The sequence below is a fragment of the Erysipelothrix larvae genome (assembly GCF_001545095.1).
Lineage (GTDB): Bacteria > Bacillota_I > Bacilli_A > Erysipelotrichales > Erysipelotrichaceae > Erysipelothrix > Erysipelothrix larvae.
Genome location: NZ_CP013213.1, coordinates 403,701 through 865,073, shown reverse-complemented (window position 1 = coordinate 865,073; position 461,373 = coordinate 403,701). Strand labels below are relative to the sequence as shown.

At 37.8% G+C, this 461,373-nt stretch carries 398 protein-coding genes, 9 tRNA genes, 3 rRNA genes, 4 pseudogenes, 1 riboswitch and 4 other annotated features (1 of these 419 cut by a window edge); of the genes and pseudogenes, 106 read left to right on the top strand and 308 right to left on the bottom strand.

All coding sequences use genetic code 11. The features are described 5' to 3' along the window. Positions 1 to 179 precede the first annotated feature (179 nt). From AOC36_RS03935 to AOC36_RS03885, 11 genes are all read right to left on the bottom strand, one after another. Positions 180 to 365: a hypothetical protein gene (locus AOC36_RS03935; RefSeq protein WP_067631643.1), complete on the bottom strand. Its 186-nt coding sequence runs from the start codon at positions 363 to 365 to the stop codon at positions 180 to 182. Position 366: 1 nt separating this feature from the next. Continuing rightward, the gene (locus tag AOC36_RS03930) at positions 367 to 1,311 is read right to left on the bottom strand and encodes an ABC transporter ATP-binding protein (protein ID WP_067631641.1); all 945 of its coding nucleotides are present in this window, start codon (positions 1,309 to 1,311) and stop codon (positions 367 to 369) included. 12 nt (positions 1,312 to 1,323) lie between these two features. Further along, positions 1,324 to 2,787, bottom strand: coding sequence for an ATP-binding cassette domain-containing protein (locus tag AOC36_RS03925; protein WP_067631639.1), 1,464 nt, complete (start codon positions 2,785 to 2,787; stop codon positions 1,324 to 1,326). A gap of 37 nt (positions 2,788 to 2,824) precedes the next feature. Then, complete coding sequence (locus tag AOC36_RS03920) at positions 2,825 to 4,663, bottom strand: ABC transporter permease subunit (RefSeq protein ID WP_067631637.1); 1,839 nt, start codon at positions 4,661 to 4,663, stop codon at positions 2,825 to 2,827. 19 nt (positions 4,664 to 4,682) lie between these two features. Further along, a complete protein-coding gene (locus AOC36_RS03915; RefSeq protein WP_067631635.1) occupies positions 4,683 to 5,657 on the bottom strand; it encodes an ABC transporter permease in 975 nt (324 codons plus the stop codon). 90 nt (positions 5,658 to 5,747) lie between these two features. Continuing rightward, complete coding sequence (locus AOC36_RS03910; protein ID WP_067631633.1) at positions 5,748 to 7,547, bottom strand: ABC transporter substrate-binding protein; 1,800 nt, start codon at positions 7,545 to 7,547, stop codon at positions 5,748 to 5,750. A 640-nt stretch (positions 7,548 to 8,187) separates the two neighbouring features. Next, positions 8,188 to 9,594 (bottom strand): dihydrolipoyl dehydrogenase, encoded by a 1,407-nt coding sequence (lpdA, locus tag AOC36_RS03905; protein ID WP_067631631.1) that lies wholly within the window; start codon positions 9,592 to 9,594, stop codon positions 8,188 to 8,190. Between the two features lie 4 nt (positions 9,595 to 9,598). Further along, positions 9,599 to 11,206, bottom strand: coding sequence for a dihydrolipoyllysine-residue acetyltransferase (locus tag AOC36_RS03900; RefSeq protein WP_067631629.1), 1,608 nt, complete (start codon positions 11,204 to 11,206; stop codon positions 9,599 to 9,601). 11 nt (positions 11,207 to 11,217) lie between these two features. Continuing rightward, positions 11,218 to 12,198 carry an alpha-ketoacid dehydrogenase subunit beta gene (locus AOC36_RS03895; RefSeq protein ID WP_067631627.1) on the bottom strand — a complete coding sequence of 327 codons (981 nt, stop codon included), beginning with the start codon at positions 12,196 to 12,198 and terminating at the stop codon, positions 11,218 to 11,220. Beyond that, on the bottom strand, positions 12,198 to 13,313 hold the full coding sequence (gene pdhA, locus AOC36_RS03890) for a pyruvate dehydrogenase (acetyl-transferring) E1 component subunit alpha (RefSeq protein WP_067631625.1): 1,116 nt from the start codon (positions 13,311 to 13,313) through the stop codon (positions 12,198 to 12,200). Before pdhA (AOC36_RS03890) ends, AOC36_RS03895 begins: the two co-directional genes overlap by 1 nt. Positions 13,314 to 13,409: 96 nt before the next feature. Next, positions 13,410 to 14,420, bottom strand: coding sequence for a lipoate--protein ligase (locus AOC36_RS03885; protein ID WP_067631624.1), 1,011 nt, complete (start codon positions 14,418 to 14,420; stop codon positions 13,410 to 13,412). 79 nt (positions 14,421 to 14,499) lie between these two features. Here AOC36_RS03885 and AOC36_RS03880 point away from each other — a divergent pair, with 79 nt between their 5' ends. Further along, positions 14,500 to 14,910 (top strand): DUF2721 domain-containing protein, encoded by a 411-nt coding sequence (locus AOC36_RS03880; protein WP_067631622.1) that lies wholly within the window; start codon positions 14,500 to 14,502, stop codon positions 14,908 to 14,910. Here the strand turns inward: AOC36_RS03880 and AOC36_RS03875 are convergent. Beyond that, positions 14,907 to 15,263, bottom strand: a complete 357-nt coding sequence (locus AOC36_RS03875; RefSeq protein WP_067631620.1) for a hypothetical protein — start codon at positions 15,261 to 15,263, stop codon at positions 14,907 to 14,909. The genes AOC36_RS03880 and AOC36_RS03875 overlap by 4 nt on opposite strands. 49 nt (positions 15,264 to 15,312) lie before the next feature. Here AOC36_RS03875 and AOC36_RS03870 point away from each other — a divergent pair, with 49 nt between their 5' ends. Next, entirely contained in the window at positions 15,313 to 16,362 is a 1,050-nt protein-coding gene (locus tag AOC36_RS03870; protein WP_067631618.1) for a M24 family metallopeptidase, read from the top strand. A 133-nt stretch (positions 16,363 to 16,495) separates the two neighbouring features. Here AOC36_RS03870 and AOC36_RS03865 read toward each other — a convergent pair whose 3' ends face one another. From AOC36_RS03865 to AOC36_RS03850, 5 genes are all read right to left on the bottom strand, one after another. Then, complete coding sequence (locus AOC36_RS03865; protein ID WP_067631616.1) at positions 16,496 to 16,723, bottom strand: hypothetical protein; 228 nt, start codon at positions 16,721 to 16,723, stop codon at positions 16,496 to 16,498. A 52-nt stretch (positions 16,724 to 16,775) separates the two neighbouring features. Further along, entirely contained in the window at positions 16,776 to 16,997 is a 222-nt protein-coding gene (locus AOC36_RS12170; protein WP_157777144.1) for a hypothetical protein, read from the bottom strand. A 145-nt stretch (positions 16,998 to 17,142) separates the two neighbouring features. Next, positions 17,143 to 17,541, bottom strand: coding sequence for a hypothetical protein (locus tag AOC36_RS03860; RefSeq protein WP_067631614.1), 399 nt, complete (start codon positions 17,539 to 17,541; stop codon positions 17,143 to 17,145). Between the two features lie 43 nt (positions 17,542 to 17,584). Further along, positions 17,585 to 17,887 carry a RepB family plasmid replication initiator protein gene (locus AOC36_RS03855; RefSeq protein ID WP_067631612.1) on the bottom strand — a complete coding sequence of 101 codons (303 nt, stop codon included), beginning with the start codon at positions 17,885 to 17,887 and terminating at the stop codon, positions 17,585 to 17,587. Positions 17,888 to 18,114: 227 nt separating this feature from the next. Beyond that, on the bottom strand, positions 18,115 to 18,594 hold the full coding sequence (locus AOC36_RS03850; protein WP_067631610.1) for a peptidylprolyl isomerase: 480 nt from the start codon (positions 18,592 to 18,594) through the stop codon (positions 18,115 to 18,117). 260 nt (positions 18,595 to 18,854) lie between these two features. Between AOC36_RS03850 and AOC36_RS03845 the strand changes: the two genes are divergently transcribed. Further along, positions 18,855 to 19,607: a tyrosine-protein phosphatase gene (locus tag AOC36_RS03845; protein WP_067631608.1), complete on the top strand. Its 753-nt coding sequence runs from the start codon at positions 18,855 to 18,857 to the stop codon at positions 19,605 to 19,607. Positions 19,608 to 19,738: 131 nt separating this feature from the next. Here AOC36_RS03845 and AOC36_RS12630 read toward each other — a convergent pair. From AOC36_RS12630 to AOC36_RS03835, 3 genes and pseudogenes are all read right to left on the bottom strand, one after another. Continuing rightward, positions 19,739 to 20,242: pseudogene (locus AOC36_RS12630) on the bottom strand (LysR family transcriptional regulator substrate-binding protein). Between the two features lie 168 nt (positions 20,243 to 20,410). Then, complete coding sequence (locus AOC36_RS11845; protein ID WP_078055074.1) at positions 20,411 to 20,560, bottom strand: LysR family transcriptional regulator; 150 nt, start codon at positions 20,558 to 20,560, stop codon at positions 20,411 to 20,413. 141 nt (positions 20,561 to 20,701) lie between these two features. Next, the gene (locus AOC36_RS03835) at positions 20,702 to 21,685 is read right to left on the bottom strand and encodes an aldo/keto reductase (protein WP_067631606.1); all 984 of its coding nucleotides are present in this window, start codon (positions 21,683 to 21,685) and stop codon (positions 20,702 to 20,704) included. 210 nt (positions 21,686 to 21,895) lie between these two features. On the opposite strand from AOC36_RS03835, the gene AOC36_RS03830 reads away from it, so the two are divergent. The 5 genes from AOC36_RS03830 to AOC36_RS03805 all read left to right on the top strand — a co-directional run bounded on the left by AOC36_RS03830 (position 21,896) and on the right by AOC36_RS03805 (position 26,161). Then, complete coding sequence (locus AOC36_RS03830; protein WP_067631604.1) at positions 21,896 to 22,318, top strand: MarR family winged helix-turn-helix transcriptional regulator; 423 nt, start codon at positions 21,896 to 21,898, stop codon at positions 22,316 to 22,318. Then, entirely contained in the window at positions 22,318 to 23,178 is an 861-nt protein-coding gene (locus AOC36_RS03825) for an NmrA family NAD(P)-binding protein (RefSeq protein WP_067631602.1), read from the top strand. The genes AOC36_RS03830 and AOC36_RS03825 overlap by 1 nt, the downstream gene beginning before the upstream one ends. 383 nt (positions 23,179 to 23,561) lie before the next feature. Beyond that, the gene (locus tag AOC36_RS03815; RefSeq protein WP_067631598.1) at positions 23,562 to 24,182 is read left to right on the top strand and encodes a Crp/Fnr family transcriptional regulator; all 621 of its coding nucleotides are present in this window, start codon (positions 23,562 to 23,564) and stop codon (positions 24,180 to 24,182) included. A 154-nt stretch (positions 24,183 to 24,336) separates the two neighbouring features. Beyond that, positions 24,337 to 25,119, top strand: coding sequence for an aminoglycoside 6-adenylyltransferase (locus AOC36_RS03810; protein WP_067631596.1), 783 nt, complete (start codon positions 24,337 to 24,339; stop codon positions 25,117 to 25,119). Positions 25,120 to 25,246: 127 nt separating this feature from the next. Further along, on the top strand, positions 25,247 to 26,161 hold the full coding sequence (locus AOC36_RS03805; protein ID WP_067631595.1) for a hypothetical protein: 915 nt from the start codon (positions 25,247 to 25,249) through the stop codon (positions 26,159 to 26,161). Between the two features lie 658 nt (positions 26,162 to 26,819). On the opposite strand, the gene AOC36_RS12660 is transcribed toward AOC36_RS03805, so the two are convergent. Together AOC36_RS12660 and AOC36_RS12575 are read right to left on the bottom strand one after the other, a co-directional pair. Next, positions 26,820 to 27,134 carry a transposase gene (locus AOC36_RS12660; RefSeq protein WP_417935079.1) on the bottom strand — a complete coding sequence of 105 codons (315 nt, stop codon included), beginning with the start codon at positions 27,132 to 27,134 and terminating at the stop codon, positions 26,820 to 26,822. A gap of 41 nt (positions 27,135 to 27,175) precedes the next feature. Further along, positions 27,176 to 27,298 carry a hypothetical protein gene (locus AOC36_RS12575; RefSeq protein WP_257721654.1) on the bottom strand — a complete coding sequence of 41 codons (123 nt, stop codon included), beginning with the start codon at positions 27,296 to 27,298 and terminating at the stop codon, positions 27,176 to 27,178. Between the two features lie 314 nt (positions 27,299 to 27,612). On the opposite strand from AOC36_RS12575, the gene AOC36_RS03800 reads away from it, so the two are divergent. From AOC36_RS03800 to AOC36_RS03790, 3 genes are all read left to right on the top strand, one after another. Beyond that, positions 27,613 to 28,212: a TetR/AcrR family transcriptional regulator gene (locus AOC36_RS03800; RefSeq protein WP_067631593.1), complete on the top strand. Its 600-nt coding sequence runs from the start codon at positions 27,613 to 27,615 to the stop codon at positions 28,210 to 28,212. 99 nt (positions 28,213 to 28,311) lie between these two features. Continuing rightward, complete coding sequence (locus tag AOC36_RS03795; protein WP_157777142.1) at positions 28,312 to 28,611, top strand: FMN-binding protein; 300 nt, start codon at positions 28,312 to 28,314, stop codon at positions 28,609 to 28,611. 3 nt (positions 28,612 to 28,614) lie between these two features. Next, positions 28,615 to 29,103 carry a flavodoxin domain-containing protein gene (locus AOC36_RS03790; protein ID WP_067631589.1) on the top strand — a complete coding sequence of 163 codons (489 nt, stop codon included), beginning with the start codon at positions 28,615 to 28,617 and terminating at the stop codon, positions 29,101 to 29,103. Between the two features lie 1,152 nt (positions 29,104 to 30,255). On the opposite strand, the gene AOC36_RS03785 is transcribed toward AOC36_RS03790, so the two are convergent. Then, a tRNA-Arg gene (locus AOC36_RS03785) sits at positions 30,256 to 30,330 on the bottom strand. A 280-nt stretch (positions 30,331 to 30,610) separates the two neighbouring features. Here AOC36_RS03785 and glmS point away from each other — a divergent pair. Beyond that, complete coding sequence (gene glmS / locus AOC36_RS03780; RefSeq protein ID WP_067631587.1) at positions 30,611 to 32,368, top strand: glutamine--fructose-6-phosphate transaminase (isomerizing); 1,758 nt, start codon at positions 30,611 to 30,613, stop codon at positions 32,366 to 32,368. Between the two features lie 43 nt (positions 32,369 to 32,411). Here the strand turns inward: glmS and coaD are convergent, their stop codons facing one another. From coaD to AOC36_RS03750, 6 genes are all read right to left on the bottom strand, one after another. After that, the gene (gene coaD, locus AOC36_RS03775; protein WP_067631586.1) at positions 32,412 to 32,915 is read right to left on the bottom strand and encodes a pantetheine-phosphate adenylyltransferase; all 504 of its coding nucleotides are present in this window, start codon (positions 32,913 to 32,915) and stop codon (positions 32,412 to 32,414) included. A gap of 257 nt (positions 32,916 to 33,172) precedes the next feature. After that, entirely contained in the window at positions 33,173 to 33,604 is a 432-nt protein-coding gene (locus tag AOC36_RS03770) for a flavodoxin domain-containing protein (protein WP_067631584.1), read from the bottom strand. Positions 33,605 to 33,647: 43 nt separating this feature from the next. Continuing rightward, positions 33,648 to 33,956 (bottom strand): PTS sugar transporter subunit IIB, encoded by a 309-nt coding sequence (locus AOC36_RS03765; RefSeq protein ID WP_067631582.1) that lies wholly within the window; start codon positions 33,954 to 33,956, stop codon positions 33,648 to 33,650. Positions 33,957 to 34,053: 97 nt separating this feature from the next. Continuing rightward, complete coding sequence (locus AOC36_RS03760) at positions 34,054 to 34,512, bottom strand: hypothetical protein (RefSeq protein WP_067631580.1); 459 nt, start codon at positions 34,510 to 34,512, stop codon at positions 34,054 to 34,056. Positions 34,513 to 34,572: 60 nt separating this feature from the next. Continuing rightward, complete coding sequence (locus tag AOC36_RS03755; protein WP_067631578.1) at positions 34,573 to 34,881, bottom strand: PTS sugar transporter subunit IIA; 309 nt, start codon at positions 34,879 to 34,881, stop codon at positions 34,573 to 34,575. A 118-nt stretch (positions 34,882 to 34,999) separates the two neighbouring features. Further along, positions 35,000 to 35,938, bottom strand: coding sequence for a ketopantoate reductase family protein (locus AOC36_RS03750; RefSeq protein WP_067631576.1), 939 nt, complete (start codon positions 35,936 to 35,938; stop codon positions 35,000 to 35,002). Between the two features lie 653 nt (positions 35,939 to 36,591). Between AOC36_RS03750 and AOC36_RS03745 the strand changes: the two genes are divergently transcribed. Then, positions 36,592 to 37,497, top strand: a complete 906-nt coding sequence (locus AOC36_RS03745) for a LysR family transcriptional regulator (protein ID WP_067631574.1) — start codon at positions 36,592 to 36,594, stop codon at positions 37,495 to 37,497. 44 nt (positions 37,498 to 37,541) lie between these two features. Here AOC36_RS03745 and AOC36_RS03740 read toward each other — a convergent pair whose 3' ends face one another. The 9 genes from AOC36_RS03740 to AOC36_RS12440 all read right to left on the bottom strand — a co-directional run bounded on the left by AOC36_RS03740 (position 37,542) and on the right by AOC36_RS12440 (position 50,006). Continuing rightward, entirely contained in the window at positions 37,542 to 38,924 is a 1,383-nt protein-coding gene (locus AOC36_RS03740; RefSeq protein WP_067631572.1) for a glycoside hydrolase family 1 protein, read from the bottom strand. Further along, complete coding sequence (locus AOC36_RS03735) at positions 38,921 to 40,765, bottom strand: beta-glucoside-specific PTS transporter subunit IIABC (RefSeq protein WP_067631570.1); 1,845 nt, start codon at positions 40,763 to 40,765, stop codon at positions 38,921 to 38,923. The genes AOC36_RS03740 and AOC36_RS03735 overlap by 4 nt, the downstream gene beginning before the upstream one ends. Continuing rightward, positions 40,755 to 41,624 carry a BglG family transcription antiterminator LicT gene (gene licT / locus AOC36_RS03730; RefSeq protein ID WP_067631568.1) on the bottom strand — a complete coding sequence of 290 codons (870 nt, stop codon included), beginning with the start codon at positions 41,622 to 41,624 and terminating at the stop codon, positions 40,755 to 40,757. Before licT ends, AOC36_RS03735 begins: the two co-directional genes overlap by 11 nt. Before the next feature lie 293 nt (positions 41,625 to 41,917). Then, a tRNA-Thr gene (locus AOC36_RS03725) sits at positions 41,918 to 41,993 on the bottom strand. 37 nt (positions 41,994 to 42,030) lie between these two features. Then, positions 42,031 to 42,432, bottom strand: coding sequence for a PPC domain-containing DNA-binding protein (locus AOC36_RS03720; RefSeq protein WP_067631566.1), 402 nt, complete (start codon positions 42,430 to 42,432; stop codon positions 42,031 to 42,033). A 243-nt stretch (positions 42,433 to 42,675) separates the two neighbouring features. Then, on the bottom strand, positions 42,676 to 44,010 hold the full coding sequence (locus tag AOC36_RS03715) for an esterase/lipase family protein (protein WP_067631564.1): 1,335 nt from the start codon (positions 44,008 to 44,010) through the stop codon (positions 42,676 to 42,678). A 671-nt stretch (positions 44,011 to 44,681) separates the two neighbouring features. Beyond that, positions 44,682 to 47,873 (bottom strand): fibro-slime domain-containing protein, encoded by a 3,192-nt coding sequence (locus AOC36_RS03710; RefSeq protein ID WP_067631562.1) that lies wholly within the window; start codon positions 47,871 to 47,873, stop codon positions 44,682 to 44,684. A gap of 456 nt (positions 47,874 to 48,329) precedes the next feature. Continuing rightward, a complete protein-coding gene (locus AOC36_RS12445) occupies positions 48,330 to 48,992 on the bottom strand; it encodes a PhoU domain-containing protein (protein ID WP_232505392.1) in 663 nt (220 codons plus the stop codon). 171 nt (positions 48,993 to 49,163) lie between these two features. After that, complete coding sequence (locus tag AOC36_RS12440; RefSeq protein ID WP_232505391.1) at positions 49,164 to 50,006, bottom strand: Na/Pi cotransporter family protein; 843 nt, start codon at positions 50,004 to 50,006, stop codon at positions 49,164 to 49,166. Positions 50,007 to 50,938: 932 nt separating this feature from the next. On the opposite strand from AOC36_RS12440, the gene AOC36_RS03700 reads away from it, so the two are divergent. The 4 genes from AOC36_RS03700 to AOC36_RS03685 all read left to right on the top strand — a co-directional run bounded on the left by AOC36_RS03700 (position 50,939) and on the right by AOC36_RS03685 (position 53,631). Further along, positions 50,939 to 51,015, top strand: a tRNA-Ile gene (locus AOC36_RS03700). A gap of 27 nt (positions 51,016 to 51,042) precedes the next feature. Further along, a tRNA-Ala gene (locus tag AOC36_RS03695) sits at positions 51,043 to 51,118 on the top strand. Positions 51,119 to 51,318: 200 nt separating this feature from the next. After that, positions 51,319 to 52,722: an ISL3 family transposase gene (locus AOC36_RS03690; protein WP_078055020.1), complete on the top strand. Its 1,404-nt coding sequence runs from the start codon at positions 51,319 to 51,321 to the stop codon at positions 52,720 to 52,722. Positions 52,723 to 53,010: 288 nt separating this feature from the next. Then, complete coding sequence (locus AOC36_RS03685; protein ID WP_067631560.1) at positions 53,011 to 53,631, top strand: hypothetical protein; 621 nt, start codon at positions 53,011 to 53,013, stop codon at positions 53,629 to 53,631. Positions 53,632 to 53,880: 249 nt separating this feature from the next. On the opposite strand, the gene AOC36_RS03680 is transcribed toward AOC36_RS03685, so the two are convergent. From AOC36_RS03680 to AOC36_RS03625, 12 genes are all read right to left on the bottom strand, one after another. Then, positions 53,881 to 54,516 (bottom strand): HD domain-containing protein, encoded by a 636-nt coding sequence (locus AOC36_RS03680; RefSeq protein WP_067631558.1) that lies wholly within the window; start codon positions 54,514 to 54,516, stop codon positions 53,881 to 53,883. Between the two features lie 102 nt (positions 54,517 to 54,618). Further along, positions 54,619 to 55,536 carry a LysR family transcriptional regulator gene (locus tag AOC36_RS03675; protein ID WP_067631556.1) on the bottom strand — a complete coding sequence of 306 codons (918 nt, stop codon included), beginning with the start codon at positions 55,534 to 55,536 and terminating at the stop codon, positions 54,619 to 54,621. A 17-nt stretch (positions 55,537 to 55,553) separates the two neighbouring features. Continuing rightward, entirely contained in the window at positions 55,554 to 56,612 is a 1,059-nt protein-coding gene (gene buk / locus AOC36_RS03670; RefSeq protein WP_067631554.1) for a butyrate kinase, read from the bottom strand. After that, positions 56,609 to 57,511: a phosphate acyltransferase gene (locus AOC36_RS03665; protein ID WP_067631552.1), complete on the bottom strand. Its 903-nt coding sequence runs from the start codon at positions 57,509 to 57,511 to the stop codon at positions 56,609 to 56,611. Before AOC36_RS03665 ends, buk begins: the two co-directional genes overlap by 4 nt. A gap of 8 nt (positions 57,512 to 57,519) precedes the next feature. Beyond that, positions 57,520 to 58,569 (bottom strand): PTS sugar transporter subunit IIC, encoded by a 1,050-nt coding sequence (locus tag AOC36_RS03660; RefSeq protein ID WP_067631550.1) that lies wholly within the window; start codon positions 58,567 to 58,569, stop codon positions 57,520 to 57,522. 1 nt (position 58,570) lies between these two features. Then, on the bottom strand, positions 58,571 to 59,989 hold the full coding sequence (gene lpdA, locus AOC36_RS03655) for a dihydrolipoyl dehydrogenase (RefSeq protein ID WP_067631548.1): 1,419 nt from the start codon (positions 59,987 to 59,989) through the stop codon (positions 58,571 to 58,573). A gap of 3 nt (positions 59,990 to 59,992) precedes the next feature. Further along, on the bottom strand, positions 59,993 to 61,216 hold the full coding sequence (locus AOC36_RS03650; protein WP_067631546.1) for a dihydrolipoamide acetyltransferase family protein: 1,224 nt from the start codon (positions 61,214 to 61,216) through the stop codon (positions 59,993 to 59,995). Between the two features lie 10 nt (positions 61,217 to 61,226). Continuing rightward, positions 61,227 to 62,207, bottom strand: a complete 981-nt coding sequence (locus tag AOC36_RS03645; RefSeq protein ID WP_067631544.1) for an alpha-ketoacid dehydrogenase subunit beta — start codon at positions 62,205 to 62,207, stop codon at positions 61,227 to 61,229. Positions 62,208 to 62,209: 2 nt separating this feature from the next. Next, a complete protein-coding gene (pdhA, locus tag AOC36_RS03640) occupies positions 62,210 to 63,307 on the bottom strand; it encodes a pyruvate dehydrogenase (acetyl-transferring) E1 component subunit alpha (protein ID WP_067631542.1) in 1,098 nt (365 codons plus the stop codon). Between the two features lie 486 nt (positions 63,308 to 63,793). After that, on the bottom strand, positions 63,794 to 64,603 hold the full coding sequence (locus AOC36_RS03635; protein WP_067631540.1) for a hypothetical protein: 810 nt from the start codon (positions 64,601 to 64,603) through the stop codon (positions 63,794 to 63,796). Next, complete coding sequence (locus AOC36_RS03630; RefSeq protein ID WP_067631538.1) at positions 64,590 to 64,919, bottom strand: PadR family transcriptional regulator; 330 nt, start codon at positions 64,917 to 64,919, stop codon at positions 64,590 to 64,592. The genes AOC36_RS03635 and AOC36_RS03630 overlap by 14 nt, the downstream gene beginning before the upstream one ends. Positions 64,920 to 65,025: 106 nt before the next feature. Further along, positions 65,026 to 65,451, bottom strand: coding sequence for a hypothetical protein (locus AOC36_RS03625; RefSeq protein WP_067631536.1), 426 nt, complete (start codon positions 65,449 to 65,451; stop codon positions 65,026 to 65,028). Positions 65,452 to 66,445: 994 nt separating this feature from the next. Between AOC36_RS03625 and AOC36_RS03620 the strand changes: the two genes are divergently transcribed. Continuing rightward, positions 66,446 to 67,732 carry a PTS sugar transporter subunit IIC gene (locus tag AOC36_RS03620; protein WP_067631534.1) on the top strand — a complete coding sequence of 429 codons (1,287 nt, stop codon included), beginning with the start codon at positions 66,446 to 66,448 and terminating at the stop codon, positions 67,730 to 67,732. Between the two features lie 719 nt (positions 67,733 to 68,451). Here AOC36_RS03620 and AOC36_RS12655 read toward each other — a convergent pair. The 7 genes from AOC36_RS12655 to AOC36_RS03585 all read right to left on the bottom strand — a co-directional run bounded on the left by AOC36_RS12655 (position 68,452) and on the right by AOC36_RS03585 (position 74,534). Beyond that, positions 68,452 to 69,000, bottom strand: coding sequence for an accessory gene regulator B family protein (locus AOC36_RS12655; protein ID WP_067631532.1), 549 nt, complete (start codon positions 68,998 to 69,000; stop codon positions 68,452 to 68,454). Positions 69,001 to 69,068: 68 nt separating this feature from the next. Next, positions 69,069 to 70,274: a GHKL domain-containing protein gene (locus AOC36_RS03610; protein ID WP_157777141.1), complete on the bottom strand. Its 1,206-nt coding sequence runs from the start codon at positions 70,272 to 70,274 to the stop codon at positions 69,069 to 69,071. A gap of 86 nt (positions 70,275 to 70,360) precedes the next feature. Further along, a complete protein-coding gene (locus AOC36_RS03605) occupies positions 70,361 to 71,083 on the bottom strand; it encodes a LytR/AlgR family response regulator transcription factor (RefSeq protein WP_067631528.1) in 723 nt (240 codons plus the stop codon). Positions 71,084 to 71,250: 167 nt separating this feature from the next. Next, positions 71,251 to 71,922, bottom strand: coding sequence for an ABC transporter ATP-binding protein (locus tag AOC36_RS03600; RefSeq protein WP_078055069.1), 672 nt, complete (start codon positions 71,920 to 71,922; stop codon positions 71,251 to 71,253). Continuing rightward, positions 71,919 to 73,004 (bottom strand): hypothetical protein, encoded by a 1,086-nt coding sequence (locus AOC36_RS03595; protein WP_067631526.1) that lies wholly within the window; start codon positions 73,002 to 73,004, stop codon positions 71,919 to 71,921. The genes AOC36_RS03600 and AOC36_RS03595 overlap by 4 nt, the downstream gene beginning before the upstream one ends. Then, on the bottom strand, positions 72,994 to 74,013 hold the full coding sequence (locus AOC36_RS03590; protein ID WP_067631524.1) for a hypothetical protein: 1,020 nt from the start codon (positions 74,011 to 74,013) through the stop codon (positions 72,994 to 72,996). The genes AOC36_RS03595 and AOC36_RS03590 overlap by 11 nt, the downstream gene beginning before the upstream one ends. Before the next feature lie 59 nt (positions 74,014 to 74,072). After that, positions 74,073 to 74,534, bottom strand: a complete 462-nt coding sequence (locus AOC36_RS03585; protein ID WP_067631522.1) for a hypothetical protein — start codon at positions 74,532 to 74,534, stop codon at positions 74,073 to 74,075. Positions 74,535 to 75,175: 641 nt separating this feature from the next. Between AOC36_RS03585 and AOC36_RS03580 the strand changes: the two genes are divergently transcribed. Continuing rightward, a complete protein-coding gene (locus tag AOC36_RS03580) occupies positions 75,176 to 75,568 on the top strand; it encodes a sigma-70 RNA polymerase sigma factor region 4 domain-containing protein (protein ID WP_067631520.1) in 393 nt (130 codons plus the stop codon). Positions 75,569 to 76,273: 705 nt separating this feature from the next. Here the strand turns inward: AOC36_RS03580 and istB (AOC36_RS03570) are convergent. Both istB (AOC36_RS03570) and istA (AOC36_RS03565) read right to left on the bottom strand, forming a co-directional pair. Then, complete coding sequence (istB, locus tag AOC36_RS03570) at positions 76,274 to 77,020, bottom strand: IS21-like element helper ATPase IstB (RefSeq protein ID WP_067630339.1); 747 nt, start codon at positions 77,018 to 77,020, stop codon at positions 76,274 to 76,276. Positions 77,021 to 77,031: 11 nt separating this feature from the next. Beyond that, positions 77,032 to 78,480, bottom strand: coding sequence for an IS21 family transposase (gene istA / locus AOC36_RS03565; protein WP_157777120.1), 1,449 nt, complete (start codon positions 78,478 to 78,480; stop codon positions 77,032 to 77,034). Between the two features lie 252 nt (positions 78,481 to 78,732). On the opposite strand from istA (AOC36_RS03565), the gene AOC36_RS03560 reads away from it, so the two are divergent. Then, positions 78,733 to 78,984, top strand: a complete 252-nt coding sequence (locus AOC36_RS03560) for a hypothetical protein (protein WP_067631516.1) — start codon at positions 78,733 to 78,735, stop codon at positions 78,982 to 78,984. A gap of 322 nt (positions 78,985 to 79,306) precedes the next feature. Here AOC36_RS03560 and rpsI read toward each other — a convergent pair whose 3' ends face one another. Both rpsI and rplM read right to left on the bottom strand, forming a co-directional pair. Next, positions 79,307 to 79,711, bottom strand: coding sequence for a 30S ribosomal protein S9 (gene rpsI, locus AOC36_RS03555; protein ID WP_067631514.1), 405 nt, complete (start codon positions 79,709 to 79,711; stop codon positions 79,307 to 79,309). A gap of 8 nt (positions 79,712 to 79,719) precedes the next feature. Next, positions 79,720 to 80,157: a 50S ribosomal protein L13 gene (rplM, locus tag AOC36_RS03550; RefSeq protein WP_067631512.1), complete on the bottom strand. Its 438-nt coding sequence runs from the start codon at positions 80,155 to 80,157 to the stop codon at positions 79,720 to 79,722. A gap of 306 nt (positions 80,158 to 80,463) precedes the next feature. Between rplM and AOC36_RS03545 the strand changes: the two genes are divergently transcribed. The 4 genes from AOC36_RS03545 to AOC36_RS12650 all read left to right on the top strand — a co-directional run bounded on the left by AOC36_RS03545 (position 80,464) and on the right by AOC36_RS12650 (position 86,802). Continuing rightward, a complete protein-coding gene (locus AOC36_RS03545; RefSeq protein ID WP_067631510.1) occupies positions 80,464 to 83,667 on the top strand; it encodes a DEAD/DEAH box helicase in 3,204 nt (1,067 codons plus the stop codon). Positions 83,668 to 83,905: 238 nt separating this feature from the next. Continuing rightward, the gene (locus tag AOC36_RS03540; protein WP_067631509.1) at positions 83,906 to 84,799 is read left to right on the top strand and encodes an ABC transporter ATP-binding protein; all 894 of its coding nucleotides are present in this window, start codon (positions 83,906 to 83,908) and stop codon (positions 84,797 to 84,799) included. Then, a complete protein-coding gene (locus AOC36_RS03535) occupies positions 84,799 to 86,382 on the top strand; it encodes an ABC transporter permease (protein ID WP_067631507.1) in 1,584 nt (527 codons plus the stop codon). Before AOC36_RS03540 ends, AOC36_RS03535 begins: the two co-directional genes overlap by 1 nt. A gap of 291 nt (positions 86,383 to 86,673) precedes the next feature. After that, positions 86,674 to 86,802 (top strand): IS3 family transposase, encoded by a 129-nt coding sequence (locus AOC36_RS12650; RefSeq protein WP_157777140.1) that lies wholly within the window; start codon positions 86,674 to 86,676, stop codon positions 86,800 to 86,802. A 304-nt stretch (positions 86,803 to 87,106) separates the two neighbouring features. Here the strand turns inward: AOC36_RS12650 and AOC36_RS12160 are convergent, their stop codons facing one another. Further along, positions 87,107 to 87,259 carry a hypothetical protein gene (locus tag AOC36_RS12160; RefSeq protein WP_198401205.1) on the bottom strand — a complete coding sequence of 51 codons (153 nt, stop codon included), beginning with the start codon at positions 87,257 to 87,259 and terminating at the stop codon, positions 87,107 to 87,109. Positions 87,260 to 87,272: 13 nt separating this feature from the next. Continuing rightward, the gene (locus AOC36_RS03530) at positions 87,273 to 87,803 is read right to left on the bottom strand and encodes a helix-turn-helix domain-containing protein (RefSeq protein WP_067631505.1); all 531 of its coding nucleotides are present in this window, start codon (positions 87,801 to 87,803) and stop codon (positions 87,273 to 87,275) included. Between the two features lie 41 nt (positions 87,804 to 87,844). Here AOC36_RS03530 and AOC36_RS12325 point away from each other — a divergent pair, with 41 nt between their 5' ends. Continuing rightward, a complete protein-coding gene (locus AOC36_RS12325) occupies positions 87,845 to 88,189 on the top strand; it encodes a hypothetical protein (RefSeq protein WP_198401204.1) in 345 nt (114 codons plus the stop codon). Positions 88,190 to 88,329: 140 nt separating this feature from the next. Here AOC36_RS12325 and AOC36_RS03525 read toward each other — a convergent pair whose 3' ends face one another. From AOC36_RS03525 to AOC36_RS03455, 15 genes are all read right to left on the bottom strand, one after another. Next, the gene (locus tag AOC36_RS03525; RefSeq protein ID WP_067631503.1) at positions 88,330 to 90,060 is read right to left on the bottom strand and encodes a glycoside hydrolase family 2 protein; all 1,731 of its coding nucleotides are present in this window, start codon (positions 90,058 to 90,060) and stop codon (positions 88,330 to 88,332) included. A gap of 21 nt (positions 90,061 to 90,081) precedes the next feature. Beyond that, positions 90,082 to 93,132, bottom strand: a complete 3,051-nt coding sequence (locus AOC36_RS03520) for an AAA family ATPase (RefSeq protein WP_067631501.1) — start codon at positions 93,130 to 93,132, stop codon at positions 90,082 to 90,084. Then, on the bottom strand, positions 93,119 to 94,243 hold the full coding sequence (locus AOC36_RS03515) for an exonuclease SbcCD subunit D (protein WP_067631499.1): 1,125 nt from the start codon (positions 94,241 to 94,243) through the stop codon (positions 93,119 to 93,121). Before AOC36_RS03515 ends, AOC36_RS03520 begins: the two co-directional genes overlap by 14 nt. A gap of 54 nt (positions 94,244 to 94,297) precedes the next feature. After that, positions 94,298 to 95,038, bottom strand: coding sequence for a tRNA pseudouridine(38-40) synthase TruA (gene truA, locus AOC36_RS03510; protein ID WP_067631497.1), 741 nt, complete (start codon positions 95,036 to 95,038; stop codon positions 94,298 to 94,300). After that, the gene (locus tag AOC36_RS03505; protein WP_067631495.1) at positions 95,035 to 95,850 is read right to left on the bottom strand and encodes an energy-coupling factor transporter transmembrane component T family protein; all 816 of its coding nucleotides are present in this window, start codon (positions 95,848 to 95,850) and stop codon (positions 95,035 to 95,037) included. Before AOC36_RS03505 ends, truA begins: the two co-directional genes overlap by 4 nt. Continuing rightward, entirely contained in the window at positions 95,847 to 96,698 is an 852-nt protein-coding gene (locus AOC36_RS03500; protein ID WP_067631493.1) for an energy-coupling factor transporter ATPase, read from the bottom strand. Before AOC36_RS03500 ends, AOC36_RS03505 begins: the two co-directional genes overlap by 4 nt. Further along, positions 96,674 to 97,501 (bottom strand): energy-coupling factor transporter ATPase, encoded by an 828-nt coding sequence (locus AOC36_RS03495; protein ID WP_067631491.1) that lies wholly within the window; start codon positions 97,499 to 97,501, stop codon positions 96,674 to 96,676. The genes AOC36_RS03500 and AOC36_RS03495 overlap by 25 nt, the downstream gene beginning before the upstream one ends. Before the next feature lie 4 nt (positions 97,502 to 97,505). Beyond that, positions 97,506 to 98,741 (bottom strand): peptidase T, encoded by a 1,236-nt coding sequence (gene pepT / locus AOC36_RS03490; protein WP_067631489.1) that lies wholly within the window; start codon positions 98,739 to 98,741, stop codon positions 97,506 to 97,508. A gap of 105 nt (positions 98,742 to 98,846) precedes the next feature. After that, positions 98,847 to 99,569 (bottom strand): metallophosphoesterase, encoded by a 723-nt coding sequence (locus AOC36_RS03485; protein WP_067631487.1) that lies wholly within the window; start codon positions 99,567 to 99,569, stop codon positions 98,847 to 98,849. 83 nt (positions 99,570 to 99,652) lie between these two features. Further along, a complete protein-coding gene (locus AOC36_RS03480) occupies positions 99,653 to 100,189 on the bottom strand; it encodes a LemA family protein (RefSeq protein WP_067631485.1) in 537 nt (178 codons plus the stop codon). Beyond that, positions 100,189 to 101,040 (bottom strand): DUF3137 domain-containing protein, encoded by an 852-nt coding sequence (locus tag AOC36_RS03475; protein WP_067631483.1) that lies wholly within the window; start codon positions 101,038 to 101,040, stop codon positions 100,189 to 100,191. Before AOC36_RS03475 ends, AOC36_RS03480 begins: the two co-directional genes overlap by 1 nt. 16 nt (positions 101,041 to 101,056) lie before the next feature. Further along, positions 101,057 to 103,915: an ABC transporter permease gene (locus tag AOC36_RS03470; RefSeq protein WP_067631481.1), complete on the bottom strand. Its 2,859-nt coding sequence runs from the start codon at positions 103,913 to 103,915 to the stop codon at positions 101,057 to 101,059. Then, a complete protein-coding gene (locus AOC36_RS03465) occupies positions 103,909 to 104,610 on the bottom strand; it encodes an ABC transporter ATP-binding protein (protein ID WP_067631479.1) in 702 nt (233 codons plus the stop codon). The genes AOC36_RS03470 and AOC36_RS03465 overlap by 7 nt, the downstream gene beginning before the upstream one ends. Continuing rightward, the gene (locus AOC36_RS03460; RefSeq protein WP_067631477.1) at positions 104,597 to 105,919 is read right to left on the bottom strand and encodes a CCA tRNA nucleotidyltransferase; all 1,323 of its coding nucleotides are present in this window, start codon (positions 105,917 to 105,919) and stop codon (positions 104,597 to 104,599) included. The genes AOC36_RS03465 and AOC36_RS03460 overlap by 14 nt, the downstream gene beginning before the upstream one ends. A gap of 125 nt (positions 105,920 to 106,044) precedes the next feature. Then, on the bottom strand, positions 106,045 to 106,449 hold the full coding sequence (locus tag AOC36_RS03455; RefSeq protein WP_067631476.1) for an Hsp20/alpha crystallin family protein: 405 nt from the start codon (positions 106,447 to 106,449) through the stop codon (positions 106,045 to 106,047). A 232-nt stretch (positions 106,450 to 106,681) separates the two neighbouring features. On the opposite strand from AOC36_RS03455, the gene gpmA reads away from it, so the two are divergent. From gpmA to zwf, 3 genes are read left to right on the top strand one after another with little or no spacing between them, the layout of a single operon-like run. Continuing rightward, positions 106,682 to 107,437: a 2,3-diphosphoglycerate-dependent phosphoglycerate mutase gene (gpmA, locus tag AOC36_RS03450; protein WP_067631474.1), complete on the top strand. Its 756-nt coding sequence runs from the start codon at positions 106,682 to 106,684 to the stop codon at positions 107,435 to 107,437. 42 nt (positions 107,438 to 107,479) lie between these two features. Then, positions 107,480 to 108,898, top strand: a complete 1,419-nt coding sequence (gene gndA, locus AOC36_RS03445) for an NADP-dependent phosphogluconate dehydrogenase (RefSeq protein ID WP_067631472.1) — start codon at positions 107,480 to 107,482, stop codon at positions 108,896 to 108,898. Then, positions 108,891 to 110,348 (top strand): glucose-6-phosphate dehydrogenase, encoded by a 1,458-nt coding sequence (zwf, locus tag AOC36_RS03440; RefSeq protein ID WP_067631470.1) that lies wholly within the window; start codon positions 108,891 to 108,893, stop codon positions 110,346 to 110,348. Before gndA ends, zwf begins: the two co-directional genes overlap by 8 nt. Before the next feature lie 277 nt (positions 110,349 to 110,625). Here the strand turns inward: zwf and AOC36_RS03435 are convergent, their stop codons facing one another. The 18 genes from AOC36_RS03435 to AOC36_RS03350 form a co-directional block, all read right to left on the bottom strand. After that, positions 110,626 to 112,479, bottom strand: coding sequence for an ABC-F family ATP-binding cassette domain-containing protein (locus tag AOC36_RS03435; RefSeq protein ID WP_067631469.1), 1,854 nt, complete (start codon positions 112,477 to 112,479; stop codon positions 110,626 to 110,628). Continuing rightward, positions 112,479 to 113,801 (bottom strand): N-acetylmuramoyl-L-alanine amidase CwlD, encoded by a 1,323-nt coding sequence (locus AOC36_RS03430; RefSeq protein ID WP_067631468.1) that lies wholly within the window; start codon positions 113,799 to 113,801, stop codon positions 112,479 to 112,481. Before AOC36_RS03430 ends, AOC36_RS03435 begins: the two co-directional genes overlap by 1 nt. Positions 113,802 to 113,817: 16 nt before the next feature. Next, positions 113,818 to 115,200 (bottom strand): asparagine--tRNA ligase, encoded by a 1,383-nt coding sequence (gene asnS / locus AOC36_RS03425; protein ID WP_067631466.1) that lies wholly within the window; start codon positions 115,198 to 115,200, stop codon positions 113,818 to 113,820. A 20-nt stretch (positions 115,201 to 115,220) separates the two neighbouring features. Continuing rightward, positions 115,221 to 115,850, bottom strand: coding sequence for a redox-sensing transcriptional repressor Rex (locus tag AOC36_RS03420; protein WP_067631465.1), 630 nt, complete (start codon positions 115,848 to 115,850; stop codon positions 115,221 to 115,223). A 69-nt stretch (positions 115,851 to 115,919) separates the two neighbouring features. Then, positions 115,920 to 116,912, bottom strand: coding sequence for a tRNA (adenosine(37)-N6)-threonylcarbamoyltransferase complex transferase subunit TsaD (gene tsaD / locus AOC36_RS03415; protein WP_067631464.1), 993 nt, complete (start codon positions 116,910 to 116,912; stop codon positions 115,920 to 115,922). Next, positions 116,906 to 117,331, bottom strand: a complete 426-nt coding sequence (locus AOC36_RS03410; protein WP_198401203.1) for a GNAT family N-acetyltransferase — start codon at positions 117,329 to 117,331, stop codon at positions 116,906 to 116,908. Before AOC36_RS03410 ends, tsaD begins: the two co-directional genes overlap by 7 nt. Before the next feature lie 8 nt (positions 117,332 to 117,339). After that, on the bottom strand, positions 117,340 to 117,900 hold the full coding sequence (gene tsaB / locus AOC36_RS03405) for a tRNA (adenosine(37)-N6)-threonylcarbamoyltransferase complex dimerization subunit type 1 TsaB (protein WP_067631462.1): 561 nt from the start codon (positions 117,898 to 117,900) through the stop codon (positions 117,340 to 117,342). Continuing rightward, the gene (gene tsaE / locus AOC36_RS03400) at positions 117,897 to 118,313 is read right to left on the bottom strand and encodes a tRNA (adenosine(37)-N6)-threonylcarbamoyltransferase complex ATPase subunit type 1 TsaE (RefSeq protein WP_067631461.1); all 417 of its coding nucleotides are present in this window, start codon (positions 118,311 to 118,313) and stop codon (positions 117,897 to 117,899) included. The genes tsaB and tsaE overlap by 4 nt, the downstream gene beginning before the upstream one ends. 96 nt (positions 118,314 to 118,409) lie before the next feature. Continuing rightward, a 5S ribosomal RNA gene (gene rrf, locus AOC36_RS03395) occupies positions 118,410 to 118,523 on the bottom strand. A 96-nt stretch (positions 118,524 to 118,619) separates the two neighbouring features. Next, positions 118,620 to 121,526 (bottom strand): 23S ribosomal RNA (locus AOC36_RS03390). Between the two features lie 273 nt (positions 121,527 to 121,799). After that, a 16S ribosomal RNA gene (locus tag AOC36_RS03385) occupies positions 121,800 to 123,342 on the bottom strand. Together the 16S, 23S and 5S rRNA genes form the textbook arrangement of a ribosomal RNA operon. 412 nt (positions 123,343 to 123,754) lie before the next feature. Then, positions 123,755 to 124,984, bottom strand: a complete 1,230-nt coding sequence (locus AOC36_RS03380) for an immunoglobulin-like domain-containing protein (RefSeq protein ID WP_067631460.1) — start codon at positions 124,982 to 124,984, stop codon at positions 123,755 to 123,757. A 139-nt stretch (positions 124,985 to 125,123) separates the two neighbouring features. Further along, positions 125,124 to 126,308 (bottom strand): elongation factor Tu, encoded by a 1,185-nt coding sequence (tuf, locus tag AOC36_RS03375; RefSeq protein WP_067631459.1) that lies wholly within the window; start codon positions 126,306 to 126,308, stop codon positions 125,124 to 125,126. 89 nt (positions 126,309 to 126,397) lie between these two features. After that, positions 126,398 to 128,470, bottom strand: a complete 2,073-nt coding sequence (fusA, locus tag AOC36_RS03370) for an elongation factor G (protein WP_067631458.1) — start codon at positions 128,468 to 128,470, stop codon at positions 126,398 to 126,400. 30 nt (positions 128,471 to 128,500) lie between these two features. Further along, positions 128,501 to 128,971: a 30S ribosomal protein S7 gene (gene rpsG, locus AOC36_RS03365; RefSeq protein WP_067631457.1), complete on the bottom strand. Its 471-nt coding sequence runs from the start codon at positions 128,969 to 128,971 to the stop codon at positions 128,501 to 128,503. A 27-nt stretch (positions 128,972 to 128,998) separates the two neighbouring features. Beyond that, a complete protein-coding gene (gene rpsL, locus AOC36_RS03360; RefSeq protein ID WP_067631455.1) occupies positions 128,999 to 129,412 on the bottom strand; it encodes a 30S ribosomal protein S12 in 414 nt (137 codons plus the stop codon). A 287-nt stretch (positions 129,413 to 129,699) separates the two neighbouring features. Beyond that, the gene (gene ytvI, locus AOC36_RS03355; protein WP_067631454.1) at positions 129,700 to 130,830 is read right to left on the bottom strand and encodes a sporulation integral membrane protein YtvI; all 1,131 of its coding nucleotides are present in this window, start codon (positions 130,828 to 130,830) and stop codon (positions 129,700 to 129,702) included. Between the two features lie 117 nt (positions 130,831 to 130,947). Next, positions 130,948 to 132,351 carry an ISL3 family transposase gene (locus AOC36_RS03350; protein WP_078055020.1) on the bottom strand — a complete coding sequence of 468 codons (1,404 nt, stop codon included), beginning with the start codon at positions 132,349 to 132,351 and terminating at the stop codon, positions 130,948 to 130,950. A 500-nt stretch (positions 132,352 to 132,851) separates the two neighbouring features. Between AOC36_RS03350 and AOC36_RS03345 the strand changes: the two genes are divergently transcribed. The 3 genes from AOC36_RS03345 (at position 132,852) to AOC36_RS03335 (ending at position 133,123) form a co-directional block, all read left to right on the top strand. Beyond that, positions 132,852 to 132,942: transfer RNA gene (locus AOC36_RS03345), tRNA-Ser, on the top strand. Positions 132,943 to 132,968: 26 nt separating this feature from the next. Then, positions 132,969 to 133,044: transfer RNA gene (locus tag AOC36_RS03340), tRNA-Asp, on the top strand. 5 nt (positions 133,045 to 133,049) lie between these two features. After that, positions 133,050 to 133,123, top strand: a tRNA-Gly gene (locus tag AOC36_RS03335). A gap of 111 nt (positions 133,124 to 133,234) precedes the next feature. On the opposite strand, the gene AOC36_RS03330 is transcribed toward AOC36_RS03335, so the two are convergent. Further along, the gene (locus tag AOC36_RS03330; RefSeq protein WP_067631453.1) at positions 133,235 to 133,564 is read right to left on the bottom strand and encodes a winged helix-turn-helix transcriptional regulator; all 330 of its coding nucleotides are present in this window, start codon (positions 133,562 to 133,564) and stop codon (positions 133,235 to 133,237) included. Positions 133,565 to 133,709: 145 nt separating this feature from the next. On the opposite strand from AOC36_RS03330, the gene AOC36_RS12320 reads away from it, so the two are divergent. From AOC36_RS12320 to AOC36_RS03320, 3 genes are all read left to right on the top strand, one after another. Next, positions 133,710 to 133,868 (top strand): NAD(P)-dependent oxidoreductase, encoded by a 159-nt coding sequence (locus AOC36_RS12320; RefSeq protein WP_198401202.1) that lies wholly within the window; start codon positions 133,710 to 133,712, stop codon positions 133,866 to 133,868. A 70-nt stretch (positions 133,869 to 133,938) separates the two neighbouring features. Beyond that, entirely contained in the window at positions 133,939 to 134,175 is a 237-nt protein-coding gene (locus AOC36_RS12315; protein ID WP_198401201.1) for an NAD(P)-dependent oxidoreductase, read from the top strand. A 409-nt stretch (positions 134,176 to 134,584) separates the two neighbouring features. Beyond that, the gene (locus tag AOC36_RS03320) at positions 134,585 to 135,190 is read left to right on the top strand and encodes a non-canonical purine NTP pyrophosphatase (RefSeq protein ID WP_067631451.1); all 606 of its coding nucleotides are present in this window, start codon (positions 134,585 to 134,587) and stop codon (positions 135,188 to 135,190) included. 75 nt (positions 135,191 to 135,265) lie between these two features. Here the strand turns inward: AOC36_RS03320 and AOC36_RS03315 are convergent, their stop codons facing one another. Continuing rightward, positions 135,266 to 136,693: a 6-phospho-beta-glucosidase gene (locus AOC36_RS03315; RefSeq protein ID WP_067631450.1), complete on the bottom strand. Its 1,428-nt coding sequence runs from the start codon at positions 136,691 to 136,693 to the stop codon at positions 135,266 to 135,268. A gap of 163 nt (positions 136,694 to 136,856) precedes the next feature. Between AOC36_RS03315 and mnmL the strand changes: the two genes are divergently transcribed. Then, a complete protein-coding gene (mnmL, locus tag AOC36_RS03310; RefSeq protein ID WP_067631449.1) occupies positions 136,857 to 137,804 on the top strand; it encodes a tRNA modification radical SAM protein MnmL/YtqA in 948 nt (315 codons plus the stop codon). A gap of 44 nt (positions 137,805 to 137,848) precedes the next feature. Here mnmL and AOC36_RS03305 read toward each other — a convergent pair whose 3' ends face one another. The 18 genes from AOC36_RS03305 to AOC36_RS03220 form a co-directional block, all read right to left on the bottom strand. Then, the gene (locus AOC36_RS03305; protein ID WP_067631448.1) at positions 137,849 to 138,229 is read right to left on the bottom strand and encodes an OsmC family protein; all 381 of its coding nucleotides are present in this window, start codon (positions 138,227 to 138,229) and stop codon (positions 137,849 to 137,851) included. A gap of 104 nt (positions 138,230 to 138,333) precedes the next feature. Then, on the bottom strand, positions 138,334 to 139,188 hold the full coding sequence (locus AOC36_RS03300; protein ID WP_067631447.1) for an N-acetylglucosamine kinase: 855 nt from the start codon (positions 139,186 to 139,188) through the stop codon (positions 138,334 to 138,336). After that, a complete protein-coding gene (locus AOC36_RS03295) occupies positions 139,185 to 140,273 on the bottom strand; it encodes a DUF871 domain-containing protein (protein WP_067631446.1) in 1,089 nt (362 codons plus the stop codon). The genes AOC36_RS03300 and AOC36_RS03295 overlap by 4 nt, the downstream gene beginning before the upstream one ends. After that, positions 140,270 to 141,424, bottom strand: coding sequence for an anhydro-N-acetylmuramic acid kinase AnmK (anmK, locus tag AOC36_RS03290; RefSeq protein ID WP_067631444.1), 1,155 nt, complete (start codon positions 141,422 to 141,424; stop codon positions 140,270 to 140,272). The genes AOC36_RS03295 and anmK overlap by 4 nt, the downstream gene beginning before the upstream one ends. Next, positions 141,408 to 142,304: an N-acetylmuramic acid 6-phosphate etherase gene (gene murQ, locus AOC36_RS03285; protein ID WP_198401200.1), complete on the bottom strand. Its 897-nt coding sequence runs from the start codon at positions 142,302 to 142,304 to the stop codon at positions 141,408 to 141,410. Before murQ ends, anmK begins: the two co-directional genes overlap by 17 nt. Positions 142,305 to 142,392: 88 nt before the next feature. Beyond that, entirely contained in the window at positions 142,393 to 143,235 is an 843-nt protein-coding gene (locus AOC36_RS03280; RefSeq protein WP_067631440.1) for a MurR/RpiR family transcriptional regulator, read from the bottom strand. 8 nt (positions 143,236 to 143,243) lie between these two features. Continuing rightward, positions 143,244 to 144,035, bottom strand: a complete 792-nt coding sequence (proC, locus tag AOC36_RS03275; RefSeq protein WP_067631438.1) for a pyrroline-5-carboxylate reductase — start codon at positions 144,033 to 144,035, stop codon at positions 143,244 to 143,246. An 82-nt stretch (positions 144,036 to 144,117) separates the two neighbouring features. Continuing rightward, positions 144,118 to 144,597 (bottom strand): hypothetical protein, encoded by a 480-nt coding sequence (locus AOC36_RS03270; RefSeq protein WP_157777137.1) that lies wholly within the window; start codon positions 144,595 to 144,597, stop codon positions 144,118 to 144,120. 72 nt (positions 144,598 to 144,669) lie between these two features. Then, the gene (locus tag AOC36_RS03265; RefSeq protein WP_067631434.1) at positions 144,670 to 146,277 is read right to left on the bottom strand and encodes an amino acid ABC transporter ATP-binding/permease protein; all 1,608 of its coding nucleotides are present in this window, start codon (positions 146,275 to 146,277) and stop codon (positions 144,670 to 144,672) included. Next, positions 146,274 to 147,998, bottom strand: a complete 1,725-nt coding sequence (locus AOC36_RS03260; RefSeq protein WP_067631432.1) for an ABC transporter ATP-binding protein/permease — start codon at positions 147,996 to 147,998, stop codon at positions 146,274 to 146,276. The genes AOC36_RS03265 and AOC36_RS03260 overlap by 4 nt, the downstream gene beginning before the upstream one ends. Beyond that, positions 147,995 to 148,393, bottom strand: a complete 399-nt coding sequence (locus AOC36_RS03255; protein WP_067631429.1) for a YbaN family protein — start codon at positions 148,391 to 148,393, stop codon at positions 147,995 to 147,997. Before AOC36_RS03255 ends, AOC36_RS03260 begins: the two co-directional genes overlap by 4 nt. Before the next feature lie 8 nt (positions 148,394 to 148,401). Further along, positions 148,402 to 149,136, bottom strand: coding sequence for a ChbG/HpnK family deacetylase (locus AOC36_RS03250; protein ID WP_198401199.1), 735 nt, complete (start codon positions 149,134 to 149,136; stop codon positions 148,402 to 148,404). Between the two features lie 272 nt (positions 149,137 to 149,408). Continuing rightward, complete coding sequence (locus AOC36_RS03245; protein ID WP_067631425.1) at positions 149,409 to 151,142, bottom strand: carbohydrate-binding domain-containing protein; 1,734 nt, start codon at positions 151,140 to 151,142, stop codon at positions 149,409 to 149,411. Between the two features lie 16 nt (positions 151,143 to 151,158). Further along, positions 151,159 to 151,848 carry a DUF4956 domain-containing protein gene (locus tag AOC36_RS03240; RefSeq protein ID WP_067631424.1) on the bottom strand — a complete coding sequence of 230 codons (690 nt, stop codon included), beginning with the start codon at positions 151,846 to 151,848 and terminating at the stop codon, positions 151,159 to 151,161. Further along, on the bottom strand, positions 151,841 to 152,548 hold the full coding sequence (locus tag AOC36_RS03235; protein WP_067631422.1) for a polyphosphate polymerase domain-containing protein: 708 nt from the start codon (positions 152,546 to 152,548) through the stop codon (positions 151,841 to 151,843). Before AOC36_RS03235 ends, AOC36_RS03240 begins: the two co-directional genes overlap by 8 nt. A gap of 185 nt (positions 152,549 to 152,733) precedes the next feature. Continuing rightward, positions 152,734 to 153,933 carry a sensor histidine kinase gene (locus AOC36_RS03230; protein ID WP_067631420.1) on the bottom strand — a complete coding sequence of 400 codons (1,200 nt, stop codon included), beginning with the start codon at positions 153,931 to 153,933 and terminating at the stop codon, positions 152,734 to 152,736. Beyond that, positions 153,930 to 154,607, bottom strand: coding sequence for a response regulator transcription factor (locus tag AOC36_RS03225; RefSeq protein ID WP_067631418.1), 678 nt, complete (start codon positions 154,605 to 154,607; stop codon positions 153,930 to 153,932). The genes AOC36_RS03230 and AOC36_RS03225 overlap by 4 nt, the downstream gene beginning before the upstream one ends. A 59-nt stretch (positions 154,608 to 154,666) precedes the next feature. After that, positions 154,667 to 154,930 (bottom strand): YerC/YecD family TrpR-related protein, encoded by a 264-nt coding sequence (locus AOC36_RS03220; protein WP_198401198.1) that lies wholly within the window; start codon positions 154,928 to 154,930, stop codon positions 154,667 to 154,669. Between the two features lie 134 nt (positions 154,931 to 155,064). Here AOC36_RS03220 and AOC36_RS03215 point away from each other — a divergent pair, with 134 nt between their 5' ends. Genes AOC36_RS03215 through AOC36_RS03205 form a run of 3 tightly spaced genes read left to right on the top strand, consistent with a single transcriptional unit; the run spans position 155,065 to position 157,050 of the window. Beyond that, positions 155,065 to 155,814: an amino acid ABC transporter substrate-binding protein gene (locus tag AOC36_RS03215; protein ID WP_067631414.1), complete on the top strand. Its 750-nt coding sequence runs from the start codon at positions 155,065 to 155,067 to the stop codon at positions 155,812 to 155,814. Then, entirely contained in the window at positions 155,811 to 156,476 is a 666-nt protein-coding gene (locus tag AOC36_RS03210; RefSeq protein WP_067631411.1) for an amino acid ABC transporter permease, read from the top strand. The genes AOC36_RS03215 and AOC36_RS03210 overlap by 4 nt, the downstream gene beginning before the upstream one ends. Further along, the gene (locus AOC36_RS03205; RefSeq protein ID WP_067631409.1) at positions 156,463 to 157,050 is read left to right on the top strand and encodes an ATP-binding cassette domain-containing protein; all 588 of its coding nucleotides are present in this window, start codon (positions 156,463 to 156,465) and stop codon (positions 157,048 to 157,050) included. The genes AOC36_RS03210 and AOC36_RS03205 overlap by 14 nt, the downstream gene beginning before the upstream one ends. 42 nt (positions 157,051 to 157,092) lie before the next feature. On the opposite strand, the gene AOC36_RS12310 is transcribed toward AOC36_RS03205, so the two are convergent. From AOC36_RS12310 to AOC36_RS03180, 5 genes are all read right to left on the bottom strand, one after another. Beyond that, complete coding sequence (locus AOC36_RS12310) at positions 157,093 to 159,615, bottom strand: pectate lyase-like adhesive domain-containing protein (RefSeq protein WP_067631407.1); 2,523 nt, start codon at positions 159,613 to 159,615, stop codon at positions 157,093 to 157,095. A 212-nt stretch (positions 159,616 to 159,827) separates the two neighbouring features. Then, entirely contained in the window at positions 159,828 to 161,528 is a 1,701-nt protein-coding gene (locus AOC36_RS03195; RefSeq protein ID WP_067631405.1) for an ABC transporter ATP-binding protein, read from the bottom strand. 2 nt (positions 161,529 to 161,530) lie between these two features. Further along, a complete protein-coding gene (locus AOC36_RS03190; RefSeq protein ID WP_067631403.1) occupies positions 161,531 to 163,213 on the bottom strand; it encodes an ABC transporter ATP-binding protein in 1,683 nt (560 codons plus the stop codon). Positions 163,214 to 163,243: 30 nt separating this feature from the next. Continuing rightward, a complete protein-coding gene (locus AOC36_RS03185; RefSeq protein ID WP_067631401.1) occupies positions 163,244 to 163,933 on the bottom strand; it encodes an AAC(3) family N-acetyltransferase in 690 nt (229 codons plus the stop codon). A 3-nt stretch (positions 163,934 to 163,936) separates the two neighbouring features. After that, a complete protein-coding gene (locus tag AOC36_RS03180; RefSeq protein ID WP_067631399.1) occupies positions 163,937 to 164,413 on the bottom strand; it encodes a phosphatidylglycerophosphatase A family protein in 477 nt (158 codons plus the stop codon). Between the two features lie 142 nt (positions 164,414 to 164,555). On the opposite strand from AOC36_RS03180, the gene AOC36_RS03175 reads away from it, so the two are divergent. From AOC36_RS03175 to AOC36_RS03165, 3 genes are all read left to right on the top strand, one after another. After that, on the top strand, positions 164,556 to 165,170 hold the full coding sequence (locus tag AOC36_RS03175; protein ID WP_157777135.1) for a superoxide dismutase: 615 nt from the start codon (positions 164,556 to 164,558) through the stop codon (positions 165,168 to 165,170). 383 nt (positions 165,171 to 165,553) lie between these two features. Then, positions 165,554 to 165,898, top strand: coding sequence for a PadR family transcriptional regulator (locus AOC36_RS03170; protein ID WP_067631397.1), 345 nt, complete (start codon positions 165,554 to 165,556; stop codon positions 165,896 to 165,898). Then, a complete protein-coding gene (locus tag AOC36_RS03165; RefSeq protein ID WP_067631395.1) occupies positions 165,882 to 166,751 on the top strand; it encodes a permease prefix domain 1-containing protein in 870 nt (289 codons plus the stop codon). Before AOC36_RS03170 ends, AOC36_RS03165 begins: the two co-directional genes overlap by 17 nt. 139 nt (positions 166,752 to 166,890) lie before the next feature. Here AOC36_RS03165 and AOC36_RS03160 read toward each other — a convergent pair whose 3' ends face one another. The 5 genes from AOC36_RS03160 to AOC36_RS03140 form a co-directional block, all read right to left on the bottom strand. Continuing rightward, positions 166,891 to 168,963, bottom strand: a complete 2,073-nt coding sequence (locus AOC36_RS03160; protein WP_470295752.1) for an elongation factor G — start codon at positions 168,961 to 168,963, stop codon at positions 166,891 to 166,893. 25 nt (positions 168,964 to 168,988) lie between these two features. Continuing rightward, entirely contained in the window at positions 168,989 to 169,657 is a 669-nt protein-coding gene (locus AOC36_RS03155; protein ID WP_067631392.1) for an ankyrin repeat domain-containing protein, read from the bottom strand. Between the two features lie 286 nt (positions 169,658 to 169,943). Beyond that, the gene (locus tag AOC36_RS03150; RefSeq protein ID WP_067631390.1) at positions 169,944 to 170,969 is read right to left on the bottom strand and encodes a bifunctional glycosyltransferase family 2/GtrA family protein; all 1,026 of its coding nucleotides are present in this window, start codon (positions 170,967 to 170,969) and stop codon (positions 169,944 to 169,946) included. A 1-nt stretch (position 170,970) separates the two neighbouring features. Further along, positions 170,971 to 172,053: a hypothetical protein gene (locus AOC36_RS03145; protein ID WP_067631387.1), complete on the bottom strand. Its 1,083-nt coding sequence runs from the start codon at positions 172,051 to 172,053 to the stop codon at positions 170,971 to 170,973. Continuing rightward, a complete protein-coding gene (locus AOC36_RS03140) occupies positions 172,050 to 173,087 on the bottom strand; it encodes a phosphodiester glycosidase family protein (protein ID WP_067631385.1) in 1,038 nt (345 codons plus the stop codon). Before AOC36_RS03140 ends, AOC36_RS03145 begins: the two co-directional genes overlap by 4 nt. Positions 173,088 to 173,411: 324 nt before the next feature. On the opposite strand from AOC36_RS03140, the gene AOC36_RS03135 reads away from it, so the two are divergent. After that, positions 173,412 to 174,680: a polysaccharide deacetylase family protein gene (locus AOC36_RS03135; RefSeq protein ID WP_157777134.1), complete on the top strand. Its 1,269-nt coding sequence runs from the start codon at positions 173,412 to 173,414 to the stop codon at positions 174,678 to 174,680. Positions 174,681 to 174,735: 55 nt separating this feature from the next. On the opposite strand, the gene AOC36_RS03130 is transcribed toward AOC36_RS03135, so the two are convergent. The 8 genes from AOC36_RS03130 to AOC36_RS03095 form a co-directional block, all read right to left on the bottom strand. Next, on the bottom strand, positions 174,736 to 175,449 hold the full coding sequence (locus tag AOC36_RS03130) for a TrmH family RNA methyltransferase (RefSeq protein ID WP_067631381.1): 714 nt from the start codon (positions 175,447 to 175,449) through the stop codon (positions 174,736 to 174,738). Continuing rightward, positions 175,436 to 178,177, bottom strand: a complete 2,742-nt coding sequence (gene ileS, locus AOC36_RS03125; protein ID WP_067634561.1) for an isoleucine--tRNA ligase — start codon at positions 178,175 to 178,177, stop codon at positions 175,436 to 175,438. The genes AOC36_RS03130 and ileS overlap by 14 nt, the downstream gene beginning before the upstream one ends. 42 nt (positions 178,178 to 178,219) lie before the next feature. Beyond that, positions 178,220 to 178,434, bottom strand: a binding site (T-box leader). Next, positions 178,400 to 178,876: a DivIVA domain-containing protein gene (locus AOC36_RS03120; RefSeq protein ID WP_232505390.1), complete on the bottom strand. Its 477-nt coding sequence runs from the start codon at positions 178,874 to 178,876 to the stop codon at positions 178,400 to 178,402. (Overlaps the previous feature by 35 nt.) A gap of 4 nt (positions 178,877 to 178,880) precedes the next feature. Continuing rightward, positions 178,881 to 179,285 carry a cell division protein SepF gene (locus tag AOC36_RS03115; protein WP_067631378.1) on the bottom strand — a complete coding sequence of 135 codons (405 nt, stop codon included), beginning with the start codon at positions 179,283 to 179,285 and terminating at the stop codon, positions 178,881 to 178,883. A gap of 63 nt (positions 179,286 to 179,348) precedes the next feature. Beyond that, positions 179,349 to 179,885, bottom strand: a complete 537-nt coding sequence (gene hpf / locus AOC36_RS03110; RefSeq protein WP_067631376.1) for a ribosome hibernation-promoting factor, HPF/YfiA family — start codon at positions 179,883 to 179,885, stop codon at positions 179,349 to 179,351. A gap of 17 nt (positions 179,886 to 179,902) precedes the next feature. Beyond that, the gene (locus AOC36_RS03105) at positions 179,903 to 180,877 is read right to left on the bottom strand and encodes a zinc dependent phospholipase C family protein (RefSeq protein WP_232505389.1); all 975 of its coding nucleotides are present in this window, start codon (positions 180,875 to 180,877) and stop codon (positions 179,903 to 179,905) included. Positions 180,878 to 180,966: 89 nt separating this feature from the next. Next, on the bottom strand, positions 180,967 to 181,665 hold the full coding sequence (locus AOC36_RS03100; protein ID WP_067631372.1) for an HAD family hydrolase: 699 nt from the start codon (positions 181,663 to 181,665) through the stop codon (positions 180,967 to 180,969). Between the two features lie 184 nt (positions 181,666 to 181,849). Next, the gene (locus AOC36_RS03095; protein WP_067631369.1) at positions 181,850 to 183,595 is read right to left on the bottom strand and encodes an immunoglobulin-like domain-containing protein; all 1,746 of its coding nucleotides are present in this window, start codon (positions 183,593 to 183,595) and stop codon (positions 181,850 to 181,852) included. A 427-nt stretch (positions 183,596 to 184,022) separates the two neighbouring features. Between AOC36_RS03095 and AOC36_RS03090 the strand changes: the two genes are divergently transcribed. The 3 genes from AOC36_RS03090 to AOC36_RS03080 all read left to right on the top strand — a co-directional run bounded on the left by AOC36_RS03090 (position 184,023) and on the right by AOC36_RS03080 (position 187,973). Further along, positions 184,023 to 184,538 (top strand): GNAT family N-acetyltransferase, encoded by a 516-nt coding sequence (locus tag AOC36_RS03090; protein ID WP_067631367.1) that lies wholly within the window; start codon positions 184,023 to 184,025, stop codon positions 184,536 to 184,538. A 261-nt stretch (positions 184,539 to 184,799) separates the two neighbouring features. Further along, positions 184,800 to 187,388 carry a magnesium-translocating P-type ATPase gene (gene mgtA / locus AOC36_RS03085; RefSeq protein ID WP_067631365.1) on the top strand — a complete coding sequence of 863 codons (2,589 nt, stop codon included), beginning with the start codon at positions 184,800 to 184,802 and terminating at the stop codon, positions 187,386 to 187,388. A gap of 3 nt (positions 187,389 to 187,391) precedes the next feature. Continuing rightward, a complete protein-coding gene (locus tag AOC36_RS03080; RefSeq protein WP_067631363.1) occupies positions 187,392 to 187,973 on the top strand; it encodes a GNAT family N-acetyltransferase in 582 nt (193 codons plus the stop codon). 37 nt (positions 187,974 to 188,010) lie between these two features. Here the strand turns inward: AOC36_RS03080 and AOC36_RS03075 are convergent, their stop codons facing one another. Next, positions 188,011 to 188,382 (bottom strand): YccF domain-containing protein, encoded by a 372-nt coding sequence (locus AOC36_RS03075; RefSeq protein WP_067631360.1) that lies wholly within the window; start codon positions 188,380 to 188,382, stop codon positions 188,011 to 188,013. 473 nt (positions 188,383 to 188,855) lie between these two features. On the opposite strand from AOC36_RS03075, the gene AOC36_RS03070 reads away from it, so the two are divergent. The 6 genes from AOC36_RS03070 to AOC36_RS03045 all read left to right on the top strand — a co-directional run bounded on the left by AOC36_RS03070 (position 188,856) and on the right by AOC36_RS03045 (position 194,970). Continuing rightward, entirely contained in the window at positions 188,856 to 189,641 is a 786-nt protein-coding gene (locus AOC36_RS03070) for a MurR/RpiR family transcriptional regulator (RefSeq protein ID WP_067631357.1), read from the top strand. A 247-nt stretch (positions 189,642 to 189,888) separates the two neighbouring features. Continuing rightward, on the top strand, positions 189,889 to 191,481 hold the full coding sequence (locus tag AOC36_RS03065) for an alpha-glucoside-specific PTS transporter subunit IIBC (RefSeq protein WP_067631354.1): 1,593 nt from the start codon (positions 189,889 to 189,891) through the stop codon (positions 191,479 to 191,481). Between the two features lie 3 nt (positions 191,482 to 191,484). Continuing rightward, the gene (locus tag AOC36_RS03060) at positions 191,485 to 192,819 is read left to right on the top strand and encodes a 6-phospho-alpha-glucosidase (protein ID WP_067631351.1); all 1,335 of its coding nucleotides are present in this window, start codon (positions 191,485 to 191,487) and stop codon (positions 192,817 to 192,819) included. Between the two features lie 18 nt (positions 192,820 to 192,837). Further along, complete coding sequence (locus AOC36_RS03055; protein ID WP_067631348.1) at positions 192,838 to 193,326, top strand: hypothetical protein; 489 nt, start codon at positions 192,838 to 192,840, stop codon at positions 193,324 to 193,326. Between the two features lie 8 nt (positions 193,327 to 193,334). Continuing rightward, complete coding sequence (locus AOC36_RS03050) at positions 193,335 to 193,808, top strand: PTS sugar transporter subunit IIA (protein ID WP_067631345.1); 474 nt, start codon at positions 193,335 to 193,337, stop codon at positions 193,806 to 193,808. Between the two features lie 76 nt (positions 193,809 to 193,884). Continuing rightward, positions 193,885 to 194,970 carry an MFS transporter gene (locus tag AOC36_RS03045; RefSeq protein ID WP_232505388.1) on the top strand — a complete coding sequence of 362 codons (1,086 nt, stop codon included), beginning with the start codon at positions 193,885 to 193,887 and terminating at the stop codon, positions 194,968 to 194,970. A gap of 479 nt (positions 194,971 to 195,449) precedes the next feature. Here the strand turns inward: AOC36_RS03045 and ppdK are convergent, their stop codons facing one another. The 11 genes from ppdK to AOC36_RS02995 form a co-directional block, all read right to left on the bottom strand. Next, positions 195,450 to 198,044: a pyruvate, phosphate dikinase gene (gene ppdK / locus AOC36_RS03040; protein ID WP_067631339.1), complete on the bottom strand. Its 2,595-nt coding sequence runs from the start codon at positions 198,042 to 198,044 to the stop codon at positions 195,450 to 195,452. A gap of 229 nt (positions 198,045 to 198,273) precedes the next feature. Next, on the bottom strand, positions 198,274 to 199,473 hold the full coding sequence (locus tag AOC36_RS03035) for an amidohydrolase (RefSeq protein ID WP_067631336.1): 1,200 nt from the start codon (positions 199,471 to 199,473) through the stop codon (positions 198,274 to 198,276). A gap of 5 nt (positions 199,474 to 199,478) precedes the next feature. Beyond that, a complete protein-coding gene (locus AOC36_RS03030; protein WP_067631332.1) occupies positions 199,479 to 200,651 on the bottom strand; it encodes a MalY/PatB family protein in 1,173 nt (390 codons plus the stop codon). Positions 200,652 to 200,807: 156 nt separating this feature from the next. Further along, the gene (locus AOC36_RS12305; protein WP_198401197.1) at positions 200,808 to 200,954 is read right to left on the bottom strand and encodes a hypothetical protein; all 147 of its coding nucleotides are present in this window, start codon (positions 200,952 to 200,954) and stop codon (positions 200,808 to 200,810) included. A gap of 115 nt (positions 200,955 to 201,069) precedes the next feature. Further along, positions 201,070 to 203,661, bottom strand: coding sequence for a valine--tRNA ligase (locus AOC36_RS03025; RefSeq protein WP_067631329.1), 2,592 nt, complete (start codon positions 203,659 to 203,661; stop codon positions 201,070 to 201,072). Further along, positions 203,658 to 204,200: a GNAT family N-acetyltransferase gene (locus AOC36_RS03020; RefSeq protein WP_067631326.1), complete on the bottom strand. Its 543-nt coding sequence runs from the start codon at positions 204,198 to 204,200 to the stop codon at positions 203,658 to 203,660. Before AOC36_RS03020 ends, AOC36_RS03025 begins: the two co-directional genes overlap by 4 nt. Positions 204,201 to 204,235: 35 nt before the next feature. Then, positions 204,236 to 204,453: a binding site (T-box leader), on the bottom strand. Between the two features lie 75 nt (positions 204,454 to 204,528). Then, positions 204,529 to 205,101: a ribosome biogenesis GTP-binding protein YihA/YsxC gene (gene yihA / locus AOC36_RS03015; protein WP_067631323.1), complete on the bottom strand. Its 573-nt coding sequence runs from the start codon at positions 205,099 to 205,101 to the stop codon at positions 204,529 to 204,531. A gap of 1 nt (position 205,102) precedes the next feature. After that, positions 205,103 to 207,418: an endopeptidase La gene (gene lon / locus AOC36_RS03010; RefSeq protein WP_067631320.1), complete on the bottom strand. Its 2,316-nt coding sequence runs from the start codon at positions 207,416 to 207,418 to the stop codon at positions 205,103 to 205,105. Positions 207,419 to 207,465: 47 nt separating this feature from the next. Beyond that, entirely contained in the window at positions 207,466 to 208,740 is a 1,275-nt protein-coding gene (tig, locus tag AOC36_RS03005) for a trigger factor (RefSeq protein WP_067631317.1), read from the bottom strand. A 113-nt stretch (positions 208,741 to 208,853) separates the two neighbouring features. Next, positions 208,854 to 209,489: a hypothetical protein gene (locus AOC36_RS03000; RefSeq protein ID WP_157777133.1), complete on the bottom strand. Its 636-nt coding sequence runs from the start codon at positions 209,487 to 209,489 to the stop codon at positions 208,854 to 208,856. A gap of 180 nt (positions 209,490 to 209,669) precedes the next feature. Beyond that, positions 209,670 to 209,969 carry an RNA polymerase sigma factor gene (locus AOC36_RS02995; RefSeq protein WP_067631311.1) on the bottom strand — a complete coding sequence of 100 codons (300 nt, stop codon included), beginning with the start codon at positions 209,967 to 209,969 and terminating at the stop codon, positions 209,670 to 209,672. Positions 209,970 to 210,226: 257 nt separating this feature from the next. On the opposite strand from AOC36_RS02995, the gene AOC36_RS02990 reads away from it, so the two are divergent. Next, positions 210,227 to 211,186 carry a LacI family DNA-binding transcriptional regulator gene (locus AOC36_RS02990; RefSeq protein ID WP_067631308.1) on the top strand — a complete coding sequence of 320 codons (960 nt, stop codon included), beginning with the start codon at positions 210,227 to 210,229 and terminating at the stop codon, positions 211,184 to 211,186. 48 nt (positions 211,187 to 211,234) lie between these two features. On the opposite strand, the gene AOC36_RS02985 is transcribed toward AOC36_RS02990, so the two are convergent. Then, on the bottom strand, positions 211,235 to 212,608 hold the full coding sequence (locus AOC36_RS02985) for a PTS transporter subunit EIIC (protein WP_067631305.1): 1,374 nt from the start codon (positions 212,606 to 212,608) through the stop codon (positions 211,235 to 211,237). A 184-nt stretch (positions 212,609 to 212,792) separates the two neighbouring features. On the opposite strand from AOC36_RS02985, the gene AOC36_RS02980 reads away from it, so the two are divergent. Both AOC36_RS02980 and AOC36_RS02975 read left to right on the top strand, forming a co-directional pair. Next, the gene (locus AOC36_RS02980) at positions 212,793 to 214,193 is read left to right on the top strand and encodes a glycoside hydrolase family 32 protein (protein ID WP_067631302.1); all 1,401 of its coding nucleotides are present in this window, start codon (positions 212,793 to 212,795) and stop codon (positions 214,191 to 214,193) included. After that, entirely contained in the window at positions 214,183 to 215,094 is a 912-nt protein-coding gene (locus AOC36_RS02975; RefSeq protein ID WP_067631299.1) for a carbohydrate kinase family protein, read from the top strand. The genes AOC36_RS02980 and AOC36_RS02975 overlap by 11 nt, the downstream gene beginning before the upstream one ends. Before the next feature lie 26 nt (positions 215,095 to 215,120). Here AOC36_RS02975 and AOC36_RS02970 read toward each other — a convergent pair whose 3' ends face one another. From AOC36_RS02970 to AOC36_RS02955, 4 genes are all read right to left on the bottom strand, one after another. After that, entirely contained in the window at positions 215,121 to 216,038 is a 918-nt protein-coding gene (locus tag AOC36_RS02970; RefSeq protein WP_067631296.1) for a DUF7916 family protein, read from the bottom strand. A 135-nt stretch (positions 216,039 to 216,173) separates the two neighbouring features. After that, positions 216,174 to 216,812 (bottom strand): HAD family hydrolase, encoded by a 639-nt coding sequence (locus AOC36_RS02965; RefSeq protein ID WP_067631293.1) that lies wholly within the window; start codon positions 216,810 to 216,812, stop codon positions 216,174 to 216,176. A gap of 107 nt (positions 216,813 to 216,919) precedes the next feature. Continuing rightward, entirely contained in the window at positions 216,920 to 217,396 is a 477-nt protein-coding gene (locus AOC36_RS02960) for a pyridoxamine 5'-phosphate oxidase family protein (protein WP_067631290.1), read from the bottom strand. 172 nt (positions 217,397 to 217,568) lie between these two features. Next, the gene (locus AOC36_RS02955) at positions 217,569 to 218,384 is read right to left on the bottom strand and encodes a MerR family transcriptional regulator (RefSeq protein ID WP_067631287.1); all 816 of its coding nucleotides are present in this window, start codon (positions 218,382 to 218,384) and stop codon (positions 217,569 to 217,571) included. 86 nt (positions 218,385 to 218,470) lie between these two features. Between AOC36_RS02955 and AOC36_RS02950 the strand changes: the two genes are divergently transcribed. Further along, the gene (locus AOC36_RS02950; RefSeq protein WP_067631284.1) at positions 218,471 to 219,487 is read left to right on the top strand and encodes an NAD(P)H-dependent amine dehydrogenase family protein; all 1,017 of its coding nucleotides are present in this window, start codon (positions 218,471 to 218,473) and stop codon (positions 219,485 to 219,487) included. 286 nt (positions 219,488 to 219,773) lie between these two features. Then, the gene (locus tag AOC36_RS02945) at positions 219,774 to 220,853 is read left to right on the top strand and encodes a PTS sugar transporter subunit IIC (protein WP_198401196.1); all 1,080 of its coding nucleotides are present in this window, start codon (positions 219,774 to 219,776) and stop codon (positions 220,851 to 220,853) included. Positions 220,854 to 220,946: 93 nt separating this feature from the next. On the opposite strand, the gene AOC36_RS02940 is transcribed toward AOC36_RS02945, so the two are convergent. Genes AOC36_RS02940 through AOC36_RS02925 form a run of 4 tightly spaced genes read right to left on the bottom strand, consistent with a single transcriptional unit; the run spans position 220,947 to position 227,292 of the window. Beyond that, positions 220,947 to 222,158, bottom strand: coding sequence for a Wadjet anti-phage system protein JetD domain-containing protein (locus AOC36_RS02940; protein WP_067631278.1), 1,212 nt, complete (start codon positions 222,156 to 222,158; stop codon positions 220,947 to 220,949). Further along, on the bottom strand, positions 222,136 to 225,348 hold the full coding sequence (locus AOC36_RS02935) for an ATP-binding protein (RefSeq protein ID WP_067631274.1): 3,213 nt from the start codon (positions 225,346 to 225,348) through the stop codon (positions 222,136 to 222,138). The genes AOC36_RS02940 and AOC36_RS02935 overlap by 23 nt, the downstream gene beginning before the upstream one ends. Beyond that, the gene (locus AOC36_RS02930) at positions 225,317 to 225,955 is read right to left on the bottom strand and encodes a DUF4194 domain-containing protein (protein WP_067631270.1); all 639 of its coding nucleotides are present in this window, start codon (positions 225,953 to 225,955) and stop codon (positions 225,317 to 225,319) included. The genes AOC36_RS02935 and AOC36_RS02930 overlap by 32 nt, the downstream gene beginning before the upstream one ends. Further along, complete coding sequence (locus AOC36_RS02925) at positions 225,952 to 227,292, bottom strand: Wadjet anti-phage system protein JetA family protein (protein ID WP_067631266.1); 1,341 nt, start codon at positions 227,290 to 227,292, stop codon at positions 225,952 to 225,954. Before AOC36_RS02925 ends, AOC36_RS02930 begins: the two co-directional genes overlap by 4 nt. Before the next feature lie 427 nt (positions 227,293 to 227,719). Between AOC36_RS02925 and AOC36_RS02920 the strand changes: the two genes are divergently transcribed. The 13 genes and pseudogenes from AOC36_RS02920 to AOC36_RS02860 all read left to right on the top strand — a co-directional run bounded on the left by AOC36_RS02920 (position 227,720) and on the right by AOC36_RS02860 (position 241,530). Further along, positions 227,720 to 228,034 carry a PadR family transcriptional regulator gene (locus tag AOC36_RS02920; RefSeq protein WP_078055062.1) on the top strand — a complete coding sequence of 105 codons (315 nt, stop codon included), beginning with the start codon at positions 227,720 to 227,722 and terminating at the stop codon, positions 228,032 to 228,034. A gap of 12 nt (positions 228,035 to 228,046) precedes the next feature. Then, positions 228,047 to 228,664 carry a hypothetical protein gene (locus AOC36_RS02915; protein ID WP_067631261.1) on the top strand — a complete coding sequence of 206 codons (618 nt, stop codon included), beginning with the start codon at positions 228,047 to 228,049 and terminating at the stop codon, positions 228,662 to 228,664. A 116-nt stretch (positions 228,665 to 228,780) separates the two neighbouring features. Continuing rightward, complete coding sequence (locus AOC36_RS02910; RefSeq protein WP_232505387.1) at positions 228,781 to 229,590, top strand: DUF368 domain-containing protein; 810 nt, start codon at positions 228,781 to 228,783, stop codon at positions 229,588 to 229,590. 1,006 nt (positions 229,591 to 230,596) lie between these two features. Beyond that, positions 230,597 to 232,045, top strand: a complete 1,449-nt coding sequence (istA, locus tag AOC36_RS02905; protein ID WP_157777120.1) for an IS21 family transposase — start codon at positions 230,597 to 230,599, stop codon at positions 232,043 to 232,045. 11 nt (positions 232,046 to 232,056) lie between these two features. Then, positions 232,057 to 232,803 (top strand): IS21-like element helper ATPase IstB, encoded by a 747-nt coding sequence (istB, locus tag AOC36_RS02900; RefSeq protein WP_067630339.1) that lies wholly within the window; start codon positions 232,057 to 232,059, stop codon positions 232,801 to 232,803. 456 nt (positions 232,804 to 233,259) lie between these two features. Next, positions 233,260 to 234,078: pseudogene (locus AOC36_RS12435) on the top strand (tyrosine-type recombinase/integrase). A 239-nt stretch (positions 234,079 to 234,317) separates the two neighbouring features. Then, positions 234,318 to 236,186 (top strand): BglG family transcription antiterminator, encoded by a 1,869-nt coding sequence (locus AOC36_RS02890; RefSeq protein WP_067631255.1) that lies wholly within the window; start codon positions 234,318 to 234,320, stop codon positions 236,184 to 236,186. Positions 236,187 to 236,189: 3 nt separating this feature from the next. After that, the gene (gene ypdE / locus AOC36_RS02885; RefSeq protein WP_067631250.1) at positions 236,190 to 237,245 is read left to right on the top strand and encodes an aminopeptidase; all 1,056 of its coding nucleotides are present in this window, start codon (positions 236,190 to 236,192) and stop codon (positions 237,243 to 237,245) included. Next, the gene (locus tag AOC36_RS02880) at positions 237,238 to 237,552 is read left to right on the top strand and encodes a PTS sugar transporter subunit IIA (protein ID WP_067631247.1); all 315 of its coding nucleotides are present in this window, start codon (positions 237,238 to 237,240) and stop codon (positions 237,550 to 237,552) included. Before ypdE ends, AOC36_RS02880 begins: the two co-directional genes overlap by 8 nt. 2 nt (positions 237,553 to 237,554) lie before the next feature. After that, positions 237,555 to 237,896: a PTS sugar transporter subunit IIB gene (locus AOC36_RS02875; RefSeq protein WP_067631244.1), complete on the top strand. Its 342-nt coding sequence runs from the start codon at positions 237,555 to 237,557 to the stop codon at positions 237,894 to 237,896. A gap of 2 nt (positions 237,897 to 237,898) precedes the next feature. Then, positions 237,899 to 239,221, top strand: a complete 1,323-nt coding sequence (locus AOC36_RS02870; protein WP_067631240.1) for a PTS sugar transporter subunit IIC — start codon at positions 237,899 to 237,901, stop codon at positions 239,219 to 239,221. Between the two features lie 45 nt (positions 239,222 to 239,266). Continuing rightward, entirely contained in the window at positions 239,267 to 240,343 is a 1,077-nt protein-coding gene (locus tag AOC36_RS02865) for a M24 family metallopeptidase (RefSeq protein ID WP_232505386.1), read from the top strand. After that, positions 240,340 to 241,530, top strand: coding sequence for a MalY/PatB family protein (locus tag AOC36_RS02860; protein ID WP_067631237.1), 1,191 nt, complete (start codon positions 240,340 to 240,342; stop codon positions 241,528 to 241,530). Before AOC36_RS02865 ends, AOC36_RS02860 begins: the two co-directional genes overlap by 4 nt. A 115-nt stretch (positions 241,531 to 241,645) precedes the next feature. Here AOC36_RS02860 and AOC36_RS02855 read toward each other — a convergent pair whose 3' ends face one another. Then, positions 241,646 to 243,208, bottom strand: a complete 1,563-nt coding sequence (locus tag AOC36_RS02855) for a bifunctional metallophosphatase/5'-nucleotidase (RefSeq protein WP_067631234.1) — start codon at positions 243,206 to 243,208, stop codon at positions 241,646 to 241,648. 823 nt (positions 243,209 to 244,031) lie between these two features. After that, entirely contained in the window at positions 244,032 to 244,757 is a 726-nt protein-coding gene (locus tag AOC36_RS02850; RefSeq protein ID WP_067631230.1) for a nitroreductase family protein, read from the bottom strand. A 62-nt stretch (positions 244,758 to 244,819) separates the two neighbouring features. Here AOC36_RS02850 and AOC36_RS02845 point away from each other — a divergent pair, with 62 nt between their 5' ends. Both AOC36_RS02845 and AOC36_RS02840 read left to right on the top strand, forming a co-directional pair. Next, positions 244,820 to 245,224 (top strand): MerR family transcriptional regulator, encoded by a 405-nt coding sequence (locus AOC36_RS02845; RefSeq protein WP_232505385.1) that lies wholly within the window; start codon positions 244,820 to 244,822, stop codon positions 245,222 to 245,224. 82 nt (positions 245,225 to 245,306) lie between these two features. Next, the gene (locus tag AOC36_RS02840) at positions 245,307 to 246,155 is read left to right on the top strand and encodes an SDR family NAD(P)-dependent oxidoreductase (protein ID WP_067631226.1); all 849 of its coding nucleotides are present in this window, start codon (positions 245,307 to 245,309) and stop codon (positions 246,153 to 246,155) included. Between the two features lie 402 nt (positions 246,156 to 246,557). Here AOC36_RS02840 and AOC36_RS02835 read toward each other — a convergent pair whose 3' ends face one another. Next, positions 246,558 to 247,406, bottom strand: a complete 849-nt coding sequence (locus tag AOC36_RS02835) for a nucleotidyl transferase AbiEii/AbiGii toxin family protein (protein WP_067631222.1) — start codon at positions 247,404 to 247,406, stop codon at positions 246,558 to 246,560. Beyond that, positions 247,403 to 247,990, bottom strand: a complete 588-nt coding sequence (locus AOC36_RS02830) for a type IV toxin-antitoxin system AbiEi family antitoxin domain-containing protein (protein ID WP_067631219.1) — start codon at positions 247,988 to 247,990, stop codon at positions 247,403 to 247,405. Before AOC36_RS02830 ends, AOC36_RS02835 begins: the two co-directional genes overlap by 4 nt. 172 nt (positions 247,991 to 248,162) lie before the next feature. Between AOC36_RS02830 and AOC36_RS11825 the strand changes: the two genes are divergently transcribed. Then, on the top strand, positions 248,163 to 248,333 hold the full coding sequence (locus AOC36_RS11825; protein WP_078055059.1) for an Arm DNA-binding domain-containing protein: 171 nt from the start codon (positions 248,163 to 248,165) through the stop codon (positions 248,331 to 248,333). 85 nt (positions 248,334 to 248,418) lie between these two features. On the opposite strand, the gene guaA is transcribed toward AOC36_RS11825, so the two are convergent. The 3 genes from guaA to AOC36_RS02815 all read right to left on the bottom strand — a co-directional run bounded on the left by guaA (position 248,419) and on the right by AOC36_RS02815 (position 251,815). Then, positions 248,419 to 249,951, bottom strand: a complete 1,533-nt coding sequence (gene guaA / locus AOC36_RS02825; protein WP_067631216.1) for a glutamine-hydrolyzing GMP synthase — start codon at positions 249,949 to 249,951, stop codon at positions 248,419 to 248,421. After that, positions 249,944 to 251,074: an IMP dehydrogenase gene (guaB, locus tag AOC36_RS02820; RefSeq protein ID WP_067631213.1), complete on the bottom strand. Its 1,131-nt coding sequence runs from the start codon at positions 251,072 to 251,074 to the stop codon at positions 249,944 to 249,946. Before guaB ends, guaA begins: the two co-directional genes overlap by 8 nt. Positions 251,075 to 251,281: 207 nt before the next feature. Beyond that, positions 251,282 to 251,815, bottom strand: coding sequence for a thermonuclease family protein (locus AOC36_RS02815; RefSeq protein ID WP_067631208.1), 534 nt, complete (start codon positions 251,813 to 251,815; stop codon positions 251,282 to 251,284). A 138-nt stretch (positions 251,816 to 251,953) separates the two neighbouring features. Here AOC36_RS02815 and AOC36_RS02810 point away from each other — a divergent pair, with 138 nt between their 5' ends. Beyond that, positions 251,954 to 252,751 (top strand): Cof-type HAD-IIB family hydrolase, encoded by a 798-nt coding sequence (locus AOC36_RS02810; RefSeq protein ID WP_067631205.1) that lies wholly within the window; start codon positions 251,954 to 251,956, stop codon positions 252,749 to 252,751. 79 nt (positions 252,752 to 252,830) lie between these two features. Here AOC36_RS02810 and AOC36_RS02805 read toward each other — a convergent pair whose 3' ends face one another. From AOC36_RS02805 to AOC36_RS02780, 6 genes are all read right to left on the bottom strand, one after another. Beyond that, entirely contained in the window at positions 252,831 to 254,399 is a 1,569-nt protein-coding gene (locus tag AOC36_RS02805; protein ID WP_067631202.1) for an SWIM zinc finger family protein, read from the bottom strand. Between the two features lie 255 nt (positions 254,400 to 254,654). Next, complete coding sequence (locus AOC36_RS02800) at positions 254,655 to 255,566, bottom strand: cation efflux transmembrane domain-containing protein (protein WP_067631199.1); 912 nt, start codon at positions 255,564 to 255,566, stop codon at positions 254,655 to 254,657. 150 nt (positions 255,567 to 255,716) lie between these two features. Further along, positions 255,717 to 256,619, bottom strand: coding sequence for an ROK family protein (locus AOC36_RS02795; RefSeq protein ID WP_067631196.1), 903 nt, complete (start codon positions 256,617 to 256,619; stop codon positions 255,717 to 255,719). Between the two features lie 194 nt (positions 256,620 to 256,813). After that, entirely contained in the window at positions 256,814 to 257,191 is a 378-nt protein-coding gene (locus tag AOC36_RS02790) for an Inorganic pyrophosphatase (RefSeq protein ID WP_067631192.1), read from the bottom strand. A 123-nt stretch (positions 257,192 to 257,314) separates the two neighbouring features. Further along, a complete protein-coding gene (locus tag AOC36_RS02785) occupies positions 257,315 to 257,632 on the bottom strand; it encodes an ArsR/SmtB family transcription factor (RefSeq protein ID WP_067631189.1) in 318 nt (105 codons plus the stop codon). After that, positions 257,633 to 258,514: an NAD(P)/FAD-dependent oxidoreductase gene (locus tag AOC36_RS02780; protein WP_067631185.1), complete on the bottom strand. Its 882-nt coding sequence runs from the start codon at positions 258,512 to 258,514 to the stop codon at positions 257,633 to 257,635. It lies immediately after the preceding gene. A 160-nt stretch (positions 258,515 to 258,674) separates the two neighbouring features. Between AOC36_RS02780 and AOC36_RS02775 the strand changes: the two genes are divergently transcribed. After that, positions 258,675 to 258,750: transfer RNA gene (locus tag AOC36_RS02775), tRNA-Lys, on the top strand. Positions 258,751 to 258,830: 80 nt separating this feature from the next. On the opposite strand, the gene AOC36_RS02770 is transcribed toward AOC36_RS02775, so the two are convergent. Beyond that, the gene (locus tag AOC36_RS02770; protein WP_067631181.1) at positions 258,831 to 259,853 is read right to left on the bottom strand and encodes a DUF6709 family protein; all 1,023 of its coding nucleotides are present in this window, start codon (positions 259,851 to 259,853) and stop codon (positions 258,831 to 258,833) included. A 394-nt stretch (positions 259,854 to 260,247) separates the two neighbouring features. On the opposite strand from AOC36_RS02770, the gene AOC36_RS02760 reads away from it, so the two are divergent. After that, positions 260,248 to 260,997 carry a tyrosine-protein phosphatase gene (locus tag AOC36_RS02760; RefSeq protein WP_067631173.1) on the top strand — a complete coding sequence of 250 codons (750 nt, stop codon included), beginning with the start codon at positions 260,248 to 260,250 and terminating at the stop codon, positions 260,995 to 260,997. A gap of 24 nt (positions 260,998 to 261,021) precedes the next feature. Further along, the gene (locus tag AOC36_RS02755; protein WP_067631169.1) at positions 261,022 to 261,465 is read left to right on the top strand and encodes a hypothetical protein; all 444 of its coding nucleotides are present in this window, start codon (positions 261,022 to 261,024) and stop codon (positions 261,463 to 261,465) included. A 546-nt stretch (positions 261,466 to 262,011) separates the two neighbouring features. Here AOC36_RS02755 and AOC36_RS02750 read toward each other — a convergent pair. The 8 genes from AOC36_RS02750 to AOC36_RS02715 form a co-directional block, all read right to left on the bottom strand. Then, positions 262,012 to 262,908, bottom strand: a complete 897-nt coding sequence (locus tag AOC36_RS02750) for a UbiA family prenyltransferase (protein ID WP_067631166.1) — start codon at positions 262,906 to 262,908, stop codon at positions 262,012 to 262,014. Positions 262,909 to 262,955: 47 nt separating this feature from the next. Continuing rightward, complete coding sequence (locus AOC36_RS02745) at positions 262,956 to 263,852, bottom strand: UbiA family prenyltransferase (RefSeq protein ID WP_067631162.1); 897 nt, start codon at positions 263,850 to 263,852, stop codon at positions 262,956 to 262,958. Continuing rightward, entirely contained in the window at positions 263,849 to 264,781 is a 933-nt protein-coding gene (locus AOC36_RS02740) for a polyprenyl synthetase family protein (protein WP_067631157.1), read from the bottom strand. Before AOC36_RS02740 ends, AOC36_RS02745 begins: the two co-directional genes overlap by 4 nt. A gap of 13 nt (positions 264,782 to 264,794) precedes the next feature. Beyond that, positions 264,795 to 266,840 (bottom strand): FAD-dependent oxidoreductase, encoded by a 2,046-nt coding sequence (locus AOC36_RS02735; RefSeq protein WP_067631154.1) that lies wholly within the window; start codon positions 266,838 to 266,840, stop codon positions 264,795 to 264,797. A 173-nt stretch (positions 266,841 to 267,013) separates the two neighbouring features. Next, the gene (gene leuS / locus AOC36_RS02730) at positions 267,014 to 269,419 is read right to left on the bottom strand and encodes a leucine--tRNA ligase (RefSeq protein ID WP_067631151.1); all 2,406 of its coding nucleotides are present in this window, start codon (positions 269,417 to 269,419) and stop codon (positions 267,014 to 267,016) included. Positions 269,420 to 269,455: 36 nt separating this feature from the next. Next, positions 269,456 to 269,669, bottom strand: a binding site (T-box leader). A gap of 68 nt (positions 269,670 to 269,737) precedes the next feature. Next, positions 269,738 to 270,046, bottom strand: a complete 309-nt coding sequence (locus tag AOC36_RS02725) for an HAD family hydrolase (protein ID WP_067631113.1) — start codon at positions 270,044 to 270,046, stop codon at positions 269,738 to 269,740. Continuing rightward, positions 270,036 to 270,302, bottom strand: a complete 267-nt coding sequence (locus AOC36_RS02720) for a hypothetical protein (RefSeq protein ID WP_157777131.1) — start codon at positions 270,300 to 270,302, stop codon at positions 270,036 to 270,038. Before AOC36_RS02720 ends, AOC36_RS02725 begins: the two co-directional genes overlap by 11 nt. 35 nt (positions 270,303 to 270,337) lie before the next feature. Continuing rightward, positions 270,338 to 271,486 carry an aminoacetone oxidase family FAD-binding enzyme gene (locus AOC36_RS02715; RefSeq protein ID WP_067631108.1) on the bottom strand — a complete coding sequence of 383 codons (1,149 nt, stop codon included), beginning with the start codon at positions 271,484 to 271,486 and terminating at the stop codon, positions 270,338 to 270,340. 80 nt (positions 271,487 to 271,566) lie between these two features. On the opposite strand from AOC36_RS02715, the gene AOC36_RS02710 reads away from it, so the two are divergent. Beyond that, positions 271,567 to 272,421 (top strand): alpha/beta fold hydrolase, encoded by an 855-nt coding sequence (locus AOC36_RS02710; protein WP_067631106.1) that lies wholly within the window; start codon positions 271,567 to 271,569, stop codon positions 272,419 to 272,421. Positions 272,422 to 272,503: 82 nt separating this feature from the next. Here AOC36_RS02710 and AOC36_RS02705 read toward each other — a convergent pair whose 3' ends face one another. The 7 genes from AOC36_RS02705 to AOC36_RS02675 all read right to left on the bottom strand — a co-directional run bounded on the left by AOC36_RS02705 (position 272,504) and on the right by AOC36_RS02675 (position 279,620). Next, a complete protein-coding gene (locus tag AOC36_RS02705) occupies positions 272,504 to 273,469 on the bottom strand; it encodes an ABC transporter permease (RefSeq protein ID WP_470295751.1) in 966 nt (321 codons plus the stop codon). Position 273,470: 1 nt separating this feature from the next. After that, positions 273,471 to 274,559, bottom strand: a complete 1,089-nt coding sequence (locus tag AOC36_RS02700; protein WP_067631104.1) for an ABC transporter permease — start codon at positions 274,557 to 274,559, stop codon at positions 273,471 to 273,473. Continuing rightward, entirely contained in the window at positions 274,549 to 276,084 is a 1,536-nt protein-coding gene (locus tag AOC36_RS02695) for an ABC transporter ATP-binding protein (RefSeq protein ID WP_067631102.1), read from the bottom strand. Before AOC36_RS02695 ends, AOC36_RS02700 begins: the two co-directional genes overlap by 11 nt. Positions 276,085 to 276,188: 104 nt before the next feature. Continuing rightward, positions 276,189 to 277,298 (bottom strand): BMP family ABC transporter substrate-binding protein, encoded by a 1,110-nt coding sequence (locus AOC36_RS02690; RefSeq protein ID WP_067631099.1) that lies wholly within the window; start codon positions 277,296 to 277,298, stop codon positions 276,189 to 276,191. A gap of 158 nt (positions 277,299 to 277,456) precedes the next feature. Then, the gene (locus AOC36_RS02685; RefSeq protein ID WP_067631097.1) at positions 277,457 to 278,104 is read right to left on the bottom strand and encodes a YczE/YyaS/YitT family protein; all 648 of its coding nucleotides are present in this window, start codon (positions 278,102 to 278,104) and stop codon (positions 277,457 to 277,459) included. A gap of 166 nt (positions 278,105 to 278,270) precedes the next feature. Further along, complete coding sequence (locus AOC36_RS02680) at positions 278,271 to 278,888, bottom strand: ECF transporter S component (protein ID WP_067631095.1); 618 nt, start codon at positions 278,886 to 278,888, stop codon at positions 278,271 to 278,273. 195 nt (positions 278,889 to 279,083) lie between these two features. Further along, positions 279,084 to 279,620: an isochorismatase family protein gene (locus tag AOC36_RS02675; RefSeq protein ID WP_067631093.1), complete on the bottom strand. Its 537-nt coding sequence runs from the start codon at positions 279,618 to 279,620 to the stop codon at positions 279,084 to 279,086. A 90-nt stretch (positions 279,621 to 279,710) separates the two neighbouring features. On the opposite strand from AOC36_RS02675, the gene AOC36_RS02670 reads away from it, so the two are divergent. Then, a complete protein-coding gene (locus AOC36_RS02670; protein ID WP_067631088.1) occupies positions 279,711 to 280,700 on the top strand; it encodes a YhdH/YhfP family quinone oxidoreductase in 990 nt (329 codons plus the stop codon). A 123-nt stretch (positions 280,701 to 280,823) separates the two neighbouring features. Here the strand turns inward: AOC36_RS02670 and AOC36_RS02665 are convergent, their stop codons facing one another. The 6 genes from AOC36_RS02665 to trhO all read right to left on the bottom strand — a co-directional run bounded on the left by AOC36_RS02665 (position 280,824) and on the right by trhO (position 286,041). Next, positions 280,824 to 281,270, bottom strand: a complete 447-nt coding sequence (locus AOC36_RS02665; RefSeq protein ID WP_067631085.1) for a Dps family protein — start codon at positions 281,268 to 281,270, stop codon at positions 280,824 to 280,826. Positions 281,271 to 281,422: 152 nt separating this feature from the next. Next, a complete protein-coding gene (pcp, locus tag AOC36_RS02660; RefSeq protein WP_067631082.1) occupies positions 281,423 to 282,070 on the bottom strand; it encodes a pyroglutamyl-peptidase I in 648 nt (215 codons plus the stop codon). Between the two features lie 25 nt (positions 282,071 to 282,095). Further along, positions 282,096 to 283,094, bottom strand: coding sequence for a DUF979 domain-containing protein (locus AOC36_RS02655; protein ID WP_067631076.1), 999 nt, complete (start codon positions 283,092 to 283,094; stop codon positions 282,096 to 282,098). Continuing rightward, positions 283,091 to 283,765 carry a DUF969 domain-containing protein gene (locus AOC36_RS02650; protein ID WP_067631070.1) on the bottom strand — a complete coding sequence of 225 codons (675 nt, stop codon included), beginning with the start codon at positions 283,763 to 283,765 and terminating at the stop codon, positions 283,091 to 283,093. The genes AOC36_RS02655 and AOC36_RS02650 overlap by 4 nt, the downstream gene beginning before the upstream one ends. 221 nt (positions 283,766 to 283,986) lie before the next feature. Continuing rightward, entirely contained in the window at positions 283,987 to 285,006 is a 1,020-nt protein-coding gene (gene galE, locus AOC36_RS02645; RefSeq protein ID WP_067631067.1) for a UDP-glucose 4-epimerase GalE, read from the bottom strand. Between the two features lie 96 nt (positions 285,007 to 285,102). After that, positions 285,103 to 286,041, bottom strand: a complete 939-nt coding sequence (gene trhO / locus AOC36_RS02640; protein ID WP_232505384.1) for an oxygen-dependent tRNA uridine(34) hydroxylase TrhO — start codon at positions 286,039 to 286,041, stop codon at positions 285,103 to 285,105. A gap of 112 nt (positions 286,042 to 286,153) precedes the next feature. Between trhO and alr the strand changes: the two genes are divergently transcribed. Further along, positions 286,154 to 287,269 (top strand): alanine racemase, encoded by a 1,116-nt coding sequence (gene alr, locus AOC36_RS02635; protein WP_067631062.1) that lies wholly within the window; start codon positions 286,154 to 286,156, stop codon positions 287,267 to 287,269. Positions 287,270 to 287,341: 72 nt separating this feature from the next. On the opposite strand, the gene AOC36_RS02630 is transcribed toward alr, so the two are convergent. Further along, positions 287,342 to 288,292, bottom strand: coding sequence for an aldose epimerase family protein (locus tag AOC36_RS02630; RefSeq protein WP_067631059.1), 951 nt, complete (start codon positions 288,290 to 288,292; stop codon positions 287,342 to 287,344). Positions 288,293 to 288,455: 163 nt separating this feature from the next. Here AOC36_RS02630 and AOC36_RS02625 point away from each other — a divergent pair, with 163 nt between their 5' ends. Continuing rightward, on the top strand, positions 288,456 to 289,190 hold the full coding sequence (locus tag AOC36_RS02625) for an ABC transporter ATP-binding protein (RefSeq protein WP_067631058.1): 735 nt from the start codon (positions 288,456 to 288,458) through the stop codon (positions 289,188 to 289,190). Continuing rightward, positions 289,183 to 290,769, top strand: coding sequence for a putative ABC exporter domain-containing protein (locus AOC36_RS02620; protein ID WP_067631054.1), 1,587 nt, complete (start codon positions 289,183 to 289,185; stop codon positions 290,767 to 290,769). The genes AOC36_RS02625 and AOC36_RS02620 overlap by 8 nt, the downstream gene beginning before the upstream one ends. Before the next feature lie 34 nt (positions 290,770 to 290,803). Here the strand turns inward: AOC36_RS02620 and AOC36_RS02615 are convergent, their stop codons facing one another. The 6 genes from AOC36_RS02615 to AOC36_RS02590 form a co-directional block, all read right to left on the bottom strand. Further along, positions 290,804 to 291,583 (bottom strand): amino acid ABC transporter ATP-binding protein, encoded by a 780-nt coding sequence (locus AOC36_RS02615; protein ID WP_067631047.1) that lies wholly within the window; start codon positions 291,581 to 291,583, stop codon positions 290,804 to 290,806. Beyond that, on the bottom strand, positions 291,570 to 292,271 hold the full coding sequence (locus AOC36_RS02610; RefSeq protein WP_067631045.1) for an amino acid ABC transporter permease: 702 nt from the start codon (positions 292,269 to 292,271) through the stop codon (positions 291,570 to 291,572). The genes AOC36_RS02615 and AOC36_RS02610 overlap by 14 nt, the downstream gene beginning before the upstream one ends. Position 292,272: 1 nt before the next feature. Beyond that, positions 292,273 to 293,064 (bottom strand): transporter substrate-binding domain-containing protein, encoded by a 792-nt coding sequence (locus tag AOC36_RS02605; protein ID WP_067631043.1) that lies wholly within the window; start codon positions 293,062 to 293,064, stop codon positions 292,273 to 292,275. Positions 293,065 to 293,138: 74 nt separating this feature from the next. Continuing rightward, positions 293,139 to 293,355: a binding site (T-box leader), on the bottom strand. A gap of 203 nt (positions 293,356 to 293,558) precedes the next feature. Further along, a complete protein-coding gene (locus AOC36_RS02600) occupies positions 293,559 to 294,392 on the bottom strand; it encodes an HAD family hydrolase (protein WP_067631041.1) in 834 nt (277 codons plus the stop codon). 41 nt (positions 294,393 to 294,433) lie between these two features. After that, positions 294,434 to 295,468 (bottom strand): lysylphosphatidylglycerol synthase transmembrane domain-containing protein, encoded by a 1,035-nt coding sequence (locus AOC36_RS02595; RefSeq protein ID WP_067631037.1) that lies wholly within the window; start codon positions 295,466 to 295,468, stop codon positions 294,434 to 294,436. A gap of 48 nt (positions 295,469 to 295,516) precedes the next feature. Continuing rightward, positions 295,517 to 296,410 carry an LCP family protein gene (locus AOC36_RS02590; protein ID WP_067631036.1) on the bottom strand — a complete coding sequence of 298 codons (894 nt, stop codon included), beginning with the start codon at positions 296,408 to 296,410 and terminating at the stop codon, positions 295,517 to 295,519. A 310-nt stretch (positions 296,411 to 296,720) separates the two neighbouring features. Between AOC36_RS02590 and AOC36_RS02585 the strand changes: the two genes are divergently transcribed. Next, the gene (locus AOC36_RS02585; protein WP_067629969.1) at positions 296,721 to 297,191 is read left to right on the top strand and encodes a DUF6431 domain-containing protein; all 471 of its coding nucleotides are present in this window, start codon (positions 296,721 to 296,723) and stop codon (positions 297,189 to 297,191) included. 133 nt (positions 297,192 to 297,324) lie between these two features. Further along, entirely contained in the window at positions 297,325 to 298,800 is a 1,476-nt protein-coding gene (locus AOC36_RS02580) for an ISL3 family transposase (RefSeq protein WP_067629964.1), read from the top strand. Between the two features lie 134 nt (positions 298,801 to 298,934). Here AOC36_RS02580 and AOC36_RS02575 read toward each other — a convergent pair whose 3' ends face one another. The 32 genes from AOC36_RS02575 to AOC36_RS02420 form a co-directional block, all read right to left on the bottom strand. After that, entirely contained in the window at positions 298,935 to 299,507 is a 573-nt protein-coding gene (locus tag AOC36_RS02575) for a hypothetical protein (protein WP_067631034.1), read from the bottom strand. 193 nt (positions 299,508 to 299,700) lie between these two features. Further along, positions 299,701 to 301,035, bottom strand: a complete 1,335-nt coding sequence (locus AOC36_RS02570; RefSeq protein WP_067631033.1) for an O-antigen ligase family protein — start codon at positions 301,033 to 301,035, stop codon at positions 299,701 to 299,703. A 1-nt stretch (position 301,036) separates the two neighbouring features. Further along, positions 301,037 to 302,029 carry a Stealth CR1 domain-containing protein gene (locus AOC36_RS02565; RefSeq protein ID WP_067631030.1) on the bottom strand — a complete coding sequence of 331 codons (993 nt, stop codon included), beginning with the start codon at positions 302,027 to 302,029 and terminating at the stop codon, positions 301,037 to 301,039. Between the two features lie 13 nt (positions 302,030 to 302,042). Then, positions 302,043 to 303,230 carry a glycosyltransferase gene (locus AOC36_RS02560; protein ID WP_067631011.1) on the bottom strand — a complete coding sequence of 396 codons (1,188 nt, stop codon included), beginning with the start codon at positions 303,228 to 303,230 and terminating at the stop codon, positions 302,043 to 302,045. Between the two features lie 276 nt (positions 303,231 to 303,506). Beyond that, positions 303,507 to 304,604, bottom strand: coding sequence for an EpsG family protein (locus tag AOC36_RS02555; protein ID WP_067631009.1), 1,098 nt, complete (start codon positions 304,602 to 304,604; stop codon positions 303,507 to 303,509). Further along, the gene (locus AOC36_RS02550) at positions 304,601 to 305,704 is read right to left on the bottom strand and encodes a glycosyltransferase family 1 protein (protein ID WP_067631007.1); all 1,104 of its coding nucleotides are present in this window, start codon (positions 305,702 to 305,704) and stop codon (positions 304,601 to 304,603) included. The genes AOC36_RS02555 and AOC36_RS02550 overlap by 4 nt, the downstream gene beginning before the upstream one ends. Continuing rightward, on the bottom strand, positions 305,691 to 306,884 hold the full coding sequence (locus tag AOC36_RS02545) for a glycosyltransferase (RefSeq protein WP_067631004.1): 1,194 nt from the start codon (positions 306,882 to 306,884) through the stop codon (positions 305,691 to 305,693). The genes AOC36_RS02550 and AOC36_RS02545 overlap by 14 nt, the downstream gene beginning before the upstream one ends. Positions 306,885 to 306,904: 20 nt before the next feature. Continuing rightward, on the bottom strand, positions 306,905 to 307,498 hold the full coding sequence (locus tag AOC36_RS02540; protein ID WP_067631001.1) for a YveK family protein: 594 nt from the start codon (positions 307,496 to 307,498) through the stop codon (positions 306,905 to 306,907). A 178-nt stretch (positions 307,499 to 307,676) separates the two neighbouring features. Next, positions 307,677 to 308,813 (bottom strand): non-hydrolyzing UDP-N-acetylglucosamine 2-epimerase, encoded by a 1,137-nt coding sequence (gene wecB, locus AOC36_RS02535; protein WP_067630999.1) that lies wholly within the window; start codon positions 308,811 to 308,813, stop codon positions 307,677 to 307,679. A 19-nt stretch (positions 308,814 to 308,832) separates the two neighbouring features. Further along, positions 308,833 to 309,945: a polysaccharide biosynthesis C-terminal domain-containing protein gene (locus AOC36_RS02530; RefSeq protein WP_067630995.1), complete on the bottom strand. Its 1,113-nt coding sequence runs from the start codon at positions 309,943 to 309,945 to the stop codon at positions 308,833 to 308,835. A 13-nt stretch (positions 309,946 to 309,958) separates the two neighbouring features. After that, on the bottom strand, positions 309,959 to 310,975 hold the full coding sequence (locus tag AOC36_RS02525) for an SDR family NAD(P)-dependent oxidoreductase (protein WP_067630994.1): 1,017 nt from the start codon (positions 310,973 to 310,975) through the stop codon (positions 309,959 to 309,961). 6 nt (positions 310,976 to 310,981) lie between these two features. Continuing rightward, positions 310,982 to 312,181 carry a glycosyltransferase family 4 protein gene (locus tag AOC36_RS02520; protein WP_067630993.1) on the bottom strand — a complete coding sequence of 400 codons (1,200 nt, stop codon included), beginning with the start codon at positions 312,179 to 312,181 and terminating at the stop codon, positions 310,982 to 310,984. Positions 312,182 to 312,197: 16 nt separating this feature from the next. Continuing rightward, positions 312,198 to 313,535, bottom strand: coding sequence for an exopolysaccharide biosynthesis polyprenyl glycosylphosphotransferase (locus AOC36_RS02515; protein WP_067630991.1), 1,338 nt, complete (start codon positions 313,533 to 313,535; stop codon positions 312,198 to 312,200). Between the two features lie 303 nt (positions 313,536 to 313,838). Beyond that, positions 313,839 to 314,519 carry a hypothetical protein gene (locus tag AOC36_RS02510; protein WP_067630988.1) on the bottom strand — a complete coding sequence of 227 codons (681 nt, stop codon included), beginning with the start codon at positions 314,517 to 314,519 and terminating at the stop codon, positions 313,839 to 313,841. A 58-nt stretch (positions 314,520 to 314,577) separates the two neighbouring features. Further along, on the bottom strand, positions 314,578 to 315,708 hold the full coding sequence (locus AOC36_RS02505) for a pyridoxal phosphate-dependent aminotransferase (protein ID WP_067630984.1): 1,131 nt from the start codon (positions 315,706 to 315,708) through the stop codon (positions 314,578 to 314,580). A gap of 5 nt (positions 315,709 to 315,713) precedes the next feature. After that, on the bottom strand, positions 315,714 to 317,414 hold the full coding sequence (locus AOC36_RS02500) for a hypothetical protein (RefSeq protein WP_067630981.1): 1,701 nt from the start codon (positions 317,412 to 317,414) through the stop codon (positions 315,714 to 315,716). Between the two features lie 39 nt (positions 317,415 to 317,453). After that, entirely contained in the window at positions 317,454 to 317,978 is a 525-nt protein-coding gene (locus AOC36_RS02495; protein ID WP_067630978.1) for a type 1 glutamine amidotransferase domain-containing protein, read from the bottom strand. Between the two features lie 77 nt (positions 317,979 to 318,055). Further along, positions 318,056 to 318,793, bottom strand: a complete 738-nt coding sequence (locus AOC36_RS02490) for an epoxyqueuosine reductase QueH (RefSeq protein ID WP_067630976.1) — start codon at positions 318,791 to 318,793, stop codon at positions 318,056 to 318,058. Between the two features lie 27 nt (positions 318,794 to 318,820). Then, positions 318,821 to 319,576, bottom strand: coding sequence for an ABC transporter permease (locus AOC36_RS02485; protein ID WP_067630973.1), 756 nt, complete (start codon positions 319,574 to 319,576; stop codon positions 318,821 to 318,823). Continuing rightward, entirely contained in the window at positions 319,577 to 320,293 is a 717-nt protein-coding gene (locus AOC36_RS02480; RefSeq protein ID WP_067630969.1) for an ABC transporter ATP-binding protein, read from the bottom strand. Then, entirely contained in the window at positions 320,293 to 321,177 is an 885-nt protein-coding gene (locus AOC36_RS02475; RefSeq protein ID WP_067630966.1) for an ABC transporter substrate-binding protein, read from the bottom strand. The genes AOC36_RS02480 and AOC36_RS02475 overlap by 1 nt, the downstream gene beginning before the upstream one ends. Before the next feature lie 227 nt (positions 321,178 to 321,404). Beyond that, the gene (locus AOC36_RS02470; protein WP_067630963.1) at positions 321,405 to 322,223 is read right to left on the bottom strand and encodes a DUF368 domain-containing protein; all 819 of its coding nucleotides are present in this window, start codon (positions 322,221 to 322,223) and stop codon (positions 321,405 to 321,407) included. Beyond that, positions 322,216 to 324,405, bottom strand: coding sequence for a hypothetical protein (locus AOC36_RS02465; protein WP_067630960.1), 2,190 nt, complete (start codon positions 324,403 to 324,405; stop codon positions 322,216 to 322,218). Before AOC36_RS02465 ends, AOC36_RS02470 begins: the two co-directional genes overlap by 8 nt. 15 nt (positions 324,406 to 324,420) lie before the next feature. Further along, positions 324,421 to 324,831, bottom strand: coding sequence for a GtrA family protein (locus AOC36_RS02460; protein ID WP_067630956.1), 411 nt, complete (start codon positions 324,829 to 324,831; stop codon positions 324,421 to 324,423). After that, complete coding sequence (locus AOC36_RS02455) at positions 324,824 to 325,774, bottom strand: glycosyltransferase family 2 protein (protein ID WP_067630950.1); 951 nt, start codon at positions 325,772 to 325,774, stop codon at positions 324,824 to 324,826. The genes AOC36_RS02460 and AOC36_RS02455 overlap by 8 nt, the downstream gene beginning before the upstream one ends. 92 nt (positions 325,775 to 325,866) lie before the next feature. Next, positions 325,867 to 327,750, bottom strand: a complete 1,884-nt coding sequence (locus tag AOC36_RS02450; RefSeq protein WP_067630947.1) for a hypothetical protein — start codon at positions 327,748 to 327,750, stop codon at positions 325,867 to 325,869. 107 nt (positions 327,751 to 327,857) lie between these two features. Further along, positions 327,858 to 329,036, bottom strand: coding sequence for a M15 family metallopeptidase (locus AOC36_RS02445; RefSeq protein ID WP_067630944.1), 1,179 nt, complete (start codon positions 329,034 to 329,036; stop codon positions 327,858 to 327,860). A gap of 214 nt (positions 329,037 to 329,250) precedes the next feature. Continuing rightward, the gene (locus AOC36_RS02440; RefSeq protein ID WP_067630941.1) at positions 329,251 to 330,438 is read right to left on the bottom strand and encodes an acetate kinase; all 1,188 of its coding nucleotides are present in this window, start codon (positions 330,436 to 330,438) and stop codon (positions 329,251 to 329,253) included. 175 nt (positions 330,439 to 330,613) lie between these two features. Next, positions 330,614 to 331,822: an acetyl-CoA C-acetyltransferase gene (locus AOC36_RS02435; RefSeq protein ID WP_067630938.1), complete on the bottom strand. Its 1,209-nt coding sequence runs from the start codon at positions 331,820 to 331,822 to the stop codon at positions 330,614 to 330,616. 18 nt (positions 331,823 to 331,840) lie between these two features. Beyond that, complete coding sequence (locus AOC36_RS02430; RefSeq protein WP_067630935.1) at positions 331,841 to 332,701, bottom strand: aminoglycoside 6-adenylyltransferase; 861 nt, start codon at positions 332,699 to 332,701, stop codon at positions 331,841 to 331,843. Continuing rightward, positions 332,702 to 333,154, bottom strand: coding sequence for a GNAT family N-acetyltransferase (locus AOC36_RS02425; protein WP_067630933.1), 453 nt, complete (start codon positions 333,152 to 333,154; stop codon positions 332,702 to 332,704). A gap of 32 nt (positions 333,155 to 333,186) precedes the next feature. After that, positions 333,187 to 333,813 (bottom strand): tRNA1(Val) (adenine(37)-N6)-methyltransferase, encoded by a 627-nt coding sequence (locus AOC36_RS02420; RefSeq protein WP_067630930.1) that lies wholly within the window; start codon positions 333,811 to 333,813, stop codon positions 333,187 to 333,189. A 145-nt stretch (positions 333,814 to 333,958) separates the two neighbouring features. Here AOC36_RS02420 and AOC36_RS02415 point away from each other — a divergent pair, with 145 nt between their 5' ends. Next, entirely contained in the window at positions 333,959 to 334,237 is a 279-nt protein-coding gene (locus AOC36_RS02415) for a CsbD family protein (protein ID WP_078055053.1), read from the top strand. Beyond that, the gene (locus AOC36_RS02410) at positions 334,234 to 334,476 is read left to right on the top strand and encodes a GlsB/YeaQ/YmgE family stress response membrane protein (RefSeq protein WP_067630927.1); all 243 of its coding nucleotides are present in this window, start codon (positions 334,234 to 334,236) and stop codon (positions 334,474 to 334,476) included. Before AOC36_RS02415 ends, AOC36_RS02410 begins: the two co-directional genes overlap by 4 nt. Before the next feature lie 12 nt (positions 334,477 to 334,488). Here the strand turns inward: AOC36_RS02410 and AOC36_RS02405 are convergent, their stop codons facing one another. The 7 genes from AOC36_RS02405 to AOC36_RS02375 all read right to left on the bottom strand — a co-directional run bounded on the left by AOC36_RS02405 (position 334,489) and on the right by AOC36_RS02375 (position 342,162). Next, complete coding sequence (locus tag AOC36_RS02405) at positions 334,489 to 335,850, bottom strand: FGGY family carbohydrate kinase (RefSeq protein WP_067630925.1); 1,362 nt, start codon at positions 335,848 to 335,850, stop codon at positions 334,489 to 334,491. A gap of 97 nt (positions 335,851 to 335,947) precedes the next feature. Then, positions 335,948 to 336,250 carry a PTS sugar transporter subunit IIB gene (locus tag AOC36_RS02400; protein ID WP_067630923.1) on the bottom strand — a complete coding sequence of 101 codons (303 nt, stop codon included), beginning with the start codon at positions 336,248 to 336,250 and terminating at the stop codon, positions 335,948 to 335,950. A 215-nt stretch (positions 336,251 to 336,465) separates the two neighbouring features. Beyond that, a complete protein-coding gene (gene ald / locus AOC36_RS02395) occupies positions 336,466 to 337,569 on the bottom strand; it encodes an alanine dehydrogenase (protein ID WP_067630921.1) in 1,104 nt (367 codons plus the stop codon). 101 nt (positions 337,570 to 337,670) lie between these two features. Further along, entirely contained in the window at positions 337,671 to 338,147 is a 477-nt protein-coding gene (locus AOC36_RS02390) for a DUF1697 domain-containing protein (protein ID WP_232505383.1), read from the bottom strand. Between the two features lie 53 nt (positions 338,148 to 338,200). Beyond that, on the bottom strand, positions 338,201 to 338,545 hold the full coding sequence (locus tag AOC36_RS02385) for a hypothetical protein (protein ID WP_067630911.1): 345 nt from the start codon (positions 338,543 to 338,545) through the stop codon (positions 338,201 to 338,203). Between the two features lie 90 nt (positions 338,546 to 338,635). Continuing rightward, on the bottom strand, positions 338,636 to 339,127 hold the full coding sequence (locus AOC36_RS02380) for a hypothetical protein (RefSeq protein ID WP_157777130.1): 492 nt from the start codon (positions 339,125 to 339,127) through the stop codon (positions 338,636 to 338,638). A gap of 323 nt (positions 339,128 to 339,450) precedes the next feature. After that, the gene (locus AOC36_RS02375; RefSeq protein ID WP_067630909.1) at positions 339,451 to 342,162 is read right to left on the bottom strand and encodes an ABC transporter ATP-binding protein/permease; all 2,712 of its coding nucleotides are present in this window, start codon (positions 342,160 to 342,162) and stop codon (positions 339,451 to 339,453) included. A 148-nt stretch (positions 342,163 to 342,310) separates the two neighbouring features. Here AOC36_RS02375 and AOC36_RS02370 point away from each other — a divergent pair, with 148 nt between their 5' ends. Next, on the top strand, positions 342,311 to 342,988 hold the full coding sequence (locus AOC36_RS02370; protein ID WP_067630908.1) for a response regulator transcription factor: 678 nt from the start codon (positions 342,311 to 342,313) through the stop codon (positions 342,986 to 342,988). A 163-nt stretch (positions 342,989 to 343,151) separates the two neighbouring features. Continuing rightward, positions 343,152 to 344,036 carry a HAMP domain-containing sensor histidine kinase gene (locus AOC36_RS02365; protein WP_198401194.1) on the top strand — a complete coding sequence of 295 codons (885 nt, stop codon included), beginning with the start codon at positions 343,152 to 343,154 and terminating at the stop codon, positions 344,034 to 344,036. An 8-nt stretch (positions 344,037 to 344,044) separates the two neighbouring features. On the opposite strand, the gene AOC36_RS02360 is transcribed toward AOC36_RS02365, so the two are convergent. Beyond that, positions 344,045 to 344,635 carry a hypothetical protein gene (locus AOC36_RS02360; RefSeq protein WP_067630906.1) on the bottom strand — a complete coding sequence of 197 codons (591 nt, stop codon included), beginning with the start codon at positions 344,633 to 344,635 and terminating at the stop codon, positions 344,045 to 344,047. A gap of 205 nt (positions 344,636 to 344,840) precedes the next feature. Then, complete coding sequence (locus AOC36_RS02355; RefSeq protein ID WP_067630905.1) at positions 344,841 to 345,989, bottom strand: AI-2E family transporter; 1,149 nt, start codon at positions 345,987 to 345,989, stop codon at positions 344,841 to 344,843. 234 nt (positions 345,990 to 346,223) lie between these two features. Here AOC36_RS02355 and AOC36_RS02350 point away from each other — a divergent pair, with 234 nt between their 5' ends. The 3 genes from AOC36_RS02350 (at position 346,224) to AOC36_RS02340 (ending at position 348,871) form a co-directional block, all read left to right on the top strand. Then, positions 346,224 to 347,015, top strand: a complete 792-nt coding sequence (locus AOC36_RS02350) for an N-acetylmuramoyl-L-alanine amidase (protein WP_067630890.1) — start codon at positions 346,224 to 346,226, stop codon at positions 347,013 to 347,015. Positions 347,016 to 347,192: 177 nt separating this feature from the next. Then, positions 347,193 to 347,663 (top strand): RNA polymerase sigma factor, encoded by a 471-nt coding sequence (locus AOC36_RS02345; RefSeq protein WP_067630887.1) that lies wholly within the window; start codon positions 347,193 to 347,195, stop codon positions 347,661 to 347,663. Then, complete coding sequence (locus AOC36_RS02340; RefSeq protein WP_067630882.1) at positions 347,660 to 348,871, top strand: hypothetical protein; 1,212 nt, start codon at positions 347,660 to 347,662, stop codon at positions 348,869 to 348,871. The genes AOC36_RS02345 and AOC36_RS02340 overlap by 4 nt, the downstream gene beginning before the upstream one ends. Positions 348,872 to 348,894: 23 nt before the next feature. On the opposite strand, the gene AOC36_RS02335 is transcribed toward AOC36_RS02340, so the two are convergent. From AOC36_RS02335 to AOC36_RS02320, 4 genes are all read right to left on the bottom strand, one after another. Further along, positions 348,895 to 349,950 carry an alpha/beta fold hydrolase gene (locus AOC36_RS02335; RefSeq protein WP_067630877.1) on the bottom strand — a complete coding sequence of 352 codons (1,056 nt, stop codon included), beginning with the start codon at positions 349,948 to 349,950 and terminating at the stop codon, positions 348,895 to 348,897. A 145-nt stretch (positions 349,951 to 350,095) separates the two neighbouring features. Next, on the bottom strand, positions 350,096 to 350,953 hold the full coding sequence (locus tag AOC36_RS02330) for a DegV family protein (protein WP_067630874.1): 858 nt from the start codon (positions 350,951 to 350,953) through the stop codon (positions 350,096 to 350,098). Continuing rightward, a complete protein-coding gene (locus AOC36_RS02325; protein ID WP_067630871.1) occupies positions 350,943 to 351,479 on the bottom strand; it encodes a DUF1836 domain-containing protein in 537 nt (178 codons plus the stop codon). Before AOC36_RS02325 ends, AOC36_RS02330 begins: the two co-directional genes overlap by 11 nt. Positions 351,480 to 351,586: 107 nt before the next feature. After that, positions 351,587 to 353,344 carry a 1-deoxy-D-xylulose-5-phosphate synthase gene (locus AOC36_RS02320; RefSeq protein WP_067630866.1) on the bottom strand — a complete coding sequence of 586 codons (1,758 nt, stop codon included), beginning with the start codon at positions 353,342 to 353,344 and terminating at the stop codon, positions 351,587 to 351,589. Positions 353,345 to 353,648: 304 nt separating this feature from the next. On the opposite strand from AOC36_RS02320, the gene AOC36_RS02315 reads away from it, so the two are divergent. The 3 genes from AOC36_RS02315 (at position 353,649) to AOC36_RS02305 (ending at position 362,313) form a co-directional block, all read left to right on the top strand. Continuing rightward, positions 353,649 to 360,428 carry a Cna B-type domain-containing protein gene (locus AOC36_RS02315; RefSeq protein ID WP_198401193.1) on the top strand — a complete coding sequence of 2,260 codons (6,780 nt, stop codon included), beginning with the start codon at positions 353,649 to 353,651 and terminating at the stop codon, positions 360,426 to 360,428. Between the two features lie 3 nt (positions 360,429 to 360,431). Further along, positions 360,432 to 360,851: a Cna B-type domain-containing protein gene (locus AOC36_RS02310; protein ID WP_078055049.1), complete on the top strand. Its 420-nt coding sequence runs from the start codon at positions 360,432 to 360,434 to the stop codon at positions 360,849 to 360,851. 178 nt (positions 360,852 to 361,029) lie between these two features. Next, positions 361,030 to 362,313: an AAA family ATPase gene (locus AOC36_RS02305; RefSeq protein ID WP_067630855.1), complete on the top strand. Its 1,284-nt coding sequence runs from the start codon at positions 361,030 to 361,032 to the stop codon at positions 362,311 to 362,313. A gap of 215 nt (positions 362,314 to 362,528) precedes the next feature. On the opposite strand, the gene AOC36_RS02300 is transcribed toward AOC36_RS02305, so the two are convergent. The 16 genes and pseudogenes from AOC36_RS02300 to AOC36_RS02220 all read right to left on the bottom strand — a co-directional run. Continuing rightward, positions 362,529 to 362,990, bottom strand: coding sequence for a hypothetical protein (locus AOC36_RS02300; protein ID WP_067630851.1), 462 nt, complete (start codon positions 362,988 to 362,990; stop codon positions 362,529 to 362,531). A gap of 343 nt (positions 362,991 to 363,333) precedes the next feature. Next, positions 363,334 to 363,807, bottom strand: a complete 474-nt coding sequence (locus AOC36_RS02295) for a pyridoxamine 5'-phosphate oxidase family protein (RefSeq protein ID WP_198401192.1) — start codon at positions 363,805 to 363,807, stop codon at positions 363,334 to 363,336. An 11-nt stretch (positions 363,808 to 363,818) separates the two neighbouring features. After that, on the bottom strand, positions 363,819 to 364,286 hold the full coding sequence (locus tag AOC36_RS02290; RefSeq protein WP_067630846.1) for a VOC family protein: 468 nt from the start codon (positions 364,284 to 364,286) through the stop codon (positions 363,819 to 363,821). Positions 364,287 to 364,641: 355 nt separating this feature from the next. Then, complete coding sequence (locus tag AOC36_RS02285; RefSeq protein WP_067630841.1) at positions 364,642 to 365,517, bottom strand: DUF5011/hyalin repeat domain-containing protein; 876 nt, start codon at positions 365,515 to 365,517, stop codon at positions 364,642 to 364,644. 310 nt (positions 365,518 to 365,827) lie between these two features. Further along, entirely contained in the window at positions 365,828 to 366,385 is a 558-nt protein-coding gene (locus tag AOC36_RS02280) for a hypothetical protein (RefSeq protein ID WP_067630836.1), read from the bottom strand. Between the two features lie 783 nt (positions 366,386 to 367,168). Further along, positions 367,169 to 367,245 (bottom strand) — tRNA-Arg (locus tag AOC36_RS02270). A 51-nt stretch (positions 367,246 to 367,296) separates the two neighbouring features. Then, complete coding sequence (gene sdaAA / locus AOC36_RS02265; protein ID WP_067630827.1) at positions 367,297 to 368,175, bottom strand: L-serine ammonia-lyase, iron-sulfur-dependent, subunit alpha; 879 nt, start codon at positions 368,173 to 368,175, stop codon at positions 367,297 to 367,299. Then, a complete protein-coding gene (gene sdaAB / locus AOC36_RS02260) occupies positions 368,162 to 368,851 on the bottom strand; it encodes an L-serine ammonia-lyase, iron-sulfur-dependent subunit beta (RefSeq protein WP_067630823.1) in 690 nt (229 codons plus the stop codon). The genes sdaAA and sdaAB overlap by 14 nt, the downstream gene beginning before the upstream one ends. Next, positions 368,852 to 369,703 (bottom strand): hypothetical protein, encoded by an 852-nt coding sequence (locus AOC36_RS02255; RefSeq protein WP_067630820.1) that lies wholly within the window; start codon positions 369,701 to 369,703, stop codon positions 368,852 to 368,854. Between the two features lie 13 nt (positions 369,704 to 369,716). Further along, positions 369,717 to 371,126, bottom strand: coding sequence for an SLC13 family permease (locus tag AOC36_RS02250; RefSeq protein WP_067630816.1), 1,410 nt, complete (start codon positions 371,124 to 371,126; stop codon positions 369,717 to 369,719). An 84-nt stretch (positions 371,127 to 371,210) separates the two neighbouring features. Further along, positions 371,211 to 372,701 carry a D-alanyl-D-alanine carboxypeptidase family protein gene (locus AOC36_RS02245; protein ID WP_067630812.1) on the bottom strand — a complete coding sequence of 497 codons (1,491 nt, stop codon included), beginning with the start codon at positions 372,699 to 372,701 and terminating at the stop codon, positions 371,211 to 371,213. A gap of 52 nt (positions 372,702 to 372,753) precedes the next feature. Continuing rightward, complete coding sequence (locus AOC36_RS02240; RefSeq protein ID WP_067630809.1) at positions 372,754 to 373,695, bottom strand: metal ABC transporter substrate-binding protein; 942 nt, start codon at positions 373,693 to 373,695, stop codon at positions 372,754 to 372,756. 80 nt (positions 373,696 to 373,775) lie between these two features. Continuing rightward, positions 373,776 to 374,027, bottom strand: a complete 252-nt coding sequence (locus AOC36_RS02235) for a metal-sensing transcriptional repressor (RefSeq protein ID WP_067630806.1) — start codon at positions 374,025 to 374,027, stop codon at positions 373,776 to 373,778. Beyond that, positions 374,024 to 375,685, bottom strand: coding sequence for an FAD-dependent oxidoreductase (locus AOC36_RS02230; RefSeq protein ID WP_067630803.1), 1,662 nt, complete (start codon positions 375,683 to 375,685; stop codon positions 374,024 to 374,026). The genes AOC36_RS02235 and AOC36_RS02230 overlap by 4 nt, the downstream gene beginning before the upstream one ends. A 103-nt stretch (positions 375,686 to 375,788) precedes the next feature. After that, on the bottom strand, positions 375,789 to 377,570 hold the full coding sequence (locus AOC36_RS02225; RefSeq protein ID WP_067630799.1) for an ABC transporter ATP-binding protein: 1,782 nt from the start codon (positions 377,568 to 377,570) through the stop codon (positions 375,789 to 375,791). After that, a pseudogene (locus tag AOC36_RS02220) lies at positions 377,563 to 378,237 on the bottom strand (ABC transporter ATP-binding protein); the annotation flags it as partial. The gene AOC36_RS02225 and the pseudogene AOC36_RS02220, both read right to left, overlap by 8 nt. A gap of 594 nt (positions 378,238 to 378,831) precedes the next feature. Here AOC36_RS02220 and AOC36_RS02215 point away from each other — a divergent pair. Then, entirely contained in the window at positions 378,832 to 379,302 is a 471-nt protein-coding gene (locus tag AOC36_RS02215) for a DUF6431 domain-containing protein (protein ID WP_067629969.1), read from the top strand. A 133-nt stretch (positions 379,303 to 379,435) separates the two neighbouring features. Beyond that, positions 379,436 to 380,911 carry an ISL3 family transposase gene (locus AOC36_RS02210; RefSeq protein ID WP_067629964.1) on the top strand — a complete coding sequence of 492 codons (1,476 nt, stop codon included), beginning with the start codon at positions 379,436 to 379,438 and terminating at the stop codon, positions 380,909 to 380,911. Between the two features lie 150 nt (positions 380,912 to 381,061). Here AOC36_RS02210 and AOC36_RS02205 read toward each other — a convergent pair whose 3' ends face one another. The 4 genes from AOC36_RS02205 to AOC36_RS02190 all read right to left on the bottom strand — a co-directional run bounded on the left by AOC36_RS02205 (position 381,062) and on the right by AOC36_RS02190 (position 383,784). Then, positions 381,062 to 381,802 carry an ABC transporter permease gene (locus AOC36_RS02205; protein ID WP_067630793.1) on the bottom strand — a complete coding sequence of 247 codons (741 nt, stop codon included), beginning with the start codon at positions 381,800 to 381,802 and terminating at the stop codon, positions 381,062 to 381,064. A 326-nt stretch (positions 381,803 to 382,128) separates the two neighbouring features. Continuing rightward, entirely contained in the window at positions 382,129 to 382,581 is a 453-nt protein-coding gene (locus AOC36_RS02200; RefSeq protein WP_067630789.1) for an 8-oxo-dGTP diphosphatase, read from the bottom strand. Between the two features lie 68 nt (positions 382,582 to 382,649). Continuing rightward, positions 382,650 to 383,330, bottom strand: a complete 681-nt coding sequence (locus tag AOC36_RS02195) for an HAD family hydrolase (RefSeq protein ID WP_067630786.1) — start codon at positions 383,328 to 383,330, stop codon at positions 382,650 to 382,652. Positions 383,331 to 383,385: 55 nt separating this feature from the next. Next, on the bottom strand, positions 383,386 to 383,784 hold the full coding sequence (locus AOC36_RS02190) for a MerR family transcriptional regulator (protein WP_067630783.1): 399 nt from the start codon (positions 383,782 to 383,784) through the stop codon (positions 383,386 to 383,388). A 92-nt stretch (positions 383,785 to 383,876) separates the two neighbouring features. Between AOC36_RS02190 and AOC36_RS02185 the strand changes: the two genes are divergently transcribed. Beyond that, on the top strand, positions 383,877 to 384,455 hold the full coding sequence (locus tag AOC36_RS02185; protein ID WP_232505382.1) for a histidine phosphatase family protein: 579 nt from the start codon (positions 383,877 to 383,879) through the stop codon (positions 384,453 to 384,455). A gap of 258 nt (positions 384,456 to 384,713) precedes the next feature. Here the strand turns inward: AOC36_RS02185 and AOC36_RS02180 are convergent, their stop codons facing one another. The 9 genes from AOC36_RS02180 to AOC36_RS02140 all read right to left on the bottom strand — a co-directional run bounded on the left by AOC36_RS02180 (position 384,714) and on the right by AOC36_RS02140 (position 397,375). Beyond that, complete coding sequence (locus tag AOC36_RS02180; protein ID WP_067629964.1) at positions 384,714 to 386,189, bottom strand: ISL3 family transposase; 1,476 nt, start codon at positions 386,187 to 386,189, stop codon at positions 384,714 to 384,716. A 133-nt stretch (positions 386,190 to 386,322) separates the two neighbouring features. Next, positions 386,323 to 386,793, bottom strand: coding sequence for a DUF6431 domain-containing protein (locus AOC36_RS02175; RefSeq protein ID WP_067629969.1), 471 nt, complete (start codon positions 386,791 to 386,793; stop codon positions 386,323 to 386,325). A 468-nt stretch (positions 386,794 to 387,261) separates the two neighbouring features. Next, complete coding sequence (locus AOC36_RS02170) at positions 387,262 to 388,395, bottom strand: Mbeg1-like protein (protein ID WP_067630776.1); 1,134 nt, start codon at positions 388,393 to 388,395, stop codon at positions 387,262 to 387,264. 76 nt (positions 388,396 to 388,471) lie between these two features. Next, positions 388,472 to 388,750 carry a hypothetical protein gene (locus AOC36_RS02165; protein ID WP_067630773.1) on the bottom strand — a complete coding sequence of 93 codons (279 nt, stop codon included), beginning with the start codon at positions 388,748 to 388,750 and terminating at the stop codon, positions 388,472 to 388,474. A gap of 83 nt (positions 388,751 to 388,833) precedes the next feature. Continuing rightward, positions 388,834 to 389,691 (bottom strand): phosphatase PAP2 family protein, encoded by an 858-nt coding sequence (locus AOC36_RS02160; RefSeq protein ID WP_067630770.1) that lies wholly within the window; start codon positions 389,689 to 389,691, stop codon positions 388,834 to 388,836. Between the two features lie 24 nt (positions 389,692 to 389,715). Further along, positions 389,716 to 392,478, bottom strand: coding sequence for a glycoside hydrolase family 3 C-terminal domain-containing protein (locus AOC36_RS02155; RefSeq protein WP_067630765.1), 2,763 nt, complete (start codon positions 392,476 to 392,478; stop codon positions 389,716 to 389,718). Positions 392,479 to 392,490: 12 nt separating this feature from the next. Beyond that, entirely contained in the window at positions 392,491 to 394,881 is a 2,391-nt protein-coding gene (locus tag AOC36_RS02150; protein ID WP_198401191.1) for a beta-glucosidase, read from the bottom strand. 115 nt (positions 394,882 to 394,996) lie between these two features. Beyond that, on the bottom strand, positions 394,997 to 396,055 hold the full coding sequence (locus AOC36_RS02145) for an AraC family transcriptional regulator (RefSeq protein WP_067630762.1): 1,059 nt from the start codon (positions 396,053 to 396,055) through the stop codon (positions 394,997 to 394,999). A 117-nt stretch (positions 396,056 to 396,172) separates the two neighbouring features. Continuing rightward, entirely contained in the window at positions 396,173 to 397,375 is a 1,203-nt protein-coding gene (locus AOC36_RS02140; protein WP_067630760.1) for a cation:proton antiporter, read from the bottom strand. A 47-nt stretch (positions 397,376 to 397,422) separates the two neighbouring features. Continuing rightward, positions 397,423 to 397,495: riboswitch (Fluoride riboswitch) on the bottom strand. 458 nt (positions 397,496 to 397,953) lie between these two features. Here AOC36_RS02140 and mltG point away from each other — a divergent pair. Next, positions 397,954 to 399,006, top strand: a complete 1,053-nt coding sequence (mltG, locus tag AOC36_RS02135; RefSeq protein WP_067630758.1) for an endolytic transglycosylase MltG — start codon at positions 397,954 to 397,956, stop codon at positions 399,004 to 399,006. A 98-nt stretch (positions 399,007 to 399,104) separates the two neighbouring features. On the opposite strand, the gene AOC36_RS02130 is transcribed toward mltG, so the two are convergent. The 5 genes from AOC36_RS02130 to AOC36_RS12055 all read right to left on the bottom strand — a co-directional run bounded on the left by AOC36_RS02130 (position 399,105) and on the right by AOC36_RS12055 (position 415,304). After that, positions 399,105 to 399,677, bottom strand: coding sequence for a bactofilin family protein (locus AOC36_RS02130; RefSeq protein WP_067630756.1), 573 nt, complete (start codon positions 399,675 to 399,677; stop codon positions 399,105 to 399,107). An 18-nt stretch (positions 399,678 to 399,695) separates the two neighbouring features. Next, on the bottom strand, positions 399,696 to 400,118 hold the full coding sequence (locus AOC36_RS02125) for a hypothetical protein (RefSeq protein WP_067630754.1): 423 nt from the start codon (positions 400,116 to 400,118) through the stop codon (positions 399,696 to 399,698). Positions 400,119 to 400,609: 491 nt separating this feature from the next. Beyond that, a complete protein-coding gene (locus AOC36_RS02120) occupies positions 400,610 to 401,251 on the bottom strand; it encodes a bactofilin family protein (protein WP_067630752.1) in 642 nt (213 codons plus the stop codon). A 23-nt stretch (positions 401,252 to 401,274) separates the two neighbouring features. Continuing rightward, positions 401,275 to 401,694, bottom strand: coding sequence for a hypothetical protein (locus AOC36_RS02115; RefSeq protein WP_067630750.1), 420 nt, complete (start codon positions 401,692 to 401,694; stop codon positions 401,275 to 401,277). A gap of 62 nt (positions 401,695 to 401,756) precedes the next feature. Next, on the bottom strand, positions 401,757 to 415,304 hold the full coding sequence (locus AOC36_RS12055) for a DUF7927 domain-containing protein (RefSeq protein ID WP_067630748.1): 13,548 nt from the start codon (positions 415,302 to 415,304) through the stop codon (positions 401,757 to 401,759). 396 nt (positions 415,305 to 415,700) lie between these two features. On the opposite strand from AOC36_RS12055, the gene AOC36_RS02105 reads away from it, so the two are divergent. Both AOC36_RS02105 and AOC36_RS02100 read left to right on the top strand, forming a co-directional pair. Next, positions 415,701 to 417,962, top strand: a complete 2,262-nt coding sequence (locus AOC36_RS02105) for a lectin-like domain-containing protein (RefSeq protein ID WP_067630746.1) — start codon at positions 415,701 to 415,703, stop codon at positions 417,960 to 417,962. Positions 417,963 to 417,965: 3 nt separating this feature from the next. After that, positions 417,966 to 419,297, top strand: a complete 1,332-nt coding sequence (locus tag AOC36_RS02100; protein ID WP_067630743.1) for an RNA polymerase sigma factor — start codon at positions 417,966 to 417,968, stop codon at positions 419,295 to 419,297. Here the strand turns inward: AOC36_RS02100 and AOC36_RS02095 are convergent. After that, positions 419,294 to 420,082, bottom strand: coding sequence for a bactofilin family protein (locus AOC36_RS02095; protein WP_067630741.1), 789 nt, complete (start codon positions 420,080 to 420,082; stop codon positions 419,294 to 419,296). The genes AOC36_RS02100 and AOC36_RS02095 overlap by 4 nt on opposite strands. A 233-nt stretch (positions 420,083 to 420,315) precedes the next feature. On the opposite strand from AOC36_RS02095, the gene AOC36_RS02090 reads away from it, so the two are divergent. Further along, positions 420,316 to 421,140 carry a purine-nucleoside phosphorylase gene (locus tag AOC36_RS02090; RefSeq protein ID WP_067630739.1) on the top strand — a complete coding sequence of 275 codons (825 nt, stop codon included), beginning with the start codon at positions 420,316 to 420,318 and terminating at the stop codon, positions 421,138 to 421,140. A 58-nt stretch (positions 421,141 to 421,198) separates the two neighbouring features. Here AOC36_RS02090 and AOC36_RS02085 read toward each other — a convergent pair whose 3' ends face one another. The 12 genes from AOC36_RS02085 to AOC36_RS02035 all read right to left on the bottom strand — a co-directional run bounded on the left by AOC36_RS02085 (position 421,199) and on the right by AOC36_RS02035 (position 430,923). Next, positions 421,199 to 422,020 carry a hypothetical protein gene (locus AOC36_RS02085; RefSeq protein ID WP_067630737.1) on the bottom strand — a complete coding sequence of 274 codons (822 nt, stop codon included), beginning with the start codon at positions 422,018 to 422,020 and terminating at the stop codon, positions 421,199 to 421,201. 84 nt (positions 422,021 to 422,104) lie between these two features. Beyond that, positions 422,105 to 423,145, bottom strand: coding sequence for a dual-specificity RNA methyltransferase RlmN (gene rlmN, locus AOC36_RS02080; RefSeq protein ID WP_067630735.1), 1,041 nt, complete (start codon positions 423,143 to 423,145; stop codon positions 422,105 to 422,107). 81 nt (positions 423,146 to 423,226) lie between these two features. Continuing rightward, entirely contained in the window at positions 423,227 to 423,820 is a 594-nt protein-coding gene (locus AOC36_RS02075; protein WP_157777129.1) for a pentapeptide repeat-containing protein, read from the bottom strand. An 87-nt stretch (positions 423,821 to 423,907) separates the two neighbouring features. Continuing rightward, positions 423,908 to 424,504, bottom strand: a complete 597-nt coding sequence (locus tag AOC36_RS02070) for a hypothetical protein (protein WP_198401190.1) — start codon at positions 424,502 to 424,504, stop codon at positions 423,908 to 423,910. Then, positions 424,455 to 424,670 (bottom strand): hypothetical protein, encoded by a 216-nt coding sequence (locus AOC36_RS02065; RefSeq protein ID WP_067630729.1) that lies wholly within the window; start codon positions 424,668 to 424,670, stop codon positions 424,455 to 424,457. The genes AOC36_RS02070 and AOC36_RS02065 overlap by 50 nt, the downstream gene beginning before the upstream one ends. Before the next feature lie 26 nt (positions 424,671 to 424,696). Next, entirely contained in the window at positions 424,697 to 424,837 is a 141-nt protein-coding gene (locus tag AOC36_RS12140; RefSeq protein ID WP_157777127.1) for a hypothetical protein, read from the bottom strand. Further along, positions 424,837 to 425,202, bottom strand: a complete 366-nt coding sequence (locus tag AOC36_RS02060) for a hypothetical protein (protein WP_067630727.1) — start codon at positions 425,200 to 425,202, stop codon at positions 424,837 to 424,839. The genes AOC36_RS12140 and AOC36_RS02060 overlap by 1 nt, the downstream gene beginning before the upstream one ends. A 10-nt stretch (positions 425,203 to 425,212) precedes the next feature. Next, positions 425,213 to 425,950, bottom strand: coding sequence for a hypothetical protein (locus AOC36_RS02055; protein WP_067630725.1), 738 nt, complete (start codon positions 425,948 to 425,950; stop codon positions 425,213 to 425,215). Continuing rightward, a complete protein-coding gene (locus AOC36_RS02050) occupies positions 425,947 to 426,750 on the bottom strand; it encodes a hypothetical protein (RefSeq protein ID WP_067630723.1) in 804 nt (267 codons plus the stop codon). The genes AOC36_RS02055 and AOC36_RS02050 overlap by 4 nt, the downstream gene beginning before the upstream one ends. Positions 426,751 to 426,756: 6 nt before the next feature. Continuing rightward, positions 426,757 to 428,010: an ATPase, T2SS/T4P/T4SS family gene (locus AOC36_RS02045; protein WP_078055047.1), complete on the bottom strand. Its 1,254-nt coding sequence runs from the start codon at positions 428,008 to 428,010 to the stop codon at positions 426,757 to 426,759. Positions 428,011 to 428,013: 3 nt separating this feature from the next. Next, positions 428,014 to 428,460: a hypothetical protein gene (locus AOC36_RS02040; RefSeq protein WP_067630719.1), complete on the bottom strand. Its 447-nt coding sequence runs from the start codon at positions 428,458 to 428,460 to the stop codon at positions 428,014 to 428,016. Between the two features lie 27 nt (positions 428,461 to 428,487). Next, on the bottom strand, positions 428,488 to 430,923 hold the full coding sequence (locus tag AOC36_RS02035) for an MSCRAMM family protein (RefSeq protein ID WP_067630717.1): 2,436 nt from the start codon (positions 430,921 to 430,923) through the stop codon (positions 428,488 to 428,490). A gap of 310 nt (positions 430,924 to 431,233) precedes the next feature. On the opposite strand from AOC36_RS02035, the gene AOC36_RS02030 reads away from it, so the two are divergent. Beyond that, positions 431,234 to 432,721 carry a helix-turn-helix domain-containing protein gene (locus AOC36_RS02030; RefSeq protein ID WP_067630715.1) on the top strand — a complete coding sequence of 496 codons (1,488 nt, stop codon included), beginning with the start codon at positions 431,234 to 431,236 and terminating at the stop codon, positions 432,719 to 432,721. 48 nt (positions 432,722 to 432,769) lie between these two features. Here the strand turns inward: AOC36_RS02030 and AOC36_RS02025 are convergent, their stop codons facing one another. Then, positions 432,770 to 437,830 carry an MBG domain-containing protein gene (locus AOC36_RS02025; RefSeq protein ID WP_067630713.1) on the bottom strand — a complete coding sequence of 1,687 codons (5,061 nt, stop codon included), beginning with the start codon at positions 437,828 to 437,830 and terminating at the stop codon, positions 432,770 to 432,772. 312 nt (positions 437,831 to 438,142) lie between these two features. Between AOC36_RS02025 and AOC36_RS02020 the strand changes: the two genes are divergently transcribed. Further along, positions 438,143 to 439,333 (top strand): EAL domain-containing protein, encoded by a 1,191-nt coding sequence (locus AOC36_RS02020; protein WP_067630711.1) that lies wholly within the window; start codon positions 438,143 to 438,145, stop codon positions 439,331 to 439,333. An 83-nt stretch (positions 439,334 to 439,416) separates the two neighbouring features. On the opposite strand, the gene AOC36_RS02015 is transcribed toward AOC36_RS02020, so the two are convergent. Beyond that, the gene (locus tag AOC36_RS02015; protein ID WP_067630709.1) at positions 439,417 to 439,620 is read right to left on the bottom strand and encodes a DUF4177 domain-containing protein; all 204 of its coding nucleotides are present in this window, start codon (positions 439,618 to 439,620) and stop codon (positions 439,417 to 439,419) included. Between the two features lie 581 nt (positions 439,621 to 440,201). Between AOC36_RS02015 and AOC36_RS02005 the strand changes: the two genes are divergently transcribed. Together AOC36_RS02005 and AOC36_RS02000 are read left to right on the top strand one after the other, a co-directional pair. Continuing rightward, positions 440,202 to 441,713: a helix-turn-helix domain-containing protein gene (locus AOC36_RS02005; protein ID WP_078055046.1), complete on the top strand. Its 1,512-nt coding sequence runs from the start codon at positions 440,202 to 440,204 to the stop codon at positions 441,711 to 441,713. Positions 441,714 to 441,891: 178 nt separating this feature from the next. Beyond that, complete coding sequence (locus AOC36_RS02000; protein ID WP_067630703.1) at positions 441,892 to 442,413, top strand: hypothetical protein; 522 nt, start codon at positions 441,892 to 441,894, stop codon at positions 442,411 to 442,413. 49 nt (positions 442,414 to 442,462) lie between these two features. Here the strand turns inward: AOC36_RS02000 and AOC36_RS01995 are convergent, their stop codons facing one another. From AOC36_RS01995 to AOC36_RS12135, 10 genes and pseudogenes are all read right to left on the bottom strand, one after another. Beyond that, positions 442,463 to 443,968, bottom strand: a complete 1,506-nt coding sequence (locus AOC36_RS01995) for a helix-turn-helix domain-containing protein (RefSeq protein ID WP_067630701.1) — start codon at positions 443,966 to 443,968, stop codon at positions 442,463 to 442,465. 113 nt (positions 443,969 to 444,081) lie between these two features. Next, positions 444,082 to 445,362: a BspA family leucine-rich repeat surface protein gene (locus AOC36_RS01990; RefSeq protein ID WP_067630699.1), complete on the bottom strand. Its 1,281-nt coding sequence runs from the start codon at positions 445,360 to 445,362 to the stop codon at positions 444,082 to 444,084. A 172-nt stretch (positions 445,363 to 445,534) separates the two neighbouring features. Next, positions 445,535 to 446,644 (bottom strand): glycerate kinase family protein, encoded by a 1,110-nt coding sequence (locus AOC36_RS01985; RefSeq protein ID WP_157777126.1) that lies wholly within the window; start codon positions 446,642 to 446,644, stop codon positions 445,535 to 445,537. Between the two features lie 128 nt (positions 446,645 to 446,772). After that, positions 446,773 to 448,167, bottom strand: coding sequence for a 6-phospho-beta-glucosidase (locus AOC36_RS01980; RefSeq protein ID WP_067630693.1), 1,395 nt, complete (start codon positions 448,165 to 448,167; stop codon positions 446,773 to 446,775). An 87-nt stretch (positions 448,168 to 448,254) separates the two neighbouring features. Further along, positions 448,255 to 449,418: an MFS transporter gene (locus AOC36_RS01975; RefSeq protein WP_067630690.1), complete on the bottom strand. Its 1,164-nt coding sequence runs from the start codon at positions 449,416 to 449,418 to the stop codon at positions 448,255 to 448,257. Between the two features lie 176 nt (positions 449,419 to 449,594). Further along, positions 449,595 to 450,758 carry an MFS transporter gene (locus AOC36_RS01970; RefSeq protein WP_067630687.1) on the bottom strand — a complete coding sequence of 388 codons (1,164 nt, stop codon included), beginning with the start codon at positions 450,756 to 450,758 and terminating at the stop codon, positions 449,595 to 449,597. Positions 450,759 to 450,775: 17 nt separating this feature from the next. Beyond that, a pseudogene (locus AOC36_RS01965) lies at positions 450,776 to 451,347 on the bottom strand (histidine phosphatase family protein). A gap of 26 nt (positions 451,348 to 451,373) precedes the next feature. Beyond that, on the bottom strand, positions 451,374 to 451,757 hold the full coding sequence (locus tag AOC36_RS01960) for a MerR family transcriptional regulator (protein WP_067630684.1): 384 nt from the start codon (positions 451,755 to 451,757) through the stop codon (positions 451,374 to 451,376). Positions 451,758 to 451,759: 2 nt separating this feature from the next. Then, positions 451,760 to 452,737 (bottom strand): aldo/keto reductase, encoded by a 978-nt coding sequence (locus AOC36_RS01955; protein WP_067630681.1) that lies wholly within the window; start codon positions 452,735 to 452,737, stop codon positions 451,760 to 451,762. A gap of 186 nt (positions 452,738 to 452,923) precedes the next feature. Beyond that, positions 452,924 to 453,121 (bottom strand): hypothetical protein, encoded by a 198-nt coding sequence (locus AOC36_RS12135; RefSeq protein ID WP_157777125.1) that lies wholly within the window; start codon positions 453,119 to 453,121, stop codon positions 452,924 to 452,926. A gap of 199 nt (positions 453,122 to 453,320) precedes the next feature. Here AOC36_RS12135 and AOC36_RS01945 point away from each other — a divergent pair, with 199 nt between their 5' ends. Next, positions 453,321 to 453,644, top strand: a complete 324-nt coding sequence (locus AOC36_RS01945) for a hypothetical protein (protein WP_067630675.1) — start codon at positions 453,321 to 453,323, stop codon at positions 453,642 to 453,644. A gap of 103 nt (positions 453,645 to 453,747) precedes the next feature. Here AOC36_RS01945 and AOC36_RS01940 read toward each other — a convergent pair whose 3' ends face one another. After that, on the bottom strand, positions 453,748 to 454,317 hold the full coding sequence (locus tag AOC36_RS01940) for a TetR/AcrR family transcriptional regulator (protein WP_067630672.1): 570 nt from the start codon (positions 454,315 to 454,317) through the stop codon (positions 453,748 to 453,750). A 133-nt stretch (positions 454,318 to 454,450) separates the two neighbouring features. Here AOC36_RS01940 and AOC36_RS01935 point away from each other — a divergent pair, with 133 nt between their 5' ends. Next, on the top strand, positions 454,451 to 455,362 hold the full coding sequence (locus AOC36_RS01935; protein WP_067630668.1) for a cation transporter: 912 nt from the start codon (positions 454,451 to 454,453) through the stop codon (positions 455,360 to 455,362). A 174-nt stretch (positions 455,363 to 455,536) separates the two neighbouring features. On the opposite strand, the gene AOC36_RS01930 is transcribed toward AOC36_RS01935, so the two are convergent. The 6 genes in view from AOC36_RS01930 to AOC36_RS01905 are tightly spaced (at most 24 nt apart) and all read right to left on the bottom strand, a layout consistent with a single transcriptional unit that may run on beyond the window. Continuing rightward, the gene (locus AOC36_RS01930; protein ID WP_067630666.1) at positions 455,537 to 456,100 is read right to left on the bottom strand and encodes a Maf family protein; all 564 of its coding nucleotides are present in this window, start codon (positions 456,098 to 456,100) and stop codon (positions 455,537 to 455,539) included. A gap of 16 nt (positions 456,101 to 456,116) precedes the next feature. Continuing rightward, positions 456,117 to 456,839 (bottom strand): NYN domain-containing protein, encoded by a 723-nt coding sequence (locus AOC36_RS01925; RefSeq protein WP_067630663.1) that lies wholly within the window; start codon positions 456,837 to 456,839, stop codon positions 456,117 to 456,119. Continuing rightward, entirely contained in the window at positions 456,836 to 458,179 is a 1,344-nt protein-coding gene (locus tag AOC36_RS01920; RefSeq protein WP_067630660.1) for a sensor histidine kinase, read from the bottom strand. Before AOC36_RS01920 ends, AOC36_RS01925 begins: the two co-directional genes overlap by 4 nt. Continuing rightward, positions 458,176 to 458,832 carry a response regulator transcription factor gene (locus AOC36_RS01915; protein ID WP_067630657.1) on the bottom strand — a complete coding sequence of 219 codons (657 nt, stop codon included), beginning with the start codon at positions 458,830 to 458,832 and terminating at the stop codon, positions 458,176 to 458,178. Before AOC36_RS01915 ends, AOC36_RS01920 begins: the two co-directional genes overlap by 4 nt. Before the next feature lie 8 nt (positions 458,833 to 458,840). Continuing rightward, positions 458,841 to 460,166: a phosphoglucosamine mutase gene (gene glmM, locus AOC36_RS01910; protein WP_067630654.1), complete on the bottom strand. Its 1,326-nt coding sequence runs from the start codon at positions 460,164 to 460,166 to the stop codon at positions 458,841 to 458,843. 24 nt (positions 460,167 to 460,190) lie between these two features. Further along, positions 460,191 to 461,373, bottom strand: partial view of a CdaR family protein gene (locus AOC36_RS01905; RefSeq protein ID WP_067630651.1) — the 3' portion only. Its footprint extends 173 nt past the window's final position; only the last 1,183 of its 1,356 coding nucleotides appear in the window; the start codon falls outside the window, past its right edge; the stop codon is at positions 460,191 to 460,193.

Here is a 461,373-nt window from a genome sequence, read left to right as displayed (position 1 = left end):
TGACTATTAATAATAGTCTAGTCTTAGATCAGGTGATTAAGGGTATTATCTCAGCCTTTTACAGCACCCCTGTTCACAAAAATATCATACCACACAATTTAAGTTCATTAAAGTGAAAGGCTTTATCAAAAAGGAAAACAGACACCGGAGCGTCTGTTTTGAGAATTAAAATGTTTACTTTATGTAAAGATAATCCATAAGATGAGGCTGAATAGACCAAGAAGTAATAATACAGCGGGTAAAAAGGTAATCATTGCAGCAATAAACATTGCAAACATATCGCCCTTTTCAAACTCCATATCGTTTAGCTTCTTTTCGATTTCTTCTTCATCATACATGTCTTTTCTTTTTTTGAACAAAGCCATGTTATTTTCCTAGTAAATTACATGCAACGAAGTGATCGTCTGATACTTCATACCAATCTGTATCTGCAACTGCATTTTCACGGAAGTTATGGAAATCATATACTTCGTTTTCAGCAGAGTATAAGTCTGCTTCTGTTTCTTTTTCACCCTTACGACGGCTAATGTCTGTCTTTAAGAAAGCAGCCATCAAGCGTTTTGTATATGGGTGTTTTGCTTCTTCGAATATTTTAAGGATTGGTCCTGCCTCAACAATCTTCCCACCGTACATAACGATAACATCATCTGCCATTTGACTGATAACGCCAAGGTCATGGGTAATAAAGAGGATTGAGGTACGGTACTTGTCCTTCAAATCATTCATAAGACGTAATATTTCAGCTTGGATGATAACGTCAAGCGCAGTCGTTGGCTCATCCGCAATCAAAAGCTTAGGATTACAAGCAAGGGCCATCGCGATCATAACACGTTGACTCATCCCACCAGATAATTGGTGAGGGTATTGTTTTAATACTGCTTCAGCATTAGGAATTTTTACAGACTTCAGCATTTCTAAAGAACGTTCTGAAGCTTCTTTTTTACTCATATTTTGGTGAAGCATCAGTACTTCGTTGATTTGCTTTTCAACCGTAAAAACAGGATTTAAGCTTGTCATCGGTTCTTGGAAAATCATTGAAATATCATTTCCACGAATTTCTTGAAGTTGAGATGCATTGAAATCTGAGAGCACTTTACCATCAAATATAATTTCACCATCATAAATCTTTTGGTTTGATTCGAACAGTTGTAGAATCGACATCGCAGTTTGGCTCTTTCCAGAACCAGACTCACCAACAATCCCTAATGTACGACCCTCTTCTACTTTAAATGAAACACCGTTTACAGCTTTAACAAGTCCACGACGTGTATCAAAATAAGTATGTAGATTCTTAATTTCTAATAAACTCATATTTTGACCCTCCTAGACACTTTCTTTATTCTTTAAACGGCACGCTACAAAGTGACCTGGGGACACTTCATGCCAATCATTGTCCGCTTCGCCTGTTTCTTTGAAACCAAAATCAAAGACATCGTTTTCGGTATAGAGCGGTAGCGGTTCAATAATTTCACCTGGTTTTGTCATTTTAGGAATTGCATTCAACAATTGCCGTGTATAAGGGTGTTGAGGATTATCAAAGATTTCTTCAGCAGGTGCTAATTCAACTAAGTTACCAAAGTACATAACACCAATACGATCACTAATAAAACGAACAACACCCAAGTCATGGGTAATAAACAAGTACGTTAAATTATTTTCATCCTTTAAATCTTGAAGCAAGTTGATAACTTGAGACTGAATGGATACGTCAAGTGCACTAACCGCTTCATCGCATACGATAAATCGTGGATTAAGTGCTAAAGCACGTGCAATCCCAATTCTTTGACGTTGACCCCCAGAGAATTGGTGTGGATAACGGTGAATATATTCTGGTGCTAATCCACACTTTTGCATAATATCTTCAATATACTCTTGGTATCCTTCGCTCTTATTACTGTCGAAGATACCATGTGCAACAAGACCTTCACCAATGATGTTCCCTACAGTAAACCGTGGGTCTAATGATGAATATGGATCTTGGAAGATGATTTGTAAATCCTTACGTAAATCACGCATTTCTGTTTTCGTTAATGAAGATAAATCAATTCCGTTATCAAGCATTGACTCGAAGGTATCAAATTCAGGATTTGAACGCAATGAATCTTTGAGTTTTTCAACTTTTTCATCAACACTAACAAGTTCTTTTTCAGCTTGATCAAGTTTACTCTTAAATCCAGAAATCTTCGTAGATTTCGAAGGATCTTCACCACGTGCTTCTAAACGTGTTGTTTCAAACTCAATCCCTTTAATATATTTTGATACAGCAGAACCTTTGTGATACTTTTCAAGTAACACTGATTTCACTTCATCTAAGTTGCTGTGAACAAGTAGTCCACCTGCTAAACGCAGAATATTCCCGTATTTCTTTTCAAAATCAATTTTCGCATGGCGCAATTCTTCGACATGAACTGCTGAAGTTCCTGTTTCTTGAGCTGCCAACTTTTCGATTTCTTTAAGTTTCTCAAGATCATGTTTGTAACCTTTGAATACTTTAGGAATAGATTTATAACATGCTTCAACATAACTTGGCATCATAGACTCTATCGTGTCACCATAGTACAGTGATACTCCACCAGTTTGGTCATACAATTGAATCAATGTACGACCAAATGTAGATTTACCACATCCGGATTCACCAACAAGACCTAATGTTTCACCTTCGTGAATGTTGATTGAGATATCTTTATTTGCACGTACATATTGAACTTCTTTTTGAAAGACACTCTTCTTTTTCAATGGGAAGAACTTTTGTAAGTGGTCTACCTTTAATAGAATTTTTTCAGACATATTTTCGACTCCAATCTAATCGTTTCATACAAACCAATTACTTTTGATTTGCACGTGGATCAATAGCATCACGAAGTGCGTCACCAATTAAGTTTACAGTTAATGCAGCAAGAAGAACACATCCTGCTGGAAGAACCCATTGCCACCAGTAACGTTCGATAACAACAGAACTAATAACACCACTAAGCATATTCCCCCATGAAGGTGATGGAGGTTTAACTCCAAACCCTAAGTATGAAAGACCTGCTTCAGTAAGTAAGCTTGAAGCATACCCAAGTGTCATATTTACAATTATCATACTAAATACACTTGGAAGAATGTGTTTAATGATAATCACGTTTTCTTTTAATCCAAGCGCACGTGCAGCAAGTACGAAGTCTTTCTCACGTTCTGCAAGAATTTGACCACGAACAAGACGCGCCATACCTGGCCACGATAGAATCCCTAAGATAACCATAATTAACGTTAGACGTTGGTTCTCCGAGATAGATGGCGGTAAGAATGCGGATAAGGTAATCGCAAGTGGGAGGAATGGAAACGAGTTAATAACTTCTGCAATACGCATCAATAGATTATCAAGCCATCCACCGTAGAATCCTGAAATAAGACCTACAATCACTCCGATAATAAGAGAAATTAACACAGAAACCGCACCAACAGTTAAGGAAATTCGTCCACCATGAAGTAAACGTTCACCCATATCACGACCAAGGCTATCAGAACCAAAACGGAACCCGCCATGTCCCCAAGCAGTAATGCTATCATCATCATTTACAGCGTAAACTGAGAAGAAATTTGCGAATACAGTTTCAACGTTCTTAGCAGATACATTTGAAGGAATATTTAGAAGTCCAAAACGATCAGCACCCCATGTATAGAGTGTTCCGTTTTCATCAAGTGCCAAGAATGTTGAACGTGTTGAATAGATTTCAACAATTTTAGCGTCAAACTCAGGTATAACATTACGGCCTTCACCATAAGCTCCCCATGAATGAACTACACCCTGATCATCAAGAGCAATTACTGTATTTTCTGAAACTACAGTTTGAACAATGTTATACTCACCCGCTGCGAGCTCAGGAGATACAGCAGCAACTTCGTTACTACGAACTCCCAATGTTGTGATTGTTCCATCTTTCATTGTTAATACTAAGTTAAATGGTGCAACAGTAACATCTGCGATTTCACCTTGGACACTGTTTGGAATTGTGTCAAGATTATTCGCTAAAGTACTACCCCATACAATAACACGCCCTTTACCTGTTAAGATTACAGATACAGAAACTCCGGCGTCGATTTTCTTAATGGTATCCCCCATTAAGGATTGCTTAACTTCTGATGGAAAACTTGCTTCGTTAAAGTTATTCTCACCAGCACCGATGATATCACCAGTGTTAGTCAATGCGATAATGTGTCGTGAACCTGCTGCAATATCTACAATCGTTTTATCTTTTGTAAGTTCAACGATTTGTTCAACATTAACGTTTGATGCTGGGTTATTCCCCCAGAAATGAAGTTTACCATCCGTATCAAGTGCAACACTGAATGATACACCTGAAACGATCTTGTCAACATTTGAACCATTTAAGCTCTTATCAATTTTTAAATAGCTCGTACTTGGTCCTAAGTTTGCAAGTGTTGTTTCATGATTATATGGATTATATCCTGTATCAAGTGATGTTGAAATAAACACCAACGAGAATAACAAAATAAATCCCACAAGACCAATAACACCCAGTTTGTTTTCAAAGAAATTACGTGCAATTTGTTGAGTTGGGCTTACGATAACATCATCGAAGTTATCTTTTCTCCCACCTGGTAAAAATAGACTAGTAATTGTCTTTAAAAATGAAGTTTTCTTTTTCTTTTCACTCATAATTTTAAAAGGCTCCTAACTAATCAATTTTGACACGTGGATCAACAAGTGCATATCCAACGTCCATAATAATATTTGAAACAAGTGATAAAATTGCATAGAACATATTCATTGCAAGAATCAAGTTATAGTCAAGATTATTTACCCCTGCAATAAGAACACGTCCAATCCCATTCCATGCGAAGATTTGCTCAGTAATCGCCGCACCACCAAAGATACCCGGTATTGATCCCGCAACAATCGTTACAACTGGAATCAAAGCATTTCTAAATGCATGTGAGTAAATAACAACTTTTCCCGATACACCTTTTGCTCGTGCAGTTCGTATATAATCACTGCTTAATACATCCAGCATAGCATTTCGAATGTATCGAATTGTAGACGCAAAAGACCCAAGCGTAAGTGTCAATAATGGTAAAAACATAAATGGAAGAAGTTCCAAATAGTATCTAAGGCTACCATCATCAATCATACTTGGCATACCACTCATTGGAACTAAGTTCAATCTCAATGAGAAAACATATATTAGTAAAACAGCAATTAACAGTGTCGGCATTGACACGCCTACAATAGATGTTACTTGCCAGAATTTATCGAAAAACGATCCCTTTTTAACAGCGGAGCGAATCCCAACAAAAACAGAGATAACAAACGACAACACTAAAGAGGTAACATTTAAGATTATTGTGTTCTTAAGTGGACGAGCAACAACTTCAGTAACAGGTTTATTCATTGCGATTGAGTATCCAAGTTGACCTTTTAATGAATTCACAATCCAACGGATGTATTGTTCGAAGTAACTTGCATCCAATCCCATTCTTGCTCTCATTGCTTCATATGCAGCTTTATATTCTTCAGGATCTGTAATACTGTTTCCAAGCATCACTGCCACAGGATCGCCTGGCATCATTTGCACAAACGTAAATAAAAGAACCGAAATTATGATAACAACAGGAATAAGAGAAATTAATCTTTTTATTAGGTATTTAAACATTTTAATTCTCCTTTATAACAAAATGATAGGAAGTAACTGTAACAATCACTTCCTAATCACCACTTATTTAATTGCCTCTAAGAAAGAGGATTAATCTACATTTTGAATACGTAGGTACTCGAAGTTTTCTGAGAAGTCACTTAGTGAAGTGATCTTACCATCATAACCAGTTACACGTTTTGTGAAGAAGTCATGGTATTCATTTGAGTACAATGGAAGTTCTGGTAAGATATCATTCCATAGATCAACATACTCAACAAATGCATCAGCGAAAGCATCACGTTCTGCAGAATCTAAGAATCTCATCTTGTTGATTGTTGCATCAAGTTCTGGGCTGTTGATTTGGCTTGTGTTGATTGACTCAACATCTGCATACATTGACAATTCTGATTCACGGTCATAAATTGCAGTAAATCCTGAAGCCAAGTTGAATGCGCCATATTTGTTTTCTTCTAATCCATAGTAGTAGTTCAATAGAGTACTAAATGGTAGGTAGTCGATAACATAGTTAATACCAACTTCTTTAGCATTTGGTACTAAAGTACTATTAATCAAGTCTGTAACTTGGTTGTTTTCTGAACCAGCATGGTAGATTACTAATTGCTCACCAGCTTTATTGTAGCGGTATGTGCTCTTAGCTGAATCCCATGGAGTTGATCCATCTTCATTGTAAATATAGTCAGTGCTATCAAGTAATTCAGTAGCTTTAGAAACGTTTAATGCATATTGATTAATAACATTTGTAATTTCTTCTGAACGTTCTTGGTAGAACCATGATGATAATCCGTAAGGACCGTCAACAACTTTACCATATCCACCAGCGATTGATTCAACAAATGCGTTACGGTTTAGTAAGTAACCAACAGCTTGACGTACTTCTTTAACAGCAGTTGTAGTTTTTTGTGTTTTGAATGAAATCATTCCGTAACCGTTACGTGGGTAGCTTGTGAATGCAAGGCCGCTATCTTCAGCTCTTACTTCATTGATGTAATCTCCCTCAACGTTACCAGCAGAAATATCAATTTCGCCACGTTTTAGTGCATCAACAGCTTGTGATGAATCTACTTCACGGAATACTAATTTACCGATTTCTGCTTTAGCACCTTCATAGTTTCCAGCGTATTCAGCATTTAGGTCTAATGTTACAACACTGTCTTGGTTACTTACAAATTTGTAAGGTCCCCATGAGATTGTTGGAGCAAAACGTTCTTTTGTAGCAACTTGATCTACAGCAGCAACAATTTCTGCATCTGTATTTTCAAACTTGTTACCATCAGCATTTAACTTCATACCTGGGAAGTAAACATGTGATGGATAAGGTGAAGCAGCTACATAAGCTTTTTCATAGAAGTAAGGTAGGTATTCACCATCGATTGTTAATGAGAATGTTTTGTCATCAACTAATTTAACACCAGTGAATTCTCCACCAGCTTGATAGTCTGCATAACCAACGATTTCTTTCCAAACTGAAGCATCAAGAGTTGCTTGTGAGTTCCATGCTTTTGAAGCACGCCATAATACTTGGAATACATAATCCTTAGCAGTTACAGCTTCACCATCAGAATATTTAAGACCATCTTTGATTGTGAATGTGTATGTCTTGCTACCATCAGCATTTTCAGTAACTTCTTCAGTTGCTACTGTTGGGTTTACTTTATATTCACCTGTGTCGCGGTCGTTATAGTAAACACCATATCCATACAATGCATTCATGATCCAAAGATCATATGAGCTATTTGTGAAACCTGGAACAAAACTTCCGTTTATTGCCGCAGGAACACCGATCGTAAATGTTTCAGCGCTTTGATCTTCAACAAGTGCAGTACCTGAGCCACCGCATCCTGTTAAGACAAGAAGTGCTGATAGAAATACGGCTAGTAATTTCTTCATAATTCTCCTCCTTAGAAATCAATACAGTTGTCGTTCTGTATGAAATTTATTATATACTATTGAAATCAAAAGTCAACGCTTTTTCATAGACAATTCAAAAGAATGTAATTTTTTTACAAAAATATTCTGAAAATTGTTTCATAATTTGTCCTTATAAATCAACAGTTTCATTATCGATGATTTCACAGAAAGTTCACAAAACACACTATTTAGTGCCTTTATCAATATTTTTTATACAGTGTCTTTCGCATCAATACCAAAATGATCCCCTTACAACACTTTCTTTATGTGAAAAAATTATTTTATTAAATTCAAGTATTTTTATGTCAATAACCTTGATTTATTGCTGATATTGAAATCATTTATACTGATTTATGCTCAATTTTTGTCCTTTCACCACATATTGTTATTAATTTATCGAAGTACTATGATATCAATCACCCTCATTTGTCTGATGTATAGATCGGGAGGGTTCAACAATTTTGACCATCGAAGTCAAAAATTGGATTTTTTCCTACAAGAATCGGGACTTTTTTAACGCAAGATGTGAGTTCCCTATATATATAGAAAAAGGAGCCTTGGAAATGAGGGTTAATTCCCATTTACAAAAAGCTCCTTTTGTCAATGTTTTAAATCAATATTAGACGTGAATTGGTAATCCAAGTGCAATTTCAGTTGCGTCCATGATGGTTTCACCCAATGTTGGGTGTGCATGGATTGTTAATGCGATGTCTTCGACATTCAAACGTGATTCAACTGCAACAGCAAGTTCACCAATTAGATCTGATGCACCGACACCTGCAACTTGACCACCTAATAACAAGCCTGTATCTGCTTCAGAAACTAGACGAACAAATCCTTCAGTTGCATTGAGAGACAATGCACGACCGTTTGCTCCAAATGGGAACTTCGATACTTTAACATTTAGTCCTTGTTCTTTTGCTTCTTTTTCAGTAAGTCCCACAGTTGCAAGTTCTGGATCTGTAAAACATACAGCAGGCATTGCAACATAGTCAATTTCTACAGGTTTACCAGAAATAGCTTCTGCAGCAATTTTCGCTTCATAGGAAGCTTTGTGTGCTAAAGCAAGCCCTGGTGTAATGTCTCCGATTGCAAAAATATGATGTTGACTCGTACGCCCTTGTTTATCGACTTTAATGAGTCCACGATCTGTAGTTTCAATACGGGCTACTTCAAGTCCTAAATCATCGGTATTTGGACGACGACCTACTGTAACCATAACATAGTCTGCTTCAATGGTATGTTCTTTCCCTTCAGCTTCATAGGTTACTGAAACACCCTTATCATTTTCAACGGCATTTTTTGCCATAGCATTGGTTACAATCGTAACGCCTTTTTTCTTGAAGTTATCAACAGCAAGTTTTGTCATGTCTGCATCAAATTGTGCAAGAATTGATGGAAGTCCTTCAAGAATCGTCACTTCTGCACCTAAGTTTGCATAAGCACCCGCGAGTTCACTCCCAATATATCCGCCACCAATAACAACCAATTTCTTAGGCACTTCTTTAAGGTTTAAGCCACCGGTTGAATCTAAAATGCGTTTTCCAAATTTGAAGCCTTTAATTTCAATTGGACGGCTTCCTGTTGCGATAATTGCATGTTTAAAGGTATACGATTGCGCTGTTTCATCCGTTACAACACGCAGTTGATTGGTATCATTAAAGAATGCTGTTCCACGAATAATTTCAACTTTGTTTTTCTTTAAAAGCATTTCAACACCTTTAGTCAGTGTTTTAACAACTTTTTCATCTTTCCATTTTTGAGTTTGGGTAAAATCAAGTTTTACACCTTCAGCACTGACACCAAATGTTTCTGAGTGTTGCGCTTCTTGGAATCGATGTCCTGCATTAATCAGTGCTTTTGATGGAATACACCCAACATTAAGACATACACCACCAATTGCATCTTTTTCAATTATTGCGACTTTTTGTCCCATTTGTGCTGCACGAATTGCCGCAACATAACCACCAGGACCTGATCCAATCACAACTGTTTCAAGCTCTAAAGCTAAATCTCCAACTACCATACAATTACACCTCCATTAAGAGAAGTTCGGGTTCACTCAATAAGCGCTTAAGTTCGTTCATTGCATTTTGAGCAGTCATACCATCAATAATGCGGTGATCAAAACTTAACGACAATGCGAGCATTTGTCCAACTCCTACAGTACCATCTTCAAGAATTACAGGTTTCTTTTCTATACGTCCTACACCAAGAATTGCGACTTCTGGGAAGTTAATGATCGGTGTAAACCATAAGCCACGTGCTGAACCAATATTACTAATTGTAATGGTACCATCACGCATATCTGGACCCGCTAACTTACCATCATTGGCAGCTTTAGCAAGTGTATTAATTTCATTAGCAACGGTAAAGATTCCTTTCTTATCAGCATCTTTAACATTTGGCACATAAAGTCCATGAGGTGTATCAGCAGCAATTCCAATATTGTAGAAGTTTTTGTATACTATTTCTTCATTTACTTCATCAACACTTGCATTGAGCACTGGATATTTACGAACTACAGCTACGAGTGCTTTCACAATGTATGGAAGGAATGTTAATTTGACATCTTGTTGCGCTGCAACGTCTTTGAAACGTTTGCGATGAGCAACAAGTTTTGATACTTCAACTTCATCAAAGAGTGTAACATGTGGTGCTTTTGACTTAGAGTTAAGCATTGCTTTCGCAATTGCTTTACGTGTTGGTGTCATTTTTTCACGGGTTACATTTCCTGTTGTGACTACAGCAACAGCAGGTGCCTCAACTTTAACAGGTGCAGCAGCCACTGTTGTGGTTGGAGCTGAAGCAGTTTGAGTAGGTGCTGTCTGAGTTTCAGGACGTGCACCACCTAAGAATGCATCAACATCTTTCTTTGTAACATGACCATGTTTACCTGTTGAAGCGACTTGTGTTAAGTCTACGCCTTTTTCACGTGCGTATTGACGGACTGAAGGAAGTGCCAAAACACGTCCTGCAACTGTATTACTTGCATGTGAAACTGAGTTTTCTGTAGGTTGAACTGCAGGTGCTTGTGGTGTTGGTACGTGTGCACCAGCATCTTGAAGACCGTGTCCACTTGCACCTGAAATTTCAACAAGTGCATCGCCGACAGTTGCAACCGTTCCAGGTTGAACTAAGATTTTTGCGACAACCCCATTCACTGGTGATGGGATTTCTTGAACTAATTTATCATTTTGTACTTCAAGGAGTGGTGCATCTTCAGATACACGCTCACCCTCTTTAACAAACCATTGTACAATTTCACCTTCCGCAATCCCTTCACCAACATCTGGTAAATGGAATGTGAATGATGCCCCACTTGATGCAGGTGCACTTGGTGCAGGAACACTTGGCGCAGGGTCTGCTTGTTTTGGTGCTTCAGGAGCACTTGCATGTCCTTGAGCTTCAATTTCGATCAATGGATCACCAACGGTTGCGATTGTTCCTGCTGGAACTAAAATTTTCGTGATGGTTCCACTAACAGGAGAAGGAACTTCTTGTAGTAATTTATCATTTTGCACTTCTAATAAGGGTGCATCTTCTGTAATTGTATCGCCTTCTTTAACGAACCATTGTACGATTTCGCCTTCAGCGATGCCTTCGCCAACATCTGGCATTTTAAATACGAATGACATATTTCTCCTCCTTAATCAAAAGCTACGATTTCTTTAACTTTTGCAATGATATCTTCTTCATTTGGTAGCCAATCATGTTCAGCTAAACCAAATGGGAATATTGTATCCGGAGCTGCAACACGACCAATTGGTGCTTTTAGGTTTAAAATCGCACGTTCAGCGATTTCAGCCATCACTGCAGCACCTACACCTGCTTGACGTTGTGCTTCTTGAACAACCACTAAGCGTCCAGTTTTTTCAACTGATTTCACAATTGTATTGATATCAAGTGGTTGCACAGTACGTAAGTCAATTACTTCAACAGAAATTCCTTCTGCTTTTAGTTTTTCACTTGCTTTTAGTGCTTCACGTACCATATATCCATACGTTACGATGGTTATATCGTTTCCTTCTAGGGAAACGTTTGCTTTGTCTAAAGGTACTGTGTAGTATCCCTCAGGCACTTCTTCACGGAATGAACGGTATAGCTTCATGTGTTCTAAATAGACAACCGGGTCATTATTTTCAATGGATGCAAGTAAAAGTCCTTTTGCATCGTATGGGTTACTTGGGATTACAACACGAAGTCCTGGTGAATGAGCCATTAACCCTTCAAGGTTATCAGAGTGTAATTCCGGTGTATGAACACCACCACCAAATGGTGAACGAATGGTAATTGGCATATGACGTGTACCGCCTAAACGATAACGAGTACGTGCCATTTGTGCGACGATTGAGTCCATCACTTCGAAAACAAATCCAAAGAATTGAATTTCAGGAATTGGACGGTATTTTTCAAGCGCTAAACCAATTGCAAGTCCACCGATTCCAGATTCCGCAAGCGGAGTATTGAATACGCGGTCTTCGCCATGTTTTGCTTGTAGACCTTCTGTTGCCCGGAAAACGCCTCCGTTTAGTCCTACGTCTTCACCAAAGATTAATGTGTTTTCATCACGTTCTAAGGCAATATCAAGCGCTTGTGTAATGGCTTGAATCATTGTTAGCTGTGCCATTATTTGCCCTCCTTCGCTTCAAAAGTAGCGATTTGTTCTTCAATAGTGTTGGTTGGTACTTCAAACATATTCTTCAAGAAGTCTGATACTTTTTGTTTTGGTGCTTGGTCTGCCAACTTCACTGCATCTTTAATTTCTTGATCTACTTTTTCAATAAGTGCTGTTTCTTTTGCTTCATCCCATAGTCCTTTTTCAGTGAGGTAAATACGGAAACGAATCAATGGGTCTTTGTTATCCCATTCATCAAAGCTTGCTTGATCTCGATAACGTTTAGGGTCATCACCGGATAATGAGTGCGGACCAAAACGAGATGTCAGTGTTTCAATTAAGACTGGACCATTGCCTGCGATTGCCCAATCACGTGCTGCTTTGGATACTGCATACATTGCAAGTGGGTCCATACCATCCACAATAACACCTGGGATCCCTGCAGCAACTGCTTTTTGTCCCAATGTTTTCGCAGCAGTTTGTAAGCTACGTGGTGTTGAGATTGCATAACCATTATTTTGAATATAGAATACTACCGGTGCTTTAAATGCCCCTGCATAGTTGATACCTTCATAGAAATCACCTTGTGAAGAACCACCATCACCTGTATACGTAAATGCAACCTGTTTTTTTCCACGTTTTTTAAGTCCAAGACCTGCCCCTGCAGCTTGAACAATTTGAGCCCCAATAATAATTTGTGGTGGCATTGCATTTAAATCTTCTGGATAAATGTTTCCTTCAACATGGCCACGACTCCATAAGAATGCTTTGTGTAGTGGAAGTCCATGTTGTACAAGTTGCGGAATATCACGATAACCTGGGAATAAGATATCCCCTTTATCAAATGCAAAATGACTTGCTAACTGACTTGCTTCTTGACCTGCAGTTGGTGCAAAAAATCCAAGACGTCCTTGACGTGCTAAGGTTGTTGAACGATCATTGAGTGCACGTGACCATAACATACGAGAAAAGAGTTCAACTAATTCCTCGTCCTTTAGATCAGGAACAAGATCTTCATTAACAATTTTTCCAGTTTCATCTAAAATCTGGACAGTTGGAAAAATCGCATCAACACTTTCAACTTGTTTTGCGAAGTCCAACGGGTTAAAACTTTTTACTTTTGCCATTGTATTTCCATTCCCTTCATTTCATAGGTCGTTTTTTAGACCATATATTCATATTTAATCATTTAAACAGCAGGGTTTCAACGATAGTGCCTTGAATTAAACTGACTCGTGTGTTAACGAATTCTCAAACATCAAATTTAGGATTTCGTCAAGGGTAATTAATCCAAAATATGTCTTCATATCAAACTGTTCTAAACATGCTTTTACATCGGTTTCTTTATAGCGAACGCCGACCAAACGCGCTTCAACATCCGCAACATCATGAAGTCCAAGATAATCACCGATAAACCGACAGTGTTTGATTCTACCTTCTTCTACTTCAAGATTTGTTTCAAGTTTGCCGCCTGTAAATCGTCGGGAGTTGACATAATTAAACTCAGGAGATTGCCCATAAATCCAATCCCACGTTGAAAAACGATTTAACGCTTCAAACTCAATTGCCGCAATGTCTTTTTCTGAAAGTATTATTTCTTCATCTTGTCCATGATTTGATAGATAATAATGCAGTTCATCCCAAAAACTCTGAAGTGTTGTATCCTTTGGTAAATGTTCTTTAATAGTCGTGACACGTGAGCGTACTGATTTAACGCCTTTTGATACAAATTTATCCGGTGCAACATTAAGCGCTTTTACCATATCTTCGATATTGACATCATAAATCAATGTTCCATGATGCATGAGTCGACCATTTGCCATCCGTTGTGCATTTCCCGAGATCTTTAAACCATCAATAAGAATGTCATTTCTTCCTGATGCTTGTGCTTCAACACCCATTGCCTTTAAGGCATCAATCACAGGTTGTACATACTTTTTATAGTTCACTTTCCCTGGATCATCGACTTTAGTGATGATGGTAAAGTTAAGATTTCCAAAATCATGATAAACCGCACCGCCCCCTGATACGCGACGCGCAACATGAATTCCACGTTCATCAATAAAACGCTGATTGATTTCCTCCGATGCATTTTGATTTTTACCGATGATGACTGAGGGTTCATTTTGCCATAAGAAGAAAAAGTCCTCATCTTCATCAATATATTTCATTGCATACTCATCCAACGCTAAGTTGAAATATGGATTTGTTGATTCATTTCTTAAAAACTTCATCGCAAGCCTCCTTTATCTCACCTCCTATTTTAGGTATAATAATGTTATTATGCAAGCAAACATTGTAAAGGAGTATGTTATGGAATTCACATTACAAACGCCAGCATTAATTTTCCCTGCGATTTCGCTGTTAATGCTCGCTTACACAAATCGATTTTTAACGTTGGCAGGACTCGTTAGAGATCTGGCGAAAGAACAGGAACGAAAAAATGATCCTAATGTTTTAGAACAGATTAAAAATCTTCAACACCGCATGAAGTTAATACGCGCTATGCAAATATGGGGTGCACTTGCCTTCACGTTTGCTGTCATGAGTATGCTTATGATTATGATAAAAGGCGCACTTCCTTATGCCCCTTATGTATTTGGAATCAGCTTATTGTTTTTATTGGTTTCGCTTGGATATCTTGTAAAAGAACTCCACATTTCAATTCATGCACTCACCCTTCAGTTGGACAAAATAAAAGAAGAGAACACAGTCTCTCCCTAATTCATCCTACGATTGGAATCCGTAACAGTATCAATGAGCTCACTGAGCGCATCAAATGCTGGTTTGATTTGTTCCATATTAACACGGCCACCATGATTCATCACAAAGTAGTCAACAAGTGGCAATACATTTTTAAGTCTCAATGCTTCTTTAAACGCACTGAGAAATTCAATCATTTCATTTCGAATCATCTCATCACTCACACCGACTTCTACCTCTTGTGTTAGCTGATCGAAATCATCTTCAATCTCATAAAGACTAATTGGTCTAAACGATGGCAACACGAGTTGAGGACCGGTCGATAAGTTACCGTTACTAATAACAATCGTAAAACGTTCTTGATCTTTTACCATCGATATCACCTCTAAGTACATTATACCATAAAATAAAAAGGAGACTTATATGACACGCATTGATCATCTCAAAAATACTTTATCTCAAGACGCAATGATTATATCAAACCCAATTTCTATCTACTATTACATTGGTCAAGAATTTGATGTGGGCGAACGTCTTTTAGCACTTATTATTAATAAAGACAAAGCACCCGTTCTGTTTCTCAATGAAATGTTTGAGAATAAAACATCAATTCAAACAGTGGCATTCAAAGACAGTGACGATATTAAAACGCTCTTAAGTGATGCCCTCCCTCAAACCGGAGCGATTGCGGTAGATGGCGGATTTAGTGCAAAGTTTTTACTTCCGCTCTTTAGACAAGGCAGAACCTTTGTTGATGGTTCTTATTTAATTGAATCACAACGTGCCATCAAAACAAAAGAAGAACAAGACGCTTTGCGCCATGCATCAAAACTTAACGATGACATCATGGCATCCCTCGTTCCCCTTTTTAAAGAAGGCGTCAGTGAGCGTGAACTTGCAGACATAATTCTTAAACAACAAAGTACACATCCACTCAGTGGTCCAAGTTTCACACCGATTGTCCTTTTCTCAGAAAACATTGCAAATCCCCATGGACTCCCAAGTAACCGCACGTTAAAAAAAGGCGATGCAATCTTAGTCGACATGGGTGGTATTTATAACCATTATTGTTCAGATATGACCCGCACCTTTTTCTATGGTTCAAACCCTGAACTTGAAACACTTTATCACATTGTGCTTAAGGCAAATCTTGCTGCAATAGATACAGTTAAACCAGGGGTTAAGTTGTCAGATATTGATAAGGCAGCTCGGGATGTAATCACTCAGGCAGGATATGGTGCACAGTTTATTCATCGAACAGGCCATGGCATTGGGATTGAATGTCATGAAACCTTGGATGTATCTTCATCCAATGATACGATTGTTCAAGATGGCATGTGTTTTTCAATCGAACCTGGAATTTACGTGAAAGGATTGGGCGGAATTCGAATCGAAGACTTGGTAATCGTCACATCGGATGGATGTGATGTAATCAACACCTTTCCAAAAGGACTTGAAGAAAACAGACTTTAGTACTATAAGACGATGCTTCAAGACACACTCTGTTTTGAGGTGACTTAATCAAACAAAGACAAACACCACCATTCATTTTAATACGATCAATGAAGGCGGTGTTTTTTTGTGCGTTTATTAGGGGAATAAAGATTTAATCCAAGATTCCCTTTAGGGTCATCGTTGAGTCCAGTTTGGTATATTCAACACTTTTTCTAAAAAGTGCTTGGGCGTTCTCTTTATTGTAAGACAAGGGAGACGATAAGGATGGTTGGAGTCCACGATCAAAGTATTGACCCGAAATATGATTTAAGGCTTCATCATAGATGATACTTGCCAATGTGCTTGATGATGTTTCAAGTGATCCAACACGGTCTGCCACCCGATCTAAAAAGTCTTGTGTAAACCGTGATTTATCAGGTGCAAAGTTTGTTTTAAAATTGTTCTTCTACTGCAATACTCCAACTTTCAATAGAATAATATTGTTCTTTAACTTGATATATTTTTGGTATCAAAAATATTGTTACTTTGTATTGTTCGCCATAATCATAGTATTGATGTATAACGATATCGTTTGTAACATACATTTCATCAACAATGTGTGTATCTCCTAGTACTGTAGCAGGAGTATCATCATTTAAAGTGTCAGCTTGCACGTTTACAACAAACGACGATACAAAGCATACTAAAATAGAATCATCAAGATAGTTCGTGACAATTGGTTCGCTAATTTTTTCATATTCTCTCCTTTATGAAAATAATCTCAGAAAAAATATTACCATTTCCAAAAGTAAAGCGCTATCATATAATAGAAAAAGCTGTTAAAAAACTGCTGTATACGAGGATTAAGACTGTTAATATACTTATTGACCATTCTATGGTAAGTGGCTGCCGACTGCTAATCACAGCTAATATAATGACACTAGAAAAAATACAAATAAGCAAAATTATCCATTTATTCATTTTTGTTTCTTGGAGCTTAATTAACATGAGCTTACTAAACAATAGAACTCCCCAAAAAAAAGATAGGGGCGATATCAGAAGTATCAACACTTCTGTAAATCCAAAATTGAACGTACCTGTTTGTTGTGATTGATTTACAATTTCATAATATACATTTATCTGCAGACAAAAACTTATGTAAAGAATTCCTAAAGAAACAGCTATGTTGTTAGTTGCTTTTTCTAAATATAGTTTCATATTATTCCTCCACGTTGAATGATAATGGGTATTGTTTCATGTGCTATTCTCCTTGATTGAAGTCGTCTAATATCATTTGGTCTGGGTCAACTTTTTCAGAGTAAGCCTTTTTGAATTCCTTTATATGCTCCTGAAATACAGTATATGTATAGCTTGAATTGTATTTAAACAATTCAAATATTTCTTGCTTGCTTATTGTCACTTTACGACTTGGCAATGGTAACTTAGTATCAATACAAAACACAGTCATTTCAAAAAGCTTTAACATGGTGTTGTTCATTCCCCATCGCCCTACAATTAATTCGTTGCTTTGAGCCACTTTATTGGGTACGTCAAAATCACTCATGGTCTATAATCCATTAAGTATTATCAACATCGTAAGCTGTGTGTACCATTTTGTCAACGTGTAACCAAACATAATTCAAAAAGGTACACATGCGATATTGATTCGACCAGTGTTTAAAGCGCTTTTTGAATTTCCCAAAAGTATTAAAAGGTAAAGGTTTTAAAAAATAAAAAAAGAACCCAGAAGACTTTATAACGTCCTTGGGTTCAATTGATTCTTTAACAAGACTAAACTCGTGTTACTGACTCGATTACTACATCCTCAAGTGGTTTATCCATTCTGTTTGTTTGAACGGATACGATACGATCTACAACATCCATACCTTTAGTAACAGCACCAAAGCTTGCGTACTGACCATCTAAATGTGGTGCATCCGCAACCATAATAAAGAATTGGCTTCCTGCAGAGTCTGGATTCATAGCACGTGCCATTGAGATCACACCACGGTGATGAACCATCGGGTTTTCAACACCATTGGATGAGAATTCACCTTTGATTTCATATCCAGGTCCTCCCATACCAGTTCCTTGTGGGCAGCCACCTTGAACCATAAAGCCTGGAATCACACGATGGAATGTTAATCCATCATAGAACTTATCATCCACTAACTTCAAAAAGTTTTCTACGGTAAGTGGTGCATAGGTATCATCAAGTTCAATGAAGATTGAACCATCATTTTTAATTTTCATTTCTACTGTTGTTTTCATTGTTTTCCTCAAACTTTCCTTAATAATTATATAAGGTCAGTCATGAAATGAAAAGCCCTAATATCTACGGCATTAATAAATCCACCTAACCTTTATGTATAGTGCCTTGAAATTAGATGTGTGATGTGTGAATTTATATCACCCTTATTACAGATTAGAGATTACCGATGCTCACACCTACAACATAATTTATAGCTACAGATGAGCTTAAATACGGTATAATGATGATAAGTTATAAAAAAGAAAGCAAAGGTGATACTATGGATACCGTGGTAAATTTCAGAGATTTAGGTGGTTTAAAAACCAGATCGGGTTCTTATATAAAAAAACACAGACTGTTACGGTCTGGTGAACTTGTGAATATATCAGAAGAAGATAAGGTGTTGCTTGTTGAAGGATACAATTTAAGAAATATTGTTGATTTCCGCTCAAATAATGAAGTCAAACGATCACCCGATGATACATTAGATGGCGTTTTTTATCATAATATTGATATCATGAAAAATATCGAGAATAAAGCAAGCAAAAAGTCGTTCTTTAAGAATCGAAATAGCGAATCGATTGATCCGATGGTGGACATCTATCGGTCAATCATAACCAACGAAACTGCATGTAAAGGTTATCGTGAATTTATCGATGTACTTTTGAATAATAGCGAAGGTTCTACAATCTTCCATTGTTTTGCAGGGAAAGATCGTACAGGCATTGCTGCTGCAATTATTTTAACACTACTCGATGTTGACGAAGCTTCAATTATGGATGATTACTTGCTCACAAATGAAATGAGAAAAGAAGCAAACGAAGAGATCTTAAGAACGATGTTAAAGGAAGGATACAGTCCTTTTGAAGTCAATAAAATGGCAACATTCTTGGGAGTTACATCGGAATATCTTGAAACAGCATATCAAGAAGCAACTGATAAATTTGGTTCCTTTAGTTGCTTTATCATGGATGGTATTGGTGTTAGCCATGAAGAGATCGAACGTCTTCGCTTAATGTATACAGAAAAGTGAATCATAAACATGTTTACGTCTCATCAAAGAGACGTTTTTCATATCGTGAAAATACACACCTAATCTGATGATTTACTCTGAATCATTTGTTTTACATGATCTAAAAACTTGGTGATTGTCGGACTAAATACTTAGTATTTTTTCCATGCCAAAATGGATTCACGGGCTACTTTTGGATAAAACGGTCTAAAGCATACATTGTTGTTTTCATCCCCCAAGAAAGATCCTCCAATTACAGTTGCTAGCCCCATCTTGTTTTCAACCATAATAACAGCGTTGGTCGTCAAATTAATGGTTGCGACCACGTTCAAAGTTGCGATATCACATTGAAACCACTGAGCCAAATCTTTGCTTAATTTGTAACGTTTTGGGATCAATAGCGGTTGATCAAGTATATCATTTCGCGTAATCGTTTCTTTATGTGCAAGGGTTGAATCACTGGGTAGCAAGATTCCCCAGGTTTCTTTTTGTTACATCGATATATAATGATATTTTTCAACATCAGTTGGTACCATCAGCAATCCAATGTCAATCAGTCCTTTATCCATGCGTTCTTTGACCATATCAGCCGTTCCGGTATAGATATCATACGTGACTTTAGGATATTGGTCTTGAAAAGATTTTAAAAAGCTGATAATTTGTTGGCCTGCATCGGACTCAGGAATTCCAACTGTAATCAGTCCGTTAACTTCTGTTGCCTGTTCTTGAAGCTCGCTTTTTGTATGTTCAACTAAACTAATGATTTCTTCTGCACGGTTTTGAAGATAAACACCTGCTGGGGTAAAAGTAACTTTTCGAGTACCTCAAATTATTAATTGTGTTCCAATCTCTTCTTCTAACTGTTGAATTTGATTGCTGAGTGTTGGTTGTGTGATATAAAGCAATTCAGCAAAACGGGTAATGTTTTCTTCTTGGGCTACGGTAAGAAAATAGCGAAGCACTCTTAATTCCATAACATTCCTCCAAATCCTTTTATCCTATTATACCACGCTTCATCCTGAGTCATGAGCGATTACGCGACGTATCTAAAATATTAAGATAAAGATGAACATTGAAAAAGACTACCTTTTTAAGATAGTCTTTTAACATAGTGTTTAACGACCTGTCTTCTTTTTTTCTGATTCAGGATAACGATCACCTACGATTTCAAGTCGATCTAAAGCATCGTTAATTTCCTTCATCTCTTCTTGAGTGAATGAAATATTAGCAGCAGCATTATTCTCATGAATTCGTTCAATCTTGGTTGTACCTGGAATTGGTACAATCCAAGGTTTTTGAGCATTTACCCAAGCAATTGCGATTTGTGCCGGTGTGGCATTCTTTTCTTGTGCACATCGGGTAATAAAATCAATGACAACTTGATTTGCTTCCATCGCTTCTTTTGTAAAGCGCGGAAGATCGGCACGGTTATCATTTTCACTAAAGTCTTTACTCGCGTCAACCTTTCCAGTTAAAAAACCTCTTCCAAGTGGGCTATACGCAACAAGTCCAACACCTAACTCTTCAAGTGTTGGAAGAATTGAAGTTTCAATTTCGCGCCACCACATTGAATATTCATACTCAACAGCAGTGAGCGGTTCTACAGCATGTGCTCTACGAATCGTTTCTTCGCTTGCTTCTGATAAGCCCCAATGAAGGATTTTCCCCTCTTTTTTGAATTGCTTCATCGCAAGTGCAACATCTTCAATTGGTACATTTGGATCCACACGGTGAATGTAATAAAGATCAATATAATCTGTTTTTAGCCGTTTTAAAGATCCTTCAAGTTGTGCTCTTAATGATTCAGGATTGCTATCCAATTCACCTGGAGCACCATCAATTTTAAACCCGCCTTTGGTCGCAATTTGGACTTTATCCCTCAAACCAACCAATGCATCTCCAACAAGTTCTTCATTTGTATACGGTCCATATACAGCCGCTGTATCAAACATTGTAATACCTGAAGCAACGGCTTCCTTCACAACGTTAATCATTCCATCACGATCCTTAGCAGGTCCACGATGATAATTCAAACCCATGCACCCAAACCCAATCTCTGAAGTAACGAGTCCATTCTTACCCAATACGCGTGTCTTCATATACGTCCTCCTTATCCAACGTGTTGTGCGTTGTTTATAGGTTCACTCTATCATTTGAAGGTTTACATGTCTAATACCTCAAACCTATACATGTCATGCCTTTTATGAATGATATGATTGTTGCACTTTATCCACAACTATCCATTGACTTAGTACACCTAGTGTACTATTATTTAATGAGATTCTATCTTTATGCTAAAAGGAGTTATTATGGATAAATACCACTACACCTCTGAGCAAATATCATTATTTTGTAGAATGAATATCAGGTTGAATAAAAACTTGCCAATTCGCTCCAGCGAGACGGGCTTGTTGATATACTTAGTGAAAACAGATTTCGAAAAAACACCCAAAGGAGTTGCTCAATTTTTTATGTTCTCAAAATCCATGGCTACTAACATGGTTACTTCACTTGTTTCTAAAGGATATCTTGAGAAAATAAAGTCAGATATTGATAAACGAAGCATTCAGCTTACACCCACTGATAAAGCAATTCATTTAGTGAATGAAACATACGAATCGATTTTTGATTCAATCGTATCGCTTCGCAAAAAAATGGGTGATGTGCAATTTGATACAATGATTGACCTTATTGCGACAGCAAATTCAATCTTGACACAAGGTGATAACTAATGGGACGAATTCTTGTTACAGGTGCTTCTGGAAATGTTGGAAAATATGTAGTGAAGTACGCCCTTCAAAACAATCAAGAAGTCACAGCATGTGGAATTGATCCAAACACCTTGAAAACGATGTTTGGGGACACAGTTAAAATTGCAGCTTTTGATTTTCTAAATCCTTCAACGTTCAACAACGCTTTAGAAGACGTCGATCGTGTTTTTATTATGAGACCACCACATCTTGGTAACCCTAATGACTTGAAACCATTCATCGATGCGCTTAAAAAACAAGGGAACATAAAACTTGTTAGCTTTTTATCGCTGATCGGAGTTGAAAATAATCCTGTACCCCCTCACCATAAGATTGAGAAATACATTGAGAAAGTTGGACTCCCCTATTGTCATATTAGACCAAGTTTTTTTATGCAAAATATCAGCGGTATTCACGCCTTTGAAATTAAGCACTTTAATCGCATAGTAGTTCCTGTCAAAAATGCTCTCACGAGCTTTATTGATGCACAAGACATTGGAGAGATTACAGCGAAAGTACTCAGCGAACCCAATCAACATCAAAACACAGGATATTCAATTACTGGACCTGAGGCCATTGATTACTGGGAGGTTGCAAGAATTCTATCACACGAACTTCAAAGAGAGATCCTTTATGCAAATCCAAAACCATCCTTTGCGAAGAAATATTGGATTCAAATACGAGGCTTAGACAAAGAATACTGTACTGTCATGGGAATGCTCTACATGATGACACGATTTGGCACCGCTAAAAAGGTTACTTCTATATTCGAAGAAGTTATGCACAAAAAACCACAAACATTTCAACAATTCGCACATAAGAATAGAGACACTTGGATTTAAGTGTCTTTTTTCTGATCAGTATCCATATCACAAATCAACCTCCACTAAATGTGATATATCTTCCTGAAATAAACTCAAATTACCACTTCAAAAGTGGTCATGTATGTTATTTGACGTTCCAAATAAAAAAACGATTTATCTAGCATTCTATATAAAAGGGCAACGAGCACTATTACAATCAAGTGACCGATACTGTAACAATAAAACACCTGGTAAGGAAATCAAAGTTACACAGCTTCCCGAGTTTGAGCTTACTTTCCAGAAAAATACCAACTCGATAAATTATGATGAAAAAGGTTCTATGCGAATATATTTTACCTATCTTACCTAACTAATTGAAAGATGTTATAATTCAATCAAAGATTTGGTAAGGAGAGATGAATATGCATTTAATTGATTTAATGAATGAAGACATTAAAAAGAAGCTTGTAAAAAAGACGTATAAAAAGAATGAAACTATTCTTTTTGCTGAGCAAGACAATGAATATGTAATTTTTATGATTGATGGTATTGCAGAAGCATTCATTCTAAATGTGAAAGGAAACATCTCAACTATTCACCTTTATAGAAGCGGTAGTTTTTTTGGAGAAACGGAACAATTCAATGATGGAAAAAAACCCGTTGAAATTGTCGCTTTTACAGATTGTAATGTATATAAACTTCATAGAGATGATTTTCTAAACTGGTTAAGAGGAGATTTTGAAGCTACAAAATTTCTGATTCGAGATATAACCAATAAATTAGTTATAAATGCTGAACTAATTGAAGAATTATCATCATTAAGTGTTAAGGAACGAGTTCTGAGGTGTATATCCTTACACTATCATAGAAGTGAATTAAACCTACTTACCAAAAAACAGCTTGCTAGCGAAGTAAATGCTCCAATTAGAAGCATTAATCGTGCTATAAATGAATGTGTAAAAGAACAGCTAATTGCGTATGAAAATAAAAGATTTAGTGTAATTAACCAGCGGGAGGTATTAAAGAATCTTCCAACAACATAAGTAGGATTTTAATAAAGTATCGAATAATAACTATTCAATACTTTTTTATTTCGGGTCAAGTGACCTATTCCTTGTATTTCTTCGTTATATACTATTCTTATGCATTATTAAATTAGATTGATTGTTAATACAAGAAAGTGAACGGTGTTATATTATGACAAAAACACAACAAGATATGATCCAAAAGGTATTAGAATTTTCAATAAGAGATAGTAGGCTAATAGGACTAGCAATTAGCGGTTCTTATATCACAAAATCGTTAGATGAATATTCTGATTTGGATTTTGTGATTGTAGTAGAAGATAAATCCTATGAAGAAGTTAACGAACAACGATTACTTATCGTGGAACAGTTTGGTACATTAGTTTCTGCTTTTACTGGCGAACATGTGGGAGAACCTCGATTGATCATCTCCCTCTATGATTCCCCTGTTCTTCATGTTGATTTTAAGTTCACAACCTTAAACGGTTTACTGGATAGAGTTGAAGATTCAGTTATTCTCTATGAAGAAAACAATTGCATAACAGAAATGTATTCTAAAAAGGAACCACACTTCCCAACTCCAGACTTACAGTGGATTGAAGATAGATTTTGGATTTGGGTTCATTACGCTTGTACTAAGATTGGACGTAGAGAACTATTTGAAACAATTGATTTCTTATCTTTCTTAAGGCAATCAGTACTTGCCCCATTGATACAGCTTCACTTAGGTAAATTACCTCGTGGAGTTAGAAAAATTGAATTGGACGCACCCCAATATATTGAAGCATTAGAAAAAACGGTCGCTACTCATGATTACGAAAGCTGTGTTAATGCATTGAAGGCTACTATCAACCTATATCTTGAGTTAAGAGAGAAATTATCACAAAGTTCATTTTTCCGAAAGGTTGAAGCTGAAAGGGTTGCATTACGGTATTTTCATGATTTAATCAAATAAACCCAAAGTAAAAAATACATTAAATAGTATGTATTCAATATTTACTTAATTGTTGGTCAAACGACCTAGATTAGTAGTTGCTGGCACTCTATAATCATTTTAAAAAGTAACAGTACGGAGGATAACTATGAGTGATATTTTAACTAGAATTACAAATAAAATTGGGGATAAAGATATAGTTGGCAAGTTATCATCTCTATCAAAATCAGATTTGAATTCACTTCTATTAGAAGTGTTTGATAGACAAGCAAATACGTTAGCTGCATCTGATATTCTAAAGTCATACCAAGCTAATAGATTTACGATCCCTAGCAGTATAGACCCAGAAAAAATTCATACTTTGGAATCAAAATTATTGAGTAAAGCACGCAAAATGGATATCAAGCCGATTATGCTTTCTCCCTCCGCTCCATTAGGTAGCTGTAGTGCTTTTGGCTCAGTAGATCAATATAACGTTGTAAGTGCTCTTCGAGGGATAGAAATACTTTCCGATCCTTCTAATATGTTGGCTATAATTATCGCTGATAAATTAAAAAGAAAAGAAGAAAGTAACACAGTACCGATTCACATGGCTACTACTGCTAGGGCAATAAGAGCGCAAAATTTTGTAGGAGAAGGTTTATATTCACATTTTTGCTTATTTTGCATGGTTTCATCCGGTATCGATACAGGGTCTTACACTTGTGAAAAAATGTTGTTAGAAAAGCATTTAAATTATTATAAGGATGTACTCAGTGAAATAGAAAATGGTCGTTTCTCTATTACTCTACGCAAACGTAACGGATACAAAGATAATGACGGATTTTTCGACAGAATGGTTGAAACTATCAAACTTATTTTTCCTAATATAGAGTTGTCAATTCACGATGATGATGTTGATAATAATTATTATAAAGGTATCAATTTCAAATTATCGGTCAAACAAGGAAATGAAACCGTTGAAATGGTTGATGGTGGTTTTGTCGACTGGACTTATCAAATGCTTGGAAATAAAAAAGAACGCTGTTTAATAAGCGGTATTGGATTAGAAAGATTACTTTAGGTCAATCACTTATTGTGTGTGATTTCCTGATAATGACGTTACTAAGTCAATTAAATATTAAAAAATTGTTGATTACATTACCTCAGAAATATACTGTTTGCATTCGATTCGTGAAATCCGTGATTGTTCATAGTATTCCAATCTATAGACATAATAGTCAATAGGTGAAATTGTGTCAGAACTCATAGTATAAAACTTTAGTTCTTGCTATACTCACTAAGGTATAAAGCTATCGTTTATCCTTTGTTTTTAATCGTCGTCCTTTGCAATAAAAAAAAAAAACGATTTCTGAGCACTATTCAATGTATTATTATTTTATTTTTAGACAACTATCACGATAAGATGCTCTTGGTACAAATTTTTTTAATAGTGATATTGCTAGTATTTTTTTTGCATCAGTCATTTTGGGTCCAAAAACAACTTCCACGTATTGAATTGCATTTCTGTCCAAATCGAGGAATATTTTATGATAAGGAGGAATAAAACTTTCATCTTCTGTCCTCCTAACTAATTCTTGTTGCTTTTCAAATGAAGGAGCTAACTGTATATTTGTCCAAACTAAAAGTTAGAATTATTGAAAGGTCTTTGAAAAGTGAATATGTATACACTGAAAACAACGAATGAATCGTCTCAATAAAGTAATATTGCAAAACAATTACTATTTGCTGAGATCTGGATTAAATTCTAGGTTTTCAGTCAGCAGCTTAAAAATAACTCTAAGTAGTTTACGAACAACATGACCTTGTGCACAACGATGACTTTTACCTTGAGAACGTTTTAATGAACAATAAGATTTGAAAGTTGGGTTGAAATCACTAACGGTCAATGCAACTTGATACAGTGCACGACGAAGATGAAATGATTCTAGTTTAGATATCGCTGTAGTAGGTGCGTTGTAATCCCGGATTGATACACAAAAAGAATTACACCCGGAGAATGCAACCAGCTTCCTTGCAGAGTCGAAGAGGTTGATGTCTTGAATCTCGCAAAGGATAGTAAAACCTGTATTAATTCCTATTCCAGGAGTTGTAAAATCGGATAGTGAAGCTTAAGCGCTAATTCTTCGTATTTGTTATACAGTTCTTTGAGTTGCTTCTCTTTGAGTTCGATGGATTCAATGAGCATCTTGGTCTTCATTTCAAAACGTTATTATTCTCACCAAGAAAAGTCTTTGCCAATGCTTCGAGCTTTGTAGAATACAATCTCTGAACCTATGAGTTTACCTTTACTAATATGCACGTCTTCATTTAAATCTTATACCACCGTGTTGTGCGTTGTTCATAGGTTCACTCTACTATTGAAGTCTTATTTGCCTAATATTTCAATTCTATACGCGCAAGTCTTTTTAAGTAAGGTCTCATTTCATATTAGATTATAAACTAAATTGACACGTATAAAATATTGTGATATATTAACACCGTTAACTTAATTAACACTGTTAAGGAGGGATTATGAGTCAAAGACGATTACAAGAGAAAGAGAACATGAAAACTAATATCATTGATGCCAGTATAAAGATTATAAATCAAGAGGGCTACGAGAAGCTTTCAATGCGCAAAATTGCACAAATAATCGATTATTCTCCCACTACCTTATATCTATATTATAACAATAAAGCAGAAATTGCTGCTGACATAGGAATGATAATATACGATAGAATTCTTTCAGATACTTTAGATGTATACAAAGCGAATCTGAAACAACCTTTACTTGTTCAACTCAAGCAAGTCTTTAGGCAGTTTGTTTTGAGTATGACATACAGCCCAGAAATGGGGATAGCATTTATTCGAAGTGGATCTGAGACACTTTTCAAAGCTTCAGAAGGAGGAAATGAAGGTGAAAATTTACTGCAACAACTTTTATACGACGGCTATAAACGAGAATTGCTTAGCTCTGTAAACTCGCATTCGTCTTGGATGATCGTAACTTCTCTATTAGGATTTGGTATGAATGCAATCGAAAATAAACTCTATCTTGAAGAGAATTGGGAAGAATTAATAGAATCCTATATTGACATGATTATTTACGGAATCAAAGGAGAAAGCGTATAAATTATGAAGTCAACTAGAAGAAAGAAGCGTTTCTATATAACACTAATCATATGTGTAGCATTCCTGTCTGTGTTCAGCATATTTTTCGTTAATAAATTAATGGCAACAAATATCTTACCCGTTGATAGTGTTGCAATGAGTTTGGTTAATGATGGTACATATCATGGGAATAGTAATAATGGACTTATTGAAGTCGAAGTTGAAGTAACTGTATCAAATCATGAAATCACTAAAATTGATATAATCAAGCATAATAATGGGCTCGGATCAAAAGCGGAAAAAATCACTCAGAATATTATATCTGAACAAAGTTTAGAAGTTGACACCATAGCTTCTGCTACATATAGTAGCAATACCATTTTAAAAGCCGTAGAAAATGCTCTACTTAAGGGGAAATAAAAAATGAAAATTCTTATAGCATATACCAGCAGACATGGTTTCACTCATAATTCAGTTCTTTATCTCAAGTCAAAATTACTTGGTAATATTGAATTAGCAAATATCTGTGACAACCCAAAGATTGATGTGAATAATTTTGATTGGATTGTTCTTGGTGGTCCGGTTTATATGGGGAAAATGGATAACAAACTTAAATTATTTTCACAACAAAATCAAGATATATTATTAACAAAAAAGTTAGCATTATTTGTCAGCTGTACTACTCCTGACTCAGCTGAACAATACATTAAAGATTGTTTTCCTGAAGATATATATTCGACTTCTCTATATAGGTATAATTTTGGTGGTGATCTAAACCCTTCAGAATTAGGTTTATTTGAAAGAATAATTACGAATCTTGTGTCAAGACTAGAACCAAAAACAATAGGAATGTTAAATAATAATATTGATAGTTTAGCTCAGAAGATTTCTACCTATAACATCCATGATTGATAATATATACCCAAATATTTAACTATTGCGTCAAAACTAGAAAAACTAACGGACCACTTCAAAAGTGGTCAGTGGGGTCAACTTAGCATAAGCTTAGTAGACTCCTTTTCTTTTGATCTTAATTTTGGAAGTTTGAATTCTTCTGATAATTGCGTAATGCTTAGCAATATATAAATCAAGCGTCATTAATTCAACTTTCGCTATATGATTGCACAAATTTTGTGTTGCAATTTAATTGTCTTAACTACACTATTATCGTACCGTTCTCAGGCCGAATTGAGTTCTTCGCACCTTCGAATGATCCCTTCTATCTATTATAAATCGATAGAATGGCGAGGATTTCATAAAGCAACCATAGCGTTCATAGTGTCTATCTCTCTTGATAGGCACTATATTTTTTATAGCGATTTCGGTAATTAAGAACACTGTCTCAAAAATGACTTCAACATTGTCGAATATCACCCCCTTTGCCAGGTTCCCTTTATACATAAGATCTTTTAGAGTTACACATTTTGTTGTAAATCCATCAACGTGAGTAAGCGTTCTTTAATTCTGTAAAACCTCGTTCAATTCTTCTTCAATGATACCTAAAACTTTCAAAGCAATAATTCGTGTAAGAATTTTACATTTGAAAACATCATGACAAGTCGTATTTAATCGCTCAGTTTCTAAATCAGTGTTATAAAATTTATAATGTGTTTCAATCTTCCAACGATCCGAATTAAGTTCATCTACTTCCTTACACGTGAACTCGTCTTAATGCAAATTTGTGAAATAGACATGATGTATTTAGCCCATTTTACAGGGGTTCTTCAGTTCATGTTTCACCACACATATTTTAATGTGAGGATTCGATTCAAATGATTCACGAACTTCTTTGTGTTTAATCCTTCTTCGCCACAGTTTATTGACTGTAATATCAATCCATCCATCTCTTTCATTTTTAGCTACTTCCTCTTTGAAAAAGTTTATTTTCCCTCAAATAAATACTTGCATCCATTCAGTTCAACAAGCCTGAACAATTCAACACTACAATTCACTTTCTCATTATTATATATATCGAAAGTGTTCTAGAAAACATAAGAAAAGGAGTCAACCACGCTTGTGTTAAGTTGACCCCATTGCCTACTGATTAGTGGCCTTATACGATTTTGGCGTTCCCGACAGGAATCGAACCTGTATCTAGAGCTTAGGAGGCCCTTGTTCTATCCGTTGAACTACGGGAACATACTCAATTATTATATATCAAAAAGTGTGATAATGAAAAGGTTTCTTTTTTTTCATGACTTATGATAAAATGTACCAAGGGAGGAGGGATTAAGATTAAACAGAATGAATGATATTCAAAGCGCCAGACTCTTGAATGAGTGACGAGGTGAGAGGTTATCGAAGTTTTCGGCGGGTGCCTCTTCGGTCATACTGAGATCGAAACACAAGGACAAATAAACAAATCCCTTGTGAATCAGTAACTACATATAATCATAAAATAATATAAAGGAGAAACACTATGTGTGGAATCATCGGTTACGTCGGCTCGCGAAACGCAGTTGATGTTTTAATTGACGGTCTAACGCATTTGGCTTATCGCGGCTACGATTCATGTGGAATCGCAGTTTTTAGTGACGGCAATTTGCAGACCCAAAAAGCAACAGGGAAAATTAACAATCTTATACCATTAACAAAATCAATAAAAAATGCATCAATCGGTATTGGTCATACACGTTGGGCTACTCATGGGAAACCCACTCAAGAAAATGCCCATCCGCATGGTAAATCAAAAATTACACTCGTTCATAATGGTATTATCGAAAACTATAGTGAACTCAAAGAAGATCTACTAAACAAAGGCTATTCATTCAAATCTGAAACAGATACAGAAGTATGTGCAGTCTTGCTTGAATCCTTATTAGAAACACATGTAATGCTCGATGCAATAAAAGAACTTCACAAAAAAATAGAAGGATCTTATGCAATAGCGATTCTAGATAAATCGGATCAAGATACAATATATTGCATCCGTAAAGGAAGTCCGTTGATTATCGGTGTTGGGCAAAATGAAACGTTCATTGCATCGGATATGTCTGCACTTCTGGATTATACGAAATCTTATTACATCCTAGAAGACGATGAAATGGCAATTATTCAATCAAATACACAAGTATTCTATGACCTCGCATCATTCATCCCGATTTATAAGGAAGTTCAAGAGGCAGATTGGAGCCTAACAGCCGTAAATAAAGGTGAATTCGAAACATATATGCTAAAAGAAATTCACGATCAACCAGAAGTCTTAAAAACGACTTTTAGCCAAGAATTGAAGTTGGATGATGCATTCCTTCAAGATATCAATGACATCCATATCGTCGCATGTGGAACTGCAATGCATGCTGGGTTGGTTGCGAAACAATGGATTGAAAAATATGCACGTAAACGTGTCTATGTTGAAGTCGCAAGTGAATTCCGTTATATGGACCCTATTTTAGACAAAGACGATCTTGTAATCGTCGTATCACAATCGGGGGAAACAGCGGATTCATTAGCATCCTTAAGACTTGCTAACAATCACGATATCAAAACCCTCGCAGTTGTGAATGTCTATGGATCATCCATTCAACGTGAAGCATCACGGTATATCATGACCTATGCGGGAACTGAAATAGCAGTTGCAAGCACCAAAGCATACATAGCTCAACTTGCAACACTCTATCAATTAACTCAAAAACTAACAAACAACGCGATGAAAGATGCAAATACAGTCATTCCTTTTGTTGAATCATTGATCCATAACAGTCAAGAAATTCATCAAATTGCGAAAGAATATCTTGCTGTAACAGATGCATTCTTTATTGGACGTGGTCTTGATTATGCAATCGCCCTTGAAGGGTCATTGAAATTAAAAGAGATCTCTTACATCCATGCAGAAAGTTACCCAGCAGGAGAACTAAAACATGGAACCATCTCACTTATTACTGACGACGTTCTAACCGTCGCCCTTGTGACACAATCACAAGTATTCGATAAAATGCTCAGCAATGTGCAGGAAGTACGTGCAAGAAATTCTAAAATGATTCTTATTGCACCCGAACATTTAGCTGCGGATGAATCGTTATATGATCATCGAATCAACATCCCTCATGTTGACGATGATTTGATGCCTTTTGTGGCAGCGATACCGCTTCAACTCCTCGCTTATAGTTCAAGTTCCCTCAGAGGTTGTGATGTTGATCAACCTAGAAATCTTGCGAAATCTGTAACTGTTGAGTAATAAAAAGTGTGGCGCATGTGATAAATTCACATACGTCACACTTTTATATTTTTGTTCCCTTAATTTGCACTGGATACTTTAAACGCAGAGCATGTTCGACATGTTTTGGTACAAACTGCGACAAATCTCCTCCAAAACTAGCAACTGCCTTAACCATTGATGAAGAAATATGTGCCAAATCAGGAGCAGCAACGAGAAAGAGTGTCTCAATCTTTTCATTCAACATCTTATTAATCGATGCTTGTCCTACTTCATATTCATAATCAGCACTGCTTCTTACACCACGAACAAAGGCACTGCATCCAAGCTTTTGTGCAAAATCTACAGCAAGTCCACGATCACTCACTACCTTACAGTTATCTAATTTTAAGTCATTTATGACTTTTTGAACAAATTCAACACGTTCTTCTAATGAAAATAATGAAACTTTATTTTCATTAATTAATAGAGCAACATAGACTTCATCAAATAATTTAGATGCACGTTTAATTATATCAATGTGACCCAATGTGATTGGATCATAACTTCCTGTTATCATTACTTTCATCATTATCACCTGTAACTAGTATACCAAAGGATACACAAAATAAAAACACTTCCGGGCTGAAGTGTTTTTATTATTTTTAGAAAACCTAAATTCAATTTGATAATTGGAGGAAATACACATTGATAGTAAGGAAATGGTGAATTTAAGTATTTTCTAATGGACAAGAATTTATAGATTATTTAATCTATAAAACTATTATACATGCTGAAAATGAAAAGTCAACACCATTTACAAATATTTTTCAATTTTATTACATTTTATTGAAAAGTTTTCATTAAGTCGGTTACAGATGTTTTCACTTCCTCCAAGAAATCATCTTCTGGAGTCAACATCACCGTGAATTTCCCAGATACAATGCCCCCTGCTTCTGTTACTTCTTGAGCCCAGGTTTCCATCCATTCCCCATCACCCCAGTCAAACGACCCAAACAACACAACCGGTTTGTTTTCAAGGGATGGTTTGAGTTCATCAAAAAATGGTCGATACTCATATTCTTCAATTTCTTCGACACCCATAGCAGGACACCCTAAAAAGAAGATATCAGAATCTTTAACCTCATCCACACTTGTTTCACTGATAAAATACATTGAATGCGCTTGGTTAACATCATTCAACGCCTCATCGATTGTATCTGCAATCATCTGAGTATTGCCTGTTGCACTATAATATATAATTACTGCTTTTTCCATATTGCCTCCTAAGTTAAAAAAAATGCTAGATATCTAGCATTTATTATTTGTCATCACCTAATACTTTACGTACATGATCGATAACAGCAGCACCGTTCATTGTACCGTACATACGCATGTCGATAACTTCAACTGGTTTGCCAGGTAATGTCTTTTGAACACCTGCAAGATTGAAACGAACTTGTGGGCCCAATAATACGATATCAGCGTCAGCACCCAAACGAGCAACTTCACTTACTGAGTGAGCTTCAACTGTGCAATCATAATCGATAGCCTTTGCAGCTTCAATCATTTTATTTACAAGGATACTTGTAGACATCCCTGCCGAACAGAATAATACAATTTTTCTCATAAAGCCTCCTAATGGTAACACTTACATTACTGTTTTATTATATCACAAAAACCTTTCGAGTCTAGTCTAAAGGGAGCAACTCGCCATTTTATTTATGTTATTTCTTATTTTTTCGTGGTTTTCTGCCCGATAAACGCTCCATAACGAGGTTTATGTCTGCAATTGGGTACCGAACAGACACAGGTGTATCACGAATTACGAACACAAATTTCCCTTTTTCATATGATTTCTTTGTGATTTGACGAATGTCAAATGCATGTTGTTGTGCGAAGATAAGTTTTTTTCCAATCCCCACATAACGATACGTATGAAAAAAGGTATAAAGCATCATCACAATTCCTACAAATAACAAAATTCCTTCAACTGATTCTGAAACAGGATAAACAATAAATGCGATATTTATAAGGGCTACAACAACGACTTCAATCAAAGATCGTTTGTTAAGCGTTAATTTCAACGTTTCGTCATAACGTTTTGCTTGATTAAACTTAAAATATTGGAAAACATAAAATCCAACAATTAAGCATTTTTGAAATATGAGTGTATAGTTATTCATAGTGTCGTTCTCCTTTTCTCTAATCACTAACCTAAAAAAAGAGCCATATGGCTCTAGTTATTACTTAAGCTTTTTGTGAATATCGATCAATTCAGCAGCAACTATTTTCATTAATTCAGCACTCATCATTTGATCTTCAGCGTGAATTAAGAGTAAGTTAATATCTGTTTTACCTTCAGATGCTTCTTGTTGAATTAATTGAGCATGTACGCGGTGTCCTTCAACAAATTGCTCTTCACCTTCATTCATCAATTGCTCAGCACGTTCAAAATCTCCTTCTTTAGCAGCAGCAATTGCTTCAACGAAACATGAGCGTGCTGATCCATTAAATGAGATCATTTGAAAACTTAGTAGTTCAATTCCTTCCATGATTATTCTCCTTTGTATCTATACTCGTTTATTATATCAAAGACTTTTTTAAAATGATACACTTTTCAAGCAATGAGAAGGCACTGTTATCAAATCTTTTTTGTTTAGTACGCAAAAACTAGTTGTTTCGCAGATCATTTACATTTTCTTTAGAGTGAATCATTAATGTAATCGCTTTACATACCGGTGTTTCTACACCATGTTTTTCGCCTAATTTAACAATAGCACCATTAAGTGCATCAATTTCAGTCCTTCTTCCACTAGCAATATCTTGATACAGCGATGGATAATGTCCCCCTGCTTTTTCTGGAGAGAACACACCTTTAATATTATTTGCGACGATGTCATAGATAACTTCGATACCCTCTTTTTTACCCACTGCAATAATTTCATTCAGGATAAGGTCTGTAAGTTCTTGATGTTTCTCATACGCACCATACTCGCCAATATTACAATCAATCAATGTACAATAGGTATTCAACACACAATTTAAACTCACTTTATGCCAAATAGACTGGATGACATCTTTACTATAGGCTGCGTTTAGTCCTGCATCATTGAGGGTTGTTAGAAGTTTTGCATCAAAATCACTTTCAAGATTATTCACTTGTTGCATTTCGATTGAACCACTACCCACGGCATTTAAAACTCCCGGCCCTTTTAATCCTGATGACCATAATGTCATACCTAGATAAATACGGTCTCTTGAGACATATTTTTCAACAATTTCGATATTCCCCAAACCATTGAGTAAACAAAGCACCCGCGAGTCTTCAGATAAAGAAGGGGTAATTCGTTGCATCATGTCATCAAGTTGAAGTGATTTCACAAACAACAACACTAAGTCATAGTGCCCAACGACATCTTCAGGCTTTACTGCTGGAATATGGATTGGACCAATATCTACACCATCAATAATACGTTGTAGTCCATTTTTGTTAATTGCATCAATATGATCTTGCCATGTATCAACAAATAAAACATCATTTCCAGATTCTTTAAGTAAGTAGCCAAATCGAGCACCCATAGCTCCAGACCCAGCGATTAAAATTTTCATATTTTATATCCTCCATCTATCCATTATCTTACCATCATTTTGAAACCTCGTTGATATGGAATTTATCTATACCATAGATGTTATAGATTATGAATCAATGTTTCGTCTATTTATTCACCAAACACGAAAAAGGAATCAAAAAAAGCATAAATTAATTTTCGTTTAAACATTATAACTTTTGTGATGCATTGAACAAATAGACAATTTTTTGAGGCCATTTCACTGCCATTAACCAAAGCTTCAGATATAAAATTATTCTATTTTGTCGGTTCTTTCATCCATTTTAATGATGGTCCTTTTATCAAGTTATAAATGAAATTATTTATCTTTCTTACTCTTTTTGTGTATAAAAGGCTATAAAAATAGATTGTATATGCCGTTTTTTGTAAATAACCATATATGTAAATATGTAAAAAATGATGTTATTTACCCTACAATTTCCGCTTTTGATTAAGTGCTTTCATTATAAGAAAACAAACTTATGACTACTCATAATTTAATTTATATCCAAACTATATATTAGATTTTAATTTAATTTTAGGGTTGAGACTTTATTAAAAACATACTTGAAAGTATGTTAAACTATACATATCTTAAAGAAACATTTAGGGGAAAGGAGTGTATATGAGTAACATTCATATACAAAAGTCCATATGGAATTACGTGAATTACACTACTTTGTGACTGTTGTGGAATGTCAAAGTATGTCAAAGGCTGCCAGGAAGTTATTTGTTACTCAGCCGACACTAAGCTGGAACATAAGGAATTTAGAAGAACATTTCAAAACTGAACTGGTAATTCGAACAAACAAAGGAATTATTGTTTCAAAAGCTGGTAAGTTATTATACACAAGCGCTAAAAAAATCCTAAACTCTATCAAAACTCTTGATGAGAAAATGCTTGATTTTACATCCAATAATCCGCGTACAATCAACCTTGGCATTGCTCCATTTAGTTCAGCGTTGTTTGTGAATGCTGTTCAACACTTTAATGAACACAATCCACAATTTAACATTGATACATATAAACGGGGATCTTGTGAACTGCAAGATATGATATTGGATAACGATACATTAGATTTAGCGATTGTTTCTGGACCAGTAGACACAAGTAAGTTTAGAGCAAAACTATTAGAATTTGAACACTCTTATTTTGATATAGGAATTGCCTTAAGAAATGATCATCCATTAGCGTCAAAAAGATTCTTAACACTTGAAAATTTGAAAGATGAAGAATTAGTGACATTGTCAAAAGATTGTTCACTCTATATGATGTTAGAATCCCGATTGGAAGCCTTAAAGCTTGAGTGCCCAATTGTGTTTAAGGGCGAAGAGTGGACGCCACTGTTCGAACACATTAGTGAACATAACACAGTTGGTATCTTACCGTATACAACAAGCGAAATTGTAAATGAGCTGGGTATCAAATGGGTTAAGCTTGAAGATGAGAAAATTAAACGATTGGAAAACTACTTAATTGCAAACAAAGATAAAAATAGGTTGTCGTTCTTTGATGTCTTTGATGCATTATTAAATAGTTTAGTTGAAGGAAACTCATAATTGTATGACTTCAATAAAAATGTTGAGAATATCTCAACATTTTTTTATTTAGTAAAGTTTCTTCTTTCTATTTCCTTTTGATACCAATAAAATGATTTCTTAGGAATCCTTCGTTTGCTACCATTTCCATAATCATCTTGGTCAACATACACCAATCCATATCTTTTTTTCATTTCACCACCGCCAGCACTAATCACATCAATAATTCCCCACGTCAGGTAACCCATAACATCCACGCCTTCTGATATTGCTTGTGTCATTTGCGAAATATGTTGTTGTATAAAATCAATGCGATCATCATCGTTTATACAATCATGATCAAGTGTATCTTCTACACCCAACCCATTCTCAACGATGAAAATCGGTGTTTGATATCGATCGTACATATCGATAAGTGTTGTCTTAAGTCCCAATGGATCAATCTGTCTTCCCCACGGTGTGATGTCTAGGTACTTGTTGCGCAAAGTCTTTGCTGAGTTTCCATCTACCCCTTCAATATCGACTCTGTTCTCATCTGCAAATAGACGCGATGTATAATAACTCACTGCGATAAAGTCCGCTGTGTAGTCTCTAAGAAGATTGCGCTCATTTTCTGTAATTTGCAATCCAGATTGCATAGTAAACCACTTTGGATAACTGCCACGAATTTGCACATCTGTAAAAAGATACATCTTTCGATTCTCTTTTTGCGCACAATATACATCTTGTGGATGTGATGTATAAGGGTAATAAAGACCCGCTGCAAGCATGCATCCTACTTTGTTATCATGGTTGATTTCATGCGCTAGTTTCACAACGCCAGCACTTCCAAGCAACATGTTGTGCGCTGCTTTCATCTTGTTACTCGATTCAACCACCCCACCACCTAAATATGGGATATGTAAAATCATGTTTATTTCATTAATCGGAATCCATAAAGTAACCAAATCTTTCAATTCAGTCATTACAATTTCTGCGTACCTCAAGAAATGGTTCAATGTTTCTTTATGGCTCCAACCGTCATAGGTTTCCGTAAGATAAAGGGGGGTATCAAAGTGGGATAATGTCACTAAAGGTTTCATCCCATACTTTTTGCATTCAGTAAAAAGATCTACATAAAACTGAAGTCCTTTTTCATTCACTTGCCCATCAAGTGATGGGATAACCCTACTCCAACTAATGGAGGTTCTAAAACAGTTTATCCCTAATTTCGACAACAGTTTCAAGTCTTCTTTATATGTGTCATAAAAATTAATTGCATGATGACTTGGGTACGTATCAAAGTCGCCACAAAGTGCTTTTGATGGGTTATCATATAATGCCCATCTTCCTTCATTTGGCAAAGGCAAGGTATCAAAGATGGAAGGTGTTCTTCCATCTTTATTATATGCCCCCTCACTTTGACATGCTGAGATAGCACCTCCCCATAAAAAGTTTTCGTTTTTCATAATAAAACGATGAGTGTTTCATCACGTGTAATCGTTTCTTGATTTGTGGTAATGAGTTCCACATCTTCATGTAAGTTCGTCACAATAACAGGCGAGGTTAAATCAAACCCTTTTGATTTAATGGCATCTATATCAAACTCCACAAGCTTTTGCCCTTTATTTACAGTATCACCTTGTTTTACAAGGAGCTTGAATCCGTTTCCTTCAAGCTTAACTGTATCAATCCCAATATGAATAAGTAATTCTATACCATCTTGGTTCACCAATCCAATCGCATGACCTGTGGAAAATGCCATCTGTACAACCCCATCAAAAGGTGCATATGCAATCCCTTGAGTTGGCATTACAGCAATACCACGCCCGATTATTTCATTGGAAAATGTTGGATCATTTACGTCTTTAATATTTATAACATTACCTTCCAATGGAGAGAGAATTTCTTTTTTCTCAATCGCCTTAAAGGTTGGCTTGTCCTGTGTTTCTATCTTCATATCACTGTCTGGATCGGTGAAGAACCAAGTCAACACAAAAGTTACCACAAAACCAATTCCTACTGAGATGAGTGCATGAACAACGTTCATTGGATTTTCTCCAATAAAGATAGCGAAACTCGCAAGTCCAGGTGTTCCAGAGGTGTAACGTACTACACCTTGAATCCCTGCATACAAGCCACCAACTGCACCCCCTACCATAACAGCAATTAGGGCTTTTTTAACTTTAAGCGTTACCCCAAATAATGCTGGTTCTGTGATTCCTAATAGTGCTGTTACCCCAGCAGAAATCGAAGTTTGTTTCAGCTCTTTGTTCTTGGTTTTTAGACCAACCGCTAAAGAAGCAGCTCCTTGACAGATATTTGATACAAAACTACCCGGCCCCATTATTCCTTCATAATTATATGTTGCATAAGATTGAACAATAATTGGAACAAAACTCCAGTGCATCCCCGTTAATACAAGCAAAGGGAATAGTCCACCCATTAATGCAGATACAAGCCAAGGAATGTTTTCATTTAAAAAGTTTGCGCCACTCGCAAGTACATTTCCTACATAAGAGCCTAATGGACCAAATACAACCAGGGTAAATGGTAATACAATAATTAATGTGAGTAAGGGTCTTAGTAAGAATTTAATTACTTTTGGTGACACTTTATCTGCAAATCGTTCAACATAGCTCATAAACAATACAGACAAAATCGAAGGAATTACACTTGATGCATATGATACAAGTGGTACATTAATTCCAAATAAACTAACGGGTGTACCTTCTGCAACCATTGCTAAAAACTTAGGGTGAATTAAGGATGCACCAATAAGCCCTGCAATATACGGATTACATTTTAGTTTGAATGCTGTTGATATAGCAACAAATACAGGCAAGAAATAAAATGCCGCATCCGCAACAAAGCTTAAGATTAGATACGAAGATGAATCTGATGCAACAATTTTAAATGTACTCAGTAACACTAATACCGCCTTCAACATCCCTGCAGCAGTAAGTGCAGGAATCAGGGGTGTGAAGATTCCAGAAATCGTATCAAACAAACGATCAATCGGTTTCATCGTTGTTTTTGAATCGTTTTCACCAGCTCCATCCCCTTCAAGCCCTAATAAGTGTAATTCCTTGGCAACACTGGTTACATCAGTCCCAATGATAAATTGAAATTGAGCACCACTTTTAACAACATCAATGACACCATCAATTTTTTTCAGTTCGTTTAAGTCGAGATTTTCCTTATTTTTCAAGGTGAAACGGAGTCGAGTTGCACAGTTTGTAAATCCAGCAACATTTCCCTTCCCACCTACTTGTTCAAGGATTGTTTTCGCAGTTTCCTTATAATTCATAGATTTTCTCCTTTTTTTCTATGCTTTGTTCCACAACTCGATTAATATGAATCATGAAATATACAATTTCTTCTTTTGTCAAACGCACACCAGCTTTAACATTTAAATATGTTTCAATTTGAAGCGCACATCGAAATGTATCTGGATACTTTTGAACCATCTGTTCGAAAATGAAACTATCATCACTTTCAGATAATTCCCCTTGCATAAGCCGTCTTACAAAATAGCTAATATGTGTTGCAAAACGGGTGTAACTAAGGGATGATTGATCGATCTCTATTTTGAATTGTAACTGAACTATTTTCATGATATCCATAATGATTGTCGTCAACTCAATGGTAAGACTCATTTTTGGCGAATCAATTTGAGCATTCACGAAATGTAGCGCAATATATCCTGCTTCGTTATCACTCAACCAAACGTTTTCATAATAATAAATTTGTTCAATTGCTTTGAGTGCAGCTGCGTATTCTTTGGGGTAAAACCGTCGGATTTCCCATAACATAACATTTGGCATATCTAGACGTTCTTTAGCACGCTCAATCGCATAACGTAAATGATCACTGAGTCCAATATAGATCATTTCATTAAATTCAACATTCAACGCTTTCTCAGCGTTCTCAATTACATGCATTGCTAGTTCAATATAGACAATTGGGATTTCGCTGAATAATTGGCTAAACTTCTGAGTGAATGCTTCAGCATCGAGCGAAAATTTTTTGTCAATCTTTGACGCATCAATCACATCTCCCCCTTTCTTTTGAAACGCCAATCCATTGCCAAGTAGAATAAATTCATCATGAAAATCGTCTTCCACCAAAGCGATGTTATTATTAAAAACCTTTTTGACCGTATACATCACGCCACCTCCCCTCTTATAAAAAAATACCTAAAGGAACATTATAAAAATGTTGCTCTAGGTATTGCCTGACATCTCAGTTACAATCCAACTACAAATATTATATCATTCAGTTTTTTGCCATTCAATTACTATCAAAAAGCATGATGTAAGCAGATTGCGTCAAACCCTTTTATAACACAGTGATTGGAGTGTAAATCATTGATTATTTCGATATTAACTTTGAAAATCATTCGATCTCACAAGCAATAAAAAACACTTAGAAGATGATCCAAGTGTTGTGTATGTTTTACTGGTGCCGACGGCCAGATTCGAACTGGCAACCTATCCATTACGAGTGGATTGCTCTACCGTTGGAGCTACGTCGGCATAAATTACAGCCAATAAATTGACTGTAATGATTTCATTAAGATTTTTGTAACTCGTTGATAATGAGTGTTTTATAACCTGATACGTCTTTTGAACGACTAAGTTCATAATTTTCAAGTTGAACAAGGACGATTTCTGCTGTAGATTGAACAATACAACCTTGAACAAGATGTCCGCCTCGTACATAAAAGTCTTCATCACTGACCGAAGCATGAATGTGATTGCCACCTTTTGATAGTGTTCCAACACACGATACAATTTCCAGTGGACCAATAATTGTATTAACAGTTTTAGAGTGTCCTTTTCTAAAACGTACTTGTGATAAACTACCAACACATGTTCCAATATATGCGGCTTCTATTTCATACTTTTGGCAGTAATTCTCTAGTGCCCCGATCAAATCATCTCCAGGCATCAAACGAATAACATGCTCTTTCATTGAACCACTCCATTTCTTATGTACTAATTGTATCAAAAATCATGAAAAATACCATACAAAATTTAAAAACAGAATTTCCATCAGTTAAGTTAACTTATTTTTAAGTATCATTCTCCCATTTATGTTTTATGGTTGTTTCTTGGTGTTCCCTTCAGTTCTTTAGTCCCCCTTATTTGTAAGTATTCAAGGGATTGTTGGTTTTTTCATATGTTTTTAATAATTCAAATTACAATTGGAAACACTTTAATAACCCTTTTGCTTTAGCGAAACAATAAGTCCTTCATAAAAGCGTCTGACATCAAACCCCTTTATGTTTTCTCGGTGTAGATCAATCATATCAGCGTGAGATATCCCACGTCGAGTTGTGGGTCTGATTAACGTAGGGTTTTGAAATGCTAAACCTGATTCAATTGATACGAGTCCATCATTCTCACGATCATAATGCTTCGCAAGATCATAGACAAAGGAAAGTGGGAATCGTGCAGAGTATCTATTTGTTAAACATGACATCACTGTTTGATAATATACATCATCTGAATCTACCATAATCTTACGTAAACTAAGGCACCGTGATTCTGTGAGATCAATGACTGACGATACAAAATCTGGGTTTTTATCCCCTAAACGTTTAAATATCATGTCATAGATATGTGCAACACCACTAACGAATTTATTTGGCGCATGATCAAGGATTACTTCTGCATACCTGCACCCATTATGTGGGGTATTTATCGTAGTCAGGGAAGCAACATAGGGACTCATTTCTAAGCACGATATTGCATACCGTGCATCTAGTCCTCCTTTTGAATGCGCAATAATATTCACTTTGTCACATTCGCTTTCTTCCAGTACTTCATGTATCCGTTTTTTTAAGGAAAGTGCACTTTCTTCAACACTTTGTGCTGATTCTTGATTTCCATAATAGATACGTGCCCCTTTTTGAATTAAGTGGTGTGGGATTCGTCCCCAATAATTCATGAGTTTTGTGTCCCTGAAGAATACGCCATGAACCAGTAAAATTGGGTACTGTGTTTCACATTCATTGCGAGAACACACCTCATATTCCCTTTCAATATCCCCTTCAAATATTAATTCATCATGTACAAGATGTAACCACCAAAACATCATAATAAGATTCAGAATGGGTATCATACCTAGGATCGTTCCAACAGTTCGTGATCGAATCCCTAATTGTACTGAAGTCGTGAATATACGAATCATGCCATTCCAAAAAAGAACCGCACCCCATCCAAGTGACCAGATTATAAAAGCTGCGATAGACCACCTATTCATACTAAGAAGATGGGTGACATTAAGCCATACTACCCCTATATAAACGACAAGAAACGACGAGAACGCACGCAGTAGATAATAACCCTTTGATAACTGAATGTGTTTTAAACGGTTCAGAGCAGCCTTTGAAGCTGTAAGGTTAAAAACTATTAGGAAGATTGCTGAGAAGACTTTAAACAGAAAAGACACACCGGATTGAATGATCCAAGGACATATTACACACAGTGCATAAAGAACCCCCACAATCCACCCTTTGATTCGTAATTGATTCACCTGTTTATTCATTCATGCTTTCCCCCTTTTTCTGATTGATTCACTTAATTCTTGCTTCACCATACATACATCTTCACCCTTTTATAAAAACGGTTATAGTATGATTATACCACCTTAAATTTTTGATCCTGATGAAGGATTGGAAATAACTGTGACCTGTTTGTGCAGTTATATCCATGACTGAGAAGGGAATGGTGGTGAGCTTTATGCATTCAATGTCCATCGTAATCGTATAATCTTTGTACAAGCGATTTCTCATCAACTGATTATCTATGGTTTCACCAGCAAAGTCTTATCTTTATTTAGGATTCTCTATTTGAATTTCATTCATGGTGTTCCCTTGTGTTGAGTCAAATCTTTATCTTAGATTCTTGCCAGAGTTATTGTTGCACCAAAAGCATTCGAAAGTAATGAGCATACATTTATTGCATCAAAACGTACATATCTTAATACAAGAAATCTAATTCGATTTATTTATCCAAGACCCTTACAAGATTGCTTTGATAGATAATGTCGATCAAAAAAGAGACACTTCATCAAAGACTCGGTACGAAGTAAATACCATAGGTTTGACAAAGTGTTTTTTTTATTTAGCCGCACAACATACATCATATAGGTTTTATACAAGCTACTCGGTGTTGTTTTTTTCTGATGTACAAAGATAGGGCAGGTTTGTAGCTTATTTAGGTTCTTTTGTTTCGTTTGTTTTCTGACTCAGTAAAAAGCAACATACTAAATCCACCAACTAACATGAGTGTGTAAACAGTCTGGTGAATAGCATGAACACCAGTACTTGGCAAGTCAGCTTCGACACTTGGCTTCTTCACTTCAATAACTTTGTTTACAAAGTCAACACGCGTACCCTCTTCATGTAGTAATTGTACATCTGTATCAGTTCCTTCTTGTGATGTTCCAACTACATCACCGTTTGTGATTGTATAAGATACATTATAGTTAGCATGATCTTTCTCCTGAATCTTATACGTCGCGTTAAGCAACAAATCATCGAATTTAGCATGTTCACCATGTGCTAAGGAAATCGTAAAGTTTGCATTATATAACCCTGTTTGTTTTGCTCCAACATTTCCATTTGCATCAACAATCACGTAGGTGAATGTTGTTAAGGTTGTTTCAGTTGGGGCATTAATTAAGATATTAAAATCAAATTTTTGATTGGAAATTTCTTCACTGCCTTCTATCGTTTTACTGATAATTAAGGAAGATGTTTCATTAACAACATCAGGAATTTTAGTATAGCTATTCATAAATACCATAGTTTCTACTTTATCTAAACCATCTAAATCGTTTGAATACTCAAAGCCTTTCAAACCATATTGATTATTTCCATCATCAACCACTATCATCGTGAGGTAATAAACATTGGTCGCATAGGTTAACCTTTCGTCATCATCCAATTCATACGTATCCAACACTTCCGAAACACGATAAATATAGGTTCCTTCTTGACTAAAATCAGGAAGTTTAATCATGATGCGTCGCCTTAATAGATCCTGTGATTGGCTATCATAGGTTGTAGACGCATCGGATATATCCGGCATATTGGTTCCATCATAATCAATACCATCTTTAGAAATTGGGGTTGTGTTAAATTTAAATGTCGCGTTTGGAATGGCTACACCATCATCTACATTAAACACCTTAATAATCGATGGTCTAGAAGTATCCAAATCAACGCCACCCTTACCGACATCAACTACAGCATCATCATCTTTTGGATTCTTTGTGGTAACAGAGAATACATTGTAGATTTCTTTGTGTTCATAATCTTCTTCTGTCAAAGTATATGTATATCTGAAATAAACTTTTGCTCCAGCTTCAAGATCAATTCCTTCTTGAGTGTTATGTTCAGAGAAATGGGATAATACCTTAAAACCTGCTTCATCTGATGAAGGGGTTCCTAAATCTAATGGAAGCCAGGTTTTTTTATCCCTAGAGATTTCAATCGTTGGGGCTCCTTCTGTGTTGAACTTAACAAATTCTCCGTCTTTATTAAATGAATTACCCCGATTCATCCAATCTGCAACTTTCACAATCGTAAGTAAAACATCTTCCATTTCATTTGTTACTTCTACTAAGTAAGACACTTCAGTTCCTTCATTATTGAGCGTTGCTGTTTTATTAACTGAGAACTTATCATGTGTCAGGTTTGTCGACAGCATTAAATTAGACTCATGTGTATGTCTTTCAGCATAGAAGAAGTCTAGAGAATAAGTACGTCCTTTTACAAGGCCCAGTGACAGTGTTTGCTCAGGAGCTAACTCATTGCCTTCAGTATCCGTTACTGCTGATATATGAACCATTCCATCTGGTAAGAATGTTGCAGTGCATGATAATTCACCATGTGTGCCGCCTAAGTCAATCACAAGCTGTTGATTAATATATAACCAGAAGTCGTCATCACCCGAAAATGTAAATGATTCACCCTCTCCATAGTAAGTGAATTCTGAAGATCCTTTTACTGAAAAGTGGAAGTTTAGTGTATCTCCCAAGTCATCAGTAGCCAGCTCATTGCTCCACAGTTCATCAGCCCATGGGAATTCTGATACACCGTCTGTTGTTTTAACACCTAAAGTCATATCATTATGGCTAAATGATCCTGCGATAGCACGATAAGTATCATCATATAGCGTTACACCATCAACACCTACATTAAGTGGGTAAAATCCAGATGTACCATTATAATCATTTAAGTCGCTGTCATAAACATAAGATTTTGTGTGTTCATCATATTTCAGTGTCAAATGTCCCTTAACAGGGTCTAAAACAAGACTCTCATCCGCTGTTTGCTTCTTAGCACTGTAGAACGAATACGTTTCTGTATTATAGTTTGGGAACGTTCCACTATCAAATCCAGATTCTCCAGGGTTACCTGATTCAACATAATTTCCTGGAAATGCTTGGTCAAAGGCACCCGGTGCACCTAACCCACCGTTTACATCATCAAGAGGTTGCTCACTTCTATGTTTTACGTTATAAAGGAAATACTGACCAAAACCCACACCTACTGCACTTCGATCATCACTTCGGGTATCGTTCATATTATCCACTTCAAAATACCAACGTGGGTATTTGAGATTTGTCATCGTAGTAACAAATCCCTCATCTTGAGAGGTGTATTTCGTTGGATCTGCTAAGTATTTATACACTGAGACATTATAAGCGAAATACTCAAGTGGGAACCCATTGATATCCGTTCCTCCATTTTCATCTTGGTTCATCGGTGCATAGAAACCATCTTTAAAATTATACCAACCTACATAGTTACCTGTCTTCATCCACGTAATATCCCAATAGGATGACCAATCGCTCATCCAGATTACTGAATCATAGAAATCTTGCATGTCTTTATAATGGTAGAAGTTTTCAGGAGTTCCGTTACCAAAAGCATTTGGTAAACTTTGTTGTTCCCATCCATTATGATTACTAAAGTCATCATTCACTCTAGAATCACCCGTCCACCAACTTGCAAAGTCTCTTGAACTTGAAGACGTAAAATCATTTGCAGGATAAGTTGGTGTTTTTCCACTTGCTACTGGGAAGCCATCACTGCCCAATGTCTTTTGAAGAAGTCCTTGTTCAAATCCATTGTTTAAAGTACCTGCTTGAAAATGAACAGCATCTTGTCGGTGATCCCATATTGAGATATCTATATCTAAAGAGTCTGCAATATCCTTATCATCTTTATAGAAAGATGCAGGTACACCATCATAATGGCTGATGCCATTGGATGATACATTTTTCCCCGTAGCACTTATAGTACTAATTCCAAATCCCGATAATGCGAGTGCTAACGATAAAGGAACAACGATAAAACGTGTCCTAAAATGTTTCACTAATCTTTTCTTTAACTCCATTTTTTCCCTCACTTCTCTAGTAGCCCACATCGTCTACATGATTCATCCTAAAATTGATTTATGGCTTCTTTATGTAAATTAATAACATCAACAACTATTTAATTCAAAAAGAATATGACAGTTTATGCTTTTGTCAAAGAAACTGGAATAAATCATTATATGATCTCAAATCAATTTCTTTATGCAGTTTCAAGTATTACACTCTGAAGCATTATTAAATCTATTTATAATTCTACCATCGAATAAGTGTATTAAAAGTTCGATCAATGATTATAAATATTTTATATGAGATGTTTACACAAATTGAGTATTTTAGACTGATAGAAAGAAAACATTCAGTAGATTAATTCTAGACACTTCATAATTCATTGGGTAAATTATGGATACAATACATCGTATTGGCCGATTAGACATCAAAAAAAAAAACACTCGAAAGTGTTTTTTTGTCATTGATGATTAATGCCCAGATGAATGCATTTTGACTGCTGAGTTAACATTTCTTGCAACGTTAACACCATGGTCTGCAATACGTTCAAGTGTACTTAGTACATCAACAAATACTGAAGATGCAAACTTCGTATCACAGATTCCATCTGCAAGTCTTCTGAAGTGTTTTTCACGATACTTATCTTCAATAAGGTCCATGTATTCTTCATCTTGAAGCAAGAGTTCATACCCTGCAGAATCTTCATTTTGGTAAATCTTCATTGAACGATGAAGCATATCAAGCAGGAGTTTATACATTGTGTCAATATCTTCCATCGCTTCTTCTGAGAAGGTTTCTCTTCCTTCAACAGTCATGTTATAAAGCTCAACTAAGTTTGTTGATAAGTCACTCATCCGCTCATAGTTCTTAACGATTTCAAGTGTTTTTGTATAGGTTTCCGCAACATCAGCTGAATTGCCACTTTGCTTCATAATCTTTAATAAGTATGATGTGATTTCCGTATCCAATTTATTTACCATTTCTTCAAGTTGCATCACAACATCATAATCTTCGCTGTCTCGAGAATGAAGGTAGCTTTGTGATGTTTGAATGGATTCAGTTACGATATCTGCCATCTTTAAGGTTGTTTTCTTCGCAAGTTGCATTGCACCTTCAGGGAATACTGTAATCAATGATTCATCAAGAGGTTCAATTTTTTCACGGCTACGGATTCCATCATCTCCAGGAATAATAATTTCGAGAAGTCGTTCAAATGCTGGAACAAATGGAATAACTAATATTGTAGATGCAATATTAAAAATAAAGTGATTGAGTGCTACTGAAAATTGTGGTGATCCATTCAGTTAGGTATTTGCCCATGTCACAAATGCTGAATATGGAACAATCACAAGCATTCCAAGTAAGGCACCAATGACGTTATACAAAGCATGGAACCATCCTGCACGTCGTGTCGAAACTGAACCACCCATCGATGCAACAACTGCAGTCAGTGTCGTACCAACATTTGATCCAAATACAAAAGCAGATACAACGACCATTTCCATTTGACCCGTTGAGAAAAGCGTTTGTGTGATCCCGATGATTGCAGACGATGAATTGATTATGACAGTTGCAAGGGTACTTCCTCCCAATGCAAGCCAAGAGTTATCTTTTAATGAGAACATGAAGTCTTGGAACCATGGGTAATATTGAATGACTAACAGCTTCTCACTCATAATGTCGAGTCCGACAAAGAGCAATCCAAAGCCAAAGAATATATACCCTGCATTTGACCATACTTTTCGTTTTGTAAATACAATTAAGAGTACACCAATAAATACAAAGTAATAACCATAATCTTCAATGTTCATACTCATGAAGAACGTAGTCATTGTTGTCCCAATGTTTGCTCCGACGGAAATACCAATCGCTTGTTTAAGCGTCATCATTCCTGCGCGAACCAAACTGATGGAAATTACGGTAACAGCAGTACTTGAGTTCATGATTGCAGTAATAACTGTCCCCATGAGTATTGCCATCATGAGATTACTTGTATATTTCTCAATATAATCTGATATACGAGACCCAGCTAATTCAGTAAGCCCTTCACCTAAATAGTGAATCCCAACCAAGAAGAGCGCAAACCCTCCTAGGATAATGTTCAATTGAATTGGTTGAAGTTCTGCAACGGCAGTTAAACCTAACATTTATAATCCTCCAATCGCGTGCTAAACGCAATATAATAAAGAATAACATAATATTGCGGATTTTTTAACACAAAACTAACCAATTACTATCATAATATTCACATTTATTCCTTATTCAGTCCAAGAATAAGGATAACATGTGCTTTTTAGGATAGTAATAACGTAATAGCCTTCAAAAAAAATCGCACAAAATTGATGCAATAAAAAGATGTGAATCACTTTGCTTTTAGCAATCAGATCATCATGACATCCTAAATCAATTGCTGATATCAAACACCCTGGATAAACGACTCAGTTTACATACAATCCATATTCCTTAACTATTCTGCTCAAAACATTAAGAAACAGCATCAACTTTTATCTTGATGACGCTATGATATATAAAATGAATCAATCCTACCTCGTAAATAGTTGATCCATGTATAGTTTGATATTCTTTAAATCATTTACAACAACACAGCTATTCATAACCCCATAAATAAAAGGCTTAGGATGCTCAAAGAGTTCATAAGAAACCTGTGTATTTGTTATATGATGTACATACATCATAACACCATTCTTTTATAATGGCGTCGACGAACTCATCAATTCATGATTTAATCATTGATTTATTTCAACACACTTACTTCACACTAAATTTATTCAATAAAACCACTGCACTTTTTTTCTCTCATTGTTGCAATTATATCACAAGAAAGGAAAATCAACCGTCTTGGTGTCATTGAATATTTCTTCATCCAACACAATGCTACTCCACGTCAAAAACTGTGTTTATAGTGATAAATTGCGTGATAGTTTCCATCACTCATCAACCTAAAATACACGCTAATTTTATCTCAATCAGTCTTCGTTTTATTTTTTAAATTTTTTTCTATTTTGTTGTTGACATAAAGATTGCATGATGGTATATTTAATAGGCAGTCAGCAAAGATGGGCCTGTAGCTCAGTTGGTTAGAGCGCACCCCTGATAAGGGTGAGGTCGCTGGTTCGAATCCATTCAGGCCCACCATTAAAGCTTACTGCAAAAATTGAATATGGGGTTTTAGCTCAGCTGGGAGAGCGCCTGCCTTGCACGCAGGAGGTCATCGGTTCGATCCCGATAAGCTCCACCATACTTCAATCAGCCCACTGTTTAGTGGGTTTTTTCATGCTTTTTTGTCTAGTGAGAAGATTTTTGAGAAGATTTATGGGTCAATCACTTTTTATGTGGGATTGCCTGTGAATGACATTTGTAAAATAATAACAACTTGAATGAAAAAAGACCTTACTGTAGAATTTATTTTGCAGAATAAACAAACAGGAAGGTCCATACATGAATTATACACAGACACTAACCCAATCACAAGAACTATGTTTAAATCATTTCTTAATCCCTAATACACTCCGTGGATTTCATAACACCAACACCACAATCGAAACAACAAGATCCCAAAGAGATGCTTATTGCATGCATGGTATTTTAGAAGTTCAAGAAACAGATAAAGTATGCAGCGGTTGTGGTAAGGTGATGCATATAAACAATCGTAAACCGTGCACACTAAGGCATTTAAGTATTGGTGCAACACTGATGCATGTTCGTTTTGATAGACCCCAATTCTATTGTGTTTCTTGTAGGAATTCAAAGATGCAGAGTGTACCGTTTAAGGCTGAAAACCACTTTATTACTATTGAACTTGAAAACTATACAAGAGACCTACTCAGTATTGGAACATATACCCTCAAGCAAGTCGCTGAGATTACAGGATTAGGGAAAAACACTGTTAAAGCCATCGACCTCAAACGCTTGAAAGAACTCTATACAATTGATGGCGAGGTACTAAAGAAACCAGAGGACTACACACGATACCTAGGCATTGATGAGTTTAAACTCCATGATGGACATAAGTATGCAACCCATATTATCGATATGGAAACGGGTCACATTTTATGGATTGCACACGGAAAGAAGAAGCAAGTCGTCTATGATTTTATAGAGCATGTTGGCCTAAAGTGGATGGATCACGTTGAAGCTGTTGCATGCGATATGAACTCAAATTACCAAGAAGCGTTTGAAGAAAAATGCGAACACATCCAAGTTGTATTTGATCATTTTCATATCATCAAAAACTTTAATGATAAGGTCATCAACGAGGTTCGCAAGGATGAGCAAAATCGTTTGAAGAATGAAGGGAATATAGAGGCTGCTGCGGCACTTAAGAAGACAAGATACATCTTAATGTCATCACGAGAAACGCTCATTAGAAAAGACAATGAAGCCAGAAATGGAAAGATTATCAAGGAAGGCAGTTCTTTATTTAATATACCCAACATTACGCGTAAAGAAGGTCATGAAGTACGTTACGATGAACTATTGAAAGAGAATGCATTAATCTTCACACTGGATGTGGTAAAAGAGAAATTGCGCTACGCATACACCCTTAATGATGAGAGTAAAATGGCAGATGAAATCAGTTCAATTGTCGAAATCTGTCAAGCTACAAAAAACAAACACTTTCAATGGTTTGGACGACTCTTAGACAATCACTTTGAAGGAATCATCGCTCATGCAACTATTAAGATTTCTGCGGGTAAAATAGAAGGTATCAATAATAAAATCAAGACTCTACGAAGACAAGGTTATGGTTACCCTGATGATGAATACTTCTTCTTAAAGTTAATTGATGCAAGTAGGAAAACCTATGTTAGGAATGTGCCATCCCACAAGATTTGTGATTGAACCAGATTTATCCCAGTATTCCTTTATTAGATTGATTCAATTTAAGATATCAATCATCATTCCTTTCTTTTCGTGGTAAATATCATAAATTGACGGAATTGAATGAAAAAATGGTATAAAACTATCAACAATCTCCTTGTTTTAGTGTATTATAAAATTAACTGATGGGACCTCGTTAAATAAGCTAAACGTTCAGTGAATGAATTAAGCTTTATTTCGGCATCGAACATAATGTTTTCAAAGGACATTTGAGTGATTGACTCACTTGTGTATTTGTAGGAGGATCGCATGAAACGACTCAATAAGATTTGGGTTCCACGAAGTAAGGGAGAAAGAACGATCGCAATAATCGCCATTTGGATTGGGTGGTCAGTTCTTACGGATTCAACCGAAAACGATGTGATGGTTCTTTTATTGTTGGGTTTAGCCATCTTTCTAACCTATTACTCAGCAACCCAAGGATCCGTGGAATTACAAGCAAAGGATCTGGCTAAAAAGGAAAAAGATGCAAAAATAAGAAAGATTGTCGAAGCAGCAAATGCTAAAGCAAAGGCAGCAACAATCGCAAAGGCACGTTTAAAATACTATGGTGGTGGTGAAATTGCCGGTGAACAAACCGTTTTAGTGACAGTAACTAAAGATAGACTGGATTATGGTTCATACCACATTGATATGAATGCGATTATTTCCGCGAGCATCGAAACACAATCACAAATTTTATCCAGAGTTACCCTAACTCGTTTGGCAGCTTTTGGGTTTTGGGCTCTAGCTATACCAAAGAAGAAAAAATCTGTCGAGAAGTTTTTAAGCATAGACTACAATGCTGGATTTCAAAGTACGTTGATATTTGGTGGTGACAATATAGCAAAAATCCATGCTGGACTCATTAAGGCAAAGAAAGCACGATAAATCTCACATGACAATTCAGTGTGTTTACTTATCTAAAATGGTATCATCACACGATACGCCTTGATATATAAAAGCATTAATCTCAAAGGATCAACAAATAAGGCGGACACTCCATACGTTTGAAATTGATTGTCGCAAATTGAAGTCAATCAGTTCATAAACATGGCCTCTAGTTTCCATCGATAAACATCAAATCCCTTAAGTTTTCAAGATCAGTACATCCTGTGAAACCTAAGGGATTTTTTATAACTATCTGCTTTCTTTTAATTGAATTAGCATCTTTTCAAAGAATGTTTGCATATAACTCAGTTCTTCTCTAAATATGGATGTTGCATAGTGTGTCGCTAACTCATGTGCCATATTGTTCTGAGTGGCTTCAATGCGTTTTGTGCAATACGTTAGCTTGTCTTCAAGACTTAGGTTTGAAAAATCCGCAAAGATTAACGTTTCATAAATTCTATAGACATCAAATCGATCAAGATTATCAGCGTCACTGATGCTTTCTGAAAGTATGGTACTTTCACCTTCAAAGTCTGCCTTTCCATCTACATGGGTTGCAATGCCATAGAGAATTGATTGCGTGGTGTCTGGATCAAACCCTAATCCGTGCACAAAGTCCCTCACAATGGACGCAGAACGCCTACCATGACCAATCTGTTTCTCTTTTGTATCCAGTTTCTCAATATAGGCAACATCATGCAGTAAACAACCGATAACAAGCGCTTCTTCATTAATGTTTTCATGTTGCGCAATTCGTTTACCCCATGAAGCGACTCTTAGCGTATGTTCATAGCGATATGACTTATCATACAAAGATGTTTTAAGATGCTCGCTGTTGTTAAATAATGCATCCAGATACGCTCTTGTTTTTTCTATTCTATTCATTGATGACCTCCCTTACGATACCCTTATTGAATCACTATTTTATGTGATATACAAGGAGCACATAAAAAGCATCAACTAAAAATCACGTTGATGCTTTGTTGTTTATGAATCAGGATTCCGCTTATTTCTTTCCAATAACTCATTATAGACTCTCCAATACAAGACATGATCATCTCGGATTGATAAATCTAAACTTGTCACAAGTTGAAGGTTAAACCGTGATACTTCAGGATCATCCAGTTTAATCCATTTAATATCTTCTCGATTTAAGAATTGTTCAAATTCAGAAGGTAGAATCGAAATTGATCCATAGGATTCAACATGCTTCACAATTACTTCCCAATTTTCATTTTCATAGACAATTTTAGGTTGAAACCCTAAATCGCTGCAACGTTTTGGAATTTCATTACTGATTGCATAATCAGTTGTGAGCATTGAGAACTCCATATCCTTCAAATCAAGAAGTGTCAAACTTGTTTTGTCAAAGAGTGGATTGTCTTTCCCTACTAATACACCAAGGTCAATATAATACCCTTCAAGACGGTTTGCATTCACCGACAGTTTGGAATAGTAGGTCGGCTCTGATGTGAGCCCAATATCAATCTCTCCGCGAATCAACATGTTCTGGATCTCTTTTGATCCCCGTTGCGTAAAGGTTAGATTGTATTGATCATACTTTTTCTTAAAGCTTTCGAATACATCCATATATTCGATTGCGAAAAGTGTTGTCAGGCCAAACTTAACTTCTCTAAGATAGGAACTGTTATCAGATCTCAGTAGACGTTCGAGCCGTTCAAACCCTTCAACAACATCTTTACCACCTTCATACAAGAGTTGACCACTCATTGTCATTTTAATACCATGATTGTAACGCTTTAGTAGTTGTAAACCAAGCTCTTCTTCCAGTTGTTTAATATTCCAACTTAAAGCTGGTTGCGTTACATGTAACACCTTTGAAGCAGCTGAAAAGCTTCCTGCTTCAACGACCGTTATAAAATATTTCAGATCTTTAACATCCATACAAAACCCCCACCACTTTATCTCTTAATTGTATGTATCTCTTCTTCGCCTAAATAAGCACGGTATCCACCAAAAGCTAATGCTTCTATTTCAAATTCACCTGGATATATTATCACCTCCCCCAAAAAAGCGACACGCTCTTTTATCCAATCAATAATGCGTTTTGATCGTGCAAAACCGCCTGTAATGATAATTCCGTCTATGTTTCCATATAACACAGCCCCCAGACTTGCAATACTTTTTGATATTTGATAAGCCATTGCTTCCAACACCAAATGTGCGTATTGATCACCATTGTCGATAAATGCTTCAACCTTTCGAACATCATTTGTTCCAAGATAAGAAACAAGTCCAGCGCTGTGACGTGTCATTTCAATCATGTCTTTTTCACTATTATTATAACACATTGCCATAAATTTCCTTAATGGCAAACCACCACTTCGCTCTGGAGAAAAGGGGCCTTCATCATCCGATATCAAATCAATCATACGTCCTTCTGAATGTGCAGTAAGTGTAATTCCTGTTCCCGCATGCACTACAATGACCTTAACATCATGATAAGATTTCCCTAAAGTTTGCGCATAATGCATCGCAGCTTGTCGAGAATTAAGAATATGTCCGATGCTCTTTCGTTCAATTTCTTTTACCCCTGAAAATCGAGCCAGAGGGATCATTTGATCTACAGAGATTGGATCATAAATATATGCGACACATTGATGTGCTTGATCAACAAACTTCTGTGCAATTGAAGCACCAAGATTTGCAGGGTGCACGACTTCAGCATGACTCAATAAATAATCAATCAAGTGTTGGTCCACCAAAAGTGCTCCTGCCTCAACGGGTGGTAATATACCACCTCTTCCCACTGCAACTTCAATATCTTGTGGATCATAGCCTTGATCTTTGATGGCTGTGTATATGGCATCATATCGAGGAACAAGTTGATCAATGAGCGTAGTGTGCCTTTGCGCATCTTTTATGAACGGTACTTCTCCTTTGAACAGTTCGTGATAGCCATCAAATAGTCCAAACTTAGTAGAGGTCGCACCAGGATTAATACTCAGAATAAGAGTCATGATAATCGCTCCTTTTGTGCAACAAGACATGCCACAATAATTGAATACTCGTTCTCAATTTCGTTTGAACCACGTGAACCAAGAATAATGGGAACCTTCGCTCCATAGATGATGCCAGCCATAATGCCATTGGTAAAGTGTGTTGCGGCTTTCCCCAAAATATTTCCGCTGATGATGTCAGGGACAATTAGAATATCCGCATCACCACAGATCTTCCCTTGATAATTCTTGATGCGTGCATTTGTTTTTGACACTGCAATATCAAGGGAAATGGGGCCTTCAACAATCGCGTTATTCCATTTCAAATTACTTAAGTCACGTGATTCATAGGAAGCACTGATGCGCGCATTTGTATGTTCTGCAGCATCGAGCAAGGCAACTTTTGGACGATCAACGCCCAGATAATGGGCAACTTCGATTGCGTTTTCGATAATTGCTTTCTTTTGATTGAATGATGGGTATGTATTCATGCCCCCATCACTCACGAAGTACATTTCGTTTTGATAAGGCACTTCGATTAAAGCAACATGCGAGAGAATCGGCTTATCTCGGATGCCCTGGTCCCGATTCACAACAGCTTTCAACAGATCACTGGTTTGAATATATCCTTTCATAATCAAGTCAACATAGCCTTCATGTACCAGCGAAACAGCCTTTTTAGCTGCGTCTTCATCGCTATCCACATCAATAATTTCATAATCAGAGCTGATTTGATGGTCCTCCAATGCTTTTTTAACCCGTGCTTTCTCACCGATCAAAATCGGTTTTATGTACCCTTTTCGAGCTGTAGCATCGATTGCGATGAGTGTTTGCCTTTCATAAGCACACACACATGCTACTTTTTTTGCTTCATGTTTGCTCATGACAAGGCGTGTTTCTAACTCAATAAAGTCTCTCATTGTTTCACCTACTTTACATCGATTCGATAATCTTCAGCATTCACAAGCTTTCGAGTATGCATGAAGACATATCTCATGATAAATGCGAGCACCACTGGAACCCCTACAAAGACAAAGACTGCTTTGAAGATGTTTATCGGTGTAAATCCACCCGCCATGCGAATTGCATTCAACGGTCCAATCAGGCCACTAAATCCAAATCCTGCGGAATAGGAGGTTCCTTGTTGTTGGAATAGAGCACAGATGATGCCACTGATTGCGGCGTTTATGATTATTGGGAGCATTATTTTTGGATTCTTAATCACATTGGGCATGGCCATTTTGGGCGAACCCATAATAAGTGCAATTGACGTTCCCAGTTCATTGGTTTTCCACCCAGAAATAGCAAGTCCAAATGCTGCTGCGCAAACACCCACATTGGCAGCCCCTGACCCTACACCGCTCAGATTGATTGCTAAAGCAATACCCACTGTTGATATCGGTGAAACAATCATGATTGAAAATACAATTGCCATCAGAAACGACATAAGAATGGGTTGTAAATCTAGAAATGTTCTCACGATTTCAGCAATACCGCTTGTGATGCTTTTTACATAGGGTAGTATAGCAACACCTAAACCTCCGGCAACAACTAAAGTTAGTGCTGGTACAACCAGCATGGTATATGCTCTGAAGCGATTTCCGCAAGCAAGGATAATGATTACAGCAATGGTCGCGGTCAATGACATATTTATAATGTCACCACTTCCTTGAACGATAAATTGTCCGGATTCATTCACCGACCATGCTCCTGATCCCAAACCGGATGCAATCGCAACTGCAGCAGTGTGTATTGGTGTGAACTTAAACATAATGGACACCATAACACCCACGACTACACCCATCAGTGTTGTTGCTAAAGCAGTTGCAGTGAGAATAAATTGCCCTTGTGGAAACACAGGCAATAATGCTGTAAAGAGTTCATTGAGGAGTGCCCCAGGAATCAGCACTGCGACTGTCCCAATGGCAACACCATTTAGAACTTTCATTGAAAATCCTTTTTCAAATATTTTTTCCATATTAAACTCCTTTCACACTGTGTATTGGGTGTCCTAAGCCGATTTGTGCGGCATCGTCAATCATCTCACTTAAGGTTGGATGTGCGTGAATAATGAGCGCAACATCTTCAAGTGTAAGATGTGTTTCAAGTGCCATTGTTAATTCAGCGATTAATTCACTTGCATGAGCTCCGACAATCTCTGCACCCAGTAGTGCTAAAGTTTCTTGATTATATATAATACGAATGAACCCCTCAGTTTGATTCATTGTGAGCGAACGTCCATTAGCATGATATGGAAATTGTGCTGTTTTAGCATGAATTCCATTCTGAGTTGCTTCCTCAAGTGTATAACCAACACCCGCGATTTCAGGCGTTGTATAACATACTTTTGGAATCACTAAATTATCAAAGCCCCCAGGATGTCCATTGATCACACTTGCAACAACCTTTGCTTCATAAGTAGCTTTGTGTGCAAGTTGTGGGCCAAAAGTAACATCACCAATTGCGAATATATGATGCACCGACGTTCTTCCTTGATCATCGACTTCAATCAGTCCTTTTGCATCAACTTTAACATCCGTATACTCAAGTCCTATGGTATCGGTATTGGGTTGCCTTCCGATGGTTACTAGCACTTTTTCAGCAGTGATTTTTTTTAGATGTCCATCTTTCTCAAAACTCACAATACACCCTTCCTGCGTCGACTCAACCCCTTTAGCAAAGACATGAGTAACGATGTTGGCACCTTTATGTTCGAGTGCTGTTTCAACATATTTCACGAGGTCTTTGGAAAAGTTTGGTAGGATGTGAGCCGTTCCTTCAAGAATTGTGATGTGTGTTCCCAATTTCGAATAAATACATGCGAGTTCGCATCCGATATAACCGCCACCAATAATGATGAGCGATTTAGGAATTGAAGTCAGATTTAAGGCCCTTGTTGAATCAAGAACTGATTCATTATATTTAAATGATGGAAGTTCTAAAGGCCGTGAACCACTTGCAATAATACAGGATTCGAATTGATAGGTTTGATTGATTTCATCCCCCATAACACGCACCCTATGATTATCAATAAAGTGTGCACTCCCATAAACAATCTCAACATTGTTTTTTTTCAATAACATCTTAATCCCTTGCGTTAAAGTTCTTACTACCTCATTCTTTTTCCAATTTTGAGCAACTTTAAAATCCAAGGATACCCCATCAATCTTTAAACCATATGGATTTGAATGTGTCGCTTTTTCATAATCTGTTGCGACTTGAATCAGCGCTTTTGATGGAATGCATCCGACATTAAGACATGTGCCACCAATTGCATCCTTCTCTACAATCGTGACCTGTTGTCCAAGTTGTGATGCCCGTATTGCCGCAACATAGCCACCTGGACCACTGCCAATAATTAAGCATCCCGTTTGCTTTGCAAAATCTCCAACTACCATAATTTACCCTTTCAGTCCAAGCATGTTTGGATCGCTTAAGATTTGTTTAAATGTTTCCAATGCTTTTTGTGCATCGACACCATCCACAATTCGATGATCAAATGTGAATGAAAGTTTCATAATCGGTGCCACTTGAACACTCATATCTTCACAAACGATCGTTTTCATTTCAAAGCGGGAGGTGCTTATGATACCTACTTCATCCGTGTTTAGAATTGGTGTTGCATACACACTATCTTGAGCAAATGCCCCAACATTCGTAATGGTAAATGAACCATTATTCATGTGTTCTTGACTGAGTTTTCCTTCGTGAGCTAAACGTGTATTTTTCACGATTTCATCGGATATTTCGAGTAGATTTTTTCGATCTGCCTGTTTGATATTTGGGACATACAGCCCTCTTGGTGTATTCGTTGCGACACCGATATTAATGGCATCTTTATAAACAATTTCTTCCTTCTCTACGTCAATCTTTGCATTGAAAATTGGATGTGCTTTAAGCATTGTGACCGCCGCTTTGACAAAGTATGCTGTATAAGAAAGATTTGATTCCATATCGAGTGCATATTCTTTATACGCATTCCGATGCTTAATCAATTTATCAACATTTACTTCCGCGAAGATTGTGACTGTTGGAATTCGTGTTGACTCAATTAATGCATGCATCGTTGCTTTTCGCATTGCACTCATTGGCTCTATATTTCTTGTGTGATGTTCATCTGGAATTGTGACGATAGGTTTTGGTGTAATCACACTAGGGACCCTTTGGTTTTCGTTTTTTATATGACGATCAATATCCGCCATCGTCACCCGATTGTTTTTCCCAGTTGGTGTGACATCACTAAGCACAACCCCTTTTTCTCGAGCATATTTTCTTACTGATGGGATCGCTTTTGCTTTGACAGATGATGTGTAACTGTTGTTACTTGTTTTTTGAATTGTTTCATTCGATTCGTTGTCATCCACTGCTTGTGTTTCACTTTCAAGATGTTCACCTTCTATTTCTACAAGTACCTGCCCAACTTTTGCGATATCATGGGCATTTACATGAATGTGTTTAATTGTACCGCTAAGTGGTGATGGAACTTCAATCGAGGTTTTGTCATTTTGAACTTCTAAAAGCCGATCATCCGCCTTAATAACATCCCCTTCTTTTACAAACCACTCTAAGATTTCACTTTCTGTTATCCCTTCTCCTAAATCTGGGAGTTCAAATTTATAGACCATCGTGTTTCTCCTAATAGTTTTCCATTATGTTTTGTACTTTACGCACGATATCATGGGCATTGGGTAACCACATACTTTCCCCTAAAGGGAATGGGTATGTTGTATCTGGACCAGTTACTCTTGATAGGGGGGCTTCTAAATCTAAGAACAGTCTTTCCGCAAGCTCTGACATTACATGACTTGCAACACCTGCTTGACGTTGTGCTTCTTGAACCACTATACATCGGCCTGTTTTTGAGACAGACTGTTGGAGCGTTTCAATATCCAAAGGAGCGATGGTTCTTAAATCTACAACCTCTGCACTCACGCCAATTTCTTCTAGAATTGTCGCAGCATTGATTGCTTCTTTAACCATTGCACCATATGCAACAATTGAGATATCATGCCCTTCTTTGACGATGTTTGCTTTATCAAGTGGTACTTCATAGATGTCATCTGGAACTTCCATTTTCTCTGCGCGATAAAGCTTTAAATGCTCAAGAAATACAACGGGATCATTGCTCCGTATTGATGCAATCAACAGGCCTTTTGCATCGTAAGGATTTGAAGGAACAACAACTCGGATTCCAGGCATTTGCGCGATAAATCCTTCATAACTATCGGAGTGGATTTCTGGTGTTCCGACACCGCCTCCAAATGGGCTACGCAAGGTGATTGGGCAGGTTAAGGTTCCGTTTGTTCGAAATCTCATCCGCGCCATTTGATTGGTAAGCGAATCAATCGCTTCACTCACAAATCCAAAGAATTGGATTTCTGGTACTGGCCTATATCCAACAGCACCCAATCCAATGGATAATCCTAAGATTCCAGATTCAGCTAAAGGTGTATCGAATACGCGACGTTCACCATGTTTTTCTTGAAGACCATCCGTAGCACGAAAAACTCCGCCATTTTTCCCAACATCTTCACCAAACACAAGAATCTTTTCATCGTCTTCTAACATAACGTCCAATGCACTAGTAATTGCTTCGACCATATTTCTTGTAGCCATGCTTATTGCCCCTCCTTTGCTTTATAAAATTCAAATTGTTCTTTGATTGTCTGAGGCATCACTTCAAACATAGATTCTAGATAACCGGACACCGTTTGTTTTTCCACATTTCTGGATGCATCCAATGCTTCTTTAACTTCATGTTGTGTCTTTTCTTTGATCACATCTTCGTGTTCTTGGGTCCACAATCCTTTGCGTTCTAAAAATTTTCGCATGCGAACTAGTTGATCTTTTGACCGCCATTGTTCCACTTCTTCATGTTCACGATATCGACGTGGGTCATCACTGAGTGTATGAGGTCCAAACCGAAACGTTAAAAACTCAAGAAGTACTGGACCCTGTCCTGATACTGCATACTCACGCGCGGATTTCGTCGCAACATAAACCGCAAAAGGATCCATTCCATCAACAAATAAATGCGCAATCCCCACACCGATTCCTTTTTGAGACAATGTTTTAGATCGTGTTTGGAAAGATCGTGGAACAGAGATACCATACCCATTGTTTTGAGCGACGAAGATAACGGGTGCATCATAGACTCCTGCGAAATTAAGACCTTCGTAGAAATCGCCCTGTGATGTTCCGCCATCTCCGATGTAGGTCAATGCAACGTGTTTCTGTCCATCGAGTTTTAACCCTAATCCAACGCCCGCTGCTTGGATTATTTGTGCACCGATAATGACTTGTGGTGGAAATGATTTCACCGATTTGTCATAACTAAACCCATCAGTATGTCCGTTATACCAATTGATTGCTTGACGTGTTTTCACGCCATGGCGAATCATTGGGGGGACATCGCGATAGGATGGTAACAGCCAATCTCCTTTTTCTAATGCATACTGCGAGATGAGTTGGCTTGCTTCTTGCCCTTCTGTTGGTGGCAGATTTCCAAGCACACCTTGCCGACTTAATATACTGACGCGATTATTATATTCGCGTCCCCAAACCATCACTTCCATCATCTGAATTAACTGATCATCACTAAGATCTGGCATGAAGGCGTCATTCACAATGTCACCCTTCTCATCCATGATTTGAAAGGGTTTTACATCAGGATTTGTTTGCTTCAGTATTTTCTTAAAATCGATTAATTTTGACATACTGCTTCCTTTCTCCTTTGAAAAGTGCGCACTAAAAAGTGCTGCAAATAAATTGTGCATTTTGGTGAATAAAGTCCATTAAATGCGATGATCATCTCATTACATCTTCATTATAAGCACCGCTTATAGCTTAGTAAAATAGAGAAGGTTATATCATATAAGGGGATTTTATAAAGGATGTTATTTCAATTTCAGCGATAAAAAGTCATAGTTCAAGGTATGGATTTGTAATTCAAAACACTATTAAATCGTCTATTAAGTGCTTAAACACTTGGTAGAATAGATGCTTATCAGAAAATCTCAGAATTATAGAAGTCGCTTATATATATTGTTATAATGATAGGGTTTCACTCATTTATTAAGTCCGCTATTATCTTAACTTATAGACATTGATTTTCACTCTACAGCAAAAAAACTACGACATTTTTAAATCGTAGTTTCAGTATGGGTATATTTTTTTAGTTTTCAGTGAAAAAGAAACCCTTATTACGTGCGTGCTTTGATAAGGGTTGTAAGATGGTGTACAGATTTTATAAAATACATCACACAGTACACCCCTAAAAATGCGAACACGAGCCAAGGCATGCGGTTATTGAGCGCTTGTGTTATCACACCTATGATTCCCAAAACCCCTACACATACACATAAGATTGAACAAAGATTTGCAATTAGATCCACATGTTTATCCTGGTTTATTGTAAATGCAATCAATACACAATTCATGACAGCAATCACCCAACCATAGGTCTTATGGTCTAAGAGCATGTAATCCTGTTTATTTTGTGATAACAGGATAAACCCACAAAGAAAAACAACACAGAGTAAACAAACAATACCGATGGTGGCTTTTACGTAGCTTTTTCGACTCATTTTAACAACACTATAGAGTAGTAAAGACAAACCGATTCCAACAGAAATGAGTTCAAAAGGGAGTTGGACTCGTCCAATCTGAATATTTTCATGGAAGATTCGAGTTGTAATTGCAAGTTGGATATAGACTAGAAAACCCGGCATCACAATCTTTATGAGTTCCCTTCGTTTCATCTTCTCACTGTTTTCAATGATTGCTTGGGCAAGCGTTTCAGGCGCCATTTCAAAGAACGTTTGACCATCAATGCCTTGTTCTTGAGCCATCACGAGATCTGTGAGCACTTCATACAATGTTTCCTCCGATTGTTTTTCATCTCGAAATGAAAACCTTACCTTAGTTAATACTACATCATAATAACCACGATTGGTTTCATTAAGTTTCTCTTGCATTATATGATTAAGTCTTATCAATTTATTGGGTTCCATGATTTCCCTCCATTAATTGGTCAACACCCGTTCTTATCGTATTCCATTTCAATTTGAATTCACGAAGTGATTGATTTCCTTTGTCCGTAAGATGATAATACTTTCGCATCGGACCTTCTTTTGAAGGCTTCATCTCACCTTCAATTAATTTTTCTTTTTGAAGTTTCAAAAGGAGTGGATAGATGCTTCCATCACTAACCGTAAGTCCTGCTTCTTTTAGATGCGTGGTCATTTCATAGCCATAGGTTTCTTTTTTTGAGATTATTTCCAAGATACAGCCTTCTAGAATTCCTTTGAGCATTTGTGATACATCCATCAAAACCACCTCTCTTGTATTGCAATATAGTGGTAGTATAAACGATTCTTACTATATTGTCAAACAAGATAGTGTTTGTAAAAAATAAAGCACCGATTTGGGTGCTTTATTTTAAGAATCCAATTGCCTTTAAGTAATCAAGACGGTCGTCATTATCCAGTTCCAGATTATCCACAATTCCTGTTAATGGGTTAATTTCATTGAAAATATTCAGGTTTTTAAATCGAACTGGCAGTGTTAAGGGGTTTAAATCAACCAACTGGCCATTTTCATCAAGAATCTTATCGTCAAACAGATTAAAGGTAACAGTCCATACGTCGAAGCCTTCAAATTCATGAGCATCATGGTTTGGAAGATCTTCTTCGAGAATGTACCGATTTTCTTTAGGATCCAAAGAATCTGCATAAGGTTTTACGGGGATTTCTACAGCTCCCATAAGGGGTTTAAACCCTCGTAAAATATAGTAGTACTTGCTGGTATGTTCACAAGATAATTGATGATTGTTGATAACGCGTCGTATTCTATCTTTCATATATACTCACTCCTTAAATTTATTATAGCACCCCTTTTTAGTTCATCAATGGTTATGACCCTTGTGCTTTTTTGAGCGCGTATCAATCAGTTGAAGAGTTGTGCTGGGTTTAAGTCGCATTTAACAGCTTACAAACGGTCCCAGTATCGTTGACAACACGGCCAATACGTACCCCTTTTGCTTCCGTTATTTCATTGTCTTGATAACATCATCCACTGCATCTTCATCGTCGAGACGCAATTATGCGATTTTTATGAGTTCTTGTCAGATTAACTTTATGTATCTGCCCAAAGCATCATCATTTATTTAATACGATTCGATTCATGATCTGTACGCTTTTCACTTATTCAACATCAAGAAGCATCAAAAAGTTTGATTCTAAGATCATATTTGCGTCATAATATCACTTCACACCCCCATCTATCCACTTATTTGATCCAAATGAATCACAGCTTATAACAATAAATAAATGTGATATAGAGAGCATCAATAGGCTTTTCTGATACAAAGCAAAGGTGAAGTACAATAAAGTGTTATGATATGAGTGTAAGGTGATTATCACCTCCAGCTCGTCTCTTCATTGTAAAGAAAACCAGAGTTCTTGACACTAATGCAGCTTTTATTGATGAATTAACCATTGTTTTCATCACCATTACAAAGAGAACTTTACGATGCAGTATATGTAGAGACAATCAAACGAATAATGGATAGTTTAAAAAATTGCTGATATGGCGAATGAAAGCCTTTGTTTGTTTTTTGCTATTTAATGGATACATCTTAATGTATTCATTAACGGGATACGATAAAAAACACATTTCATTCGTTTTTTATCGTGACATCATGTGTAACACTGCAAATTATGTTTTTGCTTACACCGACTCATTCATGAATTTTTATATACTTTAAGGGGTATAAAGATAACTATTCATAGGAATTATAAGAATTGTGATGATGCGTCAAACAATTGATTTTCATCATCATAATAGGAGGAAATATGGAAAGAATTAATACGTTTTTAGAAGAAAAAATATTGCCTTATGCAGGTAAACTGCAAGGGCAAAAACATTTCCACGCTGTTTTCTTGGGGATGTCGATGGCAATGCCATTGATAATCATTGGATCATTATCAATGGTAATTGGAAATTTACCCATCCCAAATTGGACTGAAACATTGACTAAATTTGGCAATGTTGGGGGTGTATTAAGTAAAATTACAAATGGTAGTTTTGGGGTAATGGCACTTGTTGTTGCATTTGGTGTAGCCTATAATCTTGCAAAAGAATATGGTCTTCCCGACGTTTCCGTAGGAATCATCTCATTATCTGCATTTATCATCATTACGCCATCTGTACTTGATGGTGAGGGTTTGAGTGGTATTGACTATTCAAAACTTGGCAGTGGTGGATTATTTAGCGCAATCGTGCTTGCACTTGTGAGTGTAGAAATTTATCGCTTCATCGTGAAAATGGACTGGACAATTAAAATGCCAGAAACAGTACCTTCGGGGGTTAGTGCTGCTTTTTCATCCATTATCCCTGGATTCGCAATTCTCTTTATTTGGGCATTTCTTGATTACTTTGCACGTCAAACAGGATCACAAGGACTTCATGATGTTGTAACAACATTAATCGGAATCCCACTCACTCGAATTGGTAGTGGCCTTGGTGGTACTTTAGTTGCGATTATTCTCTCATCTGTCTTCTGGTTCTTAGGCATACACGGAACTGATTTGATTGGTGCCGTGATGTATCCAATTTGGTTTTCTCTCATGGACGCAAACAGACTCGCGTTTGAAGCAGGAAAACAGATTCCTAATATTATAAGTTATCCATTTATGATGAATTTTGTATGGCTCGGTGGTGGCGGTGCTACACTAGCACTCGCAATCTTGCTTGCATTTTTCTCAAAGAGTAAACAAATGAAAACAATGGGTAAACTTAGTATCGTACCATCGGTATTCAATATCAACGAGCCTCTTATGTTTGGTGTTCCAATTGTCTTGAATCCTGTCATGTTGATTCCATATATCTTTGTTCCAGTGATTAATCTTCTTGTAGTGTATACATTGATGAATTTTAACCTTGTCGCAAGACCTGTGGGAATTAACCCATCTTGGACCATGCCTATTGGATTAAGTGGTGCCATCGCAACGAATTGGAATATTGGTGCAATTCTTCTTCAATTTATGATTCTAGCACTTGATTTATGTCTCTATTATCCATTCTTCAAAACAATGGACAAGAAGCAACTCGCCGATGAACAAAAACTTATCGCGAAATAATATAAAACGTGTAACCATTAAGACAACAAGCTCAAAATCAAAACGTGCTTGTTGTCTTTTTTTATACATATTCTACACCCTAAAGCATTTGTTTGGATTGTTACACGTGTTTATCTTTAGCCAGTTTTTATTTGACAATATGTGTAAAGCGACATTTTATAGCCGATCAAATGCATGAATATACAATTAATATAAAAACTTTCGATAAAATGATGAAGTTGAATTGTCTTAGGTTCACTGAGTGTTCATGTTCATTCAACTGGGCACATTGTGATGGTTAATTCCACTGCTTTGGTGCTTCTTAAAGGGGACTTTATGCTGTTTTTCTACGATATCTAAACATCAAAAAACCCACTAGATAGTGGGCCTTGAGTACAAAACATGTAATAAAAAATTAACGTTTTGATAATTCCTAATGTACTAGATATAAGGGTTTGTGAGTGGTTTGCTACTCCATGCTACATTTGTCAAACATCGTAAACTATATACAAACTTTGGAATTCTAAACAACTACTAGACAGCTACACTTTAAATCCCTCCGTTTAGAAGACTATATAACAGTCCTTTTCTCTCATACAAAATTGAGTCAACGACTTACATGTATAATCTTCATCAAGTCCAGTTTTCCTTTATCTATTTAGAGTTTCCAAAATTACTTTTATGTAAAATGATTTTGAATAAACTGTTTCAATATTGAATAAGTTGTATTTTTATATTTGCTAATTTGATTTTTCTTTGGCAATTGACGTTGAAACAATAATTAGTCCAAGAACTGATAAAAAAACAGTGTACTCATGTAAAACAAATTTACTCAATATTAAACATAGAGAATTGTACGTTATTAATATAAAATTATAGATAAAATTAGATTTTTGATTTTGACCTTCATCGATTTTTGTTTTGAAGACTACGAATAGTAGAATATTTAGAATTACCATGTAGAATGTAAATAGGAGTTGAACCTCAAGATTAATGATAAGTGACATTACTAAACAACTTATGAACGAACCAACTGTGAGTATATAACATTTTAAAAAAGTTGGCGCATGATATCTATCTCTTAATATTCGAAAACCAACAAAAACTAGAAAAAATAATACAGTCTTGGTCAATTGTTGAAATACAACTCCCAAAATCAAAATGGTGGTAAACGGAAGAATATTGGAAATAACTATTTCTAAAGCATATATGATATCGTCAGCTTGATCATCAGTAATGTAATTTTCTTTTAAAAGCCAATTGCTTATTTTTTTTGTAATATAATCCATATTAATCACCGCTTTTATCATAGCCATATAAAGCATACTTTAAAATATATTTTGTTTATTTTGCATTTTTATTGATTGAAATGTTTATCCACAAGTACAACAAGTTTGAATACGTTAGATTCAACTTTAAAAACCGCTTCACCACCTACTGATTTTGAAGCCTGTAATATATTATTTATACCGATACCAGAAAATCTCGAATCCTTCTGTGTTATGAATTTTCCACGTCTAATTATTGGTTGTATACTAAATGGATTTTCTATATACAACTTAATATAGTTTTCGTTCTCACTAAAAACTACTTTTACTTCTGGACTATTCATAAATTTAACTGCCTCAATTGCGTTATCAAGAGCATTACCCAAAATAATCGTTAATGCAGTATCACTTATATTATAGAAATTATCGTCGTGTCTTACCTTGAACCTAATATTTGGATATTCAGCAATTTTTTGATTCATTACTGCATTTATAATCATATTTTTAGTATTTACATATGATTTTAACCCTGGATGAACAAAAAGTTTGTCTAAATATTTTTTTGCATCTTCAATGCCGTTTTGCTGAATGAAGCTATCTAAAACAACAAGATGATTTTTTAAATCATGTTTTACCCTCATAATTTCAACTTGGTCACTCGCAATTTTTATGTATTCTTCATTTTTCCGGTTTGCTTCTTCAAGTTTAATTTCAAGATTAATAGTTTTCTCTTTTTCATCTATATACTTCATCATTAATATCGTAATTAATACAATAAAGATTATAAAAGTGAAGATCATAGTTAAAACTAGGTTTTCCAACGGAATTTCTTCACTTAAATACACAAATTCAAAAACAAAAGTCAAATTGACAAATACGATGACAAAGAATATCAGGACGCCACGCAAGTTTACTGTATTGTCTGAATATAGACTAAACTTATTACGGCAGAAAAACCCTATTAAAAGTATCAATAGTTTCGTAAATAGGACAATTAATGATCGAAATAACGGATTTGACATTATACTAGAAATAGATGTATCAAAAACCATCGGTACTACTGAAGCAGTAAGAAGTGTTACAATTCCTGAGCAGATATAATAAAAACTTACCGTAATAAATGCACCACTCGATGCTTTTTCAAATATTATATATGCATATAGCAGCATAATAAGAAACGATAATAAATTGCCACTTTTCGAAAAAAGTGTACCATATGTTAACAAAAATACTCCTATAACAGCGATGCAATAGATAGAAATTTCAACAAACATATTTTTCTTTTTCTTTGTCATCAATATTGAACAAAAATAATGCAAGAGCATTACATCAATTGAACAATAAAATAACTCGATGATAACGAGTATTATATTTTGCAAAATCAAAGTGAATCTCCTCTGGCCAAGAATTCTGTATATTTACTCTTTATGACTCTAATTTTACTTCTTGAAATAGTTATCGGAAAAGGAAAAAAATTTAAATATATAATCATATCTTGAATCGTCTTTATATACTTAAGATTTACTATAATTCCACTATTTGGTTGTAAAAACATATCACTCGAAAGTTTTTCATACACAGAGTACAAAGCCTCTCCATAAACCCTTACCTTTATTTTTTTTGTATAAATTGTTGGTCGCCTATCCTCAAAATAAACACATACAATATCTTCCTCGTAAAGCTTAATATTTCCCATATCTGTATTAAACGATACTTGTATGCGATTTTCAATTACTTCAAGAGTAACTAAAAGTTTTCTTATAACACTGGGTAGCTCTTCTATCATATTATCTTTCAAAATGTAACTATAGACATTTAATCCAAAGGCATCTTTCATATAGTGTTCATACGACGTCAAAAAGATTATGGGGATTTTGTGATTCAGAAATTGCAGTTTCTCCGACAGCTCTATTCCGTTTGTTTCAGGCATTTCTATATCTAATAAAAGAAAAGAAAAATGACTATTAGAATAATCCTCTAAAAGATCTTCGGCAGAATAGTACGACTTCAATTCAAATTTATGAACCGCAAATGAATCATTCAATAGTTTTCTAATAATACTATGAATGCTTGGATTATCATCAACGAGTGCTACTTTAAACACAGATTACCCCTCCCATCACTATTTCATATTACCATAGAATAGTATTTTTTAGATATTTAATAGTTAATTTTAAAATTGCTAATATGCTTAAACATGGCTCTTGATTTCAAAAAAAAAGAAAGCAAATTGCTTTCTCACTTTGCAAATTTATATCAACACCATTCGACTTAGTCAAAAAATAACTCACCGTTTTTTATATCAATTATTTTTTGTTCACCTCTTCGATTATTCTCTAAATCATGGGTAACAAAAAGCAATATCTTATCCTCATCGAGGTAATTGTATATGATATCTAATACTTGTTCACGTGTAATTTGATCTAACGATCCTGTAGGCTCATCCGCAATCACAATCTTCGGTTGATTTACTAACGCACGTGCAATCGCAACACGTTGCCGTTCACCACCTGACAGATACTTCACACGTTTACGACTCATCCCCGCTAAACCTACGCCTTCTAGAGCCGTTTCAATCATCGCTTTGTGCTTACTTTTCTCAATGGTTGAATAAATTAATGGAATTCTGACATTCTCAAAAATTGTTTCATTTTCGACTAAAACAAAATCTTGAAATACATATCCGAATAAACGACTTCTCAATGTTGCTTGCTCTTTTTCTGTTAACGTCTTTCTCTCGATACCATCAATCAGGTACTGCCCCTCATACCCTTTGTCAAGTAACCCAATGATATTCAATAACGTTGATTTTCCAGATCCTGAAGCACCCAAAATCATAATCTGATCTCCAGAACTTATCTTAATCGTAATATCTTTCAATGCTTGTTTTCGTAAACCATCGGTCTCATAGATCCGGTTAACATTTCGCAACTCTAAAATCATACATGATCTCCTCTCAAGTTCTCAAATAAATTTGTTCTTTTCAATGCAATATAGATATAAATGATACTCATCAGCAGAATCAATCCACTTGTAATCAATACAGAGAGAACAATCAATGGTTCTTGTCTTCCAATTGGAAACACAAAGATTCCAGCCAAAACTACCGCAGTTATCATCATCGACAAATAGAACACCAGTTGCCGTATCAAGATATCGCGAAACTTTGCACCATGAAGGACATGAATCGTGAATTCTCTTTGCATCTTATTCAAAAGCCCTTTAAAAATTACTTGGAATGAAAAGACACCCATGAAAAACATAATAATATACAAGGGTATGAGATAATGACGAATAAAGACATGATTTGATGAAACATAGTCATCCATCGCGATGATATACGGACTTATAAATTTAAACTCTTTAATATTTGTATTCACAAAGTCCATGAATGCATCAATACGCTGTCTATCATCCTGGCGTACAATTGTTTGCGATAATAATTCATAAAAGGTACCTGAATCGGATTGTAAAAGAAGATTTATAACTTCATATGCATTGTGTCCCTGATAGACAACTAATATAGAATCTCGTCCTATATCATTAAAAATACTCAAATTATGATTATCATAATTGATTAAATGTACCGGATAGGTCTCGTCGAGAACTTTAATTTCTTTATCAACTGCTTCGTCATATGTGTAAACTTTTACTTCATCAGTATTCAAACTACTTTCAATTTCATCATTAATTAGAGATGGATCCCCAAAAACAAGAAAAACCAATGCATCATTTTCTTCAGAAAGTGTATATGAAATTCGATATGTCATTGCATTTTGATTAAGTATTTCCATATACTTATCAAGATTTTTTTTATCATACTTGAAATCATAGCCTACAGGAACAGCTTTAAATCTAACGGCTTCTTGAGTTTCAATTTGTTCTCTTTCATAATAGTCATAGCGAATTGAATATGCGGTTATTACCGCAACCACATTAAGTGTAACTAAGAAAAAGACGGTTATTATGAAGAAAATTTTATTTTTGTAGACATCCCTAAGTCCATATCGAATATTATCTAACATAATCAGTATCACCTCGCTTATTCTTAATGCTTGTATAAACTCTTTGGTAAGCAATGACATGAATGGAAAGTGTTAGCACGATGTGGAAAATAGAAATAATCAGTAATGATCCATTACTCATAATTAAGTAGCCAAAACTTCGTTGATAATTCGCAAAGAGATATGCAACGGTTAGCTGTAATATTGAAATATAAAACAGTGGCTTTACAAAGCGATGAGCCATACTTTTAAACTGTCCCCCATGTAAATAGTGAATTGAAACTTCCCTTCGCATATTGAAGAAATACCAGTATGACACAATGTAATATAGTATATAAAAAACAAAACTTCCAGTCATAATGACACTAATCAAGCCTTTATTTGGCTGAATTAGTGCTTCAATAACATTAGGAATGTCGCTTGAATCAACGTGGTATCCATTTTGTTTAAGATCACTAACGATTTGACTTACAACACCTTTACCAGATTCTGAATAATAATCTAGATACACGGATTCACCGAGATTATCAAATGAAAATAAATTAACAATTTGTCGTGTCTTGCCATCATTTGAAAGCATACTCTCTGAATCTGTACAATACATAACATCTTCAATGTGATCATTATTAGATAATTTACAATGTTCCATATCGTAAGCTAGATTATCAGATACTATAATTCCAGATTTCGTCGCATTCAAATAGTCACTTGATGAAAAATAACGTGTTTGGCCAAAGAAAATCACTGTATTCCCCATAGCATAGTTCATATTTGGATCATAAATACCAATTGTGGCTTCCTCGTCATAAGCACTGATGATTGTGATATCTTCTTCTGAGTTATATTTTTCAAGAAGTCTAACTGGCACATTGTTAGCACTATTATTGGTTACTTTAATAAAATTAGGTGTCATAAAAAATGGAAGTTTCTCTCTTTTTGCACTTAAATGCACATAACTTAGCATCATTAAAAGTGTTAGAAGAATTAATAAATTTGTAGTACTCATTGCGTATAATCTAATTTTTTTCATAGTATCACCTCTATAAATGGAAGACATGTGTAATCACTTTTAAAATACTTTTTTTAGGTCTATTCTAATCCAGTTAATTTGGTTTCAACGCTCCAAGGTTTGGGATCACCCGGCTGCACTCCACGGTTAATAAGATTAATATTCCAAAGTGCTTTAGTTTTACCATTTATCGGATTAAGAGAATCCTTTACGGTTATACTTGCCTTACGTTGTGTACCATCGTTTTTCCCTGTTGAATATACTGTTTTAGGGTGATTTGAATACCCTGATAATGTCCCTCCTAAAAAATTCGGAGCTTGATAGGTAATCCGACTAAAACTTGGATATGCCCAGTTGTTTTCATCGATACGAATCCAATCTGCACCCTTAACGGAAACATTTCCTACATATTCCCATATATTCGGATGAGTGCTTTCCACGTATGTGGTGCTTGTATATTGTTTTAGCATTACGGCACTTACATTTAAAGTAAACGTTGCTAGCAATACGCTTGTTACCACAATTTTGTATAATTTTTTCATTACTCATCCTATTTTTATTACACATGTCAACCTTGATTCTATTATAAGTTTCAAGCATCTAATCTCAACAAATTACGAATAAGTTGATTTTTAATTGATTAAATTGTAAATTCTACAGCAAGAATTCTTTGTGATATAAGATAGCATTTAAATTTATGCTGCTTAATTTGACCATTAATACATTGTTTAAAGCACAAAGGAGTAATAACGAACATTTTTATTAAATTAGTATTCGTTTGACAAAATGGTGTCTAAGAAATTCGTTGTACAATTACTAAACCTTTTAATAGGCTTTGCTTGTATACGGAGTCTTTCATAAAAATATTGCTACCTAATTCTATATATATAGCTTATAGTAACTGTTTAATCAAGCTAGAAGCAACTTTAACATTTATCAGTTACTTGAAATCATTCGTGGATTATAATCAGATTTATGATAAACGGTACGGAGTTTCCATTTAAGCAAAGTTCATTTGAATATATGACACTTTGGGCTATTATACTTGAAGGCCACTCATAACAATTAAATGTTCTTTATAGTTGCCTCCAGGGTTTAAAGGAGTTTTTTTTGCATTCTAAATGTTAGAGCACCACCCTGTTTCAAATCAAATACAGATTACAGAAACAGGAGGAATATCAATATGAATGATACATATGTGATCTACATTATAAACCAAGCAGTTAACGTTAGCGAAGAAGTTTATAGAGAATATTGGAAAAGCATTGAACATGAACGCTATCTTACCAAACAAATCCGCAACACCTGGGTTTACCTAGACCATCTTTTTGATGAGTACGAAAGTAACACACTTGAAATAAAACTATTAGAAGATTTAGACCCCACAAGAAACGAGGCACTTAAAATGGAACGATACGAAGCACTTTATAAAGCAATTAACACCCTTACCGATGATGAAAAAGATTTACTCATTGCGATATACTACCACGATTTAAGTGATCGCGAGTATGCAAAAACAAAGAATATGAGTCAGACCACTATAAGCAAAAGACATCGCTCAATGTTGCTCAAATAAAAAAAAGTTTTTAGAAATTTAGCAAAAAAGGTGCTCAAAACGCTCTGAGATTCCTTATCACTATAGAGGGGTTGATTTTAATCCTCCTCTTCTCACATAAAAATGTGGGATGTTCTTTGAAAATTGTATAGCCATTATTAGTGACTTTATCTATCACACAAGCAACCTTCATTAGTGCGCCATGACCTTAAGAAAACTAGAGAGCGATGAAACTGGATGATGAAATAGGTTTGATACCCTATCTTGCGGTGACTGTGATAGTGATAATTATACGCCACTTATGGACGTTCGAGCGTGATAAGACCGTCGCAAGCCAAGTAAGTGTTTCCTTGATTGGGAATGGTGAGACTCTAGCGAAGCAGCGAATCCAAACTGTGCCTAATAGTGCTACGAAGATGATTCCTTCGTAGATTCGAATTAACCAAAATTAAAATTTTAATAATCAAATGTTTTCTAATATTTGATTTGATAACAGATTGAGTGATTCAGTACTTTTTTCATGCTGAATCATTCTCTTGTGTTATTAAGTCATGTTCTGATAGATATGTTAAGAGAACTGTGGTAGTGTCTGTGTTACAAAAGAAAGTTAAGGTGAGAACATGCAGACACACAAATTACAGCACAATGAAAATGTAGCCTGTCTATTGTATTTGTCAACTGAATAATGGTCCAAATCTCAATTGAAAACTGGTCCACTACCGTTTGTCATTCTTTGCTCTTTAGCCAAGCAATTGTTTCTTCAACACGATAACTCTCTCCACTCATATTTAATAGATGTGATTTATAGGTTAAGCGGTCGACTAGAGCAGTTGTTAGAATGGGGTCTTTGAATATTTCTTCCCATCTATCGAACATTAAATTTGTTGTAATAATCATAGAGCCCACTGTTATTCTATTTGAGATTAGATTGAATAGAATTTCACTTCCTTCTTTATCAAATGATACATAGCCGAGTTCATCAAGAATTACTAGATCAAATTTTTCAAACTTCTTTTTGTATTGCGTAATTTGATTTTTTGACATAGCTTCTTTTAACTCTATAATTAGATTAGGAACGCTGATAAATAGCACTTTTTTATTTTCTAGACAAGCTTTGATTCCAAGTGCGGTCGCATAATGTGTTTTTCCCATTCCAGGATTACTCATTAAGATAATGTTTTCTTTATTTTCTATAAAGTTCAATGTTTCCAGTTCTTTAAACTTTCGTTTTAATTCTGAATTAAATTTTACAGTCGTAAAATCCTCCAATGTCTTGTTTTGAGGAAATCGAGCAGCACGAATGCGTTGTTTTATTCCGTTGTCACGACGATTGTTTCGTTCGCAATAAAGCAGTTCGTTAAGAAATTCTTGAAAATCCAATCCTTTGTGTTTCGCTTCCTGTATTGCTGCTTCATAGTGTGTTTTTATGAATGAAAGTTTTAATTCTTTTGACAATTGTTCAATTGTTTCCATTAATTTATCTCCTAGTGCATTAATTGGCTTATTTTCTTAAGTTGTTTACGTGATTGTTCTTGTATGCTGTCATCATACTCAACGGTGTCAATTGTATTTGAAACCAACCGATACTTTAAAGCATCTTTGAGCGTTTTATACGTTTCATTCCTGTTTTCTTGAAGAATTTCTATGAACTCTTTAGTTCTTGTTTTATAATGATTATGGTAGATGTTATAAAGCTCAGGATGTTGTTTTAGGACAAGTGAATTCTTTACAGATCCCGGCTTAGTCATCATTGTATTCAGATAGTGGTCCAACACAAGCTGATATTGATGATGACCATCTATCTTTTTATGTTCGTACACAAATGTGTGATTTGAATAGATGCGTATCGAATTTACGGTGTTTTTGACCGTAACTCTTTTGTGTTGGAGATAGTCTGGGACTGAATAAAAATTATTTTCAACGTGTATACAACCATACTTGTCAACACTATATACTTCGATATCAGCGAATTCATAAGGAATTCTGTAAGGTTGAAGTTCTTTCTTTTCATCTTCGATTGAACTCTTTATATTGATTTCATCAAGAGTCTGTTCAAGATGAACACATGCCTCTTCAAATGTTTCAAACTTATAGTCCTTTGCGAATACACGATTTCGAATTACCTTAACACTGTTTTCTACACTTCCTTTTTCATGACCACTTCGTATATTAGTCAGGTTAATTTCAAAATTATAATAGAGTGCCAGTTTGAGGCAATCATCATTAATTTCTTTTTCATAAGGCGTTATAAAGCGCTTCACGACGTTTCTCATATTGTCATATACAACTTCACCCCAAGAGCCTTTAGAATGCTCAAAGAAGCGAACATGTGCATCTATGAATACTTGTTTGCGTTGGTTTGGATATAAATATGCATACCGATATCCGCTTGCTGGTGATGAGAAAACAGCGAGATAATATGTTCTTGGTTCACCATTAATTAAAAGCTTTACTTCTCCAAAGTCAAACTCTAACCGCTCACCATATCGATAATCTTGTCGAATAAATGTTTCTCGTGAAGCTTGAATTTCATGCACAAAATTTCGTATGGTTGTCTGACCAATATCATGTCCCTCGCTTTTGATAATTTCAAAAATTTGAGTGACTGTTAACTTTTGCTTATGATGTCTTCCTAGTAACATATCTTTATCTTTTTCTGAATCCATAATTTCAATGATGCGTGCTTGAATTTCTTGCGTTAACTTGCGCTTACCTCGTTTGCTTGCATCATAGTGACGGTCCCCAACAATTTGATCAATGACTTCTACTTTTCTTTCGTCTGATAAATCATGATTATCAATCAATTGTATTTGACATTTATTATATTCCTGAAGATACCGTGCGACCGTCTTTCGGTCTATACCCAATTCAAGGGCAATCTTTCTGTTGGACCATCCTTTCTTTTTTAATGTGATAATTGAATATTTGCTCATTTGTGATATCACCTCTTTCACCTCCAAAAGCATTATCACACACTTCTGAAGTTATAAAAATAGTGGACCAGTTTTCAATTGAGAATTGGCCCACTTTTAGATTAACAAATACATCTATTCAAGATTCATTGTAAATATTTAAAATAAAGCCAATTGATGTTTTACTCAGTTGGCTTTTTATATACATAATTCTTAAGTAATTCAGAACAAAATAACTCAACACAGTCAAAAATTATAAAGGAGAGTAAGAAAATGTCAAATAAGATTATGTACGCCAACACACCAAGCTTTACAGGAAGACATGTTCCTATTGAAGAGATCGCAAAAGCAACTAGTAGATCCAGAGCATTCTTAAGAGAAGGATTAAAACAAGGTTTCTTAAAATTTGGATATGCCTGTAAAAAAAATGATTCTCAGGTGTTCAGTTTCTACTGTCCCGATAAACTTGTCTGGGAAGAACTTGGATACTTCAACGATAAACCAGAAGGAGGAAATAAATTATGACACGTGTGTTACCTAAAGGATTTGGTGGTGTTGCTAAACAACCAGGCAATCGTACCAATCCTTATATATGGTTCGTATAAAAGTTGGTACTACAGTAAATAAAGAAAAAGGTACAGCTTATCCCAAATACAAGATTATTGGCTGTACTAAGACAAAAAAAGATGGAATATCAGTTGTGAGAGAAGTGTCATTATTTCACGAATGAGAACTTTGCTACCTTTTTGCTACCATTTTGCTACTTTATAGACCTTTCCCAACCTATCTCAAACATCAAAAAACCCACTGAATAGTGGGTTTTGAGTACAAAACATGTAATAAAAAATTAACGTTTTGAGTATTGTGGAGCACGACGCGCACCACGAAGTCCGTATTTTTTACGTTCTTTCGCACGTGGATCACGTGTCAAGAAGCCTGCAGCTTTTAAAGCTGGGCGATAGTCTACTGATACTTCAAGTAATGCACGAGAAATACCGTGACGGATTGCACCAGCTTGGCCAGTTAATCCACCACCATAGACATTTACATTTACATCAAATTGATCTGCTGTTGAGGTTACTTCAAATGGTGAACGTACATCCATACGTAACAATTCATTTGGAAGATGCTCATCAATCGGTTTGTGATTGATTGTGATTACACCTGAGCCAGGAGTTAAGTAAACACGAGCAACAGATGTCTTACGACGTCCTGTACCGTAGTACGATAAAGTTTTTTTCTTGCTTGCCATAGTTCCTCCTAACCTTTAACAACCAATTCTTTTGGTTGTTGCGCAGCATGTGGATGCTCAGCGCCTGTGTATACAAATAAGTGCTTACGTTGTTTGTCACCCAATTTTGTGTGTGGGATCATACCGTGGATTGCACGTTCAACCCATTCAACAGTGTAGCTTTCACGCATAACACGTGTTGAACGCTTACGTACACCACCTGCATAACCAGAGTAGTTGTAATAGAATTTTTTGAATTCTTGATCACCTGTTACTTTGATCTTATCAGCGTTAATTACGATTACATAATCACCAGCATCAACGTTTGGTGTAAATGTAGGTTTGTGCTTACCGCGTAGTACAGTTGCAACTTCAGTAGCAAGACGTCCTAAAGTCTTGTCAGTTCCATCGACAACATACCACTCGCGCACTACCTCGCTTGGCTTCGTCATAGTTGTTTGACGCATATCTTTTCCTCCTAAACCAATGTAGTTTCCGGGGCTACAATTGGCATAAAGTGCCGTCTATAATTCTATGCTGTTTACGTCTAGATGTCAAGTAAAATCACTTGAAAGCGAAAATTAACCCTCGCTTGATTTCATGATGAACTTCATAGGAAGAATTACGTCCCTAATTCACACGTTCACTCACCGTTTACTTCAATTTCATTGTTTGTTTTATACCTTCCCGGATTGGCTGCTTTTCCTTATTTTTATTTTAATGGGACGAGTACATTAAAAAACGGTATAATAAGGGGAGCGAAGGAGTAATTTATGGTGTTTAAAGAACAAGAAATAAAACATGTAGTATCAAAAAGTAGGAATTATATAAAAATTGGACAGTATATGAACACAGTAGATTCTTTTCATATCGATCACAATCCAATTCGTAACAGTTACTCACTGAATGCCGCAATTGATTATCACGGATATCCCTATGAAGTTGAGTTGCAGTGGAATAATTTTGGTAAAGTCACTTATTATGATTGTGACTGTTATTATTGCACCTCAGATAGTGCGTGTGCTCATGTAGGTGCTGTCATGCGCCTTGTTAATGCAGCAAACCCACACACCTTCCCGTTTCATTGGGAAAGCAATCGTCGTGAGATGTTTGAAGCACACATAAAACAACTGCGCATGCAAAGCATGGTGAATGCTTCGGACGTTTTTCTAAACCAACAAAAAAATGTGCTCAAAGATATACGTCGTGTTGAAGCCAAGTCCATTAAACTTGAACCTATTGTCGAACAAGTCTACGCTGATGCAATTTATCTTCGAATCAAGATTGGTGAAAATCGCATGTATTTCATCAAGAATATCTCAGAATTTATTAAGGATGTCGCGTCAAACTCATTTCATAAATATGGTAAAGATTTCTCAACTTCTCATCATGAGTCAGCCTTTGATGTAGATTCACTTAAAATCTTGAACTTGATGCAGGTCTGTACCCTCACAAATGATGAGCACTCAAGAAGAGTAAATGAAATTGAAATCAATGCGAAAACCATTGATTTATTCTTTGATACATTGTGTGACATGAATGCTCTGGATGGATTGGCGTTTGAAACGGTTGATTTATTCGATAATCCCCTTCAACTTCAATTAAGTGTAGATGGTGAGTATATTCAAGTTGAACTTGCGAATGAGTCATATTTTATGGTCGGACAAAAAAATCTATACGCGATGGTACATGGGGATGATACTAAGTACCGCTGCATACGCATGGACACCCACAATAACCCAAATGTTGGCGTGCTCTATTCTAGACTTGCTTCCAATCCACTGGTTTTCAGAAAAGAGGACTTCTCTGATTTTGACCGATATATATTAAACAATGTAAGTCAGTACTTTAAGGTGAATACCTCAGGGGTGATTCAACGGGTTGAATTGGATAATCGCATTGATATATTTGGGGATATCAATGAAGAAGGGGTCGCAGTTTTTAATGTGAAAGCCTATCATAATGACACATTGCTTAATGAAACGTTCACTTCTAAGAAATCATCCAGTGTTGCCTTTGAATACGTTCTTGATATCTTTAATGAATATGATGGAATCCTTGATTCAACAAAGAAAATCACATCCTTTGATCTTGAAAAAAAGAAGACCAATGGATTTCTTCAAGATGGCCTTGAACAACTCAAGCAGTTTTCAAATGTATATGTGTCTGAAAGCTTAAAACGCTTGAGCCTTCGTAAAGCAAATCCAATCCGTTTGGGGATTACTTTTTCAAACGATTTGTTGGGTATTGATTTAGAGCACGACATAATTCCTAAAGATGAAATTAAAGATGTTCTTAACGCCTATAAGCGTAAGAAGAAGTTTTATCGCCTTAAAAATGGTGAGCTGGTTGCCTTGTTGGATGAAGACTTACACGATGCACAAGAACTATTAGAAAAGACTGGGAATTCTGCCAATGATTTAGAAGAAGGGAATGTTCATGTCAATCCGTATCGTGTGTTTATGCTTGATGCACTTGCATCGCAGTATGGTATTGAGACCTCAACACCTTTCAAAAAACATTTGGATGCACTTCAAATTGTGAATCAGACGCAATTCAATGTCCCAGATACCATTAACGCAAGTTTACGTCCATACCAAGTCGAAGGCTATCGTTGGCTAAAGATGTTGGAACATTATGGATTTGGTGGGATTCTCGCAGATGATATGGGCTTAGGAAAAACCCTTCAAATGATCTGCTATTTCGCTAGTAATACCGGTGATAAACCACATTTTGTAATTTGCCCTTCTTCAGTATTACTGAATTGGGAACAGGAAATTTTGAAGTTTTCGCCACATCTAAAACCTTGTATCATTCATGGTTCTAAGAAACAACGTGATGTGTTGATTGATTCGATTGGAGATTATGATGTTGTTGTGACATCCTATGATTACTTAAAACGTGATATTGAACGCTTAAAAGAACTTGAGTTTCAAACCGTCGTATTGGACGAAGCACAATACATTAAAAATGCAAATTCAAAAAATTCTAAGTGTGTCAAACTGTTGAATGCAAAACAGCGATTTGCACTCACAGGTACCCCTATTGAAAACAGCCTTGCTGAGCTATGGTCAATCTTTGATTTTCTCATGCCTGAATACCTTTACAAGTATAAATATTTCAAGGATCACTTCGAATCACCAATTGTCAGAGAACAAAACAAAGAAGTCAGTGTTCAACTCAAGCAAATGGTCAAACCGTTTATCCTTCGGCGTCTTAAAACAGAAGTATTGTCGGATCTACCGGATAAAACAGAGATTGATATGCTCATTGAGTTTAGTGATGAAGAGCGTAAATTGTACTATGCGAACTTGGCACAGGTTAATGAAGAACTTCAAATATTGGGTAAGGTTGAGAAAACCAGTGATATAGAAGTGTTAGCACTGTTAACACGGTTAAGACGGATTTGTTGTGAACCACGAACCATATACGAAAACATCACGCATCGTTCCAGTAAACTTGAAGCGGTTGTTTCCTTTATTCAAGATTTAAAAGAAGATGGAAAACAAGTTTTACTCTTTTCAAGTTTCACGTCCGTGCTTGATTTTATTGCGGAAGCATTAAATCATCACCATATTAGTTACCATACCTTGGATGGTCGTGTGAATAAAGTAGACCGTCAAACAAGGGTGCAATCCTTCCAAAATGGAGAAGTGGATGTTTTCTTGATTTCCTTACGCGCTGGCGGTACTGGGATTAACCTAACCAACGCAGAAGTGGTCATTCATTTTGACCCATGGTGGAATATCTCAGCACAAAATCAAGCAACAGATCGTGCGTATCGTTTTGGACAAACAAAGAATGTCCTTGTTTATCGATTTATTATGAAAGATAGCATTGAAGAAAAAATTCAGTTGCTTCAATCGCGTAAGAAACAACTCTCGGATACCTTTGTGGAAGATTCGGATGGTTCAGTGGTTACAATGACAAAATCAGAAATCCTCTCCTTATTCGCATCGGACCAGATACCTATTTAGAAAAGACCCAAAATATCTCATCAAAAACCAACCGATTTTATAGTACCTAGGTTGGTTTTTAAGTATATTGGCAAAAACAATATTACCAAATTTAATAAACTATAATTTACTGATTTTATTTTTAATCTTTTTGCTCAATTATTTGCTTTTTCTTTATATTCTATTTTATTTAATTAGATTGTAATAGGCATAAAAAAACTCTATAATTATTCTGTCATATTTATATGGAGGTGCTTGTATGGCTTTAGTTCAAATCAAAAGTTTAAATAAAAAGTACGGTGATTTCACGGCATTGCATGATGTGAGTTTTAATGTAGAAAAGGGTGAAGTGCTTGGGTTTATTGGACCAAATGGTGCGGGTAAATCTACAACAATCCGTATTCTATTAGGAATTCTAAAAGCAAATGAAGGAAGTGCTCGAATCTTTGATAAAGATGTTTGGGATGATTCTCTTGAAATACACAAACATGTTGCATATGTTCCAGGTGATGTGAATTTATGGCCTAACCTTACGGGTGGAGAAGTCATTGATTTATTGATGTCATTACAAGGAAGCTCAGATTTCAGTAAAAGGGATGATTTAATTCTCAGGTTTGAATTGGATCCTACAAAGAAAACGCGAACCTATTCCAAAGGAAACCGGCAAAAAGTTGCCATTGTCGCAGCACTTGCCTCAAATGCAGACTTGTACATCTTCGATGAACCGACTTCCGGCTTGGATCCTTTAATGGCTCAGGTCTTTGAAAACGAAGTTCTATCGCTTAAACAACAAGGAAAATCCGTAATCCTCTCAAGTCATATCTTATCCGAAGTTGAAAAGTTATGTGATCGCGTCGCAATTATACGAGAAGGTAGAATAGTTGATATTGGGTCATTAAGTGAACTTCGACACTTAGCTCGTGTTCAAATGAACATTAAGACAAGTGTACCCTTCAAGACTCTATTTGACTTAAGCTATTTAAGTGATGTTAAGGGAACACCTACTGACTTCTCATTTTCAATTGACCCCCATCAAATTAGTGTACTCATAGAAGAACTTGCACCCTATGGTATTACATATATTGATAATCAACTCCCTTCACTTGAAGATTTATTCATGAAACACTACGATCAGAGCGAAGGTACAAAATAATGCTTACTAATAACCTGCATCAAAGTCTGAAACTTCTTCGTTTTTACTTAAAAAAAGATCGAAATTCAATCCTAATTTGGTTACTTGGCTTCATTATTTCTGTTTCAGGCATCGCTTTTTACTATAGTAGTATGGAAATGTCTGAAGTAGAAAAACAAATTCTTTATGAAACACTAAATAGTCCCGCAATGATATTACTACTTGGGTTAGCACCGGATGTTCAACCTACAACAGGGATGCTCTTTTCTCTTGAAATGTCTTTATTCACTGGCATTCTTGTTGTGATTATGAATATACTAATCATGAGTTCAAATACCCGCAAAGCAGAAGAAGGTGGTGTTCTTGAACTGATACGAGCACTTCCAACAGGAAGATTTGCTCCCTTAATTGCTTCACTTATACAAGCATTAATTGTTAATCTCATTTTGTCTCTTTGTATTGGTATTAGTTTTATATTCATTGATACAACGGTCTTTAGTACGCAAGGAGGTTTCCTATTTGCCTTCTCTTTGGGTGGTACTGGCTTTCTATTTGCTTGTTTTAGCGCAATTTGGTCACAAATATTTCAATCCAATCGTAGTGCGATGGTTGCAAGCTTTGCCTTTTTAGGATTCAACTTCATCTTACGGGGGATAACCGATATTCAAGCACCGCATCTTTCCTGGTTATTCCCTTTATCATGGCTGTATTTGGCACAACCCTTTACCAATAATCGTTGGTTTATCCTTATTTTGATGTATTCAACCGCTTTGATTGCGGCAACAATTGCTTTACTCCTCAATTATCATCGGGATTACGATGGTGCTTATATAAGGCAAAAGCCAGGACGTGAATACGCTAAGAAAAGCTTGTTAGGACGCTTTGGATTACTCCATTCTATGAATAAAACGACCCTGATTTCTTGGGTAGTTGGAGTAATAGCACTTGGTTTTACTTTTGGTTATACTTTTACTGACATACAAGAATTCTTTAAAGGGAATGACCTCATTCAGGTTATGTTTCCTAATACAACTGGTGCTGATTTCTCAAAACAATATCTAGGAATGCTCGCTACAATATTTAGTATATTAATTGCAATTGCACCCCTTACCTTTATGGGGCGACTTCTTACTGAAGAGAAAAACGGACGTTTAGAAAACCTCATATCAAAACCAATATCCCGCTTGTATATTCTTATGACGCATCTTATCTATGCTCTTGGGGCACTAATTCTACTAAGTAGTGTATCCATACTATCGACCTATGGCACAAGCGGCGGTTCGATGGCCTTGGGTGAGGTTTCAGAGGCTATTCTTATTTTAACGCCTGCAATCTTATTTATTCTTGGCTTTGGCATTCTTTTATGTGGAATACTACCAAAACTCTATGTACTTGTTTGGATTATGTTAGGATATGGATTCTTTGTTGTGTATTTTGGAAATATGTTGAAAATGCCTGAGTGGCTTAAAGGGTTCTCACCATTCTACCACATAACTCCCCTTGAAACGCTTGACTTATTCCCGCTTATCACGCTCACATCACTGGGTATCTTATTTACCATAATCGGTTTTGTTGCTTATCAAAAACGTGATCTATCACTTTAAGTTCTTCACAGGATTTTTTAAGGCGCTTTAAAATACCGTGTGGGTACTATTTGAGAAAAATAAAATAACCCTTCGTGATATCTTTGAGTTGCGATCAAAATGACACGAAGGGAGGAATTATTATTCCTATTATAGATTTTATCACAACTACTCTAAATCTAGGTAAGGATGAGATTAAAAAGTGGGACACTTTCAAGTCCAAAGGCCAAATGAACTACTCAATCACGCTCAAAATTCAAAAAGCTTGAATGTCCATACTGTGGTGGTCCTACAATTTCTCATGGCAAGAAAATGAAGACAATACACCATCCTAATTTAAGAGAGCTATTTAGTGCATATGTATGGTGGTTCAATAACAAGAGACTTCACTCGAGCTTGGGGTATGTACCACCAATTAAGTATAGGAAAATGCACTCATAAAAATCGTCTATAAAAGTGTTGACATTCCAATCCATCCGTTCCATCCGTTTCATCTTGAAGTTTTTTCTGGATTTTATGTATTGGGTTTTTTATGATTTCTTTAAATGAGTTATAATTCATGTGGGCTTGTTCTCTCTATGTGTTCGGCAAAAATATCATAGACTGAAACGAGCCTTTTGAATCGTTTTCTGTTGAAATAAAGTGAATCTAAAAACTGCAAAAAGCATCAATCGTGATGCTTTTTTAGTGGGTAAAACTGCGTATTACCGACCACCCTATTGGACATGTATTGATTCTTTATCGTTTAATGTTTTTCCCTTGATAGGTTTTTATAAAACCCCAGAAACATACACGCAATTCCAACTCCCATAATGGGTATCGCAACCCCATCGCTAACCTCTTTAATAAACCGGTTGGTGATCAGTAATGCACCATTAATTAAGAAACCTATTCTCATGAATATATCACAGTTATTTTTCATAGTTGTCCGTCCTTCTATGCTGGAGAATTCTCATTTTATAGTTTCGAATTTGTGATGAAAATTTACTGGTCATCATCACACCGATGATCATTACACCTAGGGACACCCCAAGTAAAAACCCAGAAACATGCTCATAGGTCCTAGTCTTGCTATCAATCTTCCCAAAATACATGGCACAAAAGATGAGAAATGTCATGAGTCCCATCATAAAAAGTAGGTGCATTCGTTTATTCAGCTTCTCTTGCTGCGTCTTGCTGTAATCGACCACCTTGTGAACAGTTTCTTCTAATTCTTTGTTCATTCTCTCGCTTTTCCTTTCTCCGTCAAGTATTTCTCGGAGATCTACTTCAAAGAAATCAGCAAGTTCAATTAGAATACTTATATCAGGCAAATTGCTTCCAGTTTCCCAACGGGAGACGGTTCTGCGGGAAACATTCAGCAGTTCTGAAAATTGTTCTTGGGTAAGCGCCTTTTCCTGGCGAAGTCTCTTTAGAAATTCTCCAATTTTTTGTTGATTCATAATCGGTAGACCTCCTTGTATCTAAAGAATAAACGATGCAGGTGAACAAGAACAGGACACAAAGCAAGCATTGTCTTGTTTTCAATCATGAGACACGCGATGTCTCTTCAAAATCAGCTCAAATTGATTCCCGTATATCCACTAAAACTGTCCTGGTGAAGCATCTTAAGAAACACAGTGCTTATCATCTTGCACATGATTCACCACAGATTTCGTTTCATACATTTTTAAAATCCATTCATGGGGTGTTGTATTTAGTCAAAGATGGTTTTAATTGCTTCTACAGGGTTTTTAATGGTTCAAATAGAATGCAGACGTCATGGGTTTATCCGTTTGTATCATACACTCCCCTTGTTTCATTTTTGGAATCATTGGATGAAATGTGAGTGTAACTCAAAAACGCTAAGAGCTTTGGTGGACAAAATCATTTTTCCTAGATATCTTTCTTGAATTCAATGCACAAATTGTCCTTATTTTCATCGTATGGTAATTATCGAAAATAGAACTGTTGATATCACCTGGAAAGTTATGGGTTCATGAGTAAGTCAAACGTATCATAAATGATTTGATTGATGGCTTGTATGCGTTTGAGGTCGAATTTAAAGACCGTTCGATCATAGGTCATCAGTCCATTGACTTCAGCTTCGACATCACTGAGTTGCGTATAGATTGATGCAGATAAGCCGTGTTTAATGTTACGAATGACTTTTGAATGATAAAGTTTTTCAAGGGATTCATGAGCCGTTTCTTGATTCAACATTTTATAGCCAAACTTCTTATCAGAAACCGTGTGATTTGGGATGACGAGTGCTTGCCCACCAAATTCACTCAAACAGACCACACGATCTTTGGGTTTGGCATGATAGGGTTTGAAATAGGAATGAATGGTGTAAATATCCCCACCCCCTTGATCAAACCATCCACAGGCTTCATTCACAAGGCGTGTTGAGTCTAAAGATTTAATGAGGTGTGTAGCCTGGGTTGCATCAAATTGACCCCACCCTTCATTAAAAGGCACCCATACAACAATCGATGGATAATGTTTCAGTTTTAAAACCATATCCGTAAGTTCTTGATAATACATCTGTCTTCCCATTTCATCACTGCGTTTAAAGCGTGAATAGTGGTGGTCTTTAATATGTCGTGAGAGTGTATCGGATAGATTTGGAAGATAGGATACAAGACCAAAGTTGTAATCATCTCCCCCATTGGGCATGTCTTGCCATACAAGCATTCCCATGGTGTCACACAAAGCATAGAATTGTTCGCATTCGACTTTAACGTGTTTGCGAATGGTATTAAATCCAGCTGCTTTCATTTGCTTGATATCGTGTAACAATGCCTCATCATGAGGTGGTGTCAACAGTGATGTTGGCCAATATCCCTGATCAAGAACACCACTCATAAAGATGGGGGTATTATTGAGTGCAAAACGCTTCGTACCCTTTGCATCATGGACGATGGATATTTTGCGAAATGCGAAATAGGTTTGAACACAGTCCCCTTTGTAATCTAGATGTACTTTATAAAGATTTGGGGTATCGGGGGTCCATGGGTGGATGTCTTTAAATGTGATGGAATGGGGTGTATTTGAAACAATCGTATCGGTATGAATGAGGGTGTCATCAACATGAATTGACATCCTGATTTCCGCATCCCTTTGCGTATTGATACACATTGATACTGTCTTGGTATCAAAGTCTGGATCGAAAACAATATCCTTGATGTGATCAATAGGAACAATCTCAAGCCATACAGTTTGCCAGATCCCACTACACGGCGTATAAAAAATATGACGCATTGATCCAGTATTGTTGAGTCGTTGTTTACCTCTACTTAAGGGTGATGCTTCTGTTTTGTCATTAACGACACAATAGAGCTCATTGTTGCCATGAATCACGTAAGGTGTAATATCTACATCAAAGGATGCATATCCCCCACTGTGGCGCTTAATATGCTGTTTGTTTATAAAGATATCAACCGTTTGATCGACTGCACCAAAATGAAGGATCACACAAGCATCATCATCAATATTCAGATTCACGAATTTTCGATAATGCATAAAGTGCTGGGGTTCAACGCGCTTTTGTACAAGGGATTGTTGGGATTCAACACAAAAGGGCACACAGATGCATGTATCAAATGTGGCTTGATATGTGGGGGTTTCATTCAGTTTGAAATCCCAGAGTCCATTTAAGTTTATCCAATGATCACGGACCATTTTGGGACGCGGGTAAGCATTTAGGATTGGTTTCATAACAATGACTCCTACGTGATGTTATACACGTTGTTGTAGTTTGCTTCCAGTCGGGGATTTTTGAATGATAATTTGTTGATCGATTTGTTGTTTCAGTTCTTGAAGGTGTGAAATTATACCCACAAGGCGATGGTTTTCAGAGAGTTCGATAAGGGTGTTGATGGCTTGATTTAATGATTCTTGGTCCAGTGAGCCAAAGCCTTCATCGACAAAAAGCATGTCAATTTCAATACCACCTGACATACTTTGGATGACATCGGATAACCCTAATGCCATCGCTAAAGAAGCTTTAAACATTTCACCTCCTGATAAAGTCGAAACATCACGTCTCATACCCGTATAGGCATCAAAGACTTCTAAATCCAAGCCAACAGTTGGACGTTTATCGTCATAGTCTTCTTTTCTAAACAGTTGATACCGTCCATCACTCATTGCCGCAAGTCTTTGATTTGCATAGATGAGAATCTTGTTAAAGTAAGCGGATTGAACATACAGTTCAAAGGATACTCTAAGCGCACCTTTAAGACGACCGTTTGCGGTTTTAGAAAGATTTGATATCATGTCAAAATGATGCGCTTGCGTGTCGTATTGGCGTTGTTTTTTTAGGATATCATCATACAGACGTTTTAATTGATCATAGGTTGAATGATTCGTTCGTAATTCATTGTTCAATTGAGTCAATTGATTTTTAGTATTCTCAATCAGTGTTTTAAGATCTTCTAGATTCTCATGTTTCGCATCTTTTAGGTCTTGTTCAAGACTCTGTATGGCTTGAGTTACTTTGAGTCGTGTTGTTTCGAACTCATGGATTCTTTGTTTATTTGCATCATATTCAGGCGCTTTTGTCATGGTATTCTCATAATCCGAAAGATCTTCAAATCCAGCGTGTATGACACTGTGTACAAACTGTGCTTCAAGGGTATCAAGGGTCTGTGTATCTTTTTTGATTGTATCATTAAGTTGACGACTTAATGTATCAATGCGTTCAAGATTTGACTTCGATTGATCGTAGGTAGTTTGTGTTTGGTTGAGATCTTTTTGATAGGTTTCATGCTTAAGTTCAAGCATCTTGATTTCTTGATTTACTGCCTTGATATCATAATCCCCTACCCGCTGATTGAGTGTTTTAAGATCTGTTTCATAGGTAGCATTTTCAATGCGTTGTGCTTGAAGTGCGTGTTCGGTTTGGGAAATTGATTGGGATAAGACTTCCAATTCCTGATTAATGCTTGGTAGTGACGCAATGATTTCAGAAGACTGATTGATTGCTTGTGTTAGGGTTTGTTGTTGAAGGGTTAACGCTTCAAGTTTTTGAGTTAATACTTCTTTGGGTTCAGCTATCGTTTTTGACACTGCGTTAAGTGTATTAATCAGGGTTTGTGTGTCCTTTTGAATATTATTCATACTTTGAGCGGTTTGATTTCTCAATTCAGACACGGCATTTGAAAACTGCATCATGGTATCGATGGTTTGCTGATCTACACTCTCATCATCAGGTTTGTGTGCAGGATGGGGGTGGTGTGTTGAACCACAGACAGGACAGGGTTCATTGTCTTTGAGTGTTCTCGCAATGTAACCTGCTTGTTGATCGAGAAATTGATCCAATCGGTTGCGATATGCTTGATTCATGGTTGTGTCTAGCCGTCGTATGGATTCATAAACATGTGTGATTAGGGGCTGTTTTGATTGAAGGGTTATAAGCGACTGTTGCATCCGTTCTAAGTGCTCATGACGGGTAAATGCATGCTTCATTTCTTGAAGTGATCGTTCATTTTCTTGATGCAAGGCTACAAGTTTTGGATGCGTTTCTTTCTTTTCCCGTACGGTTTCAATTGCTTCTTTTTTTGTTTTTTCTTGCAACAGCATTTGATTCAACACTGATTCAAAATCTTTCTGTTTCTTTTCCCCTTGAGCCATCAAAGACGTAAGTGTTTGAATTGTTTCAAGATCAGGAACCATGGTCTTGAGACGATCTACCTTCAATATTTCTTCTTGAATTTGTGGTGCTTGTTGTGTGAATGATTCCAGCGCTTCTTTGTTTTTTTGCGTAATTGCTTGTGTACCAAGCATTTCTTTTTGGTACTGTTGAATCGTATTAGTATTTTGAGACAGCGTCTGTTTTAAGGTACGAATGATTAATGCATCTTCACCCAATGTTTTCTGTGCAATATCAATCTTCTCATTCAACACCTTCCATGCATTAATTGTGTTTTCCTGTGCTTCAAGTTGTTTGGCTTCAAGCAGTTTTTGGTTAAGTTGCGTGCGTTTATCTGCTTCAATCTCAGCCAGTGTTAAGGCTGTTTTTGCTTTTTCTTCCACTGATTTCACGTCATTTATGCACTTATCGAGACCCTCAATGTGCTTGTGCGTTGCTTCAATTTGCGTATTGAGTGCTTCTACAAGTGTTTTTGGGGTTCGATCTTGAGTCTCAACACTCACTTGATGATACAGTGATTCAAGGCTTTTCTCGATAATCGATAGCTCAAATTTAGTTTCTTGTTCTAAGGTGCTGAGGTCTTGTTGGAGTGTGTTGTATTTCGATGTTGAAAAGATCTTGCGAAATAATTCAGAGCGCTCTTGTGATTTCGCCAATAAAACATCTTTAAACTCACCTTGTGGTAACAAGGCAACGTGTTTAAATTGTGTATAGGTTAACCCTAATAAATCCAAAATCGCCTCGTCGACTTCATTGCGCTTGGAAAGTGTGTGGCCATTTGGCATTTCTAAAAGAACCGAAGCTGCTTCTTGGGTTAACCCCTCTCCTGATTTTTTTAAGCGCATATAGCTGGGTGAGCGTGTAATGATATACACCTTCCCTTGGTGCTCGAATTTTAGGGTTACTTCTGTTTTATCATCAGAGGTCGCATAATGACTTCGAAATGATTTTACACTGCGATCTTTACCACTGGCTTCTCCATATAAAGCAAAGGTCATGGCATCAAAAAGGGATGTTTTCCCTGAACCCGTATCACCCGATATCAGAAAGAGTCCTTGACGAAAGCAATCAAAATCGACGCTCACTGTGTCTTTGTAGGGACCAAATGCAGAAATTGTAAGATTAATTGGTCGCATGTGCATCTCCTTGTTCAATCAATGAATCGATGAGTTTCTTTTGTTCACCACTCATTTCATGATTGTTTTGTGTTTGGTAAAAGGCGTCAAATAGTGAAGCCATGGATAAGTCTTCCACTCGGCTAATTTCCAGGGTTTCACTGGAGCTTGTGAGTGATTGTGTGTAAAGGTATCGGATGGATAAAACATTTGGAAACACTTGCCTAAGTCGCATGGATGCATCGGTGATTTCTTGGGTATCTTCTAGTTCCAAATAAACATAGTCGAGGGTGTACTCAGATTGAACGATGTCACTAAAGTGACCTTTTATCACCTTAACTGGACGAATCGGAACAAGGGGTATTGTTTCTTGTGTGAGGGTTTTATCCATGATTTCTAACAGTGTGATGGACTTTTCTTGATTTACTTCCGATTGTGAATAGACAAGGGGTGATCCGGCATATCGAATGGTTTTTCGTTGAATCGACTGGGGGCGATGAATGTGCCCTAAAGCGACATAGTCAAAGGCATCAAATACACTGGCATCCACAGAGTCTACACCGCCAACACTGATGGTTTCTGAGTCCGATCGCAGGGGTTCTTGAGTCCCACTTACGATAAATTGGTGGGCGACAAGGATATTAAAGCGGGATGAATCCAGGATTTCTTGATTTAAGATTGCATCCACTGCTTGATGATAATTACTAATTTCTTGTGTAAAATATTGGCGCACCATATGGGGTCTAATAAATGGTAACAAATAGATTGTTACATCATCTTTCGCATCGACTTTAACCAGCGATCCTTCATAAAGCCCACTGATGTAGATGTTTTCTTTTTTAAAGAATGTTGACCCAAAAGATAGGCGTTCTTGGGAATCATGATTTCCTGCAATAATATAGATTGCATCAACAACACCTTTTAAACTTTCTAAAAAGTGTTCAAACAGTTTTACAGATTCCACCGGTGGAATACTGCGATCATAGATATCACCTGCGATAATCACACCATCCACTTGATGTGTTTTTGCTTGTGTAACGATTTGATTAAGAATCCATTCTTGATCATCATGCATTGAGCGTTCATTGATCTTTTTACCTAAGTGTAAATCCGCAATGTGGAAGTACTTCATACCCATCACTCCTTTTCTTCTTATTATAACCGTTTCTTGTAAAAAAAGAACTCATCATAAGAGTTCGTAGTGTACAGAAATTAAGGTAAGTCCGCAAGCAGGCACGTTACTATTTAATGCCCGTTTATCGGGATGCTTGAGTGCATAACTCAAAGCGTTTATTGGTAAACGATGCCGCCCAACTTCAAGAAGTGACGCAACAATCATACGCACCATATAGCGTAAAAACCCACTGCCTTTTAGGGTAAAGGTAATGATATCCCCCTCTTGATTGATATCAATGGCATGGATTGTGCGCACTTGATCTTCAATTTCTTCGTGTGATGTTGCATTAAAACTTGTGAAGTCATGAGTTCCAATTAATAAGCTAGCTGCTTCCTGTATCAGGTCAAGATCAACTGAGGCATTTAATTGATAGACCATTTTTCGTTGAAAAAGATTGTAAGCTCCAACATTGACCTGATACTGATACGTCTTTTGAACCGCACTGTATCGAGCATGAAAGGTTTCATCAACGGATTGGACTTTGATAATGCGAAGATCATCTGGACACAGTGCATTGATGGCAAGAGGCCATTTATCATTAGGAATCATAAGATCTGTATCAAAATGGAAGACTTGTCCTAAAGCATGGACGCCAGCATCGGTTCTCCCTGATCCAACCACTTTGACATCATGTTTATGGATTTTCTTCAAAATCTTTTCAAGTTCGCCTTGAATGGTTCTGCCATGGTGTTGCTTTTGCCATCCATCAAAGTCTGATCCATCATATGCAAGGGTCACTTTGACTCTCATAGAACGGGAATCCTACGAATCATAAAGACGCCCACACACAGTGCGATACACAATACAAAGACAAAGAGATCCATAAACTTAATCGAGAGTTGTTTATACCGTGTGCGGTTTAGTCCTGGATAATAGCCTCGTGCTTCCATTGAATCCGCAAGATCTTCAGCACGGTGTAGTACAGATACAAACAGTGGAATAATCAATGAGACAACACCCAGTATTTTTTCTTTGAAGCTGCCTTCTTTGAAATCCACACCTCGGCTTGATTGTGCGTTCATGATGCGTTGTGTGTCTTCAATTAGGATTGGAATAAAGCGCAGTGCAATTGAAATCATCATGGCGATTTCATGAGCTGGCACCCCCATTTTCTTAAAGGGTGACAGTAAATCTTCAATTCCCAAGGTTAAGTCCAAAGGAGTTGTGGTTGCGGTAAGAAGGGTTGTGATCATAATCATGAAAACCAGTCTAACAACAATAAATAATGTTTGCGTCAAAGCGTCACTGTAAATCTTAAAATCCCCAATCGAAACAAGCACGCGTCCTGTACGCATTTGGAATATATTGATTATGGTTAAAAACACTAACATAAACATCATGGGTTTTAATGATTTAAGAATAAACCCAAAGGTAAGTTTCGCCGATAAAATTGCGACGATAAGAAAGAGTCCAATTAAACCATACGCATACAAAGCATTGGCTTTTCCTACTAAGAAAATTGAAGTCATTAATACAATCATGGAACAGATTTTCATACGAGGGTCAAGTTTATGAACGATTGAATTTAGAGGAATATAGCGTCCTAATGCGATATTTTTCATTGAGACACCTCCTGTGCAAGTTGGGCAACGAGGTTTTTAAGATCCCATGTTTTGTGTATCTTGAAGCCTTTATCCAACACCATTTCGTTCAGAGTAATAATTTGAGGCATCACAAAGCCTAAATCGCCTAAGAGTTTTGGATTTTCAAACAATGACTGTGTTGTACCTGTAAAATAAACCTGTCCTTCGCGCATCACAACAACATTGTCGCAATACTTTAAGACATGGTTCATATCATGGGTTACCATGATTACGGTCTTTGATAAATCTTCATTGAGTGATTTAAACAGGTTCATCATACTGTGTGTCCCTTGTGGATCCAATCCAGCAGTCGGTTCGTCCAATACGATCAGGCGTGGGTTTGTTGCAAGTACCCCTGCAATTGCGACCCGTCGCTTTTGCCCACCTGATAAATCAAGGGGAGAGCGTTGCCAAAGGCTGTTTTCAATCCCTACTAAGGTCAATGCGCGTTCAACATTATCTTTAATTTCTTGTTCACTCATCCCAAAGTTCTTGGGTCCAAAGCATACATCTTTATAGATTGTTTCTTCAAATAGTTGCAGTTCAGGGAATTGAAAGACTAGCCCTACATCTTTGCGCAGTGCTTTAAGTCCTTTATTTTTTCGTTTCGCAACCAGCTCATGATCAAAAATCTTCACTGAACCACTTGTGGGTTCAAGAAGACCATTGAGATGCTGAATCAAGGTTGATTTACCACTCCCTGTTGCCCCAATAATAGCGGTCATTTTCCCTTCTTCAATTTCAACACTGACATCTTTAAGCGCAGTATATGAAAAAGGTGAGTTTGGTGAATACTCATAGCTTACTTGTTCGAATTTAATTGCCATAATGCATCAACCATCCCTTCTAAATCATAGGGTGAATCAACGTCGATTCCCTGTTCTTTAAGACTCATATAAAATTGCACGCTAAAAGGTACATCCAGTCCAATTTCTTGAAGCGCATCAAAATGCAAGAGCACTTCTTGAGGGGTTCCTTGAAGTACGACTTCCCCTTCGTTCATAACGAAAACATAGTCGCTCATCGCTACTTCTTCAATATCATGGGATATGGATAAAATGGTCATGTCATTCACATCATGCAGTTCATGAACCAGTTCATTGACCTCTTTACGTCCTTTAGGATCAAGCATGCTGGTTGCTTCATCTAAGATGAGCACTTCGGGGTTCATTGAGAGCACTCCCGCAATCGCAACACGTTGCTTTTGACCCCCACTAAGTTTAGTGGGTTCATGATCAAGATACTCAGTCATGTTTACCTCATGGGCATAGTGTTGGATGATCGCATCCATTTCCTTAGGGTCAACGCGACGGTTTTCAAGTCCAAAAGCGATGTCATCGCGTACTGTAGAACCAATAAACTGATTGTCAGGGTTTTGGAACACAATCGCAATTTTTTGTCGAATATCATAAACATTTTCAGTTGATAGTAGTTCACCATCAATATGAATGGAACCGTGTTGCGGTTCCATTAAGCCAATTAATAATTTCGCAATGGTACTTTTACCACTTCCGTTATGGCCAATAATGGATACATATTGACCTTTTTCGATTGACATTGAGACATGCTTCAAAACAGGAACATCTTCTTCATATCCAAATACAAGATTTTTAATCTCAATCTGTTTCAAAATATCACTCACCTTGCTTACACGCGTTTAATCTAATAATTTCTAAAATTGTTTGAGTACTTTGTTCCATCGATTCAACAACCGCAAGCTCATGTTTCCCATGGAAGTTTTCCCCACCTGTGAACAAGTTAGGTGTTGGAAGTCCCATATATGAAAGCCGTGATCCATCGGTTCCACCACGAACTGGTTCAACAATTGGTGTCAAGCCAATGTTTTCAATTGCTGTGCGCGCTAAATCAACAACGTGCATGTTTTCTTCAAGCACATCACGCATATTGTAGTATTGATCTTTTAAGTCTACAGAAACACGGGTTGCACCGTATTTCGCGTTCATTGCATCCTGAATATCGATGAGCCGTTTTTTACGCGCTTCAAAGCTAGCTTTATCATGATCACGAATAATCATGTCAACGCGTCCATTTTCAATCGTGGATGCCATATCTGTAATCATAAAGAAGCCTTCATAGCGTTCTGTATGTTCCGGACGATCTTTCTCAGGAAGTTGGTTTATAAATTCATTAATTAAGATTGCGGCATGGACCATAGTATCCTTTGCAGTCCCTGGATGAACACTTACCCCTGTAAAGGTAATGCGTGCACCCGCAGCATTAAAGGTTTCATATTCCATTTCACCCGCACGACTGCCATCCACTGTATAAGCAAACTGAGCTCCAAATCCTTCAACATCAAAGGAATCCGCTCCAGTCCCAATTTCTTCATCAATTGTGAATGCGACACGTACTTTACCATGTTTAATTTCTGGGTGTTGAATTAGGAATTCCATCGCTGTCATGATGTTCGCAATCCCTGCTTTATCATCAGCACCTAAAAGTGTTGTGCCATCGGTAACGATGAGCGTTTTCCCAACATAATCTTTAAGATTTGGAAAAACATCCACAGCAGTTACAATGCCTAATGCTTCATTTAGGACAATGTCTTTGCCGTCATAGTTTTCAATGATGCGTGGTTTCACATCATCTCCTTTAAAATCAGCTGTATCCATATGGGCAATAAAGCCAATTGTTGGTACGTCTTCTTCAATATTTGAAGGAAGGGTTGCATACACAATGCCAGTTTTATCCATGGTTACATCTTCAAGTCCAATCGCCTTGCACTCATCTACTAGGATATGTGCTAAATCAAATTGGATCTTTGTTGAAGGAACCGTTGTGGATTCACTATCTGAACGTGTGTGTACTTTGCAATATCGAATCAATCTTTCAATTAAAACATTTTTCATAATCTGTCACCTCATTATCTAGTTAATTCTACCATAAAACACATTTTCTACCAACGAATGAGAATAAAATATCTGACGAAAAGTGAATATAAAGTGCATTTCTTCTCAATCTTCCACCAAGACTGCAAGATTGTTGCCTTGACCGTTGTCAATATTCCATACATTGCACAAAGTTTTTGATTTTGATTGAGCATAACTATACGTAAAAGGGGTGCCCTTCAAAACATTACACGTCACAAAGTCACAGACCCCTTCAAGGTATATATGAGGTGTATGACCAATGAGTACGGTCTTGTTTGTGTTTATACCATGATGGATAAAATCACGATCCCAGGTATCCACTTCACGCTGTTCATTGATGCTTGCATGGGTAAAAATATAAGCATCTGTTTCATAATACGGTTGGAGCAGTGTCCCAAATTCTTTAAGTTTTTGAAGATTTTTTTGTTTGGTAAGGGTATATTTCCCATTCATCGAACCAAAGAGTTCTTTTAGGGTTGATGCGCCACCATTAAACATCCACCGTTCAAATTGGGGCCATTGAATATCTATGGGTTGTCCAATCACACAGCTTCCTTCAATCACACTGACAAAATCCATGAAGTATTGATCATGATTGCCATAAATTAGCATGCATCGGTCCCCCAACTTTCGTTTAAGTTGACTAAAAAAACGCAACACGCTTCGGTTTTGAATGCCACGATCAAAATAATCACCCAAACATACAATAAAATGGTGTGGATTTGTGATGTCAAATCCCCGTTCTTCATACATGTTTAAAGTGGGGAGTCGACCGTGAACATCCGTTAATACAAAATACTGTTTCATCACAGACCTCCTTTGATTCATTTTAAATATAAACAAACAGTCTACACTTCTTATTAACAAGCGATGCACACTGTTTAAATGAGCTAGAGATTTAAATTGACATTATGGGTCTCAAATTCTGGTGCTTTATATAAATCATAATGCGTTGTTTTCATGTTGCTTGCTATTAAGAGTCCAGGAAAAGTTTTAATGCGTTGGTTATACAATGTGACATTTGAATTATAGAGCCTTCGTGCTGCTTGAAGGTGTTCTTCAGCATCCTTTGCAGCATCTTGAAGATTTTTAAACAATCGGTCAGCTTTTAAATCAGGATAGGTTTCAGCAAGTGCAACGATTCTTTCAAACCCATGATTAAGCTGTCCTTCAGCCTGTGCTTTTTCTTCAAGGTTTGATCCCTTGCGAAGGGATATAATGTCCAGTATCGTTTCGCGTTCATACTTCGCATACCCTTTCGCAACATCGAAGAGTTGGGTTAATACATGATATCGTTTTGATAATGCCACATCAATGTTTGAAAATGACTCAAGGATTTTCGCATCATAGCGTACAATTTGATTGAAAACACTGATGATATAGATTGATAGGATTCCCAGTGGAATCACAATGTAAAGCCATCCCATTATGACTCACCTTCGCTTTCTATTCCATAAAACTTAATAAATTCTAAAATCGTTTCAAACTGTTGCTTCACCCGATTTCGTTCATTGATTTCATCGAGATTTGAGAAAATGGTAACATTCACAAACGGTTTGGATCCACTGGCTGCTACATGTGTTTTATCTTTATCTTGATACACAGATAAATTATGGTCATCCAGATTAATCACCCCTTGAATTACTTGTGGTGTTAAGACATAAAATGCATCATGGGGGTTTGAAGCATAGACTGTAAATTGCTTATTAAAGGCAATACTTTCCATCGAAACTTTCTCAAGCTCTTTGCCTTTAAACAGCCATCCCTTCGGCCTTGAATTTCGGTTATCACGATCAATAATATACAATTTTGATTCAATGGGTTTTTTGGACTTCATCATCATCCATTTACCCGTAAAATACGTTGAGACATGGGTTCCATTATCATCTGTAGTAACATCTTCAATCTTGACATCCGCAATTTCAATGGTGTTTCCATTTAATTGAAGGCGGACTAAATCACTGCTGGTGTAGGTGTTGCCTTTTGGAAAGAGGTTGGTATCATAGATGGTCTGTTTTGAAAATCCTTGCTCGGGTTCATAGACAAAGTGATCAAAGGTTTCTTCAAGGGCCACACGGATGATCCGTTCACGATACAATCGTGTTAATTGTTTGGACATCATCGTCCATAGGATCGCAAAGCCAATGAAAAGTATGAATGTCATGACAAAGCTTGACACAATACTATCAAAATTTCGAAACATTGAACCCATCAAAAAAATTACAATACAAACAAATACCGCAAACAGAATACGCATTCTCTTCTGAATTTCAACCATACAGATCCTCCCTTTTCTACGAATCAAATGTTTTGAGTGCCTCACTCATATTAACATGGTTTGCTTTTCGTGCCATGAATAAATTCAGCAATATGGATAATCCAAAAGTTATGGCAATGGCCAAAGCATAGCTGGACCATAGAATTTCTCGATTAAATAAAACCTTATCAATTTCTGCACCTTCTACCACAAATAGGTGTAAGAAGCGTCCAAATATCACGCCAAAAACCAATGAAATCAGCGTGAGAATGATGTTTTCTCGCAAGACATAAGACGCCAGTTCTTTTGGATAAAAGCCCAGTACTTTTAAGGTTGCCAGTTCTTTTTGACGCTCACTCATATTCATCGAAATTAAATTCATCAACACAATAACTTCTAAAGCCAAGGCACAGGCAACAATCACGACAATGACAATATCAAAACTTCCCATCATTTCTCGATAGGTTTCTGAAATATCTTCTAAGAATTGTACGGTGAGCACATGACTGCTTTCAAGAAGTTTTGAACCAACATCCTTCGAATCCAAATCTGTTTTAAAGGTCACAAAGTTTGAGGGTTCAGTCCCATTCATGACAGACTCATACATATTATAATTCAAATAGATGTAATGATTGGCATAGTTTTCAACAATATTGGTGATTTTAAGTGAAATTGATTGCCCTTCATACGTAAAATCAACCGCATCGCCTCGTTTTACGCCCAATAAACTTGCCAGTTTTTGAGAAACAAGCACTGAATTTTCATCGATTTCAACAGGGGTTTTGGTTTCAATATCGTTAAATACAATAAAATCGCCCAAATGTTCTAAATCATCCGAGGCATATAAAGATACATCACTGTTATCAACCTTGATACTTGTAACATATGAGGTTACATAATCTGTAAATAAGGCAGGATCAATATCAAATGCATCATAGGCTGCGATGCCATCGTAATTGATGATTTTATCAAATTGTAAATCAACAATTGAGTAGATTGAGTGTTTGAGTCCAAACCCTGTAATTAACAGTCCACAGCATCCCCCAATACCAATGATTGTCATTAAGAATCGGGTTTTGTTTCTAAATAAGTTTCGAATGCTGACTTTCACAAGAAATGACATACGATTCCAAAGTGATGGGATCCGTTCTAAGAAAACGCGTTGTCCTTGTTTTGGTGCCAAGGGGCGTAGAAGGTTTGCGGATTTTTCAGTGGTGGTTCGCATGCTTTTATAAAAAGCAACACCCACTGAACTTAAAAAACTCAAAAAGAGCGGAAGGGATGCATACTGCCACACAAACCCTGCCACTAAATCGGGGGTCTGATACATAATCCGATACGCATTATAGATGATGCTTGGAATAAACATGAAGCCAAAAAACATGCCACCAATGCTTCCAATAATCCATGCAAAGCCTGAAAACAACACATATTTCATGGCAATTTTGAGGGACGAATAACCCAGTGCTTTGTACACCCCAATCTGCATTCTTGATTCATCAATCATCCGGCTGATGGTGCTTAAGGTTACTAAGATGGCGACACCAAAGAAAATCACAGGGAACACTTTTCCAATATTTTCAATACGATAACTGTCATCATAAAATTCACGATAGCCTATGATGGATTCTTGTCGGGTTCTAACAATAAAACTTCCATGTGCTGTCTTTTCAATTTGCTTATAACCCTCATCAATCTTGGCCTGCCCATTTTCCAATTGTTTTTGAGTGTTTAGTTTTTCGGTTTCAAACTGTGTGCGGTTGGTTTCAAGTTGAGCCTCACCGGTATGATACGCACTAATCCCAGCTTCAACTTCTTTCAATCCCACACCGTATTGCGCATTAATTGTGTTTAGTTCTTGTTTTGCTTGTTTAAGTTCAACACTCAAAAACTCTTTGACTTCATTACTTTCTACGGTTTCGATTTGCGTTTCAATGCGGACAATGCTTTCTTCAATGAGCGTTTTAGCGCGTTGATAGTTCCCTTTCACAATCATGAGTCTTTCATCCAGTGAGCCAATAAGGGTCATTCCTGCAAGATCATCCAAACCTTTTTCTAGCTCACCTTTTGCGCTGTCTAGTTGTGCTTGAGCACTGTCTAGTTGTGCTTGTGCCTTTGCGAATTCGCGATTTGCTTTTTCTTGATTCTCGTTTAGGGTTTGTTGGGCATCCACCAATTCATCAATTTTTGGTTGAATTAAGCGATTAAACCGCCCATCAGAGAGTACATCCCCTTCTTTATTCAGTGTATTTTCAACACTTTTTACCGTAGCATTTTGGATGCGAACGCTGGTATATAGAAGGGTTTCACTGGCTTTACCGAGTTGGCTTCCATACAAAAAGCCACGGACTGTTCCACTGCCTAAGCTGGAATTACCGCGTTCCATGTTCATATAAAGACTCGATTCCACAAAGCCTACGATGGTGACATCTTGTGATTCGAAAATAGATTCTTTGTGTAAGGTTAAGGTGTCCCCTAGTTTAAATCCCGAAAACTCCGCCATTAATGAATCCACAACTACTTCTTTGGGTTGGGTTGGAAGTTTCCCTTCAATGAGTGTGAGATCATCTGCGGTGTTATTTGAGTATTCAATGACATGCATGACATCATCAAATGCATTGCCTTTCACAAACATGTCTTCCTCAACAACCCCAACCACTTCACCCCCAAGTACTTTTTGAAGGTCCTCAATCATGGTTTCATCAATACCCAGTGTATGGATTAAGGTAGTATCGAACATGTTTTTGTCTTCCATATACGTGTCACCAGTAAGGCGCATGTTATACCCTGTGACCTGTATCCCTATATAAAATCCAACACCTAAAAAGATAATGATCGCGATCGCAAAGAATTGAAAGAGTTTGCGTTTTATTTCCCGTAGTGTATCTTTTACCATGAGATTTCATCCACATGCTTAATGTGTTGGTTATGATAGGTGTTTTCGACTTGACCATTTTTTATTTCAAAGACACAATCTGCCATTTGTGTGATGATTGAATTATGGGTGATAATCACGACGGTCATGCCATAGACTTGTGCACATTCTTGAAGTACTTTTAAAACTTGTTTTCCCGTTTCAGTATCCAATGCGCCTGTTGGCTCATCACACAACAACAGTTTTGGATTTTTCGCAATCGCACGCGCAATCGCAACCCGTTGTTGTTCGCCCCCAGACATTTGTGATGGGAAGTTATTGAGACGATCACCTAACCCAACTTGTTCTAAAGTTTCGATTGGGTCTTTGGCATCTTTACATATCTGCGTTGCCAGTTCAACATTCTCAAGCGCTGTAAGGTTGGGTATTAAATTATAACTTTGAAACACAAACCCGACATCGTCGCGTCGATATTTGGTGAGTTCCCGATCACTTTGGCGCGTAATCCCTTTTCCATCCACAACAACCGTTCCTGAAGTGGGTGTATCCATACCGCCTAAAATATTCATGACGGTTGTTTTCCCAGCTCCAGAAGGTCCAACGATGACATTAAATGAGCCGCGTTGAATTTGAATGTTAATGCCTGAAACTGCATGAATTTGCACGCCACCTATTTCATAAGTTTTACGAATGTTCTTAATATCAATATATGCCACTTTGAACCCTCCTTACTGTTTCGATGAGTGCGTCATAGGTATTCGCTATTTCTTGACTCAATACCTTTTCAAGACAATAATTTAAGATTGTTTTTCGTTGGTGTGATGCGATTTGTAGATTCACAAGATCAGTCCCTGTGATTGCGAGATCTTTAACGGAGAAAACACCCTGTTGTTTGATTTCTTCTAATAACGTTGTATACGTTTCACAGCGTTCCAATTGATAATTTGCTTTTTCTGATTTCGCACCATTATCACTTTTCTTAAATGCCACAAGATCCACGATAAATTCATAGCCATGTGTGACAATAAAAGATGCCAGTTGTTGGCGTGAATCCCCCAAATCAACATCATGCATTGCAATCATGTTTAAAATATATTTGCGTAGTTTTGATTCGAGATGCCATCCTTCAAGATAATCTTTCGCAATTTCACAGCTCGCTTGAGCGTGCCCTGGAAAACGGGAACGATTATCAACAAAAATTCGCGTATTCAATTTCCCTAAATCATGGAATAATGCCACAATCTTTAAGTCAATGGATTCAACACCTTGAATCACATGCAAGGTATGATCATACAAATTATAGATGTGATAGGGATTATCCTGACTAAACGTTTGAGCACGATTGAGTTCTGGGATTAAGGTACAAAGACACTGCGGGTATGCGGTATTTACATCTAAGAAATATTGTCCCATTAGCATCTTAAACAATTCATTTTTTGTCCAATGTTTCTTATAATCTCCCAGTAGATGCATGTGTGACAAAGCGGCTTCTAGGGTGTTTGGTTCAACAGAGAAATTTGATTGGCTCATAAACCGGAACAATCGCACGATTCGCAGTGGATCTTCAGAAAACTTAAAGTATGGATCGCAGACTGTTTTCAATTGATTTTTTTGTAAATCATTGAGTCCGCCTACTAAATCAATCACCCCTTTGTCGGGATGATATAATAAGGCATTGATGGTGAAATCACGACGAAAGACATCTTCAATCATGGAATCAACCAATTTCACATGTGAAGGATGGCGTTTGTCTCGATAATCGGATTCCTTTCGAAAATGTGTGATGTCGAAGGATTCTTCACCTTGCTTAAAAGCAATGGACCCGTATGCTTCATTGGTTATACAATTCATTTCTTGAAATAAATCTACAAGACTTTGATACGGCGCATTGGTACAGATGTCAATATCATACGATCGATGTTGCATCAACATATCGCGAACAAATCCACCAACGATATACGCCTCAAATCCAGCTTCATTTATTTTATTTAAGATACTTTGTGTTTCAAAAGAAACAGTACTCATCGTGTGATCACCTACTTAAGGATATTATATCATTCTCAGTCTCAATACCTGTAAAAAAAGAAGGCACTTTTTAAGAATGTCATCAAATAATCAAAAAAAGAGGGAAAATCCCTCTTCAATTTGTGCTATTTTACTTCAATCTTACGAGTATCAGCGGTTTCTTGATGAATAATTGGTAAAGTGATCTTAAGTACCCCATTATCATACGATGCATTAATTTCATGTGCATTGACATCACTGAATCGAATTTGACGATTGAATCGCTTTACCTGACGTGAACGATAGTAATAATTTTTCTTCGAGGTATCTTCTACTTCTTCATTGCGTTCAGCACTGATTGTAAGGATGTCTCCTTTAAAATCAAGGCTAATGTCTTCTTTGTCAAATCCAGGGATATCTGCTTCTACAACAAAGGCATTGTCTTTTCTATAAATATCAATGTCTTTTCCATACGTGAAGTTTGAAAATACATCATCATTGAAAAATGATTCGATTAAGTTTTGTGGTCTGCGTGTTACTTGGTTTCTCATAATTTGCCTCCTTTTAGCACTCTAAGTACCTGTGTGCTAACTTACAGTATTAATATATCACTCTGTTTTAGCACTGTCAAGTGTTAAGTGCTAAAATGATGAATATTTGATAGTTTTTTCCGTTAAATCAGCGAATTTTTACAGTTTACTCATTATTCATAGAATTTAAAGGTGATGAACTTTCAAAATAAGTTCATATGAGTTAAAATGAACGTAAACGGAGGGATAAAATATGACAAAATTAGTACTTATTCGTCATGGCGAAAGCGCATGGAATAAAGAAAATCGTTTTACCGGCTGGACTGATGTTGATCTAACAGAAAAAGGAATTGAAGAAGCAATTCAAGGGGGGAAACTTCTAAAAGAAGCTGATTTTGACTTTGACATTGCATACACGTCGTATTTAAAACGTGCAATTCATACTTTAGACCGCGTCTTAAATGAACTTGACCGTGTATGGCTTCCAGTTCATAAACACTGGAGATTGAACGAACGTCACTATGGTGCGTTACAAGGATTAAATAAGCAAGAAACTGCTGAGAAATATGGGGATGAACAAGTACTCCTTTGGAGGCGCTCCTTTAATGTATTACCACCAGAATTAAATCTTGATGATCCACGTGCACCACGTAACGATGAAACCTATCGTGATGTTGAAGATAAATCAACCTTGCCTTTAAATGAATCTCTTGAAACAACCATTCAACGGGTGCTTCCTTATTGGAACAATGAGATCAAACCGAAGATGGTTGAAGGGAAACGTGTCTTGATTGTTGCCCATGGCAATTCAATTCGAGCACTTGTGAAACACTTAGAAAAACTTTCTGAAGAAGAAATTATGGGTGTTAACATTCCTACAGGAATTCCACTTATCTATCAATTTGATGATTATTTCAACATTATCGATAAGTATTACCTCGGCGATCAACAAGCCATTGAGGCGAAAATGAAAGCTGTGGCAGCTCAAGGTTCATCAAGAAAAGATTGATTTGTTGAACTTTTACTATAAAATATATTCAGGAGGATTTTTATGAATAAAAATGATATTGGCGTTATTGGTATGGCCGTAATGGGTTCAAACCTAGCATTAAACATCCGTGATCACGGATATGAGGTTGCAATCTATAATCGGACGACTTCGGTAGCAGAGAAAGTAATTGAAGAGAATCCCGATGCAGGATTACACATGTACAAAGACATTCAGGATTTTGTTGACTCGCTATCATCACCACGTAAAATTATATTAATGGTCCAAGCTGGACGTGCTGTTGATCTTGTAATTGATCAACTGCTCCCACTTCTTGATGAAAATGATATCATCATGGATGGTGGTAATTCATTTTTCAAGGATACGATTCGACGTTACCACGCTGTAACTGAAAAGAAACTTCGCTATCTCGGAGTTGGTATTTCCGGTGGTGAAGAAGGTGCACGTTTTGGTCCGTCAATTATGCCAGGTGGAAGTCTTGACGCGTATCAAGAAGTTGCATCAATCCTCACTGATATTTCTGCGAAAAAAGATGGTGAACCATGCTGTGTCTACCTTGGAGACAATGGTGCAGGGCATTATGTAAAAATGGTTCACAATGGTATTGAATATGCAGATATGCAATTAATTGCGGAAAGCTATGCCTTATTAAAACATGTGGGTGGTCTTACCAATGAAGAACTTCACTATGTGTTTGAAACCTGGAATAATGGTGAACTGGATAGCTTCTTGATTGAAATCACCGCTCAAATCTTTAAAACAATTGATCCAGAGACTGGAAAACATCTTGTGGATGTGATTCTTGATCGAGCGGGTCAAAAAGGAACGGGTAAATGGACTGCAGAAGAAGCCTTAAATACAGGCACTGATGCATCCCTACTGGCTTCATCGGTATTCTCACGCTTCATGTCATCACAAAAAGACATTCGTACTAAGGCGAGTGACATGTTGAAATTCAACGGCAAAAACGTGCATCCTGAAGATAAGAATGCATTTGTAGAGTCTGTTCGTAAAGCCCTCTATGCAAGTAAGATTATTGCATATGCACAAGGGTTTGACTTGATGCGTCATGCATCAAAAGAATATGGTTGGACGCTTCATTATGGTGAAATTGCGAAGATATTCCGCGAAGGATGCATTATCCGTGCGAAGTTCCTTAATAAAATTACCGATGCTTATACTACAAATCCAGAGCTTGAAAACTTATTGTTCGATGCTTCATTTAATCAATCAGTGTATAACTATCAACCAGAGTTAAGAAATGTCTTATCGCTTGCGATTCAAAACGGTATTAGTGTCCCTGCATTTACCAATGCATTGAGCTACTACGATGCAATTCGTACAAAAGATTCAAGTGCAAACCTAATTCAGGCACAACGTGACCTCTTTGGAGCACATACCTTTGAACGTACGGACAAGGAAGGGACATTCCATTTTGAATGGAGTGACTCAAATGAATAATCCTAACACAATTATTACCATTTTTGGGGGAACTGGAGATTTAACCTACCGAAAACTGTTACCTGCTTTTTACAATTTGGTACATGGTAATAAGTTTAGCGCATCTTCACATATTGTCATTGTAGGTCGGCGTGATTTCACAACCGAATCCTATCGTGAACAACTGAGACCTTGGATTGAATCCAACAGTCGCTATTCAGTGAATGATGCCGTATTTGATCAGTTTTTAAATCACATACACTATATCAAAATAACATTCACAGAGTTTGAAGGGTATCCACATTTAAGGGACTTTTACAGTTCATTGGATAAAAGTGATGGCATCGTCCATCAACACTTATTCTATTTCGCAGTATCCCCTTCTTACTTTGTGACAATTGCAAATCATCTCAATAAAGCTGGTTTAGCTGATGAAGCACGTTTAATCATTGAAAAACCTTTTGGGAATGATTTAAAGTCTTCAATAGCCATTAATGAAGCTTTAGAACAGCTGTTTAATCCAGAGAACATCTTTCGCATTGATCATTATTTAGCCAAAGAAATGGTTCAAAATATCTTAACCTTACGGTTTGAGAATGCACTGTTTGAAAGTGTATGGAATGCAGATATGATTGATAACATTCAAATATCCGCAACTGAGACTGTTGGTGTTGAGAGCCGTGGAAATTTCTATGATACAGTCGGGGCATTAAAAGATATGATTCAATCACATCTGCTTCAAGTCTTATCCATTGTGACCATGGAAAAACCGCTATCTTTAGATGCAACTGATCTTCATACAATGCAAGAAAATGCATTAGATGCATTTACGATTCGAAATCCTCAAACTGATATTGTCTATGGTCAATATACTGAACACAAGGACTCGAAGTCTTACATTAATGAAGACAACGTTAATTCGCAATCAAAGACAGAAACCTTTGTCGCTTTTAAAGGATATGTTGAAACACCGCGCCTTCACAATGTACCGATTTTTGTTAGAACGGGTAAACGGATGCACCGGCGTTCAACGGAAGTGGTTGTGGAATTGAAGTCACAAGAACACGCACCACGCAATCTGATTGTAATAAAGATTCAACCAGATGAAGGGGTCTATGTTCGCTTCAACATGAATAAACCGGGTACCGATGGTGAGAAACAAACTGTGTATCTTGATTTTTGTAAGTCATGTAACTATGTTTTCAGACAAGAAACACCTGAAGCTTATGAGCGCTTATTGAATGCGGCACTCAACAATGACCACACACTGTTTGCTTCATTCAAACAAGTCGTTCAATGTTGGACCCTTGTGGAATCCTGGATTGAAGCATCACAAAACAACCCAATCCATGATTATAAGGCTTATACGGATGGTCCACAAGCCTCACACGACTTACTAAAACAACACCATACAACGTGGTTTAGTGAACAAGTCTTAGGGGATGTATATGAAATTGAACATAACGAATGAACCTTATATGATTAAATTAAACGTGAATGCAATGGTTTGAAATTAAAGAAAAGAGAGATGGTTATCAGAAGATCTAAAGATAGATGCTCAACTGAAACCATCTCATTTTTTATGCAATCGTTTAATATATCGTGCTCCATCATTGAATCACGCTTGCTTACTTTTTGCTTTATTCTGTCACATTTTAGATTATAGAGATATTATTGTGATGATAAAAAGCCTCTTTGAAAAAAACGGTGCTTTGAAACCATAAAAAATAGGACTGCTTCAAGCAATCCTATTTTTGCGTTTCTTCCATTGTTTCCACCAGTTCAGTCCACTCATGCTCTCTTTGTTTAATATCATTATGGATCTCATCAATGGTCGCATCGAGTTCTTGCATTTTATTATGATCATGATAATAATCTGGATCAAATCGCAATTCACGGTGGAGTTCTAAAGACTCTGAAAGTTCCAATAACTCCTCTTCAAGTTTCTTAATACGCCTTTGAAGTTGTTTGAAATCGATGTATTGTTGTTTCTTTTCTTCCTTTTTCTCAGGGTATTCATTGGGTGTAGAGACCTCAAAGGTCTTGTCACTTTTTTGTGTATGCTCTATTTTGTGATCACTAATACGTAAAATGTCGGTCGCGATTGTTTCGATAAAGTAACGATCATGAGATACAAAGAGGATCGTTCCCGCATAATTCTTCAGTGATTTTTCTAAAGCTTCTTTTCCAGGTATGTCCAAGTGGTTGGTTGGCTCATCAAGAATCAACAGGTTATCATGGGCTAACATGAGTTTAACCAAACTGAGACGAACTCTTTCACCCCCCGATAAAACCGCGACACTTTTGAACACATCTTCCCCTTTGAATAAGAAGCGTCCCAAACTTTGACGCACTTCTGTTTGCGTGAGTTGTGGGTATGTGTCCCAAACTTCTTCAAGTACGGTATTTGTCATTGAGAAATCAAGGAGTTGTTGGTCAAAGTATCCAATGGATATTTGATGTCCCAATAGGAGCTCTCCACCTAAAGGTTCTAATTTGCCAGAAATTGATTTTAGAAGTGTTGATTTTCCTGTTCCATTATCCCCGACAATTGCATACCGTTTACCACGCTTGAATTCAAAGGATAAGGTCACCAGTGGTTTATCATACCCCACTGAGAAGTTATCAACGGTCATGACATCATTCCCACCGCGTACATTGGGTGAAAACTCTGCTTTGAATTCCTTATTTTTAACTTCTTTTTTCTCCATCACATCCATGCGATCAAGGTATTTCATTTTTGATTGCGCAAATGCTGCCTTATTCTTTTTATAGCGAAATTTCTCAATAAGGGCTTCTAAGCGTTGTATTTCTTTTTGTTGTTGTTGGAACTTAACATTATGTGTTGCGATGGCTTTTTCTTTTAATTCAATGTAATTTGAATAATTGCTTTCATAGCGTGTCGCAACCATGTCTTCAATCTCAATAACTACTTTACACACGCGATCTAAGAATAAACGGTCGTGTGATATTAATACAACAGCCCCTTCATAATTTGAAAGGTAGCCTTCAAGCCATTGGATTGTTGAAATATCAAGATGGTTTGTAGGTTCATCCAAAAACAGAATATCAGGCTTGCTTAATAAGAGTCGAATGAATGCAAGGCGTGTAATTTGTCCACCACTAAAGGTATGAATATCGCGCTTTAAGTCTTCATCATCAAAGCCAAACTTTGTGAAAAATGAGCGAATTTCATAGTGATAGGTATAACCCCCTCGCATTGAAAACTCGGTTTGGAGTTTTGAGTAGGTTTCCATCATGGATTCATCCGAATCTTGGGTCATATTTTGTTCGAGTGTTTGAAGTCGTGCTTCCATTTCAATTAAATCTTTGAACACTTCAAGGATATAGTCTTCAACAGTTAATGGATCTGGATCAAGGTGAATTTGGTCTAAAAAGCCCACCTTTGATTTTGAATTCCAGTAAACATTTCCTTTGTCAAGTGTTTCTTGACCATTTAAGACTTTAAAAAGTGTAGTTTTACCTACACCGTTTGCACCAATGATTGCGACTTTTTCCCGCTCATTGATGCTTAGATTTAAATTCTTAAAGACGTCCTGACCTCCAAAAGCTTTGTCAGCGTCTTTGACTTGTACAATCATTAATTTTCTCCACCAATATTCAACTGATCAAGGATTCCTTGTGCAGTTGCTTCTATTATTTTATCTTTTTCAGTTGACCACACATGATAATCATCACCATCGGTGAGATACCCATATAAAAGTGTGATGCCATACATTCCATTACGAAAATCTTTCGCAAACCCCTGTAGTTCACTAAAGTCTTCATCCAATAAACCAGATCCTGTAAACTTACCGCCAGTTTCTCTCACTACATCGTTGTAATCAAACCCAGACAAGCTGCTCGTACGGAAAACACCATTGATATTGTCTCCATCATCGTAAGGTGTTGTTTGAAGGCTTGTTGAGCGTAGTAAGCTGTTTACAATAGAGGTTGATAAGCGATTGGATGCATGATTTGAGAATAGACTCATCATTCCCCGATCCATCGAAGAACCACTGGTTCCCAGTTGAAGTTGAATGTAGTATTTTGCCTTGAAATTATAGGCATCGTAAATCCGCCCACCTGCACCAAAAACATTGACCGGTGTGATATTATCCCGTGCAATTAATACACGCAATCCATGGGATTCTAAGATACTTTTGATTTCAACTGCTGCTGTATACATTTCATCACGTTCAATAAACTCGCCATAGGTATTTCCAGGGTCAGATGTCCCGTTGTATTGAATTGAACCGCCTGCAGGATCCAGAACGATATCGTATTCTTCTTCAGCAGGTTGTGCTGATTTTACTTCCAAAAACACATAGTTTTTATTCAGAACTTTTTCTTCACCAATATCAAAGAGATCTTGGGTAGCGTGAATTGTCGCATTATTAACAAGACCATCACGAACAACGGTTGAAAATGTATCAGTCAGTGTTGCATCCGACACTAAAGCATAGTGTTTTAAATCCGCTAAAACATCGACATCATAGAATCCTTCTGGCAATGTATCCAGTGGAATACGCATATCAAGATTGCTACCAAATAAGAACGTAAATTGCTCTTGTGGCTTACAGAGATTTGTTAAGGTTACAGTTCTTCCAATCATTGGGTCTGCAGTATTAAATGAGAACGCGTTTTGATAGAGAGTTAACGACTCTCCGTAGACACCATAATCATTCATTGGAAGGGTCTCCATATTTTTTAAGACTTCTTCTTGACGTTTTTCAAGGAGTTTTCTAGAATCATAGTCATTGAGTCCACAAATTGCATACCCCGTTTCTTGGGGTGTTTCATTTTTGATTAAAGTCGCAACAATGATATACATGCCTAAAGCAAAAAGAACTACAAGTGGTACAACCACTTTGTAGTTTAACTTTTTCTTTTGCTTTGGTACATAGTTGGGGCGATACATCATTCCTCAACTCCTTATGTTAATAGTCTAAGTTTTTAGGTGTACGTGCAAATGGCACAACATCACGAATATTTGCCATTGCAGTAATGTACATTAAGAAACGCTCAAACCCAATCCCGAATCCTGCATGCTTTACACCGCCGTAGCGACGTAAATCTAAATACCATTCAAGAGATTCCTTGTGTACGCCCATCGACTCCATACGAGCCTCTAAAACGTCCAAGCGTTCTTCACGTTGTGACCCACCAACAAGTTCGCCAACTTCTGGGACTAAAAGGTCACATGCAGCAACTGTTTTGCCGCCTTCATTTACTCGCATATAAAATGCTTTGATATTTTCTGGATAATCTGTTAAGAATACTGGACCCTTAACAACGGTTTCACATAAATAACGTTCATGTTCAGTTTGTAAATCAGAACCCCATGAAACTTGAGTTTCAAAGCGATCATTGACTGCTTCAAGAATTTCAATGGCTTCTGTATACGTCATCCGTTTGAAGTCTGACACTAAAAGTGATTGAAGCCGTTCCATGAGTGATGTATCAATACGCTCATTGAAGAATTTCATTTCTTCTGGTGCGTTTTCTAATACATATTCAATGCAATATTTAACCATGTCTTCAATTAAGACCATCGTATCTTCAAGATCTGCAAACGCGATTTCTGGTTCAATCATCCAGAATTCACTGGCATGTGTCCGAGTATTTGAGTTTTCAGCTCTGAAGGTTGGTCCAAATGTATATATATCTCTAAATGCAAGTGCAAACGCCTCACCATGAAGTTGTCCTGATACGGTTAAATTCGCATGTTTTCCAAAGAAGTCTTTGTCATACTTATCATCGCTACGCGTTGTAACTGTAAATGATTCCCCAGCACCTTCTGCATCATTACCTGTAATGATTGGTGTGTGTACATAGACAAATCCTTGGTTTTGGAAGAACTCGTGGATTGCCATAGACAATACTGAACGAACTCTAAACACCGCTAAAAATGAGTTAGTACGTGGACGCAAATGTGCAATCTCGCGTAAATACTCATATGAGTGACGTTTCTTCTGAAGTGGGTATTCAGGACTGCATGATCCTTCCAATACGACTTCAGTCAGTACAACCTCAAAAGGTTGTTTTCCTTCTGGTGTCAATACGAACTTCCCAGTAATGGTCACAGCTGTTCCTGTGTTATACTTCGCTATTGTATCAGCATCTTCAAGTGATGATTCATATACGCACTGAGCATTTCTGAAGTATGTTCCATCATTCAACTCGATGAACCCAACATTCTTACCTTTACGATTGGTACGGATCCATCCTTGTAATTGAACATATTCTATTGAATCTATTTCAACGTCTGTGCCATATGAAATTAAGTCATAGCACTCACGTACAGTCATATACGAAATCATAGCTCTCTCCTTTTTTACGATTACCTAAAACTATTGGTTTGGAAAATTAATTCCTGAATAGTAGACACCACATCTACTGTTTTTACGATTACATGTTTTGGTACTTGAATGTGTTCACTTGAAAAGTCAACAATCCCCACAACACCATGTTCAACCAGTTTATCAACGGTTTCTTGAACATTTTTTGAAACAGTAAGAATGGCAATACGACAGCCCTCTGGCATGCGTAATGCTAACTCACTCATGTGATAAATTGGAATGTCTGATACTTCCCCAAGCTTATTTGGATCAACATCAAATGCACACACTATTTCTCCCACAACATGATTCCAACGGTTATAATTCAAAATTGCACGGCCAAGGTTACCGGCTCCTACTAGGACAATTTTTTCATCAAAACTGACACCCAGTAACTCATCGAATGTATTAATAAGGGTTTCTACATCGTACCCATATCCTTGTTTTCCAAGTGATCCAATAAATGAAAAATCACGTCGGATTGTTGTAGATTCGATGTCCACAAATAAAGATAGTTCTCTTGAAAGAATTCTTTCAACGCCCATACTTTGTAATTTTCGTAATGCTTTGAGATATACTGGATATCGTTGCATTGTTGCTTTTGGAACATCATATCTATTATTACTATTCATTGTCATCACCACCATATGGTAATCATATCACAAACTTATAGTGGTTTAAATGTGATAAATAGAAAAAAATCACAAAGTCATGTTAGAAAATGACGAAATATCACAACTTCCTGCGGGTCTTAATCGCGCTGCATCAAAGGCTGCAATGCCAATCATAGCCGCTTGATCCATGCACGCCCAAAGAGGGGGAACTAAGATATTAATATCCCCAACCTGTTGTTTAAGTGCTTCTACATTCTCACGAAGATGGGCATTGGCTGCAACACCCCCAGCCAAGACAAACGTCTTCACATCATAAGTGCTCAGTGCATGCTTAACTCGTTTCATGAGTGTTTCTACAGCCTTGTGTTGAAAAGCATAGGCAACATCATTTACGTTAAGCTCACGTCCTTCACGGGCTTCTCTTAACATAAGCTGACGAACCGCAGACTTTAATCCTGAAAATGAGAAATCTATAGGATTCTCTGTCTTTACATTGGGTAACGTATAGTGTGGTTGGCCTTGTTTTGCAAGCTTATCAATAATTGGGCCCCCTGGATAACCCAGTCCTAATTGACGCGCAACTTTATCATATGCCTCACCCACTGCATCATCTTGAGTTTTACCAATCACTTCAAACTCATAATCATTATACATCATGACAAGTTCAGTATGGCCTCCCGATACAACCAGCGCCATCAAAGGGTACTCAAAAGAACCCACTAATTTGTTGGCATAGATATGCCCTGCGATATGATGCACAGGAATCAGTGGTAAATCAAGGGACCACGCAAGTGTTTTTGCTGCCATCATCCCCACATGAAGAGACCCAATTAATCCAGGGCCTTGAGTGACAGCAATTGCATCTAAATCAGCAAAGGTCTTCTCTGATTTAACAAGTGCTTCCTTAATGACAAAATTAATGTTTTCGATGTGTAAGCGTGATGCGACTTCTGGAAATACACCACCAAACTCTTTGTGAACATCGATTTGCGTTGCGACAATATTGCTGAGTACATTTTCATCTTCAACAATCGCAACGGATGTCTCATCACAACTTGATTCTATAGCTAAAATTAACATACGTCACCTTCTTTTTTCATAATGATTGCATCCCTATTACGCCCGTAATAGTGTCTACGAATATAGAGTTGTTTAAACCCAAACTTCGTATAAAATGCGATTACTTCTTTGTGCTTTGAATTGACTTCAAGAATTGATGCATTCCCACCACGCTTGATAACCTCATCCCAATAGGCTTGTAAAAGCAGAGTACCTAATCCTTTTCCTTGAGCATTTTTAGATATCACAATTTGATAAAGATCAGAACTGTCTACAAGCATCTTTCCTAAAACAAAACCGACAAGTTGATCATCAAGAATTAACACAAATGCGATGGTATTAAAATCCAACAATTCTTGTTTGTAAAGTGTCTCACTCCAATTTGATTTAAGTTCTTCATCCTGAAGGATTTGAATCCCTTCCAAATCAGAAATAGTCATTTCTCGAATCATGATAAATACCGTGGGACTAATACATCGGGATTGGATATCAACGCCCAAGTATCCCTTAACTCAAGCATATTCTCACAAATATTGAGATACTGTGTTTCTTGTTCAAGTAAATGTGTGTCGCCATAAAATGGACCTGCAATGGTTTGAAGCTCATCCACCATATAGATTCGTTCTTGATCAACAACACCCGCATGAATATACGCACCAAATACGCGTTTAGATCGTGCATCAATAAAAGCAAAGCCATCCTTTTTTCCTACCAGTGATGCCAATGTATCGACTGTATACAGATTAACATTGAGTGTTAATGCAAGAACCTTCGCAAATGTTAACCCAATACGCATCCCGGTATAACTACCCGGTCCATCCGTGACACACACTTCAGAAATTGATGCTTTATCAACATTATTACGCTTCAACAGCTCATCAATTGCACACACAAGACGCTCAGAATGTTTCTTTTTAAGTACCTCTTGAATTGAATCAATCAACACACCCTCTTTTGCAATACCAACCGCACAGATAGAATGTGATGTATCAATCATTAATGTAATCATAATTTCCGCCCTTCTAATGTAATCTTTCGCGTTATTTCATCGACTTCTTCAATCGATACGAAAAAATCATAGTCAATATCATCCGATATAAAATTGCTCCATTCAATCACAACAACAGCATTGTCATCCATGAGATCATAAAGGGCTAAACTGTCTGCATTAACATTCTCAAGTCGATAAGCATCGATATGCTTGAGGTCTAATCGTCCTTCATATTCTTTTAAAAGTGTAAATGTCGGACTTGAAATTGTATCTTCAATATCCAATCCTAAAGCAATACCTTTGGTAAAGGCCGTTTTCCCAACACCCAACTCACCCGTTAAGGCTATGACACATCCTGTATGTAATCTTGAAGAAAATGCCTTTCCTAATTCAATTGTCTCTTGTAAATTATGTGTTATATATTCTTTCATATTCAATCTCCATGTACCAAATTATATCATAGCTTCACAGACTAAACAAACGGATAACTATAAAAAAAAGAACCCTCAAAGTGAAGGTCCTTGATTAACTGGCAATGAGCTATCTTAACTATGGCAGGCATAGCTATTGTCGCCGCTAAAGTGCTTAACTACTGTGTTCGGGATGGGAACAGGTGTGACCACTTCGCTAGAATCACCAGATCAAATTGAGAGAATCTCTCAAAACTAAATAATAGAAAGTCGATTGATAAGTTGACGTTGTATCCTTTCGGATGTGTTGTTGTTTATAAGACGTTTGTGATTAAAACCTCGATCTATTAGTATCAGTCAGCTCCATGTATCGCTACACTTCCACCTCTGACCTATCAACCTGATAGTCTTTCAGGGATCTTACTTCTTACGAATGGGAAATCTCATCTTGGAGTTGGTTTCATGCTTAGATGCTTTCAGCGCTTATCCATTCCATACTTAGCTACCCAGCGGTGCTCTTGGCAGAACAACTGGTACACCAGCGGTATGTCCATCCCGGTCCTCTCGTACTAGGGACAGCGCTCCTCAAATTTCCTACGCCCACAACAGATAGGGACCGAACTGTCTCACGACGTTCTGAACCCAGCTCGCGTACCGCTTTAATGGGCGGACAGCCCAACCCTTGGAACCGGCTTCAGTTCCAGGATGCGATGAGCCGACATCGAGGTGCCAAACCTCGCCGTCGATATGAACTCTTGGGCGAGATTAGCCTGTTATCCCCAGGGTAGCTTTTATCCGTTAAGCGACGGCCCTTCCACGCGGAACCGCCGGATCACTAAGCCCGACTTTCGTCCCTGCTCGACTTGTAAGTCTCGCAGTCAAGCACACTTCTGCCTTTGCGCTCGTCGATTGATTTCTGACCAATCTGAGTGTACCTTTGGGCGCCTCCGTTACTCTTTAGGAGGCGACCGCCCCAGTCAAACTGCCTACCTGACACGTTCCCGGATCCGGATTACGGACCGCGGTTAGAACTTCAAACATACAAGAGTGGTATCCCAGTTGTGACTCCACGTATACTAGCGTACACGCTTCACAGTCTCCCACCTATCCTGTACATGTAGGCTCAAAGTTCAATATCAAGCTACAGTAAAGCTCCATGGGGTCTTTCCTTCTAGTTGCGGGTAACCGGCATTATCACCGGTACTAAGATTTCACCGAGTCTGCTGCCGAGACAGCGCCCAAATCGTTACGCCTTTCGTGCGGGTCGGAACTTACCCGACAAGGAATTTCGCTACCTTAGGACCGTTATAGTTACGGCCGCCGTTCACTGGGGCTTCAGTTCAATGCTTCGGATTGCTCCTAACACATCCCCTTAACCTTCCAGCACCGGGCAGGCGTCACCCCCTATACTTCGCCTTGCGGCTTTGCAGAGAGCTATGTTTTAGTTAAACAGTCGCTTGGGCCTCTTCACTGCGGCTCTACTCTTCATAGAGCACCCCTTCTCCCTAAGTTACGGGGTCATTTTGCCGAGTTCCTTGGCAACAGTTCTCTCGCTCACCTCAGGATTCTCTCCTTGCCCACCTGTGTCGGTTTTGGTACGGGCCACCATACAATTATCGCTAGAAACTTTTCTTGAAAGCTGGCATCAACACCTTCGCTACTTCCTCACGGGTTCACTCCCCATCACGCCTTTGCATTGATGTGCGGATTTGCCTACACATCTGCTCCTTCGCTTGGACGCACTCTTCCAGTCGTGCGCTGTATCTAGCCTTCTCTGTCATTCCTTCACTTGTATTGTGGGTACGGGAATATCAACCCGTTGTCCATCGACTACGCTTTTCAGCCTCATCTTAGGTCCCGACTTACCCAGGGAGGACGAGCCTTCCCCTGGAAACCTTAGGCAATCGGTGTGTCAGATTCTCACTGACATTTCGCTACTCACACCGGCATTCTCACTTCTATACGCTCCAGCGCTCCTTACGGTACACCTTCAACGCTGTATAGAACGCTCCCCTACCATTCATATTACTATAAATTCGCAGCTTCGGTAACATGCTTAGCCCCGGTACATTTTCGGCGCAGGGTCACTCGACTAGTGAGCTGTTACGCACTCTTTCAAGGGTGGCTGCTTCTAAGCCAACCTCCTAGTTGTCTGTGCATCCCCACATCCTTTTCCACTTAGCATGTATTTTGGGACCTTAGCTGGCGATCTGGGCTGTTTCCCTCTCGTCTATGGACATTATCACCCACAGACTGACTGCCAAGCATTAACCATTGGCATTCGGAGTTTGATAATGATCAGTACCCCTAGATGGGGCCATCACACTTTCAGTGCTCTACCTCCAATGGCATTCACTTGACGCTAGCCCTAAAGCTATTTCGGGGAGAACCAGCTATCTCGAAGTTCGATTGGCTTTTCACCCCTAGCCACAACTCATCCGCCAGCTTTTCAACGATGGTCGGTTCGGTCCTCCATTTGGTTTCACCCAAACTTCAACCTGGTCATGGCTAGATCACTTCGTTTCGGGTCTACGACATTGTACTATTTCGCCCTATTCAGACTCGCTTTCGCTTCGGCTCCGCCTCTTCAGCTTAACCTCGCACACTATCGTAACTCGCCGGTTCATTATGCAATAGGCACGCCATCACCCTTTAACGGGCTCTGACTTCTTGTAAGCATACGGTTTCAGGTTCTATTTCACTCCGCGCCAGCGGTTCTTTTCACCTTTCCCTCACGGTACTGGTTCACTATCGGTCACTAAGGAGTATTTAGCCTTACCGGGTGGTCCCGGCAGATTCCGACAAGGTTTCACGTGCCTCGCCGTACTCAGGATCCCACTAGAGTGATTCTCAATTTCAAATACAGGGCTTGCACCTTCTTCGGCTGGCCTTTCAATGCCATTCTTCTATCTCAAATCAATCCCATATCGTGGTCCTACAACCCCGACCCTAAAGTCGGTTTGGGCTCTTCCCGTTTCGCTCGCCACTACTCAGGGAATCATTCTTTATTTTCTTTTCCTCTTGCTACTAAGATGTTTCAATTCGCAAGGTTGCCTCATATCAAACTATGTGTTCATTTGACTGTAATACTGCTCTACCAGTATTGGGTTCCCCCATTCGGATACCTCCGGATCATTGTGTACGTACCACTCCCCGAAGCATTTCGCTGTTAGTCGCGTCCTTCATCAGCTCTTAGTGCCTAGGCATCCACCGTACGCCCTTCCATATTTAATCACGTCATTACAACCTCAGCCTGCATAAGACTGGATTGCGCTTTGTTTTTTTTATGTGTTCGCTTTGTTTGTTTGCTTAAGTTACTGTTAAATTGCTTTTTAACTTTGACTTTGTGTTCTTAGTTTTTCAACTATCCAAAAAGATCCATTTTTTTACCTATCTGAATCTCTTCTATTATTCAGTTTTCAAAGATCCTGAGATGATCGCTTCGATCTCTCAAAACTAAACAAGAAACGTGTGTACCAATTTCGACGTCTTTCTAATACTCCTTAGAAAGGAGGTGATCCATCCCCACCTTCCGGTAGGGATACCTTGTTACGACTTAACCCCAGTCATCGATCCTACCTTCGACAGCTCCCTCCCTTGCGGGTTAGGCCACTGGCTTCGGGTATTACCAACTCCCATGGTTTGACGGGCGGTGTGTACAAGGCCCGAGAACGTATTCACCGCGGCATGCTGATCCGCGATTACTAGCGATTCCGACTTCATGGAGTCGAGTTGCAGACTCCAATCCGAACTGAGACGTACTTTATGAGATTCGCTCCACATCACTGCTTCGCTTCCCTTTGTATACGCCATTGTAGTACGTGTGTAGCCCAGATCATAAGGGGCATGATGATTTGACGTCATCCCCACCTTCCTCCGGTTTATCACCGGCAGTCTCTCTAGAGTCCCCATCTTTACATGCTGGTAACTAGAGACAAGGGTTGCGCTCGTTGCGGGACTTAACCCAACATCTCACGACACGAGCTGACGACAACCATGCACCACCTGTATCCGCCATAACTATTACACATCTCTGTGCTTTTGCGCGGTATGTCAAGACCTGGTAAGGTTCTTCGCGTTGCGTCGAATTAAACCACATACTCCACCGCTTGTGCGGGCCCCCGTCAATTCCTTTGAGTTTTACGCTTGCGCGCATACTCCCCAGGCGGGATACTTATTGCGTTAACTGCAGCACTGAGATTCTTCCCAACACTTAGTATCCATCGTTTACGGCGTGGACTACTAGGGTATCTAATCCTATTTGCTCCCCACGCTTTCGAGCCTCAGCGTCAGTATCAGGCCAGTGAGCCGCCTTCGCCACTGGTGTTCCTCCATATATCTACGCATTTTACCGCTACACATGGAATTCCACTCACCTCTCCTGTACTCAAGTCTACCAGTTTCTAAGGCGTCACGGGGTTGAGCCCCGAACTTTCACCTTAAACTTAATAAACCGCCTACGCTCCCTTTACGCCCAATAATTCCGGATAACGCTCGCCACCTACGTATTACCGCGGCTGCTGGCACGTAGTTAGCCGTGGCTTTCTGGTAAGGTACCGTCAAGCACAGATCATTCCCTATCCGTACATTTCTTCCCTTACAACAGAGCTTTACAACCCGAAGGCCTTCTTCACTCACGCGGCGTCGCTCGGTCAGGGTTTCCCCCATTGCCGAAAATTCCCTACTGCTGCCTCCCGTAGGAGTCTGGGCCGTGTCTCAGTCCCAGTGTGGCCGGTCACCCTCTCAGGCCGGCTACGCATCATCGTCTTGGTGAGCCGTTACCTCACCAACTAACTAATGCGCCATAAATCCATCCCATTGTGATGTATCCCATCTTTACTTTAAATATGATGCCATATCTAAACCTATCCGGTATTAGCAGTCGTTTCCAACTGTTATCCCAGGCATTGGGGCAGGTTGTTTATGTATTACTCACCCGTTCGCCACTAACTTCTCTAAAAAACAAGTTTTCTAGGTCCGTTCGTTCGACTTGCATGTATTAGGCACGCCGCCAGCGTTCATCCTGAGCCAGGATCAAACTCTCCATTTGATTCTTTCTCTTTTTTTGTTTATCTTTTATAAACACAAACTCTGACAGTTTGTTTTTTACTTTATTTCTAATTTCGAAATTGACGTTTCTTGTTCAGTTTTCAAAGACCAAATTCTTCTGCATCCGATTTGTTCGGTGCTTATATATATTAACCCTAAACACTACAAAAGTCAACCAATTAAATACCATTTTTTCCTAAAATGCATAAAATTATTTTTTATTCAAGTAAGGTATGGAGTAAAAGCTACTCAATAGTCTGTTATTGATTGATTTTATTGCATTTGCATAACAATTTTTTCAATAGATTCTTAAATATTTTATAGCTGAACAGGTTGTCCTAGAGTGTTATTATCTTAAAAAAATGACACGAGGTCATTTTTAGTGATTCAAGTGAGTAGTTCTCATGAGTCACTCACTCAAACTTTGCGTCATAATCATCGATAAGGTAAACTTTACCATTTTTTTCAGTTAAGACGACACCTATTTGAGGTTCAAAAATATAGGTAACGCCTCCATATACATATTGGACAGCCATATGATCTGATGCACGAGCCATCATTCCAACGACTTCATCCGACTTAGGACCATATAAATCAAAGGTTCCACCTTCAAGCGTATCAAATCGGACCGCTACTGTTTTAGTGTCTATTCCCATCTCTTGGGTCAAAAACAATAATGCATGAGCGTATGCCCAGCAAGAACCACCGCGATCAACTAATCCGGTATAGGCAGTCCAATATCTTTCAGGATATCCATTGATAATGTAAGTATAGACAAAACCATTGATTGTTTTAGCCATTTCAAATTTATCAGTATTCGTAGACCACCCTTGTTGCCCAATAATTTCCAATGCTTTTTCTAAAGCAGCGACGTTCTCTTCATACCGTCCACTCTTTTCACTAAAGTAAGAACGGGTTATGCGTTGTGATGAAGATGGTGTTGTATTTTGATTTGTACGGTTTGTACCTGCTGAATTGGATCCAGTCGAAGGCACTTTATTTGCTACCTCAACAACTTCCTTTTCCTTTACGACTACAGTAAACTGATCTTTCGCTTCGTTTCCGTTTTTATCAACTGCACTCACATCAACGACATAAGAGCCTGGTTTGTTTAAATCAACATCTCCAGTGAAGACTACTTCTAAATCACCATCAACACGATCGTTTGCATGGACGTCTTGTTTATAGTCAATTGTCTCACCTTGAGTTACTTCAAGATCTTTTACACCACTAATTACGGGATGTACTGTATCCATAACATTAAAGATTACTTCTTTTTCTGCATTGGATTCATTTAACGATAATCGCACACTTAAGTTCTGTTCACCTATTTTTGAAAAGGAAACTTCTGATTCAGGTTTGATTAACTCTTTATTCAGGATGTACAACACCTTAATATCATCTTCAACATCAACATCAATCAAGTCTTTCAATTGATAAGACACCCCATATTCTAAAGTATCATTCACCACATTTAGCGAAACATTTGATAGACGATGTTGTTCTTGTTCTAAAGTTTCTTGGATTCTTTGTAGCTTTTGATTTTCAATTTGATTCATGACCAAGTAGCTAGTACCCACAACCACAAGACACACGGTCACGATAATCCCGATTATTTTTGTTCTGCTCATTCGTGTTAGCATATGATGCCCTCCCCTTTTTCTCATATAATAAGCATATCTAATTTAAGTTGATTTATCACTTAATTTATCATGCGTACTAAGGGAGTGTGATTAGAATCAAAAAAACTGCCAATCAATCGATCAGCAGTCTTAATTTAAATTACTTAATAATTTCTGTTACGTTACCAGCACCAACAGTACGTCCACCTTCACGGATAGAGAATGTTGTACCTTGTTCAACAGCAATTGGAGCTCCTAATTCAACAACCATTTCAACGTTGTCACCAGGCATAACCATTTCAACACCTTCAGGTAGTTTAATAGTTCCTGTAACGTCAGTTGTACGGAAGTAGAATTGAGGACGGTAGTTCTCAACGAAAGGAGTATGACGTCCACCTTCTTCTTTAGTCAAGATATACACTTGAGCACGGAAGTTAGTATGAGGTGTCACTGATCCTGGTTTAGCAAGAACTTGTCCACGTTCGATTTCTTCACGGTTTACACCACGTAGAAGCGCACCAACGTTATCACCAGCCATAGCTGAGTCTAACATCTTGTGGAACATTTCGATTCCTGTAACAACAGTTTTACGAGTTGGGCGGATACCGATAACTTCAACTTCTTCGTTAAGTTTCAATTCTCCACGTTCAACACGTCCAGTAGCAACTGTACCACGACCTGAGATTGTGAATACGTCTTCTACTGACATTAAGAATGGTTTGTCAGTTTCACGAGCTGGTTCAGGAACAAACTCATCAACAGCAGCCATTAATTCAGTAATTTTTTCTTCCCATGCAGCATCGCCTTCAAGAGCTTTAAGCGCTGAACCGCGGATTACTGGAGCTGAATCTCCGTCATAACCATTGTCAGTCAATAGTTCGCGGATTTCCATTTCTACTAAGTCGATTAATTCTTCATCATCAACCATATCGCATTTGTTCAAGAATACTACGAAGTATGGAACACCTAATTGACGCGCAAGCAAGATGTGCTCACGTGTTTGAGGCATAGGACCATCTGTAGCAGCAACTACTAAGATAGCACCGTCCATTTGTGCAGCACCTGTGATCATGTTTTTAACGTAGTCAGCGTGCCCTGGGCAGTCAACGTGTGCGTAGTGACGTTTTTCTGTTTCGTACTCAACGTGTGAAGTACTGATTGTGATTCCACGTTCTTTTTCTTCTGGAGCTTTATCGATTTGATCATATGCAAATTTTTCAGCACCACCTGCTTTAGCTAATACAGAAGTAATTGCAGCAGTTAGAGTTGTTTTCCCGTGGTCAACGTGTCCCAATGTACCAATGTTAACGTGTGGTTTGGAACGGTCAAATTTTACTTTAGCCATAAAATGTATGTCCTCCTAAATTGAATTTTATTCAATATCTATTTTAGATTAAACTACAATTAAAATCAACAGTCAATTTAAAGACTTAATTAATTGCGTTTACGTTTTTGAATTGTTTCAGCAATGCTCTTAGGCACTTCATCGTAGTGATCAAATTGCATTGATGATTGTCCACGACCTTGTGTGAATGAACGAAGGTCTGTAGTGTACCCTGACATTTCTGAAAGTGGTACGAATGCTTTAACAGAAATTGCATTTCCACGCTCTTCTTGATCACGGATTTGTCCACGACGTGAAGAGATATCTCCCATAACAGCACCTAAGTACTCTTCTGGAGCAGTAACTTCAACAAGCATGATTGGTTCAAGGATTACTGGATCACATTTCTTCGCAGCTTCTTTAAACGCAATACTTGCAGCAACCTTATATGCCATTTCACTTGAATCGACATCGTGAGATGATCCATCAAATAATGTAGCTTTAATATCGATTGCTGGATATCCAGCCAATAGACCGTTATCTAATGCGGCTTTAACACCTTCACCTGTTGGTTTAACATATTCACGAGGAACGGTTCCCCCAACAACTGCATCGATAAATTCGAATCCTTTACCTGGATTTGGTTCAAACTTGATCCAAACGTGACCATATTGTCCACGTCCACCAGATTGGCGGATAAACTTACCTTCACAATCAGCTGCTTTGCGGATTGTTTCACGGTATGCTACTTGTGGAGCACCAACGTTTGCTTCAACCTTGAATTCACGCTTCATACGGTCAACAAGGATGTCTAAGTGCAACTCACCCATACCTGCAATGATAGTTTGTCCTGTTTCTTCGTCTGTATAAGTCTTGAACGTAGGATCTTCTTCAGCAAGTTTAGAAAGCGCAATTGCCATCTTATCTTGGTCACCTTTTGATTTAGGTTCGATTGCAACGTTGATAACTGGTTCAGGGAATACCATTGATTCAAGGATAATTGCGTTCTTTTCTTCACACAATGTATCACCTGTTGATGTTTCCTTAAGACCAACTGCAGCTGCAATTTCACCAGCGTAAACTGTGTCGATTTCTTGACGGTGGTTCGCATGCATTTGCATGATACGTCCCATACGTTCGCGTTTTTGTTTCACTGAGTTATACACAGCGGAACCTGAACCGATAAATCCTGAATATACACGGAAGTAAGTTAGACGTCCCACAAATGGGTCAGTCATTACCTTAAATGCTAGTGCTGAGAATGGCTCATCATCATTTGCATGACGTTCTGCCGGTGTTTCACCATCGAGTAGTGTTCCTTGGATTGCAGGAATATCAAGAGGTGAAGGAAGGTAATCAACAACTGCATCAAGCATTGCGATAACTCCTTTATTCTTGTAAGCTGCTCCACAAAGCACTGGGAAGAAATCACCGCTAATTACGGCTTTACGTAATGTCGCTTTAACTTCTTCAATAGAAGGTGTTTCTCCTTCAAGGATTTTCATCATGAAATCTTCATCATATTCTGCGATGAAGTCGAAGAGTAATTCACGTGCTTCAGCTACTTGATCCAAGTATTCAGCAGGAATATCTACGATATCATCTGATTTTTGTGTCACATCAGTAAATAGATGTGCTTTTTCCTCAATGATGTCAATAAGACCATCGAAGTGATCTTCAACACCAATTGGAAGTTGAATTGGTGCGGATTTAGCACCAAGACGTGTACGGATTGATTCAGCTGACATAAAGAAGTCAGCTCCTGTAGCATCCATTTTATTAACGAATACGATACGAGGAACTCCGTATTTTGTAGCTTGTCTCCAAACTGTTTCTGTTTGTGGTTCAACACCTGATTTCGCATCTAGAACAGCAACTGCGCCATCTAGTACACGAAGTGAGCGTTCAACCTCAACTGTAAAGTCAACGTGACCCGGAGTATCAATGATATTAATTCGGTGGTCATTCCATGCAGCTGTTGTAGCAGCTGAAGTGATTGTAATCCCACGTTCTTGCTCTTGTGCCATCCAGTCCATGGTAGCAGCACCGTCGTGAGTTTCTCCAATCTTATGTGTACGTCCCGTATAATACAAGATACGCTCTGTCGTTGTTGTTTTTCCAGCATCAATGTGCGCCATGATACCAATATTACGCATCATATTCAAAGAAAATTCACGTGACATAGTTCATACACCCCTTTCGTCTTGTTAATATTACCAGCGATAGTGAGCAAACGCACGGTTCGCTTCAGCCATCTTATGTACATCGTCGCGTTTCTTAACAGAAGCACCTGTTCCGTTAGATGCGTCGATAATTTCGTTCGCTAAACGTTGTTCCATAGTCTTTTCACTACGTGAACGTGAGTATTGAACGATCCAGCGAAGTCCAAGTGTCAAACGACGTTCTTGTGTTACTTCTACTGGGATTTGTAAGTTTGACCCACCTACACGGCGTGCTTTAAGTTCTAGTAATGGTAAAACATTTTCTAAAGCTTGTTCAAACACTTCCATAGGTTGGCGTCCAGTTTTTTCTTCAATGATTTCAAAAGCGTTGTATAAAATTGCTTGCGCTACACCTTTTTTCCCGTCAATCATGACTTTGTTTATTAAACGTGTAACCAATTTAGAGTTGTAAATTGGATCCGCAACAACATCGCGTTTTGGAACCGCTCCTTTTCTTGGCATAATTAGTCTCCTTTCACTCTTGTTAAATTAGTCGCGTGGTTTCTTAGTTCCGTATAAAGAACGACTTTGACGGCGGTTGTTTACACCAGCGCAGTCTAAAGTACCACGAATAATATGGTAACGTACCCCAGGTAAGTCCTTAACACGTCCACCACGAATCATAACAACACTGTGCTCTTGTAAGTTGTGCCCAATCCCAGGGATATAAGCAGTAACTTCCATACCGTTGCTCAAACGAACACGCGCATATTTACGTAACGCAGAGTTAGGTTTCTTAGGTGTCATTGTTCCAACACGAGTACAAACACCACGTTTTTGTGGGCTATTTGTTTCTGTGTATTCACGTTTGATAGTGTTCAATGAACGACCAAGAGCTGGAGATTTCGATTTGTATACTCGTTTTGATCTTCCTTTTTGCACCAATTGATTAATTGTTGGCATTAAATTTCTCCTTCCATTTTGTATATTTATGCACACAGTTCCATGTGTGCCGAACCACTCACAATATATAGGCTTCTTACGCATAAGAAACCCTTTGATATTCATAAGCTATTTAATACTACCACAACGACCCCAAAAGTCAAGTGTTTTCATAATTATTTCATTCAAGCACGACCCGATAATAGTGCAAGCGAAAAAGCGCAGATCATTGATTTTTGCTGTGATACAATAAAGGCTCGATTTATTCGAGCCATTCTATGTTAATCCTTAATCAAATACAATCAAAATTATTCGCTGGCAATCTCTTGTTCTTGATATTCTTCGCTACCCGCACCTCTAAATCCAAAGAATTTGAAGAAGTCAATTTTACCTTCTTTATGAAGTGTCACAACTATGGTTACAAAGATTGGAACACCAAATAGTCCCCAAAAGCCAAAGAGCTTCAACCCAACAAAAATCGAAATCAAGGTAGCAATCGGATGAAGTCCAATTTGGTCTCCAATTACTTTTGGTTCAAGGATATTTCTTATAATCGTAATCACAGCGTAGATTACAACTAATCCAACCCCTAAAGATACGTTCCCTGTAATCAGCGAATAAATACCCCACGGAATAAGAATTGTACCCGTACCAAGCACCGGTAATATATCTACAATTGCGATAATACCCGCAAGCATAATTGCATTTGGAATTCTTAGAATTGAAAATCCGATTGCGAGTTCAGTAAACGTAATAAAAATAATAATTGTATATGACTTAATATACTTCCCAATAAGTACTGAGAACAATTGTCCCACATCGAGTACCAATTGTTTCGTTTTTGGAGAGAGTACATTCAAACACGTATCTACAATGTTTGAGTAATCCAGTGTAAAGAAGAATGATGAGATAATTGTGATTAATAATCCAATAAATAAGTTTGGAATTGATGTCACAAGTCCCGTAATCCATGTAACGATAACACCTGACAATGACTTCGCCACTGAGATTACAGCTTGATTCATTTCTGTTAATGCAGTATCAACGATATTTGCCATTGTTGGATCAAGTTGTGTAATCCATTGTTCTGCACTTTGCGCAAGTGATGTAAACACAGGCGAAAGCGTTTTTTCATAAAAACTCTCAATTACTGGAACCATAACTTGAACATAAGCGATAAACCGTAGGGCTAACCAAAATAACACTAGCGCGATTAAGATATAGAATACAACAACAACACCGATGGCCAATAACTTCCGATTACCAAATGCACGTTTTGTATATGAAACGAGTGGTTTTACCAATGATGCAATCAAAAACCCAAATATAAATGGTAACAAGTATCCAGTCGCAAATCTAAATAAACCATACGTAATAGACAGCATTACAGCTGCATAGGCAATATTAATAAGAAACTCTTTTTTGTTTCGAACGGTCACGAATGACGCCCCCTATCTAATTAAAATACTGTATTATACAACCAATACACTACATGATTAATGGGTCAATGTAAATAGTTTTAAATCAAAGATATTGATTCCCATAATTATATGGGTTCAATCACAAATCTTGTGGGATGGCACATTCCTAACATAGGTTTTCCTACTTGCATCAATTAACTTTAAGAAGAAGTATTCATCATCAGGGTAACCATAACCTTGTCTTCGTAGAGTCTTGATTTTATTATTGATACCTTCTATTTTACCCGCAGAAATCTTAATAGTTGCATGAGCGATGATTCCTTCAAAGTGATTGTCTAAGAGTCGTCCAAACCATTGAAAGTGTTTGTTTTTTGTAGCTTGACAGATTTCGACAATTGAACTGATTTCATCTGCCATTTTACTCTCATCATTAAGGGTGTATGCGTAGCGCAATTTCTCTTTTACCACATCCAGTGTGAAGATTAATGCATTCTCTTTCAATAGTTCATCGTAACGTACTTCATGACCTTCTTTACGCGTAATGTTGGGTATATTAAATAAAGAACTGCCTTCCTTGATAATCTTTCCATTTCTGGCTTCATTGTCTTTTCTAATGAGCGTTTCTCGTGATGACATTAAGATGTATCTTGTCTTCTTAAGTGCCGCAGCAGCCTCTATATTCCCTTCATTCTTCAAACGATTTTGCTCATCCTTGCGAACCTCGTTGATGACCTTATCATTAAAGTTTTTGATGATATGAAAATGATCAAATACAACTTGGATGTGTTCGCATTTTTCTTCAAACGCTTCTTGGTAATTTGAGTTCATATCGCATGCAACAGCTTCAACGTGATCCATCCACTTTAGGCCAACATGCTCTATAAAATCATAGACGACTTGCTTCTTCTTTCCGTGTGCAATCCATAAAATGTGACCCGTTTCCATATCGATAATATGGGTTGCATACTTATGTCCATCATGGAGTTTAAACTCATCAATGCCTAGGTATCGTGTGTAGTCCTCTGGTTTCTTTAGTACCTCGCCATCAATTGTATAGAGTTCTTTCAAGCGTTTGAGGTCGATGGCTTTAACAGTGTTTTTCCCTAATCCTGTAATCTCAGCGACTTGCTTGAGGGTATATGTTCCAATACTGAGTAGGTCTCTTGTATAGTTTTCAAGTTCAATAGTAATAAAGTGGTTTTCAGCCTTAAACGGTACACTCTGCATCTTTGAATTCCTACAAGAAACACAATAGAATTGGGGTCTATCAAAACGAACATGCATCAGTGTTGCACCAATACTTAAATGCCTTAGTGTGCACGGTTTACGATTGTTTATATGCATCACCTTACCACAACCGCTGCATACTTTATCTGTTTCTTGAACTTCTAAAATACCATGCATGCAATAAGCATCTCTTTGGGATCTTGTTGTTTCGATTGTGGTGTTGGTGTTATGAAATCCACGGAGTGTATTAGGGATTAAGAAATGATTTAAACATAGTTCTTGTGATTGGGTTAGTGTCTGTGTATAATTCATGTATGGACCTTCCTGTTTGTTTATTCTGCAAAATAAATTCTACAGTAAGGTCTTTTTTCATTCAAGTTGTTATTATTTTACAAATGTCATTCACAGGCAATCCCACATAAAAAGTGATTGACCCATTATATGAGATACTTTCACACATAAACTCGATACATTTTGAGTTGATCGCATCAATAAATTTAAATCAATCTCCTAGTATTATTAGTGTTTCAAAAGTGGAACTTAACTTTTCACATTACAAAATTATTTTTTTTGAGATTTCATCTTGCTTTATATCTCTGACTATGTTTAAATAGATAAGCAAAGCAACGGAAGAACCTTCTCCTAAAGCTTGATGCACTTCATTTTTTGAAAAAAAGCTGCTTGCTTTTTACCCCCATAAGTATGAACCTTCAGTCCTAAACATTATTTAAAAAATGTGTAAAAAAGTATTGATTCAAGTCAGTTCTTATGGTAGTATGTAATAGCGCTAAAAAAAGTGGCGAAACAACGTTGGAGATGTACTCAAGTGGCTGAAGAGGTGCCCCTGCTAAGGGTATAGGCCGGGTGACTGGCGCGGGAGTTCAAATCTCCCCATCTCCGCCATTCTAATTTGCTTCGTATTAAAACATGGTCTAGTGGTGTAGTGGTTAACATGCCTGCCTGTCACGCAGGAGATCGCGGGTTCGAGTCCCGTCTAGACCGCCATTTATGCGAGTGTGGTACAATGGTAGCACACGACCTTGCCATGGTTGAGACGGGGGTTCGATTCCCCTCACTCGCTCCAAGAAATTCACTTACTTCAATGGAAACATTAAGTACATTTATAAATACGATAAGAGCTCAGGCTCTTTTTTTTATATAGGTAAAGGTGTGGGATTTGCACACCTTTAAGTTATTAATCGTTTAACGTTGTTTTATAATGAAGTCCCCATTCCCAAAGTACATCATGGACTGATTTCAAACTATACCCCGTTTCTGTAAGAGAATACTCCACACGTGGGGGTACTTCAGCATAAACTTTTCGATTTACAAGTCCACTTTCTTCCATGGCTCGAAGATGTTGCGTCAAGACTTTTTGAGAAATACCATTGAGTGACTTTTTCAGTTCACCAAATCGTTTTGTTCCCAAGAGTAATTCTCTTACTATCAACAGTTTCCATCGATCGCCCATTAAAAGTAGCGATGTTTCTACTGGACAATCTGGAAGGTCTTTTAGGTCAATCATATTTTAATCTCCTTTAATAAACCAATGGTTTCAATATAGCGCCTATAGCACTTTAGAGTGCCTACTATACAAATGATACTAATGAGTATGTTATAAGTTTAGAGAACAAAATATAGAAGTCTCTCACAAAAGGAGTGAATTAAAAATGAGAATTGGAGTTATTGGAGCAAATGGGAAAGCGGGATCGTTAATTGTTCAAGAAGCGGTATCTCGAGGACATGATGTCACATCAATTATTAGACAGGGACAAGCAGCCAAAGGTACTGTCTTACTCAAGAAAGACTTATTTGATTTAACCCTATGAAGATATCAAATCATTTGATGTCATTGTCGATGCATTTGGAGCATGGACTCAAGAAACAATTCCACTGCATGTGAGTTCAGTGGACCACCTTTGCAATATATTAAGCAGCCATGACAATCGTTTACTTATAGTAGGCGGGGCTGGCAGTCTTTTTGTAGATCCAGATCATACGATATTACTAAAGGATACACCGGATTTCCCAGAAGCATTTATGCCATTTGCAAATGCACAGGGTGAAGCATTGGAACATCTTAAAACCAGAACTGATGTACAGTGGACCTTCTTAAGCCCAGCCGCCGATTTTTAAACCTGACGGACTTAGAACTGGTTCTTATAAACTCGGGCAAGATCAACTTACTTTAAGTAAAAGTGGTGACTCTCACATTAGTTATGCAGACTATGCAATTGCGATGGTTGATGATGCAGAAAATGGGCACTATATTGGAAAACGATTTAGTGTAGTGAGTGTTTAGGCATTACCCATCTTTAAAGACGAGAACCTGAATTCTCCTTTTTTCATGGGAACATCCCTTGATTACCTAACTGATATGCACAGTTTTTTAATATAGAGATTACTTATCTTGCTTCTATATTATTAAGAAGGCTTCCATTATCTGACTCACAATCACATGTACAGTATTTTTAACTGGTTTCATTTATTTAAAGCCTTTTATGTCTATGTTATAATACGTTTTGTAAGGAAGAGGATGTAAGGGATGAAAATATTATTTGCAACAACGAATAAGGCGAAAATACGCTATTATGCTCATAAACTCAAAGAATATGGTGTTGATATTCTGACCTTATCGGATATAGGATTAAGTATTGATGTTGAAGAAACAGGGAAAACTCCCCTGGAAAATGCAATCATAAAAGCTAAGACTTATGCTAAAGCAAGTCAGTATCCTACAATTTCTTTAGATGATGGCTTATTCTTTGATACCCTTCCGGATATGCTTCAACCCAATACGCATGTAAGAAGAGTCCATGGTCGCTATCTGAATGACGAAGAAATGATTGAACACTATATTGGTCTTGTAAATCAATACGGATCCGATGGAAAACTATTCGGATATTTTTTAAAGGGAGTTGCCTTGTCGTATGGTGAGACACTGCTTACATTTGAGAAAAAAACACCGCGTTGTTTCACGAATCAAAGAAGTCCGATTATTGATGAGGGGTATCCCCTTGCCTCCATTCAAATGATCCCTGAATTCAATAAGTTTAAATCAGAGCTTTCTGATGAAGAAGAGATGCTTTCGATGGATGTCGAACAAAAAGAATTGTTTGATTTTATGATTCAATCAATTCAACGCTTATAAATACGTGCTTATCAAGCACTTTTTATTTACCCAACAAGTATCAAAAAGACAACCGTCAAGGTTGTCTTTGATGTATTAATCTAAGTCTTCTCCGTTAGAAGCAATTACTTTCTTATACCAATTAAATGATTTCTTTGGCGTACGTTTGTATGTTCCGTTTCCTTGATCATCGCGGTCTACATACACAAATCCATAACGCTTGCTCATTTCACCTGTTGAAGCAGATACAAGGTCAATTGGACCCCACATTGTGTATCCAAGAAGATCAACACCATCAATGCTCACTGCATCGCGCATTGCGGCAATGTGATCACGCATATAGCTGATACGGTAATCATCTTCAACATAACCATTTGCATCTGGTTTATCTACTGCACCCAATCCGTTTTCAACAACAAACAATGGTTTTTGATAGCGATCATACAATGCATTCATCGTAATTCTGAATCCAAGAGGGTCAATTTGCCATCCCCATTCGCTTGCACCAAGGTATGGATTTTTTAGTGATTCAAACATATTGCCTTTTGCTTTTGCAGTATGCTCAGGATCCACTGAAGTTACCTTTGATGAGTAGTATGAGAATGAAATAAAGTCTACTGTATTATTTGCAAGAAGTTCTTTATCTTCTTCAGTAATATCAATGTGAATGCCTTTTAATTCAAAGTCACGAAGTGCATAGTTTGGATACACGCCACGTGCTTGTACATCAACAAAGAAATAGTTTGAACGATCTTTCTTATAAGCATCCCATACGTCATTAGGGTTTGGTGTAAATGCATAGGTTGATCCAGCAGCTAACATACATCCTACCATGATTTCAGGATCAATTTCGTGTGCAATCTTTGTTGCAAGTGCACTCGCAACAAGTTCATGGTGAATTGATTGATACAATTGTTGTTGCTTGTCTTCACCTTCAGTGATTTCAAGACCTGCTCCCATAAACGGAGCATGTAAGATAATGTTAATTTCATTGAATGTCAACCAGTATTTTACCAAGCCTTTGTAGCGTGTGAACAATACTCGCACAAGTCTTTCATAGAATGTAATTAACTGACGATTTTTCCATCCACCATATTCTTTTGTAAGGTGAAGTGGGCAGTCAAAGTGAGTAATCGTTACAAGTGGTTCAATCCCATATTTTTTACACTCTTTGAACACATCTTCATAGAATTTTAACCCTGCTTCATTGGGTTGTGTTTCATCACCATTTGGGAAAATACGTGACCAAGCAATTGAGAGTCTGAATACACCAAATCCCATCTCAGCATATAATTTAATATCTTCTTTATAATTTTCGTAGAAACGAACGCCTTCTTGAGCTGGATAGTAATAACCATCCATAAATCCGTCTACATGTTTAACACCCATTGCGATTGGCCAACGATCTTGACCATGAGGAATGACATCAACGTTTGCAAGTCCACGACCATCAACGTTATATGCACCTTCATATTGGTTAGCGGCAGTCGCGCCACCCCATAAAAAACCTTTAGGAAATCCCATAGTAATTACCTCCATATTAACGTGTTCATTATACCGCATAATTTGACCTTTATTGAGAATATGGTATTTATTTTCACTGAATGCACTGATGCTTTCCCCAAAATCATGATAAAATACAGTATATAGAAATTTATACTGTTACTTATTTTCATTGGAGGCATTTATGAATTCACCCTTTATCTACTCAAACGACAACAAACGCTATCATACTTACAATTACTATACCCGACAAAAGTATGGTTCAAAAGTATATAAAGTTTGCATTGATGCTGGATTTTCATGTCCCAACCGCGATGGAACCGTTGGTTATGGAGGGTGTAACTTTTGCTCAGAACGCGGGTCTGGAGATATGATTCCAGATACCGAGAATATCGAACTTCAAATACAGGGTGGATTTGAAATTATGAACCGAAAATGGAACGGTGCACAAGCGATTGCTTACTTTCAATCCTATTCCAACACCCACGCACCCCTTCATGCACTAAAAAAACTCTACACCCCCTACTTCTTTGATGATCGCTTTATTTCCATCGATATCGCGACACGCTCAGATTGTCTTGACCAAGAAAAGATTGCGTTCTTTAAATCAATGAGCGTTCATAAGGAAGTAACCTTTGAGATTGGTCTTCAATCAATCCATCATCAAACGGGGCTTTGGATGAATCGAGGGCATGATTTAAACAGTGTTGTTGAGTGTGTTAACGCACTCAAAGAAGCAAATATTCCAGTATGTCTGCACATAATCAATGGATTCCCCAATGAAAGTGTTGAGATGATGCTCGAAACGGCGCGCTTTTGTGCTTCATTGAAGCCTGAAATGATAAAAATACATATGTTACATGTCATTAAAGACACCCCTTTAGGTCAAAGTTATCTCCAAGAACCATTTGATATCATCGACCAAGAAACTTATGTTGATCTTGTGATTGCGCAATTGGAATTGTTACCTCCCGAAACTGTGATTGCTCGCTTAACGGGTGATGGTGTTTTGGACGATGTTTTAGCACCCTTATGGACTTTAAAGAAAGTCTCTGTATTAAATGATATTGATAAAGAAATGGCAAGAAGAAATACCGTGCAAGGAAGGCTTTACAAACCCACATCTATATAAAAAGGCATCGGATTAAGCAAACACTTTTATCCGATACCTTTTTTTCATGATTCAAAGACTACGCCTTCTGTTATATCGATGGCAGGGTCTAAACTTCGCACCACGGTACAAAACCTAGGAATTTGATGTGAAAGTTTTTCAACTTTTGCCTTATTTTCTTCAGAAACACTGAGATATATTGCGACATCAATTTTACTCGTTTTATTCGTGTCAGGATCTGTTTCCCCTGAACATTCTATGCGATTCAGTTTATAGTCAATGCGATTGGCTTCCAATAAGTTTTTAATTACTAATCCATTGCATCCTGCAACTGCATAAAGCAATAAATCAAGGGGTGTTGTATCTCCACCTTTAATGATTGTATCAGCAATCGAATGATTAAGACCTGTTTCTGTTTCATCCATCACAATTTTATATTTTCCCATACTATCATTGGTTCTATCGTATTCTCGATAAAACACTCCTTTCTAACATCATAATAACACATTCACCTAAAAAAAGCAGACTCTTTAACACGTCTGCTTATTGATTAAATATAGAGCACTGCATCGCATGCATTATAGGGTTCAAAACTAAAGTTGATTTGATGGGTTAAGTGATGGACAAAGCTTTCACGCACATGCGTATTGTGTATAAGCACACTACCACCACATGAACACTTCACCTGGTCATCTTCTTCAGTAACTAAGGCATTAGCACAACATGCTAAGTGATAGCCTGCTTCTTTAAAGATATCAAGGACAACGGGTTCAGTCGATGTTTTAAACAAACCACTGACCGATGCGATTGTCTGACGGGTGTTTTGTGCATTTGATATGGATTGAATTATGTCATACCCAGACTTCAAATCAAATGCTTCCATGATGGTAGCATAAACCGACGTCCGTTTTTCTCTGCCATCCACTTCGTGCGTAAACCGTCTTAACAGTGCTTGACCAATCCAAAAGCCACTTCCACTATCATCCAGCAAATAACCAAAACCACCAGTACGGGTTGTTTGGTTGAGATGTTTGCGCAGTGCAATTGATCCAGTTCCGGAAATCACAAAGATGCCATCGTGATTTTTTAGTGCAGCAATGTGAGCGAGTTGAGCATCATTGATACAGATTGCGTCACAAAACACAGAATGAACCTGCGTACTTATTTTATTCCGTAATGTCTGATCTTCACCATAGCCTGCTAATCCAAATAATACTTTCTCAAAAGGATACGCTTGGGATAATTGACTCAATCCGCTTTTAATGGCTTCACCAATGCCTTTAAATCCAACGCTCATAAAATGAATGGAAGGTCCTGTGACTGCTTCAACTAAATCACCATCGAGATATACAGCATAGCGGGTATAGGTCCCCCCTGCATCTACACCCAATCGATAGTGTTTCATCGTGTGAACTCAAACTTTTGCCATGGTTTAATATAATCTAAAAGGAACACCTCATCCTCATTTATACGTCCCACAACATTACTTTTCCCAGAGTTTTTCATGTCTGTCTTCGCGATCATCAATTCACCTGCATAATGACCATAGTCTTTACTTTCAATAATAATATCACCACGACGAATGATATCTGGAACATTCACTAATTCAAAAGCATGCCCTTTGTATTTCACACGGCTTTGTGTTGAACGAATCAAGTTCTCATTTACATCACCACGGTTAAAATGCGGCTCTTCCAATACGATTTTTGTTTCAATTTCTGGTAAGTTATCAATGAGTGTGCAACTAAAATTAACCTTTGTGAGGTTTATTTTTGAGACTGCTTTTAGCTCCTGTGGTGATGGATAACAGTTTGATATCAAGATATCATCGACACTGTCCATTGCGATAAAATGTTTGATTTGAACATCTAGAGGCAAGTTACGGTGCAGTTCTAGGGTGCATAAGCCATCGGATACTGGCCATGGACCAAATGAAGCAGGTGCTTGTGAAGTCACAAATGCCGCAGTTCTTAAACCATAACGAGTAAAATGAGCATTGGCTTTGTTGAAGAAATCTAAGGATAATCCAGTATATGGATGTGGATAAAAGTTATGACATGAAATTAAGTTAAAACGATTGGGTTGATAATCCATAATCGTATCAATTGTATGGGTATCCATACTTGCGTTAATTTCAATGAGTAAATCATATGGATTATACGTCATCATTGCTTCTTCTAATCCTGTAAATCCTTGATCAAGACGCAACCCGTCTGCACCAATTTCTTTAAAAAACGATAAATCATTGTATGAAATTCCCAGCTCATTAAAGACACGAGGACTGACATCCACGATGACCTCAAACCCGAGTTCATGGGCAAAGTCGTTAATATCCTTGAACTCTTCAACAATCACTGCTTTTGACTTATCAACAGACAGTAGGCACGAAAAGATGCGTGAAAACCCTGCATGTGCAGCATTTTCAATATATGTCTTCATGTCACTTACTGAGGATTTGTCTGGATAGATTGATATTCCTAATTTTCTCATGTGTTTCTCCTGTGTGGTGGGGTAATCATCCCACATATTACCTGTTCTTTAGCACCTGTAGCACTTGGACAGTTATTGACGTTTCCAAGCAGTGTATTATAGCCCAACAATGCAAAAGCAAGTGCTTCTTTTGCATCACTAGAATACCCTAAATCTTCCATTGTCACAACGCTAAGTGCATTGTTTTTAAAATACGCTTGAATCATTGAGACAAGAGTCTTGTTATAGGCACCGCCCCCACATAAAACAATACGATCAATGGTTTCGTGTGGCAAGATGTAATCTTGATACGAGCGATAAATTGAATAGGCGGTGAATTTAGTAAGCGTATGGATTAGGTCTTCTTGGCGATCACAATACCTTTTACAAAAGGCATGAACCTTCGCTTCGCTAAAATATTCGCGACCGGTGCTTTTTGGTGGCGTGATGTTAAAATAGGGATCACAGATTAAGTCCTGCATGAGTTCGGGTATTTCACTCCCCATCTGAGCAATTGCACCATCCTTATCATAAGGTTTTTTGTAAAAGGCTTGCATGGCAGCATTCATCCACATATTCCCAGGACCTGTATCAAAGGCAATCACTTCTTTTTGCTTATCTTTTGAGATGACCGACACATTCCCAATCCCACCAATATTTTGAATACAGGTTGTAACCTGTTCATCATAAAATAGAATCTTTTCGGTAAATGGTACAAGAGGCGCTCCCTCACCACCAGCAACCATATCCATCACTCTGAAGTTTGATACGACTGGCACACCAAATTGATACGCCAGATAGGAAGGTTCACCAATTTGTAGGGTTGAACGTACGAGATGGTCTGTACTTGAAGGAATATGATACAACGTCTGACCATGGGTTGCGATAAAATCAAGGGGTTCATGGTAAGTATGTTGAAATGTTTCCACACACTGCGCGATGGTCTTTCCCAGTTCAAAGTTTAAAGAACAGATTGTATCGACACCCGAGGTTTCAGGGTTACATGCATCCAGTATTTTTTGCTTCAGGTCATCATCGATTGGATAGCTTTCAAAATGTCGTAATGTACACCTTCCTTTATCAAAAAGAACCGATGCAACATCAATGCCATCTAAAGAAGTCCCAGACATGATGCCAAGACCAATAACTGTGTCCTTATCGTGAAACAACATGTGTAATCCGTCCCTCATTGTCCGATAACATTTGACACGCATGCTCATAATCGGCATTCATTAGTTCCATAACAATCGCAACTTTCACATTGTCATGACTTTGTGTCAGTAAATCGGATGCACGCTTTTGTGTACAGCCCGTTGCTTCTTGGATAATATTCTTAGCTCTTTGAATCAGTTTCACATTCGTAGGTTTTACATCTACCATGAGGTTTCCATAAACCTTCCCATACTTAATCATACAGGATGTTGAAATGATGTTTAGGATCATTTTTTGTGCCGATCCCGCTTTCATACGGGTTGATCCAGTCACAACCTCAGGTCCTGTGATGGCTTCGATGGCGATATCTGCAATCTGACCAATTTCACTTTTTGAAACACACGCCAATGAAACAGTTTTTGCACCCAATGATTTAGCATATTCTAACGCACCAATGCAATAGGGTGTACGACCTGATGAAGCAATTGCAAGCAAGACATCGTTTTGATTAAAGTGAATTGATTGCATGTCTTTAACAGCCTGGTCACGATCATCTTCAGCACCTTCGATTGGAACTCTTAATGCTACATCGCCTCCTGCAATCATACCGATAACAGATTCTTCACCTACACCATAGGTTGGAAACCATTCTGAAGCATCCAATACACCCAATCTTCCGGAAGTTCCAGCACCCATATACACAAGTCTCCCTTTGTTTTCAATGCACGGATAAATGGCATCAATCGCCGTTGCGATACTGGGTGCACATTCACTGATTGCATTGAGAACCTGTGTATCTTCTTGATTGATAAGGTGTACCATTTCAAGTGTTGATAATGTGTCAATGCTCAATGTATTCTGATTTCTTTGTTCTGTTTGTAACGTTGATAGGTTTAACATAATATTTCTCCCTTATTTCATAGATATTATATGGTAAACGAAATAATATTTCAATCAAGAATTAAAAAAAGACCGTAAATACGGCCTTTTAATTTTTATGAAGCCCTTTTGTGAGCTCTCTTGTCTTAACAATTGTTTCAATTCGTCGGTCTAAGGATTCTTGAACAACGCCATAATATAATAAATCCGTTACCGCTAAAAATGAAAACCGAGATAGAATTGATCCCAGACGGTATTCTTTTTCTGTATGCGGTATTTGTAATGCAATATTCAAGTATTTTTGAATGGGTGTTTTCCCAAATCGTGTAATCCCAATGGTCTTTGCCCCTTGCTCTTTCGCATATTTCAAAGCATAGACGATTTCTTCAGTATCCCCACTGTATGATATCGCAATACAGACGTCGTCTTTTGTTATGTGATTAAGTGCAGCGAGTTGCACATGATAATCCATTTCAAAACGAGAATCAACATTTACACGCAAGAGTTTTTGATGTAAATCATAGCATACAATTGCGGAGCCACCAATTCCCAATAAGAAAATACGTTTTGCATGACGCATCGTTAAAATGGCGTGTAAGAGCAGATCTTCATCCAACAACTGATAGGTTTTATCCAACGTGTCCAACGAAGAATTCTTCGCCTTTTGAATTAATACTGAGATTTCATCATCCTCACGTACAATATTATCTGTTTTCACACGATCGTTTTTGATATCTTGTGCTAAATCAACCTTAAGGTTCATATATCCTTTATAACCAATCTTCTTTGAAAACCGAACAACTGCCGCTGGAGAAGTATTTGTCTTTTTCGCAAGTTCTTGCACCGAATAATTGATCACATGTGATTTTTCTACAACAATGTAATCCGCAATCTTTTTTTCTGTATCTGTAAAATCATGACTTGATTCTTGTATTCGTAATAAACAACTCATAAATCCCCCTATAGTTCGCCTTTATCTTTTTTCATAACCGCGACCACTGCCTTTTCAATCGTTTCATCAAATCCATACTTATCCAACATTTTTAACCCTTCAACCGTCGTGCCATTGGGTGAGCTTACATTTTTGATCAGTTGTGTTGCGCTCTCTTCACTCACATCAAGATAATGTGCACTGCCACTGACTGCCACAGATGCAATATGCAAGGCGTGCTTTGGATCCATTCCATCTGCAATTGCGGGTTTAATCAGTTCATCGATAAAGCGAAATACAAAAGCTGGAGAACTTCCTGCAATACCAATAAATGCACTCATCAATGATTCTTCGATCTCCACGACCTCACCTAAGGTTTGAAGGATTGTTTGAATTGCCTCATAATGTTCATCACTCACATACTGATTGCGACAAATAGCAGTAATTCCTTCTTGGATTGTGACATTCAAATTCGGCATAATTCTAACAATAGCCACTCGACCATAAATCCGTTCTAACTCTTGAAGCGATACCTTGGCAGCCATTGATACTAAAACACTGGATTTCACTTCGTCTTTAAATTCATGCGCGATTACGGCATGAATATCGGGTTTAACCCCTAAAAATACAATATCACTTGATGTAACACACTCAAGATTGGATGTTGAAACCACGACATCATACTTCAGTTTTAGTTCTTTTAATCGATTAGGGTTTGACCCACTAATGGATACTTCTTTTGGTTGATAAGCCCCTGAACTCATCAGCCCATCGAGTATTGCACCACCCATATTACCAACGCCAACAAATCCTATACGCATTATATATCACGCTCCTTGTGGGTATTATACCATAGAAGAAATAATATTTTACATCCAACCGTGTATCCATTGAAATAAAAAACTACCCAAGGGTAGCTGTTGTAGTTTTGCATTGATAACCGTTTGATTCTAGGTTATCGATATATTGTTCAACGATAATGCGATTTTGAGTATTTTCAATGGGTAACCCCAGCCAAACAAGCGTACTATCTGAAATTTGAACCATATCAAAGGTCATGATTACTTCAATAATATTCTCAATGATTTGGCTTGAATAATTGATTCCATCATCTTGAGATACAAGGCTTTCATAGAGTTGGGCCAAGAACATCTGATAATCCTCGATTGTAACATCTGCAGATTGGCTGGCATCAAATTCAATGCGTGATGTAGAAATCAGTTTCTTTATTGTTCCATCACTATCCAGGATTAACTCACGGACTTCAACCAAACCATAATCCTGTTTTTCACATAAAAAGCCAGTAGCATCAGTCGAAGGATTCGATTGTGCACACCCAGTTATAATCAGTAATAAGAGTAACATTGATATACTTTGTCTCAAAACCATCACCTTCACAATTATAGCAAGTTATAAACTAAAATTATAGGGAAATCCGGTTTTATCACAAAGCTTTCACATGGTACCAGAAATATGATCTAAATCTACTTTAGAATCAACAATCGATAGGGTCGATTTACGATGTGAACTTATCACAATTGCTTTTTCGTCTTTGAGTGTTTCGATGGTTTGCATGATTTCTGCTTCATTCAAGCTGTCCAAATTACTGGTAGGTTCATCAAGAAGCCACAGTGATGCATCGTGTAAGAACAGGCGTGCTAATCCAATACGCTGTTTTTCACCCGATGAGACTGAATTATTAATGAGTGTATCATATCCCTGGGGTAAGGTCATGATAAAATCATGGATGTTTGCCTTCTTCGCTGCTTCACTGATTTCATCATGGGTTGCGTCCCATTTCCCAATTCGGATATTATTAGCGATTGTATCTTTGAAAAGAGTCGTCTCTTGTTCCATATACCCAATCTCTTTTCGAAGCGTTTTAGTATTGATACGACGGATGTCATGGGATGACCATAATATATTCCCTTTTAGAGGTGGGATCAATTGCATCATCGTTTTAAATAACGTCGTTTTCCCTTTGCCACTTGCACCCTTAATACCAACAATCCCCCTTTGATCCAAGTGAAGGCTAAATGCTTCAAGCACGGGGGTTTCATGATATCCAAGATCACACGCTATCATGTCAAATGAAAGATAGTCACAGGCATCACCTTGTGTGACTGGCACCATTGATGGCGGTGTATCTAAAAGTTTCAAGACACGCGTTGCGCTGGCAAACGTATGCTGTAAATTAGACGAGAGATTTGAGAGTGCGATGACTGGCCCAAATGAGCTGACTACAATCGTAGCGCCAAGAAGGGTTGATGTCATATCAAGATGTAGAATACTTCCAATCATCAAGATACACACAAAGGATAAGAGAACTGTTGAATCAGTGATGAATCGATTCTTTTCGTTAATGCGATTGAGTGAGTCGTTGAGTGAGTTAAGGGTGTGTTGTTGTTTTTTGAGCCCATCCATCTTCACATTCCACATTTTGTATTGTGTAATATCTGTAAATCCAAAGACACTCTCTAAGGTGAGCGTGTTAATTAGTGAGGATTTATTGCGACTTTTTACACCATTTGAATACCCTTTATTCGAAAAATAGAGCGGAAAGATTATACCAATCAAAACATAGGCACACAGTGCAACAAGCGCAAACAAAATGTGCAGGGATTGTAAATAGATGATAAGGGCTCCATTAAAGATAAGTGCAATGAGAATCGGAGATATTGTATGTGCAAAGAAAACTTCCAACAGTTCAATGTCGCTGGTAATGAGTGTCATTAAATTCCCATAGCCATAGCGTTCAAAATGTCCAGGAACCAGTTTGCGCAATGCAACAAAGACAGTGTGGCGAATTTCCGCAAGGACTCTAAAGGCGACTTCATGATTAAGTGCTTGTTCAATATATCGAAACAAGCCTCTTAAAATCGCACAGGCGATCATTGATTTAAGATAAACGTTTTGAGTGAGTGCAGAATACACACCCAAAACAGGAATCAAGAATGCCGCAACATGCCCTAAGATTCCAAAAAAAGCGGCGAGAAATAGTTTAAATCGTGACGCACCAAGAAAACCAAAAAGACGCGTCATATTGATGATATTCTTTTTCATGCGTCATTTCCTTTCTCAAAGAACAACTCTTGTTTTCTTTGTGTTGATACAAGATTCTTATAGGTTGGACACGATTTCATAAGGTACTCATGAATTCCATATCCAACACACTGTCCTTGATCCATGACCACAATCCCATCGCACGCTTCAATGCTTTTGAGTCGATGCGACACAATGATAATCAGGGTGTTGGGTGCTTTTAAGGTATGAATTGCATCTAAAATAATCATTTCAGATTCTAAATCAACACCCGATGCGACTTCATCAAAAATATAAACTGCTTTTTTACGAAGTAAACACCGTGCGAGACACAACCGTTGCTTTTGGCCAACAGATAATTCGTCCCCGCCTGTTTCAAGAACAAAATCCAGACCGCCTTTGCTTAATACAAAATGATCCAGTCCAACCTCTTGTAAACTTTTCATCATCAGTTCATCCGAAAAGGAATCATTCATCTGTAGATTTGATCGAAATGACCCTTGAAATACAGTGCTATCTGAACCAACATAGCCCACATGATTGTATAAATCCGTAAGATTAATTGAGCGAATGTCCATATCATCAATAAGGATTGTTCCGTCATAGTCTGACTTAAATCCTGACAATAAGGAAACTAGGGTACTTTTTCCACTCCCACTTTCACCTACAAGTCCGATGGTTTGATTTAGTGTGAAATCCAGTGAAACATGATTCAATGCGTTCTTTGAACCATAGTGTACAGTGACATCATCAAGATGATACCCTTTTGATAGTTGTGTTAGGGCGACATCGCGTTTCATGTCTTCAAGATCAAGAATTGAGAAGATGCGCCGTGCTGCTTGAGCTCCGTTCATCGCAACATGGAAAAATGATCCTAATTGTCGCATTGGGATAAAAAACTCCGCTGACACTAAAGCAATGAAAATGAGTGCAGAAAGCGTTAAATCCCCACGGTTATATTGAGTGAGCGCGATGATTATCGCACCACATGCACCACCATACGCAACCCAGTCCATAATACTGATTGAATTTAACTGCATGATAAGTACACGCATGGTTGCTTTTCTAAAGTGCTCTGCATCAGCATCGATTTGATCTTGCATCCGATCATCAACATCAAATATTTTCAGCGTCTTTAATCCTTTTAAGCGATCCAAAAAGTTATCACTCATCGTGGTATATGAACCCCAGTATTTCTCTAGAAGACGTTTCGCAATCTTTTGAACAGCCATGATTGCAATGGGAATCAAAGGAACACAAACACACAACCAGATTGCGACGTTTACACTAAAAAAACTCACCATTATGCTGAGTAAAACGGGGGCAATAAATGCATAGAAAAATTGTGGCACATAGGACCCAAAGTACAATTCACAATGATCAATTCCCTCACTCATCAGTTGACCCAATTCAGCATGATTCATTGTTTTCATCTGACTGGGTTCAATGCGTGATATCTTTTCAAACAAAAGCCCTCTTAGGGTTGATTTTGCTTCACTACTTAAAGCAGTAGATTGTCTAAAACGAAATAGGTTAAAGCCATTTTTTAGGATTATTAAGAGTAATGCACCTGCGCATAAAAACATAAAGTCTTGATTGATGGCCAAGCCTTGGTCAATCCAGGTTTTAATTATAAGTAGAAAAAGACCTTGCATCAGTAAAGCCCCACTGCTTAATAACACAATCCGTTTGATTCTACGTTTGGATGTGTTTACTAAACCGACAAGTTTCCAGTTAATCATTCAAGTTTTCCCTCTTTTTGAACTGTAGGTTCAATCGTTTCAATATACTTCAAGAAATAGACATATTTTAATACAACAAGGATCATCAACATCACTTTAATCTGCCAATATCCTACAAAAATCATAGCAACACCAATCATTGTGGATGCTGTTGCGAGGATAATTGCTTTTGATTTGCGCGTCATTGCACGGGATTCAACATAGGATTCTACATGATTTTTGTACCATGTTTGGCGAATCATCCATTGATGAAAGCGAGTCGAACCATGCGCAGCACAAAATACAGAGACGAGCAATAAAGGGGTGGTTGGTAGGCCTGGTACGACAATACCAATTAATCCAAAAACCAAAAAAAGTGCAGACACAACAACATAAAATATTTTCTTTAATTTCATAGGGTCTCCTAGGGTGTTTTCTTTACAAACCGATAGTTCACGAGTTCAATATTATGTTCCACAAGAAAATCTTTAAGCGCCTGAGATGTTAGTACCTTGTACTCTTCATAGCGCGTTGAAGTGTATGCAGAGATTTCATCTAAGAAAGGATCATCTTCATAACCCGGGTGGACCATCACATCAACAAGACCGTGGTGCTTGCGTAGGATTTCTTGAAGTCCTTGAAGGGTCGCAGTTTCGTCATAGAAGCCATGCGAACAATAGACATATTGGAATTTTTTTGCTTTATTCCAACGCATCGGTATTTTGAATTCTTTGCACAAACGTTTTGAAACTGATTGAAATAATGGATCCAGATGAACATGATGGTGCGAATCAAAATGAGTAATCTCAATCACTTGCGCAATTCGTTCAATCTGCGCTTTGAATTCTTCATATACTTCGTTAACATCCACAGACTCATCAAACTGGTCTGCTTTATATTTAAACTTTCCAAGTCCATCTACAATCGTCTTATGTGTTTTTAAAATAGGTTGTCCTTTAGTTAAAACTAGGTGAACACCAATCCCTAAATCGGGATATTTGCGCGAAGCCTCTTGCGCATCGACTAATACATTTTTTTCACAATTTCCCATTAATGTTGTTGATGTAACCACGCCATTCACGTGTGCATCAATGATTGCATGGGAAACCTCTCGCGTAAGTCCAAAATCATCCGCATTTATAATTAATTTAGAAATCAACACAATCACCTCGTCATTCACTAAACTATTATACTTCAAACACAGCCTAATTTCATATTTTTTTGGGTAAGTGGTCCAAAGAATTTAATATTTTTGAATAAACACATTGTAAATTAATCATGATAAATGGTGACTTTCTTTCATTGTATCGTATTTTATCACTTTAAAATCAGCTTTCTTTCGCAACCACCACCAAGAAAAAAAGATGATTTACATTTGGCGTAAATCATCTTAATACCTAACTTACATCACACTTAATTAATCACACATAACTATCGTCTTCCCCCAGGTCTACCACCTTGGTTCCCATTACCTGAGGAAGTAATAAGAGTGGTGAGTGTAATTGTTGTTTCATTGGAACCCAAGCTTAATGTTAAGGTATCGTTTTGTGCAAAATCAGGTGATGATATTAAGATTGAATTAAAGTCACCTGCTGCGACCGTGTCAATCAATCCATTGCCTTCTTGGTCACTGACCTTTATCTGAGATCCTTGTGCGATGGTACTAGAAGCGCCATATAAAATGCTTCCTTGTGTTGCGGTTGTGAAGTTTTGAGCCATACCTTGTGAGCCAGTGGAAACAATGATACCACCTGTGATTGAAGCCGTTCCATCATAGTCAACGCCCACATCGCCACCACTTCCATCGGTACTGATATACACTTCACCACCTGTGACTTCGATATTGCCATTGGAGTCAATGCCATCACCCCCTGCATTAACAGATACAAGTCCGCCATTGATTTGAATCAATAGGTCAGAATTCGCGTTTCCCATTTGACCCGGTGCGCCAGAAGTTGTAGTGCCATCGGATGCATTGATGCCATCATCGGATGCACTGATTGATATCGTACCTCCATCAATTTCAACAACTTTTGCTTCAAGTCCTTCATAACTTTCTAAAATGGTGATAACGGGACGATTTAACTGGATTGTTTCATCCGCATGGATGCCGTCATCCAAGGTTTTAATTGAATAAGTTCCTGCATCAATGATGACATCCATACCTGAGTGGATTGCATCATCTGCTGTATTAATGTCATACGTTCCGTTTCCTAAAAATACAATGCCATCAGCTTTCAGCCCCTTATAACTTTCATCCAATGACTCATCCACTGACGAATCAACACCATTAAAGGTTACAATTTTGAAATCTCCAGATTGAATCTGTAGGACTGAACTGGCTTGAATGCCATCATTTCCTGCGTTTAGGCTTAGATTTGATGTTTCAACATAAACATATCCTTTCGTCACATCTTCAGTGTTATCCGCTTGGATTGCATCACGCCCTGCATTTACAACAACAGTGCTTGAACCAATGCGAACACTGTCATTTGCTTCGATTCCATGATTTGTTGCGGTAACATTCACTAACGTGCCATACAGTTTCAAATCATCTTTACCCGTAATTCCATTTCCATCGGTTGCGTTAACACTCAATGATCCATCACCATTAAGGATTAGATCTTGACGTGAGAAGATGACTGCATCCACGTTAACATCACCATCTTCGCTAAACCCACCCGTGTTTGTAAGTGTGTTGACACTGTTTGAGGCGATGGTCAATTTCACTTCATCGGCTTCGTAGATATAGAGTGCCGCAAAGTTATTTGCATTAATTGTGACGCCATTGAACACAAGATGGACTTTCTCGCTCTCACTGACATCCACTTTAACACTTCGTGTTGTTGTTCCTGATAAAACATAAGTTCCTGCTTGTTGAATGGTAATAAAATCGTCACTGATTGTAACACCGTTTACTGAAGAAGCATTCGTTAATGACCCTACATCAAGGGACAAAGCGGTTGTTGCATCAAATGATGTATCCTTATCATCATCACTGAACATTGTTGATGCATCCAAGATATTTAGATTCGATGTATCCAATGCATCACTGTCTACTGTCTCAGTCTCTTGATTTGGTGTTTCTTGCGCTTGAGGTTCACTCACTTGTGAACACCCCACAAACAACAATAACATGCCTAATATGAGTCCAATTTTTCGCATAAGTTGTTTCCTTCTTTCAAAGTTCATGCGCTACAAATTCGCGCTGTGAACTGCTTATTTCTAAATTTCCATTTCTGACACGCAGTGCATCCACAAGATTCTTTTCATCTTGACTCTGTTTTAAAAGCACTGAATAGGTCAAACGGTACATACTCCCCATATTACTTGTTTTGACTGCCAATAATTGATGTGAAGTGGTAAATTCATCGAATGCTTCATCAAATGCATCGGTATAATTTAAACTTTCGGGTACGGTGATTCGTACAGTACGTTGTAATGAATCCATGTCTTTTTCACCAAATGTTGATTTAGAATAGATAATTTGTACCGGTGCAATCACAATCACAAATAGCACGGCATATCCAATATACCCCATCCCAGTCGCAAGTCCGATGGCCATCGTTAAGAAGATGGAACTAATTTCACGTGCAGTACCTGGTAGTGATCGAAAGCGGACCAGACTAAAGGCCCCTGCTACCGCAACCCCTGTTCCTACATTTCCATTGACCATCATAATCACAACACATACCGCTGCTGGTAGCAATGCGAGGGATACCACAAATCCTTTAGAATACGTATTTCCAACCGTATGGATTGATGCAGAAATATAACCCAATAACAAGGCAGCACCGATACAGATTAAAAAGGATACAAGATTAATCGATCCTGTGATTTCAAAGATGCTTGTAAATAGTTGATTAACCATAGATAATTTCTCCTTGGGCAACTTTTTGCTTGAATGCATTGCCATATTTTGAGAAAGACTGTTTAATAACACCATTCTCATTTAAAAAATCTAAAAACCATCGCGGATACCCCAGCCGCGTTTTTACTTCCATCAGTGACATACCTTCTTCAAGAAGATGATCACCGTCCGTATCCTCTAAATCCATGACATCAATAAATCGTGCTTTAATGGCTGTATCAATTGTGAGTCGAAATGTATCATCATCACAGGCTTTATATGCATCGCGATCATATCCAATCAAAATGCTGGGTTTTAGATCTGGATTTCTTTGAAATACATACTGTATTTCGTGTTCAATTTGATCAAGTTCTTTCGGGTTTGAATCATGAATGCGATGAATCTCTTGAAGACTCGTAATTCCTTTTCTTCGTTTGTAAACAATCCCATCTACTTTACGCTTGATTTCAAAAAACAAGGTGCCACTTTGATTGTCAGAAACATATTTACGCAACCTTAATTTCTCTTTATAATCTTTGGCTTCAATTGATTCACGAATGACGCGATAATCACAGGTATCAAAATATACTGAGACAATATGCGTGTGCGGAAATGCATCCTCAACAAGATGGTCGTTGTATAACGCCATCAGCGCATCTTTTTGATTGCTTGTTAAGAGATACTTCGATTCAAATCGTTCAAATGTATGTGTCTTTTTCATAAGTTGCCTCCACGTATAGGTTTACTATACCTGCCTAACCTAAAATAGACCTTAAAATCACGGCTTGATTCAAAAAATAAAAAAAGATTACAGTAAATTGATCTGTAATCTAGGATTCATGTATACGCATAAACATGATTATGGTAGGCTAAAAGTCTTAAAATTGGTGCACCGATTACACAGTCTTAAATCTTAATTGTGATCATAAATTCATGGTTTTTATTTACAGTAGCATGGATCGTTCCTTGGTGAAGTGTCACAATTGATTTCGCAATGGACAAACCAATACCACTGCCGCCTGTTTTTTGATTTCGAGAGTCATCCATACGCGTAAAGCGATCAAACACTGACTCAACATTCCCAACGTTTGATATTTCAGAAGCATTTAAAATCTTAAATTCAAAATGATGAGGGCGTGTTTTTTTCAGTGAAAGATCAATGACCTGATTTTTGATTCCATATCTCAAGGCATTTTCAACGACAACATTAATCAATCGTTTGAGTAAGGCTGGATCGCCCTTACAGAATGCTTCTTCACACTGTACACTCAGCTTGTAGTCACTTGAAATGATGGGTTGATAATCGTGAACAACTTCTTCCACAAGTTGTTTCATATTCACGTCCTCATTAATTCCCAATGTTTGAGTCTCATCCATCTTCGAGAGAAACAACAAATCATTGACCATGATGCTCATACGATCTGTTTGACGTTTTGTACTGTCAATCCATTTATTATCATTGTTTGATAAGGACAATACGTCCATGTTTGTTTTGATAATGGTAATGGGCGTTTTTAGCTCATGACTTGCATCTGTAATAAACTGTTTCTGTTTGACGTAGGCTTCTTCAACGGGCTTTAAAAGTATTTTTGAGAAGAATAGTGATAATCCAATTACAGCACCAAAACCAATAAATGAAATTAGAAAGCTATTAAATAAGAGTGATTGAAAGGATTCTAAATCCCGTTGTATATCCATAAATACAATTCGGGTATTATTTCCTTCAGTCACAACAAGGTATCGATAATTATTCTCAAAACCTTTTGTGCTTCCAGATTCTAATACACTCCCTGCAAAATTAACAGCTTGGGCGCTGGATACCGCGAAAATCGAGGATACATCAATTTCCCTTACAGCGTAATTTGCATCGAAAAGAACGCTAAAATATCGCGTTTCAAAGCGTTCTTCAGGCCGTCGATCGCGATTGGGTAAGGATTGGTTGGGAAAGGTCCCCCTATTTTCTGCGAGCATTTCCAGGGTACTGTCAGCTTTATTGATTATCTGCAGATAGTTCGCAATATTTACTCCACCAACCATGACCGTTAAAACAAGACCGACCGAAAGCAGGGTGATTAAAACAATGCGTCTTCGTAATGAGCGTATCATTGGGTAACCTCAAGGGTGTAACCAACATTCCGTACACTTTTTATCGATAGGGTCGCATCAACCACATTGAGCTTACGTCTAAGATTGGACAATGTAACCCATACTGTATTTTGATCAGCATCAGAGTCTAAACCCCATACTCTACTGAAGATTGCATCGCTGGATATAACATTTTGCGGATTTACCATAAGCAACTCCAAAATCTGAAACTCCTTATTTGGAAGCACCAACTGACCTTTTTCAGTTTGAATTGAATAGTTCGCACGATCCAACGTAACATTCCCAATCGTAAGGGTTGATGTTTGTTCATTAATGGGACGTCGTGTTAACACACGAATTCGTGCAAGTAGTTCTTGAACATCAAACGGTTTAACTAAATAATCATCGGCACCCGTATCAAGTCCCAACACGCGATCATCAATCTCACTTTTAGCACTTAACACTAATATTGGAATCATTCTTTTTTGTTCGCGAAGTGCTTTGATAACACTAATGCCATCCATCACAGGCATCATAATATCCAGAATGAGGCAATCATAATTATCGCCAAACTCAATATACTCCAAAGCTTCTTCTCCATTTTCAACTGCATCCACGCTAAAATGATGTTGTTTCAAAATCTCAACCATGGCTTCTCTTAAGTCTTGTTCATCTTCAGCTAATAATAAACGCATCCTAAACCCCTCGTTTCTTTACTCAAAGTATAGTTTATAAACCTTAAATACACCTAAAATTATGAATCGTTTTGTATTACAGATTTATAGCCACCTTTACCATACATAATCGCCCGATTTACCCGAGCAATGGTTGCGCTGCTTGCTGAGGTTTCCTTTGATATTTGATCGTAGGTTTTTCCTTCAAGAAGTTTCTCAGCTACTTCCAACCGATCTGAAAAATCCTTCAATTCCTTTTCTGTACATAAGTCTTTGAAAAACGCTTCAGCTTGTTGAAGATCCTTTAGTTTTAAGATTGTATCATACAAACGTTTATGCTCCACATGCATCACCTCTTTGTACCATTGTACCAATCTTTTATGAGAAAATAAAACACTTTTTCACTTTATCGCTTTACTTTAGTGAAGTATGGTGTTATACTACAACCATTGATAACAAAAAAAGAGAGGGACTTTTTATGAAACGATGCTTTGCACTGATACTTTGTATCTTACTTCTTGTAGGATGTGGTTCATCAAAAAATGAAACATTTACGGTAGGATTTACCGATTATCCACCAATGGGATTTAAAGATGAGAATGGAGAGATTGTCGGCTTCGACGTTGATCTTGCTACTGAAGTGTTTAAACGACTCAATATGGACGTATCCTTCCAATACATTAATTGGGATTCAAAAATCCTTGAATTAAACTCAGGTGGTATTGATGCAATTTGGAATGGTTTCACCATTACTCAAGAGCGTCAAAAAGAAGTCTTATTCACAAACAGCTATCTTAAAAACTCGATTGTTGTAATTGTACGTGCAGACAATGATTCAATTCAAACTTTGGATGATTTAACAGACAAACACATCGCCGTTGAATCCGAATCAAGTGGGCAACGTATCTTGGTAGAAACCCTTGAAGACGGATCCTTTACACTGAATCGATTCACAACCATTAATGAAGCGTTGTTAGATTTAAAAGCTGGAAACAGTGATGCTGTGGTTGCTGACGAAATCTATGCACGTTACCTTATTGGAAAGAGTGATGAATATATCGTGGTTCCAAATATATCACTGCAAAGTGAAGAGTATGCAATTGGACTTCGAAAAGATGACACGGAAATGCAAGTGAAAATAAATGATACACTTGATGCGATTATTGCAGATGGAACACTCTCAGAAATCAGCATCAAATGGTTCGGCGAGGATTTGATTAAACGATGAGTTACTGGATTTCTTTACTTCCAAATCTTGCGAAAGGATTTGGAATCAGCTTGAATGTATATGTGGTAACCCTCATTGTCTCCATGCCAATTGGACTCATATTAGGTTACATCAGTAATACACGACCTTTTATTCAAAAAATATTGAGTGCTTACTCATGGCTCTTTAGAGGTTCGCCACTTTTACTTCAACTCTACTTTGTTTTCTATGCACTCCCCCTCATCCTTCCAATTCCACTTAGAGACAATCGTCTCTTCTTTGCGATTATTACCTTTATTCTAAATTACAGTGCATATTTCCAAGAAATCTTTAAAGGGGGCTTTAAGACAATTGGAAAAGGACAATGGGATGCAGCGAAAATGTTGAATATTTCTAAAATTAACGCGTTCCGTTATATCATCATTCCTCAAGTCATGCGAAACACACTGTACTCAATCAGTAACGAATGCATTACGCTTGTGAAAGACACATCACTGCTTGCAGCGGTTGCACTTCCAGAGATGCTTATGGTTGCGAAAGAAGCCGTATCAAGGGATTTACGTGTCGATGCTTTAGTGCTTGTAGGCGTTGGTTACCTACTTTTCACCGCCTTGGTTGTGTTTGTGATTAATATCATCAGTAAAAAGTTAAACATGAAAGGAACATCTCATGATTCAATTTAACAATGTTTCCCTCTCTTTTGGGTCACAAAAAATTCTAGATAATTCATCACTCACAATCAAAGATGGATCAATGACTGCGCTTTATGGGAAAAGTGGTTCTGGAAAAACGACTACGCTTCGAATCATTGCTGGTCTTGAAACCAATTTTAGTGGCAGTGTCACAAACACTTATTCAAAATGTGCTTATATCTTTCAAGATTTTAATTTATTCCCTCACTTAAGTGCCATGGATAATTGCTTGATTTCATTTAAAGCCAATAAAACCTTAAATCAGGATATCATTAAGCGACTTGATATACTCTTTGATGAATATCAGATCAGTAATATTAAAGAGAAGTTTCCCCACCAGTTGAGCGGTGGTGAAAAACAACGCGTTGCGATCATCCGAAGTCTTATTCAAAACCCTGACTTATTGCTTGTGGATGAGGCAACCAGTGCTCTTGACTTTGCGAATGCGACAATCTTTATGGACATGCTTTCTCAACTGAATCAACAAGGCATTACGATAGTATTTATTGCCCACGATAACCGACTGGTAGAACAATACGCAACCGACGTCATTTATTATGAATAGCAAATGAAAACAGCCACTTCTAAAGTTGGCTGTTTTAGTTTATTATTTACGTTTTTTTCGATGCGCTTCAAACAATGTCAAGAGTCCACATCCAGTCATCGAGAACCCAATCATGCTTAGATTCAACAAGCCTGCTCCTGGAAGATTCTTTGAATCATCCGGTTTTGATGTTTCAGGTTGTGTTGGTGTCTCAGGTTGTGTTGGTGTTTCAGGTACAACAGGTGTTGTTGGTACTTCTGGTTCAACAGGTGTTTCTTCAACAACTGATTCAACATTCGCTACAACGAAATTGCTGAATGACGTAGCTTTAAATGTAATAAAACCATTGTTAACGGTATGCTCTAGGAGTTCCAGTGTTCCATCTTCACTTACGTGGAATACTGCAAATGATCCTTTAGGGTCTAAGCTTGTTGGTACAGGAATCGTAATTTCCACAGTTCCATTTACCACTTGTAGTTTCTGACCGTTTTCTCCAATTGGACGAATACTTAACACAATGAGTTGTTGTGCTTGATATTTACCATCCAGTAAAGCAAGCATTTGTGTTTCAATATTTTCCTGTTGAGAATTTGTAATTGTTGGAAGTCCAAATTCAAAGCGTTTCACTGCTGAAGTAAATTGACTTTCGTCAAATTGCACTTCAATTTTATCAACATTTACTTCTTCAGAAATATTTTCATCACCAACAATTTCAGTGTCTATTGTTGGAACTTCAGGTTCTTGAGGTGATTTCACGATCAATGTGAATGTAAAAGTTTGAACTGTATGGAACGCACCGTTAACTTCAAATCCATAATCAACACTGATTTTAATGTTCCCAGCTTTTGTTGTAACAAGATATCCATTATCAACATCGTTTGATTCTACCTTAACATTTGACCATTGTGTTGTATTATTTGGTCCATCTACAAGTCCAAATAGTGTGTGGATGGATTGAAGCGATATACGATCTCCTACATTTACCTGTACTGTATCTTTCTCAAAGTTGGCAAGACCATTCAGTGAAATCTCAAGATCAATTCCGGTTTCTTTAAGAAAATCCATGAGGAAGTTCACAAGATACGTTTGGGTGTTCACATTTCGAACGTTCACAACAAATCTTGATTTTACTCCATGTATTTTAAACGTTTCAGAGTTTAAGGTTAAGATTTCATCACTGAGATTGTCATCGTGGGTCATGACATTTTCTTGAGAGATGATTGAGTTCGTCATTTCAAGACTACCAGCAGCACTTTGTGCTACATACAGTCTTCCACTTGGAATACTTACGCCATCAAAGGTGAATTTTGAGTTACCTTTTGCATAAATATACACTGCAATTTGAGGGTTTAGGGACCCATTCGCAACATTTAAGGTGACGTTTTCCAAATTTACACTGACATCATTTCCCTTGAATGAGAACAATGTTGGTGTAAATTCTTTTCGATCCGTCGCTTTATCCATCTTATTTGGTGCAAAAAGAATCAAATTTTTGATTGTTGTATTCGAAGAGAAATCAAATACCGGTACCCCTTTAGCAGGCATGACACACGCTTTCCCAAAAGCAAGCGTGTTCTCATTCCCATCAATTGTGACGTCATGATTTACGGAAAACAATGTTCCTTCAGAATCATAGGAAAGATCTGTGATATCATTGCCTAATACAATGTTGTTTACGGTTGAACTTTTTAGTGATTGCGTAAATCCTTGACCACTTTTTACAAGCACACTATTTTTAGATGTCGGAGTGGCATCCTTTATGTCTTGTAAAGCATTTGGGTCTAATTGATTCAAAAAGTTAACCAATTTCTCAGGTAGTTTACCTTTTGCTTCATTCACATAAAGCCGTGTATTTGATAGCGTAAGGTCAACTTCGTTCATGTACGCAAAGTAGTCTCGATTTTCCCCAAGATTTGGAAATGTCAAGATTTCATCTGAACCACTTTTTTCTTTAAAAGATACATTAGCTTGTGAAATCACACTATTTTTGAGTGTCACTTTCCCAGTGTTTGGTGTGTTAAAGAACAGACGACCCCCGTCAATAAACAAACCATCAAATGTAACGTTACCATTGGTTGTTGATACAGCAACTGCCACTTGAAGATTATTTGAGTCTTGTGCGGTTCTCACGGTAACATTATTAACGACTACCGTTTTATCCTTACCACCAAATGATAAAACCGTTGGCGTGTATTGATCTTTATTTTCATCTTCAGGATCAGCTTTATGGGGTGCACGGATTGTGAGATCGGATATTTCTGTATCCCCTCGAAAATCAAAGACACCAAAATGTCTGTTAGGCATCAATCCTTCAAAAGATATCGTCTTATTATTTCCTACAATTTTTTTGTCAGCATTAACTACGATAAATGACTTGCTAATATTGTTTGTATCATCGTAGGAAATCACAATATCATTAACAAGTCTAATCTCATAAACTGATTGTGAATTCAATGCGTCAAGGAATTGTGATGCATTGTTTACCTCCCTTACATCACCTGTGGTTGACCCTTCAGCGAAAACGGGCGTAATGTTCTGCACAAACACGAAACTGAGTGCTATGAGAACACGAAAAAACTTCTTCATTCTTCTTCCTCCTCTTAAAATGACAATATATTTTGTATTCCCACATATAAAATATATTTATATCAATAGTCTATCATAGTTATCGCGCTTTAAGTGTATTATCTTGAATAAAAGTGAAAAATATTTCACAAAACTCCTTGTTTTTCCAGATTTTGTGCATATTCGTGCATAAATTGCACAAAAAAAGTTGCATTTGCAACTTTTAATCCTGCTTATACTGAATCAAACTGACTCATAAATAATGTGTGATAAAACCCTTTGTGTGCCATCAGCTCTTTATGCGTTCCTTGTTCAACCAGTTTACCCTCACGCATTACAAGGATAACATCTGAATCCACAACCGTCGCTAATCGATGGGCCACAAAGAAACTGGTTCGCTGAGCCATAATCTTTCGAAACACTTCTTGAATTTTGTATTCAGTCAATACATCGACATTTGACGTCGCTTCATCCAGAATTAAGATGGGTGCATCAACCATTAAAGCGCGTGCGATTGTTATCATTTGTTTTTGACCCAATGAGATATTTTGCGATCCTAAATCAATCTTTGTATCATAACCTTTATCAAGCGATTGAATATAATCATGACACCCGGCCTGAATTGAAACTTCGATCATTTCCGCATCGGTTGCATGTGGTTTGCCATATTTTATATTTTGACGAATGGTCCCTTCAAACAACCAAGGATCTTGGAGTACGATACTCATGACATTTCCTAAGGATTCTTTGGTTAATGTTGATGTATCCACACCGTCAATTTTAATAATGCCCGAATCAACATCATAAAATCGCATTAAGATATTAATCAACGTTGATTTCCCAGCACCTGTTGGTCCTACAATCGCAACTTTTGACAGAGGTGGTATTTCAAGAGATAAATCTTGGATAATTGGATGCCCTTTTACATACGAGAAGTCTACATGTTCAAAGGATACGACTTCACCTTTTAACGTCATCTTTTCGCCACGATCTTCTTCAATTGGATACGCTAAAGTTTCCAAAATCCGATCATAACTTGCTTTTGCAGACATAACCTGAGCCACAATTGCACTAAATTCATTAAATGGTTTTGAGAAGATAATGGAATAACTAATAAAACTGGTGAGTGTCCCAACTGTAAGCCCATAGTTCTTTGATACATAAGCACCCATAAGACCAATCAAGACATAACTGATGTTATTGATCACACGAACGGTTGGGTTTACAAGAGCCCCAAGAAATTGTGCTTTTTCCCCTACCTCATTATACTCTGCATGAATTGCTTCGAAGTCCTTCACAGATTCTTTTTGATAGTTTGAACTTAGGATGAGCTGGTGATTATTCATGGCCTCTTGAACATGGCCTCCCAACTGACCTGCTAGGGATTGTTGGCGTCGATACAGTACTAACGATCGCTTAGCGATTGCACTGGATGTCAAATACATCACAGGCACCATAGCGATAACCATCAAGGTCATTCGAACATTTACCTGCAACATAAAATATAAAGAGATTAAGACAACAAAGACACCACTGAATAATTGAGAGATTAGTTGGAAGAGCCCATCGATTAAGAGCTCTCCATCAATTGAGAAATGACTCAAAAGATTCCCATGGGGGTGTGTATCAAGAAATGAGAGCGGATTGCGGTTGAGACGATATTCGAGTTGTGAACGAATATTTTTCACAAAACGAACTGCAATTTGATTCGCAAACCACGAAACAAACCATGTTAACAAAAAATACGCACTGTATAGACCTAATGAGAATAAGAGAATCTTTCTGACACCACTCAGATCCACATTTCCTTTTCCAACCATTAAGTCTACAGCACTTCCTAAATATTTTGGCGTTAATACAAGAATATAGGCAGCAATAAATGAGAGCACGATACATAGCGTGATTCCAACAAGTTGTCGACGTGTAAATTTCATGGTCAATCGCTCCCTTCTTGTTGTAGTGAATAAATACGTTGGTAAATTTCATTTGTTTTTAAAAGAGACTCATGGGTTCCTTCATCAAGAATGTGTCCTTGATCTAAAACAAGAATCCAATCTGCATGAGACACTGAACTTGTTCTTTGACTTGCAATAATTTGCGCTGTATCACGATATTTTGTGCGCAAGGTTTTTTGAAGACGTGCAGTTGTAATCGCATCTAGCGCAGAAAAACTATCATCAAAAAGTAAGAGTTTAGGTTTTTTTGCTAAAGCGCGTGCAATATTAACCCGTTGTTTTTGTCCACCCGATAAGTTTTTCCCTGACTCCTCAATCAACACATCCAAGCCCTTACTCAAAATGTCTTGACCCTGTGCATCGGTGAGCGCTTCTTCTGGATTTTCAAAGCGTCTCATCGTGATGTTATCATTGAGAGATCCCCGAATAAACTGCGCGTTTTGCGGTACATAACCAATTCCATCGCGCAAGGAATGAATGTTAAAGTCACTCAAATCAGAATCATCGATGCATATCGAGCCATCACTAATTTCCATGAAGCGTGGAATTAACTTCAGTAAGGTACTTTTCCCACTGCCGGTTAATCCAATAATACCCAATGTTTTACCTGGTTCAAGTGTAAATGATATCCCGTTAAGGACGCGACGTTTTTCATCTGGAAAGCTAAATGATACACGATCAAAAACAAGTTTAAAGGGTTTCTCAATACGTTCATCACCATCACTGCTCAAGCGTGGTTGTGTATTTAAAACTTGCTTCACCCGTTTTAATGAGTTTGTCCCTCTGGAAATAATCATGATTAAGTTCATTGCAACAATCAATGTAATCAATAATTGGTTACAATAGTTTATGATCGCGAGTGTTTGACCTTGAGTCATTGACCCCAGGTTAATTTGAATCCCAGAAATGTAAATCAATAAGACCATGAGTCCATTCATCATTAAGGTTGTAAAAGGACTCGAGAGTGTCGCAAAGATCCCTACAGTCGATTGACGTTTAAACAAGGTATCATTATCGTTGTTGAAGACACGATCACTGTGCGCTTGTTTTGAGAATGCACGAATAATGCGAGACCCAGACAATAGTTCACTTACACGCGCCGTAACACGATCCAGTTGTGTGGTTGCTTTGGCATGTCCTCTCATTGTGAGCATCATAAATCCCCAGATAACTCCAACAAAAAGCGGTAATGCAATCAATAATGCCAAGGATAGTTTTTGATTAATGGTAAACAGTGCTACAATCGTCCCTACAATCAAAAAAGGTGCACGAACGCCTAAACGGATAACCCGTGCAATCATGTCCTGAATAAACAAGACATCTGAGGTAATACGGTTTGTTAAGACGGAGCTTGAAAATGCATCCACTTGATCGGTTGATAATTCTAAATCATGTTTCATCAAATCCGATCGAATGCGCCCTCCGACAATTTGTGAAATATGAGATGCGTAGTATTGACAGACAAGGGCAGATAAATACCCCAATAATGTCAAAATAAGCATCCATACCACACTTGAATAAACAACCGAATCATTTCCAGCAACAATCCCTGAATCAATCAAACGCGCCATTAAAAGCGGTATAATGATTTCAAATACCGCTTCTATGAACTTTGATAAAATTGCGATTGCTGTTTTTAGTTTGTATCCTTCAAAATATTTCATACCAATATTATACACCAAATAAAAAGGAAATCACCGAGAGGATTTCCTTAATTCTATAATTATATTTGAATACCATCCACTATATATATCAAGATACCCTTCAGCATCATATGAAACTTCATCAAGATGGTAAAAATTATCATCAATCGCTTTGAAATCACATTCAAAATCGAGATACGACAACAACTCATTATTGTAGACACAGCTTTCTTTTTTTATGACGCGTTGTGGGTTTGTGCTGTCAGCATATTTTAGTGCAAACTTAGGGTACACATTTCCAACACAGAGAAAAAAAGCATTCAGGTCTTCTAAATCAGAAAACGCAGAAGGTTTATCGTAAGGGAAATCAAGGTGTGAATGTCTAAAAATAAACTTAGCCATCTTACCTACTCCACCCATTGATAACGAAGGATGCCGTGCAAGAATGCTATCTTGACGCAATGAAAGCAGTTGTAGCGGGTAATCCGCTGCAAGTACAAGTCGTTCTTGATTGGTTAAAGAGCGCAGACTTTTGACATCCTGCTCATTTGTATTAAAGGAACAATCCCCTACAATACAAACACACCCTTCCCCAACCATGCTAATCACACTTTCTAAAAGTGGTTTGACATAACGCTTATCCAAGGTTGGATCAACACACAACAAAACAACTGCATCCCTACGGACTGCATAAGCATCAAAAACCCTTTGTACTTGTTGTTTAATTGCCTGTGAAATCATAGATTAGTCCTTTTTACCGTTTGTATGTGCAAGCTTCGATGCTGCAGCAGCTGCAATCGCGCCTACGATATCATCCATAAATGTATTACAAACACCATCATGGTCTTCATTAAGTTTACCTATAATTCCAGGTTTCACTTTATCAATATACCCATAATTAGTCAGCGCAATTGATCCATATAGATTACAAATGCCATACGCCAAGACTTCATCCACACCATAAAGCCCTTCATCATTCGCAATAATGTTTTCAATTTCTTTTGAGCCAAAGGTGCCATTTTCCACAGCAATATCAATAAAAGCACCCGTTAAAACCGCGTGTTGAACTTCTCTTTTTTGTAATATTTCAATAATATCTACGCGAACTTCTTCACGGTCAATATTATCAAGATAACGTTGTTGTAGGTATACAACACAATCAATCAAATCATCCATGGTTACACCACGGTTTTCTAAAACCTCTATACAATGTTGAAACATAAAAATATCCTCCAAAACCTCTTAAACTATAGCTATAGTTTACCACATTTTAGACTGATGTTGTTAATTTTAGTTCATTGGGCAGTTTGTTAGACTTCATGGTAAAAGAGTGATAGCATTGAAGTATATTAGGAGGAAAACGATGATGAACTATACATTACCTAAACTAAATTATGCATACGATGCACTTGAACCACAAATTGATGCGAAAACCATGGAAATACACCATACAAAGCACCATCAAGCATACATTACCAATGCACTTACTGCTTTGGATGCACACCCAGAACTAAAGGAAAAAGACCCAGTTGAACTTTTAAAAAATCTTAACAAAGTACCGGATGATATCAGAGCTGCAGTACAAAATAATGTTGGTGGACACGTTAACCATACATTATTCTGGGAAATCTTAGCACCTGCAAAAGGACAACTTCCAAGCACTGAATTATTAGAAGCCATTGCACGTGACTTTGGATCTTTGGATTCATTAAAAGCTAAAATCGACACTGCTGCGAAAACACGCTTTGGTAGTGGTTGGGCTTGGCTTGTTGTTACACCAGAAAAAACATTAGATGTGATTTCAACTGCAAACCAAGACAGTCCATATTCCCTTGGTCTTACCCCAATCTTAGGAATCGACGTTTGGGAACATGCATACTATCTAAACTATCAAAACCGTCGTCCAGATTACATTCAAAACTGGTTTGAAGTTATCAATTGGGACAAAGTATCTGAACTTTACAATCATGCAATCTAAAAAAATGGAGCTTTACGCTCTTTTTTTTTCGCACGATCACTATTTCATTGATTACAAAAAAATTGATAATCACGACACAACGATATAATTTGGACCCATAATCCTGAACCCATTCATACTCAGTAACACCCATATGTCACGCTTATCTTCATCGATTGAACACTACACTCACACCCTTATAATAAGCGTGTTCATACTCTGATTTGTTATTTTTACGATCAAGTGCCACGCATGAATTACCCTCTCAGCTTTGGTTTATTATTATCTGAGATCTTCCTCATTGATTTAACGTTAAGCTAACACTTAAAATAAAAAGCATATTACTTCATCTGTCGTAGTACTTGTGTTATTATTACCACGACAGATGAAGTAAAGGAGATCTTATGATAAGTAGCGATAGTATGCGCGGTTATAACGATACCCTTGTTCTATCCTTGTTGGTCAACCAAGATTCATATGGCTATGAGATTAGTCAGCGAATTACCGAAATGACTGGTGGTACTTACAGTATAAAAGAAACAACTTTATACTCAACATTTACTCGACTTGAAAAACAAGGATATATTTCCTCATATGAAGGAACTGTAACGCAAGGACGAAGACGCATGTATTATACAATCACTCAAGAAGGTAGAGTGTATTATAAAGAAAAGTGCGAAGAGTGGGGACAAATAAAAGATGTAATAGACATCTTTACTAAGGAGACAACTCATGCAACAGATTATTGATTATGTAGAAGTTATGTTTAGATCTCTTCCAAATTCTAAGAGTGTAAACATTGCGAAAGATCAAATACTGGATTCGATGTTAATGAAATACGACGAATATATTAAGAACCAAATGAGCGAAGCGGATGCAATTGGTCATGTTATTGGAGAGTTTGGAAATATTGATGAACTCATTGAAGGGTTGGGTCTTGACCTCCCACTTGATGGTTCAATCATTGAGTCACAAAGACTCGACGACTACTTACGTTTTATTCCACGCTTCGCAAATGCAATTGCGATTGGTGTTGGAGCCATTGGGTTTGTGATTGCAATGCTCCCAATTATGCGTAACTTTCTGCTAATTCCATTGTTCATAAGCGTAATCCTAGCCCTCAGTGTATTTATTCTTTATGGATTTAGGATGCATACATTTGAAGATGTACAAGACTCACATAACATGCTGTCACGCGATGATACACTCAGAGTAAAAGATATTTCTGATCGTTATGCTTCTCGGTTTATCCTTGTTTTGATTGGTTCCATTGCAATCATGCTATTGGCCTTTATCGTGAGCATTATGATTGGTTCACAGGCCTACTCCTTTAGTGTAGGCGCAGTCATCTTCACATGTGGATTATTCTTAATGCTACGTGTTAGTATTCCATATGGCCTTTATGATTCGCTGATTAATCGCAAGAAAAATATCCAATACAATCCTGGTAAATTCTCTGGTCTCATTATGTCATTGGCTGTCTTTGCCTATTTATTTATAGGATTTTCATATAATGGATGGCATCCATGGTGGATCATCATTTTAGTTGCCGGTGTAATTTCTGGATATCTCGATTCTTTACCAAATAAAGAGCACAATTAACCATCGATATTTATCAAAAAAATCTGATAATTTACTAACTCTATATTTCAAATAGTACATAGCACAACGCGTAAAGCCAAGAATCTTTGACTTAAGATTCTTGGCTTTTTCAACTATTTATTTGATGGGTGTTTACCCCTTATTCATCATCCTTTTTACGTCTTTGAATGACTGCTTGAGCGATATGTTCAGGTGCAGCATCATAACGAAGGAATTTTTGTTCATAGGTACCACGGCCTTGAGAAATTGAGCGGAGTTCTGATAAATAACGGCTCACTTCAACAAGCGGTACTTCTGCAGTAATACATTGATCTGTTTCGTTTTCAGCATCCATACCCATGATGATACCACGGCGTTTATTCAAATCACCAATAACTGCGCCGGTATAACTATCGGGTACATGCACTTTAAGTTCAACAATCGGTTCAAGGAGTATAGGGTTTGCTTTTGGCATACCATCCAGATACGCAAGACGCGCTGCTTGTTTAAAGGCGATTTCTTTTGAATCGACTTCATGGTATTTACCATCCGTTAAGGTTGCTTTTACACCGACAACTTTATAGCCTGCTAAGATTCCCTTAACCATTGCTTCACGAAGACCCTGTTCAACAGCTGGGAAGTATTGACGTGGAACTGCACCACCAAATACTTTCTCTTCAAAGACCATTTCATCGGTATCAAACGGTTCAAAATCTACGAACACATGACCAAATTGTCCTGCTCCACCAGATTGTTTCTTGTGGCGTCCTTCACCGGTTGATTTTTTACGAATGGTTTCACGATACGCAATCTCTGGTACTGTGATTGTGACATCAACACCATATTTATCTTTTAGTTTACGAACCATTATATCTAAGTGTTGATCACCAAGCCCATAGAGAATCAATTCATTCGTTTCAGGGTTTGTTTCTGAGCGTGCACCTATTTCTTCTTCAATAACTTTCGCAAGTGATTGACTGAGTTTGTCTTCATCTTTTTTAGCGGATGGCCATATCGCAACCCCTAAAAGTGCTTGTGGTAAAGTTGGTGTATCATAAATGATATCGAGATCTTTAGCTGCTAATGTTTCAAAGGTATGTGTTACGGATAGTTTCGCAACTGCACCAATATCCCCTGTAAAGAGCTTTCCAACACCCAATTGGTGTTTCCCTTGAATACTATACAAAGAACCCACGCGTTCTTGTTCGTCTTGATTAACATTTGTCACTACAGAATCACTGGACAACACACCACTCATAACTTTCAAGTAGCTGATGCGTCCAACAAATGGATCGACGATTGTTTTGAATACTTGCGCACTCATTTTTTCATCTTCAGTTGTTTTTAAAGTAACAGGTTCACCTTTATGTGTATGACCGCTTACGGTTTCCTTTTCACCATAACTTGGTAAATATTCTGTAATCAAATCTAAAAGTCTTCGAATACCAACGCTGTTCATGGCACTTCCGCAATATACCGGACGAATGTCACCGCTCCGAACACCTAAGGACACGCCTTTTAGGATATCTGCTTCACTCATATCTCCATTTTCAAAATAGGATTCCATGAGTCCGTCATCTGTCATTGCTACTGCTTCACAGATTTCTTCCCAGTGTTGACTTACAAGCGCCTGATATTCTTCTGGAACGTCAAATGGTGTTTCGGGTTTACCATAATACCATACTTTTTTACTTAGTAAGTTAATACTACCGATTGCAGTTCCATTTTCACGAATTGGAATTTCAAACGCAATCACTGAATTACCAAATGCTTCACGAAGTTCATTATAGGTTTCATGGAATGATACTTCGGGATCATCCATCTTATTTACGAAAAAGATTGTCGGTTTTAAATCTCTTTGAATCCAATTGAATGCAGTTCGTGTGCCGATATCGACGCCTTCTTTTGCATCCACAACAATTAATGCATTATCTCCAACACTATAACCTGAAATCATTTCAGCCATAAAATCTAAGTAACCCGGTGTGTCTATAAAATTGATTTTTTTACCTTCCCATTCAATTGGGACAAGCGCAGTATAAATTGATTGATTTCGTTTAACTTCTTGAGGTTCAAAGTCTACCATTGATTGGCCACTCTCAGCACTTACAATTCGGTCTACTTTTCCAATTTTCTTAAGCATTGCCTGTACAACAGAAGATTTCCCTGATCCGGCATGCCCCAATACTACAACATTTCTTACATTATTTGAATGATAATCACGCATTGTCATAAGTTATTTTCCTCCAGATATTATATTATTTTAATAGGTGTTTTAAATCTTCAAAACTATGTTGACGAACATAATGGATTGCGAGGTTTCCATCTTTATCTTCGATCGTCTTATCGGCATTATGTTGTAGAAGATACTCTATTAAATCTGCATATCCGGAGTAGCATGCTCTCATAAGAGCAGTACATCCATTGACATCTTGTGCATTAACATCTGCACCTTCTTCGATTAAAAATTTGATAATATCAAATCTGAACGCTAACGCAGCTTCCATAAGTGCGGTGCGGCCCATATCATCGGTGTTATTCACATTTGCTCCACATTCCACAAGATACTTCACTAAATCCAAATGGCCTAAGAATGAAGCACGCATTAACGCGGTTCTTCCCTTATGATCACGTGTATTTACATCGGCTCCTGCATCAATGAGTAATTTAGACGTTTTGGTATAGCCTTTCTTTGATGCTGCCATCAATGCGTCTTTACCTTTAAGATCTTGAGCATCTGCTTTAGCACCACGTTCGAGCAGTAAGGTTACAACGTCAACATGACCCCGTTTCGCACTGCGCATAAGGGCTGTACGTCCTTCACCATTTACACCATTAACATCTGCACCATTATCAAGTGCATTGACGACTGCTTCAAGATCTCCTTGAGCACAAGCATCAAAGAAAGTTTTGTTTGTCTGATCCATAATAGTCTCCTCCTTCACAAACAAAAAAGATAGACACACCGTATCTATCCCATATCAAAATATCGTAATGAACCCACTAAAAGTACCCCTGTTATCTTTTTAGGTACAATCGCTACCATGGTTCATCACTCCTTTGCTTACTTATATTGTAACCGATTACACATATTTATCAAGTCAAAAACAAGAAAACATTTATAAAATTATTCTAATGTTTATATATCTGTCATACTTGCTTATTTCCCTTACGATAAAACTAAAATGTGTCCTTAGTTTTTGTTCGGTTTGGTCATCGTTTAAATACCCATTCGCGTTGGACAACAAAGCTCAAAACAAAGAGCAATCCATCAACAACAAGCTTAACCAAGACGGGTTTTATCGTGAGTATCTCACAAATAAACGTTACCATAAACCCTGATATCAACATGATCCCAAGTACCAAAAGATAGTATTTGATCATTGATTTTATGGAGCTGTGTTTGAAGATAAGTTTTCCATTCAATTTATAGTTAAACATTGAAGAGAACACGCGTGCAAAGATTGTAGCATAGAAAATCTTTCGATCCATGCTCAGCATCCACATAAACAATTGGAATAATGAAATATCAAGAATAAAGGAACTCAGTGCGACTAAAATATACTTAAAAAAGAGTTTATAAATAATGAAAGAATCCTTGATTGGATTAAAATGTGAGGTTTGATTCTTATTAATATAGATTGTGTCGATGCGTGTTTCTGATATCTTAATGTCTTTTTCTTTACATGAGATCAACATATTGGTCTCATAATCATAGCGTTCTCCAGCAACACCTAAAAATTCTTTCGCAACCTTTTGACTAAACGCTCGCAGCCCTGTTTGTGTATCGGTGATATTCAACCCAATGAATATCTTAAAAACTTGGATGGTGATTCGATTTCCAAACCGACTCTTTTTTGGAACATCATCTTGACTAAAGTCTCGAACACCCAATACTAGATCATGGGGATGTTGTTGTGCAAGGCGGCCACATGTTTGGATGTCTTTTACAGCATGTTGTCCATCACAATCTGCCGTTACCACTGCATCAAAATCATGATGATTCAACACATAATTGAACCCTGACTTAATCGCCCGTCCCTTCCCTTGATTTACGACATGTTTGAGTACGGGTATACCCATGTGTTCAAACGACTTGAAAAATAGATCATGGGATGCATCCGAACCATCATTAACAATCACAATGTTCTGACATGCTTGATATAAATCAGTGATAAACTCACGCATAATTGATTCATCTGGATTGAATGATGGAATGATGATGTAAATGTTGTCCATATTAATTCCCCTTACCAATATGCTTCATATCTACCAGTTTCCACCCATTGTCATACACAAAGTACCACTTTGAATTCATGGTATCAATCCGTTCTTTCCCTGTAATAATCATGTTTTTATCTAAATGAACTAAGACAGAAAATGATGTTTTATCATAAATTTCAAACTGTGATAACCGTTCATTTGAGAACATCGGATTTTTGAATGTATGATCACTCACAAAGCTAATGTCGACACCACTTGCCCATTGATAGGCTTGTTTATAGACTTCTGTGCCTTCAATAAAATAAGGTTCAAGGGTTCCAAAACCATGTTTGGCACCGGTTAAGTCATTGGTCATGAATAGACTATAGTTCTTTGCGAGCTTCATCACATCAATGGATTCAACCAGTTTACTCATTGCTTCCACTTCATCATCTGTTTTATAAAAAGTACTCACGGTGATTTTATTTTTGTCAATTGTTGGTTCAACGATTGCTTGCGACTCATCTTTAATGACAATTGTTGGTTTATTGATAAATCCATTCAATGCATAAACAGAATTTGTAGGTGCATTTTGAGACTGTGCATCCGTGTACCCATCCAAGACTTCACGGCCCGTACTTTCACTTGGATCAACTGTGATGCCATTGACTTCGAGTGTATAAGTTGAAGGAATTTGTACATTGTAAGCATATAATGCCCCACCATTTGAGAAAGTCAGTGACTTGGTGGATAGTTTTGAATAGTTCAAGATACCCAATTTGGTCATTGCTTTTCCTTCTTCAACTTCAAGCTGCGCAATTTCGACACCATCAGATGTGATGATGTAATGATTCTTTTGTGTTTCTTTAATCTTAATTTCAGTATGATCTACAAGGTTTTGAAGTGCTTTAGTCACATCTTTCTGTGTTTCATAATTACTTAATTCGATCTCATCACTTAAAGCGCCTTTTGTCAGTGCTTTTTTAACATACGTATCGATTTGATTTGCTTCATAGTCTTTCAAACTTAAGACAACATATCCAACAAACAGACCTCCAAGAAGGACAAGAACTCCGGTATATATTAACAACCCTTTTTTAAATTTATTTAACTTCATCATTCACCCCTCTTTTCTACTACAAACGCGTTAGGTAGTCTCCAAGAAGAGTTACTATAGTAAAGTGTTACACTGGTCATTTCATAGTGTCCATTTAAAAACATAGAAGATGAACTGCCACCATCTAAGTTTGCGGCATTCACAGCACCATATTCCATCATAATTTCAATGAGATCTGAGGCGGTTGCGCCTAAGTGTCCACCTGAACCACGACCATCGGTCACAAGAAGTAAAATTGAACCATCTTTTCTCTGACCAATCGCAGTCCGTGGGTTTGCACCACTCCCTTTACCTTCAAGTGCTCTGGCTTCGCCATTGACCACAAGTTTAACAAAGTGATTATTCGCATCAGTATTTTCTTCTTGAAAGGTCACCGCATCACGAATCCCTTCGGTCTCTACAAGCTTTTTAACATCACTTGCATTCATGCCCTCTAAACTGATAACCCGTAAAAGGTTTTTTGTATCCATTCCAATTAGATACAACCCATTCATTGTGGGTTGGTTAAACTGGATTTCCCCTTTTGACACCACAACACCTAAGGGAAAGCCCCCTTTATTATGCGCTGATTGATACAAACCGCCATTGACAGCAGCGAGTGAATTTTCTTTTTCCACAAGCTCATGGAGTTCTTTTCCAAATTCAGACCAAGGATAAGTTGTGGCCAATGTAACCCGTGATGGGTCTTTGATGATTAACATTTTTGCCATGAAGGATCTTCCTTCAATTTGAACCAATTCAATATCATTGATGTTTTCTTTATCCACATCAATTAAGGACAAATCTTCATCTGTATCCATATCTTTCATGGAGTTTCGATCCACAATCTCTTGAATTTGTGCATCCGACAAAAAAAGCCCGGGAACAAATTTGAAATTTCCGGTTTCAAGCATTGTGGTCACAAACATATTTTTGGCATTGATGGATATGTCAGAAAACAAGAGTCTAATCGATATTACCAACGTAAAAGCAACAATTAATAATGTCACTCCCAGTGCCACACACACCTTTAATAGTGATTTTATGAGTTTTTTCATCGGTCTCCCCCGCTAGAAATGTATATATCAAGTCTAGCATAGATTAAGAATCCACTCAATATATTATATGTAATATTATCGATTTATAATGTTATTTTATTTTCTTGTATCAATTTATCTTCTATATCAATAATTAAGCATGAAATTTAAGCGTAGTTTCAATAAAATATAAACATTAATATGTGTTAAGCAAATGACTCATCCTCCAAGCGTTCTTATCACCCTTTGTAAAATTTATATTTGTTAGGAGATCTTTCTTTATCATTTTAGATGATTGATAATTATGACGCTTTACGTTATGATTTAATCAAAAGGGGCGGGCTTATGAAGAAAAAAATTGCGATTGGAATGTGTGTTGTGATTCTGTGTGTTGCAGGAGTTTTTGTTGTGAATTCATTAAGTTCAAAAGCAAAAGAGGACCAAGAACGGGCTGAACAAGAAAAAACACTTCAAGAAATAATCAGTCGATTCAGTTACAATGTCATCACGAATAAAGAAACATTTCTTTATACATTTGAGAATGGTGCCTATCAAAAATGTGGAACCATTCAAGAAGGATACCCACTTGAACTTGTAAATGAACCCATCGACGTTGACACGCAATATTTTAAAGTGAAGAATTTTGATGCATATATCAACATCTATGATGTTGATGGTGTTTCAAAAAAATTTGAAAAGGATCAGCGTTATACACGATATGTGATGTTTAATGAGAATGTGAAGACACCGACACCCACACAATTTTACAATGAAGATGATGAACTTGTTTTAACACTCGATACCTCTTTTGATCTTCCAATCATCATAAAAGAAGATGGGAAGTATGGTGTTGCTTATGATGATACATTATTTTACGTGAAAGAAGTTGAGTCTGTGTATCCTTCTGATAATACAACCATTGAGACGCGAAAAACCATTCGAACATTCACCTATCACACGGTTTATGACCCTGAAACACAAACCTGTGCTTCTGTAGAAATTTGTCATCCCATAGAACAGTTCGAATCGCACCTACAATATCTGAGAGATGAAGATTTCTTAACGCTGACCATGGAAGAGTTGGAACTGTTTTTGGATAGCAAAATCCAGATTCCAAGAAAAACAGTCGCCCTCACTTTGGATGATGGCATTTACTTGGAAAACTCAGTACCCCTTGTTGAGAAGTATGGGATGAATGCAACCTTCTTTATAATCACAAGTAAGGTTGATGTAAGTGAGTATATGGATTCAAAATATGCACGATTCGAATCCCATTCTGATGACATGCACAATAATTATAAATGTCCTAAAAATACGACTTACTCCCAAGGGGGTCAGATGTTATGTGAACCCTATGATTCAATGATTGCGGATTTGAAATTGAGCCAAGAGAAACTTCAAGGATCTAATTACTATGCGTATCCATTCTTCGATTTTAATGATCGTGCAAAGGCTGCGCTAAAGGATGCAGGATTCCACCTAGCATTTATTGGACAATATACCTCCAATGGGTACAGTGACAAAAACACGGATAAAATGTTGATTCGCCGGACTACCATCTTTGGAAACTATCCAATCGAGATGTTTATGGATTTCTGTACGGATAACGACTGATAACAATGAAGAAAACGGGGTCTCCTTAAGTCAAGGAAACCCCGTTTTAATGTTGTTATTTTCGAAGTGTGTAGGCAATAATACCTGCAGCAACTGCGGCATTCAAGGATTCAAACCGAGAGGTCTCAATCTTAATGGCACAATGCGCATTTTGCTTGAAGGGTTCCGATACACCCTTCCCTTCAGAACCAATGACCACAGCAATTTTATCAACGTCTTTAACAGCAGATAAAGGCTGTGCTTTTACAACATCTGTAACTGCAAGGGTCATTTGATGTGAAGACAGATACTCAAAGATTTCTTTGGATGTGAGGCGATGTATGGGAAGATGAAACACCGCGCCTTGACTGGATCGAATGGTTTTATCATTCAACTCATCGGCACAATCTGGTGTTAACAAACACCCATCAAACCCAAAACTATAAGCGGAACGAATGATGGTTCCGACATTGCCTGGATCTTGAACACCATCTAAAATCATGATGCGCGTTGCATCTTTTGACAGATCATTCGAGGGTTTTCGAACAATTCCAAATTGAGTTGACCCAGAATGAGTAAGTGAGAGTTTCTCACTCACGCGATCGCTAATTAACACATCACAGGGTTCGTGTGTGCTTAACACCTGCTCTAATATTTTGGCATTGCGTGCCTCTTCAATCAGATGTGCGCCTTCTACAAGGATGAAATCAGATGCATCACGGTGCTTTTTTTGATTGAGCTGTGCTAAGTGTTTAATCCATTCATTTTTTGGAGAATCAATGATTTTCATGAAGTTCACCAACTACATGATGACACCGTCCACATAATCCTGTCTCTTCATGTGCATCCGTCACAATATTCCAACAACGTGGACATACTGATCCTTCTGCTTTCACAACGTCTACTTCAAAGCCAAAGACTTCAGGGAGTGTTTCATCAACAAATTCTAAACGTGAAACGATAAACCATTGTGCTGCATTATTTCCAAGGATCTGTTCAACCAATGCTTGGTCTTTCTCACTTAAATGGAGTTTTACCAAGCCTTCAAGGGACTTACCGATAACTTTATCCGCGCGTTTTTCTTCAAGTGCTTTAAATACCGCTTCTCGCAGTTCAAATAAACGTTTAAAGTCTTCAAGTTCTTGAACGCTTAAAACATCTTCACGAACCTTCACAAACTCAGTCAAGTGAATGCTTTCATCTTGAGGTCTAAAAATCTTGTTCAGTTCTTCTGTTGTATGCACTAAGATTGGAGCCATAAGGCGTGAATACACCATCAGTGATTCATACAAGACGGATTGAATTTCACGGCGTTGACGTGAATTTTGACCTTCAATGTATAAAATATCTTTGGTATAGTCAAGATAGTATGCTGACATTAGGTTTGTTAATGCGTTACCAACTAGTGTCGTGACTTTTTGGAAGTCATAGTTCATATATGCTTCTTGGCTGAGTTCATTCACTTTATGCACTTCACTGAGTACATAGCGATTTAAAACACTTAAGTCTTCAAATGCTACCATATCGGTATCTGGATTGAAGTCTGTGAGGTTACCGTGCATGAATCTAAAGGTATTTCGGATTTTACGATATAATTCACTGACTTGTTTTAAGACATTTTGGGAGATTGGGGCATCGTTTTGGTAATCAACACTTGCAACCCATAAACGGAGAATATCTGCGCCTAAGTCACCAATGATTTTCGCTGGTTTAAGCGCATCCCCAGAAGATTTACTCATTTTTTGCCCATCATCTTTCATGACAAATCCATGTGATACAACATTTTTATACGGTGCGTGACCATAGACTGCCGCTGAAATAATCAAGGATGAATTAAACCAACCTCGGTATTGATCTGAACCTTCAAAATAAAGGTCTACAGGAAGTGGCACTTCATCGTGATTTAAGGCTGATGTATGCGATGAACCTGAGTCAAACCATACGTCCATAATATCTTTTTCTTTACGGAAGGTACCATTTGGTGAACCTGGATGGGTATAGCCTTCAGGAAGTAGATCTATTGCATCGCGTTCAAACCAAACATTGCTTCCGTGTTCATTAAACAATTCAACAATGTGATCAAATACTTTTTCTTCCATGATGGGTGTATCGTCTTCTGCATATAAAATTGGCAGTGGGACACCCCATGCACGTTGTCGTGAAATCGTCCAGTCACCACGATCTTTGATCATGTTGTACATCCGTTTACGACCCCAAGTTGGGTTCCATTCTACTTCTTCATCAATCATGCGAAGTACGTCATCACGTACCATGTCAATGGATGCAAACCATTGGGTAGTCGCACGATACATTACAGGTTTTTTTGTACGCCAGTCATGTGCGTAGGAGTGCGTAATAAAGGATAATTTTAAGAGTGCACCACATTCATCAAGCGCTTTTGTGACAGCCTTGTTGGCATCTTCAAAATACAGCCCTGCAAATGGACCGGTATTTTCACGTAATACCCCTTGATTATCAATCGGGTCAATTGGGTGAATGCCATATTTTTTCCCAACTTCAAAGTCTTCAACACCATGGTCTGGAGCAGTATGGACACACCCAGTCCCTGCATCATCCGTTACGTGATCCCCTAAAAGAACCGGTGATAACCGATCATAAAGTGGGTGTTGTGTTGTGACACCTTCAAGTTCTTTCCCTTTGAAAGTTTTGAGTACTTCTGCATACTCAAAGTTCAATTCTTTTTGGAGTTGTTCAACCATCTTCTCAAGGACGACAAATTGACCTTTATCCGTTTTAATTAGGGCATAGTCAAAGGTTTCATTCACTGAAATTGCAAGGTTTGCAGGAATGGTCCATGGTGTTGTGGTCCAGATGATCAATGCATCGTCGGATGTTAAGAGTCCTTTTCCATCGACAACCTTAAAAGAAACATAGATCTGTGGATCTTTGCGATCACGGTACTCGATTTCAGCTTCTGCTAGAGCAGATTCACTCGATGGTGACCAATATACCGGGCGAAGTCCTTTATAAATCATGCCTTTAAGGGCCATCTTCGCAAAGACTTTAATTTGTTTTGCTTCAAAATCTTTGTTTAAGGTAATGTATGGATTGTCATAATCTGCAACAGTTCCTAATTGTTTGAAGTCTGCGATTTGAATTTTAATTTGTCCCAGTGCAAAAGCCTCACATAACTTACGGAAATCAGCAATGGACATTTCCTTACGATTAACACCAGTTTTTTGAATTGCAACCTCAATTGGGAGTCCATGCGTATCCCATCCTGGTCTAAATGGCGTCTTATACCCTGCCATAAAGTGTGAACGGATGATAAAGTCTTTCAATGACTTGTTGAGTGCGTGTCCAATATGGATGTTCCCATTGGCAAAAGGAGGCCCATCGTGAAGTGTAAATAACGGTGCTCCCTCTCGTTGTTCTAGCATTCGATTGTAAAGCTTCATCTCATCCCATGCCTGTTGTAGCCCGGGTTCTTTTTTGTTGAGATTCCCACGCATCTCAAAATCTGTCTTTGGTAATAACAATGTGTCTTTATAGTTCACACTCATCAAAAATTTCCTCCTTCAATAAAAAAACGCCCTTAAAACAAGGACGTTTATAACGCGGTACCACCTTAATTCATTACATCTTGTAATGCACTTAAGCCTGATAACGGTAGGCATCCGATTTATCTTACTTTGTGGTTTCAGATAAATAGCTCACACGGGATATCTCACACAAGCAGTTCTTCGCTTTCACCAACCGCGAAGTCTCTAAATTAACTGTTATTGTGAAGACCTGTCGTGATCATCGCTAAATAATTTAACATTTGGGGCTTCAGGGAGTTCTAACCCTTCGACCACTGTTTCTAACTTCTTAAGTTTAACACCCAATTCTTCGCGTAACAAGTGGGATTCACTGGAAATTCGCGAAATTTCAACCAAAATTTGTCGTGCAGCGGATAATGCTTCTCGTACAATGAGATCTGCGTTTTGATTTGCAGTCCCAACAATCTTGTTGGCTTCTTTCAAAGCATCTCGAGAGAGTTGGTCTAATGCACGCTCACGCGCTGCGATTTCTTTGACCAATTGCTGATAACGAACCTTTTGCAACTCCAATTGTTTTTGGGTCGCATGGCTTTGAGATAAATAAGCTTCTGAACGTAACTTAAGCTCCTCTAATTGACCTTCAAGTGAAGAAAGATACTGATCAACTTCAAAGCGATCGTACCCACTTCGCATGATTCTAAAGCGGTCCTTCATAGATTTAGTTATCGAAATCGTCCATGCTCATGCTAATTTCGCCTTCAACACCGATTGATTTTGGTGTACACAAAATTACATTGTGACCAATTTTTTGGATTGATCCATCTAAAGCAAAGACAACGCCAGTCAGAAAATCGATGGTTCTTTGTGCAAAATCTCTTTGCAAACGGTGAAGATTCACAACAGCTGCTCTATTTCCTTTAAGGTATTTCGCAACTTCTTCTGCTTCTTCAAAAGAACGTGGTTCGAATAAAACCATTTGTGCATTGGATGGTAATTTAAATCCATCATTTGCACGTGGTTTCTCGTAATCACTCAAGCTTTCTGCTTCTTCAGTGCTTAATTCAATATATTCGTCATCTTCAATTGGTGTTAAGATATTTTTTAGTTTCGATTTGATACTCATAATCGCCCTCCGAACGTTTCCACTATTATACCACGATTCATGAATAAGTTAAATTCCTATTTTTTATTCACGTTCAACTTCTAATAATCCATAATCGCCGTCTTTACGTTTGTAAACAACTGCGATGTCTTCGGTTTCTTCATCGGTATATATGAAGAATGAGTGTCCTAAGAGTTCCATATTTAAGATTGCGTCATTCAATTCCATGGATTCCGCAACGATTGTCTTCGTACGTACTAATTTAGGTTCGTCTTCATTCTCAGACTCTTCAATCAAATTCAAGAATGATTGCGCTAAACTTTCTTTGTTTTTACGTGATAATTTAGTTTTGTGTCTGCGAATTTGATCTTCCAGTTTGTCTACAGATAAATCAAGTGCAGCATAGAAATCATCATGTTTCACTTCTGCTCGTAATAAACCAATTTTTGTAGTAATTGTAACCTCAACTTTTTGGCCATCAGGATATACACTTACAACAACGTTTGCACGATATGAATCATCAAGATCGAAATATTTCTCCATGAATTTCAACTTATCTTCCACGCGTTGATGCATTGCATCTGTGATATCTACATTTTTACCATGAATATAAACTAGCATAATTGGTTCCTCGCCTTCTACTTATCATAAATACTATCATAAAACTTCATTGGAACACCTTCTAAACGCCCAGTATCGTAACACTTTCCTTGGGTGAATGAATCAATCGTGTGACGTGATCCATCAAAGAGTTCCTGCAATACTGAAAGACCATCAATTCCTAAATCAATGGATTCGTTGTAGAGGTCTACAAAACTCTGTGTTGAAATGTCTTCAGCATTGGTTGGATTACACCATGTTTCGTGTTTCAAATTCAAGACATCATACTTCGCGTCAATATCTGAACTCACGAGGTGGCTTGAAAAAGCCCAGGGTTCTCCAAATCTTTTTTCATATTCCTTTATTAAAGGTAACTTAATGTTCCGTGGATCATATAAGTATACCAAAATTTTCTTCATTGACTCTATTGCGGAATCAATCACTTCTGAATCCTCGCGTATATCAAAAACACGCTCAAGCATTACAGAATAGAATGATGCAATGATTCGACGTTCATCATCCGAAACATCAACAAACCGAGTCGCATGCAAGCTGGTCATTTTACGACGTTTCACATAAAGCACCATCAGTGAATCAAGCATTGATTCATAACGATAGTGCCAAAATCTCGTATCGCCTGCGATTTCACCTGATCGATAGAATACAAACGGATGTGCCGTTGAATCTAATGACCAGTGCATTAAATGACCTGCAAGATAAGCTGTAAGAATCGTTTTTCGTTTCCCATCAGGCAAGCGATTAATAAAACTAACAGCTTCGTTGTAGAAAGCATCAACTTTATATGAATGAACATGGTTGCCATAATCTGCAACTTTCTTGTTTAACGTTTGGTCCTGCCATGGAAAAACGTTATAGTAAAACAAGATATCGGGTCCGTTGCTCCCTAAAAGATACGCCTTTGGGTGCGCCTTGATTGCTGTTTTAATCGTAGAAGGTGGCAATTGATTATATACATCAAGCGCCATCAATCCATGCGTTACAACATTCGGCATGATGGTCACCTCCTTTATTAACCTTATTGTATCAACTTATAACAAATTTTTCACTACATAAACTAAAGATTTCATAAAATGAACACAAATCACAAGCCTTTCACAAATTCTAAGAAGTCTTTACGGCTTCCTTGATAATCTGTATCGATATCCCCACCGCGATGAATCAAGTCATCGTCCACAAGATAGGTTTTAAACCCTAATGTCTTCGCAACTAAATCCTCTTGGGCATCGTTACCAACCATCATTGAAAAACTTGGATCTAAATCACAGACCTGTTTGATTTCTTCATAATACTTCGGATTGGGTTTGCAGTAGTGACAAATCTCAAAATGTGTAATGTGATCAAAATCTTCCCAATTCAATTTTGCCCACTCGACGCGCTTTTCAACCGCAATCTTTGGAAACATCGGATTGGTTGCTATAACCAAGCGAATGCCCTTGTCTTTAAGTATCTCAACTGCGTCAATCATTTCTTGACTTGACTCAATGGTTGATCGTGCTGCCTCAAATCCATTGTGATAATAATCATCAATCACTGGGATTAAGGGTTCATATGCATCACCAACAAGTCCTCTAAAGGTATCATAGAATACATCTTCATTTGTTTTTGATCCATCATTCGCAACCATTTTATGAGTTGCTTGCCACAAGGACTTAATAAAATGTTGGGGATCAATTAAATGGGATACTGTTTTTGCCAGCGAACCAAGATATGCATGTTCAAAAGCATCGTTATTCATTTTTAATAATGTTCCGTCTAAATCAAATAATACTGTATTAATCACGTTCACACCTCCTTGTATTCTAACTATTATACACAAACCGGCTCAAAAAATAAAGAAAGAATGGTTGGTTCTTTATAATCATAAACAACACTTTTATACTGACCCAAGTACATAAGTGATACGAAAAAAGAAATCGCATTTTGTCTCGATTTCTTTTGATTGGTTGATTCAATTAGATTTTGAATTATTCAGCATCATCAGGTTGAGGTGTTTCAGAATTTGAAGTATCTGATTGTGGTTCTTCTTGAGGAAGCTCCGCACTCTCTTCACTTGGTGTTTGTGTTGATGCAGGTGCAATATAGTTGAGTCCCAGTGATTCAACATAATGCTTAATCTTCACTTCACTGACTGTCTTCCAATTTCCTTCTTGATAATACCACCGGAAATCCTCCATATCACTGATATAGATTGGTTCAAATAACACAGAACGTGCATTATAGTTTTCTAAAGGAATTCTAATAATCGCATAGTAGGTTGTAAAGTTATACACTTCGCCATTCATTTTAGAGAAGTTTCGCTCTGAGTCATAGTCACGTGTATAGAGTCGATTTCGTTTTGCCATGTTTGGAATGAGTGTGTCAAATTCGGCACCAATTGCATGTTCAACCGCGTTTTGTTCTCGTGTTGAAGGTGCTGATACAATAATTTCCCACCCATCAAGACTTGATGCAGAGCTGTTATGGTGATTACTGTAGGCAATTCGTGAAACTGCAGCATAGTGTCCAAAACTAAACGCAGAGCGCGTTAGGGACTTCCATTCGCTCTCTCCAATCACTTCACCAAAGGTATCACTGGTTCGATTGATGTAAACTTTAAGTCCATGTTCTTCATAGCGTTGCTTTTCATATAAGGATACTTCTAAATTCATTACTTTTTCATAGATGTATTTGTTAATGGCACCCGAATCATGACCACCATGACCCACATTAAGGGCGATGTCATATTGATAAGCGAAATCTTCAACTTTAATTTCAAGAGTATTATTTGGATAAGTAAAGGTAACCAGTTTATTGCCGACACGACCCCGTCCCAGTTTCAAAAGCGGATCCAAATTGAATGTTAGGGGTGCATTATCAATTTCTCTTCCTCGAACACTATAGCTTCCATTTTCTAGATTCGTAACATTGATATTCACACTATACTTATGATCACTGAGTTGGGTATCATATGTCACTGTATTTTGGGTATCCTTATTGACAAGGTTCACTGCTTGAATCAGCGTTTCATGGCTTCCTTCAAGTTTAAAGCCATCCCCTGAGAATTTGAGCGCAGTAATCTCTTTAAGAACTTCCCCTGTTTTTGGAACAACTACCTTCACTTCTTCACCCTTTTCTTCTACTGGTTTTACGTGAACGACTGGTTTTGGTTTGGTTACAATAACTTCACGTTTAACACTGTGGGAGTTATCAGACTGATCACTTACAGAATAGGTCAAGGTATACGTTCCGGCATTTTTTGTATTTACTTCACCCTCAACAACCACTTTATCCTCAATTTCTGTGTCGTAATTATCACTCACATCATAGCCTGGTTCTTTATATTCTTCTCCAACTAAAAGGTTCACAGTGCCCCCCTTTAGTTTAATTTCTGGACTTTGGGTATCCACGATTGTTACTGTGCGCGTTTTTGATAGCTGCTCACGACCTTCAACCCAATACAAAAGCTCATACACACCCAAGCCATCTGTTTTTAAACTGCTTTTGATGTTCACTACAATTGAATCATCACGCAATCCATCCACACTGACGTAAGCACCTTTTTCTTCATAATCATCAAATACTTCAAGTACTGGAGAGCGTTCACCTTCAACAATCAGAGCATATTCACGACGATCTATTGAAAGGTAGTGGTGTAAGTATGCTCCACCAATCACTGCACAAACAGTTAAAAAACAAACACTTGCGATTAATATCTTTTTTCGTTTCGTCATATTTCCCCCTTATTGGCAAATACCTTTAGTGTAATTATACTTTGTTTTTTTTATTGGTATCAACTTTATTTTTACATAAGTTTTTATGCTTTTTTTTCTCATCAAGAAAATATCATATGGATCATTGAAAAGCGGTCGTTCAAAACGCTTTCAATCATTAGAAAACAAATCGAGACAAAATAGTTTCAAAAAGAATCAAGTTACCCTATTGTGGATAGAAAATTCCCTTAAAATTATCCAAATCACTTGTTTTACTTATTCAAGAATTCTATATCAAGCCCTTTATAACTTCTATTTGGATACGCTTAAACTGATACGCTTTAAATCGCTGTTTTATTCTTATCAAAACAGCGGTCTTGTGATATCTTTGAAGCGTAAAATTTGGTAGAATGGTGATAAGAAGTATAAGACTTCACGGAGGTGTAGTATGGTCAAACTCATAAAACTATCGTCTGATTACACAAAGCAAATTCAAGACTATAAGGATGCCTTTAATAAGCGCAATGAATCCATTCATGGATGTGCCGGTATCAATCATTTTCCCCATGTTACAGATTGGATTGCACAATCACTGCGTGATGAACATCAGGACACTGTGCAACCTGGCTTTGTCCCTGCATTTACCTATTGTTTAGTTGATATGAAGGATCAATCACTTGTTGGGATCGTGAACATTCGAACACAATTGAATGAATCTTTACGAAACTTTGGGGGTCACATTGGTTATTCGATTCATCCAGATAAAAGAGGCCAGGGTTATGGTAAGTTAATGTTGCATCTTGCACTTGAAAAATGCAAAACGTATGGCATTTGTGATGTGTTAGTAACTGCTAACGATACGAATATCGCCTCAATTAAAGTTATTGAAGGCTGTGGTGGACAATTTGAAAACATTCTATTTGAAGAAGATACACCCATAAGACGCTATTGGTTTCATCTGTAATTTTGGTCATTGTTGATTTTAAAAGTATCGCAAATTCTTTAAGCGCGCCTAAAAATTTGTTTATTTATATCGCGCTTTGATTGAAACATCGTTTAAATACTGTTAGAATAACAAAGGAAAGGTTGGTGATACTTGTATGAACCCGCGAAGTCAGATAACACATTTTATTACTGAAGCAAGCTTTGACGATGACCCATTGAGTATCGCCAATGGACGCGTCACGCTTTAGTTTCAGTTCTTTTTAAGAAAGGGGCTAAGAGCATGAAGAATAACAATAATACATTATTGGAGCTGCTCAAAATGTCACACGATGACTTTTTTAGTGCGCTCCCAGCAGACAAAAACGGCTTTAGTGAAGAACAAGCTGAAGCATATATCGAAGAATTTGGGCCAAACGAAATCGTAGGTCAAAAAAAGAAACATCCATTGATTGGATTTGTAAACGTATTGATCAATCCTTTTAACCTTGTGTTGATTGTTGTCATAATTATTACATTAATCACCGATGTTATTATTCCAAGTACCGGAAAAGACTATGTTACTGTAGGGATTTTGACAGCACTGGTTATCTTATCAACACTTGTATCTTACATTCAAGACGAGCGGTCAAATAAAGCAAGTGAAAAACTATTGGACATGGTATCCAATACCACCGCTGTTTTAAGAGATGGAAAATTCATTGAAAAACCAATTGATGAACTCGCACTTGGAGACATCATTCGACTTTCTGCAGGAGATATCATCCCTGCTGATTTGCGAATTATCTCTGCAAAAGACTTATTCTTGTCACAAGCAACACTCACAGGAGAATCACAACCTGTTGAAAAGTATGTGCTTTTTGATGAAGAACTTGTTGAACAGGAATCCGATTACACAAACCTTGCACTCATGGGAACAAACGTAGTGAGTGGAACAGCACGGGGTGTAGTCATCCGAAGAGGAAATGAGACCTATCTTGGTTCCATGTCAAAATCACTTGAAAATATTAAAGTAATCAATAGCTTTGAAAACAGTATTTCCACAATATCAAAATTACTCTTACGATTAATGATGATTATGGTACCGGTAATCTTTGTACTCAATGGAATCTTAAAAGGCGACTTCGTGGATGCTTTTGTCTTTGCACTCACCGTTGCTGTTGGACTTACACCTGAAATGTTACCCGTTGTATTAACCAGTGGCCTTTCACGTGGTGCAATTAATATGGCAAAACACCAAACAATTGTGAAGTCTCAATCATCCATCTCTACCTTTGGAGAAATGGACATCCTTTGTACTGATAAAACAGGAACCATTACGCAAGATGAAATCATCCTTGAACGGTATATGGACGTAACAGGTGAAGATGATATGCGCGTATTACGCCATGCTTATCTCAACAGTACTTTCCAAAGTGGTCTCAAAAACTTAATTGACCTTGCAATCATTGAACGTGCTGAAAGCTACAACATGGACGACCTTGTGAATTACTATGACATTGTGGATGAAATCCCATTTGATTTCAGCCGTCGTCGTATGAGTGTTATCTTAGAAGATAGTAAAGGTAAACGCCAACTAATCACAAAAGGAGCTGTAGAAGAAATCTTAAACTTATCCAAATATATTGACCGCGATGGTGTTGTTTCTGAATTCGATGAAGAAACACGTAAAGAAGCGTATGAGGTGTATTCACAACACAATCATGATGGACTTCGTATGATTGCAGTCGCACAAAAAAACAACATTCCCCTTGACCATGAGTTTGGGGTTGAAGATGAGAGCGAACTTGTTCTTATTGGCTTTATTGGGTTCTTGGATCCTCCTAAAGAAAGTGCAAAACCAACGATCGAAAGCCTTCATAATCACGGCGTTGATGTTGTGGTTATTACCGGAGATAGTTTAGGTGTTGCGAAGAAAGTCTGTTCAAAGGTTGGCATTGATACTGAATATACTGTTGTCGGAAATGAAGTTGAAGCAATGAGTGATGAAGCGCTTCGCGAAGCGGTCAGTCATTGTAAACTCTTTGCGAAGATTTCACCGATTCAAAAACAACGCATTGTTGGTGCATTCCAAGATAACGGTCATATTGTTGGTTACTTGGGTGATGGGATTAATGATGCCCTTGCACTTCGTAAAGCAGACGTTGGAATCTCTGTAGATACTGCTGTGGATATTGCGAAAGAAAGTGCAAACATTATTCTTCTTAAAAAAGACCTTACCGTTCTTGAAGCAGGAATTCTTGAAGGGCGTAAGACCATTGTGAATATGATTAAATACTTAGAAATGGCAGTCAGCGGAAACTTTGGGAATATGATTTCAGTTATCGTCGCAAGTTTGTTCCTTCCATTTTTACCATTGCTTCCAATTCACATCCTTGTACAAAACTTACTCAACGATGTAGCACAACTTGGTATTCCATTTGACCATTGTGCTGAAGAAGATCTTTACTTACCACGACGTCTTCAAAGTAAAACGCTTCAAAAGTTTATGATTCTCTTTGGACCCTTAAGTTCAATCTTTGATATCACATGCTTTGTGGTATTCTACTTTGTACTTAACATTCACGATGCAACAACCTTCCAAACACTTTGGTTTACATTTGGGGTTATCTCACAAGCAACCATTATCTTTGTGATTCGCAAGAAGAATCCATTGAACATGTTTACAGAACATCCATCTCTTGCACTTGTTGTCGCATCCTTTGTGGCATGTGCATTGACCGTATTGATTGTGACAACACCGATTGCATTTACTTTTGATTTAGTACCAGTTGGCGCTTATAACTTCCAAACAGTCATCCTTATTGTCTTTGGATACTTACTCACAACCGCACTTGTGAAACGATTCTTCTGGGACAATGATGTTCATTAATCGATGAATACACCTACACTTCATACAGATCGCTTGATCCTAAGACAATTTACGATTCATGACTTGGACGCATTTCATGAAATCTTTACAGATGAAACGGTAAACACCTTTTTACCTTGGTTTATTCCCAAAACACGTGAAGCTTCTTTAGCAGAGTTGACCCAGCGGTTTCTATCCTACTACGATGCTGACACCAGTTATCGTTATGCAGTGTGTTTAAAGGAAGAAAATAAACCCATTGGATATATAACCTTAGGTGAACCAGATAGCTATGATTTTGGCTATGCCATCTTATCTCAATATCAAAAAAAGGGTTATATCACAGAAGGTGCACACTGTATCTTGAATACACTCTCACAAACACAGATTCCATACATCACCGCGACCCACGACATCAACAATCCTGCAAGTGGTGAAGTCATGAAAAAGTTAGGCATGAAGTATCAATATTCTTATACTGAATTTTGGGAACCCAAAGGATATGATGTAACCTTTCGTTTATATCAATTGAATTTTGATCCCAATGCACACCCCTATATGAAATATTGGAATCTGTACAAACGACATGAAATTGAATCCTTATAAGGCGAGAAATCGCCTTTTTCTAAATTAAAAACACGCCTTAGCGTGTCTTTTTTTGAACCGTTGTGCCAAAAGGCATTAAAGCAAGGGATGCGAACTTGAAGCATTGGAGTCCAAAGGGAATTCCAATGATTGTGAGACAAAGAACTAAACCATTCACCAGTGCCCATAGTGCTAAGGGAATCCCGCTAAAGATGATCCAAAAGATGTTCGCAATTAAAGACATGGTACCACCGCCATAAATGACTTCTTTTCCAAAGGGAAAAAACATCAACCCAGCTAATTTAAAACATTGTAGACCAAACGGTATTCCGATAATTGTGACACACCAAAAAAGTCCTGCTAATAACCATGATAATCCTTGCCAGAACCCACAAAATATAAACCAAATTAAATTCCCTAACACACTCATCGTATCTTCCTCACTTAAAAAATTATTATACCAATCCCCCCTTTAGAAAGCAACGTAATATGTACTATCTTCATTGAAGATCTATTAAAAACAAAGCTATCGTCTTTTCTTACTCTACTCCTGAAATAACAATCATTCAATGACTTTTAAAAGACAAGATTTCAAATCTCACGACTTTTTCATCTAGTTCATCTTTTTTAATCTTGCTTTCTTTCTTTCTATAAAGCACTTATAAATGATTTGCTCATATTCAAAAAGATTTATTTATTTATTTATTTATCCCATCTTAATATTTACTTGTTTCACAACTAGATAATGGTATTGCATAAATAAGCTAAACATTAACAAGGAATTGATTTAGACAGGAATATTTATCACAATCAGAACCACTTTTTGATTCTTGAAGTTACTTTGTTTTTATAATTAATTTAAAAGTATGCGATTTCAAGGTATAATAAATGGGGAGATAAACTATGCTAATCGATGAATATGTACTAAAAGAGTATGCGAATTTAAATGGGACTGATATTGTAATTTGGACATATATTGTTGCAAATAAAAAGCAATGTTCTAGAATGAGTATTGATGAACTTGCGAAGCGTTGCAATGTTTCACGAACAACAATAACTAGATTTGTTAAAAAAATAGGGCTAAGAGGATATAGTGAATTTAAGGTTCTTTTAGATTGGGAGAATCAAGGAACCAAAACAGACAAAATAAATGATAACATGTTTGACACTATGTGTGATTCAGTAATTAAATACGTTGAGGGTCAAAGAAATAAAAATTATGATAGTATATGCAAGCTAATTTATGAATCTAATCAAACATATGTGTATGGATCAGGTGATATTCAAAATGCAGTCTCAGAGCAAATTCGACGCATGTTTTTGTCAGGACAGAAAATTGTTCATAACATTAGTGGAGTAACTTTTGATAATGCCTTTTATAGTTTAGTGAATAGAGAAGATGTTGTGATTCTAATATCTTTAAGTGGAGATAATAAGGAAATTGTAAATATCGCGCAAAGGCTTAAATTGAACGGAAACAAAATCATTTCGATTACTGACTTTAAAGATAGCAAACTTTCACAACTTAGTGATGACTCACTGTATATTTCGACAACTGATTTCACAATTTTAGAACGTCATGCAACTTTTAAGACAACTATGTTATATTTTTTGCTTATCGAGTTTTTATTCATTAAGTATAGTATCTACAAGAGAGAACGTCAGTTATTAGAAGTTGTCGAAATATAAAGAGATTCAATAACAATTTAAGGTGTAGTAATATAAATCAAAATAATCAGTTTAAAATGTCCTATCTTATTTAGGGCATTTTTTGTTGATTTCAATAAATGCGATGTGAAAATTACACAATATATGTGCATTTTTTCAAGAGTTAGTAAACATTACTTAATGACAGAATTAGCGTTGTGGTTTAAAAACGCGCATGCTAATATGGGTAAGTCAAAACGTTTAAGACATTATAAAAGGAGAAAATTATATGATGAAGAAAATTCAACGCTTTGGTGGTGCCATGTTCACACCAACGTTGCTATTTGCATTTTCTGGATTGATGGTAGGATTTTCTATTGTATTTAAGAATAGTAGCATCATGGGATCGCTTGCTGACCCATCGCATATTTGGTATCAATTTTGGGATGTTGTATCTGCAGGTGCTTGGATGGTATTTAATCAATTACCATTATTGTTTGCTTTATCATTACCAATTGCACTAGCAAAAAAACAACAAGCTAGAGCTTGTCTCGAAGCAGTTGCTACCTATTTAACTTTCAATTACTTTGTAGGAAGAATGTTAACGCATTGGGGACCAGCATTTGGTGTCGATTTCACAAGGGAAATCACTACAGGAAGTGGATTGACAACAATTGCAGGGATTAAAACACTTGATACGGGTATGATTGGAGCATTACTCATCTCTGGAATTGTAATCTGGGTGCATAATCGATATTTTGATAATGAGTTACCAGATTGGATTGGAATTTTCAAAGGATCATCATTGGTTGTTGCGATTTGCTTCTTCCTGATGTTACCTGTTGCACTGCTAACATGTCTAATCTGGCCACATTTCCAAGCTTTAATGTCTGGATTACAAGGGTTCTTTATGAATAGTGGTAGTTTAGGAATCTGGGTGTATGCCTTCTTGCAAAAAATTCTAATTCCTACTGGATTACATCATTTCATTTATGCCCCATTTACTTACGATAATGTAATTGTCCAAGGTGGTACATCCGCTTACTGGGCTACTAATTTGCACAATTTCCAAACAACTGCTTATACCCTAAAAGAAATGTATCCGATTGGCTTTTCATTATCTGGCATGGGTAAAGTATTTGGATCTCTCGGTGTAGCTGGAGCTTTCTATGTTACTGCAAAACCTGAAAAGAAAAAAGCAGTTCTTGGATTAATGATACCTGCAACATTAACCTCTGTTCTTACTGGGATTACAGAACCATTAGAATTTACGTTTTTATTCTCAGCACCTATCTTATTCGTGGTACACGCACTTCTTGATGCCACATTACAAGCACTAGCGTTTACTTTTGGAGTGGTTGGAGATTTTGGTGGGGGATTAATAAATTGGACCGTTCTAAACTGGTTGCCGTTGGGAATGTATCACTGGCGAACATATCTGATTCAAGTATCATTAGGTTTAGTTTTTACGGTAATTTGGTTTGTAGTTTTTGTTTACTTAATAAAAAAATTCAATTTATTAACCCCTGGTAGAGAACTAGAGGATGAAACAAAACTGTATAGTAAAGCCGAGTACTTGGAAAAACAAGAAAACAGTAAAGTTGATCAAAAAAATAGTGATAAAAAATTAACTAAAGCTGAAAGACAAGCTGCAATATACTTGGAATTGGTTGGTGGTAAAAATAATGTTGTCGATGTAACAAATTGTGCAACAAGACTTAGAATTACATTAGTAAATGATAAGGATTTAGCACCTGAAAAGAACTTTAAAGAAGCAGGGGCTCATGGGTTAGTACATAATGGCAATGCGATACAAATCATTGTAGGGATGTCTGTACCAAGTGTAAGAGAAGAGTTTGAAATATTGTTAGAGGAGAATTAAAAAATGAATCGAAAAAAACAAAGAGTATTATTAGCTGGAGGAGGAAGTACTTACACTGCTGGAATTGTTACAATGTTGCTTGAGAATACCGAAAAATTTCCAATTGAATCTATCGTTCTATACGACAATAACAAGCAAAGACAGCATCCTGTAGCGGAAGCATGTAAAATAATTGTCTCAGAAAAAAATCCAAGTGTTAAGTTCTCATATACAACTGATCCGGTAGAGGCATTTACTGATGTTGATTTCGTTATGGCTCAAATCCGTGTTGGTTTATACGCTTTACGTGAACAAGATGAAAAGATTCCAATGAAATATGGTGTTATAGGACAAGAAACTTGTGGCCCTGGTGGTATAGCATATGGTTTAAGAACAATTGGACCAGTAATTGAAATGATCGACTACATGGAAAAATATTCTCCAAATGCTTGGATGTTGAATTATTCAAATCCAGCTGCAATCGTTGCAGAAGCTTGTAGAGTATTGAGACCTAATTCAAGAGTAATCAACATTTGTGATATGCCAGTGTGTTTAGAAGAAATATTTGCACGGATCCTTGGATTAAATTCACGCAAGAAGTTCGATGTTAGTTACTATGGATTAAATCACTTTGGGTGGTGGACAAGTATTCAAGAAAAGACAACAGGTAAAGATTTGATGCCTGAACTTAAAGAGTATGTTGCGAAAAAAGGATATGAAGAATTTACACCACAAGGGCAACATAAAGAGTCAAGTTGGCTAGACACTATGAGAGCTGCGAAAGATATTTGGGAATTAGAACCTGAAACATTACCTAATACATATCTAAAGTATTACTTAATGGGCGATGAAACAAATGAACATACTGACCCAAATTATACTAGAGCAAATGAAATAATGGATAGACGCGAAAAAAATACATTTGATGAATGTAATAGGATTATTGAAAATGGTACAGCTAAAGACACATGGTTTGCCGCTAGTGAACATTCACAGTTCATTGTTGAATTGGCATGCGCACTTGCATTTAACACAAAAGAACGATTTATCCTAATTGTTGAGAATAATGGTGCAATCGAAAATTTCGCAAAAGATGCGATGGTTGAAATTCCATGTATAGTTGGTAAAGATGGTTTTGAAAGAATTTCTATTGGAACTATACCAACTTTCCAAAAAGGGTTAATGGAACAACAAGTTGCTTCAGAAAAGCTAGCTGTTGATGCATGGGTTGAAGGTAGTTATCTAAAATTATGGCAATCTTTGGCAATTAATAAGACTGTTCCGAGTCAAAGAGTCGCTAAACAGATCCTTGATGATTTAATTGAGGTAAATAAAGAATTCTGGCCAGAACTTAATTAGTACTTTTGGAGGTAAATTATGGCGAAGCTAACTTCAAAGATTCTAAAAATTGTAAATGATGAGAATATCTATTTAATGCTAGTATGTAGCCTATTTATATTTGTCCCAGCAGCTTACTTACTTTATTTAAGTATGAGTGTGTATGCACTCAACACTAATCTTTCAACACTACTAAATAATAGTAGTGTTGAAAGTATTAATTTAATTGTAAACATCTCATCCATCTACAGTGCATTTGTAATTTTCAAAATCAGAGAAAAGAAAGAATACAAGAATGAAATGATTGCATTCGCAATTGTATTTGTTTCTCAGATAATTCTAATGAACCAATTAGCAATAATGGTATTATTCTTTTATATATATAATTTTATCGGTATAAAGAATATTAAGAAGCATTACATCAAAGCAAATAAATCAAAAGATAAAAAAATTATTCTGTTAGCTTTGTTTGTTTTACTAATAGCAATGACAACATTAATTATAAAAATAAAAATAGGAATGATTTAGGTAAAAATATGTTTAAAAAAAGAAAACAAAAGAAATGTGAGTTAATGGCTCATATTACTGGGGAGTTAATTCCAATAGAAAATGTAAAAGATCAAGTTTTTTCAACAAAAATGATGGGTGAAGGCATTGCAATTATTGCCAAAGAAATAAATTTGTGCGCTCCATGTAACGGAGAGATTAGTCTGATAGCACCAACTAAACATGCAATTATTATACAAAATGATGATGGGTTGCAAATTCTTCTGCATATTGGACTTGATAGTGCTAACTATTTAGATTCTTTATTTACCGTTCATGTTTGTCAGGGTGACAAGGTTTCCGTTGGTGATTTGCTAATTACGATTAATCAGGAGTATCTGAACTCACTTGATGAATTGGTAGTACCGATGGTTTTGCTGGAAAATCCTAGTGAGTGTAAGATTGTCATAAAAAAAATACTAAATAAAGTTGAAAGTGGTAAAGATGCAGTTATCAACTACTAAAAGCCTAAATCGGGAAAAAAGTATAAGGATATTCTGTGTTTTATACCTTTTTTCTTATGTTAGTTTCAGCATGGCTATGACAAGTATTACTCCATTCTTGACGAGTCTTGGGTACGATATAGTACAAAGAGGAACAATTTTGTCAGGATATGCACTAACAACTATTTTATTTCAAATGTTCTTTGGAATATTAGCTGATCGATTTCAGACGATTCGAAAAGTTCTAATTGCGTCACTCATCATATTTGGAATAACTTCTGCAATTCTATTTGTACAAAGTGAGATGAACTATATTTTTCATTTTATAATCAATGCCCTTTCAATTGGACTATTAAATACGTGCTGTGGTTTAATGGATACGTGGGTTCTGAGCAGTGGTGAAGAGCCAAAAGCAAAACTATCCTTTATAAAGGCGTTTGGGTCAATAGGATGGGCAATTTCTAGTATAATAGCATCAATTTTAGTGTTACATTTCTCATATGCGTATCTTTCGGCTACTATTGTAATTATAACAATATTTGTATTGATTAATGTAATTAGGATTTCAGACATAAAAAAAATTAACCATACAAAGAAAATTCAAATGAGTGACTTAGCTGGATTGTTTAAAGACAGAAAATATGCATTACTCGTTTTCATTTTATTTTTGTTATACTCAATAATAGTGGCAAACAATGGTATTGTGATTGATAAAATGCTGGAACTTGGTGCAACTAATACTCAAATATCATATAAATGGACATTACAGTCTTTATTAGAAATCCCAACTTATTTATTTGGGTATAGGATTTTGCGTAGGTATAATCATTTTAATTTATTGCAACTAAGTGCCTTTGTTATTACTATTCAGTTTGTATTGTATAGTTTTACTAGCAACGTTATAATCATGATTCTTCTTAATTTATTGCAAATGTTCACCACACCCCTTGTCTTAATTACATCTAAAATACTCATATTTAATCTCAGTGATACACGATTGAAAAGTAGCAGTCAACTGGTTGCTTTAAGTATTTTCACAGGCGTTTCTTCACTTCTTATGCCGACAGTTGCGAGTGCATTGAGCACAATTGTTGGGATAAATAAAACATTGTTCTGTGTAGCATTACTTGGTGTATTTGCATCTATATTGATTCCAAAATTAAAACAAATCTGTGAAATCTAGGAGGTTATTAAATATTCATTTATCAGAACAAAGGGATGGACACGATAATTCTTTTAAAAATATTAATGTAATAATATGCTTAGCTAGGTTAGACCTTTGAAAAAAAAGAAGAATAATAGCAAACTATAGTTCCTTCGATTTCTATTAGTTGCTTACGAACCACCTAAACACGATACAATCCTTATTGACACTCTATGTGCCGCGGTAATTTGATCCTTTACCTGCAGTGTTATAACGACCATCCAATGTATAAAGTTCACCACTTCTGATGAACTTTTTTTTACCATTATTCACGCTCTCGTATCCTTGCCTTGAACTCCGCTAACTCTCATTCAACATGGTTCAAAAACAGGTATTAACACCTTCTCACTTACTTACAGCTTCCCTTCCAATTTAGTGAGAGTGGTAGGACATTTCTTTTATCATTAGCTTCATCGCTTGCTCATCAAGTTAAAAAAGACCCCTAAGGGTCTTTGGATTTATTCGTCTCTAGCAGCTGCAATGCGCGCTACTGGTACGCGATATGGTGAGCATGACACATAGTCAACACCCACTGATTTAAAGAATGCAATGGACGCTGGATCGCCGCCGTGTTCTCCACAGACACCAATCTTCAAGTTTGGATTGGTTGCGCGTCCTTTTTCTACTGCCATCTTGATCAATGAACCAACACCCAATTGATCAACAGTTGCGAATGGGTCTTTGTCATAGATGCCTAAGCTGTAGTAGTCTTTCAAGAACGTACCTGCGTCATCACGAGAGAATCCATAGGTCATTTGTGTTAAGTCATTGGTTCCAAATGAGAAGAAATCTGCTTGTTGTGCGATTTCATCTGCGAGAACACAGGCTCTTGGTAACTCAATCATCGTTCCTACAGTGTATTTAAGGTCCAATCCACTGTCTTTGATGAGTGCATCTGCAGTTTCTCTGACTTTACTTGCAAGGAAGGTAAACTCTTTCACATCACCTACAAGTGGAATCATGATTTCTGGTTTAACATTTTTACCTGTTTCTTTTGAAACATTGATTGCAGCTTCAATGACTGCACGTGTTTGCATCATTGAGATTTCTGGGTAAGTAATCGCAAGACGGCATCCACGGTGTCCCATCATTGGGTTGTATTCATGGAGACGACGAATCACTTCGCGAAGTTCTGTTGTACTGCGATTCATTACAACCGCTAATTCTTCGATATCTTGTGTTGTTGTTGGCATAAACTCATGAAGTGGTGGATCTAAGAAACGAATGGTCGCACTGCGTCCTTCCAACACTCTAAAGATGCCTTCGAAGTCTTCGCGTTGCATTGGTAAGATCTTATCCAGTGCTACTTCGCGTTGACCTTGTGTTGTTGAGAGAATCATCTCACGCACTGCACGAATTCGTGAAGCTTCAAAGAACATATGCTCAGTACGTACTAATCCTACGCCCTTAGCACCAAATTCAATCGCACGTGCAACGTCTTGTGGTGAGTCTGCATTTGCATAAACTTGAATTGGTGCAAGCTCATCCGACAGTTCAAGGATTTCTTTAAAGTCTTCTTTAATCGATGCTTGTTCTGTTTTTAGAAGTCCTGGATATACATGTCCTGTAGATCCATCAATTGAGATATATTCCCCTTCATTGTAGTGTTTTCCTTGAATTGTAACGCCTGTATCATCAACTTGGATTTCACTGCATCCTACAATTGCTGCTTTACCCATTCCACGTCCAACTACAGCCGCATGAGACGTCATTCCCCCACGTGCTGTAAGGATTCCTTTGGATACGTTCATCCCTTCAATATCTTCTGGTGATGTTTCCAGTCTTACCAAAATAACATCACGTCCTTTATCACAGTATTCAACTGCAGACGCTGCATCTAGTGCAATAACACCACTTGCAGCACCTGGTGATGCTGGAAGTCCGGTTGCGATTGGCTCTGTCTTCTTAAGACGATCGGCATCAAATTGAGGATGGAGTAAGCCATCGATGATTTTTAGGTCTAAACTATCAACTGCTTCTTGTTTTGTAATGAGTCCTTCATGAAGCATGTCAACAGCAATCCGAACAGCAGCTTGTGCAGTTCGTTTTCCATTCCGTGTTTGGAGCATAAACAACTTACCACGTTCAATGGTAAATTCCATATCTTGCATGTCATGATAATGTGCTTCAAGCTTCTGCGCAGTTTCTTCAAACTGTGCATATGCATCTGGCATTTCTTCTTTCAATTTCACAATTTGAAGTGGTGTATGGGTTCCCGCAACAACATCTTCACCTTGTGCATTATAAAGGAATTCTCCATATAATTTCTTTTCACCGGTTGCTGGGTTTCGTGAGAAGGCAACTCCGGTTGCACACCCTTCACCCATATTCCCAAATACCATCTCTTGAATGTTAACTGCTGTACCCCATGACATTGGGATATCGTTCATTTTACGGTAATAAATAGCACGTGGATTGTTCCATGATCTAAAGACCGCTTCAACTGCTAAGAGAAGTTGTTCATTTGGATCTGTTGGGAAATGCTTCCCTGTGTGTTCCTTGTAAACAGATTTAAATGAATTCACAACTTCCTTCAATGCATCAACCGTTAAGTCATGGTCAGACTCATAATTATGAGCTTTCATAATGTGATTTAACGCATTATCAAAGTAAGTTTTTTCAACACCCATTACCACTTCACCAAACATGGTGATAAAACGACGGTATGAGTCGTATGCAAGTTTTGGATCCACTTTTTCGATTGCATGAAGTACTTCTTCATTGATCCCTAAGTTTAAAACGGTATCCATCATCCCTGGCATGGATGCACGAGATCCGCTTCGAACAGATACTAAGAGTGGATTATCATTCCCACCGAATTTCTTCCCTGTAATTTCTTCAAGCTTTTTAAGCTTATCAAAGATTTCAGATTTTACGTCTTCTGAAAGAACTTCACCGTGTTCATAGTACAGATTACAAGCATCAGTACTTACTGTAAACCCTTGAGGAACTGGAAGTCCTAGGTTTGTCATTTCGGCTAGGTTTGCACCTTTCCCACCCAATGTTTCGCGCATGGATGCATTACCTTCAGAAAACAAATAAACATACTGCATAAAAACTGCCTCCTTTATCATAACTAGATTATAATATATAAGCGCTTTCATTACCACCTTTATAAAAGAAACCGACTTAAAATTTATTTAAATCACCCCACAAAAGGTTTCGCGACTAAATCGTTGAATCATTCCCTTTAAAAATATATGAAATTCTCGAAGAATTCTGTTTAATATTTGGGATATCGTTTGATTTAAGCGAAGTTTTAAAAAAAGCCAAATAATTGGCTTAATCTTGTTTTGTTAATAGATTGATAGCAAACATGAGAGTTGATCCTAAACTATAGGATAAACTTGCTTCATCAATGTCAAAATATTCATTATGATGGTCAGCACCACTGCCTACATCTTCATTTTTACACCCCACAAATGCAAAGGTGGTTGGGCATAGTTTCGAATACAGTGAGAATGATTCGGAGGCATACCATGGTGCACCATGAATCACTTTATCACCATACAGTTCCCTTGCACCATCACGCGCAATTTTGGAGAGTGCTTCATCATTAATGACTGGAATGGTAGCAATGGCAGTGGACTCTCTAAATACGGCTTTACATAGGTGTGCTTCTGCGATTTTGGTTGTGACATTTTTAAAGATTTCTAATGCTTTTTTTCCTTCGTCATAATCAAAATATCGTAAACTTCCCCCTACAAATGCACAATCTGGGAACACGTTGTATGCAGTACCAGCTTGAAATTGAGTCAACCCCAGCGTTACAGTTTTACTCACATCAATTTGATTAACCCATGCTGATGCAAGACCCGTTAAGACATTTGCCATAGCAAACACGGGGTTAATGGAAAGGTCTGGACGCGATCCATGTCCGCCACGCCCTACTAAATCAAACTCTACCATGATGGCACCGGTCATTTGTGGTCCTTCTTCAATACTGATGGTCCCTGTATCCATAAATGCTGCAAGGTGTGTACCATAGATGGCATCCATATTAAGTGGTTTCAGTGCCGCAACCATTTGATGAATCCCCGATCCAATCTCTTCACCTTCCTCAAATATAAATACAACCTTCCCATTGAGTTGATCTTTTATTTTGATAAGAAACTGAATTGATGCAAGTACAACGGCCATATGACCATCATGACCACAGGCATGCATAACGCCCTCTACGTGTGAAAGACAGGTGCGTTCACCCTTCAGATTTACTTTTTTTTCTGTAACAGGTAAGGCATCTATATCCGTGCGCAGACCAATTGTTTTACCGGGTCTTTGGGTATCTAAGACAGCATAAAATCCTGTACTGTTTTCAACATCATAAACAGGTAACCCAAACTTACGTACTTCCCGTTTTAAAAAAGCCGATGTTTCATATTCCTTTGACGACACTTCTGGATGTTGATGCAAATAGCGTCGTGTTTTTATCATGTAATCTTCTAATTCATTAACTCCATTTAGTACAAACTCTTTATTCATATACGTTATCTAATTCCTTCTTCAAGTCTTATTAATGCATCCTGTAGTACGTGTGTTGGACATGCGATGTTGATCCGTTGGAATTGTTTTCCAGATGCTCCAAAAAGATTTCCAGCATCAAGATAAAGATCACATGTGTCTATTAGTATTTTATTCAGGGTTTCATCATCATAACCCAACTCTGTGCAATCAAACCACTGCAGATAAGTGCCTTGGAGTTCAATGACTTTAATGGCTGGGATTTTTGATTCAATAAATTCTTTAAACATACGTCTGTTTGTTTCGATTAATGCAAGAAATTCTTCAAGCCATGCATCACATTGCGTATAGGCAATTTCACATGCTTTTGGTCCAATTGCATTTAACGCATGAAACGGTGTTTTATCCATATACTGTTTAAATGTTGCTTTTAATTCTGGATTTGCAATCACCAAATTTGATGTTTGAAGTCCAGCAAGATTAAAGGTCTTACTTGGTGCAGTTGCGATAATGCTGTTTTTATATGCTTTATCGCTTACTTGAGAAAACACAGTATGTTTAAACCCAGGTAAAATTAAATCAAAATGGATTTCATCTGAGATGACTAAGACGTTATTGTCATAACATATTTCCGCAATTTTCGTGAGTTCCTCTTTTGTCCATACACGACCAACTGGATTATGTGGGGAACACAGAATCAATAAGGTATTGTTTGGGTCTTGAGCTTTTTCAAGCAAGTCCTCAAAATTAATGGAATACCCATGATCTTTATAAATCAATTCATTTTCAACGACCACACGGTCTTGTTTTTCAATACTTGATCGAAATGGATAATAAACTGGGGGCATGATAATGACTCCCTCATTCACTTTTGTAAAGGCAGCAACGAGATTAAAGAGTGCATTCACAACACCAGGCGACTCTACAATCCACGATGCTTCAACATCCCAATTATGACGTTTTTTAAACCATCCAATGACTGCATCATAGTAAGATTGTGTTAACCCCGTATACCCCAACACCATCACTTCTAGATAGTCTTTAAGTCCTTGCACTATTTCTGGTGCCATTACCATATCGGTATCCGCAACAGATAATGGGACAATTGATGGATCCAAATGATTGTTGTGTTGTGTCATCAACTTCCATTTTGATGATCCTTGCGCATCACGTCGAACTACTGTTTTAAAATCATACATACACACACCTCCAGTTTCGTATCACTCATCACGCATTGATTTTAAAAAGGTTTTGAAACCTTGTGTCCATTATACCACTTGTCATTGGTTTTCTTGACATCCATTTTGTAAATGAGCGAAAACAACCCCTTCGTATACTTCGATGCCATCACATGACTAAAGCGTACAAAACACACACATCAATAATAGTGATAAGGATGCATTGATATCAAACACCTTTTTACCACGTGTCGTTTGATTCACACGTTCCTTATTATTCATCCGTTTTAAGTTGAATGATTGAATGAGTTCACAAAAGGTCATAAACCCTTAACGTTAAGGATCTATGACCATCTCTACTAGATATTAATGATGCACTATGTCACTTTTTTCATCAATGCATCCTGAAGGGTATCCAACACAATAAAAACTAGTTTGACTATACCAGTTCGTTGAGTTGTGCTAAGACAAGTTCAAGCTGACGTTTGTATTCATCCCGTTTCGCAACTTCTTGGTCAACCTTGGCTTGTGGTGCCCGTTTGGTGAAGTTTTCATTTGATAACATAGACTCTGAACGTTTCAATTCATTTTCTAAACGCACCACTTCTGTATTTAATTTCTCTTTAAGCGCTTCTACATCCACTAATTGTGATTTATCTAAGACAACTGCGCCACCCTTAATCGGGAGCACCAGTTTATCTTGTGTTATGGTGGATAGGCTCACTTTTGCCATATTCTGAGTCATCACACATAAGGTTTCACTGAGAGGATAAGGGGTGTTGTTTGAATCAAGAATCATTGCATCCAATGGTTTCGACGGTTTCACATCATAATTTACGCGTGCTTCACGAACCGCTTTAATCGATTCAATCATCATCGCTACGGCATCCAATCCGTCATCACTGATGTCAATTGCTTGCGGCCATGTTTCAAGATTGATACTTTCCAAATGGTGTGGAAGAGCAAGGTAAAGTTCTTCGGTAACAAAAGGCATAAACGGTTGAAGCATTACCACAATATGATGAAGCATGGTTTCTAGGGTTGCTTTTGTTGCATATACCACGGATTCATCACTGCTTTGAAGCCCACTTTTTGAAAGCTCAATATACCAACTGCAGAAATCATCCCATACAAATCGAGTCATGGCATTGCCTGCAAGTGCAAACTCATATTTATCCATATTCATGCGCACTTCTTTTAGTGTAGTGTTGAATTGGTTAATGATAAAACGGTCTACTTCAGAAAGCAGTGACGCATTGATATCATAGTGTTTTCCATCAAGGTGCATCATCACAAAGCGTGCCGCATTCCAAATCTTATTGATGAAGTTCCATGAACTTTCAACTTTTTCTGGCATATAACGTGCATCTTGTCCAGGTGTTGAATTGGTTGTAAGGAAATAGCGCAGTGAATCGACGCCATACTGTTCGATTACATCCATTGGATCAACCCCATTGCCTAATGATTTACTCATTTTACGCCCATGTTCATCACGAATCAGTCCATGCATAAGCACATCCTTAAACGGACGTGATTGGGTAAAATAGCGTGCTTGAAATGCCATACGAGCTACCCAGAAGAAAATAATGTCATAACCAGTTACCAAAACATCCGTTGGATAATAACGGGCAAGATCAGAGGTTTCTTCAGGCCACCCTAAGGTTGAAAATGGCCAAAGGGCTGATGAGAACCATGTATCCAATACATCTTCATCTTGATGCCAGTTTTCGATATCTTCAGGTGCTTCTAAGCCGACATAGATTTCCTCAGTTTCATTATGGAACCATGCTGGTATACGGTGTCCCCACCATAATTGGCGTGAAATGCACCAGTCTTCAATGCCTTCGAGCCATTGGTTGAAGGTGTGGTTAAACCGTTCAGGATAAAAATGAATTCCTTCTTCTGTATCTTGGAATTTTAAAACTTCCTCAGCCAATGGTTTCATTTTTACAAACCATTGTTTTGAAAGGTATGGTTCAACAATCACATCCGTACGTTCAGAGTGTCCTACTTGGTGAATGTGTTTTTCAACGGAAACTAAATTCCCCGCTGATTCAATGTCTTTCACTAATTCTTTTCGGCAATCAAAGCGTTTCATGCCTTCATATTTTCCTGCAAGTTCATTCATCGATCCATCAGGATTCATACAAATTGGCATCTCAAGCCCATATTTCTTCCCAATTTCAAAGTCATTTGGATCGTGTGCAGGCGTACATTTCATGACCCCTGTTCCAAATTCAATGTCAATATATTCATCGGTAATGATTGGGAGTGCTTCACCGTTGGCTGGATTGATTGCATGTTTGCCTACAAGGTGTGTATAGCGTGGATCATCAGGGTGAACTACAATGCAAACATCTCCAAACATGGTTTCAGGACGTGTTGTTGCAACGCTTAATTTTTCACCCGTTTCCACAACTTCATAGGTAAAGGTGTAAAAGGCGCCTTCGACTTCTTTATGGATAACCTCAATATTGGAAAGGGCGGTTTGTGCTTCTACATCCCAGTTAATGATTCGGTATCCTTGAAATATTAACCCGTCATTGTATAAATCAACAAACACTTTCTTAACAGCTTCACTTAGCCCATCGTCAAGTGTGAAACGTTCACGTGTGTAGTCTAAAGAGAGCCCCATTTTCGCCCATTGTTCACGAATATGACTTGCATACTCTTCTTTCCAATCCCAGGATACTTCTAAGAATTTTTCACGACCTAAGTCATAGCGTGAAATGCCTTGGCCGCGAAGTTTTTCTTCAACCTTTGCTTGCGTTGCGATGCCTGCATGATCCATACCTGGAAGATACAAGACATCTTTACCTAACAAGCGTTGATAACGCATGATGATGTCTTGTAGGGTTGTATCCCACGCATGCCCTAAGTGTAATTTACCCGTTACATTTGGAGGTGGTATTACTAATGAATATGGTTTTTTTGATGAATCACCTGCAGTGAAATATCCCTTTTCAACCCAGGTTTGATACTTCCCTTCTTCTACTTGTTTATGTTCATATTTTTTTGATAAGTCGCTCATTTTAATTCCTCCTTAAACATGCTGTAAATGGCAATATCAGCATAGCCATCTTCAAATTTCACCAGTTGTCTTTCGACGCCTTCTTTAATAAACCCACATTTCTCAATAACACGTCGTGACCCAATGTTATCTACATGGTGTCGTATTTTGATGCGACGGACACCCTCTTCATTAAAGAGATAGGCACATAAAGCTTTACAGCTTTCCGTCGCATAGCCATGATTCCAATATGTTCTGTTTAGCGAATAGCCAATTTCTACGTTACCATCGATCGTTATTGGTGCCACAGTATCACAGGTTCCAATCATTTTATGGGTGTCTTTAAGGACTACCGCAAAAGTGGGAATCCATGCTTCATTGGATTCTTTTGGTAAAAAGAAATCACGAATAATGGCTTGAGTTTGTTCCACCGATTGATGCGCATCCCAGGTTACATAGCGACACACTTCGTGATCGTGTGCATACTCAAACATATCACGCGCATCCTCAAGGGTAATTGGTCTTAGGATTATACGTTCAGTTTCAATCCAATGTTTCATACTAAGTCTCCTTTTTAAACATAAAAAAACACCCTCCAAAGGACGATGTTATCGCGGTACCACCTTAATTTGCATCCTGTGATGCCTTTCGTTCTTTTAACGCAAGATTACGGATATACATACTTGTATGTTTCGTTTTTTCTGTATATCGTCTCCCAAGCTACATTTCATACCCTCACATAGGCTGTCTTTCACCTGTGCCAGCTCGCTTTGTCTATGGTTTGTTACGAAACCTCTTGTTCATCGACGTTGAAGTTATAATACCACATTTGGATGGACTCTTCAATACTCAGTGATAAACAGATGTTTCAGCAATAAAAAAGGGCTGTCAGCGACAGACCTTTTGGATTCGGTTTGTTATTTTATCAACTTGATTGGGACCAATTGCACTGAATAAAAACACTTCAAGATCCGTATCCCGTTCGATGTTGCGTTGCAGTGAAACCACTTTTGAACGTGATAATTTGTCTGTTTTTGTGAGTACAATTGCGGTATCAATGTCATGGTGAAAGGCAAACTCAAGCATTAAATAATCTTCATCTGCCATCCCTCGTCTACAATCTACCAGTAAAAGCATTAAGGCTGGATGTCTGAGTTGATAGTAGGAGTCCATGAGTTTTCCATAGTCGATTTGTTCTTGTTTCGAACGGTTGGCAAAGCCATATCCTGGAACGTCCACAAGCAATAAATCTTCATTAATATCAAAGAAATTAATGAGTCGTGTTTTCCCAGGTCTTTGACCCACATAAGCTAAACGTTTTCGGTTAGTCAGTGCATTGATCAAGGATGATTTCCCAACATTTGATTTCCCTACCATTACAACTTCCGGTTTTGTAGTTTCGGGGAATTGAGAAGAATGCGCAGCAGAAAGAATCAGCTGCGCATTTTGTGCTTGGAGCATCTTATTGAACGAGTGCTTCCTTGAGCACTTGTTCCATGGATTCAACCGGAATAAATTTGACACTATCCTTCACAACTTGAGGAATGTCATCCATATCTTTCATGTTCATCTTTGGAATCACAATGCGGTTAATCCCCACACGATGTGCTGCAAGAGATTTCTCTTTGAGACCACCAATAGGAAGAACATTACCACGAAGGGTAACTTCACCCGTCATTGCGATATCTGAATAAACTTCACGATTTGTAATGGCACTAATCAATGCGGTTGTAAGGGTAATTCCTGCAGATGGACCATCTTTAGGTACCGCTCCTTCAGGAACGTGAATGTGGATGTCATGTTTTTCAAAGAAATCGGATTCGATTTCAAGTTGTTTCGCATGGCTCTTCACAAATCCAAAGGCAATCTCTGCAGATTCCTTCATCACATCACCCAATTGTCCTGTAACAATAAGGCGACCTTTACCGTCAAAGTAGGTTACTTCAACTGGAAGTACATCACCACCAAATGAGGTATACGCAAGTCCAGTCACAACACCGACTTGATTCTTTTGTTCTTTTTGACCATACTCAAAGATTGTCTTACCAAGCCATTCAGTAATCATGGCTTCGGTTACATCGATGGATGCTTTTGAATCTTTAAGAATCGCAAGTACCGTCTTACGGCATAGTGATGCGATGACACGTTCTAATTGACGTACCCCTGCTTCACGTGTGTAGTGACGGATTAGGTAACGAAGCATGTCATCACTGAGTGTGAATTGTGTTTCATTTAATCCATTAACACGAAGTTGTTTTGGTACTAAGTGCTTACGGGCAATATTTACTTTCTCATCTTCAGTATATGAGCTGAGTTGAATGATTTCCAATCGGTCACGAAGGGCCTCAGGAATATCACCTAAGTAGTTTGCGGTTGCGACAAACATTACTTTCGAAAGATCATAAGGTTCTTCTAAGTAGTGATCGCTAAAGAGTTTGTTTTGTTCTGGATCCAAGACTTCAAGCATTGCACTTGATGGATCGCCTTTGTAGTCGGATGCCATTTTGTCAATTTCATCAAGAAGGAATACAGGGTTAACAACACCTGCTTTTTTCATCCCTTGAATAATACGACCTGGCATTGATCCTAAGTAAGTACGACGGTGTCCACGGATTTCTGCTTCATCACGAACTCCACCTAAAGATGCTTTCACAAACTTACGGTTGAGTGCATGTGAGATTGAGGTTGCAAGGGATGTTTTCCCTACCCCTGGAGGCCCTACAAGACATAGAATTGGTGCATCAAGGGTACCCGTCATTTGCTTCACAGCAAGGTATTCCATAATACGATCTTTGACTTTTTCAAGTCCATAATGATCAGAATCTAAGACATTACGCACTTTGTTGAGATCTTCATCATCGTTGGTTTCTTGCCACCATGGTGTTTTTAAGAGCCATTCTAAGTAAGAACGCACCACACCCGATTCACCGGATGCCTGCGGTAACATTTCATAACGTTGAAGTTCTTCAAGTGCTTTTTGTTTAATGTTTTCAGGATATGGGTTGTTTTCGATTAACTGACGGAATTCATCGGTATCTTCACCCACATCAGCCACATCACCCAATTCTTCACGAATCGCACGCATCTTTTCACGCAAATAGTATTCACGTTGATTTTCTTCAATGCGTCCTTTAACACGTTCGTTAATATCCGATTCAATGGTTGTGAGTGTTTTCTCACGTTGAATTTCTTGAATAATCATCATTAAACGTTCATTCACATTTAAAGTTTCAAGCAATTGTTGTTTACGATCCAATTGTAATGGGAAGTATTGTGAGAATTGATCTGCAAGCTGTGTTGAAGAAATTCCCATCGTAAATTGATTGACAATCTCACGTGGAATGCTGACATTTTGTGGTGACATTTTTTGAATTTCATTGGTAATCGTACGAATTAATGCAACTTCTTCATCGTGGTCACCCATCTCATCTTCAAGAAGTGTAACACTCGCAAAGAACATTTGACTGTCTTCATTTAATGAATCAATGCGTGCGCGTTGTAATCCGCCAAAGGTTACACGTAAGAATCCTGTTTTGCGTTTTACATTTTTAATTTGAACCAATGTACCATATTTGAACAAATCTTGTTCATGGGGTTCATCGACCATAATATCCGTTTGGCTGACTAAAAGTACATGACCATTGAAGAATTTTTCGGCTTCTTCAACTGCATTCATGCTCTTATCGCGTCCTACTTCAATTAATATTTCTTGGTTTGGGAATAGAATAATCCCTCTTGTTGCGACAACAGGAACATTCATTGTATTCATTTCGCTCATTGCGGTCCCTCCTTTTTAGGTTAAAAAAGACGCAACGCGTCCTTTTTTTAAACTCGCGTACTTTGTACGAGCTCAATCGCTTTACGCAATAACAATTCATAAGTTACTGCTTCAACTGAGACAATTTGTTTTACTTGATCAAGTTCAATGCCATACATTTGTGAAATTGACTCATATTCTTTTTCAACATCTTCTTCTTCAGCTTTTAAGCCTTCTACATCTGCGATCTTTTCAAGAACTAAACGTGTACGAACACGCTTGTCAGCATCTTCCTTCATTTGTTCTTTAACATCTTCTTCAGTTTGATTTAAGATTTGTGAATAAAGTTCAAAGTTCATACCTTGTTGGGCAAGACGTTGATTGAATTCGTTAAACATTTGGTCAAGTTCTTCAGTAATCATTACTTCAGGGACATCAACCTTCGCATTTTCAATGATTGTGTTAACCAATACATCGTTCACGCGATCTTCTTCTTGGTGTTCACGTTGGTGTTCAAGATCATGTTTGATCTTCGCTTTCAACTCATCAAGTGTTGAAATGCTTTCGTCTTCTAATAATGCTACTAAGTCATCATTGATTTCAGGTAACTCACGCACTTTTACTTCATGCAGTACCACATGGAATACAACAGGTTGTCCAGCAAGTTCTTCAACATGATAGCCTTCTGGGAATGATAATTCAATATCTTTTTCCTCACCAGATTTTAATCCAATTAATGCTTCTTCAAATCCAGGAATGAATGAGTTTGAACCGATTTCTAATGAATAGTTCTCACCTTTACCACCCTCGAATGCTTCACCGTCTTTGAATCCTTCAAAGTCGATAACAACTGTGTTACCATCTTCAACAACGCCTTCTTCAACGACAACAAATTCTGCGTTTTCTTCTTGGATGTGTGTTAATTCGTGTTCAACTTCTTCATCAGTTACTACGATTTCTTCAGCTTTAACTTTAATCCCTTTGTATTCACCCAATTCAACTTCTGGTTTAATGGTGATATCAAATGTAAGTGTTAATGCTTCTTGTGTCATTGCTTGAATGTCTAAAGCAGGTTGTGATACAGGTTCTAATTTGTGTTCAACAATCCCTGCAACAAATGCATCATTTGCGACAACGTTTACCGCATCAAGCATTACACTTTGTGGATTTACTTGTTTTGCAGCCAATTTCTTAGGTGCATGGCCCTTACGGAATCCTTCAATTTCAACATTCTTAATTAAAGCATCCATCGCTTTTTCTTGCGCTTCTTGCCACGCTTTTGGTTCAACCTCAACGATCAATTTCCCTGTTGAGTTTTCATTTAAAGTCCATGTAGATTTCATATATTCCTCCTGGTACGAAACTATTATAACATAATAATTAGCACTGTCAACAAATGAGTGCTAAAACATTGATTCATCTATATTTTATCAAAAATAAAATAACTGCGCATTAACTATACATCAATTCCAAAAAACGTATTTACTTGCTTTTCAATCGACGTAGCATCCAGTGAATCATCCCAAAATGGGTATGCTTCAAAGACACGTCCATTGAGCACTTCAAGACTAATTGCGAACATTGATGGGTTATTTACTTCAAATGTTTCACTGAGTGCTTGATAGATTTCAAGATACTTTGGATTGGTGAATGGATCTTGAAGCTGTGCTATATCAACACTCACTTCGCTTCCATTCATTTGAATTTTCACAGTCATATCCAAATTCTGTTCTTTACAACAAATCAGGATATGTTTTTTCACAACATCATCGAGCGTGTTTAATTCAAGAAGTTCTTTGATATCCCCTTGATACCGGTGCAAATTCATCGATTCCAGTGAACTCAAGGCGACCATTTGCGACGTTGTGTCTTTTTGTAGTAGGTCAATGATTTCATCAAAACACAATGATTTACGTGAACCTCCCCTTGACTCATGAACACGTGATTTAAGCTCGTTAAATTTCGTTAAGTATGGTTCTGGCACATAGGGCATGTTTAATTCTTGAATTAAAATTCGATTTACTTCTTCCAATTTCCCCGCTTCCATTAGGGTCTCTAATGTCTCAAGGCATTCTATATAATAGTTAGTCATACGATTCCTTTCATAGTCTATTTTACCATATAAACCTTTTTCTTAATATGATTATCCTTGAATTTTACGTGATATTCTTTGTGTTTTTGATGATAATTTTATGTGAAAAAGGGTGTTCACCAAAAGTTCACACACAAAAAGACCCGAAGGTCTTTTGTTTTGACGTAAAATCCCATGATTTTAAAGCGCAGGAACAAAGAGCTCAACCAGGAGTTCCTCCCCATCAATCGCAACACCTTCAACATAAACATGGAAGCGATACATAGGGACTGCGTATTCAAGTACCCCTGCATTATGGCAGACTTTATACAGCCAATTTTTGGCATGCGTTTCATCGTCAATTTCTAATTCATATAATTTTATAAATGCTTCTTGAACCAAATCCTCTGCATCATGAAAATTATGTGTGATTGAAACACAATAGCGAAACATCGGATCTTTGTTTTGATTCAAAACCTTTAAAAATAAATCGTCTCTCATCATCTACCCTCCTACACTTATTACAAATAAAACCTTGCAAAAGTGACACCACTCTTAATTTATCTTTTTTATAGAGCATAACTAAACCACAATACACATCACTTATCGTGAATCTTTAGGTTGATAGAATAATGATTCACAAAATAAGGATCACATGTACAGCCATTTCACACCGCTCACTTTCCACAAAAAACCTCAAGTATTTTTTGTGAACCTGAGGTTTCGATGTTGTGATACAATAGAGCTGAGGTGATGGTATGACAATCAAAGATGTTGCAGAAGCTGCAGGTGTTTCAATAAGTACCGTGTCACGGTATTTTAATAATGGGTATGTCAGCGACGAAAATAAAGCGAAGATAAAAAACGCCATTGAGTCCACAGGGTATCAAGTGAATGTTTTCGCACGTGGTTTGAAGACCAATAAAAGTAAACTCATCGCAATCATTATTCCTCGGCTTGATTCATTTACCGCAATACAATCACTAAAAGGGATGAACTCAGTTTTATCAAAATTAGGGTATCAAATGGTTGTGGTCCCCAAGAATACGATTGAAGAAGATGAAATTGGTTCAATCCGACGAATCGCTGGTCAAGGATTTGATGGAATCATCGTAATGGCCCACGCCATTACAGATGAGCATGTACTCTTAGCAAAATCTTCAAGAACACCAATATTATTTACCGGACAATCCCACCCTCAAATAGACAGTATTACTTTGGACGACTATAAAATCGGATTTCTAGCCGGACAATATGTAAATGAACTAGATGTTGATAACATTTTATACTTATCTGTCTCTGAAAGTGATTGCGCAGTGGGAGTTAACAGAAAAAAAGGATTCCTTGATTCTATAAACAAATCGGTCAGAACCCTTATTTCTGGATTTAGCCAAGAAGAAGCTTACCATATAATGGATCGGGAATCGTCGACGATTAAGTTCGACATCATTGTTGGGGCTACTGATAATATATCAATTGGTGCGTTAAAATACTTACAAGAAAACAATATCTTAGTCCCAGACGATGTAAAAATTATGGGGATTGGAAACTATGATCTAAGTCAATTTATCCACCCAACACTAACAACACTAAATATTGACTATCAAGCTTTTGGACAAAATGCAGCTCACAAAATGATGAGCTATTTAGTTCCTGATTATACATTTGAATCACAGGATATCGAACTATCAATTATTCAACGCAGTTCAACACAATAAAACCTCCGTTTTAAGATCAATCAATATGATCTGAGACGGAGGTTTTATTTATGCTTCTACTTTAACAAAAAGCCGTGTTAAGACAAATGCTGCGGTAAATGCACTCAGAATTACCAAAACATATCCAATAAGCGATCCAAACGAATCAGTATAGAGTAATAATCCCGGTATAAAGGTGATTCCCATCCCTGCTGGAGCAACATTTAGCAAGAATGTCACAACCCCTCCAACTGCTCCACCAATCATACCCATTACGAATGCTTTTGGATTAGGTAAAGTAACACCAAAGAGTAATGGCTCTGTAATTCCGAATAATGTAGATATAGATGCAGATACTGCATTCGATCTTTGTTTATTGTTGCGAATTAAAGTTGCGACAGCAATCGCAGCTCCAAACTGCCCCGCCATCGAAGCTGTACCTAGTGGTTGAAGAATGTTAACACCTGTTTCTGTAATCAATTGGATTTCAATCATACTTAATGCATGATGCAATCCTGTAATCACGATGATCTGTTGGAATGCTGCATAAATGATGTGGCCAATTCCAAACGGCATTTGCGTAAGAGCCAAAACACCTTGTGTTGAGAAATTCTCTACTCCATGGAGAATCGGTCCGACTACAAATAAAATAACGGTAATTGATACAAGGATTGATGTAAATGGTGTGATGATCAAATCCATCATTGAAGGCACTACTTTACGTACATTTCGCTCCACATATGCAATTAACCATCCAGCAAAAATACCAGGAAGTACTGAACCTTGATACCCAACAATGTTTATGGATAGTCCAAAAATACTTATTACTAGAGGATTGGCATCACCCGATGCAACCGCCCAAGCGTTTGGAAGTTGTGGAGCAACCATCATAAGACCCACAACAATCCCTAATATTGGATTTCCACCGAATCGTTTGGTTGCAGAATATGTAATCAACACAGGTAGAAACGCGAACGCAACATCAGTCACCATTTCAAACAGTGTTAGGAACTCTGGTGTCATTTCAACCCCTAGATTTGTGATGAGCCCTCGAATCCCCATAAGAAGCCCCGTAGTAACAAGCGCGGGGATTAGTGGAACAAGTACATCCGCAAATATTCGCATTAATTTTTGCATTGGTTTTAGATTCGAATATGCATCTTTCTTAAAATCTGACATTTCATTTTGGGAATCCCCACTTAACTCCTTAAACGCTTCATAAACATAATTTACTTTCCCAGTTCCAATAATAAATTGGTGTTGACCTGTTTGATAAAAGTATCCTCCAATTTCTTCTTTGAGCGCCTCAATCTGCATTGAGTCTACACGAGAGTCATCCACTACTATGATTCTTAATCGTGTCGCGCAATGCTCAAAGTTTTGAAGATTATCTTTCCCACCAACGGCAGAAAGAATTCGATGTGCAATAACCTTGTAATCCATAACTGTTTCCTCCTCTATTTTTTGATGAAATGTGGTATCGTTACCACGTCATGCATCTAGATTATCACTACATTTCCTAAAAAGCAACCCCTTTCACAAAATTTATTTCAATTATTGCGTGTTTTACTTGATTGTGTTATGCTTTTTATGTGGTATCGTTGCCACTTAATTGGAGGTGCCTTAAATGAACAAAAAAAATAATAAAATCAATAACAATAAAGATTACGTCAAGCGTGATATTTGGCGAAATCTATTTCATATACAACCACCAACTGGATTATTAAACGATCCAAATGGCCTTATCTATCACAACGGTGTGTACCATGTCTTTTATCAATGGCATCCACACGAACCCAAACATGGCCTAAAATATTGGAATCACGTTACCTCCACAGACTTAATTCACTGGATTCCTGATAACCGAATTTTGTCCCCTGACACCCAGTACGATAAAAATGGTGCGTACTCTGGTTCTGCAATAGAAATCGATGACCAAATTCATTTATTTTACACAGGAAATCAGCGTGATGATGACAATCATCGAAACTCATATCAAATGCATGCTATAGTAGGTGAACATAGAATCACTGAGAAGAAAGTTTTGATTGACTCAGTCCCAACTGGATATACGGACCACTTCAGAGATCCAAAAGTATTCAAAAAAGGGTCTCAATATTATATGATCATCGGGGCACAACGAGAAAACTTAAGTGGAACTGCGCTTATGTATACTTCAAACAACCCTATGTCTTGGTCCTTCGTGGGTGAGATAAAAACGCGATACAATGATTTCGGATATATGTGGGAGTGTCCAGATCTATTTTCTATAGACGGGAGCGATGTCCTTCTATTCTGCCCGCAAGGTGCTTTTAATTCACCAAAAAATATGTTTAATATTTATCCGAATGTATATTGTATTGGGCAATACAACTTCAAAACGAATGAATTTGTCGATGATATCGAACCCCATTTAATTGATCATGGGTTTGATTTTTATGCAGCTCAAACATTCCTTGATGAAGAAGAAGAACGCGTACTATTTGCATGGGTTGGCTCAGCAGTAGATAATTATCCCAGCGACAAACATGGTTGGGCACACGTTCTTTCATTACCACGACGCCTTCATGTTCAAGAAGGGTTTTTATATCAAACCCCCCACCCCAACCTACATAAATTAAGAAAGTGCCCTTCCGAATTATCAAAACTTCTTAAGATATATGAACTTTACATAGATAAAATTAATGGTGACTTTAAGATTGAATTGTATCATAATGATAATGGAGAATCGTTAGTCCTACACTATAACGAAACATCAAAGATGCTAACTTTAGACCGGAGCAACTTTAACAATCGTTTCGCAATCGAGTTTGGGGAAATACGAACGTTAAACATAGAAGAAGGACTCAAAAATATACACGTTTTCAGAGATACATCTACAATTGAAATTTTCATTAATTCAGGAAAATTCACAATGACTTCCCGGTTCTTCCCTCAGGAAACTGAAGGGAGTGTTGTGATTCACACACCCACCAAAGATCTCGAAATCACCTATTATGAACTGGAGGACATAAACCATGATCTATAGTATTGGAGAAATGCTTATTGATTTAATGCAAGAAGGCGATGCATATGTTCCTTATATTGGAGGCGCACCCGCCAATGTCGCGTGTCATATACGACGCAGTAACACCCCTGCACTGTTTGTAGGGAAAATAAGCGAAGATGCCTTTGGATCATCCATGCATCAATTTCTCATAGATAATGATATCTACTTTCCCTTAACAAAGAGCCCTCATAAAACAGCACTCGCACTGGTGTCACACACTGAAGGTGATCGCAGTTTCCAGTTTTATCGTGATCGAAGTTCAGATTTATTTTTAAGCATTGAAGATATTGACCGCATCCCTTTTAAACCCCGTGACATTCTTCATTTTTGTTCCTTGGGACTGGTGCCTTATGAAACAACACTGAGCGCACATCTCCATGCAATCAACAAATGCAAAGCACTTGGGGGGATTATCAGTTTTGATGTCAATCTTCGTGAAAAACTTTGGGAAAACGTAGACCTTGCCTATGAAACGGTTATGAAATGTATTCCCTTGTGTGACATCATCAAAGTTAATGAAGAAGAGCTTAAGTGGTTATGTGGCACACAGGATATCAAAGCGGGACTTAAACAGCTTCAAACACATCAACAACTTGTGATTTGTACGATGGGAAAGGACGGTTCCATTACACTCACACAAGACGGTACCTATATTCATACCGACTCACTCAATGTACCTCAAGTCGATACAACCGGTGCAGGCGATAGTTTTATCGCAATGGTGCTCGCATCGCTTTCAAACTCACATGAATCCTTTGAAAGATGGCAACACAGCACACTCCCTTTTGCACTGGACTATGCACGTCAGATTAGTGCCCGTGTTGTCAGTCAACATGGCGCAATTCCTGATATTGATTATGAAGTAAAAAACTTCGACTAATCCGCAATGGATCACGTCGAAGTTTTTTAACGCATGGGTGAGGTTGCCATCCGATTATAGGTATGACGTTTGCCTCGAATCACCTTACTGTAGGTCATAATGGTTTCTGGAACTGTTGATGCATACCCCGCATCCCCAATATGGTGAATATCCGTGCCTGCCATTTTGCACATTAAGGCAATACGCTCAATCGTACCGGTTGTGGATTCCTCTTGAGAGGTTCCAATCGCAGTCAGTGTTAAAGCACCTAACGTGTGCGCAACGTGAACCATGGCCTTCACAAACTCAAAGCCAATTCCAGGTACGGTCCCGGGTGCTGGAAGCAAGATAATATCCGCCCCCGCTTGTACAAAGTGTTGAATGGTTTCTTGATTGATGATGTTTTCACCCGCTTCATTAAGACTGCCTGCACCATGCATTTTCCCCGCAACAAGAATGATATCGTCTCCCACTGTTTCCTTGAGCACTTTGATACTGGAAAGAATGGAATCATTACTCACGCCTGTTCCTGGATTCCCCGTCAACACAATCAAATCAACCCCTAATTCTTTGGCCTTTAGAGCACACGCTTTCGTTCCTTGTCGTCCTTGTGGTACCTCAAAGGTTTTACCAATTACAGGTTTGGTTTCATCAACCGGTTCTAAATTTATCCCCACCAATTTCCCCGTCAATCGTTTGAGTTCACGGATGACATCGTTTGGATTCTTAACAGACACTCCATTAATTTCAGGATTGAATACATCAAACATATTCAACAACAATATATCTGTTCCAAATGCCGCATACAACTCACCCATGGATGCACATGACAGCGATAAAGGATGATTGAGTAAGGTCATTTCCGACACAATTACCCGTCCTTCACTCAAGGCAATGGATTGGATTCTTTCTTCTTTATTCATCTTTCTAAAATCTGAAGCCGTACAATCTAAGAGTCGTTTCATAATTATCTCCTTCACGTTTTTATAGCTTATTTCTATTATAGAAGCTAAACGTAAGAATCATGAAGACACCTGTTTCCGGACTAATAAACCACTTAGGAAACAAAAAAACTAAAAAATTGTTGACGAAACGTTATTTTAATCGGGAGTGAGTTCATCAACGCTGTGAAATACATAGGTTGGATTATCAATACCAACACTTGAAACACTTCCCCACACAGCATATCCAAAGTCAACGTGAGCGGCTTGTGCTGCTTGATAATCGGATAGGGTATCACCGATATATAGGGCATCTTTATGCGAAATACCCAACCGCTTTAAACACTCCAAAATGGGTTGTGGATGGGGTTTGTGTTGGTCTGTATCTTCCGCAAGGACAGCTGTTTCAAAATAATGACCCAACCCTTTTTGAACCACATCAATGTCATATTGTGCTTTGGTTTTTGACGATACAACCGCTTGTATGACCCCTTTGTTCTGATATGCATCAAGAACATCACGGATGCCATCATACACAGTTGCACCCCCTTCATATGCATTCACAGCTTCAACCCATCTTTGGTACACTGTGTCTTTATGTTTAAAGTCAAAAATCTCCATCACCTTCATACCTGGTAGCGATGCAAACTGAAGCACTTTTTCATAGGGCCAAGCTTCACCGGTTTCTTCTTCAATGATTTTTTGTAACGGTCGCATATTCATATCAAGGGTATTGATTAAGGTTCCATCGATATCATAAATCATCGTTTTATACTGTTTTCTTTTATGTTGTGTCATCAATACGTTACCTTTCCGTTTATCGTTGTTGGGTGTATCAGTTAAAGGTAAAAAAAGTGCCACCACTTGAATGCATACGCATCATGTGATCAGCACTTGACTTAACGTTACACTGCTTCTTTCTTTATGAAATCTACATGATACATCAAGTCATCATAGGTGCGTTCATTATCCGTCAAGACACCATCTGTCAAGGTTACCTTTAATACGATTGAATCCGGGTTATTTTCATCTGCATGAATGGTAAACCAATCAAAATACTTCGTCATTTTAGCTCTGATTTCAGCATTCTTTTCATCCTTAACCCACCCCAGGTTTTCCGCAAAACCGTGAACTGAAAATAAATCCAATCCACTCACACATACCTCTGGGTTCGCTTCAATTTCTTTCATTTTCTTTTTGGATGCACTGGTTGAGATGTAAAACACGCCTTCTTCATAATAGGCATCAACCATTCTTACAGAAGGACGAAGTTTCCCATCACTGTTTTCATCACATGCAATGGTCGCAAGGGCAATTACATTGTCTTTCCCTTTACCACAATAATCATTCATTAACTTAATTGCTTTTTCATACTTTGTCATTAGGTTCCTCCATGGTCTTTTGAATCCTTACTTTATATTCATCATATATCATGATACTCATAAAGTATACTTATTTTCTAAAGATCTTACAGAAAAAAATACGTTCATTAAACCCTTTCAGTAGCGTGGAACCTGTGTGAAAGACTGCTTTAAAAAAGAGCATGGGTATTGTTTAAATAAGCCCAACGGGCACCTGCATTCGAATAAACATCGAGCGTTGTTCGAGGTTTAGGTATGGTTTTTCCATCACGACCTCACAATAATAATCCCCACTTGGTTTATAGCCATGATCTTTGATGCTTTTATAAAACGAAGACAGGGTGTTTTTTTCACTTTCAAACTCATAGACATAAGTGACTGCATAGTCCCCTTTTGGGAAGACGACATTGGCGAGGTGCTTGGGTACAAATACAAACATTTGATTTGAAAAAAACTGTTGGTTTTTAAAATCATCATATTGGATTATTGTACCTATCCGGTTGAAATACATACGATTGAGATTAGAGTTTTTCATTTGTTTTTTAAATTGTCGAAGACAAAGCTCATAGGCATCATCATCCATTGCATAGATCGAACCTTCAATGGTTTCTTGATATGCATAGCGTTTGGGGAATGTTTCAATTGCGAATTGATACAGTTCCTGGTTGGTTTCAAAACACTGATACGCTTGTGTGTAATGTCGCATCAAAAAGATTTGCTCATCAATCCGTTGTCGCTCCTCAATTAAGGCTTCTTGTTTATCTAAGAGGATTTGTTCAACCTTGCTGCCTGATTGCGTTAAGAATTGTCGAATATCTTTCAGTGAGAAATCAAGCGATCTCAAATAGAGAATGGTATCCACTAGGCTGCATTGGCCAACATTATAATAACGATACCCCGTCTCAGAATCAATAGTTGCTGGTTTCAAAAGTCCAATCTTATCGTAATAGCGTAAGGTCTGTATAGAAATGTCATTCATCTTCGAAAAATCACCAATTTTGATGTTCATAATTTCGCCCCCTTGACTCTATACTTACTATAGACATTATACTATTAGTGAAAAGATTAGCAAATAAGAAAAGGAGGAAAATTGCTATGAAAATTAAAGTTATACAGTATGGTTGTGGTAAGATGTCTCAGGTTGCACTTCGATATCTTAAGGATCATGGTGCAGAGATTGTCGGTGCCATTGATAATAATCCTGAACTCCAAGGCATGGATATTGGTGATTATGCCAACTTTGGGTATAAAACAGGGATAACCATTACAGCTGATGCACAAGCTGTGTTTGATAACTGTGATGCAGATGTGGCACTTGTCACAATCTTTAGTTACATGCCAGAAATGTACGAATTCTTTGAAATGTGTGCAAAGAATGGGGTGAATGTTGTAACAACATGCGAAGAAGCAATCTATCCATGGAACACATCCCCTGCACAAACCAATAAATTGGATCGTCTTGCGAAAGAACACGGCATCACGATTACAGGTTCTGGTATGCAAGATATCTATTGGATCAACATGCCATGTCTTGTAGCGGGTGGTGTTAATCGCATTGATCGTATGGAAGGCATTGTGAGCTATAATGTTGAAGACTATGGATTAGCACTTGCGAAAGCACATGGTGTTGGACTCACACCTGAAGCATTTGATCAAGAAATTGCTTCACAAGAATCCTTCCCATCCTATATGTGGAATGCAGGTGAAGGCATTTGTGCTAAAATGGGTTGGGTGATTAAAGATATCTCACAAAAGAGTGTTCCGATCATCCTTGATGAAGACATTTATTCAGAAACATTGGGTGAAACCATTCCTAAAGGCAATGCTGTAGGTATGTCTGCAGTCACAACCATCAAGACCTATCAAGGGGTTGAACTCGTTGTGCAATGTGTGGGTAAAGTTTACCTACCTGACCAAGGTGACCAATGTGATTGGAAGTTCTTTGGTGAACCTGATATGGTATTCTCAGTTGAGAAACCAGATACAGTAGCACATACCTGTGCAACAATTGTGAATCGGATTCCTTCAGTATTAAAAGCTCCTGCAGGATTCATCACAGCAGAAAAACTATTACCGATTGAATACTTAACCTATCCAATGGAATGGTATTAAATCAACCATCGATTCAAAACCAAAGTGCTTCACGTGATTGAGTACTTTGGTTTTTTTTGTGTTTTTTTTGTGCTTCACTCATACATCTTATTTTTCGCGTTATCAAATTTATCAATACTCATCAATAACGTTATCATTCACATTCAATACATTATATGCTCATTTTATTCAGTTATACTGATTTATCCTTTCTAATATTGCGTTTATCACACATTGACACATAATTCTGTGCATGTTAGTGTTTTTTAAGTGTTTTTTAGATATATAAATGGGGAGGAAATTAATAATGTCAATCTTTAGACATAAACCGAATGAGTATCTGAATAAAATATTAGGGGGTGTTGCGACAGGGATTGTTGTCGCACTGATTCCAAATGCAATACTTGGCCAAGTCTTTTCAGTCTTATACAAGTCAACAAATATGGATATTTTCCAAACATTATGGGAAGTCGTATATGCAATTCAATTTACAGTCCCACTTGTTATTGGAGCGTTGATTGGGCTTCAGTTTGGCTATAATGGCATCCAAAGCGCATGCCTATCTGCGGCGACATTTATTGGGTCAGGGGTTGTTACCTATCAAGTAGCAGATAACTATTGGAAAATTGCGGGAACCGGAGATCTGTTCAATGTTATGTTTACTGCGTTTTTTGCAGTCATCCTCATTGATCTCTTCAAGGATAAACTTGGATCACTTACGGTAGTATTGCTTCCAATTCTAGGTGGTGCATTACCAGGATTTATCGGGGTATTAATCCTACCTTATGTAAGTAGTATTACCAGTCAAATTGGTACACTCATTAACACCTTTACAAATATGCAAGTCATCTTAATGTGTGTGTTAATTGCAATATCGTTTTCAATTATTATCATCACACCAATATCAACCGTTGCGATTGGGCTTGCAGTTGGGCTAAACGGTCTATCAGCTGGAGCTGCAGCAATTGGTGTGGGTGCTTGTGCAATCATGCTTGTTGTTGGATCAATCCGTGCGAACAATGAAAAAGGTGTGACACTTGCTGTTTTCTTAGGTGCAATGAAAATGATGATTCCAAATCTTGTGAAACATCCAATCATTTGCCTTCCGATTATCACCACTTCAGCAATCAGTGGTCTTGTTGCATCACTCTTTAACATCGCGGGAACGGCGCAATCTTCAGGATTTGGTATTGTAGGTTTAGTAGGTCCACTTGCTGCCTTTGAAGCAGGTGTTTCAAATGGTACTTCTAGCTTACTTCAACTGGGAATTGTCTGCTTATGTTTCTTTATCGTCCCCGTAGTCAGTGCCCTTTTTAGCGATATGCTCTATCGCAAGGTGTTTAAGCTCTATGATGCAAGTGTCTTTGAAAATAAGGGTGGTATGTAAATATCCATTATTATTCACGTTGTAACATAAAGGTCCAGAAGACTTAAATCCTCTGGACCTTTTTTTAATTATTTCAAATTAGAGCCCGTTATTTTATTGATGATTATCAAGATTTGAGATAAACACACTAGCATCCACGATTTCTTGTTCAAGTTTAACGTTTTCACGTAACATATAATCAATGACTGCGCAAAATGACGTATTTCGCATTGCTTCAAGTGCAGTCTTGTCATTTTGTGTTAAGGGGCGTGTGAAGTTATGATAGGTGTGTAAGCATTCTACATCCATCAACATGGGTTCAAATGGGATGGTTGTCTTTTTGATAAGGTCTTGAAAAATCGAGAATCCGCCTGCATCAATATCCCCAAAGTGATAATAGTGAATGTTTGGGGAGTGTGTATAAATTCGTTGTAGAAAACTTCGTTTTGCTGCATTGTGAAACCCGCCTAAGTATACAATCACACCCTGTGTTGGCTGGATTTTGTGAAAGGTGTCAAGGTTCTCCACCGTGATCAAATACCGTGGTCCTTCACCACTGATGGATAAATCTTGAAGAAGATCGGATGAAAATCCCAGACTTCCTCCCAATGTACCTAATTGAATGACTTGGTTTTTAATGGTTAAGTTCATAGACCCTTTTAGATAGATATATGTTGGATTTCTTACAATGCCATACAACTCAAATATGGATTGATCGGTTTGCCCTTCAAGTGTTGGTTCCACTGCACGCAACAGTTTACTGACTTTTCCTTGAAGTGCTTCCAGTCGTTTGGTATTGCCATAGATAATCTGTGATGCTTGGCGAAGCGTACATTCAAAATCTCTTTGTGTTTCTAAGTAAGCGATAGCTTTTAAGATTTCTTTGAGCTCATGAGCATCTTTAAAGTATTGCTTGTTGGATTTAAAGCTCATTTCACGCTCGATGAGAAAGGTACAGACGGGTGCTAGTTCACGGTGTGTGTTGTGGTTTCTGAGGATTTCTAAGCGTTCCTGTCGGAATACTTTGATGTTCGTACGTCCTAACCATTCATAAATCGCGTCAATTTTGTTGAGATTGAGCATGATTGAAAGGACGTATTCCCCTTCAGATTCAACACTCACAAAATCAAGGCTCGTGAGTAAGTTGAAGGTATCTTGATATGCTTGGTACCGTTTAAACGCGCGTGAATCATAGTATTCTTCGTCGTAGTTTACCATCTTTATCTTGATGGCGATGTTACGGTTGGATTTCTTTTTTGAGATTTCAGAGCTTTCGTACTTATCCACAAGCACGTTAAGTATGCTATTGGGTGTCGTTTTTTCCATATTGAATCCTTTGCGTGAATCCGCTGTTTCCACTGCGTCCTACTGCAAGGACCGTATCCACATGTTCACTGATTGATGCGATGCGATCGGGTGGTACTGCAATCACAATTTGAATATTGAGGTTATTGTAGAACTCTAACATGGCACGAATGCGTTGAGAGTCCATATTGTTGAAGGCTTCATCAAAAAGCACGACACACCCTGAATCAACCATTGATATCTTTGAGATAAGTTGTTCAAAGGATGCAGCAATCGTCACATAAAATGGCGTTTGGGTTTCACCCCCTGATTTCTCTTTAATCACTGTGGATAAGCGGGTAATATCACCATTCTCCTTGGTTGTGATAATATCGTAACTCATGTAGTTTCGATAATCCGTATAGCGTCTGAGTTCTTGTTCATTTTTACCATCATCATCAAAGGCAGTAATGCGTCTGAATAGTTCCTTCATGACTTCACTTTCTTGTTGCGACAGCATTTGCATAAACAGATTACTTGGGAATGCTTCTTTATCAGAGGTTATGATCTTATAGTATTGTGCAAAGTGCGGTGATTTGCTGGCTGAGATGTCAAAGCGATATTGCTCATCCCTAAAGGTATGCTTACGCAATTGGCGATTTAGAAGATCAATATTTCTGCGTGCTTGTTTGATATTTTGTGAGAGCTGGTGAATGAAGCTGTCATGGAATTGTTGTTCACTTTTTTCTCGTGCTTGCCGACAACTGTTGCGTGATGCAATCAAATCAACATCACGAAGTTTATAATATCGTGTAAGGTATTGATCAATGCATTCAAGACCCACACCATAGCCACTGTTACTCATGTGGTTATACTCACTCATATCTTGTTGTAAAGACAATTTTTGATCTACAAAGTTCGCACTCAAGGCTTTGTTTTGTGTCTGAAGCGTATCCATGGCACGTTGGTGATTGTGACTTGACGCATCTAAACTGGATTTCATGGTGGCTTCTGCATCAAATAGAAGGCTTGGATTGTCATCTTTGGTACGCTCATACGCATCATAAAGGATTTCATAGGTTGCCTTAACATCTTCATTCTTTTCAGTTGTGGCAGCAATATTCCTGTTCAGTCCCCCGATTGCTTGATCACTTCTTGATATCTCTTGTTGTAAGGTCTTGATGTTGACTTCAAGCTCTTGTGCTTTTTGAAGTTGAAGTGTGAGATTCGGATTACTTTGGATTTGATTCACGGCATCTTCATTCAGTTTATAAGTTTCAAAGAGTGTTTTTCGATCCTTTAAACCTGAGATGCTGACTTCAAGATTTAAGATATTAATGGACTCTAGCGTGTTTTCAACAACTTCAAGAGCATCTTTGTGTTGCCGTTTTTCAATCAAGGTTTGCATAAGCGCTTTGTGTTCTTCTTGACGTTGAGTCAGTTGTATCTGGATCGCAGCTTGACCTATGTAAGGGCGTTTATAAATCTCAGGTCGAATGGCAAACACGGCATAGCCTTTGTAAACCATGGCTTCTTGAGTTATGGAAATGGGATGTTCTTTCAAGTTTGATACTGAATCAACACAGATTACTGACCCTAATAAATAGTTCATATAACCCAACACATATTCGTCCATGACTGTAAGGTGTTGTGCTAAGGAACCTTCCAGAGCTTTTTTGCCATGTGTTTTTAAAACGTCCACAACTCGTACACCATAAATATTCATGTCGTGTTTGATTTGGTCATATATTTTGACTGCCATATCAAAATAGCGAGGCTCCACAATGATATTAAAGCGTTGTGTATTCAAATACCCTTCAATGGCGTTACGCCATGATTCATCCTTGATTTCAAGGTATTCAAAAAGTGGACGGACTTCAACACTTTCATGGTAAAACTCACTCAAGCGTTCTTTTAAGACGACAATGAGTTTTTTGACGTTCTCTGGATAAACTTGTTGTTGGCGTTTGAGCCGTTCAATGTCATGTTCGAGTTCCAAGCGTGTGCGATGCGTCGCTTCGATCTCTTCCTCATATTTAATTTTTTGAAGATAGGTCGTCTTTAGTTTTTGATCCACTGCTTTCTTAATGGATGCAAGTTGGTTTTGGATTGCTTGAACATCATTACCATCATGAATGGTTTCTTTAAAATCCACGGACTTCAGTGTTTTTATTAACCGATGATATTCAGTTTCGACATGTTTTAAGATTGCTTCATTTGATTCATATTCTTTTTTAGCGTGAGCCAGTGCGAGTTTAAGTTTTTCTAAGCGCTCTAGAGTTGGATTCTTTCGCATATCCGCCAGGGCTTCTTGATAGATTCCCAAACGCTCATTGGCTTGCTCTTTTGACTTGGCAAGTTGTTTTAAGCGTTGTTGGTCCCCATAGATCTGTTTCTCATTTACTTCAATGGTGTTCTTATATAGATTCAACCTTAACAATTGAATCGCACTTTCATTGACCGAAACTTCATATTCCTGTTTTTTTAATTGTGTGTATTTCGCATCAATAATTTCAAGTTTTTGGAAGTAACGTTGTTCATGTTCCAATTGTTTCTCTAAGCGGCGGTACTCGCGAATGCTATCTCGTAAAGCATCAATGTCGATGTTTTGTTCATTCAGAAGATAGCGGTAGATAAAGTCTTGGATATCATTGACGGGGCGAAAGGCTAAGGCTCTGGGTATGAGTTCACGGTATTTTAGATCTAAACCCATTGTGTTCATAAATAGAGTGCGTCTTTGGGTAGCGGTAGTGGGTGTATCCAACTCGATTTGAAGGCCTTTTAGGGTTTGTTTGAACTCCGCATAATTCCGGACTTTTCGATCTTCTAGGAACCATGCATCTTCAAAAGGTTGATCAACTTTATAGAAGTGGGGTTTTGCCATTGATTGTGCACCAACTTCAAGGACCACACCCAACACTTGAATTACATCGGATTCTTCGTTATAGAATTCCAAGGCAATGTGACTGACTACATCACCACTTCGAATGAATTCCTTGCCTTCTACCCCGAGTTTTCCACGGACATAAGAGACTAAAGTTCGAGTGCTGCTTTCATTGGCTGCCATATTGAATTTCGTTGAGCCTGCCGTAAGGATGTATTGCATGGCATCCAGGATGGTTGACTTCCCACTGCCATTTTCACCCGTGATTAACGTATTCCCCGATAATTCAATGGTTTCATTGGAAAAAATATGCCAATTAATCAGCTTTATCTTCTTCAGTATTTTCATCGTCTACCTCCATATTGTCTTTGTATACATCGAGTTTCTTTTGGATTTCTTCTAAGGTATTGGCATTTACTGCATGCAGCAAGGATGGCCATAGGATAATGACATCGGGTGATTGGGTGAATGAGTAGTCGATGAGATGATAGGATTTAAGTTTTCTAAGGGTGGTTTCAAATTCTGTTTTCCCAACCCCTTTTTCAAAGTATCCCGTATTGAGGAGTTCTTGCATGATTTCTTCAAGGGTTACCGCGATCGTATCAATCATCGACACGGATTGTTTCTTAATGAAGAAAAGTTTACGCAAGCACAGAAGAATAATCGTTTCACGCAGTCTTAATCGGTGGTGACTGGATTCACCGTTGACTTTAAGTCCGATTACACCATTGAGTTCATCGATGATGATATCGGTATCTATGATGGATAAATAAGCACGCATGTCTTCACGGATAATCAGAGCGTCAAAATAGTGGGAGCGATCGGACGGATTATCGCGACATAGATAATTACAGCGTAACAGTTTGTTGACGATTTCAGAAAACTGTTCTTGTTCCTTTTCGGTTTGTCGTGAGAACTTCATTGAAAAGTTCTTGAGTTCTTCTGCTTTGTTCATACAGGTCTCCTTCTGATAATATAATTCCCCAGTACTTTGCCTTCTTGGTTGATGTAGGTGTCGGGTGTTTGTTCAATCGTGTAGGACGCATCATATGCGTACCCATATAAGAAGATGAGCGTAACCATGGTGACGTCAAGGGTGTCATACTCCTTAACATGGATCCACTGCTTCCCTTTTAGGAGTTCAAGCACAATCCGATCGACTTGTTGTTTCGAGTATTTGCTTAATTCAACCAGTTTATCTTGGATTCCACTGATATCCCGTTGTGTTTCATCCATTTCTTCAATATAGGACGATTCTTTCAGGGTGCGTTTACGCGGTGAAGCCAAGGAGGCATCATCGAGAATACTGACATCACTTAATAAGCCTTCCACTTCAAAGTCTGGATATAGTGCCATGTTTTTAATCAGTTCATTGATACTCCCCGTGATATCGGTTGATTCGTTCATTAAAAAATAGATACGGCCAATTGCCGAGGTCACAAAGGCTTGATTCTTCTTGTTGATTTCATGGATCAATGTTTGGATGTTTAAGAATTTCTCCAACATATAGGTCAGTTTTAGTTGAAGGTCTTGGTAATTCCGTTCATAACTTTCATTATCTACTGCATTTCTGAGGCTCATTTCATGCATTGCATCATAATCTGAAAGAATGCGTTCAATGCTATCGGTTATTGTAAAGGTATATTGACTTGGATTATCCTTCGTTAATAAATGGTAATAGGCTGCATCCACAATTTTCAATTGATACTCTCCCGTCAGCAGTTGAAACAGTTCTGATAAGTCATTGGTGATGGATTCATCAAAGATTTTTTGAATGTATTTCTTGATACTTGTATTGAGTCGTCTTAAACTATCAAAAAAAGAGACGGTATTTTTGTAGGCTTCTTCAAGTACAAGCTCCCCTTTCTCAAGATCAAATGGTTTAAAACTGCGGTAAATGGCATAAATTTGACTGGAGTATTTGAGCTCTGTATCATACTTCAAGGTATCGATAAAAATCAGAAACTGGACTGCGGTTTCTGATAGGGAGAGCATTTGTTGATAGTTTGCGCCGATATCTTCTTCAACCCATCCGGTTTCCTTCATTTCACGCAAATAATTATTCGCACGATCTCGACTTGTTTGAACCAAAGTCTCATCTGATTTAAGGCGAATCTGTTCGAAGTAGTTTTGTAAGATTAAAACAGCATCGTGTCTGAGCATGGTATACTCATTAGATTCTGAGAGGGATTCATACAACAGTGCTAAGCACTCTGCGTACTCAAACTTTGAAGCATTGGAAAGAATACGAAAGAAATTCGGTTGGATTGATTCAAAGATTCTGTTAACCATGGGCACCTCCTTGTGAATACATTAATTTAATCACAATAAAACACCGTTGAACCCCCTGATTTCGAAAGTACTCTCACTTATAGTAATCCATATATTCTTTGCACAAAACCTCTGATAGGATTTACCTGCTCGTTTCTCTATTTTATTGATCAACTAATGTGATTCTCGATCAATCGCAAACAAAGGTGTTTGACCCGTTTTTTTTAAAGCACAGTCAGCATATCAAAATCAAATCCATATATATCAATGTTACGGTAACAAAAAGGATATCACTACCTTTCTACAGAATCGGCGTATCATCTTATCTATAGTGCAATAAAAGCAAAATATAAAAAGTTTATTAAGTACTTGACATTTTTAAGTACTCACATTATACTAAGTTCATATTCAATACATAATAGTTTTGAGTAGTTGAGGAGGTGCGTCTTTGAATAAAGAAATGCTAAAAGGTACAATTGATATTCTCATATTGAGCGTGTTGTTGAGTGGGGATAATTATGGTTATGAAATCTCAAAAAGGATCAAAGCAAGATCCGATGACCTGTTTGAAATCTTAGAAGCTACCATGTATATTGCATTGAAGCGTCTTGAAAAAAATCAGTTTATTGAAGCTTATTGGGGAAATGAGACGGGTGGAGGTCGGCGTAGGTATTTCAAAATAACCGATCTTGGAAAAGAGCAACTAAAAATTCTGAGCGCTGATTGGGAGCAAACTGTCCAATTAGTGAACAAATTCATTTAAGGAGGTTTCGTAGTGAACATTATCAAAAAAGTTTTTAATCTATCTAAGATGCAATACCCATGGGTTCTTTGTCTCTCCATCGCAGCATTTATTGCATCATTTTACATCGGACGATATTTTGGCAATCTTGCCCCAACAACCGAAACAGTGATGTATGGTGTAGGATTTGCAGTTGCTTTGATATGGAGTATACTGAATTATATGAGTCATTTAAAGATTAAGACGATGTATAAAAAGTTCGACGACATTCATCATTTCGTTGATCATATGACTGTAAGTAACGATGAAAAGGAAGAGCTTGAACAGTATTTGAATGATATTGTTTTGGACTTAATAAGTCAAGGCGAAACACACGAACTTGCGGTAAAAAAGGCAATCAGTCATTTCCAAGTTGCGGAGTTTACAGAAGCAAACGGCGTTGATTTACTCGAGAAAACAACACACTATTATTTATTAGGATATGCTTCCATTTTCGCTTTCGTATTCCTTATCATTCATTTCTTGGATTCACTGCTACACATTACATTTATACTCTCTGCACTCAGTTTAACACTTGCGCTGTATAGCATCGGTTTATTCTGCTTGTTCTTTCTTTATCAACTCATTGACAATTTGATTACAAAGAAATGACATCAAATAGGCAATCTATCTTCTGATAAGTTGCCTTTCTTTATTGGCTTGTACTTAATTATATTTAGTATACAGAATCAGTTAGTAGTATGATCTTAAAAAGGAGTAAATTACCCATGATTGATTGGATTTTGAGATTTATAAAAGGCGTTTTGATCGGATCTGGTTTTATCTTACCTGGAGTCAGCGGAGGCGCTTTAGCTGCCGTTTTTGGCGTATACCAACAAATCATTACTTTTTTAGCACATATAACCCATAATTTCAAAAGTAATATCATTTACTTTATTCCACTTGGACTTGGTGGTATTTCAGGTGTGATCTTTTTTTCGTACCTCATGAGCTTTTTCTTAAGCAGGTATGAAACTCAAATTTTATGGTTATTTGTAGGCTGTATTCTCGGTACTGTACCTTCCCTTTGGAAGCAAGCAGGCGCAAAGGGACGAGAGAAAAAGCACATTATCATACTCATTTTAGTGTTTTTGATAAGTTTGATGCTTATGGTGTTTGGGGAAACTCTACTTTATCTAAATCCACACCCAAAATTCAGTACATGGATAATTGTGGGTGTTTTGATTGGGCTTGGGTTAATTATACCAGGACTTAGCCCAACAAATTTAATTGTGTATCTGGGATTGTATAAGCATATGACTGATGGATTAATCAACTTTGATTTAATGATTATCATTCCTATTTTAATTGGAACCATATGCACGGTGTTATTGCTGTCGAAAATGATGAATTTTGCTTTCAATAACGCGCATACTGTGTTATTTCATTGTATATTGGGTATCATTTTGGCTTCTACCCTAATGATTATGCCCCAGGGCTTTAGCACGCTTTGCTTAGAAAGTCTTGTGCTATTGTTTGCAGGCTCAGGATTTGGATACTGGATGTGTACCCTTCAAAAAGAGCACGATATTACTTAATACGAACAATTACACTTAGTTTACTTTAGATATTGGTTTATTCTTATTGGGGGTCTTTTACCCTTTTGACACATGCAGCTTACTTGGATATACCAACCAAGCAAATATTATGATACTGGAGTTTCCAAATTTTTTTGTCCCCTTTGAAAAAGCATCGATTTATCAGTCTAAAATTTCACAGTACTAGAGAAACATTCTATCACTGTACTATCATACTGACATCCATCTTTGTTCATGCTTTTCGTTTTCAAGACAATATTCTGTGAGATCATACGAGGTAAATTGGTTACCTTGCCCGTTATTATGCCGATATCGAAATACAGCGATTGTGGCTCGCTGTATTACTCATTCAAAGTGAGAGCAGTAATCGTTGAATAGCATATTGTACAATTCTTTTAGCAAAAACCATACTCATAGGATAACGCAGTTATTGAATCGTTTTAAAGCATTTAAAACATGATGAAACACACATCGAAATTCATTGTTGTAGTAATAGGAATTTATCTCTTAATACTAATTTTATTTCCGGGCGTGTTACCTTATTCTATTGGATCCGAAAAAAGATCATAGATTTTACGCAAAATATTTTTCTTAACATCACTATCTTAACGCAGTGACTTATATGTAACATGGCTTGCTAATATCTTGAAATATTAATGTCAAGATTTCCTTAAAAATATACTTCTTTCAGCGAGCGTTGCTCGCTGATGTGCCCCCTTTACTTTAACCTGCTATCGTTCAGGTCTTACTTCATAAATAACCCATAAAATCATAATTTTTGATTGTTTGAAGGTATGTTCTCTTGATTTATGGACTTTCTGCCCTTACACAGGCTTCAAGTGGCGTAAACATATGAAGTCTGCCCCTTTATCCCAGAAAATGACAAAAATCGCTGTATTTGTTAATCTAAAAGTGGGCCAATTCTCAATTGAAAACTGGTCCACTATTTTTATAACTTCAGAAGTGTGTGATAATGCTTTTGGAGGTGAAAGAGGTGATATCACAAATGAGCAAATATTCAATTATCACATTAAAAAAGAAAGGATGGTCCAACAGAAAGATTGCCCTTGAATTGGGTATAGACCGAAAGACGGTCGCACGGTATCTTCAGGAATATAATAAATGTCAAATACAATTGATTGATAATCATGATTTATCAGACGAAAGAAAAGTAGAAGTCATTGATCAAATTGTTGGGGACCGTCACTATGATGCAAGCAAACGAGGTAAGCGCAAGTTAACGCAAGAAATTCAAGCACGCATCATTGAAATTATGGATTCAGAAAAAGATAAAGATATGTTACTAGGAAGACATCATAAGCAAAAGTTAACAGTCACTCAAATTTTTGAAATTATCAAAAGCGAGGGACATGATATTGGTCAGACAACCATACGAAATTTTGTGCATGAAATTCAAGCTTCACGAGAAACATTTATTCGACAAGATTATCGATATGGTGAGCGGTTAGAGTTTGACTTTGGAGAAGTAAAGCTTTTAATTAATGGTGAACCAAGAACATATTATCTCGCTGTTTTCTCATCACCAGCAAGCGGATATCGGTATGCATATTTATATCCAAACCAACGCAAACAAGTATTCATAGATGCACATGTTCGCTTCTTTGAGCATTCTAAAGGCTCTTGGGGTGAAGTTGTATATGACAATATGAGAAACGTCGTGAAGCGCTTTATAACGCCTTATGAAAAAGAAATTAATGATGATTGCCTCAAACTGGCACTCTATTATAATTTTGAAATTAACCTGACTAATATACGAAGTGGTCATGAAAAAGGAAGTGTAGAAAACAGTGTTAAGGTAATTCGAAATCGTGTATTCGCAAAGGACTATAAGTTTGAAACATTTGAAGAGGCATGTGTTCATCTTGAACAGACTCTTGATGAAATCAATATAAAGAGTTCAATCGAAGATGAAAAGAAAGAACTTCAACCTTACAGAATTCCTTATGAATTCGCTGATATCGAAGTATATAGTGTTGACAAGTATGGTTGTATACACGTTGAAAATAATTTTTATTCAGTCCCAGACTATCTCCAACACAAAAGAGTTACGGTCAAAAACACCGTAAATTCGATACGCATCTATTCAAATCACACATTTGTGTACGAACATAAAAAGATAGATGGTCATCATCAATATCAGCTTGTGTTGGACCACTATCTGAATACAATGATGACTAAGCCGGGATCTGTAAAGAATTCACTTGTCCTAAAACAACATCCTGAGCTTTATAACATCTACCATAATCATTATAAAACAAGAACTAAAGAGTTCATAGAAATTCTTCAAGAAAACAGGAATGAAACGTATAAAACGCTCAAAGATGCTTTAAAGTATCGGTTGGTTTCAAATACAATTGACACCGTTGAGTATGATGACAGCATACAAGAACAATCACGTAAACAACTTAAGAAAATAAGCCAATTAATGCACTAGGAGATAAATTAATGGAAACAATTGAACAATTGTCAAAAGAATTAAAACTTTCATTCATAAAAACACACTATGAAGCAGCAATACAGGAAGCGAAACACAAAGGATTGGATTTTCAAGAATTTCTTAACGAACTGCTTTATTGCGAACGAAACAATCGTCGTGACAACGGAATAAAACAACGCATTCGTGCTGCTCGATTTCCTCAAAACAAGACATTGGAGGATTTTACGACTGTAAAATTTAATTCAGAATTAAAACGAAAGTTTAAAGAACTGGAAACATTGAACTTTATAGAAAATAAAGAAAACATTATCTTAATGAGTAATCCTGGAATGGGAAAAACACATTATGCGACCGCACTTGGAATCAAAGCTTGTCTAGAAAATAAAAAAGTGCTATTTATCAGCGTTCCTAATCTAATTATAGAGTTAAAAGAAGCTATGTCAAAAAATCAAATTACGCAATACAAAAAGAAGTTTGAAAAATTTGATCTAGTAATTCTTGATGAACTCGGCTATGTATCATTTGATAAAGAAGGAAGTGAAATTCTATTCAATCTAATCTCAAATAGAATAACAGTGGGCTCTATGATTATTACAACAAATTTAATGTTCGATAGATGGGAAGAAATATTCAAAGACCCCATTCTAACAACTGCTCTAGTCGACCGCTTAACCTATAAATCACATCTATTAAATATGAGTGGAGAGAGTTATCGTGTTGAAGAAACAATTGCTTGGCTAAAGAGCAAAGAATGACAAACGGTAGTGGACCAGTTTTCAATTGAGATTTGGACCATTATTCAGTTGACAAATACAATCGCACACGAGCCACACAAAGCGCTAATTCCTTAAACTTGCCAGACTACAACTATTATTCTCTATCCGGATAAATGTGACCTCTCTTTTCATCGTCGCTTCTTCATATTTTTAGCGTCGCTTTCTGACCATAAACGCCCAGCATCATCGCTGCTTTTTAGAAATAACAACAGAGATGATTTAATATCATGACATGCATAGTATCCAGTATTTAAAGGACTTCATGAACAGCATGAAATTATTTGTGTACATAATTTCAGGCAAATAAAATTGAAAAGCGACGTTTGGACGATGTTTTTATCCCAGTGAAAATTACATCGTCGCTTTTACTCATGTTCCTCTGTAACAGATAAACAGATAATCCGTTTTGATTGTGATTGGATTCGTTTAAGCACATTGGAAAGTAAGAAACATATTTTCAAATCGAAAATCCTGCCACACTTCGCTTCTAAGCCGATCAATCAAATCAAGCCACACGACATTCGAAGATGGCAGAACAAGCTCTTACAATCGGGTTACAAGCCCACGTATTTGAAATGTATCAATAATCAGCTCGTCGCACTCTTCAACTATGCCGTTCGTTTCTACAATCTCTCTGATAACCCTTGTCATAAAGCAGGTTCCATGGGCAAAAAGCATGCAACGGAGATGTCATTCTTTACCAAAGATGAATTCAATCAGTTCATGAATGTCATTGATGATCCAACTGATTGTATCGGTTACATGCTTTTGTATTGGACAGGCATCCGCATTGGTGAGCTCTTAGCTTTAACTCCAAATGATATTGACTTTGAAAATAATGTCATTTCAATCAATCATTCTTATCAGAGAATCAATGGAGAGGATATCATTACAGAACCCAAGACTGAAAAAGGAAAGCGCAAAATCAAAGTCCATTCCTCATTAATCATACACATTCAGGAATACCTGAAACTTCATTATAAAATCAAACCGTCACAGAGAATCTTTCCATTTACCAAACACAAGTTCGAACATTCAATGCCTACCTATTGTGAGAAGGCGAAACTGTAACGGATTCGTGTTCATGATCTACGACACTCTCACGCATCTCTACTCATTGAACAAGGGATTCAACCCATTGTGATAGCAAAACGTTTGGGTCATGAGAAGATCCAAACCACGCTTGATACCTATGGACATATGTATCCTCATAAAGACGATGAGGTAGCAGAATTACTTCAAGAATTGGCTTGATATTTGTATTTCTTTATCCCTTCTAACAATATAATTGCACTTTTCAACGATTTTTTTAATATATTTAGGATTTTAAACACGAATATGATTATTTATTATTATAGGAACAATTAATTAGCCAAGTTTTTGCCAAAAAGGATTGAAAAACCAAATCTTTTATAAGTGTTAGTCTCCATTTTATAATTAACATGTAGTTGTTAACGCTTTTGAAAATCAATGAAAGAAAGGACGATGAGTAAATGAGAAAAAGCGTAATCTTAGAAGCATTAGCAACAGCACACGGATTTCTAGATATTTCTTATTTTGAATCGTTGTTGACTGTCAGCAATCGAACAGTAAGAAATGAGATCAAAGAATTGAGTGAAGATGGTCTGCAACATGGATTTGACCTTAAACTCCAAAGGGGTAAAGGGTATTACTTACAAATCAATGATAAAGGTAAGTACCATGTATATCTTAAACAAATTGCAATCGCTCCTGTATACGCTCCAAAGCAAAGGGAAGCTTTGATTCTTCAAATACTTTTGTCAAATGAATCTTTTGTTACCATCGAATCAATCGCAAATCAATTTAATATGAGTCGCTTTGGTATAAAAAACGATATTGATAATGTAGAAGCGTATTTAAGACAAAGAGATATTCAATTGTTAAGACGTGCACATTATGGATTAAAACTCATCGTATCAACAAAAGCTCGGATAGAAACATATAACGAACTAAGGAGTCAATACCTTGATCTGTATGAAAAACATGAGCCATCCGTTGATAAATCAATCTTCAAGGATTTAGAACAAGCATTAATTCATGTCTTACGTCGAAATAACTTAACCATGAATTACGCTGAACTCAATGATACACGCGATATGATGCAAACCATAATCCATCTATCAACACCATGGAACCATAACCCTGAAGACGAGCCGTTACAAGTCGTCAACTATGGTGTAGCAAGGGATTTGTCAGAGTACGTATTCAACCTCATAAAAGTAAGGATACCCCTTGATTTTCAAACTTTTTTCAATCAATTCGTAGCAGAAAAATCAAAACTGATCTTAGCATCATCTCATGATGTTGATGATAAACTCGTTCGGATTATTCTATCATTTCTTGCCCAATGTGACCAAATGTATGGAACCCAATTCATGAATGACTATGAGTTTCAACAAAGCTTTTATTCCCATGTTTCACTCTTAGTGCAACGACTGAATGATGCAGTAGCGTTTCACAATCCTTTGGTCATGGATGTCAGTGCTCGCTACCCAACAATCTTCAATATGGCAATTCTATTTGCTGAGGTAATTGAAAAAGAATATAACATTCAAGTGTCCCATGATGAAATTGGCTTTATGGCAACTCATCTTGCCGTTCACATTGAGAAGGAATCTAGAAAAAAAATTAGCAAGTATCAACGTGTTGCAATTGTGTGTTCGCCAGGAGGAGGTAGTGATTTTCTCTTAAAACTAAAGTTTGAATCCATTCTTCCAACCAGTCAAATTGAGACATTCTCATTTATGAACGAATCCGAACTTGAACTCTACAATCCAGACATCATCTTTACAATTCGACCACTCAACCGTTCCTATACGGTTCCAGTCATTACGATTAATGAGTTTATAGATGACCAAGATTTGATAAAAATCAAAAACATGTTCTTACTGGATCAATTCAATCCAACATCACAAACAATCAGAGGGTTATTTAAGGAAGCACTGTTTACTGTGTATCACAATCTGTCTTATTGCGACATCATCAAAAATATGGCTCAAAAGATTGTAGATATAGGGTATGCAGAACCCTCCCTTGTTGACAGCGTGATGAGACGTGAAGAAGTGATGTCCACAATATTCTTAAATCGTGTTGCGACACCACACCCCCTTGAAATGTCTGGAGTGACAGATTGTATTCATATTGGAATCGTTTCAGAAGACCTTGAAGAAATGCCAAAAGTAATCTTTTTGATTTCACTGAAAAAGGGCCAGCTTACCCTTCATCAACGCATATCCAAATTTGTATTTGAGGTAATGTCAGATGCCGATTTGGTCAATAACTTACACAAAGCAAACAATTATCTTGAGTTTATGCTACTACTCAATGAAAAGATGAGGTAAAACATGGAATTATTAAAAGCTTTAAGTAATGCAGATGCCATTGCTGCACAGGAACAAGAAGTACGCGATATCCTATATGATGCGCTAAATGATAAAGTAGATTCAGTAGACACAGATGGGATGGGAAGTATTATCTTCGAAAAAATCGGTAATAAAAACGGACCGAAAATCATGATCTGTGGACACATGGATGAAGTGGGTTTCTGTGTTCGCCACATTACCCCAATGGGACAGATCATACTTATGACAGTAGGTGGTGTTAAACCAACAGCTCAGTTTATGCAAAAAGTACGTATCACAACACAAAGCGGGAAAAAGATCGAAGGAATCATTCAATCCACGCTCAGTGGAACAAGCGCTACCGATACATATTTAGATATTGGTGCAACCACTGCAGAAGAAGTGTTCCACCTAGGAATTGATGTTGGTGATATGGTTACCTATACAACAGAATTTCAAACACTCGATTTAGAAAACATCCTTATTGGAAAAGCATTTGATGATCGCCTAGGATGCTATGTTTTTGCGAAAGTAATTGAACGTTTTCAAGGTAAAGACCATCCAAACATTCTTTATGGCGTTGGTACTAGCAGTGAAGAAGTTGGAATACGCGGTGCAAAAACCGCAACTTACAAAGTAAGTCCCGATATTGTCTTTCCAGTTGATGTAGCGTGTTACTCCAATGAATTTGACCGTTCCTATAAAAACAAGCGACAAATTGGAGAAGGAATGATTGTAACAAACTTTGATCGAACCTTAGCTCCTAACAAAGCACTCATCGAAATTATTAAAAAAAGCGCAAAAAAACTCAACAAAAACATACAACTTGATATGTTTAACAGTGGTGGAACCGATGGTGGAGAAGCACATAAAGTAAACCAAGGAATTCCCACAGCAGTTACATGTTTGCCAGTTCGGTATGGACATTGCGCATTTTCAATCGTAAACGCCCAAGATATTGAAGATATTATTGACATCTATGTTGACATAATTGAGACCTTCGACTGGGATACCTACCATTCAGTAACAAAATTTATTAAGGAGACTAACGATGAATGAGCAAGAACAAAGCATATTTCAAATGATATCTTCAGCAGGAGATAGTAAAGGTAAAGCCTTTGAAGCTTTAAAGTGTGTGAAACAAGGGGATTACGAACAAGCAAGACTGCTTCTTAAAGAATCAAGAAAACTTGATATAGAAGCACATAAAGTACAAACAGAATTAATCACAAAAGAATTAAGTGGTGAAAGTAAGACCGCAATATCATTATTGATGGTGCACGCACAAGACCACTATATGACAAGTCAATTAGCGCACGATTTGATTGATGTTCTGGTTGATATCTTTGAAGGGAAGGAATCATAAAAATGAAAATACTCTTATGCTGTGCCGGTGGTTTTTCCACAAACATGCTCATGCAAAATATGAAAAAAGTAATACAAAATAGCGAAAAACTCAATATAGAAGACTTTGACTTTACTGCAATCCCTGCAGATTCACTCGAAGAAGTCATTGATCAATGGGATATCGTCCTAATTGGTCCCCAAGTTTCACATAAAACAGATTTTATTGGTACCCTGTGTGAACCTCGAAACATTCCATATACCGTCATTGACAAAGATGTCTATGGAAGTATGGATGGTGCAACAGTATTAAAACTTGCACTAGTAACCTATCGTAAACATCAACTTGAACAAGGAGAGAATTAAACATGTTCGAAAAATTCGAAAATTTCATGAACAAATACCTCATGCCCATTGCCCACAAAGTTGACCGTCAACGTCACCTTGCAGCAATTAAATCATCCATGGTTGCGACAACACCATTCATGATTATCGGTAGCTTCTTCGCAATCATCCCAGCCCTCCCAAATATGATTGGTGAAGGAAACCCTGTGAGCCAGTTTATCATTAGTAATGCAGACCTACTCGATCTACCTGTTACCCTTTCGATTGGTTTCTTATCAATCTATGTAACCATGATGATCGCATATTACTTGGGAAATCATTACAAACTCTTTATTCCTGGATGTATCACACTTGCTACATTTGCATTCCTCTTTGTATCAGTAAACACAGTTGAAGGTGGAATTTCCATTTCAAACTTTGGATCGAAAGGACTCTTTGCTGCAATGCTTGTCGGAATGGTAGCTGTTGAACTTTATCGAATATGTAAAGAACACAACCTCACAATCCGAATGCCAGAAGGTGTTCCTGATTTCGTAAGTAGATCATTCGAACTCATCCCAACAACAATTATCGTCGGTGGCACGTTCATTCTCATTCGTTACTTCTCAATTCAATTATTCGGTGAATTACCACCACAGATTCTTACTAAGGTCCTTGCACCACTCGTTGGATCGATGGACAACCCCTGGGCACTCCTTTTCTTAAACTTCTGGATCTGCCTAATCTTCTTCTTTGGAATTCACTCCTCGGTTTTTGGACCAATTACACGTCCAATTATGGCAACATTCATCGCAGAAAATATCGCTGCAATGCAAGCAGGAGAAGCAATCCCACACTTCTATACAGCCGGATCTTCAAGCGCATTCTTTGGATTTACCGGAGCTGGTATTACGATTGGAATGGTTATTGCCTGCCTATTATCTAAATCAGAACGCTACCGAAAGATTGGACAAGTTTCGCTCTTCCCATCACTCTTTGGGATCAATGAACCAATCCTATTTGGGGGACCAATTATCCTGAACCCAATTATGTTCATTCCATTTGTGTTTGGTGGTGCTATCATCGGAACACTTCCAATGTTTATGATGGATTGGGGTCTTGTCGCAAAACCAATCTTTGATCCACCTTATGTTGGTGTCTTCCTTGAAGGATTCTTAACAAACGGTGACTTCATGTCAATTGTCGCAAATCTCATTCAACTTATCTTAACAGTCGCTTTATATTGGCCATTCTTTAAGATTATGGAACGCCAAGAATTAGGACAAGAAGAAGAGAAGATAAATCAAAAGAAAATCTTCAGTAAAGATGAACAAGACATACTCGGAGAGCTTGATCTGGACTTTTAGTAAAAGACGCTACGTGTTAGCGTCTTTCAATATTTAGGAGGACCTATGATAAACAGACGAAAGAAAATTGAAACCATCATCAAACAAAGTGGAGCGCAAGCACTCCTCATTACCGGCAAAGTCAACAAACTCTACGTCGGTGCATTGGGAGGAAGTGGTGTCAAAGTCCTTTACCACAAAGATAAATGGACCCTCATTATGGATGGACGATATATCAATGAAGCCAAACATTTAAAAGAAACCTTTGACATCATTGTCCACCAACAAGGAGAGGCCTATGTTGACGTGTTAAAACGAATCCTAAGCACAAACGAGACACTTGCTGTAGAAGGAAAAAACCTAAGTGCAACTGACTTAAACAAAATGTTGACAGCAGGATTAAATGTAATCCCACTTGATGATGAACTCGAAATAATTCGGAGAATCAAAGATGACTCAGAGATTGCAAGTGTAAAACGCGCCTGCGAAATGACCGATAAAATCTTTAATGATGTTCTAAACAAAATCCGCGTTGGAATGAGCGAACTGGAAATTTCAGCCTTGATTCACTACTATAGCCTAAAACATGGAGCACAAAGCATGGCCTTTGACCCAATCGTTGTATCTGGAGAACGCGGTGCATTCCCTCATGGACGCCCAACTCAAAAGACAATCCAAAAAGGCGAAATGGTAACCCTCGACTTTGGAATTACCCTTAACAATTACCAATCTGACATGACCCGTACCATCAGCATTCAAACCCCTTCTCAAGAAATGCTTAAAATTTACGAAACAGTACAAAAAGCCCAACAACTTGGTATTGATACGATACAAGCTGGTATAACCGGACAAAGCGTTGATGCAACGGTGCGTGCATTCATAGAAAAAGAAGGATATGGTCTTTATTTTACACATGGACTTGGACACGGACTTGGCATGGGTTCAGGAGATTTCCCGCTCCTAAACCAATCCTCGCAAATGATTCTAGAGGATAACATGATCATGTCATGTGAACCAGGCATTTACATCGAAGGATTGGGTGGGGTACGCATTGAAGATGATGTCCTCATTTCAAACGGGAAAGCAGTCGTCCTAAATAAAACCCCCAAAACACTGATCATAATTGAAGGAGACAACCAATGACCGATTTTAATAAAAAAATAGACCGAAGACAATCAAAAGTAAGAAAATGGGACAAACACCTCATTCAAAATAAGTACCACCTTGGTGATGATGCAATTCCAATGGATATTGCAGATTTAGATTTCGAATGTGCACCTGCAATAAAACAAGCACTCATTGAGCGCAGCATGCTTGGAGACTTTGGATATTCCTATACCTATGATGAATACTATGATGCTATCATTCACTGGAATAAACGGCGTTTCAATATTGAACTCAAGAAAGAGTGGATTCAACTCACCTTTGGAACATGCGGCACTTTACATTACATCATACAAACATTTTGTAGTCCACACAATGCAGTCATGATCAATACACCAGCCTATGCACCATTTGCCGATGCCGTTTTTCACGGAGACTGTAGACTCATTAAAAATCCACTCAAGCTTGTAAACATGCGCTACTACTTTGACTTTGAACTCATGGAACAACAGTTTATCGAACATCAAGTCAAAGCATTCATCCTTTGCTCCCCACAAAATCCAAGTGGACGCGTTTGGACAAAGGAAGAATTATATCAATTGAGTGAACTTTGCCTCAAATACAATGTCCTACTCATATCCGATGAAATCCACCGTGACATTATCCACAAAGGAACAACCTTTGTCTCCCTATGGAATGCACATCCTAACATTAAAGATTTATCCATTGTTTGTGTTTCCCCAAATAAGGGTTTCAATCTGGGCGGTCTAAAATCATCCTATGTTACAATCGCAAACCCACAGATTCGCATACAATTCCAAGATTACTTAAAGCGCGTCTATGTAACAAGCCCTCATGTCTTTGTTATTCCTGCACTGATTGCGGCATATAATGAAAGCGAAGACTGGCTTGATGAACTCGGAGATTATATTGAAGAAAACTTCAATCTTGCCTATTCCTGGTTTGAAACACACATGCCAAAAGCAAAGGTCATGAAAGCAGATTCCAGTTTTCTCATTTGGGCTAATATCGAAGATGTATTTGAAGATGAGATAGCACTCACTAACTTCTTTCAAAAAGCAGCCGTTACCATGGTCCCTGGGAGTTACTTTGTCGATCATGGACAAGGCTGGGTACGTTTAAATCTTGGGACACAAAAAGAAGTCCTTAAAACCGTCTTCAACCGATTTGAAGCACTTCTACAAATGCAATATAAACACCCATAATATGTTAATTTTAATATCAGCATTTCATGCGCAAATCTCCTATGCTTATACAGTATGCAATCTACGATAATTTCCGTCAAAAAGAAGGTCCTTCGACCTTCTTTTCATACAATTCTTACTCAATTATAATTCTTCCTTCAACGTTTGAAGTTACCCCTTCTTTTTGATTCAGATACCACAAAAAGACATCCGTTATGTACACAGATTCCTGCGGTTTATCATAATCATACGGTGTTTTAAAAGGCTCAATAAAGAGATCATAGCCATCTCCACCTGTTGCCCAGTAATCATTGGTTGCAAGTACATATTCCTTGGTAGTATCGAGCACTTCGCCATTCACAGTGACTGATGTCACTCTATTTCCAATATCTTGTGATGGATTAAAACTAAAGACCAACCCCGCTACTTGCGCAAAAGTTCCTTCCGCTTCCGGATAATTTGACACAGCGATTTCCAAAGCATCTAGGATGACACTTCCAAGCACTTTTGACACATACACACTATCGCCATAAGGAAAGGTTGTATAGATTTCCAGTTCTGTAACATCCCCTACATCAATTGAAGCACGGATTCCCCCACTGTTTAACATCGCAATATCAGCATCCGTAAATGCTAATACAGCATCCGCAAGGGTGTTCCCAAGATTTGTTTCTTGTGTTCGAATCATTTCACGTTCACCATCAAGATGTGTATCAACATGCGTCACAACCTTTGTCGCCATTGCTTCAACTGGACCATTCAATTCATCGATGAGTGATGTTATGCTTGACACTGGTGTATACATTTCACGGGCAGTATTATAATCAATAAAACCAACCTCAACATCATAGTCATCATTGCTGTTTTCAGTGAATGTAATCCACCCTACATTGGAATCAGTTTCCCCACCAGCACTCACAATTGGAACACCATTCACTTCTTTGTTTTCAAGGGGTGATGTATGTGTATGTGCATCAATAATGACATCCACTTTATCCCCCAATGCCTTTGCGATATCAAGGCTTGTTGCACCACCCTCTACTTCATTCACCCCTAAATGTGATAAAACAATAATGATATCGCACCCTTGAGCGCTTAATGCATCGGCTTGAGCTTGCGCATCTTCGATGATAGATTCTTGATTTCCAAAATCAAGATCACGGGTTGATACAGGGTTCAATGCTGACTCTGTTGTCGTTAAGCCAAACACCCCAACGTTAACTCCATTGATCGTATAAATCTGATGGGCATGTGTTAGGAGGCTTCCATCTTCTTTATATCGTGTATTTGCGGACATAAATGGAAAATCAGCTGCTTCAAGAATCGCATCAACATTGCCATCAACATCAAATTCATGATTTCCCAATGTCGCCCCATCATAACCCACTGCATTCATCACTTCAATGGGGGATTGTCCCTTTGATTTAGAAGCAAATGGGATTCCATTTGACATATCCCCTGCATCCAGTAATAACCCTTTGTCCCCAACACGCTCTTTTATTGCAGCAATCGTATCAAACCCAATCACACCATTCTCATCATCTGCCTTCACATATCCATGTGTATCATTGGTATGAAGTACAATTGCATCAGCCAATAAATCAATCGGCGAATTTTCAACTGTTTGCTTGCTTGTACAGCCACTCATCATCAAGAGTATACTGATAATCAGTCCAAAGCGTTTAAATTTCTTCAGCATCTATATTTCCAACTTTCTTTTCATGAATCCTGCTCATTAGTCCTAAATAGTGTACAACATAAGCTTTTTACCTATGAAAAATTATAGCACAACCAATGACTTCAATTTTTAGGATGTTTTACCCTTTGAAGAATAAGTTTTTATATTAAACCAAATGGCTGCTTTTTAAGATTGTTTTTTCATTATTTTCCGTTTTTTTCTTTATTAGAACGCTAAAGAGCATAGTCGAAATCCACTTGGTACCAACCATCCCAAAAGGTGAGTTTAAAGCAAGACCATTATTTTGAGAATTCAGGATCTTATTTATGCGCATTGTCTGATTTTCTTTGTTGCCATTGTAGTCTACAATATACTAGAACACAAATTAGATAACCTATACTCACCTGAGAACAATAAGGGAATCACTCATAGGGTACAGTTGCTCTTAAGCACATGAAAACTATTATTGATTTAATTATCGCGATCATGTTATAAAAAACTCTAGAGAACGTATTCAAGGTAGCCTTTAACAAAAAATACCGAAGTAAATCAAAAATTAATATTTTTTGAAAAACAATTCACTAACGTCCATTATACAATTGTTGCTTACAAAAAGAAAACCTCGAAATGTGAGCTTTAAATGCCCATATTTAGAGGGTTGTTTTATTTTAAGATGCAAAACTTAAGAGCGCATATTGGGTACACTTCAAAGGCTAATTGCACCTTATTTACACCTGCCTTACCAACACTTACTGATGAAAAGTTGGATCCTAATATAGATACTTATACGAATTTTGGTGACAAAACTATAAACAATGTTGTGAGTAAATCAGTCCTAAGTTATTTATTTTATCAAACGTTGTTTTCTTAAAACGGTTGTCGTTACTTGCAGTTTATTCTTTTTGAAGTAATGTACAAATTTAGAAATCCATGGCTTATCAATTCCTGTATCACGATATTTTTTCATTGTATCGTCATATTGACACATTGAATTATAATCAATTCTTTTGTATTCATTTTCAAAAAGGGTAATATTTTTTGGCAGGCGAGGTTTGATTTTCGTTGAATCTGTTGCTTTACCGATGCAAAGAATGAATAATGGAACGGTATATTGAGGGAGTTTGCACAGTTCAATAATATCCAAACCATTTCGGCGGATCCCGCCAACAATTACAGTTCCATAGCCAAGACTTTCTGCTGCAACTAGAGCATTTTCACACGCCAATGTAGCATCTGAGACAGCAGTCAATAAGGCATCATGATTATCAGTAACATCATAAACTGAACCATTTTCAGCACTTACGATACTCGTTCGATATAAGTCAGCAATAAATAGAATTGCCTCTGAACATTCCTTTATTTGAGGGTTATTTGGATTTAATTCAACAAGCTTTTGTTTAAGTTTTGAATCGGTTAAGCGAATCATACTATAAAATTGTCCATTTTCGAAACTCGGTGCTTGTTTCGCTGAGGCTATGATTGCTTCGACTTCATGCGTAGGAATAACAAAGTGTCTTAAGAATTTTCGGTGGGAATGATGTCCTGTCATTAATTTTATTGTTTCATTCATTTTTTTCTCCTTTTTATAGTATAATTTAAAGGATATATTATGGAGTTAACTCCATGTCAATCATGAAAATTAAAAATGAAATGGAGAACCTTATGAATTATAGTATTGGAGCATTTTCTAAAAAAGTAAACCTTTCGATTGATACCCTACGTTATTATGAAAAGGAAAAGTTGATTTTACCCAAACGAAATGAGAGTAATCGTAGAGTTTACAGCGAATCGGATGTTGCTTGGATCGAATTTATCATGAGATTAAAGCAGATTGGTATGCCAATCAAAGACATCCAGCACTATGCAAACTTACGTGATCAAGGGGATGAAACGATTGAAGACAGAATGCAATTGCTGTATAAGCAATCTGATATTCTTGAAGTCAAAAAAAGAGAAATTGATGCTAATATTCAGTTCCTAAACCAAAAAATTGATACCTATAAACGGATGTTGGCAGACAAAAAGGAAGCTTTATGATTAATTATTTTAACAAAGCTTGACATGGAGTAAACTCCAGATTGTAAGATGAAATAAGAAACAATCTAAGGAGGCAATTTCTATGAAAAAATTTGTTGTTATTACAGGCGCAAGCTCTGGCATTGGTTACGCAACTGCTAAGGCTTTTGCTAAACGAGGAAAAAATTTAATTTTAGTTGCTCGGAGGAAAAATCGGCTAGAAGAAGTGAAGAAAGAAATTGAAGATTCCTTTTCGGGAATCGAAGTTATCACAAAAAGCTGTGATTTGTCTGATATTCCAACTGCCTATTCTCTATATGAGGAATTAAGAAGCTATTCGATTGAAACATGGATTAATAATGCGGGGTTTGGTGATTATGCTAGTGTTTCACAACAGAATTTGGAAAAAATTGAGAATATGTTGAAACTAAATATTGAGACATTAACTATTCTTTCCACATTATATGTCAATGAATATAGGGATGTTTCAGGAACTCAGTTAATCAACCTATCTTCTCGTGGTGGCTATGTTCTTGTTCCAAATGCAGCGACTTATTGTGCAACAAAATTCTATGTGAGTGCATTTACAGAAGGACTGGCACATGAATTAAAAGCCAGCGGCGCAAAACTGAAAGCAAAAATATTAGCACCTGCCGCAACCAAAACAGAATTTGGCAAGTTAGCAAACAACACGCAAGACTATGATTATGATAAAAAATTTGGGCAGTATCATACAAGTGAACAAATGGCGGATTTCTTATTGCACCTATATGATAGTGAGAAAACATTAGGAATTGTGGATTGGGAGACTTTTGAATTTAAGCTTGAAGAACCACAAATGAACTATGCCGGAAATTCTATTCATAATCAGAAACACGATGTATCTATACACGATGATCTATATGAGCGTGTAGTGAGTCATGACGACCACCACAATAAGGACAGCAAATAGATCCCTTCTTAGCATAGAACTTATCTCTTTCATTTGTGAAGATAGTTACGAGATTTTCTCTCTTTTAATTCTAAATTTAATGATTTGTCTTCGATAATTTTCTTTATTAGGTCTTAATTCATATGGCTTGTTCTTCTATATATACTCACAAAATAATCATAGTAGGAATTAAGCATTTTGTATTCTCTATTGGAATAATTTGCATACATAAAAAGCGAATTGACCCAACACCTTAACTAAGTGTATTGGATTAATTCGCTTTTTTAGTGCTGATTAATGTTGTTATTAACTGACGGTCTACAGTTAATCGGAAAAGTCAATGAAGAAACTAAGGGAAAAATTCCGGATATCTTTAAACATAAACAGTCGTACTTTACAATTACATGTAAAGAATTATTAAAATCATTTATCATCTAAGTTAAGTAATTCTAAGATATTACTAATAACTATGAGTATATTTTTAAGTTCTATTTCTCGTGCATATGCATTTTCACTCTGATATCTTTCCCATGATGTAATGATAGTTCTTGAAGTTGATATATCTTCTATTATTTCCGAATAAGCATCAATCTCATCCAAGGAATCTCTATTTGTTCCAGTCGCAATCAAAGCCTCTTTAAGATCACTAATATCTACCTTTTCCCATTGTGTATTATAAAGAAGATAGATGTCATAAAAATCTCGTGCTCTGGTATTGGTAACATTTCTACTCAAAATTGTTTCTAGTTTTTCTGCCAACACAGTTTCAATTGGATAGGAATATATAGAAACTGTTCTTCCTTCAAATGAAAGATAATAATCATATGCTATTTCTCTTGGCGTAATTGCATCGCCTGTTGTAACATCAATCTTTAAAGGTACACGTATTTCTTCATATGTTGCTTCAAGTTTGATTGTATAGTTGCTGTAATCGTCATTCTTTCTTATTGGGTTCAAACCAAGAAATTCAAACTGAATTCCATCGTCTAGTTCGACTTTAATAATATCTTCAATCAATGTTTCCATTGACTCCTCAGTTACTGGATATCCAACAATTGTTGTATCCATATCCATTGTTGTTCGCTCATCAATACCAATCAGTGATGCAACGAGTAGTCCGCCCTTTAGCACAATATGGTTACGATATTCAGACAATGATAATCTTTCAATTAGTCTTTCAAACATGAATATCTGTAGTAATTCCTGAGCAGAGATATTCTTCTCCTTTGCTAAATTTCTTAAATAACCTTTTAGTTGTTTTGATGTTCTCATCGTAATACCTCAATGTATTTCATAATTTCACCCTCAATTTTCATAGCCTTTGCGTACTTCATCAATAGTCTAGAATTGATTTTTTTATTACTAAAATATTGGTTTATTGCATCTGAAAATATTTGCGGATCCATTTTATTACGTTCTTTGACAATATCACAAATTGTTCTTTCTAAATCATAACAGCGAACTTCCATGCCTTGAGGTGATTTAATTGCTGTAAGGCCAAGTTCAAATAGTTCATCACTACTATATCTAACATTTATTTTTTGCGTGTCAATTCTATGCACATTGTAACCTTGCTTTACTGTAATTGAGAGCACATTTGGAACTCGATTGGAATAACCGTGAAAAAACAAAGCTGTTCCTAATGAATAGATAAGTTGTGGTGCTTTTAATTGAAATAAATAATATTCATCGATGATTTCATCTTTGAAACAATATACCCCTCTTTTTAATCTAACAAGATCACCTGACTTTACAAGATCACTTAAAACTTCTTTTCTAATATTGTATTGAGTTACATCTTTAGTATAAATCAAACCATTATTATTTTTTGATATCCATTTAAGTTTATCTATCATTTTATCCCTCACTCCTGTACTAATGTGCTTTAATTATATACTTTTAACGCACGTTAGTACAGATAATGATATTAATAATACTGAATATCTTACTTTAAAATGGAACTTCAGCTTTAAATAATTAATATATACTTATAAAGTTGCTTTATTATCAACACGTAGAGGATTAATTATGACAGTATATTTAAATGAAGTAAACCAAACATATTTCTGCAACTTTCGTTATAAAAACTATCTTGGTGAACGAAAAGGGAAAACAAAACGAGGTTTCAAAACTTATGATGAAGCACTGAGTTGGGAAATCCTTTTTTTGTATTTGTTAAACACACTTCTGAAGTTATAAAAATAGTGGACCAGTTTTCAATTGAGAACCCAAATTAAAAGTGCGAAATACCCTTTAAATAGTGGATATTTCGCACTTTTAGTTATTATTCCCACTCAATCGTTGCAGGTGGTTTAGATGTAATATCATACACAATACGATTAACACCCTTAACCTCATTTACGATACGAACAGAGATCTTTTGTAATACATCATAAGGAATACGAGCCCAATCAGCACTCATTCCATCGATCGAAGTTACTGCGCGTAATGCCAGTGTGTAATCATAAGTTCTTTGATCACCCATGACACCAACTGAACGCAAGTTCGTTAATACAGTAAAGTATTGCCAAATGTCACGATCAAGTCCTGCGTTTGCGATTTCTTCTCTTAAGATATAATCACTGTCTTGAACAATCTTAATTTTCTCCTCATCCACTGCACCAAGAATACGAATTGCGATACCTGGACCAGGGAATGGTTGACGGTGTACGATGTTCTCAGGAAGACCTAATACAAGTCCGAGCTGACGTACTTCGTCTTTAAAGAGTGTGTTAAGCGGTTCAATGAGTTTGAATTCCATATCTTCTGGAAGTCCACCTACATTGTGATGTGACTTAATTGTTTGTGCAGTCTTTGTTCCTGACTCAATAACATCTGTATACAAAGTACCTTGCGCAAGCCATTTCGCATCTTTTAGTTTCTTTGTTTCATCCTCAAATACATAGATGAACTCATTTCCAATAATCTTACGTTTTTGTTCTGGATCATCAACACCTGCAAGTTTATCCAAGAAACGACGTTGCGCATCGACCTTAATCAGATTCATATGGAATGCGTCTCTAAATACTTCCACGACAGAGTCAGCCTCACCTTTACGCAACAGACCGTGATCAACAAACACACAGGTCAATTGATCGCCAATTGCGTGATGAAGAAGGGCTGCTACAACGGCACTATCAACACCACCAGATAAAGCACAGATTACATGTTCATCTTTTACTTGTTCACGGATTTTATCTGTTTGTTCTTGGACAAAGTGTTCCATTGACCACCCTTTTTCAGCATGGCAAATATTGAATACAAAGTTTGAGATAATATCCAGACCAAATTCACTATTTCTTACTTCAGGATGGAACTGAATCCCGTATTGTTTCTTTGATTCATTTGCCATCATTGTGATCTCAGTGTTTTCACTGCGTGCAGTTACTTCAAAACCTTCTGGAGCAGCCTTTACTTGGTCACCATGGCTCATCCATGCATTAAAGCACTCAGGAATACCATCAGTCAGTAAACTCACCTTATTCACTTCTACAGGAGCGAGCCCGTATTCTTTTTTATCATGACCTTCAACCTTACCACCTTGTAAATGTGACATCAGTTGCATTCCATAACAAATCCCTAATACCGGAATATCTAAATTGAAGATTTCAGGATCAAGTGTAAATGCACCTTCTTCATAGACTGAATTTGGGCCACCTGATAAGACAATCCCTGCAACATCTTTATCATTTTTTATTGTTTCTGCTGTAATTTCATGATCAAGTAGTTCACTATATACCCCTAAATCACGAATACGACGGACGATTAACTGGTTGTATTGCGAACCAAAATCTAAGACTAATATTTTATTACCCATTGTAGTTTGGTGACTCCTTTACATTTTCGACATCATGAGGATGACTTTCACGTAACCCTGCACCGGTAATCTTCACAAATTGCGCATTTGTTTTCATTGCTTCAATCGTTGCACATCCACAATATCCCATACCTGAACGCACACCTCCAAGCATTTGATAGATTACATCACGAATGCTGCCTTTATAAGGAACGGTTGCTTCAATACCTTCTGGTACCAGTTTTGATAATTCCGCAACACCACCTTGGAAATAACGATCACTTGATCCGCGTTGCATCGCGCTCAGTGATCCCATTCCTACGTAGTTCTTAACCTTTTTTCCAAATACTTCAAGTACAATTCCTGGTGATTCTTCACATCCTGCAAGCAGTCCTCCCAGCATGACACAATCCGCGCCTGCTGCAAGTGCTTTAGAAATATCACCCGATAGCTTTATACCACCATCAGCAATAACACCCACACCATATTGACGTGCAACTTCATATACATCCATAACAGCTGTAAGTTGAGGAACCCCAACACCAGCAACTACACGTGTTGTACAAATTGATCCAGGACCAACACCCACTTTAATGACGGTTGCTCCTGCATAGATAAGATCAGTCGCTGCTTGTGCTGTCACGACATTACCTCCAATAATGTCAAGATCAGGATATTGTGAACGAATTTTCTTCACGGTTTCTAATACACCGTCAGAGTGACCGTGTGCGCTGTCTACTGCAACAATATCAACGCCTGCTTCAACAAGTGCACTTACACGCTCTAAAGTTGTTTCACCAACACCCACTGCTGCACCGACACGAAGTTTGCCCGCTTCGTCAACATTCGCAATTGTAAACTCATCTTCAATCACGCTGTCCTTAACAGCCTTTACCATTTCTGCTTGTGCTTGTACCGTCATATTCTTATGAACAATACCCATTCCACCAAGTTTTGCCATGGTACTTGCCATATCTACTTCTGTAACAGTGTCCATAGCTGCAGAAAGTAGGGGTACATTTAATGAGAGTTTTTTAGACAGGCGTGTTTTTAGACACACATTTGCTGGTACCACGCTTGATTTCGCAGGTACTAGCAACAAATCATCAAATGTATACGCTTCTTTGATTACCTTACCATTCATTCCATTTCCTCCTTAATATTAGTTAGCATTATACTCTATTCCCCCCTATAAAATCAACAAGTTTCGGATGATTTCCATTTAAACTGTAAATATGTTCAATTCTTTGGGGATTCCACCACCAAGAACTCAATCACTGTGCGACACTTCACAAAAAAATCGTAGGTTCGCTACGACTTTTCTTTCTATATATAAAGTTTTTATAATGAATTATGAATCCAAAGACCAAATCCCTTGAGCTTTTTCCTTCGCATGTGTTTGAGCATTCTCAAGTTGTTTTAGGCGCGATTGATCGACAGTTGATTTATCAACATATTTAACCTCTGCTAAGCCTTCAGATACAAGGAGTTCTTGTAAGAACACACCATCAATGTATACCCAATAAAGATGGCGATCATATTTGTCGATTTCATTGCCTTCATCATAATAAAATTCAAGATTACTTCCACCATTTAATAAATCACAGGTTCTTTCACTGGCTTCTTTTCCAAAGACCTCAATTTGGTTGGTTGACTCGGGTGTATCAATCGCCAGTAATCGAATCTTTTCATCCCCATACCAAAATGTATCCCCATCCACACATCGAACGGTTGATGTTTGATGCTGTGCGGGTTGTGCTGTTTCTTGTGGATTGAGTTGTTGGTATAACACATACACTGTTGCGATAAGCGCAAGAATTGATGTGATCGTTTTCTTTATTTTATTGATTTTTCGTTTAGTAAGTTTTATTTGTTTTTGTTTCATACGAATCCCTCGAAGCTTATTATATCATTATTGATTGAGAAAATGGGGGTGAATTTCTTGAATGTTAACTTCTTAAATATGGGCCAGTATTCTTTTCTTCGTATTTAAAAATACGAACATTTATGGTATTATCTACTCATGGATATTAAAAATATAAAGCTTGCGATCTTCGACATCGATGATACACTCATTGAACGCGGAGAGATATTAATCAAACCCAGTGCCTACCAAGCAATTAAAACTCTTGAAGAGAAAGGTGTTCAAGTAATGATTGCAACGGGACGTGCTTACTATTTTATTCAAGATGATGTGTTCCAACGTGTTAAGCCAGACTATGTGGTTACCATTAATGGTTCCTGTGTCTTTAATAAGGAACGTGACCATATTGTGTACATAACACCAACACGCCAAGATGTTGAGGCCATCATTCAAATCTGCCGTCAACATAACATTGGGGTTGCTGGAAAAATGTTGGATGAAATGCATGTCTATCATGGTCTTGAAACATTTTTAACGTCTTATTTAAAAGGCAGTCCAAAAGAACACATTCTGTTGGATTATCAAGACGCTGAATTAGGGGATGAAATACCGATGGGACTGTTTTTAATGGGGGATGAAACCTTCATTGAAACACTGCGTCCTGTGTATCCTGAACTGAAGTTTGCGAAAGCCTACAGAGATGCTTATGATATTTATTCTGTGAATGCTGGTAAGATCAAAGGCATTGAAACTGTGCTAGGTAAGCTCTCATTAACATGGGATGAAGTGATTGCATTTGGTGATGCAGAAAATGATCAAGACATGTTGCGTCATGCTGCCATTGGTGTTGCGATGGGAAATGCAACCGATACCCTGAAAGAAATTGCGGATTATGTCACAACCGATATCGATGATCATGGCATCTACAATGCACTGAAGCATTTAAATCTAATCTAATCCTAAAGAACCAAGAATCACCTGTGTGATTCTTTTTGTTTGAAAAAAAACGCTGATTCTATCAACGTTTCTTTTAGGCTTATAAGTTTTGTTCGAAAGTTTCAATGATCTCAAGCATTGCTTTTCGATTTGAATACTTTGTTTTCCATGTCTCAAGTAATCCTACCACGTGGGTTTTTGCATTTGGATGCTTCAAAGATTCCCCTAGGATTTCCGTCGCTTTTTGATACGCCGATCGTCCTGTTTGTGTCGCATAAGCATCCGCAATTCTAAGATAACAATCAATGACACGTTGTGGATGTGCAGCACTTAGAATATCTTCATGAAGTAATAACAGTGAAACATCACCCTGATCAATAATATGTTCTAAAAGCGCATTGTATTCCTGTAAATCAATTAAGATATCAGCATAGTCTTGTTGCATCTTCATGACATCAGAAATCTCCCTAAAGGCTTGAGGCCATTGTGCCGGATTAAATGAGTTTTTATATTCAATAAATAATTGTGAATCAACCCAATCATCATGATGAATTAAATGTTCAAAGTAATATCGAAAGGCATCTAGATCGCCAATTTCATACGCAAGTCCTGTAATCACACCACAGGTTTCATAGTCCCGACGACTTAAACGTCTTAAAAAGGAACAATCTTCTTCTAACGCTTGAAGCGCTTCATTATTTTTGTTTGTTTTTAGTAAATGTTGGATATACTGTGCAAACACATACCGATGGTGTTTATTTTTGGCATATATTTCTTCAATTACATTCTCACGGTCTAGTACCTTTGCGACAGCAAACAAAGCACTCATGGCACTTTCTGATCCATTATTTTCTTCAAAGGGTAAGATATCCCTGAGCACTAAATCATATAAATACGTAAACTTTGTTTGATTTAGAAAATCATCCACAAAGAGATTCTCAAAACATGAAAAATAAAGGTCTGCCTCATCGATTGTTTCAAATGCATCGTAGTTTTCAGTCATCCATGTGAAAATCGCACGTTTTTCATCGTCACCACTGTTAATATACACCGCTTCAAGTGAGGTTAAGAAAAGATAAATCCCTTCATTTTCTGGATCATCCTCATCATAATCTTCCATTACCATAACATCGAAATACATATCCAGTGTTAAGCAAATCTCTGAGATCTCGCAGTCCGTTAAGTCAATTTCGTCCATCTCTAGTTCATCATCATCATATTCATCTTCATCAAACGCATCAAAAAATTCTTCAAAATAATTATGCACGAATAAATTTGCTAATACTTTGGCTTCTTCACTGCGTTGATAAATAAACGATAAGCATTCAATGAGTGAATCTTTATCAAGCGTATCCAATACATCTTCGATTTCAAGTGCACTCTCATCAAATAAATCTCGCATATTTTCAAAAAAATCCTTTGATTCTTCTTCGAAGGCAAACATGAGCGCAGCCATGTGCTGACAGCGCAGTTTTTGTGAATCAGGACAATCACAAGCCATTGATTGAACCCCTTGGTCATCAACTTCAATGTTAACATTGTAATCGGCTGTATCGTGAACAACACCCCATATCATATCTTCATCAATTTCAAAATCAACACGTTCCTCTAAATGAAGTTCATGTCCTCTTTGTAATACATCAAATGTAAAATCGTCTTTCCAATCCATAATTCACCACCTCTATCTAAACTATAAAGCATTATCAATTGAAGTGCTAGTTTTCTAACGAAAACAGTGAATAAAAAACACCATAACATGCGTAATATACACTGCGAAAAACGCTAGTACACCTTTTGTCATGTTCTCTAAGATAAAAAGGACTTCATGGTTGCGTTAAAACTGGGGGTTCACTTTATCCCAATACAATCTATACATCAGGATATGAAGTGTGTTTACAAAAAAAACCAGGCGTTTAAACCTGGGTTATTCGATCCATCGGGGGTCTGTTGTAAAAGAAATGCTTAACCATAGATTTAAGTTATTTTTATGGATCGTGCGATACACTTCATCTCGAATACGGTCTTGATCCTTCACTGTTTCACATTCAAATTGATGATCTACAAGAAAATCAATCTCCATAACCAACATTCCACCCAAATGCTTTACTCGTAAATAGTAATCTTTGATTCTAAATTCATCCGATATCTTATCGATTTTATCTTCCATGACTTCATACGTTTTATCGCCAATCGTAGACATACCAATCAATTCTTTAAACGCTTTAATCATTTCATTAAACGTTTGAGAAATCGTTAAGATGGTAAAGATTATTAAGATAATTGGATCAATATAGGGGGTAATTCCTTGGGTTGATGTCTGCGATAAGACAAAGCCTAAAATATAGCCTCCCAAAACAAAATATCCTTGTTTCTGTGTGACGTGCCACTGTTTAACTTCAGATAAAATGATTGGAGATTGACTGGTCTTTGAAGCTTTTTTTAGACGTTTACAATAGATACTAACCAGTGTTGTTGTGAATAAGAGATACACAATGACTGATCCAAGATTTGTGACAGAACCACCACTTAGTATGATCAATATTGCATCAACAAACATATATATGAGCATCGCATTTAGAATTAAAAATTGCAATAAAACAACAAGTGGTATAATTCCCTCTTTTCCAAAAGGGAAGTTATCGTCATCTTTTTTGCGAATATATCGCGTCACTCTTAAGGTAAGATAACTGGTCACAATGCTTAGGGTACTGTAAATCCCCTCAAACAAGATGACCTCAGAGTTTAAGAGATTTCCAAATACTACACCGGATACTGCAAAGATTAATAACACAAACATCGAAGATTTTAATATTTTCTCCTCAGTTGATTGATTCATTTTAACACCTCATGTTTCTTGCTCAATCTATAGTCATTCTATCATGAGGACTGGCTTTGAATATGGTCGTGACACGAAAGTTATGTGAATGTTTTGTGAAAAAACCAACAAAAAATAATAAACACAACCCTTTTGGATTGTGTTTGTAACCTATTGCTTGATTGCATTATATGCAGCACCAATAATGCCTGAGTCATTGAGATACTGACTAGCAACTATCTCAGGGAATACAATATTCCCCATGTCTTGATGTGTATTTTTCATATCGTTTACCTTTTGATTGACCTTTTGAATAAACTCTTTATTCCCACTAATTGCACCACTAATCACAACCAGTTCTGGATCAAAGGATACGATAAGGTTATATATTTGTTGCGCGCAGGTTGTGTACAAATCATCCATTACCTGTTTTGCAATGGAATCACCTTGTAAAGCGCGGTTGTACACCTCAAGTCCTGACACAACTTCACCATCATTTTTAAGGGTTTTGTAAGCATCTACAATTCCTGATTGAACAGACCCTACTAAACTCCATGATGAACGTCGCGCATCTGTATCTTTTGGGTTTTTTGCAAACATAAACCCAAATTCACCCGAACTAAAATGAGCCCCGCGATACAACTTATCATGGATCATAATTGCACCACCCACACCGGTTCCAATCACAACTAGAATAAAGTTTGAACACTTCTTAGCAATCCCAATCCATTTTTCCGCATAAAGGGCACAATTAGCGTCGTTTTCTACAAACACCTCAACGCCAACACGACGCATCATTTCAGCGCGTAAATCAAAATCATAGAAGTCATAAATTGCACCGCCTGTAATGAGATATCCTTCATTATTTATAATACCAGGTGCACTAATCCCAACTGCTTTAACATCATGATCTTGATTATACCCCTCAAAGATTGTAACAAGGGCATCCAGAATCTCTTCACCTTTTTTAGGTGTGTCGATTACGCCTTTACTAAAGATGGTTCCTGTTTCATCCAAGCATCCATACTTTATCTGTGTCCCACCAATATCAATCCCAACAATCTTCTGTGACATAGTTCCTCCATTTGTGTTTATAAACACATTATAGAATAACTATACCACACCCATCATCTGTCACTCACACGAACGTGTGAAATATTTCGAAATTTTCATACTTTCATGCGTGTTTTCCGTATAAATAAAGGGTGAAGCAACGCTGCGACATGCATAAAAAAACATGCATCCGCATGTTCTTTTGATCTAAATTGTTAATCGGTAAGTGCCCATTCAGGTAAATCATTACCTCTACGAACTAAAAATCCTTTTTGATAGTCTGTTTGATTGATAAAGCGAAGTATCTTCACTTCTTCATCCTCAGTACATCCCATAATCAATTTAACTTCTAAGTCTCTCTTTAAAATATCAACAACGATCATAATCGCGTCAACTGTTGATTTCTTAAGGCTCCCTTTAAATACTTTCATAGAAGCACTGTCACTTAAGTACCCATAGTCTACGGGGTAGACCATATTAAGATACTGCGGGTGACGTGAACCTTTCGGTTGTGAAATCACTAAGTTTGTAGAGAGTACTAGTGAATCTAGCTTTTGCCAGAAATACCCATTATTCAACAATTCTTGTTGCATCGAAACCATCCTTTGCCTTCAAACATACACCCATTATACATTTTTCATATAGAAATGTAAACAGTTAAAATTCTTTCATGAAACGTCATACATCTCATGCGGAAAATCAATCAAATTGTGAGGTTATTCTTTCACGTGTTCCAGTGCTTGTTTAAAGATCATCATGACGTGATTATCTTGGAGTGAATAATAGACCGTTTGTTTATCTTTTCGATATTTCACGAGGTTTGCAGCACGCAACGTAGACAGTTGATGTGATACTGCGGATTGGGTAACGCCTAAAACTTCCGTCAACTCATTCACGCTGCATTCTTTATATGCAAGCACAGTGAAGATTTTCAACCGTGTTGAATCAGCAAACATTTTAAAAAGATACGTCAGGTCTTCATACGACTTTTGATCTAACAAGACGCAATTCTCAATTAATTCTTTATTTGACATTTAACTACCTCTAATCTTATGTTTACGATTACGGATATATACCGCACTGTTCATTCCAGCGGTACATCCATCACCTACAGCTTTCGCAACTTGTTGAATTCCAGGGGTACAATCACCCGCAGCAAAAAGCCCAGGTACTGTGGTCTCTTGGTTCGCATTCACACATATTTTGTTGTGTTCGATGAGTGCTCCAAGTTTTGAAGCAAGATCAATGGATGATGCACTGTCCAGCGCAATAAACACACCATCAAGTTCACCATAACCACTCTCTAGCTCTAATCCTTTGACCTTATGATCTCCAATAACCGCTTTTATACTTTCTTTATTTATTATAACACGTTCGTCAAATTCACACTCTGGATCTTTCCCATTTGTATATAAAGTTACATTTGGAGTAATCTTAAGAAGTGTGTTTGTTTCATGGGCTGCATAATGACGATGTCCTATCACACCTACTTTTTTGTCTTTAAAGAAGAAACCATCACATTCTGCGCAGGTTGATACCCCCTTACCCATGAATGCATTGAGATTGTGAATCTTAGAAACAGAGCGTTTTGCACCGGTCGCAATCAGCACTGATAAGCATTCGTAGGTTTCATGGATTGCTTCAACTCTAAAATAGGAACCATCATGTGAAATAGATACGACTTCATCACTGATAACTGGCACACCCATTTTCTGAGTTTGTTCAATCCCTTTGGAAATGAGCTCAGACCCACTGATCAATTCGTATCCCAAAAATGTTTGAATCATTGTAGCATTTTCAATCATTCCGATATCTTTACCGACTACAATTGTATCAACCCCTGCACGTGCCGCATAGATTGATGCTTGAATCCCCGCTGGGCCTTTCCCAATCACTACGAGCTCTGTTTGTATCATGATTATGCCCCTTTCATACCCCTTTACAGTCATTATACTTCAACCACAGATGCGCTTCAATTTATAGGCATAAAATTCCGATTGATCGCCCCTCTTTTTAATGATTTTTATCAAAAAGACTTGAACAATCCGCTCAAAATAGTATAATAATAAAGCACATGCTCCGTTAGCTCAGTCGGCAGAGCAACTGACTCTTAATCAGTGGGTCCACGGTTCGAGCCCGTGACGGAGTACCATGATGACAATTAACCACTTCAAAAGTGGTTTTTTTATATGCTATCCTTTATCTTTCTTGATAAAAAAAGCGCACATGCGCTTAGTTACTTTCTTGGGTTTCAAGAATCAATTGTCTAAAATCAGCTTTATTTAATGTTTTCTTCCAAAGCTTAATCCATGACTGAGTATACCCAACTACAACACCCTGATTCATTTCATGAAGCATTGAGAGCAAGGTTTGGACTTGGTGTTCAGTCATTGAAATCTGAATTGGTTTTTTTGTCCCATTAACATAGATCATCACTGAATACGATTTATGGATTGGTATCCCATAAAATGAGTTTCTCATTGTATGCATGTAAGCCCAAGCAATGGTATCTTTCATAATAAACTGTTGTTTTGCATTCCACGCATTTTTATTGATTAGATACTTATCAACAAGAATTGCATGCTTCGTTTGAAATTCAGGGAGTTCGAGTTGTGATGCAATGTGTAGTGCTTCATCATATTCCAACACTTCTTTAATTTTTTTCTGGTGGCTTTTCTTCACATAAGCAGCAAGACCAATCACAATCAGTGCAGTCCCAGCGATCACAACGATTGGCCATAAAGGTACATCACCAACCACTCCAACAAATTCAATAATTTCAGGTGCAAAGTATGTTTCTGCCTCTTCTTCAGTTATCTCATAATAATCCGCAAAATCACTCACAATTGAGGCGCGTGCTTTCACAGAATCATGATCATTTACGCGTTTACCTACAAACTGTACTTGTCGATCAACAAGGACTGTTTTAGTAATTCCCTTCCCTAAAGGCTGTACTACCAAAATATATTCATCTTCAAATGCACCCAAAGTATAATCAATTACGAGTTTATCATTGCTATAATAACCAAATCCGGATGCATCGATAAATTCACTATCCAATACAACAATATCATTCACAGAAACATCATTGAGTTTCTCTGATGTTGATATTGGTTGATGACTTTGATTCATAATCATACGCATTGAGTTCATAACTGGACGTGACAAAAATATCATTTCCATGCCAAGTAAAGTTAATCCTACAACGATCACAGTTGTGAATTTTCGATTTCTTAGCTTTAATAATTTTTCCATAAGCTTCTCCCCATTTATTCTTCGTCATTATGCTTAATAATGTCACGTAATTGCAGAAATAAAAACATAAACAAAACAGCATAAATAGCTGTATCCATCCCCAGAGATCGACCCAAAAAATCCTGTGCAAGGAAACTGAATGCAACAATTAATAAAAATGCAAACCAGATAATTTTCAATCGCCTTGTATATTTCATTTGAGTTCACCTCTTTCACAAAACTGATACTACTAAATAGTATACTATAAAATAATATTAATTTCATTTCAGGAATTTTCATTAATATGAAACAGTGATAAAATCTGTTTAATATTTTGGTGATTTTCACAGCTTTTGTTAAGAAAAAACACAATCATACCGGTGTTTCATGATATGATATTTTTTGGAGGACACATATGCAATCGATACGGAATTTTAGATCATTGGGGGGAATTAAGACAGCCTATGGCACGACTAAGTCCAAGCTGTTTCGTGGGGGACCTTTGGATTCAATATCCTTAGAAGACCAAAACACGTTTCACAATCAACTTGATATTAATACCGTCCTAGACCTACGCAGTCAAGACGAACGTCATGATCACCCGAATATCATCATTCCAGGGGTTATGGATGTATCCTTGCAACTGATGCCAGAATTATCAAGCACCAGTGCTGATCCAAAGGATATCATGAACAAACTAAAGAATCATGATTTCAAGGGATTTATGATTCCCATGTACCAATCATTTGTTACGAATCCCTTTACGCTTACACAGCACAAACGCTTCATTGAATGTGTTGTGAACAATCACAACAGTACGTATTTCCACTGTTCTGCTGGTAAAGATCGCACCGGATACACTGCAGCACTCATTTTAAAGCTGTTAGGTGCAGATTTTGATACATTAATGAACGAGTATCTGCTTACAAATAATCAACCAAAGAAGGACGTCGAAGCCCTAATTGAAGCAACACGCAAACGAAACGGGCCGATGAGCCTTAGTGACGAGGATTACCATGCGCTCACGTTTGTATCACCCGATTATTTACAAGCAACCTTTGATGAAATAGATCATGTTTATGGCAGCTTTGAGTCCTATGTAGAAAACGGCTTAAAACTCGATAACATAATGATTGAATCTCTTAGGGGTAGTTTGTTAGAATAGATTTAAGGAGAAGGAGGCTATCTTATGTTAAACCGATTAACACTTAAGAATAAATTAATTATTAGCCTAAGTTTTACTGCATTAACGGTTCTACTATTTTCGATTGCGGTCTTTGGATTGTTGAAATCCCCATTTGACTGGCATGTATTACTCAATTATGTATTTGTAGGAGTTGGTGTAGGAATCTATTTCTTCATCTTAACTTCATTTAAATACAGCTTAGCATTTATGATCTTTATTGTCGGATACATCATCGCCTTTGTTTCACTGTTCTATATGTTTGCACACTCTGGTGAAGGATTTGCAGATTTAGCCGGAATTATCCTTTGGATGATAACAATCGGACTGGTTGTTGCTTTAGGGATAGCGGTTGAAATCATCTTCCACTCTAAACGTCAAACACGTCTGGCAAGTGCACATCAAAACGGTGAAGTCGTTGATGTGGATGTCATTGAACACGATGAATAATATTTTATGAGGGTTTATCCCTCTTTTTTAATATCCATTAACATGATAATGTTGGTCACTACACAATATCAGTAGTATTTATAGAAAACAAGCCAGGGGCTTTTAAGCAAAGCCAGGACATGTAGATCACCTGGTTTATATATACCACAAAGCTAAAGAACTTGAAAAGGGGATAAACCACGATAAGAAAATGGTGATACGGGATGGTGCTGGACGAAAAGTTAAGCTCGGAGGACATGCTAAAATAGAGAATCATGTTTATTTTGTATAAAAAAGGGGTGAAATGGCTGTAACACATTGTGGGATGATCACAGAATCAATGGGAAACATACGACTTTAACACACCTATCTTTTGTCATTCAAAACCTCTTGATTTACAGTCTAGTAGTTTTTAAATTTGCCTTTTGTACATTGGATTTATAGCATCATCACTGATTTTTAGCTTATTGCACTAATGCAACATGGTGGTAAATACCTGGGGCTAAACTTGCACCACCTCGATAGATGCCTTGCCTGACATATAAAAAAGAGTGCACAATGTACACTCTACAGTAAGATACTAAGATAAACCATTACATTAAGCACACCCATTACAAGCATGAAATTCTTGATGACATTCACAAATGAGATGTGTTTGATCATCTTTTCTTTAAAGACACTCACATGCTTCATAACAATCGGTGCTGTAAAAAGCGTTATCAGTACAATGGGATGATACACACCCCATACGACACCACTAATGATACCCACATAGACACCGGCATAGAGGATGCGCATTAAAACGATGGACAGGGGTTTACCCAGATAAAAGGGTAACGTGAATCGATTCACCTTCACATCCGCTTCCACATCACAGGTATTATTACCCAACATAATGTTCGCAATCAGAAGCGTTGGTACCATCCCAACAATCATCAAATCCACAAACATTTGGGTATGGATTTGTATAGAAATAGCGTCACCAAATTCAATTGATAAAAGCGCTGCGCCAACATTAATATAAAGCAAGATAAATGGGGCGAAATATCCATGTAAAATCCCAGAGAAAAACTCCCCCATTGGCGTGCGTGATATCGGAATAGGACCAAACGTATAGAGAATCCCTACCGCAAAACAGAACATGCCTAATATAAGTACAATCCAATCCGTCAACACAACAAGAATGATGCCCATTAACGTGCTGATTGCAAGTAAGCTAAAACACATTATCTTTGCTTGATTGTTGGTAAACCCTAAGTCTTGATCATTTGTTTTTGAATCAATAGTGTTATTAATCGCGGTTGTGGTGAGGTCAAAGAAAATCATCCCCCAGAAGAAGATGCTTGTTCTTACAATGTCAATATCAATGCTATGACTGATCATAAACCCAATCATGAGTAAAAATGGGAAGAGGCTAGTAATCTTGGTTTGTATCTCAATAAATTTTAAAAGTCTTTTAATCATTGTTACCCCTTCGATTTTTGTGGCTGGTCTTATATTTTTGTAAATCCCTAAAGTAAGATGCTCAGATAAACCAAGGCGTTAAGCACAACCATGACAAGAATGAAATTCTTAATGACATTCACAAATGAAATACGCTTAATCATTTTTTCTTTGAACACATTAACATGCTTCATGACAACAGGTGCTGTTGCGAGTGTCAGAAGCACAATGGGATGATACACCCCACATACTACCCCAACAATCACACCAACATACACAAGTGCATATAAGATTCGCATTAAGATTACTGCGTTTGGTTTACCAATATAAAATGGCAGTGTGAATCGATTGACCTTCACATCCGCTTCAACATCACAGGTATTATTGCCCAGCATAATATTTGCGGTTAGCAGTGTGGGAATAAATCCCGCAATCACAAATCCGATAAACATTTTCGTATGAACGTTAAGCGTGATGATTTCACCGACACTCACGGACAGTAAATCGTGTCCGATATTGATATACAATAAGATAAAGGGAATAAAGTATCCGTATAAGATTCCGGATAAAAACTCACCCAAGGGTGTTCGTGATATCGGGACAGGTCCATAGGTGTAAAGAACCCCGACTGCAAAACAGAACATGCCTAATAAAAGGACAATCCAATCGGTGAGTATTACAAGTGCAATCCCGAGAATGGTACTAATTGCGAAGAGTCCAAAACACATCATCTTGCCTTGAGTATAGGTAAACCCTAAGTCTTGACCATTTGTTTTAGAATCAATTGTGTTATTTATTGCGGTTGTAGTGAGATCAAAGATAAACATCCCTAAGAAAAAGACACAAGTCTTTATCAGGTCAATGTTAATGTTATGATAAATCATAACACCAATCATGAGCATAAACGTAAAGAAACTTGTGATCTTTGTCTGTATCTCAACAAATTTAAAAAGTCGTTTAATCATATTTTCCCCATTGACTTATCAAGAATGAATTGAAGTTGATCCTTCTTCATTGAACTCACATTCAATGTTTCCAAAATCGCAATCGCTTCATCATAATATTTTTGAGCTTTCATTTTTGTAAAAGGTACGCCTGAATACTTCTTAACACGATCAATAACAATTTCACGTGTCAATGATGTTGTTCTTAACTCTGGTTCTTCATCAAATGCATGAATGAGTGGCAATGTGATAACCCCTTGTGAAAAATCAGAGGCTACGGGTTTTAATGCCACAGCTTCAGATGATTCATAATCAAGACAATCATCCATCAATTGAAAAATCATACCCACATTGTTTCCAAAGGGTTTATACTTTTCAACTTCTTCATTATCGACACCACTTGTAATTGCGCCTGCATAGAATGAAGCTTCAAATAAAGCAGCTGTTTTTCCTTTAATAATTGCAAGGTATTCAGGTATTGATATGTATAGATTGCCATTGTTGATGTGTTGATTCAACTCACCCAATGCCAAGTCTTCCATTGTTGTTGATAAACTGAATCCGGAATATTTCGCCCCATCTTCAATTTTTGCGAAGGATTTCAGTGCTAAAGCAAGCACATAATCTCCGCAAATGACTGCGGTTTTCCGTCCGTATTTTTCATTAAGAGTTGTGATTCCACGTCTAACTTTTGCATCATCCATCACATCATCATGAACCAGTGATGCAAGATGTAGCAGTTCAATCGCACTTGCAAAGTGAATTGCGTCCAAAGGAATGTCATTTTCATTTGTGATTGAGCTTGCAAGAACTGCGCTCGCACGAATGCCTTTTCCTTTAGCTTTCCCCAAATGCGTCATATACTGCCGAATGAGTAAAGGAGAGGTTGACAATAAATTATCAACCTCCGCATTTACCATCTCTAAGTTTTTTTTGATTAGTTCATTCACTGAGACTCACCAATTACTCGTGATAGAGGTACCACTTCTTAAAGAACGGAATTTTTGTCCATTGCTTCTTAAGCCATGGCATTACCCAATAATCAAGACCCAGTGTACGTCCACCACCGATTAATACTGCAAAGCTTGCAAAGAACATCCAAGCACCTGATAGATACCAACCAGTAGTCATGAGGAACATCAATTGTAATACAATTGATACACCTGCAGATAATGTTGTGAATAGACCTGCAATTAATGCAAGACCTACTAAGATTTCCATAATAACGATTGATACTTGCATAATCATACCAAAATCAGGATTTGCAAGAATTACATTTTCAACAAACCAGTTCATAAGTGGAACGTTTAGTTTGAATGCATAGTTTTCAAGTTTTGCTGATTCAAGTGCAGTTGAAGAAACAAAGATTAAGTGGAACACATTGAAGAAACGAACATTAAATAATAATTCACCTGCTGATGCAGTTCCGCCTCCAGCTCCAGTCGCACCCGATGCAGCATCGCCTGTAGCGCCTGATCCAGCATCACCGGTTGCTGCAGAAATCATATCTGAGCCCTTAAGTGCTACTTCAGTTCCTACATGATAATAAGCAGCAGTTGCACTGTCAATAATATTGTCATAGAACATGTTTGCATATTTAAAGAAGTCAGGAAGTTTGAATTCTTCAAGCCATCCTTCTGCGAGCCATTTGTAAAGTCCTTCAAACAACCATACAGCACCCAACCATACACGTACAGGCATCAATAAGAAGCTTGGTGTACGATTTGATAGGTGACCACCTACAAAGCTACGTTGGTTACGGATTGTAAAGAATTCATGTTTAAGGTAACTGAAAATCTTTGTCCAACCCATGACTTGAATGAAATATACAATGTTAATAAAGTGTTTCGCAAACATTGCGAAGAATGAAGGAAGTGAGAACATGAAGTTTGGAAGTCCAACATGAGCTACCCCATATTTACCACCGATACACACCATAACACCATGGAATGCAGGTTTATATGTTTTTAGATTGTTGCCACCACGAATTGATTCCGCGATATTGTTTGCAGCAGTTCCAGCACTGTGTTCAGCATTTTCAACCATTTGTGGTACGGGACGGTCTTCACCTTCAACGATATAGTACATGTTATCACCGACAACATATACATCCTCACGACCCTTAGCACGTAAGAATCCATCGGTTTCAATACGTCCACCACGTTGTGCTGCTTCAAGAGATTTGCCCGAATCGCTTGCGACGTCATTTTGTTCAATACCTGCGGTCCAAATTGTTGTTGTTGTTTCTTCACGGACTTGTTTACCATCACGTTCGTAAACTACAAAATCTGCACCGACTTCTTTTACCATTGCATTTAATTCTACACGAACACCCATCTTCGCAAGACGACGTTCAACTTTTGCAGAAAGTTTTTCAGGTAAGATCGGTACTACGCGATTCATACCATCAAGGTTAACCATGGTTACATCGCTTGGATCAAGGCTTAGTTTGTGACAAAGAACTGGCACATACTCAGCCAACTCACCCATCATTTCAACACCTGTAAATCCAGCACCAACAACATGGAATGTCAACATCTTACGACGTTTCGCAAGATCTGGTTCACATGAAGCTGCATGGAATGTATTGTGAATGTGGTCACGTAAAATAACCGCATCATCATATGACCATAGTGTGAATGAGTTTTCTTTCGCACCTGGCACCCCAAAGTAAGTTGGTTTTGAACCTGAAGCAATTACAACATAGTCGTAATCATAAGTTTCATGTTTCCCAACTACCTTTTTAGCATCAAAATCAACAGTCTCAACTGTATCTAATTTAACATCAACACGACGTCCAGCAAAAATCTTTTTAAGGTCCATGCGAATGCTTTCTTCATCAACGCGGCAAGCTGCCACTTCGTGAAGTTCTGTTAACATTGTATGGAACGGATTTTTATCAATAATCGTTACTTGTACGTCGGAATTTTTCTTGAATTTCTTAGCAAGCTTTTTAGCTGTAAGAACACCCGCATAACCGGCACCGACAACAACAATTTTTGTTCCCATTAATATTCCTCCTATAATTGTCCATATTATTATACCCCACCCCATAATCTCACACAATTAAGGAACACCCAGTTTGTCAAACTGAGCCCCTTTTTACCCCCAATTGTGCTTTTTTTTACACTAAATTTCAAAACTTTGTGAAAAATCTTGATTTTTTTAACATTTTCACATCATTATGCTTTCGGTTTGACCACAATGTTCACGATCTTATTTTTCACAACAATCACCTTCACTACATCAAAGGTTTCAAGATATTTCTTGATGTTATCTTGGTCAAATGCAAGGTCTTGTAAAGCTTCATCGGATTGACCATTTGCTGTATCAAATTTCGCACGCACTTTACCATTTATTTGAACCACAATTTGGACTTCATCCTTAATTAATTTTTGAGGATCATAGGTTGGCCATGCTTCATAAGCAATCCCTGTTTGTCCACTTAAGGCTTCATACATTTCTTCACCCATATGTGGTGCAAAGACACTCAACAATTTCACAAAACCAAGAGCATAGTCTTTGTAAAGTGTTTCTTGTTTATACGCTTCATTAACAAAAATCATTAATTGTGAGATGGCTGTATTGAATCCGAAGTTTTCAATATCACGATCCACTTTCTCAACGGTTGCATGGTATACATAATCCAGTGATCCATCATTGTGATCGCTGAGCTTGTTTTCATCCATAACAAGACGCCATACTCGGTCTAACCATTTACGAATTCCATCAAGACCGCGTGTACTCCAAGGAATAGCCCCATCAAATGGTCCCATAAACATTTCATAGACGCGCAGTGCATCAGCACCGTGTGTCTTCACAATATCATCGGGATTCACAACGTTTCCACGTGACTTACTCATTTTTTCATTGTTGGATCCTAAAATCATCCCTTGGTGATACAGTTTCGCAAACGGTTCTTTCGTTGCAACAACACCAATATCGTATAAGACTTTATGCCAGAACCGTGCATACAATAAGTGAAGAACCGCATGTTCTGCACCACCCACATATAAATCAACCGGTAACCAGTGATTGAGGAGTGTTGGATCGCCAATTGCTTCAGTGTTGGTTGGGTCAATATAACGCATATAATACCAACATGAGCCTGCCCATTGTGGCATGGTATTGGTTTCACGACGTCCTTTTGAACCATCTGGGAAGGTAACTTCCAACCAATCTTCTGCTTTCGCAAGCGGTGATTGACCATCAGGTGCCGGTTTGTAATCTCCAACTTCCGGTAATTCAAGGGGTAATTCATCAAGCGCTACTGTACGCATGGACCCATCGCTCATATGCACAATTGGAATGGGTTCACCCCAATAACGTTGACGTGAGAATAACCAATCACGCAGTTTATACGAAATCTTATATTCCCCAACGCCTTGTTTCACAAGCCATGCATTCATTACTTCAATGGCTTCTTCTTTACCCATACCATCTAAGAAATCAGAGTTGATATGCTTACCATCACCCACAAAGGCTTCAACACTTAAGTCCCCACCTTCAAGCACTGGAATAATGTCAATGTTATATTTCGTTGCGAACTCATAGTCACGTTCATCGTGTGCAGGCACCGCCATAATGGCACCCGTTCCATAAGAAGCCAGTACATAATCGGCAATATAAATTGGAACTTTCTTACCATTCACAGGGTTAATCGCATACGCCCCTGTAAATACACCGGTTTTTTCCTTATTCAGTTCTGTACGTTCAAGATCACTTTTATGCGACACTTTATCAACATACTGTTCAACTTCTTCTTTTTTATCCACAGTCGTAATTTGGTTAATGAATGGATGTTCTGGTGCTAAGACACAATACGTCGCACCAAACAAGGTATCTGCACGGGTTGTGAACACTGTAAACTCTAAGTCATGATTGTCTACTTTAAAGACGACATTTGAACCCACTGATTTCCCAATCCAGTTAATTTGCATTTCTTTGGTTGAGGTTGGCCAATCAACAAGCTCTAAATCTTCAAGTAACCGTTCTGCATAGGCAGTAATCTTCAAGACCCACTGACGCATTGGTAAACGAATGACATCAAAGCCACCCACTTCACTTTTACCATCAATGACTTCTTCATTTGCAAGCACGGTTCCCAGTTCTGGACAGAAGTTCACCGGTTTTTCATCAACATAAGCAAGCCCTTGTTCATAAAGCTTCGTAAAGATCCACTGCGTCCACTTATAATAGTCTTTATCTGTTGTGGATAATTCACGCGACCAATCATACGAAAGTCCCAACATCTGCATTTGTTTTTTGAACGTTAAGATATTCTTTTGGGTAAAGCCATCCGGATGGTTTCCTGTTTTCAAGGCAAACTGTTCTGCAGGAAGTCCAAACGCATCCCACCCCATTGGATGAAGCACATTAAATCCTTGCATCCGTTTACGACGTGCAATGATGTCAGTCCCTGTATAGCCACGTGGGTGTCCCACATGGAGGCCATCGCCTGATGGATAGGGAAACATATCCAAGACGTAATATTTTGGAACACTGAGATTATGCGTATCCGTCTTAAACGTCTCGTTTTCTTCCCAATACGCTTGCCATTTCTTTTCAATATCAAGATGATTGTACATATCTTTTCTCCTTTAAACTATAAAAAAAAGCACCACGCAAAGGACGATAATCAATTACCGCGGTACCACCTTAGTTCCCATAAACAATTATGGGCGCTTTAATCTTTAACGCAGATTTTACGCTTTACAGTACATATCCCATAAAGTGCTCCAAGACGAGTTCAACCGTGTATACTTCTGATTTTCACCAACCATCAGATCTCTTTACCAAATACACCACCGATTTACTACTTCTTTTCATCGCTCTACACTTATAATATAGACTTTGGGCTGTAAAGTCAAACACGAAAACACCAAAATTCGCAAAGCTATCAGTTTTTAAAAAAGATCCAGAAGTTGTGTGAGGGACTCTATTGTATCGTCACTTTGCATCTTTGTGATCGGTTGATGTTTTCCTAAACCATTTAAAAAATGAACGGTTGTAAATCCCAGTTGTTTCGAAAGAAGACTATCATTGTCATAACGATCCCCCACATAGACCGCATCTTGAGGATCACAGCCACTTATTTTTAAAGCATATTCAAAGATTTCACGTTGTGGTTTATTAAACCCAACATCACTGGAGGATATAACACACTCAAAATAGGTTCTGATCTTAAATGCATGAAGACGCGCTTCAAGACCCAACCCTTGATTTTACAATAATGCCTAAGTGATATTTCTTTGATAAGGTTTGAAGGACATACAAGGCGTCTTGGATTAAGGTTTCGTGTTGGGTGTTCCACAACGGTCGCTTTGACGAAGATAAAGCATTCCAAACAGTCCGTATGGGTGGCAGTCCGTTTGTGGACGCTTCAATCATTTTTGATTCAAACGCTTCAAACGACACATAAATCCCTTCTTTACGCGAACGATTCAACACAGGCGTGTATAAAGGCATCATAGGTCTTTGTTTCATCGACCAGTGTTGATCCAACATCAAAGAATATCCACTGTTTCATATTTCCCCTCCATGCAGTATTTTCCTGCAGTATATCCACTTGATAGTGCTGCGGTGATATTATAACCCCCGGTAAATGCACTCACATCCATTACTTCCCCACAAAAGGAAATCGTTTCAAAGCGTTTAGATTTCATGGTCTTTGGATCAATCTCTTTCACCATGACACCCCCATTGGTGACAAAAGCATAACTAAAACCGCGGGTTGCATAGATTGATGTTTTAAAGTGTTTCAACGCATCAATAAGCGATGAATCTTGCTTTGATAGGACATCCAAGAGTCTTTTTTGAAGGTTTGGGTGTGTGTCATCAATCGCTTGAAACCCAGGCATAAAGTCAATTTCAAGGGTGACCGGTCCCTTTTGATTTTCAATCAGACGTTGAACATAAAAGCTGGCTCTTAAGGCGACGGGTCCTGAATAACCAAAATGCGTGATAATGAGATCATGGGTGAGGGTTGCGAGTGTTTTCTTACCATCCTTTACCTTCACTTGAACATCCTTAAACGATAAGCCTTGAAGTGCTTTTGATTGAATCAGGGCATCATTTGAGACCAATGGTACTTCTTGTGGTAATAGGTTTGTGACCGTATGACCCAATGCGCTGGCAAACTCATACCCACTGCCATCAGACCCTGTTTGAGGCAAGGTACGACCACCAGTTGCGATGATGATATGTTCACATTGAATGGATGTACCATCAACACTGATTGAAGTTGGTGTCAGTGTTTCGACATTCACCCCTAAACGAAGTTCAACGCCCACATCAACCAACGCCCGCTCACAGGCGTCCACAATATCATGGGAACGATGTGACTTTGGAAACATGCGGTGATGATCTTCTTCAATCAGTTCTACACCATAGTGCTTAAAAAACGCTTGAATTTCTTGGGGACCTAAATTATTGAAACTGCTGTAAAGAAACCGTCCATTTTTCACCACGGATTTCACCAAATCTTCCAGGGATACATTGGCGGTAACATTACAGCGGCCACCTCCTGTCAATCGCATTTTCTTGCCTAAATTCGGATTTCTATCAAACAACACAACACGCGTTTTCGGATTGTGAAGCTTTGCACTGTATGCTGCCATCATTCCACTGGGACCGCCTCCAATAACACTGATCATAAAAACCTCTTTTCTGTATATGACTTCATAAGTGTGCGAATCCTTGATATAATCATGTATATCAAGGAGATGTGATATTAATGGATCTTAAACACACCTATATCGAAACACCTCAAGCACTCGGTACTGTACTTATTATACACGGAATGGCCGAACATCGTAAACGATATCAACACTTTGCATCTCAACTATCACAAAAGGGCTATGCTGTATTGAGTGTTGATTTACCCGGACATGGCGAATCCATCACAAACAATCAAAAAGGTCATTTGGAATCCGTTGAAGCCATGACAGACGCACTCTACACACTTTTAGAACCCTTACCTGAACCCCATATCGTCTTTGGACACTCCATGGGATCCTTAGTAGCCCGTGCCTTCTTCTACCATCATCCACAAACCGTTGATGCCCTTATTTTATCTGGGTCTCCTTATAAACCAGCAGGGTTTAAACTTCTTAAACGGGGTATTTCCCTTTTGGGACTGGGAAGGAAAACCAAGCCCGCTCTCTTTATTGATTCAATGTTGAATAACACCCTTGCGAAATCATTGCCTAAAGGAAGTTCAAAGATTGATTGGCTCTCAAATAATAAAGAGAATGTCCAAGCATACCTCAATGATCCTTTGTGTGGATTTCCGTTAACCTATCAAGGGTATGATGTCCTCATGGATTTGTTTTATGAAGTGTATGATAAAGATCAACTTCCCTTTACCTCGGACATCCCTTGTCTTTTTGTAATCGGTCAAGAAGATCCGTGTCCAGACTTTAAACGAGACGGGTTTAATCAAGCCATCTATCATCTACAAAAACACATATCCATTCCAATTCGTGCAAACATCTATGAACACTCCCGCCATGAGGTGCTCAATGATGACGAAAAAGAACGGGTCACAAAGGATATCCTCTTGTTTATCAACGAAGCCTTTAATGCCTAAACATAAGAAGCGGTGCACTCAAATGAATGCACCGCTTTATTTTGGTGAGTCCATCAATGATTGAACTCATACATATATTTAATTAACGTTTTCCTTTATCAAAAGGTTCCCCAAGTGCTTTGGGTCCTTGTGATTTCTTCGATGAAATAACAAGCACAATCAAGGTCGCAACATAAGGGATGACTTGATAGATTACTTGTGGAATATTTAGGTTGAAGAAGAATTGAATGCCTGAATAAGAAGCAGAAATAGTCTTCAACAATCCAAAGAACAACGCAGACGTTAAGATACGACTTGGCTTCCATTGTCCAAAAATTAATACCGCAATTGCCAAGAACCCATACCCTGCAACATCAGCGTTGAAGGTAACGGTAACAGGGATAATATAGATGAGTCCACCCAATCCTGCAAGTGCGCCTGAAATAAGGACACCGGCATACCGAATCTTGCGCACACTGATACCAGCAGCATCGGTTGCTTGTGGATTTTCACCTGCGGATCGAAGTCGTAAGCCAAATGGAGTTTTATATAATACGAAACTTGCGATAATCAGGATTAAAAATCCAAGATAGGTTGATAGGTATGCATTTTGGAAGAACATTCTTCCAATGATTGGAATATCTCCCAAAAGTGGAACACTTTGAATTAAGAATGTATTTTGAAAATTGACTTGTTGGATACCAATCACTGAACGTGCTGAGAAAATCACAAATGCAGGGGCAAATAAGTTCAAGGCTGTCCCTGAGATGGTTTGATCTGCAGACATTTCAATGGATGCAAAAGCATGAAACAGTGCATATACCATTCCTGTCACCGTTGCGATCGCCATGGATGCAAAGAGCAATGGATAGCCCGAAAGGCCACCATTTGTTTGGTTCAAGTGCATAAACAAGGTTCCTGAAAATGCACCCATAATCATAATCCCTTCAAGGGCAATATTTACCACACCACTGCGTTCAGAAAACATACCCGCGATTGCGACTACAAGAAGTGGCACGGAGAACAACATCATTTGTTGAATTAGGAAATACAAATCATTCATATTCATATTATGATTCCTCCCCTACTTTTTTTAAGCGTCTCTCTTTAAACTTCGTAATGATTCGTCTGAATAGAAGGGATAATGCGGATACATACAAGATGATACCAATCATCATTTCAACGATTTCAGGAACATAACCAATGACTTGCATTGCTTGTCCACCCAGTTTTAAATAAGAAATAAAGAACGCAGAGAATACGACGCCAAATGGATGACTCATTCCCAATAATGCAACCGCAATTCCGTCAAATCCTTCGGATGCAATCACAGCTGCAACGTTAATGCTCTTAGAGGTTCCTGCAAGATAGGTTAATCCACCACCCAATCCAGCAAGTGCTCCAGCAATAATCATTGATGTCACAATCGCCCGTTTTTCATTTACTCCGGCATACTTTGCAGCATCTCGGTTTAACCCAACTGCTTTAAGTTCATAACCAAAGGTTGTTTTTTCTAATACAACATAGATAATAACCGCACAAATCAGCGCGATGAGAATACCGCCGTCGATAAAGGAGCGCACAAATATTTTATCCAAACCAAAGGTTGGTATTTGAGAAGCAACTTTCATGGTTTCATTGCGTGCTTGATTATAGATGCCACCAAAACGAATCACATGCATCACAAGATACATTGCGATATAGTTCATCATGATGGAGGTAATGACTTCGTTGACATTGCGCCAAGCCTTTAAAATCCCCACAACTGCGGCCCATAAAGCACCGGCAAGTGCACCCAATAACAAGGCAACCAGCCATAATACAGAGGTCGGTATAAAGGTCCATTTAATCGCAATATACACCGATACCAAGGAACCAATCATAAATTGACCTGAAGCACCAATGTTGAATAGTCCTGTCTTAAATGCAAAGGCTACAGATAACCCGGTCATAAGAATGGGTGTTGCATAAAACAACATATTTCCCAGCCCGCGTGCTGCACCGTAATTAAAGGGACCTTTAATCATTCTAAAGAACCCATCCAGTGCGTTGGCTGGATTTGTTGCAATCAGAATTACCACCGCAATCACAAGACCGACAAGAATCGAGATGAGTGAAGGAAGTGCTGCTTGATACCCTGATTTAAGTTTATTTTTCATAATCAACCGCCTCTTTCTTCACACCTGCCATATAAAGACCTAAGTCTTGTTCTGTAATTTCTTTTGGATTCAATGCACCTACAAATTCTCCCTTATACATAACAAGGATGCGATCGGATAATCCTAAAACCTCATTCATTTCTAAGGAAACCATTAAGATGGCTTTCCCTGCGTCGCGTTCATTCACGATTTGACGGTGAATGTACTCAATCGCTCCCACATCAAGACCCCGTGTTGGTTGGACTGCAATCAATACATTGTGATCCCGTTCCATTTCACGGGCAACGATTGCTTTTTGTTGGTTCCCCCCTGACATGCTCCGTACTTTTGTTTTTGCACCTTCCCCACTTCTAACATCAAATTGTTCAATGAGTTGTTTCGCGTGTTGTTCACGCTTATCAAAGTCAATCATGCCGTTTTTTTGATATGCATCTTCGAAATAGGTTTGAAGTGCAAAGTTTTCAGATAATGAGAAGTCAAGTACAAGACCATGCTTTTGACGGTCTTCAGGAATATGTGCCAAACCATGCGTGTTTCGGTGACGAATGGATGCCTTTGATACATCTTCCCCATTCAATTCAATCGTTCCTTCAGTGTGATCAATGAGTCCCGTTAAGGCATAGATTAACTCGGTTTGACCATTCCCTTCAATTCCCGCAATTCCTAAAATCTCACCTTCTTTTAAATCAAAGTTTAAATTTGCTAAAGACTTCGCAGCTGGATTGAGTGGATTATAGGAAAGATTGCGAACCTTAAGGACCGTCTTCCCGGTTTCTTTGGGTTCAAGTTCTAAACTCAGGTTAACCTTACGGCCAACCATTAATTCAGACATCATTTCCACCGTTGTATTTTCAACATCAACCGTAGAGATATATTTCCCTTTTCTTAAAATTGTGACACGATCTGCCACATGTTTAATTTCATTCAATTTATGGGTAATGAAGATAATTGATTTTCCTTCAGATACAAGTTGATGCATGATCTTCATCAATTCATCAATCTCTTGTGGTGTTAAGACCGCAGTTGGCTCATCAAAAATTAAGATGTCATTGTTGCGATACAACATCTTGATGATTTCAACACGCTGTTGCATCCCTACGGAAATATCTTCAATTTTCGCGTCAGGATCGATGTTGAAGTTGTACTGTTTTGACAATTCCTCAACACGCTTTCGTGCAAGATTTGGTTTAAAAATTCCTTTTTCTGTTGGTTCAATCCCCAGTAAAATATTTTCAAGTACGGTAAAATTATCAACAAGTTTAAAGTGTTGATGCACCATCCCAATCCCATAGCGATTCGCATCGTTTGGATCTTTTATGTTGACTGGCTGTCCATTTACTTCAATTGTTCCTTCATCGGGTTCGTACAAACCAAATAGAATAGACATTAAGGTTGACTTACCCGCACCATTTTCACCTAATAATGCATGAATTTCGCCTTTTTCCAATGATAACGTAACATTATCATTGGCAACTATCCCTGGGAACCGTTTAGTAATGTTTTTCATTTCTATAACCGGTTTCATAGAAAATTCCCCTTTCAATATAATTATATTATAAACTAATAAAAAGAGCTTTCAAAATAGATTATTTCTAAATTGAAAGCTCTAAATTGACTTAATGGTTTATGTTATTCAATAACAGTAACAGTTGTATTTGTCAATTCAAGTTTGTCTGCAGAATCTGCTGATTCAGTATTAGGAATGCTTGTGCGGATTCCGTCTTTATCAGCTTTAAGAGCCTCAACGATTTCTTTGTAATCATCTTCTGTGAATGTTGTGAAACGTGAGAAGTCATCTGAGATTTGAACCATATCTTCTTCAATTGTGAGTAAGTGTGTCTTACCACCTTCAAACTTGTCTTCATATACTGATTTAACTTGAGTATATACAGAAAGTTGTAGGTTTTTCATTGCTGAAGTTAATACAGATGTTGATTCGCTCATTTGGTCAACGTCAACACCAATTACCCATTTGCCATCACCTGCAGAACCAGCAGCAGCCATCACTGAGTTACCAGCACCACCAGCAGCAGCAAAGATTACTTCAACACCATCATTATACCAAGCAGCAGCTTGTGTTTGGTGAGCAGGATCTGCTCCAAATGAGTTTAAGTATGTGTAACGAACTGTAATTTGGATTCCAAGTTCACGTGCAGCAGCATCAGCTCCCGCAACATAACCGTAACCAAAACGAACAACCGCAGGCACTGCGTATCCACCCATGAATCCTAGGCTTGTAAGTCCATCTTTTACAGCAGCATATCCAGCTAGGAATCCTGATTGTTCTTCAGCAAATAAAATTCCAACTGTATTATCTTTGTATGAAGCAGGTTCGCCATCGCCTGAACGTGGTTCACCATCAACTAAGATAAAGTTAACTTCTGGGTATAATTCTTGTGCTTGATAAATTGCTGTTTCAAACATATATCCTGGTGTAACAACAACTTTAGCACCTGCATTTACAGCATCGCTAATTGCTGATAAGTAAGCTTGTTCTGTTTCATCAGCAGGTTTGATATAATTTGCTTTAACACCAATTTCATCCGCAAATTTTTCCATACCTTCAAATGACCCTTGGTTAAATGATTTGTCATCAATTGTTCCAACGTCAGTAATCAAATAAAGTGAGTTATTATCCCACTTACCATCTTCACCATCAGAAGGTGTTCCACTTGAACCACAAGCAGTAAGTGCAAACACTGCAAATAGAACTACTAATTTACCTAATAGTTTTTTCATTTCTTTCCTCCGCAATCTCCATTTGTTGCATCTATAGTTTATCAAAAAAGTTATCTACAATGCAACCCTTCTTACTTAACATGCGAGGATTGAAGACGTTTTCACATATTCTCTTCATAGAAATGAAAAAATAGTTAAAATCCCTAAAATATTTATATTTAATTTGATGATTGTTGCGAAAATTTCATGGATGTTTTAGAAATCTCTTTATTTGTTTGACTTAAAAGATCTAATACCGTTGATACGAGAATCCCTGTGGTCAACACCGCAATCAGTGATCCAACTCCAATAACCCCGCCCATAAGATAACCTGATGTGATCAAAAACACATCAATTCCAGTGCGCGCCACTTTAAAAGAACATTTAAATGTAGCTGCAAGTTTGTATGCAATTGAGTCTATGGGATTCATACCGGATTTAAAATGAATTAAAAACGCATATGCAAGTGCAAATGATAGTTGTGCTACGCATACAAGTAGAATTCGAACCATATAGTTTAATGTATCCAGGTTGAAACGTCCAAGTTGAACAATAAAGAAATCTAGAAAGAACCCAACACCTAATGAAAAAGCAACACTCATCCATCCCATATCTTTTTTCGCCAAGAGAAACCCTAAGGTTACAATGGTGATGTTAAATAATAAGGATGCATAGCCTACACTGATGTTCAGTGCACGAGATAGCCCGTCCAAAAACACAGTTACAGTGTCTGAACCAATTCCCACATTAATTAATAAGCCCCCTGCAAATCCTGCTAACGTTAAGGTGCATAGCAGCACACCCATTTCATTGAGTCGTTTTTTCATTGTTATTCCTCCCACAAGCACGGAGTACGATTATATCACATCTATCCAAAGAATTCATATCCTTAACATTTTTCACAAAATAACCCACGATTAAACAAAGACTAAAATCAACGCTTCCAATAAAAAAGTTAGTAAACTTGAGATTCACTAACTGGTTCGATTTGAATTAATCTTGATGATTTACTTTGATGCGTGTGAACAGTGCCGTCACAATGACGGATGAACAGATTGCTTCCACCACACCATTGACAGAGATTGTGGTGAGAAGAATGCCTGCTAAGGATTCAACTGCAACACTGCGCGCTTGGGCATATGCAGTCCCAAACAATACATAAATCAATCCTAACACCAACAAAGTATTGGTTAAAGATCCCATAAGTGCAGATATCGCAATACGCGGAATTTTAGGGAGGCGTTCAATTTTCTTTAGCCCTTGATACACAAACCACGGTACAATTCCGACAAGAATACGGGGTACAAAGGCAATGATAAGGGCAAGGGGTGATCCTTGATCAGTTCCGATTACTGGATAAAACGGGGAGAATACAAAGGATGTCACCACAGGATTTATCGTATTATAAATCAAACTGGACATTCCAAATGCAAATCCCAATAAAGCACCCGTGCGCCATCCAAACCATAATGACCCGATGATTACAGGTATTTGAATCAGCGTAACGCGGATAAACGGGGTTAGATTAAAGTAACCATACGATGTAAACGTCATAAACAAAATCAATGTCATTAAAAACGTAACATATACATAGCGACGTGTTTTTGTCATATTCTTTCAACTCCTTCATTGAAATAACCGGTCAAGTAAGCATCTGATGATTCTTTCTTCCCCTAGAATGTATATAAATTTTACACTGTAACCACTTATTTGTCATTTCAAACACATGCATTGTATCATACAAACGAAAATGAGGTAAAGTTAATACCATGACATGTCATATTCTATTTTTGTTCATTATTATACTTATTTCACAATCTTTAAAATGTCTTTAAACTTAGGGTGTGTTGCATCACCCATCAATTCATAAATGATCATCTCGCTGGTCACAACGCGAGCTCCCAACGCTTTAATTGCCTCAAATCCACAGGCACGATCCATTTCAAAACGCGATGAAACTGCATCATAAACCACACTTACTTGATACCCTTCTTTGATCAAGTCTTGGACTGTTTGATACACACAAACGTGGGTTTCAACTCCAATGAGAACAACATGATTACGACTCAAAAATGCATCATCCACCATCAGTTCATCACACAATGCACTAAAGCGTGTCTTTTCAATAATTTTAGTGTCTTTTGTGAAGTGATCGCTGAGTTCTTGAACCGTCGACCCCAAGCCTTTTGGATATTGTTCAGTTACTAAAACCGGTGCTTCAAAGATGTTAAAAGCATCCACCATGCGAATGGCACGGTTTAGTACCTGCGCGTGATCGTGAATCACAGGCATTAAGCGTTCTTGATAATCAACCACTAATAATAAGCTATCATTAAGTTCCATAAGCAAATCCTCCTTCCTTTATTATGCCATAACTTCACCCTAATTTCATGAAATTATGATACGATTAACAAGACCTATAAGGAGGCACTTATGAAACCATTTAAAGCATATGTCGTCAACAAACACGACGACTCCTTCACACGATCAATACAAACCGTTTCTTTGGAGGATCTCAGTCCAGGCAATGTGATCATCAAAACTGCCTATTCTTCCATTAATTATAAAGATACGTTGGCAGTCAATCCAAAGGGTGGGGTGATTCGAAACTACCCGATGATTCCAGGCATTGATGCCAGTGGGATTGTGGTAGAAAGTACCTCTGACATGTTTAACCCCGGTGATCCAGTCTTTGTGATTGGTTATGAATTTGGTGTGTCCCACACTGGTGCATTCAGCGAATATATACGCATCCCAAGCACTTGGGTTAAACACATCCCCGCACCCCTTTCGCTCAAAGATATCATGAAGTATGGTACTGCAGGACTCACTGCAGGTTTATCCGTTCAAGCCCTTTTAGATCATGGCATTACCCCAGATCACTCAAATCCGATTTTAGTCACGGGCGCTACTGGTGGAGTTGGCTCGATTGCACTATCGATTCTATCCAAGCTTGGATTTAATGTTCATGCCCTCACACGAAAGAAAGACACTGAAGCATCGCGTCTTTTAAGCTTGGGTGCCTCACAAGTTTATACGCTTGAAGAAATAACTCACAATAATACAAAACCCCTCGCGAAACAAACCTACCATGGGATTGTGGATACAGTAGGGGGTGACATTGCGTCTGCATTAATTCCCTTTCTACATTATAAAGGGGTCATGACCTTGTGCGGTCAGGTAGGAGGTGTGCAATTAAACACCACAGTCTTCCCGCTCATTCTACGTGGCATTACTTTAGCCGGCATCGATGCAGTATACTGTGATGACACAATGCGTGATCTCATATGGCATAAATTAGCACATGAATGGCGTGTAGTGGATACACTTATATCCCAAGAAGAGTCATTTGAAGACATTGACACACCCATCAGTAAACTCGTAGAAGGCACCCACACAGGTCGCACGATTGTTCACTTTTAATAAACATAAGTTGATGGGGTTTCTTTTCAGATCATTGGACGTTTTCTTCTTCATGACAGCAATCATTTCGTCAAGCAAAAAAAAATACCGCTTAATCGTGCTAAGCGGTATTTTTATGTTTCATTATTTTGCGTTATGTGTGTAAGCTTTTAACATCCACAAAGTCTTACCAAGGTCTTGAGAAATCGCTGTGAAGTGATCCGCAGTACCTGGATCTTCAACATTTTCAGCTTCTTTCACAATATGAAGTGCCAAGTTATAGAGGCGATCAAAATCAGCAATGAGTGATTGAACCCCTTCAACAACATTTACATGTGTGTCTGATAATTCTTCAACAGATGTACGTGCAAGCATTTCTTTTAAACTACCTAAAGGTTTTGCACCTAACACCAACAAACGTTCAGCAACAAGATCAATATTTTCTTGTGCTTGGTCATACAATTTATCCATTTCTTTGTGCATAGGGAAGAATCCTTCACCTACCATGTACCAGTGTACATTGTGTATTTTCATACTCAATACGGTTTGATCTGCAAGAAATGTATTCAATGCTTCATATAGATTATTCATACTTATTTCCTCCTACCTTCATTATATCACTTTGGCTAATTTAGTGTTAAATATGCCCTAAAAAATTTGATATTTTGATGACTTCAAACCCCTACGCAAAATGCGTAACATCCACTCAATATAATGGAATGGATCGGCGAAGATTACTTCTGTTAGTGCGTTGCGCCGCCACCCTTAACAATATCACCCGCTTGATAGTCAATGATTGCTTCAAGTGCTGCTTCAATGCCTTTTGCCATCGTTTCAATATCAAGAGATGGCATGTTTGGCTTATCCACAACTTGTTGGGTCATAAATGGAATGTGCATAAACCCCGATTTCTTCCCTGGATATTTCGTATCAATAAGATATTGAACTCCATACAGAACATGGTTACATGCAAAGGTCCCTGCTGTGTTTGATACGGATGCTGGAATGTTAGCCTTTTTCATATACTCAACCATCGCTTTTATCGGTAGATTTGAGAAATATGCTGCTTGGCCATCTTTATAAACAGGCTCATCAATGGGTTGATTGCCACCATTATCCGGAATTCTAAAATCGTCTTGGTTTATCCCAACACGTTCAACCGTCATATCAAAGCGTCCACCTGCTTGACCAATTGAAAGAATTGCATCCGGGTCAACTGCTTGAATTGTCTGATCAATGAGTTCGAGTGATTGATAGCGTATCGTTGGAATTTCAAGTTTCACAATTTCGACACCTTTAATTTCATTGGGTAATAGTTTTACTGCTTCAATTGCTGGGTTAATTGGCTCATTGCCAAATGGATCAAATCCAGTTACAAGTATTTTTTTCATAAGTTCCTCCAATTTATCGTTAAGATTAAAATGCTAACAACAACATTAATACAATGTGTATCACAATCATCACAAGTGCAAATGGTACTTGTGCTTTAATGACTCCGTATTTATCTTTCATATCCAACACGGAGACGGGTAAGGCATTGAAATTTGCGGCCATTGGCGTTAGGAGTGTTCCACAATATCCACCTGTCAGTGCAAGTGCACCGACAACTGCTGGATTTCCACCTGCTGCAATAACAAAGGGAATCCCCACACCAATGGTGATGACTTGGAAAGCAGCAAACGCATTTCCCATAATCATGGTAAAGATTACCATCCCTAAGACATACATAATGACACCCATCACGACATTGCCCTCTGGAATAATCCCAGAAAACATCGCAGAAATCACATCACCCACTCCAGCTGCTGTAAAAACTGCACCCAGTGCGGATAAAAGCTGAGGTAAGATGCTTGCTGATCCTACTTGCATAACGAGTCGGTCTGTATCGGTTTGCGTTTCTTTTACCTTAGCACGTGAAATTATAAATGCCGCAAGGAGTGCAAGCAGTGATGCAACCCCTACGGATAATCCACCGGGTATGGTCGCGACTTTATCGCCATAATTGAATTGCAACATCGAAAGACCTGCTGCGAAAAATGCGAGAACAAGCGCTGGTACAAAGACCCACAAACCCACACGGTTTGCATTGGATGCAATTTCTGCATCTTGTGCAGTTTCAACCGTACCAACTTTAACTTGACCTGTTGCAGATAAAACACCCAAAATCAAAATTAAGAATCCTACAAATGAAGCTGGAATTGGTTTACCCACCACTGCTTCAGTCATACTTGTGGTATTCACAAACCCTCCAAACATAAAGATGAGTGCAATGATAAACCAAAATGAAAAGGTACCATACGGTTTGGGACTTGTTTTTAGTGCACGCACTGCAGCGCTAATACATACAAGCCCAGTTAATGCAAAGATAATCTCTTGCCAATTATTAAACAAGGCAACAATTGCTTCATAGGTCATGACTTCGTACCTCGTTTCATTTTCTTATCCGCGATCATAAATTGAATGACGGACACAACCACAGCACAAATTGCAATTGGAATTGAAGCAATCGCTACTTGAGCTGGCGTAATTGCGTAACCTTGTGTTGATAAGGTTCCTACAATTAAGAGTACACCTGTACTTCCCGCAAAGACATTTTGACCAAAGAAGTTCCCGTAGTTTTCAACAGATGCTGCGTAAGCTTTTACTTTTTCTGTTTGGGCCTCATCAAGATCTTGACCTAAATCGTTTTTAGCGGCTGCTTCAGTCATCGGTAAGATGAGTGGACGAATAAACTGAACATGTCCCCCAATACGAATTGATAGTGCTGAAGCGATTGTACGAATCCCCATATACAAGGATAAGACTTTCCCTGCTGTTGCATGTCCAATTTTCGCAATCAGATTTGATGCTTGAACTTTCAGTCCATAGCGTTCCAATATCGCAATCACGGGTAAACTGATGATAAAAATCGACGCAAATCGATTGGTGATAAAAGCACTTCCTAATACGTGCAAAATTTCAATTATCCCCATCCCCGATACAAGCCCTGTAATTAACCCCGCTAAGATAACTACAGCCAATGTATCTAGTTTCATTAAGAATCCGACAACAATAATCACAACTCCGATTAATCGAATCCATTCCATTAGATCACTTCCTCTCATCTATGTCACATCTTCTGTGATTCACACTATTTTAGCAAACAATCGTGACAAAATTGTGAAAAATCAAAAAAAAATATTGAAAACCTTTCTATAGCAATGCAAATAATACTCAAGCAATGCAAATAATACTCATCTATTGGCCCGTAGTTGGTACATAAAAAGGAAAACACTGCATTGTGTTTTCCCTCTACATCACTTCTTAATTACTCTGATTGTTCATAACCAAATGGATTGTTTTTTTGCCAGTTCCATGAATCTTGACACATTGTATCAATATCATATTGTGCAACCCATCCTAAAGCTTCTTTCGCACGCGTTGCATCGGCATAACATTCATCAATGTCACCTGGGCGTCTTGGTTGTACTTTATAAGGGATGGTTTTTCCAGTTGCTTTTTCAAATGCTTTCACAACATCAAGCACAGAATATCCGATACCTGTTCCTAAGTTAAAGGTAAAGTAGCCTTCATGGTCGGTAGTATACTTGAGTGCATCAATATGACCTTGTGCTAAATCAAGTACATGGATATAATCACGCACACCCGTACCATCATGGGTATCATAATCATCGCCATACACACTCAAGAATTCACGACGTCCAATCGCAACTTGTGTAATATAAGGCACAAGATTGTTTGGAATACCTTTTGGATCTTCACCCATTGTTCCACTCTTATGTGCACCAATTGGATTGAAGTAACGCAAGATAATAACAGACCAATCTGGGTTCGCTTTTTGGATGTCTTGTAAGATGACTTCATTATACAGTTTTGTTGTCCCATATGGGTTGGTTGTTGAGGTTTTTGCGGTCTCAGGAATTGGAACGCTTTCTGGTTTACCATACACGGTTGCGGAAGAACTGAAGATAATCTTCTTCACACCATAATCACGCATTAATTCGCATACATTTAAAGTTCCAGCAATGTTGTTTTGGTAATACTCAATCGGTTTAACACTGGATTCACCCACTGCTTTGAGTCCTGCAAAATGAATCACTGCATCAAATGACTCTTGTTCAAACACACCGCGAAGTGCTTCTTTATCTAAGATATCACATTTAATGAAACGTGGTTTTTTGCCTGTTATGGCTTCAATACGATCCAACACAACTTCACTTGCATTATAGAGATTATCTACAATCACAGCTTCATAGCCTTGTTGCATCATTAATACTACGGTATGACTTCCAATAAAGCCTGCACCACCTGTAACTAATACTTTCATTGTTATCTCCTCTTTATAATCTAATCTTTATTATACATCAACCGATATATTTTTACACCCCTTCGATGTCAATGACGTTTTAAAAAAAAGATGAAGCTAGTCCATCTTTAGATGTCGATTAATATTCTCTATGTCTTCTTGTGTATAGCCATGTGCTTTAACATATTCGTTGTTTGGATGAAGTCGACATGCGTCACAACAACTGCCCAGGTACTTCACTTCATTGTCTTGACTGACAATCATCTGACGATGACACTCTGGATTGGCACAATTAATATACCGTTCACATGGTTCACCACTAAAATAATCACGACCGACAACACTTGGATTTACGCGATTGACACCAACACTGATACGCTTGTCGAATACATAACATGCCCCTTCCCAGTCTTTTCCTTGGACCATGTCATCTTTACCATAAGTCACAATTCCACCCTGTAATTGACCTACATCCTCGTATCCTTTTTTCACAAGCCACCCTGAAAATTTCTCACATCGTACGCCTCCGGTGCAATACGTAAGAATACGCTTTCCTTGTAGGAGTGTTTCATGATCTTCTATCCACTGTGGTAAGTCTCTAAAGACTTCAATATCAGGACGAATTGCCCCTTTAAAATGACCCAAATCATATTCATAATCATTACGAGCATCAATGACAATGGTATCCGCTTGTTGCATTTGTGTATAAAAATCTTTTGGATTCACATAGCGTCCTGTAACACGTCGTGGATCAATATCTTCATCCAAACTCAAGTTCACAAGCTCGGGCCTTACCTTGATTTTCAGCTTCCCAAAAACATGGTCATCACTTAAGTCCACTTTAAACTCAATGCCTTGAAACAAGGGATCACGTCTCATGATATCCATATAGCGGTTTGTATGTTCAACACTTCCCGAAACCGTACCATTAATCCCTTCTTTCGACACTAAAATACGCCCTTTGAGCTCAAGTGAGTGACACAGTGTAAGATGTGCTTCCTTAAACGCTTGGGGGTCTTCAATATCTGTATAAAAATAATACAATAATACCTGCATATTCATACCTTCACCTCATGTCTTATCATACTAAAACTCATTCATCGTTCTCAATTAGTATGACTTCATCTTACATTCGTGTATAATAAGTAAGAACAAATGGGGTAATCGTATGGACAATTCTACACTAACAATCAAAAAACACATTCTCAATGAAAACATTCATAAAATTAAAGCGCATCTCAATCCAACTACATCGATTCTTGCAGTGGTTAAATCCAATGCCTATGGGTTTGGGTTGGTGGAAGTAGCTCAAGTACTTCAAGATGAAGTCGATGTAACAGGATTTGGTGTCGCGCATATTTCAGAAGCGATTGAACTAAGAGAACATGGTATCACAAAACCAATTATGCTTTTAGCAGGAATGAGTGAAGAAGGCGTTGAACTGTGTGTTGAACATGATATTCAAATACTGCTTCACAACCTTGAAACCTTAACATGGCTTGATTCATTCCATGGTAAACATCCACAGTCGACCTTCAGGGTAAACTTAAAAATAAACACACACTTTAACCGCTTTGGGTTCAAATTGGGTTCAGAATTAGATACGTTAATACCGCTGCTTAAAGCACGACCATGGCTCACCATAAACAGTACCTATTCACATCCAATTGAAGGTGAAATTGCACACAGTGACCTCACCATTAAACAACACACTTTATACATGGACGCCATTCAAACCCTCAAAAATGCAGGCATTAACCCTGGTAAATTGCATTTTTGTAACAGTGGTGCATCGGAATGGTTTGGTGAAGCCCACCATGACATGGTACGCTTAGGAAGACGCCTCTACATGGATTCAATCTTTGAAGATTACCGCATTGGCATCACTGAACCCATGACATGGACTGCCACAATTTTAGAACGCAAGCACCTTAATCCACATGATACATCCGGATACAATCGTGCCTTCACTGCAATCACCCCCACAGACATCGCGATCATTAATGTAGGCTATGGGGATGGCTTGATGTTGTATAAACAATCACCACTCATGCCGGTCATGATTCATGGTCAAAAGGCCCATGTCGTGGCTGTTTGCATGGATACTGCAATTGTGGACGTTACAGGGATTGATTGCAACATTGGTGATCGTGTTGTTTTATTTGGAACACAAGATGGACACACGCTAACCTCTCAAGAAGTCGCAGCAGTTATCAGTGATGAAGGGGTATCGATTACCACAATGTTATCAAATCGTGTTATTAGAGAATACATCGATGAGTAACATCCCATTACTTTTAGGTTATGTTTTCTTTTTAAGATAAAAAGTCCAATTTGATGGACTTTTTTTTGATGTTTATAGACTGTAGAAATGATACGTTGTCGTTTGAGTATACGGACGCGCTTGATTGTAAATTTGATCCTTGGTGCCTTCAATGTTCACACCGTTTGGACAATCTTGACTTTCAATGGCGATGGCTTCGGCGCGCTGGGATGGACCACGATTCACAAAGGATGTTTCACCTTCAAAGAAGTTTGCGGTATAAAGCACGGTATAATCAGCGGTTGATCGGATTTCTACACCCAAGTGAGCGCGTGGAGATTCTAAGACTAAGGGTAGATTCTTTGTATAAAATGCATGATCAATATTGCGTGTGAATTCAAATTGGGGGTGTGTCATCTCAAGGCGATCTTTAAGATACGGTTTGTTTGAGAAATCAAAAGGCGTATTGTGTACCTCAATAATTTCTGAGGTGGATGCACCGGTTTCATCAACTGCATGCACAAATGGTGCATCAACTTTAAGGGTATGGTACTTAATGGTTTTCTCATCGGATAGATTAAAATATAAATGATGGGTCATGTTGATGACCTGAGGGGTTTTAGGGATTGCTTTATAAGCGATGGTGAGATCTGAATCCGAGACACGTACCCAAATGCTCACATCAATACCATGCACTTCATCATAAGTAGTAAAGGTTAAGGTTTGATCTTCGACCTGAACATCAAACAAGATGTCTTTAAAGCTATCCTTACCCCCATGATGATGATTTCCATTGACATTGCGGTCCAATTGGATTGTTTGATCTCCAATCTGATACACACCATCCTTAATCCGTCCTGCATGTGGACCTACCACACAATTTAAATAGTAAGGGTCCGTGTTAAGATACGTGTTTTCATCTGCATAATCTAAGATTGTATCCATCCACACACCCTGATTTAAGACTTGGATTTGAGTGATTGTTGCGCCTTTAGAAATCGCAAACACCCGAAGATTTTGAGAACTGATGACATATTTGTGCATTACTGTGCCTCCTCGTTATATATATTCTATTATAGAAAACATCAATCACTAAAGCAATTGCTTAAGTAAAATAATCGGTTCACATATCAGGCGTTAATCTTGGGTTCATTTACTTATGTATCACTACTGTGATACAATAAATGACATAAAAGGGAGACTGAGTATGTTAAATGTTAGAAACTTAAGCAAATTCTACCGTGATGTTAAAGCGGTGGATCATATAAACTTTTTTGTAAATAAAGGGGAAGTTGCGGTACTTGTTGGACCCAATGGTGCGGGTAAATCCACCACCATCCAAAGTATTATGGGAATTCTTCGGTTTGATGGGGATGTGACGATTGGTGAATATGACAATAAGACCTTTGAAGCCAAGCGCATGATTTCATATGTCCCTGAAATTCCAAGTATGTTCCCTTTACTCACTGTTCGTGAACATATCGAATACATTGCACGCGCTTATCGTACACCTATTGATAACAACAAAATCGATCAACTTCTAAAACGATTTGACCTATACGACAAACAAGACAAACTGGGAGATGCTTTATCAAAAGGGATGATGCAAAAGGTGAGTATTTGTTGTGCACTGATTGTTGATCCACAGGTCTTGGTGTTGGATGAGCCGATGGTGGGTCTTGACCCAAAAGCAATTAAAGAACTCAAGATGGTCATTAAGGAATGCAGAGCTGAAGGAAAAACAGTCCTTGTCAGTACGCATATGATGGAAATGGTGGATGAATTATGGGACCGTGTTATCTTAATGAAATTGGGTAAAGTCGTTGCGGATATAACACGTGAAGAAGCGGGTGAATCGGAACTTGAAGATCTCTTCTTTGAAATAACTGGGGATAAAGATGCGTCCATTGACCTTCATGAAGTCGGTGACACACATGAATAATGCACTGATTTATCAATATAAAATGACCGCAAAAAATGCATTCAGACAATTTTTAAAGAAGCCTTTAAAATTAATTGGGACTGCGTTAGCTGTTGGATATTTTGTATTCTTGCCCTTTATGTTTAAGTCTATGATTGTAAATGAAAACTTTGATTCACCGGCTTGGTTTGTCGTTGTGATAAGTGCACTCACGATTTACATCTCCATGCCTTCGACCCTTTCCTATTTTAGCCGAAAAGGGGTTGTTTTTAGAAAACAAGATATTCATTTCACACTCGCAACGCCCATTTCACCCAAGCAAGCCCTCTTGTTTGCGCTTCTTAAAACTGCTTATCTTACATTTGCCATGCAGATTGCACTGATCATTGCTGCGATTTTTGTGTTCAACGTTCCAGTTCTAAATGCACTCATTATGGGGGTGGGGGATTTAGTTTTCTCTAACTCACTCTCTTACAGTCTCGCACTGATTATGTATGCATCTGAAACCCTGTCCTTATCGCAAAAGAAATGGATCAAGTGGGGGGTCTATGGCATACTTGCAGGTGTTTCGCTATTTATTGGGTTTTATATCCTTCAAAACGGGGCATCAACCCAAACAATTCATAACCTTGTCTCGCATCCCGTTATCCTGTTGATTCCCATCTTTGGATGGCAATTAGGATGGATTAACTTGGTAATCCTTGGTCCTACGATGGTTTCAATCCTTTCTTCCATCCTGTATCTTATCAGTGCAGTTGGCTTAACATGGATCGCCTATACGATGCCCTGTAAAGGGGATTATTATGAAGATGCTTTGTCCTTTTCACAGAAACAAGCACTGCTTGAAGATAAACAAAAGAAAGGCGATGTTTCATTAAGCGAAGCCTTGGGGAAATCTAAAAAAGTCCATGCTGGAAAAGGGCATTTATCCGGTCAAGGTGCTCAAGTCATCTTTTATAAACAAATTATAGAACGACAACGTTCAAGCCGTTTATTCTTTAGATTTGGAGATTATATGTATCTGATTGCAGGGATTGGGGTCGCGGTTGCACAGCTATTTTTCAACCTTGAACTTCCCCCTGAAATGTTCTTTGCTACAATCTGCGGGATTACCATGTATTTAGTTGCCTTTTTCTCACCCGCTCCAACATGGAAAGATGAATTTGGACAAGCTGCCTTGTATATCATGCCAGATTCTATCAGCAAGAAACTTTTCTATGCAACACTTTTGGATCATTTGATTTCGTGTGCACGGGCCATCATGTTAACCCTGCCTGCAGGCATTGCGATTGGCGCAACCTTTATGGATATGGTGCTCACAATTATTGCTCAAGTATTAGTGCGTGCCATGATTGTCTATCTCTCAGTCATCGCGCGTGAATACTTGGGTTCCAAACTGGGGGCCACTATTTCCCAATTTGTGAACATGGTTGTGGTATTTATCGCCCTGATTGTGCCAACCATTGGTATCACCATGAGCATCTTCACTTCATCCCTCATTGGGTTTTTGATTCTTTCAGGTTACAGTGCAGTCCTTTCGTTTGTGTTTATTAAGCTTGCGGAAAGAATACTGACAAATATTGAAAGTTTGCGATCATAATAGACAAAGGACACGCTTGGCGTGTCCTTTTTACTTACAGTATCTTGGATAAGAAATTCTTTAAACGTTCATCTTTGGGTTGATCAAATAGGTCTTGAGCTAAACCAGTTTCTTTTAAGTACCCTTCATCCATAAACCATACTTCAGAAGCGACCTCACGGGCAAAATTCATTTCATGGGTCACAATGACCATGGTCATGCCTTCATCAGCAAGGTCCTTAATCAGATCCAGCACCTCTTTAACCATTTCTGGGTCAAGGGCGGACGTTGGTTCATCAAACAACATAACCTTTGGATTCATACACAAGGCACGCACAATCGCGATCCGTTGTTTTTGTCCCCCTGATAAAGTAGATGGATACACATCTTTTTTATCAAGAAGCCCAATACGATTGAGAAGTTCTTCAGCTTTTTTATTTGCTTCAGTTTCACTCAATAATCCCAACTTAATCGGTGCCATGGTGATGTTTTCTAGGATTGTTTTATGATTAAATAAGTTGAAATGTTGAAACACCATTCCCACTTGTGCTCTAAAATCATCAATATTTTCATCCTTAGGTTTCTTGCTTATCTTCCCCATTAAGGTTTTAAAGAAGGGTTGTGCGTGAGACAACTTGGTCACATCTTTTCCATTAAATAGGATGGCACCTTGTTGCGGAAATTCAAGAAGGTTCAAACACCGAAGTAAGGTGCTTTTACCCGATCCAGATGGACCAATGATTGCGATCTTATCGCCTTGATTGATGGTAGCACTGACGCCTTTTAAGACTTCAAGTTCACCAAATGATTTATGTAAATCTTTAATTTCGATCACTACGTGCTAACCTCCTTTCAAGGACTTTCTGTATTTGTGTTAAGGTAAATACCAAAATGAGATAAATGATTGCGACAATGTACAACGGTTCAATTAAGTAAAGCCGTGATTGAATGCCTTGTGATGCTTTGGTAAGGTCTGTTACTGCAATGGATCCTGCAACGGATGTTTCCTTAACCATTGCGATTAACTCATTGAAAAGTGAAGGAACGATATTTTTAAATGCTTGTGGTATCACAATCATGGTCATGGTTTGCATGGAGCTTAACCCTAAGCTACGCCCTGCTTCACTTTGACCCGAGTCAACAGATTGAAGGCCACCACGGATGATTTCGGATACATACGCGCCTGAGTTAATGCCAAACCCAATAAAGGCTGCATTGAGCCCTTGGAATGCCACGGTAAATAAAATTAAGAGTTGAAGTAAGACTGGTGTACCGCGTATGACGGTTGTATAGATGTTTGCTGCTGAATTAAAAACTTTGAGGACAATGCCAACACGACCATTTGCTTGTGCTTGTTGGTAACTATATTTAATTACCGCGATAATTAAACCGATGAGAATCCCTAATAGACAGGCTACTAGGGATATCAGCAAGGTCGTTTTGAGTCCATCAAGATAGAGTTTCCAACGTTCTTCAGCGATAAACGCGCGGTAGAAATTGTCTAATGATAGAAATCCAAACATATTATTCTTCGATTACAACTGCATCATAGTGTTGATCAAACCACGCTTGAAGTTGTCCACTTTCTTTCACTTCTTTAATTGTTTCGTTCACTAACTCAATGAAGTCACTTCCCTTAGGAACTGCTAAAGCTGTAGACTCTGAAGTCAAAGGTTCTGATAATACTTTAAGGGATGGTTCATTTTTAGTGATAACTGTTGCAGGAAGTAAATCCGCAATACTTGCATCAGAACGGCCACTTGCAACTGAAAGACCTGCTTCAACCATGCCTTTAAATTCCATAACATTTGAGTTTTCGATACCTAAAGCAATATCATTAGCGGTTGTTCCTTGTTGAACAGCAATTGATTTACCCACTAAGTCATCTTTTGTTGCGATATCTGAATTTGCTGGAACAATAATATAAAGTCCATTTTCATAGTAAGATGTTGAGAAATCAACGATTGCGGCACGGTCAGGTTGTACTGACATACCCGCTGCAATCAAATCACCTTTACCACTTTGAAGTGATGGAACAAGTGTTCCAAAGTCTAGATTTAAGACTTCAAGTTCAACACCCAGTTTTTCAGCAAGTAACTTACCAAACTCGATATCAACACCTGCAACACCATCCACTGCTTTGTCAGATGAATCTTGATATTCAAAGGGTGGGAATGTTGCTTCAGTTAAAAGCACTAATTTCCCTGCTTCTTTTATTTTTGCGACATGACTTTCTTCCTGTGCACCATTTCCTGATCCACATCCTGTTAATACAACAGCGACTAATGCTAAACAAATTGATAGATATTTCTTCATACTCTTAGGCTCCTTTTCATCTATCTGTTGTAGAGCGACTTCGTATTTAAGAAAATAAAAAGTCGTCTCTACATTCTAGAGACGACTGTTAATCAATCGCGGTACCACTCCAGTTGTGAATCAAAAATCAACTCACCCCTCAAATCGTTAACGCCGATATACGTCTATACCTACTAAGTTCAATATAGATTCTCCCAAGTGCGGTTCCATTTTTAATCTTTATTGGCCTTCCACTCTGTGCCAACTCGCTGGTAAGATGTCCAAATGTACTCTCTTGTTCACCGAAATATGTTGTTATAATACGAGTTTTAAACTTAAATGTCAATGCTTTTTTGCAAATTTATTGAAAATGTTTTGAAACTTTTCTGAAACAAAGTTAATAAAAAAGATATCAACTTGAATTGGGGGGGGATTAATTCAAGCTGATACCCGAATATGATTATAACAAATTTTTATAGGAAGTACAGTATTTTATATACATTTTCATTTAATTTTCACAAAATAAACTCGATTTTATCGCGTAAGCGCTTTTGATTCACATTTACACTGATTTCTTGCAAGATCAATTCACATATTTTTTCAATGTGACTCCCCTTGGTGTAATCAGTAGGTGCACAGAAATTCACGCGTTTATCGCGCACAAGCTGTTCAACTTTTTCTTTATGTCCTTTTTGAAAAACTGCAATGGAATGTCCACCATTTACTTTCACAACCTTCATGCTTGGAATATCTGTAATCCCATCACCAATATAGATCATGTGTTCAAAAGGGATTGGGCGCTCATTATATGGGACAAATTGATTGAGTTCTATAATATCCGATACATCCATCGCACCTTTATTAATTCTAAAGATAAATTGGGTCTTGGTTGTATAGTTAATGGATTGTGCTGGCCAGATTGCATACCCCTTATCATCATAGGTGTACTCACATGCGAAGACTTCCTTAAACTCATGGAATATTTCAGTGCCTTCAATCAACTCTTTGAGTCCTGATGATATGATATAGTGTTCCGCAACTAAACCCAATGATAATGCCATTGAATTCATACGTGAAAACCAATCCTTAACACCTGGGAAATACTCGATGTCTTTACCCAGGTCTTTGAGTCCTTGTTTTGTTATATGTTTCCCCATTTTTTCCATTTCTTGTTTCATCAAAAGCATATACGATAATATAGGATCCATAGCATGTTTCTTGCTGAGCGAATGGGATAACTCCCAAAACGTTTCTGGGTTCGAATTTAATTGATCAATAAACCCAAACTCCTGCATATCTTTTGGTGAAAGTGTGCGGTCAAAATCATAAATAAATGCGATACGTGTCATACTGTTACCTCTTTAGTCCATTATACCATAGCACATAAACTTTACATCTTAGAATCCGTGTGTTCAAGATTTTTCTTACTGGTAAATATCACAAAATAAATCGCTCCTGCAATCACAATAAAATAATAGGTTACAAAACGCCATAGAATCATAAAGGCGTTTTGATGTGTGATTCCTACAAAGCCACCATACATCATCATAAATACCGATTCCAACCCACCGGTACCTCCTGGCATCGGAAGCAGAGCATTATAGGTTGAAACAAATACGCTGAGTGCCACAAACTCAAAATAGTGTTCGATCCCGACAGGAATATTTAAGGTATGCGCAATAAGGTATGGAATTGAGTGGGTAAACATTAGTCCCATAAGGACGATACATAAGTTTTTAACCACTACACCTTTATGGTCTTTAAGATATGAAAGGGATTGAGAAAACTCACTGATTTTCTGTTCCACTTTATCCATGATTGTGTCTGGGTGTTTTACAATCTTAATTTTCGTTAGAAGCTTCACACCATACTTCCCGATAAAGCGATGTAAGCGAGCACTTGACACTAATAAATATAAACAGACTAAAAGTCCACTGTTAATCGCAAATCCCAGGATGACACCCCAAAACAAAACATTGTTCGACCGGTAATATGGGAGATATAAAAGAATCCATACTAATGAAAATAGAACCTGTGCTGTTTGAAACACCACAAAATCAATGGATAAAATAAATACGGATGTCTCTACATTCACACCAAAAGTATTCAACACGTAGACGTTCATCGGTTGTCCACCTGATTGCATCGGTGTAACATTGCGGGCAAAGACGGCTAAGAAATTAGACCGAAACATATTTGAGAATGTGAAGTTTGGTTTAAATAAACGCACCCAATTCAGAAGAATCCAAGAACTGGTGAAAAGGGTCGTAATAAACGCAGCTAAAGCTCCAATTAGATAAAGAGGATTGCTGGTTTTAAGGACACTGAGGGTTGTTTCAAAGTCATCGTGTAGAAGCCATACTAAAACCGCCAGCGTTAAGGCAAACACGATGCCAAGGTTGATGTATGTTTTCTTCTTATTCATGCGCTCATCCCCTTTAAAAAAGCGACATGTTTAACCATGCCGCCACACTTATTTACTCACGTCAATGCGTTGTCCATTTTCCATTTGGTGAATGTATGATGCTGCTTTTTGTACAGTTAATTCATTAGGTATCATAACATAAAGCTGTTTTCCTTTCCAACTATATGTTTCTGAATAACTCCCCGTTCCACTCACTTGGTATTGTTGAACATCCCATGTTTTCATTGTATCCATTTGATCACGAATAATCGCAGTAAGTTCTTCTTGTGTTAAACTCATTTGAATTGAATCAGATATTGAGTCCAAGACCGATGCATAACGCGTGATAATTGAAGGAGATGTTGCCTTATTTAGGATTCCTTGAATGAGTTGTTGTTGATGGTAGACCCGTGCATTATCGCCCCCTGGTAAATGATACCGTTCACGAACAAAGGATAAGGCACTATCCCCATTCACATAATTATTGCCTTCTTTAAAGGAATACTTCCCACCGGATGAAATAAAATTATATTTTGTATACACTTCGACGCCACCTAAGGCATCCACAATCTTATTAACCGATGTAAAGTTTACGCGAATATAATAGTCGATATCAATACCAAATAAATTCTCAAGTGTTTTCATGGATTCCTCAACCCCATATAATCCAGCATGGGTTAATTTATCTTTGGCATTTGATGTTGCTAAGGTCACAAAATAATCCCGTGGAATACTGGTTAGTAGAATTTGATGTTCTTTAGGATTTATTGTAATAATCATATTCACATCGGATCTTGAAACCGTTGAAACAGGGCCATACTTATCAATCCCACTTAAGAAGATACTGTAGGTCTCTTTGAGGACACTGGGCTTGCTGACACGTTGTGTAACCTCTTGATCATATCGATACGTTGCGATAATGCGTGTTTTTGATTCAAATGCCTCATCAACCTCACTGGCCATGGAGATTTGTCCACCACCAATAATCGGATATTAAACTTTACTTGGGGTTTTCACTCGCAACACTATTTCTTGGGGTGAGGTAATCTTGCTCTAGCCTCTGTCTTTAAAGAAGTTTGGGGATTTCTGTTGTAAACTGATTATCTTAGACCAGCAGAATAAAAAATCACTTTACTTTATGCACAATTAAGTGCTGTATTAAAGTGATTTTTTTTGTATTATTAGTTTAACGAGGTTAATAAAATGGTAGAAACCCCAAGTTTCCAGACCTAAGTTTCTACCAATCCAATACCTCCTATAAAGGAGTAAGAATATGATAACAGTTTTCTCAAACACATTCAATAATAAACAGTTTTCTCAAAAGGAATATTACAAATTTCTCAATTCAATTAATCCAAAAACAATACCTTGTCCGTGCTGTTCAAAAACAGATACACTGATTCGTTATGGATACTATCCGAAAACCATAATTACTGGGCGATTAACCATTGTCGTAGAAATCGCACGTTTCTTTTGTAATCAATGTAAGAGAACTCATGCAATAATACCAAGTAACTTACTTCCCTATTTTCAACTGTCTGTACCCACAATTGAAATAATATTAACCCATGAACTTGATAGCACGCTTTTAACTGATATTGATGAATCAACATATATTCGGATAAAAATACGTTTTAACGATTATGAATCGGTGAGACATTTAAGTTATTTGGAACGATTGAATTACTTCATATTATCCACAAAACGGAATATCTATCATTCCGCCATTACTTCACCAACATGAGAAAAATAGTTTTAACTCCTCAGATTGAATATAATGAAGATGGTTATTTAAATAACAGACAATCATTTTTATATTTAGGAGCAAGATACATAATGAAACCTTATCAAAATAGTCAAAGAGAGGCAGGGTTTCTATGAACGCTAATGCCACTCTTTTAAGTAACGAAAAAATTCTTGAATTATTTAACTTAGAACACCATCAAGTCCAGAAGATTGATATCAAAGGTCAAAGTGACGCATTGAATGTGTACATTACGCTTCAGGTAGAGGAACAAACATGCCCAATTTGTGAAAGCAAAACATCCACAATCAAAGATTATTCTGAAAAGAAGCTTCTCCACTCACTGGTAACACATATACCCTGTTACATTCGTTACCGTGCACGACGTTATAAATGCACAACGTGTAATAAATGCTTTTTTGAACACAATCCATTTGCGTATCGAAATATGAAGATTACTCAGCTGACCGTATATAATGTCCTGAATGATCTTAAATCGCCACATGAAACGTTTACCACAGTTGCCAATAGATATCGGTTATCTCCCACTACAGTATCATCTATTTTCGATTCCCACGTTTCTGTCTCCAGACAAAAACTACCCGCTTATCTGCTTATTGATGAATGTTATGCGTACCACAGTGATCGCAGTGATTATGTATGCGTTCTTATTGATGCAATGACAAAGAATATCGTAGATATATTACCGTCCCGTAAGAAACAAGACTTAGTCGCGTATTTTAGCCAAATCCCCCTTGAAGAACGCAAAGGAGTCTTAGGTATTGGAATCGACATGTGGTATAGCTATAGAGTCGTCGCAAAACAATTCCTTCCAAACGCGTTTATCAGTGTTGATCGTTTTCATGTTTATAGTGATTTAATGAAACGTATCGACTCTATTAGGGTAGACACTATGAAGAAACTAAAACCTCCTAAGAACTGGAAGCAAACAGAAGATAAAGTCAAAAGACAAGAATATTATAAGCGTGACCAGCAATACTATCTGCTTAAAAAGTTCAACTGGTTACTCTATAAAAACCCCAAAGCAACAACCACAGTTAAAGATAAGAAATACAATATATTTGATCCAAATGTACCGAAACAACGCAATAAGAAATTGGGAAAGTTTCTAAACCTTTACGACATAATAGACCTAATTCTTCAAACGAGCAATGGCCTTGAAGATGCATATAACATGAAGTTCTTACTCGATCAATTCTTCAATGAATCAAAAGCTGAGAATGCACACGAGAATCTGAACACACTCATCAGAGTGATGGCTCAGAGTAGAGTTGCATCAATTGTTGATTTTAGCCGAACTTTAGGAAAGTGGAAAAATGAAATTGTCGCAACTTTCAATAAAGTAGAAAAATGCACAAAGGTCACAAATAAGAAAACAGGAGAAACCCATTATGAAGTTTCCATAACACACATAAACAGTGCGTTGATTGAGAATCGAAATCGCATAATCAAGCAAATAAAAAACAATGCAAGTGGCTATCGTAATTGGGAGCGGTTTAGGAATCGTGTGTTGTATGTGCTTAATGAAGACGCAACATATCGAATTAACCCAATAATTAAAACAACCTATGACAAAGGACTCTCTTAAGAAATGACTCATTATTGATATACTATAACAAAAAGAGGGAAGCTATAGTCATGTGCGACTACGCTTCCCTTTGGTCTTTAACAAACTTGTTTGGGGTAACTTACTCCCCAAGTTATTTTATATCATTTTCTGAATTATCCCCAAGTTATTTCAGACCGCCCAATAATCATGGCTTTAATGTTTCCATCAAACAAATCATTGATTAACGTATCATAACCATCATAATCCTGAATTTGAAGATCAACATCTTCAGCCGCTTCAATCAAACTTTTTGCTTTATTGATTGATGCTAAATCTAAAGATGTGTTTCCACCAATTGGATCATGTACAACATCCGAAATGGTCTGAGCACTGCTTTCCTTTTTCACGACAACATGAATAAAATGGGTGTCTGTTTTACCCCCTGTTATCGTTTTAAGTAATTGATCGGTTTTGAATGCATAAAATGAACCAAACAAGATTGCGCATGAAAGTAATACACTTACAATTCGTGCACTGAACCCTTTCGTCTTTACTACCCAAACACTCGTCAACAAAAATAAGACCAATAAAACACCACACACCACCATAAAGTATCGTGTGATGAATATATTCGTCTTATTGAACGTATACAGTGCAAACAAGGATGCCCCTGCTTGAATCAATAGAACAATCCACCCTACAGTTTTTAACGCGCTATTTTCATGATTCGTCTTAAATATTTTCACAAAAAAATCCCCCCAATAACTAAATATAAGTTTATCACACTCACCGTAATCTGGCTAAAATTGTGTGATAATTAACATAGAAATTAATGGAGGGATTTAAAAAAGAAGCAAACTAAATCTTATTGTGCTTTAAATTGTTAAAAAATCAAGAATATTCCCACGATTCGATGCGCAATTTCAAGCCCTGTATATATTATTGAACTTCATCATAACGTGGTTTTGATACATTGAAGGTTAAAAGGCTTAAGCAGATCCAGAATATGTATTGTGGGAAACGATTTACATATAATAAATTCGTTTCTACAAAACCACCGATTACGCTAAACACCAGTAATCCTATTAATGCTAAATTATACATGTAATGTTGACCTTGTTGACTCTTAATTGAGTATCTTAATGACCGTATAACAATCAAACCAATAACCCAGAAAGAAAAGACGGAATGTATAATACCACCACTCACAAGGCTTTGAACATAAACATTGTGTAAAGATTGGAGTTCTTGAGTTCCTAAAACTAAATCACCATAAAAGGCTGCTGCTCCAAACCCAATGAGAGGGCGTTCTTTGAGATGGGTTAATCCATACAGCCAAATTGTATCACGTCCAGTAAGAATGCCATAATGTTGTTCCTTCCAGATATCATCTGGAACTTGTGGTTCATCTGGATCTTCGATGGTACCCCCTGTATCACTCACATTTCTGACTGCAAATATACCGACACGGGTCACATATAACGCACCCCCAAACGCACTCGCTGCAAACACCGCAACTAAAATCGCAACCAACACTTTTTTCTTAAGTTTCAAAACACCAAAAAAGCTAACATAAGCAACACTCACAATTAATGCAATAATGACACCATATGAAAAGGACAAAGCAACAAACACGAAGTTCACGATTAAATTACTGATGAATAGAAATCGTTGATCTGTCGAGTTTACATATAGTGGATTAAAGCGGAAACTAAAGCCTAGAATAAGCGATGATGCCGCAATTGGCAGGGATAAGGAATGATACAGGCCAAAAAGTCGATTTGTACTCATCCCAATTTTTATCGTTTCACCCAATAAATCAAACTGAATTAAAGGACTGATAAAAAAGAGCACGATGGAAGCAAATGAGATAATTGTGACACAAATCATGATTAATCGGATTACATTCAAAGAAAACCGATGCTTCTTATGGACATACAGCCCATTAATAAGCGGAAAGATTGCTAATACGCAAATTCCTGTGACAGCACTGTCTTTAATACTTTCGCTACGCCATTGTGGTGATAATACAGAGGATATTACTAAGGTAATCACTAGTCCATAGCTCAGCTTATCAAACAGGGTTTTTTCTTTTTGATCAAAAAAGTTATAACCGATTACCAATCCACCCACTAGAATCCCAACTAATAATAGAATTTGAAACACAGAGTGTAAGGGTCTGAATAGTCTTACTTCTTTAAATAGTGATACAAGTAATAACATCACAGCATTCGCAATGCCGATTGTTGTGACATTTAAATTGAGTTTTTTCATTTTACTTACCTTCCATAGAAATTACAGATTCCAAAGCATGATTCAGTTTATTCTTTACACTTTCAAAATCACGAATTGACTCTTTATCATTGATGCAAACAATTGAACTTTTTTGATTCATAATCCACTGAGCACATGCGTCTACATTTTCATCAGTAACATCAAAAAATTTACCGAAATTATAGTTTCGGTTAACTGATATACCCGATGCTAGTTGCCAATAGCGAATCAACCATTGATTCACATCACCGATATTTCTGAACTTACGATAACATGTTTGATCTAAAACATCATATTCCTTTGTCCACACTTCTTCAAATGTTGATTTAAGATAGCTATTCGCAACATGTGGTTCCACAAATCCTGTAAAAAAGCCCCATGGTTTCAGTAATAAGGTTCGCAGTAAATACGGTCCATTTTTTAATGAGTACCACTTTGAACGATTTTTTTTCAAGGACTCACCTTTATTAAAGTGAGCGTTGATTAAACTCACATCATTAAGGGTAATATTTTGAATAATTTCTTTCATTCCAATGCCAGCAACAACATTTAACCCATACATATCCTTTGGATTTCCATTATCAAAAAAATCTGTAGGGGCTACCGGTCGTATCAGAAACATATCATCATTAAATAAGACGAACTGCTCAGACAATCCTTCGATTCGATGCACATTCAATTCAATGGGATTCGCACTAAATACGGGAAGGTATTGTTCAGGAATAAAATCCTTGTGGTCTACGATTCGCACTTTTGGATTATTACCATTCATCTTAGGTTGCTGATTGTCTGTAATAATAAATACATTACGCACCCAAGGTGCAAATGTCTCGACACTCTTTAACCATATCTCTAAATTGTCCCAATCTCGATATCGGACCTCTGAATCATCTTCTTTAAAGACGTTATCAGTTTTATAGTGTTTTTTCTTTTCACGCCATATTGGGTCATTTCCATCCACCCACATTACGACAAAATCTATAGCTTGATTCATTTTTATCTCCTTTTTATCCCACCAGTTGTTTGAGATAATTCGCAATCATGCGTTCTTTACTAAACATTAAGTGCGCGCGTTGGACACAATCTGAATTGCATCCAGGTTCAAATTTTCCATTTCGAATGGATTCAATTAAGCTCTGAGCTGTCTTTATTTTACACACAACCCCCGTACTCCCATCAATTGCCTCAGGACTACCACCGGTATCGAAGGTTATAACCGGTGTGCCACACGCTAAACTTTCAAGGTTCGTGGTTGGAAAGTTGTCTTCTAAGGTTGGATTGACAAACACATTCGCTCGTGAATAAAGCTTAGCAAGCTCTTCCATACTCGATGTACGACTGATGCCAATCACATGTGGCGGTAAGGCGTCGATTTGTTTTTGGGACAATCCAACAAGCACCAAATTCTCATGATCCTCAAGTTTATTTGACATTTCAATCAGAATATCCAACCCTTTTCGTCGTTCCCAAATGCTACTCACACCTAAAATCACTGTGTCGGCATCGCTAATTTCTTTTAAGTTAAGACCTTTAGTTGGTTTAAACACAGATAAGTCAATCCCATTATGAATTGTGGTAATTGGAAACTTCCCTAATATTGATGCTTGCGCAAGCTGGGTGAGCCAATCGGATGGCGTAATCACACTCAGGTTGTTTAGCTTCGTAAAAGAGTTCCGTTTCCATTTCATATTTCGTTTTTGATTCGCAAAACCCAACACCTCGGGATAATCCCTCGTTGAGTTACATTGCACAACCCCCTCATGCCACCCACTGACACCATGATAATCAAAGTAAGCACTGCTTCCAGAAAACGTCCAACAATCATGCAATGTTAAAACAAGCTTTGCATCTGAATTTTGAAGTGCTTTTAAAAGCATGGGTACATGAAGGTAATATCCATGGAGATTATGCATATGAATGACGTCCGGTTTAAACGACTCTATCGCATTAATTAGTTTTCGGGTTGCACGTTTTGAATGCAAGCCATGACGCCCCAATAAACGCGACATTAACAAATGCCACGCAGATCCAAGTTTATCTTGGATATCAAGGGTATCATCTGGATTGTTTGTGCCATTGCGACCATAAGCAATCAACACTTCGTGTCCTTCTTGTTTCAATCCATTCGCAAGATCACGCACAATTTTCCCAGTACTCCCATAATCTACAACAGAATTAATGAAAAGGACTCTCATGAAGATCCCCTCACATTCATTAATTCTGTAGAACATCTTTGCTGGGTTTTGTTTTGTCTGGAGGTTGTTTTTGCATAGCGAGATTGATGGCATGGTGTGTCAGGGACACTCACCATACCGTTGATGTCATTAGAATAAAAAAGCATTGTTTCCTCCTTTAAAGTGATGAAAACAACGCAAAAATGGTGGTCATCACTTTAATGTGTGTACATTAAAATCAATCAAAATAACCCCCACATTTGATTTTATAGATCGGTTAAGAATGGTATCTTAACATTAAAAACCCCCAAAACTTCCTAAGTCTACCAATTCACCCGTAAAGAAACTATAAATACGGTAGACTATAAACATTACTAGCATACAATTTATTGCGATTTTCGTCAACTTATGCTCATCAAAAGACGGTTCATCTTCCACAAAAATCGCGGGTATTAACGTAAACATAATTGGATGGATGTACAACAACATCCGATACATAATCGCATAGCGGTATTGAAGCGGTAAAATAACCAATCCAACAGATAGTGCATAAATCAACACCTCATTTATTTTATCAAATTTTACCAATTTTTTATACTGCATGATTGATACCAAGAACACACCCAGAAACATGATATAGCTTGGAAAGGCAATCCCTTCATCTTGATCATAGAATACATACTTGGTTTGATTGATGATTGAGTCCATCACATGGATTGCGATAAAGGTTCCAATCATAAACACAAAGGTTAAAATCATTAATTTATCCAGTGAAAAATCTTTTTCATAGCGCTTCACGATATAGATAAAGTACACCACAAAAAGAATCACCGCTGAAATATGAACAGAACTTGCTAAGAGAATGATCCCCAGCGCTTTATATATGCGTCCCTGATATAGTGCATCGTATAGATAGTAAGAGATACAGACCGCCACAATGATACGGACAATATTAATGCTATCCAGTGCGAGAAAAACAAGGGCCATAATGGTTATAAATGAGTATTTATTAAAGCGTATTTTCTTGAGAAATGATACAGTACTGACAAAGATAAATGAATGCACAAGAAACAAGACAACGCGATATTCTGTAGTAAATAGGCGTACAAACCAAACAAAAAAGGCATACCCTTTTTCGTATGTTTGAACCGTGAGTCCATGCATCAGCGATCCTCTTGAACTCAGGAAGTAGTTTCGATACCCCCACGTATCCGTTCCACCCAAGCCAGGACCCATGGGACGAAATACAGTTACAAACATATAAACAAGGTAAGCAAGGACAATGTAAAATCGATACGCTTCTTTGTTTTGTGGTTTCTTTGAATAACATACCAGTGCACTGTTTATGAGATAGGTCAACAGCATGGTTATTGTGACAAAGTACGCAAGTGTCATACAGTGTTTCCTTTCACGCGCTCCTTATAATAATGCTCCAATTTTTGTGTTGCGGATTTGAGTTCAAATCCTCGATCAATAAATCTTTGAACATCAATACTTCGATCCTTAAGTTCAAGTGTTTGAGCCGTTTTTACCCAACGCTCAATATCATTGGGATCAATAAAGATAAAATTATCATTGATTTTCGTCTCTTGATCAATGTTGTCAGATGAAATGATTGGAAGTCCATTCGCTTGTGCTTCCACCAATACATACGGAAGTCCTTCAAACAATGATGGCAACACAAAGAGATCAAACAGATTCAATATTTCATGAACATTGGATATCGAACCCAAGTGTGTTATTGCATCATCAAGTGCAAGCGAATGAATCAACTGTTGGATTTCCATTTCGCGCTCACCTGTTCCGACAAGCACAAGGTGTGACTTTGGATCTTCACGGTGAATGGCTTCAAAAATCTTAATCAATTGAGGATGGTTCTTTTGGAAGTTAAACCGTCCGATATGACCGTAGACACGCTTATCGCTTAAATTGAGTTCTGCTTTAAGTTTTTCTTGTTTGTTACGATCAAATGCAAAACGATCCAGCTCGACTGCATTGTACCATATTGTATAGGGATGCGTGCCATACAAAAAATCCCCGGCCTTTTGAGAACATGAGAACAAATCAGTAGCAACCTTAGGAATGCTTTTCATTGCGCGATTGTTTAGATATGTCTTAAGTGGGTTTTGTGTGTAATGTTCACTTGCATGTGAGTGTGAAATACGCACCTTAATGCCACATGCTTTCGCAATCTTAAGTGCAGGACCATTCATGGCATTTAAATGGGCATGCACAATGTCATAATTTCCTTCACGCATTATTTTAGTAAGCATGCGCTTATTCCCAAGTGGGTCTTTACTCTTAATGGGTACGTGCATAAGGCTTGAACCCAAAGCCTCGACTTCATCATCATACACACCTTTTTCATCACCGTGGACTACGAAGTCAATATGAATATCGCGTGAGATTGTACGCAACGTATTCATCATAAAGGATTCAGTACCACCGCGTGCTAAGGTTCCACCATGTATATAAAGCACTCTAATTTGTTCCATGATTTGCTCCTAGTACCTGACTGTATTGTGCAAGCATAATTGCTGATTCAAACAATTTAGCCCGCTTAACACATTTATCACCTGTGAATTGCTTAAAATCAAACGACTCAATGGTCGACTTAAGTGCACTTAAATTACCTGCTTCACAAACAATGCCACACGATGTGTCAATGACTTCAGGTACCGCAGTTTTATCATAAACAATACATGGAGTACCACATGCAAGTGCTTCGACAGTCGTCAATCCCATGGTTTCTTCGTAACTTAGATTTAAATAGATATGTGCCGCTTGATAGATTTTTACAAGCTCATGAAAGTCTGACGTTCGTAAGATTCCCTTAACATTTGACGGACAGCTGTCTTTTTGTTTTTCATTGAGTCCAATTAATGTCAAATGATAGTGTTTGGGAAGCATTTTGGCAAGTTCAAGAAAATCATCAAATCCCTTACGTTTATTCCAAACATTCGCAACACCTAAAAGTTCTACAGTATCTAAAGCAGGTTGTACTTTCTTGGCTTCAAATCGACTTAAGGAGATACCATTGTATATTGTGACGATATGATATCGATTTAAGAAGGTTGTTTTTATCAAATCTTCAAGCCAGTGTGAGGGTGTCACAATGGTCATTTTATCGATATCAATCGATGTAAACAATCGTTTTTTAAGCGCAAAGTTTTTCTCTTGCCGTTTAAATCCATAGACTCTTGGGTAGACATGTGTGTTCTTACACACTACACAGCCTTCATCCCACTTTTCGCACCCATCGTAATCAAAATGAGCACTGCTACCACTGACACTCCAACAATCATGAAGGGTCCATACAATTCGAATATTCTTCTTTTTAAGATACTTAAACAACATCTCAATATTGAGATAAAACCCATGAATGTTATGTAAATGGACAACATCTGGCTGAAATGCATCCAGTCGCTTCAATAACTTTCGTGTTTGAAAAGATGAATGCAGTCCATGTCTTCCAAATAATAAGGTCATTGCGAAATGCATCCAGGTCGAAAGTTTATTTCCAAAGAAAAAGGTATCTTCTTTGGATTTACAGTCATAACGTCCATAACACATCAAAACCTCATGACCTTTTTGCTTCATATCTTCAGCACAAGCACGCACAAGCCCACCAGTACTGCCATAATCTAAAACAGTATTTATGTATGCTATTCTCATAGTCCCCTCCCCAGGTACATTTACTTAGCTGCCACTTTTTTCCATGACACTCCAAGTACGAGTAATAGTATCCCAATAAAACTAATCGCAAATACACCTAAGAGTCGTACTTTACTTAATGCCGGTGATACCTGACTCACTTCATCGGGCATGTCGATAATGTGAACAATATCGACACCATAAATATCCTGTGATACTTCTTTAATACTGTTTGCAAGTGATTGAACAGTTGGCAATACGTCTTCTTTATGCGCGCTGTTAACACTAACTTTTACTGTTTGCGCAGACGCCCGCGTTTCAACATCTATCATATCACTCAAATCACTCATCTCTAAATTCAATGCCGGTACACCTTTGAGTGTCTTTTCCAAAACAAGGGATGAACTTGCGAGATCTTCCATTGAATATGTAATTGTGGAATATTTCCCGGGTGAGTAGTTTTCACCGATATCCTGATTATTATTAATCAGAAGCGTTGCGGTTGCATTAAAGTTACTGCTTCCACTTAAGCGCACATAACCAAAATACGCAGCACTAAACACGATGGGAACCAATATAATTACCACAAATCTACGTTTAATTATTTCATATATTATTTCTTCATTTGTCTTCACAAACCCTATCCCCCTTGATGTAAATTCATATTAAATTATAACAACTTCACAGACCTTTGTCATTAGGTCGTTTTGATTCAGTTACTTTGAGTGAAAAGAAAAAGGTGATCACAGTGTATCACCAGGGCATTTCAATGATGAAATGACTTTTCCCCCCCAGTAATTTTTATTCAACCATTTATTGACGCGGATCTTGTTGCCAAACAACGCGTTTAATATAGTCTGTATACGAAATTAAGATACGCAATACTTTCTCAGATACATTGGGCATTGAATAATCCGCAACAAGGCGCAATGTCTCAGGTGATTGATGCTCTAATACCGCTAATCCTTGTAAGATTCTCTCTTTACCCACACCCACCATCATCACCGATGCTTCTTCCATCGCTTCTGGACGCTCATGCGCATCGCGAAGGTTGAGTGCTTTAAACCCTAAGATTGATGATTCTTCACTAATAGTTCCACTATCACTCAATACAGCTTTCGCATATTTTTGTAAATGAACATAATCATTAAACCCTAAAGGTTTTAACGTTTGAACCCGTGGATCCAGTTCAAGCCCAGTTTTCTCTAACATGTTTCGAGTTCGTGGATGGGTACTCACGATAATAGGTAAATCATAAACTTTCGCAACTTCATTTAAACTTTCAATTAAAGCTGTAAAATGAGCCAAGTCACCAATGTTTTCTTCACGGTGTGCTGATACCACAAAATATTGACCATTTGTCAGATTTAAGGTTTCAATTATTTGAGATGCTTCAATTGCATCTTTACGGCGCGCTAAGACCTCAAACATTGGACTTCCGGTTTTAATCACTTGATCCGCGTTAAGTCCTTCCTTCAACAAATATTCACGTGCAATATCACTGTATGTTAAGTTAATATCTGCAACATGGTCCACAATCTTGCGGTTTGTTTCTTCAGGAACACGTTGATCAAAACAACGATTTCCTGCTTCCATATGAAAGACTGGAATTTTCTTGCGCTTTGCTGCAATTGCACACAAACATGAGTTCGTATCACCCAGCACTAAGAATGCATCCGGATTTACGTCATCAAGAATGGGTTCAATGTTCATCAAGATTTGACCAATGGTACCAATTGGACCCCCATGCGCAGCATTTAAGAAATAATCTGGCTTACGCATATTGAAATCTTTAAAGAAGACCTCATTCAGTTCGTAGTCGTAGTTTTGTCCTGTATGAACCAAAACATGGTCAATGGCATCGCTGGTTTCAAGCCGTTCAATAACGGAAGATAAGCGAATAATTTCAGGACGTGTTCCAACAACCGTCATCACTTTTAGTTTTTTCATGATTTACTCCTTTAAATCGTTACACTTCTAAGAAGAAGGTATCGGGTCTTTGTGGATCAAAGGATTCGTTACACCACATAATGGTTACCATATCCGCATCTCCAGTGTTGATAATATTGTGTGTATATCCCGGTGGAATATCCACAACTTCAAGCTTTTCATCCGACACATGATACTCAATCACTTCAGTTTCAAAGATATCTCTAAATTGAATGACACCGCATCCTTTAACAACTAAAAACTTCTCAGTTTTTGTGTGATGCCAGTGATTCCCTTTCGTGATCCCAGGTTTTGAAATATTAACACTCACTTGGCCAAACTCCGGTGCTTTCACAATCTCTGTGAAACTTCCACGTTGGTCTTGGTGTTGGGTTAATGGATATGAAAATTGATCGGTTGGAAGGTAAGTTAAATATGTACTGTATAACTTCTTCACAAATGGATGATCCATATTCGCAACTACCAACGAATCACGGCTTTGCTTGAACAAACGCAGGGTCTGTTCAAGGGTACGTAGCGTGAGCGTTTCTTTTGTTTCAATCTCATAGTAGTGATCCTTTGATAATGCGACATTTTTTCTGATGTGTGAGACAATCTCAGATACAAGATCATCAATATAAACAAGGGTCAGTTCATAATCAGGATTCGATACGGTAATGGGTTCATCGCGTGCGATTTGATGGCACCATGTCGAAACAACCGAGTTGTAGAATGGACGCGACCATTTCCCAAACAAATTTGGAAGGCGATAGATCATCACCGGAACACTGTGTTTCTGTGCATAATGCAATAAGGCAATTTCACCATCTTTTTTACTTTTTCCATAATCATTGTCAAGGGTCGCTTGAATGCTGCTTGTGATTAAAATTGGCACGATGTTTTTGTGCTTTTCTAAAAGTGCACAGAGCTTCTCTGTCAAGGACGCATTGCCTTCATAAAATTCCGAAACATTGTCAGGACGATTGACTCCTGCAAGGTGCACCACAAAATCACAGTTTTGTGCAGCATCTTCTAATGTTTCTTCTGTATCATCTCGATCAAAAAGCAACACTTCAATGTCTTCAAACGATTTCAGTGTACTTACGACATTTTTCCCAACAAAACCACTTGAGCCCGTTACTAATACTTTCATGAATCCCTCCACCTCATTTTACGCGTAAATCTTTAAGTTCATCTTTAATTTCATAAAGATCCAACAGTTTCTCTTGAATCTCTTGAATTGATAATTGATAGGTATTGTGTGAATTATACTCTTGTTCACTTGTATTCTCTTCACCCTCTACAAAATACTTATCATAGTTTAAGTCACGTTGATCCATCGGTACACGGTAATAATTCCCCAAGTCCTCGGATTTCACATACTCTTCTTTGGTAAGCAGTGTTTCATAGAGTTTTTCACCATGTCGGGTTCCAATTACACGGGAACCAACCGCTGATTTTGTCAGTTCTAAAATCGCATCTGCAAGGTCTTGTATGGTGCTTGCGGGTGATTTTTGAACAAATAAATCCCCAGGTTTCCCATTTTGAAATGCGAATAACACAAGGTCAACCGCCTCATCAAGACTCATTAAGAACCGGGTCATATGAGGGTTTGTTAAGGTGAGGGGTTTGCCTTCTTTAATTTGATCTAAGAAGAGTGGGATTACAGAGCCGCGTGAAGCCATAACATTTCCATAACGGGTTCCGCAAATAATGGTTGTATCACGAGCCATTCTTGCTTTCGCAACAAAGGTCTTTTCCATCATGGCTTTTGATATCCCCATTGCATTGATTGGATAGGCTGCTTTATCCGTAGATAAACAAACAACCCGTTTTACACCTTGAGCAATTGCTTCTTCAAGCACATTATCCGTTCCCAATACATTGGTTTTTACGGCTTCAACTGGAAAAAACTCACAAGAAGGAACTTGCTTAAGCGCCGCAGCATGGAATATAAAATCTGCACCCCGTACTGCATGGACAATGCTTGAACGATCGCGTACATCCCCAATATAAAATTGAAGACGATCATCATTGAATTCCTTACGCATATCATCTTGTTTCTTTTCATCACGTGATAAGATGCGAATTTCTTTGATATCTTCTTTAATGAAACGACGCACTAACGCATGTCCAAATGATCCGGTTCCACCGGTTACTAATAATATCTTGTCCTTAAACATCTTTGCTTACTCCTCTTTCATAATGTGAACCATTTGATCCACTAATTTATCTAAACTAAAATTTTCTCTACTATAAGTATACCCATTTTTACCCATTTCTTCTAGTGCTAAGGGATCAAGTGCCATGCATTCTTTAATGACACGCACACAATCATCAATACTTTCAGCCTGGGCACAAAATCCACAGCTTGCAAGTTTCAATGTCAGTTGGGTTTCACCTTCCCCTGATGCAAGAATTGGAATGCCTGCAGCCATATAGGATTGAACCTTTGCAGGGAGGGTCCGACTGATGACTGGATCACTTTTTAAAGACACAAACCCGAAATCATTTTGGTTCAAATAATGGATGACTTCATGACGGGCAACTGGATCAATAAAGGTGAAATAATCCATGACATTGTGTTCACGAATTAATTCTATAAGCGGTTGTTTATATCGACCATCTCCCAATAACGTGAATTTTACATTATCGATCTGTGCTTCTTTTAGGCGCTGACTCACCCCCACAAGCAAATCAAGTCCTTGTGCTTGACCAATGTTCCCTGTAAAGATTATTTTTAGGGTTGAAGTGTCCAATGGTTTTGTCCATATGTGATCATCAAATTCTGCATGTTGCGGGACATAGTGAATCGCGGAAGGTGTCACGCCATAGTCCACTAACACCTCTTCAAACATTTGCGATGAGATCATGATTGAATCAAAGCGACGATAGATCTTAATGCACATCCGTTCAATGGCGTTTTTAAGTCGTTGAGAAGGAATGTTGAACATTGCAAAAAGATTTCCAGGCCATAAATCCATCAGATAAAGCGTTGCCTTAAGACGGCGTCTTTTCGCAAAGCGAAGTCCTGCCCAACAGATAAATAAAGGTGACGTGCAATAGACAAGCACGACATCAGCTTGATCGCGCGTAAATGTCGCATAAAAGAAACTTGATATGATATACGAGAGATAATTCAACATGAGCATGATTGGATTTTTTCCGCGTGGTATCACAGGAAGTCGCATCACTTCAATGTGATCGTCAATCATTTCATGTCGTTTCTTAAACCATCCATATCCGCTAAAAAAAGACCCCGATGGATAATTTGGAGTTTGAGTAATTACTTTTACATCATACCCTTTTTTCACAAGTTCTCGTGAAATATCATTCAACTTGAACTGTTCAGGATCGTAATGGTTTGTATAGATACATACTTTTTTCATATCAAGTCACCAGACATCATTTCTTTTTTTCAAACCCTTCAGTGCTGTCTTTTTTAAAGACAACAGTGAGCGTTTGGAGAATTAATTTAATATCCATCCAGATACTAAAGGTCTCAATGTATAACAAATCCATCTTGAGTTTGTCTTCAGGGGATGTGTTATAACGCCCTTCGATTTGCGCAATTCCTGTCAGTCCTGCCTTCACTTGAAGACGGTAACGAAATTCAGGAAGCTCACTTTCATAGCGTTCCACATTTTCAAGCATTTCTGGACGTGGTCCAACAACACTCATTTCACCCTTCATGACATTGATAAATTGTGGTAATTCATCCAGACGTACTTTACGTAAGAATTTGCCCACTTTTGTAATACGATCGTCTTCGCTTGTCGACGAATAATTCTCTACATTTTCTTTCATGGTTCTAAATTTATAAACACTAAATACACTACCATCTACTGTATAGCGTGCTTGTTTAAAGAAGACGGAGCCACCATCTTCAAGTTTGATCATAATCGCCACAACTACATATACTGGAATCAATAAAAGGATTCCAAAAAACCCCACAAACAAGTCCAACAACCGTTTCCAGGTTCTTTGACCCAATGTGAGTCCATCATTACTAACTTGAATCACAGGGATATCCCCAAATACGATGTTTTCGCCTCCAAATGCAACAAGATCTGCAATGGCAGGAATATACGCATATGAGATTCCACATTCATAACACGTTTCGATGTATGAATTTCTCAGTGTTAAGTCACGAACGGACAATAAAACAAACTCACTTTCACTAAGCGTCGTTGCGACCGCTTCTTTATCATCACAATGAAGAATAATTGGATCACGGTATTGGAGCTTATAGCGTTCGAAGTAATTTGTAATACTTTTTAGACTGCGCACCCCATCATGAATTATGAGGGTGTGTTTTGGTGAATAGAGTTTAAAGTAGAAGTAATTTCCAAAATACGCAAATATAATGATAAGAACACTTTGAACACAAACAATCATAAGCAGTAAATCTATGTGTTCAAAGGTTAAGCGTGGGTTATTGTGAAGATTGGTATTCATAATCATCAGCTGAACATATGCCGCTAAGTCGCTGACTAACACAGATACGACGGCACCATAAATAATGGGTTTACTTTTACGTTCCCCAATTTTAAAATTCCCATAAACAGACAACATCAACGCAAACACTAAAACATACATGAGCGTGATGGTTGCAAGTGTACGTGAAATATTCTGTAATGCTATGTTACGCAGACTCATGCCAAAAAAGAATACAGCAAACAACGTAACATATACGAATACCTTATATAGCATAACAATTAATTGCTTTGTGTATTTATTCATATTAACACCTCAGAAGTACACAACAAACATAAATATATTACCACAAAATGCTCCTTTTTAATGTAATCACATAATTTTCGACATTAGGAAAAAAGTTTCTTGCTTACACTTATTATACACAATTCAGCTAAAATAGAACTTAAATTACACTTATTGCGTAAAAATACACACAGGAAAGTTCTGGGCATATTAATTCTTTGTATAGGCATAAATTGTATCAATCCATAAATTTATCTGCGATATACTCCGATCTTATGGATGCATTCTCGCCATTTCCCTTTAAAAAACCCTTGTCTCCAAGGGTTAACATACATTCGCACCTTCACCACAGCCTGGTATCAATGAGAACATATCTTGATATACTTCTAATAATTCATTGTAAATGTCTTGTGTCATTGGCACAAATGGATCCGTTTGACTCGCTACGGTTCCCACATGACTTGCGACAAGTTCACCATTCACAACCACAACAACAAGTGGTGTATGAATTCGACGGATTGTAGGATCATCAAGGCCACTATATTCTGGAGCCCAATCACGCAATACATCCAATAAATCTTTATAAAATTGTGTTCCTTCTTCGGTTGTTACGATCTCACCGGCTTCGTTTTTTTCTTGTGTATCGCGCTCATCCAAAACATCCACAAAATATATTGAATCTAAATTTACAGCTTTAGCTGCATCATCCGCTACGCGAATGGATGCTCGACACCAGGGACATTCTGGAAACCCAAAATATACTACCCCTGTTCCACTTCTTAATAAACCCAAGATATCTTCAGATGAAGCGGTTTTGAACACATGATCTTCTGGTAGATTCACATCAATATAGGTTTTACCATTGGTTGACTTTGTTCCATTAAACGCACTAAATGCTTCAGCGATTGTATCAACCACTGGCTCATCAACTTCTTTTGAGCATGAAGCAAGTACGAACATCCCAAAAATCAAGAGCAATAAACCCAGTCTATGTCTCGTCTTCATTTTAGATCTCCTTTACTCTATTCATTATACTCAAAAATCAAAAGTTGTAAACCAATGATTATTGATTCAAGGTATTCATGAACCTTTCTAGTCGGTCCATGGCTTCTTTTAAGACATCCATTGAATAACAGTATGAAATTCTTAAATACCCATCTTGACCAAAATAGATACCCGGAATCATGGCAATTTTGGCTTCTTTTAGGATGCGTTTCGCAAATGCAAGGGAATCTGAATCGTATTTTGTGATATTTGGGAAAATGTAGAATGCGCCTTTTGGTGCTTCAACACTAAGACCCATTTTATTTAAGCGCTCAACCACATAATCTCGACGCACCTTATAGTCATCTTGCATATAAGTTAAGTCCAGGTCCATGGCTTCTTCAACTGCTTTTTGCACGAAAGTTGGAATCCCTGTCACTAAGTTTTGATGCAGTTTATGCATATTTGAAATTAATGCCTCATCCGCAATCAGATAGCCCAAACGCCACCCAGTCATCGCGTGCGATTTCGAGAAGCTTTGGATGATAATCAGACGATCTTTCATATCAGCACGACTTCGAATGCTTGGACAATCACCCTCATAAATAAATGAACGGTAAACATCATCCAGTAAAATCTTAAGGTCGTATTTTTTCGCAAAATCACATACCGCATCCAGCGATGCTTGATCAAGTACAGCACCCGTTGGATTGTTCGGTGATGTCAAAAGGATTGCGCGTGTTTTGTCGCTCACAACGTCTTCTAACATCTGTGGTGTGATTTGAAAGTTATGATCGGCATTATACAGTGACACTGCTTTTGCACCACACAACTCAGCTTGTGAGAAATAAAGGGCAAAACAAGGCGTTGGAACAATGATTTCATCCCCTGCTTGCAATGTTGTCCACATCCCCAAGGTTAACCCTTCAGTTGCACCTGCTGTAACAATGACATTCTCTTTGGTAAAGCTGTCTGAGAAGTGTGTGTTTTCATACGCAGCAATCTTTTCACGAAGAGATGTCAGACCGATTGCAGGTGGATAATGTGTTTCATTGTTTGAAACCGAGCGAATCAATGCATCCTTAATCACTTGTGGTGTATCAAAGTCTGGTTCACCGATTGTTAAGAAGACAATGTCTTCAAATTGCTGGCAATATTCGCTAAATGCACGAATGCCACTCAGTTCTATGGTATCGATTCTTGTTTTCATGGTCTTTACCCCCTATAATTCACTAACATATCGAGTACTTCTTTTGCTGAACGTTTCAGGTCGTTTTCATCACGATCTTCAACACCTAATTTGGTAAATACTTGTCCTACATGAACATTTGATCCTTTAAATGCATCAAAATATAGATCGATGAGCGGATCACACACATCTTGTTTTTGAAGCGGTCCAAATGGATTTGCAAAGTAGGATGTAGTAATCCCTACTTCATGCGTTGTTGCTTTTGCCATACGCTTCCCTTCAACAAATACTTGTTTGTGTTGCGCTGCATTTTCAAAGATTTCAAGGCCGATTTTGTCTTCGTAATTATTTGCATAAAAGAAGAAATCAACTTTATGATCACTTGAGATTGTCTCATAATCACTCACAGGAATAATTACCCGTGCATTTACTGTGGATTCAGGATTCATAAAAATGGAACGGTCCATGGCTTGATAAGGTAAGCTTCTATCAAGATCATCAAGGCGCACAAAGGCACCAATTTCACTTCCTTTTGCATAGACTTCACCATTGTTTAGTCCAAAAGATCCCATATCATCAAAAATTACATCCATGCGTTCAATGTTATCGCTACCCATATTTGTAATCTCTTCGATAATCTCAGATTTCCCTGCTCCAGAGTCACCCATAAATACAACGCCATATTTGCGTTTGTCTTTTAGATAGACATTGACCATTGCCCCATGGATTGGCAAGCGTTTTTTGTTCATCGCAGCCACATTGTGACAGGTCAACGTGATTTTCTTTAAATACCCAAAGTATTCAATTTTTGGGTTATAGGCAATTTTCCCAACCACAATATCGTTTTTACGATCATTATAGAAGACCATATCATCGGTTCCATCTTTGACACCAAAGGTCACAATAATATCCGGTTTGCGGCTATTTATTTCCTCAGTTGAAGCCAGTTCAAATAGATTTGACAACGATAACCCTGAGAAGATAAAGTCTTTATGGAAATAAATCATTGCAAGATAGGATCCAACTTTTGCTGGGTAACAGAAGAATTCTTCCGATGAAAATTCTAACCCTTCAATCGGGTTTTCATACACTTCTTGGAAATGACCTTCCCGTTTATTTGTTTTTGGGTGAAGGAGAAGTGGTGAACGCAGTAAAATTGAGTCGATTGACACTAACTTCTTAACATTACTATAGGTACTTGGTACCTTGTTTTGTTTCACAATCAGCGTCACACTGGCATTCGTCCCTGCGTGAAGTTGACGATACACTGAATTTTTTCTTCCTTGAACTTTCTCTTGGAAAATACGATAAAAGCCCAAAAGAATCCGGTTGAATTCACCGTCCCGTTCCATAAAATTGATTAACTCTGATTTTTGGTGTTTATTAATGTAGATAATCGAGCATCGTTGGAAATTACGCCAATAGGTATAGATACCTTCAATGACTTCAAGTAAAGCACGACGGTTTTGAATATAAGGGTGCGCTACACTGTCTAATGGTGTAACCAATAATTCGCGTAAGCATGAGATTAATTCATTTTGAATTGTTTTTCCATTTGTTTTCGATAATGACAACCACTCAAGAATTGACGGTTGTGCTTGTTGTAAATAACCATCGATGATGATTTTGAATGCATCGCTGTTTAAAATATCTGAATTTCGCACTGGAAATCCATCATTGAAATTTAAAATCGCGGTATCACCTTTAATGTATAATGATTCAGCCATAGGTTCCCTCCTTATGTTAGGCATTGATTAATTGATTGATTAAAGTTCTAAAATTGCTTCAAGTAGATACGGTAAATAGATTGGAAGATCTGGAGGTCTTCGTCCAGACACAAGATTTCCATCTTTAATTGCAGGGACATCGCTCCACGTTGCACCTACATACATGAGATCATGTTTGATCCCTGGTGTACTGGTCACATGGCGTCCCTTTAAAATACCCGCAGAGGATAATACCCATCCTGCATGACAGATTTGTCCAATCACACGGTTATGTTGGTCCATGTATCGTACAAATTCTAATACGTCATCAATGCGACGAAGCGCATCGGGTGCCCATCCACCTGGTATTAATAAAGCGTCATAAGTTGAAATATCAACATCTTTAAATGCGATATCACTGGTTACACTGAGTCCATATTTGCCGTGATAGGTTGTGTTTGCACTTAGTGCAGCAACATCTACCTGCGCATGGGCTTCTTTGAGTCGAATCATCGGATAAAAAAACTCCAAATCATCAAAATCATCACTGACAAGTGTTAATACTTTTGCATCTTCCAATCGCATGAGGTTCCTCCTAATTTCGTTAGTGTATCATCGATTTTCCTTGACTCAAGGATAAAACAAAACGCAGTCGTAAAAAACTACTGCGCATTCTTCTTCAGCTCAATAAATTCTTTTGCTTCCTGGCTGATTTTCATAAGATCAACCCCTTGTTTACGAGCCGCAAAGATACATCCACAGTAACACTGTCTGTAGATATCATAATCATGACACAGCTCCACAGACCGTTTGTAACCGTTGTTCTTCTTAAAGTCACTCGGTAAATAACTCACATCATACAGTTTTTGAACATCCAGTCCAACTGCATTGACTAACTGACTATTTTTATGGGGAGAAAGTGTAATTGCACTTCCAAAATAATCAAAACCCAATCGTGCAGCTTCTTTTGCGACACTATCTAGGCGCATATCAAAACAAGCATTGCACCGTTTACCACCTTCAGGCTCTTCTTCTAAGTGTCCTTCTTTAACCATCTTTACAAACGCATTGGGTTTATAGGGGGCTTCAATGAATTTCACGTCATTGCCTGTTGAGGCGTTAAATGCTTCAACAAATTCCTTTTGAACAAGTGCGCGCCGGTCGTATTCAACCTGCGGATAAATGTTTGAATTTGAAAAATATACCGTAACATCACAATGCTCACACAAAGATTCTAACATTACTGTACTACAAGGTGCACAACAACTATGCATCAAAACTGTGGGTCTGATTGAATCAGCATGCCACTTCTTAATGACTTTTTTCAAAACATCATCATAGTTCACTTTTTGATCTTTTTGATAGGTCATCAGTAAGTTTTGAATTTCATCCTTTGTCATTGATCTCACCTCTTAGTGTGTATTATATCATGACTTTGGTTTGTTTGAAATATTTCGCCAAGGACAAGTTTTTTGTTCCAACCAATCGATGCATCCATAAACCACAAATCCAAAGATACTTAAGAGTAAAATGCCACTAAACATGTCTGGGTAATTTACCATTCCCCACCGGTTCATGATATAATACCCAATCCCTACTTGGTTTACAAAGGTTTCAATAAAGAACAAAACCGCAATGCTCATTCCAAATCCTGATCGGATTGCACTGAATAAATACGGTGCACTATAAGGAATTAAAATATCTATAAGTTGGGATTTTTTTGAAAGATTTAATGATTTCATCGAAACTTGATACGCCTTTGGCATGGCTTTAAGTGCATCTCTTGATGCAACAATAAATTGAAAAATGACCACAAACACTAAAATAATAATCCGAGCTGTCTCTGAGATTCCAAAGATTACCATCACGATGGGTAAAAAAGCAACTTTAGGTAAGGGTGTGATGACATACACAATGGGTGAAAGCAGTGTGTCAATCAGTTCAACCTTAGCCATGATAAATCCAGTCAGAGTTCCAATGATAAACGCAATTGAAAGCCCATAGAACAGTCTTAAGGCACTTGCGAATAAATGACGCATCAACACTGGAAAATTTCGAATTAGCGCTTGAATGGTATTTAAAATGGAAGGAATCCCAATGCCTGCAGAAAACAAATACAACAATTCCCAAATAATGCATAAAAATACAAAGGCGTACAGCGTTTTTAGACTTTTCTTAATCATCTATAGCGCCTCCTTAACTTGTATGCACAGTTCAAAAAATGATGGATGCTCACGACAGTTTTCAATATCATAGATGGTATTTTCAATTTGTTTAAGGATTTTCCCCTCACGCATTACCATGATTGAATTTCCCAAATAAACCGCCTCATCAATCTTATGTGTCACATATACAATGGTAATGTCTGAGTTTAAATGTATGTTTTTCAAGACATCTTGAATTTGTTCTGAAGTAAATGCATCTAAAGCTGCAGTTGCTTCATCAAAAAGAATCACATCCGGATCAAGGGCGAGAGCCTTAGCGAATCCAACACGTTGTTTTTGTCCCCCACTCAGGGTTTCAATATAGCGATCTTTAAAGGATCCCATTTCCACTAATTCTAATGCTTCACAGGCTTTTTTATGGGCATCTATTTTACTGTACCCACGATCTCTTAAAATAAATGCAATATTTTCACAGGCTGATTTCCACGGAAATAATCCCAAGTCTTGAAACAAAATGGTGGTCTTATTTCTGACACCACGTACGATTTCACCATCAATTTCCACAACACCACTTTGAGGGTTTACAAGGCCAGCTACGATATTAAGCAACGAAGATTTCCCACATCCCGATGGCCCTACGATGGTTGTTAATGAACCCTTTCTAAGAGAAAAAGACACATCATCGAGTGCCTTTGTTTCTCCATAAGAAAGTGAACAATTCTTTACTTCTATCATTATTTTACCCAGTTTGTATTCACTGCGTCCTCAAATTTCACATCAGTATCCATATCTAATGTTGACTTCATCCAAGAAACAACAGAATCATACACAGTTTCACTTAACTCACTGGCTTCAGTATAGGTTGGGAAAACCATGGAATCTTTAATTTGAGTATCAAGTCCTAATTTTTCAATGACTGCATCTTTAAGTGCACTTTCATCATCTTTGAGTGTTCCTACAGCTTTGTTGTATGCTTCATAGAATTTTGTAATTGAAGCACTCTTTGAATCAACAGAAGATTGTTGCCACATTAATAGGTTCGGTGAATCAAATTCAAGGACAATACGGTCCAATCCATTCACTACAGACATGGATGCCATTGGCTCTGGTAAGATTGCACCATCAAGAAGCCCTTTCGCAACCATTTCAAGTCGTTGTGGTACTGCATCAATAAATTCCTTTTTGATAGTAAAGTCTGTCAATCCCAAATCTGCTGCATATTGTGTAACACTTACTTCAGCCATACCAACAGAAATTACATCTTTTGTTAGGTTTTCTTCTTTGGTAACCATTGAGAAAATCGTTTGTGTTGAACTTAATCCTACCACATCATACCCCGCTTCACGCATTGCCACTAGACCCATAATGTCCGTTACAACCGCATCCACAGCTTTAGTTTGAACTTGTGTATCACGATCATTCCCGTTACTATAAACAATCAATTCAACTTCAAGCCCTAATTCTTCAAAATACCCTTGTTTTTCTGCCCAAATTACTGGAACACTATCAAGCGATGGCATCACACCAATCGTAATCTTTTCAAGAGGTTTTTCACCACTTGAGCTACATCCTGCAAGTATTGCACACAGGCTTACTAATAATAATCCAATTTTCTTCATAATATTCCTCCTACCCAAACCATTATAAAGGTATATTTCCAACATAAAAAGTGTCAGATAAACTTATGCAAAAATTATCAAAAAAAATCGATTCAAAACTAACAAATAATTGCTTCACTTGTGCAGAGTGAGCAATTTTGTTATAAATACGCGTTGAATGTATTTAAATAAAATAATGGATTCAAATCGATGATTTGTGTAAAAAAAATGAGAGAAAATCCCTCATTTTATGCATTTTTGTTAAAATAATTAATTGCAAACATAATTACGAATCCAACCATAAATAATAAAATCATAAACGGAATTTCTTCAACCCTATAATATTTGAATTGATTAAACATGTCGAATACCGATCCAACAATAAACCCCAGTATAATTAAGTAAAGACGGCGACGGTTCTTTTTCAATTGATTTTCTAAGAAATGCGTCAAGGCCACAGTTCCTAAAACAATTCCGATAGCAAGTGGGACTAAAATACTTAAATCAAAAGAAGTAATCGCCGTTAAAACCATTTCATAAGCCCCAAAACTCAACAATAAAAATGAGGTGCTAATACCTGGTAAGATTAATGCAACGGCAACAGGTATCCCCACTATAATCAGCGTAATGAACTGAACACCATCAGCTTGAGTGTCCAGATTAATAAAGGCAGATGCTTGGTGATTCAAAACTAATACAATCACGATTCCTAATAATAAGTGAACCACGTCAATCGCATGAACTCTTCTTAGATCAATCTCACGCTTAAATAAAAGTAGGCCTGCAGCAATGACCCCTAAGAAAAAGGAAATCGTGAGTTCATAGTTTCGATTTAAGAGGCTCAAGAGAAGGGGAGAGAAAAGTGCAAGTGCAAGAATAACTCCAATTCCCATGATGACCATTAAGTCTAATTTATGTATTTTTCCACGCATTAATGAACTTAATGAGTGAATGGCTTCATCAAACACATTTAAAAGAATCATCATCGTTCCACCACTCATTCCTGGAACCAAAAACGACACGCCAATCAATAGACCTTTCAAGAAATAAACACAATATTTAATCATCGGTTGCTCCCACAGATACATTACTGATTTCAACAAGACTCGCTCCATTGAAATTAAAAGGAATCTTTTGTGCACCTTTCAACAAATCCACACGAACACTGAGTCTCTCTGGTTGCGTAATTACATAGGTACGCCCTTGCACATTTAACGTTACAGATTCATTTTCCAACACATCAATATCAAAGGATACTGTTTCACTGACTTCTTGTTTTGAATATACCAAGAGTTCAAGTTCATCTAAATTCATGACTGCATCATTTTTTACATAAAGGTGTTGTTCATTATTATAAGAAGTCTTCACTGAAAGCGCAAGACTATCTTGTTTTTGTGCAGGCACAATCGCCTTTTCTTTGTTATCGGGTGTAACCATGATCACAACATCATCAGGAATTGAGTCCATGTCAACTTCGGGAAAATCTTTAATATACGTTTTAAATACGCTATTGGTCAAGGTATATAATGAATTATTTCGACCATAATAAGTTGACCACCATAACCCTAAATCATCATTTGCTCCAACAAGTAAGATGTTTTCATCTTCTAAACGCATCAATTGTGTATAAAAGGCTTGTGCTTGAGCATCATTAAATCGAATTAAGTTACTCGCACGATCACTAATTCCTCTATTTTTCATCCAGTCAACGCGAAGTGGTAAACTCACACGTTCAATTGAAGAAATACTGAACGCCACAATCAAAAGTAAAACAAGTCCAAATAAAATACGATGGGTTACCTGGTACATCCCTTTATAAAATGTGTCCAACTCATTCACAGATATTTCCTTGATCCAATCCAATACGATGTAGAAAAAATTCATAAGCCCCACAACTATCAGTGGTACTGCAAACGTTAGTACCTTAAAGTAAGAATACCTTAAATCTAATGCTTCATTTCCTTCTTTCATACTTAAGAATACAAACGGCATTAAACAAAGCGCAAGCATGGTAAATCCTTCGCGTCGATGACCTTTATACATTGTAAAGAAAACACCTACATAACTCGCAATAAAGAAACAAATTGAAAGAAAAGTCATCACTAAAAATAATTTATCTGGTACATATGAACCGGTTAGGGTTCTGCCCCAAAAAATCCAATTTAATCCCAGTGATGAATTCGCGAAGGAATAGATAAAGTTTAGACTACTTCGTGTAACACTGCCACCCAATTCAATTGAAAACTGTTCCCGATAAGGAAACACGAAAATTACGATTGTTAAGAGAATCACCCCAATATTTAATAGATACACTTTATTAAATTCTTTGGTGAAAAGGAGAATCAAGGCACTGAGTATTATCATTCCTAATACAACATAGGTTCCATCAAGGAGTGTCGTAAAAAAGGAAACGCCAAGGATCCCTCCCAAAATGGCAGTACTTATTTGTTTTTGAACAAGAACATCCATAAATAATCTCACAAGCACCACTGTAAATGCAGTGAAAAGCCCGATCGGAATAAACCCTTCCATCTGAGTGATCACAACATTTGGTACAACGGTTGCGGCAAACGCAATGAAATACTTCCTACGCGTTGATAATGGAAAACCATCTAAGGCATAGACGACACCCAAATATACAAGCAGTACACCCAAAACATTCATAAATCCTAGTGTGGATGAACCATCTACGAAATACACGGATGCAATAAATGCTTGAAATACGCCACGCCCGATACGATGTGTTCCGTGGAAATAGTGATAACTTGATCCTAGGTAAGGAAGATCAAAAACCTTTGAATCCAGCGAACTAAATGGAAGATTCTTTAAGAACTCTGCATGTGATGCATAATACAAAGTATCCCACCACGCAAAACCTTTAAAAAACTGAGCACCAATAATCACAAAGCTAAATCCTGATATCACAAGGATTATGAGTGCATAAAATAGAAATTGTTTTGAAGGATACGCGATCGTCTCTTTATTTTTTCTTATATAGATTACACATACAATCAAAGCTCCAATTAATAGAGGCCAAGCTGTAAATTTCACCGGAATGTCTAAAGGTACAAGTAAAAGTTCAATGCAAATGATCAATGCATATCCAGAAAATAAGGATAATGCATGAATCCCATCATTTGATAGCCGCTTATCAGCTTTACTAAACGCAAAATGAGTGAATGGAAATCCAACACACCATAAAATCACAAACCCCGTTAATAACATCAAAATACTCATAATCTGACTCATCTCACACATACTCCTCTAGTTCTTAAATGTAAAATACTTCTGACCGATAAAATTAATCGCAGTAAAAACAACTGAACCAAGCATCATCGTTATATTATCAATGACGTGTTGGCTTTGACTCACAAGTGCAACCATCGATTTAATGAATGGTTTAAAAATGACATAAGCCCCCACATAACAGATTGCGACATTCAGTGTAAATTTAAAGGCAGATGCCCCGATTGATGCTTCGGATTGAAACGTATAGGTTCGATTTAAGATAAAACTTAAAATACTTCCTAAAATATACGCAACCAATGTTGAGATTGTATCTGAAACATGCATGATGTTGTAAAGAAAAAACATCACAACCCAACTCAACGCGGTATTCATCACACCCACAATACCAAACTTAACGATTTGGAGATCTAATAACCGCTTAATCATGCGGATCACCGATATAATCAGAAATGATATAACGGGGTCTTCGTTTTGTCTCAATGTAGTTTTTCCCTACATACTCACCTACGATCCCAATCGATAGTAATTGTGTTCCACCCAAGAACCATAGACTGGTCATAATGCTTGGCCATCCTGAAACAACATCCCCTTTAAAATATGCGATAAGTGTGTAAAATATCATACCAACACTTACAAACAGAGCAAATATGCCAAAGAATGTAATCATCCGTATTGGCTTAATGCTTAATGATGTAATACCATCAACTGCAAATGAGATCATCTTTTTTAGCGGATACTTACTCTCTCCTGCAAAGCGTTCTTTTCGTTCATAAAATACTGTATCGGATGAATATCCAATCATTACAACAATTCCTCGTAAGAATAAATGCACTTCCTCAAAAGAGGCTAGACCATCCAAAGCGCGTTTACTCATCAGACGATAATCTGCATGATTAAAAACAGTGCTAACACCTAAAGCATGCATCAATCGATAGAATGCTTCTGCACTAACGCGTTTAAAAAATGAATCTGTTTTACGTGAAGAACGTACACCATAAACAATATCCACACCTTTTTTATATTTCTCAATCATTTCATCCATTGCATTAATATCATCTTGCAAATCTGCATCCATAGATATTACTGCATCAGCTTCCTCTTTCACAGTCATAAGGCCAGCTAAGAGTGCATTTTGATGACCACGATTTCTACTTAGGTTTATGCCTTTAATATAAACATCATCCTGGACTAATTTTTGAATCATTGACCACGTTTTGTCTTTAGAACCATCATTCACAAATACAATGCGACTTTGATCATTGATGAGATTTTCTGTCATCAGATGATTGTATTTTTCTTTTAACTGATGATAGGTTTCACGTAAAACAAGTTCTTCATTATAACAGGGTACTACTGTATAAAGTATCATATGGATTCCTCGATATCTCCCACTAATTTTCAAAGCAAATTATATCTTACTTTAAGTGTTCTAACAATCCCCACTTATTAAATTTCATCGTATTAGTCAAGATTTGTAAAGACATCCAGCGATAAAAGGTATTCGGATCCACGTGAACTATTTCCAAATAACATCACTGAGAATTGCTGAGGGATTTCTCTTTGAAGACTCAATAAGTCAATTGGGATTTCAATGCGCCCATCGCTAGAAAGTTTGAATGGCTTGTCTTCGATACCTAATTCCATGATTGAAGCGGTTATTTCCATCGTTGGATCAAATTCGCCCACAAGTTCCACAACGAGCGTAAATGATGTTTCGTTGGGATAGAGGGTTAATGCAACTGAGTTCTCGTCGGTTCCTTCTTCCATAGGTTGTGAATGCTCAATCCAATAATTATAGAGCGCATATTTTTCAGGGTCAAAGGCAGTTCTTGAATCTTTATAATTTTGACTATAAAGTATGCTTGGTACATTTGGATTGTTTACATAATAATTATCATACGTGGCCATCAGTAATTGACCTTGATATAACACCTCAAGCACTGTGTCTAGGTATTTGTCTGGATTAGCGTGGACCAGTTGCGTTGCATATTGGATTACCACACTCAGATAATCAATGAGTTCATTAATATCCGCGTCTTTGTTATGGATATTGGGTAAGATATCCGTCTGTATTAACCGATCAAGGGCTTCATACAGATCCGTAAGATCATTACCATAAGAAAAATACCACCAATAAATAATGTAGTCATAGGTCGTTCCACTGTTAATAATTTTTGCTTTCGCGATTTCTTTGAATTCAGTAGAAAAAGGGTCTTCGAAATTCAACAACCTAAACACAACACCCATCGCGACTTCATACTGATCAGTATCAATATACTTCATCGCAAAAGCACTGACTTGATCTCTTAAGATGCTTTGACTCTTTTGAGATTCTTGATAGGGATCGAATACATTATCCAACTCAGACAGCTTCATCGATATGTTTTGTTGCATGAAATCTTCGGTGCTTGATGTTAACATCAATAACTCAACCTCATTCAAGACGGACTGCACGACCTTTTCTCTACTGGACAAAAACCCAAGATCTTGTTTGTATAAGGCTCTTGCTTCCGTATAATTTCCCTGGTCAAACAATGCGTTGGCTGCTTGATACTGTTTGTATCGACTCACTAAGGGTCTTAAGGACACAAAGGATATCACAAGCACACACACAAGACCCAGTATAAGGATGTGTTTCTTTTGGTATTTTTTGCGTTTCAAAGGTACTGTATCAGAATGATTTACATGTTTATGCTCCTGTTGAATGACTTGAACCATTTGTTTCACTTCATTAAGGGGGCGGTTGTATGTTTCACTCAATGTGCTTAGCGCTTCATCCATATCGTCGATATCATCAGGCAGTGCGCGAAGTGCTCCTTCAAGCATCTCTGCTTGTATATCACGGTGTGTAAATGTTATATTATCCTGCTTTGATTGGCCACAGCGCTTACATATTGAGCTGTTTGTGTTTACATAGGAACACATGCATTGCCACTCATTGTTTGAAAATGAGGGCATGACTTCAAAACGCGCATCTGCTTGTTTTAAGACAGCTACCCTATCAGAGGTCAATACATCAAACTCTACGTGATACAGTTTAATGTGATCAACCTTTACACAGGTGTCACCTAAGCAATACTTCTTCACTGTGATTTGTTTTGGGTGTGTAATATCAAGAATGCAACGGACGCAACCATCATCCAATTGCGTTTCTTGGATTGTGTTAACCGGTGTATCATCACATAAAAACGTGAGACTGTGTATATGAGATGGCTCAAACATACGATTGAACACTACAACTTCAGTTTGAGTCTCAGTTGAATCCATACTTAAAATCCAAATGTCACTCTCTAAGTTTTGAGGAATTTTTGAATTTGCACATGCGTGTATCAGTTTTCGAATCATCGTTTATATCTCCTAGGTCTATCATATCAAATATCTACATCAAATTCACACTAATTTTATAACTTGATAAATGGAAAAAAACGCTGGATAATTCCAACGTTTATGATTTACTGAATATCTGTCAAATTATGGGCAAAGATATACTGATCCAAGGTCAAGCCTGATGCTTCAATAAGCGATGCATATTCAACACCAACATAGCGGATATGCCACGATTCATGTTGATACCCCGTAATGCGATCTTTTCCTTGTGGAAAGCGGATGATAAAGCCAAACCGTGCAGCATTCTCTTTAACATATTGCGCTTGTTGGGTTTCCCCAAAAGCATCAAGGTTTTTATTATCTGCAGCAATATCAAGGGCAAGTCCCGTTTGATGTTCTGAGAATCCAGGACGTGCAGAATACGTATCCGCAGCTTCGATACCATCACTTTGAACATAATTGTTATAAAGGGTACTTTGGAAACTGTAGGAACGATAGGCCGTTGAAATGCTTAAAGGTGACAGTGATGTTTCTTCAATCATGGCAGCATTCAAGGCAACAAAGGCCTCATAGGCTTCTTGTACGACCTGTATTCCTTGTCGTTGTTGGAAGGCGTATTCATCATCGATTGTCACAAGATTCTTTGGTGTATAGCTTTCACCCAATCCAAACCGTTTGTTTACAAGCACCAAGTTTGTGTTTTTATTCAAGGCAACAAGATTTCCATAGGTTTGACCAAAAAATCTAAAATCACTTTTTGATGAAAAGTCTGTTACGATGATTTCAAATTCAGTAGATACGCGATCATGTCCATCATATGCACTCACACTAACCGTAGTTGTTCCATACGTTGATGTATCCACTGTAGAAGGACTAAACTCAAGGCTATCGTTTGGGTTACGGGTACTTACCAACTGATTTAAATCCACCGTTTCATTCAATGCCACTTCGCGATCAAAGGCACCAATAATAAACGGTGCTTGTGTATCTTTCACATCAATTGAAATTGTTTTGTCAAGGACATCATCTTCATGCGTTAATCGAATGGTGACTTTAATCGTGCCCTCTTCATTAAAGGTGAATTGTGATTCACCATTCTCAAAGAGAACACTGAGGTCAGTATTTTCCACAACGCCATCAGATTCGATGTGATTCAAAATAAACGAATCACTCAGGGTTGTTCCCACTTCGATGGCTTCACCGATAAACGTGATGTTCGCATTTTTGTTGATTGAGTCTTGGTCCTTTGAACATCCACTCAGGACAAAAACTGCTGTAAGTAGTACTATAAAAAAACGTTTCATAAAACCCTCCCATCAACTCGGTTCATAACGTTAGTATATCACTATATCTGCGTTGAGATTGTGTGTTTTTTAGTGAGCATGGCTTGTATCATTCAAACACGGTGGAGTCTTTGTGCATCTTTAAAGCACAAAAGGGCATCCAAAGGTTTGATAAGAAGCGTGTGTTTGAACATAAAAACTGCTGTGATAAATCACAACAGCTTGATACAATTGCTTAGATTTTTTCGAAGGTATCGCGGGCAAGTACTAACTCTTCATTGGTTGGAATTACCCATACTTCAGATTTACTTGCATCGTTACTAAACTTCGCAATTTCACCAATCGTAGATGCATTGATATCCCAGTTTAACTCAAGACCCATCGCTTCTTGAATGTTCTTTAGTACGCGTTCACGAATAAAACTTGAGTTCTCACCAATACCACCTGTGAATACAAGTGCATCCACATGACCCAGTTTCACAAAATATGAGCCCACAGTTTCTGCGACACGGTTGGCATAGATATCCAATGTTAATACAGCACGTGGATTCCCTTCTTCATATTTTGAGATGATATCGCGGGCATCGCTGGATAAACCACTTACCCCTAACATTCCCGATTCTTTATTTAAGACATCCAATACTTCATCGCTTGTTTTATCTTCATGATCGACAATAAAGGTCATGATTGCAGGATCAATATCACCCGAACGTGTTCCCATCATAATGCCTGCTAGAGGTGTAAAGCCCATGGATGTCATGATGGATTTTCCATTTTCAATGGCTGTAATTGAAGCACCATTTCCTAAGTGGAGTGTAATGATGTTTGTGTTTTCAGGATCACGCTGCATCAGTTCACACACTTTACGTGAAACATAGAAATGGGATGTTCCATGGAACCCATAACGACGAATTTTATAGTTTTCATAGTACTGATATGGAATTGGATACATGTAGTTTTCAGGTTTCATGCTTTGATGGAATGCTGTATCAAACACCGCAACATGGGTTGCATGTGGCAATACATTTCTAAACGCTTCAATCCCCACTAAGTTCACAGGATTGTGTAGCGGTGCAAGGGATGAGAGTTCATCGATTTTCTGAACCACTGCATCATCAATGACTACTGAATGATCAAAAACCTCACCACCATGAACAACGCGATGGCCTACCCCTTTGATGTCTTCAATATCTTTCAAAACCCCAATTCGAGTCAAGGTTTCAAGTAGAATTGTGACAGCCTGTTTGTGGTCGTTTACATCAACAATATCCACATCTTTTTTTCCATTATATTTCACCGTTACAATTGAATCTTTCAATCCGATTTTTTCAATTTGTCCCAATACAAGTGTCTCTTCTTGTGGCATTGTGAAGAGTTGAAACTTTAGGGATGAACTCCCAGAGTTTACAGATAGAATAATCATTTTTGCTTCCTCTTTTCTATTTTGTTGATTATTGAGAATGGCCTTCATCCTCTTGGCCTGCTAAAAACCTCATAGAGCCCACATTCATCCCTATTATACATGGCTTTTTAGCCTTGTATCAAGTATAACCAACTAAAAGGAAAGTTAACCTTTTAACAAGCAAAAAGTGCACTTTTTAGACACTTTCAATGATTATTGCGACGCCCATGCCACCCCCAATACACAAGGATGCCAACCCATACCGCTTTTGACTGCGTTTAAGTTCATGTGTCAGGGTCACTAAGATGCGATTACCACTGGCACCCACCGGATGCCCAAGAGCAATTGCACCCCCATGGATGTTTGTCTTGTCCATTAATTCTTGAGTTGAAATATTATACGTCTCACTGAGTGTTTGAATCACACCCAATGATTGGGCTGCAAAGGCTTCATTCAATTCCAACACATCAATATCCTGTAACGACAGATTTGCACGCATAAGCGCTTGGTTGATTGCAGGTACTGGACCCATACCCATCATTTTAGGATCCACGCCCCCTTGTCCCATTGAAACAATCCGCGCGAGGGGTTGTATTGATGTCTTATCCAGTGTTTCTTGATCAGAAAGTAAGACAAAACTTGCCCCATCATTAATGCCTGAAGCATTACCAGCAGTAACCGTTCCTTCCTTTTTAAAGGCCGGTCTTAATTTCGCAAGTTTCGCCATTGAAGTATTACGGTTGGGATATTCATCCACATCGACCACCACATCCCCGTTTCGTGTTGAGATGGTGACAGGTGTGATTTCATCACGAAAGACACCTGCATCAATGGCGTTGATGGCTTTTTCTTGTGAGTGCATTGCGAAAGCATCTTGTGCTTCACGGGTGATGGCATAACTTTGCGCAATATTTTCTGCAGTGATTCCCATATGCGTGTGATCAAAGGCATCGGTAAGTGCATCATGAATCATTGCATCGACCATCGTCAAATCACCCATTTTATGACCACTTCGGGTTTTGTGGGATACAAGATATGGGGCTTGACTCATGGATTCAACTCCTCCTGCGAAAACAAGGTGTGCGGATGCATTTGAAATCGCATCGACACCATTCATCACCGCTTTTAATCCCGATCCACAGACCATATTAATCGCATATGCAGGTACCTCAAAGGGAATTCCTCCCAAAATAGACACTTGCCGTGCTAAGCCTTGACCTTGGCCTGGTGATAAAACATTCCCCACAATTACTTCATCGATATTCTTTGGATTCAGCTGGGTCTTGTTGAGTATATCTTTGATAATATCCGCGCCTAAACGTGCGGGCGAAACATCTTTAAATGCACCTAAATAACTTCCAATTGCAGTGCGTTGTGCTGCAATGATATAAACATCCTGTTTCATAATGACTCCTTTAAAATATTATTGGTGTTGGTGTTTAGTAAGTTTAATCCATGAAAGGTAAGATCGTATTGCATGTTCTTCCGATTCAATATAGGGATAGTCCAAGGCCTTTGCGACACGTTTGGCATACAATGACATGAGGTCCATTGCACAATCAATTCCTTCCCAAAGGGCATCCTTTTTTGCGGAAGTATACGTCTTTAAGTACCGTTCATAGTCGTGTGGTTCCATAAAGTCTTTGAACCATTTCCCCAGCTTCCCAGGGTTAAGCTTAAAGGTGTGCTGAAATGCAAGGTCCCATTCAATCACTTGATCAAGTGCACCGATGCATTCTTGATGAAACATCTTTAGTGCATACGGCATTTCATCTCGCATGATGCCTTTCCCCACATTATTAAGACACCACCAGAAATTATTCACACTCTCATGAAAGATGGCTTGACTGGGTTTCGAAATCCAATAATCACGATCGGATGACACGATGTTTTGATCAAAATAGTGATGGGGATCATAGAGCACCTTCGTCATTGAATCCTTTGTTTTTGACATGAAATGGTCGCGTGTTTCAAGGGTAAGGTCAATGCGGTTGTGATCTTCAAACAAGATCAACCAGCCATACCATTGAATTGAACGGTCGCCTTTGACATGCCAGTTTGGCTCTTGAATAAAAGACACCGTTCCCAATTGGTTTAACCAAGAAGAGGTGTTTAGGTAAGGGATGAGTGAATCCACAACACAGACCAAATCATAATCTTGATAGATATCGATGGGTGCGTTTGGATTCGCACGTGACCCATTGAGATACGCACATTGAATATCTGGGTGCTTTTCGATAAACGAGTGGATGGTTTCCATCATCTCACGTTCAATTCGCATCATTTACGACTCCGTTTCCTCAAAGGTGAAAATCATTTCTTCATAGGGGGCTTTTTCAAATCCGAGGTTTTCATACAGTGAGATTGCTCCTTGATTATCATGAGCAACCTCGAGTCGAATCCGGCCAACTTTATGCTTTAACCGCCCTTTAAGTGATTGGATTACCTTTGATCCTAGGCCATGACCTCGCATGGTTTCCTTAATATAAATTTCTTCTAACCAGACATCATAATTTCCAATTTCAGTTGAAAACATATAGGCAAGAAGGATGTATCCGACAAAGGTACCATCCCATTCAATCAAAAACCCGTCCACATCATCATGATGAATAAACCGTTGTACATTACGTTTTACAACGTCAGGATTAAAGGGATAACATACCGCATCACTTGAATACATTTCTTTTGCAAGTGATTGATAAACTTCTTGATTTGTTTCATCTATTTTTACTAACATAACGCACCTTCTTTACATCTATCATATCACATTTATACCGTTACAAAATTAATAGTATCGATCCCCATATTCCCACGACGCACACAATGGACACAGACCGTATGAACCCGTTTCTTATCTTTCTTCATCGCAAACTCAAGATTCTTAATGGCGAATCCATGATTATTTGCGATGACAGACAATTCTTGAAGTCGTGAGGCAGGATAAATCAAAAACATGCGTCCCTTATCATTAAGCAGTGATTTACTCTTTGAAAACAAGGTGTCCATATCGAGATACTCTTCATGGCGTGCAACCTTTAAAAAATGATTCTCATTGCGGTTATCGCCGCTGAAATAGGGTGGATTACACACAATAACATCCACTTTTTGATTGAAATCTTGAAAGGAAGATACATAAAGCTGAGCATCCACTTGATTCAGCATCATGTTTTCTTTGGCCAATGAAATGGCTTCTTCAAAGACATCCAATCCAATTAAAGCCTTTGGTTTTTGAAGTGACGCATACAGTAACAACACGCCATTATTTGTACCAACATCTAAGACAATGTCATTCTTTTTTAGTTTCATAAAGGTTCCTAAAAGATAGGAATCTGTATTCATATGAAACATATCTGGATGTTGTTTTACTTTTAAATTTGTATTCGGACAAAAATCCATAAAAAAATTCACTCCATTCTCAAATATCATACACTAAATCACTGTTTTTTTCATCTTGGAAAAAATTCAACCCGCCTTTTTGCTGGGCATATTCGTTGCCTGGGGTCTGGTATGGTGTTAGGGTTTTATTAAAGGAGGCGTTAGTATGAAAAAGTTATTTGCAGGGTTACTAACCGCTGTTGGTTCAATTGCGGCTTTCGAGTTTCTCAGACGAAAAGGTGTTGTGGATGAAGTGGGCGGAAAGGTTAAAGAACGCATCGGTGATTTAACCGATAACCCAGAACTTCAAGCAAAAGGCCTCGTCCAACAAGGAAAAGGAAAAGCGCGAAGAACCGTAGAAGATGTTAAAGAAGCTGTGTCAGACACAGTTGATGATATCAAAGAAACATTTGAAGACATGAATGAAGAAGGAGACATCCAATGATTTGGTCACTCATTATTGGTGGGGTAATCGGATTTATAGCTGGTGGTATCACTGGCAAAGGAAATAGTATGGGAATCATACTCAATGTTGTTGCAGGTCTTGTGGGTTCATCCATTGGCCAAGCACTCTTTGGAAGCTGGGGTCCATCCCTTGCTGGTATGGCGCTCATTCCATCAATTCTTGGTGCTGTGATTGTGGTCGCTGTTGTATCATTTTTCACCAGTAAACAAGCACATTAATCAATAAGGAGTTTATTCCAAACTCCTTTTCTTTTGGTCCACATACTGCATAATATATGCACTCGCCTGCGCTCGATATTGAATCAGCGCATTATTTTTTTTATGTTTGACGTGATGGGATGTTTGATGTATGGGCGTCTGTGTGAGTAGATGCATTGCTGCAACACACACTGCATTTTCATCCTCTACACAGATGACATCGTGTTGGCATAGATCGGCCAATAATTGCACAAGCCGTGTGTCATTGAAAAAACCACCCGTAAGACAGATTGGATCTGAAGATACAACAGACGCAATGCTTTGTTTTAAAAGATAGATATTCGATAACATTCCATAAATAATCGCCTGCGCTTTTTCTTGATTGTTCACACTTTGTTCACTGAAGGTGAGGCGAAGGTTTTTAATCCAAAACGGACCCCGTTCACCAAAGACAAAGGGGGTTGCATAAATTTTTGGAATTCCAGAACCAATCATTTCAATAAAATCTTCAAAGGATAAGTGTCCATCAAAAAGATGATGAGCAATATAATCATAAAGGTTGCCCCCATTGTTGGATGCATTTCCAATCAAAAACTGTCCATAAGGAGCGCAATAACAAAACGTCTTGCATTTTGAGTCCAAGATTCTAACATCACTCAACGTACGAATCCCAACACTGGTTCCAACACTTAAAACACATTGGCGGTTTGATGTTTGCGTTCCAAGATTAGCCATCACACCATCCGTTGATCCAACCATCACTCCAATTGGCCTATCAAAGCAATGGGTGGTTGTTGTAAAGTCACAGGGTTTAATGATTGGGAGGTGGTCTTGCTTAAGCATCAGTTCATTTAAAATCTTTTGATCCCAGGATTGTGTATGGATGTTCATGAGTCCAGATGCCGAAGCAGAAGAAACATCGCTTACAAACGCACCGGTCAGGTGAACCATAAGATACGCCTTTAAGTCCGAAATCAAACAATTCGCTAAATACCCTTGATCAAAGGTTTTGAGTTTCACAAAGGGTGACATGGGATGATAGGGTGTTCCCGTCCTAAAGTAATACTGGAGCATCTTTTTATTCGATACGTCCGCTACAGATTCACCCCGATTATCAGACCATAGCATCATGGGTTCCATTGGTTGATATGCTTGATTCAAAAGTATTAAGGTATGCATTGCTGTAACAAGCACAAAGGACTCAAGGCCATAGGTTTTATCAACCGCTTGAATTCTTTTTTTGATGATGTCTAAAATCACAGATGGATCTTGGGTCATCGTAAGCCCTTCTTGATGGGTTTCAAGACGCACAGATTGGACCTCAAGGATCTTTTCATTTCGTGTTACCATCGACTTAATGTTTGTCGTTCCAATGTCAAAGCTTAAATTTACCATACGCACCCTCTTTTAAATATTATGTCATAAAATTGATCAAAACGACACAAAAAACTGATCACTATGGACCAGCTTTAAAATCAATGATACTGTGCAATTAATCGTTTAAAATTCTACGGATTGTTGCGACAACAGCTTTCCCGTTCATCGTACCATAATCACGCATGTCAATCACATCGATGTTACTACCAGGATGTTGCTCTCTCAATTTCGCGAGGGCATAACGCACTTGAGGTCCTAATAATACGACATCTGCAATTGGAACTTTATTCTTAGCTTCTGAAACTGGATATGCTTGAACATCAATTTCATAATTTTCAGCAGTTGCTGCTTCGTTAATCTTATTCACCAATAAGCTTGTAGACATACCCGCAGCACATAATAAGACAATTTTACGCATAAAACACTTCCTCCTATGCCCAAATGATAACGCATACATTTAGGTAAGTCAATCAAAACCTTCACGTCTCACTAAAGTTTCACGCACTGTTCATAATCTTCATTAAATTTACAAATTAAACGCATAATATTCGTGTCTACATAAGAAAAAACAAGAGATTTGAACTGCATGCCGTATCTTTGTTCAAGATATCGAAGTCAGTTCAAAACCCTTGCTTATACAAGATCAGATAATGGTCGATTAAAAGTATCCGCTACCGGTTTTGATGTGATCTTTCCATGATAACAATTCACACCCTCTTTAATCCCAACAACGGTTTCACTTGCTTTGAGTACCCCATGATCTGCAAGTGCCAATCCATACGGTAAGGTTGCATTCACAAGACCAATTGTCGAGGTTCGTGCGACTGCACCCGGTATATTCGCAACACAATAATGAATGACACCATCGACAACATAGGTTGGATTGTCATGATAGGTTGGACGACTGGTTTCAGTACATCCGCCTTGGTCAATGGCAATATCCACAATCACTGAGCCTGGTTTCATCGTTTTTAGGTATTCTTTCTTAATAATCTTTGGTGCTTTACTTCCAGGAATTAAAACAGAACCAATCACTAAGTCCGCTTCAACTAATGCTTTTTTCAATGAATTCTCTGTGCTGTATAAAGTTTGAACGCGATTTCCATACAGTGTATCAATTTCAGTTAAACGATCTAAGTTAACATCAAGAACTGTAACATTTGCTTCCATACCAACTGCAACTTGAAGTGCATTGAGTCCAACGACTCCTGCTCCCACAATTACAATATTCCCACGTGGAACACCTGGGATACCACTGAGCAACACACCCCGTCCACCAAAGGGTTTTTCAAGCGCATGGGCTCCTTCTTGAATGCTTAAACGTCCAGCAATTTCTGACATTGGCTTCAGTAGAGGTAAGCGTCCATTTCGATCCGTAATGGTTTCATACGCAACTGCTTCACATTTTGATGCAAGTAACGCATCCAGTAATGGTTCATCTGCCGCAAGGTGTAAATACGTAAAGAGAATTTGTCCCTCTTTGATATGTTTATATTCAGGATCAAGGGGTTCTTTTACCTTCACAATCATGTCGCAAAGTTCCCAAACTTCTTCGGCTTTATCTAAAATGATTGCCCCGTGATCGATATATTCTTGATCTTCAAAACCAGAACCCAATCCTGCATTTTTCTCTATATATACATCATGCCCATGACTGACAAACACAGTCACGCTATCTGGAGTTAATCCAACACGATACTCATGTTGTTTTATTTCTTTTACACATCCTACTTTCATAATGTGGTCCTCCTATACTCATTATTTTAACAAAAACAATAACCATCACACAATGAAAATCAAAAATTCACCGTGTATACCACAAAAAAAACACCAATTATTCACAAGGAGTCCGTTTGTAGGAGCATTTCACACAATTTACGCACAGTATTGACGTTGCGAATGGTTATTTTCTTAAAACTTGGGGTTCCAATAATCTTCTTAAGACCGCTTCGTGTTTGATGTTCTCGAAGCACACAATGAATCAGTGCTGATTTGTGATAAACCACCTGATCAATGCCTTCTTTGAATGAGAATACGTACGGATTGAACCCTTCAAGATAGAACACCACATCCGCTTTATAGGTTGAATCATTAACAAACGCATCCGGGATTGCTTGAGCAATCGCGATAAAGGTCTGTTTGTCTAAAATGAGGACCTGTGTGTCCACATCAAAAACATCCTTCACACACTGCGTAATTTCAGTTGTAAGTGTGTCTTGTGTATCAGAGGATTCAAACAGCACATTTCCTGAATTGATATAGGTTTTAATATTATGATATCCTTTTTCACTGAATACATCTTTTAAGCGTTTCATATCCACTTTATGGTTTCCACCTACATTAATCCCCCTCAATAAACACACCCAAATCATGATGGATCTTCTTTCGAAGAAGTATGAGTGACCCACAGTGAAAAGCCATAGACAACCGCATAGTAAACCCAAATGTAAAGCATGGTCATTGTAGACTTGAAGATCTCTGAGGCACCCAAATAAAAAATAACCGTCAAGATCAGAAGACTCAAAATTCCCGAGGCTTGATATTCTTTATGAGGTGATGTCAAACCAAAGCCAATAATACTGTATAAAATGAGTCCCAAGATGAGATAGACAAACGCCTCAGTACCATCCAGCGACAAGATTCCAATAATCGTGAATAAAACCACAGGGGCATAGGCTAATACCTTGGATAAGAATCGGATGCCTTTGTTCATAAAACCACCTCTTTTGTCTAAGTATATCATACCTTGAATCATTCATTACTTCAAAATAAAAAGCAAGAACACGCGTCCCTGCTGATCCTTTCAAGTGATGTGCATTGTCTTAGTAGATAAATGGTAATGCATAATGGACATGAGCGCTTTTTCAATGCTGTTTTCGAGTCGTTGTGCATCTTTGTTACACAAACTGTGATAGATATCTAACGCATCTTCTAAAAAGGTTTGTCTGTGTTCAAAGCATGTCATCATCGATACTCTACATTGATGGGTGTGTTTGCGTGTTTCTTCACTGATTACCTTCAAATGTTTCATCCTGCTGATATCATACAATGCGGTGTAAAACATCTCAATCCCGCGTTCAAACGCATCCAGACATTGATGATGGTGAGCATGACTCATTTGCATCACGAGTTTTTGAAGTTCTATTTGATCATCATAAGACATGTGAACCATCACTGCATTAAAACACAAGGTATCAAACGCCTTTTGACATGCCACAAGCTCTTTAATTGCATCATGGTGCTGTACCTTCTTACAGTGTGATGATGTACCCAGAACCTTTCGATCATTTTTCAAAAAATCACTCCCTTTCATTCATGATAGTTACTCAAGCACGCTTCCCAATAAAATAGCAACGATCCCCTTAATCAACCCTTATAAATAAATCAGTGGCTTCACCGTACAAACACACCGATACAAAGACATACGCATTGGAGTGTGTGCGTTGAACGTATTGCCGTTTTAAAACGAACAATCCTAAAGACTTTTTATCACTTTTATTATACTATAGGTCTTTCACTTAGTTGTGATTTATGTATGCGTTTGAGTGTGAAAAGAGTATGACTTTTATGAAGTCATACTCTTGGGTTCTTATTGATGGTTTTAAATCTGTGTCGTCATTACTCACTGCGTAATGCAATTACTGGATCTTTCTTCGCCGCTTTACTTGCTGGAATAAGTCCTGCAATTACTGTCAGTGATAAGCTAAGTAATACAAGAATACCAGCACTTTCAACCGGTAGGGCTGCATTAACTGCAGTGGTTCCTGTCACCGAATGAATGATTGAGTTAATAGGTATCAATAGCAATAATGTAATTCCAATTCCTAAGAGGCCAGAGAACAGACCAATAATAAATGTCTCAGCATTAAATACATTGGAAATGTTGCGCTTGGATGCACCAATTGCACGAAGGATTCCGATTTCTTTGGTTCGTTCAAGAACTGAGATAAAGGTAATGATTCCAATCATGATTGAAGATACAACCAAGGATACCGCTACAAAGGCAATCAACACATAGGACACAACATTGACGATTGTTGTGACAGAAGACATAAGCAGTCCAACATAATCGGTGAATGTAATCTGATTTTCTGCACTTACCGTTTCGTTATAGTTCGCTATGCTTTGTGTGATGCCGTCTTTATCTTCAAAGCTATCGGCATAAATACTGATCGATGCTGGAGCATCAAGACTTACAACCCCAAATGCACTCATATTGTCATCAAAGCTTCCTGTTGAGATATATGTCTCATAGATTTGAAGCAAGACGTCATCTTCTGGGTTTTGTAGGTATTGGTCAAGCATTGCTGCTTGTTCGATTTCACTCAATGAAGAAAGTTGCGCCATCATTTGAGGATCATCCGCATAAATCAGACGAAGCATACTTCTAAACAGTGTTGCTTTATCCGACACACCCATACGGGCAAGATATTCTGAAGCATCTTCAATCTTAGCTGCATCATCTTTTGGTTCAAACAGTAACCCATTCAAGATATTTTTATCAGGGTTTGCTTCTTGCGCCTTCACAACTGGAGCATTATTTGTTTCTTCAATAACATAATCTGTAAGGGCACGTGTATAGCCAATGACACCATTGATATCTTGATACGATGCATCTTCTACAGGACTAATAACCCCTGATATTTTAAGACGCACACTGTTATCAATTAAGGCTTCAAGCTTTTCTTCATTATCACTAATATCGGTAAAGAGTCCGTCTTCACCTTCTTCATAGAAGTGACTTGCAGGAATCATGACAAATTCTTGTTTCATGATTTCTTCATAGCTAAAGTTTTTTTCTTCAAACTCGATTTCTTCACCATTGTCGATTTTATCTAAGATTTCTTTATAATCTTCAGATGGTAAAATACCCAGTTCAAACAATGCCGTCAATGAAATTTCGTTGTTTTGATCTACTACCAAGACCACTTCATCGTATTGTTTAGGCCACGCACCTTCAAGTAATTGATAGTTATCAAGTACAATTTGTCCCACTAAATCATCATTTCCATGGATTAATTCCACAAAATTTGATGATGTCATAAATTGAGCCATTGGACCACTTGCTTGTCTTGAACCAAACATCGTATCTGAATCATCTTCAAAAGTGCTTCCATCCGTGTTGACACGATTTCCATCTGGATCAAATGCATAGGCTGTAAAAGCGACATCATAGGAGAAAATAATACCATTCTCACCCACAAAAGCATGAATTTCACTCTCTGGATCATCCAAATATTTCTTAAATTCCGTTAAGTTATTCTCACGAATACTTGACGTTGCCTGATTTACCATTTCTAAAGCAGTACTGTTGGAATAGATTCTGTCACGATCTGTATTCCCTGATGAAGATTGTGTTGGGGGTCCAGCACTTAGAATACTACTCAAATCCATAGATTGTGATTGCAATGTTATCGGATAAGACGCCATTGTGTCACGTTGAATACTATCAATGTACGCATTAACTCCTGAGGATAAGGACAGAATTAACGCAATACCAATAATACCAATCGAGCCTGCAAAGGAAGTCAAGAAGGTCCGACCCATCTTTGTCCGAAGATTATTAAAACTTAGTGATAAGGCTGTTCTAAATGACATTGAAGTCTTCCCAAGGTTTTTATGCTTAGGTGCTTCAAGTTTTGTTTCATCAACGATTAATGGGTTTGAATCACTCACAATCTGACCGTCATGGAGTCGAATAATTCGTGTTGCATACGCTTCAGCAAGTTCTTGATTATGCGTTACAAGTACAACGAGTCGATCTTTAGCGATTTCTTTCAGTAAGTCCATGACCACAACGCTTGTTTCACTATCAAGTGCACCCGTTGGCTCATCAGCAAGCAAAATATCTGGATCATTGACAAGTGCGCGCGCAATCGCAACACGTTGCATTTGACCACCAGACATCTGATTTGGCTTTTTGTGTACTTGAGTGCCTAATCCAACATCTTCCAACGCTTTAATCGCACGTTTTTTACGCTCAGCATTTGAAACACCTGAAATTGTCAGCGCCAATTCAACATTCGACAAAATTGTTTGATGTGGAATTAAGTTATAGCTTTGAAATACAAACCCTACTGTATGATTACGATATGAATCCCAATCACGGTCTGTATAGTTTTTGGTGGAAATGCCATTGATGATAATATCACCTGAATCATAGTGATCCAAACCACCGATAATATTTAATGTCGTGGTTTTACCGGATCCACTTTGACCTAAAATCGCAACCATTTCGCTATCGCGAAGGTTAAAGCTTACACCGTCAAGTGCAATCTGTGTTAAGTCACCCGTTACATACTTTTTACGTATATCTTTTATCTGTAACAAAATCAATTCCTCCCAGCTGCTTGTTCTTTTTGAACATACTCAGTGTACGCTATGTATGTTAACTGAAAATTAACTTTGAAAAGGAATTCGTTAATGTTTAGTTAATCTATGATGGTATAATGAATCGTATAAAGGAGGGTGCGTTTTTATGTTTAAAATATTGGTGGTAGAAGATAACAGTAATACAGCCTTACTCATGCAAACAGTCCTTAATCGAGCCGGTTATGAGGTGGATCATGTGAGTAATGGTCAAGAGGCCTTAGACTTCATTGACTCACAACACATTGACTTAATCCTATTGGATGTGATGATGCCCGTTATGGATGGGTATGAATTTACCGACGAACTGAGAAAAAGTGGGGATCAAACCCCCATCTTAATGGTGACTGCTAAACAACTTCCTGAAGAAAAATGCAAAGGATTTTTGGTTGGTACTGATGATTATATGGTGAAACCTGTCAATGAGGATGAAATGTTGCTTCGAATTAAAGCACTGCTTCGTCGTGCACAAATTACCAACGAGCATAAACTCACCATCGGTAAAGTAACCCTTGATTATGACGCATTGACCCTGACTCGTAATAACGAGAGCCAAACACTGCCTCAAAAGGAGTTCTATTTACTGTATAAGCTCCTATCCAATCCCAATAAGATATTTACACGCCTTCAATTAATGGACGAGATATGGGGGATGGATTCCGATTCACTGGATACAACCGTAAATGTTCACATTACACGGTTGCGAAAGCGCTGTGAAGGATTCCCTGAATTCGACATTGTCGCAATCCGTGGCATTGGTTATAAGGTGGTGAAGCACGTTGAATAAATGCAAACAATTACTCAAGAGAATTTCACTTAAAATCCTCTTCTCATTCACTTTTTTTGTCTTCATGTTTATCACAATGTTACTCATGTTTATTGTAACCCACTTATTTAGAATTTTTTTTAAGTGGTATCCTGGACTTGGAGGGTTTTCACTTTTCTCCTTTATGGCAGCGACCGTACTTGTTGGTACCCTTGTGTCCTTCATCCTCAGTCGCATTCCAATGCGTCCAGTCGAAAGCTTGGTGAATGCCATTGATAACCTCGCAAAAGGTGATTTCTCAACGCGCATCTATTTAAGGGGCCCGGATGTATTCAACACACTCACCAACAGTTTCAATCACATGGCACACGAACTCGAAAGCACTGAAATGTTACGCTCTGATTTTGTAAACAACTTATCCCATGAATTTAAAACCCCGATTGTTTCCATTCAAGGATTTGCGAAAATATTAAAAAACGATGACCTTACACAAGCTCAACGTACTGAATATCTTGATATTATCATTACTGAGTCCGAACGGCTTACCGATCTATCCACCAATATTTTAAATCTCTCAAGTCTTGAGCATCAACGCATCTTAAAAGACGTTACACCTTTTAATTTAACCGAACAAATCCGCTTGATTATCGTGTTATTAGAAAATCGATGGGAACCCAAACAGTTGACACTTGATTTTGATAGTGATGAAATCACCATTGAAGGCAATGAAGAAATGTTGAAGCAAGTTTGGATAAACGTGTTAACCAACGCCATTAAATTTGCACCAAAAGGCTCTGAAATTAAAATTGAAATCACACACGTAGATGCGATGGTATCCGTCCTCATCTCAAACAGTGGTGAACCCATCCCCTTTAATGTATGGAACCGTGTCTTTGAGAAATTCTATCAATCAGATCGTTCACGCACCACAGAAGGCAATGGCCTTGGACTCCCTTTAGCTAAACGAATCGTTGATCTTCATCAAGGTACCATTCGCATCAAACAATCCAATGAAGACATTACAATTTTTGAAGTCAAGCTCCCCATAAACATCAAAAGCAGCATTTAGCTGCTTTTTTATCTCATTCTTAAGAAGTTTAAGATACTGGATGGTTCATCCTTGTCTTCAACTTTTCGATATTCCGTCCGAAGGCGTTTCACATCCCCTTCAAAGATACACTTCAATTCAGAAAACTCCATGTAATCTGCAGGACGCATTAAGGTTGGTGGTTTTGGTAAGTCTAAAGCACCACATGATGCCAAGATTTCCCCAACGAATTGTGAACAGAAATAGTAGTTTTCTCTTTCGTAGGGAATGTTGAACTTACACATAACAAGGCCAAAGAGGCTGAATCGATATTCATCCATTTGGAGTTTCATACTCTCCACATGCGCTTTCGCCTTTTCGTAAACGTCTTCGTCAACGTTAAGCTCATACAACGCACACGGGATATTTTCAAAACGCTTATAGAACCCGTTGTCCAAGTCTTCATCCTTAAGGCCCGCAGGTAAGGGTGTATAGTTGTATTTACGTGCAAAACTATACATCGGTTGAAGTGATGGTTCAAAGGAAATCGATACATGCGTATAAGCATCTTGAGTTACTTGATATATCATTTTTGACACCGCAGTCTTTGAGCGTGTAAGTAAGATGTAGATTGATTTCATTGTTTAACATCTCCAGTTCAGGTTATAAAAATTCTCTATCATTATACAGACAGCTAAGTACTGTTTGTAACTCAGATTATATCACTGAACTTCAGAAATGTATAAGCTTATTTTCTCCTTCTACTTGAAGATTTTTTATAGTGGCGTATTTATGTTCATAGATATTGGTGATATGGTCGCTGGATTGTAACACTATTTTGTTGCATTAATTCTTAAGATTACGCTCTTTATAATCCAAGAAATCATCCACAAACAGCTTAATAATCGCACTTAAAGGCACGGATACAAACATACCAACTACTCCAAAATAAGCCCCTCCGATTGTAATCGAAACAATGATTAACATCGGATTAATATTAAGTGAATCCCCCATAATGCGGGGTCCGATAAAGTTGCCGTCGATTTGTTGGAGGATTAAAAGCCCAACTCCTGTTAATAAGGCCAGTTGAGGCCCCCCTGTAAAGATGGTAATGATGGTTGTTAGAATTGAGCCAATCATGGATCCAAAGTATGGAATCATATTACAAAACCCTAAAAATACTCCAAAGAGAATGGCATATTGAACGCCAAACAACGTTAACATAAGGGTTGCGAGGGTTCCTAAAATGCAAGCATCCACAAATTGAGCAAAGATAAAGCGGTAAAAGATTGCGCTTGACTTTCCAATATACATGCTCACTTGCGAAAGCCGTTTTTCAGGCATAAATACATGCGCGACACGCTTCACAAAGCCCAGCACATTCTTTTTATAAACAAGCATATAGATTGAAAAGATTAAACTGATGAATAAGTTAATGATTCCCGATGATAGATTGATGATTGTAAGCACCAGTGTGGGTGCATAATTTCCAATGGATCGAATGATGCTTTCAATGGATAAAGCTTGCATGATTGCATCGATGGTCTCTGTTGTTAAAATGGATTCAAGCCAGGTTGGGTAATCCTGATAGTATAAGGTATCCATAAATTGCAAGTAGAAGTCATAAATATGACTTGAAAAATCAATGATATTGGTCACAATTACAGGGAGTGCAAATTGTGCAATCATCACGATCCCTGTAATTAATCCAACATATAACAAAAGTACACTGAGTACACGCGCTTTCTTTGCAATAAACGCATGGTTTGATCTTCTAAAAAAAGACTCGATTATGTCACTTGGACGTGATAAAAGGTAAGCAATCACTATACCAACAATAAACGGTGAAACAACCCCCATAAACCGCCCCAGTTGCGCTTTGATTGGATTATCATACATGAAGAATAAAAGTACAACAATCCCAAGTAACCCCCACATCCAAAGGTTTCTTTTTTTCTGTATCATCCCTTTTATTTCGTCTTTTTTCAAACTCATCTTCAGATCACCTTCCTAATGTCATAACATCTATAAATTAATATTATAAACAAAAGAATCGATAATATCTTGTTTTTCATACTTTTTCCCAAAAAAACCTTTCTTTTTTGGTCAAATTTCATCCTTTTTTTCCCTCCTTACCCCTATAACAAACCTGTATATGCACATGAATCATATATCTGGTCGCTTCAATAAACCATCCTGTACACTGAAGGTAACAGAGGGGGTGGTATCATGCATAAAGTTAAACAAACAATCAGTCGTTCAATTCCATATCTCGGACTGTTGAGTGCACTCATCTGCCTCATTATTTCAATCCCAATCGCATTAAAAACACTCAAAGATTACCGCATATACCAACATTATTCGACACGTCAACTTGAAATCATTGCGCAACAATCACAAGCGACACCTCAAGAACTACAGATCATCGATATCTCAAATCAGGTACATGATAACCCCCTTCACATTGCCCTCATTACGGGACATGGCACCGATATACACGGTTTTTATGATTCAGGTGCAGTGGCTTTTGACATGTCCTATGAACACACGCATATTCAATATATCGCAACATTAATCAAAGCGAATCTTGAAACATTAGGTGGTGCTGTCACACTATTTGATGAGAATGTATATCGAAACATCAAATACCACGGTGCATTGTATGATTTTAGTCCGTATGATTTTGTGATTGAGATTCATTTTAATGCCAGTGAACACGGTCTATATTCAGGAACACAAATCATATACAACACCTATAACGACTCTGATTTAACCGTGCACTATGCGGTATCAAACGCACTTCAATTGATCACAGGAAACAGTATCGTATACAGTGATGATGAATTTATAACCCAACAAACCATCGCCCAACAAGGGATTCCAAGTATGTTACTTGAAGTTGTTCATATTGATAATCAATCGGACTATACGCTTTATATGAACCATCAAGATGCCATCGCACAGGCAATTTCAGACAGTCTTGTTACGTCGCTTAAAGCCAAAGAAGCAAGGTCAAAATAGCAGGGTCACTGTTATAAGACAAAAGCACTTGCTTCTTTTTTTTTACTTTTTAAGTCATATCGACACGCGTTTTTAAGTTTCTATATGTATGATTATCAAAATATTATGTATACTTTATGTATCAAATTTCGTCGATTGGATCGTTAATGCAGTCTAATGGGTATAGGAGGAAAAAATATGGGAACAAACGAAGTGTTTAGCGAATCACTTCATGAGTTAAGCGACTATCTCAAAAAGATTGTGATTGGAATTACTGGAAACCATCCAGATGTTGAGGACCTTGTCGCTGAGACAATCTACAAAGCCTATAAAAATAGATTTCGTCTACGCAATCCAGACTATCTAAAAACATATGTAACGCGCATCCAAATTAATGTATGCAAAGATTATCTCAAGAAACATCAACATTATATCGAGTATGACGATACCATAGGATCCAATGATCAAAACCCTGAAGATTATCACTATATTCATGAAGCACTTGACACGCTTCCAACAGAAATAAGAGAACTCATCGTGCTTCATTACATCCTTGAAGTGTCCTATGTTGAGTTGTCTAAAATTATGAAAGTGCCACAAAGTACCCTTAAGTCACGCGTAAAAAAAGGACTTGAAATCCTAAGAGTAGAATTGGAGGAACCCCAATGAAAAACAATCAACAATTCAAAGACTGGATTAAAACAACCCAAAACGTAAAAGCATCCCAAGCATTACACGATCAAATTGATGCAATGACCCACCCCCATCGCTTCAAACACATCCTAAAATTGAGTGTGGGAACACTGGGTGTGTTAACCCTTGGTTTTTTACTCCTTGTAAATGTATCAAAATCATTTTATATCTTTGCACTGGACACACCCCTTAAAGAAATTGCCCTTGCCTTTCGATTTATTGATGACACAGTCCAACAGGCTATTGACGCAAACAAATACCAACCCATCAACACAACCTTACACCATGAGGGTAAAAAACTCCTGATTGAAACCATGATCGTTGATTCAAATACCATCATATTCAAAACGGATCGCTCAAACCTACTGGGTGTGGATATTGTGGTAACAGATGCGCAGAATAAAAATCCAAGTACTCTAATTTTTGGTGAGGCAACAGATTCAAATCTAACCATACTGTCCTTTGATCGAGACATTGTGGACAAAGACATCATTCACATTACTCAACCAAACGCAACCACCCTATCCATTGAAGTTGATGGTTCAAAGAAGGTAACACCCCAACAGATTGAACTCAATCAAACCATCCATGAACCATCTGGGACCATTACCCTTGAGTCCTTTACCTTTGGAGGGATTAAATCACAACTCATGGTGCATGTTGAACCCATTGAATCGATGAAATTGGTCACAATGAAAGTACGACTCATTACAACCTCAGGAGAAATCATCAATTCTCCTACTTCAACCACTTACAATGACGCACATCAAGTCACTGTCCATTTTGACACAGGATCTATTTTAGATACGGGGATTGAAAGTGTCGAACTGATTTACTCAAGCTTTATCAACATCGACCATGAAACCATCATTTATGATCCTAAAACGGATGCATTCAGTTTTCTTCCAAACGAAGTGAACTATCTTGGACAAGAAATCAGCGAATCCAATGTTATCTTTAGATTTGAGAAAATCAGTCTCAGTGAGTATGACTTCTCGAACTTCCTGTCCCCAAATGGACTTTCCTACACGGGTTTCCCTGTGCTGCAAGAGGAAAACCAAATCGTCCTGGATGAGCAAGAATACCAAGCAGTTATCAGTGAACATTCAGTAATTGAATTCACCAATTCAATTCCCGATGTCCGATCCTTTGAAGTTTATCGCTTTACCCTCAATACAGACTAAATGCACCGGTATGGTGCATTTTTTTAGGGTTGATTCAAAAAGAAATCCTTAAGATTTTGAATGTATGTATCTGGATGATCCAAATGAATCACATGATTTGAGTCAATGCGTTTGGTGTGAATGTTTGGAACGCAGGGTTGAATCATCGCCACATCGTCTTGATCAAGGGCCCCATTTAAGACACCTTCCTCAGTTATTTCATAGTTAGCATGAAGTAAAAGCGTGGGTGCTTTAATGCGTCTTAGTGCGTCTTTGTGATCAAAGTCTTTGTTCCAAGAACCGACGTGAAACCCTTGGCCAAAGTGGGGATCATAGTAATCCATCCCCCGCATCATAAGACGAACCGTTGTCGGTAAAAAGATGATTTCAACGGGTTGTCCTTCATGATAATGGCGATAAAGGCGTACCATGAATTGAAGCATCGGACCGACATCAACGCCAACATACCGTTTAAAAAAGTCACGACATTTCCCAATCCAATAGATTAAAAAGTCTTCTTCGTTATCCTTAATAAATTGATCACAGATTGCAAAGGATCGATCTGCAATGGTATTTAACACCCGTGGGTATTCACTGGATAAAAGCGCTGGGTCTTCAAGAACAATCGCTTTGACATACATTGGCTTATTCGCTGCAAGCCATGCAGTTAAGATCCCTCCCGAAGAGTTTCCTGAAATAAAGACCGGTTCTTGAATGACTGTTTCAATAAACTGTGCGATGTCTTCACCCATCTGATTGGCATTCATGGATGCAACGGGTGCATGTGTCTTTCCATGTCCATGATAATCAAGGACATAGATATGAAAGGACTTTGATAGTTCTGGAAGCACCCGACTGTAAGAATACCAATCCATATGCTGAGCATGCAATAACAATAAAGCTGGCCCATGGTTAGGTCCTTGTGCATAGTTAAAGCATACATTCCCAATGTGAACCTGCGTCTCATTAAACCCTACTTTTCTTAAAATCTTATGGTAGGGATCTTTCCCATGAATCAATACAGCATAAAAAATACATAATACACCGACAATCACAATTGCAATTAGGGCAAGTGGTGTAAGGGTACTAAACACAGTCATACATACACTCCTTATTCATTTTAGTTCATTGCTCCTTTATTATAAGAAACATTGATACAAATCACAACTTTTTTTCAAATGACAAAGGGAATCGAAGGCATAAAAAAAACTGTAAGGCCACACAAGATCTGTGGCTTTACAGCAATTAATCAAATCGATAGGTTCCAATGCCTACGGCTTCAGGTCCTGTATGGATGCCAAGCGTTGGGGACAAGTCGGTAAATTCAACCGATGTCGCATACGGGAAGCGTTCTTTGGCGTAGTTAAGAATTGCTTCAAGATTTTCAGATGTGTCTGCATTGATTAAGGTGACACGATAGTGTTTTGAATCACCGAGATCATGGGCTGCGACATCAATCATCTTTTGAATGCTTCGTTTAAAGCCTCTCACTTTTGTAATGGTGTAATAAATACCGTCTTCATTACATGAAATTACCGGTTTAATATTTAGGACATTCGCAACCGTTCCCGCAACAAGTCCTATGCGACCCCCACGTTGAAGGTACTCAAGATTTCCAACTGTGAAGTATACTTTTCCGCGTTTTAGCGCATCATCAACAAAAGCCAAAGCTTCATCAAAACTGTGACCTTCTTTCACATAACGTGCTGTTTCAAGGGCGATAAATCCACATCCTAAGCTAATGTTTTTGGTATCATAAACCGCAACGGTAAGGCCTACTTCTTTTTCGGATAAAAGACGAACTACATTATAGGTACCACTTAATCCACTTGAGATTAAAATAGCGATAATATGGGTATACCCTTGTTCTTTAAGTTCATGAAGTTGCCGTTCAATGTCTTCCCCACTGGGTAAGGAAGAGGTTACTTTAGAAGTATCCAGTGCTTGATAGACTTGTTTTGATGTAATATCAAGTCCATCGGTATAGGAATTATTATCGATGGTGACACGAAGTGGCAGGCTGTAAACATCCATTCCTTCTTTGAGCTTTTCACTGATATCGGATCCTGAGTCGACAAGAATTGCGATTTTTTCATTGGTCATTGTTTTTTTCCTCCATAAGACTTTCCAGTGCATGTTCTGCAACGATTTTCGCAGCGAATGCGATACACGCTGCTTTCATTGGTACAAGTGTCGAAACTATTTTTTCCTCACCTAAATAAATGGAGGTATTATCGTATGTCTGCGCTAATATATGCCGAATTCCCTCTTCAACAAACCCAATGAATATATCATACGCATCCCCACTTCCAAACTCACTGCGTACGGCTTTAATCCCTTGAGAAATGCTGGGTATGCTGTTGATTTGCTTAAGAATCGTAATCGTCATAATATAGGCAATATGATTTCTTGAATACCGTTTCTTAATGGGTGCAGACATCATTTTGTGCTTCACATAGTTATTGATCATAGACCCAGTAATTTCATATTTTTCATATCGAAAGATGGGCATGAGTTTTGAATTTACATATTCCAACACTTGGTCCAAATACAGTGGTATCTCAGGAAGTTCACTGTATCGTGGTAATGTAAAATCTTTAATTTCATGAATCCATGCTTCGTAGTTCATATTCAATCACCTAGTTTCTAATACTAGATTATCAAATTATAAAAACAACGTCAAGCAAATGGGGTGATTATTTATTATGTCCAATAAAAAAGACTTCCTTGAAGTCTTTAATGAGAACCTTTTAGTTCATCCAAAATTTTCGCACTGATCTTTGAAACACTCAAGCCATGGTCTTCAAGCAGTGTGTTCACATCATAACGATCGTGAAACGCTGCACTCAGCCCATAGTTGAAAACCTTGATGGAAGTGTGCCCCAATGCACTTGATACGCGCTGACCATATCCACCATCACATACCCCATCTTCCAACGTCACAACAATTTGATGTGATGGGCTGATGTTATTGAGATAGGAAAGTGGAACACCCGATAGAACCTTTGGATTGACCAGTGTTGCATTGATCTTGTGATCTTCTTTAAGCCCTTTAACAATCGCCTGAGCAAGCGCATAGAAATTTCCAACCCCGATAACCATTACGGTATCCCCTTCGATCACATCATAGGGATGGCATATATCAAAGTTTGTTTGCTTGTTTGTTTCAACAACCTCGCCCACAGGAACACGAATCGCAACTGGATGGTCGTTTTGATCACACGACCATTCAAGCATGGCGAAGGTTTCTTCCTTGTTTGTTGGGGCAAGGTAGATTAGGTTTGGAATTGAAGCTAAGAATGGGATATCAAAAATACCCAAATGACTTTGGTCTTTCATCCCATTGATGGATGCACCAAATACAAGGATGGTGGCGGGAAGATTATTCAGGGCAATATCATGAGATATTGAGTCATAACTGCGTTGCATGAAGGTTGAGAACACCGCCCAAATGGGTTTTACCCCATTTTTAGCTAACCCCGCCACCATGGTTGCTGCATGACCTTCCGCAATCCCCACATCCACAAACTGTTTCCCAATCTGTTCGCGTTGGGTTTTATTGAAGAGTATGGAAGGGGTCCCTGCATTCACAACCACCACTTCTGGATCATGGGCCATTTTTGCCATCAGTGCCTGAGTAATCAGTGATTGATACGTTTCTTGAGGTTGACCAAGTGTTACATATGCGCCTGTTTCACGATCAAATGGACCGCCTGCATGGTATGACTCGCGGTTTTTTTCTGCGAAATCAAGCCCTTTTCCTTTAAGGGTATGAATGTGACATAAAACTGGATGATCACAGTCTTTCAGTGATTCAAACAGGGACAACAGTGCATCTAAATCATTGCCATTATCAAGATAGTGATACTCAAAACCCATTGCTTTGAAGAAATTATTCGGTGCACGGCCTTTTGACTGTCGTAAAGCCCTTAAGTTTTGATAGATCCCACCATGGTTTTCGGCAATGGATTGATCGTTGTCATTCACGATGACAATCGTATTACTACCAAGCTCTACAATATTGTTTAACCCTTCATAAGCTAACCCACCTGATAAGGAACCATCACCAATCAGTGCAATAACATTGTAGGTCTCCCCTTTAAGATCCCGTGCTTTCGCAACCCCATTTGCAAGTGACAAGGATGTTGAAGTATGACCCACAGTAAACAGATCATGCTCACTTTCACACGGATTGGTATAGCCACTCACTGCATCATACTGTGAGACATCCAAAAAACTATAGGCCCTTCCTGTCAACATTTTATGAACATATGTTTGATGCGATACATCAAAAATGAGTTTATCCGTTGGTGAATCAAACACACGATGCAGTGCAACCGTCATTTCCACAACACCTAAGTTGGGACCACTGTGTCCACCATGGTGGCTGATTTTTTGAATGAGTGCTTCACGTGCTTCATCTACAAGCGTATGAAGATCACTGTGAGATAAAGCTTTTAAATCTTGAGGACTCTGTATTGTTTCTAGTATCATTGTGCTTCGCTCCTTTTTAAATACTCCCCCATTATATCTGTTGAAGTGAACTCTAAGTCAAGCAATAAATAATAACTATGATTTTTTAATGGAAATTATGTCGAACTTAACATGACATTATACAATTTGGAATCAAATAAAGTCTTGAACCATGCCCATTTTTCATGCAATCCGTCATGATTTAAGTAAAGATGCGTGATATTGATATGTAAAATTCTTTCTTATTCGTAAAATGAATTCAATATATTTTCTTGTGCAGGAAAATAATATGTGCATTTTACATAAAAAAGAAGGAGTGATTTTTGTGGTACAACGAATAAAGCATATTCTGATTTGTTTAGTTGTTATATTTTTGGGATTCAGCACAATCTATGCAGAAGCTGAAATATCCTCGCTACAATCTGGAATATGGGACCCCCGTGAGCTATGGCTTGATCGAGCCTTGTCATCAGTGAGTGTCAGTGTCGATGGTCATGACTACGAGTTATCCGACAACGACACCCTCCATCTTGACTATGATTCAATCGAGAATGCAACTGTATCCATGATTTATCACTTCGATTTAGAACATCGATCGGATGATTACCCTTTCGAGACTGATAACATTCCGACGGATGCAACATTCCAATTCAAAATCCCAGATGGCTTAGTGCCAAACAGTTATGCTACAAAGGATATTATGATTAACGATGATGGCACCTTAGTTGTTGTTGGAAGCTTCACCTTGAGTGAAGATGGTATGGTAACCTTGACGTTCAACGATAACATCAACAACTACTCAGAACGCTACGCAGAACTGTACATTGATTTCTCCTTTGATAAATCTTATGTCAACGAAGAAGAAACAGTAGAGATTAACATTCCATTTTCAGAAGATGCACCTTATACCATCACCCTCGATTTCTCTGAAGACTTAGAAAACGTCGATACCAAAACGGGTGAAACAGGTGTTTATAGTGGGGATACCTTTATTCCAACCACTGTAAGACCTACCCATGCAAATTGGTCGATTCTGATTAATACCGATAAGCAATCCCTTAAGGATGTCGTGGTAACCGATACCTTATCAAATGGACAAACCATTGAATCCATTGATGACATCGTGATCACTCAAATTAAAAAGAATTTAAATGGTGATAAAACTAAAACCATCATCGATGCCTCAGATCTCATTACCCTCAATGCTCATGGGTTTGTTTTGGCATTGGGTGATATTGAAGATATCTACCTAATTGAATACACCACAAAACTTGATCAAGGAGATCGTGGAACAAGTTCAACCCTTAACAACAGCGCAACGGTTGAGAGCACAACCACATCAAAAGAAACACTTGACGCTGATCCAATTCATGTGAATTGGGGAAGCATCAATCCAACAATCACAAAAACCGGAGCCCTAAAAAAAGATGGGTCAGGCAATACAATCTACGATACCATCGTATGGACCATTCACTACAACTATGATGAGGATGCACTGGGTAATGTCATATTACACGATATTTTAAGTCATGGCAGTGTTAATCCAAGTACCCTACGGATTGAAGAACTTACGTTCAACAGCCTTGGAAACGTCATCACAAGAACTGTTGTGACTGATTATACACTTTCAGTGAGCGAAACCAACCCAACAGAGTCTACCCTAACCATTCAGAACTCAAATGGCAAAGCCTATGATATTACCTTTGAATCCAGTGTTCCACTGGGCTATGAAGGCAAAGTCATCAACACAGTCGATGATGAAAACCCACTAACTGAAGGCGCAAGTGGTAGTGTAAATGTGAACACGATTCCTACGGGTACTAAAGTTGCGAATCAAAAGATTGAAAATGGCATTCCTTACATTGCATGGACCATCACCATTAATCCACAAAAAATTAATGTTGGAACCATCAGCCTTGTCGATCTTTATAATTCCAATTACTTCAACCTTGTCGATGGATCGTTTGTTTTGACACGCAATAATGTCACCCTCAATTCTAACCAATATACCATCGATACAAACTATGTGCATACATCAAATGATGCCCTTAATGGACAACATGGTTTTAAACTGACCCTGAATAATGCCGGTGCAGCAACCTATGTTTTAAAATATAGAACCACCTATACTGACCTTGGAATCCAACAGCCACAGGTTGCGAATGATGCGAAGATCTTCTTCTATGCACCAGATGGAGACAGTGGAAATGGAACGGGCACACCTTCTGGGGAAACGGGAATCCTAGAAGCAACCATTACAGGTCCAAAAGCTGGGATTTCGAAAGATGGTCGTTTCTTATACGATGAAACCATTGCTCAAGGGGACCAATATATCGAATGGACTGTGAAATTCAATTCAAGCCGTCTTATTTTAAAAAATGCAGTGTTAACGGATACCATTAACGCCAACCTTTCATTCATCAACTACAGCACAACCAAACATCTTAAGATATCCTATCGAAACAGTGCAAATGTTGAAATTGAATTGGTTGAAGGTGTTGACTATACCCTCAATTGGAATCTAAACAGCAAAGTGTTCGTACTCAGTTTTACACACGATACACTGGCTACAGAATATACCATCGTGTACATCACAAGTGCACCGGTTGATAATGTCACAACCAATAATACTGTGTCCTTAACGTGGCATGGTGCTACTGAAAGTACCTCAAAAACCTTAAACCCTCGTGAACTTACCGCAACGAAAACATCCAATGTTCGAACTGAAGGGACCAATCGCTACATTGATTGGACAATCACCTTTAACTCACAAAAAAATGTGATCAAAAACCTGGTGTTTACAGACACGATGCAACCCCTCACTTCAACAATTGTCCCACCCGTCCAACTTTATGAAGTAAACGGTCAAGTTGAAACGCTGGTACCCACTTCATTGTACACAATATCCAATCACGACACATCTGATAGTGGGTATAGTGGTCCTGGATTTGTCCTTACAATCCCTAAAACAAACCCCGTTGTGTATCGGATTAAATACACTACAAAGCTTGCTCCTAAAGATGAACTTGTCGACACAATCAATAAGTTGACATACGCATATACTGGACACCCAACACCAAGTCAAACAACCAATACCGTCAGTAAGCGCACCCTTCAAATTGACAAGAATGCAATTCAAATTCTCAATAAAGACTCCCTTGTCTTAGCACGTGAAATAGAGTGGCAAGTTGTTGTGAATTCAGGCTTGATGAACCTGGTGAATCCTGTTTATAGCGATACTGCAAACACTGACCAAAAAATCTTAGCCAATACGATTGTGATTGAACGCTTAACCAGTTCGGGTTATGTTAACATTACCAACTCACTCACACTCAGCACCTCCGACCAAACGTTCAGTGTTGATCTTCCCGATGGGCCTTACCAATACAGAGTGACTTACCGCAGTGAAATCATTGAATATCCATACCGTAAATTTCAGGGTTATGAATCTCAAGAGGGATATTTTAACCTTGCGATCATTACTGACAATCTCGATGAAGAAAACAAAATCATCGCGCGTGATTTTGCAACCATAAAATATTACCAAAATAACCAAAACAACAATCCTTCAAAATCGGGTGTTCAAAATGAACAAACCGATATCATTGATTGGAATGTTACCCTTAATCCAGATCGTCAACCAATTAAAGACGGGACAATCTTTGATCAACTTGGAAATGATAACACAACCAGTCTTCACCACTTTATTAAAGAATCCCTTGTTGTTTGGTTGGTTACACCAACGGGTGAAGCTGTTGAAGTTTCCCCAGACAATTATGTCATTACCTATAGCGATGCACCCCTCAAGTCATTCACCCTAACCTTCAAAGACTTCACACTTGATGTTGGGGGAACAACCTATACTGAAAGCAAAAACCAAATCAATAACACGTATAAATTGACCTACCAAACTGAACTTGATGTCAGTGTGAAAGGCATTATCACAGTAGTCAACAATGCAGGAATTCGTGGTTATTCCAACTACTCATGGACTGAAACTGTCCGTAAAGAAGTACGCACAGAAAAATGGTATATTGGAACGGCAAGCGATGGGTCTAAGGTACCCCTCAGCATTCAAAAAAATGACAGCTTAAGCAATAAACCGATTGCGAATGTGGAATTTACACTCCAACGCGTGAACGGTGTAAACAACACCGTAACCAACACCTATGCATCACTGATTACGGATGAAAACGGGCTAATCACAACCAACGTACGTGCTGGGCGTTATCTTATCAAAGAAATCAAGACACCAACCGGGTATGTATCCCTTCCATCCAATCTTGATCTTAAACTTATCATTGAACGGGACGCAAATGGTGCAACACAAATCATTTTAAATGATGCAACGTGGATGTCAAACAACCCTGCACTCACCAGTGTCAACGGTCAATTGGTGATTACCAATGATCGCCTTGTTGGCAGTGTCAATGCCACAAAACGTTGGAACAACCTAAATGCACCAACGGCACCAAACAATCCAACCATCTGGTTACAACTGTGGCGTACTGACTCAAACAATGTGACTGAAAAAGTCCCTAATGAAGCTGTTAAAAAACTCGTGAGTGGTGTTGAAACGGTAACTTGGACCAATATTCTACTTTACGATGAGAATGTTGAAGCGTATACATTCTTTGTGAAAGAAGTGGATGCAGATGGGAATCTTTGGACACCAAATGGTTATACCACCACTACAAATGGGCTTACACTGACCAATACCTATGATTCCCCAACCATCAGTATTCCCGTAACAAAAGCTTGGATAGACTACGCGAACAAATTGAGCACACGCCCATCAACAGTGAGTGTGAATGCAGTAAATACCAAAACCAATCAAGTATTAGGAACCCTTGTTCTGAGTGCACCTTTGTGGAGTGGCACCTTTACATCCCTTCCAAAATACGATAAGGCGGGCGAACTTATCTCCTATACACTCAAAGAAAGCACACCAACTGGATACAGTGATTCCTTGAGTGGAACGATGGATGGCTTTGAATTGACCAACACATACACCCATCAAGTCCAAGTCGATGGGACAAAAGTGTGGGATGATGACAACAATCGCGATGGCCTTCGCCCTGAATCCATTGAAGTCACACTGTATGTCCAATCCCTTGAAAATGATGAGATTGTTTCACTTCCACTCGAAACAAAAACCGTAACACCTGACGACTCAGGAAACTGGACCTTTAGCTTTACAGGGCTTCCTTATGGTCCTGAAACAAACCCATTTGTTTATACCGTTGGTGAATCTGAGGTTCATGAATACATCGCAGTTGTGACTCAAGATGACCAGACCCTTACGATGACCATCACCAACACGCACACCCCACAAAGCACACAGGTTGATGTCACAAAAGTCTGGGTTGATGATGATGACTATGATGCACTTCGAGATGATGTAGTCATACGTCTTCTTGAAGATGGTGTCTTCAAGGGGAAAACCATCACCTTAACAAACGACACCCATTGGATGGGCTCATTTGAGAATCTGGATAAATTTAAACCCGGATCTGTAGGTGTTGAAGTTGTATATACCCTTGAAGAAGTGTCGCTTGATGGCTATGATTCAACCATCACCGGCACTCAACATGATGGATTTGTAGTCACAAACACACACAAACCTGAAGAAACCACCATCAGCGTCACAAAGACATGGGTTGATGATGATAATTATGATGCCTTGCGTGAAGCTGTTGAGATTACCCTCTATAAAGATGGTCAACCTACCGACCAAACACGGATCTTGTCAGAAGAAAATAATTGGACTGCATCCTTTGATCACCTTTACCTTTATGAACCCGGTGGTCAAATGCAACCGGTTGTATACACTGTTGTGGAAACCAGTGTTACAGGATATACCAATGATGTCACAAAAACTTCAAGTGACCAGTTTAATGTCACAAATACCCATACCCCTGACAAAACACAGGTGGTTGTTTCAAAAGTATGGGACGATGATGATGATTATGATGCACTGCGTGAAGCTGTTGAGATTACCCTCTATAAAGATGGTCAACCTACCGACCAAACACGGATCTTGTCAGAAGAAAACAATTGGACTGCATCCTTTGATGACCTTTACCTTTACAGGCCAGGTGGTCAACATGAACGCATTGAGTATACTGTCAAAGAAACGGATCTTGATGGTTATCTTTATGACATCACAGGATCCCATGATGATGGTTACAAAGTTACAAACGTTCACATGCCTGAAAAAACATCCGTCACCGTTTCCAAAACCTGGGTTGACGATGATGACTATGATGCCCTTCGACATGGAGTTGAAGTGACGTTGTATGCAGATGGTGAAGCGACGGGCGAAACACGCATCCTATCCCAAGAAACCAATTGGATGGCATCCTTCGATAACCTTTATCTTTATAGACCTGGTGGCAATCACGAACAAATCCTCTACACGGTAAACGAAACGGAGGTAGAAGGCTATACCAGTGAAATCACAGGGTCACAAGAAACAGGCTATGTCATCACCAATACCCATACCCCACTCAAAACATCCGTACCGGTATCAAAAGTGTGGGTTGATGAAGACAACAGAGATGCCCTTCGCCATGCAGTTGAAGTAACTTTATATGCAGATGGTGAAGCGACCCATCAAACACTTATCGTGTCAGATGAAAACAATTGGACCGTAACCTTTGATGATCTTTACCTTTACAAACCCGGAGGTAATCAAGAACTAATTTCTTATACCGTAGAAGAAACACAAATTGAAGGTTACAGTGCAGGTATTACAGGATCTCAAGAAGCAGGTTATGTCATAACAAACACGCACATTCCAGAAAAAACACAGGTATCTATTACGAAAGTGTGGGATGATGACGCTAACCGTGATAACTTACGTACTGCAGTGGAAATCACCCTTTTAATCGATGGCAAGGTAAGCGACCAAACCGTGATGCTTTCACAAGAAAACAACTGGACTGCATCCTTTGATGACCTTTACCTTTATAGACCCGGTGGCGATCACCAACGCTACCAATACACGGTGATTGAAACACCACTGGAAGGGTACACTTCAACAATTACGGGTTCTGTAGACCAAGGGTATGTGATTACCAATACACATATTCCACAAACATGATCAATCACCGTTTCAAAAGTATGGATTGACAATAACAATGCGCTTGGACTTCGAACACCTGTACGCATTGAACTATACCAAAATGGACACCCAACACAACAGACACTCGTATTGGACGACTCAAATCAATGGACATCATCCTTTGATAACTTACCGGTTTATGAGCATGGTGTTGAAATTGAGTACACAATCCAAGAGCAGGCTGTATCTGGATATCGCACACACATTACCGGTGAGTCAAAGACGGGTTATATTGTGTCCAATGTACTCATACCTCAAGAACCAATCAAACCCTTTGTGCCAAAACCACAGACAGTAATTCCTGGACTTGGAATAAGCACTAACAGTTTGGACTTAATCTTTATTGGTTTAGGTCTTGTTCTTATTGTCATATCTATCAGACACAAACGTCGGATTAAATAATCCTTAGCCGCTTGCACGATTGGTGCAAACGGCTTTTTGATGCGTACCCTGAATCCAAACGCACTTTTTATAATGTTAAAACGCGCACAAACTCTTATAATCATATTCGTTGCTATGCGATACGAATTTGCTATACTCAAGGTATCAAAATTATTGATACACAAAAAGGAGGTGCGTTATGTTTTCAAAACTATACACTGAAAACTTCAGAAATCTAAGTAATGAAGAGATTTCGTTCAGAACTCGACGTGGTTCATTAAAACAAGCCGCTTTCTTTTTCGGTGACAACGGTGTTGGGAAAACATCCATCATCTATGCCCTTGGATTTCTAAAATGCACCACGGATGCTTTTTTGTATAATTTCCGTATTCACCAATCAAACAGCACTGTCCAACCCTTTAATCTAAGACAACACGCGCAACAACACACCCGTCTTGGTGCTAAAGGGGCTTTAAAAATACACTATGAACTCATCATTGATAAAGAATTATATATTTATACACTTGAGTTTACTCCAGAAGGAACCCTTGAAAAAGAAGTCCTCTTTAGGAAAGTCCGTGGCAATTTCCACGTGCTTTTTTCTTATACCGGGCATGCGTTATACCTTTGTGATCAAGAATTCTCAAAATCCATGGAACCTTGGCTCAGACGTCAATTCAACGAACACATCCAAAACTATACCTTCCTATCACTCATTTACTATGGGTATCGCGAAGACATTATTCACCCTAAAAATCACCTTTGTGAATTTCTGAAACGTTTGGGTCGTTATCACCTTCAACATGAATCGTTCAATCATCAAGACCACTTTAATATCGTTGAGAATCAAAGCGTCTATGCAACCCATGGCATCAGTCCTTCTGAATTTGAATTATTTCAAAACGCTGGGGGTGTTCTTGTAACTCAAGTTGCGAAAGTGTTATATCCAAACATTGATCATGTGCGTTATAAATATGAAAAACAAAAAGATGGTAAATTAGCGTATCAACTGATGACCTATATCAAAGTTGGTGATCAAGTTCAATTAGCACAAAACCACCAACTTCCAAAAAGCTACTTTAGTTTTCTTGAGTTTTGTTTTGCCCTACTCGACTTGCTTGTAGGCAATGCAGTTGTTTATGATGATATGGATGCTTTATTCAGCTCAGAAACACTCAAGTATTTCATCAAAAACATCACTCAAAAAACATCAGCACAAGTAATGATGACCTTTAATACTCCAGAGCTCTTAAATTATATTGATCCAATTTTCGCTTATATATTCATTGAAAACAATGGCTTAGTCTCCATACGGTGTATTGATGATATAGAAATCATCCGCGACTCCCACAATATCCTAAAACGCTATGAAAGTGGTCAATACAACCACTATGTTCCCATTAACGAAAGTGGGCGTTCTTATAAATTATTAATGTGGTTTGATCAATATGTCACTTCATTTAAGAAAAAAATTGGCCAATAACTCCTCATGTTTTTTATCAGTAGCGAGTATAAAAAATGATCAAAGGCACTTTGATCATATTGGTTTCAAGGGTTCCTTGAGTCTTATTTGGAAAACCAGTCCCTAAACACGTTTTTAATCTCTATTTTTATACAAACACTTCCCTGACTGCTCAATTATTATCGATATACTTTGACGTGTTTCACACTCTGAAATTTGTCTGTATTGACTTTATTCTACAGTTTTATCTTATTGATATCATCTGTTATAATCCAATCATCCATATTGTTTTCTCTGTTATACTTAAATGGCTCAATCTCTTGCAACAGAGATATTTCATAAACAGCCAAAAATCGCTTTCCGGCCCATCTTTTATATTGGTCTTTTGAAAGATTTAATTCTTGTTCATAAATCTTTATAAAAGCAATCGATTCATCGGGGGTCATTTTTTCACTCTCAATTACTTTTGAAATGATACCTTTATGAGTAACCATCATGTCTCCTCCAGTTTCAACAAAATAAATGACATCATTGACTTTAGCTCTACCACCTAATGGGCACTTTCGACCTGCTGCACCACGAATAATCATGGTCTTATCCTTATGAACTAATTTCTCTAACTCTTTTGCTTTTGCATTCAAATATACTAAATGCTGGGCAATCCCTTCTTTTCCCTCATACCACTCAGCTTTACGCATGCTTTTTATCCTCCACAACGTTTTAGTTTTGTTAATTGTATCACACGAAGAAAGCTCGGTTCAATCTGTAGTTTGATTTAGATTGAATCGTAACGTATATGATGATGCATTTATGGTATAAATGGTGAGATGCCATAACCAACTGAAGCAAAAAACACGCATCACATGAAATGTTATACGGAACCGTGTTTTGGTCTAATATGATACTGAAACAGTCCACGTTAATCAACTTTGAATCGCTTCGATCGTAACACCATTATGTGGAGTCAATAAATCCAAATACTCTTGGCATTAAGTCGCAATTTCTTCTATAAATCTTATAAAAGAAGCATCCAATAAGCTGCTATACTACCGTCTTATTGATAAAGTCAATTTCAGTGCGAGTCCCTTCATGCGCATCATACCAAAGTCCTTTTGTCAGTGTGACTTTCATGATGCAACAGTTCTCGTCTGCTTCATTATTTGCGACATAATACCACTCAGCGAATATCTGACGCAATTTCTCAATAATCACTTCATTTTGTGGATTCAAAACCCACCCTAAATTCTCAGCCTTGCCATTTGCGGTAAAATTCTCAACAATAACGCAGATTGCAACTTCTGGGTTTTCAGCAATCTCAAGCATTTTATTTGATTTCGCATGTGTAACAATATATAGCGCACCCTCTTCATAATAAGCATCTACAAGACGTGCAGCAGGAATGCACGCGCCGTTGGGACCTTTATTTTGTGAGATTGTAGACAGTGCAAAGAGCCCATCTTTGTTTCCAATTTGTTCATCCAACCGCTTCATTGCTTCTTCATATGTATTCAACATCGTTTTCTCCCTTAACCTTTCAAAAACCGTTCAACGATGCCTTTTTTCATCATCGTTTTCTCTACGATCGCATCCACACTCAATCCTTCTTGAGCGTAGCGCTTCACCATTTCTTTCAATGCTTCACCGACTTCAATAATATGTTTGTCCGGATCATAAAACCGCACAACTTTCTGTCCCCAAGGCATCATGGATTCGTTTCCTATAAATGCTACCTTTAGATCTTTGGCTCGACTAACAAAACCATCGAAATCTTCTGTTTCATAATATACCTCCATAACATTTCCTTGATATTGAAAGAAAGATTCATCACACCCTGTAAACTGCATCCATGATGCTTCTGTTTGTACAGAAACGCCTCCTGTAAAGGTTACATTCTCTATAAAATCTGAAATGACCCGTAATCCTAAAACCTCTGTGTAAAAACACTTTGATGCTTCAATATCTTTCACCACAAGCATTGTTCCTTTATATTTCATGTTGCCTCCGTTCTATGTTTAGTTTGCTAGACTTGTACCATCTTAGGGATCACCATCGTGAAATAGACCCCTTGCATTTCCTTATAATCTATGTATTCTTATCCCCCTATTAATACCTTCCTCCTGTCCGATTATTATCTAAACCCCACCGAGTACTCCCAATCATCAATCTGCATATCATTTGAATGTACTCGCGTTCCAAGCCACCTCCAAAAAAAGTGCAACCGCAACTGTCATGATTGCTTTTTGCACTTTCATCATAAAGTATGACACGGTGTTCATGTCAACATATTCTTGGTATCGATTGGAGCGTTATCCTTTGTGTGAAGAGAAATCGGATTAAGAATCATTATTCCTAATCTCTATATTCAAATTCGATTGTAAATTTCGTATTACCACATGAGCTAATCCAAGTATATGAACTTGCAGTACGCCAATTGGTTGTAATGTACTCATCACCATAAGCAATTGCCTCTTCTTCGCTGTCAAATACTTTCCCACTGTTCCAAATAAGCGGCTTGCATGTGCTTTCTGTATTGGCTGAGGATTTGGTATTGCTTGTGGATGGTTTATTTTGTTCAGTCGGTGTTTCCGCTTGAACAACTTCTTTATCTTTCACAACAATTTGAAATTCTTTTTCTGAACTATTTCCATTAATATCAGTTGCAGTTGCTTTTACGCCATATGTTCCCACTTTGTTGACATCAACATCTCCAGAGAATAACACTTCAAGATCACCGTCAATTGGATCTGTAGCTTTAATGTTCGATTTGTAATCAAGTGAATCGCCACCTGTGATTTCATAATCTGTCACTCCATCAAACACAGGAAATTGTGTGTCTTTAACTTCATAAGTTAATTCACGTGTATTACTTGAGTCCATGTATGATAATGAGAAGATGATGACTTGTTCACCCATTCCAGTAAATCGAGCGGTTGAATCATCACTCAGTGATAGATCATAATTCACAACCTCAACAGTCACGTCATCCTGATTTTTAATTTCAATTAAATCAGACACCAGGTATTCTTGACCGTATTCGAGGTCTGTTTGAAGTTGAATGATCTCAACAGACTTTAGTAGATCTGATTGCCTCGCTCGTTCACGCGCAATATTTTGTAGATTTACAACATGTATTCCAAATACCACAGCTACTGCTATAAATCCCACACCAACAGAACCAATAATTTTATTCTTGGTAGGTCTAAACCATTGTTTTAATTTGATCATTTTTGTAATCCCCGCTTTATTTTAGTATATCAATAAATGCGGATGTCGCATCAATACTTTTCTAAAACATGCAAAAGGCAACCAGTATTGTATCATAGATAAGGTTTTGATAAACTTCGATGTGTAATGACCATGCAATGCTCAAACCCTTATTATAGAAGTGGTCCATCCATAGTAATGCGATGCATCACCATAATAAAACGCTTCTTGTTCTGAAATTTTGATTAATTTCGATACATGAAGCGTTATTTTTTATAATTTTGGTTGATACCCTACGTAAAAACCAATAATCGGTTGCTGTATGATCATTTTAATTCAAAAGTGAATTGACGATTGATAAAACTTCTTGAACTACTTCATTATCTATCGGTTTATCCTTTTCGAAGTGGGCATTGCTAAATATATGGATTCTAATGGTGTGATTGTCTTGAGTATCGTTTAATTCGATTGAAATCTTCCCACTTTCAATATCCCCTTCGATTGCATTTCCATAGATGATTGAAATGTCAAAGTTCTCTTTGGTTAATGTTTCTGTATCAACAACTTCATGGATTAAAGTGTCTGATAATTTTAAAAAACGTCCAGTGTTTGAGGCTTCGAGTTCATAGAAGTACAAGGTATCATTCAGCGAATTTCTCCCTGCAACTTTATTTTCAATGGGATTAAAAAATACAAAATTTTTAATGGTTGACGCTTCACAGTTGTTGTCTAGCGCTTCGACGTTAACGCCGTAATCTTGTTTGAACGCTGTACACGGGTAAGAGTCTATATACCGAAATCTTGGATAAACAGTTTCCTTTATTGTGATAAACAGTGCAAAAAATACAAAAACTATAGCGATTATTATGACACTTTTCTTTCGGTTCACATCCAATTCTCCTATTTTCTATACAAACCTACAACTTCTCTACCTTTATGATGCCATTATCTGTACCTCCATGAGTTATTGCTCAATAATAACGGGTCCTTGATCCGTTATCTTGATACCGATATGCACGAACCCAATGGTTGTCATTATCGGAGTGGTTAAGTTTAAGAGTTCCCACCATCACTGGATAACCCTTATTAATCATTCTTTTCGAGACTATAAAAGGTGGAAAAGCGCCATTCATTGCATCAAAAGAAGTAGAATTCTTTTGAGTCCAATATTGTAAACCAGTATTAAGGTAAATCGGTCGGTTACCATTTCTTCCCGTGTCAATATATGGAAATAGAGACTTGATCAAAGTTCCTTGTGTTGAACTATTTCTTGTCCTCATAGAATTTGAGAATCATACCATCGTCTACATAGTCATCCCTGTATGTAAGCATAATTGCTGTAGAAATAGTACCACTTATACCACGTACTGGATAATATAATCTTCGATATAGATTCTAAAAAAAGTCTCATCAGGCTTAACAGATATATTTTGAGCACCAAACAAGGATAAACTCGATGCAATGACAATTAGTGTTATAAAACTATGGATGAAATATCATGTTCCCCCTTTATTATCACGAATATAGTATCACACACACAAACAATGCAAGCGCTTACTGTTCCTTTGCCTCGAGTCATGATTTCGATATTGTTTTCGCGCTCCCACACCTCATGATGTGAAACATACAAAAACCCTTCTCTGTTAATAGACAAGGGTTTGATAAACTCTCATGGTACACCCGGCGGGAATCGAACCCACAACCTTTTGAACCGGAATCAAATGCGCTATCCTATTGCGCCACGGGTGCATGATTGCATGAATTATAATACCATAATTCATGCTTTTTTACTAGATTAATCTATAAACCTTCGCGGTTTCCACCAAAGATTTCTTCAGTATATTTTAGACCACTGGGTGTTGTCGCAAGTCCCCCTTGGCCTGTTTCTTTTAATGATGCATCCATTTGTTGTCCCACACGATACATTGTTTCAATAACCTCATCAGGGTCAATCTTACTTTTGATTCCTGCAAGGGCCATATCTGCACTGACAAGTGCGAGTGATGCACCCAAGGCATTTCGTTTAACACACGGTACTTCGACTAATCCTGCAACCGGATCACATACAAGCCCCAATAAGTTCTTAATGGTGATTGCAAGCGCATGCGCTGCCATTTCTGGTGTCCCTCCGCGATAACATACACACGCTGCACTGGCCATAGCACTGGCACTTCCAATCTCAGCCTGACATCCACCCATTGCACCACTGATTGATGCATTGTTTGCGATGATATAACCAAAGATTGCGGATACAAAGAGAAAATCAAGTTGTTCTTTTTCACTCATATTAAATCGTTCATGAAGCGATGTAAGAACACCCGGTACGACTCCAGCACTTCCTGCAGTGGGTGTTGCGCAAATGAGTCCCATTGCTGCATTGACTTCATTGGTTGCAATCGCATTTTGAACTGCATTTAAGATTGTGGTATCACACAGTGTATCCTTTGTATTGATGTATTCATGTAATTTTTTTGCATCCATACCTGTAAGTCCTGTTTTAGAACGCACACCATTCACACCCTGATCTACAGTTCTCTTCATCGTATCCAGTTGGTATTTCATCTTATTTAAGACCTGTTCTTTTGTCATGCCACTGTTTTGAACTTCATAATCAATGGCACATTCTGCCAAGGATTCATAGTCTTTAGCAGCTTCTATCAATGCTTTAATCGAATCCATGATCGTCTCCTTGTACATAAATAATGTGTTTCATATGTTCACATCGCAACAACAAGTTCACATCAAAGTCATCTGGTACCTGATCTACTTCGATGACCATCGATGCATCTTTTCCTCGTTGTTTACGCCAAAGCTTCATCGATGCAATGTTGATATTGTATTCATTCAATAACACCGACACCTTCGCAATTACCCCTGGTACATCCTTATGATAGGTAACAATGGTACTCACCCCATTTTGAATCACAAGATCATAATCGTCGATTTGGGTAATTTGGGCATTGCCTCCTCCAATAGAAACACCAGTTACTGACATCTTCTTATTCCCTTTACGCATGACAAAGCGCGCAGTGTTGGGATGTTCTACCTTATCTGCAAGGGGAATAAACTTATAGTCAATTCCTTTTTCATTTGCCAAGAGCATTGCATCTTGAATGCGTTCATCATCCGGGCTCATTCCCAAAAGTCCTCCTAAAAGCGCGAGGTTTGTTCCATGTCCCTTGTATGTTTCCGCAAATGATTCAAACAAATAGATATTGACTGAATCGGGGAGTTCTTTAAAAATATGGCGGGCCATATTTCCAATACGCACTGCGCCTGCAGTATGCGAACTGCTTGGACCAATCATCACGGGTCCGATAATATCAAATAATGACTTAAATTGCTTATCTGCCATCTAATTCCTCACTTTCTCATATTCACCTTTTGCATCGTGGACAAAACGTGTTGTATTCCCTTCATGAATTACCTGTGTAAATGCTTCTCTTGCTTGTTTATTATGGCCTAACCGTGCATATGCAAGTCCTTTGTAATAATTAATACGTACGGATTCAAGTGGGGTACACTCATCTTCTTGCAGTAACTCAAGTACCTTTAAGACTTCATTAAATTTTAGACGCACAACCATCGTTTGAACATCAAGCCATTTGCGCTGATGATCGATAGATGCTCGAATCGCATTGGTTTTTGCTTTAGCATATGCTTTATCCAGTTTCTTTGTTATGATGGCTTCAAAACTATCGACATTCTGTCTTTTTTCACCATAACTCTTAATTCTAAAAAGCGCTGATTCGATATTCAAAGAATCACCCATAACATCTTCAAATTTATTCACAAACTCTTGAATCTCTCGATCACTGCTTGCATACATCATTGCACGCAGTTTCGCATGGAGATAGGCAGGGGTAACCATCCGTTTATCAAAGCGTCCAAAGCCATCAAGAATTGAAAGATAGGTTTGGGGGTCTTTGAGTTCATCTACAATAAAGTCAAGTTCTGCAAGGGCCTTTCGTAATTTAAAGTCGTTGTAATATGTAAAAAGCGCTGCTGCACCTACTAAAAGTACAAGATACAATCCAAAGGTCACATACGGATTTTGAAGCACTTTAAACCGCTCAAGCTCACTCAGTGCATTGAGTAAAAAGATGCCGCCGACCAGTAACAGGATTGCAAGTCCCCACGACACTGCTTTTATGTTTGTGCGTTTATACCGAAATACTTTTAGCGCATTTTCAATGCGTTCATTCATAAAATCAACTCCTTTAAAGTATGAATTCTGCGAAAGGGTACCCAATAAAGATTGTTAACAGGGCGATTACAATCGTAATCACAACACCAAACTTTAAGATTTCTTTGGGATTGGTCCACCCTGAACTTCCAATAACCGCAACATAAGGCATGGATGCAGGGGTAGATGATCCAATCGAAGCCATGAGTCCTATTACCATCACAATTGCTTTCGCATCCAATTGCGTGCTGACAAGGGCAATGGGTACTGCCACTGCACTAACCACTTGTGCAGTTACCATGTGTGATGAAATACTGGATTGAAATAATGCCCATATCACAAAGACCGCAATAAATCCAAGGCGTGGCCAATGGGATATCATTGGCCCTACGCTACTTTGTAAGGCATTAATAATACCAATATCACTGTGTGTTAACGCTGCTCCCAGTGCTAAGGTTGCACCTGCCATTAACAAACTAATCCAAGGAACACCTTTAGATAAGGCATCTGTAATCTTTAACAAGGGTTTCTTATTGATATGAATCATGCTCATTAAGCTTACACCCAGTAATGGGGGAAATGCGGTTCCAAAACTGTTTAATTTCACAGTCCAAGGGGTTGTAATGATACTTGGAATAATCCATAAGAGTACTATCACACTAAAGATTGCGATGATCGCTTTATCTTTGGCTTCCATCGGTTGGGTTGTGTGATGGGGCAAATGGGATATATCCACTGCATCAAATTTAAACATGCGTGATAGTCCAAACACAATGACACCATAAAGGATGATTCCAAAAGGAATTGCAAAGGTCATATACTGAGCATAATCAATCGCCGTCCCAGCAATGGATTCATACACACTCATTGCCAAGACAGGGAAAACATGTCCAATAGGTGTCATGCCTGAAGAAAGGCTGACAATAAAGACTAAACCAATCATTAAGGCTGCCCCAAATGGACTGCCTTTTTTCACATTCAATACATTTAATATTTCTTCAAAGATCGGATATACAATGAAAAACAAAACAGTTGGAGATACAAAAAGTCCAACCAATAAGACCGAACCCAACAATAATGTCATTAAGGTACGGGGGCCTTTTCGTGCAATGTTTAAGTCCATCGTCTTATAGGCAATGTTTTTCATAATCGGTGTTGTTCCTAAAGCATAGGTGCTCATGAAGGTAAACAACAAGAATCCAAATACTGAATTTCCAAACGCACTCATTAATACTGAATTAAATCCAAGGGTTGGAATTAATCCCAATATTAACAATACAAAAACCGATGGCCATTCAATCCCTTGTGTGATCCACAAGATTAAAGAAGCACCAAAGATTCCCACAACCCACATCGCATCTTGAGAAAGGCCCTCAAGATTCAAAAAGAGTCCACAACTTATTAGAAACAAAAACGCAATACCAGTCCAAACCAACTTCTTCATGTAATTACCTCACTTCAACGTATTTATTATGACAAATGATGCGGGTCTTTGCAATGAAAGGGTGAAAAGGGATTGCGAAAATTGTTATTTAATGTATTGATTGATGAGATACATTGTATCAGTGACAGCACTCAAGCCTAAACCATCTTGATTGCTTTGATTCACGACAATGAAATAGACGGCTTCATCAACAATGACCACAGACGCCAATGAGCGTGCGGATTCATCTGTAAATCCAGACTTTGACGCAACAACAAGGTCATCACCCATCATGTTTAGCATGGAGAGTGAACTTGATTCAAAGACATCATGACGACCATTCACATACGGTTGGTCTGTAACATAAACTTTTGATGACATGATCAATCGATAGGCATCATTTTGCCATGCACTTTTTAATAACGTCACGAGGTCTTTCATGCTTGTATAGTGATTGTTGTCGTGAAGTCCTGTCGCATTCGCAAAGTGCGTACGCGTCATTCCTAATTCACTTGCGATCTCATTCATCTTATTCACCAGGCCATCACTTGAACCCGTTAAGGCTTCAGAAAGTGCCAATGCTGCATCGGCTCCTGAAGGAAGCATTATGCCATAAAAGAGATCACGAATTGAGACAACATCATTGCCCCAAATGCCTGCATTTGACGCATCTGAAGCATGAATATAGTCAATCGTTGTTGGTACTGTATATACCGTATCCAACGTAACGACTTCTTTGTTGTTCCATGCAGGTGTAATGTTTGACTCCAAAATGGAGAGGGCTGCATACACCGTCATCATCTTGGTCATTGATGCTGGATAAATCTTACTATCGTACCCCGATTCATGGATTACCGAATCATTGGTGACATCATAGACTGTACTATATTTCGCAGTGAAATCATTGATTAAGGCGAGTTTTTCTTCCTCTGAGAGTGAAGATACTGATTTCATCCCTCCATCTGTAATCGTCACATCAAAGTGTTTACTTGAACTTAAACCATTTGAGTCCGTAGCATGTGCACTAAAAGCATAGCTGCGATTATAAACAAGTTGACGTACCGCTAAGCTGAACTCTTCTGCGGTAAGCTTTCGGGTTTCTTTCATATCATCAAATGAATACGTCAGTGTTAATGGACCATCTACTGGATCGGATGCACTCACCGTCTCTAAAAGGGTTGTGAGTTCAAAAGGATTTGCATCACTAAAATCAATCGACGTCACATCTGATACGATCACAGGTGCTTGTGTGTCCTTGACAGAAAACTGAAAGTTAACGGTCTTTGTATTGCCTTTAAATGTTGCGACAATTGACCCCTCAAATGTCGGTGTTTCTTCAGTAGAAATCGCCGATGTATCCATCGAAACAACTTCAACACTGTCAAAACGGGATTTGTCTTGATTCACAATTGAAGCAATTGCATCTTCAAAGCGATCCCCATACTCAACAATTTTTTCCTCATTAAATCGAACCTTCGGTTGTTGGCTTTGGTAAAAGGTAAAGCCTACTAAAAGAAAAAGAACACCAATCATCACGATCTTTGGCCCTTTTTTCAGTCTGTATCGAACCCCCCGCGGTCTTTTTACTGCTTCCATATTAAACTCCTTAAAAAAGAGGATATTCTCAAATATCCTCTTATATCATACATCATTTCATGGCTAATAGTAAGTTCTCAATGTTCGATTTCATGATATTTACATAATTCATGGTGTCGCCTTCACTGACTGATTCAAGCGTGTTCACCAACAGTACATCAACATGCACTTCGTTCACAAGCGTATCAATCACTTTTTGACTGCTTGTTGTTTCCATGAGAATGGTTTGAATGTCATGTTCTTGAATAATATCGATAATTGATGTTAGTTGTGTTGCAGATGGCTCAGTATCCGGAATGATGCCTGAAATGGATTCAATGGTAAACCCATAGCGCTGTGCCATATAGCTAAACGCACTGTGGTTCATGACAACCATCGGATTGCTGACAGTTTTCATCCCTTCAACCATCATCGTATCAAGGTTCAAAAGGTCTTCTTTCAATGCTTCAAAGCGTGTCGTATACCCTTCTTTGTTGTCTGGGTCTACTTCTACAAGCGCATTAAGAATTGCTTCAGCTTGAGCGATTGCATTGATTGGATCAAGCCAAATATGTGGATCTGTATCACCATGATCGTGATCATGATCATGGTCGTGGTCATGGTCGTGGTCTTCTTCTTCATGGTCATGATCGTGATCATCTGTATGAATAAGATTCACAGCTTCTGATGTGTTCACAACCACAATGGATTCAGACTCTATGGACTCAAGGGTTTTATCCACCCATGATTCCATACCTGCGCCATTATAGACAAAAATATCTGCTTGTTCAAGTGTTAAGCGGTCTTGAATACTTGGTTCAAAATCATGTGCAGATGCACCCGATCCCATCATGTTCACAACCGTAACTTCATCACCTGCGATGGTGCGTGTTAAATCATAAATTGGGAAGAATGTCGTTACAACACTCAGTTGATTTTCTTTATCAGCTGCTGTCCCACACCCAACTAATAAGAGTCCTGCCAAAACAATGGCACTTAGTTTCTTTATATTCATAGTTCCTCCGTATTTGCAAATCGTTTGCAAATACAATTTACAGCGAATTCATCGAAAAGTCAAGGCTCTGTACTATAAATTCATCGACTGCGTATAAAAAGTGCAAGTTCTGATTCGAGATCTTTAAGCTCTATATTATACGTTTCTTCAATGGAATCCACCAAATTCTGAGTTGTGATAAGTGCGATGATCTTGTCAACACTTGCGCGTACTGCAGACAATTGCGTTACAATGTCCTCACAGTCACGTTGGTCTTCCATCATCTTCAAAATCCCATTCATTTGGCCACTCACTTTTTTGAGACGGGTTTGGATGTGTGTGTCACATTTCATAAGGATCCATCCATCACAATGCGATCGGGTCTTATGAGTCGATACAAGCCAAAGGACCCATCCATATTCATAACATTAAACCCTGCATCTCTTAAGATACACTCTGCATTATAGCTTCGCGCTGAAGACTGACAGTATACGATGATGCATTGATCTTTAGGGAATGTGTGAAGGTGAGTTCTTAGTGCATCCAAAGGACAATGATGTGAACCGATGATATACCCTAACTCAGCGCGTTCTTCATCATTTCTGACATCCAGAAGATACGCCCCTTCTTGTTGGAGGGTTTCAAGTGCATTCCAGTGAATGCGATGGGTTGTTTTATCAAGGATGTTCTCTGCGACATACCCTGCCATATTCACGATATCCTTCGCACTTCCAAAAGGGGGTGCATAAGCGAGTTCCAGATCTTGAAGTTCATTGACTTTCATGTTTGCTTTGATGGCTGTCGCAATCACATCAATCCGTTTATCCACACCCTTCTCCCCAATCGCTTGTGCGCCGAGTATAAGATGGGTTTTTGGATCAAAAAGGACCTTTAATAGAATCGGTGTTGCACCTGGGAAATACCCTGCATGATCATTTGCACTCAAATGAAAGACTTCATAGGCTTGCCCTTCCAGTTGTTTTTCATTCAGTCCAGTTGATGCTGCACTCAGGTTAAACAAACGAAGAATTGAGGTGCCTAAGGTCAACGTACGTTCTTTTGATTTTCCACTTAAAATATCCGCAAGGTGTCTTCCTTGCCGGTTTGCTGGGGATGCAAGGGGAATCAGGGCATCTTTTTTACTGGAAAACTGTTGTGTAATACACGCATCTCCCAAGGCATAAACGGAATCAAGGTTGGTTTGATAACGATGATCCACCACGATTCCCTCACGCATGCCACAGATAATCCCTGATTGTTTCGCAAACTGAGTATCTGGAACAACACCCACACAACTCAGCACGAGATCGGCTTGTAACCGTGTCCCATCATCTAAAACACAGGATGATGCATCCATGGACACAACACTGTGATTAATATAAACCTTAACCCCCTGTGCAATCAGGGTCTGATGTAAAGCTTGCGCCATTTCCACATCAAGGGGTGGCAGCACTTGTGAACTTTTTTCAACAACACTTACCGTGAGTCCTTTTCGAACTAAGTTTTCTACGATTTCTAGACCAATAAATCCCGCCCCCATAACAACAGCATGCTTCAAATGATTGGATTGAAGTGAGTCGACAATGCGATCCACATCTTCAACATTACGCAGTGTAAATAATGCAGGATGGGTTTCACTGCCGCTAATTTTTAAATCAAAGGGTTTAGCACCCGGTGATAAAACACACATATCGTAGGGAATATCAAGTGGCTTTCCGTGATGCATACAGTGGATTACTTTCTTTTTTGAATCAAGCGATACAACCTCATGCTCAGTCTTAAGGTCAAGCTTAAACCGATTGATTAACACATCTTGATCCACAACAAATAAATCTTCCCGACTTGGGATTTCCTGAGATATATAATATGGTAAGCCACAATTTGCATACGATACATACGGACCCCGTTCAAGAATTATGATTGAGTCCTTTTGATTTAAACGACGATATCGGGTTGCGAAACTCATGCCACCCGCTGATCCACCTACAACTACAACGCGTTTTTGATTCATACTTTACCTCCACAGCGTTCACCTTAAGTATACCCCTGGGGGTATAGTGTTTCAAGGATTCGTCAATGGAAAAAATCGATACCCATCCTTTTATCACACTGATTTAAACAACATCCTCTTCTTTTTCTTCAATCACAACACGATCTTGGGTTTCAAATTGACTGGCATACAAGGAAAAGTAAGCCCCTTTTTGGCGCATTAAATCATCATGATCACCAGTTTCCGCAATCTCCCCTTTTTGAATCACAAGGATTTCATCTGCATTACGAATGGTAGAAAGTCGATGGGCAATGATAAAACAAGTGCGTCCCTTCATCACTTCTTGCATTGCGTTTTGAATCATCAGTTCTGTTTGCGTGTCCACATTTGAGGTTGCTTCATCAAGAATTAAGATGCTGGCTTTTGATAGAAATACACGTGCGATGGATAACAACTGTTTTTGCCCTTCTGAAATAATGAGTGCATCATCTTGGATCCATGTTTGATATCCATCTGGCAAGGACTCAATATAGTCGTGGATGTTTGATTTCTTACACGCCTCAATCACTGCATCCATATCACAGTCCCCTACACCATAGGTTAAGTTTTCATAAATAGACCCACAAAATACCCATGAGTCTTGAAGTACGATGCCCATTGACCGTCTTAAACTTTCCCGTGCAATGTCCTTAGTATTGATTCCATTAATGGTAATGGTTCCTGCATTGATTTCATAAAAACGCATGAGAATGTTAATGATGGTCGTTTTACCTGACCCTGTTGGACCCACAATTGCGATTTGTTGTGTTGGTTTTACATCCAATGTTAAATCTTTTAAGACTGGACGATCTTTTACGTACTCGAAGTTCACATGATCAAAGTGAACCCCCAAAGGGACATCCTTTGGTAGGTGAACTGCTGTATCTGAATCAATGATTTCTTCAGGTTCATCTAAAAGTGCAAAAATCCGTTCTGCTGCAGACATTGCTGATTGGAGTTCACTGACTAAACTTGATATTTCATTTAAAGGTCCCGAGAATCTTCGTGAATATAAAACAAATGACGAGATGTTCCCGATTGTTAATGCATTTCTAAGATATAAAAGCGCACCAAAGGCACTAATCAATGACAGCGAAATGTTATTCACAAAACTTACCGTAGGTCCCATGATACTGCCTTGATAGTCTGCTTGATAATAGGCTTCACCAGCCACTTCATTATGATTCGAAAATGTCTTGAAGAAGTAAGCTTCTTGTCCATAAGACTTGATGGTTTTATGGCCTCTTAGGATATCTTCAGCATAACCATTCAACTGGCCCAACTGAATCGACCGCTTGGTAAATAGTGGTTTCACTTTCTTCATCCGGTATCGTGCAAAAAAGGACATAAAAATGATGGTTCCAAAAGGTATCAGTGAAAGGGGCATGGAAATTGCCACCATCATTCCCACTGAAACCACAACCGTAACACTTCCCGATAAGATCGTGACAAGGTCACTGCTTAGGGATGTATTGATGGTATCAATATCATAGGATATGCGGGAAATAATGTCCCCAGTTTGATGGGTATCGAAGTAGTGAATGCGCATTTTCTCAAGATGTGAGAACACGTCTTTACGCATCGAATATGCTACCTTTTGCGAGATTCGAAGCAAAATATTTTGCGATACGTAGGAGGCGATAAACGATACACAATAGATAAAGACCATGAGTCCTACATAGGTATAAAGCTGATCAAAATCAACACCGCCGTGTGGATTTCGCATGGTGTCAATGGATAGCCCAATCAGTTTTGGCCCCAATAAGGATAAGACATCACCAATCAGCGTCAATGACAGGGCAAAGATAAACCACCATTTTGAATGCATGAGATAGCGTGATAGGTTTTTAAGTGTGCGTTTAGTCATCAATCATGCCTCCCATCTGTGTATCATAGATTTCATTGTATAAATCACAGCGTTTAAGGAGTGTTTCATGGGTTCCAACATCTAAAATTCTTCCATCTTTCATCACAAGGATTGTGTCAGCGTTGAGAATACTCGCAATCCGTTGTGCCACCATCACCTTGGTAACACCACGATACTGTGTTTTGAGTGCGTTTCTGAGTTTCGCATCGGTTTGATAATCCAACGCGCTGCTTGAATCATCCAGGATTAAGATATCCGGGGAACTCACTAAAGCACGACTGATTAGAATCCGTTGTCGTTGACCACCCGATACATTGGTTCCTTTACTTGCGATGGGTGCTTCAAGACCTTTGGGTAATCGACTGACAAATTCACTGGCTTGAGCATTTTTCATTGCTTCTAAAATGGCTGCATCATCAAAGGATCGACCAAAACGAATATTCTCGCCCAAAGTCGATTGAAATACAAAATCATGTTGATGAACCAGACCAAACAATTGATTATACTGTGCATCATAGGTTTGGATATCATGACCATACACTGAGATTGTCCCTTTTTGTGGTTTATAAAGCCTCAGCAACAATTGAATCAACGTAGACTTCCCTGATCCAGTGGGTCCAATGATACCAAGGGTTTCTCCTTTATTTATGGTAAACGATATATCGGCGACATTATCCTTATTTCCTAAATATGAGAAAGAGACAGCATCAAACTCAATTGCAGGTTGTAATCGATCATAGGTGTCGAAATCTCCATGCGTTTCTTCATAGGGTGTGTCAATCACTTCCAAGATCCGTCTTGAACTTGCAAGTCCTTTTGAAAACATTACAAAAATCCGACTCACCGCCATCATGGCATTTGAAATAATGGTAAAATAGCTGGCGAATGCGATAATTTTTCCCGCTTCACTGTATCCACTGCTGACACGATAGGCACCGACCAAAATCACAAGCACCATCCCTAAGTTCATAAATAGGGATATTAAACTTTACTTGGGGTTTTCACTCGCAACACTATTTCTTGGGGTGAGGTAATCTTGCTCTAGCCTCTGTCTTTAAAGAAGTTTGGGGATTTCTGTTGTAAACTGATTATCTTAGACCAGCAGAATAAAAAATCACTTTACTTTATGCACAATTAAGTGCTGTATTAAAGTGATTTTTTTTGTATTATTAGTTTAACGAGGTTAATAAAATGGTAGAAACCCCAAGTTTCCAGACCTAAGTTTCTACCAATCCAATACCTCCTATAAAGGAGTAAGAATATGATAACAGTTTTCTCAAACACATTCAATAATAAACAGTTTTCTCAAAAGGAATATTACAAATTTCTCAATTCAATTAATCCAAAAACAATACCTTGTCCGTGCTGTTCAAAAACAGATACACTGATTCGTTATGGATACTATCCGAAAACCATAATTACTGGGCGATTAACCATTGTCGTAGAAATCGCACGTTTCTTTTGTAATCAATGTAAGAGAACTCATGCAATAATACCAAGTAACTTACTTCCCTATTTTCAACTGTCTGTACCCACAATTGAAATAATATTAACCCATGAACTTGATAGCACGCTTTTAACTGATATTGATGAATCAACATATATTCGGATAAAAATACGTTTTAACGATTATGAATCGGTGAGACATTTAAGTTATTTGGAACGATTGAATTACTTCATATTATCCACAAAACGGAATATCTATCATTCCGCCATTACTTCACCAACATGAGAAAAATAGTTTTAACTCCTCAGATTGAATATAATGAAGATGGTTATTTAAATAACAGACAATCATTTTTATATTTAGGAGCAAGATACATAATGAAACCTTATCAAAATAGTCAAAGAGAGGCAGGGTTTCTATGAACGCTAATGCCACTCTTTTAAGTAACGAAAAAATTCTTGAATTATTTAACTTAGAACACCATCAAGTCCAGAAGATTGATATCAAAGGTCAAAGTGACGCATTGAATGTGTACATTACGCTTCAGGTAGAGGAACAAACATGCCCAATTTGTGAAAGCAAAACATCCACAATCAAAGATTATTCTGAAAAGAAGCTTCTCCACTCACTGGTAACACATATACCCTGTTACATTCGTTACCGTGCACGACGTTATAAATGCACAACGTGTAATAAATGCTTTTTTGAACACAATCCATTTGCGTATCGAAATATGAAGATTACTCAGCTGACCGTATATAATGTCCTGAATGATCTTAAATCGCCACATGAAACGTTTACCACAGTTGCCAATAGATATCGGTTATCTCCCACTACAGTATCATCTATTTTCGATTCCCACGTTTCTGTCTCCAGACAAAAACTACCCGCTTATCTGCTTATTGATGAATGTTATGCGTACCACAGTGATCGCAGTGATTATGTATGCGTTCTTATTGATGCAATGACAAAGAATATCGTAGATATATTACCGTCCCGTAAGAAACAAGACTTAGTCGCGTATTTTAGCCAAATCCCCCTTGAAGAACGCAAAGGAGTCTTAGGTATTGGAATCGACATGTGGTATAGCTATAGAGTCGTCGCAAAACAATTCCTTCCAAACGCGTTTATCAGTGTTGATCGTTTTCATGTTTATAGTGATTTAATGAAACGTATCGACTCTATTAGGGTAGACACTATGAAGAAACTAAAACCTCCTAAGAACTGGAAGCAAACAGAAGATAAAGTCAAAAGACAAGAATATTATAAGCGTGACCAGCAATACTATCTGCTTAAAAAGTTCAACTGGTTACTCTATAAAAACCCCAAAGCAACAACCACAGTTAAAGATAAGAAATACAATATATTTGATCCAAATGTACCGAAACAACGCAATAAGAAATTGGGAAAGTTTCTAAACCTTTACGACATAATAGACCTAATTCTTCAAACGAGCAATGGCCTTGAAGATGCATATAACATGAAGTTCTTACTCGATCAATTCTTCAATGAATCAAAAGCTGAGAATGCACACGAGAATCTGAACACACTCATCAGAGTGATGGCTCAGAGTAGAGTTGCATCAATCGTTGATTTTAGCCGAACTTTAGGAAAGTGGAAAAATGAAATTGTCGCAACTTTCAATAAAGTAGAAAAATGCACAAAGGTCACAAATAAGAAAACAGGAGAAACCCATTATGAAGTTTCCATAACACACATAAACAGTGCGTTGATTGAGAATCGAAATCGCATAATCAAGCAAATAAAAAACAATGCAAGTGGCTATCGTAATTGGGAGCGGTTTAGGAATCGTGTGTTGTATGTGCTTAATGAAGACGCAACATATCGAATTAACCCAATAATTAAAACAACCTATGACAAAGGACTCTCTTAAGAAATGACTCATTATTGATATACTATAACAAAAAGAGGGAAGCTATAGTCATGTGCGACTACGCTTCCCTTTGGTCTTTAACAAACTTGTTTGGGGTAACTTACTCCCCAAGTTATTTTATATCATTTTCTGAATTATCCCCAAGTTATTTCAGACCGCCATAAATAGATTCATCAAGGGATTAATCAATGCCATTTTGGTTCCAACATAGGTTTCAGTTGATACAAGACCATCATTCACCCCTTCAAATTTCATTTCCTCATGTTCATGTTGAACAAAGGCTTTAATAATACGCATCCCTTGAATATTTTCGCGAACAACACCGATTAAGTGGTCTTGTTTTTCTTGCACTTGGCGGTATAAGGGAATGCTTTTTTTGGCTCTAAAATAGGTTAAAATTGAGATAAATGGAAGCATAGAGACCATGACAAGGGCCAGGACTGGTTCCATTGCAAAGGAAATGATGATTCCACCTAATAAAAGAATGGGTCCACGAATCCCCATACGTTGTGTCATACCCAGCATACGGTGTACATTATAAGTATCTGTGGTAACGCGTGTTTCCAAGGATGAAATCCCAATGTTATCAATTTGATGTGAAGTCAATGTGAGTGCACGTTGAAACAAGTCATCGCGCATCTCAACAATGATCTCTTTCGATATTTTACTCGCACGTCGATTGGCGTATACATTCATGCGGTATGCAATAAAGGCAAGAATCACCATGCCCAATCCATAAATCATCACCTTTTGAATGTCACGTGTTGGAATGATTTCGTCAATAATGAGGGCCAGTGTATAGGGTAAAAGCAGTTCGATGAATGATCCAACTGCTTTTATTGTAATCCCAAATGCCATTTGACGCGTAAATGGTTTTATATATTCTTTCATATTACCCCTTAACTCCCCACAAAAAAAAGATCAAGCGATGAGCGGTGAAATACCCTATAAATGATTGCGTGTAAAAAAAATATGCACCTTAATTGTTGCATACTTACAAAGAAAAATAAAGATTTTATATCATTTGCATTCATTTTTTTTTGCATGCGAAAAAAAATTAAGTTTTGTAATAATTTTTGAACTGGATTCATTTTTCACTATGTTGATTAATGATGGATTAGAAAGACCATTAGAAGTAAGTATAATCATATTTGAGTTCTTTATGAGTGGCGTTTTTTTTAAACATTTTTATCCTAAGATTCATATGTTAATTACAATTATTTAATATCAAATTTCCACTCATTTTCCTCTAAATAATAATAAAACTCTGATTTTTCACCAGTAAAAATATTAACCATTTCTTCAAAGTCAACTGAAAGTTGATAATCTGTCAAATTTGCTTTTTTTATCCAAAAGACTTCACCTTCGTTTGAAGATTTGAGAACACCAGAAAATGAATTTGTTCTAAAGAAAAATACAATATATCGACCATTATCGGTAGGGAAATGTTTGACACCACACAAAACAACATTATCAATATCTAAACCTGTTTCTTCTTTTACTTCCCTAATTGCTGAGTCAACAAGTGATTCTCCTCTTTCTATATGTCCGCCAGGAAAGGTAAGCCCGACATACTCTGGATCATTTTCCCCGGTTTTATTCAAAACCAATATTTTATCTCCATCTTCAATCATGCACATGTTAGTAAGTGTAACAACTTCCGTTCTCATATACTTCTCATCCTTTCAACTATTCATTATTAATTTGATTAAAAATTCAACTGCATCATATCCATTGTTTAGTAATTCAGCAAACACAAAATCTCATGCAAATCTTTAATAGTGTAATCTGAACTATAGCAAGGGTGTTCTGGCTGATATTGTCCAAGTCCTTTCATGATCCTAACGGTTGTGAAACCGAGTTTCTTTGCCGGCACAATATCGTTATCAGGTCTATCGCCAATATAAATACAATTATCAGCAGTTGTATTTGCTTCTTGCAGAGCCTTTTGAAAAATTTGAGGATTTGGTTTTTTAACACCAGCTTCATGCGATGATACTATTACCTTGAAAAATTTGTATATACCGTGTTCGAATAAACGGTTCTCAAGTCCTTCAATTTGATTTGCAATAATACCCAATTTGTATCTCTTAGATAGCTTTTCGAGTGTCGAATAGGTGTCTTCATAAATTACTTCTGATTTAGCATTCCATTTTGGTCTTTCTTTATTGCTAAACTGTTCCCAAACAGATCTTATAGGTTTCAGTCCATTCTTAGAAGCATCAATCATCAAATTATAATAATCAGTTTCTGATACAACTATATTTTTTTTAGATAATCTATCAACGCATTGTTTGACGTGGTCCTCATAACATTTGGTTTCATTGGTAAGAGTATAACCAACATCGAAGAATATCCATTTCTTATTACCTAATTGAGAGCTATCATTTTCTATGGATTCTTTTAGTCTGGTTGTCATAGATACCTCCTAAAATTCTAAAACTATTAATTTAACTATATCATGGTCGTTTTTATTATGCTTCATCTAGATTTAGATTACTGGTAAGCGCAATTTTACCCGCTAACACATCATCGTAGTATTGTTGTTTTGTATCGATAAAATCCAAGGATCTTTGAATGACTGATAAACGCGCTTCCAGGTCTTGCTTTGTTTCTTCAAGCATTGCTTTGCGTTTAAGAATTGAATCCATTCCCTCATAGGCATACGCCATGTATTGTTTCATATCCTTAATACTCATGCCACAATCTCTTAGACATAAAAGTCCACTGATCCATTGGATGTCTTTCTCACTGAAAATACGGTGATTGTTTTTATCCCGCGTGTGATTGGGTACAAGCCCTTCATTGCAGTAATATTTCAATGTTTCATAACTGAGATCCAGTTGTGTACACACTTCTTTCATTGTTGCCATAAAAAACCCTCCATATCACTTGACCGGTAGTTACAACCGTGTTGTATAGTAATTATATGCGATAAACCGCGTATTGACAAGAGGAGGCACTGATGAAAAATGTATATCTAGTACGTCATGGGCAGACGTTATTTAACCGCCAAAAGAAAATCCAAGGGTTTTGTGATTCTCCCTTAACAGACATTGGAATCAAACAAGCACAGATTGCGAAAGCACATCTTGATGAAATTGGAATTGTATTTGATCGAGCATTCAGTTCAACATCAGAACGTGCCATTGATACCTTAAAACTCATTACAAATATTCCCTTCGAAACCGACAAAAACTTAAGAGAATGGAACTTTGGTGATTTGGAGGCTGAAGGGGAACACTTAAATCCACCCCTTCCATATCGTGATTTCTTTGTGCAATTTGGGGGCGAGGATGAAGATGACTTCAACAAACGAATTACACTTGCAATCAAAGAGGTTGTTGATAAGAGTGATGGCGAAAACATTCTCATCGTATCCCACGGTGCAGCAATTGCTCAATTTTATCGTAAATGGGAACATACAAGTGATGTAAAACGCACCACCCGTATTCAAAATTGTTCATTCTTAAACTATGCATATGATGGACAAACATTCAAACTTCAAGAAATCATCAATCACGACTTCAGTTCACTTGAGTAAAAACCCCGACTTTTTGACGTCTCGTATCCTTAAGTTAACTGTTACTCATTCGCAGATTACAATGAGGTATTCCTACTTTAAAATGGACCCTAAAAAAAGGCGGTCTGAAATAACTTGGGGATAATTCAGAAAATGATATAAAATAACTTGGGGAGTAAGTTACCCCAAACAAGTTTGTTAAAGACCAAAGGGAAGCGTAGTCGCACATGACTATAGCTTCCCTCTTTTTGTTATAGTATATCAATAATGAGTCATTTCTTAAGAGAGTCCTTTGTCATAGGTTGTTTTAATTATTGGGTTAATTCGATATGTTGCGTCTTCATTAAGCACATACAACACACGATTCCTAAACCGCTCCCAATTACGATAGCCACTTGCATTGTTTTTTATTTGCTTGATTATGCGATTTCGATTCTCAATCAACGCACTGTTTATGTGTGTTATGGAAACTTCATAATGGGTTTCTCCTGTTTTCTTATTTGTGACCTTTGTGCATTTTTCTACTTTATTGAAAGTTGCGACAATTTCATTTTTCCACTTTCCTAAAGTTCGGCTAAAATCAACGATTGATGCAACTCTACTCTGAGCCATCACTCTGATGAGTGTGTTCAGATTCTCGTGTGCATTCTCAGCTTTTGATTCATTGAAGAATTGATCGAGTAAGAACTTCATGTTATATGCATCTTCAAGGCCATTGCTCGTTTGAAGAATTAGGTCTATTATGTCGTAAAGGTTTAGAAACTTTCCCAATTTCTTATTGCGTTGTTTCGGTACATTTGGATCAAATATATTGTATTTCTTATCTTTAACTGTGGTTGTTGCTTTGGGGTTTTTATAGAGTAACCAGTTGAACTTTTTAAGCAGATAGTATTGCTGGTCACGCTTATAATATTCTTGTCTTTTGACTTTATCTTCTGTTTGCTTCCAGTTCTTAGGAGGTTTTAGTTTCTTCATAGTGTCTACCCTAATAGAGTCGATACGTTTCATTAAATCACTATAAACATGAAAACGATCAACACTGATAAACGCGTTTGGAAGGAATTGTTTTGCGACGACTCTATAGCTATACCACATGTCGATTCCAATACCTAAGACTCCTTTGCGTTCTTCAAGGGGGATTTGGCTAAAATACGCGACTAAGTCTTGTTTCTTACGGGACGGTAATATATCTACGATATTCTTTGTCATTGCATCAATAAGAACGCATACATAATCACTGCGATCACTGTGGTACGCATAACATTCATCAATAAGCAGATAAGCGGGTAGTTTTTGTCTGGAGACAGAAACGTGGGAATCGAAAATAGATGATACTGTAGTGGGAGATAACCGATATCTATTGGCAACTGTGGTAAACGTTTCATGTGGCGATTTAAGATCATTCAGGACATTATATACGGTCAGCTGAGTAATCTTCATATTTCGATACGCAAATGGATTGTGTTCAAAAAAGCATTTATTACACGTTGTGCATTTATAACGTCGTGCACGGTAACGAATGTAACAGGGTATATGTGTTACCAGTGAGTGGAGAAGCTTCTTTTCAGAATAATCTTTGATTGTGGATGTTTTGCTTTCACAAATTGGGCATGTTTGTTCCTCTACCTGAAGCGTAATGTACACATTCAATGCGTCACTTTGACCTTTGATATCAATCTTCTGGACTTGATGGTGTTCTAAGTTAAATAATTCAAGAATTTTTTCGTTACTTAAAAGAGTGGCATTAGCGTTCATAGAAACCCTGCCTCTCTTTGACTATTTTGATAAGGTTTCATTATGTATCTTGCTCCTAAATATAAAAATGATTGTCTGTTATTTAAATAACCATCTTCATTATATTCAATCTGAGGAGTTAAAACTATTTTTCTCATGTTGGTGAAGTAATGGCGGAATGATAGATATTCCGTTTTGTGGATAATATGAAGTAATTCAATCGTTCCAAATAACTTAAATGTCTCACCGATTCATAATCGTTAAAACGTATTTTTATCCGAATATATGTTGATTCATCAATATCAGTTAAAAGCGTGCTATCAAGTTCATGGGTTAATATTATTTCAATTGTGGGTACAGACAGTTGAAAATAGGGAAGTAAGTTACTTGGTATTATTGCATGAGTTCTCTTACATTGATTACAAAAGAAACGTGCGATTTCTACGACAATGGTTAATCGCCCAGTAATTATGGTTTTCGGATAGTATCCATAACGAATCAGTGTATCTGTTTTTGAACAGCACGGACAAGGTATTGTTTTTGGATTAATTGAATTGAGAAATTTGTAATATTCCTTTTGAGAAAACTGTTTATTATTGAATGTGTTTGAGAAAACTGTTATCATATTCTTACTCCTTTATAGGAGGTATTGGATTGGTAGAAACTTAGGTCTGGAAACTTGGGGTTTCTACCATTTTATTAACCTCGTTAAACTAATAATACAAAAAAAATCACTTTAATACAGCACTTAATTGTGCATAAAGTAAAGTGATTTTTTATTCTGCTGGTCTAAGATAATCAGTTTACAACAGAAATCCCCAAACTTCTTTAAAGACAGAGGCTAGAGCAAGATTACCTCACCCCAAGAAATAGTGTTGCGAGTGAAAACCCCAAGTAAAGTTTAATATCCTAAAAAAAGAGGATAGACAAAGAGGTACTGTCACTTATTCGTGATAGTACCTCTTTTGGCATAGAAAATATTCTCTTCTGTCTAAATTATATCCTTGACTTTAGAACTAGTTTATTCTGAACAGATACCCATTTAACACAGCAAGTGTTCAAGAATAAAGGTAGCTTCATCCAAAACACGAAATTAAGGTGTTGGGTCTTTTGAACTTGAGGTATCTTCTTCATTCGATAGCACGCGTTTAGAGATTTGATTCACTGTTTCTTTAACCTTCATCTTCGCGGTTGAAGACAAGGTCGTCTTGATGATATCCGCTAAAAGTCGCACTGATTCATCATCAGCATGTTGATAGACTTGCGATATTTTACGAACATTATCAAAGGTGAAGAGTTCTCGCAATTGATCAATTTGATCCAACTTATACGTCTTCATGGCGTCAAACACTTGAGTAAGGGCAGTTTCTCTGTGTTCAAGAGGAATGTCAATCAAAACATCTTGAAGGGATTTTGATAGAAATTGTGCATTCTCACTGAGTTGACTTACAACTTCAAAATGACCATTCTTTATTTTCCAGGTATAGGGGTTGTGCTGAAGCACACCCAGTTGCGAACTTTTGATAATGGTTTGTGTTTCCGATGATTCAAGCAGTAATCCAATCACTGAAGATTCAGGAACATACTTTTTAACTTTTTTTAGGATTTGAATATAGCCTTTACTGCGAATGATTTCATGTTGAAATCCCGGGCCATCAAAGTTATACACCTTTTTTAGGTGGGCTTTACGCCTGAGGGTCGATGCGGCATAAACGGCAACGTTTCCGCCTTTTGAATGGCCCCCACAATACAAAGGTTGTTTTGAAGTTGATGCGATTTTGTTTAGATAGTCTGATGCAATATGATGGGATGGAATATCCTCTGAATAGGATAAAACAAAGTCTTCTTTCCATCCTACCACAGTAGGCATGGTCCCTCTAAATGCTACAAAAAGTGCAGATTTATTAACCCTTAAGAGGATTGAAGCATATTGAAACACCGATTCAACATCGGTTTCACTCACAAATTCCACGATCTCAACATTTCCAAACTGCGTATTTTGCATCATTTCTTTGAGTAAACTATAATGTGGTTTTAGATAACTTGTCATTGGGATGTGTTCAAAATCAAAGAGTACAAGATCTTTAATCTTAAGGGGCATGTTTTTATGAAACCCTTCGATGAGTTCAAACTGAAAATATGGGAGGATGGATAATACCAACGCGTCAACAGGATTTTCAAGATCAACCGCTGTATCTTTCTCTTTTATATATTGAATAACATTCATGATACCACCCCTTTACACTATTCATTATAGTCAAACTCGGTTTAAATATCTAGCGTATCTATAGCAAAACGCACCCTTAGGTGCGCTTTGATGTCAGTATTTTGGAAACGGAATCCTCTATTTCTTTCTTAACAAAAATCATGTAATTGTTGATAACAGGGTGTGTTTCATGAAGTGGTGGTTCTGAACTTCCTGCCCATCTTAGCGTTGACTTTACGCCTAAGTCTTCTTCCGGATTATTATTTGTATCCACAGTCTTCACTTTATAGTGAACCTTATTAGAATCTAACTTAGTACATATTTCTTGAAATAAGCGTTCATCACGTGTCTCAAATACTTTCGTGTGAAATAGCATTTCCTTTTCACTCCTCTTTTTTATTATATCACTTATAAAATCAATTTTTGTAGATTTACACTCATGATTTTTAAAAGAGTTGCTTAGATTTTTTTATCGCTATAAAACAGTTGATGTCCAACTATAAATACAACCACAAATACTGTGAAACCCATGGTTACATCCGTTAGGAAGTGTGCTCCCATCACCAATCTTGAGAAGGCAATCACCAATGTAATCCCAACACAACTCCAGAAGAAACCATTTTTATATTTTGTGAGTGACGTATTGAGATATGGAAGAATGCACAATCCAAAAATACATGCAGCACTTGCAGTGTGTCCAGATGGAAATGACTTGAACTCCTCAGAAATCACACCGGTTGGCATGAGTTTATCTTTTAAGTCTGATCCAATGATCCACCAATTTTGAAATGTTGCATCTGGATTGGATGCGATTAAGCGCATGCGTGGTCTTCCCCATAGTACCTTAATTCCATTAATCAATAAGATTTGAAAGAATACAATGAAGATTAAGAACCAGCCATAATTTCTTAGTTGTTTTTTATCGCCTGTATTCAACAGCCGCAAAATAAGTGCATTAACACAGACAAACAATACAATGTTAATGATTACAACCATCATAAATGATGCGTTTGGATAATACATTGTAGGCTCATGTGATGCCATGAATAACCCAAATGCATTGAATACAATCCCTACGAGAACTTGTAGTATCGTCCCTATTCCTAACTTTTTTTCACTCCCAACAATCAATAGTGTTCCTCCGATGCTCATCATCAAGGACGCTGGCATCTGACCATAGGCTGCTAAGAATACCGCAATCGGATTTTCGATATTGAATATTGCTTGAGATATTTGATAATCCCACAGTGATCCGATGAACATGAGTGCAATTAGAATCACACTTAAAATTTGAAAATTCCCCTTATATGCTTTCATTTGATTTCTTCTCCCGCTTCGTTATTAATCAAAAATATATGTTTGTAGGATTGCATAGAAAATATTGTGTGCCGATTGTTTTAATCCCGTTCCATAAAGTTCTGGATTTGATTTAAACGACTTCTTCAAACTTCTTTCTTGTAGTTTTGGTGTCAGAATATCAAGCATCAAGTCATTCCCTGAGATAATTGCATCTTCGGCTTTCATAAATCCAAAGACCGCATCACTGGATACCATCCCAACAAAGCCCCACTCTTCTCTTAATATATCTTGAAGTAAGTTTGTATTTGCACCGGCCCATGTCGTTCCAATAAGAGAGAAGCTTGACATAGCACCAGTTGCACCACCCTCTTTAACTGTAATTTCAAATGGTTTTAGGTATAACTCACGAATTGCTTGTTCATTTGACCAAACTGTAATTCCTGAACGTGCATTTGTCTCTTGATCATTCATCATAAAGTGCTTCATGAATACAATTACACCTTGATCCTCAGATCCTTTTGTCATATTAGCGGATGTATATCCAGATAGGATTGGGTCTTCTGAGAAGTACTCAAAGTTACGGCCACCTTGGGCTGTACGGTGTAAGTTCATCGCAGGCGCATACCATCCTTGAATGCCATACGCAACACCTTCTCGTCCAATTGCTTCTCCCATCGTATAAGCAAGTTCCTGATTCCATGTTGAGGAAACAAGGATTTCACTTGGGTATCCTGCAGTATCAAGGGATCCAAAGAAGTAGCTAAAGCCTGCTGGCCCATCCATAAGAAGTGTTTGCGGAACACCCAGACGTTCAATTCCTACAGTTTTGTATGCACCATTTGTCACAAGTTCGATCAATTCATTGGCTGTGAATTGGCTTAGGAATAAATCCCATGTTTCATCATCATAATCGAGCCCTTTGAGATCTTCGAGCTTTAACCCATGATCTTCACCAAAGGTTTCATTTTTTGAACCTTCTGGTGCAACACGTGGTGCACTGAGTGCTTCTAATAAGATATCAGAAGCCGTTGTATTTAGATTATCCAGGGTTGGAAATGTATTTTCCCAATCATTTCTCGAAAGATATGTAAGGGCTCCATTTGCATATTCAAAGCGATTTTCATATGCAACTTGTGTGTCTTTATCTGTTTGGTACACAACTGTTTCTTCTACAGTGTACTCAACACTTTGCGCAATGTCATGAACATTTCTGCCAAGTTTTATGGTATAAAGTCCGTGTTCAAGAACATATGCTTCTAAATCATTCATATCGTATGAAGCCATATCACGAACATCAAAGGTTAAGGTAAGGGTTTCACGTGCGCCTGGTTCGAGTGTTTGTGTTTTTCCATAAGTTACAAGGTTGATTGCGGACTTCTCAATGCCACCTTCATAATATGGTGCACTGTAATATGCTTGAACAACATCTTTCCCTGCAACATCACCTGTATTTACAACTTCGACATTCACGGTAATTGTGTCCTTATTAAGGTCTGTCGATACAATATTCCAATCAAAGTTTGTATAGCTTAATCCATATCCAAATGGGTATTGAACTGCTTTAGCATAGCCTTCTTCATTTCCTAAATAATAAGTTTCATAGAAGCGATACCCTACATAAATACCTTCTTCATAGTTAATGAATGCAAATTTTGTATTATCATATTGGAAATCACCAAAGTTAACACTTGCTGGTGAGGAAGATGGATCATAAGCATAGGTACTTGTGAGACGTCCTGAAGGATTGATGTTTCCCATCAAGATGTTTGCAAGTGCACGTGTTCCAAAAGGTCCTGGAGTTCCAATCCATACTGCTGATTTTATTGTGTCATATTCTTCAATGAACCCCAGTTCAATGGCGTTTCCTGCATTGATGATGATGGTAACATCAGAGAAGTTTTCAGCTACTTTTTCAATGAGAGCACGTCTATTATCTGAGAGTTTTAATTGGTCTAATGAGAAGTCACTTGCTTCTGTACCAGAACTTGAAATAACAATGACTGCTTTATTTGAGTACGCTTTAGCTTGTGTGAGGACTTCATCACTTAGGTGATCAATTGTTGGCTCATCAATTGAGGTTTTTCCAAGTAATCCCTTAACTACCTCAAAGAGCCCTGATCCACTGGAACCTCCGGATGATTTTTCTTTATAAAAATCAGCAAGATCTTTGTTGTATTCGAGACCTACTTGGTCAAACGCTTCAAATAAGTCAATGGCATGCGTGTCATTTGAAGCACCTGATCCCCCACCACCATAGCGAATTTCATGGGCAGCAGTTCCAAAAACATTGACTTTGTCTGTACTTGAAAAAGGTAATGAATGGTCTTCATTTTTCAATAAGACAATTCCTTCTTCAACGATTTCTTCGGACACTTTTTCACCATGTAAACGTGCTGCAATTGCTTCTGGAGTTGAGGTATTAGCACTCACATCCTTTGATGTTACTGCTCGGTATAGATTATTAATAGTTGGTCCATATTGAACAGTTATAAAAGCAAAAATGATCACAACCACACCCCATTTGAGTGCACGACGCGGGCGATTATAGACTTTTTTATAAATCTTGTCTTCTTTCTTTTGCGTACGCTTTTCTTTGCGTTCCATTGCTTTAAGATCTTGCTTATGTGCATTTTTCGCGTGTTTACGCGCAATCTTTTCTTGCTTAATACGTGAAGCTTTTTCATCTTTACTTAATGCATTAAGTGCTTCTTTGTTTGTCTTTTCGAGTGCTTTAGCGCGTTTGACCTCGTCGACAATCCGTGCTTTACGCTGTTTTCTTTGTTCGAAATATTCTTTAAAATTCATGTCTTCTCCTCATTAATTAAATAGGTAATTCTTTACAAACCTAAACAGTCCTTTGAAAAAGTGACCGTTAAACATATCCATAAGTCCATCTAAAGCTTTCATATTGACCCGTCCAGCTGACATCCGCGCAATGCCTCTAAAGGGAAGGTTTTGCGCAAATCGTACATTATTGGCAGCAATCGGATTGCCACGCCACATAAAGAATTTGTACAGCATATCAATAAGCCAGTTTACAAACCGACCAAATACACTTTTGGTGCGTGCTTGTTCGATGATGTCATTGAGTTCTAAGGTTTTCTTAGGATCCCATTCACTTTCTGGAAGCTTAAAGTCAAGCAGGGATTGGAATGATGCTTGAGTGATGTTTTTGAGTTCAAGGTTTTGATATTGCATGGGTGTGTAGATATCCTCGATATCAACGTTTCCATCTCGATCGATGCTTTGCGTTAATCGAATATCGCGTGATGATGCCCCAACCATGATCTCATATTGGCCTTTTTCACTGTCCCAACAGCCTTTGTTTACATTATAAAAACTAAATGCATGGTCTCTATAGGGAATGGTGATTGTGGTCTTTTCATGTGCTTCTAAGTGTACCTTCGCATATCCTGCAAGTTCTTGTTTGGGTCTTAGGATTGTTGAGTCACATTTGTGAACATATACTTGGACCACTTCACTTCCTGCCACTTCACCCGTATTTTCAAGGGTAACTGTAACACCGTCTGGATTGAGGGTCATGCTTTCATAATGAAACTGGGTATAAGATAGACCATATCCAAACGGGAACAACACATTTTCTTGAACGGTATCAAAGTAACGGTATCCAATGAAGATGCCTTCACGGTGTTCAGAGGTGTTTTGATGTCCTGGGAAATATGCAGAAGATGCAACATCTTCATATTTAATAGGATAGGTCTCTGCCAGTTTTCCTGAAGGATTTACGGCACCACTTAATACATCAAATAATGCAAGACCACCGGCTTGACCTGGCAAGTATCCATGAATGCACCCATCCAGTGCTTCCATAAATGGCAGTTCTACAGGAGAACCTCCTGCTAAGATTACAATTACGGGTTTCCCTGTTTCGACAATAGCTTGAATGCAATCAAGTTGGTTTTGTTGAAGCTTCATATGTTGACGATCAACACCTTCTGCTTCGCTGCTTTCATCAAGTCCTAAGAATACAAGAACTGTATCAACCATTTTTGATAAATTGACTGCTTCCCTGACTAATCGCGGATCTGTTTTCCCATAACGATGGAACCCTTGCGCATACCCTGCAATGGTATAATCACTGGCCATTAAAGTATCATAGAGGTTATCACATCGTGTTGGGTTGATGAGTGAACTTCCAGCACCTTGATAGCGTGGATTTACCATGAAATCGCCTACCAAACCATAACGTGTGTCCTTTTTTAATGGAAGGATTTGATGATCATTTTTCAATAAAACAATCGAAGCTTGAGCAGCTTGTCGTGCGATTTGGTGCTGTGCATCCATATCAACCTGTACCCCTTCAACCTTTTTATCGATTAAATGATTTAAAAAGTTTAGGTATTCCTCAACACGATCATTAAGCATTGATTCTTCCAAGGTTCCATGATGAATTGCATCCACAATGTCTTGATCCGTCATGCCATTCGTTGACGGCATTTCCAAATGATTTCCTGCTTTAAGTCCTAAAACGCGATCATTATTTCCACCCCAATCAGTAACAACAAGACCCTTGAAGTTCCATTGATTTCTTAAGATATCCACCAGAAGGTGGGTATTTTCATTGGCATAGGTCCCATTGACTTTGTTGTAGGATGTCATGATTGAGTCAACTTCGCCATCCTCTACAGCAATCCTAAATGATTCTAAATAAAGTTCATGAAGGGCTCTTTCATCAACAATTTCGTCCACAGACATTCTGTGGAACTCTTGTGAGTTGACCGCATAGTGCTTGGCACAGGCTGCAATACCTTGGCTTTGCATGCCCTTAATCATGCTTGCAGATAACGATCCACTCAGGTATGGATCTTCTGAGAAATACTCAAAGTTTCGTCCTGAAAGTGGGTTGCGTTTGATATTCATGCCCGGTCCTAACACAACACCCACATTCTCATATGCGCCTTCTTTCCCAAGTGCCTCACCAACCTTATACAGTATGGTTTGATCCCAACTGTTTGCTAATGTAGCTGCAGGTGGAAAACACGTTGCGGGTATGCTCTTATTGAGTCCAAGATGGTCGGCTTTTCCACCTTGTTTTCTTAAACCATGCGGTCCATCGGTAAGCATAATTGATGGAATATTCAATCGTTCGATTGCTTTAGAATTCCAAAAGTTTGCACCCGACAATAAAGAAGCCTTCTCCTTAAGTGTGAGCTCCTTCATCACATGCTGTATATCTATTCGTTCCACTTTATCACCTTTTCTTTGAATGCGATTACATTATTAGTTTACAATCATTTGTAGATCAACCCATTAACCAAATACGACTTTAATGTCAAGATATTGACTATAAACGAGAAAAACGCTATATTTTATAGCGTTTTCGATATTCATCGGGGGTAATTTGTTTTCGATTTTTAAATATTTTGTAGAAATATGAGATATTTGAATATCCTGTTTTATCCGCAATCTCAACAACACGTAATTCGGTTGTCGCAAGATATTCACACGCTTTCTCAAGTCGAATGTCTTGGACATACTGGATAAATGTCTTTCCTGTCATTTCCTTTACCAGTCGGTTAAAATAGTCTTTCGTGTAGCCATATAAATCCACAAGTTGTTGGAGTGAAATTGTTGCGTAGTGTTCATTTATATAATGACTCATCTCTTCAAATACAAGGTAGCGATATCCTTTTGCCGGTTGTGACGTATCCTTTCCATGCAGGGAATTCATATGGGTAAAAAATCGGATAAATAGTCCTCTAAGAATACTTTTATACCCTGGTTTCTTCGCGTCGATTTCTTGAATGATTAATTCTAAGAGTTGTTTGGTTTCGTCAAATTTGTCAATGTCGTGATATAAAACATATTCTGCTTCCATTGTAGATTTTGACAGGGATCGATTCATAAATTTTCGAAACTGCAGATTTTCAACATAATCAAGGATGGACGCTACATACTTAGTATCATTAAAACCTATAAAGACGACATATAATGGCTCTACCAGTTCGTGTTCGCTGTGATATGTCATAGTGTTAATCCCTAACATATCACCTTCAGATACACTCACGATTTCACCTTGAACTTTGAAATCCAAGGAGCCACGCATTACAAAATTGAGTTCAGTGTGTCTATTTTTATGATACGGTGTTCGATTAGGAAACATCTTGAAATCCTGTGTAAATCCGAATTGATTCCATTTTAATGAATCGTGGAGTAAAGTCTGAATTTTTTTATATTCAATTTCGATATGTTCTGATTCATAGTTTAGATAGTGAACATGATATCGAAAAATTCCAGATGAAATGTCCCAGATTGATACATATACATCATCATCAAAAACCATCTCACCACTATGATTATATTTTAAATGTCGCTTATCAAGTTCTTCTAGAATTGCATCAAACGAAAAATCTTTTGTCATCGGTTCGTTCTCCTCATTCGTGTGCTCTCAACGGATCAGCCAGTTAAATAAATCGAAAGATCATGTTTTTTTATTTCATACCTATAATATCATTAATATCGAAGATACTCATCCTTTTTATGAAATGATTCTATCCGTGTTTCGATCATCTGTTAATAATTTTGGATACAAAGTATCCAAAAGCATTGCACCAATTGGTGCAGTGAATAAAATCGCGATTACAGAGATTGCGAGGATCAGTTCACCACTGGCAATCCCCATCGCAAGTGGAATCCCTCCAATTGCCGCTTGAACTGTGGCTTTTGGGATGCCTGATAAAACACAAAACAGTTTTTCTTTTAGTGTAAAATCACTGCCTGATAGACTCAATAAGATCCCTACGCCTCGAATACATAAAACAACAATCATCATGAGGATTGCGGATATTCCTGCAAAGGTTATATAGTTGATGTTTACACTTGCGCCAACGAGTGCAAATAACAAGACTTGTGCCCCGATCCATAATTTAGATAATTGGTTGGATACACTGACTGCATCCTTTGGTTGCATATTTAATAAGGTAACACCCATTGCGATCACACAGATAAGCGCTGAGAATGGGAAGAATGATTCCACATAAGATTCTACACCCATGAGTAAAAATCCAACGCTTAAGAGCAACAAGGTTTTAAATTCGAAACGGTGTTTTATCCTTTCAAAAAGCTTTGAAACAATCAATCCCAGGCCCACTCCGATTGCCACCCCTATTAATATAGAAACAGGAATCAGTAAAAATTGTGAGAATGTTAGTTTTCCTCCGCCTTGTAGTCCAAGTACGCTGGAGAATACCACAATGTTGAAAACATCGTCCACAGAGTCTCCGGTTAAGATTAGTTGTGGGATTCCTTTCTTGATACCATAGCCTTCTTTCATCAGTTTTAGCATGCGGGGTACAATGACTGCTGGGGATGCAGAGGCAATGATGGCACCCAACAAGAGTGCATCAACTGGACTGAGACCAAATAGATATTGCGAAACCATAAACGTCGCAAAGATTTCAAAACAAGCAGGAACAAAGGACATGAAAATGGCTTTATGCCCCATTTTCTTAAAGTCTGATAATTCCAAGGATAGCCCTGCTTGTGTCAAAATGATGAGCAGTGCAACTTCTCTTAAGTCCCCTGAGATATTAAGGAGGGACTCATCGAGGATATTAAACCCAAATGGCCCTAATAATATGCCTGACCACAAGAATCCTACAAGACTGGGAATCTTGACCTTTTGAAAGACTTCTTGCATGATAAACCCAATGATAAATATTAACCCGATGCTTTGTAACATACGTTTCTTCTCCTTCAAATAAAAAATGCTGACAACCCTATACTTAAAAAAGTATAGAAGTCATCAGCATATGCGGTTTGTCTTAATCAGAACAGGGAGAACTTCATTCCCTTTGTGTACTATAGCATAGATAGCGTCAATTCACAAGAACAAGACCGATTCATTTCATGAGTTTACCAAGCAAACCCTGTGAATTTCTTGAGCCAGCTGGATAAAATATATCCTTAAAATTTGTAAGTTATCCCATAATTATAGGTATGACCATTTATTGGGTATTCATATATTATTGAACTAAGTTGAATGATTCTAAGTGTGATTTCTTCTCCTTTTGTGTTGAAATCACAGTAAATAGTGCATATTTTGTTGGATTTTGGTGATATTACTCGGTTTTGGGGTATTATGTTTGCATAACCACGATGATGACATTTCCTGTAATAGAGTGCCTACCACACCCAATTTCTTGGACGTTAAGTCTAACATTTCGTCACATAACACTGTATAATATAAGCAATGGTATTTTATACAGGACCATATTATTCGTGTTTTATGTTTTCATTAGAGTAAGGAAGGTTTACCGGATGGATTTTATCCTTAAGAAAAAGTATTGGTTTATTGGGATTGGGGTAGCAATACTTGCAGTTGTTTTTATCACATTCTATTCCATGAATCGCGGGGTTACTTCTGAATCACAGATTCATACAATTAACGTTACATCAGAAGATACATATACCAGTGTGAGTCGTCACTTAGAAGAAGAAGGCGTGATTCGTTCTGCTTCATTCATGCAATTTATCTTGAGGTTCAAGTTGGATAAGACGCTCTTTGTTGGCGTGTACGAAATTGATGCTTCATGGACAACCACCCAGATTATTAAGCATTTTGATGACCAGCGTAATGCACAACCAAACGTTGTGACGATTACTTTACCCTCAGGGGGCTGGGCTAAAGACTTCGCAGCACTGCTTGGTGAAGAAACTAACTTAGAAGCTGATGAGATCTTAGCCACTTGGAATGATGCGGATTATATTGAATCCCTTGTGGAAACTTATCCATTCCTCAATGAAGTCTTAACCCTTGATGATTTGAAGGTGAAGCTTGAAGGATATTTATATCCAGATACCTATGAGTTTAAACGCATTACGACAATTGATGACGTTACCCATACAATTTTAAATAATATGGCAAAGGTCTTGGATTCCTTTGCGGATGAGATTGAACAATCCCGCTTTAGTGTCCATGAGCTCTTAACCTTAGCTTCGATTGTGAATTATGAAGGAAATACAGAAGCGTCCATGCGAACAATCGCAAATGTATTCATTAATCGCTTGGATATTAATATGACCTTGGGATCGAGTGTTACAATTTGTTATGCATTGCAAACCTATGAGTCATGGCAAGAATGTGAGCGAAACATTGATATTGACTCACCATTCAATACGTACATTCATTTAGGGCTTCCTCCAGGACCGGTTATGAACCCAGTATCACTCGCGATTGAAGCAGTCCTTAACCCTGATGATACAGATTATTTGTACTTTGTGGCGGATGTAACGACTGGTGAAATCTATTTTGCGAAAACTTATGAAGAACATCAGCGTAATGTTGAAAAGTATGTCGATCCTCATCGATAAAAATCATGCTGTGTGAATCGTTTGTATCGCGTAAGATTAATCAAAAATACACCATTAAAAAAAAGCAACTCACGCGCCGTGTGGGTTGCTTTTCATATTTAGGCATCAAGTTCATCTGTAGTAATGACAAAGTCATCATTTTTTGAATCTTGTTCCAATCCTTCTTGTGTTTGATAGTAACGTTCAATGACTGTTTCTTCATTGTGCATGGTTGGTTCGTTTACTTCTTCACTAAATACGGTATAACTTCCTTTTAGCTTCGCACCATTTTCAACAACCAATGAGGATGCGACTAAATCACCGACTACTACTGCAGTTGAAGCGATGGATACTTCGCCGCTCACCTTTACAGGTCCTTCAATTTGACCGTTAATATGGGCACTGCTTGCACTCAAAGAACCGATGATAATTGAGTCTTTATCCAACACAAAACGGTCTTCTACTGTCACGTTCCCTTCAATTTTGGCACCGTTAATCGCAATCGATGTGGACTTAATGTCTCCACTGATACAACAATCCTGTGCGAGTTCAATTTCTTTGTGACACATTACATCACCTTGGACAATCCCGGCAATACTGAGTGAATCTGTTGATTCGATATTCCCTTTGATCGTGACACCGCTTGAGATTACTGAGTAACTCTCATCCAATGCATAGTTTTTATGGTCCATAATACTTCCTCCCTTTTTTTATTTACAATCAAGTTCAACCTTTACGTCATAATCATGCTTCGTAAATGGTTCTTTTGGAATAATGATGACTTTTGTTGTTTGTGGATTACATACAAGTTTTGCTGATTCGCTTGTAACCTCACTTATTGCGTCACCAACTTTGTCTTTAATTTCCAATACCTTTTCAATGCTTTCAAGTGTGATTGAAATTCCATCATCTGAGAATACTGTAAGCTTTTGTGCGATTTCTGCCTCACTGAGCCCTAACACTTGTTGAGGATAGAAGAAATCTTCATAGAATGTACTTCCAATCGTTTTAACCTTATCTGTGACTTTCGCTTCATCGCTTTTGATAGGATTGAGTACTAGTACAATCGCAATTGCAATCGCAAGTATAAGTGCAGCTAATAGCCCCCATAGTAACCGTATTTTCTTTTTCATTCTTTAAATCCTTATTGTAATAAAAAGTATCTTTTTATTGAGTCCCTTTCTTTGTTTCCTAAGCGTGATTTTGTGATCATTGAGTCTTGTTTTATGGATGTCTTCTTTGTTTATCATCAGGTTTTAAACAAGATTCAATGAACTCCCACGCATATCATTGATTCAATATATTAGTGTCCATAACATATCTTATCTCTTTTTAGATTAACGCTTTTATACCCCTAAAAACACTAGGGTTCGTTTCATAGGTTTGAAATTTTATTTTTTGGTATTAAACTAATCTTTATCAACCTCTTTTTAAGTCAATGTTTAGGGGCACTTTTGATGCCGTCGCTTATTTATAAAGCATCTCATTTATCGCATGTTTATAGATTTATTTCATGATATAAAAGAGAAAAAAGCAAAAAAAGACCGCATTAAAAACGGCCTTTTTGGTCTTGGACATTGCGTTGAAAGAGATCAAGTAGTGGGTGGGCACAATGTCCTGTTGTCTATCCTTCGAATTGTTCGTTATTTGTATTTTGATCTTCTTGAGCATATGATTCTTGGTTCACAGATGCTTCACTTACTGCCTCAACAGGTTGTGTTTCCTCTGGCATCGTGAAATCATGTGCTTGGTAATAGTGTTCAATTACTATTTCATCAACATTGCTTTGCATGTAAGCATCTGCTTCTTCATGTACTTCTTCTACATACACTGTATAGCTCCCTTTTAATTGAGCGCCATTTTCAACAACTAATGATGAAGACATTAAGTCCCCAATCACAACTGCAGTTGAAGCAATTGATACTTCACCACTTACTTTAACAGGGCCATCAATGCGACCATTGATACGCGCGCTGTTTGCGCTGAGTGAACCAACAATAATTGAGTCTTTGTCGAGAACGAAACGATCTTCGACGCTGACATTTCCGCGAATTTCTGCACCATTAATTGCGATGGATGCTGATTTAATATCACCATGAATCGTGCAATTTTGTGCGAGTTCGATTTCTTTCTCACAGTACACATCGCCTTCGACAATGCCTGCGATACTGAGTGAGTCTTTTGACTCAATGTTACCACGAATGGTAACACCTGATGAAATTACCGAGTAATTTTCATCGAGGTTAAATCCTTTGTTATTTTCCATGTTTGCCTTCCTGTCTAAATTGTTTATTTACAGTCTAAAGAGACTCTAATGTCATAATCTGTTTTACTGAATGGTTCCTTTGGTGTAATGATGATGGTTGTTGATGGATTGCAAACCAGTTTAGCATCGTCACGGGTGACTTCTTTTATTGGGTCACTGACTTTGTCACTGATTTCCATCACTTTATTCACATCTTCAAGACTTACTGAAATCCCTTCTGTAGAAAATGCTGTCAATTTCTGTGCAATCTCTGCCTCGCTTAATCCTAGAACTTGTTGAGGATAGAAGAAATCTTCGTAGAATACTCCCCCAATACTTTGAATCTTGTTGGTGACTTTCTCTTCTTCACTCTTAAATGGGTCGATGAGTACAACGATTAATACCGCAAGTACAACCACAAGCCCAGCGATGCCACCTATTAAAACTTTGTTTTTCTTCTTCATTCTTCACCTCTAATAAGACAAGAGGGGATCTCAAATTATTGAGATCACACCTCTTCAATTACTTATTCTAGTTCTTCTTTCCGTTTCACGATAATCGATATTGCGAGTAATGCAGTTCCGATGATTACAAGAGATTTCTCGAGCATCATGACATGTTCCTTAAGACCTGTTTTTGGTAGGTCAGGTGAGCGGAACAATGGTATTTCGATTGTAGGCGCGTATTTACCAACAGTAGCTGTATTTCGGATGACTTCGCCTGCTTTCGCATTGATATCTTCCTTAACTGTTACTTCAAAGCTAACATTTACGGTTTCATTCGATTTGAGATCGACTGAGAATCCTTGTTGTAGATCACTGACTTTCTTTTCAGTGATTGTGCCAGCATTGTTAATGGTTACTTTATTATCACTTGGGTTGTTTACATATGGTAATACATCCACAAGTGAATCATAGAAGAGTACGCCATAAGCATCGACACTACTTGTGTTTGTTGCAGAGATTGTATAGGAGAGTACTTCACCTTTATCTGCAACGTTATTTCCGTTTGCATCGGATACTTTCTTCGATGTGTTTAGATTTGGATCTGCGGTTGGGATCTTCTCAGTGACTGTTTTGCCACCAAGTGTCGCAACATTCGATATTTCTTTAACATCTGTTGTATTTAGATTTTCGATGATAACCACAGTGAATGTGATTTCAACCAATGCTTCTGGTGCAATATCCACATAGAGTCCTTTGATCAGTTGATCGATTGATACTGAACTTAGGGTTCCGTTATTGTTGATGGTTACTGTATCACCTGAGACTGGTTTGATGTAGCTAAGAAGTGTTTCCATCTTATCTTGTACAAATACATCACTCATTGAGGTTTTACCGTTATTCTTAATCGATAGTTTGTAATTGAGTGCTTCGCCTGGTGATGCATAGCCATCTCCGCTTGCATCTTTCACTTCTTTGTATGAAGTTACAGTGTTTGAGGTTGTTGGGATTTCCACAATCTTCTCTTCACTACCAATTGTCGCTTTATTTACAACCTTCGTCACGGCATCGACATCAAGATCACTGAGGATTTGTGTTTCAAACACAAGTGTTACAGTCTCATTTTCATTAATGTCAACGTTAATTCCGTTAATCAAGTCTTGAATTGTGATGAATGTTACCACGCCACCATTTGTTACGGTTACTTGATCTGTTGGTTTGACTGATGTATATTTCAACAAGTCTTCCATTTGATCCTTGAATTCAACACCGATTGCTTTCGCAGTTCCAGTGTTCTTTGAAGTCAATTGGTAAGTAATCTTCTCACCTGGTGATGCATAACCATCACGGTTATCATCTTGAACACTCTTACTTGAGTCTAAGATTGCATCGCCTGTTGGGATAATGATCTTGTGATCGTCTCCATCAATGGTTGCGGTATTCGCAACTTCAGACACTGATTTCACATCAAGGGTGCTAAGAACTTTAACCTTAAAGGTCAATGTTGCATATCCGCCTTGAGCAATATCAAGCGTTACGCCATTCATCAAGTCTTGAACTTTGAGAACAGAAATTGTTCCATTGTTATCGAGTGTTAATGTATTGTTACGTGGATCATCAACGTGTTTCAATACGTCGATGAGTTCATCTTGTACCAATACACCTTTAGCAGTAACGTTTCCAGTATTGATTGCATGGATGGTATAGGTAAGTTCTTCACCTGGTTGAACCAGACCATCACCATTTGCATCACTCACTGATTTGTATGATGTTGAAAGATCTTTATTACCAGTTGGAATCTTCTCATCAACATCAATGCCACCAATTGTTGCTTTATTCGCAATTTCTTTCACTGTATTTACATTAAGTGTATCAATGACAGTTACTTTGAATGTGAAGGTTGCAGTTGCGCCTGCTGCAAGATCGATGGTAATACCATTGATTAAGTCTTGAACAGTTGCTTGTGTCTTCGTACCATTGTTATCGATTTCTACGATTGATGCGCGTGGATCGTTAACATGTTTGAGTACTTCAATGAGTTTATCTTGGATTACAATGCCTTTCGCTTCAACTTTTCCGGTATTAATTGCATGAATTGTATAGGTAAGTTCTTCACCTGGTTCTGCTTTATTGTTACCATTTGCATCAGATACTGATTTGTATGATGTTGAAAGGTCTGTATTACCAGTTGGGATTTTCTCATCGACATCAATGCCACCAATTGTTGCTTGATTCGCAATTTCTTTCACGAAATCTACATCAAGGGTTCCAAGTACGGTTACCTTGAATGTAAAGGTAGCAGTTGCGCCTGCTGCAAGATCGATGGTGATACCATTGATTAAGTCTTGAACAGTTGCTTGTGTCTTCGTACCATTGTTATCGATTTCTACGACTGATGCGCGTGGATCGTTAACATGTTTAAGTACTTCGCTGAGTTTATCTTGGATTACAATGCCTTTCGCTTCAACTTTTCCGGTATTAATTGCATGAATTGTATAGGTAAGTTCTTCACCTGGTTCTGCTTGATTGTTACCATTTGCATCACTCACTGATTTGAATGAAGTTGATAGGTCTTTATCACCGGTTGGGATCTTCTCATCAACATCGGTGCCACCAATTGTTGCTTTATTCGCAATTTCTTTTACGAAATCTACATCAAGGGTTCCAAGTACGGTTACTTTGAATGTGAAGGTAGCAGTTGCACCTGCTGCAAGATCGATGGTAATACCATTGATTAAGTCCTGAACAGTTGCTTGTGTCTTCGTACCATTGTTATCGATTTCTACGATTGATGCGCGTGGATCGTTAACATGTTTGAGTACTTCAATGAGTTTATCTTGGATTACAATGCCTTTCGCTTCAACTTTTCCGGTATTAATTGCATGAATTGTATAGGTAAGTTCTTCACCTGGTTCAGCTTGATTGTTACCATTCGCATCACTCACTGATTTGAATGAAGTTGATAGGTCTTTATCACCGGTTGGAATCTTCTCTTCGACATCCTCGCCACCAATTGTCGCTTTATTCGCAATTTCTTTCACGAAATCTACATCAAGGGTTCCAAGTACGGTTACTTTGAATGTGAAGGTAGCAGTTGCGCCTGCTGCAAGATCGATGGTGATACCATTGATTAAGTCTTGCACGGTTGCTTGTATCTTCGTACCATTGTTATCGATTTCTACGATTGATGCGCGTGGATCGTTAACATGTTTAAGTACTTCGCTGAGTTTATCTTGGATTACGATGCCTTTGGCTTCAACTTTTCCGGTATTAATTGCATGAATTGTATAGGTAAGTTCTTCACCTGGTTCAGCTTGATTGTTACCATTTGCATCACTCACTGATTTGAATGAAGTTGATAGGTCTTTATCACCGGTTGGGATCTTCTCTTCGACATCCTCGCCACCAATTGTCGCTTTATTCGCAATTTCTTTCACGAAATCTACATCAAGGGTTCCAAGTACGGTTACCTTGAATGTAAAGGTAGCAGTTGCGCCTGCTGCAAGATCGATGGTAATACCATTGATTAAGTCTTGCACGGTTGCTTGTGTCTTCGTACCATTGTTATCGATTTCTACGATTGATGCGCGTGGATCGTTAACATGTTTAAGTACTTCGCTGAGTTTATCTTGGATTACGATGCCTTTGGCTTCAACTTTTCCGGTATTAACAGCATGAATTGTATAGGTAAGTTCTTCACCTGGTTCAGCTGTATTGTTACCATTTGCATCACTCACTGATTTGAATGAAGTTGATAGGTCTTTATCACCGGTTGGGATCTTCTCTTCGACATCCTCGCCACCAATTGTCGCTTTATTCGCAATTTCTTTCACGAAATCTACATCAAGGGTTCCAAGTACGGTTACTTTGAATGTGAAGGTAGCAGTTGCACCTGCTGCAAGATCGATGGTGATACCATTGATTAAGTCTTGCACGGTTGCTTGTGTTTTCGTTCCATTGTTATCGATTTCTACGATTGATGCGCGTGGATCGTTAACATGTTTAAGTACTTCGCTGAGTTTATCTTGGATTACGATGCCTTTCGCTTCAACTTTTCCGATATTAATTGCAGTGATTGTGTAGGTAAGTTCTTCACCTGGTTCAGCTGTATTGTTACCATTTGCATCACTCACTGATTTGAATGAAGTTGATAGGTCTTTATCACCGGTTGGGATCTTCTCTTCGACATCGGTGCCACCAATTGTTGCAGTGTTAAGGATAAATTGTACTTGTTCTACATCCAATGTATCTAACAACGTTACGGTAAATACGACGGATGCACTTTCATTTGCACCTAAATCAAATGTCAATCCATTCATGAGTTCAGCAAGTGTATGAATTGAGGTAGTTGATCCAACGGTTAATGTTACAGAGACATTATTTGGATTTTGAATATGTCCTAAAACGCCTGCAAGTTCATCTTTAATCGTGAAGTTCTTCGCTTCCACTTTACCATTGTTTGTTGCAAAGATGGTATATGTAAGTTTTTCTCCTGGTTCTGCAAATCTGTTTGTGTTTTCATCAACAACAGTTTTACCAATCAAGAGATCAGTATCACCGGTTGGGATTGTCTTAATAACTTCAACGCCATCAACGGTTGCTTTATTCGCAATTTCTTTCACGAGACCTACATTTAGTGTTCCAAGTACGGTTACTTTGAATGTAAAGGTTGCGTTAGCGCCTGCTGCAAGATCGATGGTAATACCATTGATTAAGTCTTGAACGGTTGCTTGAGTCTTCGTACCATTGTTATCGATTTCTACGATTGATGCGCGTGGATCGTTAACATGTTTAAGTACTTCAATGAGTTCATCTTGGATTACGATGCCTTTCGCTTCAACTTTTCCACTATTGATAGCAGTGATTGTATAGGTAAGAACTTCATTTGGTGAAGCAATTCCATCATGATTTGCATCGTCTACGGATTTGGTTGATGTTGTAAGGTCTTTATCACCCGTTGGAATCTTCTCATCGACATCAACGCCACCAATTGTTGCAGTATTCAAAATATTGTCAACAAGTGATACATCGAGTGTTGATTTAACACGTACTGTAAATGTTACAGTTGCTGTTTTACCTGCGTCAAGATTGAAGTGAATTCCTGCAATCAGTTCTTGAATTGTATGGGTTGATGTATGTGTATCATTTGTCAATACTACAGATACATTGCTTGGATCTTCAATATGGTTGAGTACATCCAATAGCTCATCTTTGATTTCCAAGTCATTTGCTGTTACCGCTCCTGAATTGGTCACTTTCATTTCATAGGTTAAATCTTCGCCTGGTTCAGCAAAGCCATTACCATTTGCATCCTTAACCGTCTTATCGATATCTGTGAGTGTACCATCACCTGTTGGAATTTCTGAAGGAGTTGGTACGTTATTGATTGTCGCGATGTTCACAATTTTTGTTACTAATGAAACATCGAGATCTGCTTTAACTTTAACTGTGAAAGTAATTGTCGCAGTATCGTTTGGATTTATATCGAAGATGATGCCATTTACGAGGTCACTAATCGAATGCGTTGTGACAACGGATCCGTTTGTAAGTGTTACAGTGACATTACTTGTATCCTCTACATGTTGCAACACATCAGTGAGTTCGTCTTTAATCATGACATCTTTCGCAGTTACGATTCCTGAGTTTTTCGCAGTAATTGTATAGGTAAGTGTTTCACCTTTTTCTGCATAGCCATTTTGGTTTTCATCAACAACTTTCTTGTCTAGATCTGTAAGGTTTCCTTCAGCAGTTGGAATGATTACAGTCACGTCTTCTTTACCGATTGTTGCTGTATTTTTAATTTTGTCAACTAAAGAAACATCCAAGGTTGATATAACTGTTACATCAAAGTAAAGTTCAACAGTTGATCCTGCATCAACATCAAGTGTGATACCATTGATCAGATCTTGGACTGTATACGCTGATGGCATCACAATATTATTAACACCCACTAGAATAGGCGTTGCTTTTGGATCATTCACATGATTCAATACGTCCTTCAGTTCATCTTGGATAACGATACCTTTTGCATCCACTTTACCCGTATTCTTAGCGATGATCTTATAGGTAAGTGTTTCGTTTGCTTCAGCATATCCATTACCATTTGCATCACTTACCACTTTGTCTGATGTTGAAAGGTCAACATCACCCGTTGGAATTGATGCAGTTGTAGGTACCCCTGACACAAATACGGTATTAGAAATCATAGATACGTTATTAACATCAAGATCACTTCTTACCGTTACATCAAATGAATAATCATAACGGTCACCTGGGTCAATCGTGAGGTTAAACCCATCGATTAGGTTTTGAACTGTAGTTTGACCGGTAATTACACCGTTTTCCTTGATTGTTACTGTTTGATTTCGTGGGTCTTCAACATATTTCAAGACATCCACTAATTCATCGATGATCTTTTCAGTTGATGGCGTAGTTCCCTGATTCATTACAGAGATTGTATACGTAAGTACTTCAGATGGAGACGCAATGCCATCACCGCTTGCATCAACAACTTGTTTTGTTGCAACGATATATTCAGCCCCTGTTGGGATGGTTGTATCCACTGGAACTTTATCAATGGTTGCGGTATTTGCGATTGCTTTAACATTTCCAGTATCCAAAGTCGCAATTACTTTCACCTTGAATGTGAAGGTAGCTGTCGCACCAACATCAAGATCAAAGACGATACCATTCATCAAGTCTTGTACTGTAGCTTGTGACTTCGTGCCATTGTTATCGATTTCTACGATGGATCCGCGTGGATCGTCAACGTGTTTTAATACGTCTTTGAGCTCATCTTGTATTACAATGTCTTTCGCTTTAACTTTACCGGTATTAATTGCGGTAAGTGTATAGGTGAGTTCTTCAGAAGCAGCAGCAATACCATCACCATTTTCGTCTGTTACAGATTTCGTTGATGTTGAGAGATTTTTGTCTCCTGTTGGAATTTCTTTTGGAGTTGATGTTCCATCAATCACTGCTATGTTTCGAATCATATCTACTAGATCTACATCAAGGTCTGATTTCACGCTAACACTGAATGTTACGGTTGCAGTATCACCTGCTTGTAAGTCAAATTTAATACCATTCACGAGTTCAGTAATTGTATGTGTTGAAACACTTGTTCCATTGGTGAGTGTTACGGTTGTTGATGAAGTATCCATAACATGTTGTAACACTTCAGTGAGTTCGTCTAGAATGATGACATCTTTCTTCGTTACCGCACCTGAATTGTTAACACTAATTGTATAGGTTAATGTTTCACCTGGTGAAGCAAATCCATCATTGTTTGCATCTTTAACATCCTTATTAAACGCAGTCAAGCTTGAATCACCTGTTGGGATTGTCTTGGTTGCATCTTGGTTATCGAATGTTACCTTGTTTTCAAAGTAAGGCACTGCATTCACATCTAATGTGTCAATTGCAGTAACTGTAAATGTTAGAACAAGGGTTTCTTTCGCTTTAATGTCAATGTTGAATCCATCCACTAAGTTTTGTAGTGGAATGTTGGTAATTTGACCACCATTGTTAAGTTCAACTTCAATCATTGAAATATCTTTGATGTTTGGTAGTAAGTTGAAGAGTGTATCTTTTACAAAGACATCTTTCGCATCAACATCACCATTATTAACTGCAGTGATTGTATAGGTTAGATCTTCACTTGGCGATACAAACCCATCATTGTTTGCATCCACTGCATCTTTTGTAAGTGCTAAATCGCTCTTACCGGTATTAATTGAAGCGTTCACAACCATGTTGCCAATTTCGGCTGTATTTTCAATTACAGGAACATTTGCAACATCAAGGTTTTGATCCACTGTGACCGTGAATTCAATGGTTGTTGTTGAATTTGCAGCAACATCTAAGGTGATGCCATTGATGAGATCTTGAACGGTAGCCGTTGAAGACACACCATTTGCTGTGATTGTAATGTTTGAACCACGAGGGTTGTTAACATATTTCAATACATTCGTAAGTTCATCCTTAACAAGAACGTCCTTCGCCTCTACATTCCCTGTATTGTTTACACTCAAGGTATAGTGTAGATCCTCTTGTGGAGCTGCAAGTCCATCGCCATCAGAGTCTTGAACAGTCTTCGTTGATGTCGATAGATCTTTGTCTCCTGTTGGAATTTCTATTGGAGTTGGTGTTCCATCAATCACTGCGATGTTTCGAATCATATTTACTTGACTCACATCGAGGTCACCCTTAACGGTAACTTTGAATGTCAGGGTTGCAGTTGAATGTGCATCTACATCCAATGTGATTCCATTTATAAGATCTTGGACTGTCTTATCGGATGGCACACCATTATTAACGATTGTTACAGTTGAAGCTTTTGGATCATTCACATGTTGTAAGACTTCCGTAAGTTCATCTTGTACAACAATTCCTTTCGCTGCAACATCACCATCATTGACAACGGTAATTACATATGTAAGTTCTTCATTTGGTTCAGCATAACCGTTACCATTTGCATCACTTACAGCTTTATTTGAATTTGATAGGTTTTTATTACCTGTTGGAATTTCTTCTGGAACTTGTGTTCCGTCGATTGTTGCGATGTTTTCAATCTTGCTAACTGAGCTCACATCAAGATTACTTTTGACCTTAACGGTGAAGGTTACCGTTGCACTATTCCCAGCGCCCAGTGACATTTTGAGACCGTTAACAAGATCTTGAATGCTATGTGTTGTAACAGATGTTCCATTTGTCAAGGTTACACTTACATTTGAGGTATCCTCAACATATTTTAATACTTCTGTTAGCTCATCTTGGATTATCAGATCCTTCTTCTCAACTTTACCTGTATTCTTCGCAGAAATTGTGTAAGAAAGTTCTTCACCTGGTTGAGCAAAACCATCACCATTCGCATCTTTTACTTCTTTTTTAAGATCTGTAATACTACTATCCCCTGTAGGAATTGTTGTATCAACATCTTTATTGTTAATAAATGCAACGTTTTTTAGAACCGGTACATTTTTTACATCAAGGTCTGGCTTAACGGTAAGTCCAAAGGTCAATACGACCATTCCATTCGGTTCAATATCAACAGACATACCATTCATAAGTGCTTGAACATTTGCATTTGATTGAGAACCGTTGACCTCAATCAAAAGAGCTTCAGATTCTGGAGCAACGACATAGTTTTTGATTTCGCTTAGTAAATCGTTTATAACAATATCAGTGGCTTTTACAGACCCGTTGTTTACAATTTCAATTCTGTAATAGATTCTTTCGCCTGGTGAAGCAAAGCCATCTCCATCACTATCAACTACGGATTTCGATGCAACGACATCTTCTCCACCTGTTGGAATCACAACTTTCTTGTCTGTTCCATCAACTGTCACAACATTTTCAATTGCAGTCACATTTTTAACATCAAGATTAGAAATGAGTTCAACCGTGAATTCGATTGTAACTGTCTCTTTCGCTGCGATATTCAAGGTTAATCCTGCTTGAAGATCACTTAACGAAGTGTCTTGCGTCGTAAGCCCATTGGAAACACGTACAATTACCGATGAAGCATTTTTAATATAGGGTTCAACCCCTGCGAGTTTATCTGTGATTTGTACATTTTTCGCTGCAACATCACCGCTGTTTTGAACAGTGATTGTATAGTTGAGTTTTTCATTTGGTGATGCGAAACCATCGTTGTTTGCATCTTTCACAACTTTATCAATGATAAGATTTGATTTACCCGTTGGAATTTTTTCTTCAACAGGTTGACCATTGATTGTCGCTTTATTCTCAACAAATTTCACATTATCAACATCAAGTGTATCAATTAAGGTAACATTGAATGAAATTTCCGCAGTTGTATTTGCTGGAATATCGATGTTGAATCCTTTTTGTAGCTCAGACAGTGGTGTCACAGTAACTGAGTTTCCAACCTTGATACTTACGGTCACATTTGTACTCTTAATTTGTGAAATGAGTGTATCAAGTGTATCTTTAACTTCGACATTTGTAGCAGCTACAGAACCATCATTTGTTATTTTAATTAAGTATGATAGCACTTCGCCTGGTGATGCAAATCCATCAAGATCCGCATCGGTAACTGTCTTACTTGATACTAAGTTTGCTTTTCCAGTTGGAATACTTGCATCGTAAGGCACGTCATTAATTTTTACACTGTTATCAATTGACGTTACTGCTTTAACATCCAATGTAGAAAGTAGGGTAACTTTAAAGGTAACAGTCACTGTTTGTCCTGCTTTAACATCTACATAAAGTCCATTGATTAAGTCTTGGACCGTTGCATATGTTTTACTGCCATTGTCGTCAATGACTACTTGGTTTGCATATGGTGCATCTACATATCCTAATACGCTTGCGAGTGTATCTTGGATTAAGACATCACTTGCAGTTGCAGTTCCGTTATTTGAAACAGAAATCTTGTATTCAATTGCTTCACCTGGTGAGGCAATCTTATCACCATCTGTATCCGTAACCTCTTTTAAACCACTTAAGATTGCAACACCCGTAGGAATATCAACCGTAATTGGTGTATCTTTAATCGTTGCGGTATTTTCAAGTTTATCCACTGCATTCGTATCCAGTGTAGATTTAACCGTTACTGAGAATGTGAAGGTTACTGTCCCATTTGCTTTGATATCTGTTGTGATACCATTCATAAGGTTTTCAACCGTTAGATTTGTCTTAACGCCATCGACATCCATAACAAGTGCGTTTCCACGTGGGTCATTAATGTGATTGAGTAGTTCTTTGAATTCATCTTGAATAACCACATTTTTCGCATTGAAATTGCTGTCATTTTTAGCCGTTAATACATAGGTTAATGTTTCGCCTGGTGAAGCGAAACCATCACCATTTGCATCACTTACAGCTTTGTTTCCGCTGAATTTTGGCTGTCCATAAACGAAGGTAATCTTCGTATCTTTATCAGGTGTAAAGACAGCTTGATTACTTGAATCTAAGTCATACAGTGTCGTACCATCGTTGATATAGTAACCAACCATCTCATAATCTGTGATTGTTGGTGCTGTACGAGCAATCTCGATGTATTTCTTCACAAGCTCTGGATTATCCACATCCATTTTGAATCCAGGAACTGGTTGATTGGTATCAACATCAACACCTTCATAGGTGATGTAAGCCCAATTATCCATATTCCGTTCGTAGAAGAACTCATGAATATATTCGCGATTGTTCATGTATTTCACATCATTTAAGATGATATCTAATGGATTCACTTCTGTTGCTTTTAGATTCCAGTAAATATCTTCATTATTTGGTAGTGGTTTGATTGCAGTAATCTTTACACCATCATACCCAAATGTTGGATTATTAATAACTTGACCTTTTGCATCAAGTGGAATCCCTACTAAATCAACGTTGTCGTACGGAGTATCCGCTTTATCAACTTGATCTTGTGTTTTTGCATAAAGCACCTCAAAAGTACCATCTTCTTTATCACCAAGTCCTGTTTGGAAAATATCGGTTGGTGTATAGAAGTTCGTAGCGATGTATGATGCAACAGTATTCAATTTACGGCCATATGCGACATCTTCAATCATTACGATAACGCGTGAATTTTCAGTGACATCCACTGTTTTTGTAACGACTTGTTCTGCAGTGTCTGCCTTGATTGGTGTATCAACGAGCGTTCCGCTCTTATAAGCAGACTTCGCATACAACGCATTAAATGTATCAACATCGATATTCTTTACATTGAAATCAGGATTTGACTCATCATAAGGAATAATGACATATTTCATGTAGTTTAATTGCGGTGTGATTATGATATTCATCGAATTGCTTGTATAACTAGCTGGTAGCGTTGCTTTAATCTCAATTGTATCCTTATCAGTAGCTGCTCCCGTTAAGTAAATTTTACTGGTCGGTTTTTCTATTTCTAAGTCTATTGGGTCCACTGTAGGTGCGCCACGCATATAAATAACTTCATATGAGTAACGGTCATAAAGACCTCGCTCCAAACTACCGTTTTGATCATATTTTGGATCATAATCCCAACCCCAAGCAATTGAGCCAGAGCCATCATTTCCCCACTTATAGATGTTTCCATCTTTATCAAGCAATGTATAGCTTGAACGTGATGTCGTGATACTTACAACAGAAGGAATATCCTTAAGTGCTAAGTCAATCCAGATTGATTCTTCTGGATCTGTCGCAGGAAGTCCGACTTCGTTGGTAATCGTACCTGAAGCATCAACTTTATAGTAGAATCCACGGACACGTCCGCTTCCGTTTGACGATTGATATTTTAATATTGTCCCGTTTATGTCAAGGATTTCTCCATTTTGATCTTTCAGCATGTATTTTTCATCGTAAATTGTTGGATGTAATGCATTAATACCACTATATCCGCCATACGTATTACGAGATACCCCACTAGGGTTTGCTGGATCACTTAAGTACATTGGAAGTTTGTCACGTCTGTCATAAATCTGAGTGTCCCCATCACCAATAACTTTTGGCCATTGTTCAGCTTCTTTTACTAATTGGCTATTTGCATCTTCATAACCACCTTCACGACCAAAGCCAAAATACCGTCCATCTCCCCAAGCCCATGGACGACCGTATTGATCAACAAAGTAGCTTACACTTTCCCCAGCAAAAACTTTAGTTGGAATCGGAGTATAGCCATAATCACTGATTTCAGCTGCACTGATTGTAAGTTGAATTGGTGTAGATGTGTTATCAACATGACCTGTAGCTGTACCTCTACCATAAAGTGCACCCCATTGCCACACTTGATTTTTTTCATCAAGTGCCACAACCATGCTATAGCATATTGAAATTTGCTTAACTTTTTCCATGCCTGCTGGACGTGGAACTAATGTTGGAGTTGTTACAGTTCCGGCGGTAGTACCACGGCCTAAAGCACCATGTGTGTCATTTCCCCAACTATAAAGCTCACCGTCTGTTGAGATAGCTAAAAATGCACTTGATCCAACTGCGATATCCTTAAATTTTACGCCTCCAGGTACTTGTATAACCTTTGGAGTATTTGAATAAGCAGGACCACTAACTCCGATTCTGCCACCTGGGTTATATCCCCATGCCCAAATATCGCCATCCACGTCGAGTGCAAGCACAGAGTTTGTGATTTCACCGTGACCAGCGTACATTTTTGTAATTTTTTTGTTAATGTTCACGCGGGTTGGTGTAGGGTTTGTTCCTGTATTGGCACCATTCCCAATTTGTCCTTGTGTACCATTTCCCCAAGCATACATATTCCCTTGATCATCAAGTGCATAACTTGTATGGTACGCTGAGTCTATTTGGATTACATTGATGTTGTTATCAACGAAATAAGGAATTCGTTTCATTCCTCCTGCATACGCAGGTACATCTGGACCAAATCCTGAGTTTCCATCAGCATTGTACCCCCAAGACCATACAGCACCCGTTGAATCAAGTGCCATTCCTCCTAAATATCCTGAGGTTATCTGTGTAAATTTAACCGCAGATAACTGCCCATATTGCGGAGCTTCTTCGGCTTTTGAATTCGGTGCTGCAAGTGCATTCGATGCCGATGCATACATCGACGTCACGACAATTGCCATCACGACTAAAACAACTTGAAGTTTTTTTAGTATTGAATAAACAATCGAATTACGTTTGCCTTTTTTCTTTTTCTCCATAATTTCTCCTTTCAAACACCCATGAAAATGGATCCTTCACACTATAAGAGCAACTTTTGACACAAAAGGTTCATTTTTTTTGTGACTTTTTTGTTTTTTTTCAAAAGTCTACGATATTCACATATTATGACCACCATTTCCAGTGTTTTTATTAAGAATCGAGGGGGAATACATGTAAATATCTGCTTTTAAAATAGTGTCATTTTCACTTTATTTGTTTGTAAAGTTAGAATAAATCTTTTTAATTTTGTGAACGAGTGCATTTGTTTCATACATTTGAAAATTATTTTTAAGACTCTTTGTTTACTAGAGAGAAAAATCAAGCATTTTTCCACAAAAACAAAGAAGATTTGTTTTTGAAAAGTTTATATGCTAAATTAACATTGGAGGCAGATTATGAGAAATTACGAATGTAAAACAAAAAAAATACTCCTCATTTTGAGCATATCTTGTGCACTATTGATCTTAAATGGTGCCACAATCCATGCGGATATTGGTCGTAACTCAAGAACCAATTATTCTTTTTTTAGGAGTCTTAATGCCGGTAACACAGTTACGCTTACAAGCAATACAGCCAGTCAAACAGGTGCCATTTTTGCTTCAGAGACACTCAACTTAAACTTTGATTTTGATTTATCTTTTGCAGTGAACTTAGGCAATCAACCAGATGGTGGTGAAGGGATTGCATTTATCTTACACAATGACCGACGGGGAAGAAATGCAACGGGTGATGGCGGTGAATGTCTTGGCGTTTATCAATGCAGCAGCACTGGAACTTTCATTGAAAACTCTTTGGCACTCGAATTTGACACCCACTACAACAATACCGATATCCATGATTTTGGTGTATCGGATATCTCAGTTAATAACACGGTAAACAGTTCAAAAACCGGTCACATTGCAATCACCATTCCTTCAAAGAAAACAACCAATCATTACAACGTTCAATTCAGTCCAACAAACATTTTAGCGGATGGAAAAACCCGTACAGTGAATGTGCGATGGAATGCACAAACAAAACAACTCATTTATACTGTGGAAGGATTTGGACAACAGATCCATTCACTATCAGATTATCAATCTATTTTTAATGGCGATAATGTCTATTGGGGATTTAGTGGTGCAACATCGTCAAAGACAAACACACAAAGTGTTTCGATGATTAAAACACCCACTCAAAACCCCACACTCAATGCGTATACTTCAGCAGATAATGGCGCAACATGGTCTCAAAACCTGAGTTTGAATCCGTCGAATTCATTCACTGTAAAATTAGATGTTCGACTCCCACAAAGTGACAACAATCCTGTCATTACGATCCCAACTCATAACGCACTTGAGCTATTAAATGCGAGTTCAAATGATACCAGCGTGTCCCTTTCGTCCAATAAACAAAGCGTTTCTTTAGGACCACTGAGTGCGGGAAGATTGGTCACAGTACTATTAACCTATCGCGTTAAATCGTCTGTAAATAATGGGATACTGAGCTACTCTTTGGGGTCTGGAACCTCCAATAACATCATGATTAGTGCTCAAGATTTATATGCATTAACCTATGATGCAAATGGGGGGTCAAACCAACCCATCGAACCCAATCAATTTGTGAGTGGTGCCCTTGTATCCATTAAGCCACCTGGGCAAATGACACATGGGAACTTAACCTTCACGGGTTGGAATACACGAGCTGATGGCAGTGGCACATCCTATATGCCTGGTGCGCAAATTTCACTGAACACACCGACCACGTTATATGCACAATGGAGCGCGCAAACAGCTAAACTGACCATTTATTGGAATCATCCAAATTCTGAGACTGACGTATCAACCTTTAATCTTAATAAAGCGCAAACAATTACCCTTCAATCCTTCTTACAGAAGCTTGAAGGTTCAACCTTGACGCACTTCAACACCGCCAAAGATGGCAGTGGCACAGAATATCGTTTAAGTGATCAATTACGCATTATCCAAGATACAACACTGTACGCGCAATGGACACAAAGACACTTAATTACCATCACATTTGATCCCGGAATGCATGGAAAGCTCGCAAGTTTGCCTACCTACGAACTGTATTCAGGGGAAACACTAACCCAAATCCCAAATGTTGATGTCATTGATGAGTCTGTTGTATTTAAAGGGTGGGCTTATGAAGACCGACTCCTTGATCTAAACACTTACCAATTTACACAAGATACAACCCTTAACGCAGTTTACACCATTGGCGGTTTATCCTTGAGTGTTGGTGAGTCACATGCAAATCTGTTAACCAATCAACTCATCAGTGTGACGTTTGACTGCGGTGAGCATGGAACTATTGAATATGAAACGTTTTTATATCCAAAAGATCATCTCTTGACTTCAAGACCGTATGTCACACCACATGAAGGTTATGCATTTATCGGATGGTTCATTGATGACACACCCATTGATGTCGAAACTTACCGCGTTCAAGAACCGATTGTCCTTGTCGCGAAATATGACACAACCAGTCAAAATAGTGACCAATCCATCAACAACGACTTAATTCACATTCAAAATTCACAAACAACACAGCAAATTGCGATGAAAGTATTGGTGATTCTCGTTGCCGCAGCACTCTTAATATTCGCAATTCGCACTGACATTCTTCATTCGAAGAAACATAAAAAAGGGGCATAGATTATGACATTAGACATACGTTCAATCACTGAGTTTCAAAATGGTAATCTCTCTGCATTTGATGACATTTATGATGAATGTTACAACAGAGTGTATTATAAAGCTTATGAAATGATTAAAGACGAAGGGATTGCGAAAGACATCGCTCAAAACGTATTTATTATCGTTTTTGAAAAACTCAATCAACTTGAGGTCCCAAAAGCATTTTACACATGGCTCGATCGCATTACGCGAAATTGTACCATCCGTGAAATAAAAAACAGCTCGAAAACTGATGTCTCATTTTTCAATGAAACAGATTCCGAGCAAATCGCAGATAGTAAGACATTACCCAATGAAGCCTATAATTCACAAGAAATTCTAAAGATTATCCTCACGGAAATCAAAAGTTTACCCAACGGTCAAAAAGAAGTCGCAATTATGCGCTTTTGCAATAACCAATCCATCAGTGAGATTGCGGATGAATTACGCATTCCAGAGGGTACGGTTAAAAGTAGGATTAATACTGTAAAGAAGAATCTACAAGAAACACTGACGCTTAAGAAAATCAGTCCAAATACATTGTACACGTTTCTTCCAATTCTTCAAGTCAAGTTGGGTATGGAAATGTTCAATGCGCTTAAGATCTCAACACCAGAAGTTACAGAAGTCGCGTCGTCTACAATACCTGATGTTGCGACAAGTACGACAGCACTTGGGCAACGAATTAGTGAGTTTTTCAAAGAAACACAGATTCCAATTCGAACCATCGCAACGGTAGCGGTGATTACACCCGTTGCCTTTGGTTCATTGAATGCAATCGACCAATTCGCACCTGTTTCAATTAAAAGTATCACATTCAAAGAAGAACCCACAAATGAACCCGTTGTGGTATCCATTGACATAAAAAACGCCTCAAAAATAAGCAGTATCTATGTCAAAAACACTGACTCACAAGCGATTTATCCTGTAAATTATGCAGATGGGTCCATTGCGAATGTCCAAGTTGACGAAAATGGGTCCTATGAAGTGATCATTGAGTCCGCAAAAAAGGAAATCCAAACACAGGATTTCCAAATTCAATCACTTGATTATGTTGCACCTCATATTTCAAACATTAGTTTTGATGCAAATCACCTTTATGTTACATTTGTAGAAGAAACATCCAGTATTTCACTCGATAACTCTTCATTAACCATTGGTGAGTCGATATCCAATGCACAATTGAGTGAATCAGAGGACACTCTGATCTTTGATTTACCCCCAGGTGCAGTGAATGGGTCCGTAATGATTTATGATACAGCCGGAAACTATACCCAAACAGAAATCAACATTACCAACGAAAATATAGACTAAATGATTCCTTGTGATACAAGGTACAATAAGAGCGCTGTAATCAAGATAATGAGTACAATCGCAAGATTAGACAAGAAATTATACCGTTTCTTATCACTTAAAGCAGGATCGTTTGATGCTGCTTTTTCTTCAAGTGCATCTGCATGATCCAGTGCAGCCGACACATCGCGCATGATTTCCTTTTGAAGTGTTGTGATATCCACTTCCAATACAGGTTCAACTGCAATCGCTTCTACTTCTTTAGCTTCAGTTAAGATTGGTTTTGAAACATCTTGCACTTCCTCACGATCGTTTAATATCGTGATCGCAATGTCTTGAACGGTTTCTTTAACACGTGTTCCAATGGACTTATCGCGACCCAATGTATCCTTTGACAAAACGTCTTGATCCCAAGCAAAATGTCTCACAATTCCACTAACCGCAAGTTTCCCCTTTAATCGCAGCTTTGTATCAGGTCGAACACGCCAAGAATCCACAAAGATATTTCCATATACTAAACACATATCTTCTAAGAATTCCAAACGCGATGCATGAATATCGCCACTACAAACACCTGAAAAAGTCACAGTTTTAGCGGTAATGCTGCCATAAACATGACTGTTAATAATTTCTATGTTCTCTTCAACATTGATATCACCATAGACAATTGCATTATTCAGCACAAGTTTTTTGGAAAAAATATTCCCATATACTTTACCATACACATTTAGAATATGATCACAATCAACAGTCCCCTCAATCAGTGAATGCCTTGATATTGAAGAATAGTTTAACGTATTTTCCATAATTATTCCCTCTTAATGTTTATATTCTTGCAAAATTAATCACGTAAATCAAGGACTCTTATAAAAAAAATGAAAATGGAACCCATTTTTAAAATCATAAATTATGAACACAACAAAGGCTATTCTTGAGCTCACTTTTAAAAAAATATAGTTAAAAATCGTCGATATAACCCATACAAAACGTCTATACCTTAATCGTTTTATACAGTATAATTGTGCTAGGAGGAAAAAATATGTTCTATAATCAAGTGCAGGATTCTGTACACTATATTCAAGAAAAAATCAAAATAAAACCAACTGTTGGTATCATTTTAGGAAGTGGTTTGGGAAGTCTAGTAGACCACATCAAAGACCCTACTGTCATCCCATATGAAACCATCCCTTGCTTCCCAAAATCACAGCTTGAGGGACATGCAGGGAATCTCGTATTTGGCGCACTGGGAAACTATAACCTCATGATTATGCAAGGCCGTTTCCATTTCTATGAAGGCTTTGAAATGAAAGAAGTTACGTACCCTATTTTCATCATGAGACAACTGGGTGTTACACATCTTATTGTCACAAATGCATGCGGTGGGATTAATACCAATCTTAAACCCGGTGACTTGATGCTCATTGATGATTTCATTAATGGCGTTTCCACAAATCCGCTTCATGGCACAAACGATGACCGTTTTGGACCACGTTTTCCAGATATGAGCGACCCTTATAATTCAACCTTTAGACAGCATGCGCGGGATGTCGCACATGCACTCAATATAGACTACAAAGAAGGTGTTTACGCCTTTTTCCAAGGGCCATATTATGAAACTCGTGCAGAAATAAAGATGTATGCAAGTTTAGGCGCAGACGCTATTGGAATGTCGACTGTTCCTGAAACAATTGTCTCCAATTATCTGGGTATAAAAACCTTAGGAATCTCAGTTATCACCAATATGGCAACAGGGCTTCGTGATGGTAAACATTCTCATCAAGAGGTTGTGCAAATCGCAAACCAAGCAAGCTTAACATTGTGCCAATGGGTGATTGAAATATTGAATCTAATCACCTTAGATTAACTTGAAAAGCAACTCAATTGAGTTGCTTTTAATATGTCATAAACCCTTTGTTTAAAGGCTATTTTTCACTTTTATTAAGTGCATTATAATCATCAATATGGATTGCGATACTCCCTGAACCATCCTCACATATTGTTCCATGTTCAAGCACGAATTCTAACTGTTCTTGATCAGACCACGTTTGGCTGAAACTCTTTTCCACAAGCAGTTCCATCATATCATCGGGCAAAGAAAACGTTACAAATTCTACAGGATTATCATCGTGTCCATCTGGAGCTAAATGAGCTAAAACAACGTCGTCTTCAAGCATAAAATTTGTGTACCCTTCATGCGAGCAAATTGCCGCAATACACGTATCATTCATAAAAAATGCAGGGTCTTCAAACACGCATCCTTTGATGTCAATGCTTTCATACGGATTGTCCATGGAATAAAGATCTGCAATCACCGATTCATCCAGATTAAACACACAATTTCTAAAGACTGGATTTTCACTCACATAGTTGTTTTGTTCAATGCGATGATCAATCAAAGCATCTTCGAAAACAGTTTCTTTGAATACATCGTGAATTGAAAAGTCCTTAACTACAGACATACAGGAATCATTCAATTCATTCAATTCATCCATAAGAAATTGTATATCCTGTTCAAGTGCTTCAGGGCTGTCTTTATACCATCGCCAAAGGTTTGGATGTGACTCAACATTTTGTAATTCGTCCAAACTTTTCAACAGTGACGATCTCTGAATTTCTTGAACGCGCTTTGCTTCACATTCATTAACCGGATTAAATGAAACATACGATGATAAGTGAACGCGATTTGACAATGGAATGATAAGATTCAAAAACTCATGCCAATGATAATTGTTAAGATTTCTCACTGTACATCCTCCCCTAAAAAACTTTTATATTTAAAAAGCATTTTATATTTTATTGGGATAATATCTTATTAAAATATAAATTATTTATGATGCTTTTTTAAGATTATTCGCGCGCAATTGCCCACATGCAGCGTCAATATTCGTTCCTTTTTCTTGACGAATGGTTGCTTGAATGCCATGTTTCATCAAGACATCAAGAAAATCCATGGCTTGATTCATGGGCGTCCGTTTATACCCATGTTCTGAAACAGGATTGTACGGAATTAAATTGACATATGCATTCATCCCTTTGATTAACTTAGATAGTTGAAGTGCATGTTCTACTTGGTCATTCACACCATCCAACAAGATGTATTCGAAGGTTAATCTTCGATGGTTTAAGTCAAGATAATAATGCAAACTTTCCATTAATTTCTCAATAGGGAATCGTTGGTTGATTGGCATAATTTCTGAACGTAATTCATTGTTTGGTGCATGAAGTGATATCGCAAGATTCACTTGTGTCTTTTCCTGCGCAAACTTTTTGATCATCGGTACAACACCACAGGTTGATACAGTGATATGACGTGCTCCAATCCCAAGGCCTAAGTCATGGTTCACCGTACGGATAAAACGCATCACATTATCATAATTATCCATCGGTTCGCCAATCCCCATTACCACAATATGGCTGACACGTTTTTCACGAGCATCAATTTCACGTTGAACATACAGGACTTGGGTTACCATTTCCGCAGCACTTAAGTTGCGTTCTTTTTTCAATAAACCCGAAGCACAGAACTTACATCCCATGTTACAGCCTACTTGTGAAGTCACACATACAGAATAGCCATAGTCAGAAACCATGAGTACCGTTTCAATCAACGCACCATCTGCACATCGAAACAGAAACTTAATGGTTCCATCGCTCGATTCTTGTTTGGTAACCATTTCTAAAGAATCAACATAGGTTGATTCCTTCAAGCGTTGACGTAGATCTTTACTGAGGTTGGTCATTGCGTCGATTGAATCCACGCGTTTACGGTATAACCACTCAAAGACTTGCTTCGCACGATACGGTTTTTCATTGTTTGATTCCATAAAAGAAATCATTTCATCATAATCATAATTTAATAAAGAATTCATATTTATCACCTATGTTATTCTAGCACGAAACCCATAGAAGTACCATTTATTTTTATGTGAACGCCTTTATTGATATCGTCGTTAGTAATCCACTTCCAAGCCCATTTGGATTGCGAAGATGATTGCCTGATCCGAACGAATCTTCAATCCTTTGACCAAGTGGGGTGAATATAAAATATAGCTGAACTCACAACTTCGAAGGTCAATTCCCTTCAAGCGGGTCTCCTCAAAGTTACATTCATCCAAACGACACTCATGAAACGTCATGTTTTTATGATCTAAATGCATGAAAGACGCGGTGTGAAACGGTGTGCTTTTAAACGTTGCACTGCGTATTTTAGAATCTGATATTCCAAAATATTGACCCATTGAATTCGAGATCAAAAGGTTATGCAGGTAACATTGATGCAGACTAAAACTCATCAACTTGCAATAATCAAAGGTAACATTCATTAAATAACTGTCTTCAAACCCTCCCAATGATAAATCACAATTTTTAAAGGTACAGTCTCGGATGTCCCATTTGTGCTTGTCACCATAGATAAAGGTACACCGTTCGAAGACAACATTTCGAATAAAGTGTTCTGTGTCTTCAAAACGAATCTCGCAATTTCGATAATGTGTATCTTCTAACGCTTCTTTTTGATAAATTGTTTCATTCTCTATTACAATCATATCCACCACTGTCTCTCTTTTTCTCTAGACTTATTATACGTGTTTCTCACGCATTATTGAAGTATTAGTTGATGAATAAATCACCAATCATAACCCATCCATACCTCTTATTTTAAGTGTTTCGCGGTGCGCATTGGTATTAAAATGATGGGCATCTTTTAGTGTCTTTAATCCCTTGTGATACAGATATGCATCACTGCCTTTTCGATAAAAGGGCCATTTTGGCGCATTTACCACATTAAAGACCCATGCTTTTAGGGAAGGAAAACAGTAGAGAATACATGCTTGACTAAACACCATCCCTTCATAACATACTGCGCGTAGATTTTCTAATAGGTGATCATCAAATGGAAGTGTGCATAGAATGAAGGATTGGGATTGTTGTGTGGTGATGTTTAGGGTGATTGCATCGTCTTTAAATAGAAAGATGAACTGCGACACTTGAATCAGAGTCACAGTTCCGTTTCGTTCAATACACTTACAATAATGGCCAAACTCATGAAACAATTCAAAGAGGTGTAGGACTGTACACCCTTCATCTACCATCAAATCCACACAGATATTAAAGTCATCAATAAGCCGTGGATTTGAAACCAATTGACTCAAGCGTTTCTTGAGTTTTAAAGCGACACTGTTAGTCATTGCCTGATTCAATGCGGTTAAATTGGCGTTCAACTGTTTCAATAACTTGATCACCAATTTTTGGAAACGATGAGAGAAAAATAGTTCCGACTCCAACTGCGATCGCGAGAATAAAGATAATCCCAACTAATGTGTTCGTTTGTTCTTTTTCTGCATAGAAACATCCCTTCATTTCGTTTGATTTTTGATTTACTGTTTGTTTGTTCATTTGGTTATTGGTTCCTTTCATGTTTTTTAAAATAAGTGATATGGGTGTTCAATCATGATGGTTTGGTCAAACAAACCCCATACAACTGTAATCACGGTAATAAAGATTCCCACATAATACAAAATCATGACCAGCTCATAGGCTGTTTGTTTCTCTGCATTAAACATCACCGAATCCTCGATGTGGCAGAGCCACTAAACTGAATGCGTATGGGAATATCAAAATACAAAACCTTTGTGTTATTTGAGATGATAAAGGTTAGCGGTGTTCCATAGTGTTGCGCCTCTTGAATCTCGCTTTCAATAAAATAACGACCGTTGTAGTGGTTTTCACTATAAGCGTCAATGACAGATTTAGCCTTTTGCGTTAAGCCACCATGGCGTGAAATGACACTGCTGGCATAGGCACTGAAGTGATTATTGTCGGAGACTTGTTTAAACACAATGAGAAATACAACCATAAAAATTGTAATCATTCCCCATATAAACACCGTAAGAAAATCAACTACGACTGATTTTTCTGCTTTAAACATGGCGTTCCTCCTATTTAATGACACTGAATGCACGCATAATTTCTGCCCAAATGGAGGTTCCTAAAATGCCAAGAATGAGGACGAATACTGACATCACCACACGCGATGAATACCATCGGAATCGTGATATCTTTCGCGTTACAACATCCTCCATGCGCTTATCCAGTGCTTTATTAACTTTATCTTTAAGGCGATTTATGGCCTCTTGGTCATCACTGTTTTGTTGGAAGTCAAACAGCGCGACCGCAACATCTTCCGCAAGTTCAGTCCCTGAACAAAGGCGGGCGAACTCGAGGAAGGGTTCAATATTTCCCGGGTGATTGGTCATCTGGATGACCAAACGATTCACACCTTGTTTCAAGATGCTTTGATCTTCAAGGCGTATCTCAAGCTTTGTGAGAATCCGATACAATCCAGTTTTTACACCAACCGCTTGTGAGAGGTGTGGAACTAAAAGACTGAAGAAATAGAGAAACTCTACATTGCGCGCGTCTCGAAACCCTTGGTACGCTTGTCTCACATTGAAGAGCATTAAGGCTCGCAATAATACCACTGATAACACAAGACCACACGCGACCCCTTTCATGGATGTTTGAACCGCGATCCATCCTGCACACACTAAGATTCCCACAAGACCACAGTGCATTTTGAGACTCCACGATGCAATTTTATGATAGGTTGTTCCCATTTCATGTTTCTTTTGCACGATCTCTTGGGGTAAAAGCGACAACCCAAACGATTGTTTCACTTGACCTTCACCTCCATGATTGATTCATCAAAGTAATCAACAACAAAGCGATGGTTATAAAAGAAGGTCAAACAAAGATAAAGTGAGCCAAACACCCACCCAACTGGTGTTTTCACAAACCATTCTATGTAGTTATCCCACGTCAGCCAAATAACAGCCACACACAAGCAAAACGCCAGTACATTATTGGTGATAAAATAAATGAGCGATTGCTTCTTTGAATCAATAAAGTGTTCTTGCCATAACAGAGCTTTGTCGTGTGATTGTGCTGTTTCATTCAAGGGTTGTAGTGAATCAAGTCCGTTCAAGTCTACCGTTATTACATGTTCAATAAATTGCACAAAGAGTCGATCGTGTTCATATTTCTGAATCAACGCTTGATACGCATTTTTACGTGTTTTGGTATCGTGTATGGCGACATGATACGCCAAGACATCCACATCATTTTTTAACTCTCCCTTTAAACGATGGGTTGAGACTTCACGCAGTGCATCCAAGATCGTGATATTTTTTCGATGTAAGCTTTGTGCTAAGTTATTGACAAATCGATTGCGTTCTTTAAATGCTCTGTTTTGGTAGTTTGCTGTGATGATTAAAGGCAACATCACCAATCCCCCATACACTAATCCTGCAAGTAACCCAATTGGGATTAACCACCACCTTAAGAAGATTGTGAATAATAAAGTTGGGACATACAGTGTGGGGAATATCAGCATCTTTGCGATGTGCTTCCGTGTGAGTTTTGCTTCATAGTTCATGTGAATGGCATTGAGTTGGTCAATATTCATCACCTGTTTCATCAAACATCACCTCTCTTTGATTCGCTCATTCCATTGTGGTGAATAACCATATTTATATAAGCGATCAACCATCGCATCTGAAAGTGGATAAAACTGTTGGGTTTCACTGAGGTGTTGGGTTTGTGGATCAATGGTGACATCCTTTGAATACAAGGTCTGAAGTCCTGCATCGGTATATTCCACAACTTCTGAAATGAATCGCAGGGTTTTCCCATGCACCGTGCGTTTATCCAAATGAATGCCAAAATCATAGTAACGCAGGATTTCTTGTTTCAAGGAAGCTTCATCGACGTGAAACTTTTGTTTAGTCATCCCAATCATGCGTGGGATAAATGCGCGAGCATTCACGGAATGGGCCGTTAATAGTATCTTGTGTCCCGATAACACGGATTGATGGATTTCATAGATTGCGTGATCGCGTGCTTCGGATAACACTGTATAGACTGGGTCATTTCGAAGGGCTTCTTTAATAAACTGAGTGTGACTAAACCCTGGTGCAACAAGCCATGACAAGATATCTTTATCAGGATAAATATCCTTAAGATGTGTTTCCAAGGTATCTTCTACCATAATCAATTTAAAGTCATCAGGAATTGAACCAATCAACAGCTTTTGAAGTTCAGTTTTCCCCGTTCCAACTTCCCCTGTAATCACAAGGTTGATGCCAATTTTTAGACATAAATCCAGTAGATCAAACACTGCATCATGGGCAAATTGGTGCCAGTTTTCGTGTGTTAATACGAGGCGATTTCGGGCATGGCGCATGGACATAGTAGTCCCTGTTGGTGAGAGTTTGCGGTGGATTGCATTAATGCGTATGTTATCCAATTGGGCATTTAATATCGGTGATTTCTCAGAAAACTCTTGATGGACATAATTTGAGAACCGTTGAATGATCTTTAGGATATAGGCTTCATTGAGATCAGGGTGATGCATGCGGCGTTTTGTATCACTGGTCTTGACCCATAAATCCGTTCCGTTATAGCCAATATCTGTAATGGATTCATCTTTGATAAGTTCTTCAAAAAAGCCCAGTCCAACAATCTCGGATAAGATACGGTGGGATGCGTCTTCACTTAATCGACCCTTATGATCCTTAATGAGGTTGATGCGCAAGGTTTCTCTTGCCTGTTTATCAAAAAGTGCTTTAACAGATAGTTCTGGATAATCTGTGTTAATGGAATCTTCAATCACAGCCATCATGCCACCGATGTCGGCATTGGATTGAATGGTTTCATGGTTTGATTTGCTTTTGAACAAAATTTATTCACGCCCTTTCGATATATCTAAGATATAGCGTACCGAATAATCTTGACCATCTACCCATACTGTATTTCGAATCCCCTTCACAACGCCACCTTGGTGAATGAATTGTTGGGGTAATGCGGTATTCAGTGTTGTGCCATCTTCAAGTTCAACTAAGTACTCAAAGGCAAAGATGACGTGTTCTTGATCAAGATTAACCGTGGAGTCGTTAAGAAAGATCTCTTTAAATATCGTTTCATAGGTTTCTTGACTTGTGATATTCATGGATCCTTTGGTGATTCGATATGATCCATCCAAAGCATTGATATACGCAACTTCACTGGTTCTTTCCAGAGTTTCCATCACCCCATCACGTTTAATTGACTTCATATTGTATTGATACAGCATGAAAAACAGCGCCATTCCACACCCAAAGACTAGAAATGTTATGAAGTATTTTCTCATACGTTTATGCTTCCTTTGTTTAGTTCATTAATTGTTAAGGTCTAAAAACTGTTTCTCGGCGATGGATAAGGTCCTTGATCCATCCTTTTGCGTGATCCCCCAATTGTCTGGCATCGGTGTGTCTTCCCATACATCAAGGGTGCCATTTTGATTCGCATCAGCACTGTATATTGGAGATACCAACACTTGGTCTGATTTGATTGTTGGTGAAGGGCCTTCATCATTTTCCCACCCAAACAGATACGCATACAATTCGATTTGATCACTAAAGGTAACTGTAATTTCATGAACCCCAATTGGATCTGATACAAGTTTCAGATGATAAATTCCCAAGTCAGAAGACCACAGGGGTGTCAAGATTTGATGACCCCCATCCCGGTATTGTTCTTTTTGTTGTTGTGTCAGGGTTTGATACGTCGTTTCATTAATAAGTGCGCCACTGATATCTTTATAGGCATACACACGCGGTACCTGATGCATTGTTCCTTTATTTTCTAAAGGAATCATCGCCATCGAAGCCGTGCGCGCATACCAATCCCCATCCACCAGTTCATTATGCGCCATGAGGGTAAGGCTAACCTGTGTTGTTTTGTTTAGGTCATTGGAATACGATGTTGTGACATCATAAGCAAATCCCCGTCCTGCAATCAATGCATCCATTTGGGGAACTGTTATTTCAAAGCGCTCAAAATACATCAGCATGCTTTGCCCTTGATAGCGTTCTGTACGAACAATCCCTTCAACATACAGTGTCGGGGTATCTTGGCTGTTTTCAAACATGGATTGTTGGGATGCAGTAACCCCTAAGGTATTGATGGATGGGTGTTCAAGGGTTACTTTATGACTTTCTTGAGTCGACAATCTCACTTCATAGTGATGCGATTCATCAATGCCTTGAATGTGAGATGGAAGCTGATAAACATCAAAATCAGGTAAACTTAGCACCGTGTACTCTTGGGAATAAACTATGGATTGATAAGTCTGATTCACCACTTCTACCCGTACAGTGGTTTCTTTAAAGTCATTGACTGCATCGTGATAATGCATGGTTTTTGAAAACCAAGCTTCAACAAGCAAACCATCCTCAGCCTTTTGAGTATCGATACGAATGCGTGAGGTGCTGATTGTTGCGACCGGTCGATACAAATTGGTGATATCGATGTGCGCATACACAATGGGCGTGTCTTGGTCTTTATAGGAAAGCACTGCTTTTCGTGGTGTTTGATCGAGGATGAGATAATCAGGAACACTTAATTCAATCACTTCATACTCACCCAATGGTAAAGCACTGCTTTGTGCTTCTCCTTTTGAATTTGTAATTACTTGCATGATTTCAATTTGATTGCGATAAATTCCAAAGCGTACCCCTTCAACACCGTTTCCATCTTCAGTGGTTTTTTTCAGCGTGATTTTTCCAGTTGCGGTCTTATTTTCCACAGAAACAAGGGCTGTCTTTCCTTTTTCAATGCTCACTTCGTAGGTTTTATGATCCACGATTAAAGGATCGGGTACAAAGGTTTCTTGATAGGTTAAGGTCTGGGGTTTGAGATCTGATATTAGAATTTTACCGTTTTTGTTGGTGGTATATTTAATTCCCCCAATGTCAAACACTGCCCCTTCCACAACATTTCCTTGATCATCCAGTTTTGTTAACTCAAAGGATTCATTTGATGTGGTTGATGTGAAGGATACAAAAAGGTTGAGTGGATCATCCAACTTTAGGGTTGCTAAGGTTTGAAGTCCTGGTTTTAAATAGGAAAAGCTGTCACCGACATCCTTGGCATCGATTTTTTGCCCCTTTAGTTCAAAGGTTCCTTCTTTATGTGTCTTGATGATGAGCTTATTCCCGCTTTGCGTCAGGGTTGCAACCTCTGGATTTGACGAAGTAACAACAAATTGACTTAACACAGCGTTTGTATCCAACAGTTCAAAGGTCGTGTTTTCTTCAACTTCGAATGTTTTGTTATGAAATGAAGGCATCATATCATGACGCGTAATGCTTCGATTGATTTGCTCTTTAATTGATTCATAGTGTATCAGTGATAAGTCTCCATTAATTGACGATACAATGCGCTCTGATATCACTTCCCAAATATACAATTGTACGGTTGCATAGACATGGTCATCCTCCGCCATGTTCATCTGTTTACCATAGTAATCAATCAGACGAATCTTCTTTAGTTTTGTTTCACTTAATCCACTGTTGTTAATGGGGTGTTTCGCATAATCGCCCCCAATAAACTCTGTACTTGGTTCAATACATACAGCTAAAAGTTTATCAACATAGATGCGACCCAGTTGACCCTTATATGAGCCCATCGTATAGTGGATGTTCATGTAATCGATTTTTGATGATACCGAACTGGCATCCACATCTAGAGGATTAATAAAGGGGATACTTGTTAGCACCATCATGAAACACAGTAGCCCTCGAAATAACATTGTTGTGAATCGTTTCTTCATGTCAATTCCTTTCTGTGTGAGTTTTTGGTTCTTATACCAAATAAATAGACACAGAAGATTGACTTTCCCATGTTTTTCATAAAAAAACACCGGTGATTTGGTGAATAAGGCGTTCTTGTGAAAATAAAATTAATTTTTGGTATAAAAAAGAATTATGTCTAATGATAACCGATTCGTTTTGAGATATAGTATAGGTAGCAATAAATCAGCTAAAACAAAATTCATTGTTAAATGAAACGACTTCGGTTCTTTTTTGTGCAACAGCATAAAATAGCACTCAAAAAACCAGCTATGATTAAGGAGGCCATCAATGTTTAAACGTTTATTCTACGCGCTCAACAACAACAAACAATTCAGCCGTAAAGTCCAAGTACTTTACTACTTGTCTTCAGTGCACTCTTCAGTCAGTATCATTGAACTGGCAGAACACGTTGAATGTTCCATTCCAACCCTTCGTTCCGACATTCGAGAACTCAATGAAGAGCTCCCACCCTATATGCGCGTGGAATCCTTAGGGAAAAACGGTTACTTTTTAAGTTATCCTGAAGGACTTTCAATCCCTAAAATTACCATGGAACTTGCAAAGAATACTGATGTTTATAAGATTATAGATGGGCTCTTTCACAATGAAATTTATACCTTTGATGAACTAACCTATAACCTGTTTATTTCACCCTTTACTCTAAAACGCACCTTATCCCATATTAATGAAGAATTGAAACAATTTAATATTTCTCTGTCCACATCGACTGTAGAATTTAAAGGCGGTGAATCGGATATTCGCTACTTTTTCTATGCCTTTTATTCAGACTTCAACGACCTAACTGTTACCGATCCTGACTATGAAACAAACAGTCCAACCTATCAACTGCTTTTAGAAACTGCATCCAATTATAATGGTAAAAAGCTGCATCTCAATTACTTTAGAACAACCTTGTGGTTTATGATTCTAAAACAACGCCTAAGTACTCAAAACACCTTAACGATCAAAACACCCTATTCAATTGAATCCAAGTCTTTGGATAATTATCAGGGATTCAAGACCTGTGTTCAACAGGCTTTTTCAGATCAGTTTAATCTGGATGATGTTTCTGAAGATGAAATTCGATGGCTTTATTTAATCATGCTTCATTGTGTTTCCTATAGTGAATTGAATTATGAAACCTTTGTATTTCACCGCGAAGTAACAGATGACTTCTTAAAGCGCGTCGATAACTTTTTATCCTTAGAATTTGATGCATCAATAATGTCAAGTGCCTACATTGAAAACATGCGTTCGTTCTTAATCAATCTTAGATCCTTATCGCAAATCTCCCCTTCTTTTCAAAAGCTCTCATTAGCAACACGAATCTTTACCAAAGAATCCATTAACAAGTTTTATTTAACGTGGATGGAACATTTAAAAACCAAACACGCTCAAGATGTGTTTGAAATCACCAATACTCAAGATGTTGCCTCTGCACTCGCTATGCTTCATTTCTCTTTGTTGAGTCATTTAAAACAAAATGAAGTGAAGATTTTATTCTCCTTTCAAGGAGAACCGGGTTATGATGATTTCTTAATCCAAGCAACCTATTTTATGATTCCACATTCCACAAAACCACAATACATCTTCAATGAACCCATTACCTTTGAGAAAATCAAAGACAATCAGATTGATTTGGTCGTAGCGAATTATGACATTCCCAATTCTGAAGATATCCCGTGTCCTGTCGTACGCTTGTCCTATATTCCCAATCTTGCGGAATGGACGCACTTGCGTAATCTTATTCTTGATATCGCAACGCATAAATCTTAAAAAAATGGCCAAATTTAATTTCGGCCATTTTCTTTTTTTAACTATTTTTTATTTCTCGTTATTCAAATCGTGTGCGCGTTTCTTTTTTAGATACCCAATTAAACCACATACGCCTTGAATTCCCAATAAGGCTACCATATAAGGGGTCCATCGATCACTCAATACCATCTTACCCACCATATCTTGTGTGATGATAAAAAGAATTCCAGCACTCAGTCCACCAAGTACTGATAAGATTTGCCAGGTACGGACATGGGTCCAATACATAGTAGGTGAGTCTTCATCACTCAATTCACCCTTAAGTTTTGTTTGTTTAATGAGTCCTAGTGCAAGAAGACATGCTGAGATAAAAGTACACAGTGCGACCGCTAAATTCACAAGCGACCATGTCGTATTTTGTGTAAAATTGAGGTCACTGGTACGATCAACGGGAACCGTATTCTCTTTTTTACTAGGTTCAACCACTTCTTCTTTTTTACCAGGTTCAACCACTGCATCTTTGTTACCTTGTTCAACCACTTCCCCTTTGTTACCGTGTTCAATCACTACCCCTTTGTTACCGTGTTCAATCACTGCCTCTTTATTCACCGGAGGACTTATAGCATCTTTTTGAACATCCGGCTCTTTTGTTGTTTCATATGATTTAGAATCAGGAGTTTTTTCGCTGGATGATTGGTTTGTTTCTTCACCTGTTTCTGGAACATTTGGGACAGGTGGTTTTACTTTCTCTGGACCAACTTCACGATCCTTTGAAGATTCAGGGGGTGATGGAACGACAGGTTTTTCACGCAAGGTTAAGGTTCCCTTCACCACCTTAATATTATAATTTCGATTCACTAAATCCTCAGGATCAAACCGACAACTGATATCATAGGTCATCTTGTCAAATGAACCCTCATAGTCTACAAGATAAACTTCATAATTTAAGGCTTCATCATTGAATGCCAGAGGTGTGTTTTGATCAAGTCTTGCACGTAGTGGCGGTAATATGCTGTCTTGATACAATACCGTATCGCCTTGAGGGAGATTGTCCACATGTAATGTTATGTTCCGTTTATCAATTGTGAGTGTCCCATCTACAACTTCAACACTCGCATAATTTTCATACACAATTGGATCAAAATTCACGGTTGTTTTATAAACATTCGCCCCTTCTCCTGGCTCACGACTTACACTCAATTTCAGTGCTTCAAAGGTATCCCGTAATGAAAGATTTTTACCCGTGACACCTTTTATTAGTTCGGTTTGAGTCGGATCAGGATCTCCATAGATTTTTGATAGATTAGGTGCTTCAAGGACTAAAGGCGTCGTTTGTTTGTGAATCCTAAAGATTGCCTTATGGGTTGTGAAAGTATAATTTGGATCACTGATTGGGTGGACGTTGATTTCATAATCTCCCGCATTTTCTCCTATGTCACGCTCCACCGTGAAGACAACTTCAGGTTTCTTAAAATCAGCCATTGCATGCTCAAGCACTTCAAAGTCAACAGATACAGCACTCAATATCTCTGGATCATCCATTCCATATGTCTTCTCATTGTCCTGTGGACTCACACTCACATTTAACGGTAAAATACTTAGTGTGCTTGGTGCTACGGCATTCACCATTGTATAAAATCGTTCATATCGAGGTTTTGGTCGAATGCTGAGTGTTACTTCATAAGGTGTTTCGCGTACCGTTTCACCTGCTTCACGATTGGTGATAAAATCAAAATGTTCCTGTGGTGCATCAAAGGGCCATTCAACCTGATAAGTTGGGTCTTGTTCACTGTATGTCTTTGTTGATGGCGTCAGGGTCACTAAGCTTAAATCCAACGTCTTGGTTTGTACAAAATGAGCATAAACGACAAGGTTTTGTTGAACATACATCGGCTCGGCCTCTACTTGATCAAAGCTCCAATGTGAGAATACATAATCCTCATCTGCCTGTACTTTAGGATACTCAGTCACAATATCTTTAAACTTCTGACCAATTTTGATTTCGTCAAAACGAATCGTATCAAGACTTTGTTCATCCTTAATGAACGTCCCACCACCCGTCTTTTCAATCAAAAAGGTGATTGAATAGGTAGGAATTTTCTCCCACACTGCAAATAATATTATATCTCCCAAGTCGTTCTTACGGATTGTATCATTCAACTGGATTATTTCATATAGACCAATGTCAACAGGACCACTAGAGGTAGTAGACCACCCAATTTGAACATACCCTTCTCTTTCAAAGTATCCCTTATCAAACGTTCGATTCAGCACATCATTTACCAAAAGGACATACGTTAATCTCTGTCCTTCTGAATCATTATTTTCATGATATTCTACCGTTGATACATCAGAATTTTGTGGAAGATACACTGCCTTAAAGATTGTATCGTATTGAATGCGATAACGTATATCCGGGTCATAGAATTCATTGGACTTCGTATCAACCCAACCCACTAAACAATCACCCTTAGAATTGCGAATATCCAATCTCTGTGGTAAAGAAACACGATCATTGAATTGATAGGTATTCGTATCGACTGGAGCCATACCTAAACCATCCCCCAAGTCATAAGTAATTCTAAAGTCGTTGTTTTTCCACATCCCATATATTTGTAGATCTTTATATACGGCTTCATTAAAGTTATATTGAATCAAATCTGGTGCATAGACACCCCATCCTATGAATTGCCCCAATCCATCATAATAATACCCCTTCTTGAACTTAGAAATCTCTTTCACAGGCTCCCCATGATTAATGGATTGGAAGTCTATATAATTGCCATCAAGAGTGCTGGAATAGATCTCAACTGAATTCACGTTTGGTTCATATAAGGCAAACACGGTCCACTTTTGTGTCGGCATCTTACTTTGAGGATCAAATTCTAACGCATTGTTTGGATTATTGGTCGTATACCACCCTAAAAACTGATGATTCTCTTTTGGATGCTTTGGCACTGGAAGATCCATCTCATGATCCTTAAGCCACTGTGATATCGTATCACCCGATGGGATAGCCATGACCTTCTCAGCGGGCTCAAGTGATCCTTGCATTGGATCAAAGTGAAGCGCGACTTCATCTCGCGTGTAAAAAATGAATTGAGAGACACGCTTCATTTCGACATGGTTCACTATATGACTGGAATGAAAGGTTTGACCGCTAATGACTGGGAGTGCATCACTACTGGATTGCAATCCATTGGATACAATAAATGTTTCATCATATTTATCCACATGTTCATAAGTAACACCTTCATGGCGTATGAAGTGTGGTGCCAACACTTTAAGACCTTCTACTTGACTCAACTCAAAAACTTCTGATATCGGCACATTTTTTAAGTGTTGTTCACTGACTGACACATAAACATGACGACTGGCTTGTTCGCTATTGACAGCAACATTTGCTTTTAATGTGATTAACCGATTGGTTTCATAGTTAACAGGAACCAACCAATAGGGGAACGTTGAAGGTGAACCAAGAACCTTAACATCCTGACCCACAGCATTCTGTGTCCCAACTACGGACCACGATTCAAATTGATTCCCATCTTTATTCCACACATTACTTTGTCCTGGAAAGAGTTCACTGATATCTTGACCATATTTCGCAATTAAAGTATAAACAGATTGTGATTGATGATAGACTTCCCCATTAATCTCAATTGCTTCAAAACTCGATCCTAAATCAAAACGAACACTTAATGGGATGCGTGTATAGTATACCTGGATGATGGATGAACCATCCCCTTGGATGATAGTAGAAGCACCAAAACTAAACTCAGAAAACAACAAATCAAGATTCAAGCTGCTGACGTCATGTGTGCCAAGTGTACCATTCGTTGCATCGGTAAAATACTGATTTGCATAATCACGAAGTTGATCTCCATCGATTACAGTACCTGCATAGACACTACTGTTTGATTCATCAATATTAACGCTTGCAGTATGTTGATAATTATGTAGATTAGTCCCAGGTCGCCCTTTAAAGTTCAATTTCTCAACATAGTAATCAACTCTATATGAAACAATCAAGGGACGCCATATCGCAAATAACTGTATTGGACTGGTTATCGGTGTCGTCACATCAAAGAAATCTTCTTGATTTTCCCATGAAGCATCCGCCTTCAACCCCCACCCTTCAAAATGATACCCTTCATTTTGTGGCGTTGGGAAGTTTTGTATCGATTCACCCACTTTAACGTGTTGAGAATCAATTAACGTATTACTTGAATAAAAATTCACAGTACTCTCATTACTAAAATAAGGAATCAGGGTTATGTCTTTATATACTCCAAGTGGGAAATCAACCATAGCATCGCTGCGATCGCTTTCATTCATCCAAAATTGAAAATCCATACCCTCAACCAGCGATTTTGGGTTTTGCGACGGCGCATCAATCCCTCTACCAATTTCACCCTCACGTATATCATAAACCTCACCCGAAGCATCCTTAAACGTTACTGTGAAGGTGTTTTTGAACCCTGCATAAAGCTTCAAATAACCAATTATCGGTTCAGTACTATCAAAAGGAATCAAAAGATCCTCATCAATAAACCATCCCTTAAACTGCAATTTATAATTCGGTTTAGGTGGTGTCTCTTTTGGCATGTTTACAACATTCCCATCACGAACCATAATTGATGTAAACACATCCTGTCCTACCATAAAATCAACACGATGCTCCACGATATGATCAGGTTCATCAAACGGAACTAGACGTATTAAGACATTCCTAAAATCACGACTGTAGGTTAAGACACTCCCCAACCCATAGACATCTGATGCTTCAAAATTACGTGTCACCTCAATAACACGCCAACACTTTGATTCATGTTTGGGTAAATCACGCTCTAAAATCGTATACGGTTTACCATCTTCAACTACACGAGAAAGCGTTGTGTTAAGACGCCCCTGTACATAAAACTCCAATAAATATTTCGTCGCATATTCTTCCATGTTTTCATCAAAAAAACGCGCATAAGTCTCTCTTTTCACAAACCCTTCCACAGGCGATAATTCACTACAGACAACATCTTCTGCCCGTACATTAAAAAAAGAAATTGACGACGCAACCATGATTAAAAACATAAAACATGATACCAACACATTCGATAATCGTTTATCCTTCATACTGGTTTTCCCCCCATTATTATTTCTTTCCACACTACTAAATTATGTGTAACCTTATACACCCATAACAAAATAAACCGTTTAATGAGACAACACCCCCTACTCATTATCCTCAAGCACATACATCCAACCCTACATACAGACAACAAAAACCATGCATACGAAATTAAAAAAAACACGAAGAGTATCTGCCCTCTACTAAGATAACGATTCACAAACACTAAAAGACTTATCACTACACACAATCACAAACTTAGAACCCAAAATCCCTCTTATCCCCACCAAACCAATAGAAAACGTTCAAATTACGATATGCTCCAACAAACCAATAGCACCCCCCATACGACTGTTTCAGTTTTCTTGATCACCAACTTCCGTCGGATGCAACTTCTCAATACACATGAGACGCTGATTGATAACCTAAAACGATTTGTTGATATCTTGAAGACACATTCTGAGAGTGAAGAAATCTACCGTTATCAAGATGATGTATTCTTCATGCTTTCACACAACCGAAATGAAGATGCAGTCTTGAAATCAATTCAAGATGTTATCAATGATGTTGACTTTAACTTTGAACTCAGAACAACTTATATTACCGATATTTTAGAAGTAGACAGTGTTGATACACTGTTTGAATCCTATAAAGTTACCACGATGCAACTCAAAGAAGCTTCGGATACATCACAAATTATCGTAACCGAAGATATCCATCAAGAACTCATACGACGTCAAGTGATTGAACGTGATTTACGATTGCTTTCAGTTCAAGGATTCTCAAATCAATTATTTGTTGTATTCCAACCACAAATTGATGTAGACTCCCATGAGATTGTAGGATTTGAAGCTCTCACACGCTGGATTCATCCTGAGTATGGCTTTATCCCACCCCCACTCATTTTCGAGATTGCAGAAAACTCCGACTACTATAACGCATTAACACGTTGGATTCTAACACAAGCCCTTGAGTTTATTCAGAAACTAAATCGAGAAGGTTATTCCAAACCCATTGTGTCAATCAATGCACCCAATGAATACGTCTTACATCCCGATTGTATTCACAATGTCACAACACTGTTGGAATTTTATAAAGTATCGCCTCAGCAACTTGGTTTTGAGATTACTGAATCTACATTTGACGATACAATTGATTTGCTTAAATTACGTGTTGCTGAACTCAATGAGTTAGGGATCACAACATACATCGACGATTATGGTCGAGGCTATTCATCCATGTTACGCCTTCGCGAACTGGATATCAATGTTCTCAAAATAGACAAAACATTTATCGACGACATTAATAAGGATGAGCGTTTCCTAAACAGTATCATTACCATGGCAAATGAGTTAGGACTTGACATTGTTGCGGAAGGTGCCGAAACTGAACACCAAGTAAGTTGGCTTAAAAATAAGAGCTGTAATGTTATCCAAGGGTATTACTTCAGTAAGCCACTTAATTTTGATGATGCAATCGACTTTATGAAGCACTATCCAGACGAATAAAAAAGAGGCGTGTTCACAGTGGAATTTAAACATAGTTTATGCCACCTGTGATCCTGCCTCTTTTTATATACTTTTTTATAATTTTATGGTTCAACAATCTCGCGTTTGAAAACAAGAACGCTTTTCTTTGCGATTCCAAATATATTCTTTTCAACACCCCCAACTTGAGGATGATTGCTAATGGAAGCAAGTTCCCATCCATCTTTCCCCATCTCATTTAGGTCATAAACTAAAGAAGGATCGGTTGTAATATCAGAATATACAACTCTATATTCGAATTGTTTCATATGTATTTTCTCCTTGATACTGTCAGATTACACATGCTGCTGACATAATAGTGTAATCAACATTTTTTCCTCTGTCAACAAATATTCATTGATTTATAGGTATCGGCATGGATTTCACCTCAAGCACTACCCCTGTTTCTTTTTTCAAACAACCCCACAAAACCGCTTTATATGTGAATTTTATCAGTTATTTCACCAAGAATCGGGGTAGTTTACACCTCTAGAAATTTCTTTTCTAGTACAAGAAAGAAATTGATTATTGATTCATGTTCGCGATTGAATTTCGTAGTTCTTTATTCTTAACGTCACTTTTCAAAAGACCTTTCTTTACTAAGAAATTAAGCAAAAATGTACATTTTAGTTGGTTTTTTTTACATTTGATATGCCTGTTTTTTCTTAAAAGTGTGAAAAAAATATCACATATTAACGTTAAAAACCAGACTATTTCATCGTTATGAACCATGAACGGCGCTTTTTTTTCGTAAGTAAGAAAAAAATGTGCCTTTCTTTCCAATCCAATTAGTTTTACAATCTTTTTGTACAGACCATGTATAAAATTTTTTAATAAAGGAGGATAATCTATGCACTCAAAACAGTTATTTATGTCGTTATCCATAAACAGACAGTTCTGTAGACAAGTTCAAGCACTTCAGTATCTCAGTAAAGTAAGAACAACTGTGAGTATTGTTGATCTTTCAAAAGTGATTGGTTGTTCAGTTCCGACATTACGCGCTGATATACGAGCATTTAATACAAGTCTCCCCTGTCACGTCCAACTTGAGTCTTTAGGAAAAGACGGATATTTCTTGAGCTATCCAGAAGGGGTGTCAATTCCTGCAGTCATTATGGATCTTGCACGTGAAACCGATGTATATCGTATTATAGATGGTATCTTCAACAACAAGAAAACAACATTCGAGCGTTTAGCTTCTGATCTTTATTTATCTACCTATTCTCTAAAACGTATTTTGAGACAAATCAATGTAGGACTCGAGGACTTCAATATTTCGATTTCGTTTTCACCCCTTGATTTTGTAGGCAGTGAAACAGATATTCGATACTTCTTGTTCTCGTTCTATCAAGAATTTAATGATTTCTTTGCAGTAGATAAGGACTTTGAACTCAATGCCCTTGCTTATCGTGAACTGATCGAAGGTTCGATTGACTTAATTAAACCAAATATCCATATTAGTCACTTCAGAGCGACGATGTGGATCATGATTATCCGCAATCGAATCATGTATAAGCATTACGTTGAACTAGATCAAACATTCCGTGATCGCATATTGAAGATGTACCATTATGCTGATTTCTCAAATGCATTTAGAAATGCATTCAGCAATGTATTCCAAATCACAAAACTCAGTGATGATGAGGTCATGTGGGCCTTTGTCTTAATCCTTGACTGTGTTTCCTACAGTGAACCAACCTGTAGTTTAGGTGAGCAGTGTAATCGCGAGTTCATTCTTCACCGCTATGTTGACTTGGATCTTCTTGAACGCATTAATCTCTTTTTAAGCAGTGAGTTCAGTCCATCTTTAGTGGAAGGCGATCTTCTAAACAAGATGCGCTCGTATCTGATTAACCTAGATACACTGACACTCCTATCGCCACAATTTCAAAGAACAACCGAAGTTGTGAAAGTCTTTGCGAAAGAAGCAATCGGTGAATATTATAAGATTTGGATGCAACATCTGTATTCTAAAGAGGGTCAAAATCTGTTCCCGCTTTATTTCATGGAGGACATTGCCGTGGGGCTTGCACTCATGCACTTCTCCCTGCAAAGTCATTTGAAGCATCATAACCTTAAAGTACTCTTTGCCTTCCAAGGTGAATCAGGGTATGACGATTTCTTAATCCAACAAACGAAATTCATGATTCCTCAAAATATTGATTCTTGCTATATTATCGATGAGCCTATCACTAAAGTGACACTGGATCACTTAAACCCAAACTTAATTGTCTCGAATTATAGTTTACCAAATCAAGAGGAGCTGAGTACGCGTGTTGTGAAGTTGTCTCACATTCCAAATCTTGCGGAATGGACCTCTTTACGCAACATCATTATGGATATGACCACATTTACAAGTTAACCAGCGTATGCTGGTTTTCTTATAATAAATTTTATACTTCTAAGTGAAAGGATTGGCTTTATTTTGTTCTCAACAGAAACATTTTAGTCCATCAAATTCCCAATTCTTTGTTATACTTTTCATAAAGATGGGATATTGAAACTTTTTATGTCGTCGCATCCTACATTAAGGAGTAAATATGAAACAATCACACACTGAAAATCAAGCCCTAACCCCCCTGTCATCCTTTAGCATTAACGATTACATGAATCATGAAATCAGCCTTCGCTTAACGTATAACGAGTGTTGTCATATAATTCAATCCCACCCCTACCTTTCATATGATGAGTCGGGTCAAAAGCTGTGGAATATCATCGGAATTCTTGATGATCTGTTGACACTCTCTGATGCAGCCTTGTACCACAAACTCAGCCAACCGATCCCCACAGATCACGATGTTTCGTTTGTTGTGTGTCATCTTTTAGAGTTTGATGTTCAAAGTCATTCCTACCACGAACAAACCTATCAAGAAGTCCAAGGGTTTATCTATCAAAACACCCTCTTTTACTATAATGAAGCGACGGATTCACTCAAGTCGGATGCATATGAACTTGATTGGCCCCACCGTTACCCCCACGTTAAAGTGTGTTCGATTACAAACACGCAACCCGATTCACTACATCCTCTTTTACGAAATAAGCTTCAAGCATTACGCCCATGAAATAAGTCATTGAAAGTAGTTCACGATCAATGACTTTTTTCTTTATTTTTTAAAACTTATGCGGTAGTTTCATGATCATATCCCTTAATAATGACCACTCTTGTTGTGTTGGCAAGTTAGACATCCGTAAGTAATGATAATCCGCAATAATCTCGGGTACTGCATAATTACATACTACTAAATCTGGTTTCATGGCTTCAATCACATAGGATGAGATGGCATCTGAGTACATAAAGACGCGATCTACATAGTCTGGCAAAATATTTTCAGCGGTTGCTTCTAAATAAGCCGCAACCCCTGCTTCCCCTTCAAAAGAAAACAAGATCCGTTTAAGGTAACGCTTTTGATCTAAGATGAGTTGACTGGTCAATAATGCACATTGAGACGCCAGTGTTTCTTGATATATAACTGGTACAACATCCTTTAAGCGTTTATCTTCCAAAATTTCATACCACTTCTCATATAACTCAATCAAGGTACTAGTGGCATAATTTCGTACATTATGCGACCCCATTTGAAAAAGTGGTGTGACCTGTGTAAGCAACGACATGTTGATAAAGTATGCTTTATGAATTTTCACAAACAAATCATGATGCTCAGGTGGAATCTCAAACTCATGCACAATATGACCTAAGAACCCTTCCAATTTATATTTTTGCGTTAAATTGTCTTGTTCATCACAATACAAAGTCACGGATGGATCTTCAAGGGCTTTTGCGGTATACACCGTTGCGCTAAAGCAAATCACATATGCCCAGACAAGTTCTGCTTCTGGTATGAAAAGTCCCCCCACCGCTTCTTTAATCTGTGGCTCATAAATGCTGCGAAAGATTCCATAAGACGATCGTTTGGTAATTTGGTCGATAAACCACCCATCCAGTTCAATATAATTCCCCGACACAATGCGTTCACGAATCAACAGATACCATCGTGCTATTTGTTGGACATTAAAATGTAACTTGGGTGCGTCGATTTTTTGATACACTGAATTGACTTTTCGTGTTAAGTCATTCACATAGCGTAATTTGTCACCATTGATTGAGATAAAAAGTTCTTGAATCTCATTGTAATACGTATAGTAGAAATATCGAATGTTCTTTTCGTCCCCACACATTTGAACCGTATACGATGACAACATACAATTAAAGGGCTCCAGCGCTTGATTAATATGTTTAATGCGTGATCGTAACATCGAGTCTGAGATATATAACTCATCTGCAAGTTCTTTTGAGGTTAGCCTACGATTGGTAAAAGCATACTCTAATATTTGAAATTCAATTGATTTTTGTGCAACTTTAATCAATGAACCCTCAATGGACTCATTCACCCCGCCACTGTACACAATTTCCTTACCCACAATGCTAACACACTCTTCTTCAGACAAATGTGTATTGCACAGGTCGATTGTTGCATAAATTGTTTTGGGTGTAACGCCTAAGAACTCTGCAATTTCAGTAAGTGTAACATGGTGTTTCGCTTGATATAGATAATCCAACATCTTAATCACGCGTTTAATTTGTTTATCATAAATAAATTTGTAAAACAGTGCTTCCATCATTCCTCCTTAGTTAAGTGTGCAGAGTAACCCTGCACACTTAATTTAAACATGCTCACTAAGATATAGAAACATTTTTCAGTGAATTTTTTTGAAACGTTCACAAACTTGCATCACTTGATTGATTTCTTATTCAGAAACAATACAAGACATCCCACAAAACATGATGCAAATCCACTTCGATAACTCACTGACAATATTCCTGCTTTTGGTAGATTTTTGGTAGACTCTTGCGAATCCGTCGCAATGTTTTCATCCTGTGGTAGTGACGAAGTTTCCTCCACTTCACCCTCACTTTTCTCTATGGGGTTTTCATGCCCCGTTTCATCTGGACCATTCTCAACATATTCTGGGTCCTGTGTATTCCCCGTCTCTTTTGACCCCTCATCGCTTTCAGTCTCAATGTCCGATTCAATCTCTAGATCAAGGTCAATGTCTGATTCTTCTTCAGATTTTAGAATGGGTTGCCAGACATACGTGTCTGCCATTTCAATTCCGTTGTAGTACACCAATAAATCATGGGTGCTGAAGATAAATTCTCCTAATGGGTTATCAAGTGTCCCAGTGCCAACGTTTTGCCACAGGCCTGTATACAGCGTGTCATCAAACATTGGACTTGATATAATATCATGTAACGCAAACAAATCGGGATCATTTCCAAAAGAGAATGTTTCTGTTAACGTAATGCTTTGAATCGATGGTGCCCCCACCAACAATTCATATCCAAATTCAAGATTTCTTAAATCTGTTTGCATCATCTTCAGGTCTACAAGTGATGTCATCCCTTCAAACATAAACCGTGCATCCACAAGATTTTGTGTATCAAAATTTGATAAGTCTAAGGATTTTAGTGAACTCAACCCACTAAATAACCCTCGAGCATACATCAATTTGGACGTGTCAAACTGCGAGATATCCAGTGACTCAAGCTGGCTCATCCCACTGAACATCCCAATCATATTGATGCCACGTTCAGTATTCATTCCTTTTAAATCCAAATGTTTGATGGATGTCATGCCTCTAAACATATCTTGAAACACTTCTACCCCTGTGGTATCCAATTTCTCAAGCCCCACAATCTCTTGCACTTTATCTAATTCTCCAAACAAGGTTGTTGAATTCCTATGTGCAATTACATTTCCCACAAACTCAATCTTCGTGATGAAATCCTTATAATCCCACCATTTCAGATTGGTACCAAGCTCAAACTCACCGTCATATATTTTTAGGATCCCATCATAGGTAATAACCCATTCGCTTGTTCCATGTGTACCAACTAAAAGATCGTGCTTATCTTCATAAGCAGCTGCATACAATGGATTGAAATAAAACAAGCTGATTAAAACCATCAATCCTAAACGGTGAGCGCTTTGCGTAAATTGACGCTTCAGCATAACTTCTTCCCTCCGTCTTAATCTTTGTGTTTAATTTATCAAATAATTTTATGCATGAATACGTTTTTTTTTACTCATTTTATGAATTTATTTTCAGCTCTTTTTAGTTCATTTCAATATCCCTACAAAATTTACGAATATTATGAATCCGTAAATAAAAAAAGACCTATTGCTAGACCTTTTTCATGGTATTGAAATATTTGGAGATTGCTAATTCAAGGTTTTCAGGCCCTTGATCCAATGCCTCATCAAGGCTTAAATCAGGATCACTGATTACAATGACATCTTTGACTCCATCAAGACTTGTATCAAGATCATAGTGACCGCATACCAAAACACAGCCAACAGATCGCTTCTGACATTCCCTAATCACACCTGATATTAACTTTCCATCTAAGGATTGAGCATCAATGCATCCTTCACCTGTAAGTACCACATCAGCACCGTCTAGTGCTTGTTGAATCATTGGATCATTTAAGATCAGGTCAACCCCTGATACAAACTCACAATCACAAATACTGGCAAGGGCAAACCCAATTCCACCTGCTGCACCTGCACCTGGTGTGTGTGCACCATCGACCCCAGCATGATCACTTATCATCTTTGCAAAGTGTGCCATATCAAGATCATACGATTCAAAGTGTTGTGGATCGAGCCCTTTTTGCTTCCCAAAGACATACACACTCCCCTTTTCTTTCAAAAGAGGATTGGTAACATCACTGGCAAGGATCATATGGATTGTGTTTAAGCGCGGATCAAGCTGATCCCATTCAATCGTTTTCACATCTCCCAAACGCACATCAAAGTGTGTCATGTAGTTTCCATTGGTATCGATAAATCTGAGTCCTAAAGCCATCAACATGCCATACCCACAATCCAATGTAGCACTCCCACCCAATCCTAAAATTATCGTATCGACACCTAGATTTAATGCTTCTTTGAGATGCAGTCCGACGCCATAACTGCTTAAGGTATAGGGATTCAATTCATCGCGACGTACCTTTTGAATACCTGCCCCTTCAGCACTTTCAAGAATCGCCACGTTCTTTTCCTTCACATAACCCAAAGGGGATCTTAGTGGACGTCCACATGGATCAACAATTAGCACTTCACGCATGTCTCCCTGGTACAATTCCGTAAGAATTTGCGTTGTTCCTTCGCCCCCATCCGCAACACAAAACGCGCTCACATCATGACCTGATATCGCCCGTTTCACAATCTCACAGCCTTGTTGGGATGGAAAACTGTGTTTAAATGAATCAATCAGTGATACAACCTTCACACGCATTCACCCCCTTTTTTATTATTATGACACTTGTTTAGCAAAATTAAAAGATTCTGGGTGTGTTTCATGATTTGATGCTAGGATCATTGTAGAAAGTAAAAGAAAAGGAGACATGCTCCTTATCGTTATAGATTCTCACCATTTGATTGGATGACGTTTTTATACCAATCAAAGGATTTCTTTTTACTTCTTTGCAAGGTTCCATTTCCTTGGTTATCACGATCAACATAAATAAACCCATAGCGTTTTTTCATTTCACCCGTTGTGAATGAAACACAGTCAATGCAACCCCATGGTGTATATCCCATCAAGTCAACACCATCTTCAGTGATGGCTTTTTCCATTTCCTGAATATGTGCTTTGAGATAGTCAATGCGATAATCGTCATTAACACTGCCATCGGCTTCTTTTTGATCAATCGCACCAAAGCCATTTTCCACAATAAAAAGTGGAAGCTCATAGCGTTCAGTGAACATATTTAAAGCATAACGAAGACCTTCTGGGTCAATCGCCCATTCCCAATCTGATTCCTTGATGTATGGGTTTTTAACCGCACCTTCACCTGTTTTCGCAACAAATGACATATAATATGAAAAGCCAATATAATCCACACAGCCTTCTTTTAAGATGCTCTTATCCTCTTCAGTGATGTCGATGTTAAAACCTTTACGTTCAAACATTTTCAATGCATACGCTGGGTAATGACCACGGCATTGTACATCACAAAAGAACCAGAAACGATGCATCGCTTGGGTTGCAAGCATGACATCGGAAGGATTGCATGAATATGGATAAATCGGTGTCATCGCAATCATGTTTCCAATCAAAAAGTCAGGGTTAATTTCATGACCCAACTTCACTGCTTTTGCACTTGCGACAAGCGTATGGTGCCCACAAATATACATGGCTTCTTCTGGATTGTCATAATCGCCAAAGTGAGCCCCTGAGTTTGTCCACCCAAAGATATCATCCTGGTAATTCATTTGATTGTTGATTTCATTAAAGGTCATCCAGTATTTTACTTTGTCTTTATACCGTGTAAAGACAGCTTGAGCAAACTTCAAGAAACAATCAATGGTCTTGCGACTCATAAATCCACCATATTCCTTCGCAAGCGTATAGGGCATCTCAAAGTGAGATAAGGTAATAACTGGTTCAATACCATTTCTTAAAAGCTCGTCAAACACGTCATCATAAAACTGAAGTCCTTCCTCATTGGGTTCATCTTCAAGTCCCGTTGGAAAGATGCGTGACCACGCAATCGATGTTCTAAAGCACTTAAAGCCCATCTCTTTAAATAAAGCGATGTCTTCTTTGTAACGATGATAAAAGTCAATCCCAATATGGTTGGGATAATATTCACCCTCTAATACACCATCTGTGATCTTACGTGGTACACCATGTGCGCCAGCTGTCATCACATCCGCAACACTCAATCCTTTGGATGTTTCTAAAACACCCCCTTCAAATTGGTGGGCAGCAAGTGCACCACCCCACAAGAAATCTTTTGGAAATCCCATAATAAAAGCGCCTCCTTTATACGTAGTGAAACGTATGATATGTTCTTATTTTCTCACAAAAACAAAAATAATTATACCTAAATAAGCTTAACTGAATAAGCGTTTATCATTACCCGATGGAATCTTCGCAAAAACGATGAGAACCATCCCGATAACCATCATGGCCAGCATGAATAAAAAGAGATTTTGATATGTTGTAAAATCAAGAAGCGTACCACCAATGTTTTGAAATACAATGGATGCTAAACTACGAACTGTCTGAACAATCGCCAAGGCAGTAATCTGAGCTTTTGCATCAATTAATGTATTCACAACTTTTAGGTTAATCATAATAAATAACATCCCAGGTGCATGTTTGAATAATAAGGTCACAAGAATTTTAAGGCTCATTGGGAAACTAAAGCCATAAATTAAGTATTGTACGATCATTGCACCATAGGCTATATAGAGCAATTGTTTATTGCCAATGCGATCCATAAACTTCCCTGAGAAAAACACAACGGGGGATTCACAGATTACCGCAAAGGATAAAATCGTCGACACTAAACTCACATCAATCCCTTCACTTTGAAGCATGGATGAGGTGTACGTGTGTCCAATGTTTGTGACACCATAGAAAATACTCGCAATCACAATATAAAACAAATACTGACGATTCTTAAACAAACTCATAAACCCGACTTTCGTCCGATCTTGTTTAGGGTCAATGGGTTGTTCAACATCACGCACACCCAATAACCCCAGTATCGACAGCACCATCGTAAATGCAAATACAAGAAAGATGGTTTGAGGGGATATCTTTTCATAGATCAACCCCGATAATTGTGATCCCACAGCATACCCAATCGTCCCCCATATACGAATCTTACCGTATTGAAAACTGCTTGTGGTTGCCATCTTTTCAACGACAGGACTGGTACCATTCACCAACAACATCACCAAACTATACCCAAAGGTGATTTCAAAAAGGGTCTTTGCATAGGCAAAATATAGCCCACCCAAACTTGCAATACACAAAAGCACTGTGTTCACAAGCTTACTGTTGTACTTATCACTGATGACACCAATAAGGGGTTGTGCGACCATGGATGAAAAAAATGAAAACGACACCACTAATGAAACATCACTGGGTTTAAACCCCTTATCCAATAGATACACAGAGATCAATGCAGAAAACAGTGCCCATGATAAGTAGTAAAAGTTATACATTAGAAAATAACTTAGATAACTCCCCTTATACCTTTTAAACATACAAAAACGTATCTCCTCTTCTTATAAAAACAAAAATATCTCCCTTGGACATTTTCACATACTCTTGATTATACAGCATCACTGCCTTACACACCATGATAAATCAGACTTTTAGTGTATTGAAGTAATTAGGGGCAAGAAAAAAGAGACGTACTTAACATCTCTTCAATCATGAACTAAATCACCAACGTTTCATCTTCTTTGGTTGTATTGATTAAGTACAGGCAGATTGCAAGTCCACACACTTCAAAGAATGCCAACAATCCAAATACCGTACGCGCATTAAAGAATGTACTGCCCAAAATTGTAATGACAGAAGTCCCAATCCCCATTGCAAGGGTTGTATTAAGGGATAATGCAGATGCACGTATATTTGCAGGGATTTCTTTATCAATAAGATGGATTATCGAAGTGAACGCAGAACCATAACCAATACCATGGGTTGCGGTCACAAGCAAGATAACACTTCGAACTGGGAACATCAAATAGACAATAAAGCGCATTGCATTAAGGATTGCCGCAACCGCTAAAATCTTATACGCACCAAATTTATCAATGAGTTTGTTTGAAAAAAACATCATCGGTATTTCTGTCCCTGCAGAAATCAGTGTTGTTAAACCGAGAAACTTAAGATCCAAACCAACATGTTCAGTAATATAAATCCCAAAGAATGTCGCAATAACACTAATTGATGCTAGGATGAAAAAAGACACAGACAATAAAACCACAAAGCGTTTATTCGCAAACAAGCGCTTATAGATATTAGAATCCTTCGGTATGTCTTCTTTTTGTTCTCTTTCCACTTCCTTAATATCTGGAAACTTATTAACCAGTACTAAAGGCGTCGACAAACAAATTGCATATACGATAAAGATAATTGACAACCCAAACTCTTGAGTTAAAGCACCACCAAAATACCCAGCAATCGCATACCCCAAAGATCCAAACAACCGTAAACGACCATAAGGAATATTGCGTTCATTCGAATACTGAAGGACAAAGTTCTCGGATAATTGAGACGGTGATTGCATGAAAAATGCAAAGATTGCATAGGCGACGATCACTAACGCTACCAATTCAAAACGTGCTACATAACCTAAGAACAAACAACTTGCAATCGTGCACAAGGTTGCGAACACAAGAATTGGTTTATATTTTCGGGTTTTGTCACTTAAGAAGGCAAAGAAGTTAGTGGAAAAAAACTGAATCACAGGTACAAATGCCATCATTAAGGTTACTTGACTGGCACGCATCGGTGTCGTTTCGACAAAGTAAACGGATAAAAAAGGCAAAAACACCCCTAGCCCAAAGAACATAAACAGGTAATATGCATAAATCATAATGGATCCTCTTTCTTTTATAGATTTGAGAAGTCAGGGCGAATTACGTCGACAAACGTAAATTCACCCTCTTGGTACTCATATTTTACAATACAACAATTCGGGAATCCACCATCTTTAAAAATCTGGGAAATAGTTTCATCATCCAGCCAATTCCTTAAGAAATGATAACTGGAACCAGCATGAGACACTGCCAACACTTTTTGATGGTCCGCCTGTTCCATAATCTCAATACAGGTCTTTTTCAAGCGAAGCATCACTTCATCACTTGTTTCTCCCCCAAAGTTTGGAAACATGTCGTCGTAACCATTTTGCCATGAAGGATTTAAGTCTTCACTCTCCCCTTCAAACATGCCAAAACTACGCTCTTTAAGCCCTTTTAGCCGTGTATATGGAAGTTCACTTCCAATCATGAGTTCCAATGTATCTGAAGCCGTTCAGATGTTGATGAATAAAAATGATCAAACCCCACATCTTCCAAATAGTTTTTTGCGACCAATGCTTGTTTTTGTCCAAGCGGTGTAAGTGGTGAATCGCAATCCCCTTGAATTTTCCTACGGACGTTAAACAGCGTCTGTCCATGACGCATCATGTAAAATGTTTTCATTGATTGTTTCACTTTCTAATACTTTCCTCAAGCTTTGTATCGAGCTGATTTGTATCCAACAAGCTGATTTTATGCTCAAGATATGCAAGCCCTTCTTCCATTGCTTGATACTTAGCCTGCATGATTTCATACTGATCCTTTAAGAGTGCTTTACGCTGCAATGTTGTATCACCTGGTGAATCAAACAAATCAATATATTGTTTCAAAATATCAATGGATACATCTGCACTGCGCATGCATTGAATAAAGCGGAGTCGCGAAACATCTTGTTCTTCATAATCACGAATCCCACCTCCGTTTTTCGGAACTGGACGCATCAATCCAACTTTTTCATAATATCGAAGTGTATGTGACGATATCCCCAATAACTCACTGACTTCCTTTATTCTCATACTTATTTCCCTTCTGGGCTAATTGCGCCCATTACTTTATGCGGTATATATAATTCATCAAGATATGAAACGTCCTCATCCGTAAGTTTCACATCAAGTGCTCCAACTGCATCATCCAAATAATGCATCTTGGTAATCCCAACAATCGGTGCAGTCACACCTTTGCTAAACAACCATGCAAGGGATATTTGAGTCATTGTAACACCATATTTATCCGCCAATTCATGCACTCGTTCAACAATCTTACGATCCATTGCTTCTGTCGAATCATACTTACGGATTGCGATTGCGTCCGTTTCAGTTCGTTTGGTATTAGCATGCCACTGTGTTCGTGACAACCTTCCTGCTGCCAGTGGACTATACGGTGTTAAAGACACATTGGTTAGTTTACAATAGGGAACCATTTCACGCTCATCTTCACGATACAACATATTATAGTGATTTTGCATGGATACAAAGGGTGTCCACCCATTCTTAAGCGCAACATTTTGCATCATTTGAAATTGATACCCATACATTGCAGATGCTCCCAAAGCACGTACCTTTCCACTTTTCACAAGTGAGTCCAAGGTTTCCATGGTTTCTTCAATTGGGGTGTTGTAGTCAAAACGGTGAATGATGTAGAGATCTAAGTAATCAGTATCCAATCGCTTCAACGTCCCTTCAATCTCACGCAAGATGGCTTCTTTAGAAAGATTGCCTTCGTTAAAATACACCTTGCTGGCAATCACGACATCTTCACGCTTCGCATATTTTTTTAAGATCTTCCCAACAAATTCTTCACTGACACCATTTGAATAAACATTTGCTGTGTCAAAAAAGTTAATGCCTAAATCGAGTGCCTTCTTAATCAATGCTTCACTGTCTTCATAATTCAACATCCAATTTCCAGGATCATTATCCTTGTTCCCAAAACTCATGCATCCTAAACACAGTTTAGAAACCATAATATCGGTATTCCCAAGTTTTACTTTTTCCATGATCAACCTCCATCGTGATAACCTTTGGGTCACGTACCCTTATCTTACACCTTAGAGTTAACTTCAAGTCAAGCGCTATCATCATATTTTATCAATTTTGACATATTATTCTCATTAACCCTTCAATTCTTCCCCATTTCTCATAAAAAAATGCCAGTAAATCCGCTGAGTACTGGCATGTATTCCCTATTGGAAGAAAACCTTAATTGGTTCAATAAACCACAACCAACGATTTGGTGAAGACAGAATATCAATGTGAATGGTATCATGACTTGAGAAATCAGAAACTGCTACACCTTCAATGAATAAATGTGTTCCCCCTACACGTTGATCCTCTCGATGCTTCAATAGAGCCTGTGCCGTAGTATACGTCTTAATTGTCACTTTCCAAATATATAAAAGTCGATAGATCCTAGTGGTATAATGAAGTGATTGATTGTAAATGGGATGAATATAAAACCAATCAATGGGGTCACTACACGCAAATTTTACACACTTCATTATTCAATATTTCATTATTTACAAAAACACATCGAAATGTGTTAAAATGTATCTTGCATTAGTTATGTAAGGAGGTCAATGTATGTTTGGCTACAACTATTCAGTACTCATCGCTGAAATTGAAAACGCGCTTGAATCGGGATCACTTGATTTGTATGATACAATCTTTGTTGAACGTGATTCAGAAGCAATTCTGGACTACTATCCAATTCGTACGTGGCATTTTAGTGAACACGAGTATTCATTAAGAGATGTTGATTTGTCTCAATTGGAATCAATACTTGATGCAATATCTGAACTTGAAGAAGGATTTGAAGACATGGAAGAAACAACCGTACATACAGTCCTTGAAGAAATGAAAGAAAAAAGCGCTCGATTAAACGCTTCATATTCTCTTAAACACTAAAGAACATCGATGTTCTTTTTTTTTATGTTTTCGCCTAATCCCTTGTGATTAAGTTATCTTCCCCATCACCAAATAAACAGAATAACATTTTTTATTTGAATCATTATTGAAGTTCTAAGGTTTCAAAATGAGTATTGATCCGATTTAAGAGTTCAGCAAGTCCTTCTTTATGCATCGTTTGTGGAAGTTGTCCTTTAAGCCATAAGGTAATCATTGAAATGCACCCACTGATGTGATATTTCGTGAGACAGACCATCGCTTGTGTCGCAGTGGGTTGATGGGTTTCTTGGGTCCAAAACTGTAGATAACTGGCTTCTATAATTGGTGCCATTTTACTGAGAAATGAATACTCATTTTGATCTGATAGGAGTGCACAAAACACCTGTTTATTCGCATGAATCATATCAATAAGCACTTGATACAAATCCGATGTGTTATAGACATCATTGGATGTTATTGTCTGTTTCAAGGTGTTGATGATTTCGGTTTCAATATCTGTATATAAATCATAGATATCTTGGTAATGTGTATAAAAGGTTGCCCGATGGACATCCGCTTCATGCACTAACATCTTGATCGTAATGGTATTGATGGGATGTGTATCCATAAGTGTTATCAGTGCGTGTTTTAGTGCTGCTCTGGTTTTTCTAACCCTTCGATCATTTTGGTTCATTATTTTGACTCCTTCATAGACATTATCATGTAATCTGTCGTTTAGGCGACATTTCTGCCAACATTGATTGTAGATAATAGACTCTATGTCTATTATTATATAATTATGTGTTAAATACAAGTGGAGGTATTCAATGACTCAAAAGAAAATAGAACATCAAGCCCTATTAATCAGCATCCTTTTCAATGCCCTGATTGCAGCTGCAGGGTTTTGGGTATATACTCAAACACAAATTCAAGCACTTTTTCTTGATTTCTTCTTCTCTTTCATTGCATTAGCCTCATCGATTGCAGCAATCTATATTTCCAAAATCAGTAAACACACCACGAAAAGTTACCCCGATGGTCTGTACTTCTTAGAACCCTTATATGCGCTTGTTAAGTCCTTACTTACACTTGGACTTTTGGGGGTTTCGGTTGTTAATACTGCTACAAGTGCACTGGATTATTTTAGGTTTGGTAGGGGTGATACGCTTATACTCGGTCCAGTCCTTCCATACGCCATCTTAATGGTCATAATGTGTTTTACTTTGAGTTATTTCAACATGAAACAAAACAAGAAGATCGGTGGAATTAGCATGATTCTTGAAGCAGAATCGCGAACTAACTTCATGGATGGATTGCAATCATTGGGTGTAGGTCTTGCTGTTGGGTTGCTCAGTCTTATACCCGTGGACTCATCCTTTGGTTTTTTACACTATACAGGGGATTTCTTCATGACCCTGACATTATCCATGATTTCAATAAAACAACCCATATCGCTGCTCATTTCGTCTTTCAAAGAACTCTCCGGGTCGATTAGCTTAAACCCTGAAATCATTGAACGGATTCGATTGATCCTTCAAAAACACCTTAAAGGGTTTGCGCACATCTCTAAGATAGATATTTATAAACAAGGCATGAAACTTAAAGTCTTTGTTTATCTGGATCCTTCGCTCATCAAAACAATAGAAGCCTTACCCTTTAAGAACACTGACCTCTATCAGGAACTGAACCAATATTACGAACACATCAACGTTGTGTTCGCAGTGTTATGTTCACATTAGCTACTATTTGTCTTAAAGTTCATGATTGTTGGGTATTCGAAGAATCTTATGATCATGCGGTGGGTAATGCATTGGATAATTTTCGTAAATCTTAACATTTCATTTCGTTTCATCCCTTTAACTGGTTCAACTTTTAAAAAAATCGCTCTTCATATTAAGAGCGACTTTTCATATTTACCAATTGTTGTGTGTCAATTCATGGTAGATTCTTGAGATTGGTAACCCAACCACACTGTAGAAATCTCCATCAATCTTTGACACGAATAATCCACCTTGTCCTTGAATTGAATAAGCCCCCGCTTTATCCAATGGATCTTTGGTGTTTACATAGCGAGTTATTTCTTCATCACTTAATTCATAAAATGTCACGAAGGTTTTATTGTGGAATATCACTTCATTTTCTGATGATAATAAGGCAACACCGGTAATGACTTCATGGGTCCTTCCAGAAAGCTTTCTTAACATCTCAACAGCTTTTTCTGCTGTTTTAGGTTTCCCTAAGATTTCTCCATCGAGAACAACCACTGTATCCGCACCGATCACAACTCGATCTTGATTTGATTCTAAGATCGGTCGTGCTTTTTGAACTGCAATGGATTCAATTTGGCTTTCAATGGATAAATTCCCATCCAATATTTCTTCAACATTAGATGGTACGACACTAAACGAGAGTCCTAAATACGTCATCAACTCACGTCGACGGGGCGACTGGCTCGCTAACACACACTTCTTCTTCATAACATTCCTTCTCTTTTCATCGATTACGTATATATACGTGTTTTACGTTACTATTTTCTACCCTTCTTTCGTCAATGTCAAATAGTTTCATCGCTTTTAACAATTGTGTTAATTGATAGAAACCATAATCACGAGGGTCGAAATCCGGACGTTTCTTCATTAATAAATTCCCCAGATCACCCATAAACACATAACCATTATCATCTGCTAGGTCATTAATGGATGACTCAACCAAATGCTTTAAATCACTGAGTTTTTTCTTAGAAACTTGTAAGTCTTGTTCTTGTGTTGGTGTTTTCATTTCAATAAGGTCCATATAGATGAACTTATCACACGCAACGATAAATGCACTGGGTGTCTTTCGTTCGCCAATGCCGATTACATAGCGTCCTGATTCGCGTAAGCGCACCGCAAGACGGGTAAAGTCTGAATCACTGGAGATGATGCAGAAGCGCTCGACATTGCCTTCATAAAGCAAGTCCATTGCGTCAATTATCATCGCAGAATCTGATGAGTTCTTACCAGTGGTATATGCGTATTGTTGGATTGGTGTGATGGCATTCTCCAAGAGGTGTTGTTTCCACCCTGAAGCGCTTTGTCGTGTCCAATCTCCGTAAATTCGTTTGATAGTTGGTGTTCCATAACGTGCAATTTCTTCCAAAATACCTGCGATGTTTGCATGTGGAACATTTTCTGCATCAATCAAAACGGCAAGATGCTGTTCTTTAGTGCTTTTCATTTTTTTCCTTCTTTCCTTTTAATGGTAAAGCAAACGCCACGATCTTCGTTTTGAACAGAAATTGAATAACCATAGTTTGTTACGACACGATAAACAATTGCCAATCCAAGACCAAACTGGCCTTGCTCCCCCTTTTCATACGGTTTAAAGAGCTGTTGAATCCGATTTGGATCCACGCCTTTTCCGTCATTGTAAACTCTTAATTCATTTGAATTTATGGTAATCACAATGCATGTTTCACTATAGCGAAGGGCATTGTCCAATAAATTCTCTATCACTACACGCCATGGTTCTTCTTGGCCTACAAATAAATCATCCCCTTTTAATTCTAACTTCAAGTCAATTTCAGGGCGTATTTGTTTGGATGATACAATCACTTGTTCCACAATGGGAGCAAGGTGTAACTTCTCATTGGATTTAATTTGTTCATTGGTCATATAATCCATACGATTCAACATCAACAGATTATACACTTTCTTTTCAAGTCGATTGGCATGTTCTAAAATCACATCGACAGACTTCTCTAAGGTCTCATAAGGATAGATTCCGTCTTTGATGGCTTCACTGTATGATTTAATGGTCGCAACAGGTGTCTTTAAATCATGGGAAATATTCTGTAGCATTTCTTCTTTTTGTGCTTGTTGTCGTTGAATTTCTTCATTCATCTCGACAAGCGCATTAGCAACCGCTCCAATCTCATCCCCACGGTCAATACGCAGCGTTGCCTTTTTTTGTTGTTTGATCTTTTCAATATAGTCTTTAATCTGATTCAACGGGTGAATGATGGTACTCATCCATAAAACTAAGAGTACAAAAAGCACACTCATGGTAACCATGATTAAATACACAAAACTATTTAAAAGTGCCCGTTTAAAATTGTTTTGATACTGAATCGACATGATTGAAGCAATGGTTGCTTCTTTATCAATATTTTGAATCGCAATTAAGTTTTGAGTTCCACTGGTATAGTTAATGCGATCATACAACTCAATTGCATTCATTTGGATGACAAGTTGTTGGAGTAAAGTTGTATCAATTTCTTCCATTGCATCATCGGATGAAAACCATAAGGTCCCATCTTTCTTTTGAATAATGTGGGTAATTGAATCATCACGCACCCCAAATACATTCTCTTTTCCCAGTCCCATTTTGTAGTTTTCGATCACAGTATCTTGAGCATGGTGTAGCATATAGCTCATTTGTGACTTTACAAATTCATCCACACTGACCGATAACACGCCAAAGAAAAATACAAAGAGGAAGGACATCACAAAAACAACAATCACAAATAATTGTTGTGCAAGTGACAGATTACGAACCCAGTTTTTGAATTTACTCATCCTAAACGATATCCAAAGCCATAAATTGTTTGGATATTAAGGCCTGGCATCTTTTTACGAAGACGTCTGAGTGTATCATCTACAACACGATCTGAACCGAAGTAGTTGGTTTCCCACACATGAACAAGAATTTGTTCACGCGTAAAGGCAACACCACGGTTCTTCACAAACATCATCAATAAATCAAATTCCTTGGTAGTTAATTCAAGTTCTTCCCCATCTTTAAGGGCTTTACGTTGTTTTTCGTCAATAATATAACCATCAACTTCAACTTGAACATCTTGCTTATAAACACGCTTAATAATGTTGTTGACGCGAAGCACAAGTTCTTTTGGAGAAAACGGTTTGGTGATGTAATCATCACTTCCTTTTTCAAGACCAATAATTCGGTCAAACTCTTTATCACGCGCAGACATAAAGACTACTGGCGTAGACTTTGAAACACTACGAATTCGCTCGATTAAGTCAAACCCACTTTTATCATCGAGCATGATATCTAAAATCCACAAATGCACATCTTCATCTTGAACATGGGCATTTGCCTCATCATAAGTTATATAAGAACGCACTTCATAGCCTGCTTTCTCTAAATAACTTTTAACAAGTTCATTTAAGTCTCTTTCATCTTCCACAACATTGATAACGTATTTCATAACATCACCTACATCTTTATCGACTCAATGACTTGAATCATCTGCTCCACATATTGATGACACAACTCATCGGTTTTCGCCTCTACCATGACGCGAACTAATTCTTCAGTTCCAGAAGGACGTACAAGGATTCTACCTTCATCACCCAATGCTTCAGTAATCACTTCGAGTTCTTTAAGCACAAGTGGATGCGACATAAACACTTCCTTCGATGCAACTGGTACATTCTTAAGGAGTTGTGGGAAACGCATGCATGGAGCTACAAGGTCATGCAATGACTTGTTTTCATGAACCATGACTTGCGCGAGTTTAAGTGCTGTAAGAACACCATCCCCTGTTGTTGCATAATCACGTAAGATGATATGTCCGGATTGTTCGCCACCTAAACTATAATCTCCTTCTACCATTTTTTGATACACATATTTATCACCCACTTGGGTTGCGAGCATGTGGATTCCCGCTTTTTCAAGTGAACGGGTAAAGCCTAAATTAGCCATTACAGTTGCGACAACTGTATTGTCATTTAATGAACCTTCACGTTTCATGAAGACACCAAATGCATATAGAATATTATCCCCATCAATAAGGGTTCCTGTGTGGTCAACTGCTAAACAACGGTCTGCATCGCCATCAAAGGCAAATCCGACATCGCATCCTTTTTCAACTACAAATGCTTGAAGTTTTTCTGGATGGGTTGATCCTGCATCAACGTTGATGTTGACACCATCGGGTTGATCATTCATTACGAATACGGTAGCACCGCATGCTTCAAATACTTGTTTTGCTGATGAAACTGCAGAACCATTCGCAAGGTCAAGCGCTACTTTTAAATCATCAAAACGGTTATGAATAATCGCTTCAAGGTATGCACGGTATGCATTCATTCCTTGTTTGTAATCTACGACAATTCCAATCTCTTTTGGGGAAGCAAATTCAAGGGTTTCTTCACCATCGATGTACGCTTCAATATGTCCTTCAAGCGTATCGTCAATCTTTGTTCCTTGATGTGAGAATACTTTTAGACCATTATCCTCAAATGGATTATGACTTGCAGAAATCATGACACCTGCTTCAAATGTTTCATGCTTCACAGTATATGCTAGAGCTGGTGTTGCACAAACACCCAATTGGTATGCATCCGCACCCATTGAAGTGATTCCAGCTGCAAGAGCACTTGCAAGCATTGATGAGGACAAGCGTGTGTCTTGTCCAATAAGAACACGCTTCCCTCTGTATACATATCCTAAATACTGACCGACTTTTAAAGCCAATTCAGGTGTTAATTTCCCATTCGCTTTACCACGAATTCCATCTGTTCCAAAATATTTCCCCATGTCCAAGACCTCTTTTCTATTTATTTACTTAATGACATCAATAATAATTGTTTGTTTCGTTGAGACAATGTTGAGTAAGGTAAAGTTCGAATCAACATACAATTGAACTTCTTGATTGTTTCCTTCTTGAATATTTCGCATATTGATAAATACTGCGATGTTGTCTCTGTTAAAGCTTGCAATATTTTCTGCGGTACCGGTTACCGTAATTGATGTTGTAAAGTCATCTTCATTGGTTGCCCGAATCTTAAATCCATTCACATTTTCTCGATATGTAATCGGAATGTTGTCGAATGTTTGGGTGACTGCATCACCTAATTTAACGTCAAGGTTAACCTTCGATACATTACCATAACGAACACCTGTTGGCAGGGTAATGTTGTGTGTCATACGCCCTTGTGTCAAGGTAGATGCGGGTACTGAGATTACAATCTCATCAATCGTATCCAATACTGAAAGTGGTCCATAAATCGTAATCGCATTATGATCTTGTGTAATTGAAGCAACGGCCTTGTTATTTGGGATTGCCCCTTCAATGGATACATAAATTGGTACGGTCTTACTTGGTGATGACACTTCAACGGTTGCATTCACAACACGTGGAATCACATCTGCATTTTCAACACGGTTACCATTTTGATCATACGCTACAACATTTGCTTCTTGTGTAAAGGTTTCGGTTTTACCACTCACGTCAATCAACGCTTTCACAAATGCGATGGTATCTAGAGTTTCTCTTGAAGCAGAGATTGTGACATCGCGATTATCGAGGGTTACTTCACCCAAGACAAATTGATTACCAAGTTTATCAAGGTTAATAAAGTCATAACTGAGTTCCATCGTCTTGGTTTCTTTGAGTCGAATTGTGACTCTTGCAGATGATGGTGTGACGGTTGCCCGTACACGCTGTGATACACCCACAGGCACAAAGTCAACTTGGTGTTGACCTTCTGTCAACTTACCAAGATCTAAGTCCACAGTAATATCATTAGCATTCACAGAGATAACATCACTGTAATCACCAATTATATTCACTTCAACATATTCTGGAATGCCTTCTACTTCATACATTTCAGAGTTATAAATCGCATTGACTTTCACACGTGTTAATGTTTTCGTTTGGAATAATGGTTCCACAGGGTTGTTTGTAAATGCCATAACAACAAGAATTGCGACAACAAATGCAACAAGTTTACTGTACTTCTGA

Excerpts from the sequence above, each read along its gene's own strand:
- AOC36_RS02330 (WP_067630874.1), bottom strand. The coding sequence starts at position 350,953 with ATGACCAATGAAAAAATCGCAATTCTTGTCGACTCAGGATCCGATATC.
- AOC36_RS02125 (WP_067630754.1), bottom strand. The coding sequence starts at position 400,118 with ATGAAAAAGAAAATACGGTTACTATGGGGGCTATTAGCTGCACTTATA.
- yihA (WP_067631323.1), bottom strand. The coding sequence starts at position 205,101 with ATGCTCCAAGCACAAAATGCGCAGCTGATTCTTTCTGCTGCGCATTCT.
- AOC36_RS02850 (WP_067631230.1), bottom strand. The coding sequence starts at position 244,757 with ATGAATGAAACAATAAAATTAATGACAGGACATCATTCCCACCGAAAA.
- AOC36_RS02175 (WP_067629969.1), bottom strand. The coding sequence starts at position 386,793 with ATGATAACAGTTTTCTCAAACACATTCAATAATAAACAGTTTTCTCAA.
- AOC36_RS02845 (WP_232505385.1), top strand. The coding sequence starts at position 244,820 with ATGAAAATTAAAAATGAAATGGAGAACCTTATGAATTATAGTATTGGA.
- AOC36_RS02970 (WP_067631296.1), bottom strand. The coding sequence starts at position 216,038 with ATGAAACGACTCTTAGATTGTACGGCTTCAGATTTTAGAAAGATGAAT.
- tuf (WP_067631459.1), bottom strand. The coding sequence starts at position 126,308 with ATGGCTAAAGTAAAATTTGACCGTTCCAAACCACACGTTAACATTGGT.
- AOC36_RS02100 (WP_067630743.1), top strand. The coding sequence starts at position 417,966 with ATGACATTAGACATACGTTCAATCACTGAGTTTCAAAATGGTAATCTC.
- AOC36_RS02500 (WP_067630981.1), bottom strand. The coding sequence starts at position 317,414 with ATGGCTGAATCATTATACATTAAAGGTGATACCGCGATTTTAAATTTC.
- AOC36_RS02995 (WP_067631311.1), bottom strand. The coding sequence starts at position 209,969 with ATGAGAGACGATTTATTTTTAAAGGTTTTGAATCAAAACAAAGATCCG.
- AOC36_RS02785 (WP_067631189.1), bottom strand. The coding sequence starts at position 257,632 with ATGTCAAATAAAGAATTAATTGAGAATTGCGTCTTGTTAGATCAAAAG.
- AOC36_RS12440 (WP_232505391.1), bottom strand. The coding sequence starts at position 50,006 with ATGTTAGGTTTAACTGCCGTTGCAGAACTTCAACCAATTCAATTGAAC.
- AOC36_RS02975 (WP_067631299.1), top strand. The coding sequence starts at position 214,183 with ATGATCTATAGTATTGGAGAAATGCTTATTGATTTAATGCAAGAAGGC.
- AOC36_RS03620 (WP_067631534.1), top strand. The coding sequence starts at position 66,446 with ATGGAAAGAATTAATACGTTTTTAGAAGAAAAAATATTGCCTTATGCA.
- AOC36_RS03295 (WP_067631446.1), bottom strand. The coding sequence starts at position 140,273 with ATGAGAAAATTAGGAATATCAATCTATCCAGACAAATCCTCAGTAAGT.
- AOC36_RS03910 (WP_067631633.1), bottom strand. The coding sequence starts at position 7,547 with ATGAAGAAATTACTAGCCGTATTTCTATCAGCACTTCTTGTCTTAACA.
- AOC36_RS02805 (WP_067631202.1), bottom strand. The coding sequence starts at position 254,399 with ATGGATTGGAAAGACGATTTTACATTTGATGTATTACAAAGAGGACAT.
- AOC36_RS02065 (WP_067630729.1), bottom strand. The coding sequence starts at position 424,670 with ATGAACAAACAAACAGTAAATCAAAAATCAAACGAAATGAAGGGATGT.
- AOC36_RS03000 (WP_157777133.1), bottom strand. The coding sequence starts at position 209,489 with ATGACTAACTATTATATAGAATGCCTTGAGACATTAGAGACCCTAATG.
- AOC36_RS02795 (WP_067631196.1), bottom strand. The coding sequence starts at position 256,619 with ATGTCACAGAAGATTGTTGGGATTGATATTGGTGGGACACAGATAAAG.
- ppdK (WP_067631339.1), bottom strand. The coding sequence starts at position 198,044 with ATGCAGTATGTTTATTTGTTTTCTGAAGGTAATGCATCCATGCGCGAA.
- AOC36_RS02525 (WP_067630994.1), bottom strand. The coding sequence starts at position 310,975 with ATGTTTAAGGACAAGATATTATTAGTAACCGGTGGAACCGGATCATTT.
- AOC36_RS02115 (WP_067630750.1), bottom strand. The coding sequence starts at position 401,694 with ATGAAGAAGAAAAACAAAGTTTTAATAGGTGGCATCGCTGGGCTTGTG.
- AOC36_RS02610 (WP_067631045.1), bottom strand. The coding sequence starts at position 292,271 with ATGTTTGGATTTCTATCATTAGACAATTTCTACCGCGCGTTTATCGCT.
- AOC36_RS01955 (WP_067630681.1), bottom strand. The coding sequence starts at position 452,737 with ATGGAAAAAGTAAAACTTGGGAATACCGATATTATGGTTTCTAAACTG.
- pcp (WP_067631082.1), bottom strand. The coding sequence starts at position 282,070 with ATGAAAAAAATACTTGTAACTGGATTTGATCCATTTGGCAATGAGCCA.
- pdhA (WP_067631625.1), bottom strand. The coding sequence starts at position 13,313 with ATGGCAAAAGTAAAAAGTTTTAACCCGTTGGACTTCGCAAAACAAGTT.
- AOC36_RS02105 (WP_067630746.1), top strand. The coding sequence starts at position 415,701 with ATGAGAAATTACGAATGTAAAACAAAAAAAATACTCCTCATTTTGAGC.
- AOC36_RS02470 (WP_067630963.1), bottom strand. The coding sequence starts at position 322,223 with ATGATTAAATATTGTGTTTATTTCTTGAAAGGTCTATTGATTGGCGTG.
- AOC36_RS02980 (WP_067631302.1), top strand. The coding sequence starts at position 212,793 with ATGAACAAAAAAAATAATAAAATCAATAACAATAAAGATTACGTCAAG.
- AOC36_RS02035 (WP_067630717.1), bottom strand. The coding sequence starts at position 430,923 with ATGAAGAAACGATTCACAACAATGTTATTTCGAGGGCTACTGTGTTTC.
- AOC36_RS02745 (WP_067631162.1), bottom strand. The coding sequence starts at position 263,852 with ATGATTAAACGACTTTTTAAATTTGTTGAGATACAGACAAAGATCACA.
- AOC36_RS03635 (WP_067631540.1), bottom strand. The coding sequence starts at position 64,603 with ATGGAACCCAATAAATTGATAAGACTTAATCATATAATGCAAGAGAAA.
- AOC36_RS02515 (WP_067630991.1), bottom strand. The coding sequence starts at position 313,535 with ATGAATAAATACACAAAGCAATTAATTGTTATGCTATATAAGGTATTC.
- pdhA (WP_067631542.1), bottom strand. The coding sequence starts at position 63,307 with ATGTCAAAATTAATCGATTTTAAGAAAATACTGAAGCAAACAAATCCT.
- AOC36_RS02460 (WP_067630956.1), bottom strand. The coding sequence starts at position 324,831 with ATGATTAAGCGGTTATTAGATCTCCAAATCGTTAAGTTTGGTATTGTG.
- hpf (WP_067631376.1), bottom strand. The coding sequence starts at position 179,885 with ATGCTAGTTTATATTCATGGTAAAAATGTAGATATCACAGATGCAATG.
- AOC36_RS03915 (WP_067631635.1), bottom strand. The coding sequence starts at position 5,657 with ATGTTTAAATACCTAATAAAAAGATTAATTTCTCTTATTCCTGTTGTT.
- AOC36_RS02405 (WP_067630925.1), bottom strand. The coding sequence starts at position 335,850 with ATGGTAAATTTAAGCTTTGACATTGGAACGACAAACATTAAGTCGATG.
- sdaAB (WP_067630823.1), bottom strand. The coding sequence starts at position 368,851 with ATGGCAGATAAGCAATTTAAGTCATTATTTGATATTATCGGACCCGTG.
- AOC36_RS03880 (WP_067631622.1), top strand. The coding sequence starts at position 14,500 with ATGGAATTCACATTACAAACGCCAGCATTAATTTTCCCTGCGATTTCG.
- AOC36_RS02735 (WP_067631154.1), bottom strand. The coding sequence starts at position 266,840 with ATGGGAACAAAAATTGTTGTTGTCGGTGCCGGTTATGCGGGTGTTCTT.
- AOC36_RS02350 (WP_067630890.1), top strand. The coding sequence starts at position 346,224 with ATGCATAAAGTTAAACAAACAATCAGTCGTTCAATTCCATATCTCGGA.
- AOC36_RS02790 (WP_067631192.1), bottom strand. The coding sequence starts at position 257,191 with ATGCAACAAGAATTGTTGAATAATGGGTATTTCTGGCAAAAGCTAGAT.
- AOC36_RS03175 (WP_157777135.1), top strand. The coding sequence starts at position 164,556 with ATGATGAACTATACATTACCTAAACTAAATTATGCATACGATGCACTT.
- AOC36_RS03155 (WP_067631392.1), bottom strand. The coding sequence starts at position 169,657 with ATGGATCAGACAAACAAAACTTTCTTTGATGCTTGTGCTCAAGGAGAT.
- AOC36_RS01975 (WP_067630690.1), bottom strand. The coding sequence starts at position 449,418 with ATGTTTAAAAGGTATAAGGGGAGTTATCTAAGTTATTTTCTAATGTAT.
- glmM (WP_067630654.1), bottom strand. The coding sequence starts at position 460,166 with ATGGGGAAATATTTTGGAACAGATGGAATTCGTGGTAAAGCGAATGGG.
- ald (WP_067630921.1), bottom strand. The coding sequence starts at position 337,569 with ATGAAAGTAGGATGTGTAAAAGAAATAAAACAACATGAGTATCGTGTT.
- zwf (WP_067631470.1), top strand. The coding sequence starts at position 108,891 with ATGAATAATCCTAACACAATTATTACCATTTTTGGGGGAACTGGAGAT.
- sdaAA (WP_067630827.1), bottom strand. The coding sequence starts at position 368,175 with ATGGATTCGATTAAAGCATTGATAGAAGCTGCTAAAGACTATGAATCC.
- AOC36_RS03485 (WP_067631487.1), bottom strand. The coding sequence starts at position 99,569 with ATGAAACAGTATTTTGTATTAACGGATGTTCACGGTCGACTCCCCACT.
- AOC36_RS02950 (WP_067631284.1), top strand. The coding sequence starts at position 218,471 with ATGAAAATTAAAGTTATACAGTATGGTTGTGGTAAGATGTCTCAGGTT.
- AOC36_RS03240 (WP_067631424.1), bottom strand. The coding sequence starts at position 151,848 with ATGGTTAATCAACTATTTACAAGCATCTTTGAAATCACAGGATCGATT.
- AOC36_RS03715 (WP_067631564.1), bottom strand. The coding sequence starts at position 44,010 with ATGAATAAACAGGTGAATCAATTACGAATCAAAGGGTGGATTGTGGGG.
- AOC36_RS02695 (WP_067631102.1), bottom strand. The coding sequence starts at position 276,084 with ATGAAACCGGTTATAGAAATGAAAAACATTACTAAACGGTTCCCAGGG.
- AOC36_RS02020 (WP_067630711.1), top strand. The coding sequence starts at position 438,143 with ATGCTCCAACAAACCAATAGCACCCCCCATACGACTGTTTCAGTTTTC.
- AOC36_RS03265 (WP_067631434.1), bottom strand. The coding sequence starts at position 146,277 with ATGAAAAAGAATATCATCAATATGACGCGTCTTTTTGGTTTTCTTGGT.
- rlmN (WP_067630735.1), bottom strand. The coding sequence starts at position 423,145 with ATGAATTCTTTATTAAATTATGATTATGATGAAATGATTTCTTTTATG.
- gpmA (WP_067631474.1), top strand. The coding sequence starts at position 106,682 with ATGACAAAATTAGTACTTATTCGTCATGGCGAAAGCGCATGGAATAAA.
- AOC36_RS01990 (WP_067630699.1), bottom strand. The coding sequence starts at position 445,362 with ATGCTGAAGCGTCAATTTACGCAAAGCGCTCACCGTTTAGGATTGATG.
- rplM (WP_067631512.1), bottom strand. The coding sequence starts at position 80,157 with ATGCGTCAAACAACTATGACGAAGCCAAGCGAGGTAGTGCGCGAGTGG.
- AOC36_RS02120 (WP_067630752.1), bottom strand. The coding sequence starts at position 401,251 with ATGGAAAATAACAAAGGATTTAACCTCGATGAAAATTACTCGGTAATT.
- istB (WP_067630339.1), top strand. The coding sequence starts at position 232,057 with ATGGAAACAATTGAACAATTGTCAAAAGAATTAAAACTTTCATTCATA.
- AOC36_RS02185 (WP_232505382.1), top strand. The coding sequence starts at position 383,877 with ATGAAAAATGTATATCTAGTACGTCATGGGCAGACGTTATTTAACCGC.
- AOC36_RS11825 (WP_078055059.1), top strand. The coding sequence starts at position 248,163 with ATGACAGTATATTTAAATGAAGTAAACCAAACATATTTCTGCAACTTT.
- AOC36_RS02960 (WP_067631290.1), bottom strand. The coding sequence starts at position 217,396 with ATGACAAAGTATGAAAAAGCAATTAAGTTAATGAATGATTATTGTGGT.
- AOC36_RS02655 (WP_067631076.1), bottom strand. The coding sequence starts at position 283,094 with ATGACCTATGAAGCAATTGTTGCCTTGTTTAATAATTGGCAAGAGATT.
- AOC36_RS02465 (WP_067630960.1), bottom strand. The coding sequence starts at position 324,405 with ATGAGTCAGATTATGAGTATTTTGATGTTATTAACGGGGTTTGTGATT.
- AOC36_RS03020 (WP_067631326.1), bottom strand. The coding sequence starts at position 204,200 with ATGAAACATTGGATTGAAACTGAACGTATAATCCTAAGACCAATTACC.
- AOC36_RS02480 (WP_067630969.1), bottom strand. The coding sequence starts at position 320,293 with ATGATAGAAGTAAAGAATTGTTCACTTTCTTATGGAGAAACAAAGGCA.
- lpdA (WP_067631548.1), bottom strand. The coding sequence starts at position 59,989 with ATGGTAGTTGGAGATTTTGCAAAGCAAACGGGATGCTTAATTATTGGC.
- AOC36_RS02400 (WP_067630923.1), bottom strand. The coding sequence starts at position 336,250 with ATGCGTAAAATTGTCTTATTATGTGCTGCGGGTATGTCTACAAGCTTA.
- AOC36_RS03525 (WP_067631503.1), bottom strand. The coding sequence starts at position 90,060 with ATGAAACCAATCCTAAATGCTTACCCGCGTCCCAAAATGGTCCGTGAT.
- AOC36_RS03080 (WP_067631363.1), top strand. The coding sequence starts at position 187,392 with ATGAATACACCTACACTTCATACAGATCGCTTGATCCTAAGACAATTT.
- AOC36_RS03680 (WP_067631558.1), bottom strand. The coding sequence starts at position 54,516 with ATGAATAGAATAGAAAAAACAAGAGCGTATCTGGATGCATTATTTAAC.
- AOC36_RS02050 (WP_067630723.1), bottom strand. The coding sequence starts at position 426,750 with ATGAAACAGGTGATGAATATTGACCAACTCAATGCCATTCACATGAAC.
- AOC36_RS02585 (WP_067629969.1), top strand. The coding sequence starts at position 296,721 with ATGATAACAGTTTTCTCAAACACATTCAATAATAAACAGTTTTCTCAA.
- AOC36_RS12160 (WP_198401205.1), bottom strand. The coding sequence starts at position 87,259 with ATGAGAATAGGTTTCTTAATTAATGGTGCATTACTGATCACCAACCGG.
- AOC36_RS02425 (WP_067630933.1), bottom strand. The coding sequence starts at position 333,154 with ATGTTAGTAAAAATAGATGAAACAAATCAAGAAGTTTATCAATCACTT.
- AOC36_RS02890 (WP_067631255.1), top strand. The coding sequence starts at position 234,318 with ATGAGAAAAAGCGTAATCTTAGAAGCATTAGCAACAGCACACGGATTT.
- AOC36_RS03765 (WP_067631582.1), bottom strand. The coding sequence starts at position 33,956 with ATGAGAAAAATTGTATTATTCTGTTCGGCAGGGATGTCTACAAGTATC.
- AOC36_RS02870 (WP_067631240.1), top strand. The coding sequence starts at position 237,899 with ATGTTCGAAAAATTCGAAAATTTCATGAACAAATACCTCATGCCCATT.
- AOC36_RS03320 (WP_067631451.1), top strand. The coding sequence starts at position 134,585 with ATGAAAATATTATTTGCAACAACGAATAAGGCGAAAATACGCTATTAT.
- AOC36_RS02455 (WP_067630950.1), bottom strand. The coding sequence starts at position 325,774 with ATGATACTTTATACAGTAGTACCCTGTTATAATGAAGAACTTGTTTTA.
- AOC36_RS03685 (WP_067631560.1), top strand. The coding sequence starts at position 53,011 with ATGAAACGACTCAATAAGATTTGGGTTCCACGAAGTAAGGGAGAAAGA.
- anmK (WP_067631444.1), bottom strand. The coding sequence starts at position 141,424 with ATGTTGTTTCACGATAAGGACACAGTTATTGGTCTTGGCATCATGTCT.
- AOC36_RS03590 (WP_067631524.1), bottom strand. The coding sequence starts at position 74,013 with ATGAAAAAAATTAGATTATACGCAATGAGTACTACAAATTTATTAATT.
- AOC36_RS02930 (WP_067631270.1), bottom strand. The coding sequence starts at position 225,955 with ATGAACAAAGCAGAAGAACTCAAGAACTTTTCAATGAAGTTCTCACGA.
- AOC36_RS12140 (WP_157777127.1), bottom strand. The coding sequence starts at position 424,837 with ATGTTTAATGCAGAGAAACAAACAGCCTATGAGCTGGTCATGATTTTG.
- lpdA (WP_067631631.1), bottom strand. The coding sequence starts at position 9,594 with ATGGTAGTTGGAGATTTAGCTTTAGAGCTTGAAACAGTTGTGATTGGA.
- AOC36_RS03855 (WP_067631612.1), bottom strand. The coding sequence starts at position 17,887 with ATGAGTGATTTTGACGTACCCAATAAAGTGGCTCAAAGCAACGAATTA.
- AOC36_RS02000 (WP_067630703.1), top strand. The coding sequence starts at position 441,892 with ATGAAACAATCACACACTGAAAATCAAGCCCTAACCCCCCTGTCATCC.
- AOC36_RS02345 (WP_067630887.1), top strand. The coding sequence starts at position 347,193 with ATGGGAACAAACGAAGTGTTTAGCGAATCACTTCATGAGTTAAGCGAC.
- AOC36_RS03830 (WP_067631604.1), top strand. The coding sequence starts at position 21,896 with ATGGATAAATACCACTACACCTCTGAGCAAATATCATTATTTTGTAGA.
- AOC36_RS03230 (WP_067631420.1), bottom strand. The coding sequence starts at position 153,933 with ATGATACGCTCATTACGAAGACGCATTGTTTTAATCACCCTGCTTTCG.
- tig (WP_067631317.1), bottom strand. The coding sequence starts at position 208,740 with ATGAAATCTACATGGACTTTAAATGAAAACTCAACAGGGAAATTGATC.
- AOC36_RS02300 (WP_067630851.1), bottom strand. The coding sequence starts at position 362,990 with ATGCGTAAAGCTGAGTGGTATGAGGGAAAAGAAGGGATTGCCCAGCAT.
- AOC36_RS02170 (WP_067630776.1), bottom strand. The coding sequence starts at position 388,395 with ATGAATGTTATTCAATATATAAAAGAGAAAGATACAGCGGTTGATCTT.
- AOC36_RS02015 (WP_067630709.1), bottom strand. The coding sequence starts at position 439,620 with ATGAAACAATTCGAATATAGAGTTGTATATTCTGATATTACAACCGAT.
- AOC36_RS02955 (WP_067631287.1), bottom strand. The coding sequence starts at position 218,384 with ATGAACATCAAAATTGGTGATTTTTCGAAGATGAATGACATTTCTATA.
- proC (WP_067631438.1), bottom strand. The coding sequence starts at position 144,035 with ATGCGTATAGGATTTGTTGGCGTTGGTAATATGGGTGGTGCAATACTC.
- AOC36_RS02365 (WP_198401194.1), top strand. The coding sequence starts at position 343,152 with ATGGCAGCGACCGTACTTGTTGGTACCCTTGTGTCCTTCATCCTCAGT.
- licT (WP_067631568.1), bottom strand. The coding sequence starts at position 41,624 with ATGTATACGGTCAAAAAGGTTTTTAATAATAACATCGCTTTGGTGGAA.
- AOC36_RS02025 (WP_067630713.1), bottom strand. The coding sequence starts at position 437,830 with ATGAAGGATAAACGATTATCGAATGTGTTGGTATCATGTTTTATGTTT.
- AOC36_RS03025 (WP_067631329.1), bottom strand. The coding sequence starts at position 203,661 with ATGAGCGACTTATCAAAAAAATATGAACATAAACAAGTAGAAGAAGGG.
- AOC36_RS02005 (WP_078055046.1), top strand. The coding sequence starts at position 440,202 with ATGCACTCAAAACAGTTATTTATGTCGTTATCCATAAACAGACAGTTC.
- AOC36_RS01960 (WP_067630684.1), bottom strand. The coding sequence starts at position 451,757 with ATGAGAATAAAGGAAGTCAGTGAGTTATTGGGGATATCGTCACATACA.
- AOC36_RS03610 (WP_157777141.1), bottom strand. The coding sequence starts at position 70,274 with ATGACAAAGAAAAAGAAAAATATGTTTGTTGAAATTTCTATCTATTGC.
- AOC36_RS02385 (WP_067630911.1), bottom strand. The coding sequence starts at position 338,545 with ATGAACAAAGGCATCCGATTCTTATCCAAGGTATTAGCCTATGCCCCT.
- leuS (WP_067631151.1), bottom strand. The coding sequence starts at position 269,419 with ATGTACAATCATCTTGATATTGAAAAGAAATGGCAAGCGTATTGGGAA.
- AOC36_RS02620 (WP_067631054.1), top strand. The coding sequence starts at position 289,183 with ATGAATAATGCACTGATTTATCAATATAAAATGACCGCAAAAAATGCA.
- AOC36_RS02415 (WP_078055053.1), top strand. The coding sequence starts at position 333,959 with ATGAAAAAGTTATTTGCAGGGTTACTAACCGCTGTTGGTTCAATTGCG.
- AOC36_RS01945 (WP_067630675.1), top strand. The coding sequence starts at position 453,321 with ATGTTTGGCTACAACTATTCAGTACTCATCGCTGAAATTGAAAACGCG.
- AOC36_RS02440 (WP_067630941.1), bottom strand. The coding sequence starts at position 330,438 with ATGATTATTCTATCTGTAAACTCTGGGAGTTCATCCCTAAAGTTTCAA.
- AOC36_RS02940 (WP_067631278.1), bottom strand. The coding sequence starts at position 222,158 with ATGGAAAAAACGACACCCAATAGCATACTTAACGTGCTTGTGGATAAG.
- AOC36_RS03105 (WP_232505389.1), bottom strand. The coding sequence starts at position 180,877 with ATGCCGAATGTTGTAACGCATGGATTGATGGCGCTTGATGTATATAAT.
- AOC36_RS03815 (WP_067631598.1), top strand. The coding sequence starts at position 23,562 with ATGCATTTAATTGATTTAATGAATGAAGACATTAAAAAGAAGCTTGTA.
- AOC36_RS02445 (WP_067630944.1), bottom strand. The coding sequence starts at position 329,036 with ATGAAACGTTTTTTTATAGTACTACTTACAGCAGTTTTTGTCCTGAGT.
- AOC36_RS03330 (WP_067631453.1), bottom strand. The coding sequence starts at position 133,564 with ATGATTGACCTAAAAGACCTTCCAGATTGTCCAGTAGAAACATCGCTA.
- AOC36_RS02990 (WP_067631308.1), top strand. The coding sequence starts at position 210,227 with ATGACAATCAAAGATGTTGCAGAAGCTGCAGGTGTTTCAATAAGTACC.
- AOC36_RS03885 (WP_067631624.1), bottom strand. The coding sequence starts at position 14,420 with ATGAAGTTTTTAAGAAATGAATCAACAAATCCATATTTCAACTTAGCG.
- AOC36_RS03195 (WP_067631405.1), bottom strand. The coding sequence starts at position 161,528 with ATGAAATTTACACGTCGACAACTTGTTGGAATCACGCTATGTATCGTG.
- AOC36_RS03735 (WP_067631570.1), bottom strand. The coding sequence starts at position 40,765 with ATGAATTATAAGGAAACTGCGAAAACAATCCTTGAACAAGTAGGTGGG.
- AOC36_RS03630 (WP_067631538.1), bottom strand. The coding sequence starts at position 64,919 with ATGGATGTATCACAAATGCTCAAAGGAATTCTAGAAGGCTGTATCTTG.
- AOC36_RS02210 (WP_067629964.1), top strand. The coding sequence starts at position 379,436 with ATGAACGCTAATGCCACTCTTTTAAGTAACGAAAAAATTCTTGAATTA.
- pepT (WP_067631489.1), bottom strand. The coding sequence starts at position 98,741 with ATGAAAAATGTTTTAATTGAAAGATTGATTCGATATTGCAAAGTACAC.
- AOC36_RS02880 (WP_067631247.1), top strand. The coding sequence starts at position 237,238 with ATGAATGAGCAAGAACAAAGCATATTTCAAATGATATCTTCAGCAGGA.
- AOC36_RS02435 (WP_067630938.1), bottom strand. The coding sequence starts at position 331,822 with ATGAAACAGGATGTTTATATCATTGCAGCACAACGCACTGCAATTGGA.
- AOC36_RS02430 (WP_067630935.1), bottom strand. The coding sequence starts at position 332,701 with ATGATGCGAATTGAACGTGAGATGATGGAAACCATCCACTCGTTTATC.
- AOC36_RS03090 (WP_067631367.1), top strand. The coding sequence starts at position 184,023 with ATGGTCAAACTCATAAAACTATCGTCTGATTACACAAAGCAAATTCAA.
- AOC36_RS02865 (WP_232505386.1), top strand. The coding sequence starts at position 239,267 with ATGATAAACAGACGAAAGAAAATTGAAACCATCATCAAACAAAGTGGA.
- istB (WP_067630339.1), bottom strand. The coding sequence starts at position 77,020 with ATGGAAACAATTGAACAATTGTCAAAAGAATTAAAACTTTCATTCATA.
- AOC36_RS02160 (WP_067630770.1), bottom strand. The coding sequence starts at position 389,691 with ATGAAAGCATATAAGGGGAATTTTCAAATTTTAAGTGTGATTCTAATT.
- mgtA (WP_067631365.1), top strand. The coding sequence starts at position 184,800 with ATGAAGAATAACAATAATACATTATTGGAGCTGCTCAAAATGTCACAC.
- AOC36_RS02555 (WP_067631009.1), bottom strand. The coding sequence starts at position 304,604 with ATGACACTTGCGTACTTTGTCACAATAACCATGCTGTTGACCTATCTC.
- fusA (WP_067631458.1), bottom strand. The coding sequence starts at position 128,470 with ATGTCACGTGAATTTTCTTTGAATATGATGCGTAATATTGGTATCATG.
- AOC36_RS03935 (WP_067631643.1), bottom strand. The coding sequence starts at position 365 with ATGGCTTTGTTCAAAAAAAGAAAAGACATGTATGATGAAGAAGAAATC.
- AOC36_RS03430 (WP_067631468.1), bottom strand. The coding sequence starts at position 113,801 with ATGATGTATCGCCCCAACTATGTACCAAAGCAAAAGAAAAAGTTAAAC.
- AOC36_RS02090 (WP_067630739.1), top strand. The coding sequence starts at position 420,316 with ATGTTCTATAATCAAGTGCAGGATTCTGTACACTATATTCAAGAAAAA.
- rpsL (WP_067631455.1), bottom strand. The coding sequence starts at position 129,412 with ATGCCAACAATTAATCAATTGGTGCAAAAAGGAAGATCAAAACGAGTA.
- AOC36_RS03280 (WP_067631440.1), bottom strand. The coding sequence starts at position 143,235 with ATGAGTTGTTTATTACGAATACAAGAATCAAGTCATGATTTTACAGAT.
- AOC36_RS02130 (WP_067630756.1), bottom strand. The coding sequence starts at position 399,677 with ATGGACCATAAAAACTATGCATTGGATGAGAGTTACTCAGTAATCTCA.
- AOC36_RS02830 (WP_067631219.1), bottom strand. The coding sequence starts at position 247,990 with ATGATAGATAAACTTAAATGGATATCAAAAAATAATAATGGTTTGATT.
- AOC36_RS02815 (WP_067631208.1), bottom strand. The coding sequence starts at position 251,815 with ATGAAACAAAAACAAATAAAACTTACTAAACGAAAAATCAATAAAATA.
- AOC36_RS03255 (WP_067631429.1), bottom strand. The coding sequence starts at position 148,393 with ATGAAATTAAAGAAAATATTTTATGTTGTTGTGTCTGCACTTTTTTTG.
- AOC36_RS02750 (WP_067631166.1), bottom strand. The coding sequence starts at position 262,908 with ATGATTAAAAGACTTTTAAAATTTATTGAGATACAAACCAAGATTACT.
- guaA (WP_067631216.1), bottom strand. The coding sequence starts at position 249,951 with ATGGGTAATAAAATATTAGTCTTAGATTTTGGTTCGCAATACAACCAG.
- AOC36_RS02780 (WP_067631185.1), bottom strand. The coding sequence starts at position 258,514 with ATGATACAAACAGAGCTCGTAGTGATTGGGAAAGGCCCAGCGGGGATT.
- truA (WP_067631497.1), bottom strand. The coding sequence starts at position 95,038 with ATGAGAGTCAAAGTGACCCTTGCATATGATGGATCAGACTTTGATGGA.
- AOC36_RS02355 (WP_067630905.1), bottom strand. The coding sequence starts at position 345,989 with ATGAGTTTGAAAAAAGACGAAATAAAAGGGATGATACAGAAAAAAAGA.
- AOC36_RS03060 (WP_067631351.1), top strand. The coding sequence starts at position 191,485 with ATGAATCGAAAAAAACAAAGAGTATTATTAGCTGGAGGAGGAAGTACT.
- AOC36_RS03420 (WP_067631465.1), bottom strand. The coding sequence starts at position 115,850 with ATGAATAGTAATAATAGATATGATGTTCCAAAAGCAACAATGCAACGA.
- AOC36_RS03300 (WP_067631447.1), bottom strand. The coding sequence starts at position 139,188 with ATGAAACACTATCGATTGGGTGTAGATGCAGGGGGGACCTATACCCGC.
- AOC36_RS02650 (WP_067631070.1), bottom strand. The coding sequence starts at position 283,765 with ATGGAATGGATTCGATTAATCGGAGTTGTGATTATTGTTGTCGGATTC.
- AOC36_RS03030 (WP_067631332.1), bottom strand. The coding sequence starts at position 200,651 with ATGTATGATTTTAAAACAGTAGTTCGACGTGATGCGCAAGGATCATCA.
- murQ (WP_198401200.1), bottom strand. The coding sequence starts at position 142,304 with ATGTTAAACCTATCAACGTTACAAACAGAACAAAGAAATCAGAATACA.
- AOC36_RS12575 (WP_257721654.1), bottom strand. The coding sequence starts at position 27,298 with ATGAAGACCAAGATGCTCATTGAATCCATCGAACTCAAAGAGAAGCAA.
- AOC36_RS01935 (WP_067630668.1), top strand. The coding sequence starts at position 454,451 with ATGACTCAAAAGAAAATAGAACATCAAGCCCTATTAATCAGCATCCTT.
- AOC36_RS02935 (WP_067631274.1), bottom strand. The coding sequence starts at position 225,348 with ATGAAAATACTGAAGAAGATAAAGCTGATTAATTGGCATATTTTTTCC.
- AOC36_RS02705 (WP_470295751.1), bottom strand. The coding sequence starts at position 273,469 with ATGAATATGAATGATTTGTATTTCCTAATTCAACAAATGATGTTGTTC.
- AOC36_RS03585 (WP_067631522.1), bottom strand. The coding sequence starts at position 74,534 with ATGAAAAAATTATACAAAATTGTGGTAACAAGCGTATTGCTAGCAACG.
- AOC36_RS02285 (WP_067630841.1), bottom strand. The coding sequence starts at position 365,517 with ATGATCAAATTAAAACAATGGTTTAGACCTACCAAGAATAAAATTATT.
- istA (WP_157777120.1), top strand. The coding sequence starts at position 230,597 with ATGAGCAAATATTCAATTATCACATTAAAAAAGAAAGGATGGTCCAAC.
- AOC36_RS03500 (WP_067631493.1), bottom strand. The coding sequence starts at position 96,698 with ATGGCAATTAAATTCGAACAAGTAAGCTATGAGTATTCACCAAACTCA.
- AOC36_RS02325 (WP_067630871.1), bottom strand. The coding sequence starts at position 351,479 with ATGAACTACGAAGCATGGATTCATGAAATTAAAGATTTTACATTACCA.
- AOC36_RS02450 (WP_067630947.1), bottom strand. The coding sequence starts at position 327,750 with ATGATTCGAAAACTGATACACGCATGTGCAAATTCAAAAATTCCTCAA.
- AOC36_RS03435 (WP_067631469.1), bottom strand. The coding sequence starts at position 112,479 with ATGATTGTACAAGTCAAAGACGCTGACAAAGCTTTTGGAGGTCAGGAC.
- AOC36_RS03180 (WP_067631399.1), bottom strand. The coding sequence starts at position 164,413 with ATGTTTCAACATTGTATAGAGGTTTTAGAAAACCGTGGTGTAACCATG.
- AOC36_RS02255 (WP_067630820.1), bottom strand. The coding sequence starts at position 369,703 with ATGAATGAACGCATTGAAAATGCGCTAAAAGTATTTCGGTATAAACGC.
- AOC36_RS01930 (WP_067630666.1), bottom strand. The coding sequence starts at position 456,100 with ATGAAGAAGAAGTGTGTGTTAGCGAGCCAGTCGCCCCGTCGACGTGAG.
- coaD (WP_067631586.1), bottom strand. The coding sequence starts at position 32,915 with ATGAAAGTAATGATAACAGGAAGTTATGATCCAATCACATTGGGTCAC.
- AOC36_RS02155 (WP_067630765.1), bottom strand. The coding sequence starts at position 392,478 with ATGAATTTTAAAGAATATTTCGAACAAAGAAAACAGCGTAAAGCACGG.
- AOC36_RS03035 (WP_067631336.1), bottom strand. The coding sequence starts at position 199,473 with ATGAATAAAGAGTTTGTACTAAATGGAGTTAATGAATTAGAAGATTAC.
- AOC36_RS03545 (WP_067631510.1), top strand. The coding sequence starts at position 80,464 with ATGGTGTTTAAAGAACAAGAAATAAAACATGTAGTATCAAAAAGTAGG.
- AOC36_RS02945 (WP_198401196.1), top strand. The coding sequence starts at position 219,774 with ATGTCAATCTTTAGACATAAACCGAATGAGTATCTGAATAAAATATTA.
- AOC36_RS02215 (WP_067629969.1), top strand. The coding sequence starts at position 378,832 with ATGATAACAGTTTTCTCAAACACATTCAATAATAAACAGTTTTCTCAA.
- AOC36_RS02625 (WP_067631058.1), top strand. The coding sequence starts at position 288,456 with ATGTTAAATGTTAGAAACTTAAGCAAATTCTACCGTGATGTTAAAGCG.
- AOC36_RS02075 (WP_157777129.1), bottom strand. The coding sequence starts at position 423,820 with ATGATTGTAATAGAGAATGAAACAATTTATCAAAAAGAAGCGTTAGAA.
- AOC36_RS02340 (WP_067630882.1), top strand. The coding sequence starts at position 347,660 with ATGAAAAACAATCAACAATTCAAAGACTGGATTAAAACAACCCAAAAC.
- AOC36_RS02875 (WP_067631244.1), top strand. The coding sequence starts at position 237,555 with ATGAAAATACTCTTATGCTGTGCCGGTGGTTTTTCCACAAACATGCTC.
- glmS (WP_067631587.1), top strand. The coding sequence starts at position 30,611 with ATGTGTGGAATCATCGGTTACGTCGGCTCGCGAAACGCAGTTGATGTT.
- alr (WP_067631062.1), top strand. The coding sequence starts at position 286,154 with ATGGACAATTCTACACTAACAATCAAAAAACACATTCTCAATGAAAAC.
- AOC36_RS12650 (WP_157777140.1), top strand. The coding sequence starts at position 86,674 with ATGAAGACAATACACCATCCTAATTTAAGAGAGCTATTTAGTGCATAT.
- AOC36_RS02700 (WP_067631104.1), bottom strand. The coding sequence starts at position 274,559 with ATGAAAAATAAACTTAAATCAGGGTATCAAGCAGCACTTCCTTCACTC.
- AOC36_RS02770 (WP_067631181.1), bottom strand. The coding sequence starts at position 259,853 with ATGGAAAAATTATTAAAGCTAAGAAATCGAAAATTCACAACTGTGATC.
- AOC36_RS01980 (WP_067630693.1), bottom strand. The coding sequence starts at position 448,167 with ATGGGATTTCCAAAAGATTTCTTGTGGGGTGGTGCACTTGCTGCCCAC.
- AOC36_RS02925 (WP_067631266.1), bottom strand. The coding sequence starts at position 227,292 with ATGGTTAACAGAATCTTTGAATCAATCCAACCGAATTTCTTTCGTATT.
- AOC36_RS02095 (WP_067630741.1), bottom strand. The coding sequence starts at position 420,082 with ATGGAAAATACGTTAAACTATTCTTCAATATCAAGGCATTCACTGATT.
- AOC36_RS02030 (WP_067630715.1), top strand. The coding sequence starts at position 431,234 with ATGTTTAAACGTTTATTCTACGCGCTCAACAACAACAAACAATTCAGC.
- AOC36_RS02360 (WP_067630906.1), bottom strand. The coding sequence starts at position 344,635 with ATGAAATCAATCTACATCTTACTTACACGCTCAAAGACTGCGGTGTCA.
- AOC36_RS03600 (WP_078055069.1), bottom strand. The coding sequence starts at position 71,922 with ATGATTTTAGAGTTGCGAAATGTTAACCGGATCTATGAGACCGATGGT.
- mltG (WP_067630758.1), top strand. The coding sequence starts at position 397,954 with ATGGATTTTATCCTTAAGAAAAAGTATTGGTTTATTGGGATTGGGGTA.
- AOC36_RS12305 (WP_198401197.1), bottom strand. The coding sequence starts at position 200,954 with ATGACCTTTTGTGAACTCATTCAATCATTCAACTTAAAACGGATGAAT.
- AOC36_RS03560 (WP_067631516.1), top strand. The coding sequence starts at position 78,733 with ATGTCAAATAAGATTATGTACGCCAACACACCAAGCTTTACAGGAAGA.
- AOC36_RS03045 (WP_232505388.1), top strand. The coding sequence starts at position 193,885 with ATGACAAGTATTACTCCATTCTTGACGAGTCTTGGGTACGATATAGTA.
- AOC36_RS03770 (WP_067631584.1), bottom strand. The coding sequence starts at position 33,604 with ATGGAAAAAGCAGTAATTATATATTATAGTGCAACAGGCAATACTCAG.
- AOC36_RS03350 (WP_078055020.1), bottom strand. The coding sequence starts at position 132,351 with ATGAATTATACACAGACACTAACCCAATCACAAGAACTATGTTTAAAT.
- AOC36_RS02605 (WP_067631043.1), bottom strand. The coding sequence starts at position 293,064 with ATGAAGAAATATCTATCAATTTGTTTAGCATTAGTCGCTGTTGTATTA.
- AOC36_RS03190 (WP_067631403.1), bottom strand. The coding sequence starts at position 163,213 with ATGAAATATTTTGAAGGATACAAACTAAAAACAGCAATCGCAATTTTA.
- AOC36_RS03925 (WP_067631639.1), bottom strand. The coding sequence starts at position 2,787 with ATGTCTGAAAAAATTCTATTAAAGGTAGACCACTTACAAAAGTTCTTC.
- AOC36_RS02290 (WP_067630846.1), bottom strand. The coding sequence starts at position 364,286 with ATGAAATATAAAGGAACAATGCTTGTGGTGAAAGATATTGAAGCATCA.
- AOC36_RS03225 (WP_067631418.1), bottom strand. The coding sequence starts at position 154,607 with ATGCGTTTATTATTAGCTGAAGATGAACAAGACTTAAGAGAAGCCATG.
- AOC36_RS03070 (WP_067631357.1), top strand. The coding sequence starts at position 188,856 with ATGCTAATCGATGAATATGTACTAAAAGAGTATGCGAATTTAAATGGG.
- AOC36_RS03095 (WP_067631369.1), bottom strand. The coding sequence starts at position 183,595 with ATGACGAAACGAAAAAAGATATTAATCGCAAGTGTTTGTTTTTTAACT.
- AOC36_RS03690 (WP_078055020.1), top strand. The coding sequence starts at position 51,319 with ATGAATTATACACAGACACTAACCCAATCACAAGAACTATGTTTAAAT.
- AOC36_RS03755 (WP_067631578.1), bottom strand. The coding sequence starts at position 34,881 with ATGGAAGGAATTGAACTACTAAGTTTTCAAATGATCTCATTTAATGGA.
- AOC36_RS02225 (WP_067630799.1), bottom strand. The coding sequence starts at position 377,570 with ATGACTAAACGCACACTTAAAAACCTATCACGCTATCTCATGCATTCA.
- AOC36_RS03150 (WP_067631390.1), bottom strand. The coding sequence starts at position 170,969 with ATGGACAACATTTACATCATCATTCCATCATTCAATCCAGATGAATCA.
- AOC36_RS03875 (WP_067631620.1), bottom strand. The coding sequence starts at position 15,263 with ATGGTAAAAGATCAAGAACGTTTTACGATTGTTATTAGTAACGGTAAC.
- AOC36_RS02840 (WP_067631226.1), top strand. The coding sequence starts at position 245,307 with ATGAAAAAATTTGTTGTTATTACAGGCGCAAGCTCTGGCATTGGTTAC.
- AOC36_RS02510 (WP_067630988.1), bottom strand. The coding sequence starts at position 314,519 with ATGAAGACGAGACATAGACTGGGTTTATTGCTCTTGATTTTTGGGATG.
- AOC36_RS03135 (WP_157777134.1), top strand. The coding sequence starts at position 173,412 with ATGAAGAAAAAAATTGCGATTGGAATGTGTGTTGTGATTCTGTGTGTT.
- AOC36_RS03140 (WP_067631385.1), bottom strand. The coding sequence starts at position 173,087 with ATGAAAAAACTCATAAAATCACTATTAAAGGTGTGTGTGGCACTGGGA.
- AOC36_RS12320 (WP_198401202.1), top strand. The coding sequence starts at position 133,710 with ATGAGAATTGGAGTTATTGGAGCAAATGGGAAAGCGGGATCGTTAATT.
- AOC36_RS02760 (WP_067631173.1), top strand. The coding sequence starts at position 260,248 with ATGCAATCGATACGGAATTTTAGATCATTGGGGGGAATTAAGACAGCC.
- tsaB (WP_067631462.1), bottom strand. The coding sequence starts at position 117,900 with ATGATTACATTAATGATTGATACATCACATTCTATCTGTGCGGTTGGT.
- AOC36_RS02295 (WP_198401192.1), bottom strand. The coding sequence starts at position 363,807 with ATGTTGAATACATATGAAGAAGCAATGAAGCGGTTGGATGAACAAATT.
- AOC36_RS03650 (WP_067631546.1), bottom strand. The coding sequence starts at position 61,216 with ATGGTCTATAAATTTGAACTCCCAGATTTAGGAGAAGGGATAACAGAA.
- AOC36_RS02180 (WP_067629964.1), bottom strand. The coding sequence starts at position 386,189 with ATGAACGCTAATGCCACTCTTTTAAGTAACGAAAAAATTCTTGAATTA.
- AOC36_RS03660 (WP_067631550.1), bottom strand. The coding sequence starts at position 58,569 with ATGGAAAAAATATTTGAAAAAGGATTTTCAATGAAAGTTCTAAATGGT.
- mnmL (WP_067631449.1), top strand. The coding sequence starts at position 136,857 with ATGAATTCACCCTTTATCTACTCAAACGACAACAAACGCTATCATACT.
- AOC36_RS03215 (WP_067631414.1), top strand. The coding sequence starts at position 155,065 with ATGAAACGATGCTTTGCACTGATACTTTGTATCTTACTTCTTGTAGGA.
- asnS (WP_067631466.1), bottom strand. The coding sequence starts at position 115,200 with ATGATTTCGTATATGACTGTACGTGAGTGCTATGACTTAATTTCATAT.
- AOC36_RS12055 (WP_067630748.1), bottom strand. The coding sequence starts at position 415,304 with ATGGAGAAAAAGAAAAAAGGCAAACGTAATTCGATTGTTTATTCAATA.
- AOC36_RS03810 (WP_067631596.1), top strand. The coding sequence starts at position 24,337 with ATGACAAAAACACAACAAGATATGATCCAAAAGGTATTAGAATTTTCA.
- AOC36_RS03795 (WP_157777142.1), top strand. The coding sequence starts at position 28,312 with ATGGCAACAAATATCTTACCCGTTGATAGTGTTGCAATGAGTTTGGTT.
- AOC36_RS03845 (WP_067631608.1), top strand. The coding sequence starts at position 18,855 with ATGGATACCGTGGTAAATTTCAGAGATTTAGGTGGTTTAAAAACCAGA.
- AOC36_RS03625 (WP_067631536.1), bottom strand. The coding sequence starts at position 65,451 with ATGAAAGATAGAATACGACGCGTTATCAACAATCATCAATTATCTTGT.
- AOC36_RS02670 (WP_067631088.1), top strand. The coding sequence starts at position 279,711 with ATGAAACCATTTAAAGCATATGTCGTCAACAAACACGACGACTCCTTC.
- AOC36_RS03740 (WP_067631572.1), bottom strand. The coding sequence starts at position 38,924 with ATGAAAAACGAAAACTTTTTATGGGGAGGTGCTATCTCAGCATGTCAA.
- AOC36_RS02860 (WP_067631237.1), top strand. The coding sequence starts at position 240,340 with ATGACCGATTTTAATAAAAAAATAGACCGAAGACAATCAAAAGTAAGA.
- AOC36_RS03475 (WP_067631483.1), bottom strand. The coding sequence starts at position 101,040 with ATGGTTGAAATTCAGAAGAGAATGCGTATTCTGTTTGCGGTATTTGTT.
- AOC36_RS03825 (WP_067631602.1), top strand. The coding sequence starts at position 22,318 with ATGGGACGAATTCTTGTTACAGGTGCTTCTGGAAATGTTGGAAAATAT.
- AOC36_RS02855 (WP_067631234.1), bottom strand. The coding sequence starts at position 243,208 with ATGCTGAAGAAATTTAAACGCTTTGGACTGATTATCAGTATACTCTTG.
- AOC36_RS02305 (WP_067630855.1), top strand. The coding sequence starts at position 361,030 with ATGTTTTCAAAACTATACACTGAAAACTTCAGAAATCTAAGTAATGAA.
- AOC36_RS01970 (WP_067630687.1), bottom strand. The coding sequence starts at position 450,758 with ATGATTTATGCATATTACCTGTTTATGTTCTTTGGGCTAGGGGTGTTT.
- AOC36_RS03410 (WP_198401203.1), bottom strand. The coding sequence starts at position 117,331 with ATGACTATTTCTGATTTGGAAGGGATTCAAATCCTTCAGGATGAAGAA.
- AOC36_RS03455 (WP_067631476.1), bottom strand. The coding sequence starts at position 106,449 with ATGAGAAACCAAGTAACACGCAGACCACAAAACTTAATCGAATCATTT.
- AOC36_RS02370 (WP_067630908.1), top strand. The coding sequence starts at position 342,311 with ATGTTTAAAATATTGGTGGTAGAAGATAACAGTAATACAGCCTTACTC.
- AOC36_RS01995 (WP_067630701.1), bottom strand. The coding sequence starts at position 443,968 with ATGGAAGCACTGTTTTACAAATTTATTTATGATAAACAAATTAAACGC.
- AOC36_RS03515 (WP_067631499.1), bottom strand. The coding sequence starts at position 94,243 with ATGAAGTACTTCCACATTGCGGATTTACACTTAGGTAAAAAGATCAAT.
- AOC36_RS02140 (WP_067630760.1), bottom strand. The coding sequence starts at position 397,375 with ATGTTACAAAGCATCGGGTTAATATTTATCATTGGGTTTATCATGCAA.
- AOC36_RS03245 (WP_067631425.1), bottom strand. The coding sequence starts at position 151,142 with ATGCGAAAAATTGGACTCATATTAGGCATGTTATTGTTGTTTGTGGGG.
- AOC36_RS03930 (WP_067631641.1), bottom strand. The coding sequence starts at position 1,311 with ATGAGTTTATTAGAAATTAAGAATCTACATACTTATTTTGATACACGT.
- AOC36_RS03745 (WP_067631574.1), top strand. The coding sequence starts at position 36,592 with ATGGAATTACGTGAATTACACTACTTTGTGACTGTTGTGGAATGTCAA.
- AOC36_RS12655 (WP_067631532.1), bottom strand. The coding sequence starts at position 69,000 with ATGGATTATATTACAAAAAAAATAAGCAATTGGCTTTTAAAAGAAAAT.
- AOC36_RS03260 (WP_067631432.1), bottom strand. The coding sequence starts at position 147,998 with ATGATTAACTGGAAACTTGTCGGTTTAGTAAACACATCCAAACGTAGA.
- AOC36_RS03790 (WP_067631589.1), top strand. The coding sequence starts at position 28,615 with ATGAAAATTCTTATAGCATATACCAGCAGACATGGTTTCACTCATAAT.
- AOC36_RS02570 (WP_067631033.1), bottom strand. The coding sequence starts at position 301,035 with ATGAAAAAACTCAATTTAAATGTCACAACAATCGGCATTGCGAATGCT.
- guaB (WP_067631213.1), bottom strand. The coding sequence starts at position 251,074 with ATGAATGGTAAGGTAATCAAAGAAGCGTATACATTTGATGATTTGTTG.
- AOC36_RS02230 (WP_067630803.1), bottom strand. The coding sequence starts at position 375,685 with ATGAATCAAAAACGCGTTGTAGTTGTAGGTGGATCAGCGGGTGGCATG.
- AOC36_RS03580 (WP_067631520.1), top strand. The coding sequence starts at position 75,176 with ATGAATGATACATATGTGATCTACATTATAAACCAAGCAGTTAACGTT.
- AOC36_RS03535 (WP_067631507.1), top strand. The coding sequence starts at position 84,799 with ATGCTTACTAATAACCTGCATCAAAGTCTGAAACTTCTTCGTTTTTAC.
- AOC36_RS02060 (WP_067630727.1), bottom strand. The coding sequence starts at position 425,202 with ATGTTTAAAGCAGAAAAATCAGTCGTAGTTGATTTTCTTACGGTGTTT.
- AOC36_RS02800 (WP_067631199.1), bottom strand. The coding sequence starts at position 255,566 with ATGAATCAATCAACTGAGGAGAAAATATTAAAATCTTCGATGTTTGTG.
- AOC36_RS03205 (WP_067631409.1), top strand. The coding sequence starts at position 156,463 with ATGATTCAATTTAACAATGTTTCCCTCTCTTTTGGGTCACAAAAAATT.
- AOC36_RS01915 (WP_067630657.1), bottom strand. The coding sequence starts at position 458,832 with ATGAAATACGTTATCAATGTTGTGGAAGATGAAAGAGACTTAAATGAA.
- AOC36_RS03645 (WP_067631544.1), bottom strand. The coding sequence starts at position 62,207 with ATGGCTACAAGAAATATGGTCGAAGCAATTACTAGTGCATTGGACGTT.
- AOC36_RS02550 (WP_067631007.1), bottom strand. The coding sequence starts at position 305,704 with ATGGAACAAATTAGAGTGCTTTATATACATGGTGGAACCTTAGCACGC.
- AOC36_RS02595 (WP_067631037.1), bottom strand. The coding sequence starts at position 295,468 with ATGAATAAGAAGAAAACATACATCAACCTTGGCATCGTGTTTGCCTTA.
- AOC36_RS02420 (WP_067630930.1), bottom strand. The coding sequence starts at position 333,813 with ATGGATTTTTGTCCGAATACAAATTTAAAAGTAAAACAACATCCAGAT.
- AOC36_RS03665 (WP_067631552.1), bottom strand. The coding sequence starts at position 57,511 with ATGAGAGACTTTATTGAGTTAGAAACACGCCTTGTCATGAGCAAACAT.
- AOC36_RS03805 (WP_067631595.1), top strand. The coding sequence starts at position 25,247 with ATGAGTGATATTTTAACTAGAATTACAAATAAAATTGGGGATAAAGAT.
- AOC36_RS03130 (WP_067631381.1), bottom strand. The coding sequence starts at position 175,449 with ATGAAAATCATTGATTCTCCAAAAAATGAATGGATTAAACACTTAGCA.
- AOC36_RS03540 (WP_067631509.1), top strand. The coding sequence starts at position 83,906 with ATGGCTTTAGTTCAAATCAAAAGTTTAAATAAAAAGTACGGTGATTTC.
- AOC36_RS03235 (WP_067631422.1), bottom strand. The coding sequence starts at position 152,548 with ATGAAAAAGACACATACATTTGAACGATTTGAATCGAAGTATCTCTTA.
- AOC36_RS02205 (WP_067630793.1), bottom strand. The coding sequence starts at position 381,802 with ATGAAAGAATATATAAAACCATTTACGCGTCAAATGGCATTTGGGATT.
- AOC36_RS02250 (WP_067630816.1), bottom strand. The coding sequence starts at position 371,126 with ATGAAGAAGTTGGTTTGGACTGGTATTGCGTTTTTGTTTCTAATAAGT.
- AOC36_RS02505 (WP_067630984.1), bottom strand. The coding sequence starts at position 315,708 with ATGAAAACAAGAATCGATACCATAGAACTGAGTGGCATTCGTGCATTT.
- AOC36_RS02145 (WP_067630762.1), bottom strand. The coding sequence starts at position 396,055 with ATGACAAAAGATTTTTCGTTTGATGCAATTCTAGAAGAACTTGATAAG.
- AOC36_RS03720 (WP_067631566.1), bottom strand. The coding sequence starts at position 42,432 with ATGAAAGAGCATGTTATTCGTTTGATGCCTGGAGATGATTTGATCGGG.
- AOC36_RS02490 (WP_067630976.1), bottom strand. The coding sequence starts at position 318,793 with ATGACAAAGGATGAAATTCAAAACTTACTGATGACCTATCAAAAAGAT.
- AOC36_RS12310 (WP_067631407.1), bottom strand. The coding sequence starts at position 159,615 with ATGAAGAAGTTTTTTCGTGTTCTCATAGCACTCAGTTTCGTGTTTGTG.
- AOC36_RS03850 (WP_067631610.1), bottom strand. The coding sequence starts at position 18,594 with ATGAAAACAACAGTAGAAATGAAAATTAAAAATGATGGTTCAATCTTC.
- AOC36_RS03065 (WP_067631354.1), top strand. The coding sequence starts at position 189,889 with ATGATGAAGAAAATTCAACGCTTTGGTGGTGCCATGTTCACACCAACG.
- AOC36_RS03760 (WP_067631580.1), bottom strand. The coding sequence starts at position 34,512 with ATGAATAACTATACACTCATATTTCAAAAATGCTTAATTGTTGGATTT.
- AOC36_RS02545 (WP_067631004.1), bottom strand. The coding sequence starts at position 306,884 with ATGAGAATAGCATACATAAATACTGTTTTAGATTATGGCAGTACTGGT.
- AOC36_RS03165 (WP_067631395.1), top strand. The coding sequence starts at position 165,882 with ATGCAACAGATTATTGATTATGTAGAAGTTATGTTTAGATCTCTTCCA.
- AOC36_RS02040 (WP_067630719.1), bottom strand. The coding sequence starts at position 428,460 with ATGAGAAAATACTTCATAACATTTCTAGTCTTTGGGTGTGGAATGGCG.
- AOC36_RS02755 (WP_067631169.1), top strand. The coding sequence starts at position 261,022 with ATGTTAAACCGATTAACACTTAAGAATAAATTAATTATTAGCCTAAGT.
- AOC36_RS02965 (WP_067631293.1), bottom strand. The coding sequence starts at position 216,812 with ATGACACAACATAAAAGAAAACAGTATAAAACGATGATTTATGATATC.
- gndA (WP_067631472.1), top strand. The coding sequence starts at position 107,480 with ATGAATAAAAATGATATTGGCGTTATTGGTATGGCCGTAATGGGTTCA.
- AOC36_RS03505 (WP_067631495.1), bottom strand. The coding sequence starts at position 95,850 with ATGAAAAATATCGCATTAGGACGCTATATTCCTCTAAATTCAATCGTT.
- AOC36_RS03835 (WP_067631606.1), bottom strand. The coding sequence starts at position 21,685 with ATGAAGACACGCGTATTGGGTAAGAATGGACTCGTTACTTCAGAGATT.
- AOC36_RS03210 (WP_067631411.1), top strand. The coding sequence starts at position 155,811 with ATGAGTTACTGGATTTCTTTACTTCCAAATCTTGCGAAAGGATTTGGA.
- AOC36_RS02715 (WP_067631108.1), bottom strand. The coding sequence starts at position 271,486 with ATGATCAGTGTTATTGGAGGCGGTCCCAGTGGAATGATGGCAGCATAC.
- galE (WP_067631067.1), bottom strand. The coding sequence starts at position 285,006 with ATGAAAGTATTAGTTACAGGTGGTGCAGGCTTTATTGGAAGTCATACC.
- AOC36_RS03480 (WP_067631485.1), bottom strand. The coding sequence starts at position 100,189 with ATGGGATGGCTTTACATTGTGATTCCACTGGGAATCCTATCAATCTAT.
- AOC36_RS02410 (WP_067630927.1), top strand. The coding sequence starts at position 334,234 with ATGATTTGGTCACTCATTATTGGTGGGGTAATCGGATTTATAGCTGGT.
- AOC36_RS03595 (WP_067631526.1), bottom strand. The coding sequence starts at position 73,004 with ATGTTAGATAATATTCGATATGGACTTAGGGATGTCTACAAAAATAAA.
- tsaD (WP_067631464.1), bottom strand. The coding sequence starts at position 116,912 with ATGTTAATTTTAGCTATAGAATCAAGTTGTGATGAGACATCCGTTGCG.
- AOC36_RS11845 (WP_078055074.1), bottom strand. The coding sequence starts at position 20,560 with ATGGAATTAAGAGTGCTTCGCTATTTTCTTACCGTAGCCCAAGAAGAA.
- AOC36_RS03380 (WP_067631460.1), bottom strand. The coding sequence starts at position 124,984 with ATGCTAACACGAATGAGCAGAACAAAAATAATCGGGATTATCGTGACC.
- AOC36_RS02200 (WP_067630789.1), bottom strand. The coding sequence starts at position 382,581 with ATGAGAACGGAAGTTGTTACACTTACTAACATGTGCATGATTGAAGAT.
- AOC36_RS03900 (WP_067631629.1), bottom strand. The coding sequence starts at position 11,206 with ATGTCATTCGTATTTAAAATGCCAGATGTTGGCGAAGGCATCGCTGAA.
- AOC36_RS02810 (WP_067631205.1), top strand. The coding sequence starts at position 251,954 with ATGGATATTAAAAATATAAAGCTTGCGATCTTCGACATCGATGATACA.
- AOC36_RS03050 (WP_067631345.1), top strand. The coding sequence starts at position 193,335 with ATGTTTAAAAAAAGAAAACAAAAGAAATGTGAGTTAATGGCTCATATT.
- AOC36_RS03075 (WP_067631360.1), bottom strand. The coding sequence starts at position 188,382 with ATGAGTGTGTTAGGGAATTTAATTTGGTTTATATTTTGTGGGTTCTGG.
- AOC36_RS03530 (WP_067631505.1), bottom strand. The coding sequence starts at position 87,803 with ATGAATCAACAAAAAATTGGAGAATTTCTAAAGAGACTTCGCCAGGAA.
- AOC36_RS02720 (WP_157777131.1), bottom strand. The coding sequence starts at position 270,302 with ATGATGCCTTTATACACGCCTGTGTTGAATCGTTCGCGTAAAGAAGGG.
- AOC36_RS03870 (WP_067631618.1), top strand. The coding sequence starts at position 15,313 with ATGACACGCATTGATCATCTCAAAAATACTTTATCTCAAGACGCAATG.
- AOC36_RS02685 (WP_067631097.1), bottom strand. The coding sequence starts at position 278,104 with ATGAAAAAACGACTCAATGAAATGGGTGTGCTGCTATGCACCTTAACG.
- AOC36_RS01925 (WP_067630663.1), bottom strand. The coding sequence starts at position 456,839 with ATGAAAAGCACTAAAGAACAGCATCTTGCCGTTTTGATTGATGCAGAA.
- AOC36_RS01920 (WP_067630660.1), bottom strand. The coding sequence starts at position 458,179 with ATGAGTAAATTCAAAAACTGGGTTCGTAATCTGTCACTTGCACAACAA.
- AOC36_RS03460 (WP_067631477.1), bottom strand. The coding sequence starts at position 105,919 with ATGAGTACTGTTTCTTTTGAAACACAAAGTATCTTAAATAAAATAAAT.
- trhO (WP_232505384.1), bottom strand. The coding sequence starts at position 286,041 with ATGCAGGTATTATTGTATTATTTTTATACAGATATTGAAGACCCCCAA.
- AOC36_RS02320 (WP_067630866.1), bottom strand. The coding sequence starts at position 353,344 with ATGATACTAGAAACAATACAGAGTCCTCAAGATTTAAAAGCTTTATCT.
- AOC36_RS02245 (WP_067630812.1), bottom strand. The coding sequence starts at position 372,701 with ATGGAAGCAGTAAAAAGACCGCGGGGGGTTCGATACAGACTGAAAAAA.
- AOC36_RS02675 (WP_067631093.1), bottom strand. The coding sequence starts at position 279,620 with ATGGAACTTAATGATAGCTTATTATTAGTGGTTGATTATCAAGAACGC.
- AOC36_RS03315 (WP_067631450.1), bottom strand. The coding sequence starts at position 136,693 with ATGGGATTTCCTAAAGGTTTTTTATGGGGTGGCGCGACTGCCGCTAAC.
- AOC36_RS02165 (WP_067630773.1), bottom strand. The coding sequence starts at position 388,750 with ATGCTATTTCACACGAAAGTATTTGAGACACGTGATGAACGCTTATTT.
- AOC36_RS03470 (WP_067631481.1), bottom strand. The coding sequence starts at position 103,915 with ATGGTAAAAGATACACTACGGGAAATAAAACGCAAACTCTTTCAATTC.
- AOC36_RS03160 (WP_470295752.1), bottom strand. The coding sequence starts at position 168,963 with ATGACAATGCGTGATTATCATTCAAATAATGTAAGAAATGTTGTAGTA.
- AOC36_RS03170 (WP_067631397.1), top strand. The coding sequence starts at position 165,554 with ATGATAAGTAGCGATAGTATGCGCGGTTATAACGATACCCTTGTTCTA.
- AOC36_RS02530 (WP_067630995.1), bottom strand. The coding sequence starts at position 309,945 with ATGAAAGTATTAGTAACGGGCTCAAGTGGTTTTGTTGGGAAAAATGTC.
- buk (WP_067631554.1), bottom strand. The coding sequence starts at position 56,612 with ATGACTCTTATTCTGAGTATTAATCCTGGTGCGACCTCTACTAAGTTT.
- AOC36_RS02520 (WP_067630993.1), bottom strand. The coding sequence starts at position 312,181 with ATGAAAAAAGTATGTATCTATACAAACCATTACGATCCTGAACAGTTC.
- AOC36_RS02580 (WP_067629964.1), top strand. The coding sequence starts at position 297,325 with ATGAACGCTAATGCCACTCTTTTAAGTAACGAAAAAATTCTTGAATTA.
- AOC36_RS03185 (WP_067631401.1), bottom strand. The coding sequence starts at position 163,933 with ATGATTTCACAGGCAATTAAACAACAAGTACAAAGGGTTTTTGATGCT.
- AOC36_RS02335 (WP_067630877.1), bottom strand. The coding sequence starts at position 349,950 with ATGACTGTGTTTAGTACCCTTACACCACTTGCCCTAATTGCAATTGTG.
- ypdE (WP_067631250.1), top strand. The coding sequence starts at position 236,190 with ATGGAATTATTAAAAGCTTTAAGTAATGCAGATGCCATTGCTGCACAG.
- wecB (WP_067630999.1), bottom strand. The coding sequence starts at position 308,813 with ATGAAAAAACTAAAAGTGATGACGGTTGTTGGAACACGTCCTGAAATT.
- AOC36_RS03710 (WP_067631562.1), bottom strand. The coding sequence starts at position 47,873 with ATGGAGTTAAAGAAAAGATTAGTGAAACATTTTAGGACACGTTTTATC.
- AOC36_RS03675 (WP_067631556.1), bottom strand. The coding sequence starts at position 55,536 with ATGGATGTTAAAGATCTGAAATATTTTATAACGGTCGTTGAAGCAGGA.
- istA (WP_157777120.1), bottom strand. The coding sequence starts at position 78,480 with ATGAGCAAATATTCAATTATCACATTAAAAAAGAAAGGATGGTCCAAC.
- tsaE (WP_067631461.1), bottom strand. The coding sequence starts at position 118,313 with ATGAAAGAATATATAACACATAATTTACAAGAGACAATTGAATTAGGA.
- AOC36_RS02495 (WP_067630978.1), bottom strand. The coding sequence starts at position 317,978 with ATGCGATTGGAAGATGCAAAAGTATTAACACTTGTCAGTGATGATTTT.
- AOC36_RS03920 (WP_067631637.1), bottom strand. The coding sequence starts at position 4,663 with ATGAGTGAAAAGAAAAAGAAAACTTCATTTTTAAAGACAATTACTAGT.
- AOC36_RS02665 (WP_067631085.1), bottom strand. The coding sequence starts at position 281,270 with ATGAATAATCTATATGAAGCATTGAATACATTTCTTGCAGATCAAACC.
- AOC36_RS02390 (WP_232505383.1), bottom strand. The coding sequence starts at position 338,147 with ATGAAACGCTTAAAAGATGTATTCAGTGAAAAAGGATATCATAATATT.
- AOC36_RS02630 (WP_067631059.1), bottom strand. The coding sequence starts at position 288,292 with ATGCACAAATATGTCATCAGTTCTCAAAATCTTCGGGTGTTTGCGATT.
- lon (WP_067631320.1), bottom strand. The coding sequence starts at position 207,418 with ATGAGCGAAATGAATACAATGAATGTTCCTGTTGTCGCAACAAGAGGG.
- AOC36_RS03145 (WP_067631387.1), bottom strand. The coding sequence starts at position 172,053 with ATGATGAAGTTAAATAAATTTAAAAAAGGGTTGTTAATATATACCGGA.
- AOC36_RS02190 (WP_067630783.1), bottom strand. The coding sequence starts at position 383,784 with ATGGCAACAATGAAAGAAGTGTGTACACAACTGGATCTCAGTTATGAA.
- AOC36_RS02475 (WP_067630966.1), bottom strand. The coding sequence starts at position 321,177 with ATGAAGAAAATTGGATTATTATTAGTAAGCCTGTGTGCAATACTTGCA.
- AOC36_RS02710 (WP_067631106.1), top strand. The coding sequence starts at position 271,567 with ATGGATCTTAAACACACCTATATCGAAACACCTCAAGCACTCGGTACT.
- AOC36_RS02235 (WP_067630806.1), bottom strand. The coding sequence starts at position 374,027 with ATGAAATGTGACACACACATCCAAACCCGTCTCAAAAAAGTGAGTGGC.
- AOC36_RS03120 (WP_232505390.1), bottom strand. The coding sequence starts at position 178,876 with ATGAAGGACCGCTTTAGAATCATGCGAAGTGGGTACGATCGCTTTGAA.
- AOC36_RS02560 (WP_067631011.1), bottom strand. The coding sequence starts at position 303,230 with ATGAGAGTCCTTTTCATTAATTCTGTTGTAGATTATGGGAGTACTGGG.
- AOC36_RS02985 (WP_067631305.1), bottom strand. The coding sequence starts at position 212,608 with ATGGATTACAAGGTTATTGCACATCGAATTCTTTCTGCCGTTGGTGGG.
- AOC36_RS02690 (WP_067631099.1), bottom strand. The coding sequence starts at position 277,298 with ATGAAAAAACTATTAGGTAAATTAGTAGTTCTATTTGCAGTGTTTGCA.
- AOC36_RS03895 (WP_067631627.1), bottom strand. The coding sequence starts at position 12,198 with ATGGCACAGCTAACAATGATTCAAGCCATTACACAAGCGCTTGATATT.
- AOC36_RS02240 (WP_067630809.1), bottom strand. The coding sequence starts at position 373,695 with ATGAATATAAAGAAACTAAGTGCCATTGTTTTGGCAGGACTCTTATTA.
- AOC36_RS02910 (WP_232505387.1), top strand. The coding sequence starts at position 228,781 with ATGATTGATTGGATTTTGAGATTTATAAAAGGCGTTTTGATCGGATCT.
- AOC36_RS02835 (WP_067631222.1), bottom strand. The coding sequence starts at position 247,406 with ATGAGAACATCAAAACAACTAAAAGGTTATTTAAGAAATTTAGCAAAG.
- AOC36_RS02565 (WP_067631030.1), bottom strand. The coding sequence starts at position 302,029 with ATGAATCAAGCTATAGATTTTGTCGTAATGTGGGTGGATGGAAATGAC.
- AOC36_RS01940 (WP_067630672.1), bottom strand. The coding sequence starts at position 454,317 with ATGAACCAAAATGATCGAAGGGTTAGAAAAACCAGAGCAGCACTAAAA.
- AOC36_RS02195 (WP_067630786.1), bottom strand. The coding sequence starts at position 383,330 with ATGACAACCAGACTAAAAGAATCCATAGAAAATGATAGCTCTCAATTA.
- AOC36_RS02600 (WP_067631041.1), bottom strand. The coding sequence starts at position 294,392 with ATGACACGTATCGCATTTATTTATGATTTTGACCGCACACTTTCACCA.
- AOC36_RS03055 (WP_067631348.1), top strand. The coding sequence starts at position 192,838 with ATGGCGAAGCTAACTTCAAAGATTCTAAAAATTGTAAATGATGAGAAT.
- AOC36_RS03115 (WP_067631378.1), bottom strand. The coding sequence starts at position 179,285 with ATGAGTATCAAATCGAAACTAAAAAATATCTTAACACCAATTGAAGAT.
- AOC36_RS02590 (WP_067631036.1), bottom strand. The coding sequence starts at position 296,410 with ATGGCCAGTGAGGTTGATGAGGCATTTGAATCAAAAACACGCATTATC.
- AOC36_RS02485 (WP_067630973.1), bottom strand. The coding sequence starts at position 319,576 with ATGATTAAGAAAAGTCTAAAAACGCTGTACGCCTTTGTATTTTTATGC.
- AOC36_RS03800 (WP_067631593.1), top strand. The coding sequence starts at position 27,613 with ATGAGTCAAAGACGATTACAAGAGAAAGAGAACATGAAAACTAATATC.
- AOC36_RS03750 (WP_067631576.1), bottom strand. The coding sequence starts at position 35,938 with ATGAAAATTTTAATCGCTGGGTCTGGAGCTATGGGTGCTCGATTTGGC.
- rpsI (WP_067631514.1), bottom strand. The coding sequence starts at position 79,711 with ATGGCAAGCAAGAAAAAAACTTTATCGTACTACGGTACAGGACGTCGT.
- AOC36_RS03305 (WP_067631448.1), bottom strand. The coding sequence starts at position 138,229 with ATGGGAAAATATAAAATTGTGATGGATGAAACAGAAACAGGTCTTAAT.
- rpsG (WP_067631457.1), bottom strand. The coding sequence starts at position 128,971 with ATGCCAAGAAAAGGAGCGGTTCCAAAACGCGATGTTGTTGCGGATCCA.
- AOC36_RS02680 (WP_067631095.1), bottom strand. The coding sequence starts at position 278,888 with ATGACAAAAACACGTCGCTATGTATATGTTACGTTTTTAATGACATTG.
- AOC36_RS03860 (WP_067631614.1), bottom strand. The coding sequence starts at position 17,541 with ATGAAACTATATTTAGAAAAAGCAACTAACAACATAGCTGTTTCTTTA.
- AOC36_RS03520 (WP_067631501.1), bottom strand. The coding sequence starts at position 93,132 with ATGCGACCAATTAATCTTACAATTTCTGCATTTGGTCCCTACAAAGAC.